The organism is Rugamonas sp. GW822-FHT03B10 (assembly GCF_058801745.1).
On sequence record NZ_JBXANP010000003.1, the window covers coordinates 57,672 to 459,270 of the forward strand.

Below are 401,599 nucleotides of genomic sequence, written 5' to 3' on the forward strand. Positions count from 1 at the left end.
TGGTCGGCCTGGCGCACCAGCCGCGCGAAGCCGCCGCTGCCCATGTCGACCCGGCTCACGCCGTCGTTCCAGGTGCCGACCCAGAACGTGCCGACGCGGTCGCGGAACAGGGCCGAGATCTGGTCGTCGGCCACGCTGTGGCTGTCGCCCAGCTGGTGGCGGTACTGGGCCAGCCGGTTCTCGCGCGGCAGCCAGCGGTACAGGCCATCGGCGCCGCTGCCTATCCACAGGTTGTGTTCGCTGTCCTGGTAGATGGCCGTGATGTTGCCGCCCTTGAGGCCTTCGCGCGCGCCCAGCCGGTAGCGCCGGGGCGCGCCCTCGCCCAGCTGCCACCGCTCCAGCCCGGCCAGCGAGCCCACCCACAGCGCGCCATCCTGGTCCAGCTGCAGGGCCGCCACGAAGTTGGCCTTGGCGTCGGGCGCCGTGTCGAGCTGGAAGTGCTGGAAGCGGCTGGCGCCCGGCGCCAGCATGTCGAGCCCCGTGGCCGTGCCCACCCACAGCCGGCCGGACCAGTCGCGCACCAGCGCGTTGACCTGGTCGTCGACCAGGCTGGCCGCGTCGGCGTCGTCGTGGTGCCAGCTGGTGAAGCGGGCGCTGGCCGGGTCGAAGTGGTGCAGGCCGTCGCCGGTGGCCAGCCACAGGCCGCCCAGGCCGTCGTCGACGATGGCGCGCACGTGGCGGTTGCCGTTGCCGCGCTTGGCCGATTCGTGCGGCAGGAAGTGGTCGAAGCCGCGGGTGCGCGGGTCGTAGCGGTCGAGGCCACCGTCGGTGCCCACCCACAGCCGGCCGGCGCTGTCGAGGTGCAGCACGCGCACCCAGTTGTCGCCCAGGCTGTGCGGGTCCGACACCAGGCTCTTGTAGGTGACGGTGCGGTAGCCGTCGAAGCGGGTCAGGCCGGCCTGGGTGCCGAGCCAGATGAAGCCTTGCTTGTCCTGCGCGATGGCCAGCACCGATTCCTGCGCCAGCCCGTGCTCCACCGTCAGCTGCTCGAAGCGCAAGGTGCGCGGCGGCGCGCCGGCGCTGGCCGTGTGCAGGCCGGCGGCCCACAGCAGGGCGGCCGGCAACAGCAACAGACTACAGAGACGTCGGATCAACAACGGCACACGGATTCCATCCCCTCGGTTCAACTGTCGAAAAAGGCCAGCACGTCGTCCTTGCGCAGCTGCGTGTCGCGCTGGCCAAGGCGAATCAACTCGCCAGTATACGTCGATTCGAACAACAGGTACGACGCGAGCGCCGCGCCGCGCGTTTCGGTCGCGCCTATCCCGCCCAGCATGGTGCGGATCGGCACCGGCAGACTGGCGATGTGGCGGCCGGCGATCTCGTCCAGCCGCTCGGACGGCGCGATCACCAGCAGCTTGACCGGCTTGAGCGGCGTCTTGCTCAGGTGCTCCTCGGGCAGCAGCGACAGCGTCTTGTTGACCCGCTCCAGCCGTTCGATGTCCACCGCCAGGCTGTCGAGGAAGATGGACGACATGGCGTGGCCGGCGATCTGCGCCAGGCTCGGATAGCGCGCCGCGCCGTCGGCGGCGCTGCGCGGCGGCTCCGACAGGCGGCCCGCGCCCACCACCAGCACCTTGCTCGCGCCCAGGTGGATGGCCGGCGAGATCGGCGCGATCTGGCGCATGGTGCCGTCGCCGCAGTATTCGCGGTGGCCGCCCAGGTACAGCGGCGTGGCCGGGAAGATGAAGGGGATGGCCGACGAGGCCAGCAAGTGCTCGATGCCGATCTGGTCCTGCAGCGCCACGCGCTGCATGCGCACCCACGGCGCGATCTCGGCCGCCGTCTGGTAGAACGTGATGTGCTCGCCGCCGCTGTAGGACGAGGCGGTGACGGCCAGCGCGTGCAGCAGGCCCTCGGACAGCACGCTGTCGAGCCGCGGCAGGTCCAGCATGCGGTGCAGCAGCGACACCAGCGGCGTGTTGTCGAGCAGGGACTGGGGCGGCGTGGCGCGCCATTTGCGCAGCAGCCAGCCGAACGACAGCAGCGACAGCCAGCGTGCGCCGGAGCGGATCACGCCCAGCGAGTCGGCCCGGTACACCTGGTCCACCTTGATGTGCTGCCACACGTCGAGCAGGCGCTGCACGCCCTCGCTGAAGTTGTCGGCGCGGCAGGCCAGCGCGGTGGCGTTGATGGCGCCGGCCGAGGTGCCGCAGATGATGTCGAACGGGTTGCGCGCCGGCGGCCAGCCCGCTTCCCACAGTATCTCCGAGATGGCCTGTAGCACGCCGACCTGGTAGGCGGCCCGGGCGCCGCCTCCGGTCAGGATCAGGCCTGTTTTCTTTTGTATTCCCATGCGGTCAAGAGTAGCAGGGTATGGCGCCGTTGGGGAAGGCATGGCACCACTTTCGCGTCACGATCGCGCGGGATAGCCACAGCGGGACCTAATCGCCCAGCGCCACGCCCTCGCGGCGCGGATCGGCGCCGCCGAACCACACCGGCTTGCCGTCCACCGTGCGGCGCTGGATGCCCTGCAGGCCGGAGTTCTGGTCGAACTGGCGCACTTCGTGGCCGCGCGCGATCAGCCGCGCCACCACCTCGGGCGCCACCCTGCCCGCCTCCAGCTCGGTGGGGCCGTTGCGGCTGCCGAAGTTGGGCAGGTTGATCGCCTGCTGCACGTCCAGCCCCCAGTCCAGCGTCCCCACCAGCACCTTGGCCACGTAGTTGATGATGGACGAACCGCCCGGCGAGCCGGTGGCCAGCACCAGCTGGCCCGTGGCGCGCTCGAACACCAGCGTGGGCGACATTGCGCTGCGCGGGCGCTTGCCGGCCTGCACCCGGTTGGCCACGGGGCCATCGGCGTCGACGGCGTCGAACGAGAAGTCGGTCAGCTGGTTGTTGAGCAGGAAGCCGTCCACCATCTGGCGCGAGCCGAACGCGTCCTCCACCGAGGTTGTCATGGACAGGCCGTTGCCGGCGCCGTCGACCGCCACCAGGTGCGAGGTCGAGGGCCGGTCGAGGGCCGTGTCGGTGCCCCACGCCACCTGCATGCCATCGGGGGTGCCGAACGGCGCGCTGCCCATCGAGCGCGGGCCGATCAGCGCCGCGCGGCGGGCCAGGTAGCCTTTGTCGAGCATGGCCGCCACGCCGCGCCCCGGCAGCGGCACGAAGTCGGTGTCGGCCACGTAGTGGTTGCGGTCCGCGTAGGCCAGCCGGCCGGCCTCGCTGAACAGGTGGATGGCGTCCGCGTCGAGCATGCCGTTGACCGGCTTGTAGGGGCTGATGTCCTTGAACGACAGGATGCCCAGCATCTGCGCGATGGCGATGCCGCCCGACGATGGCGGCGGCGCGCCGCACACGGTCCAGAGCTTGTAGTCGCTGCACACGGGCGCGCGCTCCTTCGCGCGGTAGCCGGCAATATCGCTCGCCGTCAGCAGGCCAGGATTGGTGGGATGGGCCGCCACCTTGGCCGCGATGTCGCGCGCGATGCGCCCTTTGTAGAAGGCGTCGGCGCCGCCGGCGGCGATCTCGCGCAGGCTGCGCGCCAGTTCCGGGTTCTTCAGCACGTGGCCCACGGGCCAGGGCTGGCCCTTGGCGTCGTAGAAGTAGGCCGCCGCCACCGGGTCTTGCGCCAGATAGCGCTCATGCTCCAGCAAGGCGTGCAGACGCGGACTGACGGCGAAGCCTTGGTCGGCCAGCTTGATGGCCGGCGCGAACAGGCTGGCCCATGGCAGCTTGCCGTGTGCGCGGTGCGCCAGTTCCAGCATGCGCAGCACGCCGGGTGCGCCCACGGAACGCCCGCCGATGATGGCGGCCGCGCGCGACAGCGGCTGGCCGCTCTTGTCCTGGAACAGGTGCTCGTCGGCCGCCGCCGGCGCCGTCTCGCGGCCATCGTACGATTGCACGCGCTTGCCGTCGAAGTACATGAGGAAGGCGCCGCCGCCGATGCCCGACGATTGCGGCTCCACCAGGTTCAGCACCATCTGGGTGGCGATGGCCGCGTCGATCGCGCTGCCGCCCCGGCGCAGCACGCGGTAGCCGGCATCGGCGGCCAGCGGATTGGCGGCCGCCATCATGAACTTGTGGGCGACAACGCCTTGCTTGGCCTGGTAGCCGGTGGCGATTTCGGGCGCGGGGGTGGCGTCCTGCGCCAGCGCCGGCGACAGTGCCAACGACAGCGGCAACGACAACAGGCCGCCCAGCGCCAGGGCCGGGGCCAGAGACTTCAAACGTAGCATGCGGGCTCCCAATGAAAAAGGCGCGCGACCAGGGCCGCGCGCCCGTTGATTCAGCCATCCTACACGAAATCGATTATTTCGGCTGCATGCGGATCGCGCCGTCCAGACGAATAGTTTCGCCATTCAACATGACGTTTTCGATGATGGCCTTGGCCAGGTGCGCGTACTCGGCCGGCTTGCCCAGGCGTGGTGGGAACGGCACCATGGCGCCCAGCGCCTGCTGCACTTCGGCCGGCATGCCCAGCAACATCGGGGTTTCGAAGATGCCGGGGGCGATGGTCATCACGCGGATGCCGCTGCGCGACAGGTCGCGCGCCATCGGCAGCGTCATGCCGGCCACGGCCGCCTTGGACGAGGCGTAGGCCGCCTGGCCGATCTGGCCGTCGAACGCGGCCACGGAGGCCGTGTTGATGATGATGCCGCGCTCGCCCTGCTCGGTGGCCGCCGTCTTGCCCATGGCGTCCGCCGCCAGGCGGGCCATGTTGAAGGTGCCCACCAGGTTGATGTTGACGGTGCGCTGGAACACGTCCAGCGGGTGCGGGCCATCCTTGCCCACGGTCTTGACGGCCGGCGCCACGCCGGCGCAGTTGACCAGGCCGCGCAGCGTGCCCAAGGCCTGGGCGGCGGCCACCACGGCCTGGCCGTCCGCCTCCGACGTCACGTCGCACTTGACGAAGGTGCCCTTCAGTTCAGCGGCCAGCGCCTGGCCCGCCTCCACTTGCACGTCGGCCAGCACCACCTTGCCGCCCGCCGCCACGATCATGCGGGCCGTGGCCGCGCCCAGGCCCGAAGCGCCGCCGGTGATGATGAATACATTGTCTTGAATCTGCATGTCCGTCCTCTGTCAGTTGGGAAAATCGTGCGCGTGGCCGGTGACCGGCCATTAACGTTAACGTAAACGTCAATTGTAGCGAACTTTGGCCGCTGCGCGCGAAAAACCGTGCCTTCCTGTTGCAGCGCCGCAAAGCGCCATGGATGGGCTATGGATGCGCTAGGGGCGCGCTATTGGCACTGCAGCCACACGCCGTCGCGCAGGCACAGTTGTCCCGAGGGGGAGATGGTGGTGTTGCCCCCGGCGCCGGTGTGGCGCACGCCGGCCGCGTCGTAGCAGCCGCCCGCGTCGCAGGTGGTCGCGGGCGTGGGACGCGGGGTCTGGTGCAGCGGCGGCGATGGCGGCAGCGGCGGCGCCACGGCCGTGCGCGGCACGGGACGCGCCGGCATGGTGGGGATGATGGCCATCACCGAACGGCGCGCCTTCGGATGACGCGTGGGCGCGGTGCGGCACGGCTCGACGGCCAGGTGCTTGCCGTCGGCGCTCAGCGTGCACACGGGCAGGCGCGCATATTGATCCGGCGGCAGCTGGCTCGCCTCGACGGCGGCGGGAGCCTCGTGCGGCGCCGGCTTCCCGGTCTGCGCGGCGGCAGCGCCGGCCATCCACACACCCGCCCCCAGCAACAACAGACAGCGGCGGATCGGGCGGGCGGTCATGGCGGACCTCAGCGCGGCGGCGGCGTGTTGGGCGGCGGGTAGCTGCCGGGCCCCTGCTGCGACTCGGTCATCATGCGGCCGGCCACGGGCACGCGGTGGCCCTGCGCGTACATGCACTGCTGATAGGCGTAGTCGTAGCGCCGCTGCAGGTTGTTGCCCGAATAGTTGCCCGCGTCGGCGCCGGCCATGGTGCCCATGGCCAGGCCCACGCCCGCGCCCGAACCGGCGCCGCGCCCGCCATCGACGGCCGCGCCCAGCGCCGCGCCCACCAGCGTGCCGAGAGCGGCGCTGCGCACCGTGCTGTCGGCGGCGGCCTGCTCGGCCGTGCCGCCCACCTGCGACTGCGCATAGCCGCGGCAACTGAAGTCGTCGGCGCGGAATTGATCAAAGGTCTTGCCCGTGCCCGGCAGCACCAGCGCGCTGGGGCCGGTGGGCATGGAGACGCAGCCCGCCAGCAACACGGGCAGCAGCACGACGGGCAAAACGATAAGGGACTGGGAACGCTTCATTGCGCTGGCTCCGGTTTCGGTTTGACTTCTTCCGGCGATACGGCACGCCACGCCGTGCGGCATTCTTTGACGTACGGGTAATAGCCGGGTGGATTGTTGCAGTAGTACCAGAACTGGACGGGCGGCATCGGCGGCGCGCCCTGCTCGATGTACACGGGCGGCGGGGCCGGGGCCGGATACACGGGATCGTAGGAATAGTAACGGCGGTAGTAGGGATCGTAGAAAGGATCCGCATACCACGGCGCGGGCCAGAACAGCGGTGCGCCGATCACCACGCCCACATGGGTGCGGACATGGGAGTGACCGCCGGGATGGCCGCCGCCCCGGTGCGACCGGGATTGGGCCTGGACCGGCGCGCATGCCAGCGCCGCCGTCAACAACGCCAGCATCACCGCCGGCTTGAAAGTCTTCATCGCGTCACCTCGTCAAGTGCTACGCCATGCGACCATTATCGGCTGATCGGCGCGGCCTTGCCAGAGGCGGATACAATTCGACACGCTGGAATCCAACAGAACTTGACGGCGCCGGGGTCGTCGCCCCCGGGCGCGCGCCCGGGAAGCGCGCCCCGGGCGCCCCGCCGGTCGCCGGCCGTGATTACTGCGTCTTGCCGGCCTCCTCCTTCGGCATGGCCGGCTCCGCTGGCGACTGCACCACCGGCATGGCCGGCGCCGTGGCGGCCGGCATGGCCACATGGGCCGCCACCGGCGCGCTCACGGCCAGCCAGCCCGTGGCCGGCAGCAGCGGCACCAGCAGCAGCGCCACGATGTTGATGATCTTGATCAACGGATTGACGGCCGGGCCGGCCGTGTCCTTGTACGGGTCGCCCACGGTGTCGCCGGTCACGGCCGCCTTGTGCGCGTCCGACCCCTTGCCGCCGAAGTTGCCGTCCTCGATGTATTTCTTGGCGTTGTCCCAGGCGCCGCCGCCCGTCGTCATCGAGATGGCGACGAACAGGCCGGTGATGATGGTTCCCATCAGCATGCCGCCCAGCGCGGCCGGGCCCAGCAGCATGCCCACCACGATCGGCACCACCACCGGCAGCAGCGACGGCATGATCATTTCCTTGATGGCCGAGGCGGTCAGCATGTCCACCGCCTTGTCGTACTGCGGCTTACCGCTGCCATCCATGATGCCCTTGATGTCGCGGAACTGGCGCCGCACCTCCACCACCACGGCGCCGGCCGCGCGGCCCACGGCCTCCATCGCCATGGCGCCGAACAGGTAGGGCACCAGGCCGCCGATGATCAGGCCCACGATCACCATCGGGTTGGACAGATCGAAGCTGATCGACTTGCCCGACGATTCAAGCGCGTGCGTGTAGTCGGCGAACAGCACCAGCGCGGCCAGGCCGGCCGAACCGATGGCGTAGCCCTTGGTGACGGCCTTGGTGGTGTTGCCCACCGCATCCAGCGGGTCGGTGATGGCGCGCACGGATTCGGGCATGCCCGACATCTCCGCGATGCCGCCCGCGTTGTCCGTGATGGGGCCGTAGGCGTCGAGCGCGACGACGATGCCGGCCATCGACAGCATGGAGGTGGCGGCGATGGCGATACCGTACAACTGCCCCAGCTGGTAGGAGACCAGGATGGCGGCGCACACGGCCAGCACCGGCAAGGCGGTGGACTTCATCGACACGCCCAGGCCGGCGATGATGTTGGTGCCGTGGCCGGTGGTGGACGCCTCGGCGATGTGGCGCACCGGATGGAAGTCGGTGCCCGTGTAGTATTCCGTGATGTAGACCATCAGCCCGGTCAGTACGATGCCGACCAGCGCGCAGCCCATCATCTTCATGCGCATGGCGTCGTCGCCCCACAGCTGCCAGGTGACGACGGCGAAGCCGATCAGCGACAGGCCCGCCGCCCACCACAGCCCCGTGTACAGGGCCGACATGATCTTCTTGCCCGGCTTGGCCTTGACCATCGAGCAGCCGATGATGGAGGCGATGATGGACACCGCGCCCAGCAGCAGCGGATAGACGATGGCCGTGGTGGGCGCGGCCGTGATGGCCAGCGCGCCCAGCAGCATGGTGGCGATCAGCGTCACCACATAGGTTTCGAACAGGTCGGCCGCCATGCCGGCGCAGTCGCCCACGTTGTCGCCCACGTTGTCGGCGATCACGGCCGGGTTGCGCGGGTCGTCCTCGGGAATGCCGGCTTCCACCTTGCCCACCAGGTCGGCGCCCACGTCCGCGCCCTTGGTGAAGATGCCCCCGCCCAGACGGGCGAAGATGGAGATCAGGGAGGCGCCGAAGGCCAGGCCGATCAGCGGCTGGATCACGTCATGCTCGCTGACGGCCGTGCCGCGCGCGCCCGACACCAGCATCATGTAGAACAGGGTCACGCCCAGCAGGCCCAGGCCCACCACCAGCATGCCGGTGATGGCGCCGCCCTTGAAGGCGACGTCGAGCGCTTCGTTCATGCCCTTGGTGGCCGCCTGCGCCGTGCGCACGTTGGCGCGCACCGAGACGTTCATGCCGATGAAGCCGCAGGCGCCCGACAGCACGGCGCCGAGCAGGAAGCCCAGCGCCGTGTGGGTGCCCAGCAGCGCGAAGATCAGCACCAGCAGCACCACCCCGACAATGGCGATGGTACGGTACTGGCGCGCCAGGTAGGCCGCCGCGCCCTGCTGGATGGCCAGCGCGATTTCCTGCATGCGCGGGTTGCCCGCGTCCTGCCTCAAAATCCAGCTGCGCGACCACAAACCGTAAAGCACGGCGAACACGCCGCACGCCACTGCAAACCAAAGACTAGCTGCCATAGTTTCCCCTTGTTCTTGTTAATCAAGCTCGTCAACACACTCAGATAACCGCCGACCATGCCTTGTAAGCATGCGCAGCCAACTAACCTGCGTACTGCACTTTTTTATGAAACGGGATGGCATCCATCGCTGGACGCGGAACGCGCGGGCGTTCCTGCGGGCGCGACGCCCGCAAAAAAGCGGACCGTAGTCCGCTTCCTTACTGCTTATTCCGACAGTGCCGCGAATGCAGCGTCGCGGATCTCATCGACTGGTCCCACGCCGCTGATGCGACGATATTTCGGCGCACCTGGCTGGCCGCTCTGGGCCCAGTTGTTGTAGTAGCCGAGCAGGACTTCGGTCTGGTTGTGGTACACGTCCAGACGCTTCTGCACGGTTTCGACCTTGTCGTCGTCGCGCTGCACCAGGTCTTCGCCGGTGACGTCGTCCTTGCCTTCCACCTTGGGCGGATTGAATTTCACGTGGTAGACGCGGCCCGAGCCGGGGTGGCTGCGGCGGCCGGACATGCGCTCGACGATCATGTCGTCCGGCACGTCGATTTCCAGCACGTAGTCGACGGCCACGCCGGCTTCCTTCATGGCGTCGGCCTGCGCGATGGTGCGCGGGAAGCCGTCGAACAGGTAGCCGTTCTCGCAATCGCACTCTTTCAGGCGATCCTTGACCAGACCGATGATGATGTCATCCGACACCAGGCCGCCGGCGTCCATCACCTTCTTGGCCGCCAGGCCCATCTCCGTGCCAGCCTTGATGGCCGCGCGCAGCATGTCGCCGGTGGAGATTTGCGGAATGTTGTATTTCTCTTTGATGAAATTGGCTTGGGTGCCCTTGCCGGCACCGGGTGCTCCTAACAGAATGAGACGCATGAAGTTTCCTAAGACAGATTTGAAATGGTAATCGTAATAATTATTGTGCTGGTGGCTGGTGTGGCTATCTTTGTACGAAACTTACCACAAAACTTCGCCGCAACGCCACTCCGCCAACGTTTTGCGTTCGTTAATTGATGTCTCCCCGCCTGAATCGCGTTATTCCGTATGAATACCGCACTGTTCGAATCTTTATAGCGGGGATTATTTACGGGCACCTTACGGGTTGCAGCCCGGGTCGCAGCCCGGTCGCAGCCCGTGGCGCGGTCAGCGATAGTGCTGGCGCACCCGTTCCAGATCCTCGGGGGTATCCACGCCGGCGGCCGGGGCCGCGTCCGTCACGTGGACGGCGATCGGGTAGCCGTGCCACAGCACGCGCAGCTGTTCGAGCGCCTCGATCTGCTCCAGCGGCGACTGCTCCAGCGCCGGGTAGGCTTGCAGGAAATCGTTGCGGTAAGCGTACAGGCCGATATGGCGCAGCGGCACGTAGCCGGCCGGCAGCGTGGCGCGGTCCTGCGCGAACGCGTCGCGGTGCCACGGGATGGTGGCGCGCGAGAAATACAGCGCGCGGCCGGCCTTGTCCAGCACCACCTTGACCACGTTGGGGTTGAAGGCGTCGGCCGCGTCGTGCAGCGGATGGGCGCAGGTGGACATGGGCACGTCGGCCGAGATGCGGGCGGCGGCGGCCGTCAGCAGGGTGGGATCGATCAGCGGTTCATCGCCCTGCAGGTTGACCACCACCGCGTCCGGCGGCAGCTGCATCAGGCGCGCCACCTCGGCGATGCGGTCGGTGCCGGACGGATGGTCGGCGCGCGTCATGCACGCCTCCACGCCGTGCGCGGCGCAGGCGGCGCGGATGTCCTCATGGTCGGTGGCGACGATGATGCGTGCGGCGCCCGCCTCGCGCGCGCGCTCGGCAACGCGCACCACCATCGGCTTGCCGCCCAGATCGGCCAGCGGCTTGTTGGGCAGCCGGGTCGAGGCCAGCCGCGCCGGGATGATGACGGTGAAACCCACTTATTCCGCCGTGTCCTGCAGCGTGCGGGCCTGGTCGGTCCACATGATGGGGATGCCGTCGCGGATAGGGAATGCCAGGCGGTCGCCCTTGCAAATCATCTCCTGCGCCTTTTTATCGTACACCAGCGGCCCTTTGCATACAGGGCAAACCAGGATATCAAGCAGTCTTGCGTCCACGGCATTTCTCCACAATGAGTCCGGCCAGCGCGGCGTCGATGCGCGCCGTGACCGGGACCACCCACAGGCGCGGGTCGTCTTTGAGTTCGTCAATTTGCGCACATTTTACTGCATCCTTCTCCGTCATCAAGATCACATCGGCGTCCAGGCCATCGAAAGGACGGTCGCGGAAGTCGTGATGATCGGGCAAAGGCAGCTCGGTGCACGCGAGGCCGGCGGCGCGCAGCATGTTGAAAAAGCGCGCCGGATTGCCGATGCCGGCCGCCGCCGCCAGCCGCGCGCCGGGCCGGGCCAGCGACGCCAGCGGCACCCGGCGGGCGCGGTCGCACAGTTGCTCCGCCACCTCGCCGACGAGGCGCATCTGGAACGGCGCCGGGTCGCCCACGGCGCGCGCCAGCGCCGGCGTCAGTTCCGGCGCGTTGACGACGGTGACGTCGCGCCGGCGCGAACGCGGCTCGCGCAGCGGCCCGGCCGGCAGCAGCCAGCCATTGCCGGCGCCACGGCCGTCGAACAGGATGATTTCCACATCGCGCTGCAAGGCGTAATGCTGCAGGCCGTCGTCGGTGAGCACGATGTCGGTGTCGGGATGGGCGGCCAGCAGCGCGCGGCCGGCGGCGGCGCGGTCGCGCCCCACCACCACCGGACAGCCGGTGCGCTGGGCGATCAGCAGCGGCTCGTCGCCGACCTGTTGCGCGGTCGAGTCCGCCGTCACGGCGCGCGATGTGGCACCGTCGCCGCCATGGCCGCGCGAGATCACGCCGGGCCGCATGCCGGCCTGTTGCAAGGCCTGCACCAGCCAGATCGTGAGCGGCGTCTTGCCGGTGCCGCCGATGAAGATGTTACCCACCACCACCACCGGCACGGGCAGCCGGTGCGAAGCCAGCCAACCGGCCCGGAACAGCAGGCGGCGCACGGCGCTGAGCGCGCCGAACAGCAGCGACACCGGCCACAGCGCGCACGCGAGCGGGCCGCGCCGCAGCCAGGCGCGCGTCAGCGTGGTGGCCAGTGCGGATTCACCTGTGTGCCGGGCCGAGGGCTGGGCCGGCGCCACCTCGCGCATGGGCGCGGCGCCCGGCTTACTTGGCGCCACCTGTCTGCGCCGCGAAAGTGAGCTTGTCGTAGCCGGCGATGCGGGCCGCCTCCATCACGTTGACCACCATCTGGTGCATCGCGAACTGGTCGGCGTTGATGATGACCACCGGCGTCTTGCCGGCCTGCGCGCCCTGCCCTTCGGCGGCGGCCGACTTCATGGCGGCAGCGAAGCCGGCCACGTCGTGGAACGACACCGGCTGCTTGTTGATCGTGTAGTTGCCCTTGGCGTCGACCGTGATGTTGAGCTCGAACGGCCGCTCCAGCTGCTTTTCCGCGTCCGCCGTCGGCAGCGTGATCTGCAGTTCCGTGAACTTGCTGTAGGTGGTCGTCACCATCAGGAAGATCAGGATCACCAGCAGCACGTCGATGAACGGGATCAGATTGATTTCGGGATCGTCGCGGCCCCGCCCTTTGCGAAAATTCATGCCAGGCTCCGCTTACTTGCGCTTGCTGTGCACGACGTCGACGAACTTGACGGCCTGCTGCTCCATCTCGATCACGAAACTGTCGACCAGCGCGCGGAAGTGGCGGTAGAACACCAGCGTGGGCATGGCGATGGCCAGGCCGAAGCCGGTGTTATACAGGGCCACGGAAATGCCGTGCGCCAGCTGGGCCGGATTGGCGCCGCTGCTCGTTTGCGAACCGAAAATCTCGATCATGCCGACCACCGTGCCGAACAGGCCCATCAGCGGCGCCAGGCTGGCGATGGTGCCCAGCGTGGTCAGGAAGCGTTCCAGCGTGTGGGCCACGCCGCTGCCGGCCTCCTCGATCGACTCCTTCATCACCTCGCGCGGCGCCTCGATGTTGCGCAGCGCGGCGGCCAGCACCACGCCCAGCGGCGAGTTGTTCTCCAGCTTGTCGATGATATCGGCTGTGACGTTGCCGCTGCGGTAGACCCGCACCACTTCGTCCAGCAACTGGCGCGGCAGGATGCGGGCGCGGCGCAGGTACAGCAAGCGTTCGACGATCAGCGCCATCGCCACGATGGAAGCGACCAACAACAGCCAGATAGGCCAACCTGCAGCTTGTAAGATGGCGAGCAAAACGAACTCCTGTAAAAAAACCGCTGAACCTGTGAATGCCATGCGCGCCGCGCGCGACCAAGCGGCAATGTATCTTGTTGGGCCGCAGTCGGCAAGTAGCGCGTGCCTGCCCCCTCCCCGCGCGCCCGTCCGCCTGTGGGTTTTGCACATAATCTGTGGATAAGATTGTTGGCAAACCAATTGGCAACTGGAAATAGCGTTGATTTATAAGGATTTTTTCTTGCTGCGCAAAAACACGGCACGGCAAAAAAGGCGGGTTCAGGTCCGATATTGGGACATGAGCTCACCTGAACTGCCGAACGCATGTCTGAATGTTGTACCTGACCCCGACGTGGAGTTCTCAACAAATTCTGTGGACAAAATTGTGTGCAATAGCCAGTTACCTATGCTAAGTCATTGATTTACTGGGACTTAGTTTTCCAGCCCAAAAATGTCGCAGCTATCGGCTAGCGTGGGCCGATAAATTGGAGCAAAGAGCAGCAAAGTTTGTGCCCACTTCTGCACATATTCTGTTGATAAGATTGTGCGCAAGGCAGCTCTTACTGTCGGAAGTCCTTGATTTGAAAGAACATTGTTTCCCTGAGCAAAAAACAAGCATCCGGGTGGCAACGGGTGTCTTATAGCACTCTGCATATGGTTTTATGGCAATTTCTGACGAGCGCGACAGCGGTTTCCACAGTTCTGCACATAAATTGTGGATAAGATTGTTAGCAAGGGATATGCCAAATACACAAACCGTTGTTTTATAAGGATAATTTCACCCTGCGCAAAAAAGGCGCATGGTGGGACTGGTGTATAAGTGGCGACTTCAGCGCAACGGGGCGCTCGTCGGCCTGTGCAGTTCTACACATTTAATGTGGATAAGATTGTGAGCAAGGAACATGGCTTCAGGAAATGTCATTGATTTATAAGGAATTTTTTGCACTGCTCAAAAAGATGGCAAAGCTTGCAATCTGCTATTTTTTGCCAAGGAAAAGCCTGTTATCCACCACGGCCATGGGGAACGAGGGCGATATTTGCAGGCTATGGCGCGCGCCCGGCACTTCTGCACATTTTGTGTGGATAAGATTGTGTGCAAGGCCGTGGCTCCGGAAGGAAGTGTTTGATTTATATAAGATTTATTTCCATGCGCAAAAATCGAGCATGTATTCGCCGGCCCGTGCGGCGCAGCCAGCCAGGCGCTGCCAGTTATTCAGGCAGCGCGCAGCGCTGGCGAACACAGCCAAGTTCTGCACATCTTCTGTGGATAAAAGTGTGCGCAAAGACCGGGATTCGATACTAAGTCATTGTTTTGTCACAATATACGTCCGCTGCGCAAATTTTAAGCATTACAAAATCAGCAATTCGAAAATAACTATCGATCACAAAAAGTTCCGCACATCTTCTGTGGATAACTTTGTGCGTAACCGCAGGTGCTTAGCGCAAAGTGCTTGATCCATAAGGCTTTTTCCCTTCTGCATGCAAATGGGGCAGTATTCTTTCTCTTTTAAAATCATATGTTTAGATTAAACACTTGCCGTTTACTGTGATATATGACATAAGCATGACCTCCGCGCAGCAATGTGGACAGCTTTCCTTTTCGCCATCGCTATGAACACCCAAGACAGCTTCGAACCCGCCCCCGCCCAGCCCGTGATGACGGTGACCGCCCTCAACCAGGCCGTCGCGCGCCTGCTGGAACGCTCGTTCCCGCTCACCTGGATCGCCGGCGAAGTATCGAATTTCACGCGCGCCAGTTCCGGCCACTGGTATTTCACGCTCAAGGACGACGCGGCCCAGGTGCGCGCCGTGATGTTCCGCGGCCGCGCCCAGTACGCCGGCTTCATTCCGCGCGAAGGCGACAAGGTCGAAGTGCGCGCCCTCGTCACGCTGTACGGCGCGCGCGGCGATTACCAGATCAATGTGGAGGCGATCCGGCGCGCGGGCGTGGGCTCGCTGTTCGAAGCCTTCCTGCGGCTGAAGGAAAAGCTGGCGTCGGCCGGGCTGTTCGACCAGGACCGCAAGCGCGCCGTGCCCATGTTCGCGCGCACCATCGGCGTGGTCACCAGCCCGCAGGCGGCCGCCCTGCGCGACGTGCTCACCGCGCTGCGCCGCCGCGCGCCCCATGTGCGGGTGGTGATTTATCCCACGCCGGTGCAGGGCCAGGGCGCCGGCGACCGCATCGCGGCGGCCATCGCCACCGCCTCGCAGCGGGCCGAATGCGATGTGCTGATCGTGTGCCGGGGCGGCGGCAGCATCGAGGATTTGTGGTCGTTCAACGAGGAGGCGGTGGCCTACGCGGTGGCCAATTGCGCCATGCCGGTGATTTCCGGTGTGGGCCACGAGACGGATTTCACGATCTGCGATTTCGCCGCCGACGTGCGCGCGGCCACGCCGACGGCGGCGGCCGAACTGGCGGCCACGCCGCGCGCCGACTGGATCGCATCGCTGCGTGCGGACACCATCGACCTGCGGCGCGCCATGCGCCGCACACTGGGCGACGCGGCCCAGACGCTGGACCAGCACGCGCGCCGTTTGCTCAGCCCCGCCGCCCAGATCCGCCAGCAGCGCCTGAAGCTGTTGGCGCTGTCGACGGCCATGACGCACGCCACCCGCGTCCCGCTGACGCAGGCGCGCTTCAATCTCGATCGACTGGGGGGCCGGCTGGCGGCCCGCAAGCCGGACGTGTCGGGCGCGCGCGCGCAGCTCGACGGCCTGCGGCACCGGACCGCGCTCGGCATCGCCACGCAACTGGGCCAGCGGCGCGATGCGCTGGGCGCGCTGACGGCGCAACTGGAATTGCTCAATCCGCAGCGCACGCTGGAACGCGGCTACGCCATCGTGACGGACGCCAAGGGCGCCGTGCTGCGTTCGCCGGCCCAGCTCCAGCCGCGCGCCTCGGTGACGGTGCGGCTGGCCGAGGGCAGCGCCGAGGTGGGGATCGCGTCGGTACAACCCACGCTGGAATAAGGCGCAGCGACGCGTCAGCCGGCCGACAGCATGGCGGCCATGCCGATCAGTGCCGGGTATTTTTCCGTCAGGATGAAGGTGGGGATGTGGGCCAGGTAGTCGGAGAAGCGGCCCTTGTCCTCGAAGCGGGCGCGGAATCCCGAGCGTTCGAAGAAATCGCGCATCTGCGGCACGATACGCCCGCCTATATAAATGCCGCCTTTGGCGCCCAGCGTGAGCGCCACGTTGCCGGCCACGGTGCCCAGCATCTCGCAGAACGCTTCCAGCGTTTCCACGCACACGGGGCAGCTGCCGTTTAGGCCGCGCGCCATGATCTCGGCCGTGCCGATGTCGTCGGCCGCCACGCCGGCCCGCTCGGCCAGCGCCCGGTAAGCCAGCGCGATGCCGATGCCCGACACCAGCCGTTCGCTCGACACGTGGTGATGGAAGCGCCGCGCGTAGCGCAGGATGTCGATTTCGCGCTCGTTCATGGGCGCGAAGCTACCGTGCCCGCCCTCGCTGTCGATGGCGATCCAGCGCTCGCCGGCCGGCACCAGTCCCGAAACGCCCAGTCCCGCGTCCGGCCCCACCAGGCCGATGGTGCCACCCGCGCGCGCCGCGCCGGCGCCGATCTGGCGCTTGTGGTCGGGCGCCAGATAAGGCAAGGCGCTGGCCAGGGCCGTGAAGTCGTTCACCACCACCAACGATTTCAAACCGAACTGGGAGCTGACCGCCTCCACCGAGAACGACCAGTGGTGGTTGGTCATGGTGACCCAGTCGCCGTCGATCGGGTTGGCGATGGCGATGCCGGCGTAGCGGGCCTGATAGCCGCCCGCCGCCACCGTGGCCGGCTGCGCCAGGAAGCGCACGATGGCCGCGCCCAGCGTGGGATAGTCGGCGCACTGCGCTTCCCACACGGCCTCGATCCGGCGCGGCGCCGTCTCCAGTGCGAAACTGGCGCTGGTGCCGCCGATGTCGGCCAGCAGGCGCGGTCCGTTGCTAAAGTGCGAATGAAGATCCGGTTGCATGTGATTCCTTCGAGATGCCCGCCGCGCCCGCCGTCCGGCCGCGTCGACAGTGGCGATTATATGCGCCGGCCGGTTTGCCCCTGAATAACCATATGATTAGTAGTGTTTCTATTGAGCCGCAGCAATCGCACGCATTCCTGCAGCGATGGCGCAACCGCTTTACAATGGTGGACGTTTCAGCAAAAATCACCGTCCGTCTCAAACCACCAAGGAATAAAAAACATGGAACATACCCTGCCACCCCTGCCATATGCTATGGACGCCCTGGCGCCGCACATTTCCAAGGAAACGCTGGAATACCACTATGGTAAGCACCATCAAGCGTATGTCACCAACCTGAACAACCTGATCAAGGGCACCGAGTTCGAGAACCTGTCGCTCGAAGACGTGGTCAAGAAATCGTCCGGCGGCATCTTCAACAACGCGGCCCAGATCTGGAACCACACCTTCTACTGGAACGGCCTGACCCCGGCCGGCAAAGGCGCACCAAGCGGCGCGCTGGCCGACGCCATCAACGCCAAGTGGGGCTCGTTCGACAAGTTCAAGGAAGAGTTCACCAAGGCCTGCGTGGGCAACTTCGGTTCGAGCTGGACCTGGCTGGTGAAGAAGGCCGACGGTTCGGTCGACATCGTCAACACCTCCAACGCCGCCACCCCGCTGACCACCGCCGACAAGGCGCTGCTGACCTGCGACCTGTGGGAACACGCGTACTACATCGACTACCGCAACCTGCGCGCGAAATACGTGGAAACGTTCTTCGCCCTGGCCAACTGGGACTTCGCAGCCGCCAACTTCGCTTAATCGCGACGGCGACGGTCGGCCGCCACGCGCGGCCGCATGCTGCATGCAAGGGCCGCGTTCTCCGGAACGCGGCCTTTGTTTTTTTCAGCAGCCAAACCAGGGGCAGACCTTGGGGATCGGACCCCCGGCTGCGCGTCGGCTTCAGGACTGCAGTTGCAGGGTCTTGACCACCCGGTTCTCGTCGCGCTCGCCGGCGCCGGACGCGCGGTTGTAGCTTTCCTTGCGCACGATGACGAGGCGGTCGCCCACCACGCCATACACCTGCTGCTCCTCCTGCCGGGCTTCGAAGCGGATCACGATGAAGGCGCGGCCCGATTCGTTCTGGATCATGCGGCTGGCCAGCGGCGTGCCGTCGTCCGCGATCCACACGTACAGGTGGCCGTCGAACTCCTTCACGTATTTGCGGTCACGGTCGCTCAGCGTGTCGATCGCCACCTCGAACGTCAGCAGGCGCGCCGGTTTGCCCTGGCAGGTGTCGGCCTGCTCGCCCTTCCACGCCGCCTTCTCCAGCACGCGCGCCAGACTGCTGGCGGCCGAGATCATGGGCCGCAGGTCGGTCGGGCTGAATTCGCGCGCCGCGTTCAAGGTCGGCGTGCGCGCGTTGGGGTTGCGCGCCAGCGCCAGCGATTCCGCATCCATGCGCGCCAGGATATCCCTGCCATACGCCAGATGCATGCCGCGCGCGCCGTCCTCGATGCCCACGCTGGCCTGGCCCTGGGTTTCCTCGGCATCCTTGCCCTCGCCCAGGCGGCGCCACGTCTTCGTGTCGAGCGTCGCCTTCAATGGCGCCTGTTCCTGCAGGCGCGTCAGCGCCGACTTGAGGTCGGACAGGCCGTCCGCGTGCGCCGCCTGGCAGCACAATCCTTGTACCAGCGCGGCGGCCAGCGCCGTCATCGTCCATCGCATCGTTCGTCCTTTCATGGTTGTGCGGCGCCGGCCAGCCGGCCGGCGCGCATGTGCAGGGTGCGGCCGCAGCGGGCCGCCATCGTCATATCGTGCGTGACCAGCACCAGCGTGGAGCCACGCTCGCGGTTCAGCTCAAACATCAACGCCATCACCGCTTCGCCGCTGGCCGCATCGAGGCTGCCGGTCGGTTCGTCGGCCAGCAGCAGCGGCGGTTCGCACACGAAGGCGCGCGCCAGCGCCACGCGCTGCTGTTCCCCGCCCGACAGGTAGCGCGGATAGTGGCCCAGCCGCGCCGCCAGCCCGACCCGCTCCAGCATGCGTTCAGCCTTGGCGCGGGCCTGGCGGTCGCCGCGCAGTTCGAGCGGCAGCATCACGTTCTCCAGCGCCGTCAGGTGGGACAGCAACTGGAACGACTGGAACACAAAGCCCACGTGGTGCTGGCGGAAGCGGGCGCGGTCATCCTCGTCCAGCGCGAAGATGTCGGTTTGCCGCAGTTCGACCGTGCCGGTCGTGGGCAAGTCCAGCCCGGCCAGCAATCCCAGCAAGGTGGACTTGCCGGAGCCGGAAGCGCCCACGATGGCGACCGTCTCGCCGGGCAGCACGGTGAAGTCGATGGCGTGCAGGATGGTGAGCGCGCCGCCCGCATCCGTCACGGTCTTGCCCAGTCCGCACACGGCGATGGCCGGATGCAGCGCCTGCGCGGCGGCGGCGCCGGCGGCGAATTCCATGGTTGTCATACTCAGTCTCCCTCGGTGGTCTAATTCGATCGCAGGCCCAGCAACGGCGGCTGGTTCAGCACATTGCGCAATCCCAGCCAGCCGCCCGCCAGCGCGCAGGCCGCGCCCACCGCCACGCCCACGGCCGGCAGCAACGGCGACCAGTGCCAGGCCAGATGGAAGCTGTAGCGCGACAGCGCCCAACTGGCCAGCGTGGCCAGGGCGGCGGCCAGCAGGCCGGCCAGCGCGCCCGTCAACGCGTGCTCTATCCACTGCGCCTGGAGCAGACGGCCGCGCGAGGCGCCAAGGGCGCGCAGCAGCGCCGCCTGGCGCGCGCGCAGGTCGTGCGAGCCGGCCAGCGCCGCGTACAACACCAGCACGCCGGCGGCCAGCGTGAACGAGAACAGGAACTGCACCGCCGCCACGGCCTGCGCCAGCATGCGCTGCAACTGGCGGAGGATGGCGCGCACGTCGATCACGGTCAGGTTGGGAAAGTCGCGCGCAAGGCGGGTGCCGAACGTCAGGTCATCGGCGGGAACGTGGACGGCCACGGCCCAGGTGGCGGGCAGGCCGCGCATGGCCGACGGGTGCATCAGCAGCAGGTTCCCGATCTGATGCGCGCGCCAGTCCACCTTGCGCAGGTTGGCCACGCGCGCTCGCAGCGGCTGGCCGGCCACGTCGAACTGCAAGGTGTCGCCGGGCTTGAGCCTGAGATCGGCCGCGAACTTCTCCTCGACCGAAATGGCGGGCATGCCCGCCGGCTCGCCGGGGCCGTACCAGCCGCCGGCCGTCAGCTTGTCGGACTGCGGCAGCGTGGCCGCGTGGCCGATGTCGATTTCCCGCTCCAGCACTTCACGCACGGCGCGCGGTGGTTCGCCCGGTTTATCCTTGCCGCCATCCTTGCCGGCGCCGACCGCTTCCAGCGCGTCGCGGCCATTGATGCGCAGCAGCCGCGCGCGCGTGAGCGCCTGCTGCTCCGGCGCGCCATAGCCACGCAGGCGCGCGTCGATCGCGGTGCGCTGGTCGGGCTGGATGTTGATGACGAATTGATTGGGCGCGCCGGACGGCGTGGCCTGCATCCATGCCGCCAGCAGGTCGGCGCGCACCACCGTCAACAGCAGCAGCGCCGCCAGGCCCAGCGCCAGCGCGGCCACCTGCAGCACGGTGGCGCCGGGCTGGCGCAGCATGTCGGTGACGGCCAGCCGCCATGCCGGATGGCCGAACCCGCCGCGCGCACGCCTGAGCAGCGCCAGTGCCAGCCAGGCCAGCAAGCCGATCACCGCACCGCCCGCCACGAACGCGCCGCCCACGAGCAGGGCCAGCATCGCGTCGCCGGTCTGCCAGGCGAGCAGGCCGCCGAACATGGCCGCGCCGAGCGCGTAGCCGCCCAGCGCGCGCGCCTGGGGCGGCGCCGCCTCGCGCCGCAGCAGCCGCAATTGCGGCACGTTGCGCAACTGGAGCACGGGCGGCAGCGCGAAACCCAGCAGCAGTATCAGGCTGGCCGCCATGCCCTGCAGCGCGGGCGCCCAGCCCGGCGGCGGCAGACCGGCCGGCGCCAGTTGCCCCAGCCAGCCCACCAGCGCGAAATGGCTGCCGTAGCCGAGCGCCACGCCCACCGCGCCGGCGGCCAGCCCGACCAGCAGGAACTCCAGCAGATACAGCTGCGTCAAGCGGGCCTGGGTCAGACCGAGGCAGCGCAGCATGGCGCAGGCGTCCAGATGACGGCGCACGAAACGACGGGCCGCCAGCGCCACGGCCAGCGCCGCCAGCAGCGCGGTGAGCAGGCTGGCCAGCGACAGGAACTGCTGCGTTTGCGCCAGCATCTCGCCGGCGTCGCCGCGCTTCGACGCGGCGCTGTTCAGGCTCACGCGCTTGACGGGTGCGGCGGCCATGCGCTCCCTGGCCCAGCGCTCGTAGCCGCTCACCTGCTGCGCCGGCCCGGCCAGCAGCAGGCGATGGGTGGCGATGGCGTGCGCTTGCAGCAGGCCGGTGGCCGCCAGATCCGCGCTGGCCATCATCACGCGCGGCGCCAGCGCGAGCATGGCGATGCCCGCGTCCGGCTCGGCCGTCAGCACCTGGGCCACGGTCAGGCTGCGCTCGCCGATGCGCAGCGTGGATCCGAGGTGCAGATGCAGGCTCGCCTGCAGCGCCGGGTCCACCCATACCGTGCCCGGCGCGGGCGGCGTCCCGCTGACGGCGTCGCCATCCTGCAGTTGCACGCGCAAGCGCCCGCGCAGGGGATAGCTGTCGCTCACGCTCTTGAGCGCCACCAGCGTGGACACGGCCTGCCCGCCCTCGCCCGCCACGGCCATGGTGAACAGCGACACGGTGGCGGCGCTGCGCAGGCCGCGCCGCTGCGCCTCGTCCAGCCATGCGCCATCGAGCGGCTGGTCCGATTCCAGCTGCAGGTCGGCGGCCAGCAGCTGGTGCGCGTCGCGCTCCAGGCCGGCCCGCATGCGGTCCACGAAGAAATTCACGGTCGACAGCGCCGCCACCGACAACGCCAGCGCCAGCAGCAGGAAACGCAGTTCGCCGGCGCGCCAGTCGCGCAGCGTCATGGAAAGGGACAGTTTGAACATGGCATGGTCGCTCTTAACAGGATGGCAATCATGGCAAAACCCGCCACGACCTGCGCCGCGATTGCGACAGAGCGTCGATAGCGGCGACAGTTTGCCGATCGGCGGGCATGGGCGGCGCGGCCAGCATCCCATTTCCCCCCCATCAACAAACCCTATGAGATCGATAGGAACATTTAATTTACAAATGTAATATTCACGACTATAATTTACCTCAATGAAGCAAATACAGGAAACGCGGCAAACCAGCTGCTCGCTGTAATGCTTAGGCGACCGGATAGTGGCTCCCGGCCTGCATGTCAGAACTGCCACATTTTGCAAGCCCGCCGGCGCCGCCGACGCTTGCCTCACTCAGGAGAACTACCATGAACGCCAAGCAACGCATCACCACCATCCTCGCCATCGCCGCCGCCTTCGCCACCACCGGCGCCTACGCCCAGGCCGAGTCGTCCACCGTCAAGCAAGTGACCGCGGCCACCGCTGCCGCCGCGCCAGCCGCACAGGCCAACACCGCCGCCGCCGCCGCTGTGACGGCCGCACGTCCGGCCGCCGCCGGCCTGACCCGCGCCCAGGTCATCGCCGAACTGCTGGAAGCCCGCAAGAACGGCACCATCCCCGAGACGGAAGCCGACTTCGACGTGGCCCAGACCCGTAAGCACTTCGCCAAGTAATCGCCGCGACAGCGCCACGCCATCATGAAACCGTTCCGCACCGCCGCCGCCGTCGCGCTGGCGCTGACCCTCGCGGCCTGCGCCGACATGGGCGGCATCGCGCCCAAGGCCAGCAAGATCGACGCTACCCGCGTCAACGCGGGGTCGGCGATCAACGGCGCCATGACGGGCGCGGCGTGGCCGCGCGAGCAGTGGTGGGAAGCGCTGCAAGACCCGCAGCTGAACCGCCTGATGGCCGGCGCGCTGGCCGACAACCCCAGCCTGCACGCGGCCCAGGCCCGTGTGCGCCAGGCGCGCGCGCTGGCCGGCATCGCCGAGGCGGCGACCCTGCCCCGGGTGGACGCCGCCGCCAGCGCCCAGCGCGAGCGGTTCTCGGCGAACTACATGGTGCCGCCGCCGCTGGCCGGCAACTACGCCTGGAACAATTCGGCCATCCTGTCCGGCTCCTACGACCTGGACCTGTGGGGCCGCGACCACGCGGCGCTGGCCGCCGCGCTGGGCGAGGTCCAGCTGGCGTCGGCCGAGACGCAGATGGCGCGGCTGGCCCTCGAATCGGCCATCGTGCGCAGCTACGTGCAGCTGGCGCTCAACTACACGCTGGCCGACAGCGCGGCGGCCATGCTGGCCCAGCGCGAACGGCTGCTCGACCTCGCGCGGCGGCGCCACGCGGCCGGACTGGCCAGCGCCATCGACGTGACCAGTATTGAAACAACGCTGCCGGCTGGCCGGCGCGAGCAGGAGCAGATCGGCACCGCCATCGCCCTGCTGCGCAACCAGCTGGCGGCCCTGATCGGCAAGGGACCGGGCGACGGTGATGCGATCGCCCGGCCCAGGCTGACCCTGTCCCCCGGCCAGGACGCGGCGCCGCCAGTCCCGCCAGCGGCCAGGCTGCCGTCCGAACTGCCGGCCGAGCTGCTGGGCCGCCGGCCCGACATCGCGGCCCAGCGCTGGCGCGTGGAGGTGGCGGCGGAACACATCGCCGTGGCCAAGGCCGCGTTCTACCCGAACATCAACCTGACCGCCTTCGTCGGCGTGCAGGCGCTGGGCTTCGACCACCTGCTCGACGCCGGATCGGCCATGCGCGGCATCGCGCCGGCCATCAGCCTGCCGATTTTCGAAGGGGGCCGCCTGCGCAGCCAGCTGGCCGGCCAGAGCGCCGTGTACGACGGCGCCGTGGAACAGTACAACGCCACCGTGCTGCACGCATTGGAGGAGGTGGCCAACGCCATCACCCGCGACCGCGCCGAGCAGGAGCAGGCGCGCCTGAACCAGCAGGCGCTGGCCTCGGCCCGGCTGGCCCACCGGCTGGCCGAACAGGCGTGGCGGGCCGGCCTGACGGACCAGGTCAACGAGATCGGCGCCCGCATCGCGCTGCTGCAGGAGCAGCGCCAGGTGGCGCAGGTGGCCAGCCGCCAGCTGGACAACTACGCCGAACTGATGGCCGCGTTAGGCGGGGGCGTGAAACTGGATTTGCCGTGACGCTTCGATAGTACAATCAAGCCTTTCGATTTCGCAGAGGAGTAGGCAATGAGCAGTTTTGAAGCGACTAAAAAGCGCCTGAAAAACATCCATGCCCGCGTGCCGGACTTCCCGGAAGACTTGATGCGTCTGATGCGCATGACGTACCACATCCAGAAACGGATGAAGGATTTGACCAACGCGGCGCTGCGCAAATACGAGCTGGTGGACGCCAGCTACATGGTGCTGGCCGTGCTGTACGGCTCGGACGACGAAATGTCGACCGCCTCCACGCTGGGCGAGGCCTGCATGGAAAAACCGGCCAACCTGACGCGCGTGTGCAACGACCTGGAATCCCAGGGTCTGATCACGCGCGGCAACCGCCCCGGCGACCGGCGCTGCGTGATGATCGCGCTGACCGACGCCGGCCGCGAGCTGGTGGCGAAGGTGCTGCCCGAAGTGTGGCAAGCGACCACCCGCGCCTACGACGGCTACAGCCCGGAGGAGGTGGCGCAGCTGGAAGGCCTGTTCAAGCGACAGTTGAATAATTTAGAAAAACTCACATAAGCAACCGACACCGCCATGATCCCCGCTCCCGCCACCGACCTTCCCCACCCGGCCAGCAGAGCAGGGAAAAGACTGGCGGGGAGTCTGATCAGGCAACTGCGCGACTGGCGCGCCAGCGAAGGCGAACGCTGGATCTTCGTCGCCAAGGCCATGCTGGCCGCCTTCGGCGCGTTGTGGATCGCCTTCCGCCTCGGCCTCGATTCGCCCAACACGGCGATGACCACCACCTTCATCCTGGCCCTGCCCAGCAGCGGCATGGTGCTGGAAAAAGCCTTCTACCGTCTGCTCGGCACCCTGGTCGGCTGCACCAGCGCGCTGCTGATCGTGGCCGTCTTCCCGCAACAGCCGGTGCTGCTGTTCCTGGCGCTGGCGCTGTGGATCGGCCTGTGCACGGCCGGCGCGGCCATGCACCGCAACCAGCAATCGTACAGCTTCGTGCTGGCCGGTTACACGGCCTGCATGATCGCCGTGCCGGCCATCGACCATCCGACCACCGTGTTCACGCTGGCCGTCACGCGCGTGACGGAGGTGGGGCTGGGCGTGATCTGCGCGGCCGTGGTGCACGACGTGCTGTTCCCGCGCCACCAGTCGCGCCAGGTGATGCGCACGGTGCAGGCCCGCTACGACAGCTTCATCACGTTCTGCCAGCAGATGCTGGAACACAGCCTGTCGCCGGCCCAGGCCGAGCTGCACCACCTGCGCTTCGCGGCCGACATCGCCGCGCTCGAATCGGGCCGCGCCGCCGCCTTCTTCGAGGCGGCCCACGCCCGCGCGCACACGCGCCAGCTGCACGCCTTCAACAACGCCTTCATGTCGGCCCTCACCACCTGCTACACGCTGCACCGCCTGCTGCGCCGGCAGCGCGCCCACCCGCCCTCGCCCGTGATCGCCCTGCTCGCGCCGCTGCACGCGACGGTGGCGGCGGCGCTGCGCGAGGACCTGTCGGGCGCGCGCATGGAGCATGTGCGCGCCACCCTGGCGCAGCAGGTGGCGCAGGCGCAGACGCAACTGGCGCTGGCCCAGCCCGAGCGCGCCCAGCAAATCACGTTCGACACGGCGGTGGAACTGCTGGACCGCTTCGTGCGCGACATGGGGGCCTTCGCCGCCCTGTACCACGGCCTGACCCAGCAGCGCCAGCTGCAGGTCAGCGATCCCGTCGCCTACAGCCCGCGCACGCCATCGGGCATCGTGCTGGCCAGCGGCGTGCGCGCGGCCGGCGCGCTGCTGGCCGGCGCCACGCTGTGGTACTGGCTGGCCTGGCCGTACGCCGCCAACACCATCATCATGACCTCCATCTTCTGCGCGCTGGCCTCGTCCTCGCCACGCCCGGTCGCCATGACGCGCCAGGTGCTGGCCGGCTTCCTGCTGGTGTGGCCGCTGTCGTTCCTGTCCGAATACCTGCTGGTGGTGCGCGCCAGCGGCTACCCGATGCTGGTGCTGGCCGCCCTGCCCGTGTTCGCGCTGGGCAGCTATCTGACCACCGACGCGCGCCGCGCGGGGGTGGGCGTGGGCATGAGCATGTTCGCCGCGCAGGTGATCGCGCCGCTCAACCAGATGCAGTACGACGGCGCCGCCTTCCTCAACAACACGCTGGCGATGCCGGTCGGCGTGGCGCTGGCCTGGGCCATCTTCGCCGTGCTGCTGCCCGAGCACACGATGGGTCAGAAGGACCACATCGCCGCCGCCCTGTGGCGCGAGGCGCTGGCCACCTGCAAGGGCGCGCTGTTCCGCCGCAAGCACCGTTTCGACCACCGCGTGCGCGATCTGCTGAGCCAACTGAACGCCGCCGCCGGCCCCGCGCCGGGGGCGCCCGCGCGCGCCGTCGTGCGCCAGGGCTTGACGCTGCTGGAGCTGGGCCACTCCGTGATCGAGATGCGCCAGCTGATCGCCGCCACCGAAGCGGGCCCCGTGCGCAACGCCTTGCAGCTGTGCGTGGACCAGCTGGCCGCCTACTTCCGCGCGCCCAGCCGCGCCAGCAGCGCGGCCGTCCAATACGCCGTGCTGCAGGCCGGCCCGCCCATACGCGAGGCGCTGGCCGAGGCCACGCCGGCGCGCCAGGCGCGCCTGCGCACGGCGCTCACGGACCTGCATTCCATTTACACATCCTTGCTGGACCAGATGCCGCAAGTGAAAGGAGACACCCACCATGCCGCGTGAGATCGCCGTCTTCGGCGTGCTGCTACCGACCTTGCTGCCACTGTTCGTCGTCAGCCTGCTGCTGCAGGGCGTGCTCGACCGGGTGCTGGGCCACACGGGCCTGTACCGCCGCGCGTGGCACCCCGCGCTGGTGCGGCTATGCCTGCTCGTCTGCATCTTCGGCGCGCTGATCGTCGCGCTGTACCAATAAACCGCCGCACCTCAACTTTCGCTGGGAGAACCGCCTTGAGCGCATCCAAACTGTTTCGCTTTGCCCTGACCGCGCTGCTGCTGGCCTGCGCCATCTGGACCGGCCACCTGGCCTGGGACCACTACATGGAATCGGCCTGGACCCGTGACGGCCGCGTCAAGGCCGACGTGATCAACATCAGCGCCGACGTGGCCGGCACCGTGACGGAGGTGCGCGTGCGCGACAACCAGCTGGTGCGCCAGGGCGACGTGCTGTTCGTGGTCGACCCGGCCCGCTACCGCAGCGCGCTCGATCAGGCCAGCGCCGTGCTGGCCTCGCAGCAGGTGGAACGCAGCCGCCGCGCGCAGGAGGCGCGGCGCCGCGCGGGCCTCGACAGCGCGGTGGTCTCGGCCGAAAACCGCGAGACGGCCGAAGCGGCGGCCGGCACGGCCACGGCCCAGTACCTGGCCGCGCAGGCCGCGCGCGGGCTGGCGCAACTGAACCTGGAGCGCACCGTGGTGCGGGCGCCGGTGACGGGCTACGTGACCAACCTGAACGTGCACCCGGGCGATTTCGCCGCCGTGGGCGCGCCCAAGCTGGCCGTGATCGACCGCGCCTCGTACTACGTGGTCGGCTATTTCGAGGAGACCAAACTGCCGCTGCTGCGGCCCGACGATCCGGTCGAGATGCGCATGCTGGGCGGCGACACCCCGCTGCGCGGCCACATCGAGTCAGTCGCGCACGGCATCACCGACCGCGACGCCGGCACCGGCCACGAACTGCTGGCCGACGTCAACCCCACCTTCAACTGGGTGCGGCTGGCGCAGCGGGTGCCGGTGCGCATCCACATCGACCAGGTGCCGCCAGGGCTGGAACTGGTGGCCGGCACCACCTGCACGGTGGTGATCGGCGCGCATCCGGCGATGGCGCCGGCGACGGAGAAAACACCGCCAGCGGCGGCGCACCATGGCGCCGCCTGACCCGCGCCGCTACGGCACGCGCGCGCAATGCAGGCTGCGTCCCGCCAGACGACAGCGCGACCGGGCTGCGCCATGGGCGTCGTAGCCGGTCACGTTCCAGCGCTCGCCATCGCGCTCCAGCACCGCGAAGCCGAATTCGCTGTCGGTGAAAAAATCGTCGATGCGCGTGTCCGCGAACGGCAGCATGACGTTGGGCAGTTGCGCCGGCAGGCTGCCCTCGTTGGCCGCGCCGCCATTGCCCAGCACCAGCGTGGCGGCGTGTCCGCTGCCGAACGATAGCGCCTCGACCAGGTGCTCATGGCCATGCATGGCCAGTTCGACCTGCGGCGGCAAGATGGTAGCCGGGTGCGCTGCGCGCATCACGGACGCCAGCCCTTGCACGGACGGCGCGGCGCCATGCACCGCGTCCGGCGCCAGTCCCAGCACCGGATGGTGACTGAGGAAGAAGCTGTGCGGCGCGCGCCCGGCCAGCAGGTCCAGCTGGCGCAGTTGCGCGGCATACTGGCGGAACGCCGGATCGTCCGCGCCATAGGGCTTGGGACCGGAGCGAGCCGAATCGAACACCAGCAATTGCGTGCCCGCGCCCAGCGGTACCGCATAGGGCGGCGTAAAGTCGGCGTCGTCATCGTGCGCGGGCGCGTCGCAGGAGCGCGCCGCGCGCCATGGCGCCGGGTCCAGGAAGCGGAACCAGCCCTGCCCCGCGCGGCTGCAACGCTCATGGTTGCCGCGCACGACCACCCACGGCGCCGCCGCCAGCAAGGGCGCGGCCGGCCGCATCAGATCGGCCAGCCAGGTGTCGCTGCCGTAACCCCAGGGACTACCCGCGCAGCCCGGCACGTTGCCCGGACAAGGGCTTTCACGGTAGTTGTAATCGCCCAGATGGATCACCAGGTCCGGCCGCTGCGCCGCCGCGCTGCGCGCCACGTCGGCGAACGGCCAGCCGCCGCCCTCGGCGCACGACTGGAACTGCCCGTCGCTGGCCTTCAGGCGGCAGCCCGTGTCGCCGATCACGACGATGCGCTCCACGACGGGCGCCGGCACGGGCAACGCGCGCCCGCCCACACTCACGTGCCGCGCACCCGCCGGCAGCGCCGCTTCGCATGTGGTGACGTCGAACGTGGCCGGCTTGGCGTCGGCCTGGGCGCCGCCGGCGCGGGTTGGCACGGTGCCGGCGGCCGCGCGTAATCGCATCGTTTGCGCCGCGCCGTCGATATCGATGACGGGACAGTCGTGCGCGCGCGTGAGCACGCGCGCGCTGGCGCGGCCATCCCCGCCTTGCAGCGTGTAGGCCGCTTCGATGGCCGCGTCGCCGCCGTGCGGAGGCACGACGGTACAGGCGGCGCACAACAGCGGCGCCGCCCAGATCCAGTGGCGCATCTTAAAAATCAGCTTTGACGGACAGCTGCATGCTGCGCGGCGCCTGGCTGATGTACTGGTCGAACGCCGCCGTCTTGCCCGGCGAGATGGAAACGAACTCCTGGCGGTTGAGCAGGTTGAAGACGTTGAACTGCAGCTTGAGCGTCTTGATGCCGGCGCCAGGGTTCTGGAAGCGGTAGGCCACGCTCAGGTCCGTGTTGCCATAGGCCGGCGTCAGATACTTGTCGTAGGCGGCCGGCTTGGCGGGATCGAAATCGACCTGGCGCACTTCGCCGGTGCGCTTGTAGATCAGCGACGCCGACCACGGGCCGGCGTTGTACAGCGCGCCCAGCGCGGCCGTCATGTCGGGCGAACCGGAGATGGTCTTGCCCGTGTCGTTGGCCGTGGCCTTGTTGGACGAGCCGTTCGCGTACAGCGCCAGGCCATTGCCCACGGCCCAGGTCAACTGTCCTTCCACGCCCTTGTAGGTGACGCCGCCGATATTGACGTAGGCGGCCGCCGTGCCACCGAGGCCGTTCGACACGTACTTGTTGGTGAAGTCGATGCGGTACAGGTCCACGTCCCAGGTCAGCACATCCTTCTTGCCCACCACGCCCAGCTGGTAGTTGGTGGACAGCTGGGGATCGCTGCTGTTGCGGGTCGGGTCGCTGATGTAGAACGACTTCAGGTCCGGGATCTGGAAGCCCTTGGCGTATTGGGCGTACAGCGCCAGGTCCGCGCCGATGCGCTGGTTGGCCGTCAGGAACGGCAGCGTGGCGTGGTAGTCGACCGAGGTGTGCTGCGGCAGGCGCGTGCTCTGGTTCACGTCGGCGTCCACCGCGCGCGTGATGCGTACCGCTTTCACGCCCGGCGTGACGGTCAGGCTGTCGGTGGCGGCCCACTCGAATTCGACGAAGGGCTGGAAATTGCGGATGGTGGACTGCTGGTCGAACAGCACGCTGGGGAAGGCCACCGGCGCGGGCTTGGTTTCGCGCGGATCGCGCACGTTGAGCGTCAGGTCCAGGTCATACTGGTGGCGGTCGGTGTCCGAATACTCGTACCAGAAGCCGGCGCGGCCGGTGCTGTTGCCGAACTGTTTGCTCAGCTTGAAGATGTCGCCATAGGCGCGGTATTTGTTCTGCTTGTCGATGCCGGGGATGTCCTTGTTGCCGGGGCCGCCTGCCTTGGTGCCGGGCAGCGTGGCGCCGGTCGGATCGCTGGACGAGATGGTCTGGTTGTCGTAGGCGTAGGTGTAGAGCTGGTTGTCCGAGTTCACGCCATCGCCCCAGCTGGTTTCCAGCCGCAGGTAGCTGAAGTCCGTGTGCTTGGTGGTGTGGTTGTAGCCGGTGTAGTTGAAGCTGGTGGGGTCGTCGTTCAGGCTGTAGTTCTTGCCGAATTTGGCGATCTGCGACAGCGTCGGGCCCTTCGAATTGTCGGGCTGGACGTACTTGATCTCGTTGTCGGTGGCCACCACGGTGGCCAACGTGTCGGCGCCGATGGCGCGCTGGAACTTGATGAAGTAGTTGTCGCTCTTGATGCTGTTGCCGGTCAGGTAGCCGTCCGACTTCAAGTGCTGGTAGTTCAGCTGCACGGTGGCGTTGCCGTAGTCGCGCAGACGGCCGCTTTCATACGCGCCACCGACCAGCGCCGTGCCCCAGGTGCCGACGGAACCGAATACGCTGGCGCTTTGCGTCTTCGATGGCTGCTTCGAGTACAGGTTGATGGAGCCGCCGAAGGTCGCGTAGCCGAAGTTGCTGGCCATGCCAGGCCCGCGCTCGACCACGGCGCCGCCGATCACGGAAGCAGGGAAGAACGAGGTCGAGTGGTGGGCCGGGTTGTTGGTGTCACCCCAGGGGATGCCGTCGAAGGTGATGTTGTACTGGTCGTCGCTGAAACCACGCATGGTGGTCTTGGTCTCGGACAGGCCAGGGCCGTTGGCCGAATCGCCCGACATGCTGGGCGCGATGTTGACCACGCGGCTGTATTCGGCCGTGGGCGCCACCGACAGTTCGATGAATTCGCGCGTGATGATGGACTGCGGCTCGCTCGCCGCCAGGCTGGCCTGGGTGGGCGCGACGGACGATGCGCTGCCCTTGGCCGTTTCATCGGCGCGGTAGGCGCCGGCCTTGGCCGATACCACCACGGTGGCCACGGCGCTGGCGGCGCCTTCGGCATCGGGCAGGCTGTCGGCGGCGGAGGCGCCCATGTGCACGAGGGCGAGTGCGACGAGGGAGGCGAGCTTGGTGCGGCGGAATACGCGATTCGGGATCATGGTGTCTGTCACTATGGAAATGTAAGTTACACGTTGGTAAAACATGCAACGCTACGCGCCAAATATGACGGCAATATGTTGAATTCATTGCACTTTCATGACAGTGCGACAAGAATAGCGACCGCTTTCAGGTGGTGGGTTTTTAGCGGTCACCTTAAGCTTACCTTCATCATGTTACGGGGTTGATTGGTATAATTAATATTCTTTCAATCAACACCCCTTCACATGCGCATCTCCGTCCTCGTTACTGCCCTGGCTTTGGCATCGGAATTATCGGCCTGTAGTACCGCCAACATTTATGACTCCCTGCAAGACCACGAACGCGACCGTTGCAGCGCAATGAACGAACCTGACCGCACCACTTGCATGAACCGGTCCTCGACCAGCTACGACGAGTACAAGAAGCAGCGCGACCAGGCCACTGGCAAGCGCGACTAAGGCGCATCAAGATGTCCCGGCCGCTACACTTGGCGCCCGCGCGCTGCGCTCTGATCATCGGCATGACGCTGCTCGGCGCCTGTGCTATGTCACAGGCCGCCGCCGGTGCGCTGCCAGCCCAGGCCCAGGATGACGGCGCGGCCGAACGCGTGCGTGCCATCGACGCCATGCTGCAGCGCTATCTCAAGCCCGGCGTGCCGGGTGCGGTGGTATTGGTAACCGACCATGGCACGCCGCTGTTCCGCAAAGCCTACGGCCTGGCCAAGGTCAGCGAAAACGTCGCGCTCGATCCCGGAATGAGCTTGCGTGTGGGTTCCATCACCAAGCAATTTACGGCGGCGGCAATCATGCTGCTGGCTGAGCAAGGTAAGCTCGCACTGTCCGACAAGGTCGGGCAATACCTGCCTGCTTTCGCCGGGGCGGACTGCCCGGTCACCATCGAGCATTTGCTCACGCACACCTCCGGCATACGGAATTACACCGAGCTGCCGCACTTTGTCGAACGAATGAACTCGGATGTCAGCGTGGAGGATGGCATCGCCTTCTTCAAAGACGCCAAACCTGAATTTGCCCAAGGTGACCGCTTTGCATACAGCAATTCGAACTACTTCCTGCTGGGCGCCATCATCGAGCGCGTGTCCGGCATGCCATACGCGGACTTCATGGCCCGCAACGTCTTCGAGCCGCTGCAGCTGACCCATACCCGTATCGAAACCGGCGCCGCTCCTGCCGACGTCATCGGCTACACGCAGGAACGCCGCAAGGTCACCGTGTCGCCGGATTACAGCATGCGCTGGCCTTACGCGGCAGGTGCCTTACGCACCAGTGTCGACGACCTGGCACTGTGGGACCAGGCCATCGTTCATGGCAAGTTGCTGAAACCCGAATCCTGGCAGCGGATGGCCACCAGTTACCGCCTGCACGGCATACGCGCGACAGGCTATGGCTACGGCTTTTTCATCCGCAGCATCCGGGGCAAAGCTGCGATTGAACACGGTGGCGATATCGGCGGCTTCAGCGCCGACATGATGCGCTTCCCGAAGGAGGAAATTTTCATCGCCGTGCTGGCGAACAATGACGCTGGCGATCCCGCTCCAGACGAGCTGGCGGCAAAGATCGCGGCCATCGTGCTGCCACGCTGAAGGTCATCATGACGGCTTACCCTGCCTTGTGTTCCGCCCTGCTGACCGCCATGTTCGCAGCGTTTCTGCAGGGCTGCACAGCACCGGAACCTGTCTCCAGCATACCGTCGCTGGCGCAAGCATATCGGGGCAGGTTGCAGCTCGGCGCCGCTGTTGAACCGGGCCAGTTGAACACGCCCGAAGGACGGTTGCTCGCTGCCCAGTTCAATAGCGTCGTGGCCGAGAACGTCATGAAGCCTTCGCGCATCCAGCCCAGCGAAAACGAGTTCCATTTTGCGCCAGCCGATGCGATCGTCGATTTCGCCCAACAGCACGGCATGACGGTCAGAGGCCATACACTGCTGTGGTACAAGCGCACGCCGGACTGGTTTTGGTCCGACAAGGACGGCCACCCGGCGTCGCGCGATCTGGTGTTGTCCCGCCTGCGGCAGCATATCGAGACAGTGGTGGGCCGCTACAAGGGCAAGGTCTATACCTGGGATGTGGTCAACGAAGTCACTGATCCGGCCCAGCCTGACTGTCTGCGCCACGACCAATGGCTGCAGGTGGTCGGCCCGGACTATATAGACTGGGCTTTCCGCTACGCGCATGCGGCCGATCCCGGCGCGCGCTTGATGATTAACGACTACTCGACGACGCTGCCTGCAAAGCGCTTATGCCTGCAACGTGTGGTGCAAGGCTTGCTGGCGCGCGGTGTTCCTGTCCATGGCGTGGGGCACCAGATGCATATTTCGATTTTCGAACCTGCAGTTGCCGAGGTGGATGAAACGTTGGCGGTATTCGCCCGCCTGGGGCTGGAAAACCAGATTACCGAAATGGACATGAGCCTGTATCAACGCCATGCCTACCTGCTGCCGGATTCCGTGGACCGTCTCCTGCCCGTACAGGGTCAACGCTATGAAGCGCTGATGAAAGTCTTTCTTTCCCATCCGGAGCTGACGGCGGTAACATGGTGGGGCATCTCCGACGCCCATACCAGCCGCAACGGGGGCTGGGACTGGTGGCGCAGCGACGCACCCTTGCTCTTTGACAGCCAACTGCATCCAAAGCCCGGCTATTGGGGTGCATTGAAGGCCGTGCAGGGCTTGCCCTGACCGCCGAAAATGGCAAACCCGGCTACCCGCAGGGCCTGGAGCCCTGGACCAATCAGCAGCCGATTTGCCAGCCCCCGGTAGAATGGCGCTCTCGCACAGGAGCGCCATGAACGATATCCACTACGCGGGCGGCATGGAGCGCTTCGGCGCCATCCGCCTGTTCCTCGACGCCGCCCGGCTGGGCAGCTTTTCCGCCGCCGGCCGCTGCCAGGGCCTGTCGCCGGCCGCCGCCAGCGCCGCCATCCAACGCCTCGAAGCGTCGCTGCAAACGAAGCTGTTCGAACGCACCACGCGCCGCCTGCGTCTGACCGGGGAAGGCCGCTTGTACCGCCACTTCAGCGAACAGGCGCTGGCGCTGATGACCGAGGCGGAGGTGGGTCTGCGCGCGGGCGACGGCGCGGTGCGCGGCACGGTCGGCATTTCCGCGCCGTCCGACTTGGGACGCAACCTGCTGCTGCCCATGCTCGATCAATTCCGCGACCTGCACCCGGAGCTCCAGTACGCGCTCACGCTGAGCGACACGCCGGCCGACCTGGTGCGCGACGATATCGACCTGGCCATCCGCTACGGCCAGCTCCCCGACAGCGACATGGTGGCGCGGCCGCTGGCGGCCAGTCGGCGCGTGGTGTGCGCGGCGCCGGCCCTGCTGGCGCGCTGCGGCGTGCCCGACACGCCGGCGCAACTGGCCGACTCGCCCACCATCGTGCTGGCGACGGCGCACGGCCCGATGCACGACTGGCGCTACACCGACCACACGGGCGGCAAACGGCGCGCCGCGTCCGTGCGCGTGCGGCGCTACCTGCAAAGCAACGACGGCGAAGTGGTGCGTCGGTGGGCCGTGGGCGGCCAGGGGTTCGCCTGGAAATCCATCCTCGACATTGCCGACGATGTGCGCGCCGGCCGCCTGTGCACGGTGCTCGACGATTACTTCACCGACAGCGCCCCCCTCAACCTGCTCTACCACCGCAATCGCTTCCAGCCGCCGCGTATCGCGCTGCTGGCCGACTTCCTGCAGCAGCGCTTTGGCCAGTTGGCGCTTTAAGGACGGATCACGCCCATCTGCCGCAGCAGCGCAAGGTTGTCCTCCAGGTGCCAGTTATCGGCGATCCGGCCATCGGCCACGCGGTACAGGTCGAAGGCCTGGAAATCGATGGCCTGCCCCTGCCCTTTGACCTGCCCGAACTGTCCCGTGAAATGGCCGGTGAAATGCAGGCGCACCACCACGCGGTCGCCCGCCGCCACCATGTCCGTCACTTCGGCCGCCAGGTCGGGCACGGCGGCGCGGAAGTTGCGCGACGCCTGCAACGGGCCGGCCGTGCCCTGTTCACGGCCTTCCGGCAAGGTGCGGTCGATGAAGCCGGGCGCCAGCGCCTGCCGCGCGTATGAGGGATCGCCGCTGTTCCAGAACGCGGCATAGCGGCGCGCGGCCAGCATCACGGCCTCCAGTTCCGGCGTGGTGGCGGCGCTGAACACGCGGCCCGGCGCCGGCAACCCGGCGGCGGCACTGGCGCCATCGGCCATGGCGGCCAGCGGCGCCGCGCACAACAGGCCGGCCAGCGCGACGGTGGTGAACAAATGGGAATGGGACGAAACGGACATCAGCAGCTCCTCGCAAAATGAGATCAAGTGCACAGCGCACAGACTGCATTCTGGGCGCGCCGGCCCCGCTTGATAATTGGGTCGGCGCTTGAAGGAGTTGCCTGTTTTGTTTGAAGATCAGCGCGCGCCGGCGGCGTCGATGAAGCTGCCGCTGACGTAGGACGACTGTGGGCTGAGCAGCCACAGGATGGCTTCGGCCACTTCTTCCGGCTGGCCGCCGCGCTGCATGGGCACGGTGGCGGCCATGCGTTCGACGCGGCCTGGATCGCCGCCGCTGGCGTGGATATCGGTATAAATCAATCCGGGCCGCACGCAGTTGACGCGGATGCCTTCGGCCGCCACCTCCTTCGACAGACCCAGCGTGAGCGTGTCGACGGCGCCCTTGGAGGCGGCGTAATCGATGTAGACATTGGGCGAACCGACCCGCGAGGCGCCCGACGAGACGTTGACGATGCGCCCGCCCTGGCCTCCGCGCGCGGTGGACATGCGCAGCACGGCCTCCTTGCAGCACAGGAAGTAGCTGATGACGTTGGTGGTGAGCACACGGTGCAGGCGCTCGACCGACATGTCCGTCAGCCTGCACTGTTTTTCCAGCACGCCAACGTTGTTGACGAGCGCCGTGATGGGGCCCAGTTGGGTGTCGATGGTGGCGAACAGGCGCTGCACGTCCGCCTCCACGGCCACGTCGGCCTGCACGGCGATGGCTTCGCCACCGGCGGCCACGATGCGGTCGCGCAGCGCTTCGGCCGCGCCGGCGTCGCTGCGGTAGTTGATGCAGACGGCGTAGCCGCGCTGGCTGGCCAGCAGCGCCGTGGCCGCGCCTATCCCCCGGCCGCTGCCGGTGACGAGCAGGACTTCTTTCATCGTGGCCGACTCCAGGTTCTACTCAGGTTTCACGTGACGCAAGGCGTATGCCACATGCTGCCACCAGTGTTCGCGCGAGTGCACCGTCTTCAGGCATTTGGTGTCGATCTCGCCCTTGAAGACGGGATCGGCGCATTGCCGGTTGATCAGCGCGTTGCGTTGGTTCTCCGCGTTGGTCAGCGCGATCGTGAGCCACACGATCAGGCCGATCGCGATCAACAGGATGCTCCACGCGATATGGTTGATGTAGCTGTATTCGTACAGGGTATTGATGTCCGGCTCGGACTCCCTGTACATCTTCATGACGCCTTTTTCGACTTCGTTTTCTTCCATTTTATTTCTTGGCTGCTTTCTCCGCGCTGGTTTTGGCGACCAGCATGTCCATCACCTGGAACAGCGCCGCGTGCGCGGCAGGTACGCTGGACTGGCCGTGGCCGGCCAGCGCCGGCGAGGTGGTGTAATGACCATCGATCACGAGGCTGGGCGCGCTGTCGAGCTTATACTCGTTGACCAGCTGCATGGACCGCTTCATCTTCGTTTGGACCGCGAAGGAGTTGAAAAATTCCAGGTACTTGGTCTTGTCCACGCCGTTCTTGGTGACGAAATCCAGCAAGCCCTGGTCCGTGTTCAGACGATTATGCTCCACATGGATCGCGTGGAAGATCTTTTCGTGCAGGCCGTTGCCCAGCGCGTTCATCGCCTCCAGCGTGGCGAACGCGTGCGCCTGCGGCTCGGTGATGTTGGGCGCCATGTGCAGGCGGCGGAACACGATCTTGTCGCCCTGCTTCTTGACCCAGTCGTTGAGCACGGGGTCGAGCGCGTTGCAGTGCGGGCAGTGGTACATGAACACTTCCACCACTTCCACTTTTTTGCCGGTGTCGGTGCGCACCGGGGTATCGAGCGTCATGTAATCGACGCCGCTCTTGAAATCGGCGGCAAAGGCGCCGGAAGCGGAAGCCACAAAGGCGACGGAAGCAAACAAGAGACGCAGTAAGCGCATAACGATCCTTCATGAATGAGTAGCGAACGCCGGCAGATTACCACTTTTTGCCCGCCATTTTGGGACCGAAACGCAAAAAACGGCCGATTGCGCCGGAATTAAGCCTGTCCTAAGGGCGGCGATGGCGGGCCGTCTCCAGTTTTTCACACAGCTGGCTTGCCGCGTCGGCGATGCGCGGCGTGGCGCGGGTCAGCACGTCGCCGTCGAGCGCGAACAGGTTGCCCCGTTTGACAGCCTGCATGCCCGGATACTGTTTCCACAGGTAGATGCCGGCCTCGGGCTGGCCGGCCCGCTCGCTGCCGATGATGGCCTCGGGATTTTCCTGCAGCACGGCCTCGGTGCTGACCGACGGCGCCACCACCTTCTGCGCGGCGAACACGTTCTGGCCGCCGCACAGACGCATCACGTCGCTGGCGATATGGTCGCCGTTGAGGGTGAACAGCGGCTTGTCCCAGATCTGGTAGAACACCCGCACCGGCGGGCGCCGCGCATAGGCCGACGACAGCGCGGCGATACGGGCGCGGTAATCGCGCGCCGCCGTTTGCGCGGCCGGCTCCGTGCCTATCAGCTGGCCCAGGCGGATCAGGCTGGTGGCCACTTCGTCCAGCTTTTGCGGTTCGCTGTAGAACATGGGCACGCCCAGCCTCTTGAGCTGGTCCAGCTGGCGCGCCGTGTTCCCGCTTTTCCACACCACCAGCAGGTCGGGTTTGAGCGCGAGGATGCGCTCCATGTCGATCTGCTCGTTGCTGCCCACTTGCGCGACACGCCTGGCGGCCGGTGGATAGTCGCTGAAATTCATGGCCCCCACCACGCGCTCGCCGGCGCCGGCCGCGAACAGCAGCTCGGTGATGTGCGGCGCCATAGCGATTACGCGCTGGGCCGGGCGCGCCAGCGTGACGGTGTTGCCGGCGTCGTCGCGCACGGTGATGGCCGCGTGCAGCGGGGTGCACAGCAGCGCCAGCGCACAGGTCAGGATTCGATGTGGGGAAGGCATGATGGTTGTCCGTTGATGAAAAAAACGCCGGATGCACAGGCATCCGGCGCTGACTGGCTGCGCTTAGAAGTCGTAGCGCGCCGCGACCTTCAGCTGACGGCCATCGCTGGGGTAGATGCCGCTACGGCAGCCGTAAGCTTGCGAGAAGTAGTGCTTGTCCGCCAAGTTCAGGCCGGCGACGGACAATTCCCACTGGCCCAGCTTGCGGGCGTAGCGCGCGTCGAAGGTGGTGAACGATGGCATCTGCGCCGAGCAGTCGTTGCTGAAGTCGGCGCCGTAGCGCTGCTGACCCACCCACTGGGCGCCGATGTCGGCGCTCTGGCCGTCGGCCGGGGTCCAGGCCAGGCGGGCCGTCACGATGTTCTTCGGCACCAGCACCATCTCGTGCCCGGCGTTCACGCCTTCGCGGAAGGTGGCCTCGACGTGCTGGTAGTGGCCGGACACGGTCCAGTCGGGCGCCACGCGCGCCTCGCCATCGAGCTCGAAGCCTTCGCGGCGGGTGGGCGCCAAGTTGGTGTTGAAGCCGTAGCCGAAATTCAGGGTCGGGTCGAAGAAGATTTCGTTGCTCAGGTTGCTGCGGAATACGCGGGCCGTGACCTTGCGCGCGGCGTCGCCATAGCTGGCGCCCAGTTCCAGATCGTGCGACATCTGCGGCGCGAGCGGATGGTTGGCATCCGGCACGTAGGCGTTTTCATCCGAGTTGGCCACGCGGTAGCTCTGGCCGGCCTTGGCGAACGCCTGCAGCGCGGGCAGCACGGCGTAGCTGCCTTGCAGCTCCCATGCGTTCAGACCTTGCACCGTGTGGTACTGGCCAACAGGGAACGCCAGCGGATCGAAGAAGTCCTTGTCGAACAGCTCACGGCGCACGCCTGCGGCCAGGCGGCCGTCATGCGCGGGGTCGAACTTGATCTCGTCGCGCAGGTAGACGGCCTTGGAGCGCTGGGTGGCGTCGGCCTGCGAGAACGAGGCATCGGTCGCGCGGTTCCAGCGCATCAGGTCCAGACCGGCCACCACTTCATTGCTCATGCCAGCGATCTGGCCCAGCTGGCGCACGCGGGGCGAGAATTGCGTCTGCTTGCTGGTGTATTCAGCGGCGGACGGGCCGAAGGAATAGAAGTACGTCGATTTGACCGTCTTTTCGCGATGCGACAATTCGGCCGCCAGGTCCAGGTTGCCGATGCGGCGCGTGAAGAAGCCGGTGAGGCGGTCGCTGTCGAGCGAGCCGAAGTCGTTGGGCGACGTGGTCTGGCGCGGATTGGCGTTGAACTGGGCTTCGGTGAGCGAGCCGGCGAAGCGCATGTCCTCGCGCGCGCCCTCGTAGCGGAAGCCCATGCGGCCTTCCTTGCTGAACCACTGCGCGCCGGCGCTCACGTCGACCTGCTTGTAGTTGTTGTTGTCGCGGTAGTTGTCGTTGTGGCGTGCATCGACGGCGCCGTCGGCGGCGAAACCGTCCCAGCCCTGGTGCACGGTGCCGCGCAGTTCGCGCTCGCGGAACTGGCCCGCTTCCGCCGTCATGCTGCCGCCAGCGCTGTGCGCCACGGGACGCTTGGTGACGATGTTGATCACGCCGCCCGTCGCGCCTTCGCCGTACAGCACACTGGCGCCGCCGCGGCTGATCTCGATGCGCTCCACCGTGTCGACGGGGATGGTCGACAGGATCACGTTCGACAGTTCGCTCTCGGACACGCGCACGCCGTCCACCACCACCACCAGATTCTGGCTGCTGTTGGTGCCGAAGCCGCGCAGGTCCAGGCCGAAGTCGGGGCTGCCATCGAGGCTGTTGCGGCCGTAAACGCCGCCGATCTTGCGGATCGCGGCGTTGACGTCGGTGACGCCGGCGCGGCGGATCTCATCGGCCGTGATCACGGTGGCGCCGATCGGCGCCATCCCGGCGGTGGCGTCGAAGCGCGCGCCCGTGATGACGATGGGCGCCAGCGACTGGCCAACGGCGGTTTGCGCCAGCGCGGGCGCGGCGGCGGTCACGGCGAAGCAGAGGGAAACGGCTGCGGCCAGCACAAGCGGCTGCGACGCCGGCAGGCGGCGGGTAACGGTGATTTGCATGTCAGATCTTTGTTGAATGGGCATCCGCCTGCGTCCCCGCAAGCCGGAATAAACCGGATGGCGCGCCGGCGCCTGGGGCGCAACGCTCATCCACCTGTCTGGCCGGTATCCGGGCTTGCAAGTCGGACTGGCCCACCTTCCTACGCGCGCAGTGGCGCATAGTGGTTCTTGAGTCAGCCTGCCGGCCGCAGGGAGCGGTCGGCGCTTGTTTACCGTTGCGGGGGCAGCACACCTTGGCCGTGATCGCTGGGAGCGGCCTCGTGTTTCCCGTTTAACTGCGCGCGTGGTCACGCGCGCGGGCACCAAAACCCCGGCATTATACCTGCGCCCATGATGCAACCGCTCATCATTAACAAAAGCTGAATGGTCCATCCACAGTTGGACGATTGAATACTTGAGTACGCAAGCATATAGTGGAGGCTAACCTAGTCTGGAGACTGACCATGCTGCACCAAGCCCTACCCACTTATTTCCTGTCCCACGGCGGCGGCCCCTGGCCATTCATGAAAACGGAATTCGGCCACACCTACGACGCGCTGGAGGCGTCGCTGCGCGACATCCCGCGCCAGTTGGGGACCACGCCCAAGGCCGTGCTGGTGGTGACGGCGCACTGGGAAGCGGACCAGTTCACGGTGTCGTCCAGCGCCCGGCCGCCGATGATCTACGATTATTACGGCTTCCCGGCCCACACCTACGAAGTGCAGTACAACGCGCCCGGCTCGCCCGAGCTGGCCGCGCGCGTGAAGGCGCTGCTCGACGGCGCGGGCCACGCCACGGCGCTCGACGCCGGGCGCGGCTTCGACCACGGCACCTTCAGCGCGCTGTATCCCGTGTATCCGCAGGCGGACGTGCCCATCGTCCAGCTATCGTTGCGGCACGGCCTCGATCCGCTCACCCACGTGGAAGCGGGGCGGGCACTTGCGCCGCTGCGCGAGGAAGGGATACTGATCGTCGGCAGCGGCCTCAGTTACCACAACCTGCGCGCCTTCAACGCGCAGGGCGCGGCGGCCTCGCACCAGTTCGACGCCTGGCTGCGCGCCACGATGGCGCTGCCGCCGGCCGAGCGCACGGCACAATTGCTGGCGTGGGAACAGGCTCCGGCCGCGCGCATGGCGCACCCGCGCGAGGAGCATCTGCTGCCGTTGATGGTGGCGCTCGGCGCGGCCGAGCAGGAGACGGCGGCCATGCCCTATCACGAGGATGCGTTCTTCGGGGCGCTGGCCGTGTCGAGCTTCCGGTTTGGGGCAGCGGGGGCGTAACGTGACGCTGGCATAGTCGCGGCGCATAGGGTTCGACAGTATCACCTGCCGAACCGAAAATCATCGCATCCGGTCCATTTTCTATGCACAGCAAGCTGCCATATTTCGGATTACGCCGTACCTACCGTCTATTTAATTGTTGGCTTCCATGTTTTCATCTTTGCGGACATTTCTTCTCTTCCGGCTCCATTAATTGCGGAAAAGTCGCCATACAAGAATTCAAGCTGTTTCGTTCCCATCAACGATCAGGCCACTCACCGACAGGCCTCCCGATGCCCGATGGATATTTACTTAATGATGTCCGCGGGTGGGAGTTGTAGCGCCAGGAATAAGAACGCCACGATGCCAATTGCGATCCTCTTCGATGAGCGCGTCTGTCTTTGCATTCGCCCATCCAGGGTAGGCTGCTTTCATCGACGCGTACCAGTCGTAGAAGTTAATCAATTTCTCTTTTCCCATCATCGGAGACCAAGGTGGCAATTTGATGCTCCTTTCACAAGCATCCGATGGTGGGAATTTCCCAACATGCGGCAGACCTAAGGCCTCGATATCAGGAACCCGCACGATAAACTCACCAGCCTCAGACGCCTCCTGGCTATGGAACCGATAATCCTTGGGCGCCAAAATCGAATACCAACCGATGCGGCTATGAATTTTATCGAGCGGCGCCGCAACGATAACCAGCTTGTGGTTTTTAACCTCTTCACTTGTCATCCGAGGACTGCGATATTTGGGACTCTCCGGGTCATCACTGGCGAAGATTACGCGAGGCACATGATCGTTCCCGACATAGGTGTCAATGCCATTTTTTTCGTCCAGGAATCTAATCGGGCCACGGCATTGATAGTCCAGTTCCGCAGTGAACCAACGGTTCGCGTCCCATTGCCAAGCCTTCTGAGATGGGGCAATTATTTGGTCCACGTTCACCAATTGACGGTCTTGCGGAACCTGGATCATTGGTTCAGGAATTTCTGGCCGAGACGCGCAAGCCGAAATGACGACGAAAAATAAGCTCAGCCAAAGCGATTGGCTTGGACGACGATTGCTTATCATGGGCACCTCCAATAGTCGAATGGGTATCGTAGCTGGTTGCATCTGCTCGATCATGACGATTGTCATGGGATTGAAATCCCTGGGACGGAAGGTTCGCTCCCGCCCGGTACCACCAGGAACGGAGCACCCGCTCGACGTTCCGGGGCAGGCCGTCTGAAAGTGACACCATGGCGCTGCCCAACATATCCAACCCCGCAACTCCTATGGTTTGTCCTCAATTCGCCGTTCTGCGTTCAAAAAGAAGCCCTTCCAATAAAAAACAACATGGCGCTTGTCTCTGAAATAAAAGAAGCTGATAGGGGAAGGGGCTTTGCAGTTAATCTCGACCTCAGTGACCCTGTCAGGCAAGCTTAGGTTCTTAGGGTCTATTTTGTATTCACGCCGGAAAAATGCGCTGCTGCTATGACGGGCCAGTTTGAACGAAGGTTTGGCACATACCTCGTTTGAGAATTGCACAGATTGCGGCGTAAAGACGATCTCCGTCCCAGTCAGCTTTTCAACATCGTCGCTGGAAAGCGATGTGGTTTCTTGCGCGTCGGCGGTGCCCGTTACGATCCAATGGCCTACCAAAGGAGGAGACACAGCACTTCCGGCAGCATGGGGTGCGGCGCATAGAAGAAGCGCGCCGATGATGGCAGATTCACGCAACATAGTTTATTGCGCCTCCCGGAACGGAGCGCTTTCCGCACGGCGTCTCGGGACCAAGCCAGGCATAAATACGCGACGTCCGTCCTGCCTCGAATAGGTGTTGCGCATCATCAAACTCGCCGCTTCCCGCAAGTCGCCAGCGACGACGGTGACCATAGATTTCTCCTGATTGCAATTGAGGTGTGCGGTCGGTAGACGGCTCCACCATAGCAGCGAGAGTCAGAAGTATTTATGAGCGCGCACAATAAGTTCGAGCAACGCCCACCGGCAAAATGCATTAAGTCCAAAGCTTGCTTCGGCAGATTGAATCTGCCGCAAGCGCCAAACGCCGGCGGCGCCGACTATGCCGGCGCCTCGTTCGCAAAGCGCTCAACCAGAAAGTCGATCAACACACGCACCCGATGGGACAGGTGGCGGCCAGGCGGATAAATGGCATAGAGGCTGCCTGACGCCAGCTTGAACCCGGACAGCACCGGGACCAGCGCGCCGCGCTCGATCAAGTCTTGGGCGATGAACGTCGGCACGGCCGCAATCCCCAGGCCAGCCGCAGCCGCCGTCACGACCGCTTCCCCGTTATTGACGCGCAAGCGGGTTTTCGGCCGGGCCAGGAAGTTGCTGCCGTCGGCCAGCCGGTAATTCCAGTATGTCGATTCGGGCGCGTTGGTGGAGACCAGGCCATCATGGGCATCGAGCTCCTGCGGCGTTTGCGGCGCCGGGTGCGCGGCAAGGTAGGCCGGCGATGCGCAGGTGACCCGTCCCATCTCGGTCAGCTTGCGCGCGACCAGCCGTGAATCGCTCAGCGTGCCGGCGCGGATCGCAATGTCGAAGCCCTCGTTGATGATGTCGACGAAGCGGTCCGACAGGCTCATGTCCAATGTCAGCCCGGGATGCTGGCGCAGGAACTCGTTCAGATGGGGCATCAGCACCAAATTCGTCAGGCTGACGGGGGCCGACATGCGGATGGTCCCGAACAGGTTGGCGCTGGCGTCGGTCACCGTCAGCTCCGCCTCGTCGAGGTCGGACAGGATGGTTGCGGCGCGCTCGAAGAATGCCTTGCCCGTTTCCGTCACACTCAATCCGGAAGTCGACCTGACCAGCAATCTGGCCTGGAGGCGCTCCTCGAGGTCCGTCAAGCGCCTGCTCACTGCCGATTTGACGATACCCAGTCGTTCCGCCGCCTTGGTGATGCTGCCCGCGTTGACCACTTCAATAAATGTCTGGATCTCATCTAGTCGGCCCACCTGTTCTCCTTTGAAGCACAACATGTCGATGAAACGCTATCTACCCGTCACATCCGTGCACAGCTACGATGATACACATCATCAACCTCAACCGCGAGAACATCATGAATGAATTCGAACGCTTCGCCTCCTTGTTCAACCAACAGGCAACCCTCAGCCTCGACGTACTGGAGAACATTCCTGCGCAGCTCTGGACGACCATCCCGACCGATTCCGACACCAACTACCTGGGGCAACGCATCCAGCGCATCACCATCGAAGCGCTGGTGGGGCATATGATGCGGGCGGAAGACTTCTGGGTCCGTACCCTCAGCCAGATTCAGCCCGGCGAGGAAATGGTGCCGCCAGTTGGCATCAAGACGCTGGACCTGGAAAGCGCCGGCGCCCCCCTGGTCGGACAATATCGCAGCGTCCTCGCGCATAATCTTGCGACGCTGCGCAGCCTGCCGGAAAGCCAGCTGGCCACCCGGTTCAGCTTCATTGGCCGTCATTACACCGTGCAGGGCTTCCTGTGGGCCATGCACGCCCACCACTGCTACCACTTCGGCCAGATCGATCTGTTGCTGCGTCAGCAGGGCCACCTGCCGCCCGAATTCCTTGAACTGCCCGAGCGTGAACACCTGATCGCATAAGCCCGTTCACCCGCGTCTCCACTTCTTCCGGGATAAGACATGACTCAACAAACCAATCTGGCGCCTGAGGATATTCAGGCGTCGTACCAAGCGCTGCTTGGCGTCGTACCCGACATGCTGATGGTGCGGCAGCGCCTGGCGCACGCCACCGGGCGTGAGACGGCGGTCGACGCCATCGAGCGCTTTCGCGATGAACTCATCCACCACAATCCGCTTGATCGCCGCACGCAGCAGCTGGTCCATTTCGCCATGCTGGTGGCGCGCGGCGAGGCCGCCCCGGCGCGCCTGCATGCGGCCGGCGCCGTCAAGGCGGGCGCCAGCCTGTCCGACCTGCAAGGGGTGGTGGAAACCGCCGCCGTTGTCTGCGGCATGCCCGGTGTCGGTGTAGCCCTGCAGGCGATTGCCGCCCTGAATCTGCTCCCTGCCGATGAACAAAACGGCGCAACACAACGCTGACCCGGCGTCACGCACTGTCTTCTGGAACATCGATATGACAAAAAAGAAATTGGTAGTGATAGGCGGCGGCTCCGCCGGCCATCGGATTGCCTACCTGCTGCAGAACGCCATGGACGTGACCCTGGTCGATCCGAAGACCTATTTTGAAGTTCCCATGGCCTTGCCACGTTTGTTAGCCGAACCGGGGGCGCTGCCCGCGCACATGGCGTATCGCGACTTTCTCCCGTCCGTGCGGCAAGTGCAGGGCAAGGCCGTGGCGATCGCCAGCCATCATCTCGACGTGGATACCGTCGGCGGCATGGAAAGGATCGCCTTCGATTTTGCGGTGGTGGCCACGGGATCGCGCCACGTCGATCCGCTGATCAAGGCCGAAGCACCCACTGTCGGCAAGCGCCGTGCCCAGATCGCGCACGCGCACGAGCAGCTTAAGCAGGCGCGCACGGTCGTCATCGCGGGCGGCGGCCCGGTCGGCGTTGAAATCGCTGCGGAACTGCGCGAAGCGTTTCCGCACCTGGATGTGACGCTGCTGCATAAGGAGTCGAAGCTGCTGCAGTCCGCGCCGTCCCGATTTGGTGACTGGGCTTTGCAGGCCCTGGTGGAGAAAGGCGTCCGCGTCCTGCTGGACGATCCGCTCGCCCAACCCGCTGTGGGGGTGCAGCCGGAGCTGGGCCATGTCCAGACGCTGTCCGGGAAAACCTTACCGGCGGACGTGGTGATCTGGGCCGCTGGCATACGCCCGAATACCGGCTTCATCGCCGCATCGTGGCCCGAGCTGGTGCAGGCCGACGGGCTGCTGAAAACCGACCCATATCTGCGCCTGCACGATCATCCGAATATCTTTGTGGCGGGCGATGTGACCAATCTGCCCGAAGCACGGCTGGCGATCATCGCCGCATTCCATGTGAAGTCCATCGTGGCCAACCTCACGAACATGCTGGCTGGTCGCGGCGCTGGCGACGATGAGCTCACGCCCTACGTGCCCCGCTTGCCAGGCAAGGGCATGGGCAGGATGATGATTGTCACGCTGGGGCCGCGCGCAGGACTAACTTCGCTGCCGTTCGGCCAATTCCGGCTGGCCGCGATCGCCCGCAAGATCAAGTCCGACAACATGTTCGTGAAAAACTACCGCAAGGATGTCGGTCTGGCCGGACTGACTTAGCAGTCTTTCCAGTCTTCCAGGCTGCCCCCGGAACTTGTGGTTCTCAGGTGCCGCGCTTGCCGTTGGCGGCGGCCTTGGCTTTTTCGGCCGCCAGCGCGGCGGCCTTCTCGGCCTTGGCCGCCATCTCGACGGCGTGCTGCTCCAGCCGCAGCTTGCGCGTGTCCGGCGTCTCCAGCGACACGCGGCCCAGCGCGCCGCTGCGGTAGTCGCCCAGGAAGGTGTGCGCGGCCTTCTCGAAATCGAGGTCGCCGCCCTTCTGGCGGAAGCCGCGCCGCGCGGCCACGCCTTCCACCACCCCGATGCCGTCCATCTGCTCGATGTCCTTGAAGCCGTAGCGCGCCACCAGCAGCTGCGGATAGTGCTTGAGCATCTCCTCGCCCAGGAACACGGCCACCTCCTCCTCGATCAGCGCGTTGGAGCCGATGGCGTGGCTGGCGGCCAGCATCAGGCCATCGCTGGCCAGGGCGATCTTGGGCCACAACATGCCGGGCGTGTCGACCAGGATGGTGTTCTTGTCCAGGTACAGCTTCTGCTGCTGCTTGGTGACGGCAGGTTCATCGCCCACCTTGGCCACGCGTTTTTTCAGCAGCGCGTTCATCAGGGTCGACTTGCCGACGTTGGGAATGCCCATGATCATGATGCGCAGCGGCTTGGTGGGCACGCCACGATGCGGCGCCAGCGACTTGGCCAGCTCCGGGATGCGCGCCACCTCGGCCGGCTTCTTGGTCGTCATGGCGTAGGCCGTCACACCGTCCTGCGCGTTGTAGTAGGCCACCCAGGCCGCCGTGGCGGCCGGATCGGCCAGGTCGGTCTTGTTGAGGATCTTCAGGCACGGACGCTGGCGGAACTTGCGCAGCTCCTCCACCATCGGGTTGCAGCTGGCCTCGGGAAGCCGGGCGTCGACCACCTCGATCACCAGATCGGTGTTCTCCATCTGTTCCGCCGCCTTCTTCTTGGCGGCGTTCATATGCCCCGGATACCATTGGATTGCCATGCTGTTGCCTTCAAAATCGTTCGAACAATCCGCTATTTTACAGGCTGCTCCGGCCGCCGCCACAAAGTCTGCTTGCCGTGGCCATCACAGTTGTATAGATTAGCCGCAATGTCGGATATGATGTCGGCTTTTCTTGTCGTTTGACAAATATTACACAACCATCGGAGTGTTGAAGATGAGCGTTGCTGCACCATCCAATCCCAAGGAAATCACCCTGCGCGGGGTGATCCTGGGCATCCTGATCACCCTGATCTTCACCGCGGCCCAGGTCTACCTCGGCCTGAAGGTGGGCCTGACCTTCGCCACCTCGATCCCGGCGGCCGTGATCTCGATGGCGCTGCTGAGCGCTTTCAAGGACGCGTCCATCCAGGAAAACAACATCGTCCAGACCATCGCCTCGGCCGCCGGCACGCTGGCGTCGGTGATCTTCGTGCTGCCCGGCCTGCTGATGATAGGCTGGTGGGCCCACGTACCGTTCTGGCCCACCTTCGGCGCCTGCGCCATCGGCGGCGTGCTCGGCGTGATGTACACCATGCCGCTGCGGCGCGCGCTGGTGTCGCAGTCCGACCTGCCCTACCCGGAAGGCGTGGCGGCGGCCGAGGTGCTCAAAGTGGGCATGGCCTCGCGCGCGGGCGCGGCCGAGGGCAAGGCCGGCCTGTGGGCCATGATCTGGGGCAGCGCGGCGTCCGCGCTGTTCGCCGCCGGCAGCGCCGTCAAGGTGATGGCCGGCGAAGTGGCGATCTACTTCCGCACCGGCAGCGGCGCCACCGGCATCGGCGCATCGAGCTCGCTGGCCCTGATCGGCGCCGGCCACCTGATGGGCATCACGGTGGGCATCGCCATGCTGGCCGGGCTGGTGATCGCCTGGGGCATCCTGGTGCCGGTGCTGACGGCCGCCCAGCCGGCCGTGGCCGGCATGGCCGCGTCGGACCTGGCGCTCAAGGTGTGGTCGTCGGAGGTGCGCATGATCGGCGCGGGCGTGATCGGCGCGGCCGCACTGGTGACGCTGGCCGGCCTGGCCAAGCCCGTCATCGGCGGCCTGAAATCGGCGCTGGACGCGTCGCGCCACGCCAAGCAGGAAGGCGCCGTGATCGAGCGATCGGAACAGGATCTGCCGATCTTCATCGTCGGCCTGGTGACCATGCTGTCGATGGTGCCGGCCGGCTGGCTGCTGGCCAGCTTCCTGCAAGGCAGCGTGCTGGCGTCGCTGTCCACGCCGCTGGTGGTGGTAGGCGTGGCCTACATCCTGATCGCCGGCATGTTCGCGGCCGCCGTGTGCGGCTACATGGCGGGCCTGATCGGCGCCTCCAATTCGCCCGTGTCGGGCATCGCCATCCTCACCATCCTGGGCGCCGCCGTCAGCGTGGGCGCCGTCGGCCGTGGCCTGATGGGGCCGGACGTGTCGACCGCGCTGGTGGCGTTCTCGCTGTTCGTCACCACCGTGGTGATGGCCGTGTCGGTGGTCGGCAACGACAACCTGCAGGATCTGAAGACGGGCCAACTGGTGGACGCCACGCCGTGGAAGCAGCAGGTCGCGCTGATCGTGGGCGTGCTGGCCGGCTCCTGCGTGATCCCGCCCGTGCTGGAACTGCTCAACCACGCCAACGGCTTCACCGGCGCGCCGAACCTGGACGCCATCTCGTCCCAGCCACTGCCGGCGCCGCAGGCGACGCTGATCTCCACGCTGGCCAAAGGCGTCATCGGCGGCAACCTGCCGTGGAGCCTGGTGCTGTGGGGCGCGGCGATCGGCCTGGGCCTGGTGGTGGTGGACTTCGCGCTGAAAAAAACCAGCAACGGCAAATACAGCCTGCCGCCGCTGGGCGTGGGTCTGGCCATCTATCTGCCAAGTTCGGCCACCTCGCCCGTGGTGGTAGGCGCGGTGGCCGGCTACCTGTTCGACCGCATGGTCGAAGGCAAGGCCGGCGGCGAGACGGCCAAGCGTCTGGGCGTGCTGGTCATGTCCGGCTTCATCGTCGGCGAGAGCCTGTTCAACGTGGCGCTGGCCGGCCTGATCGTCCTGTCTGGAAAGGGCGAGCCGCTGGCCATCACCAACGGCTTGAGCGAAGCACAGGGCATGCTGGTGGCGTTGGCGGTGGGCGCCATGCTGGTCGGCGGCCTGTATCGCTGGTCCGCCAAGAACGGACGCCAAGCCACAGCCTGATATAAGCTCCCCCATGAAACCGGGGTCAGGTCATACCATTAAGCAAAATGCGCACATCTTGCCTAATGGTATGACCTGACCCCGGTTTTTTTTTACAGCTCGGCCAGCGCCTTGACGTGCGCGACCACGCTGCGGCCCAGCGCCGACAGGTTGTAGCCCCCTTCCAGCGTGCTGACAATGCGCCCGCCCGCGTACTGGCGCGCCACCTCCATCAGCTGCTGCGTCATCCATGCGTAATCGGCTTCCACCAGGGCCATGCCGCCGATGTCGTCCTCGCGGTGGGCGTCGAAACCGGCGGAGATGAAGACCATCTCCGGCTGGAACGCGTGCAGCGCCGGCAGCCAGTGCTCGAGCACCACCTTGCGGATCACGTCGCCGCCCGAGCGGGCCGGCACCGGCACGTTGACGCAGGTGGCGGTGATCGGTTCCGGTTCCGTGTACGGATAGAACGGGTGCTGGAAGAAGCTGGCCATCAGCACGCGCGGGTCGTGCGCGAACGATTCGGCCGTGCCGTTGCCATGGTGGACGTCGAAGTCGATGATGGCCACCCGCTTCAGGCCGCGCACGTCGAGCGCGTGGCGCGCGGCGATGGCAATGTTGTTGAACAGGCAGAAGCCCATCGGCTCGGACGGGCGCGCATGGTGGCCGGGCGGGCGGATGGCGCAGAAGGCGTTGCTGATCTCGCCGTCGATCACGGCGTCCGTCGCGGCCACGGCGGCGCCGGCGGCGCGCAGGGCGGCTTGCCAGCTCCACGCGTTGAGCAGGGTGTCGCCGTCGATCGGGTAGCATTCGGCGCCTTCGGCCGGGATGTTGTCGCGCACCATGGCAATGGCGTTGGCGCTGTGGTTGCGCTCCAGGTCGGCCAGCTGCGCCAGCGGCGCCAGGCGGTGCTCGACCAGGTCGTGCACGTGCGCGCTGATCAACTGGTCGGCGATCGCTTGCAACCGGGCCGGGCATTCGGGGTGCCAGTCGCCCATGTCGTGGCGCTGGCAATCGGGATGGCTGTAAATGGCTGTACTCATGTGTCTCTTCCTGCCGCCGCCATCATTGTGTATCCCACGCGCGGGTTCTCGCATAGAATCTGATGATCGTCTGGTTCTCTTGATCTGGCATGTTAAAAATTACACGCATAGCCTACCACGTCGCCGCCCTTCGCGGCGGCGACGGCGTGCATAAACCAACCGGCACAGGGGCGCGCCATGCTCACTAAACTGCATGCGGTGGCCCGCCAGGTGGGCCGGATCGTCGTCGGCAAGGATTTGCAGGTGCGCCAGGCGCTCACCTGTCTGCTGGCCGGCGGCCACCTGCTGATCGAGGACGTGCCCGGCGTGGGCAAGACCACGCTGGCCCACGCGCTGGCCATCTCGCTGGGCCTCAAGTTCAACCGCATCCAGTTCACCAGCGACCTGCTGCCGGCCGACGTGGCCGGCATTTCCATCTACGAGCGCGAGAAGAACGCGTTCGTGTTCCACCCCGGCCCCATCTTCACCCAGGTGCTGCTGGCCGACGAGATCAACCGCGCCACGCCCAAGACCCAGTCCGGCCTGCTGGAGGCGATGGAAGAGCGCCAGGTGACAGCCGACGGCGTCACGCGCGCGCTGCCGGAGCCGTTCTTCGTAATCGCCACCCAGAACCCGACCCACCAGGTGGGCACCTTCCCCCTGCCCGAATCGCAGCTGGACCGCTTCCTCATGTGCCTGTCGCTGGGCTATCCGGACGCGGCGGCGGAGCGGGCGCTGCTCATGGGCGAGGACCGGCGCGTGCTGCTCAAGTCGCTGCCGCCGGCCATGACGCCGGCCGAGCTGGCGGAGGCCCAGCGCGGGCTGCGCCAGATCCACGCCTCCCCGGCGCTGATCGACTACGTGCAGGCGCTGGCCGCCGCCTCGCGCCAGAGCGGCTCGTTCGCCGAGGGCATGAGCCCGCGCGCGGCCATCGCCCTGCTGCAGGCGGCGCGCGCCTGGGCCGCGCTGGAGGGGCGCGACCACGTGCTGCCGGAAGACGTGCAGGCGGTGCTGGTGCCCGTGTGCGCGCACCGCCTGCGGCCCCTGAAGTCGGCCCACGGCGTGGCGCTGGCCAGCCGCGAACTGGTGCTGCAACTGCAGCAGTCGGTGCCGGTCTAGCCGCACCGCTCCCGCGCCCGCGCCCGCCATGTTCGCCGCACCGCGCCGCTGGTATCGCAAGATGGCCGACCAGTGGCTGTTCCAGCTGCGCGAGCGCGAGCCGGGTACGGTGGTGCTGGTGATGCGGCGCGTGTTCATTATGCCGGGCCGGCCGGGGCTGGCGTTCACCGGCCTGCTGCTGGTGATGCTGATCGGCGCCCTCAATTACAACCTCGGACTGGGCTTCGCGCTGACCTTCTTCATGGGCGCCTGCGCCGTGGCCGACATGTATCTGACGGCCAAAAACCTGGCTGGCGTGCGGCTCGCGCCGGGCCGCGTGCAGCCCGTGTTCGCGGGACAGGAAGCGCGCTTCGAGCTGGGGCTGCACAATCCCGATGGCCCCGACCGTTACGCCGTCTGGCTCGGCTTCCAGCAGGACGGCGAACCGCGCCACGTGACCGACGTGCCGGCCGGCGGCAGCGCGCTGGCCGTGCTGTCGTGCGCCACCGCGCAACGAGGCTGGCTGGACGCGCCCCGCATCCGCCTGCTCACGCGCTATCCGCTCGGCCTGTTCCGCGCCTGGGCTTACTGGAAACCGGACCTGCGGGCACTCGTCTATCCGGAACCGGAGCCGGACGCACCGCCGCTGCCCATGCAGGGCGCGGCCAGCGAGGAAGGCCATGGCCAGGTGGGGTTGGACAATTTCGCCGGCATCCGCAGCTATCAGCCGGGCGACCCGATGCGCCACCTGGCCTGGCGCCAGATCGCGCGCCACGACCCGGCCCTGGGCGGCCAGCTGGTCACCAAGCATTTCGAGGGCGGCGCCGTGGCCGAGCTGTGCCTCGATTTCGCGCTGCTGCCGCCGTGGATGGAACTGGAGCACAAGCTGTCGCGCCTGACCAGCTGGGTGCTGGAGGCGGAGCGGCGCGCCCTGCCCTACGCCCTGCGCCTCGGCCCGCAGCAGTTCGATCCGGCGCTGGGCGAAGCCCACCGCGCCGCCTGCCTGCAGGCGCTGGCCCTGTACGGCGCGGAGCGGCGGCCATGACGGCCGCCACCGGACACTGGCAGCGTCTGGCCCGGCGCCTGCCGCGCGACAAGGCCGACACCCTGCTGCTGCTGGGCGCGGCCGTGATGGTGCTGGCGCCGCACTTCGGCCACCTGCCGCTGTGGACCAGCGCCGCCGTCTGCGCCACGCTGCTGTGGCGCGCCGCCATCACCTGGCTGGGCAAGCGCATGCCGCCACTGTGGCTGCTGCTGCCGCTGTCGATGCTGGCCATGGCCGGCGTCTACCACTCGTTCCACACGCTGCTGGGGCGCGACGCCGGAGTGGCCATGCTGGCGCTGCTGCTGGCCTTCAAGCTGCTGGAGATGCACGCGCGGCGCGACTTGTTCGTGGTGGTCTTCCTCTGCCTGTTCCTGCTGCTGACCACCTTCTTCTACAGCCAGACCATGCTCACGGCGCTGTCCATGCTGGCCACGCTGGCCGTGCTGCTGACGGCCCAGCTCACGTTCCAGTACAGCGGCCAGGTGCCGCCGCTGCGGCGCCGCTTGCGCACGGCCGGCCACATCATGCTGCTGGCCGCGCCGCTGGCGCTGCTGCTGTTTGTCGCCTTCCCCCGCATCCAGGGGCCGCTGTGGGGCCTGCCCGGCGACGCGCGCGCGGGGCGCAGCGGCATGTCCGACAGCATGGCGCCCGGTAACGTGTCGAGCCTGGCCATGTCGGACGAGGTGGCGTTCCGCGTGCGCTTCCTCGACCCGCAGCCGGAGCAATCGCGGCTGTACTGGCGCGGCATCGTGCTGGGCGACTACGACGGCCGCACCTGGACCCGCGTGCCGCGCCGGCGCGGCCTGCGGCGCGACGTGCAACTGCAGGCGCGCGGCCCGGCCGTGCGCCACCAGGTCACGCTGGAGCCGACCGGCAAGCGCTGGCTGTTCGCGCTGGAACTGACGGACCCCGACCTGGACCTGCCCGGCTACCTGGCCGCCCGTTCCGAGCAGGTCGAATACTTCGCCACCGCGCCCATCAACGAGCGGCTGCGCTACGACGCCGTCGCCCACCTCGATTACCGCATCGAGGCCGACGCCGCGCCGCCCGACCTGGCCCGCTGGCTGGCGCTGCCGGCCGGCTTCAACCCGCGCACGCTGGCGCTGGCCGCCAGCCTGCGCCAGCCGCAGCCAGCCGACAGCGTGCGCGCCGTGCTCGCGCTGTTCCGCGACGAGAAGTTCTTCTACACGCTGCAGCCGCCGCTGCTGGGCCGCGACGCCGTCGACCAGTTCTTGTTCGACACCCGGTCCGGCTTTTGCGAACATTACGCGGGCGCGTTCGTGGTGCTGATGCGCGCCATGCAGGTGCCGGCGCGCGTGGTGACCGGCTACCAGGGCGGCGAATACAACCCGGTCGATGGCTACCTGACGGTGCGACAGTCCGATGCCCACGCCTGGGCCGAGGTGTGGCTGGCCGGCCAGGGCTGGCGCCGGGTGGACCCGACGGCCGCCGTGGCGCCCGAGCGCATCGCGCACAACCTGGCGCGCGCCCTGCCCGCGCCCGCCCTGTTCGGCTTCGGCCCCCTGCTGGCATTGCAGAACGACCCCACATCATGGCTGGCCCGTTTGCGATTTACGGTGGCGGCGATGAATAATGCTTGGAATCAATGGGTCCTGGATTACAATCCAGACAGGCAGCGAAATTTCCTTGAAGAATTAAGCGCGGCGCTGTTCCATTGGCGCAGCATGGCCGGCCTGGCGCTGGCGGCGGCGCTGGCCCTGCTGCTGCGCCAGCGCGGCCTGCGGCGCCGGGTGGATCCGCTGGAGCGGCTGTACGGCGCGTTTTGCCGGCAGCAAGCCCGACATGGTTACGCGCGCCGCCCGGATGAAGGCCCGGCGGCCTACGCGGCGCGGCTGCGCGACATGCCGGCCAGCAAGGAGAAACATGCTGCCATGGACGAATTTTTGACGGTGGTCGGCGCGCTGCGATATGGCCGCGCCAACCCCGCGACACACGCGGCGTCGCTGAGGACGCTGCACACCCTGTTACCACAATGCCGATGAACATCATGCCGTCCCTGTCCCGTTCCCCCGCCCGCTGGATGCTGGCCCTGCTACTGGCGGCCGCGCCGCTGGCCCAGGCCGCCGTCGACCCCTACGGCTATAAACTGCCGGCCAGCCAGCGCCACAAGAAAGCCAAGCTGGTCAAGAAGAAGGGCCCGCCGCCCGTCGATTACGTGGGCGAATACGTCAACTTCGGCGAATGGAAGGACGTGCGCGCCTTCCTCGACGACCTGGCCACGCGCGACGGCTTCGACCGCGCCGCGCTGGACACGCTGATGAGCCAGGTGCGCTATGTGGACGCGGCGGTGCAGCTGATCAAACCGGCGCCGCCGGGCAAGCCCAAGAACTGGCAAGCGTACAGCAAGCTGTTCATCGACCCGGTGCGCATCGACGCCGGCGTCAAGTTCTGGAACGAGAACCAGGACGCGCTGGCGCGGGCCGAGGCGCTGTACGGCGTGCCGGCCGAGATCCTGGTCGGCATCATCGGCGTGGAAACCGTGTACGGCCGCAACACGGGCCGCTTCCGCGTGCTCGACGCGCTGACCACGCTGGCGTTCTCGTATCCGGAGGCGCCGGCGCGCGAGGAGCGCATGGCCTTCTTCCGCAGCGAGCTGGAGGCCACCTTGCTGTTCGCGCGCCAGAACGGCATCGATCCGCTGTCGCTGCGCGGCTCGTACGCGGGCGCCGTCGGCATGCCGCAGTTCATGCCCAGCAGCATCGTCAAGTACGCGGTCGATTTCGACGGCAACGGCAAGGTCGACCTGCTCGGCTCGAGCGGCGACGCCATCGGCAGCGTGGCCGCCTTCCTGACGGCGCACGGCTGGCGGCGCGACGATCCGGGCCCGCTCGTGTACGCGGCCGAGGTGTCGCCCAACCGGGCCTGGGAGAACATGATCAACCAGGGGCTGGCGGCAAAATTTCCCGCCCAGGACTTGACGGCGGCCGGTGTCAGCACCACATCAGCATTGCCGCCTGGCATGGTCTTTGGCCTGGTGGACTTGCAGAACGGCGCCGATCCCACCGAATACTGGGTCGCGACCAATAACTTCTACGCCATCACGCAGTACAACCGCAGCTATTTCTATGCGATGTCGGTGGTGGAACTGGGACGGGCCGTGCGCCTGTCGCGGGGCGGGGGAATGTAAGGAACCGTAAAGACAGTTGAACTATGCTCTTGCCCGCAGTATCTTGTAGTTGACACTGGGAAACTGCGGTCTGGTGCCGCGCCACAGACCGGGGCAGCGACCATATATCGTGCGGCAACAAATAAAAATTGCCTTATAATCAACTATGGCGATACAATTGAATTGAGGCACAGGCAGCTTAACACAGGAGAAGGTGTATAATTCTCACACAATGTTGCAGCGGGACAACAATAACTTAGGGCAATGTGATTTTTTTGTTGCTTTTGAGCATAGAAAAGCTCGCTGTTGTACAATTGTGTATATATTATGAAACTTGTTGTAGCGGAATCCGTCCGTGTGTGAAATCGTTCCTTGGTGAAGGATGAACATGTACGCAGCAAGAGCGAGCTCCGAGTGTTTTTTACTTTGCAGGACTACTTTCAGAAGGAACAAACATCATCATGACAAACCAAGTCGGCATCGATATGAATAACGATTCGGAAGGCGATGATCTGCTGCAGTACAACCCGAACCGTCTGCTGGATACGCTGATCGAAAACCTGCGTCTGAAGAACGACGCGGCCCTGTCGCGCGCGCTGGAAGTGGCGCCGCCCGTGATCAGCAAGATCCGTCACCACCGTCTGCCGGTCGGCGCTTCGCTGCTGATCCGCATGCACGAGGTGAGCGATCTGAGTATCCGTGACCTGCGCTACTTGATGGGCGACCGCCGCAACAAGTTCCGCATCAGCGATAAGCAGTTCAAGCCTAAAGAAGGCGAATCGGGCGGCAACAACAACCAGGGCTGATCGCAGTCCCTGGCTGTCGTCACCGTAGGCGTACCCTCCCCTCGCGTGGGGGCGAGGGCAGGAGTTGTTGTCGTCAGGCCGGAAACACGCCTGTCGACAGATAGCGGTCGCCGCGGTCGCACACGATGAACACGATGGTGGCGTTCTCCACCGTTTGAGAGATCCGCAACGCGATCTCGCAGGCACCAGCTGCCGAAATCCCGCAGAATATGCCTTCCTCCGCCGCCAGGCGGCGCGCCATGCGCTCAGCCGCGGCTTGCGTCACATACTCGATCTGATCCACCCGCGACTTGTCGTAGATTTTCGGCAGGTAGGCTTCCGGCCATTTGCGGATGCCGGGGATCTGCGAACCCTCCTCCGGCTGCGCGCCGACGATGCACACGTCGGGATTCTGTTCCTTCAGGTAGTGCGACACGCCCATGATGGTGCCCGTGGTGCCCATGGCGCTGACGAAGTGGGTGACCTGGCCGTTGGTGTCGCGCCAGATTTCCGGCCCCGTGCCTTCGTAGTGGGCGCGCGAATTATCGAAGTTGCCGAACTGGTCGAGGATGACGCCCTTGCCATCCTTTTGCATCTGCTCGGCCAGGTCGCGCGCGTATTCCATGCCGCCCGTCTTGGGCGTCAGCAGGATCTGGGCGCCGTAGGCGGCCATGCTCTGGCGCCGCTCCAGGCTCAGGTTCTCCGGCATCAGCAACAGCATCTTGTAGCCGCGCAGCGCGGCCGCCATGGCCAGCGCGATGCCGGTGTTGCCGCTGGTCGCCTCGATCAGCGTGTCGCCCGGCTTGACCTGGCCCCGCTCCTCGGCGTGCAGCAGCATGGACATGGCGGCCCGGTCCTTGACGGAGCCGGCCGGATTGTTGCCTTCCAACTTGCCGAGGATGATGTTGTTGCGTGCGGCCGCGTCCGCGCCGGGAATGCGCGTGAGCTGCACCAGCGGCGTGTTGCCGATTGTGTCTGCCAGAGTCTTGTAAGCCATCGTCTTGAGCCTGAGTTCACTAAAACAAGCATTTTAATCCGAGATGGCATTGCGCGTATTTCCGGGCCGGGCGGCGACGGCGGCACAAGGTGCGCGTCACGCAGGTATCATCGCGCTGTCCACCAACTAGCTTGCATGGGTTGCAAGTTTTTGGCGCGGCGGCGCCGCTTGCGCTAGACTTGCTCCACCTCCCGCCCCTTTTCCGGAACCGCCATGGCCGCCAACCCGCTCGATTTCACGCCCGACAACGCACAGGACGAGCCCGTCCCCGCCGGCAAGCTCGACATCGAATCGCGCCGGCACCAGATCTTCCCCGTGCTGAGCGCATCCGAGATCAAACGCATGCACCGCTTCGGCCACGTCCGCCACTTCGCCGATGGCGACCATGTGTTCGAAGCGGGCCGCACCAGCTTCGGCCTGATGCTGGTGCTGGCCGGGCGCATCGCCGTCAGCCGCCACGACGGCCTCGGCAACACCTCGCTCATCACCGAGCATGGCCCCGGCCAGTTCAGCGGCGAGGTGGCCCAGTTGTCGGGCCGGCCGTCGCTGGGCAACGGCACCGCCATCGGCGCCGTGGACGTGCTGGTGATTCCGTCCGAAGGGCTGCGCGCGCTGGTGATCGCGGAGGCGGAACTGGGCGAGCGCATCGTGCGCGCGCTGATCCTGCGCCGCGTGGGATTGATCGAGGTGAACTCGGGCGGCCCCGTCATCGTCGGCCCGCGCGGTCACGGCCGCGTGCACGCGCTGCAAAGCTTCATGGCCGCCAACGGCCATCCCCACTCCGTGCTGGACCTGGAGACGGACGCGCAGGCGGCCGCGCTGGCCGAGCATTACCATCCGCAGCCGGAGGACTGGCCGCTGGTCGTGTGCCCGGACGGCGTGGTGAAGAAGAACCCCAGCGTGGTCGATCTGGGCCGCTGCCTGGGCATGCTGCCTGAACTGAGCAGCGACAAGGTGTGGGATGTGATCGTGGTCGGAGCCGGGCCGGCCGGGCTGGCCACGGCCGTGTACGCGGCGTCCGAGGGCCTGTCCGTGCTGGCGCTGGAGACGCGGGCCTTCGGCGGCCAGGCGGCGGCCAGCGCCCGCATCGAAAACTACCTGGGCTTCCCCACCGGCGTGTCGGGCCGGGCGCTGGCCGGACGCGCCTATGTGCAGGCCCAGAAGTTCGGGGTCGAAGTGGCCATCCCGGCGCCGGCCGGCAAGCTCATTTGCGACACCTATCCGCTGCAGGTGGAGATGTGCGGCAGCGGCCAGCGCCTGCTTGCGCGCACTGTCGTGCTGTCGTGCGGCGCGCGCTACCGCCGGCCATCGCTGGCCAATTTGCGCCAGTTCGAGGGACGCGGCGTGTACTACTGGGCCTCGCCGATCGAGGCCAAGCTGTGCAAGACGGAGGAGATCGTACTGGTGGGCGGCGGCAACTCGGCCGGCCAGGCGGCGGTGTTCCTGGCCGGGCACGCGTCGCGGGTCCACATGCTGGTGCGCGGCGAAGGCTTGGCGGCCACCATGTCGAGCTACCTGATCGAACGGATCGCGGCCACGCCCAACATCGTGCTGCACACGCACACGGAGATCGTGGCGCTGGAGGGCGACGACGACGGCCTGCAGCAGGTGCGCATCCGCCACCGCCTGAGCGGCGAGGAGAATGATTACGACGTGTGCCGGGTGTTCCTGTTCATCGGCGCCGATCCCAACACGGGCTGGCTGGGCGACTGCGGCGTGGAAGTGGACGAACACGGCTTCATCCGCACCGGCTTCGACGTGGCGCGCGCCCAGTGCCGCGCCAATTTCGAGCGAGGCATCTACCCGCCCGAGCTGCCCGCGCGCGCCGCGCTGGAGACCAGCGTGCCGGGCGTGTTCGCCATCGGCGACGTGCGGGCCGGCTCCACCAAACGGGTGGCGGCGGCAGTGGGCGAAGGCGCCGCCGTGGTGGCGCAGATCCACGCCTTCCTGGCCAATCTGCCGGTGGACGCCGATAGTCGATAACGATTAGTCGCTTGTCGATCTTATGGGATGACCGGCTGACATTCTTCTGCGGACACACTTAGCAGCATTTTGCGCGCTCTATGCCTTAATGCCTGCGGCATGTTCTTGTCTCGCGTGAACGCATCCAGCTCCAGCTTGAGCGCTGATTGCGATGCGCTATCGCCGGCCAGCCAATCCAAGGCCCGCGCCGGCCAATATCCCGAGACGGAAGCATGAAATACATGCTTCAACAGCATTTGTTTCGGGAACGCCCTTATGCTTGCGGCGTATGCTGGATAGGCTAGTTCAGCCAACTGCAATTGGTTAGCGAAAGCGGCGGGGGCTATTTCCAGCACAGGCAGCAAATGCACGCACTTATATTCCTCGTCCAGCAGCTCTGCCTGTCCATCGAGCTCGACACACCAGCCATCACGAATGTGGACGCCCAGCCGCCGACGAGCTATCGTCAACAGCCAGCAAAAGGCTGCACTCGTGGGCTGCTGTGGTGATTGTAGAAAGCTCATTTCACCCTCCACAGGATATGATACACCCGCTCACCCGTCCTGTTCTCAAGCCAAGTAATGAAGCGCAGCCGAATATTGGTGTTCCAGTTGGCGCCATAATGGCCGCTCTCTTCCGTCGTCAGAAATGCGCCATCTTCACGTCGCCGCAATATGCCGCCCACAGCCCGGGTATCTGGCACACCTATGGCACGCGCAAGTTGCTGGTGTGGCGATCCGGCCAACCCCGAATTTCGGGGCCGACCTGTGACCAGTCGCGCGCGCTCCGGATCGTAGACAAATTCCACACCACCACCCTTCGGCCTATATCGACGCAATGCGCCGACGGACGTGTCATCCGTTATGCCTATCATCCCTGCCAGCGGGCCTGAACCGCCTGTTCCAGGCCAGCCGGTAGCCATCAGCGTAGCGGTGTGGGGTAGCTGGCCGGGCTGACGTTGCCGTCCTGGTCGATGGCCTGCACGCCGAAGTAGTAATTGTCCTTCGACAGCGGCACGCGGTATTCCGTGGCCTTGCCGACGAATTGCGCGCCTTGCCAGTCCGGCGCGTCCGTCGCGCGCCAGACGACGCGGTAGCCGGCCAGGTCAGGCTCGGCGTTGGGCTGCCACAGCAGCGCCGTGTCGTTTTCCAGCTGCGCCGTGCGCACCTGCACCTGGCGCGGCGCGGCCGGCGCCAGCGCCAGCGAGGCCAGCGCCGCCGCGTTCACGCGCGCCACGCGGGCGATGTAGTCGTAGTCGTCGAACTGCGGCAGGTCGCCGTAGACCTTGCCGTTCTCCGTGCGCAGGTCCTGGTGCTGGTGCGAGAAATCCTCGGCCGGCTCCGTGAAGCGCAATGCCGCGTAGCCGCGCTCCAGGAACGGCATGTGGTCGCCGCCGCGCAAATACCGGTCGCGGCGCTGGATGATGTTGACCTTGAAGCCTGGCACATAGCGCTCGCCGGCCGCCTTCACGGCCCGCGCCAGCTGGCGCGACAGCGAATCGTTCTCGCCGCCCGTCTGCACGAGGGTGCGCACGACCGGGCTGTTTTCCTTCTGCACCGGCAAGCCTTCCGCGAACAGGCGCACCTGGCTGTTATCGCGCTTGCCGTGCTCGTCGTGCGAACTGCCGATGATGTCGTTGGTGAACATGCCGGCGATGTCGAGCTTGCGCGCGGCGGCCTGCTCGGCCCAATGGGTCGCGCCCAGCAAGCCCTGCTCCTCGCCCGCCACCGTCATGAAGACCAGCGTGGCGTCGAAATGGTGGCGCGCCATCACGCACGCCATCTCCATCACGGCGGCCGTGCCTGAGGCGTCGTCGTTGGCGCCGGGGGCGGCGCCGCTGGCGTCCATGATGTCGCTGTTGCGCGAGTCGTAATGGCCGCTGACCACGTACGTGCGCGCGGTGGACGCGGACTGCGTGCCGGGCAAGGTGGCCACCACGTTCACCACTTCCGTCGGTTTGCTGATGCGGGCCGAAACGGGCGAGATGTGGCTGTCGAACGCGACCTGCAGGCGACCGCCGTCGGCCGCGCCGCAACGCTCCAGTTCCGCCTTGATCCAGCGCCGCGCGGCGCCGATGCCCTCCGTGTCGGACACGGTGTCGGACATGGTGTGGCGCGTCTTGAAACCGACCAGCTTGCGGATGTAATCTTCGATGCGCTGGGGTGAAATCTGGCCGACGATCTGGTCGATCTGGGGCTGGTGGCGCTGCAAGTCGGGCCCGGATGCGGAGCCGGATGAGGGCTCGGATGCAGGCGCGGCTGCGGCGTAGGAGGTGCCGGCCAGGATGGTGGCCAGCAGGAATAAGCTGGAGCGGGTGGCGATGCGGTGGTTCATCTGGACTCTCCTGTCAGGGGAACGCATCATCTTCGCACAGAAGGCAACTTATATTGCCGCCAGATACAAAAAACCCCGCAAGCTCGCGCTGGCGGGGTGGCAGGCGCGGTGTGCGCGGCTTACTTCTTGGCCTTGGTCTTGGACTCGGCCTTGGACTCGGCCGAAGCGGAGCCGGACGCCATGGCCGAAGCGGACGCAGAAGCTGGCATGGACTTGGCGCCCTTCGCGGCCGGTGCCGGCTTGGTGCTGGCAGCCATCGGCTTGGCCGGTGCACCTTCCTTGGCCTTACCGTTCACTTGCAGACCCGCTTCGGACAGTTTCATGGCACTCTTTTCACCGATACCCTTGACGCGCTTCTCCAGGTCGGCCCAGTCCTTGAAGTCGCCGCCCTTGGTGCGCTCCTCGATGATGGCCTTGGACTTGGCCGGGCCGATGCCCTTGACCGAATCGAGTGCGGCCGCATCGGCCTTGTTGACATCGACCTGCGCAAACGCAAAGCTCATCGTCGCAATCAGGGTAGCAACCGCCAGCAATAGTTTCTTGAACATGTCGTCATCTCCAAAGTGTGTGAGGAAGCAGGGCCGCAACGCACCCTGAGTTCCTATAACGGCCAAGCCGCGCGGCGGTTGACAGCAAAATGACAACACCGGCATGCGCCGGCGCAAAGCCGAAAAACAAAACGGGACGTAACACATTTGAGTGCGTTACGTCCCGTCCTGTTTTTTTGGGGGGGGCGGATCGGGTCAGCCGAACAATTCCTCGCGCGTGACGGTGGCCGTGCCCAGCTTGCCCACCACGATGCCGCCGGCCCGGTTGGCCGTCTCCACCGCCTTCTGCCACCCTTCGCCGGCGCCCAGCATGGCGGCCATGGTGGCGATCACCGTGTCGCCGGCGCCGGAGACGTCGAACACCTCGCGCGCGGCGGCCGGCATGTGGAAGCGTTCATGTTCGGTGTACAGCGTCATGCCCTCCTCCGAGCGGGTCAGCAGCAGCGCGTCCAGTTTCAGTTCGCTGCGCAACTGCTGCGCCTTGGCCGTCAACTGCTCCTCGCTGTTCCAGCTGCCGACGATGCGGCGCATTTCGGACTTGTTGGGCGTGAGGACGGTGGCGCCCGCGTAGCGCGTGAAGTCGTCGCCCTTGGGGTCGACCATCACCACCTTGCCGGCCGCGCGCGCGGCGGCGATCATGTCGGCCACGTTCACCAGGCTGCCCTTGGCGTAGTCCGACAGCACGATCACGTCGTAATCGGGCAGCAGGGTCTGGAATTGCACCAGTTTGTCGCGCAGCACGGCGTCCGTCGGCGGCTCCTCGAAGTCGATGCGCACCATCTGCTGCTGGCGGCCGATCACGCGCAGCTTGATGATGGTGGAGATGGCTTCGTCGCGCTTCAGATAGCTGCGGATGCCGCCGTCCTGCAGCATCTGCTCCACCTCCGCGCCCGCCTCGTCGGCGCCCACCACGCCCAGCAGGCCGGCGTGGGCGCCCAGCGCGGCGGCGTTGCGCGCCACGTTGGCGGCGCCGCCCAGGCGCGCTTCGCGTTTCTCGATGCGCACGATGGGCACCGGCGCTTCCGGCGAAATGCGGCTGACGTCACCGAACCAGTAACGGTCCAGCATCACGTCGCCCACCACCAGGATGCGCACCTGGTCCAGCGCCGGGCCCTTGTAGGTCGCTACATTGGTACTCACTGCCACCTCTTACACGCGGGTGTGGATGGAACGGCCGATGCCGTGGTATTCGAAGCCCGCTTCGGCCATCACTTCCGGTTCGAACAGGTTGCGGCCGTCGAAGATGACGGCGTTCTTCAGGCTGGCCTTGATGCGGTCGAAGTCGGGGCTGCGGAACGCCTTCCATTCCGTGACGATGACCAGCGCGTCGGCGCCCGTCAGCGTGTCCATCGGGCTGGCGGCGAAGCGGATGCGCGCCAGTTCGGCCGCGTTAAAGTCGAGCGCCAGCACGCGGCGCGCCTCGTCCATCGCCACCGGGTCGTACACGGCCACCGTGGCGCCGCTGTCGAGCAGCTGGCGCAGCAGCACGCGGGCCGGCGCTTCGCGCATGTCGTCCGTGTTGGGCTTGAAGGCCAGGCCCCAGACGGCGAAGTGCTTGCCGTTCAAGTCGTCGCCGAAGCGCGCGTTGACCTTTTTGCCCAGCACCAGCTTCTGCTTGTCGTTGACCGCTTCCACCGCGCGCAGGATCAGCAAGTCCTGGTCGTACTGGCGCGCCGTGCGCTCCAGCGCCTGCACGTCTTTCGGGAAGCACGAGCCGCCGTAGCCGGCGCCCGCGTACAGGAAGCTGTGGCCGATGCGCGGGTCGGAGCCGATGCCGTGGCGGACGGCCTCGATGTCGGCGCCCACCTCGTCGGCCAGGTTGGCCAGTTCGTTCATGAACGAGATGCGGGTGGCCAGCATGGCGTTGGCGGCGTACTTGGTGAATTCGGCCGAGCGCACGTCCATCCAGAAGGTGCGCTCGTGGTTGCGGTTGAATGGCGTGTAGAGCTTTTTCATCAGGCTGTGGGCGCGCTCGCCTTCGGGCGTGTCGTCGCAGCCGATCACGATGCGGTCCGGACGCATGAAGTCCTCCACGGCCGCGCCCTCTTTCAGGAACTCGGGGTTGGAGACGACCGAGAACTGCGCGCTCACGCCGCGCGCGTCCAGCTCGGCCTGCACGGCGGCCTTGACGCGGTCGGCCGTGCCCACCGGGACGGTGGACTTGTCGATCACCACCTTGTAGTCGGTCATGTGCTTGCCGATGTTGCGGGCGGCGGCCAGCACGTACTGCAGGTCGGCCGAGCCGTCCTCGTCGGGCGGGGTGCCGACGGCGATGAACTGCAGCGTGCCGTGGGCCACGGCGGCCACCACGTCGGTCGAGAACTGCAGGCGGCCGGCGGCGCGGTTGCGCGCCACCACTTCTTCCAGGCCCGGTTCGTGGATCGGGATGCCGCCGCTGTTGAGCATATTGATCTTGCGCTCGTCGACGTCGAGGCAGAAGACGTCGTTGCCCAGCTCCGCCAGGCAGGCGCCCGTGACCAGGCCAACATAGCCGGTGCCGATAATGGTGATTTTCATGTTGTTCCGCCTACTTAAAATTGGGCCCGCAACGGTCCCGTTAATTCATCACATTCAATTCTTCGGTGCGGCGCGGCGGGTAGGTCTCCCACCGGCTGCAGCCGGGGCACTGCCAATAGAACTGGCGCGCCTTGAAACCGCAATGGCTGCACTGGTAGCGCGCCAGCTTCTGGGTGTAGCCATGCACGAGGTTCTTCACCATCGACAGTTCCGACCACAGCGCGGCCGGCGCATCCATCAGGCGCGCTTCGAGCAGCTTGTCCAGGCCCAGCAGGGTCGGCGTGCGGCGCAGTTCCGCGCTCACCAGCTGCTTGGCCGCGTCCACGCCGTCAAGCTCGATCACGGCCTTGAACACCACTTCGATCAGGTCGATCGACGAAGCCTGTTCCAGGTAGGACTTGAGCAGGTTGACGCCTTCCTGCGGCCGGCCCACCTTGCGGTAGCCATCCATCAGACGCTGCGCCACCAGCGCCACGTGCGGCACGCTTTGCTGCTCCACGCGGCGCCAGGTCAGCAGCGCGCCTTCCACGTCGCCCTGGGCCAGCTGGGCGTCGCCGATCAGCAGCGTGGCGCGCACGTTGGTGCGGTCGGCCTGCAGCGATTTTTCCAGCAGCGGCAGCGCGTCCTCGGGGTGCATGTGCACCAGCGCGTCCTGCGCCAGCTCGCAGTAGAACTGGGCGATCTCCTTCTGGCGCGAGCCGGCGCCCGCCTCCTGCAGGCCCAGCGCGGCCTCGATGGCGCGCGGCCATTCCTTTTCGCGCTGGAAGATCTCCAGCAGCGCGCGCCGCGCCTGCACCGCGTACTGCGAATCGAGCAGCTGGTTGAAGGTTTCCTCGGCGCGGTCCAGCAGGCCGGCCTTCAGGTAGTCCATGCCCAGCTCATAGCGGGCGTGCACCTGCTGCTCCTGCGGCAGGTCGGGCCGCGACAGCAGGTTCTGGTGCACGCGGATGGCGCGCTCGGTCTCGCCGCGGCGGCGGAACAGGTTGCCCAGCGCGAAGTGCATGTCGGCCGTTTCCGGGTCCAGCTTGACGATTTCGATGAAGGCGTCGATGGCCTTGTCGGGCTGCTCGTTGAGCAGGAAGTTCAGGCCCTTGAAATAGCCGCGCGGCAGGCTGCGCGACTCCGACACCAGTTGGCGGATGTCAACCCGCGCGGCGATCCAGCCCAGTCCGAAGAAGACGGGGATGCCCAGTAACCACCAGAGTTCAAATTCCATGCGTGTTGTTGTGTGATCGTTGGTCGGTGCGCGATGCCCATGGCATCACTGCTGGGTGTTGACGCTGTCGGGCTGCGGCTGGGTGGTGGCCTGCTGCGCCGTCGTTTGCAGCGTCTCGATGGTGGTTTTGTGTTTGTTCGTCTCGCGCCGGTGGCGGAACACGGTGGGGGTGAGCGCCAGCACGCCGAGGACGGCGCCGGCCACGAAGAAGCCGAGCAGCATCAGGACCAGGGGGCCGCGCAATTCATAATTGAGGAAGAAGTGCAGATCCACTTCCTGGGTATTTTTCAGGGCAAAACCAAAAAACAAGACGAAAAGAACAAATCCAATGATGGTGGATATGAATTTCATTAGCCAGTTCCTGTTCCGGATTTCAAAGAGCGACAGTATGGCACCAGAATCCGGTTACGACAAAATGGATAAAAAAAGCGGCATCCAGGGACGCCGCTTTTTTACATCGAATCCTTCAGACGCTTCAGTCCTCGATGATCGGTTGCCCGACCATCGCGTCGACCCGCTCGCGCAACTGCTTGCCCGGCTTGAAGTGGGGCACCCGTTTTTCGGGCACCATCACCTTGTCGCCGGACTTCGGATTGCGTCCTATGCGCGGTGGCCGGCTGTTGAGGGCAAAGCTGCCAAAACCGCGGATCTCGATGCGCTGACCACTCGCCAGGGCGGTGGTCATCGCGTCGAGAATGGTCTTGACGGCGTATTCCGCATCTTTGGCCACCAGCTGAGAATAGCGCTCAGCCAGGCGGTTGATCAACTCGGACTTGGTCATCTAGGCGATTCTTAGTTCTTGGTGTCGAGCTTGGCCTTCAGCAGCGCGCCCAGGCTGGTGGTGCCCGAAGCTGCGTTGTTGTCGGTGGCGGCCATCTTCTGCATGGCTTCCGCGGTTTCCGCGCTGTCTTTCGCTTTGATCGACAGTTGGATGCTGCGGGCTTTGCGGTCGATGTTGATCACCAGGGCTTCGACGGTGTCGCCGACCTTCAGGTGGGTGCCAGCATCTTCCACGCGGTCACGCGAGATTTCCGAAGCGCGCAGGTAGCCTTCGACTTCTTCCGACAGCTGGATCACGGCGCCCTTAGGCTCAACCGATTTCACAGTGCCCGACACCAGCGAACCTTTGTCGTTCATGGCGGCGAAGTTGTTGAACGGGTCGCCTTCCAGCTGCTTCACGCCCAGGGAAACGCGCTCGCGCTCGACGTCGATGGCCAGCACGATGGCTTCCAGCTCGTCGCCCTTCTTGAACTTGCGCACGGCTTCTTCGCCGGACTCGGTCCACGACAGGTCGGACAGGTGCACCAGGCCGTCGATGTTGCCAGCCAGGCCGATGAACACGCCGAAGTCGGTGATCGACTTGATGGCGCCACGGACCTTGTCGCCCTTCTTGTGGGTCACGCCGAAGTCATCCCATGGGTTCGCTTTGCACTGCTTCATGCCCAGCGAAATACGGCGACGCTCTTCGTCGATCTCCAGAACCATGACTTCCACTTCGTCGCCCAGTTGGACAACTTTGTTAGGAGCGACGTTCTTGTTGGTCCAGTCCATTTCGGACACGTGCACCAGACCTTCGATGCCCTGTTCCACTTCCACGAACGCGCCGTAGTCGGTCAGGTTGGTGACTTTGCCGAACAGACGGGTGCCTTGTGGGTAACGACGGGACAGACCGGTCCAAGGATCGTCGCCCAGTTGCTTCACGCCCAGGGACACGCGGTTCTTTTCCTGATCGTACTTCAGGACTTTGGCGGTGATTTCCTGGCCAACGGTCAGCACTTCCGATGGGTGACGCACACGACGCCATGCCAGGTCGGTGATGTGCAGCAGGCCGTCGATGCCGCCCAGGTCCACGAACGCGCCGTAGTCGGTGATGTTCTTCACGACGCCGGTCACAACCGTGCCTTCTTTCAGGGTTTCCATCAGCTTCTGGCGCTCTTCGCCCATCGAAGCTTCGATCACGGCGCGGCGCGACAGCACGACGTTGTTACGCTTGCGGTCCAGCTTGATGACCTTGAATTCCAGGGTCTTGCCTTCGAACGGGGTGGTGTCCTTGACGGGACGGGTGTCGACCAGCGAACCGGGCAGGAAAGCGCGGATGCCGTTGGTCAGCACGGTCAGGCCGCCCTTGACCTTGCCATTGACGGTGCCGACGACGATCTCGCCCGACTCCATGGCCTTTTCCAGGGCCAGCCACGACGCCAGGCGCTTGGCCTTGTCGCGCGACAGGATGGTATCGCCGAAACCGTTTTCCAGCGATTCGATGGCCACGGAAACGAAGTCGCCAACTTTGACTTCCAGTTCGCCGTGGTCATTCTTGAATTCTTCAACAGGGATGAAAGCTTCCGATTTCAGACCAGCGTTCACGATCACGAAGTTGTGGTCCAGACGCACGACTTCAGCGGAGATCACTTCGCCGGAGCGCATATCTTGACGGGACAGCGACTCTTCGAAGAGCGCTGCAAAACTTTCCATACCGGTGGTAGCAGTAGACATAGGGTTCACACTAGGTTAGCCAGCAGAGATCGCACCATGCGACTTAAACTGGGTTGAGGTTGTAACAAGCCGGAGGCCGGCACAGGCCCGCTTCCAGCACCAACAGCAGCGCTGCACAACACGCTGCCTTACAACAAACATTGCAATTATTTCACTTCCGCCGCATACCACTTGAGCACCTGCTCGACGGCCTGGTCGGCCGTGATCTGCGAGGTATCGAGCACATGGGCACCCTCCGCCGGGACCAGCGGAGCGATGGCCCGGTGCGTATCCCGGTCGTCGCGCGCTTGCAAATCCATCAGAAGGTCTTCCATATTAGCAGAAATTCCCTTCTCAATCAATTGCTTATATCGACGCTCGGCACGGGCCGCCACACTGGCCGTCAAAAACACCTTGAGCGGGGCGTGCGGGAAGATCACCGTGCCCATGTCGCGCCCGTCGGCCACCAGGCCCGGCGTCTTGCGGAAACCGAGCTGTAGCCCGTACAGGGCCTGGCGCACGGCCGGCAGGGCCGCGATGCGCGAGGCCGTGTTGCCCACCTCCTCGGCGCGGATGGCGTCCGTCACGTTCTCGTGGGCCAGGATGATGTCGCCGCCGGAGAAACTGCACGCCAGGTGCTCGGCCAGCTTGGCCAGCGCGTGCTCATCGGTGAGATCGGTGCCGCGGCGCAGGGCCGACAGCGCCGTCAGGCGGTACAGGGCGCCCGAATCGAGGTAGTGGAAGCCGAGCCTATCGGCCACGCGGTGCGCGACGGTGCCCTTGCCGGATGCGGTGGGGCCGTCGATGGCGATGACGGGGATATTGGTTGTGGTCATAAATTAAGGGATTAACGAGCGATCGCGGCGAAGGCGGCGAAATACTCGGGGAAGGTCTTGGCCACGCACTTGGGGTCGTTGATGCGCATCGCGTTGCCCTTGCGCGCCGCGCCGTCCAGCGACGCCAGCGAGAAGCACATGGCCATGCGGTGGTCGTCGTAGGTGTCGATGGTGGCGGCGGTGATCGCGGCCGGCGGCGTCACGCGCAGGTAGTCGGCCCCCTCCTCCACCACCGCGCCCAGCTTGCGCAATTCCGTGGCCATGGCGGCGATGCGGTCGGTTTCCTTCACGCGCCAGCTGGCGATGTTGCGCAGCGTGCTGGTGCCGTCCGCGTACAGGGCCGCGATGGCGATCGTCATGGCCGCGTCGGGGATGTGGTTGAAATCGGCGTCGATGGCTTTCAGCACGCCGTTCGAGCGCGCCTCGATCCAGTTGTCGCCCATGGTGATGGTGGCGCCCATCTGCTCCAGCGCGGCCACGAAGCGCACATCGCCCTGGATGCTGTCGCGGCCCACGCCCTCGACCCGCACCGGCCCGCCGGCGATGGCGCCGGCGGCCAGGAAGTAGGAGGCCGACGAGGCGTCGCCTTCGACGTGGATGGTGCCGGGGCTCTGGTATTGCTGGCCCGGCTGCACGGTGAACGAGGACCAGCCGTCCTGCTCCACCGTCACGCCGAAGCGGCGCATCAGGTTCAGCGTGATTTCGATGTAGGGCTTGGAGATCAGCTCGCCGACCACGTCGATCGAGATCGCGTGCTCGCGCGCCATCAGCGGCGCCACCATCAGCAGCGCCGTCAGGAACTGGCTCGACACGTTGCCGCGCACGGACAGGCGCCGCGCGTGGATCTTGCCGCGCCCGATGTGCAGCGGCGGGTAGCCAGGATTGCCGGTGCAGGTGATGGCGGTGCCGGCCGCGTTGAGCGCGTCCACCAGGTCGCCGATCGGACGCTCGTGCATGCGCGGCACGCCGTGCAGCGTGTAGTCGCCGCCGATCACGGCCAGCGCCGCCGTCAGCGGGCGGATGGCGGTGCCGGCGTTGCCCATGAACAGATCGGCCGAGGCGTTGGGGAAGGCGCCGGCGGCGCCGGGCACCACATGCACCGTGTGGCCGTCCGTCTGCGGCTCTTCGCGCCACTGCACGCCCAGCTTGTGCAGGGAGTCCAGCATCACGGCCGTGTCGTCCGAGGCCAGCAGGTCGACCACCCGGGTTTCGCCCCGGGACAGCGCGGCCAGCAACAGGATGCGGTTGGAGATGCTCTTCGAGCCGGGCAGGCGCACCACGCCTTCGGCATGGGCCACCGGCTGCAGGTCGATGTGGTGCGGGTATGTGGTTTGCTGCGTCATGCGGTCGCTATCCTTCTATTCTGCGCTGTCTTTTGGTTGCGGCGTTTCCGCCGTCTCTATCGCTTCTATCCACTGGCGGCGGGCGCGCTGCGCATTGGCGTACACCGCCTCGATGGCCGCGCCGTCGGCGGCGGCCAGGCGCGCGCGCAGCGCCGTCAGTTGCGCCATGTAGGCGTCGAGCTCGACCAGCAGCGCGGCCTGATTGGCCAGGCTGATGTCGCGCCACATTTCAGGCGACGAACCGGCGATCCTTGTGAAATCGCGGAAGCCGCTGGCAGCATATTGGAACAGTAGGTCCGCATGCGGTTTGTTGGCGATGTCGTCCACCAGCGCATAGGCCAGCAGGTGCGGCAGATGGCTGACGGCGGCGAACACCTTGTCGTGTTGTTCCGGCGTGAGCCGGTGGATGATGGCGCCGCAGGCCAGCCAGGCCGCCGCCACCCGCTCCACGTCGCCGGAGGTGTTCTCGTCCAGCGGCGTGAGCACGGTCTTCTTGCCGATGTAGAGGTCGACGATGGCCGCGTCCGGGCCGTTGGTCTCGCGCCCGGCGATCGGATGGCCGGGCACGAACTGGGCCACCTTGGCGCCCAGCGCGCGGCGCGCGGCCGCCACCACATCGCTTTTGGTGCTGCCGGCGTCCGTCACCACGGTGCCTGGCTGCAGGTGCGGCGCCAGCGCGGCCAGGATGGCTTCCGTCTGCGCCACGGGCGCGGCCAGCAGCACCAGGTCGGCGTCGCGCATGGCCTCGGCCATGTCGCCGCCCACCACGTCGATGATGCCCAGCTCGCGCGCGCGCGCCAGCGAGGCGGCCGAGCGCCCCATGCCCACCACGGTGCGCACCGCGCCCGCGTGCTTGAGCGCGCGCGCGAACGAGCCGCCGATCAGGCCAACGCCGAAGATGACGATCTTGTTCAGCACGGCGTCATCCGGCCAGGGCCTTGGTCAGCGCCGCGATCAGCACCGCGTTCTCCTGCGGCAGGCCGATCGAGATGCGCAGCCATTGCGGCAGGCCGTAGTTGCCCACCGGGCGCACGATCACGCCCTGCTTGAGCAAGGCCAGGTTGATGCGCGCGCCGGCGCCGGCATCGTCGCCCACCTTGACCAGCACGAAGTTGCCGTAGGACGGCACGTACTCCAGGCCCATCTGCTCGAACGCCTCCACGAACTGCTGGTAGCCGGCCGTGTTGTTGGCCGCGCTCTGGGCCAGGAAGGCCTTGTCGTTCAGGGCCGCGATGGCCGCCGCCTGCGCCATCGAGTTCACGTTGAATGGCTGGCGGATGCGGTTCATCAGGTCCGTCAGCGCCGGCTGGGCGATGGCGAAACCGACCCGCAGGCCGGCCAGGCCGTAGGCCTTGGAGAAGGTGCGCGACACCAGCAGATTGGGATACTTCTTGACCCACTCGGCCGATTCGAACTGGTTTTCAGGCGCCAGGAATTCGTTGTAGGCCTCGTCCAGCACCACCACCACGTGGGCCGGCACCTTGGCCAGGAAGGCTTCGATCTCGGCGGCCGGGATGAAGGTGCCGGTCGGGTTGTTCGGGTTGGCGATGAACACCAGACGGGTGTCGTCCTCGATGGCGGCCAGCATCGCCTGCAGGTCATGGCCGTAGGCCTTGGCCGGCACCACGATGTGGCGCGCGCCCACGCCCTGGGTGGCCAGCGCGTACACGGCGAACGAGTACTGCGAGTAAACGACCGACTGGCCGCGCTCGACGAAGGCGTGGGCGGCGATTTCCAGGATGTCGTTGCTGCCGTTGCCCAGCGTGATCCAGTCGGCCGGCACGTCGTAGCGCTTGGACAGCGCCGCCTTCAGATCGAAGCCATTGGCGTCCGGATAACGGCCCAGTTCCATCGCCGCCGCCGTCATCGCCTGCTTGGCCGATTCCGGCACGCCGAACGGGTTCTCGTTGGAGGCCAGCTTGACGATGTTGGCCTCGTCGAGCCCGAACTCGCGCGCCACTTCCGCGATCGGCTTGCCAGCCTGGTAGGGAGCGATGGCGCGAACGTATTCTGGACCGTAATTCTTGGACATAATGCTCTTCAAATGTAAGGGTTAGGAAAGACTGACCGGGTAGGAACCCAGCACCTTGAAGAAGGCCGCGTTGTCCTTCAGCTCGGCCAGCGCTTTGGCGACGGCGTCGTTGTGGACATGGCCTTCGATATCGACATAGAAATAATACTCCCACGTGCCCACGCGCGCCGGACGCGACTCGAAGCGCGTCATCGACACGCCGTGCTTGGCCAGCGGCGCCAGCAACTGGTACACGGCGCCGGCCTTGTTGGGCACGGCCAGCACGATCGAGGTCTGGTCCTTGCCCGACGGGTTGGTCTGCAACTTGCCGACCACCGCGAAGCGGGTGCGGTTGTGCGGATCGTCCTGGATGTGGCCCTTGACCACGCCCAGCTTGTACTGCTCGCCCGCCATTTCGCTGGCGATGGCGGCGATGGTGGCGTCGTCGCTGGCCATGCGCGCCGCCTCCGCGTTGGAGGCCACGGCGCGCCGCTCGATGTTGGGGTAGTTCAGGTTCAGCCACACCTGGCACTGGGCCAAGGCCTGCGAATGGGCGCAGATGGTCTGCACGCCATCCATGTTGCCGGTCTTGGTCATCAGGCTGTGGTGCACGGCGATCGACACTTCACCGCTGATGATCAGGCTCGTTTGCAGCATCAGGTCCAGCGTGCGGTTGATGGCGCCCTCGGACGAATTCTCGACCGGCACCACGCCGAAATCGGCCGTGCCGGCCTCGGTGGCGCGGAACACCTCGTCGATCGAGGCGCACGGCAAGCCTTCCACGGCGCTGCCGAACTGCTGGTACACGGCCTGCTCGCTGAAGGTGCCGGACGGGCCCAGGAAGGCCACCGTGACGCGCTTTTCCAGCGCGCGGCAAGCCGACATGATTTCGCGGAAGATGGTCTGCACCTCATGGTTGCCCATGGGGCCGGGATTGCGCTCGGCCACGCCGCGCAGCACTTGCGCCTCGCGCTCGGGGCGGAACACGGGCGCCTTGGTTTCGGCCTTCACGTGGCCCACTTCCTGCGCCACCCTGGCGCGGCGGTTGAGCAGGTCGAGGATCTGCGCGTCGATGGCGTCGATCTGCTCGCGCAGCGGTTTAAGTTTGTCTGTCATGGTCTGCATCAGTGCCAAATAATTGTCAGTCGTGCGAGATGCGGGGTGCGCCGGCCCGGCGCACTGGCCCTTAGCGGCCCGCGAACTCGTTCAGATAATCGACCAGGGCTTGCACACCCTCGATTGGCATCGCGTTGTAGATCGATGCGCGCATACCGCCGACGGACTTGTGGCCCTTCAGTTGCAGCAGGCCGCGCGCTTTTGCGCCGGCCAGGAAAGCTTCATTCTTGCTCTCGTCCTTCAGGAAGAACGGGACGTTCATGCGCGAGCGGTTTTCAGGCGCCACGCGGTTGCTATAGAAATCGTCGGCGTCCAGCGCGCCGTACAGCAGCGCCGCCTTGGCCTTGGCGCGCCGTTCCATCTCGGCCACGCCGCCCTGCTGCTTCAGCCACTGGAACACCAGGCCGGCGATGTAGATGCCGTAGGTGGGCGGCGTGTTGTACATCGACTCGTTGTCGGCCACCAGCTTGAAGTCGAACGCGGACGGGCAGATCGGCAGCGCCTTGCCCAGCAGGTCTTCGCGCACGATGACGATGGTCACGCCGGCCGGGCCGATGTTCTTCTGGGCGCCGGCGAAGATCAGGCCGTACTTGGACACGTCGATCCGGCGCGACAGGATGTGCGACGACATGTCGGCCACCAGCAGCGTGCCGGCGCAGTCGCCCGTCAACGGCTGGGGCGAGCCATGGTCGAAGTCGAATTCGACGCCGTCGATGGTCTCGTTGGTGCAGATGTGCAGGTAGGCCGCGCCGGGCGTGAGCTTCCACTCGGACTGCGGCGGCACGCGCGTGAAGCGCTCGGTCTGCGACGAGGCGGCCACGTTGACGGTGGCGTACTTGGCCGCCTCCTTGATCGATTTGCCTGACCACGAGCCGGTGTGGACGAAGTCGATCGTGGCTGGCTGCGGCTTGTGGCCGACCAGGTTCATGGGAACGATGGCGTTCTGGGACAGGCCGCCGCCTTGCAGGAACAGGATCTTGTAGTTATCCGGCACCGCCAGCAGCTCGCGCAGGTCGCGCTCGGCCGCCTTGTAGATCGACATGAATTCCGGCCCGCGGTGGCTCATCTCCATGACGGACATGCCGCTGCCATGCCAGTCCAGCATTTCGGCGGCGGCCTGCGCCAGCACTTCCTTCGGCAGCACGGCGGGGCCGGCGGAGAAGTTGTAGATGTGAGTCACGTTACGGTCCTTGGGTCAAAAAAGAGCAAAAACTAGAACAGCGCGGGCGGCGAACCGGCGCGCCATTGACAAAACAAAAACGGGGTCGGTGTTATTGTCGCATTAATCCGCGCCACGAACACCGACCCCGTCCGCCCCGGCCAGACCGGCACCGGGACACACTCATCTGCCGGCCTTATTCAGGCTGCGCATCCTCCGGCTTGGCGTCCGGGCCCGGCTCCAGCTCCACCTCGTCGATGTCGGTCTCGACCACGCGCTGCAGGCCGGACAGGCGGGTGCCGTCCTCCACGGCGATCAGGGTCACGCCCTGGGTGGCGCGGCCCATCTCGCGGATCTCCGACACGCGGGTGCGGATCAGCACACCGCCCGTGGTGATCAGCATGATCTCGTCGGACGAATCGACCAGGGTCGCCGCCACCACCTTGCCGTTGCGCTCGGAGGTCTGGATCGCGATCATGCCCTTGGTGCCACGGCCATGGCGCGTGTACTCGGTGATCGGGGTGCGCTTGCCGTAGCCGTTCTCGGTGGCCGTCAGCACGGACTGCTCCTCGTTCTCGGCCACCAGCAGCGCGATCACGGTCTGCCCCTCCTCCAGGTTCATGCCGCGCACGCCGCGCGCGTTGCGGCCCATCGGACGCACGTCGTTCTCGTCGAAGCGCACAGCCTTGCCGGCGTCCGAGAACAGCATCACGTCGTGGGCGCCGTCGGTCAGCGCGGCGCCGATCAGGAAGTCGCCCTCGTCCAGGTCGACGGCGATGATGCCGGCCTTGCGCGGGTTGCTGAAGTCCTTCAGCGGCGTCTTCTTCACGGTGCCCAGGCTGGTGGACATGAACACGTAATGGTCTTCCGGGAAGGTCCGGTTATCGCCCGACAGCGGCAGGATGACGGTGATCTTCTCGTTGTCGGCCAGCGGGAACATGTTGACGATCGGCTTGCCGCGCGAGTTGCGCGAGCCTTGCGGCACTTCCCACACCTTGAGCCAGTACATGCGGCCACGGTTGGAGAAGCACAGGATGTAATCGTGCGTGTTGGCGATGAACAGCTGGTCGATCCAGTCTTCCTCTTTGGTCGCCATGGCCTGCTTGCCGCGACCGCCGCGCTTCTGGGCGCGGTATTCGGTGATCGGCTGGGCCTTCATGTAGCCGGTGTGCGACAACGTCACCACCATGTCCTGCGGCGTGATCAGGTCTTCCGTGCCGAGGTCGGTGGCGTTGTGCTCGATGGTCGAGCGGCGCACATCCTTGTTGCCTTCGCCGTATTCGTTCTTGGCCAGCGTCATCTCGTCGGTGATGATGGTGGTCACGCGGGCCGGCTTGGCCAGGATGTCGAGCAGGTCGGCGATTTCGGCCATCACGTCGCGGTATTCGTTGACGATCTTGTCCTGCTCCAGACCGGTCAGGCGTTGCAGGCGCATCTGCAGGATTTCCTGGGCCTGCTCGTCCGACAGCTTGTACAGGCCGTCGGCCTGCATGCCGTAATGCTTGGGCAGATGCTCGGGACGGAAGGCGTCGATGCCGCCCACCGTGTCGCCCTCGCCCGTGCGGGCCAGCATCTCGCGCACCAGCGACGAATCCCAGGCGCGCGTCATCAGCTCGCTCTTGGCGATCGGCGGCGTGGGCGCGGCCTTGATGATGGCGATGAAGTCGTCGATGTTGGCCAGCGCCACGGCCAGACCTTCCAGCACGTGACCGCGCTCGCGCGCCTTGCGCAGCTCGAACACGGTGCGGCGCGTGACCACTTCGCGCCGGTGCGACAGGAAGCACTGCAGCATCTGCTTGAGGTTCAGCAGGCGCGGCTGGCCGTCCACCAGGGCCACCATGTTCATGCCGAAGGTGTCCTGCAACTGGGTCTGCTTGTACAGGTTGTTGAGCACCACTTCCGGCACTTCGCCGCGTTTCAGCTCGATCACCACGCGCATGCCCGACTTGTCGGACTCGTCGCGGATGTCGGAGATGCCTTCGAGCTTCTTGTCGCGCACGTTCTCGGCGATGCGCTCGAGCAGCGACTTCTTGTTGACCTGGTAGGGCAGCTCGTCGACGATGATGGCGGTGCGCCCGCCATCCTTGCCGTATTCCTCGTAGTGGGTCTTGGCGCGCATGACGACGCGGCCGCGGCCCGTGCGGTAGCCGTCGCGCACGCCCGACACGCCGTAGATGATGCCGGCGGTGGGGAAGTCGGGCGCGGGGATGATCTCGATCAGCTCGTCGATCGTGCAGTCCGGGTTGCGCAGCACGTGCAGCGCGCCGTCGATCACCTCGGTCAGGTTGTGCGGCGGGATGTTGGTGGCCATGCCCACCGCGATGCCGGACGAACCGTTGATCAGCAGGTTGGGAATCTTGGTCGGCAGGACGGTCGGTTCCTTTTCCTTGCCGTCGTAGTTGGGCTGGAAGTCGACCGTATCCTTGTCGATGTCGGCCAGGATCTCGCCGGCGATCTTGTCGAGGCGGCACTCGGTGTAACGCATGGCCGCCGCGCTATCGCCGTCGACCGAACCGAAGTTGCCCTGGCCGTCGACCAGCATGTAGCGCATCGAGAAGTCCTGCGCCATGCGCACCAGCGTGTCGTAGATCGAAGCGTCGCCGTGCGGGTGGTACTTACCCATCGTGTCGCCCACCACGCGGGCGCATTTGACGTAGGGACGGTTCCACACGTTGTTCATTTCGTGCATCGCGTACAAGACCCGGCGGTGCACCGGCTTGAGGCCGTCGCGCACGTCCGGCAAGGCGCGGCCGACGATCACGCTCATGGCGTAATCGAGGTAGCTCTTGCGCATCTCTTCTTCGAGGGAAATTGGGATTGTTTCTTTTGCGAATTGATCCATTGGCGGGTCGTTCGATCTTTGACTATGGTTGACTTATCTTTTAAGCAATTTTACCGCGCGTGCCGTCCGCGCCCCGGGCGCGTCCGGTAGGACGCTGGAGGAACGGACAAGCGTACGATTTTAACATGCGCGCCACCCCGTCAGCGCAATTCCGCCGCGCCGCCCCGCGCGCGGCGTGGGCACGCCTTGATCGCACGCTCTTGCACCAACGCAAGGATCGAGCACAAAATGTCATGCGTATGACACAAACATCAATTATTATTGCTGCCAGTGTTGCAACAAAACAACATTTTGGTCGGAATCGGCAATCGTTTGAATTGCGCCAAAAAGCGTGCGGAAACCGGCTGTGGCAAAATGGACGAGAAGTCAATTGCTTGAATCACAAGCGAAAAACAGGCGCGCGCGCCCCGCGTGGTAGAATTCGGGCCACGCATTAACTCATCGCGCAGTTTTTACGCGGATATCACCCCCGAAAGGAAGAAAAATATGAAGAAACTTATGTCGATTCTGGCTGTGTCGGCCGTCTTTGCTGGCTCGGCGATCGCCCAGACCCCAACCACCCCACCTTTCGCGCCTGTCACCCAGGACATCAAGGCCGCCACCCCGAAAAGCGCCTACGTCCAGGATGCACGCGGTGTGATCGCCCGTGACCCGTTCGGCCTGTGCTGGCGCACCGGCTACTGGACCCCGGCCGACGCCGTGCCAGGTTGCGACCTGCCGATCTGCGTCGAGCCAGAGAAGCTGGAAAACGGCAAGTGCGTAGCACCGCCGGCACCAGCACCAGCCGCTCCGGCCCCAGCTCCGGCTCCCGCACCAGCCCCTGCTCCAGCTCCTGTGCCGACCGCGCAGAAGGTGAGCTTCGCCGCTGACGCCTTCTTCGACTTCGACAAGGCCGTGCTGAAGCCAGAAGGCAAAGCCAAGCTGGACGACCTGACCTCCAAGCTGGGCAGCATCAACCTGGAAGTGATCATCGCCGTCGGCCACACCGACTCCGTGGGCACCGATGCTTACAACCAGAAGCTGTCGATCCGCCGCGCTGAAGCCGTCAAGGCCTACATCATCTCGAAGGGCGTGGAAGCGAACCGCGTCTACACCGAAGGCAAGGGCGAGAAGCAACCTGTTGCGGACAACAAGACCGCAGCCGGCCGCGCCAAGAACCGTCGCGTGGAAATCGAAGTGGTTGGCACCAGCAAGTAATTGCCGTGCCCGACGTCCGCGGCCCGCCGCGGACGCCCACCTGAACCCCGCCGCGGCGGGGTTTTTTTACGTCCATGCTGTAAAATCCCGGTATTGTCCCTACGAAGCCGCCCATGAACGCCGATCCTTTAGAACTGCAAAAATTCAGTGACCTGGCCCACCGCTGGTGGGACCCAACGTCCGAGTTCCGTCCCCTGCACGAAATCAACCCGCTGCGCCTGGAATGGATCAACGCGCGCGCCCCGCTGGCGGGCAAGCGCGTGATCGACATCGGCTGCGGCGGCGGCATCCTGGCCGAATCGATGGCCCGCAAAGGCGCCAATGTGACCGGCATCGACCTGTCGGAAAAGGCGCTCAAGGTGGCCGACCTGCACAGCCTGGAATCGGGCGTGCAGGTGCGCTACAAGCTGATCGCGGCCGAGGACATGGCGGCCCAGGAGGGCGGCCAGTACGACGTGGTGACGTGCATGGAGATGCTGGAGCACGTGCCCGATCCGGGCGCCATCGTGCGCGCCGCCGCCAGCCTGGTCAAACCGGGCGGCCACGTGTTCTTCTCCACGCTGAACCGCAACCCCAAGTCCTACCTGTTCGCCGTGATCGGCGCCGAATACCTGCTGCGCATGCTGCCCAAGGGCACGCACGACTACGCCAAGTTCATCACGCCGGCCGAGCTGTCGCAATACGTGCGCAGCGCCGGGCTCGACGTGCAGGGCTTGAAGGGCATGGGCTACAATCCGCTGAGCAAGATCTATTCGCTCAACGACGACACCAGCGTCAATTACCTGATGGCCACCAGCCGTCCCCTGTAACCGCCTTTTGTCACATCATCCGTTCCCGCCCACCATGAGCCTGGCCCTCCCCCGCAGCGCCCCGCGCGCCATCCTGTTCGACCTGGACGGCACGCTGGCCGACACCGCCCCCGACCTGGCCGCCGCCGTCAACCAGCTGCGCCACGCGCGGGGCCTGGCGCCGACCGCCTACGAACTGCTGCGCCCCACGGCCTCGGCCGGCGCGCGCGGCATGATAGGCGCCGCCTTCGGCCTGCAACCGCACGACGAGGGCTTCGCCGTGCTGCGCGAAGGCTTTTTCGACAATTACGAGGCCGCCATCGCCGTGCACAGCACGCTGTTTCCCGGCGTGCGGGAACTGCTGGACGGCATCGCCGAGGCCGGACTGGCATGGGGCATCGTCACCAACAAACCGGCCCGCTTCACGGATCCGCTGCTGCCGCTGATCGGCCTGGGCCAGGCCGGCTGCGTCGTCTCGGGCGACACCACGCCGCACGCCAAGCCCCACCCCGCCCCGCTGCTGGAAGCGGCCGCCCGGCTGGGTCTGGCGCCCGAGCAGTGCTGGTACGTGGGCGACGACCTGCGCGACATCCAGGCCGGCCAGGCGGCCGCCATGCTGACCATCGCCTGCGGCTGGGGTTACTGCGGCGCCACGGAACCGCAAAGCTGGCAGGCCGACTACCTGCTCGACACCCCGCACGCCCTGCTGGCCCTGCTGCGCCAGACGCTGGCCGCCGTCCCCGCCCTGGCCGCCTGAACGAAGACGCTTGCGCCAGCGCAAGCGTCGATCGAGCAAGTCCTCCACAATCTAAGTGGGCGAAGTTTCTTGTATAGACGAGCGAACTACGTATAATCTCAAGTTGACTGACGGAATTATTTTTTTCCACAAGGCAACGCCAAACACCCGCGTCCGACCGGAAAGAGGAGCAGTCACCCGAACCCTGTTTCCTTTCAGGAGCATGCATCATGCATCACACCGATCTGGTTGCCCCATCCCCGCAGCCTGTCATGCCCAGCGCCGGCCAGATCGCCGGCGGCGGCCCCCAGCGCTGGCAAGTGCGCATCACGGACGGCAAATTCCACTGGTACGACCTGCTGGCCGGCTTCCCCGACAAGCCGGACTTCCGCGAACCGATAGGACGCTACCTGCGGCGCATGCAATTCGACCTGGAGGCGGCCAACGAGCGGCCGCTGCTGTACTGCGTGGTGACCCGTCCCCGCATGCGCTACGACCCCGCGCGCGCCACCCAGTGGGGCTTCTTCTCGCTGAAACTGACGGTGCCGCTGCTGTCGGGCGCCAACGCCACGCGCGACAGCGTGACCGTGGATTTGAAGGCGCCGTTCGGCGCCACCGTGAAGAAACCCAGCGTGATCCTGACCGAGAACTTCCTCAGCCTGAACTGGGGCGGCGTGATCGAAGTGCTGTCGGTGCACGACCTGCTGATGCAATACGTCCACGACCGCAAGATAGCGAGCCAGGTGATCCACGTGGGCCAGACCCTGGACCCGGAAGGCCGGCTGGCCAAGGGCCGGCTGCCCGTCGTGCAGCGGCTGCGCCAGCAGCACAGCGAGCACAGCGACACGCTGCTGCTGGTGCTGCAAGCCGAGGTCACCGCCACCAGCCCCGACGGCGACCCGGCCGACCTGCCCGAGAACCAGTTGCCGGAGGCGGCCGCCGCGCTGGCCCGCATCCGCGCGGACGTGGTGGAGGCGGCGCTGATCTGTTACTTCGAGGGCCCCACCCCGGCCGGCCGCTACGGCGAGGAAAAGGAACGCCGCCGCAACCGCCTGCAGGAGGTGCAGCAGGCATGGGACCTGGAGACACTGGAAGTGAGCCTGGAACTGGAAGAAGGCGGCAGCTACCGCTACCTCGCGTCCGACCACGTGGCCGTGGCCCGCCGCCACCTGTTCCGCTGCAAGCTCGACGATGGCAGCGTCAGCGTCGCCAAACTGCCGCTGCCGCCACCCGCCTGAGCGGCCGCCGCTGTGGCGGCGCGGCGACGGAAAATTTCAATTTCGACACATTCCCACCAATTCTCACTTGCCTCATGGCAATGTGAAAAATGGCGTACTATACTGGGTCTAGTTTTTCCCAAGCCCAGGAGTGCGCCGCGCCATGACCAGCGATTATCCGGATCCCGAGCCGATCGAGGATATTCCCGAACCGTACGAAGACTTGCTGCCCAACGTGCCGCAGCGCACGGTGGCCGTGCAGAACTGGAACGTCACCGTGTCGGACGCCAAGTTCCACTGGTACGATCTGGTGGCCGGCTTCCCGGCCGTGCCCGACATCCGCGACCCGGTGGGCCGCTACCTGCGCCGCATGCAGTTCGACCTCGAAGCGACGATGGAAAAGCGGCTGCTGTACCTGGTGGTGAGCCGCCCGCTGGTGCGTTTCGACACCAACCGCACTCCGAGCTGGGGCTTCTTCTCGCTCAAGCTGACGGTGCCGCTGCTGGTGGGCGCCGAGCAAAAGCGCGACAGCGTCACGCTGGAACTGGAAGTCCCGTTCGCCGCCACCATGAAAAAGCCGGTGGTGACGGTGCAGGACCGATTCATCATCCTCAACTGGGGCGGGCTGGTGGAGGCCATGTCCATCCACGACGTGCTGCAACACCATGACAACGGCCTCAAATTCGTCAGCCGCGTGCATTACGTGGGCCAGACCAAGGACACCTCGGGCCGCCTGGCCAAGGGGCGGCTGACAGCGCTGCAGAAAATCCAGCAGAACAACAGCGAGCACAGCGACACCCTGCTGCTGGTGCAGCGGCTCAATTTCGAGATCGACTCGGCGCAAGGCGACCCCGCCCTGCTGCCGGCCAACCAGAACGCGGTGGCAGCCGACTCGCTGCTGAAGGACAGGATGGACCTGGCCGAATGCGCCGTGATCAAGTATTTCGAAGGCGACGTGATGCGCGGGCGCAAGGACCACGAGCTGGCCGTGCGGCGCGCGCGCATGGTGGAAGTGCAAGCGGCGCACAATGTGAACGACATCATGATCGACCTGACCTCGCCCGAATCCGAGGGCGACCGCTATTACGACCTGGCGTCGGACTACGCACCGGTTTCGCGCGGCCACCGCATGCGTTGCCATCTGATCAATGGCGAGATCGCGCTGACGCCGCTGCCGCCCGAGCGTAAAAGTTGATGATGAGCAGCCGTGCGGCGCGCCGGGAATTGGAGTAGAATGGTAGTTCTGTGGGGACGACCTGGTTTCGACGTGGGTTGCAAAGCAGCGCAGGGCATACCGAGGGCTGGTTACCTCGTAAATACACCCAGAAAAAACTTAACTGCAAACGATAACTCGTACGCACTGGCAGCCTAAGGGCTGTTAGCTCCTAAACGCTTCTTCCCTGGGGCGGACCGTCAAAAGTCATGGAGTCATTTACAGGGAATCGTGTCTTGCCGGGTCACTTGGCAAAACACTAAATAATAGGTGACTCGCCTGTCCGTAGCGTGCGCGTCCGCGCCGTACAGGTTAAATTAATTGGCAGCGCTAAGTATGTAGAACTGTCTGTAGAGTGCTTGCGGACGCGGGTTCGATTCCCGCCGTCTCCACCACAAATCCGATAAGCCGTTGATTCGTCAACGGCTTTTCTTTTTTGCCTGTCCGGTTTGGCTTGGAACCCCAAGTCAGCACCCCAAGTCGGGCAAAAAATGGCGATCAAACTACCCTCACACCTTCACCGCAGCAGATCAGGTATCTTGCACTTCCGCATTGCAATCCCACCAGACCTCCGCCATCATTTCGCCTCTCGCGAAATTTACCGTAGTCTTAGAACACCCAACGTCCGTGATGCGGCGCATGTCGCCCAGGCGCTCACAGCGGCCTTCAAACGCGGGTTCGAGAGGCTGCGACAGGACATCATGCCCTATCAGAACAAAGCGCATCAAACCGCCCCGGCCGAGATCGACGTCGGCCTGACCCTTGAAATCAACTTTGATGAATTCCTGCGCCCTCAGAGTGCCAGGCTCCAAACCGAGCCGCATGACACACCGGAGGCGATTCGGTCAGCTGTAGAAGCCCTGGCTACTGCTGGCGCACCAGCACGTGCGCCGCGCGCCACAAGTGGTGCAACACAAGTGCTGTCGGCATACGTGGACGCCTATTTAGACAGTTTCCCCAGGGATCAAAGACCCAATGATAAGTCGCTGCTGGCCTACCGTGCCGCCATCAATACCTTCATCAAGATCGTCGGCGACAAGCCGCTCCACGACCTAGCAATCAAAGACCAAAACAGGTTCGAGGACGTAATCGTCAAATTGCCTGTCAACAGCACAAAAGTGGTTGCAGCGCGCGGCCTGTCGATCGACGACATGTTGCTACTGGGCCTGGAGCCGATCAGTTTGCAAAATGCGAAGAATATCGCACGACGGACCAACATGTTCTTGGCCTGGGCCTTCCGACGTGAGGGCAGCAAGCCGCCGTTTCAATTGTTGGACACCGTCAGGGTGGGTAAGAAGCTGAAGTCGACCAAGAAGCGGCGTGCGTTCACCGATGACGAGTTGCGAATGGTGTTTAATCCTGCGACGCTCGGGAAAAGCACCCAGGCCAGCCCCTACATGTTCTGGCTCCCTCTAATCGGGGCGCACACGGGTATGCGGATCAACGAAATTGCGCAACTTCTCTTGTCTGATCTTGTGGTTATCGATGGAGTCTCTTGCTTCAACGTGACGGACAGCCCTGATCCAGACGAGGAACCGGAAGAGGCCGCGAGAGCGAAGACCATCAAGACTGAAGCAGGAAGGCGCATTGTTCCGGTTCATGCGCGCCTTGTTGACTTGGGCCTCCTGGCCTACGCAGATGCGCTCACCTCGGCGGGCCACAGCCGCCTCTTCCCTGATCTGGTGGGTGGTCGTGACGGCCCAGGTCAACCCGCCTCCAAGCAGTTCGGCCGCTACTGCGACCGAATCAAGCTGACCGATTCGGAATTGGTGTTCCACAGCTTCCGGCACGGCGCTGTCGGTCGTATGCGCTCAGCAAAAATAGCGAAGGAGTTGCGCATGGTCGTTGTCGGCCACAGCGCAGCGGAGGATACACACGATGACTACGGCGACATCCAGAACGACTACAGCGTGCATGACAAGCACAGCGCCATCGCTTCGCTGGACTTCGATGGCGTTATTGACTATGCGGCATTGGTGCAGCGTACTCCCTCATTGGCGGCGCTAGAACATGCTCTTGCTGCCAGGTCGAAACGCAAGTAGGCCAATTCGGGGCATAGCGCCAGCATGACTGCTGGCGCAGGTTGTTAAACACGAAAAAAATGCCTCCTTAGGAGGCATAAAAATTCCATAAGGAATTTTTTGTAAAACGACAAGATGCAAGCGAAACCATCTTTCAATTCTTGGGCCAGGACAACATCGCAGGTTGTTCGACCATCACTGGCGTCGTCGTGATTGATACCATTCGCTGATCATCAAGTTCGTGCGGAATAAATTGGGCGCGAATGCCACTGTATTTGTTGAATTCATCCGCGATAGCTTGCATAAACACGTCACGAAGAGTGGCTTTTTGAAAATCTTGCTTAATTTGCCACGACCACCACGGAACTTGGACTTCAAAATTCCGATCCGCATACGTTCCGATCACATCACCGTTTGTGTCCCGCAAATTGTAGTCGCCGATGTGCATTGAACCATAATGATCATCTTGGCGACGTGCACGTTCATTCCAAAGCCACTGAACGCGAGATTGAATCAAAGCTATTTCTTGGGGTGTTAGCAAAATGACCTCCTGAAAAAAATACAAAAAATAGTGAAATCATTTGAAATATTATGAGTATCGATGAAAAACTGCAAGAAATTTTCAAAGGTTAATTTTTTGCAAGCTCGACCATAGGTGCAGCGTGCTGGTGGGTTAAGACAGTTGGCTAGCACTGATAAGAAGCAAAGTAACGTCGGCGTCGGCGGGTGCCGACGCTGGCTGCCTGGGGATCAAGCTGCCCATTCTTGAATCCGGCTTACAGCCTTCGCTGTCCATTTGCCGCCTCGAATCGTCGGCACTCCCATCTGGTTCAGGTGGGCAGCAATAGCGTTCAAGCTCATGCCTTCGCGCAGGTTCCCCAAGTGACCTATCATCTTTCTGGAGAATTCGACAGAAGCGAGTTCCCGAGCCGCGCGGCCCTTTGCCTGAGCGTCCGTCAGATTCGTTTGGTTGCCCAATATGACGCCGGAGGCCTTCTTTATCGCCAGTGCCGCCTTGGTGCGCTCGGAGATGAGGCGACGCTCCTTCTCCGCCAGTGACGCATACAGGTGCAACACGAACGGGTCAACATCAGCGCCAAGCTCCGCGACGATGAACGGCACCCGGCGAGCCATCAGGCCCGAGATAAAGGCGACATCACGGCTCAGGCGGTCCAGCTTTGCCACAATGACCGGGCAACCAAGGCGGCGCGCAGCGTCAAGTGCACTGGCAAGACCAGCGCGATCATCCACGGCCAGCTTGCCGCTGGCGACGTCTACGAAGCCGTCAACGATCTCAAACCCCTCGGTGGCACAGAACCGCTCAAGCGTCGCCAATTGGCCGTCCAGGCCCAGGCCACTCTTGCCTTGCTCGGAGGTACTGACGCGACGGTAGATGATTGCCTTTTTCATATTTCCCCCCTTGCTGTGTCATAGGTATATGACCGTTTACCTATGACACAGTATAGCCACATCCCAGAAAAACCTCACCACATATTCATCACTATTTCATCATTTGTTCACCACAATGCTATAATGCAATCTCGTTCATTTATTAAGGAATAAATATGGCAACCGAAAAACCACGTATCACCGTCCAGCTCGAACCGGAGCTGTACAACGTCCTCAATGCGATCGCCAAAAAATCCCAGGTCTCGATCGGTTCTTTGATCCGAACCGCCGTGCTGTGCAAGATGGATGACTTTCTCTACTTCGACCAATACATCGACAACGTGCCACCAGTAGGTATGCACCGTCTGGCCGCAATCGAAGCGCTGAAAAGCCCCGGGCCACACAGCCTCAAGCAAGACCTAGAACAACTCACCAAACGCTACGGGAGCGACGCATGAACATCACTTTTATCGACAACGACGTATTCGCGCAGACAATCGCAGAAGCTGAAATTTTGGATATCCAGGACGGCCCTGGCGCTAACCAGACCTATATAGCCGTGCGCGACGAATCAGACATCTTGATCGTTACCGACTGCCTTACTGGCGGAGCGATCGTCATCCATCCATGCAGCGAAGACCGCGAGAGCGGCGGCAGCGTTCACGACCATGCACGATCCCTCTGCATCTGACGGCCACGTCGTCAACCTCACGAGCCTCAAGCAAGCCAGGGAGGCCAACGTGGCCCTCTGGCGGGCTTTTCAGGGGGCTGCTGAAGCCATCGCCACGTCAACTACACCTGCGCTCATATCCCGAATCGAGACAGAAAGCGATCCGCTGGTCTTATGGGAGATTCACCAGGCATTAGACGGGCGAGACATCCCCCCCGCATTGCGCTTTCCCAAGGGCCAACAAACACCACAGCTTGCACTCGTAACTTGGCTAGCTGATACCTACTGGTTCACCCGCCGGAATCCTACGCTCAAGCCGCGATTTGATACTTGGCGCCCCCTGTTCGGCCTCTGTTCTGACAGGTGGCACGAGTTGGCCGCGAAAGTGTTTGCGTTCGCCTACCAACGCGGTTATGGCGCAGCCTACTACACCAAAGGATTTGCCCTGGACGACAACGTCCGCCGTCAGCTTATGACCGTCAAGACTAGCGGCCAGATCGCACGCCAGCGGAAACTGAAGCAAGCGGAAGATGTACGCGAAGCCATCGCAAGCTACACGATGGCATACCCGGACAAGTCCCGCAAAAATCGACCAAGCGATATAGCACGACGCCGTTACCTCATCTGGAAGACATACCTCCTTTCCGATCAGAGTGAGACGGCGACGGCCCGCTACTATGAGCAAATCTATGGCGAAGCAATCACCAGGAAGACCGTCCAAAAGCAGGTTGCCGCCGTCGAGGTGGCATGGCAGAAGTTCGGCCCAGGAAAGCACTTTTGTGCCTGACACATATGCCCTGTCTATCTGAAAGATAGACTGATAATCGTGCCCCCTTATTTCTACTATGAAAACAAGGGGGCACAATTCGCCCGTGAGGAAGGGGGCACACTTTTCACACGACTGTGCCCCCTTCACCCAATTACAAAATCCATTAAACCGCCAGCTGATGCGGCAATCCAGAGAGGGTGGGCCATCTTAGAAAAAAGACATCAATGCCTAATGCCCTTCATTAATTACTTTGGCAACCGGCAAGACCAATCCTTATACAAATTTCACCATATTGATGGCGTTCACGCCATCAATCGCACACGTTCCCAAAATCACAAATCAGGCGATCCGGCTCCCGTTCTTACCCGTAAGGTATCCACAAGGTTACAGAAATCCCTACGGTGTCCTGCTCGGTGTAGCCTTCACCCGTTCGCGAACAACAGTAGGGGGATGTACGATCGCACTGCTGTTACACTTCTTCCGTCCACCTCCAAGGCGGGGGGCGCCGACGAAACACGGGCGGTAATTAAAAATTGGAGGATTGCAGCGAAATGACAGACGCATACGCTGAGTATTTGAAGTATCTTCCTGACGGAAAACCGCTGGGAGTCTTAGTTGATTTTTCTTTACCAGTTGCCCAGCGGTTATCGGATTTATCCGGAATTGATGATGACCTCAAGGCTGTTGAGAAGATTTGCGAACGTCTGGAAAAAATGGATCTGAAGGTGTCTAACGCTCCGGCAGATCCGTTGACCTTCAAAGACAACATGCAACTTTGCGATACCTTGTTCGACGCAGCCGTGATCAAATTTGGTCGTGTGCAGGCGACCGGCGCTCGCCCTGGAATTCCTACCGAATGGGTGGCGGACCTGCCAGAGATTATGCAGACCAACTACCGGCATATCCTAGACCTCCGGAACAAGTTTATTGCTCACCCGGTCGCTCCACTTGAGGACAATCAAGTCTACATAACTGTGTATGTCGATGCGAGTGGACCTGTTGGTGTCGGAGAGATTACTGTCGCAAGCGGGAAGGTCTTCAGAGGAAGTGCTCAGGATGCGAGATGTCTGCGACAGCTTGTGACCACTTTGCGCACGAGATTGGCGACGGAACTTCAATCAGAAAAGGCTATAGTGCTAAAGGCAGCTCAACGCATGCCTCCGGCTACGGTTCTTGCCCGAGGCTATGGCGAATTCGATCCTCCGTCATCGCGGGACCTTAAGAAAGGCCGAAAAAAATTCTAGCTGGGCTAGGCTGGTCTATACTCCGACATCGAAATCCCGGTGGTGTGGACGGCACGGTACTGGTGTTCTGAGATGCTGACTGGACTCCGCTTTGCGAAACATATTTCGACTCATTGAGGTAATCGTCAGTGATGCTGCCGGAGGCCGGGTACGTTCCCTCGAAATCATCCCTTACCTCGCCATCAGCGGCTGCTCGCTACAGCTCCATTTCGCAGCCTCAAGGGCGCGCAAAGCGGCAGCCAAGGCCGGAGTGTTGAAACCTACAAAAGATTGGATGAGGTGGCGCGCGGCTGGTCGACGGCCTGCCCCACTCACTCCATCTGACAGAAACGTTCCTAGCCGCATCGAGATTCGGGCGGCGGTGGCATACTCAAGCACGATCAAGTAAAAGTCGGACATCATCCGTCATGGCCCCCGCTTGAAAGACCTGGCTGAAAACATGGGCGACTTACCGAAACTAGTGGACACGGAACCAGGCCAAGGTGGAATTGCCGGACTCCGCACTCAGCTTGATGAAGATGCTCCGCCCCCCGGCTCTTGTCGCCCATAGAAGAGGGCAATGAAATTATTGAAGTGCGATAGGCCTATATATATATCGGCACATTATTTGCACAGCAAAGCTCAAGAAATATCCCTAGCACTATCTCCATCTCCTTATTAAATTGGACGCAATTTAAAGAACTGGCTTAACGGCCAATCTGATGAGCGACAATCTGCTGAAATATTGTGGAAATATAATTCATGGCAGCCTTATTAACAAATGAGAACAAAAGATCAGATTCAACAATTTCTTCAAGCACTATGTTATCTGGTCTCGCATTCGAATAGTGAAAATACCGATTTCTTAGCGTAACAATGAAGCTATGAAATTCAGAAAATTGAATTGATAATTTATCTGGTCGCACAGTGGTCGCTGTGAAATTTTCCAGCTTCTTCCAACCCAACACTTTCATTGCCAAAGCATCAAAAATTCTCTCTTTATATTCATCCTTACAAGTTATTAAAATATCGATGGTACTTGATATCTCTGTGTGATCCTTAAAAAGACTTCCGATAAATGCCTTGTGAAAACGAAGCTCGCCGATGTTTCCATCACCATCGGAGTTAGTCATCCATTTACGAAGATTTTCGAAAGTTCCAATGTAATTCTGGGTTTTTGCAGAATATATCATTGGAAAAGCATAGGATAGGTGCTCATATGCTCGATAAAGATGAACAAATGCGGAGGTGTGCTTTTCCAGCTCCTCATTAAAAATAGCACCGCTTATCTCGGACAATAAATTACTATAAAATTTCCTATTTGAAAATGCCTGATTCCTGACGTGCGACTCATAGTCCGGCCATTTTAAACCTTCCTCGAAATCATCTAAAAAAGAAAGGTCGCGGCTCGTGTTTTGTCGAAAATCACCGAAAAAATAGTTGCGTTCTGCGTCAACCGTAATATCGCTATTCAGGTTAGTTACCAGGCAAGAACCCGCAAGGATGCGAAATAAGGCCGAAAATTCAGTTGTCTTGCTGCTGATAAAAAAATGGGATTGATCCGTAAATGTAGAAGCCTCCGGCTCAGAAAGCACGAACCCGGCGATTTTCATACTCATTGCACTATCAACTCGCTAAAGTGGCTGAGAAGCTCAACTTCAGTAAACTCTTTAAACGTGGCAATGCCGCTTATGAAAACTTTGGACAAGTCCCTGCGATACCGACCAAGATTAACTTTCGCCGCATTTATACCTTTGAATGCTTCATCAAATTTTTTCACTTGCTCACCAAATTCTTGTGCGGTCAAATTCTGAAGATCATCAATTGAATCGCGGATACCTACACAAAAGCCAATTAGGTTGTTTTGGACTAGGAGCCAAGCCTTTGCTGTGGCATCCTCGGCAAAGAAGTCAATTTGTTTCAATACTTGCTCAAATTCCAACTCCCCTTCGATTACCGCCGAATCCATAATTTTTCCAACAATAATTTCATCCATCTTTTCACTAATGATTTTATTATTTTCAATATGAACACTTCCCGAGAAGAAGGCTAAATATCCTTTAGAGATATCAGCCAGATTAAATGAACCTCGCTTAATTCGTTCTCCTCGTTCTTTTTCACTTTGAACATCAATTTCTAATTCAGTAAAGTCAAACAACTCTTCGGTCAACACCTCAATCTGGTGTCTCGGAGTCATCGGACGCTGGCCGTTGTTCAAGGTAATCATGCGATAAAGAAGCATGTCCTTTTTCGGCGAGATTATCAGATTAACGAAAAGCGTTTGATTACGATCGAATTGAGCATCCTCTTTGATGCTGTTTAAGGTATTCAGGCGCTGCATTCCGTCCAGTACGTAGCCATCGCTTACACGACGGTTTGCATATTCCTGCGCTCTCTGTGGGGTCTCAAAAACTAATTCATTCTCGTCAACGAAAGCCAGGGTAATCGGCGGCATGATGCAACCAGATAAAAGATCCTTTCGCAGTCGATCGTAGAATGCTGGATTCTGAATCTTCCGTTGTGAAGAAAATCTGTTGATTAGCGGGAAAATTACATCAACAGCAAAACCGTAAGTGGTTCTGCCCGTTAAAACCAAGCTGTCGATGACTTTATCGTGATCAATTGTAAAAACTTCTACAGTCATAATTTCTTTCGATTAGTATTTCGTTTGACAGTCACTTTAAGAGAACCTCGAAAAACCGTCGTTCCCGCGCACGCGGGAACGACGCATTGGCGGTTTTTCGAGGTGCCCTTAATCCTCGAACGTGAACAGAGCACGTGCCGAAGACTTCCTGGCTCCCGAAGAATTGTTGAGTGTTGGCCGCCGCCCTCTAGTTTGAAGAGCCGTTCGTATCTGTCAAGAAATTTTTCATTTACGTCAAATTTACCTGGTAGAATCACCCCATGCGCGCACCCCAAGTAGGGCGCGCCGACAAGCCACTCCCCGGCAGGGACCGCCGTAGAGTCAACAGCTTATGTGTGCCGATGGTGGAGATTGCAGATTCCCGCCGTCTCCACCACCGAACAAAAAATTGGGGCCCCACCGCGCAAGCGGTGGGGCCCCAATTTTTTGTTCGGCAGCGCAGAGTCGGCGGGAATCGAATCCGCGGACGGAACGGACGCGGGGTGGAGCGCGGGTTTCGGCTCGCATGCGAGCCGCGCGCGGAACGACGCCCGCTTGCAAGCGGGCGGCTCTACGATTCGTCCATACTCGAAATCGCGCAGCGATTTCGCGCCGCGACAGCGGCCCAAGGCAAGCTCAGCCACTTGGAGCAGGTCAGCCCCCAGTTGTTTGCGCGGGGCCGGATGCATACAACTGACCGTCGCGTCCGGCACTGATGGCGGAAATCAGCCGTAGGCAAATCTCGAACCTAGAGCGGCTCCAACTTGTCGCTGCGCAGCCCGACCAGTATCGCGCGGCCGTTGTGATCAAGGCGGTATTCGCCGAAGCGGGCGCTGGCCCAACGCTCGCCGTCCCCCTCGGTGAAATACCAGGCGTCGCTGGGAAGGTGCCACCTACCGGATTCATACTGAAGATCGATCACGTACTCATCAGTCTTCAGCAAGTCGTTGTCCGCCAAAATGCGGGTAACATTGGCGATGCCCTTTTTATCGCGCTGTATGACCACGCGCCCGTCGCTGTACGAAAGCTTGTCTTGGTCTTTGCCCAGATCCACATTCAGCCACATGTAGTCGCCTTGTATCAGCGAACGCGGGTCAACCGTGCCCAATCTGAAAAATACCTGGGTACCGTGCGCGACGGTGTATTCCCGCTGGCTGATGATAATGCTGGTGACCGATAGGATGACCAGCAATCCCAGTCCGGCCAGACGCCGCAAACGTTGCGCGTCAATAGCCGGTGCAATGGGCTCCTCGTCTGTTCGCAGAAGCAGGTGGGTAGATTTCGATGCCGAATAGGGAAAGTAAGCACACAGCAGGAGCGTGGCGCCTATGCTCCCCATGATCTCGCCTTTCATCAATAGTGGCCAGTCGTTTTGATAGTACTGGCTGCCTACGATCCAAACGGCAAACACGCAAGCTGCGGCTGCCATGCGCCACTTGCGGTTGACCGCACAGCCGACCAAGCCGATGATGAGCGGGCCCACCATGGGAGTAAAGTAGGCCAGTTCGGCAATGGCAATTCCGGCGCCAACGCCGCGCCAGTTGCGCATGGACGGCCAGCGCCGAAGTAGCCAACTGACTCCGGCCAAAGTCAGCGCAGCGGAGATGTCCGCTACGGCTTCTGCGCAGTAGTCACCGTAATCCACGGGAAGATCAAATGGAAGACTGGCGGTGAGAATTAACGAATTTCCGGAGAAAACACACAGAGCGACCCAGATTGTAAGCAGCCAGCCGTCGCTTACTGCCTGCATTTTCTTGCTGTCAGCATCATCCAGATCGGTCTGCAGAAGTCTTTGCGCCACGTTGGCTAACAGCCAAACCGCCAGGCAGCCGTAGAGTCCATTTAGCAGGCCAATTCCCCGCGTGAATTCCAAATTCAACCAACGCTGCCAGGCCATAGCCAACATGCAAGCCGCGGTTACCCCAAGCGGCAAGCGCAGCCAATGCGCGCTGACGGTGAAGGCGGCGAAACAGATCGGCAGAAACAGCAAGGACGGTGCCAGCGTGGGATTGTCGATGAAGCAGGCGAACCCCAGCAGTGAGATGCCGATGATGAGAATCGAGTTGCCGAAATGCTGGGCAAACAGCGAATTATCGTAGCTCCGTGCTATGCCTTCGCCGGTCAGCACACCAGCGATGCCGAGTAGAATGGCTGGCAACATATTCTCTGATTGAGAGAATATGTACACCAGGCACAAAATCAGCCCAACGACCGGCAACGAGGCCAGCCAGCCGCCCGCAATGGAAAGCAGCGCGACCGGCCAGTTGTCGCCTGCGAAGAAGGACGTGGGCTTGGAGATATCTTGGGTTGCTTCCTGCAGCAGTTGCCGCAATCCGTCGTCATTCATCGCCTAGCTCCTTCACTTGGGTTAAAACCCAACGGACATAGGAAATGCTGCTGGCAAGTATGCCGCTGGCCCCAACACTGATGCCGACTAAGAGCGAAATCAATCCCTGGGTTTCCCTGTTCAAAGCGACATAGACGAAGCCGGCATCGAGTTCAACGTTGATGGCCAAAAGAATGATGCACAGGCCGAATGAATCGAGATAACGTTTGCCGCTGAGCCAGAGACAGGCGACCACTAGCAGCGCCAAGCCGAACCAGTACACTACCGTCTCGTGCGAGCTCAGAGCTCTGATCATGGCAGAGCAGACCGACAGCGTCGCCAACAATAGTGAACAGGCTGCCGTCCACTTTCCCGATCCGATCTTGTCGCGCAAGGGCAGACGGAACAAAGCCGTAGTGGCGGCGATGGCGCCCAACGCCATCAACTGCGCGTGCAGGGCGGTGGCGTCTGAGTCGCCCCACTTCCGGGCATTCTGCTGAATAACCAAGGTCGTTGCGGTATTGGTGATGATCGCCCAGAGCACCCACAGCGCGTCGCTACGAATAGCGTAGCAAAACGGGGCGTTAAGGGTGGCCCACAGGGCGAACAGTTGCCAGGGTTCGGCCCCTGTCGGGTACGTCTGCCCGATGCATGCCAGGGTAGCTCCGCTCCCCAGCATCGCTATGATGCCCATCGGCACCCGCCACGCCGGCCGCCAGATCAGAGTTAACATGGGCGCCAGGACAAACAATTCCGCCAGCCCGATCCGTCCAAACCGGCCAAATACCGACCAGTTGGCCGCAATCCATTGAATAATCCCCATCCCGACGAGGATGGCGCCTGTAACTGCGCAGCCAGTGCGCCAGTGCGCGACAACCTGCAGGGGCTCTTTACTCAGTGCGGCCAGTTGATAGAGTCTAGCAAGTGCTGTTTCATCCAACTGATGTCGCGCTGCCTGTTGTTGCAATCTGGATCCAAAATTCATCGCGTACTCCCATGGTGATGGACCCAAGAGATTTTGAAAGCGCAATGACAAAGTGAATAGCGTTTCGCTCAACAACAAGCGACGTAAGGCAGTCTTCGTTGCCCCTCCAACATTGACAACCGGCGGGTGCGTAGCCAGTTTGCAATAGTCGTCCCGCCCCAAGGACGAATTCCTTGCCGTTCCGCAAATCGAAATGCATGCTCAAGCCAGTTCGCCGAACCCGGCGCGAACTTACACCATTTGCGGGGGACAAATCGCAGTAACCAGTTGGCGCTTATCGAACTCCAGAAGTTCCTCTGCCAGCTTAACCAGGATCATCCCATCCCGTCGTATCCTCCGCAAAACTATCGCATAAATCGCTGCACCTGTTCACGTTGCACTCCCTGGCCCAACGAGCTATATTTTGTATAGGTTCCGACATGAAAATGCCGACGAAGCTTGTAGGCCAAACCTTGGCCCAGCAAGAAGCATTCATTCATCTGCAAGCCAAAGACACGCGCAACATCATATTTACGAACCACGCCCGCAAGCGGATGGAGGAACGACGAATACCAGCGCCCAGTGTTGTCGAAGTGCTGCGTCACGGCAGGATGGCGCGCCCTGCTGAACCCAACATCAAAACCGGGTACCTCGAATGCCGTTTGAATCGCAATGTCAACGGACAAAAGATTGGCGTGGTGGTGGCGATAGGCGACGATGATCCGTTCGTTATCGTCATCACCGCAATGAATTGACAGGAGAAAGCGTGTACCACTATACCGATGGCGGCCTGCGCAATGTTTGGCTCAAGAACGGCTACACCGAGCACAACACGCCCTATGGACAGGGTGATTCCTTCCACGACCTCGATGGTCTGGCGGTGGCGATCTGCCGCGCCCTGTGCAACAAGCCGGGCAAGCTGACCGGCGCGGAGTTCCGCTTTATCCGCACTGCACTGCCCTACTCCCAAAAATCGCTTGGCAAGCTGTTCGGCTACACAGAACAAGCCGTGGCCAAATGGGAAAAATATGGAAAAGTGCCAAAGGTGGTGGACGCCGCGCTGAGGCTGGTTTTCATCGAACGGCATGAAGGCGCCAGAGCGAATGCGGAGACGGTTGAGTTGTTGAACTCGATTGACCGCAAGGCAAACACCAAGATCATCGTCACGGAAACAAAGTCTGGATGGACATCGACAATTGAGATAATCACGGACGAACAGGAATTGGCCTGCGCCTGAAATCCTTCTCCCCTGCCCGAAGTCGGCAGCGATATCCAACCTTCAAACCAAGCACATCAGGATTGGCGCCGACCTCGTGGATGCGACTCACGCCGCCTGTGACGCCATCACAGGCCGGAATGCTGCCGCACCATGTCCAATCTTTGCGACTCCGACGCGCTCTTCAGCATCGTGTAGGCTTGCTCGGCGTCCTGGCCCGCGAGATACATGACCTGGCCGGTGCCGTCGGTCACCGCCTTGAAAATGACCTCGGCGATCGACGCGGCCGTGGAATAGTTGCCGCGACGCGCACCCATCGCCGCCGTGACCTTGGCGAACGTCTCGCCATAGGGACTCTCGCCGTCCGCGAACGTATGCGCGAGCGATCGGCCGGTGAAATCGGTGGCCACGCCGCCCGGCGCGATGTACTTGGCGCGTATGCCCAGCGGCGCAAGTTCGAACGACAGCGATTCGGTGAAGCCAACCACGGCGAACTTGGTCGCGTTGTAGAGCGAGAAGAAAGGAAGCGTGATCAGGCCGCCCAGCGAGGCGACATTGATGATCGTGCCGCCGCCTTGACGTCGCATGGTCGGCAGGACCGCGCGGGTCACGGCGAATATGCCGTCCACATTGGTGGCGAACTGGTGGCGGATCTGCTCGTCGGTCGCGGTTTCGAACGGGCCGAACAGGCCATAGCCGGCATTGTTGACAACCGCATCGATCCGTCCGAATCGTTCCACTGTCGCGGCGACCGCCGCCGAGACCGAGGCGGAATCGGTCACATCGAGCGGCAGCACCGCAACCTCGGCACACTGGGCTAGCGCCGCGCCATCGGCGGGGTTGCGCATGGTGGCGGCCACGCGCCAGCCGCGTTCGGCGAACAACATGGCGGCGGCGTGTCCGATGCCGGACGAGGCGCCGGTGATGAGGACGACAGGGGAAGTTTCGCTGGACATGGCATTGCTCCTTTAGAAAAAAATACCAAACAAGAAAAAACTCAGCACCGGATGCCGTCCCAGCAGAGCTGGAAGGCGATCGCACGATGTTCTTCGGTGTCGGCGATCGCCCCAGCCCGGATCAGGCGCGCGGTCTCGCGGATCGAGCCAATGAAAAGCGAATACAGGAACGGAACCGGGACGGCCTTCAGGATTTCCTCCCGCTGCCCCTCGACGACGATCTGCATCAGCCCTTCGCCCAGCTGTGCCGTATAGGCGCGGCTGTCATCGTTCATGAAGGATGACCCGGTAAATTGCTCCATGAAGCAAACCTGGTCGTAGCGCTGCAGGCGATGTTCGAGCATCCGATTCCACAAGTTGCGCACGCGTCCTTTGAGCGGCGCGGAAGGGTCGATCCCGCCGCCGTAAAAATCAATCGCTTCGCGCTTGGCGCGGCGATAGACCTCGTTAAACAGCGCAACTTTGTCGTCGAAATAGACATAAAGCGTGCTGGTGCCGATACCGGCCGCCTTGGCAATGTCAGTCAGGGTCAGGCCGAATAGTCCGCGCTCGGCCGCCAGGCGGCAGGTCGCGACAATCACGGCTTCCAGTTTTTTTTCGTCTTTTGGTTTCATGGCTCACATCATAACCGAAAATAAATTCGCTTGCGCGCGCCTCACCAAAAAATACCCTACCTTAGAGATGCCTCTCAAGCGCGTCGATTCGCCGCACTCAGTCACAGACCACCAGCACGCAACAAGGACATCCATGAAATTCCGTTTTTTACGCGAATTTAATTTCATGTAAAATATATGCCTAGCCGGCCGAACAATGGCCTGACCGGAAGTTCACTCAATGGGGAGTATCACCGTATGGCAAATCGCACCGTCATCATCGCTGGCGCCACTGGCCTGGTAGGGAGAGAAATACTTGATGGCCTGCTGGCCGACGACACCGTGGCCGCAGTGCACAGCCTCGGCCGCAGACCGCTGGCGATCCAGCATCCCAAACTGCGCTCCATTGTCGTCAATTTCACCGACTTGCCGACGTTGCCGCCGGCGGACGAGGTCTATCTGGCGCTGGGAACGACCATCAAGGTTGCCGGCAGCCAGGATGCTTTCCGCGCCGTTGACTACGATGCCAACCTGGCGGTGGCCAAGGCGGCGCTGAGCGCGGGCGCCAAGCGGGTGGGCTTGGTGAGCGCAATGGGAGCCGACGCCGGTTCGAAGGTGTTCTACAGCCGCGTGAAAGGCGATCTCGAGAGCGCCTTGACGCACATGCCGTTTGAAGGATTGGTCATCGCGCGGCCTTCCCTGCTTGTCGGCGACCGGGAGGCGGCAGGGCAACCGGTCCGGCGCGGCGAGAAGCTGGGCTTCGCGCTCAGCAAAACCCTCGGCTTCCTGATTCCCGCCAACTACAAGCCCATCGCGGCGAAGGCCGTCGCGAAGGCACTGCTGTCTGCCGTCCCGCGCGCCAAAGGCAAAACGGTCTTGCCATCCGGCTCGATGCGCTGACATTGGCATCACGGACGAACAGACATAGTCCTGCGCCTGACATCGCCGCCCTTAGAAACTGCGCGTTAAACTCACCGACAACGTCCGCCCCCGCCCCGCGAAATACGAGCTCGCATCCTTGTAGCTGGCCGATTGCGGGTAGTAGCCGATGTACTGGCGGTCGGCCAGGTTTTCGATCCCCACGCCGAGCTTGCCCCACGTGAAGTCGTAGCTGCCCGCCAGATCCACCAGCGTGTAGCCCTTGAAGTGCTCCTCCAGATTGCTGGTGCCGACCGTGCGGCCGATGTTGATGTCGCGGTCGAACAGCGTGGTCGCCTGCAAGCGCAGATTCGCCTTGGGCACGACCCGCCAGTTGGCGCCGGCCACCAGCTTGTCCGGCCCTTGCGAACGCGCGCCTAGCGCCACATCCATCGGCGCGCCCGCAGCGATGGCGGTCTTGCCCATGGTGCGGGCGTAGGACCCAAAAGCCGACAGCTGCTTAGCCGCGCGCAACTCGCCCGACACTTCCCAACCGCGCACCGTCGTCGGCACGCGGTCGAGCTGGCCGATGCCGGCCGCATTCACGCGCAACACGCTGCCCAGCTTGGAGCGCGAATCGTAGACCGAGGCGCTCAGGCTGCCCATGGCGCCACGCCAGTTCACGCCGATCTCATTGTTGCGCGTGACGATGGGCTCCATGTCGAACAGCGTCGCGACCGACTGGCCAGACAGTTTCACGGCCCGCAACACCAGCCCTACGTCGGGCAGGCCGAAGCCCTCCGCGCTGGAAACAAAGGCGGACCAGTTCGGACTGAAGCGCCACACGGCGCCGATGTTCTTCACGTTCTTGCTGAACGACCGCTCGCCGCCCTGCACCACGCTGCTGTTGTAGGCGGCCAGCGTGGTGTAGGTGTCGACATGCAATTTAGCGTCCTCGTGACGGACGCCGCCGCGCACGGTCAGCGGTCCGATCTCGTATTCAAGCTGCGTGAACGGCGCCAGCGACGTGAAGTCCAGGGTCGGCACCCAAGTGCGGCCGGTGCCGGCCAGCCACTGCTTGGTGCGGTCGCGCAGATAGTCGAGACCGGCCGTGAATTCCAGGCCCGCGATCAGCGTATCGGGCCGCACAAAGGTCAGCTTGGCGCCATGCTTATCGGCCACCACTTCGGACTGGTCGAACAGCGTGCCTTTGGGCGCGAGCGCCGGGTCCTGGAACGTCGACGTGTTGGTGGCGCCATACAACGATGCGAAGTCCTGCTTGAAGATTTGGGCGTTGAAGCTGCCGCCCAGCAGATCGTTGTGCCGGTATTCGAGGCTGCTGGTGCCCACCTTGTTGCGCGGCGGCGCGCCCGGCGGCGTGCCTGCGGTGGAACTGGTGGGGACGCCCGCCGCGAAGTCGGCCATGACCGGCGCGTAGTCGCCATCACCCTCCATGCGAAAGCGGTTGATGGTCAATTGCAGGCGCTGGTCGCCGAAATTCCTGCCGATCTTGAAGAACAGGTCGGCGCCCTGCGAATCCATGGTGTCGCCCTGCACGGTTTCGATGCCGAGCGCGCGGCCGCTGCCGTCGTAACCGAGGCCGCGTCGCTGGATGCCGCCGAACACCAGCATGTCGAAGTCGCCCGATTTGTGCTGCAGGGTGTAGCCGGTCTTCCAGTCCAGGCTGTCGCCGCGCAATTGCGACGCCATGCGCACGTTGACCGACTGCGTGGTGCCGTCCGCTTTCGGCGCCTTGGTGATGTAGTTGATGATGCCGCCGGTGGCGCCCATGCCCTGCATGGCCGAGGCGCCGTTGATCACTTCCACCCGCTCGATGATGGCGGTGTCGGCCATATAGCCTTCGCGCATGCCGCCGCGCAGCGGATTGGTTTGCGGCACGCCGTCCAGCAGGATCAGCGCGTTGCGCCCGCGCAGCGATTCGCCGGTCGAGCTCATCTTTTGACGGCTGGGTGCGTAGCCGGGAATGTAGGTCGCCAGCGCCGCCGACGGATCGTCGGCCAGCAGGTATTGCGCTTCCAGCTCTTTTTGCGAAATCACGCTGACGGCGCCGGGAATCCTGTCCACGCTCTTGCTGTTGCGGGTCGCCGTCACGACGACCTCCTTGATCGGCTCATCGGCGCTTTGCGCCAGCGCCGCGCCGCCGGACAAGGTGAAACAAGCCAGTGCCACGGCACGGGCCAGGGGATTCAGCGTGGTCATACAGTCACTCCTCGATCAATTGATACAAAATGAAACGCAAATGATAATGATTATCATTTATAATCTCAAGCACAATTTATTCCCACTGAGAAAATATGCTGACTGGTTTGCTGCGTGCGCGGCTGCGCACGATACATCTGTATGTGTCCCTGATCTTCGGGGCGATCTTCGTCATGGCCGGCCTGACCGGCGCGGCGATCGCCTGGACCGATGAGCTCGATGGCGCGCTCAATCCCACCCTGCTGCGTTCGCGCGGCGCGGCCGGCAAGGTCGACGTGGCGCCCACGCCGGCCCAGGTGCAGGCCGCCGTCGAACGCCTGGCCGGCGCGCCCGGCTTCGGCAAGCCCTCGATGCTGCAACTGCCGTACGCGGCGGACGACGTCTACGTGGCCTGGTACCGCCAGCCGAACAAGGACAAGGGCAGCTTCGCCACCGCCCGACCGCGCCAGGTGATGCTGGACCGCTACACGCTGGACATCCTCGGCGAACGCAACTACGGCGAGTTCGGCCTCACGCGTGAACTGCTGATGCCGACCCTGTTCCACCTGCACCGCTTCCTGTTCGCAGGCGACGTCGGCAAGACCGTGACCGGCATCAGCGGCCTGCTGTTGACGCTGACCTCGCTGCTGGGCCTGGCGCTGTGGTGGCCGAAGCACACGCTGTCGAGCCTGCGCAAGGCCTTGAGCGTGCGCGGCGCGCCCACGTCGCGCCAGTTCCACCACAGCGCGCACCGCGCGGCGGGCTTCTTCCTGACGCCGGTGCTGGCCGTGCTCGGCTTCACGGGGATGGCGATGAATCTGCCCGAATGGGTGCGTCCGGTGGTGGGCGCGGTGGCGACGCTGGAACACGAGGGCAAGGTGGCCAATGCACCGGCCCACGGCCACGGCATGATCGGCGTGGCGGCGGCGCTGGAGATCGCCCAACAGCGGATGCCGCACGCCCGCCTGTCGCGCTTGTCGCTCGGTTCGGCCAAAGCGCCCTACGAAATCCGCCTGCGCCAGCCGGGCGAAATCCGCGCCGGCGACGGCAGCACCCGCGTCAGCGTGGATGCCGGCAGCGGCGCGATCCTGCGCGTGCGCGACCCGCTGCGCGCCGCCTCGGGCGACACTTTCTTCAACTGGCAGTTCCCGCTGCATACCGGCGAAGCGTTCGGACTGGCGGGCCGGGTGCTGGTCTCCCTGTGCGGACTGGCGCCGCTGGCCTTCATGGTCACCGGACTGGTGCTGTGGCTGGGACGCCGCAAGCCGCGCCCCGTGCCGGCCGCCTTGAACAACTAGCCCCGCAGCCATCGTCCAAACGCATATAATCTTGCCATGTTGCACTAACCATCCGCGCAGCCTATTTCCGTCTGGAAGAACCACATGCAAGAATCCGTCCGCCCCCTGCCCGCCCGCCGCCATCCCCGCCAACACGGGGAGGCCCGCCCATGATGCATCCCAAGCTGTTTGAACGCGTGCTGGGCCTGGCCAACTTGGGCCTGGTGGTGCTCGACGCCCGGCAACAGATCGTGCTGTGGAACCAATGGATGGCCAGCCACTCGGGCTGGTCCGCCAGCCGCGTGCAAGGCAATGAGTTGTTCGACCTGATCCCGGAATTGCGCGGCCAGCGGCTGGAGCAAGCGGTGCACAAGGCGCTGGTCAACAACCTGCCCACCCAGTTGCCGCAGGCATCGAACCGCACCCCGTTCGCGCTCTACCCCACCGGCACCTGGGGCGGCGAACGCATGGAGCAAGGCGTGTCCGTCACCCCGTTCACAGACGGCAAGGAACGCTATTGCCTGATCGAAGTGAGCGACGTGAGCACCACGGTGGGCCGCGAGCGCCAGTTGCGCGGCCAGGCCGAAGCCTTGCGCGCCCAGTCCTATGTGGACGGGCTGACCGGCATCGCCAACCGCCGCCACTTCGACGTGGCGCTGGACCGCGAACTGCGGCGAGCGCACCGCAACGGCAACGAGCTGTCGTTGCTGTTGATGGACATCGATTCGTTCAAGGCCTACAACGACCACTTCGGCCACCAGCAAGGCGACGCCTGCCTGACCCTCGTGGCCGAAGCGTTCGCCGGCATGCTGCAACGTCCGGCCGATCTGGCGGCCCGCTACGGAGGCGAGGAATTCGCCGCCGTGCTGCCCGACACGGGAGCGCAGCAGGCGCAGCAACACGCGGAGGCGATCCGGGCCCGCATCGCGGGGCTCGGCATCACGCACGCGCCCAACGCGGCGCGCAACCACGTGACGATGAGCATCGGTGTGGCCAGTTTCGACAAGACCCGCCTGACCGACGCGGAAAGCCTGCTGGGCGCGGCCGACCGCGCGCTGTACGCGGCCAAGCATGCCGGACGCGACTGCGTGGTGGTGGACCGCGAGCAGGATGCGGCCGCCTGACGCGGCGCGTCACGGGGGGCGCGCCTGCGGCTGCGGCGCGGCGGGGATGAAAGCCACGTCCGGTATCGCGCTTTCATAGCGCGCCGTGGCGTCCTTGAGCGGCAACTGACGCAGTTCGACCAGCAATTCCAATCCCTCCAGCCTCGCGTCCACGGCCTGCGCCTTGGCCAGCCGGGCCGCGATGTCGTGGCTGCGCAGCAAATTGGTGGCGATGGCGGCCACCAGCGAGCACAGACTGGCCAGCGCGCACAGGATGCGCCAGCTGGGGCTGTTCGCGCCGGCCGACCCGAGCGCCTGCGTCAGACGCAGGCCACCGAGGGCCGGCGCCGCCGTCAGCACGGCGGCCAGCGCGCTGGCGATGATGCCCGTGTTGGTGAGTCCGGCGCCGCGTGCGCCCGCTTTGCGGTTGAACGCGGCGATCAATGCCCGCTTCTCGCGCAGCCGCCTGGCCAGCGCATCCCAGTCATCGTGCTCGGTCGCCATGTCCGCTCCCTTCGCCGCCGTGCGGCGCTCGTGGGTCAGACCGGCGGGCCCGCCGGAAGTTCCGTCGCGGTCACACCGTATGCAGCACGTGGGTGTCCTGCACCTGCAGGCTGTTGGCGCAGACGCGGTTGCGCCCGGACGACTTGGCTACGTACAAGGCCTTGTCGGCCGCCTCCACCAGCAGCGTGGCCGGCGGTTGCTGCTGCACGGCGGGGCCGGCGTCGGGCGCGCGGCAGCTGGCCGACACCACGCCGATGCTCACCGTCACCAGCGGCCAGCCGGCCGCGCCGCCATGGGGCATGCCCAGGTCCGCCACGGCCAGCCGCATGCGCTGCGCGATCAGCTCCGCATCGACCAGCCCGGTCTGCGGCAGCAGCGCGACGAATTCTTCGCCGCCATAGCGCGCCACCATGTCGCCGGCCCGGTGCGAGGCGCCGGCCAGCGCCTGCGCCACCGCGCGCAGACAACTGTCGCCGGCCACGTGGCCGTGGGTGTCGTTGTAGGTCTTGAAGTGATCGACGTCGATCATCAGCAGCGCCAGCGGCGCATGGCCGCGCAACGCGCGCCGCCACTCCACCAGCAGCTCGGCGTCGAACGCGCGCCGGTTGGTGATGCCGGTCAGGCCATCCGTGAGGTTGATGCGGCGCAGCCGTTCCATCATGTCCACCAGGCTGCTGTACATCATGCCGCTCTCGGCCAGCAACACCATGAGCACGAAGCTGGCCGCCAGCAAGCCGTAGATCCGGCCCACGTAGAAACCCACGTCGAAACGCCCGCCATTGAGCATGGCCGACAGCGCCACATCGACCACCCACACCCACATCACCACGATCAGCCACAAATCGAGCAGCGAGCGCGCGCCGCCGTACCACAGCACCACCAGCGCCAGCAGACTCAGGCACCAGACCGTGCCCACCACGGACAACATGACGGGCGTGTAATGGTCGGCGACCATGATCGGCGGCAAGGCAGCGTGGCAGGTCGTCACCAGCGCCGTCAGCGCGGCCACGACGGCCAGCACCAGCAGCACGCCCAGCCCGATCATCAGGCTGGTGCGACGGGTGGGCAGCACATCGTCCATGGCGCTGCGCGTGAGCAAGGCGTAAGCGATCACGAACAGGGGAAAGCCGCCGTGCCACATCATGTACAGCCACGCCGTCGTCTGCGGCCCGGCGCCCAGCATGCCGCCCGCGTCGAACACCCCGGGGAAGGTCAGCAGATGCACACAGGCCGTCAAGGCCGTGAACAGATAGCCGCAGGCGAGCACGTACAGGGAACGGACATGGAAGGAATGGAACTGGCCAAACAGCAGCGAGGCCGTGATCAGGTCGCAAATCACCAGCGCCGATTCGTAGGCGGGAATGAAGGCCCACACGCGCTCCAGCGGCACCTTGGCGAACGGCGCGGCCACCAGGAAGATGACGACCGACAGCATGACCACGCCATAGGCGAGACGCCGTTGGCGCGGTCCGGCCGGTATCGTGGACAGAAATACCGGCTGTTCTGCTTGTGCTCGATCCGCCATATGCCACCCCGCCTTGCCATCACGGCTGTCGCCAGCCTGCGCAGCAAGCGGCCGATGGCAACTTGCACATTACTAGTGTATCAAGGCCAATGGGAATTGCAGCAAACCATTTGAAGGACTAGATCAAGCCGCCACAACTTACAACAGTCAGCTCGGGCGGCCGTGGAAGGCCTTGTTGGCGATCTTCCAGCCATCGGCCGTTTTCAGCAGCACGAAGTAATCAGTGAAGGTCACGACGCCATGCACCAGCGTGACGCGGGCGCAGGCCGACAGGCCGGCCACGTCGATCCAGTCCACGGTACGGCGGCGTGTCGCCTCATCGGCCGCCGGCACGCCCTTGAAACGCTCGCAGTACACGTCCAGCGGCCAGGACGTGAACACGCCGTCGCGCATCGACTCGATGTGGGCGGTGGGCAGGAAGGCCAGGCGCATATGGGCCGCGTCATCACGCGCATGGCCGAGGAAATAGTGTTCGATGGGGACCAATACGTCGGCCTGTTCAGCCGTCAGGGCGGTCATGGCAATGGGCGGAGTAAGTGACATTGTTGCGGTTTTGACGCGCCAGCCGGCAGTCATTGCGAAATGTCCATGTTGGCATTTCTGCTTTATATCAAGCCATCGCTTGATGCCATGCGGCACATCTTCCTTTCTATTGGGTGGGTGATGCTGACGAGGACGTGTTGACCGATTTCGTCTGACAAAAAACGGAGCTTTTGCCAACCGGAAAGCTATATCCGATTACGAATATGGCTCGTCAGACAGACCGTCATGGTGGCCCAATTTACCTCCGCCATCGCACTCAGCACAGGATAACGACTATATCCAGATAAATATAATATTTCCTTACGGAATAATATCCGCATAAATAAAATAAATTAAAACAATCTTTAATAAGTTGAATTAGAGAATTTCAAATATCCATCTAGAAATAATCAACGCCACGTCAAACAAGCTCGGTTATTGTGAAAATTCAAGCAAAAGGGCATTACGATTATAAAAAACAAGTTTGACGTTTCTTTCCACATGATAGTATTTACAGCATAAGTTTATATTATTAATAATAAAAACAGCCGGATCGAAATAACGTGACAGATGGAAAAGTAGCAAAAATAGCAAATTAATGACTTATTTAAATAAACGACAACCCGATGTCGCCGGATGGCTGCGGCGCAGCGTGGCGGCAGAGCAATGCCGCACGCCACGGTCCGCATGAAGCGCGCGGCAAACGCATTAACCAGGATATAAAAAGGAAAGGAGGATATAGCCAGCAGACTATCTGACACAAATAATCGATAGCCAGTTTATCTTAAGAAACTAAAATGGCGAAAATAATACTTTGAATTGCATTATTTTTTGCTAGATTGAATTGTCGAGTTGAATTTGCGTAGCAAGTATCCCGCGACACGAATTAACTCGGTTGTTGACCAGCAACATATTAGAAAAAGAGGGAACTAAAATGCACAAAATGCTTATTCAAAAAACCGCCGGCAGCCTGCTGCTCGCGGCGGGCATGATCGCAGCACCGCTCGCCAGCGCCGGCACGCTGACCTATCAAGGCGTGACCTTCACCTTCACGGAGGCGGCCAACGTGCTGACCCTGGAGATCGACGCCGCCGGACGGACTGGCGATTGGGCCACGGCGACCAACATCGGCATGCTGCAGGTGAAGGACGTCGGCTCGTTCACCACGGCAGCCCTGTCGGGCGAAGCCGGACCACCGGACACCACTGCCGCCTCGTTGTGGACGTTCTCGCCCAATGAGCTGTCCGCCAACGGCTGCGATGGTGGTAGCAGCGGCAACCAGCGGGCCTGCTTCTACGCCGCCGACACGGCCAACCGGATCGCCCTGGCCGACAACATGATGTTCCACTTCACCTTCACCGGTGGCACCCAGGACTTCAGCGATCCGCACCTGAAGCTGGCTTTCTACAACGGCGATGGCACGGATAAAGTCGGCAGCCTGCTGTCGATGAACATCCCGGCCGTTCCGGAACCGGAAAGCTATGGCATGTTCCTGATGGGCCTCGGCATCCTGGCCTTCCTGGCACGTCCGAGGAAAGCGTGACAGGCGCGGCGGGCTGCCAGCCAACTGACTTCCAACCCGTCGTACCCACGGCCCGGACCCAACCTCCGGGCTTTCCAGGGCGCCCCCGGCGCCTTCCGCCATGACGACTTCATGGCGGCAGCGGCATGGCCTGCATTAAAATGCTGTCCATCCTAGCTTTTGCCGCCGCCGCCATGCAGACCGTTCCCGCCTCCGATCCCGCCAGCCCCAAGAAACGCGGCCGTCCGCTCAAGGGCGCCGGTGGCAACCTGCGGGCCGAACTGATCGAGAAATCGGCGCAGCTGTTCCGCGAGCGCGGCTACGAGAACACCACCGTGCGCGACATCGCCGCCGCCACCGGCATCCAGGCCGGCAGCTGGTTCTACCACTTCAAGACCAAGCAGGAGATCCTGGCCGCCATCATGGAACAGGGCGTGGCGCAGTCGCTGGCCCAGATCGAGGCGATCGCGGCCCAGGGCCTGCCGCCGCGCGCCATGCTGCGGCAACTGGTGGAAGTGCACCTGCACACGCTGCTGGCGCCCGACCACCATTTCATCCCCGTGCTGCTGTACGAGGCGCGGGCGCTGGACGAACCGTCGCGCGCGCGCATCGTGGCGCTCAAGGACCGCTATGAAGCCGTGTGGGACGACGTGATCGCCCGGCTGCACCAGTCCGGCGACTGGGCCCTGCCGACGCGCTTCGACCGCCTGCTGATGTTCGGCGCGCTGAACTGGACCGTGCAGTGGTACAAGGCCGAAGGCGCGGCCGACATCGCCCAGCTGGCCGACGCGGCCATGCAATTCATCCTGCGCACGCCCGAGCGTTAATCCTCGCGCAGCACCCTCGGCGTTTGCGCCAGGTGGAAACCGTCGAACGGCACGTTGGGGTTGCGCACGGCCGGCATCGGCATGCCCGGCCGCACGTTGGGCCGCCCGCCGTCGACGCGCAAGGTGGTGCCGGTGATGAACGCGGCCGCCTCCGACAGCAGGAACACGATGGCGGCCGAGATTTCCGCCTCGGTGCCGAAGCGCTTGAGCGGCACCGTCTGCGGGAATGCCTGGATGGTCTGCTTCATCGACGGCGGATAGGCATCCATGCCCGACGAGGCCACATAACCGGGCGCCACCGCGTTCACCCGCACCCCGTACTGCGCCCATTCGAAGGCCGCCGTTTCCGTGAAATTGACCATGCCGGCCCGCGCCGCGCCCGAGTGGCCCATGTTGGGCATGCCGCCCCACATGTCGGCCACGATGTTGACCACCGCCCCGCCACGCGCCTGCATGGCCTGGTTCAGGCACTCGCGCGCCATCAGGAAGCCGCCCGTCAGGTTGGTTTGCAGCACGGCTTCCCAGCCCTTGAGCGAAATATCCTTGAGCGGGGCCGGGAACTGGCCGCCGGCGTTGTTGACCAGGCCGTCGATGCGGCCATGGGCGGCCACGATGGCCGCCACCAGCGCCTGCACGGCCGCCTCGTCGCGGATGTTGCAGGGCCAGGCTTCGACCACGCCGCCCGCCGCCGCGATCTCCGCGCGCACGCGCGCCAGCTTGTCCGGATCGCGCCCCACCAGCGCCACCGTGGCGCCCAGCGCCGCCAGCTCATGCGCCGTGCAACGGCCGATGCCGCTGCCACCGCCCGTCACGATGATGAGCTGATCCTTGAACAGGCCGGGCTTGAAGACGGAACGGTACATGGCGACTCCCTGATGGTGGACCTTGGATAATAAAGCAATTGATTGATTTAATGCAAGGTAGCAGCGCAAACAATGGCCGTTTCAGGCAAAATGGCCGCATTCTGACGAAAGGACGCACCACCATGATCTATGAAATCGCCGAGCTGTACATCAAACCCGACGCGCACGCCGCCTTCCAGGCCGCCGTGGCCGAGGCCATCCCCATCTTCAAGGCGTCGAAAGGCTGCCTGTCGATGCGACTCGACCGCGACATCGAAGTGCCCGACACCTACCATCTGGTAGTGGGCTGGGCCACGCTGGAAAACCACACGGTCGACTTCCGTGGCAGCCAAGGGTTCCAGGACTGGCGCGGCCTGGTCGGCGGCCATTTCGCCCTGCCGCCCAAGGTCGAGCACTTCGAAACCGTCGTCAACGGTTTCGGCCAGTAATTCTCCCACCGCACGGAGCACCATGGAAACCCCAACGCGGCCGGACTGGCGCGGCGCCGTCACCATCCGCCCCGTGCGGCCAGCCGATTTCGCGGCCTGGTCCGCGCTGTGGGCTGGCTACAATGCATTCTATGGCCGCTCCGGCACCACGGCGCTGGCGCCGGCCATCGTCGAGACGACATGGTCGCGTTTTTTCGATGCCGCCGAACCCGTGCACGCGCTGGTGGCCGAGCGCGACGACGAACTGCTGGGCCTGGCCCACTACCTGTTCCACCGCAACACCATCCTGATCGAGCCCATCTGCTACATGCAGGACCTGTTCACGCTGGACACGGCCCGTGGCCAGGGCGTGGGACGGCGCCTGATCGAAGGTGTGTACGCCAGCGCGGCGCAGGCCGGCGCCACCCGCGTCTACTGGCACACGCGCGAAACGAACAGCACCGCGCGCGCCCTGTACGACCAGGTCGCCGACTTCCCCGGCTCGGTGGTCTACCTCAAGCACTTGTAAGGGCGGGGATATGCGCGCCCCCGGCCTGCCCTCGCTTGAACAGTTGCGCGTCTTCATCGCCGTGATCGACCACGGCGGCTTCGCCCATGCGGCGCGGGCGCTGCACCGCACGCAATCCGTGATCAGCTACACCATCGCCAACCTCGAGGAACAGTTAAACGTGGTGCTGCTCGACCGCAGCAAGCGCAAGCCGGTGCTGACGGAAGCGGGCAAGGCGCTGCTGGCCGACGCGCGCGCCGTCTCGTTCAAGGTCGACAGCATGCGCTCGCGCGCCAAGGCGCTGTCGTCCGGGCTGGAGGCCGAGGTGTCGCTGGCGGTGGAAGTGGTGTTCCCCACCTGCGCGCTGGTGCAAATCCTGCACGCGTTCCAGCGCGAGTTCCCCACCGTGGCCCTGCGGCTGCGCATGGAGGCGCTGGGCGCCATCGCGGAACTGGTGCTGAACGGCGAATGCCACGTGGGCATCAGCGGCTGGATGCCCAACCTGCCCGACAGCATCGAGCGCCAGCACCTGGGTCACATGACCATGGTGCCGGTGGCGTCGCCGCTGCATCCGCTGGGCCAGCTCAAGGGCAAGATCACGAGCGCCGAATTGCGCGAACACACGCAGCTGGTGATCACCGACCGCAGCCAGCTCACCAAGGGTCAGGATTTCGGCGTGATGGCGCTGCGCGACTGGCGCCTGGGCGATCTGGGCGCCAAGCACGCGCTGCTGCGCAGCGGCATCGGTTGGGGCAACATGCCGGAACACATGATCCAGGACGACATCGCAGCCGGCCATCTGGTGCGGCTGGACGTGGCCGAAGGCGGCGCCCAGCAGTTTCCCCTGTTCGTGATCCACCGTGGCGACCGGGAACCGGGGCCGGCCGGAAAATGGCTGATGCAACAGTTCCTGGCGGCGCAGGCGCCCGGCGAACCCATCACCGACAGCGAGTGGCGGCCCGGTCCCGCGCCCACCTGAGGCGCCCGCCTGGCGCTCCCGCAGCCGCGCCGGCCTGACGCTCCATCAGCCGCGCCCACCCGGCGCGCCCGTCCACGCGCGCATGGCGCGCTAGCGCAGGCCGGCCGTGCGCATCCTGGCCCGCAGGCGCCGGATCTCGTCGGACAGGTCGACCACCAGCGCGGCCACGTCGTCGTTGGCGTCGAAGTCGCACTCGACCTGGCGCAACCGGCGCGCGCGCACCAGGTCCACGCTGGTGAAGCGCCACGCCGTGCTCTCCTCGGGCGCGCTGTCGAGCAGGATGCCGGTGCGCACGCGCTGCACCACCCAGTCCGGCTCCACGTCGCACGCGCGCGCCAGTTCTTCCAGCGTCAGCGCCACGTCATCGAGCAGCACGCCGCTGAGGTTGTTGTTCTGCCCCATCGTCTATCCTCCCCGCGGTTTGAATGCCAGATCGCGCGCCATCGCCTGGTACAGCTCGCGCGCCCTGGCGCTGTCGGCCGGCGGCAGCACCACCTCCAGCAGCAGATACAGGTCGCCGGCCGGATTGCCGGGGATGCCGCGCCCGCGCAGACGCAGCTTGCGCCCCGCCTGCGAACCGGGCGGCACCGTCACCGTCACCTTGCCCGACGGCGTGGGCAGCTCGATCTCCGCCCCCAGCGCCGCCTCCCACGGCGCCACCGGCACCGTCTCGTACACGTCGCGCCCGTCGACGCGGTAGCGCGCGTCGGGCGTGAACTGGATTTCCAGGTACAGGTCGCCCGGCCCCGCCGCACCCGGCTGGCCCTGCCCGCCCAGGCGCAACTGCTGGCCCGCCGTCACGCCCTTGGGGATGTTGACGCTCAGCGTGCGCTCGCGCGTGACGATGCGGTCGTGCGCGTCGCGTTCCGGTATGTACAGCGTGATGTGGCGGGTAGCGCCTTGAAAGCTGTCGGCCAGATCGATGGCGATGCTGGCGTGGCTGTCCTCGCCGCGCGTGGGCGCGGCGCGCCGGCGCCCGCCCAGGTGCGCGAACAGGTCGGCGAAGAAGTCGCTGGCGCCGGGGCCGCCGTTGCCGAAGCCGTTGCCGGCGAAGTCGCCGCCGCCGTAGGTGCGGCTCCAGTCCGGCGGCGGCCGGAATTCCTGGCCGGCGCGGTAATGATGGCCCTGGCCCAGCTCGTCGTAGGCGGCGCGCTTCTCGGCGTCGCCCAGCACACCGTAGGCCTCGTTCAGTTCCTGGGTCTTCTTCTGCGCATCGGGTTCCTTGCTGACGTCGGGATGGTACTTGCGCACCAGCTTGCGGTACGCTTTCTTGATCTCGTCCTCGGTGGCCGTCTTCTTGACACCCAGCGTCTGATAGTAATCCTTGTATTCCACGGTTCACACTCCCGGTGGTTGGCAGCAGCACAGGCTAGCATACTCCGATTGATGGCGTTTTCGCTTCGCCGCGTCAAGGCGTGGCGCCGGTCGCCGCGGCTTCGGCAGGATGCTGGTTTCCTTAGTAAAATAGAACGTTTCCCCATTCTGGTGCATCCATGCCTTATTCCTTCACCCTCCCGAACATGCGTGCCGAGGCGGCCGGCCTGTGGCGCCTGGCCTGGCCCGTGCTGGTCGGGCAACTGGCGTCGGTGGGCATGGGCGTGGCCGACGTGGCCATGACCGGCCACGCCAGCGCCGACGAACTGGCCGCCGTGTCGCTGGGCGCGTCGGTCTGGTCGATCGTGATCGTCACCGTGATGGGCATCATGATGGCCATCAACAGCATCGTGGCGCACGATGTGGGCGGCAACGAGCTGGGCAAGATTCCGCACGCCGTGCGCCAGTCGCTGTGGATGGCGCTGGGCGTGGGCGTGGTGGCGGCGGCGCTGATCAACCTGGCCACGCTGCTGTTCGACCACCTGTACCTGACGCCGCACGTGCAGGCGCAGGCGTCGCGCTTCGTGCACGTGATCAGCATCGGCCTGCCCGCGTTCGCCGCCTACCGCGCGCTGTACGGCTACAGCGCCAGCATCAACCAAACCAAGCCGGTGATGGTGATCGCCATCCTGGGACTGTGCTTCAACGTGGTGGTCAACTGGCTGCTGATCTTCGGCAACCTGGGTTTCCCGGCGCTGGGCGGCGTGGGCTGCGCCGTGGCCACCGGCCTGTGCATGTGGCTGATGCTGGGCACCATGCTGGTCTGGATGCGCCTCTCTCCCGCCTACCGTCCCACCTTCCCGTTCACGCACTGGGACTGGCCGCACTGGCCGGAAATCCGCTACATGCTGAAACTCGGCCTGCCGATCGGCATCACCTATTTCGCGGAAGTGAGCGTGTTCGGCTCGGTCAGCCTGCTGATCGCGCGCTACGGCGTGGTGCAGGTGTCGGCCCACCAGATCGCGCTCAACTTCGCCTCGCTGGTGTTCATGGTGCCGCTCAGTTTCGGCATCGGCCTGATCACGCGCGTGGGCCACGCGGTGGGCGAAGGCAATCCCGAACGGGCCCGCTTCGCCGCTTGGGTGGGGGTGGCCATGTCGCTGTCGTTCGCCATCCTGTCGGCCCTGTTCATCCTGGTGTTTCGCCAGCGGATCGCGCAAGCCTACACGTCCGATCCGCAAGTGCAGCAACTGTGCGCCCACCTGCTGCTGTACGCGGCCCTGTTCCAGCTGTCCGACGCCACCCAGGTGGCCACCTCATCCGCCATCCGCGGCTACAAGGTGACGCGCTCGCCGATGCTGATCCAGCTGCTGTCGTTCTGGGGCTTCGCGCTGCCGCTCGGCTACGTGCTGGGCATGGCGCCGCAGGAGCTGTCGTGGGCGCCGGCCGCGCCGATGGCGGCCGACGGGTTCTGGATCGGCCTGGTGCTGGGGCTGACCATCGCCGCGGTGCTGCTGAGCTGGTCGCTGAACCGCCTGTCGCTGCAGCGCGTGCGCCAGGCCGCGCGCGGCGTCCCCGTCAGCGCCGCCACGGGCCGCGAGGCGCTGCACTGATCGCGGTCGCCGGCGGCCGCGCGCGCCAACGCCGGCCGCCCGGCCCGCTGGCTCGCTATCGCCGCCGTACTCTGGTATCTTCTTGCGCTAAGCCAATCACCATGAGACTCCCATGCGTTTTATCCTGTGCTTCCTCGCCGCCCTCGCAGCCGTGCCGGCCACCGCCGAACAGCTGACGCTGGACCGCATCCACGCCGATCCGGCGTTGAGCGGGCCCGCCGTGCGCAACCTGAAAGTGTCGCCCGACGGCGCCCGTGTCACCTTCCTGCGCGGCCGCGCCGACAACCAGTTCCAGCTCGACCTGTGGGAATACAACCTGAAGGACAAGAGCGCGCACCGGCTGGTCGATTCCAAGATCCTCGTGCCCGAGGAGAACCTGTCGGCCGCCGAGAAGGCGCGCCGCGAGCGCGAGCGCGTGGCCAGCCTGAAGGGCATCCTCAACTACAGCTGGTCGCCCGACGGCAAGCAATTGCTGGTGCCCATCGCCGGCAACCTGTACCTGATCGACGTGAACCAGCCGGACCAGCCGCGCCTGGTCGCCTCCGGCAATGTGTTCGATCCCAAGATTTCGCCACGCGGCCGCTACGTGTCGTTCGTGCGCGACCAGAACCTGTTCGTGATCGACCTGGCCACGGGCAAGCTGAACCAGCTGACCACCGACGGCGGCGGCACCATCCACAACGGCGAAGCGGAATTCGTGGCGCAGGAGGAAATGGGCCAGACCACCGGCTACTACTGGGCGCCCGACGACAGCGCCATCGCCTACAAGCACTACGACGAATCGCCGGTGCCGGTGGCGCGCCGCTTCGAAATCTTCGCCGACCGCACCGACGTGGTCGAGCAGCGCTACCCGGCCGCCGGCGATCCCAACGTGCTGGTGCAGCTGCGGATCGTGTCGCCGGCCACGGGCGAGCAGCGCAACGTGGACCTGGGCCCCAACCCGGACATCTACCTGGTGCGCGCCGACTGGAGCGCGAGCGCCAAGGCCCTGCTGTTCCAGCGCCAGAGCCGCGACCAGAAGACGCTGGAGCTGGTGTCGGTGGACGCGGCCACGCTGGCCCAGCGCGTGCTGGTGACGGAGACCTCGCGCACCTGGGTCGGCATCCATGACGACCTGCGCTTCCTGGCCAACGACGCCGGTTTCATCTGGTCGTCCGAACGCAGCGGCCGCAACCACCTGTACCTGTACGACATGGACGGCAAGCTGCGGCACGCCATTTCCAGCGGCAACTGGGGCATCGACAACCTGCTGGCCGTCGATGAGAAAGCGGGCAAGGTCTACGTGTCGTCCAACCGCGACGCCGTGATCGACCGCCAGACCTACGCGCTGGCCCTGGACGGCAGCACGGCCGACCACCCGCAGCGCATCACCCAGGCCGACGGCTGGCACGACGCCGCCTTCGCCCGCAACGGCGAGGTGTTCGTCGACACCTGGTCGGATCCGGACACGCCGCCGCAGGTGAGCATCCGCCATGCGGACGGCAGCATGGTGGCCTGGCTCGAGCACAACGAGCTGAACGCCCAACATCCCTACGCGCGCTACAAATCGGCCCACCTGCACACCGAGTACGGCACGCTCAAGGCCAGGGATGGCCAGACGCTGTACTACTCGCTGCTCAAGCCGGCCAACTTCAACCAGTTCAAGAAGTACCCGGTGTTCCTGTCCACCTACGGCGGCCCGCACGCGCAGCACGTGGCGCGCAAGTGGGGCAACCTGTTCGACCAGTACATGGCGCAGCAGGGCTTCATCGTGTTCCGGCTCGACAACCGCGGCTCGTTCCGGCGCGAGCGCGCGTTCACGGACGCCATCTACCGCCAGCTGGGCAAGGTCGAGGTGGAGGACCAGCTGACCGGCATCGCCTGGCTGGGCCAGCAAAGCTATGTGGATAGCAAGCGCATCGGCGTGTTCGGCTGGAGCTACGGCGGCTTCATGACGCTGCGCCTGCTGGCGGCCGCGTCGGACAAGATCGCGCTGGGCGTGTCGGTGGCGCCGGTGACGGACTGGTCGCTGTACGACACCCACTACACGGAACAGTTCATGAGCACGCCCAAGGACAACGCCGACGGCTACCGCGACAGCGGCGTGTACGCGCACCTGGATGGCCTGAAATCGCCGCTGCTGCTGATGCACGGCATGGCCGACGACAACGTGCTGTTCACCAACACCACGCGCATGATCGACGCGCTGGTCAACCGCAATGTGCACTTTGAACTGATGACCTATCCGGGCGGCAAACACGGCATGTCCAGCCGTGCCCAGCAGCGCCACGTGTACGGCAACATCGAAGCGTTCTTCAAGAAGCACCTGCAAAACGGCAAATAAGCCGCCGCGCCCGGCCAGGCCCGTTCTGGCCGGGCGGCAATCCCTTGCCGCCCTCCCGCCCCGTCCGGGCAAGCCCATCAGACATGCAATTTGATAGCCCACAAATGCCGTTGTGGCCATCCCATCAATAATGCGGACTGCGGGACGATTCCGCCCCGCCTTGTTCATTGTCTGGAGGAATTATGGCTATCGACGTATATCTGCACATAGACGGCATCCGCGGCGAATCGGCGGACGAACGGCACAAGGACTGGATCGAATGCAAGTCGGTGAACTGGGCCGTGTCCCAGCCCAAGTCCGCCACCGCCTCGACCGGCGGCGGCCACACGGCCGAACGCTGCGAGCACCAGGACATCGTGCTGTCCAAGCTGGCCGACCTGTCCTCGCCCATCCTGCTGCAAACCTGCGCGTCCGGCAAGACCATCCCGAAAGCGAAGTTCGAGTTCATGCGCGCCGACGGCCAGGGCGAGCGCGTCAAGTATTACGAGATCGAACTGGAGAACGTGCTGATCGGCGCCGTCACCCCCAGCGTCGAGGAAGGCGACATCCTGGGCGAGAGCGTGGCGCTCAAGTTCTCCAAGGTCAAATGGCGCTACATGCAGCAGAAGATCACCGGCGGGGCCGGCGGCAACACGGCCGGCGGCTGGGATCTGTCCACCAACCGCATCGCCGCCTGAGCGCGGCGTCCTGATGTGCGAACAGCCGCGGGCGCGGCTGTTTTCTTTATGCGGGGGCCAAGCTTATTGGCGGTTGCCGCGGTCCTTCACCATGTCTTCCGCCGCCTGGCGGGCATCACCCAAGCCCTTCTCCAGCTTGCCCTCGGCCTGTTTGTTCAAGCCCTTGACCTGCTGCTGGGTACTGCCGACCAGTTTGCCGGCTTCCTCCTGGATCTTGCCGCCGACTTCCTTGGCTTTCCCTTTGACCTGGTCCTTGTTCATCGCGCACTCCTTGGTTGTGGATGGGAGCAAAACGCACGTGCCCGTGTGTTTGCGGTCCCCATGCTATGCCCGCCATGCGGCCCACTCCGTGCGCTGGCGTACAGAAACGGGCAATTCCTCAGGATGCGGGTTTGCGCCACACGCTGGCCAGCCATGGCTGCTGTTCGCGTGGCAGACCGGGCGGGCGGTAGTAGTGCTCGACGGCGACGAAGCCAGCCGCCGTCAGGCGCCGTTCCCAGGTCGGGTAATCGTAGTAACTGCCGTAGCGGGGGCCGTTCCAGCCTTCCTCGTTGTGGCCGCGCGGGTTGGAACTGAACAGCACGCCGCCCGGTTTGAGCGCGTCGTGCAAGATGCGCAGCACGGCCGGCAGCGCGGCGCCGGGCACGTGGAACAGGGAGGCGTTGGCGTAGATGCCGTCGAAATAGCCGGCCGGCAGATCGAGCGCGAGAAAGTCTTGCTGCCACACGGTGCAGCCGCTCCATTCGCGCGCCATCCGCGCGAAGCGGGGACAGCCATCGACGCCGGTCGCTTCATGGCCCAGCTCGGTGAAAGTCTTGAGGTCGCGCCCCGGCCCGCAGCCGAGGTCGAGGATGCGCAACGGCGCGGGGGCGGTGATGGCGCGCAACAACGCATCGATGTTCTGGCTGACATCGTGGTCGATCGTGCCGGCGAAGAACTGCTCGGCCGTGCGCTCGTAATGCGCCAGCGTGCGCTGCGTGATCTGCTCCAGTTGCGCGCGCTGCGCCGCTTCGTCTTCCATGCCGTCCCCGTCGCCACGGGCGCCACACCGCGTGGCGCCCTGCCCCATCACTTTACCAGACCTGGATTTACCACACCCGCACCCGCTGCTCCGGCGCCAGGTACAGCGTCTGGCCCGGCTGCACGTTGAAGGCCTTGTACCACGCGTCGATATTGCGCACGGTGGCCGTGCGCCACTTCTCGGGCGCGTGGCCATCGGTCAGGATGGCGCGGCGCAACACGGCGTCGCGCTCCTTCTCGCGCCAGCTCATCGCGTAGCCGGTGAAGAACTGCTGGTCGGCGTCGGCCACCGGCGCCTTGCCGGCCAGCGAGGCGCGGTAGGCATCGTGGGCCGCCGCCAGGCCGGCCAGGTCGGCCAGGTTTTCGCTCAGCGTCTGCTGGCCGTTGATGGCCAGATCGGGGAAGGGTTTGTAGGCCGAATACTGGGCCGCCAGCGCCGCCGAGGCCTGCTTGAAGTGGGCGCCGTCGGCCGGGGTCCACCAGTCGCGCAGCAAGCCCTTGGCGTCGAACTGCGCGCCCTGGTCGTCGAAGCTGTGGCTGATCTCGTGGCCGATGGTGGCGCCGATGCCGCCGTAGTTCATGGCGTCGCTGGCGTTCGGGTCGAAGTATGGCGGCTGCAGGATGGCGGCCGGGAAGTTGATCGCGTTCTGCATCGGCATGTTGACGGCGTTCACCAACTGGGCCGGCATGCACCACTCGGCGCGGTCCACCGGCTGCTTGAGCTTGGCCAGCTGGCGGCGCGTCTCGGCCAGTTCGGCGCGCTGCAGATTACCGAGCGCATCGCCCGGCGTCACCTGCAGGCTGTCGTAGCTGGCCCATTTTTCCGGATAGCCGACGCCCACGTACAGGCTCTTGAGCTTGGCGTGCGCTTCCTGTTTGGTGGCGGGCGCCATCCAGTCCAGCTGGTCGATGCGCGCGTGGAAGGCGTCGACGATCTTGACCACCATCTGCTGCAGGCGCTGCTTCGATTCGGGGGGGAAGTACTTGGCCACGTAGATCTTGCCCAGCGCATCGGGCATGGCCTCGTTGACGGCGGCCAGGCTGCGCTTCCAGCGCACGGCCTGCTGCGGCGTGCCGTTCAGGGTGCGGCCATAGAAGTCGAAATGCTGGTCGGCCAGGGCCTTGGGCAAGGCGATGGACGCGTGGTTGATGCGGTGGAAGGCGAGGAAGTCCTTCCACGTCTCCAGCGGCATGGTCTGCACCAGCTTGGCCGCACCGGTGATGGCAGTTGGATGCCAGACGATGAACTTCTGCTGGCCGGCCAGGCCCGCGCTCTGGAAATACGCCTTCCAGTCCATGCCCGGCGCCTTGCGCGCGAAGTCGGCCGCCTGCCACTGGTTGTTGGCTTTCAGGACGTCGGACGAGTCCTCGCGGTTGGCGTGCGACTGGGCGATCTTGCGCTCCAGGTCGAACACGCGGGCCGCGCGCGCGTCCGCGTCATCGACCCCGGCCAGGCGGAACGTGGCGGCGATGTGGGCCAGGTATTTGCCGCGCAGCGCCGTCATCGAGGGCGTGTCGTCCAGGTAGTAGGCGCGGTCGGGCATGCCCAGGCCGCCTTGCAGCAGATACGGCGTGTAATGGGTGGCGTCCGTCAGCCCCTGGGCCACCCACAGCCCGAACAGGTTCTCGGTGAAGAAATTGGTGGCGTTGAGCGGATCGACGTCGGCCCGCAGCGTGGCGCCCAGCGCGCGCGTGAGGGCGGCCTTGTCCTTGATGGCGGCGATGTCCTTGAGCTGGGCTCGCAGCGGCGCCAGGCCGCGCGCCTCGATGCCCGCCTCATCCATGAAGCTGCGGTAGTAGGCCACGATCTTCTTCGCCTCGGCGCTGGCGGCCGGGTCGGCGGCCAGGCCATCGATCAGCTTGACGATGCGCGCGTTGGTGTCCTCCACCAGCGCCGCCCCCACGCCCCAGTTGCTGCGGTCGGCGGGAATCTCGACCGATTTCAGCCATTCACCATTGACGTAGTCGAAGAAGTCGTCGCCGGGCAGCGTGGCGGGCGCGGCGGTGTTGGCGACGGCGGCGACGGGCGCCGTGTCGTCCGGCGCGGCGTGGGCCTGGGCCTGCGCGAACGTGGCGCAGAACGTGGCACCAAACGTGGCGCCTAACACTGCCAGGCTGAGGGCGGTCTTGCGGGCGGCGCGGTGCAGCGGTCGGGAGTGAGCTTGCATGGTTGTCCTTTTATCGTGGATCTGGATGTGGGATTGGCGTGATGGGCCAGCATGCACTGTAGCGCCAACCCGCCGCGCGCACGCGGGCGATGCGACGAACTGCAGGATCGCCGGCATGGATGGTAAAAAAACACGGCCTCGAACTCTTGGTCCATCGGCAGAAAAGATACGCTAGAGCATCAAAATTTCTTTTTTGATCGCGGGAATCGCTATATAGTTCACTGATAGCAACGCGAAACCAACGAGGAGAAGAAAATGAAGCTTGATGCCCTGTTCCAGAATCCGACTGCGTTGCCCACCGCGCCCAAGGTCGTGGAAGAGCTGATCAGCAGTTTTGACAAGGCCAGCGTCTCGACCGAAGAGATCGCCAAAAAATTGTCCACGGATCCTGTGCTGAGCGCCAAGCTGCTGCGCCTGGCCAACTCGGCCTACTACCACGTGTCGCGCAGCATCGGCACGGTGGAGGACGCGGTGCTGATGCTGGGCTTCGTGACCGTGCGCACGCTGGTCATCAGTTCCGGCCTGGTGAGCGGATTCAAGACCGTGCCCGGCCTGGAGCTCAAACAATTCTGGCGCTACAGCCTGCACACGGCCGTCTCGGCCAAATGGATCGCCAAGCAGACCGGCGAGAACACCGACCTCGCCTTCACCATCGGCATGATGCACGCCATCGGCCAACTGGTGATCCACTCGGCCATGCCGGAGCAGGCGCTGGCGCTGGACAAGGTGGCCGGCCCGATGGACGCGCGCCGCCTCGACGCGGAACTGGCCTCGCTCGGCTACACCTTCGCCGACGTGGGCGCGGAACTGGCCCGCCGCTGGAAATTCCCCAACACGTTCTCGGAAACCATCAGCGCCTTCCCCGACCCGCTCAACCACACCCCGCCCAACCGTCTGGCCGCCGTGGTGAACCTGGCCGCATGGCGCGCACGGGTCGAGCAGAACAAGCTGAGCGAGGATGAAATCGCCGCCTGCTACCCGACCGAGATGGCCGAGGCCCTGGGCCTGGACGACGGCGATCTGATCGACAAGATGCCGTCGCCCGATGAACTGAGCGCCGGCCTGGAAGAATTGATCAAGTAAGCAAAACAACAACATCGCCAGCGCGATCGTCAGCGGCCGCCGCCCGTTTTTTGGGCAGGCGGCCGTTTTTCATGGCGCCCCGCCCCCGCTTTTGAAAATATTTTCGATTTTTCGCAAAATATTTTCGAAAAACCCTAAAGTTCTTCCCGCAGCCGACGTTACCCAAGACAAGCGGTAGTCTTTTTCCACTTTTCAGGGCGCGCCATGACCTCCTCCGAAGTCCTCTCGATGTACGAAAATATTGCCGGACTGAGCAACCAGATGGTGGCCGCCGCCCGCATGAGCGACTGGGACAGCCTGAGCCGCCTGGAAAGCCAGTGCGCGACCGCCGCCCGCCCCGCCGCCAGCGACGTGCCGGCCCTGAGCGGCGCACCGCGCCAGCGCAAGATCGACCTGCTCAAGCAGATCCTCGCCAACGACCGCGCCATCCGCGACGTGACGGAACCATGGATGAACCAGATGCCCGGCATGAGCGCGCCACGCCAGTAAGCGTTCTTGCGTAAATTGAAATAAAGCGCCTGCGGGCGCTTTTTTTATTGCCAGCCGCGAAATAGCCGGCACTAAAAAAGAAAGCCCGGCATCGAGCCGGGCTTTCTCAGGAATTGGTGGAGAGCGAACACCAGGTATCTCCTGGCGTCGCCCCGCTTCCGGTTGCCTCCGGAGTCCGCGCATACATTGTCGTCGCGCAGACCGCTTCCAAGCCAAGTCGTTTCATCAACGCTCATTCTGGGTGCGCGCCACACTATCGTTGGTGACTGCGCCAGATCATGGCCTGTTTATTTGTAGCATTGAAACTACGGGTTTAGTATAGCCCAGTTCTCCAGCGCGTGCATACACCGCCCATACTTTCGCTATTGAGCTTGATCTAGAGCATCTTTTTCCGGCTGGGCCTCGTCGACGACGGGTTCCTCGCCCTTCTTGCGGCGCCAGCCCTGCCAGATTTTCAGCGGCGCGCGCGCGGTGCCGCCCTGCTTGCGGCGGCGCAGCCAGTAATAGCCGCCGCCGGCCAGCGCCAGCAACAGGGCGCCGCCGCCGACCATGGTCGTCACGTCCGGCCCCGTCTCCACCGGCGGCTCCTTTTTGTACTTGAGCTTGGTCGAGGCGGGACGGCTGGCGCCGGGCCTCGGTGGCACATGGGCGCGCGCCGGTCTGGCGTCGGGCGCGGGTTTGCCCTCAACCGTGGTTTTGGCGCCGGGCGCCGGCCTGCCGTCGGAGGCGGCCTTGCCGTCCAGCGCGGTCTGCAGCACTTTGACTTTGGCTTCCAGCGCCACCAGCTTTTCCGTCAGGGCCGCGCTGCGGCGGTCGAGCACCACGCATTCCCTGGCATTGGGGCGGGCGGTCTGCGGCGCACAGGCGGCCTCGGACTGTCCGTGAACGGCTGGCGGCACGGCCGGCACGTGGCGCCGGATGCTCGACGCGACGGCGCCGGCGTGGCCATCGGCCATCGCGCCGTTATCGGCCACGTCGGCCACCCCGGCCGCGGTGGCCGGATGCGGCGTGCGGATGGGGACGGCAGCTGCGGCGGCCGGACGGGGGGGGCGTGCCCTGGCCGCCCGCAATGCCGCTTCGGCCGCCGCGTCCAGTTCCGCCAGAGAAGCGCCAGCCGGCTGCGCAACGGGCGCGGCCACCACTGGCGCCGGCGGGGGCGCCGGATGGGGATCTGCTTGCAGCCACAGCGTGGCGGCCCGCACGTCATAGTGACCCGGCACGCCCAGCTCCAGGAACAGGTGGACGTAGTTGGCGTCGACAGGCTTGAGCGTGGTGATGTGCAGGAACTGGCGCTGGTCGCGCCGCACCACGGACAGGTGCACGCTCGCCAGCGCGGGGTTCATGGTGATGCTGGCCCCCTGGTAGACATCGGCCGGCGCCAGCCGCACCTGCAAGCCAGCCGCCTCGTCCGGCGTGAGCGACACCAGTTCGATGTCGGCCGCCAGCTGCTGACCAATGTATGAGCGCACGCTCGCCTCCCCCAGTTCGGCCGCGCGGACGGCCGGCGCCAGCGACGCCGCACAGGCGAGCGCGCACAGGGTGGAAACGAGTCGGGGTTTGCGCTGCGTGTTCAAGTCGGTCATGGCCTATGCTGGTGTGTAATGACTATAACGGCTGAATTCCGCCGATTTGTAGCCCTGCATCAATTTTCCCATTCCGCGCTACACTTTGGCCATCCCCCTCTACACGGAGCACGCCATGAACAGCCGCACCGAACGAGACAGCTTTGGCCCCATCGACGTGCCGGCCGACCAGCTGTGGGGCGCCCAGACCCAGCGCTCGCTTGAGCATTTCCGCATCTCCAGCGAACGCATGCCGCCCGAGCTGATCGCGGCGCTGGCCAGCGTCAAGCGGGCCGCCGCCCGCGTCAACGTGGCGCTGGGCCAGCTGGAACCGGCCAAGGCCGACGCCATCGTGGCCGCCGCCGACGAAGTGCTGGCCGGCCGCCACGGCGCCGAATTCCCGCTGGCCGTGTGGCAGACGGGCTCGGGCACCCAGACCAATATGAACATGAACGAAGTGCTGGCCAACCGCGGCTCCGAACTGATGGGCGGCGAGCGCGGCGAGCGCCGCCTGCTGCACCCGAACGACGACGTGAACCGGGGCCAGTCGTCGAACGACATCTTCCCCACCGCCATCCACGTAGCGGCGGCGCAGGCGCTGGCGCATGCCGTGCAACCGGCCCTGCGCCAGCTGCGCGCCACGCTGGACGCCAAGGCCACCGCCTTCGACGGCATCGTCAAGATCGGCCGCACCCATTTGCAGGACGCCACCCCGCTGACGCTGGGCCAGGAATTTTCCGGCTACGTGGCCCAGCTCGACCACGCGGCGCACGCCATCGACGCCGCCCTGCCCGGCCTGCTGCAACTGGCGGCCGGCGGCACGGCCGTGGGCACCGGGCTGAACGCCCATCCCGAATACGCGGTGCGCATCGCGGCCGAACTGGCGCAGACGCTGGGCCTGCCGTTCCGCACGGCCGGCAACAAATTCGCGGCGCTGGCCGGCCACGAGGCGCTGGTGTCGGCCCATGGTGCGCTCAAGACGTTGGCCACGGCCTTGATGAAGATCGCCAACGACGTGCGCTGGATGGCGTCCGGCCCGCGCTCCGGCCTGGGCGAGCTCACCATTCCGGAGAATGAACCGGGCAGCTCCATCATGCCGGGCAAGGTCAATCCCACGCAGTGCGAGGCGCTCACCATGCTGTGCTGCCAGGTGTTCGGCAACGATGTGGCGATCACGCTCGGTGGCGCGTCGGGCAATTTCGAGTTGAATGTGTACAAGCCGCTGATCGCGCACAATTTCCTGCAAAGCGCGCGTTTGCTGGCCGACGGCATGGCCAGCTTCGACCACCATTGCGCGCGCGGCATCGAACCGCACCGGGAGCGCATCGCCGAGCTGATGGAGCGCTCGCTGATGCTGGTGACGGCGCTGGCGCCCCACATCGGCTACGATCGCGCGGCGCAGATCGCCAAGCAGGCCCAGCACGAGGGGACCACGCTCAGGCAAGCCGCGCTGGCCCTCGGCTACGTGACGGCCGCGCAGTTCGACCAGTGGATCGTGCCGCTGGAGATGACGCGCGCGGGCGCCGCCGGATGACGGTGCGCTAGAACCCGCGCACGTAGCGCAGGCCCAGCATCCAGTCCGGTTTGGCCGTGGCGTCGTGGCCGGGGTTGACGCGCAACATCATGGCGCCCGTCACCCGGCCCTGGCGCGCGTCCGGCCCCACGCCCGTGCTGTAGGTCATTTCCAGGTCGCGTTCGGTGGCCGTCGGGTGCAGGTTCAGCGGCTGGGTCACATCGCCGAGCGCGCCCGTCAGCGGCGATTGCAGGGCCGGGCCGCCCAGCGCCATGGCGCCCGAGCGCACCTTGGCCGGCATCGAGAAGGTCAGGCCGAAACGGTCATCGCGGCGCCACAAGTGCTTGGTCGAATAGCCGAAGCTGTAGGCCACGGTGCGCACTTCCGACACCTGCGCCAGCAGGCTGTCGGTCGTGCCCAGCCCGGCCGTGCGGCCGGACGAGGCCATCGCCACCAGCGAACTGGACGGCGACAGCGCGTAGCCGACCGACAGCGACGTGAACGTGGTGGTGGGATTGGTGGTGAAGGCCAGCGCCTGCACCAGCTGACTGCCGAGCATGGAGCCGTTCTCGCGCAGCACGCCCACGCTGACGATGCCCACGGCCCGACCCATCTTCTGCTCGAATTCGGCGCTGCTGAGGAAGCGCTTGCTGCGGTCGTTGATGGCCTGGCCGAACGGGTCGGCCAGCACGGGGCCCTGGCCCGACAAGGCGCCGAAGCGCAGCCGTCCGCCGTCGCCGGCGACCACGCTGACGCCGGCATGGCTGGCGTCGCGCACCATGCCGTAGTAAGGCGGGTTGAAGCGGTCGGTGGCGGCGATTTCCAGCGGCGTCAACCCGGATGCTTCAAGCCCGAAGAACTGGCCGCTCATGCCGCCCGCCCCCACGCCCACCGTCGTGCCGCGCGCGTCGCGCCGCGACGCCGCCACCGCGCTACCGTCGCTCAGGTAGCGCAACGACAAGCCATCGCCCTCGCGCTCGCGCAACGCCGCCTGGCGGTCCATGGTGGCGAACCACTGCGCCGACGTGCCCCATTGCAGCACGGGCGGCAACGTGGCGCGGGCGGTGTCCGATGGGGGGAAATTGACCGTGTCCGGTTCCGCGGACCATGCCGGCCCACTGGCCAGCAATATGGCGGTGAACGGGACGGCAAGCGCGAACGGTTTCATGATACTTCTCGCTGACGAGCACTGCGCGATGCAGTTAATTCAGCATAGCAATCAATTTTCCAATGAGCAAATTAAACCCGCATCGACTGTAAGGTAAACTACGGGCCCGTCAAATTGACGCTACACTAGCTGGTGGCGCAGCACACCCGCTAGTCACCATCGTAACAGAGGATCAAAATGCAGAAAGTTAGTTTCGAATTGAACGGTGATTTTGTTGAGCTGAACCAGTTGTTGAAGCTGGTGGGCCTGTGCGACAGCGGCGGCGCCGGCAAAGTCATGGTGGCCAGCGGGGCCGTCAAGGTCGACGGCAAGCCCGAGTCGCGCAAGACGGCCAAGATCCGCGCCGGCCAGCGCGTCAAAGTGGGCGACGTCGAGATCACCGTGGCGGCGGCTTGACCCGTGTTTTGACGTCCATTTGAGGTCGGTTTGATGTCCGCTTGATGTCACCACGGATTTTGCTCTTGCGTTCGAGCAATAACCTTCTAAGCTGAAACCATGGCCGGGCCTGTTTGATCCGGCACACGCCGCCGTGGCGCCCGGTTGCTATAGTGGGCCGCGTCGCCGCGCGGCCAGATCAACCGACCACAAGGGGAAAGCCATGGACGGCCCCGAGCACAACATGCAGACCCAGGAAAGGCTGATCGGCGACCTGCGGCAAGTGATAGAGAACGCGGAAGAACTGCTGAAGAACACGGATCAGTACGACAGCGCCCTGTACCAGAACGCCCGGGCCCGGCTGGCCCAGGCCCTGCACACGGCCACCGAGGAACTGGGACGTTTCGAGGATGCCCAGTTGACGCGCATGATCGCGGCCACCAATGCGGCCAGCGCCGCCCAGGGCGACAACACGGGCGAGGCGCGGGTGCTGCGCGCCTTCCGCACGCGCTGAGCCGCCCCCGCCTCCCCCCTTCCCGCTTACTTGCCGGCCCGTTTCTCCTCGATCACCTCGTCGACCGAGAAGCGGCCCGGTCCGAACGCGGCCAGCACCAGCAACAGCAAGCCCCAGTACAAGTGATCATTGAGCGCGGCCGGGCAGTCGTAGCTGAACAACACAGGGTAGGAAATCACGGCCATCACATTCACGGCCAGCAAGCCGAGCGCCGCCTGGCGCGTGAACAGGCCGGCGAACAACAGCACGGGGAACAGCAATTCGCCGCCGGCGCCCATCCAGGCCGCCAGTTCGGGCGGCAACACCGGCACCTTGTATTCATCGTGAAACAGCGCCAGCGTGGTGGCCCAGTCGGCCACCTTGAGCATGCCGGCCTTGAAGAACTGGCTGCCCACATAGAAGCGCAACGCCAGATTCAGCAGGGAACCGCCCCATTCCGTCAGGTTGGCGTCGTAGCGGGAGAATTGCTGGTGCAGCCCAAGTATCATTTTCATCATGTTGTTCTCGTTCATTGATAAAGAAAGGGACAACCTCGCCTGTGGCGAGGCGGATACTGCTGTTGCGCTTGCTGCAAGTGTTACATTGAATGGGCGTGGAAATCAACCTCCCGTATCGACAATCAGACGATGTTCGAGCCACAAGCCCAACTGGCCACCGATATCGAAGGCCTCGTCGAGCGCGAAAGCGGCGTCCAGCGCCGCGCCGAACGTGGCGCCGGCCGCCAGTTGCGCCAGCGCGGCATGCGCGGCCGGGCTGAGCGGCAGCAGCCGGGTCTGCCACTGCGGCCGCAGCACGATGCCGTGGCTGGCCTGCGTCATCTGCTCCGGGAAATCCTGGTCCGCGCCGGGCTGATGCGCCAGCCACAGCGGCACCACCGCCCACGGCGACGCGTGCAGGCTGCAGGCCGGATGCAGCGTCATCGTGCATTGCTCCAGCCGCTCCGGCGCCAGCGCCGCCAGTTGCCCGGCGGTGACAGACCCGGCGTCCGGCGCGTAATGGGCGCGGTGCACGGCCCATTCCAGCCGCGCCATGTCGGGCAGATACGGAAACTGCGTGGCGTGGGGGAAGCCGGCCAGGAACGCGGCGAAGTGGTCGCCGAACCGGTTCAGGTCGGCGTTGTGGGACGGGTGGGCCAGACCGTAAGCCCGGCTCAGCCCGCCAAAAAAATCCTCGCCGACCAGCATGCGGATCACGGGGTAGGCGTTGGCCAGCGTCTTGTCCCAGGTCGCCGTCAGGTTGCCCCGGTACAGTCCGAAGCGGCGGGCGTCCTGCCCGGCGCGCAAGCGCGACTGCACGGCGGCCTCCCCGGCCGGATCGAACAAGGCTGAGGCGAATTCACGTTGGGTGAGCGCGAACACCGGCGGCGCCGCTTCGTCTTCGTGCATGTCACCGTGCATCTCGGCCCGCACCTCGTCCGGTGCGGATGCCTGCGCGGCGTGGACGGCGGGCCCGGCCGGCGCATCGGGCGCCAGCCGGTCGGCCAGCGCGCGCGCCTTGTCCGCCTCGCCCAGCAACACATCGAGCGCGGGCAGGTCGGTGTCCCATTCGATCAGCGTGGGCACGCGGCCGAAGCGGCGCAGCGCCGCCTCGTACAGCCGCCAGACCGGCTCGGCCACCGTGTCGCCATGGTGGTCGATCACGGCCAGCGGCGTGACCAGGTGCCCGGCCAGATGGATCTCGCCCACCGTGCCGGGCGCGATGGCGTCCATGGCCTGCAACGCATCCTCGCCGTGGTTGCACTGATTAACGTATAAATTGTTTATATCAAGCAGCAAGCCGCAGCCCGTGCGTGCGGCCAGCGCGGCCAGGAACTCCATCTCGCCCATGGCGTCGGCCTGAAAACGCACATAGGTCGACACGTTCTCGAGCAGGATCCGGCGCTGTAGCCGGTCCTGCACGCGCTGCACGCGCTCGCTCAGCAAATCGAGCGCGGCCCGGTCCAGCGTGACCGGCAACAGGTCGTTGAGCTGGCGGTCGGACACCGCGCCCCAGCACAAATGCTCGGACACCAGCACCGGCTCCACGCGCTGCACGAGGCTGGCCACGCGCTCCAGGTGATCGCTGGAAAAGCCGCGCGCCGAGCCCAGGCCCAGTCCCACGCCATGCAGGCTGAGCGGATAGTCGCGCCGCAATTGCGACAGCACGTGCCAGTCCCAGCCCGCCTGGTCGAGATAGTTCTCCGTATGGACCTCAAGCCAGCCGATGGCCGGCCGCTGCGCGAGGAACTGGCGGTAGTGCGGCGCCCGCAAGCCCACGCCCACGTCCAGCGGGGTCGCCTGATCGCGGGAGGGGAACATGGGCGCGCTCCGCAACGTCGGCGCCGGTTACTTGGCTGGCGCGGTGGTCTTGCCGCCCATCTTCTCGCAGGTGCCCTTGGCCACGTATTTCCACTCGGCGGCGCCGTTGTCGACCTTGGACTGGCCGGCGCAGGAGTGGGCGCCGTTGGGGGCGGCGCAATCGTTCTGGCCAGCCTTGGCGATGCCGAAGCACTTCTCCTTCTCGCCGGCCGGTGCGGACGCGGCGGCGCTGCTGGCCGTGCTGACGGAGGCGCATACGGTGGCGAGGGCGGCGGCGATCAGGGCTTGACGTTTGTTCATAGTAAGTCTCCTTGGTGGAAAAGATAACGGGATAAAAATGAGGTGTGCGATGCGACGGCTATCGTCTGCATCTGGACGGTAGTCGCCCCAGCGGGTGCGCACCTTACACGCTCGAACAATTTTTATTTTATTACGACAGGGAACCGGGCCCAGCCTGGGCGATTTTACTCAGGCGGCGGGAGAAGAATAGCGCAAACCGATACGGAAGACGACAAAATGTCAACCGCCGTGGTAACGCGGCGGGCGAACGGTATTGCAGTGTGGGGGCAGGGAGAAATACAAAGGGGCCGCGCACGGCCCCGCTGCGCGCCCGCAGGCGCGCGGTGACGACGACGGCGAGGGCCGCTCAGGCGGTGGTGTTGATCGTGTTGCCCAGGTGCGAAGGCAGATTCGGCGTCGATGGCACCGGGGGAATCGCCTCGATCAGGGCAGCGGCGCTGGAGGCCTGGATGTCCTGGGCTTTTTTCAACACGGCAACGCCGACGGCCTGCTTGGTGCCGGTGTCCGCGATCGTGGTTGATGCTTGAGCAATACCTGTGACGTCCATGTGAGTCTCCATTAAGGCGTATCACCTTCTTTTACGGACGTCTCACGCGGAACTTTAGCCCCGCCGCACAAATATTTAGCAGCCGGTGTGGCGCCGCAGCCAGGCCAGCACAGCGGCCGGCTCATTCAGGTCGAGCCAGGCGAGGCCGGCACGCAGGCCGTCCGGCGCCGGCACGTCGGACGCCACGGCGACCACGTGGCCGTCATCCGGGTACAGCGGCGCGTTGCCGGAGGCGGGCCGGTACACTTCGAGCTTGTCGATGGGATAAGACTTGAAGCCCTCGACCAGGGTCAGGTCGGCCGGCGACAGGCGCGCCAGCTGCGCATCCAGCGCCGGCTCGGGCGCGCCGCGCAGTTCGCGCACGATGGCGTAACGGTAAGGCGACGCCACCATCACTTCGGCCGCGCCGGCGCGGCGCAGCCGGGCGCTGTCCTTGTGGGGCGGCTCCAGCTCCAGGTCGTGGTGGCTGTGCTTGATGACGTTGACCTTGACCCCGGCCACGGCCAGCTGCGACACCAGCCATTCGAGCAGCGTGGTCTTGCCGCTGCCCGAACGTCCCACCACGCCCAGCACCTTGGCCGCCAGCGCCTGTCCCACCGTATCGCCCTGCATCGTCATCCGTCCCGCCCTGTTGTCGTGCCGCCATTATACGCACGGCGGCCGCGACGGCGGGAGGCTCACACGTCCCTGCGGAACACCTCGTTCTTCCGGCGGCGGCCCACCAGGCAGATCATGCCCATGCCAGCCAACAACATGCCGTAGCCGGGCGCCTCTGGCACCGGCGACAGCACCTGCGCCGTGTAGCTGGCGCCGATGCGGGCCAGGTCGGCGTCGGTCACGCCGAACACGAAGAACTTGTTGTCGCCGCTGTCGGCGCTGAAGTCGTTGTCGTTGGCCACGTACAGGGTGTGGGTCAGCACGCCGTCGCGCATGAGGTCGGCGCCGAACGCCAGCCCCTCGATCTTGGACGGGATCTGTCTGGCGCTGTAGCCGTTGGCCATCAGCACCGGCACCAGATCGAGGAACAGTTGCTTGTGCAGCGACGGCGTGCCGGCGTTGATCGCCGCCAGCCCGCTCACGTCGGTGGCGCCGGCCAGGTCCACCATGTACAGCTGCTTGTTGACGGCCTTGCTGCCGTCGCCCAGGCCCTTGCCGTCGCGCTCGTCGACGAGGAATTGATGGTCGTTCAGCGCCACGATCTCGCTCACGCCGCTGCCGCTGCTGAGCTGGTAGGCGTATTCATGCGTGGCCTTGGTGGCGATGTCGATGGTGACGATGCGCAGCGTGCCCTTGGCGTCCTGCTCCAGGTTGGCCTGCATGGCGCCCACCAGCGTCTTGCCGTCGGGCGTGATGGCCAGTCCTTCCATGCCCTTGTTGGCGATGCGGCCGCTGGCGTTGCCGGCGATCTCGGCGTCGCCGCTGGCCGACAGGTGCGACACGGCCAGCTTGTCCGGCAGCGCGAAACTGGCGATGCGCTGGCCCGTGGCGCGGTCGAACTGGTAGACGTAGGGGCCGTACTCGTCGGAAACGAACACGCTCTTGCCGTCGCGCGAGACGCGCACCGCTTCCGGATCGAGCCGGCCGTTGTTGGGGTTGGCGCTGCTCTGCGATGGATCGAAATTGTCCGAGCGGCCCGTGAAATAGTAGTGGCCGGCGCTGTTCAGCGTGGGCGTGCCGCTGCCCAGCGTGTAGCCGCCGCCCGTGCCCAGCGCGCCGCTGCCGTAGCTGAGCGCGGTGGCGCTCGACAGCAAGGTGGTCGCGCTCAGCGTGGGCGTGAGCGTGTAGGCCAGGCCGGGGCCGGCGTTGGCCGTCAGCGCCATGTTGATGGTCTGGAAGCGGTTGATGTAGGACGTGGTGTTGTCCACCAGCGGGTTGTAGACGCTGGCGTTGGGGCCACGGTCCGGCGTGGCGATGAAGGTGTCGCCGCCCGCGTAGGCCAGGCCGGAGCCGAGGCCGCCCAGCAGATTGCCGGCCACGCCGTTTTCCAGCGGCCCGGCCGTGGCCGTCGACAGGTCCGACGCCAGCCCGCTCAGGCTGCCCACGGCGATCAGTTCCACCGCATGCGCGCGCGGCACGTAAAACGCGGCGGCGATCAGTAGCGGCATCAGCTTCAGGTGTTTCATGATATTTCCCGGCATAGTTGACTATGCGGTAAAAATATCATTCAGACATGACGCAATGATGACATTACGATCACACCGCCCAGCGCAGGCGTCAGTACGGCACGCGGTAGCGGTAGCCCTTGAAGGTGAACACGGCGGCCTTGGGCTGCAGCTTGTCGAGCACCAGGCCGGGCGCGACTTCCTCGCCCTCGTGGCGCAGCACCTTGTCGATCAACAGCAGACGGTCGGCCGGGTTGCGCGAGTACATATAGCCACCCATCGTGATCGGCGGGATGGCGCGCTGTATGGGTTCGGGCAAATCGCGCAGGTTCTGGATCGCCTCCTCCTGCACCGGCGGCGCGGGGGCTGCGGCCACGGAGGCGGACGGCACCGCCTTGGCGACGGCGTCCGACGTGGCGGCATGATGGTGCGGCGGCGCCGCCTTTGACGATGCAGGCGCGGCCACCGCCACCGGGGCCGGGGTGGCCGGTTGCGGCGCGGCCACCGCCACCGGGGCCGACGCGGCAGGTTGCGGCGCGGCGGCGGGCATTGCTGGCGGGGCAACCGGCGTTGGCGTTGGCGCTACCACTGGCGCCTGCGCCACAGATGGTGAGGCGGGCGCGGGCGTCCGCGGCGCGGGTGACACGACCGCCGGCATGCCTTGGACCGCCGGAGGCGCCTCGGTCCGTTGCGGCGCGGGCACGGCACTGGGCCCTGCCGGGGTCGTGGGCACGGCGCTGGACACGGCAGGGGGCGCCGGCCGCAACACCAGCGCCAGCAAGCCCGTCGTCACCAGCCCCAGCGCGGCCAGTGCCAGCAGCAGCGGCTTGTTGCGCAGCCCTGCCCCGCCAGCCTGGGCGGCGGCGATGGCGGGCGCATGGATGGTGGGCACATCGCCAAGCTGGCGTTCGGCCTGCGCCTTCTTCAATGCTTCCAGGATGTAGGACATAGTTGATCGGCTGGCCGGCCGGTCCGGGGAAAAGTGGTCGATCCCGCGATTGTACGGCCTGGCGCCCCGAATTTCATCCTGTCGCAAACATTACATCATATTGTGATATATTAGCTTTCCCCATATCATTTTTACTGGTCTCATGTCTCCCCGTTCCCACGAACTTAGCAAGAGCGACTTCGAAACGCTCTCCAATTTCCGCTATCAGATGCGGCGCTTCGAACACTTTTCCGAATCGGCCGCGCGCGCGGCCGGCATCACGCCGCTGCAATATCTGCTGATGCTGCACGTGAAAGGCTTTCCCGGCCGCGAGTGGGCCAGCATCGGCGAGCTGGCCGAGCGCCTGCAATCGCAACAGCACGGCGTGGTGGCGCTGGTGTCGCGCTGCGAGGCGGCAGGGCTGGTGCAGCGGCGTGTGAGCGCGGCCGACAAGCGCCAGGTGGAAGTGCACCTGCAACCCCATGGCGAGGCGCTGCTGGTGCAACTGGCCGATCTGCACCGGGCCGAGCTGCAATCGCTGGAAGGCAAGTTCGCGGTGCCGGTGGTCGATTGGGAGGCGCCATGAACCAGCGCGACTTCTCCAACGACCTGCGCCTGATGATCGTGGCCGTGGCGGCCGTGGTGGGCCTGCTGAGCACGCTGGCCGCGTGCGCCCTGCTGCGCCTGATCCACTTCTTCACCAACCTGTTCTTCTTCCAGACCCTGTCGCTGGACGACCGTTCGCCGGCCCTCAACACGCTGGGCCTGTGGGTGCTGGTGGTGCCCGTGGTCGGCGGCCTGATCATCGGCCTGATGGCGCGCTACGGTTCGGAGAAGATCCGCGGCCACGGCATTCCGGAAGCGATCGAGGCCATCCTGTTCGGCCAGAGCACCATGTCGCCCAAGGTGGCCATGCTCAAGCCGCTGTCGTCGGGCATCGCGATCGGCAGCGGCGGACCGTTCGGCGCGGAAGGCCCCATCATTATGACGGGCGGCGCGATCGGTTCGCTGGTGGCGCAGCACCTGCACCTGACCGGCGCCGAGCGCAAGACGCTGCTGGTGGCCGGCGCCGTGGCCGGCATGACGGCCATCTTCGGCACGCCGATCGCGGCCGTGCTGATGGCGGTCGAACTATTGCTGTTCGAACTGCGTCCGCGCAGCCTGCTGCCGGTGGCCGTGGCCTGCGCGGTGGCCGGCTTCGCGCGCGCGCTGGTGCTCGACAGCGGGCCGCTGTTCCCGCTGCAGACGCTGGCGCCCACGGCGATGGAACTGCCCGGCTGCCTGGTGGCCGGCACGGTGGCCGGCGCGCTGGCCTGGTTGCTGTCGACCTCGCTGTACCGGGTCGAGGACTGGTTCCACCGGCTGCCGCTGCACTGGATGTGGTGGCCGGCCCTCGGCGGCGTGGCGGTCGGCATCGGCGGCTATCTGGAGCCGCGCGCACTGGGCGTCGGCTACGACGTGATCGGCGACCTGCTGCACGGCCACCTGGCGCTGCAATTCATGCTCGGTCTGCTGCTGTGCAAGGCCGTCATGTGGGTGCTGGCGCTCGGTTCGGGCACCTCGGGCGGCGTGCTGGCGCCGTTGCTGATGCTGGGCGCGGGCCTGGGCGCGGTGCTCGGCCCCTACCTGCCCGGCAACGATCCGGCCCTGTGGCCGCTGGTGTTCATGGCCGCCACGCTGGGCGGCATGATGCGCGCGCCCGTGATGTCGGTGGTGTTCGCGCTGGAATTGACGCATGACGTGAACGCCCTGCTGCCGCTGCTGACGGCGTCGGCCGTGGCGTATGGCTTCACGGTGCTCGTGATGGGCCGCTCGATCCTGACGGAGAAGATCGCGCGGCGCGGCTACCACATCTACCGCGAATACGGCGTCGATCCCATGGAGCAGCACAACGTGGCGCAAGTGATGACCGCCGCGCCCGTGTGCGTGGACGCGCAGGCGCGCGTGGCGGACGTGCTGCTCAGCCATTTCGGCGACGGCCAGCTGCACCGCGCCTATCCGGTGGTGCACGGTGAGCGGCTGGTCGGCATGGTGGACCGGGCCGCGCTGCAACGGGGCGCGGCGGAGACGGTGGGCCAGTTGTTCGGCGTGAACGTGCCGAACGTGGCGCTGGGCGCGGAAACCTGCCGCGCCGTGGCGACCCGGCTTGCCGTGCATGGGCAGGAACGCCTGCCCGTGGTGGAGGACGCGCAATCGATGAAACTGATCGGCGTGGTCAGCCGCAGCGACCTGATCAAGCCTGCCGCCACCCTGTTCGGCGACGAGCATCAGCGCCAGACCTTCCGCAGCGCCGTGCCGGCCCGTTTCAAGACGCGCCAGTCGTAACCCGCGGCGCGGGCGCCAGCCGCCGGTTAAGGCTGCGCCTGCCGTCGGCGGGGCGCGGCCTGCCATCGACGGGGCTGTGCCTGCCGTCGGCGGGGCGGGGCCTGCCCGGCCAGCCCCGCCTGCCGGGCTCAGCGCGGAGCCGCCAGGCGCGGTTCCGCCACCCCGGCCAGCTGGTGCAGGCGGATGAAGGTCTTCGGACCGGCCACGCCGTCCGCCTTCAACTGCTGGGCCGACTGGAACTCGCGCAGGCGGCGCATCAGGGCCGCATCGAGCGGCTGGTTCTCGGCCGGCTTCTTCAAGCCATACAGCTGGGACAGATGCCTGGCCAGCCAGTCCACGTCGGGGCCACGGTCGCCATCCGTCACTTCATCGCGCCAGCTACGCGGGGCGCGCCAGAACGTCGTGTAGCTGCCATCGTAGCGCTCGGTCAGCGCGGCCAGGCTCAGGTGCTGGGATCTGCCGTCGAACGCGACGGTGGCGCCGCCGGCATCGAGCGCCGTCAACAAGGCGTAGCGCGGGCTGGCCGGATCGGCGCGCAGCGTCAGCACGGCCGGACGGTCGAGCCGGCGCAATTCATCGACGCCGCCCCGTGTTTGCAGGCAACGCAGATTGAGTTTGTATGCCACCTGGCAAGGCTCACCGGGCGGCAGGGTCTGTCCCCACAACGCCGCCAGCTGACGCAACAGCGCGTCGGGCCGCGCGCCGCCTTCAGCGGCGAGCGCGACGGGCGCATCGACGCCGGCAGTTGCGGACGGGGCCGTGCTGGACGTCACGGCGGCGGGCACCGCGACCACGCCGCCACCAGCGCCGCCAGCCACCACCTTCACAGACGACGCCGGACGCCCCACGGGTCCTGATACCATTTTGGTATCACGCGCCGGCAGCCATTGCCATGCCGCCGCGCTGATGGCCACGCCAGCCAGCGCGCCGGCCGCCAGACCCGCGCCCCATTGCGGCCAGGCGCGCCGCGCCCGCCCTGCCCCGCCGACGGGCGCGGCGAACACCTCGGCCGCCGCGCGCCGCACGATGGCGGGCGTGACCTGCGGCCGGTTCTCCACATACGCCCCCAGCAAGGCCCGGTCGCACAACAGGTTGATGCGGCGCGGCACGCCCTTGGCCAGCTTGTGTACCAGCCCGGTGAGCCGGCGCGGAAACGGCGAACTCGCCGCCACGCCGGCCACGGCCAGCCGGTGTTCGATGTAACTGCCCGTTTCCGCCTCGGTCAGCGGCCCCAGGTGGTAGCGCGCGATCACACGCTGCGCCAGCTGCTCCAGCTCGGGGCGGGCCAGCATGGTGCGCAGCTCGGGCTGGCCGATCAGGATGATCTGCAACAGCTTGCGCTCGTTCGTCTCCAGGTTGGTCAGCAGGCGCAACTGTTCAAGCACGTCGGCCGACAAGTTCTGCGCCTCGTCGATGACCAGCACGTTGTTGTTGCCCTGCGCATGGCTGTCGAGCAGGTGGCGGTTGATCGCATCGACATAGCCTTTGACGGTGACGGCGCCGGCCCCGTGCGGCGCCAGCGTGATGCCGAACTCGTCGCACACGGACAGCAGCAATTCCTCGACCGACAGCTTGGGATTGAAGATGTAGGCCAGCTTGCAATTGGCGGGGATCTGCTCCATGAAGCAGCGGCAGACGGTGGTCTTGCCGGCGCCGATCTCGCCCGTCAGCAACACGAAGCCACCGCCGCTGCCCACGCCGTACAGCAGGTGGGCCAGCGCCTCGCGGTGGCGTTCGCTCATGAACAGGTAGCGCGGATCGGGCGCGATCGAGAACGGCGCTTGCTTCAGGCTGAAAAATTGCGTGTACATGAAACCCCTGGGTGGCGTTCAGCGCGAACGCACGGCCTTGGGCTGGACGGGCGGCAGCGGCTGGAACTTGGCGCAGTATATCTTGGACTTGCGGTCGAAATAGACAATGCGGCTGGCCGGTTTCGCTTCGCGCACCGGGAACGCCGAACTGTCGATTTTCGCATATTGCATGCCCACCTGCGCGGTGATGGCCTGTTCCAGCTTCTCGGGCGTGGTTTCGGCCACGGCGCCCACGAACACGAAGGTGCTGGTGTCGTCGCTGACCATCAGTTCGGAAATCTCCACACCCCACAAGCTGGCGCCATCGGACTTGAACCAGTAGGCGCCGCCGTCGTGCTTGTAGGCGGGGCCGAAGGCGTTGAGCAGGTAGTTGTAGAAATATTTGTTGTCGACCTGGTCGCGGCACAACAAGGCGTTGCCGACGATGGTGCCGAATGTGGTGGGAACGGCCGCCTGGGCGCTCGCGCTTCCCAACGCCAAGGGCAACGCCAGCGACAGCGCCGGAAACAGCGCGCGCGACAGCGCCAGGAGGCCGGGCCGCCTGCGGCGGTGCGCGATGTTCAGCCGTGCCGGCATGCTACAGCTTTTGCATCCATGCCCGGTTGGCCATGATGCGTGCCTTGGCCGTGGCCGGCAGCGCCTCGTAACAGCCAGGATATTGCTTCAGCGCGCTCTCGCGCACTTCCTTCTGCAACCCGTTGATCAGAAAAATATACAGTACCCCGCCATCGTCCGTCTTCTTGGTGCCCATATATTTGATCATGCTTACTCCCTTCACCCTTCACCCAGTCGGCGGCCCGCGCATCGGCCGCCTGTTGAATGGCATTATGACATCTGGCCTAGAAATCACATACTGTTTCACTGGCGGTACAGGGTAGATATCGGCGCGCCGACGTATAAACTGTAGCGTATGGATCAGTGTTACCCGTGCGGGAACGTGGTTGATAGCTCAAACATTCAAGTTCAATAACACCCATTAGGAAATTCAAGTATCCAGTGCCGGGACGGTATGCTCTAATCAATATCGAAGGTGAAACTTCGGATTGGCTGTACGAAACAATGTGGAGAGAAAAATGAATCGCATCGTCACAGCGGCTGTGCTGACGCTGTCCCTGCTTGGCGCCGCCAGCGCCATGGCGGGGGATGCCGTTGTTCTCGACAACAACAACGACGACATGACCGAGGCGCCGCGCGGCTTCATCGAAATCGACGATCCCATGCACGTGCTGCAACCGTATCTGGCCGACGACATGATGTTGCCGCGCCAGCAGGCCGCTTACTGGGTACGGCCCCGGCTGACGGCGGCCAAGGTGCAGGACAGCGCCGGGCGCGCCCCGTCCACGGGCAAGAAGGAATCGCGCCTCGCCGCGCTCAAGAGCAAGTATTCGGACTTGCCCGAGCCGCCCATGGCATCCATGTTGCTCATCGGCCTGATCCTGCTGTTCCTCACGGTGCAAGAGGAAAAGGACGAGAAGTTCACCAAGGAATGACCACGACGCGCCGTTCAGCGCCCCGTTTTTGCAGTTGATGCCGTTGATCCGTGCATCCATCCCTTTCCCGTCGCGACGCGCCGCCGGATGGCTTATCTTTTCGCCGTCCCCACCACGTGTTGCGAGAGAACATGAACCCGCTGATCCAACGTACCACCCTGGCCACAGCCCTGGCGCTGGCCAGCGCGCCGCTGCTGGCCGCCACGGCCCAGCCCGACAATACCATCGGCACGGAAACCCGCACCTTGGCGCCGTTCAGCGCCATCGCGGTCGAGGGACCGTGGCCGGTGGTGGTCACGGCCCAGGGCGCGCCGTCGCTCGAACTGAGCGGCCCGCGCAAGGAGCAGGCCAACGTCGAGACGGTCGTGATCGGCGACACCCTGACGATACGCCCGCTGCGGCGCGGCGGCTGGCATTTCTCGTTGGGCTGGGGCAAGCAGACGCCGCTGACGGTGCGCGTCACGGCGCCGCGCCTGGCCAGCCTCAAGGCCGGCGGCAGCGCCGACGTGCGACTGGAACAATTTCACGGCCAGCAATTGACGTTGTCCACGGGCGGCTCCGGCGCCTTGCGCGCCAGCGGCGACGCGCGCGAACTGAGCTTGCGCACCGGCGGCAGCGGCAACGTCGACGTGCGGGCCATGACGGTGGGCAAACTGAACCTGCGCATGAGCGGCTCGGGCGACGTCGCTGCCGGTGCCATCGACCAGGACGTGAACGCGGAAATGAACGGCTCCGGCGACCTCGATCTGGACCGCGTGCGCGGCGGGCGCGTGAACGCCATGATGCGCGGCTCGGGCACGATGCACGTGCAGGGCGACAGCAAGGAACTGCGGGCCGAGCTGTCCGGATCGGGCGACCTGCACGCGTGCGACCTGCAGGCGCAAGCCGTGACGGCCGTGCTGCGCGGCTCGGGCGACGCCTGCGTGGCCGGCGCCATCAGCCAGTTCGACGCCGAAGTGCACAGCTCGGGCAACCTCACCGCGCGCGGCCTGCAAGCGCACACGATGCACGCCATCCTCACCAGCGCCGGCAACATGGAATTGTCGGGCAGCGGCGGCACGCTCAGCGCCGAAGTGACGGGCTCGGGCGACTTGGACGCGCAGCACCTGCGAGTGATGCGGGCCGTCACGCGCAGCCGCGGCCCCGGCAACATCATCCTGAACACAGTCAGCGACACGCTGGACGCCGAACTGAACGGATCGGGCGACCTCGACGCGAGCGCCGACTGCAAGCAGGTCAAGCTGACCATGAACGGCCCCGGCCAGGTGACGCTGGCCGGCAAGACCGACAAGCTCGACGCCCAGCTGAGCGGATCGGGCGACCTGCGCGCGCGCCGGCTGTGGGCCGGCCAGGCCGACGTGGTGGTGCACGGCCCCGGCAGCGCCGTGGTCAACGTCAAGACGGCCGACAAATCGCGGCTGCTGTCGATCGACCGCAGCGGCACGCGCGAACGCGCCAACTAATCACAATGGGGGACGTGACACGATCCGACGCGGTTAAATTGTGTCACGTCCCCTATTTGCTATCCGCAGCCGCTTAGTCGAAGCACAGCCGCCGCTTGGTGGCGGCGATCAGCTTGGCGTCGTACGGGTGCAGGTTTTCGATGAACAGCAGTTCGCTTTCATCCGGTTCTTCCAGACACATGGCCAGCATCACCGGGCCATCCTCCATGCGGCCCAGGAAGTGCTTGGGCCAGCGGTTCTTGCGGTGCGCGCGCAGCACTTCCATGCCGAGCTTGGCCAATGCCGGCTTCACACCGGCCGCCAGCGCCTCGCGCTGCCATTCGTCCCAATAGTCCTGCTGTCCTGCCTTGCTCATCTGTGTATTCCCTGAAGCCAAATGCAGCAGTGTACCCCGCCCGCGCCGAAGCTACCACAACAAGACCAAATCGGCAGCCAACCACGCAAAAAACCATACCATTTTAAAAAAGAATCTAAACCTTATAAATCAACAAGTTACAAAAAATATTGCGGGCATTGCGGGGAGTCCACTTCATGATTACGCAATACCAGTTAAATACCTGTTGACAAGCTGGTTTTGCAAACTTATAGTGCCCCACAACTCCCCGGCACGCAGGCGGTATGCAAGCCCGGCCGGGATGGCACAACAGCTTGGGCAAAATCATGATCGAATACTTCATCGGTGTGGATGGCGGCGGCAGCGGCACCCGGGTGCGGCTGGCCGGCTGCGATGGACGCGAACTGGCCGAAGGCGCCAGCGGCCCGTCCGGCCTGCTGCACGGCATCGCGCGCGCCTGGGCTGCCGTGGAGGACGCGGCCGCGCAGGCGTTCCGCGCCGCCGGCCTGGCCATCCCGGACCGCCAACACGTCGCCATCGGCCTGGGCCTGGCGGGGGTCCACAACAAGCAATGGGCGGCCGAATTCGTGGCCGCCAATCCCGGCTACGCCACGGTGGCGCTGGACACGGACGCCGGCACCACGCTGCTGGGCGCCCACCGGGGCCAACCGGGCGCCATCATCGCGCTCGGCACGGGCAGCGTGGGTGAAGTGATGCTGGCCGATGGCAGCCGCCATGAAGTGGGCGGCTGGGGCTTCCCGTCCGGTGACGAGGCGGGCGGCGCGTGGATCGGTTTGCGCGCCATGAACCACATTCAGCAGGTGGTCGATGGCCGCGCCACCGGCAGCCCGTTCGCCAGCGCCGTGATCGCCGCTTGCGGCGGCACGCGCGACGCGATCCAGGTCTGGCTGGCCAACGCCACGCAAACGCAGTTCGCGCAACTGGCGCGGCTGGTGCTGCAATACGCCGACGCGGACGCCGGCGCCGATCCCACCGCGCGCGCCATCCTGCTTGAGGCGGGCCGCCAGGTGGCGCTGATCGCGCACGCGCTCGACGCCGGCGCCAGCCTGCCGATCGCGCTGTGCGGCGGCCTGGCCGCGCCGCTGCGCCCTTACCTGCCGCCGGCCCTGCTGGCGCGCGTGGTGCCGCCGCAAGGCGATTCCGCCGCCGGCGCGCTGCGGCTGATACAACAACATGGGAAGGAGTAGCCAGTGCTAGCACAGTTGAGCGATTTCAGGCCCGACGCCAGCAGCGACACCCCGCTCTATATGCAGTTGGCCAACAAGCTGTCCGACGGCATCGCCAGCGGCGACTGGCGCGCCAACGAGGCGCTGCCGTCCGAGCGCGTGCTGTCGGAGATGCTGACCATCTCGCGCGTGACGGCGCGCAAGGCGATCGACATGCTGTGCGAGCGCGGCATGCTGACCCGCCGGCGCGGCTCGGGCACCTACATCACGCCCAAGCTGGAGCAGCCGCTGTCGCGCCTGACGAGCTTCTCCGAAGAACTGAGCCAGCGCGGCTTCACGGCCGGCTCGCGCTGGCTGCAGCGCGACATCGGCATGGCCTCGCCGCAGGAGCTGCTGTCGCTGGGCCTGTCGCCCAACATGCCGGTGGCGCGCCTGAAGCGGCTGCGCACGGCCGACGACGTGGTGATGGCGATCGAAACGACCACCATCCCGGCCGCTTACATGCCCCATCCGCAGCAGGTGACGGATTCGCTGTACGGCTACCTGGAGGCCAGCGGCGCGGTGCCGATGCGCGCGTTGCAGCACATCCGCGCCGTCAACGCCAACGCCGAGCAGGCGCGCCTGGCCAACATTCCCGCGGGTGCCGCCATGCTGCACATCACCCGCGTCAGTTATCTCGACAACGGCAACGCGGTGGAACTGACCCACTCGTTCTGCCGGAGCGACTATTATGAATTCGTAGCGGAGTCACGCAGATGAGCGGTGCAATCAAAGGCAATATCCTGACCTCGGCGGGCTGGGTCCGCGGCGAGATCGCGTTCTCGGACCGTATCGGCGCCATCCACGGCGCCGCCACCGATCCGGCCACCAACGGCGACGATTACGTCCTCCCCGGCTTCATCGACCTGCACGTGCACGGCGGCGCCGGCAAGGACGTGATGGAGGGCGGCGACGCCGTCCACGCCATCGCCGCCATCCACGCCAGGCACGGCACCACCAGCCTGCTGGCCACCACCATGACGGCGCCGCCGGAAGACATCGACATCGCGCTGAAAGCCATCGGCGAGGCCTGCGCCAACCGCCGTCCCGGCTGCGCGCGCGTGCTGGGCGCCCATCTCGAAGGCCCGTACATCAACTCCGGCAAGCTCGGTGCACAGCCCAACTATGCGCGCGCCGCCAAGCTGGCCGACGTGCAGCGGCTGGCCGCCTTCGCGCCGCTCAAGCTGATCACGGTGGCGCCGGAAATCGCCGGCCACCTGCAGCTGGTGCGCGAACTGGCCGACGCCGGCATGCGCGTGCAGATCGGCCACACGCTCGGCTCCTACGAGGACGGCGTGGCCGCGCTCGAACATGGCGCGGCCGGCTTCACCCACCTGTTCAACGCCATGAGCGGCCTGCACCACCGCGAGCCGGGCATGGTGGGCGCGGCGCTGGCGCACGCCCAATACGCGGAACTGATCCCCGACCTGCTGCACGTGCATCCGGGCGCCATCAAGGTGGCGCTGCGCGCCATCCCCCACCTGTACTGCGTGACCGATTCGACGGCCGCCACCGGCATGCCGGACGGCGAGTACATGCTGGGCCGGCACACGGTGCAAAAGTGCATGGGCGGCGTGCGCCTGCCCGACGGCACGCTGGCCGGCAGCACGCTCACCATGGACCAGGCGCTGCGCAACCTGGTGGGGCTGGGGCTGGACCTGGCCGACGCCTCGGCCCGCGTCTCCACCTACGCGGCCGACTACCTGGGCCTGCAGGAACGGGGCCGGCTGGCGCCCGGCGCCTACGCCGACATGGTGGTGCTCGACCGCGACCTGAATCTCAAAGCCGTTTATATCGAAGGAGAACTGTTGTGACCTCAATGATGCTCAAAGAAGCGCTGTCGGCCGCCGACTGCGTGGCCCTGCAACTGGCCAGCGACACCGACCGTTACGCGGAGCTGGGCCGCAAATTGAGGAGCACCTCGTTCTCGACCGCGCTCACCATCGCGCGCGGCAGTTCGGACCACGCGTGTTCGTACGCCGCCTACCTGATCATGGCGCGCCTGGGCCGGGTGGTGGCGTCGCTGCCGATGTCGCTCGTCACGCTCAACAAGTCGCCGCTGATCACGCGCGACACGCTGGCCATCTCCATCTCGCAGTCGGGCCAGAGCCCGGACGTGGTGGAACCGATCCGCTACTTCCGCGACGGCGGCGCCACCACCGTGGCGCTGGTGAACGACATCGACTCGCCACTGGCCCACGCGGCCGAATGGGCCATCCCGCTGCGCGCCGGCAAAGAGCAGAGCGTGGCCGCCACCAAGAGCTTCATCACCAGCCTGGTGGCCAGCGCCCGCATGGTGGCCCAGTGGCAGAACGATCCGGAACTGCTGGCCGGCCTGGAGGCGCTGCCCGATTCGCTGCGCGCTGCCACCCGCGAGGACTGGTCGCAGGCGATCGAGATCCTGGCCCCGGCCCGCAACATCATGGTGGTGGGACGCGGCATCAGCTTCCCCGTGGCGCTGGAGGCGGGCCTGAAGTTCAAGGAAACCTCGGCCCTGCAGGCGGAAGCGTTCAGCGGCGCCGAGATCAAGCACGGCCCGATGGCGCTGATCGAGGAAGGCTATCCGCTGCTGATCTTCGCCACCCGTGGTCCGACCCAGGCCAGCCTGCTGCATCTTGCGGCCGAGATGCGCGGTCGTGGCGCGCGCGTGCTGCTGGCCGCGCCGGCCGACGTAGCCGAACGCGACCTGACCCTGCCCACCGCCGCCACCCCGGACCTCGACCCCATCGTCGCGATCCAGGCGTTCTACGTGATGGCGGCAAAGTTGTCGGCGGCGCGCGGCATGGACCCGGACAGCCCGCGCCACCTGAGCAAAGTCACCAAGACCAACTGAGTCCCACCGCCCGCGCGCACGCCATGAAGATCAAGTTACTGCTGACAGCATGGCTGGCGCTGGGCGCACACGGGGCATGGGCGGCGCAAGCCGCGCAGTCTGCGTCACCGCCGCAGAAAATCGAGTTCTGGACCTTCAGCATGAAGCCTAGGTTCACGCCCTACTTCGAAGCGCTGGCGCGCCGCTACGAGGCGGCCAATCCCGGCGTCAAGCTCGAATGGGTGGACTTCCCGTGGGACGTGATCCAGACCAAGCTGGTGACCCGCATCGTGGCCGGCACGCCGCCGGCGCTGGTCAACCTGAACGTGCCGTGGGCCGAGGAATTCGCGCGCGACGGCCTGCTGGCGCCGGTGGACGCGCTGCTGGCCGGCGAGCGCGCGCGCTATCTGCCCGCCGCCCTGCAGGACCTGACCTTCGGCGGCAAGACCTACGGCTTCCCGCTGTACAGCAACGTGGCCGTCATCGCCTACAACAAGCAGCTGTTCCAGGCGGCCGGCATCAGCAGGCCGCCGCGCGATCTGGATGAGCAACTGGACTACGCGCGCCGCGTTGCGTCCCGCACCGGCAAGGCCGGACTGTGCCCCGCCCTGTCCAAGATCGACGGCCTGATGATGCAGCAGGGGCTGGACGTGATCCGCGACGGCCGCGCCGTGTTCAACTCGCCGCGCCACGTGGCGCTGGTGCGCAAACTGGCCGACGCCTACCGCGCCGGCGGCCTGCTCAAGGACAGCCTGTTCGCCGAGGATAACTTCCCCGCCGCGATCGACGCCTACAAAGGCGGCCGGCTGGCCATGCTGCTGGCGCCGCCCACGGCGCTCAAACGCATCGAGGCCGACGCCGCCGACATCTACGCCGTCACCGACGTGGCGCCCGCGCCGTTGGGCCCGACCGGCATCGCCGATGGCGGCTGGCTGATCCACTTCGCCGTGCCCAACAACGTCAATGCCGCGCTGCTGCCGGCCGTGGGCAAGTTCGCGCGCTACCTCACCAGCGACGAGAACGAACTGGCGTTCGCGCGCCAGGCCAGCGTCTACCCGGCCAGCGCGCGCGCCGCCAACGACGCCTTCTTCACCACCGTTCCACCCGGCGCGGGCGCGTCGGAAAAGGCCGTCGCCGCCGGCGCCGTCTCCATGCCGCACGCGCACACGCTGTACGTGGCCGGCGTGACGGACTACGACGAACTGCGGCGCTACCTGGTGAAGGCGGTCGAAGCGGGCGTGACGGGCAAGCAGGATATCCAGCAGGCGCTGGACCAGGCGGCGGCCATCTGGAACCGCAAGCTGGCCGCGCAGCGGAGGCGCTGACATGACGCGCCGCGCCCTCCTCCCCTGGCTGTTCCTCGCGCCCGCGCTGGCGCTGCTGGCCGTGTTCGCATTCTGGCCCGTGGCCTTCGGTTCCTGGCTGGCGTTCACCGACTACAGCCTGATCCGCCCCACCCACTGGGTCGGTCTCGACAACTTCCGCGCCATCTTCGACAACGAGATGTTCGTCACCGGCCTGAAAAACTCGCTGGCGTTCCTGCTCATCGTCCCGTGCGTGCAAGTGGGCGCGCTGGGGCTGGCCGTGCTGGTCAACAACCGCCTGCCCGGCATCCGCCTGTTCCGCGCCGCGTTCTACGTGCCCGTGGTGACGACGGTGTCCGTGGTCGGCATCATGTGGGGCTTCATGTTCCACGAACAGGGGGCGCTCAACTACGTGCTGCTGGCCATGCACGTGGTGGGCGCGCCTGTGGGCTGGCTGTCGGACGACACACTGGCGCTGTTCTCGATCATGTTCGTCACGCTGTGGCGCGGGCTGGGCTGGTACATGGTGATGTACCTGGCGGCGCTGCAGGCCGTCCCGGCCGACATGCAGGAAGCGGCCATCCTCGATGGCGCCACGCGCTGGCAGCGCTTCTGGAAGATCACCGTGCCCATGCTGCGGCCCACCATCATGGTGTGCACCATCCTGTCCGTGCTGGCCGCGCTCAAGGCCTACCAGGAGGTGGACGTGCTGACCCAGGGCGGCCCCATGAACTCCACCTTCACCGGCCTGTATTACGCCTACGACCAGGGGCTCAAGCACCTCAAGCTGCCGCGCGCGCTGGCCGCCAGCTTCGTCGTCTCGCTGTTCTGCGTGGCCATCGCCGTGCTGTGCCTGCGCTACATCAAGCCCCGGAGCCGGCCATGAGGACGCCGCGCTTGCGTCCCCGCACCGTGCTCCATTACACCGTCCTGTGCGCGCTGGCCCTGCTGTGCGTGTTCCCGTTCTGGTGGACGCTGGTGACTGCCCTTTCCACCGAGGGCAACATCTTCGCCTTCCCGCCCACGTTCTGGCCGCGCGCGCCATCGCTGGCCAATTTCGCCGAAGCGTTCCGCGCCATCCCCATGCTGGCCTTCTTCCGCAATTCGGTCTTCATCGCCGCCTGCACCGTGTTCTGGAAGCTGACCCTGTGCTCGATGGCGGCCTATCCGCTGGCGCGCATGCGCTTCCGTGGCCGCCGGCTGGTGTTCGCGCTGATCCTGGCCACGCTGGTGCTGCCGTCGGAAGTGAACTTCCTGGTCAACTTCATCACCGTGACCAAACTGAGCCTGGTCGACAGCTACACCGGCGTGATCCTGCCCAACGTGGTGACGGCCGTGGCCATCCTGCTGCTCAAACAGGCGTTCGAGGAAGTGCCGCAGGACCTGATCGACGCGGCGCGCGTGGACGGCGCCTCCGAATGGACCATCTTCAGCAGGATCATGCTGCCGCTGATCGCCCCCTGGCTAGCCACGGTCGGCGTGTTGACGGCGGTGGAGTCATGGAACGAATACATCTGGCCCTCGATCGTGATGAGCAAGCCGGACGAATTCCCCCTGTCGGTCGGCGTGCTGTATTTGCGCGGCACCTTCGGCAGCAGCACCCGCGTGATCGCGGCCGGGACCGTGCTGACCATCCTGCCCACGCTGGCAGCCTTCCTCTTTACCCAACGATACTTCATGCGCGGCATGGACGGAGCAGTGAAATGACTATGACCTTGAACGAACTGAGAAAAATCGCCGGACAGCTGATCATGATCCGCTTCCCCGGCCCCGTGCTCGATGCCGCCACGGCCCGCTTCATCGAGGCCAACGGCATCCGCGCCGTCTGTCTGTTCCGGGGCAATATGACGGATGCGCGCCAACTGGCCACCCTGACGGCCGAACTGCGCGCGCTGATGGGGCCCGAGTCGCTGATCGCCATCGACCAGGAAGGCGGCGCCGTGGTGCGCTCGACCTGGGTGCCGGCGCCGCCGGCCGCCATGGGCCTGGGCGCGGCCGACGACACGGACCTGGCGCAGCGCACCGGCGCCGCCGTGGCGCGCGCCGTCAAGGCGCTGGGCTTCAACTGGAACTTCGCGCCCGTGCTGGACCTGAACAACAACCCGCACAACCCCGTCATCGCGGAGCGCTCGTTCGGCGCCGCGCCGCAACGCGCGGCCGAACTGGGCATGGCCTGGATGGCCGGTAGCCACGGCGAAGGCGTGGCCTGCTGCGTCAAGCACTTCCCCGGCCACGGCGACACCCACGTCGATTCGCACCGCGACCTGCCCACCGTGGACAAACCGCTGGCACAACTTGAGCAGTTCGAGTTCGCGCCGTTCCGCCAGGCCGCCAGCCAGGCACCGGCCATGATGACGGCGCACATCGTCTACCCGGCGCTGGACCCCGACTATCCGGCCACCATGTCGCGCCGCATCCTGCACCAGCTGCTGCGCGAGGAGTGGAACTACCAGGGCGTGATCATCACGGACGGCATGGACATGCACGCCATCGCCGGCCGCTACGGCGTGGGCAAGGCCGCCGTGCGCGCGCTGGCCGCCGGCGCCGACATGGTGATGGCGCTGGGCACCCCGGAAACGCAGGACGAAACCCTGAACGCCATCGCCGACGCGCTGGCCTCGGGCGAGTTGACGCTGGATGACATGCGCACGCGTCTGGCGCGCCTGTCGGCGCTCGCGCTCAACTACCCGTGCCAGCCGCGCGACTACCTGGAGGACGCGGCCGACCGCGTGGTGATGGCCGAAGGCTGGCGCCGCGCCCTGAGCGCGCGCGGCAATCCGCAACGTCCACGCGCCGGCGCCAAGGTGCGCCTCGTGATGCGCCAGGACGTGATCAGCGACGGCGTGTCCGAGGCGGGCGTGCCGGCCGCCACGGTGGCCGCCTCGCTGGGCAAGCTGTACGACGTGGAGCTGGTCACCTTCGACGACGCGGAGGCGTTCGACTGGGCAGCCCTGCCGCACGATGGCCGCTACACCATCCTCGCCTCGACCTCGCGCCTGCGCTACGGCCCGCGCGCGCGCGCCGGCTGGCGCCCCGACCTGCACCTGGCGTTGTGGAATCCGTACCAGGCGCTCGACATCGCCGCCCCCGCGCTGATGACCTATGGCTTCGCGGCGCCGGCGCTGGAGGCCGTCAACGCGTGGCTGGGCGGCGAACTGGAAGCGACGGGCCGCGTGCCGGTGCCCGGCTTCGACTGAGCCGCCACCACGCCACCAACACCAGAACAACAGAACAACTGAGACCACGATGGAACACACCAAACCGCACGTCCGCAACCCCAAGCTGTGGGTGCCCAGCCTGTACCTGGCGCAGGGCTTACCGTTCTTCGCCGTGGCTATCGTGGCCAACCAGATGTTCAAGAGCATGGGCGTGCCCAACGACGAACTCAATCACTGGACCGCGCTGATCGGCTTCGCCTGGGTGTTCAAGCCGTTGTGGAGTCCCTTCCTGGAACTGGCCCGCAGCAAGAAGCTGGTGGTGGTGGGCTTCCAGCTGCTCGGTGGCCTGTGCCTGGGCGCCGTGGCGCTGGCCCTGCACGCGCCGTTCTGGTTCGCGGCCTGCCTGGCCATGCTGGCCCTGGTGGCCATCGCCTCGGCCACCCACGACATCGCGTGCGACGGCTTGTACATCGCCAGCCTGTCCGAAAAAGGCCAGGCCGCCTACGCCGGCTGGACCGGCACCTTCTTCAACGCCGGCAAATTCTTCACCACCGGCGCCCTGCTGCTGCTGGCCGGCCACTTCGAAAGGACGCTGGGCGTGGTGCCCGCGTGGACCATCAGCTTCGCCATCCTGGCGGCCATCATGGTGGCGCTGGCGCTGTACAACAGCTGGGCGCTGCCGCAGGCGAAGAACGTGGTGGACGCGGACACCAACGCGGCCGCCATCGCGCGCACGCTGTGGCAGGTGATCGTCGAGTATTTCCGCAAGCCTGGCATCTGGGTGTCCATCCTGTTCATCATCCTGTTCCGCGCCGGCGAGGCGCAGGTGCAGGCCATCGGCCCGCTGTTCCTGCGCGAGGCGCGCAGCCTGGGCGGGCTCGGTCTGAGCACGGCCGAAGTGGGCGCCGTGTACGGCACGGTGGGCACGGTGGCCTTCATCGTCGGCAGCATCGCGGGCGGTTACTTCACGTCGTGGCTCAGCCTCAAGCGCGCCATCCTGTGGCTGATCCTGGCGCTGAACCTGCCCAACGTGGCGTTCTACTGCCTGGCCACGTGGCTGCCGACCGACCTGACCGTGATCGGCGCGGCGCTGAGCGCGGAGATGTTCGGCTACGGCTTCGGCTTCGTGGGCCTGATCCTGTACATGATGCAGGTGGTCGCGCCGGGCAAGTACCAGACCGCCCATTACGCCTTCTCGACCGGCATCATGCAACTGGGCTTCGTGCTGTTCAAACTGGTCAGCGGCGACATCCAGATCGCGCTCGGCTACCAGCACTTCTTCGTGTGGGTGATGCTGAGCGCCATTCCGGTGGCCGTGCTGTCGCAGTTCATCCCCATGAGCGCGCGGCCCCAGCCCGAGGCGCAGCCGGCCGCGCACGCGGCCACGGCGGGCTGAGGTCATGGCCAGCGTCAGCCTGCAAGGCATCGTCAAGCGCTACGACGCGCAGCCCGTGATCCACGGCGTGGACCTGGACGTGGCGGACGGCGAATTCATGGTGTTCGTGGGCCCGTCCGGCTGCGGCAAATCCACCCTGCTGCGGATGATCGCCGGGCTGGAGGAGATCAGCGCCGGCCAGCTGAGGATCGGCGAGCGCGTGGCCAACCATGTGCCGCCGGCCGAACGCAAGCTGGCCATGGTGTTCCAGTCCTACGCGCTGTATCCGCACATGACGGTGTACGAGAACATGGCGTTCGCGCTCAAGCTGGCCGGCCAGCCGGCGGCCGCCGTGCGCGCCGCCGTGGAGCGCGCGGCCGGCATCCTGCGCATCGCGCCGCTGCTGCAACGCCGGCCCAGGGAATTGTCGGGCGGCCAGCGCCAGCGGGTCGCGATCGGCCGCGCCATCGTGCGCACGCCGGAACTGTTCCTGTTCGACGAGCCGCTGTCCAACCTGGACGCCAGCCTGCGCGTGCAGATGCGGGTGAAACTGAGCCGCCTGCACCGGGAACTGGGCACCACCATGATCTACGTCACCCACGACCAGGTGGAGGCGATGACGCTGGGCCAGCGCATCGCCGTCTTCAACGGCGGGCGCATCGAGCAGGTGGGCACGCCGCATGCGCTGTACAACGCGCCGTGCAACCTGTTCGTGGCCGTCTTCCTGGGCACGCCGAAGATGAACCTCATTCCGGCCGAAGTCCTCGCCACGGGCGCGGACCACGCCAGCGTGCTGCTGCCGGGCGGCGCCATCGTCGAGGTGGCCGTCGATGGCGCCGCGCTGCAACGCGGCGACGCCGTCACCGTCGGCGTGCGCGCCGAGCATCTGGCGCTGCACGCGCCCGGCGCGGGCCAAGCCGGCACGCCGGCCAACACCGCCGAGGTGACCGTGGGCCATATCGAATACCTGGGCGACCAGTCCGTCGTCTACGCCACGCTGGCCGGCGCCCCGGAGCTGATCGCCGCGCGCCTGCCGGCCGAGGCGGCGCCGCCGGTGGCGGGCGCACGCGCGCGCATCGTGCTGCCGCCCGCGCGCTGCCTGCTGTTCGGCGCGGACGGCCAGACCCTGCCGCGCCCGGCGGCCGCCGGTGGGGGCGCGGTGCAAGAGGCGCCGCGCACCGCTGGATTGCCGGCTGCCGGTCAAATTATGTAACAATACGCGGGTTTGCCCGGACCACCCTTCTCCCACCCGTCAAGGCATGGCAGAATGCGCGGTTTGACCACCCTTTTCGTGACGGCGCGGCGCCAACCGCCATGCCTCCATAGTCTTTGATTGAAGGATTTACAATGTCCCAATTTCGTTTCGCTCGTATTAGCCTGATCCTGGCCGCCATCGGCCTGAACGCAGCGCCGGCCATGCTCGGCATGACGGCCGTGCACGCCGAAGAAAAGGCCGCCGCCGCGCCCGAAGCGCCCAAGGATACGGTCCGTCCCGAGATCTTCAAGCTGATCGATCCGGCCCAGATCAAAGACCTGATGGCGGCGAAAAACTACACCGAGGTGATGAACCGCGTCGACCAGTCGGCGGCCATGCCCAACCTGACGCCGTTCGAGACGTTCGTCCTGAACCAGATGCGCGTGCAAGTCGGTTCGGCCACGTCGAACAACGCGCTGCTGCTGCCCGCGCTGGCGTCGATGATCGACTCGGGGCGCCTGGCGCCCAAGGACAAGATCAATTTCATCGAGGCGATCGGCAACATCTACTACACCTCCAAGGACTTCGACAAGGCCATCGTGTGGTACACCCGCTACCAGACCGAATCGGGCAACGCCACCAAGGTGCGTCCGCAACTGTTGCGCGCCTACTTCTTCAAGAACGACTACCCCACCGTCAAGACGGAAGTGCTGAAGGACGTCGCGGCCGCCGAACAGGCAGGCACCGCGCCCACCGCCGACGAGCTGGCCCTGCTGGGCAACGTGGGCATCAAGAGCAAGGACAACGCACTGTACCTGCAGGCCGTGGAATACCTGGTCAAGTACTACCCGACCGAAGCCTACTGGTTCGACCTGCTGAACCGCACGCGCGGCAAGCCTGACTACAACCAGCGCCTGGACCTGGACGTGCTGCGTATGAAGGCGGCCGTGGTGCCGGGCCGCATGGAGCCGGACGACTACGCCGACCTGGCCGAACTGGCGCTGCTGGGCGGCTTCTACACGGAAGCGAAGAACGCGCTCGACAAGGGCTTCCCCAACGGCCAGATGGGCAGCGGCCCGGACGGCGCCAAGCGCAAGAAGCTGCATGATCAGGCCGCCAAGGGCGCGGCCGACGACGCCAAGAACATCGGCAGCGGCGAAGCCTCGGCCGCCAAGTCCAAGGATGGCGTGGGCCTGGTCAACCTCGGTTACGCCTACGTGACCATGGGCCAGTTCGACCACGGTCTGGAACTGATGAACAAGGGTATCGCCAAGGGCGTGCTGAAAAATCCGGAGGACGCCAAGCTGCGCCTGGGCTACGCCTACGTGATGGCCGGCCGCAAGGACGACGCCATCAAGACGCTGCAAACCGTGACCGGCAACGACGGCCGCGGCGACCTGGCCCGCTACTGGATCATGTGGGCCAAGAACCCGTCCGCACCGGCGGCGCCAGCGGAAAAATAAGGCGTGCGCCGGCGCCATGCCGGCCATCGCACGCAAGCCGGACGGCGCCACCGTCCGGCTTTTTTCGTCCTGGATTTTCGGATGCTTAGCGGCCGGCGCCGACGGCGCCCGAAAACGCCCGCGCATACGCACCGCTGACGGTGCGCGCCATGCCGCTGCACGTGGCCTCGGCGCCGACGGCGGGCGCCACGCACGGCGTGTCGCGGTCCAGCGACCAGAAATGCAGACCGGCCAGCTTCATGCGCCGCGCGGCCCGCGCCACCGTGCGCGCGTCGGCCACGGTGAACACGTTCTCGCGCACGTCGTTCACGCCTATCATGGCCGTCAGCTCGATTTGCTGGTACGGCACGCCATACTTGCGGTGCACATTGCGGGCGGCCTGGATGGCCGACAATCCCATCTGGCAGCGCCGCGCGCGCACCACGCAGACGGACGGATTCGCGGGCCCGTAATCCATCACCATCAGGTTCAGCGCATAGTCGCGCAGGCCGCTGCGGCGCGCCGCCGCCAGCACCGCCACGCCGGTCGCATTCAGGCTGCGCAGGCTGCCGTCCGAGGCGGCATGGGTGGGCACCGTCAGGCTGAAACGCAGCGCCGGACGATGCGCCTGCACACCAGCGGCCGCCGCCAGTAGTGATGCGATCTGCTGCGCGCTTTGCCCTGCCTCGATATCGAAGTCGATACCGGCCAGGTGCGGCGTATCGTAGCGGGCGATGAAACGCTCCATGCCCTCGGCGCTGGCGCACGTGAACACGGCGCCCTGGCCGCCGGTGGAAATCAGGTAGCGGATGCCGGCGCGGTCGAACGCGGCCACGTTGGCCTCGGCCACGTCCTGGCCACGCTGGGTGTCCCACTGCTCGTCGCCGCATTCGCCGCTGGCGAAGGCCCAGGTCAGCGCCTGCCGGCCGAACGGACTGCCGGTGCCGCCGATGTAGGGCGTGCGCACGCCATCGGGCGCGGTCGTGATGACGTTGGTGGCCGGATCGTTCCACACGGCCAGGTGCTTGTAGGGGCTGTAGATAAAAGGCGGCGCGGCGAGCGCCCACGGCGCGGCCGCCGCCAACAATGCCGCCGCGATGGCCGCGGCCCAGGTTCTGTCATGTACCATGGTGATGAATTGGGGAAGTAACCCATTTAAATGAAAAACCCGCCACCGGCAAGTTGTGCTTGCGCGGCGGCGGGCCGGATGCCGCCAAGGCCAGGCGTTGCGGCCTGGCCGGTCAGGCCATCGATCAGTACTTGAAGCGCACACCGCCATACACGGTCTTGCCGTTCTTGTACACGCCGGCGATCTGGGTGGTGTCGGTCTTGTACACGGTCAGCAGCGGATCGTTCAGGTTCTGCGCTTCCAGCGTGAACATGACGGACTTGTTGAGCGTGTAGTTGAGCGAGACGTTCAGCGAGCCGTTGGCGCTCTGGAAGTAATCGGCGCCGCCCCGGTTACCCAGCTTGTAGGTCGAACGGTGGCTGTAGCCGATGCGGGCGCTGAAGCGGTCGTCCTCGTAGAAGGCGCCGATGTTGTAGGAGTTCTTCGACGTGCCGTACAACGTGCAATCCTCACCGGCCTTGCCGTTGCAGGTGCCCTCGGCCAGCTTGCCGGTCTGTTCGCCATCCGCGTAGGTGTAGTTGGCGTTCACGCCGATGCCGCCCCAGATGTTCTGCTCATACGCCAGGTCCATGCCTTTCAGCTTGCCGTCCGTGTTGACCGGCGAGGAGATGTCGTAGTTGGCGATCGCGCCGCCATGGGAGGCGTCGGCATACGGCAGAACGCTGTGGCCGTAGGCGATCACGCCATCGAGCTTGCTGGCGAAGATACCGGCCGACAGCAGGGCCTTGGGCGCGAAATACCACTCGGCGCTGAAGTCGATGTTGTTGCTGCGGATAGGCTTCAGGTAAGGATTGCTGCCCACGCCGTTGTGCTCCGTGTCGCGCAGGTCGTTGCCGGCCAGCTGGCCGAAGTCGGGACGGGACATGCCACGGTTCAGGGCGAAGCGGCCCACCAGGTTCTGGGCCAGGTCGGCACGCAGGTTCAGGCTGGGCAGCACGTCGTTGAAGCTCTGCTCGTACTCAGGCTTGCCGCCTGGGAGGTAGGCGCGGATATCCATCTTCGTGCGCACGAAGCGCACGCCCACATTGCCGCTGATGGCGTCCGACGGCTGCAGGTTGGCCATCACGTAGGCGGCGTTCGCATCTTCCTTGATGTTGAATTCCTGCTGCGTGGCGTGGGTGTTGAAGGTGGCGTACTTGGCGACCCACGAGGCGACGTAGTCATTGCTGATCTTGAACGGGTTGAAGCCCGGCGTCGGATTGACCGGCAGGTTGCCGTACCAGTTGCTGCCATAGTTGCCGATGGCGCTGTCGGGGATCTGGCTCTCGTCGGTGGCGCCGGCGCCCAGCACCATATTCAGCTTGGTCAGGTTGCGCTCATGCTTGGCCATGCGCACGCCGAACTGGATCGACGGCACCACGTCCGAAGTGAGCTTGAATTCGCCGTCCACCTGGCCATAGTTTTCCTTGTCGGACGAGGAGCTGTAACCGCCCCAGCCGCCGATGCCGCCGCCGGCGCGCACGAACTTGTCGCCGCCCGGCACGTTGAGCACGAAGATGCCGTCCGGCGTGAGCGAGTAGCCGGCGCCCTGGTTCCATGCGCTCAGCACCTCAAAGCCCACGTCGGTGGTCTTGCCGCTGCCGCTGGTGTGACCGAGTTTGCCGTTCAGGGTCAGATCCTTGTTGACCACCCATTTGCCGTCGAAGTTGAGGAACTTGGAATCGGTCTTGGCGTCCGGACGGGCCGCCACGTCCTCCACCACCGACCAGGCGCCGGCCGAATTGGCGCCGAAGGCGTCCTTACCGTAGAACACGGAGGTGATGGTGTTGCCCACCACGGTGGCCGGCTGCGTGGGCTTGACGGCGTTGCCGTTCCAGCCCGGGCCGTTGACGGCGTTGATGGTGTCGGCCATGTAGTTGGTGTTGTAGTTCTTCGCGTCGACGGTCGACATGAAGCCCGACAGGTCCAGCGTCACGTTGGAGGCCGGCTTCCATTGCGCTTCCAGGTAGCCGCCCTGGCGCTTGCGCTCCTGCTGGAACAGCACGGCGCCGCTCAACAGGCTGATGTTCTTGCCGGCCAGCGCCGGATCGGGATAGTTGGCGCCCGTCTTGTCCCACCACACGCCTTCGGAGCCGGCGCGCTGCAGCTTGCGGGTTTGCGAGAACACCTGGCCCAGGATGCCGAACTTGTTGTCGTCGCTCTTCCAGTTGATCAGGGCCGTGACGGCGGGATCGGTCGATTTGGCGGCCGTCGAATAGGCCGCTTCCACGGAGGCGGAGGTGGTCAGCTTGTCGCGGAATTCCAATGGCTTGCGGGTCTGGATGTCGACCGTGCCGGCCGCGCCGCCTTCGAGCAGGTCGGCCTGCGAGGACTTGTGCACGACGATGCGGCCCACCAGATCCGACGGCAGCAGCGTGTACGACACGCTGCGGCCACCGTTGGCGATGTTGGGACCATACCAGTCGCCGCTGGAGACGGTGTGGCCGTTCAGGGTGGTCAGCGTCATCTGCGACAGCATGCCGCGCAGTTGCACGTGCTCGTTCTCGCCGAACGACCCCTCGGCCGAACCGGCGCTGGTGGTGGTCACGCCGGCCACGCGCGACAGCGAGTCGGCCACGTTCTTGTCCGGCATCTTGCCGATGTCTTCGGCCGTGATCACCTCCACCAGCGATTCGGCGTTCTTCTTCTGGTTCAGCGACTGCTGCAGCGAGGCGCGGATACCCGTCACCACCACCACTTCGCCTTCCGGTTTGGCGTCCTGCGCGTAGGCCGGCATGGCCACGCTCATGGCCAGCAGCGCCACGGCCGACGCGATCGGCGTCAGATGGCTGGAGCCCTGCTTGAGAATCCGGTGCTTCGTTGCGGTATTGCCCTTCATATACTCCCCCTTGATTGCGGCCTGACTGCGCAAGCCTGTTAGCGTTCTTATTGATCAGCTCCTGCCGCGATCACCGCCGCGATCTCCCGCAAGAGCCTCTTTGCAACCACTTACAAAACCAATTGAACGCCAATATACCCCAATCCAATACCAGAACACTACCAGTGTCGCGATTTTTTTCGCCTGTTGTGCATGTCACACAGACCACTTTGTGTTCTTTTATGCAATTAACTGCCGCGTACCGCAGGGAGATGGGCTGATACCACGACAATACCAACGGCACAGCCTTTTTGGTATGATCGGACCACACACAGACACGCCAGGCCGCGCCCGGTACGCGGCCGGCCACGGGAGACCGACCGTATGACCACGCTAGTCCAGCTCATGCACAACGTGGGGCAGCACAGCAGCCTGCCCCTGTACCAGCAACTGCAGCGCGCCCTGCGCGAGGCGATCGACAAGCGCTTGTTCGGGCCGGACGAGGCGTTGCCGGCCGAACGCCAGCTGGCGGCCGACCTGTCGATCTCGCGCATCACGGTGCGCAAGGCGATCGACGGGCTGGTGGAGGAAGGGCTGCTGGTGCGCCGGCCCGGCTCGGGCAACTTCATCAACACCCGCATCGAAAAGAACTTCGCCAAGCTGACCTCGTTCTCGGAGGACATGCGGGCGCGCGGGCGCACCCCGCGCAGCGTGTGGCTCAAGCGGTCGGAAGGCACGGTGACGCCGGAGGAGGCGCTGCGGCTGCGGCTCAGTCCGGGCGCGCCCGTGTACCGCTTCCACCGCATCCGTTACGCGGACGAGATACCGATGTGCCTCGAATACGCGACCATCGTGGCCACCGCCCTGCCCTCGCTGGAGGCGGTGCAGGTGTCGATGTACGAGGCGCTGGAACGGGCCGGCAACCGCCCCGTGCGCGCGCTGCAGCGGCTGAGCGCGCTGCTGCTGAACGCCGAGCAGGCCGAGCTGCTGCAGGCCAAGCCGGGCGATGCCGGGCTGGCCGTGGAACGGTTGGGATTTTTACGCGATGGACGGGCCGTGGAATTCTGCCGCTCCATCTTCCGCGGCGATATGTACGACTTCGTGGCCGAGCTCAACACGGCGTGATTCTCAAGGGAACCCAGAAATACCGTCGTTGCTCCCCCGGAGCAACGACTTTTTACTGCGGCTTGGCCGCCGCCGCAGCCTTGGCGTCATCGCCGGCCGTCACCACGCTCAGCTTGGCCGGGTCGATGAACTTGCGGAACGCGGCGTTGACCTGCTCCACCGTGAGCGCCTTCACCTTGTCCTCGAACGCCTTGCTCCACGCGTAGCTGCGGCCCAGGAACAGGTTGCGCGACCAGCCGGCCGCCAGCACCTCGTCCTTGGAACGGTTCTGCAACCGCTGCTGCAGCAGGCCGGACTTGGCGCCGGCCAGTTCGGCCGCCGTGAAGCCATCCTTGAGCGCGCGGTCCAGCTCGTCGCGGATGGCTGCTTCCAGCTTTTTCAGGTTCTGCGGCGCGGCGATGGCGCCCATGCCGAAGCCGCCGGCCCGGTCGATCTCGCCGGCGCCGATGTCGGCCCCGCCGCCATACGACAGGCCGTCCTTCTGGCGGATGCGGTCCATCAGCCGCGACTTCAAGGCGCCGCCGCCGAAGATGTAAGTGGCCACTTCCAGCGCCGGATAGTCGGCGTCGTTGACGTTCAGGTCCAGGTTCAGCCGCGCGTCGTAGAAGCCGTTCTCCTTGTCCGGCGTGTTGATGTGCTGGTGCAGCGCCGGCTTGTCGGCGTTGGTGTTGGTGATGCGCGCGTAGGCCACCTGGCTGTTCCAGCCGCCGAAGCTGTCGGCGATGGTCTTGCCGGCGGCTGCCGGGTCGAAGTCGCCGACGATGGACAGCTCGCCATGCGAGGCGCCGTAATACTGGCGGTGGAAGGCGACCACGTCCTCCAGCTTGAGCGCGCGGATCTCGGCCAGTTGCTCGTCCACCGTCATCACGGCGCGCGGGTCGCCCTTCGGATAGTGGTTGTAATACTCGGCCATGGCCTGGTGCGCCAGCGACTGCGGCTCATTGCGCGACGATTCGATGCCGACGATCCACTGCTGGCGCATCTGCTCGAACTCGGCCGCCGGGAAGCTGGCTTCCTTGAGCACATGGCTCACCAGGCGCAAGGCCTGGTCCAGATTGGGGCCGGTGGTGTCGAAGTGGTACAGGCTGCCCGAGATCTTCAGCTTGGCGAAGGCGTCGGCCAGCTCCGTGCGGCTGTACTTGCTGGTGCCGCGCATCAGCATGTCGCTGGCGGCGGCCATGATGGTGCTCTTGCCGAACAGGTTGTGCTCGTCGCCCCAGTGCAGGTGCAGGTCGACGGAGACGGCCTCGCCGCGGTTCTTCTTGGGCAGCAGCGCGACCTTCAGGCCGCCGATGGTTTCGATCTTGGTGCGCGCGTCGATGTTGGCCTGGCTGGGATCGAACGCCTCCGAACTGAGCGTGGCGGCCTTGCCCTTGAAGTCCTTCATCACCTCCTGCACCGTGGGCGCGGGCGGAATCTCGGCCCGCTGCGGCGCATCGTCGGGCAGGAACTCGCCCAGCGTGCGGTTGTCGCGCCGCAGGTAGCGGCCGGCGGCCGCGCTCACCTGCTCGGGCGTGATACTGGCCAGCTTGTCGCGGCCCTCGAACAGCAGACGCCAGTCGCCGAGCGCGATTTCCTCGGACAAGGTCACGCCCACCTTCTGCGGATCGTTCAAGGCCTTCTCGATGCCGTTGGCGAAGTTGCGGCGCGTGCGCTCCATCTCCTCGGCCGTGGGCGGCGTCTTGGCGAAGTTCTCCACGTTGGCGATCAGGGCGTCGCGCACGGGTTCGATCGGCTGGCCGGCCTTGACCACGGCGCCGATCACCTGCAGCCCCGGCGCATAGCCGGTCTGGCCGAAGCTGAACACCTCGGCGGCCAGGCCCGTCTCCACCAGCGCCTTGTGCAGGCGGCCGGTCGGGGTGTCGCCCAGGATCTCGGACATGAACGACAGCGGGTCGGCGTCGGCCTGCAGCGCGGACGGGATCTTGTAGCCGAGCGCGACGATCTGCATGTCGCCCTTGCGCCGCACGGTGAAGCAGCGCTCGCCATCCTGGGTCGGTTCCACGGTCCAGAACGGCGGCAGCTTGCGCTTGGGTTTGGGGATGACGCCGAACGATTTGCTGATCCAGGCCAGCGTCTGGCCGGGGTCGAACTTGCCGGCCACCAGCAGCACCGCGTTGTCGGGCTGGTAGTAGGTGTGGTAGAACGCCTGCAGGTTCTCGATGCGCACGTTCTCGATGTCGCTGCGGTTGCCGATGGTGGAGCGGCCATAGCTGTGCCAGTCGTAGGCGATGCTCTGCATGCGCTTGAGCAGCACCGAGAACGGCTGGTTCTCGCCCGACTCGTATTCGTTGCGCACCACCGTCATCTCGGAATCGAGGTCCTTGCGGGCGATGAAGGAATGGACCATGCGGTCGGCCTCCATGTCCAGCGCCCACTTCAGGTTGTCGTTTCCGGCCTGGAACACCTCGTAGTAGTTGGTGCGGTCGAACGAGGTGGTGCCGTTGAACTCCATGCCGCGCTCGTTGAACTCCTTGGGGATGCTGCGGTTCTTCGGCGAGCCCTTGAACATCATGTGTTCGAGCAGGTGGGCCATGCCCGTCTCGCCGTAGTTCTCGTGGCGCGAGCCGACCAGGTAGGTGACGTTGACGGTCACGGTGGGCTTGGACGCGTCCGGGAACAGCAGCACCTTGAGGCCGTTGGGCAGGTGGTATTCCGTGATGCCTTCCACGGACGGGCCCTTGGTGACGCCGGCCGGCAGCGTCTGCGCCCACGCGCCTTGCGGCGCCAGGAAGGACAGGCTGCATACCATCAGGCCGCAGACGGCCACGCGCTTCGCATTTGGAGTCATCTTAAATTCTCTATGGAAATTCAGAAAACGCCAGCATAACCGCAAGCAGGTCGCCGTGGCGGTGCAAAAACGTAAAATATTGTTATATGCCTATCGTCGCCGGCACGATGCAAGCCACCTTGCCCGCGCCGTGGCGGGCAGGATGGCTGGCCTCGTGCCCGCGCTGTGGTGGGCACGATAGCTCGCCTCGCGCCCGCGCCAGGGCGGGCGTAGGGGCCAGGGCGGCCGGCCGCAGGCTAGTGCCGCGCCTGTTTTTCCTTTTCGAGCTGGCTGCCGCTGATGCGCGACAACTCGCCCATCTCCTGCGCCAGGAATTCGATCAGGTCATCGATGCTGACGATGCCCGACAGGCCGCCGAGGCTATTGACGACGGGCAGCCGCCGTATGCCCTTGAAGCGCATGCGGTCGATGGTTTCATAGACGTCGTCTTCCTCGCTGGCCGTCATCAGCTCGCCGCTCATGACGTCGCCCACCAGCAGGCTGGCCGGGTCGAGCCCGAGCGCGATGACGGACACGACGATGTCGCGGTCGGTGAGGATGCCCACCGGCACCCGCTCGCCGTTGGGCTGCTCGACCACGACCAGGTCGCCCACGTGATGGTTACGCATCAACAGCGCCGCGTCTTGCACGGTGACGTCGCGCTTGCAGTGCACAGTTTGAACGGTACAGATGTCGCCGATACGCATGGCCGCTCCCTCCTCCGTAAAGAGGTCAGTGTAGCGCGATCGGGACCGCGTGGGCGTCCGCTAGCGCGATGCCGGCCGATGCGCGGGCCGCTTACTTGGGCTTGGATTCGGGTTCGGGCACCAGGCAGGCGTCCACGATCTGCAGGTCGTTGTCCTTGGCGAACGAGACGACGAAGTGGTAGGCCAACGGTTCCAGGTCGCGCAGGCGGTTGTTGACCACCACCGACTTGACGCCGTTGATCACCGTCGGGCAGACATAGGGGGAGAACTGCAGGTGCGAATGGCGTGAGGCCGTGCCCTCGGGACGGAAACAGGACATGACGCCGCACAGGCGCTCGGCCCAGTCGCTGGGACGGAACTGTCTGCCATTGCTGGTGACGCCAAGGATAAAGAACTCGTCGTGCAGTTCTTTCTTGTTGTGAGCTGACTCGGCCATAGGCGGCTTGTGGGTAACAAGGATGCGTGGAAGATCCCGGCAGATGCGCCGGGCTGGCGGTACGATTCTGTAAGAACTTCAGGTATTATATCTTATAGAAGACCTATTCGCATAAATCATTGATTTAAAACGAATTTTTCTGTACGCGTGCCGGTCCGGTGCAAGCCCGCACCAGTGCGGTGCGGTCCTGCCCCAGGCAAGCTCCATTGTAAACCGCTTATCCGGCCTTGTACGCGGCACGCTTGCGCCGGCCGTGTCAGCCGAGCCAGACCGCGCCGGAAAGCAACAGCAACAGCAGCATCCACAGCAGCAGCGCGCGCCACACGAGGCCCACCGTGCTTTGCAACGCGCGCACGTTCGGCTCCTCGCCGGGCAGCACCTCCGGCTCCACGTCCGTGGTGTCGACGGTGGACGCGTCGGCCAGCACCACCTTGGCCGCGTTCTCGGCCGGCGTGCCCAGGCGCACGCCCATGGCGCCGCCGCCGGCCGACAGGATGATACCGATCGCCTCGTCCTGCCAGCGGTCGGCGAAGTTGCGCCACGCGTAGATGGCGTCCTCGAAGTTGCCGACCACGGCGAAGGCCACCGCCGTCAGGCGCACGGGGATCCAGTCGATCCAGTAGAACGCGCGGGCGGCGAACTGGCCGAACGCCTCGTTGCGCATGTGCTCGGGTTCGTTCCACGCGCGCGCCAGGTGTTCGGCCACGCGGTACATCACGGCGCAGGCCGGGCCGAGCGGCATGAGGAACCAGAAGAACACGCCGAACACGTTGCGATGGGTGGTGATCAGGGACTTTTCGACGGCGATGCGGGCGATCTCGGAGGTCTCCATGCCCACCGTGTCGAGCTTGGTCCATTCGGCCAGCAGGGCGCGCGCCGTGGCCTCGTCGCCGGCGTTCAGGGCCAGCTGGATCGAGGTGAAATAGTGGCTGTAGTGGCGGAAGCCCAGCGTCAGGTAGACGATCAGGATGTTCCAGGCGAACGCGGCCAGCGTCAGGTTGTAGTGCATCAGCACGCCGTAGACCAGGGCCGTGGGCACCATCAGGATCGCCATCATCAGGAACCAGCCCATGCGGCCGTGGCGTGGGTGGCCGGCGTTGAACCAGGTTTCCATCCGCATCGCCAGACTCTTGATCTCGGCGTAGATCGGGTTATCCGCACGCAGCGGTTTCATCTGTTCAATCAGCAGCGCGCACAGAATGGAAAGAAAAGTCATTAAACGTCCTTTTAGTCAGCAATGCCGTAATGCCCGCTACGATAGCGCAGTGCAGTGCCGGAATCAAACTTATTGCGATTGCCACAGTCCGGCATCCGGGTCAGGCGCGCAGGAAGTGGAACAGGTTGCGCAGCATGCCGGCCGTCGCGCCCCAGATGTAGAAGCGCTCGTAGGGCATGGCGTAGAACGAGCGCGCGCCGCCCGGCAGTTGCACGGACAGGCGCTGGTGGTTGCGCCCGTCCATCAGAAATTGCAGCGGCACTTCGAAAATCTCGGCCACCTCGGATGGATCGGCGGTCAGCTCGAACGGCGGCAGCACCAGCCCCACCACGGGCGTGACCCGGTAGCCGGTGCCGGTCAGGTAATCGGGCAAGGCGCCCAGCACGTCCACATGGCGCCGGTGCAGGCCGATCTCCTCCTCCGATTCGCGCAGCGCGGTGGCCACCGGGTCGGCGTCGTACTCCTCGGCGCGGCCGCCGGGGAAGCTGATCTGGCCCGCGTGGTCGGTCAGGTGGTCCGTGCGCTGGGTCAGCAGCAAGGTCAGGCCGTCGTCGCGCTGCACCAGCGGCACCAGCACGGAGGCGGGCGTGGGCCGGGGCCGGGGCGTGAGCGACTCCTGCGCCGTTTCCGGCGTCCAGATGGGCGGCGCGGCGAAGCGCTGGCGCAGCCACAGGGGCGACAGGCGCTCGGGCGCGACGGCCGGCTCGCCGGCCACGCTGTCGACGGGCAGTTGCTGGGGATCGAACGGAAGCTGGGCCAAAAATCTTACCTCCACATGCAAAAAAGGGGCACCAGCGGCGCCCCTTCCATCCAAACACAAACGCGATTAAGCGCTTGCTTTCGCCGCTGCTGGGCGACGGTTTGGCAGTTTTTCCTTGATACGTGCCGATTTGCCGGAACGCTCACGCAGGTAGTACAGTTTAGCGCGACGCACGTCACCGCGGCGTTTCACTTCGATCGAAGCGATCAGCGGCGAGTACAGCTGGAAGGTACGCTCGACGCCTTCGCCGGACGAGATCTTGCGAACGATGAAGTTCGAGTTCAGGCCACGGTTGCGACGGGAGATCACGACGCCTTCGTATGCCTGGGCGCGCTTGCGGGTGCCTTCGACCACGTTGACATTGACAACCACGGTGTCGCCAGGGGCGAAATCGGGAATGTTCTTGCCCAGGCGAGCGATTTCTTCTTGCTCGAGTTGTTGAATCAGATTCATTTTTATGACTCCAAAAACCATCATGCTGGCGCGCATTGAGTGCTGTTCAGACACTCGCCCAGTAGAGGATGGGGTTAAACACGCGGGCGACATGCCCGCTAGCTACTGCAAACTGCAGGTTTACAAACCTGCCAAAAACTGTTCGTCCTGCTTGCTCAGCAATCCCGCCGCGCGCGCCTGGACCAGCAATTCGGGGCGCTTGCGCGCCGTCGCCTCCAGCATGCGCTGGCGGCGCCATTTCTCGATCTCGGCGTGATTGCCGCCCAACAGCACGGCGGGCACCGTCACGCCTTCATACGTCTCCGGCCGCGTGTAATGCGGCGAATCGAGCAAGCCATTGACGAAGCTGTCCTCGACCGCCGACGCGTCCGTGTTGAGCACGCCGGGCAGCTGGCGCACCACGGCGTCCATCAGGGCCATGGCCGGCAACTCGCCACCCGACAGCACGAAGTCGCCCAGGCTGATCTCCTCATCGACGCAACGGTCGATCAGGCGCTGGTCGACCGCCTCGTAGCGGCCGCACAGGATCACCAGACCCGGCTCGGCTTTGAGCCGCATGACGCGCTCGTGCGTCAACTGCTTGCCCTGGGGCGACATGAACACCACGCGCGGCGCCGGCAGACCAGCGTCGGTCTGGCGCTGCTTGGCCGCGTTCAGCGTCGCTTCCAGGGGTTTGGCCAGCATCACCATGCCGGGGCCGCCGCCATAGGGGCGGTCATCCACGGTGCGGTGATTGTCGGTCGTGAAATCGCGCGGATTCCACAACGTCAGGCCCCATTTCTTTTGTTCGAACGCGCGCCGGGTCACCCCCGACTGCGTCAGCGCGGCGAACATCTCGGGGAACAGGGTCACGACATCAAATTGCATGGCCCGTCCCTTCCGACTGTACCGTGTTGCGCGGGTGAGTCTTAATAGTCCAGGCCCCAGTCGACGGTGATGCGCTTGGCGGCCTTGTCCACTGTGATCACAAACTGATCGACAAATGGAATCAGGCGCTCCTGCGCCGCTTCGTCGTCGGGAACACTGTCCGCGGCGGCGGCCGGCGTGATGCGCAAGATCGACTGCGGACCATTGCTCATCATGTCGGTGACCTGCCCCAGGTGCTCACCCTGCAAGTTCACTACTTCCAGACCGATCAGATCGGCCCAGTAAAATTCGTCGGCCGACAAGGCCGGGAAACGACTGCGCGGCACCGAGACGGCAGCGCCCTTGAGCGCTTCGGCCACGTTGCGGTCGGTCACTCCCACCAACTGGGCAACGACGTCGCCGCCATGCAGTTTGACCTGCTTGACGTCCACGTCATGCACATTCGGCTTGTCGAGCCACCAGGTTTTCACCGCCAGCAATGCATCCGCATCCTCCGAGAAAGGTCTTACCCTCACCCAGCCAGCCACGCCGTACGCGCCGTAGACAAAGCCCACCTGCGCCAGATCGTCGGGGACTTTCACCCCGGATGCACTGTTAGCGACCAAACCAGAAACCAGACTTAGGCTGCTTTTTTAGCGGCAGCGACCAGACGGGCCACGGTAGGCGACAGTTGCGCGCCCACGGATTCCCAGTGTGCCAGACGGTCTGCGGTGATGCGGAATGGCACTTCGCCACCCGACGCCATCGGGTTGTAGAAACCGATGCGCTCGATGAAACGGCCATCGCGGCGATTGCGCGAATCGGTTGCAACGATGTTGTAGAACGGACGCTTCTTGGCGCCTCCACGAGCTAAACGAATAACGACCATAATATTTCCAAAAAGTGTGCTGAGACGGAAAAAGCCGCAAATTATAGCGCGCCTTGCCACGTAGCAGCAAGCATTAATGCACATAATTGGGCGGGTTGGGGCAATCGATGATTATCCCCCGTTCCGGCGAAGTGGGCAAGTGCCCCATCCACCTAAAAAAGGTGGGCCGGGGCCGTATTATGACCGATACTGCGTGCTTTCCCGCAATTTGTTAGCGAACCCATGACCAATTTGCATCAAACGCAACACAAGAACAAGACCGTGGCCACGCTGCTGGCCTTCGTGCTGGGCGGACTGGGCGGCCACCGGCTCTACCTGCGCGGCGCGCGCGACCGCTGGCTGTGGGCCCACCTGGCCAGCCTGCCGGCCGCCGCCGTGGTGGCCGTGGCCGCGCCGGGCGCCGACTGGTTCTACAAGATCCTGCCGCTGGTGATCTCGGCGCTGGCGGGATTCCTGGAAGCGCTGGTGCTGGGCCTGATGCCGGACGAGAAATGGGATGGCACCTACAACGCCGGCTCAGGCCGCCAGTCGGCCTCCAACTGGCCGCTCGCGTTGTTGCTGGTCGTCACGCTGATGGTGGGCGCCGGCATGCTCATCGCAACGATTTCCCGCCTGTTTGACTTGCTGTACACTGGGGGTGCGTATGGCTGACAATCAACCTTAGGAGAACAACATGACGAGTCGCCCCCTGATCCTGGCCCTGAGCCTGGCTGGCCTGATGAGCAGCGCCTGGGCCCAAGCGCCCGTGAGCGCAAAAGAACAATATGCGATCGACAGCAAGCACGCCGCCACCCGCTACGCGGATGACAAGAAACTGTGCGCGGAAGAGGGCAGCTCCAGTGCCCGCATGCAGTGCATGCGCGACGCCAAATCCGAATATGACAAGAGCATCGCCCAGGCCAAGGCGGCGATGAAGGCGTCGCCCGCCAAGGCGAGCGCGTGCATGGCCGACTGCGGCAAGGTCATCAACGTGACCGTCACCGAGAAAGCCGGTGAAGGCAGCGCGCTGGGACTGATCGCCGGCGGCGTGGCCGGCGCCCTGCTGGGCAACCAGGTGGGCAGCGGCCATGGCCGCGAACTGGCCACCGTGGCCGGCGCCGCCGGCGGCGCCTACGCCGGCAAGCAGATCGAGCAGAAAGCCAAGTCCACCAAGGTCTGGACCGTGCAGGTGCAGTACAACAACGGCCAGCAGGCGAGCTTCAACTTCGACCACGATCCCGGCCTGCTGGCCGGCGACCAGGTCCGCAACGCCAACGGCACCGTCGTCCGCAACTAAGCACCAGCGGCGCAGCCCCCCGGCGAGGGCCGCCCGGCGGATGCCGTTCAGCCTGACTGAACGGCATCGTCGGGGGCCTCAGTTGCGGGCATCCTTCGGCCGACCACCCTTGGGCCAGTCCCCGGCCTTGCCGGCGTAGACGGGCCGTGGCTGGTGGGTGAAATATTCCGCCACATCGACCGCGTCCTGATCCGACAGCGTACCGCCCTGCCCCAACGGCATGTTGTACTTGACGAAGGCCGCCGCCGTGTAGGTGCGCGCCATGCCGGCGCCATCGTTGAACGACGCCGGCCCCCACAGCGGCGGGAACGCATACGCGACGCCGTTTTTCAAGCCTTCGCCACCGGCGCCGTGACAACTGGCGCATTTCTCCGCATAGACCTGCTTGCCGTGCACGGGGTCCGCCACCAGCTTCTGGTCGATCGGCCCGAAGCCGCGGCCCTTGACGCTGACGCCGGTCGGCACCCCGCCCGACAGCCATTGCATATAGGCGAGGATGTTGTTCATCTCCTCGGAATTGAAGGCCAGCGGCTTGCCGTTCATGGACCGCTCGAAGCAATCGTTGACGCGCTCCTGCAGGGAGATCAGGCGGCCGCTGCGGGAGCGGTATTCCGGGAACACGCCCCAGATACCGACCCATGGCGAAGCCTGCGCGACGGTGCCGCCTGTCAAGTGGCAATTGGTGCACGTGAGACCGTTGCCCACGTTGCCGGGCAAGCGCTGGTGGGTTTCGCTCAGCAGCAACTTGCCGGCCGCGATGGCGGCGCCGCGCGGCCCCGATGGCATGCTCGCCTCGGACGGCGGTTTGAGATCGGGCGCCGTCTGCGCACCGGCTGCACCGGCCGCCCACAGGGCGGCGAAGAGTATCGAACGAAGCGGCGGATTCATGCGTTTTCCTCCTGGTGGACGCCCAGCCCGGACCGGCGAGCGGTGGATACATTCTAGCCCCGCCGTCGATCGCCTCAGCGGCAATTGTGGCGGCGGCTTGATCGCGTGGCCGTTCCCGATGGCTTGCCCGCTCACACGTAGCCGCTGGCCAGCGCGCGCGCCCAGTCCGTGCGGCCGTTGCGGCGCGCCAGGTCGGCCATGGCGGCATGGCCGTACGGCACGCTGATCAGCTCGCACTGCCAGCCGCCGTCGCCCTGCTCGACGATGGCGTAACGCGCGTCGGGCGAACCGTTCTGGATCACGTGGAAACAGGGGCGGTTGTCGTCATAGGCCGGCAAGCCCACGCTGCCCGGGTTGACGATCAACTGGCCGGCCGACGAGCGCATCGCGCGCGGCACGTGGGTGTGGCCGCACACGACCAGTTGCGCGTCGCAGCCGGCCAGCCGCTCGTCGATCTCGGCCAGCGTGGCGGCCCGCACGTGGGTGGGCTCGACCGACTCCAGGAAATATTCGAAATCGCTGCGCGGCGTGCCGTGGCACAGCTGCACTTGCGCGTTCAGCCGCAGGGCCGGTTCCAGCGTGGCCAGCCAGTCGAGCTCCGCCTGCCCGAGCTGGGCGAACGCGAACGCGTCCGACGCCTCGCGCGCGCGCGGGGTGCGCAGCTGGCGTTCATGGTTGCCGGCCAGGTGGATCCAGTCCGGCTGCGCCATCAGGAACTGGGCCGTCTCCTGCGGCAGCAAGGGACCGGACACGCAATCGCCCAGGTTGATCACCCGGTCGACGCCGCGCCGCGCGATGTCGCGCACCACGGCCTGCAGGGCCGGCAGATTGCCGTGGATGTCGGAAACGATGGCATAACGCATGGCTCACTCGCGCGCGCGTGAAGGGAGTCCCAGTGTAGCGCGAGTGGCCGCCCGCCGCATGGGCAACGGTCTGCGGAAAATGACCACTTCGACAGCATTGTGAAAATACAACAAATGAATTTACATTCAGCCATTTTCACTGAATTGCGAGCACGTGCTCGGTTTTTGACTTTACATTTAAGCGTAGTCCGAATTCCACAGAGACGCAGTCCAGACAAATAACCAACACCAAGGAGACACTGCATGCCTACTCGTATTCGCCACACGCTACGCACCGTGCTACCCACCCTCGCCCTGCTCGCCGTCGGCGCGCAGGCGTCGGCCAGCACCCTGAACCAGAACGCCTCGTGGACCATCGACCGCGCCAACACCAGCACCAAGTACCGCGTGGTGGCCTACGGCGATTCCATCTATGCCGGCTACAACGGCTCCATCACCAGCGCCGCCAAATACTCGGCGCCGACGGTGGACGCGGAATACGTGTCCGCGCTGTGGGGCGCCGACATCGAGAGCGTGCGCCGCACCAAGTCCGGCGCCATCGCCTCGGACGTGTACAACAACAAGATCGTGGCCGAGCGCTCGTACATGCAGGCCAGCAACACGCGCGTGGTCACGTTCGAGATGTGCGGCAATGACGGCCTGCAGGCGCGCACCAGCTTCAAGGGCCAGAGCGGCACCTGCGACTACACGGTGCTCGACAACGCCGAGGCCAGCTGCAAGACCTACGTGGCGGCGGCCATGGACTACATCAACGCCAACGCCTACCCCGGCGTCAAACTGAAGGTGATCTCCAACCTGCACTATCCGGGCTACGCGGCCGACAACGTGCAAAGCTCGTGCACCGACGCGTCCACCGGCCAGACCGTGAAAATGCAGGACCGCTTCCTGCAATCGCTGGCCCGCATGAACTACATGATGTGCGACACGGCGCGCCAGAAAGGCTTCACCTGCGCCGACAACTTCGCGCAGTACATGGGCGGCGACTACGACAGCAACGGCGACGGCCAGATCGACTCCGACGCGTTGCGCTACGTGTCCGGCGAGAGCCAGGCCAGCTACGTCACCCGCATCACCACCACGCTGCGCTCCACGCTGCGCGACGCCAACACCCACTTCGTCACGTCCGGCAGCAGCTACGACTACATCCAGTCCGACGACACCCACCCGACCTACACCGGCAGCACCATCACCTCCGGCCTGTTCGGCTCCACCACGGGCAGCGGCGCGCCGCGTTACACCTCCTTCAGCGGCGGCAAGAGCCCGATCTGGAACCAGTACGGCCATGAGCGCATGGGCTGGGCCGTGTCGACCTTCAATCCGGTCTCGCCCTAAGCGCAGGCGCGGCCTGGACCGGCGTTGAACACGTCCCGTCGCACCGCCCCGGCGCCGGCCCGCGCCCATCGCAGCGGCGCCGTGCGCGCCCGGCGGCGTGCGCGGGGCGTTTCCAGCATCGCGCTCCTGCTCGCGCTCGCGGGCGTGGCCATCGCGTGCGGGCTGTGGTGGTGGTCCGCGTCGCCGGCCGGCGATGACGGCGACGCCTCGGCGCCCTCTTCCGCGCCGGCGCCGGCCACCGGCGCGCGGCCGGCCTGGCTGGCGGCCCTGCCGGGCATGTCATCCGAACCGCAACCGGAGCCGGAACGCGCGCCCGAGGGCGACGCCGATCCCACGCGCGACCTGAAAAGCTACATCCCCCGCGGCGCCAACCCCACCATGCCCGAAGTGATCGAGCGGCTGCACGAGCGCGGCATCTTCAGCGGGCTCGGTGCGTTCTCCCCGCCCGGCACCCGGCCGCCGCTGGTCGGCCTGGCCGTGCCCGAGGACTTCGACCTGCCCAAAGGGTATGTGCGCCACCATCAGGTGACGGACGATGGCCAGACCATCGAAGCCATCCTCATGTTCGCGCCCGACTTCCAGCTGTATGACGCGGCCAACCGGCCGGTCGCCATGCCCAAGGACCGCGTCGTTCCGCCCGAACTGGCGCCGCCCGGCCTGCCGCAGCGGCGCATCACCATCCCCGCACCACGAGAGCCGGCAAGACCCGGCCAATAGAGACATGACCCTGACCCTTCCTGCAAAAATGCGCGTGCCGGCGGCGATCCTCGCCAGCGCGCTGATGTCCGCACTGTATGCGCGCGGCGGCGCCGGCTGGCTGCTCGGCTTTGTGCTGCTGGTGCCCTGCCTGCGCGCGCTCGACGCCAGCCCCACCGTGGCGCGCGCCCTGCTGCGCGGCTGGGCCATGGCGATCGGCTACACGGCCGGCGCCTTCGCGTGGTTCGGCATCGCCTTCGGCCACTACACCCAGATCGGCGGCGCGAGCGGGCTAGCGATCCTGCTGCTCGCCGCCCCGCTGTTCCAGCCGCAATTCCTTAGCTTCGCCGTGGTGCGCCATCTCACGCTCCAGCGCTACGGCGCCGCGCCCGGCGCGCTGGCCGGCGCGGCGGCCTGGGTGGCCTCCGAATGGCTGCTGCCCAAATTCCTCGGCGACACGCTGGGCTACGGCCTCTATCCGTCCGTGCCGCTGCGCCAGGGTGCGGCCCTGGTGGGCACGGCCGGCCTGACGCTGCTGCTATTGCTGGCCAACGAAGGCGTGGCGGCGGCGCTGGCCATGGCGACGCGGGCGGCGGGCCTGCGCGCCTGCGTCCGCCCGCTGGCGCTGGCCGCGCTGGCGCCGCTGCTGCTGGCCGGCTACGGCCAATTCACGCTGTCGTCCAGCCCCGCGCCGGACGGCAAGCCTTTGCGCGTGGGCCTGATCCAGTCCAACATCGTCGACTACGAACGCCAGCGCCGGGAGAAAGGCACGGCGGCCTTCGTGCGCGAAGTGCTCGACACCCATTACGCGATGAGCTACGACGCCGTGGTGCGCCAGCACGCGGACGCGGTGCTGTGGTCGGAGACGGTCTACCCCACCACCTTCGGCCATCCGAAAAGCGCGGCCGGCGCCGAACTCGATCGCGAGATCGCCGGCGTCATCAACGCGGCCGGCGTGCCGTTCGTGTTCGGCACCTACGACCGCGACAGCGCCGGCGAATACAACGCCGCCGCCTTCGTGCAGCCGGGCGCCGGCCTGCTCGGCTTCTACCGCAAGACGCGCCTGTTCCCGCTCACCGAATACGTGCCCGCCTGGCTGGACGGCCCGCTGCTGCGGCGCCTGCTGCCGTGGACCGGCAACTGGCAGCCGGGCAACGGCGCACGCGTGATGCCTTTGCGGCTCGCCGATGGCCGCGAGATTCCCGTGCAGCCGCTGATCTGCTTCGACGACATGGACACCAGTCTGGCCATCGACGGCGTGCGACTGGGCGCGCAAGCCATCCTCACCATGTCCAACGATTCGTGGTTCACGGCCGACCCGCTGGGCGCGCGACTACATCAGGCGGCGGCGGCCTTCCGCAGCATCGAGACGCGGCTGCCGCAATTCCGCGTCACCAGCAATGGCTACAGCGGCGTGATCGACACCACCGGTGCCGTGCTCGCGGGCACGCGCATGGGCGAGCAAACGCTGGTGGTCGGCGCCCTGCCCGTGCGCGCTCCCGCGCCCACGCTGATCGTGCGCTGGGGCGACTGGGTCGGGCGCGTCGCGGCGGCGGCGCTGGTGTTGCTGGCCATCGTCGCCGCCTTCCCGGCGTGGCGCGCCACCCATGCGGACGGGGTCGCGGCCGCCGCGCCGGCCATCAGCCTGGCGGCGGCGCTGCCGGCCCGGGTGGCCGTGCTGTCGCCGGCCACGCGCCTGCTGGCGGGCCTGCTGCGCGCGGGCGCGCGCGGCGGCTTGTTGTGGATGTGCCTCGCCTTGCTGCTCAACGAAGCGCTGCGCACCAACACGCTGGCGCAGATCCGCCTGTTCTCGACGCTGTTCCTGCTGCCGGAAGCTGCCGCGTGGTGCGTGCTGGCGATGTGTTCAGCCGAAGCCATGGTGGTCGATGGCAAGCTGGCGCTGACACGCGGCGGACGGCGGCGCGAACTGGCGCTGAGCGAGGTGGCCGCCGTCCAGTTGTGGCGCCTGCCGCTGCCGGGCCCCGGCCTGTCGCTGCGCCTGGCCACGGGACGACGCTGGCGCTACGGTCTTGCGCTGACCAATCCCGGCGCGCGGGCCGCCGCGCAGGCAGCGACCGCCGCACAGTTGGCACGGTCGGCACAGTCGGCACAGTCGGCACAGTCAGCACAGTCAGCACAGTCGGCACAAAGAGCACAATCAGCACAATCAGCACAATCAGCACAATCAGCGCAATCAGCGCGATCGGCGGGATCGGCGCAACCAGCAGCACCGGGCGTGCGCGGCGTGCCGCAGGTCTATGCGCAGACCAGCCTGGCGATTGGCCGCTCGCGGCTCGACCATCCGCTGCTCAAGCACATCCTGCTGCCGCTCGCGCTGGCGCTACCGGCCTTCCACCTGTACCAGCACATCGCCTACGGCAGCGCGTTCGGCGAGTACTACAGCTTCGGGCTGAAAGCGTATCTGAGCGCGTTCGCGCTGTGGTGGGCCGCGTGGGCCATCGGTGTGGTGCTGACGCAGACGCTGCTGCGGGCCGCGATCAGCATCGCCACGCTGCTGGTGGCGCTGCTGCGCCCCGCGCGCGCGATCGCCATGCGGCGCTGGCTGGAACGGGCCGGCCACGTGGCGCTCTACCTCGGCATGCCCGGCTGGCTGCTGTTGACCATCTACCGCGCCTAGCCATCAAAAAAAATTGGGGACGTAACACAATTAGAAATTGTGTTACGTCCCCAATTACGAGACTAAGCGGGTGGCGCTGCTTAGAACTGGTCTTCCGTCAGTGCCAGCACGCCGGCGCTGCCTTCGACGATGGCGCTGCGCAGACCCGACGATTGCGACATGATGTGGTCGGCGAAGAAGCGCGCGGTGACGATCTTGGCCTGGTAGAAGCTGGCGTCGCCTTCGTTGGCGTCCAGCTTCTGCTTGGCGATCAGCGCGGCGCGCGCCATCTGCCAGCCTGCGACCACGATGCCGGCCAGCTTCAGGTACAGCACGCTGCCCGCGAACACGCCTTTGATGTCGCTCTTCATGTTGGCCACCACGTAGTCGACCACGGCTTCCAGGTCCTTGCTGCCAGCCGCCAGATGCTTGGCGATGGCCTGGAATTCCGCGCCGCCTTGTGCCGTCAGTTGCGCTTCCGTGGCGCGGATCTGGGCGATGATGGCCTTGGCCACGGCGCCGCCGTCACGCACGGTCTTGCGGCCCACCAGGTCGTTGGCCTGGATGGCGGTGGTGCCTTCGTAGATGGTGAGGATCTTGACGTCGCGGTAGTGCTGCGCGGCGCCCGTCTCTTCGATGAAGCCCATGCCGCCGTGCACCTGCACGCCGTCGCGGGTCACGTCCTGCGCCATTTCCGTCGACCAGCCCTTGATCAGCGGGACCAGGAACTCGTAGGTGGCCAGATTGGCCGCGCGCACCGCCGCATCCGGATGGTGGTGGGCGATGTCGCTCAGACCCGCGCCCACGTAGGCCAGCGCGCGCGCCGCCTCGATCTGCGAGCGCATCGACATCAGCATGCGGCGCACGTCCGGATGGTGGATGATGGAGACGGGACCGGCCGAACCGGCCAGGTCGCGCGACTGCACGCGGTCCTTGGCGAAGGCCACGGCGCGCTGATACGAGCGCTCGGCCACGCCGATGCCCTGCAGGCCGACGCCGAAGCGGGCCGCGTTCATCATGATGAACATGTATTCCAGGCCACGGTTCTCCTCGCCCACCAGCGTGCCGATGGCACCACCATGGTCGCCGAACTGCAGCACGGCCGTGGGGCTGGCCTTGATGCCCAGCTTGTGCTCGATCGACACGCAGTGCGCATCGTTGCGCGCGCCCAGCGAGCCGTCGGCGTTGACCAGGAACTTCGGCACGATGAACAGCGAGATGCCTTTCACGCCAGCCGGTGCGTCCGGCGTGCGGGCCAGCACCAGGTGGATGATGTTCTCGGCCATGTCGTGTTCACCGTAGGTGATGAAGATCTTGGTGCCGAAAATCTTGTAGGTGCCGTCGCCCTGGGGCACGGCGCGGCTGCGCACGGCGGCCAGGTCGGAACCGGCTTGCGGCTCGGTCAGGTTCATGGTGCCGGTCCATTTGCCCGACACCAGGTTTTCCAGGTAGATGGCTTTCTGCTCGTCGCTGCCGGCCGTCAGCAGCGCTTCGATGGCGCCGTCCGTCAGCAGCGGGCACAGGGCGAACGACACGTTCGACGCGTTCAGCATCTCGATGCAAGGGGTCGCCAGCAGCTTGGGCAAGCCCTGGCCGCCGAATTCCACCGGGTGCTGCACGCCCTGCCAGCCGGCTTCGGCGAAGGCCTTGAACGCTTCCTTGAAGCCTTTGGTGGTCGTGACCTGGCCATCGTGCCAGTAGCTGGGCTCTTTGTCGCCGGGGTTGTTCAGGGGCGCGACCACGTTGCTGCAGAACTTGGCGTTCTCTTCCAGCACGGCTTCGGCCGTGTCCGGGGTGGCGTCTTCATTGCCAGGCAGTGCGTTCACGGCGGCCAGGTCGGCCAGTTCGTTCATCACGAACAGCATGTCTTTTACGGGTGCTTGATACGGCATTCTCTATTCTCCAAGAAAAAAGCCACGGTGGTTCGGCGATTGTGCCGGAACCAGCGTGGCCTGTAATTCATCTAGGCGCTAAATCGATCAGCCCAGTTCTGCGACCAGTTGCGGTACCACTTCGAACAGGTCGCCAACGATGCCGTAATCGGCCACCGAGAAGATCGGGGCTTCCGGATCCTTGTTGATGGCGACGATGGTCTTCGAGTCCTTCATACCAGCCAAGTGCTGGATGGCGCCCGAGATACCGACGGCGATGTACAGGGTAGGCGCGACGATCTTGCCGGTCTGGCCCACTTGCCAGTCGTTCGGCACGTAGCCGGCGTCGACGGCGGCGCGCGAAGCGCCCATGGCGGCGCCCAGCTTGTCGGCCAGCGGTTCCAGGATCTTGAACGCTTCGCCCGAACCCATGCCACGGCCACCGGAGACGATGACTTTGGCGGCGGTCAGCTCAGGACGGTCCGACTTGGCCAGTTCGCGGCCGACGAAGGCCGACTTGCCCAGGTCGCCGACGGCGGCCACGGTTTCGGTGGCGGCCGAACCGCCGGTGGCGGCGGCGGCGTCGAAGCCGGTGGTGCGCACGGTGATGACTTTGACCTTGTCGCCCGATTGCACGGTGGCGATGGCGTTACCGGCGTAGATCGGACGCTCGAAGGTGTCGGGCGAATCGACCTTGGTGATTTCCGAGATCTGGGCCACGTCCAGCTTGGCGGCCACGCGTGGGGCGATGTTCTTGCCGTAGGCGGTGGCGGGGGCCAGGATGTGGCTGTAGGCGCCGGCCAGGGCCAGCACTTGCTCGGCCACGTTTTCGGCCAGGCCGTCGGCGAAGTGCGGCGCGTCGGCCAGGAGCACTTTCGATACGCCGGCGATCTGCGCGGCGGCGGCGGCTGCCGCGCCGGCGTTGGCGCCGGCGACCAGGACGTGCACGTCGCCACCGCACTGGGCGGCTGCGGTGACGGTGTGGTGGGTGCTGCCTTTCAGGCTAGCGTTGTCGTGTTCAGCGATGACTAATGCGACCATGATTCTTCCTCAAAAATGTGAACGGCCAGGCCGCGCTTAGATGACTTTGGCTTCGGTGCGCAGTTTTGCGACCAGGGTGGCGACGTCCGGAACCTTGATGCCGGCCGAACGCTTGGCTGGCTCGGCCACTTTCAGGGTCTTCAGACGCGGTGCCACGTCCACGCCCAGGTCTTCCGGCTTGACGGTGTCCAGTGGCTTCTTCTTGGCCTTCATGATGTTCGGCAGCGTGACGTAGCGCGGCTCGTTCAGGCGCAGGTCGGTGGTGACGATGGCCGGCAGGGTCAGCGACAGGGTTTCCAGGCCGCCGTCCACTTCACGGGTGACGATGGCTTTGCCGTCTTCCAGCACCACTTTCGAGGCGAAGGTGGCTTGCGGCCAGCCCAGCAGGGCAGCCAGCATCTGGCCGGTCTGGTTGGAGTCGTCGTCGATGGCTTGCTTGCCCAGGATGATCAGCTGTGGCTGTTCCTTGTCGGCCAGCGCCTTGAGCAGCTTGGCCACGCCCAGCGGTTCCAGCTCAACGCCCGTCTCCACCAGGATGCCACGGTCGGCGCCGATGGCCATGCCGGTACGCAGGGTTTCCTGGCACTGGGCCACGCCGCACGACACGGCCACCACTTCGGTGACTTTGCCCGCTTCCTTCAGGCGCACGGCCTCTTCGATAGCGATCTCGTCGAATGGGTTCATCGACATTTTGACGTTGGCGATATCGACGCCGCTGCCGTCGGACTTGACGCGCACTTTGACGTTATAGTCGACCACGCGTTTGACGGGTACCAAGACTTTCATAGCTGTGCCTTTGGGAAAAAAATAGAATAACGGAACCTAAGTAGGGGAAGATTATAAGAGAAATTTTCCACCTAAACGAAATTTAAGCACGATCGTGCGATTTTTTGCTAGTACAAAACACCTAAAAAAGACATTTACTGCCGAAACATTTCCGGGGGAGTAAGCAACGGGACGTGATGGCTGCCCCGCTTGCATAGGATACAACGAATTACTTACGACGCATCAAGAACACGAACTCGCGGCCATTCTGCACATGCGACAGCAAGGCGTTGCCGGTCTGCTTGGCGAAGGCCTGGAAATCACGCACCGAGCCGGGATCCGTCGCCATGATACGCAAAACCTCACCACTTTGCAGCTCGGCCAGTGCCTTCTTGGCTTTCAGGATCGGCAGCGGGCAATTGAGGCCCCGCGCGTCGAGCTCTTTGTGAAATTCCATGATTTCGTTGTCAAGTAGTGTGTCAGTCATCGCGATCCCGCTTCCAAATGTTCCGCTGGTTTCAGACATACTACCCCAAAATAGTGCGTTTGACGCGCTGCACCAAAATAGTTCATATACCGTTGTAAGTGCACAACGAGAAATTCAGCGTGGTAACGGCCTGCACCGGGGCGCAGGCCGCATCAGCGCGCATTATGCCCGTTGTGCCACCCATGCTGCAACGCCCGCAAGCGCCCCCGGCAGCGCCGCAGCATCGGTGCCGCCCGCCTGCGCCATATCGGGGCGTCCGCCGCCTTTGCCGCCCACCTGCTGGGCCACAAAGTTGACCAGCTCGCCCGCCTTGACCTTGGACGTGGCGTCGGCCGTCACGCCGGCGATCAGGCTGACCTTGCCGTCGGCCACGCTGGCCAGCACGATGGCGGCCGTCTTCAGCTTGTCCTTGAGCTTGTCCATGGTTTCGCGCAGGCCGGCCACGTCGGCGCCGTCCAGGGTCGCGGCCAGCACCTTGATGCCGTTCACGTCCACCGCCTGGGTGGCCAGTTCATCGCCCTGGCCGGCGGCCAGTTTCGATTTCAGGGCCGCCAGTTCCTTCTCCAGCGCCTTGGCGTTGTCCTGCATCTGCACGATGCGGGCCGTCAGCTCGTCCGGGGTGGCCTTCAGGGCCGCCGCCGCGTCGAGCAGGCGACGGTTCATCGATTGCACCAGCGCCAGCGCGCCCTCGCCCGTCACCGCCTCGATACGGCGGATACCGGCCGCCACGCCGCCTTCGGCCACGATCTTGAACAGGCCGATGTCGCCCGTGCGGTGCACGTGCACGCCGCCGCACAGCTCTTTGGACGAGCCGATGTCCATCACGCGCACCACGTCGCCGTACTTCTCGCCGAACAGCGCCATGGCGCCATGCTTGACGGCGTCGTCGAACGACATGTTGTGCGACTGGGTGGCCACGTTGGCCAGGATTTCGCGGTTGACGATGGCTTCCACTTGCGCGATCTGCTCGGCCGTCACGGGTGCGTTGTGGCTGAAGTCGAAGCGGGCCTTGTCCGGGTCGACCAGCGAACCTTTCTGCGCCACGTGGCCGCCGAGCACTTCGCGCAGGGCCTTGTGCATCAGGTGGGTGGCCGAGTGGTTGCGGATGGTGCGGCCGCGCAGATGCTGGTCCACTTCCGCGCCCACGGCGTCGCCCACCTTCAGCACGCCGGAGGCCAGCACGCCGTGGTGACCGAACACATCGGCCTGGATCTTCAGCGTGTCTTCCACTTCGAACTTGGCGGTCGCGCCCTGGATCAAGCCCTGGTCGCCGACCTGGCCGCCCGACTCGGCGTAGAACGGCGTGGTGTCGAGCACCACGATGCCCTGCTCGCCCGCTTTCAGCTCCGTCACCGGCGCGCCGTTGGCGTACAGTGCGATCACCTTCGAATTGTGTTGCAGCTGGTCGTAGCCGACGAACTTGTTCTTCTCGCCGCTGTATTCGACGTTGGCGGCCATCTTGAATTTGCCGGCCGCGCGCGCGATCTTCTTCTGGTTTTCCATCGCCGCGTGGAATCCTGCCTCATCCAGCGTCACATTGCGTTCGCGGCAGATGTCGGCCGTCAGGTCCAGCGGGAAGCCGTAGGTGTCGTACAGCGTGAAGGCGGTGCCGCCGTCGAGCTTGCTCGCATCCTTGGCCAGTTCCGCCTCCAGGATCTTCATGCCGTGTTCCAGCGTCTCGCCGAAACGCTCTTCCTCGGCTTTCAGCGTCTGGGCCACGCGCTCCATGGCTTCCGTCAGTTCCGGATAGGCCGCGCCCATCTCGATGTTGAGGTCGGCCACCAGCTTGTAGAAGAATGGCTTGGCCTGGCCCAGCTTGTGGCCGTGGCGCAGCGCGCGGCGGATGATGCGGCGCAGCACGTAGCCGTGGCCTTCCGAGCTCGGGATGATGCCGTCGACGATCAGGAAGGCGGCGGCGCGGATGTGGTCGGCGATCACGCGCAGCGACTTCGATTCCAGATCGGTGGCGCCGGTTTCGCGCGCGGCGGCCTTGATCAGGTTCTGGAACAGGTCGATCTCGTAGTTGCTGTGCACGTGCTGCAGCACGGCGGCCAGGCGCTCCAGGCCCATGCCGGTGTCCACGCACGGCTTGGGCAGCTTGTTCATGTTGCCCGCTTCGTCGCGGTTGAACTGCATGAACACCAGGTTCCAGATTTCGATGAAGCGGTCGCCGTCTTCCTCAGGCGAACCCGGAGGGCCGCCCCATATGTCCGGACCGTGGTCGTAGAAGATTTCCGTGCACGGGCCGCAAGGGCCGATGTCGGCCATCTGCCAGAAGTTGTCCGACGCGTAGCGCGAACCCTTGTTGTCGCCGATGCGGATGATGCGCTCTTTCGGCACGCCGATCTCGTTGGCCCAGATGTCGTAGGCCTCGTCGTCCTCGAAGTAGACGGTGACGGTCAGCTTGTCGGCTGGCAGCTGGTAGACCTTGGTCAGCAGTTCCCAGGCGTAGTTGATCGCGTCGCGCTTGAAATAGTCGCCGAAGCTGAAATTGCCCAGCATTTCAAAGAACGTGTGGTGGCGGGCCGTGTAGCCCACGTTTTCCAGGTCGTTGTGTTTGCCGCCGGCGCGCACGCAGCGCTGCACGGTGGTCGCGCGCGAGTACGGGCGCGTGTCGAGACCAAGGAACACGTCCTTGAATTGCACCATGCCGCTGTTGGTCAACAACATGGTCGGGTCGTTGCCAGGCACCAATGGACTGGAACGGACGATCGAGTGACCCTTGGATTCAAAGAACTTGAGGAATTTGTCGCGGATTTCAGATGATTTCATGTCGGTTGGCAGAGGTGGCTGGCAGGTGCAAAGGGTTGATTATACGTGAAGAAATGGCCGGTAAATACCCGCCGGTGTTGGCGCCGGCCTCTAGGCGGGTCCGGCGGCACGCTCAGGCGAACGCCGGGCCGATCAGGTCGATGCGGTCGGTGCAGAAGCCATCCACGCCCCAGGCCAGGATTTCGCGCGCCCGCTCCGGGGTGTTGACGGTGTAGCAGAACAGCCCCAGCCCCGCCTGTTTGACGGCCTGCGCCAGCGCCGGCGTCAGGTGCTGGTGGTTGGTGTGGATGGCGACCGCGCCCAGCGCGGCGGCCTGGGCTTGCCAGTCGGCGGGCACGGTGTCGAACAGGCAACCGCGCGGCAAGGCCGGCACGGCGTCGCGGGCGGCGGCCAGCGCCGTCATGCTGAACGAGGACAGCAGCGGCAACCCGGCCGGGTCGCCGGCGGCCAGCGCATCGGTGAATTTGTCGCGCGTGGCCTCGGCCACCCAGCGCCCGGTGGCCGCCTCGAAGCCCGCCGCCGGCTTGATCTCGATGTTCATCCAGATGCGCTGCGCCCGGCAGTAGTCGACGAACTGGGCAAACGTGGGCACCGGCTCGCCCCGGAATTCCGGTCCGAACCAGCTTCCCGCGTCCATGCTTGCGAGGTCGGCCGCGTCCGTCGCGGGCACGCTGCCGAGGCCGGGCACCGTGCGGCCGAATTGCTCGTCATGCATGACCACGCCGATGCCGTCACGCGACAGCATCACGTCGAATTCCACGGCCCGGAAGCCGTAGGCTAGGCCGCAGCGCAGGGCGGCGATGGTGTTTTCCGGCGCGAGCGTGCCGCCGCCCCGGTGCGCGACGATTTTGGGATATGGCCACATGGTAATTGCCTTGAAAAAGACTGTTGTTTCAACCTTACCATGCTTGCGCGGGCGCGGCGAATTCAGGGGCGGACCCTAGGCTCTGTCCTTGCACTGCGCGGTGGTTTGCCCGGCCGTGCGACGGCGCAGGACGACAAACCAGGGTCAGACCCAAAGGTCAGACCCTTCTGCGCCGCGATGCTAATGCAACTGGTGCTTCAGCGCCGACAATTCGTGGTGCATGTGGTTGACCGCGCTTTTCATCTGCGGCGTCAGGTCGGCGCCGCTGCTGCACACGCGCTTGGCGCGGTCGCCCAGTTGTTCCAGGTCGTCCACCATTTGACGGATACGCCCCTCGTCGTTGGACTGGATCACGTCCTTGGCCATGTCGGCCTGCTTGTCCAGGCGCTCGATGCAGTCGCGCAGTTCGCCCGGCACGTTGCGCTCGGCCGAACAGGCTTGCGACGCCTGCCCGATCGCATGTTCCACACTGCTGAACCGCCGTTGGATCTCATTCGCTTGCAGCATGATGGTTTCCTCCAAGTCAGATCGCGCGCACCGTGCGCACGTCACCGTTGGATGGGCAACCGGGCGGCCCGGTTCCCTCGTGCCGCTTGAGCCAGCACAAGCACGGCGGCAACGGTTCGCGCTATGGCCTCAGTTTCCGCACACGGGCAAGGACAGCGCCTGCAGCACCTCGCCGCGCTCCGACTGGACGAAGGCGCTCACCGCCAGCCTGCCCGGCGCCGCGCCCGGTGGCAGCGGCAGCGTGCGCTTGACGAGCGCCACATTGCTGCCCGCCTTGTCGCCGGACGACAAGGGCAGCGGCGCCAGCCAGGTGCGCACCACATGATCGTGGCGCAACAGGCGGCCGCCGTTTTCACCGGCCGTCACCTTGCTCGCCAGTCCGCTTTCCACCAGCGCCACGTACAGCTTGCCGTCGCGGGCCGCGCTGGCGCTGACTTCAACCGGCAAGCCCGCCGCACCGGCCTGCCCCAGCGTGATGCGGATGTCGGCCTGCGCCGCCTGCCCGTTAATGCGCTTGACGGCGGCCGGCACGCCACCCGTCCAGCGGTCCACGCCACCGCGCAGCTCCTGCCCCGCCACAAACAATTCCGGCGTGTAGACGGTGCGTGAGCCGGCCAGATCCGTCAGCCAGCGCTGGCGCGCGCTGTAGGCCGCGTGCGAGAACGGGTCTTTCCAGCCGATGTAGTTCCAATAATCGACGTGCAGCGCCAGCAGCACGGCCTGCTCCGGCGTCACGCCCGCCGCCCGCAGGCCGCTCACGTACTGGTCGGCCGGCGGACAGCTGCTGCAACCTTCCGAGGTGTACAGCTCCAGCAGCGCGACCCGGTAGGCGGGGCTGCGGGCACTGCAACTATTGGCGGCCAAAACTGGCGCGACGCTCAGCGCAACCATGATGCTCAGGCTCAAGATCAACGGTTTCATGCTGTCTCCGATTTGTACGATATGTCCTCTTGGTCGGGCTGCCGGGGCCAACCTGACAGTACCTTGTAAAAACTTGGTAAAAACAAAAACCATATCGAAAAATTAAGTTACCATGCCCAACCTCTTCCATCCACTCGTTTAGCATGGACGACCTCGCATCGCGCGCTGCCCGCCACTGGCCCGGCTTGTTGCTGACAGCGCTTATCCATATCGCATTGCTGGTCGCCATGTGGCGCCAACTACCCGACCAGCCCGCCAGCCGCCTGGCCCACACGCGCCCTGCCATCCAATGGTTGTTGCCGCTCGCGCCGCGCCCAGCTGCGGTGCAACGCGTGCCGCCGCGCGCCGCGTCCCGCCCGGCCGCTGCGGTGACGAGCTCGCCCGCGCCCAACCAGCCAGAACGGCCCGCCGCGACCACGCCGCCAACAACGCCAGTCCAGCCACAGGCGATCACGCCGCCCGAGCAACTGCCGCCGGAGCCGGATTTCGGTCCCGCCCGGCCCAGTGCGGCCGACATCATGAGCCGCGCACGGCGCGACATCGCCGGCATCGACCGGCAATTGCGCAAGGAATTTCCAACACGGGGAAATGAGACTCCGCCGGACAGCATGCAGGCCCGACTGGCGCGCGGCATCAGCGCCGCGCACGACGCCGTCGGCCCCAAGTGGTATGAAGGTGCGAGGATGGTGGAACTGAGCCAGCCGGACAGCAAGACGCGCGTCTACAAGATCATGACGGCACTGGGCACGTATTGCTTCACGCAATACGAGGATGGGCGCAAAGCCTACACCAACTGCCCGCGCTAGCGCACCGTCGCGCCCCGTTCAGCCCGGCGCCAGGGCCGGCGTGGCCGGCGCCACCGGCGTCAACTGGCGCAATCGCAGCGCGATCAGCATCGCCACGCAGAGCGCCGCGCCCAGCACGGCCACCACGCCCGGCCAGCCGCCCCGCGCCCACACCATGCCGGTGGCCGAGCCGACCACGCTGGAGCCGAAATAGTAGAAGAACAGGTACAGCGCCGATGCCAGCGCCCGCGGCGCGGCGGCGCGCCGCCCGACCCAGCTGCTGGCCACGGAATGGGTGGCGAAGAAGCCGAACGAGAACAGCGCCACGCCGGCCACGATCACCGGCAGCGCATGCGACAGCGTCAGCAGCAGGCCCGCCAGCATCAGCGCCAGCACGCGCCACAACACGCCGCGCCGCCCCAGCCGGTCCGCCAGCCTGCCGGCCCAGATGGAACTGTAGATGCCGAGCAAATACAGCAAGGAAATCAAGCCGACCGCCGTCTGACTGAGGCCATACGGCGCGGCCAGCAGCCGGTAGCCGATGTAGTTGTACACGCTGACGAAGCTGCCCATCAGCAGGAAGGCCAGCGCGAACAGCAGCGGCAAGCCGGCGTCCGTCAGGTGCAGGCGGCAGCCATCACGCATGGCGCGCCAGCCGCCGCGCGCGGGCGTGAAATGGCGCGACGCGGGCAGGCTGCGCCAGAAATCCCAGGCCGCCAGCAGGCCGGCCACGCCCATCACGGCCAGCGCCACCCGCCACGAGAAATAGTCGCTGAGCAACGACGTGAGCAAGCGCCCGCTCATGCCGCCAAACGCGCTGCCGCTGATGTACAACCCCATGGACAGGCCGAGCGAAGCCGGTTCGATTTCCTCGCCCAGATACGCCATGGCGACGGCCGGCATGCCGCCCAGCACCAGTCCCAGCGCGGCGCGCAGCGCCAGCAGTTGCGGATAATTGCGGGCCAGCGCGCACAGCACGGTGAGCGCGGCCGCCAGCGCCATCGCCGTCACCATCATCGGCTTGCGGCCCAGCCGTTCCGACAGCGCGCTCGACAGCAGCAGCGAAAACGCCAGCGCCGCCGTCGAGATCGACAGCACCAGACTGCTTTGCGCCGGAGTGAGCGCAAACTGGTGCGACAGCACCGGCATCAGAGGTTGCACGCAATACAACAGCGCGAACGTCGAAAAGCCGCCGAAGAACAGCGCCCGGTTGGTGCGCCGGAACGCTGGCGTGCCGGCGGCGATGCGGGGAGAGGCGGAAGCGGAGGCGGACATGATGGCCTTGAGCTGGAACAATGTCTTCATCTTAGGATTGCTCATTCATATCGTCCAATATATATTTAAGACGTTACTAATACATAGAAACGATTACTGAACATGGAACTCCGCCACCTGCGCTACTTCGTCGCCGTCGCCGAGGAACTCAGTTTCACGCGCGCGGCGCAGCGCCTGCACATCGGCCAGCCACCGCTGAGCCAGCAGATTCAGGCGCTCGAAGCGGAAGTGGGCGCTCGCCTGCTCGAGCGCAGCAAGCGCTGGGTGCGCCTCACGGAAGCGGGCAAGCTGTTCCTCGACGATGCGCGCCGCGTGCTGGCCCTGTCCGAGCAGGCGATGCAGACGGCGCGCCGGGCCCAGCGCGGCGAGGCGGGCGAACTGCGCATCGGCTTCACCTTCTCCACCCCGTTCACGCCGCTGTTCGCCACCGTCATCAACCGCTACCGCCAGCGCTATCCGGGCGTCACGCTGACCCTGCATGAAATGGCCACCCTGCCCCAGATCGAAGCGCTGCCCGCGCGCACGCTGGACCTGGGTTTCGTGCGCCCGCCCGAGGTGGCGGTGCTGGAGGCGGTGCGGATGACCATCTTGCGCAAGGACCCGCTGTTGCTGGTGCTGCCGGTCGGGCATCCACTGGCGCAGCGCGAGGTGGTGGCTGCGCGCGAGTTGCAAGGGTTGCCGTTCGTGATGTATCCGCCCACTGCGGGCACCGGCATCTACCACCAGATTCTGCGCCTGTGCCGGGCGGCGGGATTCGAACCGCAGATCGCGATGGAGGCGGGCGAGGTGTCGTCCATCATCGGGCTGGTGGCGGCCGGCTGCGGCATCTCGATTCTGCCCGGCTCGTTCAACAGCATACGGATGGAAGGCGTGTGCTACCGCGCGCTGGCGGAACGGGAGGCCATCACCACGCTGCTGCTGGCGCAGCGCAAGGATGAGACGTCGCCGCTGGTGGAAGCGTTCGTGGCGCTGGCGCTGGCGGCGGCGCAGGAGGAGTCAAGGGACAGACATTGACCGCAAAGTTAAGCGGCGAGCATCGTCGTTCCCGCGCAGGCGGGAACGACGAATTTAATGTGGCGACTTCAGGAGCCGCCCCAGAAGCGGCTGGACTGCCGATCAGGCGTAATCGGCATCCAGTTCGGAGCCGGCGTAGTTTTCCAGTTCCGAGAACAGCGTCTTCATGGCCGTGCGGCCACGGATATGCTGCAGCACCGTGCAGGTGTTGCGGTAGCTCTCGATGCGATCGAGCAGCACCGGGTGGTGCTGCACCGGCACGGCGGCCACCAGCGCGGCCCAGCCTTCCTCGAAGTCCGGCTTGTTCTTGCGCACCGCCTTGACGAAGCGCTCGAACTCCTTCTGCCCCGTGCGCGCCACCACCCTGCCCCCGCCTTCGACGGCGAAGATGATGGCCAGCGCGATCACACCTTCCGCATTCAGGTCGGTGTCGTTGACCGGCCCTTCGCTGTTGTGGCGGCGCAGCCAGGACGCCAGCCGCACGATCGCTTGCGCCTCCTTGCGCTGCTTGAGCTGCAAGGCGTAACGCTCGTAACCGGACCAGTTCTGGTTCGGGTCGGCCTGGCAGATGTCGATGAACAGTTCACGCAGACGGCGCTGCGCATACACGGGATCCTGGTCGTACTCGCCCACCAGCGCATCCTCGGGCAGCGCGGCCAGTTCGCGGATCAGGCGGAAACCCGCCTGGAACGCGTGCTCGGCCCCGTGCTCGACCAGGAAGTCCAGCGCGGCCTGGTCGCCCTCGTGCCGCAGCACGCTGTCCAGGCCCAGCGAGACGCCGCCCACGGTCAGCTGCAGCGCCTTCTGGATGCCATCGGCCGTGCGGTCGTTGGTGAACTTCTCGGCCACCATGGCTGTGATGCCCGTCAGCTCGTCGGCCAGGTTGACGGCGGCGTCGGGACGATTGTCCGACGCCAGTTGCTTGATGGCGCGCGTGAGGCGCGGCAGGTTTTCTACAACAATGGCTGGCAGCATGGATCAGGCTTCCATCACGAGAAAATGCCGGTGCCCAGGCTGCGGCGTGCGCCCGGCTTGGGTGCGCTGCGGGTCGACGGCACTTGTTTGCGCAAGCGGTACAGCAATTCCTTGGTGGAGCGCTGCAGGTGCTTGGGGTCCTCGTCCGGGTCGTCGCTGAATTCGGCGTCGGCCAGGTCGGCGCTGTGGCGGAATTCCGGGAACAGTTCGAACAGCGCGCGGTCCCAGCCATCCTCGGACGCCTGCGCCAGCGCCACGGCCAGCGGCACCACGTCGTTGTCGGACGAGGTCTGGCCCGTCAGATAAGGGCCCTTGGAGATGATCTCGCCGGCCACTTCCAGGATTTCCTTGGGCGCCATCGAGAACAGGATGGCGAACACGGTCGAGCCCCAGTCGGTGGCCGAGGCCTCCGACAGCAGCGCGTTGCGGCGGTCCTCGTCGTCGTTAGCGAACACCACGCCGTGCACGTGCGCGAACAGCGACTCGGCGATGCGTTCGGGATCGTCCTCGATCAGGTCGTCCGGCCAGGTGGCGGCGAAGAAGGCCAGGCTGTCGGCCCAGGCCTTGGGCGGCACCAGCAGGGTGGCCAGCGACATCTTGCCGCCGTCAAAGCCGGCCATGTGCAGCGCCGTCACCTGCGGCGGCAAGTCCTGCAGCACGTCCACCACGGCCAGATCGCCGTACTGGTCGGCCGCATCGGCAAACGCTTGCTCGGCGTGGCCCAGCGAGCCGGCCAGCACCAGTTCCGTCACCTGCTTGCGCAGCGCGGGCAGATTGCTTTTTTCCGACATGGTCACTCTCCTTCCTGATCGAACATTTGGGCGAAGTCGTCGCTCGCCTGGTCTTCCTCGTACTCGTCGTCGTCGCCGTCGTCGTTCGCCGACAACTGCTCCAGCGACTGGTCGTCGTCGTCCCACTTGCGCGGGTTCTTGTACAGGAAGGCGGTGATGATGGCCTGGCGCGCCAGCTCGGGGAAGCTCTCCTCCAGCGCCGCGTACATCTTGGCCGCCTGCTCGCCCGGGCACGAGGCCATGGCGAACACGCGCGACGGGTCGCCGAATTCATAGTCTTCCGCCTCGGCCAGCAAGCCCTTGGGGTTGGAAAACTCGATGTGGTCGACCAGCGCGAAGGCCAGCATGTTCACATCCTCGATGCCGCCGCCGCTGGCGTACTCGGACACCAGGGCATCGACCATGTTCTTGTAGTTCTTGTGATCGGGCGGGTCGCCCAGAATGCCTTCGATCTGGCCGCCCAGTTCGCGCGACTGATAGGCAAATTCGGGGTGTACTTTTCTCATGGATTACTTTCGTTCTGTACTACTGATCTGGAATGGCTGGCGAAAAACGGCGGGCCGCGGCGCCGTGGCCGCGACTACCGCTGCGGGCGTCAGGCCGCCGGCAGCGTGGTGCCGTGCATGTTGAAGACCGAGCGCCACAGCTGGTAGGCCTCCGCCTCCGGGTCGATGATGATGCGGTGGTTCACGCTCTGGTTGTATTCTTCGCGCTTGACCGGGTCGGACAGGATTTCGTACGCCTTGGTGATGCTCTTGAACCGCGCTTCCGCACCGGGCGCCTGGTTGCGGTCGGGGTGGAAACGCATGGCCAGCGAGCGGTAGACCTTCTTGATTTCATCGTCCGTGGCGTTGGGCGCGACACCGAGCACATTGTATAAATTTTCCATTTGGGAAATTCTCCGGGCCGAATGCCATAAACATTAAACACGAATTATCCTATAGATCGGCCCCGCGCGTGCCGCTTTGAGCCCGCTCCGGGCCCGCTTCGGGTGGGATCCGGCCGCCATTGCGCCGCCATCGGCGCGCAAAACGGCCCGTCCGCGCCCTGTCCGTTGTCGCAATCTTGCCAATTCATCCATTTCGATGGCGCGCCGCGGCAAATCCCGCTGCACGGGGGAGCGATACGGTAAAATGCCCGCTACTCGACCCTTTGCAAAGCAACTTTTCAGATGAGCAACGATAAAAACAGCACCGCGCCGGCACTGGCCTCCAACTTCCTGCGCGCCATCGTCGAATCGGACCTGGCGGCCGGCACCCACGTGCGCGACGGCCTGCCGTCCGTGATCACCCGTTTCCCGCCCGAGCCGAACGGCTACCTGCACGTGGGCCACGCCAAGTCGATCTGCCTGAACTTCGGCCTGGCGCGCGACTACCAGGGCCGCTGCCATTTGCGCTTTGACGACACCAATCCCGAGAAGGAAGAACAGGAATACGTCGACACCATCATCGACAGCGTCAAGTGGCTCGGCTTCACCTGGGACCACCAAGGCCCGCAAGGCACCGAGCACCACCTGCACTACGCCAGCGACTACTTCGAGCAGCTGTACGCGATGGCCGAATACCTGATCACCTCGGGCCACGCCTACGTGGACAGCCAGAGCGCCGAGGACATGGCCACCAACCGCGGCAACTTCAGCACGCCGGGCAAGAACTCGCCGTTCCGCGACCGCCCGCGCGAAGAATCGCTGCAACTGTTCCGCGACATGCGCGCCGGTAAATTCCCGGACGGCGCCCACATCCTGCGCGCCAAGACCAGCGACGACGCGATGGCCTCGCCCAACATGAACATGCGCGACCCGGCCATCTACCGCATCCGCCACGCGCACCACGTGCGCACCGGCGACGCCTGGTGCATCTACCCGATGTACGACTACACGCACCCGATCTCGGACGCGCTGGAGCAGATCACCCATTCGATCTGCACGCTGGAATTCCAGGACCACCGCCCGTTCTACGACTGGCTGCTGGCCACGCTGGCCGAAGGCGGCTTCTTCCAGCAGCCGGTGCCGCGCCAGTACGAGTTCTCGCGCCTGAACCTGACCTATGTGATCACCAGCAAGCGCAAGCTGCGCCAGCTGGTCGATGAGAAGATCGTGGACGGCTGGGACGATCCGCGCATGCCCACCATCGTCGGCCTGCGCCGCCGTGGCTACACGCCCGAGGCGATCCAGCTGTTCTGCGAACGCATCGGCGTGACCAAGTCCGACGGCTGGATCGACATGAGCACGCTCGAAGGCTGCCTGCGTGAAGACCTGGACCCCAAGGCGCCGCGCGCCACGGCCGTGCTGCGCCCGCTCAAACTGATCATCGACAACTTCGACGCCGGCGCCAGCGAGCAATGCAGCTCGCCTGTCCACCCGCACCACCCGGAGATGGGCGTGCGCAGCTTCCCCATCACGCGCGAACTGTGGATCGAGGAGGAGGACTTCATGGAAACGCCGAGCAAGGGTTACTTCCGCTACTACCCGCCGATCGGCGACGCGCCGGGCAGCCGCGTGCGCCTGCGCCACGGCTATGTGACCGAATGCACGGGCTACGACAAGGACGAGAACGGCAAAGTGACGGCCGTCCACGTCAACTACTTCCCCGACAGTAAATCGGGCACGCCCGGTTCGGACAACTACAAGGTCAAGGGCAACATCCACTGGGTGTCGGCCGCCACCGCGCTGGAAGCGGAAGTGCGGCTGTACGACCGCCTGTTCACCGACCCGCAGCCGGACGGCGGCGGCAAGGACTTCATGCAGGCGCTCAACCCGAACGCCAAGGAAGTGATCACGGCCTACCTGGAGCCGGGCATGACGGCGGCCCAGCCCGACCAGCGCTTCCAGTTCGAGCGCCACGGCTATTTCGTGGCCGACCGCGTCGATTCCACGCCGGGCAAGCCGGTGTTCAACCGCATCGTCACGCTGAAGGACAGCTGGGCCGCCAAGTAAGCCGGCGCCGCCCCTGGAAACCGCCTTCGGGCGGTTTTTTTTATGCGCGCGCGACAGCAAACGTCGCCCCACTTTGCATAGGACAAATAGTCATTTAACAAAATTGCTTGACTGTGCATAGGCGGCGGCTTATAAATCAGGCAACATTCTTCCCCCGCCGACCAGGCCGCCATGCCATGCTCCGGGCCCATTTCCATTGACCAGGAATAGTCCAGCGCAAAACCCCATGCCTACCAACCGAGCGCACAAGAACTGGCTGTCCCACGCCGCGTCCGTGTGGTGGACGGGCGCGCTGCTGTCGCTGGCCGTGGGATTGGCGCTGTACGTCGTCACGACGCTGTCGATCGAGCATGACGCCCACCAGCGCTTCCAGAACCAGGCCCGCAACGCCCAGTACGCCATCACCGCGCGGGTGCGGGCCTACACCGACGTGCTGCGCGGCGCGGCCAGCTTCTTCCAGGCGGCCGACAGCGTGGACCGCGCCAGTTTCCACCGCTACGTCGCCGGCCTCAACCTGCCGCAGGAATTCGCCAGCATCGACAACATCAACTTCGCCCGTTATGTGACCGACGACCAGCGCGACCGCTTTGAACGGACCATGCGCGCCAAACCGTCCGACGGCTACCCGGCGTTCCCCACCGCCGCGCCGGCGCGGCGCCCCGACTACGCCATCATCACGCTGATCGAGCCGGTCGAGCAGTATGGCGACAAGCTGGGCGTGGACATCGCCGCGCGCCCGGCCGTGGCCCAGGCGCTGGCCCATTCGCGCGACACGGGCGCGCCCACCACGTCCGGCCAGCTGATCGTCGTGCCGGGCCAGCCGGGCCGCGCCAAGCTGGCCATGCGCATGCCCGTCTACCGCCGCGACATGGCGCTCGACAGCGTCACCCGGCGCCGCGCCGCCTACCTCGGCTCGGTCGGCATCGGCTTCAGCGTGCGCCGGCTGGTGCAGGCGGCGCTCGACGAGATCGGCGGCCACGATCTGCACCTGGCGCTGTACGACGCCGGCGCGCTGGACGAGCCCCGTCCGCGCACGGTGCCCGACGACCTGTTGTTCACCAGCCCGGCGCACGGTCCCGGCGGCGAGCCGGCGCGCGATCGGTTCGCCACCACGCTGGCGGTGGACTGCGGCGGGCGCCTGTGGCAGGCGCGATTCAGCGCGGCGAAGGCGGCCTGGCATTCGCGCGTGGACCGCTACCTGCCCTGGCTGGCGTTCGGCGCGGGCGGCCTGGTCACGCTGCTGCTGTACGTGCTGTTCCACACGCTGGCCACGTCGCGCCGGCAAGCCGTGCGCATGGCCAAGGGCATGACGCGCGAACTGCGCGACAGCCAGGCCAGCCTGCAACGCTCGCATCACCAGCTGCGCCGCCTGGCCGCGCACGCCGACCGGATCAAGGAGCTCGAACGCAAGCGCATCGCGCGCGAAATCCACGACGACCTGGGCCAGAACCTGCTGGTGCTGCGCATCGAGGCCGACCTGCTGGCCGCGCGCACGCGCCAGCGCCACCCGCGCCTGCACGCGCGCGCGCGCACCACGCTGGGCCAGATCGACCGCACCATCCGCAGCGTGCGCCACATCATCAACGACCTGCGCCCCGCCGTGCTGGACCTGGGCCTGAACGCGGCCGTCGAATGGCAGATCGACCAGTTCCGCCAGCATGCCGGCGTGGCGTGCGAGCTGGACGTCGAGGATGAGATCACGGTGGACGATCTGTGCGCCACCGCTTTCTTCCGCGTGCTACAAGAGTCGCTCAGCAACGTGCTGCAGCATGCGCGCGCCAGCGCCGTGCGGGTCGCCCTGCGCCAGCGCGACGGCGTGCTGACCATGACGATCAGCGACAACGGCGTCGGCATCGGGCCCGGCGTGCGCAACAAACCGGGCTCGTTCGGCCTGGTCGGCATCGAGGAGCGCATCGGCCTGCTGGGCGGGCGCTGCGCCATCAGCGGCGGCGAGCATGGCGCGGGCACGACGGTGGCCGTGTCGGTGCCGGTGGCCGTGCCGGCGGATGCGCTCTCGACGCCAGCCGGCGGCCAGGCGCTCGCCGCCTGAAAAAGCGCTCATCCTTTGAGAAATATCAACAAGGTGGTCTTTTCCATAAGCAACAATTCTCCATTCCAACACGGAGCGGCACGCCATCCTGGGGCCGCGCGGCGCTGAGGTCACGGGCGCCGACTTACTGCCATTTTGAAAGTCATTCTCATAGTGCCGATTACCGACAAATTTTTGAATTTCATGTTGAAATCGGCGGCGCGCCGAATATACTGGGGATGTTGATATGCATCAACTTACTGCTACCCGACCTCCGTAGCAGCGCGGTCCGGGCTACACCGCATCAAAGGCCACCGCCACCGGCGGCGCGCCGGCACGCCAGCAACTTCGTTTTCAACTCACTCAAGGCAAAGGGATTTCACCCATGATTTCACATGACAGCTTTCAAGCAATCGCCGACCTGGACCTGGAACCGATCAAGGTCAAACTGATGCATGAAGAGTCCGGCGAAGGATGGTCGCTGGAGCAGGCCAATGCGGTCGAGTTCGAGTACCGCCGTTTCCTGTACCTGATGAAAACCTTTCCGCACGAGCAAACCGCGCCGCTGATGGACGTCGACATCTTCTGGCACTATCACATCCTGGACACGATGAAATACGCGGCCGACTGCGACGCCGTGTTCGGCTACTTCCTGCACCACTTCCCCTACATCGGGCTGCGCGGCGAGGACGACGAGCAAGTGCACCACCGCGTGGGCGAGCGCATGCGCGAACTGTACGAGGCGACCTTCGGCGAGAGCTACGACCGCAGCGCCCGTCCCGCCTACTCCGGCGCGGCCGTGCAGGCCAGCGGCGCGGAAACGGCCTACTCGGGCGCGGCCACCAGGCAAGCGGGCGAAACGGCCTATTCCGGCGCGCAGACGGTCGCCTATTCGGGCGCGGCCACCCAGCAGGCCAAGCAAACGGCCTACTCGGGCGCGCAGACGGTGGCCTACTCGGGCGCCGCCACCAAACAAGCCAGCGAGACGGCCTACTCGGGCGCGCAGACGGTCGCCTATTCGGGCGCCGCCACCCAGCAGGCCAAGCAAACGGCCTACTCGGGCGCGCAGACGGTCGCCTACTCGGGCGCGGCCACCAAACAGGCCAGGGAGACGGCGTACTCGGGCGCGCAGACGGTGGCCTATTCGGGCGCCGCGATTTCTGATGCGCACGCCAACAAAATAGCCTATTCTGGATTACAGGCAGACCAGCAAACGGCTTATTCCGGCGCGGCGATCGCGCCCAAGGCGGACAGCATGTACACGGTGCGGCCGCGCCTGGGCGCCTGAGCGCGCACCTGCTGGCGGCACGGCCGCCAGCGGCCAGACCAGGATGCCGGGGTTCGCAAGGACCGCCGGCATTTTTTCATCATTTCGCGGAGGGCATCATGAGCGTCAACGCCGTCAACACCAGCAGCAGCGCCGCCGTCCAGGCGCCACCGGCGCCGCCAGCGCAGCAGCCCAAGCCGGCGCAGAAGCCGGCCGCCGAACAGGTCGCCGCCGCGCCGCCGCCGCCGCCTCCCGCACCGGCCGTCAACACGCAGGGCCAGAAGATAGGCACGACCATCAGCACCACGGCCTGACGGCGAAGGCGACGAACGCGGGCGGGCCGCAAGGCCGGCACCGGGCGCGCAGCCGGCACGCCAAGGCGCCGCAACAAGGGAAGGACAACACGGAAAGGACGGTACGCCGGACGGCGCCGTCATGCCAGACCCGTCGGGCCTGGCGAACGCGGCAACGACGGCGTCAGGCTGCGCCCGCGCCGTCGGGTGTGGCTGCTCAGGCGGCCATCAGCTCGCGCAGTTCGCGGATGCTGAAATCGCTGATCTCGTGCATGCGGATCAGGATGGTCGCGCCGATCGGCAGCGTGTTGTGGCGGATCTTGCTGATCACGGGCGGTGCGACTTCCAGCGCGCGCGACAGGGCCGCATCATTTTTCAGTTGCAGTTTCTCAATGATGGCGTCCAGCACACGGTTCGGGTTGTACGTAGGCGACGCGGTGATTTCTTTGATAGACATGATGTTCACTAGGTTTCCGGCCGTCTCTTGGTAAGAAAACGACACTCAAATAAAAAATATGTAGCTTCATTACCTCGATCGCAGCCCCGAACGCCAACTTTCCTGCTGGCATCCGACGCGCGGCCGGGATAATACACGCTTCCGTTAACGTAAGGCTAACTCATCAGACATTTCTGTGAGATTTAGAGAGATTTTACGCCTATTTCTTGTGGTAGGAACATTTTCCTTGCGAAATAAGTAAAAAACCTTAGCGTGAGCGGCTGAAACCTGCTGCGAGGAAACACCATTCGACGGCCAACAGCGTGGCCAACTGGGCGATTGTGCCCGGGAGGAACAGGCCTTGGCCTGTGGAGAGGACGCCACAGTGCGAGTCGCCATACCAGCCCAGCTGGCGGCGGATCTCGTCCGGGGTGGGAGGGGGACGGCGATCGAATTCACGCAAATGCATGTAAGCCCGGACCTGCTCCTTGGTCGGATGCAATGAGGTAGGCATGTCGCGCTCCTTCACGGTCGTCGCCAGCTTGCGCCGGCGATATAGTCATTAACGGCCAGCTAACCGATTTCCGCAGCCGCCACGACGATTTGGCTCACCATATCGTATCATAGGGCCGCCTGGTTGATATACATCATGCAACTCGTCTTACAAGTCTGCAGCACCAAGCTTACACCTGACTTGCAACGTGGTGGCGGCCCGGCGGCGGTGTTGCGCTAGAATGACGACCCCGTCCGACCGCAACGCATAAGAAGACCGCCATGACCTACGAAGAATTCCTCGACGAAATAACCACCCTGCTCACCGAGCTGTACGACATGGCCGACGACGCCGCCATCAAGCTGGTGATGGACGCCCAGGCCGCCGACCATTTCGTCACCCACGACGACCAGCCCGAACTGCGCACGGTCGAACAGGCGAAAAAAGAAGCGGCGGCCCTGTACGAGGCCCGCCAGAACAAGCAGCGCACGCAGCAGAAACAGCAGCAGCGCGTGCACCAGCAGCGCGTGCAAAAGAAACGCTGACCGGCCCCGGCGGCCCGGCTGGCCGGGCCGCACGCGCGCGCCGTCATCAGGGCCGCGCGTCGCCCTGCCAGAACGACGCCGCCTTCAGATAGGCTTGCGCGCCGGCACTGCGCCCGAGCTGACGGCCCGCCTCGTCGCCGGCGCGGAAATGGATGCCGCCATAACGGCGCGACATGCCCGCCTCGTCCGCCGCCTCCGAGAACGTGCGCCACGCCAGCACCACGTCCGCCGCCGGCGACGCCGGTTCGGCCTTGAGGCTGTGGGCCGGCACCGTCACGCTGGCGACGAAGGTGTCGGCGCCCGTGTAGCGGCGCAGCACCTCGGCCGCCGCCGCGCTGAACGCGCTGTGGCCGCTCACATATTCCGCGAACGGCGGCACGGGGAAGGAGCCGGGCTGGAATGGAATCCAGGCCGCGCCATCCATGTCCACGTTGTCCAGGCCGGGGCCGCCCCAGCCACGGATGCGCTTGCCATTGAACAGGTAACGCACGGCCGTGATCGGGCGCGAGGTGTTGTAGTAGCGCTTCGCTTCCCAGGCGCCGATGCCGGCGTCGAACACGGCGTTGGACAGGGCGAAATACATCTTGGCGTCGTCGTCGAGCGTGTGCTTGTCGCGCCCCGACACGAGCTGGGCGAACAAATGCCAGTGGCCGGGCGGCTGTTCCGAATTGGGGCCGTCGGCCCAGTAGTCGGCCATGCACTTCTGGCGGTCGTCCAGCGCTGCCGTCAGATCGATGATTTCCTGCGCTTGCGCCACATAGTCGGCGCTGCCGAACGCGGCCGGCGCGGCCGGCCGGAACTGGTCGCTGCGCGTCAGCGCGAAGCCCAGCACCTTGCCCCAGTGCGGCGCGCTGTAGGCCGGGGTCACGATGGCGCCCGCCGGGTTCGCATAGCGCAATGGCTGCCAGGACTCCGGATGCGGCATGGCGGCCAGCGGCGTGGTCGCCGCCACCGTCATGGCCGGATTGACCGGCACATAGCCGGTGTAGTCGGCGTATGGCACGGGGTTGCCGCCCGGGCCGGGCGGCGCCAGCTCGCCCAGCTGGTTGGCGCCGTCCACGTGGCGGTAGGCCAGCACGGCCTGGGCCGCCAGATGGCCGACGCCCTCCGGCGTGGCGGGGTCGGTCGAGCGCACGGCGGGGTCGTAGCCGAGCTTGACCATCAGCGCCTCCAGACTGCCTTTCTGGCTCGGGTAGAGGTCGAGCAGCGTCTCCAGCGCCGCATAGCTGATCGCCTTCGATTTGTAGCTATCGGTGCGCTCGCCGGCCGGGCGCCGCAGTGTGTCGCCGTAGCGCGTGCCGTTGGCGTGCGCGTCGTACGCCGCCCAGGCGTCGTACATCGCGGTCGAGACCATGGCCAGTCCGCGCGCCGAGATCGGCGGCCCCAGTTTGACGGTGCGGATGGCCTCGATGTTGGCCTGTTCCCATTGCAGCACGACATTGTCGCCGGCCGGCACGATCAGCGCCGCCTGGCTGGCGCCCCGCGTGGACGGATCGCTGCCGCCGCAGCCGGCCAGCGCCAGCATGGCGCCCGCGCAGGCGAAAGTGGTCCAGCGCGCGCCGGCGCGGCTGGAAGAGAAAATCAGCATGGTTACCCTTGTTTGGATGAATCGACGTGGAAAGGCGGCCCGGAAAAACTTTCCGAATTACAACCTTTCATTTTTGCACGTGATTCTACCAACAGTACCCGGTGATCATTGCTGAAAAATTAAAACAATGTGGTGCGATCGACACGCACCCCGCACTCATCCCCGGCAGCCCGATTGGCAGCCGCAGCCGCCCGACAGCGCCGATCCCACCGTCGGATAGCGCAGGCGCACGCCGAGCTCCCGTTTCAGCCGCGTGTTGCGCATGCGCCGCGATTCGGACATGAACGACAGCAGCGTCGGCGTGACCACGCGCTCCAGCTCGGCGCGCGGCAGGCGCGGCGCGCGCGCCAGCCCGAAGGCGTCGGCCACCACGTCGAAATACTGGCCCATCTTCATGTCGCTGTCGTCGACCGCGTGGTAGACACGGTTCGCCTGCCCGCGCAGCAGCGCGCGCGCGACGATGCGGGCCAGGTCGTCGGCGTGGATATGGTTGGTGTACACATCGTCGGCCTCGACCAGCGCCGGCGTGCCCTCGTGCAGCCGCCGCAGTGGCAAACGGTCGCCCGCATAGATGCCGGGTACGCGCAGGATGGCCAGCGTGGCGCCGCTGCGCACGGCCCAGGCCCGCAGCACCTGCTCCGCGTCCACCCGCCGCAGTGCGCGGCCGTTGCGGGGCGCCACCGGCCGGCTCTCGTCGATCAGCGCGCCGCCGCAATCGCCATACACGCCGCTGGTGCTGACGTAAACCAGCCGTCCATGGTCAGGTAGAATGGCGGTCACATGGCGCGTGCGCAGGTCGCGCGCGCCGTCCGACTGGGGCGGCGCCAGATGCACGACATACTGCGCCAGGCCTTTCAGGCGGCGCAGCGTTTCGGGCCGGTCCAGGTCGGCCACGACCGGCACCGCGCCCAGCGCGCGCAGCTCGGCGCGGCGGGCGGGCTGGCTGGTGACGGCGAACACGCGGAACTGTGTGCGCAACAGCGGCAGCAGACGCATGCCGACATCGCCGCAGCCGAGGATGAGCAGGCGCGGCCGGTGGAATTTTCGAATAACTGTTTTTTTCATGTGAAAGATTGTATGACGTTTCAAATCACTGTACAGCCCAGCGGCCATCAATTCACCTGTGAGGAAGACGAAACCGTCCTGACGGCGGCCATGCGCGCCGGGGTCGGCATCCCCTACGGTTGCAAGAACGGCGCCTGCAGCTCGTGCAAGGGCAAGGTCGTCTCGGGCACGGTCAGCCACAAGGCGCACCAGCAGAAAGCGCTGACGCCGGAGGAGGAAAGCGCCGGCTGGTCGCTGTTCTGCTGCGCCACCGCCCACAGCGACCTGGTGATCGAGGCGCGCGAAGTGGAAGGCAGCAGCGACTACCCGGTCAAGAAAATGCCGTCGCGCGTGAGCACCATCGAGAAGGTGGCGCCGGACGTGGTGGTGCTGACGCTGCAACTGCCGGCCAACGAGAAGCTCAAGTACCGCGCCGGCCAGTATATCGAGTTCATGCTGCGCGATGGCAAACGCCGCAGCTACAGCGTGGCCACGGCGCCCGAATCGGAGCAGCCGCTGGCGCTGCACATCCGCCACATGCCGGGCGGCCTGTTCACCGAGCAGGTGTTCACCACGCTCAAGGAACGCGACATCCTGCGCTTCGAAGGCCCGCTGGGCACCTTCTTCGTGCGCGACGACAGCGACAAGCCGATGGTGCTGCTGGCGTCGGGCACCGGCTTCGCGCCGATCAAGGCCATCGTCGAACACCTGGTGCAGCAAGGCGCGACCCGCCCCATGACGCTGTACTGGGGCGGCCGCCGGCCGCAGGACCTGTACATGGACACGCTGTGCCGCCAGTGGGCCGCCGAGCTGCCCAACTTCCAGTACGTGCCGGTGGTGTCGAACGCGCTGGCCGAGGACAACTGGCAGGGCCGCACCGGCTTCGTGCACCAGGCCGTGATGGCCGACCTGCCCGACCTGTCCGGCCACCAGGTGTATGCGTGCGGCGCGCCCATCATGGTGGACACGGCCCGCCAGGACTTCACGGCCCAGTGCAAACTGCCGGCCGACGAGTTCTACGCGGACGCCTTCACCACCGAGGCCGACCTCAACCAGCCGTGACGGCCAGCGCCGCCCCGGCCCCATGACGATGCGCGTCCAGCTCCCGTTGCGCGGCTTCGTCCGCAGCCGTCCGCACCTGGTGGGCGCCATCGCGCTGGGCGCGGTGGTGGCGCCGTTCCTGCCGGGCGCGTGGTCGTGGCTGACGCGCCTGCTGGTGGCGTGGGACGCCGGCACCTGGGGCTATCTGCTGACCATGGCCTGGATGATGATGCGCGCCGACCACCGCACCGTCAAACGCCTCGCGGCGCGCCAGGACGAGCGCTCGCCCGTGATCCTGGCCACCCTGAGCGTGGCCGCGCTGACCAGCCTGGTGGCCATCGTGTCGCAGCTGTCGACACTCAAGGACGTGGCCGCCGACGAGCGGGCCTGGCACTACGGCCTGGCCGTGCTCACGCTGCTCGGCTCGTGGTTCCTGGTCGGCGTGCTGTTCACCGTCCACTACGCCCACCTGTACTACACCGAACCGGGCGCGCCGCCGCTGGCCTTCCCCGACGGCGAGCAACAGCCCGACTACTGGGACTTTCTGTACTTCGCGTTCACCATCGCGGTGGCCGCGCAAACGTCGGACGTGACGGTGCGCGCGCCGCTGATGCGCAAGCTGGTGCTGGGCCAGTCGGTGCTCAGCTTCTTCTTCAACCTGGTCATATTGGGGCTGTCGATCAATATTGCAGCGGGCATTATCAATACCTGAGCACGTCGTAGGGCCATGATCCGACATGGCTTTCGCGGCCGCCGAAAAGGAGTAAGATAAAACCGTGTGCGAGGCGATGAGGCCACCAGGTTTGGGTGCACACCGGCCGCGCCATGCGTCGGCCTCGAAGCGCGATGCTTTGACCCTGCCTTCTTGTATAACCGGGAGTAAGCATATGCAGATCAATATCAACACCGATAAAACCATCGAACGTCATGCAGGCCTGGACGAACATGTGCAATCTGTCGTCAGCGCCGCCCTCAGCCGGTTTGGCGAGCATATCAGCCGGGTCGAAGTCCACCTTAGCGACAACAACAGCCAGAAATCGGGCGACGGCGACAATCGCTGCCTGATGGAAGCGCGCGTGACCGGCTACCAGCCGATCGCCGTGAGCGACCACGCCGCCACGCTGCACCAGGCCATCAGCGGCTCCGCCGACAAGCTCAAGCGCGCCATCGACAGCGCCCTAGGCCGCCTGTACGACAGCAAACTGCGCGCCACCGTCCCGGATGGCGCCACCGAAGCGGCTGACTGATACGGCCCGGACGGCCCGCCGCCACGACGCGCGGCGCGCCGTCAGCGCTGCGCCAGCTGGCGCAGATAGCGCAATCCCTGCAGCGACCGGCTGCCATACCACGACATCATCTCCCCATCGACCAGCAGCACCGGCTTGCCGATCTGGCGCTCCAACGCATCGCAATGCGCGTCCGTGAAGCGGTACGGTTCGCTCGACAACAGCACGCCGTCGATCGACGCCAGCAGTTCCGGCGTCCACGCGAAGCGCGGATAACGGCCCTCCCCCAGGTCCGGCACCTGCCAGCCGATCTCGGCGAGCATGCTGGCGATGTAGGTGTCGCGCGACACGCTCATCCACGGATCCTGCCAGATGCAGTACAACATGGTCTGCGGCCGCGCCGGCGCCGCCGCCTGCCGCGCGCGCAGCGCCCGGTGTTCCTCCTCGAACGCGGCGCACCACGCCTGCGCCCGCTCCTCAGCGCAGAACACCCCGCCCATCAAGCGCGCCAGCGCCACGTTGTCGTAGGGCTGGTTCGGATGGGTGACGACGATGTGGGGCACGAATTCGGCCAGCGCATCGACCGTGGGCTTCTCGTTCTCGTCGATGTTGACCACCAGGTGGGTGGGCGCCAGCTGGCGGATCTTGTCCAGATTGACGTCCTTGGTGCCGCCGATCTTGGGGATGGCCTGCACCACGTCGGCCGGATGGATGCAGAACCCCGTGCGGCCGACGATCCGGCCCGCCAGGCCCAGCTCGCACAGCAATTCCGTGATGGAGGGCACCAGCGATACGATGCGGGCCTGTGGCGCGGCCTCGTGTGGCTGGCCGATGGCGTCGATGAAGCTCATCCGATTTGTCCCGGTAGCGAAGAATGTCGCTATTGAAACACGGCGACCAACCAAGGTCAAAAGCCCCCCCAAACCGGGGTCAGGTCATGCCTTCGCGCAAACTGCCCGGAGGCATGACCTGACCCCGGTTTGGGCCTTACGGGCCGTGGCAACATTGTTTGCGCTATGATAATGCCCAAGGCTTGCATGTTGGCAGCCGCGTTCCCCCTGAAAGACGATCGTGAAACACATCAGCACCTTTGGCGCGTCCGGCCATCAGCTCAGCGAACTGCACCTGTTCCGCGGCTCCGATGACGCGCCCGCCATCGCGCGGCGCCTGGCCGGCTGCGCCGTCATCCGGGTGGAGGCGGGCCAGCCGGTGGCCCACGGCCAGCAGGCCCGGCTCTACATCGTGCTGCGCGGCGCGTTGGCGGTGGCGGCCGACACCCGCACCGGCATGGCCGACGGCACCGTCAGCAAGGTGCTGCCGGGCGAAAGCGTGGGCGAGCAATCGGTGCTGGACGAGGAAGCCAACCTGGCCTCGATCACGGCGCTCGAGCAGAGCGACTTGCTGGTGATCGAAGCCGATCTCGTCTGGCAGCTGATCGACGCCTCGAACGCGCTCGCGCGCAACCTGCTGCGGCTGCTGTCGTTCCGCATCCGCGCCGCCAACGCCCAGTTGCGCCGGCGCCAGAAGCTGGGCGAGTTCTACCGCCAGCTGTCGATGATCGACGGCCTCACGGGCCTGTACAACCGGGCCTGGCTCAACGATGTGCTGCCGACCATGGTGGCCACGGCCCACGCGGCCGGCACGCCGCTGGCGCTGATCATGATCGACCTCGACCACTTCAAGAGGTTCAACGACAGCCATGGCCACCTGGCCGGCGACCAGGCGCTGCGCACGGCGGCCCAGGTGCTGAGCGGCGCGCTGCGCCCCACCGATTGCGCGGTGCGCTATGGCGGCGAGGAAATGATGGTGCTGCTGCCCGACACCAGCGACAAGGTGGCCAGCACCGTGGCCGAGCGGCTGTGCGAACGGATGCGGCAAGCCGTCGTGTTCGGCGACATGCGGCTGCCGCTGCCGCACATCACGGCCTCGCTGGGCGTGGCCACCCTGCAAGCGGACCAGGATGAGCAAGCGCTGATCGCGGCCGCCGACGCCGCCCTGTACCGCGCCAAGGAGGCGGGCCGCAACCGCGTGGCCCTGCAACAGCTGGCGGCCTGAGCGCTCACCCGGCCGCGCCGGCCGCCGGCTTGGCCACCACCGATGCCTGGGCCGACACGGACGCCGTCTGCGTGACGGCCGCCGTGGCCGGCGCGGTCGCCTGCGTTGCCGGTGTCGCCTGCGCCGGCGTCGCCGACGACGCGCCGGACTTGCGCTGGGCCGCCTCGAAATCGGCGTAGCCTTTCTGCACCAGTTCGTAGGTCTTGTCGACGTTGCCGGCGATGTCGCCGTTCAGCACGTTCAGGCCGGTGAGGATGTCGCGCGCCTCCTTGAAGCCCTGCTCCATCCCGCCCTTGATGGTGGCCATGAAGTTGGTCAGCATCTGCTCCGGGTCCTCGCCCGCGTGCTGCTTCTGGTAGGCGCCATAGAACGCCGTCGACAGCGCCACGATGCGGCCCGCCGTGCCCTCCGGCGTGTTGTCCTGCCCCATGGCGTTCTGGATCGCGTTGTCGCCGAACTGGCCGCGCAACGCCTCGTTGATGCCGGTCAGCGCCGACTTGAGCAGCAGCGCCAGCGGATCGTCCTGGGCGCCGATCGACACCGTCAGCGACGCCTGCACGATGGACGCGTTCAGTTGCAGCTTGGCCTGGGCGGCCGGCGCCGGTCCGGCCCCGTCCGTCTGCTGGCTGGCCGCCACGCCGGCCGGGGCGGTCGGCGCCGCCACGGTGGCGTTGACGGAAACGTGATTTGACATGATGGCGCTCCTTGCCCCAGCATACTGGACAGACTGGCGACCGGCGGCCATGCCACCGGACGCGGCGGATCGGGCGCACGCGGCGCTGCCGGGGTGTCCGCAGGCGTTGCCCGACCGCTCACCTTATACTATCGGCCCGCGGCCAGAAAACTGCAGTATTTTCGACAATTCCATGACCACCCATACCTTCCTTTGGCACGACTATGAAACCTTCGGCGCGCAGGCGCGCCGCGACCGCCCCGCCCAGTTCGCCGCCATCCGCACCGATGCCGACCTGAACGAGATCGGCGAGCCGATCATGCTCTACTGCAAGCCGGCCAACGATTTCCTGCCCGACCCACAATCGTGCCTGATCACCGGCATCACGCCGCAGCAGTGTCTGGAATGGGGCGTGCCGGAACACCAGTTCGCGGCCACCATCGAGCAGGCGTTCTCCAAGCCGGGCACGGTGGGCGTCGGCTACAACACCATCCGTTTCGACGACGAGATCACCCGTTTCATGTTCTGGCGCAACCTGATCGACCCGTACGCGCGCGAATGGCAGCACCAGTGCGGCCGCTGGGACTTGCTGGACGTGGTGCGCATGACCTATGCGCTGCGGCCGGAAGGCATCGCGTGGCCCACGCGCGAGGATGGCAAGCCGAGCTTCCGGCTCGAACACCTGGCCGCCGCCAACGGCCTGCTGCACGAGGCCGCGCACGACGCGCTGTCGGACGTGCGCGCCACCATCGCGCTGGCGCGCCTGATCAGGCAGAAGCAGCCCAAGCTGTTCGATTTCTGCTTCGCGCTGCACAAGAAGGACCGCGTGGCCGACGAGATCGGCATGCATCTGGCGCCGGCGCTGCGCGCGCCGTTCCTGCACGTGTCGGGCATGTTCCCGGCCGAGCGCGGCTGCCTCGGCATCGTGTGGCCGCTGGGCGTGCATCCGACCAACAAGAACGAGGTGCTGGTGTGGGACTGCAGCCACGACCCGCGCGAGCTGGCCGCGCTGGACGCCGACACGATCCGCCTGCGCCTGTTCAGCAAGGCCGACGCGCTGCCCGAAGGCATGACGCGCCTGCCGATCAAGAGCATCCACCTGAACAAGTCGCCGATGCTGGTGTCCAACCTGAAGACGCTGTCGCCGGCCATGGCGGCGCGCTGGGGCATCGATGTCGAACAGTGCCGCGCCAACGCGGCGCTGGCGGCGGCCGTGCCGGACATGGCGGCCATCTGGGCCGAGGTGTTCCAGCGGCCCGGCGCGCCGGCGCTGGATGTGGACGAGGATTTGTACAACGGCTTCGTGGGCACGGGCGACCGCCGCCTGCTGGAATCGCTGCGCAAGGAAAGCCCGGCCAGGCTGGCCACGCTGTCGCCCGTGTTCGACGACGCGCGGCTGGCCGAACTGCTGTTCCGCTACCGCGCCCGCAACTTCCCCGAGACGCTGTCGGCGGCGGAGATGGAACACTGGGAACAGCACCGCGCGGCGCGCCTGTTCGATGGCGAGGCCGGCGCGCGCACGGTCGATCAACTGTTCAGCGAAATCGACCAGTTGCAGGAAACGGCCGACGAGCGCGGCGAGCACATCCTGGGTGAGTTGTACGACTACGCGGAGATGGTGGCGCCGGCGCGTCATTGACGGTCGGCGCCCGGCCCGACCCACGGCACAGGGCCGCGGGTCGAGCTGAAGACGCCTTAGCCGGCGCGGTACTGATTGATGGCGTCGCGCGTCTCCAGCGCCACGCGGCGGGCGGCGGCGGCGAAGTCCTCGCCGGCCTGCTGCGGCGCGTACAGGATGGCGCGCGAGGAATTGATCATCATGCCGTGGCCGCCGGCCGTGCGGCCCGCGCGCACGGTGGCCGCGATGTCGCCGCCCTGGGCGCCGATGCCCGGCACCAGCAGCGGCATGTCGCCGACGATGGCGCGCACCTGCGCCAGTTCCTCCGGGAAGGTGGCGCCCACCACCAGCGCGCACTGGCCGTTGCTGTTCCACTTCTCGGCCACCAGGCGCGCCACGTGCTGGTACAGCGGCTTGCCATCCACGTTCAGGAATTGCAGGTCGGAGCCGCCCGGATTGGACGTGCGGCACAGGATGATGACGCCGCGCTCGCTCCACTCCATGTAGGGCTCGACCGAGTCCGAGCCCATGTAGGGGTTGACGGTGACGGCGTCGGCGCCGTAGCGGTCGAACGCTTCGCGCGCGTACTGGCGCGCGGTGGCGCCGATGTCGCCGCGCTTGGCGTCGAGGATCAGCGGAATGTGGGGGTAGTTGGCGCGCGCGTAGGCGCAGATCTGTTCCAGTTGCTGTTCGGCGCCCAGCGCCGCGAAGTAGGCGATCTGCGGCTTGAACGAGCAGGCCAGGTCGGCGGTCGCGTCGATGATCTCGCGGCAGAACTGGTAGATGCCGTCCGGCGCGGACTGGAAGCGGGCCGGCAGCTTGGCCATGTCGGGGTCGAGGCCCACGCACAGCAGGGAGTCGTTGGCCGTCCACGCGGCGGATAATTTATTGATGAAATTCACGACGGTGCCCTTTATTCGATTGCAAACCCTCAATTGTAACGCGGCCATCGGCGCCCCGCGCGAAATGGGGCGCCACGGTGGAGTAAAATCCGCTACACCATCCCCCTACCGGGCGCCACAAGCGCCCTCACCCTTCAGCATGGAAACGAGCCTATGAAACTGACAGACAAAGTTGCGATTGTGACCGGCGCCACCCAGGGCATCGGCCTGGCGTGCGCCCAACGGCTGGTGGCCGAAGGGGCCAGCGTCATGCTGGTCGACATCAAGCCGGACGGCGCGCAAGCGGCCGCCGCGCTGGGCGGACAGGCGCGCTTCTTCGCCGCCGACGTCAGCCAGAAGGCCGACGTGGACGCGCTGGTGGCCGCGACCCTGGCCGCCTTCGGCCGGATCGACATCCTGGTCAACAATGCCGGCGTGACCCACGCCGCCGATTTCCTCGACCTGACCGAGGAGGATTTCGACCGCGTGCTGCGCATCAACCTCAAGTCCATGTTCCTGTGCGGCCAGGCCGTGGCGCGCGAGATGGTCAAGCGCCACAGCGGCTGCATCATCAACATGTCCAGCGTCAATTCGGAACTGGCCATCCCGAACCAGGTGCCGTATGTCGTGTCCAAGGGCGGCATCAACCAGCTGACCAAGGTGATGGCGCTCAACCTGGCGCCGCACGGCGTGCGCGTGAACGGCATCGGCCCCGGCACCATCCTGACGGAACTGGCCAAGAAGGCCGTGCTGGGCAGCCCGGAGGCGCGCCACACCATCCTGTCGCGCACGCCGATGGGCCGCTGCGGCGAACCGGAGGAAGTGGCGTCCATCGCCGCCTTCCTGGCCAGCGACGACGCCAGCTACATGACGGGCCAGACCCTGTTCGTGGACGGCGGCCGCCTGGCGCTCAACTACACTGTTCCTGTCAAGGATTGAGTGTTTCCGAGGAGATATAACTTAAAGGCATGACAGGTATCCGAAACAACAATTAGACACATATAACGCATCGCAGCATAATTACACCTGTCTCCACTATTCTCCTCCAAGAAAATAGTTTTAAGCCCGCTTTCATCAGCGGGCTTTTTTTTGTCAATGTTGCGCCCTGTCATGGCCGCGTCACATTCCCCCCCTATACTGGCCACATCTGCAGTACATGCACCCGATACGCATGATTGCAGCCAGGCGCGCCGGATGCATTCCGGCGTGCCACCCGGATTCCAGGCGCGGCGCCCCCAGCGGCGCCCGCCACACCGCTCTTGGCCCGCTTGGGTTTTTTGAGCCCGCTTTGAACAGCGGGCTCTTTTTTTATCGGGAACGTGGTATCTTTCGCATCATTTTTCCAGACCCAGCCCATGCCCGCCCTGCTGAACCAGATCTTGCTGACCGATACCCATGCGCGCCTGCGCTACCGGGGCGCCCTCGTGCTCTACGCGCTGATCCTGGTATTGGGCTCGGTTCCGGGCGCCCGCCGCGATATCGGCGAGGTGGCCTCCGGCGTGCTGCTGCATTCGTGCGCCTATGCCGGCCTGACCTTCCTGCTGTTCACGGGCGGTACCGGCGGCGCCGCGCGGCGGGCCGCCAAGGCCGTGCTCACCATCGCCATGATGGGCGCGCTCGATGAATATGTGCAGAGCTTCTTCCCCTACCGCCATGCGGCCGTGTCGGACTGGCTAGTCGACTGCACAGCCGCCGTGGTGACCTCCGGTCTGATGTGGCTGCTGTGGCGCCGCTGCAAGGCGCCACTGGCCAGCTGAGGCGGTGGCGCGCTCGACATCGAGGCGCATGGCCAACAATTGCTCCGACCTGGCGAGCCGCACCAATCCATGCAAGGCATGCGCGAACACATGACGCTGGCGCACGTCCGCCGGATCGCCATACGTCGCATCAATTAATTCCTCGATCATGTTATCTGTCGCGCTCGTCAACATTTGGCTGTCCTGTGAATGGCTACCCGTCGATTATTGCGTGTCCGCGACAGCGTTCTTTTGAGCTGAATCAACTCTTTCGCCGAGGGAATGAACATGATTTTCCGACAATCATTTGCGCCAAATACAAATTGGCCGCGCCGCGGTTTGATCCCGCTCAATGCGCACTATCGCGCGCCGAACGAACACCGACATGGCTACTCTTACGTTGGCGGCCCATCGCGATGGAGGGCTTGCCTGGCCTCCCGGCACCACCGGGCGTCAACATCCCACAAGGAGAAAAGCATGAACAACAAACTACCAACACGCTGGTTGGGCGCATTGTGCGTGCTGCTGGCCGCCTGCAGCAGCACGGACAGTAACCGCATGAGTTCGACGGATGGCGGCACCAGCAGCAGCTACGGCACGCCCAGCAACACCAGCAACACCAGCAGCACCACGGGCGGCATGAACAGCAGCGCCAACAACGCCGCCACCAGTACCACCAGCAACAGCAACAGCACGACCATGGCGCAAACTTCCTACGGCGTGGTGCAGGCCATCGACCAGGTGATGCGGCAGGATGTGGGCGTGGGCGCCGTGGGCGCGGCGGCCGCCGGCGGCACCATGGGCTCGCCCACGGACAAGGTCTACCGCATCAAGCTGAAGCTGGACGATGGGACGGAACAGTCGGTGGTGGTCGATACCCTGCCCACTTACCAGGTCGGCGACCGGATTCGCTACAGCAACGGCAAAGTGGAGCGCTACTGAGCGCGCGCGGCGCCGCCGTCACCCCGGGCCCGGCCAGCCGACGTTCCTAGTACAACTGTTCGATGGCGTAACCGCGTTGCCTGAGCAATTGCGGCAAGCCGTTGTCGCCGGCCAGATGCAGCAGGCCCACCCCCACGAAGGCGACCCGGTCCTGCAGCAGGATGCGTTCGATGGCGCTGGCCATTTCCGGATTGCGCTTGCCGAGCAAGGTGGTCTGCATGAAGGTGGCGTTGACGGAGGTGCCAGCCGTGAACGCGTGCAGCGCGGCGTTGATGCGCGGCGTGTCGGCCGCGCGCCAGGCCTCAATCAGGCCGCGTGAACGTTTGAGCGCATCGCCGTCCTCCAGATCGGCCAGGTTCTCGCGCAGGTACTGTTCCTGCTGCGCGGCGTCGAGCGTGTCGAACATGGCCAGTTGATAGTCGGCGCTCTCGAGTTCGCGCACGGTCTTGTCCCCGTGCTTGGCCGCCGCCAGCAACATATATTCGGCGGCGCCGCTGCGCCGGTAGCCATTGCGGTCCAGTTCCAGCCCCTGCAGCATGTTGCCGATCAGCCAGGGCTTGTAGCGTTCCACGTCGTGCAGCGGAATGCCGGCGCGCGCCAGCGCCTGCACCAGCTGGCGCAAGGTGGCCGGCGACACGTGATGCACGATGCTGTCGCCGTCCGCGTACATGCCGTGCTTGTGCAAGGCGGTCTGGAAGGCCTCGTTGGAACGGATATCGAGCTCGACCACAACGCTGCTGGCGTCGGCCAGCGCGCGCGCCACTTCGGGCGCCATCAGCGTGTCGTCGTCCCGGCCCACGTGGATGGTGCCATACAGGTAACCGATATGGCCGTCATGGCTGATCCGGTACAGCGCGCCGTGGCGCGGGGAGGCCGCCGCGCCCGCGATGGCGGCGTCATCGGTCGGCAGGCTGTCGACGGCGCGCGCGGCGTCCACGCAGAACAGGCAGAGCAAAACCGGCAGCAGGTACGGCAGAATGGAAAAACGCATGCGCTCCCCTTGCCGGACCGGGCGGGGTGCGGCGGGCTGATCATCAATATTGGCGAGGAAGAAAGTGCGCCCAGAACGGGCATCACCGTTGCCTATGGTAAATCAGGATGTGATGTCCGGCAGCACTTATTTGCGCTGCCGAAAGAAAAAAAACGGAACTGTCCATGACGGGGAAACGGGCGCGGCGACGCGCGCCCGCGCGGCCGCGCGCGCCGCGTGATCGCTATGACAACCATGCGACAAGGCGCCGTCAGCGCGCCATTTCCACCATGACGGCCGTGTACATCTGCAGGTTCAGCAGCAGCTGCTGTTCCGTGATGAATTCGTGCTCGGAGTGCCCCGTGTAGACCGTATGCGGCATGGCCGGGCCGAAGCTGACGGCGTGCGGGAACAGGCGCGAATTGGTGCTGCCGCCGATGGCCACCGGCCGCGCGTCGCGCTGGCCCGTGTAATGGGCGAACACGGTCAGCAGCGTGTCGAGCTGCGGCGCGCTGTCCTGCTGCCACGGGTCGCCGATCTCGGCCGTCAACGTGGCCTGCGCCAGGTGCGCCGCCTTCCAGCCGTCGAAGGCCTGGCGCACCTGGGCTTCCAGCTCCTCCTTGCTCTTGCCGCGCGGACGGCGCAGGTTGATGTTCAATTCCAGCCCGGCCGCATCCTGCTTGAGCACGGTGGGCGCCACCGTCATCGGCCCCATGAACGCATCGCGGTAGGCGATCGCGCCGAAGCGCTCGCCGTACAGGCCCGTGCCCACCAGCTCGTTGAGCAGGCTGACCATGGCGCCCGGCGCCGTGCCCTGCCACGGACGCACCTGCAAGGCGTCGGCCAGCATGCTGATGGCGTTGACGCCGGCCTCCGGCTTGGACGAGTGGGCCGACAGGCCGCGCGCCGTGACCGTCAGCGCATCGTCCTGCCAGCTGAACTGGTAACGCATGCCGGACTGGGCCGCGCCGCGCGCGCGGATCTGCGCTTCCAGCGCCGGCGTCGCGTGGGCGATCACGGCGCTGGCGTCCTCCGGAATCTGGCTGCCGAAGAAGCCGCCCTTGAACGATCGCAGCGCGGGGCCGTCGCCGGCCGGCGCCGGCTGGGCCGGCATGGCGATCTTGAGCGCCCCCCAGCCCTTCTCCGCCGTCACGGCCGGGTATTCGGAATCGAGCGTGATGTTCATCTGGGGCGGCGTGTGGTCCTTCAGGAAAGCCTGCAACGGCGCCCAGTCCGATTCCTCGGCCATGTACACGTACAGCTCCAGCCGTTTGCCCAGCGCCACCTTGCGGTCCTTGATGGCCTTCATCGCGTACATGGCGGTGGCGATCGGGCCCTTGTCGTCCTCCGTGCCACGGCCCAGCAGGCGGCCCGGCTCGCTGCTGCGGTCCAGCTCGAACGGCGACCTGGCCCATTTCGATGGATCGACCGGCTGCACGTCGCCGTGGGTGATGATGCCGACCCGTTCGCTGCCGCTGCCCAGGCCGATCACCATCACGTAGCCATCGTCATGGAAGTCCAGCCCCAGCCGTTGCGCCTCGTCGCGCAGGTAGCGCTTGAAGCCGAGCTGCTGCGGGTTGCGCTCGAACGGCACGGCCGGATCGGCCACCGTGTTGTAGCGCACCATCCGCCCCAGCGTATCGATCAGCGCGCCACGGTAGGTGGCCAGCGCGTAGGCCGCCGTGCCGGTGGCGGTCTCGCTCAGGGACGCGGCCGATGCGGCGCCCAGCCATGGCGCCAGCAACAGCGGCAACAACACGCGTTTTTTCAACATGGGAGTGGCAATGATGATAATCGGGCAACGAGTCTAGCACGGGAGCGCCGGCCTTGCAGGCCACCGCCCGTTATTGATAGCGGGCCACGATGCGCGCCACTTCGCCGTCCTTGACGAGGCGGGTGATGGCCTTGTTGATCGCCTCCACACCGACCTGCCCGCGCGGCGACACCGCGCATTGCCCGAGGTAGGACTTGACCAGCAAGGGCGGATAGACGGACAGCCGTTGGCCCGTCTTCTGGTGATAATCGAACACGTTCTGCTGGGTGACGACATGGTGCAGGCGCCCCACGGCCAGCTTGCGCAGGTTGGCGGAACTGGAGGGGCCATCCTCGCGCACGAAGTCCGGGCCCAGCACGCGCTCCAGTTCCGGGTGGAAGTAGCCGAGCACGGTGGCGATGACCTGCCCCTTCAGGTCGGCCAGCGCGGCCGGACGCGCCACCGAGGTGTCCGTCACGACCACTTCACGCACCGGGAAGAAGGGCTGGCTCCAGTGGAAATTGCCCGGCAGCCAGGGCGGAACGTACATGCAGATCAGGTCGGCCTTGCCCTGCTCCAGCGCCAGCCCGATGCGCTTGCGCGGCAGGCCCAGGAACACGGCTTGCCGGCCCAGCGCGGCCGCCAGCGCCAGCCCGACGTCGCGGTGCTCGCCATCGACCAGCTGGTTGTCGCGGAACGCCGCCATCGGCATTTCCGTGCCCGTGTCCACCAGTACGATCAGCGACGGCGGCGCCGCCGCCGCCGCGCTGGCCGTCGCCACGGCCACGGCCAGCGCCAGCCGCGCCAGCCGCGCGCGGGCCGGCCGGCACGGCGCGGCCGTGCCCATGCCCGCGCCAGCCGTTGCGCCGCGTCCTGTATTGTGATGTCCACCCATGAACGGATTATATGCGCTGTTGCGCCCAAGAATTTCGACGCCGTGTCAAAACCGGGGTGCGCTCAGCAACAATCGGCGGGCGCCGGTAGAATGACCGGCCACCGACCACCGGAGTCCGCCGTGACATCGACGCACGCCCCGCAACAAGACATCGCCCCAGCCATGGTGTGGCTGCTGGCCATCGCCACCGGCCTGATCGTGGCCAACCTGTACTACGCGCAAACGCTGGTCGGCCCCATCAGCCGCGCCACCGGCATGGCGCCCGGCGCGGCCGGCCTGATCGTGACCCTGACCCAGATCGGCTATTGCCTGGGATTGCTGTTCATCGTGCCGCTGGGCGACCTGCTGGAGAACCGCCGCCTGATCGTCACCGCCCTGCTCACCAGCGCGGCGGCCCTGCTGGTGGCGTCCGTGGCCGGCAGCGCGCCGCTGTTCCTGTCCGCCGCGCTGTGCATCGGCCTCGGTTCCGTGGCGGCCCAGGTGCTGGTGCCGTTCGCGGCCCACCTGGCCCTGCCGGAGACGCGCGGCCAGACCGTGGGCAAGGTCATGAGCGGCCTGCTGCTGGGCATCATGCTGGCCCGGCCCGTGGCCAGCCTGGTGGCCGGCGCGCTGGGCTGGCATGCGATCTTCGTCATCTCGGCCGTGGGCACGGCCGCGCTGGCGCTGTTGCTGCACCGGCGCCTGCCGGCGCGCCAGCCGGTGGCCACGCTGCGCTATCCGGCGCTGCTCGCGTCGATGTGGCATTTGCTGAAGACCACGCCCATCCTGCGCCGCCGCGCCGCCTACCAGGCCTGCATGTTCGGCGCCTTCAGCCTGTTCTGGACCACGGTGCCGCTGGCGCTGATGGGGCCGGATTTCGGGCTGGACCAGACCGGCGTGGCCCTGTTCGCGCTGGCCGGCGTGGCCGGCGCCATCGCCTCGCCCATCGCCGGGCGCCTGGCCGACGGCGGCCACAGCCGTTCCACCACGGCGCTGGCGCTGACGCTGGGCGCGCTGGCGTTCGCCGCACCGCTGCTGGTGCACGCGGGCCGCAGGGCCGACCTGTCGTTGCTGGTGGCCGCCTCCATCGTGCTCGACATGGGCGTCTCGGCCAGCCTGGTGGTGGGCCAGCGCGCCATCTTCGCGCTGGGAGCGGAGATCCGCAGCCGCCTGAACGGGCTGTACATGGCGCTGTTCTTCATGGGCGGCGCGGCCGGCTCGTCGCTGGGGGGATGGATGTACGCCCACCATGGCTGGCAGGGCGTGCTGCTGACGGGGCTGGCCTTCCCCGGCCTGGCGCTGTGCGTGTTCGCGACCGAATACCTGGCGCCCGCCAGGCCATTCCCGCGCCAGTCGGCCTGACGCTCAGACGATGCGCATGATCAATGCGACCACAGCCGCACCTGGCCTTGCAACGAGACGTTGCCGTTGATGTTCAGGCTGCCCAGGTTGCCGGTCACGGGCGCGGTCGGATCGGTCTGCACGCTGAGCGACTCGAAGCCGAAATTCCCGTAGCGCACATAGCCGGGCAGGCCGATGGTGATGGCGTCGCCGCCGCCGTCGCTGCGCTGCTGCACGCCGACGCTGACGGCCCACATGTCGATGCTGCCGCGCAGGTTCTTGATCACCAGGTAGCGGTTCTGGCCGTCGCCGTTGAAGCCCAGCGACAAACGGCTGTCGGCCACCGCGCCCACCAGCGTGGGATCGTTGAGCACGATGTGGGCCGCGAAGCTGATGCCGTCGCCGCCGGTCACGGTCGACATCTCGGCGTCCTCCAGCGGACGCAGGCCGCCGGCCAGGGCTTGGGTGCAGCCGGCCAGCGCCAGCAAGGTGAACCATAAACGTTTCATCTGTCAGCGCCTGAATTTGATGTCGAGATACTGGATCTGCATCGAGCCGATGCGCGAGGAACCCAGGTCCACCGTCGGTTGGTTGGGGCTGGTGAACGAGATGTTGTCGATCGCCAGGCCGCCGGCCGGCACCGTGCCGTTGCCATAGCGGCTGTCGGGCCAGTCGATGCCGATGTGCAGGCGCGGGCCCGTCTCGTCCGTCAGCGCGTTGATCACGCCGGGCTGGGCCGCCACCGAGGCGATGGTCCACGGCGTGTTGTTGAAGGCGCCGTTGGCGTCCACGCCGCCGATGTGTATCCCGCTCAGCGTCATCTGCTCGGTGGCGTCGTCGCGCCCGCGCGGACGCAGGGCCAGCTGGCCCACGTCCATGCGCAGCGCCGCGCCGAAGGCGATGCCATCGTTCACCTGCGGCGTGGTGAACTGCAGGCCGCCGCCCACCATCACCAGGTCCTTGACCACCACGCTGCCGGCGTTGCGGTCGATGCCGTCGCCGTTCACGCCCCAGTCCCAGGCGAACTGCCAGCGCTGGTCGGCGTTGGCGTTGACGGGGAAGCGCAGGTCGATCACGTCGGCCAGGCCGGCGGCGCCGGGCACGATGTCGAGCCGGTACGGGTCCGAATACGGCAGCGGATTGTCGCTGCGCGCGGCGCTGAATTTCTCCACCCACAGGCTGCGGCCGTCGGGCGCGGTGTAGGTCAGGCGGGCGTCGCCGCCCATCGAGAAACCGTTGAGGTCGAAGCTCACGCCGTCGCCGCCGCGCACCGACGACAGCGCGTTGTCGGTCAGCGGCTGCATGGCGCCGGCGTGCTGCCAGCACAGCAGGCCCAGCATGAGGAACAGGCGGCGGGCGGTCGTCATGTCAGCGCACCTTGGGCAGGTTGGGCGGCGTCACGCCGTTGGTGCTGATGGCCTGCAGCTTGTCGCGCCAGTTCAGCCAGATGCCGGCCTGGGCCGCGTCGGGCAGCTGCGTGGTGCCGGACGGGGCCTGGAATTGCACGCCCGTCTTGAGCACCGAGACCCAGAAATCGCGGCTGGGGCCGTTCGCGTCGCCGGCCGTCACGCCGCCCAGGTTGGCCAGGCTCAGGCACGGCGCGGTGCAGCTGCCGTCCCAGCGCTTGCCGCCACCGGTGGTGTCGGTGTGGCTGTCGAGCGTGATGGCGCTGCCGTCGGCGGCCTGGCCCTGCACCAGCATGGAGCCGGACAAGGTGCTCAGCTTCAGGCCCACGTCGCCGCTGATGGCGTCGAAACCGAAGCGCATGCCGATCACTTCGCGCGCGGCGTTGTCGCCGGCGTTGCGATAGACGAATTCGAAATAGGGATTGCTGATGTGCACCAGGCGCTGGGCCTCGGTGCCGTCGCTGCGGCCGAACTGCAGCAGCGACATGTCGATGTCGGCGCCGCTGCCGTTGCGCGGCGCGTAGTTGTACTCGCCCAGGCGCAGGCCCTTGAAATTGGCGCTCAGCGTGATGTCGGCGTCCAGCGCCACCTTGGTGAAATCGAAGCCGCCATAGCTGCTGTTGGTCATGGCCATCAAGCCCTGGCCGCGCGTGGCCGACAGCTCCTCATCGTCGAGCGGCCGCATCTGGGCCGTCGCCAGTTGCGCCGTCAGGCCGGCCGTCAGCAGCACAGCCGCGCGGCACAGGCGAGCGCGCAGGCCCGGCTGGAATGGGAAGGACATCGTCATCGGTTCAACCTGGCAGTGGACGAGCGCGGCGCGCCCGGACTGGATGAACAGGATGCCGGCGCCGCGGCGCCCGCATCTTGCAATGTGACGGCCGCGCAGGCGGCCGTTGGGTCAGTGGACAGGAGCGATCAGTGCGCCCAGATCCACACTTGGGTGCCGCGCAGGTCGACCTGGTTCATGGCGACCGAGCCGAACGAAGCGGCGTTGTTGCCCATCTTGATCGAGTCGACCGAGATGTTCAGCAGCTTGCCGGCGGCCACTTGCACGTCGGCCGGGATGGCGATCTGCACCACGTCGCCGCCGGTGGCCGGGTTGTAGAAGGTGCCTGGGTTGGTCACGCCGGCGGCGCCAGCGGCGGCCAGGAAGGAGTTTTTCGACAGGATGTCGATGCTGGCGGCGATCAGGCCTTGCACCTTGATGCCGTTGAAGCTCACCGAACCGCCACCCATGCCGTTGGCGTCGAGCGCGTCGGTGTCGGTGTAGACGAAGGAATCCATCTTGATGTTCAGGTTGGCGGCGATCGACACGCCATCCTGGCCGCTGACAGCGCTCAGTTCGGTATCCTGGATCGGGGTCATGGCCGATGCGGACAGGGCCAGGGTTGCCAGAGCGGCTGCGACTGCGGTTTTGATGATTTGCATTTGGTGGTCTCCGATTGTAGTTGTAATTTGTATTTGTATTTGTGGGTGCTACGGGTGCTACGGGTGCTACGGGTGCTACTGGTGCTGCCGGCGGCGCCGGGCCGGCGCCGCCGTACTGGGACTCCGTCAGGCCGCCGCGGACCAGGCCGCGGCGGTCATAGCCGGATTAGTGTGCCCAGATCCACACTTGGGTGCCGCGCAGGTCGACCTGGTTCATGGCGACCGAGCCGAACGAAGCGGCGTTGTTGCCCATCTTGATCGAGTCGACCGAGATGTTCAGCAGTTTGCCGGCGGCCACTTGCACGTCGGCGGGGATGGCGATCTGCACCACGTCGCCGCCGGTGGCTGGGTTGTAGAAGGTGCCTGGGTTGGTCACACCGGCGGCGCCAGCGGCGGCCAGGAACGAGTTTTTCGACAGGATATCGATGCTGGCGGCGATCAGGCCTTGGACCTTGATGCCGTTGAAGCTCACCGAACCGCCACCCATGCCGTTGGCGTCGAGCGCGTCGGTGTCGGTGTAGACGAAGGAATCCATCTTGATGTTCAGGTTGGCGGCGATCGACACGCCATCCTGGCCGCTGACAGCGCTCAGTTCGGTATCCTGGATCGGGGTCATGGCCGATGCGGACAGGGCCAGGGTTGCCAGAGCGGCTGCGACTGCGGTTTTGATGATTTGCATTTGATGGTCTCCGAAAGTAGTTTTGGTTTTTTTTGCTTATAGTCGTGTGCTGCGGGCGGCGCCGCGCGGACGCCGCCGTGTTGCGTTGCCGTCAGACCGCCCCGGCCGAAGCCGGCGCGGTCAGGAACGGATTAGTGTGCCCAGATCCACACTTGGGTGCCGCGCAGGTCGACCTGGTTCATGGCGACCGAGCCGTACGAAGCGGCGTTGTTGCCCATCTTGATCGAGTCAACCGAGATGTTCAGCAGCTTGCCGGCGGCAACTTGCACGTCGGCAGGGATAGCGATCTGCACCACGTCGCCGCCGGTGGCTGGGTTGTAGAAGGTGCCTGGGTTGGTCACACCAGCGGCGCCAGCAGCTGCCAGGAACGAGTTTTTCGACAGGATGTCGATGCTGGCAGCGATCAGGCCTTGGACCTTGATGCCGTTGAAGCTCACCGAACCGCCACCCATGCCGTTGGCGTCGAGCGCGTCGGTGTCGGTGTAGACGAAGGAATCCATCTTGATGTTCAGGTTGGCGGCGATCGACACGCCGTCTTGACCGCTAACAGCGCTCAGCTCGGTATCCTGGATCGGGGTCATGGCCGATGCGGACAGGGCCAGGGTTGCCAGAGCGGCTGCGACTGCGGTTTTGATGATTTGCATTTGGTAGTCTCCGAAAAGTTTGATTTTAATTAAGAGGTATTTCTTTTCTTTTAAGGTTGCAGGTCCATGTTAGGCACTGCCACCGGGTCCGTCCAGCTTGCTGCGCTGACTTTGCAGGCCAACGAAACGGCCTGGGAAGCCAGCGCAACATGGCCCGATTAGTGGGCCCAGATCCACACTTGGGTGCCGCGCAGGTCGACCTGGTTCATGGCCACCGAGCCGTACGAAGCGGCGTTGTTGCCCATCTTGATCGAGTCGACCGAGATGTTCAGCAGCTTGCCGGCGGCCACTTGCACGTCGGCCGGGATGGCGATCTGCACCACGTCGCCGCCGGTGGCTGGGTCGTAGAAGGTGCCTGGGTTGGTCACGCCAGCGGCGCCAGCGGCGGCCAGGAACGAGTTCTTCGACAGGATGTCGATGCTGGCGGCGATCAGGCCTTGCACCTTGATGCCGTTGAAGCTCACCGAACCGCCACCCATGCCGTTGGCGTCGAGCGCGTCGGTGTCGGTGTAGACGAAGGAATCCATCTTGATGTTCAGGTTGGCGGCGATCGACACGCCGTCCTGGCCGCTAACGGCGCTCAGTTCGGTATCCTGGATCGGGGTCATGGCCGATGCGGACAGGGCCAGGGTTGCCAGAGCTGCTGCGACTGCGGTTTTGATCAATTGCATGTTGTTCTCCAAGATTAAGTTATTTAAAAATTATGTGTTCTTGTCATGACCACCAGGCCCATGGCTCCGGGTAAGGAACCATTTATGCGGAAATTGCCGCCTGTCTACCGCAATCCCCAACTGCGTCGCAGCGGGCGGGATCGCCATGAACTCTTAATATTTAAATATTAATTAAATTTATGATATTGGCCGGTCTTGGCCCCGGTCCACTGTCTCGCGCTGACTCGCAAAGCCAACCACTTGACCTCGCGAGCCACACAGAGTGAGCGCCGTGTTGCGCGGCTGTTGCTTGCGATAGCATAAGTTTTAGGCCGCATGTTAGAAGTTACTTTCTAAAAAAACAGATGCTGATCCTGCTCAAAAATGCGTTAATAAGTTACAAAAAAACAAAGAACAGTTGTTGCCTTAATAAAGCACGATCGTTCTAATCGAGATAACTTGGAGAAACGATGGAAGCAGTCATGGGACTCGGGGAAGCGCCTGCCCCCACACCGCGCGCGCGGCTGATCTGGTTCGCCACCCGCTAGGGGGATCCTCCCATGCTGATGATCTTGCTGGGCGTGGTCGCCGCCCTGATCGGTGGCGCCGGCGCCATGTCGCGCCATGAACCGCTGGACCGCCCCAAGGGCCAGCTGGAAATGCCGCAAGCCCTGCTGGGCGGCGGCCATTACAACCAGACGCTGGAAGTGGAGCCCTACTCCGAGCTCAAATACCACAACATCGTGCACCAGGCGTACGACTTCAGCTGCGGCTCGGCCGCGCTGGTCACGCTGCTGACCTACCACCTGGGCCTGAACGTGACGGAGCAGCAGGCCATGGAGGGCATGCTGGAAAAGGGCGAGAAGGAAAAGATCATCGAGCGCCGCGGCTTCTCGCTGCTCGACATGAAACGCTACGTGGCCTCGCTGGGCGCCTCGGGCGCCGGCTACCGGGCCGAGATCGCCGACCTGCGGACCCTGACCGAACCGGGCATCGTGCCGATCGACTTCGGCACCAAGCACTTCGTGGTGCTGCGCGGCATCCGCAAGGACGTGGTCTACATCGCCGACCCGTCGCGCGGCAACCTGGTGTTCTCGCTCGACGAGTTCGCCAAGCTGTGGGACAAGAACGCCCTGTTCATCATCAGCCCCGGCAAGGGCAAGAAGGCCGCCGGCAGGCTGGCCCTGACGGACAAGGAACTGGGCATGGTCGACATGGACCAGGTCACCAACCACGGGCGCCTCGACGCGCTCAACAACGCCGCCCACCTGCTGGAGCGGGCCGTCAATTCGGGCGCCGCCGGCACCTGGATGCACCGCCAGTGACGGCAAGGCAAGCCACCCCCATCTATCTGCCCCAACTTTCGCCAGAGGATTGTTCATGACTCCACGCACCACGCCATCCGCCCGCCACGCCCTCGCCGGCGCCATCGCGTCCGCCCTGCTGCTGGCCCTGCCGGCCCACGCCGAGCAGACCCCGCCGGCCGACGCGGCCACCAAACCGGCCGACGCGGCCGCCGTGCGCGAGGCGCTGGCCAAGAAGGAGGGCGAAGGCGACCAGAGCAAACTGCTGAAGGAGACCCTGACCTCGGTCGACAAGCAATACACGCTGATCCGCCACAACCAGTTCCAGTTCAGCTACGACCTCACCTACAGCTACATCGGCCAGGAGAAGATCGTCACCGACCTGGCCGGTGGCGGCGTGTCGCTGTTCAGCATCGAGAACACCAGCTCGCACACCATCACCAACACCTTCTCGGCCGACTATGGCTTGCGCGACAACCTGACCGGCAACGTCACGCTGCCGGTGCTGTCGCGCTATTCCGACAGCGGCTCGGCCAGCGGCGTGTCGAACTCGCTGGGCGACATCTCGCTGGGCGGGCGCTTCCAGCCGTTCGAGGCCAAGCGCGACGCGCCCGGCGTGACGCTGACCGGCAACGTGCGCCTGCCCACCGGCCGCAGCCCGTTCAAGATCATCGCCGGCAGCGGCCAGGCCACCGGCAGCGGCGTGACGGCGTTCTCGGCCGGCCTGAACGTGAACCGCATCGTCGACCCGGTGGCCCTGTTCGGCTCGCTCAACGCCACCGTCAGCCTGCCGGCCGCGCACCTGTACCAGGTCAACGGCACCCGCATCCTGACCAAGGTGCAGCCGGGCGCCTCGATCGGCTTCGGCATGGGCTTCGCGTACGCGCTGTCGTACGACATCTCGACCACGATGTCGTTCCAGGAGGCGATCTCGGCCGGCTCCAAGCTGCACTTCGCCGACGGCCTGGTGGCCAAGACCACCATGCAGACCTCGGCCATCCTCAACATGGGCCTCGGCTACAAGGTCTCGCCCAAGACCACCGTCAACCTGTCGGTGGGCATCGGCCTGACGTCCGACTCGCCCAACATCACGGTGGGCATGAACCTGCCGCTGTCGTTCTAAATGGCGGCGCGTACTGCACTCCGGCCGCTGCGGCGGCTGGTCCTGGCCACGGCCGTGGCGGCCGCCTGCGCGCCGGGCGCGCGCGCGGCGCTGACGGAGAACCTGACCACCAACGTCACGGCCATGGCGCTGGGCAACGCCGTCACGGCCGACCCGCCCGGCATCGGCTCGGTCCACTTCAACCCGGCCGGCCTGGCCCGGCTCGAGGGCGACAGCGAGACCATCCACAACTGGGCCGCCTCGATCCGCACCAGCGCCAGCTTCCACCAGCCGGCCGGCTTCGACGTGGGCGGCTGGACCGAGGACCCGCTGAACGGCAAGAGCACGGGCCCGGTGCGCCAGATCATGTACGTGCCCGGCTACGGCATGCCGGGCTGGCGCCTGCCCGGCGTGGTGGTGCCGGGGCTGGGCATGGCCTGGAACAAGAAGGGCTCGCCGTGGACCTTCGCCACCGACAGCTACATGTCGCAGGCGATGAGCCTGGACCGCACCACGGACGTGGACGACCCCGGCCAGTACGCCGGCCGCCAGATCCAGATCCAGCGCCTGGTCTACCTGTCGCCGTCGGTCGGCTACAAATACTCGGACACGCTGCGCTTCGGCGCGGCCGTGCCGATCGCCCACGCCGCCTTCGTGGTCGACACCAACATGCGCTTCCCCAACGAGCTGCTGGGCGTGTTCGGCAAGCTGCAGCAGGGCTGGTGCCCCGAGAACGGCGGCAACATCATCGACACCTTCGGCTTCGGCGTGTGCGGCGGCGGCAAGGACGGCATGGTCAGCCCGTTCAAGAACGCGGCCAACATGCGGCTCGAGATGACGGCCCCGGTCGACCCCACGCTGAACCTGGGCGTGCTGTGGGAGCCCAAGCCGTGGTTCGCGCTGGGCGCGGTCTACCAGGGCGGCTCCAAGACCCACTACACGGGCAGCTACCAGTTCAGCACGCAGCCGATGCTGCGCAACTTCGTGCGCGGCCTGAACTCCAGCCTGCTGGGCCCGATCGCCGGCGCCGTGCTCGGTTTCCCCTCGTCGATCCCGGCTATCCAGAAGGGCAACATGAGCGCCACCATCCCCTTCCCCTACCACGTGCAGGTGGGCATCAAGCTGCGCCCGGTGCACATGGTGCAGCTGAACGTGGACGCCAGCTACGCCAACTGGAGCGAATGGAACGCGCTGACGTTCCAGTTCGACCAGAGCATCAAGCTGCTGGAGGTGGCGCGCCTGTACGGCATCCCCGATTCGAGCAAGCTGACCATCCCGCGCGGCTACAAGAGCCTGCTCAACTTCGGCTACGGCCTGCAACTGTTCCCGCACGAGCGAGTCACGTTGCGCTTCGGCTACGAGCCGCGCAAGACGTCGGTGCCGTCGGACAAGGTGGACCTGATCGCGCCGCTGCCCAACACCAAGCTGCTGAGCGCCGGCATCAACCTCAAGCTGAGCAAGACGATGGACCTGAGCCTGACGGGCTCCTACATGACAGGCAAGTTCAGCACGCCGGCCAACACCGACTGCAACATGAACTGCAACACGTTTTTGAACATCATTTACAACCCGTATGCCGGGCTGGACGTCAATGCCGACATCCACGTGCGCTATTTCGGCTTCGAGCTGACCAAGCGCTTCTGAGCACGGCGGGACGGATTTTTGGAGGAGTGACCATGCAAGCAGACATCAAGACCACCATCGCGGCGCTGGCCCTGTGCGGCGCCAGCCTGGGCGCGCTGGCCGCCACGGCGGCCCCGGCCCCGGCCCCGGCCGCCGCGCCGGCCGCCGCCGCCACCAGCCCGGCCAAGCAGGCGTTGATCGACAAGATCCTCGCCCTGTGGAACATCGACAGCATCGGCCAGTCCATGCTGCAGGCGCCGGTGGCCGACGCCGTGCAACAGGCGCGCGCCATGCTGCAGGGCCGCGCGTCGGCGGAGAAGCGCGACGCGGCCATGACCGACATCGTGGCCGAGGCCCGCAAGTTCATGGAGGAGGCCACGCCGATCACGCGCGCCAGCGCCGACAAGCTGATCCCCACCACGGTGGCGCCCATCCTGGCCGAGCGCTTCAACGAGGACGAACTGCGCCAGCTGGTGGCCATCCTCGAATCGCCCGTCAAGAAGAAGTTCGAGGCGCTGGTGCCGGAGATGCAGCGCAAGCTCGGTGAGGGCGTGGCGACCGACAGCCGCCCCGTGATCGACGCCAAGATGAAGGGCTTGACGGAAAAGATCGGCCTGCGCCTGCGCGCGGCCGTCACGCCCTGAAGCGGTGATGCCGCGCCCCCGCATCCCCGTTTCGATGTTTTCACAGTGGTGACACACAGGAGGTTCAACTTGTCCACGTACACTGCCCCCGCCCCGGTCCGCGCCCCCGCCACCTTGCTGGAGGTGGCGCCATGACCTACTCATCCGCCCTGCACCTGGTGCGCGGCGTCAAATCGCGCCTGGCCCAGTCCGGCGTCGAGGCCGACGCCCTGTTCGCCGAGGCCGGCCTGAATGAAGGCGACGGCCTCGCCTGCGACGCGCTGACCCTGTCCGACAAGCTCAGCCACCTGTGGGAGTTGCTGGTCGAGAAGTCCGGCGACCCCCTGCTCGGCCTCAAGGTGTCGACCCCGCACCGGCTCGGCTGGCTGGGCGTGATGGGCCACATCATGCTGGTCTCGCCCACCGTGCAAAGCACGATCGAGCGCTGCCACGGCCACACCCGGGTCGGCCTGGTGCTGCCGGGCGCGCGCCGCGCCGTGCCGCAGCAGCGCTACGACTTCGTGTGGTGCGTGCTGCTGCGCACGCTGCGCTGCGCGGCCGGGCGCGACGACGCCACCCCGGTGGTGGTCGAATACGCGTTCCCGCAGCCGGCCAACGCCCGCGCCTACGAGGAGACGTTCGGCTGCCCGGTCAAGTTCGACATGCCGCACAACGTGATGGAGTTCGCCGACGCCGACCTGGTGATGGCGCTGCCGCCCAACCCGCCGCTGCAGGATGGCGGCGGCCAGCGCGTGCTGGCCAGCCTGGCGCGCGCCGAGCCGCCCACCTTCTCGGCCAAGGTGCAGGGTCTGCTGGCCACGCTGCTGCCCAAGGGCCCGCCGCACCGCGACGACGTGGCGGCCCAGCTGATGATGAGCGAGCGCACGCTGCAGCGCCGGCTGGCCGAGGAAGGCACCAGCTTCACCACGCTGGTCGACGACACGCGCCGCGAGCTGGCGCGCCAGTCGCTGAGCGCGGGCGAGCTGTCGCTCAAGATGTTGAGTTTCCAGCTGGGCTTCTCCGAGCCCAGCGCGTTCTACCGGGCCTGCAAACGCTGGTTCGGCATGGCGCCGTCGGACATCGTGCACCTGGCCCACCAGCCGGGGCCGCAGGTGCCCGCCATGCTGCCGCCGCTGCGCGAGACGGCCTGAGGGGAGACGACCGCCGCGCGCAGCATACGATGCACCTCAACGATCCACTCTAACCACGAAGAAGGGGAGTACGCCATGGGATGGCTGTCCACCAACCACCACAAATCAATGTTCGGTCAGCTGCTCGTCAAGAAGAAGCTGATTACGCAGGAACAGCTGGACCGCGCTATCGAACACCAGCGCAACACGGGCCAGCGCCTCGGTGACATTTTCGCCGAGTGGGACATCATCACCCATGAGCACATCCACGACATCCTGCGCACCCAGCGCAACCTGCGGATGGCGGCGGCCATCGCCACCTCGCTGCTGGCGCCGCTGGAGACCTACGCGGCCGAGGTGCTGCCCACGCTGGCCGTGACCACCCCGGTCACGCTGCGCAAGGAACAGTCGGGCATGCAGATGCTGACCGAGGACGAGCTCGGCGACACGGCCGCGCAGGGCCTGAGCGAGGACCTGGTGGCCCAGGTGAAGAACTCGGTCAAGAGCAACGGGCTGGAGATCATCGGCGACATGGCCAAGATCGTCAATCCGGTGCTCGGCTTCCTGGAGTCGGACGTGACGATGAAGAACGTGCTGTACGATCCGAGCAAGGCGGCCGCCACCATCAACAAGGATGGCTCGCTCACGCTGAGCCTGCCCACCTCGATCGGCGAGATGAACTTCAACAACATCCGCATCCGCGGCTCGGACGGCCCCAGCTTCGGCAGCATCGCCATCAAGGGCATCGACCTGACGGGCACCGTGATCTCGCTGTCGTTCCACCACTGAGCCACAAAAAAAACGGGGCCGGCCAACGCGTCCCCGCATTGGCCGGCCCCGTTGGCCTTGCCGGCGGCGCCGCTTAGTTGGCCGCGCGCGCCTTGCCGAACGCGTCGCCGGCGCGCCACGCGGGCATCTTCGGCGCGTTGGCCACCAGCCGGCCCAGGTTGAGCGTGAACTGCGCCTGCTGGGTCATGCCCGACAAATCCCAGCTCGGGTCATACTCGTCCGTCACCTGGTGGTAGCGCGCCTGGTAGGCCTCCACCCTGGCCTTGGAGCCGGCCGGATCGTGGATGAACTCGCGGCCCGCGTCGATCGAGAACGCCGGCACGCCGGCCTTGGCGAAGTTGAAGTGGTCGCTGCGGAAGTAGCCGCCGATCAGGTCCGGCTCCGACAAGGCGATCTGCATGCCCATGCCCTTGGCGGCGGCGGCGGCCAGCTTGCCCAGCTCCGTGCGCTCGCTGCCCTGGGCGCCGATGTCGCGCGTGGGGCCGACGAAGTTCAAGCTGTCGAGGTTCAGGTTGGCGGCCGTCTTGGCCAGCGGCCACAATGGCGCCACCGCGTAGGCCTCGCTGCCCAGCAAGCCCTGCTCCTCGGCCGCCACCCACAGGAACATCTGGCTGCGCCTGGCCGGCGCCTGCATGGCCGCCTTGGCCATGGCCAGCAGCGCGGCCGAGCCCGAGGCGTTGTCGACGGCGCCGTTGTAGATGGTGTCGCCGCTGTCGCCGTGCTTGCCCAGGTGGTCCCAGTGGGCGCTGTAGATCACCACTTCATCCTTCAGTTTGGGATCGGTGCCCGGCACCACGCCGGCGATGTTGAACTGCTCGACCTTGCGCACGGCCGCCTTCATCTCGCCGTCCAGCGTGGCGTTCAGGGCCACCGGCTGGAAGTCCTTGCGTTCGGCGGCCGCGCGCAGCTGGTCCAGATCCTGGCCGGCGGCCTTGAACAGGGCGCGCGCGGTGGCGTCCGTCATCCAGCCCTGCAACGCCGTGCCACGGGCGCCGTCGGCCAGCTGGAAGCGCTCCACGCCGGCCCAGCTGTGCTGCACCACGCTCCAGCCGTAGGTGGCGCTGGCGTCCGTATGGATCAGCAACACGCCGGCCGCGCCGCGGCGCTTGGCCTCCTCGAACTTGTAGGTCCAGCGGCCATAGTAGGTCAGGCCCTTGCCGGCGAAGCGGTTCGGTTGCTCGGCCGTGGGCTGCGGGTCGTTCACCATCATCACCAGCAGCTTGCCGGTGACGTCCTGGCCCTTGTAGTCGTCCCAGCCCTCCTCCGGCGCCGTGGCGCCATAGCCGACGAACACCAGCGGCGCGTTGAACGCGTGCGTGTCCTGGGCGTCGCCCGGCGCCCACACCCAGTCCTGGCCGTAGGTGAGCGCCAGCGGCTGGCCGCCGGCCGTCAGGTGCAGCGAGCTCTGGTCGGGCAGGCCGACCACGCCGGCGATCTTGACGGACTGGCGGTAGCTGTTGCCGTTGCCCGGCTTCAGGCCCAGCGCGAGGGCCTGGTTTTCCAGGTAGGCCACGGTGAGGTCGGCGCCGCGCTGGCCGGTGCCACGGCCTTCGAGCACGTCGTTGGAAAGGAACGCGAGGTGTGCGCGCAGCGGCGCTTCCTGCACCTGCGGCGCGCTCGTGGCGCTGCCGGCGTGGGCGGGAAAGGCCAGCGCCAGGCCGAGGGCCAGGGCGGTGGCGGCGAACGATGGGGTCAATTTCTGCATGGGATCCTGTGGGGGTAGATGAGGATGGGTGCGAACGATAAGTGCGACGGACGAATGCGACGGATAGGCGCGGTCCGCTGCGCCGCGCGCACATTGTAAGGCAACTGGCCGCGCCCGTTATTGCGCGGCGCAACATTGGCGAACGGTCAAGCGAACAGCAGGTGGGCCGCCGTGCGCAGTGCGATGCCGGTCAGCGCGCCGAACGCGGCCGGCCGCCACACGGCCGCCACCCGCCGTCCCGACGAGATCAGGATCGCCACGCCGGGCAGGTCGAACGGGTTGAGCAGGAAGCCGGCGCTGCGGTTGAGCATGGCCGCGTTGGCCGCGCCGCGCCGGATCATTTCATCCATCACGCCCATCCAGGCGGTGGCGCCGCCGAGGAACTTGGTGACGGCCGGCAGGATCATGGCCGGGTCCAGCCGCAGCCACGCCATGGGCGCGGCCAGCGCGCGCGTGAGCAGGTCGATGGCGCCAGCCGAGCGCAGCATGGTCACGGCCACCAGCGACAGGATCAGCATCGGCAGCGCGGCCACGGCGATGCGGAACGATTCGGCGCCGGCCCGGTTGATCACGTCCAGCACGCCCTTGGCGTCCTCCGCCACCGGGTGGGGCACGGACTGGTCCACGCTCAGTTCGGCGCCGTTCAGGTGGCGGCCGTACACGTAGTAGGCCGAGGCCGAGGCGGCCAGTCCGCCGGCCAGCGCGCACAGCAGGGTGAAGCCGAAGTGCAGGCCCATGGCCGTCATGGGGATAGAGATGTTGGCCTGGGCGGCGGCCAGCACCAGCGCCAGCGTGGCGGCCAGGTGGCGGTCGGACGCGCCGCGCTGGTCCATCATGGCCAGCGTGGCGATGGGCGCGGCGAAGCTGACGAAACTGATCTGCAGCATGGCGAAGATCGACAGCCCCGTCAGCCCGAGCGGGCGCAGCAGCGGCGCCAGGCGCGCCACCAGCCAGTCCAGGATGCCTTTCGCCTCCAGCAAGCGCATCAGCGACAGCATCACCACCATCACGGGCAGCAGGATGAAGAAGGCCAGTTCCACGGCCGATTTGCCGGCCCGCAGGATGATGTCGGTGAGCAGTTCCATGGCCGCTATCTTAACCGCTGACACGCTTTCCGGCCGGGGCAAACAAGTTTATTATTTCTCAACTCGCATTTTCCACCCGTTCAAGGAGCGCGCATGAAGCTGGCATGGTTGGGTTTGATATTGATGTGCATGAACATGGCGCAGGCAGAAACGCCATCCGCACCATCCGCACCACCGGCGCCGCCCGATGCGGCGCAAGTGGCGAAAGACGCCGCCAACTACCGCAAGGCCAGGCAGGCCGTGGCCGACCTGGAGAAGATCAGCGCCCCGTCGGGCATCCAGGAAAGCTACAAGACCCCCATCGGCGGCATCGACCAGTGGCTCAACGTGCGCGGCCAGGACCGCGACCAGCCCATGATCCTGTTCGTGCACGGCGGCCCCGCCGCGCCCACCATGCCCACCATCTGGCAGTTCCAGCGCCCGATCGAGGAATACTTCACGGTCGTCAACTGGGACCAGCGCGGCGCCGGCAAGACCTACGCCGAGGCCGACCCGCAAGCCGTGGGCGAGACCATCCACATCCCGCGCTACATCGACGACGCCATCGAAGTGGCCGAATTCCTGCGCAAGAAGTACCACAAGGACAAGCTGATCCTGATGGGCCACAGCTGGGGCACGGTGGTGGCCATGGGCGCGGCGCTCAAACGGCCCGACCTGTTCTACGCCTACGTCGGCATGGGCCAGGTGATCAGCGTGCGCGAGAATGAACAGGTCAGCTTCGACTACGCGCTGCAGCAGGCCAAAGCCCGCAACAACACGGAGGCGCTCAAGGAACTGCAGTCGATCGCGCCCTACCCCGGCGACCAGCCCATCACGCGCGAGCGCATCATCGTGGCCCGCAAGTGGCCCCAGTATTATGGCGGCTTGACGGCCTACCGCAACGAGTCCGACTACTATTACGACGGTCCCCTGCTGTCGCCCGAATACACGGCCGCCGACGTGCACAATATCGACCAGGGCAACCTGCTGACGCTGGGCCGGCTGCTGCCCGAATTCGTGCAGGTCGACTATTCGGCCGTGCGCAACTTCCCCATCCCGGTCATCATGTTCATGGGCCGGCACGACTACACCACGCCGTCCGAACCCACCGCGCGCTGGCTGGCGCAGGTCAAGGCGCCCTACAAGCAGGGCGTGTGGTTCGAGCACGCGGCCCACATGATCCCGTGGGAGGAACCGGGCAAGGTGCTGGTCAGCCTGCTGCGTTACGTGCGGCCGCTGGCCGAACCGGCGCAAAAGAAGTAAGGCCGCCGCCGCCCATGACCGTGCCGCGCCCCCGCGCCCGGCACGGCAGGCGCTAAAATTGCGGTATGACAGTTTCCGCATCCCCCTACATCGGCCGTTTCGCCCCCTCGCCCACCGGCCCCCTGCACCTCGGCTCGCTGGTGGCCGCCATGGCCAGCTACCTGGACGCGCGCGCCCACGGCGGCCAGTGGCTGGTGCGCATCGAAGACGTGGACGGCGACCGCAACGTGGACGGCGCCGACCGCCACATCCTCGCCTCGCTGCGGCGCTGCGGCATGCAGTGGGACGGCGACGTAACCTGGCAGAGCCAGCGCACGGCCCTGTACGAGGCGGCGCTGCGCCAGCTGGAGGCGGCCGGCGCCGTCTATCCCTGCGGCTGCTCGCGCAAGGAGATCGCCGATTCCCAGCTGAGCCTGAACGCCAGGCAGGCGCAGGCCAACATCTACCCCGGCACCTGCCGCCACGGCCTCGCGCCCGGCAAGACGGCGCGCGCGCTGCGGCTCAAGGTGCCGCAATCGCCGCATTGCGTGATCCGCTTCCACGACCGCTGGGCCGGCGAGGTAAGCCAGGACCTGACGGACGAGGTGGGCGACTTCGTCATCAAGCGCGCCGACGGCTACTGGGCCTACCAGCTGGCCGTGGTGGTGGACGACGGCGCACAGCGCATCACCGACATCGTGCGCGGCGCCGACCTGCTCGACTCCACGCCGCGCCAGATCTACCTGCAGCAACGACTGGGCCTGCCGCAGCCGCGCTACCTGCACGTGCCCGTGGTCGTCAACGAGCGCGGCGAAAAGCTGTCCAAGCAAACGGGCGCGCAGGCGTTCGACACGGGCGCGGCGCCGGAACTGCTGCTGCGCGAGGCGATATTGCCGGCGGCCCGCTTCCTCGGCCTCGACCTGCGGGCCGACACGCTCGACGCGTTCTGGCGCGCCGCCGTGCCAGCCTGGCACCAGCGGTATCATCAAGCGTGACGCGCGGCGCGCGACCGCCACGGCCAATTTCATCTACACTGAAAGACCACCCCGATCCGGCCACATGATGGAAGTCGAACTGAAACTACTGCTTGATCCGGCCGACAACGCCAAGCTGGTCCGGCATCCGCTGCTGGCCGCGCACGCGCGCGCGCGCCAGCGCAAGGCGCGCCTCACGGCCCGCTATTTCGACACACCCGACCTGCACCTGCTGCGCCATGGCGCCGGCCTGCGCGTGCGTCAGGTGGACGGCCAATGGATACAGACCATGAAGGCCGGCGGCAGCGTGCAGGGCGGCCTGCACACGCGGCTCGAATGGGAAGGCCCGGTGGCGGACGACGCGCCCCGGCTGGGCAAGCTGCGCCAGCTGATCGGCGACGACGCGCACTGGCTGGCCGTGCTGGACGCGCCCGATCTCAAGCAGCAACTGGCGCCGCTGTTCACGGTCGAGGTGGAACGCAGCACGTGGGAACTCGACTACGACGGCAGCATCATCGAACTGGTGCTCGACGAAGGCCGCATCCAGCGCCAGGGACGGCACCTGCCCGTCAACGAAATCGAACTGGAGCTCAAGTCCGGCCACCCGGCCAGCCTGTTCGCGTGCGCGCTCGGCCTGCTGGACGGCTTGCCGCTCCAGGTCAGCAACGTCAACAAGGCCGAACGCGGCTACGCGCTGTGCCTCGACAAGCCGTTGGCCGCCGTCAAGGCCGCCCCGCTCGCGCTCGAACGCGACGCCACCACCGGCCAGGCGATGCAGGCCGTGCTGGCCAACTGCCTGCGCCACATGCAGGACAACGAAGCGGCCGTGATCCACGGCCACGACAGCGAAAGCCTGCACCAGCTACGCGTGGGCACGCGCCGCCTGCGTTCCGCGCTACGGCTGTTCGCGGCGTGCGCGCCCTGCCCGGCCGCGCTGCTGGGCGACCTCGCGTGGCTGGGCACGGAGCTGGGCGCCGCCCGCGACTGGGACGTGCTGGCCACCGCCACGCTGCCGCGCGCGCAGGACGCCGCGGTGGACCTGGCGCCGTTGCGCGATCTGGTGCGCCACACCGCGCATAGCCACCGCCGCGCCGCCGCGCACGCGTTGCAGTCGCCGCGTTACGCGCGCCTGATGCTGGGACTGAACCAGTGGCTGCAGCGCCTGCAACTGGCCGCCGCCACCACGCCGGCGCGGCACAATCCGCTGGCCGGCGGCGCCGCCAGGTATGCGCGGCGCACTCTGCGCCGGCTGCACCGCAAGCTGCTGCGCCGCGCCGCCATCGCGCGCAAGGCGCTCCGTGCCGGCAATGATGCCGATGCCAGCGCGCCCGCCGTGAGCGGCACGGCTTCCGTCGCGCACGGGAAGGCCGGCGACAGTGTCCCATCCAACGGCAACGGCGCCCATGACGCCACCGCCCGCGCCGTGCACCGGCTGCGCATCGCCGGCAAGCGCTGTCGCTACGGCGTGGAATTCTTCGCGCCGCTGTTGCGCGGCGGCGCCACGCGGCGCTATCTCGACCACCTGTCCGCCCTGCAGGACGAACTGGGACGCGACAACGATCTGGTGGTGGCCGACCGCCTGCTGCTGCAATGCCAGCCGCAGGACGCCGCGCCGGATGGCGCCAGCTCGCACGCCGCGCTGCCCTACGTGCGCGGCTACCTGCGCGCGCTGCGGGCGCAGGATGCGTCGGCGCTGCAGGCGGCGTGCGGCGCCGTGCGCCACTACCGCCTGCCCGGACTAAGCTGAGTCGGCCGGGTCGGCCGCCGCGCCGCCCGCGCGCGGCTTGCGCTGTCGGCCCAGCTGCTTGTACAAGCCTTCCAGCTCGCGGCCCACCAGTTCCTGCCCGTGCTCGATCACGTAGTCCTGGAACGCCGCCGCCACCTTCGGTATCGGCTGATCGGTCAAGTGCATCACATGCCAGTCCGCCTCCACCGGATGCTCCTGCATCGGCATGATGGCCAGCAGGCCGGCCTCGAATTCCAGCCCGCACGCGTGCACCGACAGGAAGCCTATCCCCAGCCCGGCCGACACCATGCGCTTGATCGCCTCGTTGCTCGACACTTCGGAGCCGAAATTGAGCGGATGCCCGGCCTCGCGGAACAGGCGCTCGATGGCCGTGCGCGTGCCCGAGCCGCGCTCGCGCACCAGCAGGTTGGCCGCCATCACGTCGTTCAGCGTGAGCTTCTTTTTCTTCATCAGCTTGTGGGCGGGACTGGCCACGAACGCCATCGGGTGGCGCGCGAAGCGGGCCGCGTTGGTGCGCAGTTCGCGCGGCGGCGTGCCCATGATGGCCAGGTCGATCTCGTGCCGTGCCAGCATGTTCACGATCTCGGCCCGGTTGCCCACCTGGAGCTTCAAGCGCACGTCGGGCCGCTCCATCGTGAACGGCACCAGCAGCGGCGGCAGCAGGTGCTCGGCCGTCGTCACGGCGCCGATGCGCAGCGTGCCGCTGGTCACGCCGCGCAGCGCCGCCAGCTCGTCGGCCGCCTGCTGCCACAGGCGCAGGATGCGCTCGGAGAACTCCACCATCACCTCGCCGGCCGCCGTCAACTGGATGTTGCGGCCCACCTTGCGCGTGAGCGCGATGCCGGTGATGTCCTCCAATGTGCGAATTTGCAACGAAATGGCCGGCTGCGTCACATGCAGCGCGTCCGCCGCGCGCGACACGCTTTCATGGCGCGCCACCAGCGTCAGCGCCTCCAACTGCCGGAAACTGGCGTGATGCATAAGCTTTTCCTTATCAATTATCGAAAATCTTTAATTTTTCTTTTGTTCATTCTACCCCTATATTGACACTCATCTAACGTTATCTTCCCACTGCGACCTAACCAGAAAGCGCGATATGAGCATCGACGTCATCTTCCTCGGCCTGGACGGTGTGCTGTTCGACACCGAAGCCCTGCACCTTGCAGCCTGCAACGCCGCCTTCGCGGAAGCGGAACTGTCGCTGCGCTGGACCCTGCCGGCCCTGCGCGCGGCCGCCGCCACCCACGGCTACGCCAACGCCATCACGGCCGCCGTGGCCGGCGCCGGCCTGCGCGACAAGGCCGCCGTGGCCGCGCTGCACGCCGGGAAGCACCGTCAGTTCCAACTGGCCGTGGCGGCCAATCCGCCCAAGGCATCGCCGGCCGCGCTGGCCCTGATCGACGACGCGCTGGCCGCCGGCTGCAAGCTGGCCGTGCTGTCGGACCTGCCCGCGCCGGTGGCCGCCGCCCTGCTCGAACACTGCTTCGGCGCCGACGTCACCAGCCTGTTCGCGGTGGTGGCCGGCGGCGTCAGCTTCGATGGCCTGGCCGGCCCCGGCCCCTTCGGCCACGCGCTGCATGCGATGGGCATCGAGGCCGCCGCCGCCATCGCCATCGACACGGTGGCGCCGGCCTTGAAGGCGGCCGAACACAGCGGCCTGTGGACGGTATCGGTGGCGCCGTACGGCGCCGACGTGGTACGCCCGCAGCAGTTCATCACCTTCGACGCGCTGCGCGAATTGCGCATCAGCCCGTTCACCGCCAATCCGCAGGAAGCGGACAGCATGGCAGCGTAACGGCATCAACCACGGACGGCGGGCGCCGGACGCCCGCCGCCGGCGGGCCCTGCGCAGCGACGCCGTCACAGCTTTCATCAACCACACGGGAGACGGCAACATGGAAACCATCGTTATCGTAGGAGGCGGCGCAGGCGGACTGGAACTGGCCACGCGCCTGGGCGACACCCTGGGCAAAAGCGGCCGCGCGCGCGTGCTGCTGATCGACCGCGCACCGGGCCACTTCTGGAAGCCGCTGCTGCACACGGTCGCCTCGGGCAAATGCGACCCGCAAGTGACGCAGGTGGAATTCGCGGCCCAGGCGGCGGCCCACCACTTCGACTTCGTGCAGGGCGAGGTGATGGCGGTGGACCGCGCGGAGCGCGGCATCGAGCTGGCGCCGCGCTGCAGCGACGGGCTGGAAGTGCAGCCACGGCGCCGCCTGCCGTACGACAAGCTGGTGCTGGCCCTCGGTTCCGTGACCAATTTCTTCGGCGTGCCCGGCGCGGCCGAGCATGTGCTGACGCTGGAGAACGTCAATCAGGCCGAGGCGTTCCGCAAGCGTTTCGTGGCCGCCTGCATCCAGGCCGGCGAACGCAAGGCCCGTGGCGATGTCGCGCACGGCCAGGTCCATGTGGTGATCGTGGGCGGCGGCGCCACCGGCGTCGAGCTGGCGGCGGAGCTGAGCCACAGCGCCCGCGCGCTGGCCCAGTACAAGGTGCACGCGCTGGACCCGTTGCACGACGTGCGCATCAGCGTGATCGAACGCGGCAAGTTCCTGCTGCCCCATCTGCATCCGCGCCAGTCGGTGCGCGCCGCGCGCCACCTGGCCTCGCTCGGCATCGAGGTGCTGACGGAAACGGCCGTGGCCAGCGTCTCGCCCGATGCCGTGCATGACGCGGCCGGCCACGCGCACCGCGCCGACCTGACCTTGTGGGCGGCCGGTGTGGAGGGCCCGGCCCTGTGCCGCACGCTGGGCCTGCCCGTGAACCGCATCAACCAGATCGTGGTGGACGCCACCTTGCGCGCGCCCGGCGACGCGGCCGTCTACGCGCTCGGCGACTGCGCCAGCTACACCTGCCCCGTCAAGGGCGCCGTGCCGCCGCGGGCCCAGGTGGCGCACCAGCAGGCCATGTTCCTGGCCGACCTGCTGGCGCGGCGCGACACGCCCGGCGGCACCGACTTCCGCTACCGCGACTACGGCTCGCTGGTGTCGCTGGGCCCGCTGGCCGCCGTCGGCGTGCTGTCGGGCGCCGTGACCGGGCGCCGCATCCAGGTCAGCGGCGCCACGGCGCGCCTGCTGTACCGGCTGATGTACCAGAAGCACCTGCTGGCCCTGCACGGCATGGCGCGCATGGCCGTCCACACGCTGGTGGACTGGCTGCGCGCCAAGCTGGTGCCGCCGGTCAAACTGTACTAAATCCCCTCCCGCGCGACCGGGCCTGGCCTAGTCGCGCGCCTTGTCCGCCTTGCGCATGCAGGCGATCAGCACCAGGTTGACGACGATGCTGGCGCCCAATCCCACAATCCCTACCACTGCCAGTATTTCGCTCATGGCGCTCCCCTCGCATTCTCCCGTTGCGTGTATATGGCCGCCATCGGTGGCGCGCCGCGGCCTTTACTGTAGCCGAATTTGCAATTTGGCGCTGAAGGCGGGACAATTCCCCATCCCCACCGACCTCCCTGGAGCACTGCATGAGTTTGAGCGAAAACCTGACCCTGCTGGCCGACTACAACGCGGCCATGAACCAACGCATGTACGAGGCGGCCGTCCAGCTGCCGGAGGAAGAACTGCTGGCCGACCGGCGCGCCTTCTTCGGCTCCATCCTCGGCACCCTGAACCATCTGGTGGTGGGCGACACGCTCTGGCTGCAGCGCTTCTCCCACCATCCGGCCAACTTCGCCGCGCTGGCGCCGATCCGCGCCATGCCGGCGCCCACGGCGCTGTCGCAGATGCAGTTCTATGAGCTGGGCCACTGGCACCCGCACCGCATGGAGCTGGACGCCATCATCAACGCCTGGGTGCGCGAGGTGCGCGAGGAGCATCTGGCCCACGTGCTCGAATACACGAACACCAAGGGCGTGGTGGCGCGCAAGCGCATGTCCAGCCTGGTGCTGCACTTCTTCAACCACCAGACCCACCACCGGGGTCAGGTCACCACCATGCTGTCGCAGGCCGGCATCGCGTTCGGCGTGACCGACCTGCTGGCCGGCATCCCCGACGAGTAAGCCACGCAACGCCGCGCCGCCATGCAGATCGCCATCTACAGCACCCAGCCCTACGACCGCCGCTTCCTGGACGAGGCGCTGGCCCACCACGCGCCGCACGCCGACGTCACGCTGCGCTATTTCGACGCCGCGCTGGCGGCCGACACGGTGCCGCTGGCCCAGGGCTGCCAGGCCGTGTGCGTGTTCGTCAACGACATCCTGGACGCGCCCGTGCTGGAGGCCCTGCACGCGCTGGGCGTGCGGGCCGTGCTGCTGCGCTGCGCCGGCTTCAACAACCTCGACGTGCACGCCGCCGAGCGGCTCGGCATGTTCGCCGCGCGCGTGCCGGCCTACGCGCCCGAGGCCGTGGCCGAGCACACCCTGGCGCTGGTGCAAACGCTGAACCGCCACACGCACCGCGCCTACAACCGGGTGCGCGAGGGCAATTTCGCGCTCGACGGCCTGCTCGGCATGACCTTGCACGGCAAGACGGTCGGCATCGTCGGCCTGGGCCAGATCGGCCTGGCCACGGCCCGCATCTTCCACGGCATCGGTTGCCGCGTGCTGGGCCACGATCCGGCGCCCGATCCCCACTTCGCCGCGCTGGGCAAGCTGGTGGCGCTGCCGGCCCTGCTGGCCGCGTCCGACATCGTCACCCTGCATTGCCCGCTGCTCGAGGCCACCCGCCACATGATCAACCACGCCAGCCTGGCGCGCATGAAGCCGGGCGCCATGCTGGTCAACACCTCGCGCGGCGGCCTGATCGAGACGGCCGCCGTGATCGACGCGCTCAAGTCGCGCCACCTGGGCGCGCTGGCCATCGACGTCTACGAGCAGGAGAGCGCGCTGTTCTTCCGCGACCGTTCCGGCGACATCCTCGACGACGACGTGTTCCAGCTGCTGCTGACCTTCCCCAACGTGCTGGTGACGGGCCACCAGGGCTTCTTCACGGTGGAGGCCATGCGCGAGATCGCCGCCACCACCTGGCACAACCTCGATTGCCACCTGCGCGGCACGCCGTGCGCCAACCGCATCAGCTGCTGAAGTTCAGCTGCTGAGGTTCAGCTGTTGAGGGGCAGGGTCAGCACGAAGCGCGTGCCCTGGCCCAGCGTGCTGTCCACCTCGATCCGCCCGCGCAGCAGGCCATACACGATGTTGTAGACGATGTTGAGCCCGAGCCCCGAGCCGCCCTTGCCCAGCTTGGTGGTGAAGAACGGGTCGTAGATGCGGCCCATGTGCTCGGGCGCGATGCCGCTGCCGTTGTCGCGCACCGTCACCTCGACCGAATCGGGCGCCAGCGCGCGCGCGCCGACCACGATCTCGCCCTCGGTGCGCCCCTCGAACGCGTGCGTGAGCGCGTTGTTGATCAGATTGATCAGCACCTGGCCGAACGGCCCCGGATAGCTGTTCATGGCGATCCCCGGCGGGATCTCCTGGCGCACCTTGATGCCGGTCTTCTTGAAGGTGGGCACCAGCACCAGCACCAGCAGGATCTCGGCCGTCAGCTCGTCGAGCAGGAACGGCCGGCACTGCGACGTGGTGCGGTCGACCGCCACCTGCTTGAAGCTCGCCACCAGGTCCACCGCCCGGTGCAGGTTGCGCAGCACGATCTCGCCGCCGGCGTTGACGTCGTCCATGAAGCGCTGCAGCGTGGAGCGCTTGATGCCCTCGTCGACGCGCTTGGCGAAGATGCGGGTCTGGTCGATCAGGGTGCTGACGGCCAGCAGGCTGTTGCCGATCGGCGTATTGAGCTCGTGCGCCACGCCGGCCACCAGCGCGCCCAGCGCGGCCAGCTTCTCGCTGCGCACCAGTTCATCCTGGGCCCGCTGCAGCGTGGCCAGCGAGTCGGCCAGTTCGCGGTTCACCCCCTGCATCTGCGCCGTGCGCAACTGCACCAGCTCCTCCAGCCGGTCGCGGTAATGCATCAGTTCCAGTTCGCCCTTCTTGCGCTCGCTGATGTCGGTCGACACGCCGCCCACGGCCCAGGCGTGGCCATCGGCGTCGAACAGCGGGAACTTCTCCGAAAGGTAGGTGCGCACCGCGCCGCTGGCGTCGGGCACGTCCTCCTCGTAGGTGTGGGACTGGCCCGAGGCGAGCACCCCGTGGTCGGCCTCGCGGATCACGCGCACCACCTCCGGCGGGAACAGGTCGGCGTCCATGTGGCCGACGGGATCGGGCGCGCCGGGCGGCAGCACGTCGCGAAAGCGCTGGTTGACCATCAGGTAGCGCCCGTCGCGGTCCTTGATGTAGATGACGGCCGACGACTTGTCGATGATGTTGTTGAGCAGCGACTGGCTTTGCCGCAGCGCGTGCTCGCGCGCCGAGATGGTGGCCAGCATGGTGTTGAACGCCTCGGCCAGCCGCCCCATCTCGTCGTGCGCCTGGACCGGGGCCCGCAGGTCGTAGCGCTGCTCGCGCGTGACGCGGTCGGCCACGCGCGACAGCGCCAGCACCGGCTGCGTGACGAGGCGGCGCAGCGCCACCGCGTACAGCACCGCGCCCACCAGCAGCGTCATCAGCACCACGGCCAGCACCAGGCCGTACTGCCGCATGCGCTCGGCCAGCGGCGGCAGCGCGTATTCGACCTGCAGGTAGCCCACCACCTCGTGCTCGAAACGCACCGGCGCCAGCATGGTCAGCAGGTCGCCGTGGAAGCGGTGGCCGCCGGCCAGCTGCTCGCCCGGCCAGTCGCACAGCGGCGTGCCGGCCCGCGCGTAGCGGGCGAACGGGCGCTGGCGCGCGTCGAACAGGCAGGCGCCGTCGATGTCGCGCGTGCCGCGCAGGGCCGCCAGCGTGCGCTCGGCGGCCACCCGGTCGCCGAAGTTCAGGTCCACGTCGAGGTTGAGCGACACCAGCTCCATGCGGCTGGCCAGATCCTGCACCAGCCGCGGCCGCACCACCAGCAGGTCGTAGCTGACCAGCGCCAGCAGCGCCACCAGCATCGCCACCAGCGTCGTCAGCACCGACATCAGCAGCAGCTTGCGCGGCAGCGCCAGGTTGTGCAGCAGCGCGCGCCACACCCTCATTTGGGCGCTCCGCCCAGCACCCGCTCGGCCAGCGCCAGCACGCGCGGATTGAGGCTCATGCCGGACCGCTTGGCGGCGGCCAGGTTCACTTCGAAGCGGATGGTGCCGTCCACCAGCAGCAGGTTGATCATGCCGCCGTCGGCCAGGAACGAGGTCGAGTCGCCGATGGTGAGGATGGCCTGGTCGCGCAGGCGCGCCAGCAGCGCGCCCTGGCGCGCCTTCTCCGAGGCGCCGATGTAGAGCGCGTGGCAGCCGTCGCCCTCCTCGTTGCGGGTGATGGTGCGCAGCTCCAGCGGATGGCTGCCGGCGGCCCGGCTTTGCAGGCGGCGCGCGATGTCGCCGGCGTCCTGCCCGATCACGCACACCACCAGCGGCGCGCGCGGATCGGCCAGCGCGGCGGCCGGCCAGCTGGCGTAGCGGGCGAAGTTGAGTATGTAGGCGGCCTTGACCTGCTGCTCGGGCAGGGCCGCCTCGTCGGCCGCCAGCGCGCACGGCAGCAGCGACAGCAGAGCGCCGCCCCAGCCGTACAACCGCCACCACAGGCCACGTCGTCTCATCGTACCCGCCCCATTCGCGCCCCGTTCGCGCCCATCCGGCTGCCCCGTCCCCGGCGCCGGGCGCACCAGATTGCCTTATGCCAAATTTATTCTATCCCAATAGCCGCGCCGCGCACGGCATTTTTTGCCCTGCGCATGACGCGGTGCCGGCTGCCCCGCCGGCCGTCGCCGTTGCGGATTTCTCACACTTTCACACGCGCCATTTCACAATCCCCCGCTCTGCCGCGGCCGCCGCGCGCGCCCGGCGCCACGGCCCTTGTGGCGCCGTCCGAATTGGGGAATACTGGCCTGCGTGGGACATTCCCGCGCCGACCATCGAGGAAAAACCGTCTTGGCCCAGCACCGCCCACCCGTTCCAGCGCCCATGCCCGTGCCAGTGCCGCAAGGCGCGCATCCGGCGCGCCCGGCCGCCGGCCTGGCCGCGTTATGCCTGCTGCTGGCGGCCGGCGCGGCGCCGCACTGCGCGGCCGGCGAGGAAGACACGGTGTTCGACCTGAGCCTGGACCAGCTGCGCAGCGTGAAGGTGCAGACGGCCACCAAGACCGCCACCCCGCTGTATGCGGCGCCGGCCGTGGTCACGCTGATCACGGCCGACGACCTGGCCCGCTACGGCTACCAGAGCGTGGCCGAAGCGCTGTCGCACGTGGCCGGCCTGGTCGAGAGCGACGATGGCCTGAACCACAACTTCGGCGTGCGCGGCATCAACGCCGGCGCCCAGGCGGCCGGCCGCGGCATCAAGATCCTGCTCGACGGCCAGCCGATCGCGTTCCGCAGCACCCAGCAGCAATGGACGGGGCTGGAGTTCATCCCGATCGGCATGATCGAGCGCATCGAGATCGTGCGCGGCCCGGTGTCCGTGCTGTACGGCGCCGACGCCCTGCTGGGCGCCGTCAACGTGATCACGCGCCGCGCCGGCAACGAGCAGCGCCTGGACCTGGGCCACGAATGGGACAAGGACGGGCGCAACGTCACCATCGCCAGCGGCAGCGGCGGCGTGCAGCGCGGGCCGTGGTGGGGCGCCTGGGGCGTGCAGGGCGCGCGCCTGGAACGGGGCGGCCAGACCCTGCCGCGCATCTCGCCCGACTACCAGCGCTACGCGGCCGTGGCCACCAGCCCGGACGACGACAGCGCGCCGCGCACGCTCTACCTGCGCGGCGGCTGGCAGGGCGAGCGCGACGAACTGGGCGCGAGCCTGTACTGGCAGCGCCAGGACAGCGACAACGTCTACGCCAGCCTCAATCCGCTGCTGCGTCCCCCGAGCCACGTGCAACTGGAGCAGGGCTTCCTGCGCCTCAATTACACGGGCCGGCTCGATGCGCGCAACACGCTGCGCGCCAGCTTCAGCTACGGCCAGGGCCAACCGGGCGGCGCGGACCGCGTGCGCACCGGCGCCAGCGACTACTATCTGCTGCGCGACTTCGGCTACCACGCGCTCGACGCCAGCGCCGAGTGGCTATGGCAGCCGGGCGACGACAGCAGCGTGCTGCTGGGCGCGGACGTGCTGCGCGACCGCGAGACGCTGGTGTCGTTCCAGCGCTACAGCGTGGCCGACGCCAGCCTGTTCCAGCTCAGCGAACCGGGCCAGCGCACGCTGCGCAACACGGGCCTGTACCTGCAATGGCAATTCCCGCTGGCCGCGGCGTGGCAAGCGATCGCCGGCGCGCGCGCCGACCAGCACTCCGTGTATGGCACCCAGACTTCGCTGCGGGCCGGCGTGGTGGGCAGCGTGCGCGACTGGGGCGTCAAGCTGCTGGGCGGCACGGCGTTCCAGGCGCCGTCGGCCGAACTGCTGTACCGCACGGCCGTGCAACCGGGCGACATCACCGGCAACCCGGCGCTGGCGCCGCAGCAGGCGCGCACGTTGGAGGCGCAACTGAGCACGCCGGCCGCGCCGCACTGGAACGGCACGCTGACGGCCTACCACACGCGGGTGCGCGACCTGGTCACGCTGGAACAGGCCTTCTTCAACCTGGTGGCCCGCAACAGCAGCGACAGCACCGTCAACGGCGTGGAGCTGGAGCTGCGCTACCAGCACGAGGGCTTCAACGCCTACGCCAACGCCAGCCGCGCCAACAACCGGCGCAGCCTGAACCGCTACACGCTGGCGCCGCTGGCCCAGCGCCCCGGCGGCGAACTGTTCCCCGCCAACAGCGCCAACTTCGGCGCCAGCGTCGGCCTGCTCGACCAACGCCTGCTCGTCAGCCTCGACAACCGCTACGTGGGGGCGCGCCCGGCCGCCACCGCCAACGTGCTGCTGGCCAACCAGGATTACCAGTTGTCCGGCTACGTCGACAGCACGCTGACGGCGCGCTGGACCATCGACCGGCACGCGCAACTGCGGCTGCAGTTGCGCGACCTGTGGAACAGCCGCTACGTCGATCCCGGCGTGGGCGGCATCGACTACCCGTCCGCCGGACGGCGCTTCGGAGTCCAGTATGCATACCGTTACTAGGCGCGCGGCCTGCTTGTCGCTGCTGGCCATGCTGGGCCTGGCCGCCTGCGGTGGCGGCGGCACCGGCGACGCCACCACGGCGCTGCCGGCCAACCCCATTCTGGCCATGGTCGATCCGGCCGCCATCAACATCGGCTCCGTCGGCTGGCGCACCTCGACCCGCGACGCCTTCCTGCTGGCGGCCAAACAGATCAACGACGCCGGCGGGGTGCTGGGCAAACGCCTGAACGCGATCGCGCTGGTGGCGCGCGACAACGCCGAGGCGCAGGACATAGGCCAGCAACTGCTGGACGCCGGCGTCACCATCCTCAACGTCTCCACCTCGACCCGCGTGCTCAACCTGCTGCCGCAGGCCAAGCTCAAGGGCGTGGCGATCCTGACCGAGTCGAGTTCCTCGCCCGCGCTGAGCACCATCGACGACGACGACCTGATCTACCGCGTCGGCGTGTCCGACGTCGACGCCACGCCGGTGCTGGCCCGCCTCGCCTACGACGCCGGCAAGCGGCGCGCCGTGGTGCTGGTGAACGCCGGCGACGCGTTCGGCGCCGGCCTGGCCAGCGTGTTCTCGCCCGCGTTCCAGGCGCTGGGCGGCCAGGTGGTGCGCACCGTCGCCATCCCGTTCGGCCAGAAGAACGGCTTCGACGCCTACCTCAAGCAGGTCTACGAGGCCCGGCCCGACGTGATCCTGAACGGCATCCTGGCGGCCGACATCGCCGCCAATGTGCTCAACGAGGCGCTGCCCTACCGCGACCCCGCCCTGTGGCTGCTGCCCGGCACGGCGGCCGGCAACCAGACCTTCCTCGACAACCTGGCCGACCCGGCCCGCATCGCCGGCGGCGCCATCGGCGCGGCCGCCACCATCGGCGCCTACGACAACCCGTCGTACCAGAGCTTCCGCGCCCGCTACCTGGCCCAGTACGGCGCCGAGCCGCAGGACTTCACGGCGTCCGTGTACGACATCGTGATGGTGATGGCGCTGGCCATCGAGCGGGCCGGCCTGCTCAACCGCACGGCCAGCCCCGGCGGCGCCATGGTGCGCGCCGCCCTGCGCGACGTGATGAACGGGCCGGGCCGGACCGTGCGCCCGGACGACATCGGCGCCGCGCTGGCCCTGGTGCGCCAGGGCCAGGACGTCGACTACAGCGGCGCCTACGCCGACGTGGACTGGGACAGCCATGGCGACATTGTGGGACAGGTGCCGTTCACAGTGTTCCGTCTCGACACAACCAGGGCCGCGTGGGACGCCTCGCAACAGCTGACGGTGAGCGTGCCGCGCTGAGGCGCGGCATGGCGCGCAACGTTGTATAGACAGTCGCGCCATCGCGCGGTTGTGCCCGTCTGGATGGGCCGATATACTGCTTCGCACCCATCCATTCGACCTCCCTGGTGCGCCCATGTCCGACGCTTACCGCGACCACACCGACTTCGCCAAACTCAACCACGCATTGCGCGTGCCGCTGGCGGCCGAGATCCACTCGCGCCCCTTCCTCAAACTCGACGCGCCGGAAACGCTGACCCACTTCGCGCTGTACGCGCCGCAGGAGGCCACGGCCGGCGCCAACCACCGCGCGGCCCAGCACGCGATCCTGCAGGAGCTGTGCCGCCACTTCGGCGTGGCCGTGCCGCACCCGCAGGCGCGCTACTTCTACCACGACTTCGGCCGCTTCCGCCTCAAGTGGGAATGCCACACCGAGTTCGCCACCTACACCTTCGTCGAACAGGCGCAGCCGGGGGCCGACTGGCGCCACGCGTTCCGCCAGCCGCCGCTGCGCCACGTGCCGCAGGAATGGCTGGCCAGCCTGCACGGCAAGATCATCGTGGCGGCCCACGTGGCGCTGACCAACGGCGACGGTGACCAGCCGGCCGACGTGGCCGCCATGCGCGAACTATTCCAGGGCAACCTGGTGGGCAGCGGCGTGGAGCACGGCGGCGAGATCTGGACCGACTTCCTGATCCAGCCGGACGGCTTCTCGCGCTTCGTGGTGCGCGACCGCACGCTGCGCGAATCGCAGGCCGGCCGCCTGGTGGGCAAGCTGCTGGAGATCGAGACCTACCGCATGATGGCGCTCCTGGCACTGCCCCTGGCCGAAGCGACCCAGCCGGCCCTGAGCGCGGTCGAGAATGAACTGGCCGGACTGACGGCCACCCTGGTGCAGAGCGACCACGACCTGTCCACCACCGCCGTGGCGCGCGACAGCAAGGAGGAGCAGCAGCTGCTGCACCGCATCACCCGCCTGGCCGCGCGCGTGGAAGAACTGTCGGTCAACAACAGCTACCGCTTCGGCGCCGCGCAGGCGTATTTCAGCCTGGTGCAGGCCCGCATCCAGGAGCTGCGCGAAGTGCGCATCGAAGGCATGCCCACGCTGGAGGAATTCATGGGCCGGCGGCTGGCCCCGGCCATGCACACCTGCACCTCGGTGGCGCGCCGGCAGGAGGCGCTGGCCACCCGTATCGCGCGCAGCAACGACCTGCTGCGCACCCGGGTCGGCATCGAGCAGGAACGCCAGAACCGCCAGATCCTGCAATCGCTCGACACCCGCTCGGCCCAGCAACTGCGCCTGCAGCAAGCCGTGGAGGGCTTGTCGGTGATGGCCATCTCCTACTATTCGCTGGGACTGGTGGGCTACGCGGGCAAGGCGCTGAAGGCGGCCAACCTGCCCGTCAATCCCGAGTTGCTGACCGGGCTGATGGTGCCGCTGGTGATGGCCGGGGTCTGGCTGTTCCTGCGCAAGCTGCACAAGCAACTGCACACGGCGCGCCACTGAGCGCACCACTCAGCGCGCCTGTGAGCGCGCAAGTAAGCGAGTAGGCGCGCCATCGCGCGCCGCGCCGCTTGCTCGGACCGCGCCCCGCCGCTAACGCGGGCGCAGCGGCACGGCCGCGCCGTCCTGGACCTGGGTCAGGTAGACCCGGCTCCAGCCCTGGTGCTCATGCGCGCTGAAGGCGACCGGGTTCTCGCCCAGTGTCATCCTCAACTGCTCCAGGGCCTTCAGCAGGCGGGCGCGGGTCGGCTCGTTGCCGCTGCGGCGCAGCGCCTCCACCAGCAGCATGGCGTCCGCATAGCCCTCCAGCGAACCGTAGTTGCGCGCGGCCGGCACCACGTCGGCCTGGTACTGGCGCACCAGCGGATCGGTGGCGTCGGCCGGCGACGGCATCACCTGGCTCAGGATCACCCCCTCGCCATCGACGCCCGCATGCTTGATCAATTCGCTGGTGCCGGTGAACGACACGGCCATGAAACGCGACTTCAGCCCGGCCGCGCGGGCGCGCCGCAGCAGCATGGCCAGCGGACGGTAGGTGCCGATGAAGATCACGGTGTCGGGCGGCTGGCGCAGCAGCTTGTCCAGGCCCGCGCCCACGTCGACGGTGTTGCGCTGGAAGCGCACCTCCTGCGCCAGCTTCAGGTTGCGTTTTTGCAGCGCGCGCAGCACGCCGGCCTTGCCGGCCTCGCCGAATTCGTCATCCTGCAGGAACACGGCGATGCGCGCTTCCGCATGGCCGGCCGTGGCGTGGGCCACCAGCGCCTCGGCCTCGTCGTAATAGGAGGCGCGCAGGTTGAACACCACCGGCTGCACGGGATGGCGCAGGAACTCCGCGCCGGAGAACGGGAACAGATAGGGCACGCCGCGTTGCGCTGCCAGCGGCACGGCGGCGGTGGAGGTGGGCGTGCCCACGTAGCCGAACAGGGCGAACACCTTGTGCACGTCCAGCAGGGTGCGGGTGGCGGCCACGGTCTGCTGGGGGTCGTAGCCATCGTCCATGCTGACGAGGGCGATGCGCCGGCCATTGACGCCGCCGGCCGCGTTGATCTTGTCGAGATAGGCATGGGCGCCGGCCCGCAACTGCAAGCCCAGGCCGGCGGCCGGGCCGCTGAGGGCGTTGGCCATGCCGATCCGGATCACCTCCGGTTCCACGCCGTTGTCGGCACGGCAAGCGGCGCACGCGGCGACCAGCATCCATGCCATCAACAGCCGCCATCGTCCCATCGCTCGCCTCGCCAGTCTCGTTGTATCCTGAGAGTATCATCAAGGCAGCGGACGTTGTCAAACGCCAAGTTTTCTTCCCGGCGGCCGCCCGGGCGCGGGCCGCCACCCGCCGTTGCGTGCCCGAGACAGGTGGCCGGGACAGGCGGCCGGCACTGGCGGCCGCGCGGGCCGCCGCCTGTTCAGGACAGCCGCCCCGCCCGCCCCGCCGCCCCCATGGCCAGCACGCGCTGCACGAGGCAGAACAGGAACAGCAGCGCGCCGATCACGATCCGGGTCCACCAGGAGCTGAGGGTGCCGTCGAACGCGATCAGGGTCTGGATCGTGCCCAGCACCAGCACCCCGGACAGCGCGCCGGCCACGTAGCCGTAGCCGCCGCTGAGCAAGGCGCCGCCGATGACGACGGCGGCGATCGCGTCGAGCTCCGTGCCCTGCGCGTGCAAGCCGTAGCCGGACAGCATGTAGAACGCGAACAGCACCCCGGCCAGCGCCGCGCACGCGCCGCTGCATGCGTAGATCAGCACCTTGGTGCGCGCCACGGGCAAGCCCATCATCCGGGCCGACTGTTCGCTGCCGCCGATCGCGTACACGGTGCGGCCGAACGCCGTGCGATGGGCCACGTAGATGGCCAGCGCCAGCACCAGCAAGGCCACCACCACGCCCGGCGAGACATAACCGCCGGGCACGGCGAGCTGGGTGCGCGACATCAGCACGAACAGCGGATCGTCGATGGTGATCGAGTTGATGCTGATCAGATAACACAGGCCGCGCGCCAGGAACATGCCGGCCAGCGTGACGATGAACGGCTGCAGCCGGAAGTAGTGGATCAGCGCGCCCATGGCCGCGCCGAAGCCGGCGCCCAGCGCCAGCACCAGCACGATCACCAGCAGCGGCGGCACGTGCCATGCGTGCAGCAGCGTGGCGGCCACCATGGTGCTCAGCGCCAGCACCGAGCCGACCGACAGGTCGATCCCGCCGGACAGGATCACGAAGCTCATGCCGACGGCGATCACCAGCAGGAAGGCGTTGTCGATCAACAGGTTGAGCAGCACCTGCGGCGCCAGCAGGCCCGGATACGCGATGCCGCCCGCGCCCAGCAGCAGCACCAGCAACAGCAGCGTGGCCGCGGAGGTGAAGTACGGCGACGCCAGCCAGGCCCGCCCGCGCAGTGTCAGCCCGTTCATACCGCGCCTCCCTTCACCTTGATCGGGAACCAGCGCCGCCACAACCGGCCCGCCTCCGGCGATTGCGACAGGCACACCAGGAACACCACCACCGACTTGAGCACCATGTTCACTTCCGGCGGCCAACCGAGCGAGTAGATGGTGTAGGTCAGGGTCTGGATGATCAGCGCGCCCAGCACCCCGCCCAGCAGGCTGAATTTGCCGCCGGCCAGCGAGGTGCCGCCCAGCGTGACGGCCAGGATGGCGTCCAGTTCCAGCAGCATGCCGGCGTTGTTGGCGTCCGCGCTCTTGATGTTGGAGCTGATCATCAGCCCGGCCAGCCCGGCGCACGCGCCGCAGAACAGGTAGACGAAGAACACCAGCGTGGCCGTGCGCACCCCGGCCAGCCGGGCCGCCACCGGGTTCACGCCCACCGCCTGGATGAACAGGCCCAGTGCCGTCTTGCGCAGCAACAGGGCCGTGACGAGGAACACGGCCGCCACGAGGTACAGCGCGAACGGCAAGCCGAACAGATAACCGCCGCCGATGAAGAAGAACGGCGGGTAGTAGACGGTGACGATCTGCCCGTCCGTGAGCAACTGGGCCAGGCCGCGCCCCGCCACCATCAGGATCAGCGTGGCCACGATCGGCTGCAGACCCAGTCCCGCCACCAGCAAGCCATTCCACGCGCCGCACAACAGGGCCGCGCCCATGGCCAGGCACAGCGCCCACGCCATCGGCATATTGCTCACGTAGCGCGGCACGCCGTGGTCTATCGTCAGCGTGCCGCCGATCAGCATGGCGGCCACCGTGCCGCTGATGGCCACCACGGCGCCCACCGAGATGTCGATGCCGCGCGTGGCGATCACCAGCGTCATGCCCAGCGCCGCCAGCATCAGCGGGGCGGCGCGGTTGACGATGTCGATCAGGCTGCCGTACAGGTGGCCGTCGCGCAGCGTGAGCTGGAAGAAGTCCGGCACCAGCAGCAGGTCGAGCAACAGCAGCAGCGCCAGCGCGGCGGCCGGGCGGACCAGCGGATGGCCGGCCCACGCCGCCGCCAGCGACGACAGGGCCGGCATGGCCGCGCGCGGGCCGCGCGATGCCAGCAGGCGCGCATCGGCCGCTGGCGGAGTCAGAATTTCATGCACAATGTTCTCCCGCTGCGATCACCTGCAGCACCGAGGTTTCGTCCAGCGCGCCGCGCCGGTATTCGCCGCACGCCTTGCGGTCGCGCATGACGACCACGCGGTCGCTGTAGCGCAGCACTTCGGGCAGTTCGGACGAGATGAACAGGATCGCCATGCCCTTGCGGCATAGCGCCGCCACGTAGTCCATGATCTCCTGCTTGGCGCGCACGTCGATGCCGCGCGTCGGTTCGTCGAGGATCAGCATCTGCGGCGCCGTGGCCAGCCAGCGCGCCAGCAACACCTTCTGCTGGTTGCCGCCGGAGAGCAAGCCGATCGGCGTTTCGATGCTGGCCGTCTTCACGCCGAGGTCCTGCACGTACTGCCGGGCCAGCGCCTGCTGGCGTTGCAGGGGAATGGCGCGCAGCAGGCCGGCGCGCGCCTGCAAGGCCAGCGCGATGTTCTCGCGCACGCTCAGGTCGAGTATCGCGCCTTCGTGCTTGCGGTCCTCGGAACAGAAGCCCACGCCGGCGGCGATCGCGTCGCCCGGCGTATGGAAGCTGCGCGCCTCGCCGTCGACGGCGATGGTGCCGCCGTCGGCCCGGTCGGCGCCGAACAGCAGCCGCGCCGCTTCCGTGCGGCCCGAGCCGAGCAGGCCGCACAGGCCCAGCATCTCGCCCCGGTGCAGGTCGATGTCGAGCGGCGCCAGCGCGCCCTTGCGGCTCAGGCCCCGCGCGCGCAGGAACGGCGTGCCGTCGGTGCGGACCGGCGCGCCGGGATCGGTGGTGGCGGCGGCATCCGTTTCACCGGCGCCGGCGTCGGCCGGCGCGCCCACCATCTTGTTCACCAGCGCCAGGCGCGACAGGTCGGCGCACGCATACTCCCCTTCGCGCTCGCCGTTGCGCATGACGGTGATGCGGTCCGAGATGGCATAGGTCTGGTCCAGGAAATGGGTGACGAACAGGATCGCCATGCCTTGCGCGCGCAGCGCGCGCAGCACGTCGAACAGCAGGTCGACTTCGCATTCGTCCAGGCTGGACGTGGGCTCGTCCAGGATCAGCACCCGCGCCGACACGCTGATGGCGCGCGAGATGGCCACCATCTGCTGGATCGCCAGCGGATAGCGCGCCAGCGGCGCCGTCACGTCCACCTCGATTTGCATGCGCTTGAGCAGTTCATCCGCCTGCCGCCGCATGGCGCCCCAGTCGACCGCGCCCCACTTGCGCGGATAGCGGCCGATGAAGATGTTCTCCGCCACCGACAGATTGGGGCACAGGTTCACTTCCTGGTACACGGTGCTGATGCCGAGCCGCTGGGCATCGAGCGTGGAGGCCGGACGGATCGGCCGGCCGTCCAGCAGGATCTCGCCCTGGTCGGGCGTGTACACGCCGGTCAGCACCTTGATCAGGGTCGATTTCCCGGCCCCGTTCTGCCCCATCAGCGTATGCACTTCGCCCGGGTAGAGGCGCAGCGCGACGTCGTTCAGCGCTCTCACGCCGGGGAAGGACTGGCAGATGCCGCGCAGCTCCAGCACCGGCGCTGGTGCTGGAGCTGCGCCGTTGTCACGCGAGGACAAGCCCATGGCGTCTCAGTATTTCCGGTTCGGGAATTCCCGCGCCGCGATCTCGGCCGGGAACACGCTTTCCTGCGTGGTGATGCGCTTGGGGACAGCCTTGCCAGCCACCACGTCGGCGGCGATCTGCATCAGCTGCGGGCCCAGCAAGGGGCTGCACTCCACGGTGACGTTGAGCTTCCCGGCGATCATGGCCTCGAACGCGCCCTTCACGCCGTCGATCGAAACGATGGTGATATCGACGCCCGGCTTCAGTCCCGCCTCCTCGATCGCCTGGATGGCGCCGATGGCCATGTCGTCGTTGTGCGCATACAGCACGTTGATCTTCCTGCCCTCCGCCTTCAGGAACGCCTCCATCACCTCCTTGCCTTTGGCGCGGGTGAAGTCGCCCGTCTGCGAGCGGATCACCTTGAACTTGGGATTGGCGGCGATGACTTCCTCGAAGCCCTTCTTGCGGTCGATGGCCGGCGCCGAACCGACCGTGCCTTGCAGTTCGACGATGTTGACGCTGCCGTCGGGCGCGGCGTTCTTCGCGTGCTCCAGCAGCCAGCGGCCGGCGCGCCGCCCCTCCTCCACAAAGTCGGAGCCGATGAAGGTCACGTACAGCGAGTCGTCCGTCACGTTGACGGCGCGGTCGGTCAGGATCACGGGGATCTTGGCGGCCTTGGCCTCGCGCAGCACCGTGTCCCAACCCGATTCGACCACCGGCGAGAAGGCGATCACGTCGACCTTCTGCGCGATGAAGGAGCGGATCGCCTTGACCTGGTTCTCCTGCTTCTGCTGGGCGTCCGCGAACTTGAGCGTCACGCCGGCCTTTTTGGCCGCGTCCTTGATCGAGACGGTATTGGCGGTGCGCCATTCGCTCTCCGCGCCCACTTGCGAAAAGCCGATGACGAGCGGCTTGGCCGCGAACGCGGTCAACGGGGAAGCGGCGCAGGCGGCGAGGACGGCTGCGGCCAGGATGGATCTGCGGGTGAAAGTCATACCTGTCTCCTTGAGGTTTTTTCATTCTTGGCGCCGCCAACGGGATCGTCAGGCACGCCCCACCGGCCTGTATCGGCCGTTACTGTTCAGAGATGGTAGGAGAAAGGTAAATGTCGGACTAATGACATTTATTTCAAAATTGATATCGATTTCGGTATGACCGGACGGCGCGTATAATGCCCGCTTTGTTTTTTCACCCGCCCGCCATGATCAACACCGCCCCGCCGCCGGACGCGCGGCCCGCCCTCGTCCTGCTCCACAGCTCCATGAGTTCCCGCGCCCAGTGGGCCGACCTGATGGCGCGCCAGGAGGCGGGCTTCCGCTGCATCGCCGTGGATTTGCTCGGTTACGGCAAGTCGCCGTTCCCCGCCGTGGATGGCCCCTACACGCTGGGCCATGAGGTGGACGCCATCAACGCCGCCATCGCGGCCCGTCTGGCGCCGGGCGAACCGTTCCATCTGGTGGGGCACTCGTACGGCGGCGCCACGGCCCTGCGCCTGGCGCGCCAGATGCCGCAACGGGTGCTGTCGCTGACCGTGTTCGAGCCGGTGGCCTTCCACCTGCTGCCGGCGGCCGACCCGGCGCGGCGCGAGATCGAGACGGTGGTGCGCGCCATCGAGCGCGCCGCCAGCCCGCACGACGCGACCCGCGTGTTCATCGATTACTGGAACCGGGAGGGGGTGTTCGATACGCTGCCGGCCGCGCAGCAGCAACGCTTCACGTCGCAGATCGCCAAGGTCAAACTGGACTTCGAAGCCCTGCTGGGCGAGCCGGCCACACTGGCCGACCTGCAGGCGCTGACGATGCCGGCACTGGTCCTGTCCGGCGCCGCCAGTCCGGCCTCCACGCGCCGCCTGGCCGCAGAACTGGCCGCCGGCCTGCCCAACGCGGTGGCCGCGCAGACCCAAGGCGGCCACATGGCGCCCATCACCCACGCGGCCAGCATCAACGACATGATCGCCGGCTTCCTGGCCGGCGCCGAGGTCGACGCCTGAGCGGGCGTCACCGATAGCCGCAGCGCGCCAGCATGGCGCCCGCCTGCGGCCACGCCGCCGCCAGCCGGGCGCCCAGCGCCCGCAGCGCGGCCGGCTGAAATGCATACAGGCCGGCCAGCGCCAGCCAGTCCTCATCCACCGCGCCGGCATGTGACGGCGCCCCGTGCGACGGCGGCGCGATGCCGTCCACCAACTCGAACGGCGCCTGCGCCAGCCACTGCGCCACCTCCTCCACCATATCGACCGCTTGCGCCGCATGCGTTCCGCCGGCCGCCGCGCGCCACGCCCGCGCCAGCGGATCGAACACGGCCCAGCGCGCGCAACGCATCCCGGACGCCTTGCGCAGTTCCGGTCCCAGCCCGCGCAGCAGCGGCGAGACGGCCGCCGGCAGCTGGCGTCCCCCCGTCAGGCAGTCGAGCATGTCCACCAGCAGCGCGCTGCCCACGTAGCGGGGACACGCTGCGGCCAGCGCGCGCGCGGCGCGCCTGGCCGCTTCGCCGCGTCCGTCGAAGGCCAGTGTGCCGGCCAGCGCGTACCACGCCAGCAGCGGCCGCACCACGGCCAGCAGCACGGCACGCCGCGCCAGCACATCGGCCTCGATACGGTTGGCGATGGCGGGACTGAACTGCGCATATTCGGCGTACACGGTGTCGATCAGCCGCGCCGCCAGCACGGAGCGCGCCGCCACGCGCGCGCGCAACTGGCGCAGCGTGTGCACTTCGTCCGACTGGGCCGAGCCGGTGGCGGCCGACACGACAAAACACACGGTCGTGGTGCCGGCCGCGCAACCGCCCGGCGGCGGGCCGCTGTCGGCGCCGCCGTCGCTGCCGCCGCAATCGCTGCCGTCGCCGCAGCCGCCTTCGTGGTCGTTCACATTGCGCAGGCACTGGCCCAGCTGGGCGCGCAGCACGTTCTCGTCGCCGATCACGGTCGATTCCACGTCCGGCAAGTGGTTCACCTCCAGGAACACGTGCGCCATCTCGTGGTACAGCAGCACGGGGTTGGGCACGGTGATGCTGTCGCCATTATTGTTGCGCGCCACAATGCCCTTGCCGCAGCACTGGCTCACGTCATACACGATTCGGATCACAAGGTGGCCGGGGCTGTGGTCCGTGTAGGCCTGGGCGTTGCCGGTGATGTCGTTGCCCTTGTACGGATCGTTGCCGCCGTTGAGCGCCGTGACGATGATGGGCGCGCCGAAGTCGGTGTTGGCCAGCGCGCTCAGTCGGTCCGCCGTGGGCGGCTGGCCGCTCACGTCGTCGTAGGTGAGCTGCTTCATGGTGGCGTCGCCCACCACGTCCAGCAGGCCCACGCCGCCGCTCTGGCCGGACACCACGTCGAAATTGTTGAAGGCGGTCGCCGTCTGGCCCGCCAGGTCGAGAAAGATGGTCATGTTCGGATTCCCGCGGGCTGGCGGTTGTGATCTCAGCGGTACCTCGCGAAACGTCGTTCCCGCGCAGGCGGGAACCCATACGCCGCATGATCGGAAGCGCGGCATGGGCGGAATTCAGGCAATGCCTGGGTTCCCGCCTGCGCGGGAACGACGAATCTAGTTGATACCGGGCGGATGGTTGCCGCCGCCCACCTTGGGCAGATCCGGCATCTTGGCCGGTTCCACCTTCGGGCATGGTTGATAGGTGCAGGCGGGCGGCGTCTGCTGCGGCGGGCAGCAGCGCTCGACCTCGGCCTGCAGCGCGGCCAGCCGCGTGCGCTCCAGCGCCGCCGCCGGCTGCTCTGCCTCCTCCATGGCGCGGATCGCGTCCAAGTCGTCGGCCATGCGCTTTTGCAGCTGCGTTTGCATCGTCATCTGGGTCAGCATGGCGCAGGTGTTGCGCGAGATGTTCTCCAGCGTGCAGATCACCGTGTCGGTCTGCTGCGTGAGGTGGAACAGCAGCTTGACCGCCTCGATGTCGATCTGCGCGATCGTCGTCAGGCCGTTGACGGTGGCGTTGAAGCCGGCCTTGACGTCGGCATCGACCATGTCGACGCTGCTCTTGACCTGGTTGGTGGCGTTGGTCTCGGCGATGCCGTCCGCGTGCAGCGTGGACAGGTTGGTGTTGACCGCCTGGAGTTGGTGGAATACGTCGTCGATGGATGCCATGGTGCTTACTCCTTCGTTCCGGTGGGACTGATGGTGGCCCGCGCAAGCTCACCCTGCGTGCGCAGGCGCTGGCGGTGTTCCTCGGGCGTCGCGTCGGCCGGCTTGGAGAATGGCGCGTCCGCGAACTGGATGTGCAGATCGACCTGGTCGATCCGCGTGATGGCCTCCTCCACGAACGCCATGCCCAGCCCCTTGCCCGGCACCCGGCGCCGGATCACGGCCGGCACGCCCAGCGCCAGCTTGGCGCGGCTGTGCGCGGGCACCTCGACCTGGGTCGGCGTGCGCGGGTGGTCGGAGATCATCTTGATGGTGTCGGGCAGCGCCGGCGTGCGCTCGGTCAGGTACAACGTCAGCACGCCGCTGGTGGCGTCGTACTCGTAGGCGCGCCGGCTGGTCCACACGTGCAGCGGCGCGGCGCCGGGGTTATCCACCTCCACCAGCAGCTGGCGCGGCTCGCGGTCGCACGGCGCGGCCGCGCTCAGGGCCTCGGCGCTGCGCCGCTGCAGTTCGGCGCCCAGTATCTTCAACGGTTGGATCGTCATCATGCACCTCGGTTCAAATGAAACCATGCCGCGCCAGCGCGCTGATGGCTTGCGGCCAGGCCAGCGTCAGGCGCGCGCCCAGCGCGCGCCGCGCCTCGGGACGGAAATCGAACAGGCCGGCCAATGCCGACAGCTCGCCGTCGAGCAGCGCGTCGGCGGGCCGGGCCAGCTTGTCGAGCGGCGCGTCGGCCAGCCATTGCGCCACCTCGGCCCGCACGTCGCGTCGCGCCCCGGCCACGCCCCAGGCCCGCGCCAGCGGATCGAGGATGGCCCAGCCGGCATGCGGCAGTGTGGCCGCCTTGCGCACGTCTTCCGCGAACGATTGCAGCAGCGGCGGCATGTTGTCGGGCAGCGGCCGCCCGGCGCGCAGCCCGGCCAGCACACCGGCCACGGAGGTGCGTCCCAGGTAGCGCGGGCAGGCCCGTTCGAGGTCGCGCATGGCCTGCTCGGCGCCGAAACCCTCCCCGTCGAAGGCGAGCACGCCGGCCAGCGTGTACCAGGCCAGCAGCGGCCGCACGGCCACCAGCAGCACGGCCTGGCGCGCCAGCGCGTCCTGCCCGAGGCGGCCCGCGATGGCGGGACTGAACTGGTAGTACTCGTCGTAGATGCGGTCGATCAGCGTGGCGCCCAGGCTGGTGGTGCCGGCCACCAGTTCGCGCAATGCCCGCAGCCGCCGCACCTCCTCGGATTCCGCCGAGCCGGTGGTGGCCGAGACGATGAAGCAGCCGTTGACGGTGCCGCCGCAGGTGTCGCCGGCGCCGCACCCGCCGCCGTGGTTGTTCACGTCGCGCAGGCACAGGCCCTCCTGGCTGCGCAGCACGTTCTCGTCCGTCTCGGCTGGAATCTCGTCGTTGCTCTGGGTGGTGCCGGTGGCGGCCCGCAGCGCGTGCGACAGTTCGTGGTACAGCAGCACCGGGCCGGGAAAGGTGATCTGCTTGCCGTTCACATCGAACACGAAGAAGCCGGAACCGAGGCACTGGCTGCTGTCGTACACGACGCGCACGATGGCGCTGCCGCTGCTGCTGTCGATGTAGGTCTCGCCGGCCACCGTCTTGAGGTCGATGCCGGTGATGGGATCGGTGCCGTCGTTGAGCGCGCTGATCACGATCGGCACGCCGAAGTCCGTGTTGACCAGCTGGTTGATCCGGTCCGCCGTGGCCGGCGCGCCGGCCGTTTCGATGTAGGTGACCTGGAACACGGTGCTGTCGGTCGGGACGTTGACCTCACCGAGGCCGCTGTCGCTGCCGGTGGCCGTGAACAGGTCGCCGAACGCGATGTCCGGCGTGCCGCTGGTATCAATAAAGACGGTCATGGCGCCCCTCCCGCATCGGTGCCGCCCACCCCGGACGGGGTGCCGTCGCGGCCACCATGGAGACATGCTAGGCCGCTGGCGAGCACTGCCTTTGATCTGCCGCAGCATTCAATGTGGCGATGCATGGCCCTTGTTACCGCTGGTCGGTTAAGATGCTGCGCGCCTGTTGTAGCGTGCCCACAATGCGCATGCAATGCCTGCGCGACGCCCGCCCCGGCGTGGCTTGCGCGGCCATGCGGTTGGCTTGCCGCGAACGGCCGTGCGCGCCGGACGCGCGCCGCATTCGTGTTGAAATCATCTCACCCCAAACACAACACCAACATTGGAGACAACATGATGCGTAGGATCGTAGTGCAAGCGGCGGGCCACGTGGCGCAACTGACGATGGCGGCGGCCTGCCTGGCCATGCCGCAGGCGCAAGCCGCCAACAACTATCCGGTGGTGATGGTGCACGGCTTCCTCGGCTTCGGCACCGATGAACTGCAAGGCACGGGCTTCCTGTACTGGGGCGGCACCAACGACATCGCCGGCCACCTGACCAGCGCCAACCACCAGGTCTACGTGGCCGGCGTGGGGCCGGTCAGCTCCAACTGGGACCGCGCGGTCGAGCTGTACTACCAGATCAAAGGTGGCTGCGCCGACTATGGCGCCAAACACACGGCCAACTACGCCGCGTTCGGCGCGATCCAGACGCCGGCCGGCAAATGCTGGGCCGCCGATCCGAACAACAATCCCAATCACTATCCGCTGGCGCTGTATCCGGCGTGGGACGCCAACCACCCGATCCACCTGATCTCGCACAGCCAGGGCGGCCAGACCATCCGCACCATGATCCAGTTGATGGAGAACGGCTCGCCCAACGGCAACGAGGGAGGTGGTGAACTGTACGCGGGAGGCAAGGTGGGCTGGGTCAAGAGCGCCACCACCATCTCCACGCCGCACAACGGCACCACGCTGCGCGACGTGATCGTGGACTACGTGCCCAAGGTGTCCGAACTGGCTGGCCAGATCGTCCAGGTGGCGGGCCTCGGCGGCAGCACCAACCCGGTCTACAAATTCCGCCTCGAACAGTTCGGTCTCGCGCAGGGACCGGCCGAATCGATCAGCGACTTCATCACCCGCACCCAGGGTGCGCCGTTCTGGCAACTGGCCAATCACGATTCGGCCCAGTGGGATCTGGGTCCCGATGGCGCGCGCGAACTCAATGGCTGGGTGCAGACCTCGCCCAACGTCTATTACTACTCGATCGGCAGCGACGCCACGGAGCAAGGCAGCTGGTGCTGCAACGGCACCGACCGCATCATCGCGCCGTTCCAGAGCAGCAGCTACCAGTACGCGCGCGACGACATGATCTTCTTCACCAAGAACACGGCCGGCGAATGGGTGGTGCCGTCCATCCTGCAACGCGGCATGGGCTCGTACACGCAGACCGACGCCAGCCGCGTGCTGATCGACAGCAGCTGGTTCCCCAACGACGGCGTGGTCAACACGGTGAGCATGAAGGCGCCCGCCGGCCAGCCCGTGCGCAACTACAACGGCAGCTCCGTGCGCGGCACCTGGAACTACCTCGGTTACTACGGCGCGTATGACCACTTCGACGTGATCGGCTGGCTGCAACCGGCATCCGGCGTCTACCCGATCTACGACAACATCGCCGGCATCATCTTCGGGCTGTAACCATGCACCCCGGCCCAGGCTTACCCCACGCCTGCGCCGGGGCGGCCGGCCTGGCTGTGCTGCTGTATGCGGCATGGCCGGCGGCCGCACCCGAACGCACGGTCGTTGTGGATCACGATAACTACTTCGCCTTCGTCAAGGCCACGCCACTCGCGCCATCCGCACCATTCGCACCACCCGCGCCGGCCGCTGCCGCTGCCGCTGCTGCGCGGCGCGATGCCGCCGTTCCCGCCGTGGTGGACGCGCCGGCCTCCCCCACCGCGCTGGCGCAACTGGAAGCGGAGGTGCGCACGCTGCGTCAGCAGGGAGCGGACGAACAGGCCGTGTACCGCTTGCGCGCGCAACGCGTCAACGCGCAACTTGCGGCGCAAATGGCCGAACGCGAACAGGCGGAGACGGCATGGCAGCGGCGTGTGCAAGCGTATCGCGTCGAGCGTGCCCACGTGGCCGCGCGCGGCGACGACACGTCCGAACGGCGCGCGGCGACACTGGCGCAACTGCGCGCCGAACGTTTCGATCAGGAGGAACTGGCGCACCTGGAGGCGAGCGATACGCCCGCCGTGCCGGTGCTGAAACAGGACTGAGACCGGCTGCTAGCTGATGCGCCTGACGGACTCGCGCACGACCAGGCTGAGCGCCGGAATATCGACCGTGAATTTTTCATGGTTGATCATCTTCAGCATGATCTGGCCGATACATATGCCGACATCGAACAATGGCTGGCGTACCGTTGTCAGCGGCGGTGTCGTGCACATGGAGCTGTGCAAATCGTCAAAGCCGATGATCGACACATCTTCCGGCACGCGGATGTTGCGCCGGTAAAGCGCGAGCCGGGCACCATAGGCGGTCAGGTCATTGCCGGCAAAGATGGCGCTGAAGCGTTGACCGGTTTCGAGCAACTGGTTGACCGCCAACAGGCCTCCCGATTCCTGGAAATCGCCCGGCACGATCAATTTCGGATTCACCTCGATATTGTGGCGCGCCAGCGTATCGCGATAGCCCGCCAGACGGGCCCGCGCATCTTCCTGGTCCGGTGGCCCCTCGATGAAGGCGATGCGCCGGTGCCCCTGTTCGATCAGGTAGTCAACGGCGTCGCAGGCGGCCTGGTAATTGTCCAGGCAAAATCCGAAGGCCTGCTTGCCTTCCAGTTTGCGGCCGAACGCCACGATGGGTACCCGACGCGAATATTGCAGAATTTGCGCATCGCTCATATTGCCGGTCAAAATGACCAGTCCGTCGACGCGGCGCGCGATCAACAATTCAACGCGCTCGGCTTCTTCACTGGCATGCCAGTGGCCGGACATGATGAGCGGGACATAGCCCGCATCCTTCATCGCCTCGTCTATCCCGGTCATCGCCTCATTGAAGTAGCCGCTGACCAGCGACTGCGTCAGCACCCCGATGGTGCGCGAGCTGCCCATCTTCAGACTCTGGGCCAGCACATTCGGCTTGTAATTGAGCTGCTCGATCACCTTTTCGATGCTGGCGCGCTTCTCGTCCGAGATCTTGGCCGTGCCGTTCAGGAACCGGGAAACCGTCGCGGGCGACACCCCGGCCACGCGCGCAACCTCATAGACGGTCGTCGTTGTCGCATTCTTCGTATCTGTCTTCATGGATCCTTATGTGCACGAGAGCTGGCGCGGCAAGACCACGCCCTGCGACAGCATACCATGAAACCGGTTTCTGAAATCAGTCCGCCAAGGCCTCCGGCGGGGTGCCGATACATGACGGACAGCATGCATCGCCCCGGGAACAGCGGCGCCGCAGGCGCGCCCGCCCCCCATGCGCGCCTGCCGCCACGCGGCTTGATACGGCGGCCTTGACGATGAAATTTATCCGGACCGCGATTTTTTCGTTTGACATCCGAGTTTTTTCAAATGTATTATGAAATCGATTTCACGACAGATGAAACCGATTTCAATCCAACGAGATCAATTCACAGTGAAACAAACGGCAAGATCAAAATCCAATAAATCCAATAATTCCATCTGGAGACAAGATGACCCATTCCGCACCGCCGCGCCGCCCCCTGGCGGCATCCCCGATTCAATTCGCCATCCTGACGCTGCTGGCCGGCATGACGACGGCCCAGGCACAGACACAGGCCCAGGAACCGGCGCCAGCAGCCGCCCCTGCCCCCGCGCCGGCCGCGAAAGACGCCAACGCCATTCAGGAAATCATCGTCACGGCGACCAAACGCGCCACGCCCTTGCAGCGCACCCCGGTGGCGATCACGGCCCTGAACGCCAACGCCCTGGCGGATAACCATGTCCAGACCATCCAGGATGTGGTGAATCTGGTCCCCGGCTTCCAGGCCACCAGCGAAGGCGATCATGGCGTCATCACGATGACCCTGCGCGGCATCGGCAACGACAGCGCCAAAACCGAATACGCGGACCCGGAAGTGGCCTCCTTCGTCGATGGCATCTACTCGCCGCGTCCGGAAGGCGCGACCTCGCTGCTGTTCGACCTCGACGCCATTGAAGTGCTGCGCGGCCCGCAAGGCACGCTGTGGGGCCGCAACTCGTCGGTCGGCGCGGTCAATATGCAGACGGCGAAGCCGGTCCTGGGCGACAGCAGCGGCAACGTCGAAATGGGCGCCGGCAGCTACAGCCGGCTGGGCGCGCGCGGCGCGGTGAACGTGCCGCTCAGCGACACGGCGGCGATGCGCATCGCCTTCGTCCACGAGCAGCACGACGGTTATGTCGATTTCCAGAAGCTGCCCGTCCCCTCCGTGGCCAGCCAGCAGGCAGCCTATCTGGCCAGCGGCGGCACGCTGGCCAGTTTCCAGCCGATCAACCCGAACCTGTTCGTCACGGACGGCCCCAAGTATGGCGCGCAAAACCAGAGCGCCGTGCGCCTGAGTTTGCTGTGGCAGCCGACAGCGCAACTGAAATGGAACCTGGCCTACGAGAACTTCGCCGACCGCGGCACGCTCAGCATGAACCTGCTGCAGAACCAGCGCCCCGGCCAGGACAAGTGGTCGGCCCTGATCGATACCGCCCCATCGCTCACGCGCGACACCAATTCCTTCCGCAGCCGCCTCGAATACAGCCTCAACGACGCGGCCATGCTGACCTACATCGCCGGCTATTCGCGCTTTAGCGGCGCGTCCACGTTCGACGCCGACGGCGGCGCCAACATCCCGACCAGCTTCGCCACCGGCGCCACCTACCAGGCCAACAACACGGTGTCATCGCACTACGTCAACTACAGCCATGAACTGGAGCTGCAATCGGTGGGCAAGCGGGCAGTCGACTGGCAGCTCGGCCTGTACTACGGCGCCGAAAAGAACAGCATGCGCTTCGACATTCCCATCTTTAACGGCACCCAGCAAGGCACGGTGGTCTGGCAGGGTTCCTTCATCCAGCCCAAGGAAACGGTGGCCTCGACCGCCTTGTTCGGCCAGTCGACCTGGAACGTCAGTGACAGCCTGCACCTGACCGGCGGCCTGCGCTACACCTCCGACAAGCGCACCAACGTCGGCGGCAATGGCTACACCTGGAATTACGACGCGTCGGTGCCACAGGTGCCGGTCAGCCCGAGTATCGATCCGACCAAACCGGGCCAGGGCTACAACCCGAGCGTGCCATCGAATGACGGCGAGTTCACCGGCCACAAGACGACCGGCCTGGCCCGCATCGGCTACGATATCGACCGCAATAACATGGTCTATGCGAGCGTCTCGACCGGCTACAAATCGGGCGGCCTGCAGGACGGCGGCCGGCCCTACGGCGCGGAAACCCTGACCAACTATGAAATCGGTTCCAAGAGCACGCTGATGGGCGGGGCACTGAGGATCAACAACGCGCTGTACTACTCGAAATTCAAGGACTTCCAGTTCAGCTCGCCGGTGACCAACCCCGACGGCTCCCATTCGCTGGCCACCAGCAATGCCGAAGGCGCGACGGTATATGGTTTCGAGTCGGAAATCGCCGCCAAACTCAGCAAGGACGACAAGCTCCAGGCGTCGCTGGCCTGGACCCACGCGGTGCTCGGTACGCTGCGCGGCGCCGGCTCGAACGACTACTCCTTGCCGGTGTGCACGATCCCGGGCATCAGCACCTGCCTCGACGTGACCGGCAACACCATGCCGCATTCGCCCAAATTCTCGCTGCAACTGATGTACCAGCACACGGTCCATCTGAACGACGAGGCCACGTTGACGCCGCGCATCAGCACCCACTACGAAACCTCGTCCTGGCTCAGCGTCTTCAATCTGGGCGACGGCGATAAGCAACAAGCGTACACCCGCACCGATCTGGGGCTGCGCTACAGCAAAAAGAACTGGTGGATCGACGCCTTTGTGCGCAATGCGGGTGATGTCAACGTCAAGACCAGCGCCTCCAACGGCGGCAACGTCTGGCTCGCGCAATACCTGCCGCCCCGCACTTTTGGCATCAACACCGGCTTCGACTTCTAAGCCACGGAGCACCGCTCCGCCTGTGGCGGAAGCGGTTCGACCGGAGGACGCTGCGCGCGGCCAGCACGCGCGCAGCGCACCTGCGCGCCTTTTTTCCATCACCTTACACTGACACAAACCATGAGAGAACGACATCCATTCCCCACCGATTTCACCTGGGGCGTCGCCACCAGCGCCTTCCAGATCGAAGGTGCGTGGGCGGAAGACGGCAAGGGGCCGTCGATCTGGGACACTTTTTGCCACCAGGGCGGCAAGATCATCGATGGCGGCACCGGCGACGTGGCTTGCGATCACTATCACCGATATCGCGACGATGTCGATCTGATCTCCTCGCTCAACGTCGACGCCTACCGTTTTTCCATGGCGTGGTCACGCGTGCAGCCCGAGGGCCGGGGCGCCTGGAATGAAGCCGGTTTTGATTTCTATGACCGCCTGCTCGACGCCTTGCAGGAAAAAGGACTGGGCGCGCACCTGACGCTCTACCATTGGGATTTGCCCCAGGCATTGCAGGATCGCGGCGGCTGGCTCAATCGCGATACCGCCTATCGTTTCGCCGATTACGCGGCGGAAGTGGCGCGCCGCTTCGGCGACCGGATCGACGCCATCGCCACCCATAACGAGCCTTGGTGCAGCGCCAACCTGGGCTATGGCAATGCCCAATTCGCGCCCGGCGTCGCCGATAAGAAATCGGCGATCCAGGTATCCCATCACTTGCTGCTGTCCCACGGGCTGGCCATGCAGGCGATGCGTGCAACGGGCACCACGGCCAAACTGGGCATCGTTCTGAACCAGTGGACCGCCGACCCCGCCACCTCGTCGGAAGCCGACCGCGCCATGGCCGAACTCGAGTATGCGCGCTCGGTCCAGTGGTTCATGGACCCGATCTTCAAAGGGCGCTATCCGGAACTGGCCTTGCGCGCGCATGGCGAGGATGGACCGGAAGTCCTGGCGGGCGACTTCGAGATCATCGGCCAGCCGCTCGATTTCCTCGGTGTGAATTATTATTTCCGCGCCTACTGCAGCGCCGAAACGCCGCCGCGCACGCCGCAGGGCGGACAGGGTTACACCGACATGGGCTGGGAAATCTACCCGCAGGGATTGACCGAGCTGCTGCTGGCGCTCAAGCGCGAGTATGCCTTGCCCCCCATCTACATCACCGAAAATGGCATGGCCAACGCGGACCAGCTGATCGATGGCCGGGTGCCGGACAGTGCCCGTATCGCCTATATCAGCCAGCACCTCGCCGCGCTGGCCGCGGCGATGGAGCAAGGGGTCGATGTGCGCGGCTATTTCCTGTGGAGTCTGCTGGACAACTTTGAATGGAATTCCGGGTATGCCAAGCGTTTCGGCATCGTCCATGTCGACTACGCGACGCAACAGCGCACGCTCAAGGACAGCGCCACCTGGTACCGCGACTTCATCACCGCCCAGCGACAAGCGCTGGCCTGAATCTCGCCCACTACGCAACACAGCAATCGGGAGAACGCTATGCAGCTGGATTTTCGCGCCGGGGGGCCACCCCTGCTGGCCGATAGGGCCGACACCAATGTAGGATCACACCTTATGACCAACGAAATGGAGCACCACCATGCGCGCAGCTGACCGGGCGGTTTCTCCGCTGCTCTGGGTGCCCAGCGGCTACTTCACCATGGCGCTGTGCTATGTGATGCTCACCAGCGTGACGGCGATCATGTTCAAGAACCTGGGCATGGACAATGGCAAGGCCGCGCAATACTCGAGCATGCTCATTCTTGCCTATACCATCAAGCCACTGTTCGCGCCGTTCGTGGAAATGTACCGCACCAAGAAATTCTTCGTGCTGTGCGCGCAGGTTGTCATCGGCCTCGGCTTTGCCGGCATCGCCCTGGCCATGGCGCTGCCCGGTTACATGGTCGTGCTGCTGCCCATGTTCGGCTTGCTGTCCCTGATCGGGGCCACCCAGGATATCGCCTGCGATGGCGTCTACGTCACCTCGCTCGACCAGCGCAGCCAATCGCTGTATTGCGGCATCCAGAGCCTGAGCTGGAATATCGGGCCGATCGTCGCTTCCGGCGGTCTGGTCTACCTGAGCGGCAAACTCCATACGGAATGGTTCCATCATGACCCCGGCACACCCGGCCCGGCATGGATGGACGCCTGGCGCATCGTGTTCTTCATCGTCGCCGCCATCACGATCCTGATGGCGCTGTGGCATGCCCGCTTCATGCCCGATGGCGCCCGCGCCGCCAACACGCCGGCAAGCGTCCGCGACGCGGCAGGCATCCTGGGCAACGCGCTGACCACTTTCTTCCAGAAACGCGGTGTGTGGCGCATGATCGCGTTCGCGTTTCTGTTCCGGCTCAGCATAGGATTTCTGGAGAAGATAGGGCCGTTCTTCATGGTCGACCCGTGCGCCAGCGGCGGACTCGGCCTGTCGAACGAATTGCTCGGCATTATCTACGGCACCTATGGCCTGGCCGCCGTCCTGCTCGGCTCCTTGCTCGGCGGATTGTTCGTCGCCCGGCGCGGCCTGCGGGCGACGCTGTTCCTGCTCTGCTGCGCGGTGAATATTCCGAACGTCACTTTCCTGATCATGAGCATCTATCAGCCCAGCAGTCTGCTGGCGATCAGCATCGGCGTGGTGGTTGAAAAATTCTTTTTCGGCTTCGGCGCGGTGGGATTCATGATCTATCTGATGCAGCAACTGGCTCCCGGTAAATACGCCACCACCCACTACGCGTTCGGCACCGGCCTGATGGGCCTGTGCGGCCTCGTCACCGGCGTGATCAGCGGCCACCTTCAGCAGCGGCTCGGCTACGTCAGCTACTTCGTCTTCGTGATGGTCGCGACCATCCCGTCGTTTCTGGCATGTTGGTTCGCGCCCTTCTACCAGGAGGAAGGCGCGGCGCAGCAGCAACCGGCACAGGCGCCGCTGGCGGGGGCTGCGCATGAATGATGCGCCACGGCGGAAAACCGGCTGGCGCTCGGCCACCGGCGCGTTCCTGTTGTCGGCGATGACCGCCACTGCCGGGGCAAGCGCCGCGCCCACCGCCACCGCCACAGCCGGCATCAAGCTCAATCAACTCGGCTTTCTGCCGGCTTCGGCCAAACTGGCCGTGGTCCCCGCGAGCCCGGCCACCGTTTTTTCGGTCACGAACACCGCGAACGGCGCGGTGGCCTGGCACGGCATGCTGGGAACGCCCGCACACTGGGCACCGTCCGGTGAAATGGTCAGCCTGGCGGATTTTTCAGGCCTGACCGCGCCGGGCGACTACCAGATCAAGGTCGACGGGCTGGACGTTTCCACGCGTTTTACCATCGGCACGGATGTCTACCGCGCGCTCAGCGAGGCCGCGCTCAAGGCCTTTTACTTCAACCGTGCCAGCACTGCCCTGCCGGCGCGGTACGCCGGCGCGTACGCGCGCGCGGCCGGCCATCCCGATACGCAGGTACTGGTGCACCGCTCCGCGGCCTCCGCCGCGCGCCCCGAGGGCACGGTCATCGCCAGCCCCAAAGGTTGGTATGACGCGGGCGACTACAACAAATACATGGTCAACTCCGGCATCGCGACCTATACGCTGCTGGCCGCCTATGAGCATTTCCCGGCGTACTTCCAGGCGCAGCAAGTCAATCTCCCCGAATCGGGCAACGGCATTCCGGACATATTGAACGAAGCGCTCTGGAATCTGGAGTGGATGCTGTCGATGCAGGATCCGGACGATGGTGGCGTTTATCACAAGCTGACGAACAAAACCTTCGATCCCATGGTGATGCCGGAACAGGCCGTCAGCCCGCGCTACGTGGTCCAGAAAACGACGGCGGCGACGCTCGACTTTGCCGCCGTGATGGCCAGCGCCAGCCGCGTACTGCGCCCCTACCAGGACAAGCTGCCGGGACTGCCGGCGAAAATGCTGGCGGCCGCCAAGGCGGCATGGGCCTGGGCGCGGGCCCATCCGGACCAGGTATACCGCCAGCCGGCCGATATCGTCACCGGCGAATACGGCGATGCCATACTCGATGACGAGTTCATGTGGGCGGCGGCGGAACTCTATATCAGCACGGCCGACGACAGCTACTACCTTGCCATGCCGCCGGCCGCTACCCCGGCCACGGTGCCGGCATGGGACGATGTGGGCAGCCTCGCCTGGATCTCGCTGGCACATCACCGCGACGGTCTCAGCCCCATCGCCGACCGGGCACTGATCGCCAATCGCATCATGACGCTAGCCGATGCATTGCTGGCGGTCCGCAAGCACTCGGCCTACGCGGTCGCGATGCAGCAAGCCGATTTTATCTGGGGCAGCAACGCGGTGGCGCTCAATCAAGCCATCATGCTGCTGCAGGCCTATCGCCTCGGTGGCCAGCGCGCCTACCTGGATGCGGCGCAGTCGGCGTTCGACTATGTGCTCGGTCGCAATGCGACTGGCTATGCCTTCGTCACCGGGTTCGGCAGTCGATCGCCACTGCACCCACACCACCGGCCCTCGCAAGCGGACCACGTTGCCGCGCCGGTGCCGGGCTTCCTGGTCGGCGGCCCGCAACCGGGGCAACAGGACCAGCGGGAATGTGCGCAGGCCTACCCGTCGCACCTGGCGGCGCGATCCTATCTGGACGATGTCTGCAGTTATGCGAGCAATGAAATTGCGATCAACTGGAATGCGCCGCTGGTCTACGTCGCGGCAGCGCTCGCATCTTTGCCGCAGGCGCCCGTTGCACCGTAAGCCACACCAGGCCAGTGCGGCCTGCCTCAGCGCGCCACCTCGTCATCGTCCGTGCGCGCATAACGCATCCACCACGGTAGCCGCCGCTTGCGGCGCTTGACCGTGGTGGACTGCTCCTGCCCTGCCCTGAGCACTGGCGGTGGCGCGACCGGTAAGGGAAAGCCGACGAACACCATCACCAGCAAAACGGGCAGCAGCAGATAGAACAGCGGGCGCCTCCAGTTCGGTTTGTATTTGCTCATGTTCCACACTTGGATCGCCGCGCACGGCACGCAAGGTAATCAGCAAAAAAGCGACGAGATAATGGAACAGCTTACACTTTCCGATAACGTTTGGCGACAGGCGCAAGTGCGGGGTCTGTTGCGGCTATACTGCTAAAAAAGACAGACCAGCACATATCCGGCGCGATCTGTCGAGTAGTTCTCAGCGATCAACTTCACAGACTCGGGAGCGTGACATGAGCACTAGCAATCCAGCCCAGGATGAGGCAGATAACTTAGTCCTCGAAATGCTGAAAGGGCTGCGCAATGATGTCGCCACTTTTCGCTCTGAAATGCGTGACGAGATTTTCATGGTCAAGGAACGCCTGAGTATGATTGAGACAGGTCTCATTGATGTGAAACAAACGGTGCTGCATCTGGACAGCAAGATCGCGCTGAGCCAAGTGGGCATGGACAAGCTGACGGCCCGCGTTGGACGGATCGAAGATCGCCTAGGGCTAATTGAAGCGCACGAGTGAGCAGGCGGCCTCAAAACTCCTCCCAATCCTCGCCCACAGTCGCGACGGGCTTGCGGCGTGCCGCTTGATCCACGGCGATTCTGGCCACGTCCGACTTTTTGCGAGCCGGCTTGGCGCTGGCCAATTTTGTCACCTGGGGCGCTTGCCTGATCGCCTTCGGCACGACCGCTGTTCGCTGAATCTGGTCGAGCTTGAAGATGCTCACCACAGCGGCCAGCTGACTTGCCTGCTCCTGCAGGGACGCCGACGCGCTGGCCGCCTCCTCCACCAGCGCCGCATTCTGCTGGGTCACGCTATCCATCTCGGTGACGGCCTGGTTGATCTGGCCAATACCCGACTCCTGCTCCTGGCTGGCCGATGCGATCTCGGCCATGATGTCCGTCACCCGCTTGACGCTGGCGACCACATCATCCATGGTCGCCCCGGCCTGGTTGACCAGTTGGTTCCCCGTGCTGACTTTTTGAACGGAATCATCGATCAGCGACTTGATCTCTTTCGCCGCCGCCGCAGAACGCTGCGCCAGATTGCGCACCTCAGACGCGACCACCGCGAACCCTCGGCCTTGCTCGCCGGCACGCGCCGCCTCGACCGCCGCGTTCAGCGCAAGAATATTGGTCTGGAACGCGATGCCGTCTATAACGCTGATGATCTCCACGATCTTGCGCGCCGAGGCGTCAATCGACCCCATCGTTTCAACGACTTGCGAAACAACCTGGCCCCCCTTGACGGCGATTTCCGACGCCGATCCGGCCAGCACATTGGCCTGGCGCGCATTGTCCGCGTTCTGCCGGACGGTCGAAGTCATTTGCTCCATCGACGACGCCGTCTCCTCCAGCGCACTGGCCTGTTGCTCGGTGCGGCTGGACAAGTCGAGATTGCCCGACGCGATCTGGCTGGTCCCGGTGGCGATGGCGTCGGTTCCTTCCCGCACTTGCCCGACGATACTGACCAGCTTGTCATTCATCGCTTTCAAGGCGAGCAACAACTGTCCCGTTTCATCCGTCGACATGATCTTGATCTCGCAGGTCAGATCGCCCTCGCCCACCGTCCTGGCGACGCGCAGGGCGGCATTGAGCGGCCGCGTGATCGAGCGCGTCACCATCCAGGCCAGCGCGACGGCGATGGCCGTTGCGATCACGGCGATCAGCGACAATGTCAGACGCGCGCGATTGTAATCGGTCTCCGCCTGCTTCCGCGCTTCAGTGCTCAGGTTGGCCTGGAAGGCGGCCATGTCCTTGAGCGCGGCTTGCCATTTATCCACCGCCGGCGACAACTCGTTGGCGAGCGCGTTGGGCACTTCGTCGTTCTTGTTGTCCAGACCCAGCTTGATCACTTTCGCGATGAGCGGCAGCGCCGCGTCGCGTGCGCTGTCGATGCGCGCCAGGAGTTCCTTGCCCGCTGAGAGCGTCACCAGCTCGTGCAATTTTTTCGACGCCGCCGCATAGTCGTCGTCGGCCGCCTGCATCTTCTTTTGTTCTTCCGTCATCAGCGCCGGATCCTGGTAGAGCAGGATATTGCGCAGGCGCCCGCCGCTACGCCGCTGCGCCAGCGACATGTCGTTTGCCGCCGCCACCTTGACGTTGTTGCTTTCCACGATGTTGACCAGGCTCTGGTTCGTGGCCGACAAGTTGGACAGGCCGATGACGACATTCAGGATCAACAACCCCACCAGTATCGCGAAGCAAACCGTCAGGCGGGTACCGATTTTCAGATTTGAAAGATTCATTTTGACTCCAGATTATAGGCAATGGTGGGCGGCGTTCGCCTCAATGCCATCGGTGTCTTCGTAATTTGAATTTGTCCAGTTCGTCCTGGAACAGCGGGGGACGGTCATGGCGAGACACCTGTCGGCTAACTTTTCCCGGCGGCTGGCAAGTCTTGTTGTTGATTTTCGATCAACAAATTTCAATTTAATTGCCGCTGAGGAATAATTTAGATTAGCATGGATTCGGAGCGAAATTCCAACCGATCGTTACAATTAGAGAGAATTTGTATTGAAAGTGCACATGAACACGCTGGGGGAACAGCGATGGGGTCGGCGTTGGGTTAGTTCCAGCAATCTGCCAAATTGAACGAAAGATTGACGCGTTGCATGGCACTACAGAGTCCGTCGTCACGCGAGGCACAATCACTACTACCGGGCTCCTCGAAAAACCTCCAATTCGTCATTCCCGCGCATGCGGGAATCCATGCTGAGCCTCTGCATACGCGGCCTATCGGTTCCCGCCTGCGACGAGATTTCGAGGCTCCCCACAATACTTGAGGGAGACCAAAATGCGCTGACCAGCGCCTTCTATGATCTCTGTCAAGCGCCGCCCAAGCGCTGCGTCTTTATTCGCTGCCGGATCGAGCATTCATGCGGGTCGGCGGGCGATATGTGTAAAATTGAGCGGAGAAACATAACAAGTGCCGAATTGCACGATACAATAAAGGCAACTACCTACCAAGAGGAATCATATGTTGCCGCGCGATCTGGATCAGTTTTTGAGAGAGAGCAGAATCGCTCTAGATGATTGGCAATCTAGCAACATTTCTTGGCGTGACCTTCTCCTTATCGGAGAAGATCACGAACAGCAACGTCCACTCTTGGAAGCGAACGCAGTATCGCATTTCAGTATGATTCAGCGTTTTAGCAGGGTCCACTCTGTTCGGTGGCGAGTAAAGGATTCATGTCATCTTATGGCGAAGATTGTACGAAAACGCGCCGAAAAGTCGCCGAAGTACATGGACATATCGGTGGGAAACTACTTTGAGATAGTTGATGACCTGCTTGGGTTGCGTGCTTTGCATCTGCTCAAAGACGACTGTTTCCAAATAGATCGAGAGGTGCGTGCAATTTTTCCGCTAAAAGAAGCCCCGATTGCTTACATTCGCGATGGCGATAATCCAGAGTTGACAACACGTTACGAAGACATAGGACTGACGGTTAAAAAGCACAAGGATAATTACCGCTCAATACATTATATTTTAACGACAAAGCCGACGCTACGGGTAATCAACGCGGAGTTGCAAGTCCGTACTATTTTTGAGGAAGGCTGGAGCGAAATTGACCATAAAGTACGCTACCCAAATTTTTCAAATAACCAACAATTGCGTGGCATGCTCACACTTCTCAATGGGATGGCTGGGCAGGCTGACGAGACGGGCACCCTGATAAGTTCGCTTGCGAAAGAATTACAGGCATCTTTACCTACAAGTGCCAGTGCCCCTCAGACCGATGGCGGGCAGAATGAAAATATGGATTCGACTCCGATTGCGTCTTGTGGTAGCGACGTGCCAGAAGCGCATGCTGTGGATATTCATTCTCGTCAAAGCAGCCTGGAAAATTTTGTATTTGATCGACCTGAGCCTAGCGACGATTCAGTAGCCGCTGACCTGCAGCATCAGCGACCTCCTGACGCACCTGCACACCAGGTTGATGCCGTATCCAATTGGACCTTGAGTGAAGGCCAGAAAACGCCATCGTCCATGATGACAATTGCAGATCAAGCAGCATCCTTTACATCCGCCCAAAAAGCTTTAAATGAACACAATGCGGCGATGAAAGTACTCAAGGACATGAATCAAGTCGGAGCGATAGTCAAGGCGTTGGAAGAACAAAGCGCGATGATGAGAGCGGTCAAGGACATGAATCAAATCGGAGCGACAGTCAAGGTGTTGGAAGAACAAAGCGCGATGATGAGAGCGGTCAAGGACATGAATCAAGTTGGAGCGACAGTCAAGGCGTTGGAAGAACAAGGCGCGATGATGAGAGCGGTCAAGGACATGAATAAGGTAGGCTCGGCCGTCAAGGCCATCGAGGAGAATAACGCCGCCATGAAAGCAGTCAAAGAGATGAATCAAGTCGGGTCGACGATGAAGGTGCTGAAGGATCAAAATGCGCTTGAGGAAGCCATTAGAAGTATGAAGCCACCATACCGCTGAAACTTAAGCGCAACGGGGTTAGTTCCAACATTGCGCCAAATTGAAGATAAGAAATATCCCTAGGGGAAAATTGCGCGGCGCGCGGCGCCTCAGCCACCGCGTAGCGGTGGCAAAATGGCGATTCGGAGCGGCTCGCCCCTGCAGGGACGATGCGTTCGAATCCCCCGTGCAGGGCGCGCAGGCGCCCGGCTTCTCTCCGCCAGGAAACAAATGCACAAAGGCCACCCGAGGGTGGCCTTTTTTACATTTTGTATTCCAGGCAAAAGGGAGATCCGCCCCGGATAGGCTGAACTTTCCTAAATGGGTACAGAGGGGAATTAAGGGGAACAAAATCAATGCCTTGCATCAATCTTATCGCCCTTTACCCCTTGGATCCCCCCTTTAACCTAGAAGTTAACCCATTCTTGCCCTCATGAAATCACTAGACGCCCTCGTCAGCTGAGACATCAGCTAGAGATAACTTTCTGCGTATCGAGTCAGCGATCCGCAATCTAGGTTCACAAGTTGCTTAAGTACAAGGGCTGTCGGCTTTGGAGAACTTGAGCTAGCTACGCTATGGATGCTGGTAAAATGACCATCACCAACTTCGAATCTCCGTTAAGCCGCGCAGCGATTTCGAGTAATCACCGAAGCGATGACGCGAAAAGCGTATCCATGAAAAGGCTCCACCAAGCTAATACATAAGATGGCGTCGCCAATCTCGTAGTCACCGTTGTCGCGGGCCAGATATTGCTCCTCCACTACTGGATCGGTTATGGAGAGCAAATGATGTTGTCCAAGCAAGGTAAATTCCCCTCGCACGCGGCGACGCGACGGTGCTCCGTTATAACCATCTTCAGAGTGAACTCGAATCGTGAAGTCGTGTACACGTGTTAATCTCAAGGAAGATCCAATCTGTGCTAACTCATCTTCAGCCACCTTGTCATTGTGTCCATGATATGTACTTTGAGAGTGATCCCAGAAAACCGGATCGTCAGGGTCCACAATAGCATTCACCTGATCCCAGGTAGCGGTTCCGTCCTTTGTCCAGTAATACCTTGCATCCAACGTATGGTTTTCGATCTGATGCCCCAAAGGACTGGCGTTAAGCAATGGTACAGTAACAATATCTAGTAGCTGAGCCTTCCGTCCGTCCTCATAGCTGCGTTCGTCTTCAGATACCTCGTGCGAGTCGCGGCTACTAACAGGGCGAATCCAACCACCCACAACGCCATTCTCGAACTCCTTGCCTGCAATGCATCGTCCAGAAGGCGGCTTCTTTGAATTTGCTAAACAGATAATTTTTTTGTCGTACATTTTCTTCCTTCAATCGATGAGCTTATACGTGAGAATCATTTTCGAGTTAGCTTTAACCGCGAGCCGCCCATCAAGCCTCCCATTTCAGAAGCAAATGAGCGGCTTGCAAAAAGCAACCAAGAAGGCTACTTTGATTAGGGATAGGCAGTAAACATTTCACCACGGAATTGCTTTTTCCGCAATGACAATCAGAGAATTTTTACGATGTCAGTTCCACCGTTGCTCAGCATGCGAGAATGTGAAAATAACACTTATGGTTGATGATTTGAGTTTACAATTCTTACTCAATTCTTACTCAATTCTTACTCAATTCTTACTCAACATCTACACCTGCTCTTATGCCTGCGAAGTGTCTCGTGCCCGCGAGATGTATGGGTGCGTTAATCGATTAGCGCAATTTTCTAAATGGAAAAATGATATGACTATCTACACGATTGGATTTACAAAAAAAAGTGCAGAAACCTTTTTTACTTTTATTAGAAAATCTAATATAAAAACTCTTATCGATGTGCGATTAAATAATGTCTCTCAGCTTGCTGGCTATGCCAAAAAAGATGATTTGAAATTTTTCTTGCGGGAACTATGCTCTATTGACTATGTCCACGCTCCAGATTTAGCGCCAACGAAAGAAATTCTAGATCCGTATCAAGACAAGAAGATTAAATGGGATGCTTATGAAGACTTGTTTATGAATCTCATGGCAAAACGCAATATCGAGCGACTAGTTACAAAAGAATTTCTAGAACAAGGATGCCTACTTTGTAGCGAGCATGAACCCCATCATTGCCATCGACGCTTAGTTGTTGAATATCTCAACAAAAACTCAGATTTCAATTTAACCGTTAAGCACCTATATTAAGATGAGTGAATTACTAATTTTATATCCGAAAGAATTCCGGAGTTACAGTAAATTTAAAAGAAAAGTCCTAAACATAACCAGGAATCTAGCGGGCTTTAGCGTAATATTCCCCAAGGATGAAAATGGATTCTTGAAGACGCTATTCAAGGATGAAGCATCATGCTTATCCTTAGTTGAAGATATGGACTGGAAGAGCCACAGCATTACTCATTCCATCATTTTTGATGATGGAGAAGAATTCCCTACGGAGTGTTCGGAACTAAAGGAACGTAATGTAGCAATGAGGATCATAAGTATAAAAATCACTCGTGTTGTAAATATAAAAAGAGATACGAAATACTCAAAACAACGTCATACTGCGGAGTATGAGTATATAGGGCGTGGTTCCTACTGGGGAAACCCATATTCAATGTTTACTGAAGGAGAAACGCGCGAAGAGGTAATTCGTAAGTTTCGATATGACTTTGAATTTGACAAATTTCCAAATAAGAAAAAATCAGAAGTTTTTAAACTGGCAGGCAAGCGGCTAGGCTGTTTTTGCAAACCAGATGCGTGCCACGGAGATGTATTAGCTGATTTTTTGAATGAGTGGGATGATGGAAAGTAAAAATCTTCAACAAATAGATTTTCATTTTGTAAAACGCAACAATTTCTTCGCGCCACTAATACCCCTGAAAGACATCTAAGTACCATTTTTATATAGTAGCTTGTTTACCCAGGATTCCTCGACTGCATCCAACAGGCTTTATAATTTCATTCCAGCCAGTTTCACCAGATCTTAGAAGCTTTTAAATAAGTTGATTACAGCCAGTATCCTATTTTCTACCTCTGTATTTCCCCGTTAATTTAGCCTTGGCAATACCCTGAGCGGCACGCTCCCGACGAAAGGTATAATCCTTTCTAGCGACAACCGCAAGCATATCAAGCATCATTCCATTTTATTCTCAAAACGGTATATTAGTTTTCAATCGCTGGGGTGTATCAGTTTACAACCGCTGCTGACACGTATGACATTTAAACTCCAAGAATACTACAAATTGGTCGAACAAAACTGAGTGGCGTCGAGGTACGAAAAAGCAGTATCTGGGTGCTGTTTTCTTACCGTGGCAAACAGGTCAAGGAACCGGTAAAGGCAGACGGTTGCCTGCTGCGGCCAACGGCGGCGAACCTCAAGTACGCAGCACGCCTCGTCGCCGAAGTCCGACAGCAGATCAAACTCGGTACGTTCAACTATCGCACCGAGCTCCCAGACTCATCCAATGCGCCGCTCCCGAGCGTAAGACCGGCGAAGAACTGTTCTGTGACCTAATAGATCGTTGGTGGAACCTGCTTGAACTTGAGCCGTCCACGCGCACCACCGACGAGAACTCAAAGGAAAACTTCTGGATGAAGCATCTGGAGAACAAGCCAATAAAGGCGTTCGTCCATTCGGACATTAAAGCGGCTCTGATCTTGCCCCCGGATGACCGGACACATCCTATCGCTTAATTTACCCCGCTTTCCTGAGCCCGGCGCAGCAGCTCCCTCCTGAACATGCGAGGCGATTTCAACTTCAACGACGAGTGTGGATGAACCTCATTGAAATGTGTAAAGGCGTCCGGCAGTTGAGCGAGAACGACTTCGGCATTGCTGCGGTCCATCAGGCTGACGTAATCCCGTTTGAAGGTGTTCACAAAGCTTTCAGCGATCCCATTCGACTGCGGGCTGCACACCGGCGTATGAATCGGCTCCAGGCCCATTGCACGCGCCAACGCATGCGTTTCGTGGGCTCGGTAGGCGCCGCCATTGTCGCTCAAGAACTCCAGCTTTGCCGAGCCAATGCTGGCCTGGCCAAATCTCGCTTCGACCGCTTCCACCAACATATCGCGGACTGGCTCGCCAGGCAGTCCACGTTCAGCCCAGGCTCGCCAAGCAATGATTTCACGATCACAGCAGTCCTTCATAAACACACCAGTGACGACCTCGCCGTTGTCGCAGGCAATCTCGAATCCGTCCGAACACCAGCACTGACTCGGCTCAGCCACCCCGACGACGCCGTCATGCGCACGGCTGCTGACGCGGCGCTTCGGGGACGTGCCCGGGGACGTGCCAGCTCTGTCATTTGGACACGCTAGCCGAACCTTTGATGAAACTCAAGACTAGACATGACTCTTGCGGCATTGACATATGAATAGGGGAATTTGGCTTGAAGCATCCCGATGACTGGAAAGTGATTGATGGAATAGTGCAGTTGGGAATTTTTTTGCGCTGCGCGCGCCGCCTCCGGCGCGCCACCGCGTAGCGGTGGCAGAATGGCGATTCGGAGCGGGCTGGGCGTGCACGCCCAGCCCTTCGAATCCCCCACGCAGGGCGCGCAGGCGCCCTGCTTCTCTCCGCCCGGAAACAAATGCAAAAAGGCCACCCGAGGGTGGCCTTTTTTACATTTGTATTCCTGGCGGAGAGAGGGGGATTCGAACCCCCGATAGGCTATGAACCTATACACGCTTTCCAGGCGTGCGACTTCAACCACTCATCCATCTCTCCTGCTTCTCCCCATTCAGGGAGCGGCAGATTATAGCAAGGATTTTGGAAACCACCAACATTATTTGCCGGCAACCCCGCCATCCGACGGGCCACCGGCTCCAGCCGGCAGCCCGTTAAAACAACAACTTAGGACGCTTCCTTCAACTGCTCCAGAATCGCTGGATTTTCCAGCGTGGAGACGTCCTGGGTGATGGTTTCGCCCTTGGCCAGGACGCGCAGCAGACGACGCATGATCTTGCCCGAGCGCGTCTTCGGCAGGTTGTCGCCGAAGCGGATTTCCTTCGGCTTGGCGATCGGACCGATCTCCTTGCCCACCCAGTTGCGCAGCTCCAGCGCGAGACGCTTGGCATCCTCGCCGGTCGGACGCGCCTGCTTCAGCACCACGAACGCGCAGATCGATTCACCGGTCGTGTCGTCCGGCTTGCCCACCACAGCGGCCTCGGCCACCAGCGGATTGGCCACCAGCGCCGATTCGATCTCCATCGTGCCCATGCGGTGACCCGACACGTTCAGCACATCGTCGATACGGCCGGTGATGGTGAAGTAGCCGGTTTCCTTGTTGCGGATCGCGCCGTCGCCGGCCAGGTACATCTTGCCGCCCAGCTCCTCGGGGAAGTAGCCGGACTTGAAGCGCTCCGGATTGCCCCAGATGGTGCGGATCATCGACGGCCATGGACGCTTGACGACCAGGATGCCGCCCTGCCCGTTCGGCACGTCGTGACCGGCTTCGTCGACGATGGCGGCCATGATGCCCGGCAGCGGCAGCGTGCACGAACCCGGCACCATCGGCGTCGCGCCCGGCAGCGGGGTGATCATGTGGCCACCGGTTTCCGTCTGCCAGAAGGTGTCGACGATCGGGCACTGTTCGCGGCCGACGTTCTTGTAGTACCACATCCAGGCTTCCGGATTGATGGGCTCGCCCACCGTGCCCAGCAGACGCAGCGTGGTCAGGTCGAAGCTGTTCGGATGCACTTTCGCGTCCGCCTCCGAGGCTTTGATCAGCGAGCGGATCGCCGTCGGCGCGGTGTAGAAGATGCTGACCTTGTGCTTGGCGATGGTGTCCCAGAACCGACCCGCGTTCGGGTAGGTCGGGATGCCTTCGAACACCACCTGGGTCGCGCCCACGGCCAGCGGACCATAGGCGATGTAGCTGTGGCCGGTCACCCAGCCGATGTCGGCCGTGCACCAGAACACGTCGGCCGGCTTGATGTCGAAGGTCCACTTCATCGTCAGCGCGGCCCACAGCAGGTAGCCGCCGCTCGAGTGCTGCACGCCTTTCGGGGTGCCGGTCGAGCCGGACGTGTAGAGGATGAACAGCGGATGCTCGGCGCTCACCCATTCCGGTTCGCATTCGGCCGACTGCTGGTCGACCAGGTCGCTCAGCCACATGTCGCGGCCGGCCACCATGTTGATGGCGCCGCCCGTGCGTTTGTAGACGATCACGTCCTTCACCGATTCGCAGCCGCCCAGCGCCAGCGCTTCGTCGACGATGGCTTTCAATGGCAGTTGCTTGCCGCCGCGCATTTGCTCGTCGCCCGTGATCACGGCCACGGCGCCGGCGTCGATGATGCGCTCCTGCAGCGATTTGGCCGAGAAGCCGCCGAACACGACCGAGTGGGTGGCGCCGATGCGGGCGCAGGCCTGCATGGCGGCCACGCCTTCCACCGACATCGACATGTAGATGATGACGCGGTCGCCCTTCTTGATGCCGCGCGATTTCAGGCCGTTGGCGAACTTGCAGACCTTCTCGTGCAGCTGGCGGTAGCTGACCGGGGTGCTGGTGCCGTCGTCCGCTTCGAAGATGATGGCGGTCTTGTCGGCGTTGCCGTTCTGCAGGTTGCGGTCCAGGCAGTTGTACGACACGTTCAGGTGGCCGTCTTCGAACCATTTGTAGAACGGGGCGTCGTCCTCATTCAGCACGCGCGTGAACGGTTTTTGCCACACGAGGTTTTCCTTGGCCAGGCGGCCCCAGAAACCTTCGTAGTCGGCGGCCGCTTCGGCGCACAGTGCCTCGTAGGCGGCCATGCCCGAGATTGCGGCTTGGTCCGCGAACGCCGCCGGCGGTGCGAAGACGCGGGATTCTTGTGGGCCCTGCTGTTGGGCGCTTTGTGCTTGGTTTGCGGTGCTGGTCATGCTGATCTCCAGTGTAGTAATCGTTTGATAACAACATTAAACTTGATCGCTTACTGAGTCCTTACAGGCATTCCCCGGCGGAGGATTTGATGTCGCGACCCGTTGCAATCATGCCTGTCGTGCCATTTTACCAATCATTTATCGCACCCCGGCGTTGCGCATCGGCCCGCCCGCCGGATGCGGTTGCCGATCAGCACGTGTAGAATGTCGGCAGTTCTCATCTGCCCACCAGCGTACCGGAGTCCCGCCCCGATGACTTTTCCGCCCATCCCACAGCCCGCGCCGCGCTGCCGGCCGCTGTGCGTCGCGTGGTCGTCGCCGGCGCCGTCGCCGCGGCCGGGCCGCAACGCCGCTTTCCCCATCCCTGCTCGTTCCTTTCGATTTTAACCACGCGAGATCACCATGACCATCATCAAGCAAGAAGACCTGATCGACTCCGTCGCCGCCGCGCTGCAGTACATCAGCTACTACCATCCGGCCGATTACATCCAGCACCTGGCGCGCGCCTACGAGGCCGAACAGAGCCCGGCCGCCAAGGACGCCATCGCGCAGATCCTGACCAACTCGCGCATGTGCGCGGAAGGCAAGCGTCCGATCTGCCAGGATACCGGCATCGTCAACGTGTTCCTGAAGATCGGCATGGGCGTGCGCTTCGAGGGCTTCACCGGCACCGTCACCGACGCCGTCAACGAGGGCGTGCGCCGCGCCTACAACTACGACGACAACAAGCTGCGTGCGTCCATCGTGGCCGACCCGCTGTTCGACCGCAAGAACACCAAGGACAACACACCGGCCGTGGTGCACATGGAACTGGTCGAGGGTAACACGGTCGACGTGAAAGTGGCAGCCAAGGGCGGCGGCTCGGAGAACAAGTCGAAGATGGTCATGATGAACCCGTCCGATTCGCTGCTGGACTGGGTGCTGAAGACCGTGCCGACCATGGGCGCCGGCTGGTGCCCGCCCGGCATGCTGGGCATCGGCGTCGGCGGCACGGCCGAGAAGGCCATGATGATGGCCAAGGAAGTGCTGATGGAAGACATCGACATGTTCGAACTGAAGCAGCGCGGCCCCAAGAACAAGCTGGAAGAACTGCGCATCGAACTGTGCGACAAGATCAACGCGCTCGGCATCGGCGCCCAGGGCCTGGGCGGCCTGACCACGGTGCTCGACGTGAAGATCATGATGCACCCGACCCACGCGGCCTCGAAGCCGGTGGCCATGATCCCGAACTGCGCGGCCACCCGCCACGGCCACTTCGTGCTCGACGGTTCCGGCCCGGCCTACATGACGCCGCCTCCGCTGTCGACCTGGCCTGAAGTGCACTGGACCCCGGACACGGAAAAATCGAAACGCATCGACCTGAACACGCTGACCAAGGAAGAAGTGGCGTCGTGGAAGCCGGGCCAGACCCTGCTGCTGAACGGTAAGATGCTGACCGGCCGCGATGCCGCCCACAAGCGCATCCAGGACATGCTGGCCAAGGGCGAACCACTGCCGGTGGACTTCAAGAACCGCGTGATCTACTACGTCGGTCCGGTCGATCCGGTGCGCGATGAAGCCGTCGGCCCGGCCGGCCCGACCACGGCCACCCGCATGGACAAGTTCACCGACATGATGCTGGAGAAGACCGGCCTGATCGCCATGATCGGCAAGGCCGAGCGCGGCCCGGCCGCCATCGAGTCGATCCAGAAGCACAAGTCGGCCTACCTAATGGCCGTGGGCGGCGCCGCCTACCTGGTGTCCAAAGCCATCAAGAGCGCCAAGGTGCTGGGCTTCGCGGACATGGGCATGGAAGCGATCTACGAGTTCGAGGTGGTCGACATGCCGGTCACCGTGGCCGTCGACGCGGCCGGCACTTCCGTGCACAACACGGGTCCAAAAGAGTGGCAGGCCAAGATCGAGCAGCTGAGCAGCGTGGGCAAGATCCCCGTCACCGTCGCTTAAGCCGTTCCTTTGCCGCCCCGCTGTCGCATGGCCGCGGGGCGGTTGCCGTTTACCGAGACGAACTTGATGAATCCTATCCCCGCGATCTGCACCGCCCCGGACGCGCCCATCGGCGTGTTCGATTCCGGCGTGGGCGGCCTGTCCGTGCTGCGCCACATCCGCGCCCAGTTGCCGGACGAGCATCTGACCTATTTCGCCGACATCGGCTACGCGCCCTACGGCGACAAGCCGGAAGCCGTGGTCACGGCGCGCGCGCTGGCCGTGGCGGACTTCCTCGTCGCCGATGGCGTCAAGGGCCTGGTGGTGGCCTGCAACACGGCCACCGTGGCCGCCATCAAGGCCATCCGTGCGCGCTATCCGCTGCTGCCCGTGGTGGGCGTGGAGCCCGGTCTGAAGCCGGCCGTGGCGGCCAGCCACAACGGCAAGATCGGCGTGCTGGCCACGGACCGCACGCTGTCGGGCGAAAAATTCCTGCAGTTGCGCGCACAGATCAGCGCCAGCAGCGGCGCCGAGTTCCTGCTCATGCCGTGCATCGGCCTGGCCGACCAGATCAACCTCGGCGCGCTCGACACGCCGGCCACGCAGGCGCTGCTGCAACGCTACGTGGCGCCATTGATCGCGCAAGGGGTCGACACGCTGGTGCTGGGCTGCACCCATTACGTGTTCGTCCAGCACGGCATCGAACAGGTGGTCGAGCGCACCAGCGCCCATCCGGTCGCCATCATCGACACCGGCGACGCCGTGGCGCGCCAGATCGCGCGCCTGCTGCATGCGGCCGGACTGGCGCGCGTGCCGGCGGCGGGCGATGCGCCGGCGCGCCTGCAGGGCTACACGAGCGCCAGCGCGGACGAACTGTCGGCCGCGTTCGGCAATCTGCTGGGCCTGACCCCGTCCGTCGCCAGCGTGACGATTTGAGCACGGCCGGATAGGGGTCGGCGCCGGAAGTTGCCGATCTGTGCATTTAGATTTGCACGAATCAATATCGGCTTGTATAATTCGGCACCTGTCCCGCAAACACCGGGACAAACGTAAGACCAGTGGTGGCTGTAGCTCAGTTGGTAGAGTCCAGGATTGTGATTCCTGTTGTCGTGGGTTCGAGCCCCATCAGCCACCCCACCGGATTCGTCGTACGCATAAGGCCATAAGTTCAACCTTGTGGCTTTTTTGTTTCAGTAGGAACACCTGCTGTCGCGCCTGGCGCGGCGGCGGTAGCAAGTCAGTGGTGGCTGTAGCTCAGTTGGTAGAGTCCAGGATTGTGATTCCTGTTGTCGTGGGTTCGAGCCCCATCAGCCACCCCCAAGAATTCGCAGCAAACAAAAAAGCCACAAGCTCGCGCTTGTGGCTTTTTTTGTTTTCGTGCCGCCTCAGGCCCGGGCTTTGCGGCGGCGCATCAGCGCCACAGCGGCCAGGCCGGCTGCCAGCATGGCCCAGCTCGACGGTTCCGGCACCGGCGACGTCGGCAGCACGCCGGCGAACGTGCGGTCATGCAGTTCGCCATTGCCCACATAGTTGGCCGCGTACAGGAAACCATTCATGGCCGAGCCGGCGCTGACGGTGGAACCACCGGCCAGCACGGCGCCATACCAGCCGCGGAAATTCACGGCCGTGGTATCGACGAAGTTCCACACGAGGCGGTTGCCCATGTGCGAGTTGTCGTTGAAGTTGCCGTTGATGGTGAACGCCTTCGCGCCGTCGCCGCCGACCACGCCGTCATAGCGCACGTTGATGATGACGGTGCCGGCCGTGCCGCTGAAATTGATGTTGGCGGCCGAACCGAGCTGGCTGGTGGTCAGGTTGAACACCGAGGTGGACGCGGCGTTGCCGGTCAGGTTGAACGTGAAGTTGTTGGGGTCGGCCGCGTTCAGCACGCCGTTGGCGTTGGCCATGCCGGCCAGATGCGATTCCAGCGCGTTGAGCGGGGTGGAAAAATCGGCCATGGTGAAGGTCGGCACGCCATGCTGGATGCTGCCGCCGCCATTGAGGTTGAAGTGCCCGGCGTTGCTGGCGATGTAGTTGACGCTGCCGCCGTTGTCGACGTTGCCGCCGCCATTGGCGCGGATGGTGATGGCGTTCACGGCCGCATAGGCCGATGGCGTGTTGCTGGGGTTGTTGTAGAACGTGGCGCCCCTGACCAGGTTGTTGGCGACCAGCCGGCCTTCCACGTCGCTGGCGGTCGAGAAATTACCGGTGACCACGCTGTTGAACTGCGTCATGATCTGACCGGCCGTCAGGGTGTCGGCGTGGGCGGAAGCGGCGGCGAAGGCGGCAACGGCGCCGATGGCGAAAGTGTGCAATGCGCGCATGGTGGTGGGGGCAACGAGGGCCAATTAGTTATCCAGCGGACATTTTAAATCAAAAGCAATACAAATTATCAACTTGCAACTTGAAATGTTTTTATTTCATGCCACTGGCCGCGCCCGGCCGCGTCGCGGGGACGCGCGCGGGCAGAAAAAATGTCGCCTCATTTCCCGGCAGAACTAGTTTAACGCTACAATGAAGCGTCGCCGCGCACGCCCGTGCGGGGCACCGACGTAGCAGCAATCCGGGCCGAATCGCCGCCCCTGCACTCCATCAACACTGAACAGGAATGCCCCGCCGTCACAGGCAGGAGGCGCATGAGTATATGTCTGAAGAAATCATCTCCAAGGAAGTCACCACCTACGGCAAGGACACGCCCGTGGGCCGGCCCGATATCGACGGCCGCGCCGGCGTGTTCGTGCCCACCAGCGCGTTTGACCTGAGCAACACCACCACCATCCGCAAGGGCGCGGGCGTGGTGGGCTTTGGCAATCCGGACGGTTCGCTGACCGTCTACTTCGAGGCCAACCGCTTCGACGACAGCAGTCTGCACAAATGGGAAAACAAGGCCCGCAAGGCGTACGACCGCATGGTGATGAACGCGCCCACCGTGTCGAAGGCCAAGCTCGACGCCCGCATGCTCGAACAGGTCGGCACCATTGATGGCGCCGGCATCCACCTCAAACAGCCGGAACGGTTGCAGCAGTGGCTGGAACTGTCGAACGCGCTCGACACGGCGCCGGCCGGCCCCGTGGTGCTCTGGCGCACCAAGTAAGGGCCGCCTGCGCCATCGTCCTACAAACACGGGGACGATGGACCGATGGCGGTGCATGCGTTCATGCACTAGACTGAACGCATGAACATCCCACACCACATGCCATTGCACGTCCCGGAGGCAACGCTGGCGCAGTTGCGCCACGTCGGTTGGGGCGCATTCCTGCTGGGCCTGGCGGGCACGTCGGCGTACCTGCTGTGCTCGGAACTGGCGATGCTCGACAACGGCACGCTGTACATGCTGCCCTAGCCTTCCGGTAGCCGCGCATAACAAAAAGCCCGCCGCGCCAGCGAGGCGCAGCGGGCTTCGGCCTGTCCGCCGACGCCAGCTTAGCGGTGGCGGTAATGGCCGCGTCCACCCCAGCGATGGCCGCAACACCAATTGCCGAACATGAAGTCCAAGCCGATCGTCACGGGCGGGTAGTAATAAGACGGCGCGGGCGCCGCGTAGACCGGCGCCGCGTACACCGGCTGCGGCGCATAGACGGGCCCGGGCGCGTACACGGGCTCGCTGCTGTATTCCACCCGCGAGGCGCCTGCCGGCTCCACCGACACCGTATGCCACTGGTAGGGATCGACGGGCGCGGCGCGGCCGCCGTAATAGACGGGCGCCGGCGGCGCCACCGCGCAACCGCCCAAAGCCGCCAGTGCCAGCACTGCCAAAGTCGTTTTCATCGCATGTTCCTCCTTTTCGTACTATAGGGAAAATTGATGCCCGGCGCTGCGGATTTACAGCTTGTTACACCCGAAAACACAACGGAACAACAGGCGCGCCCATGAAAAAAACCGGCGCGCGGCCGGTTTGTTTCATGGGGATGCGGTGCGACGCCTCAGTCCAGCTTCCAGGCGTAATCAACCTTGGTCCAGGTCTCGGCCGGCGCGCCATCCTTGGTGCCCGGCTTGAACTTGCACGCGCTGATGGCCTTGATGGCCGCCTTGTCCAGCGTCTTGAACCCGCTTGATTTCTCCACCTTGGAGTCGGCCACCGTCCCGTCGGCCTTGACCAGGAACATCATCGACACCGTGCCCTGCTCCTCGTTCATCAGCGACGCCTTCGGATACTCTGCCCTGCAGTTCTTGGCGTCGAAACTGGCCGGCACCTCGCCCGCGTACGCCGCCGCCGTGCCCGACATGAGCACCATCGCAAAAACACTCAACCAACGCTTATTTGTAGACATCTGATTTCCCCAAGTGGCTAATTCTTGATCAAGTTGCTGGCGGCAGGGGCCGCGTGCGCGTTATTACAGTTTCCAGTCGTAGTCGACCTTGGTCCAGGTCTGGGCCACGGCGCCATCCTTGGTGCCGGGCTTGAACTTGCAGGCGGTGATGGCCTTGATGGCGGCCTTGTCCAGGTTCTTGTAGCCGCTCGATTTTTCGATCTTGGAATCGACCACCGTGCCATCGGCCGACACCAGGAACGCCATCGACACGTTGCCCTGCTCTTCATTCATCAGCGATGCCTTCGGGTATTCGGCGCGGCAATTCCTGGCGTCGAACGTGGCCGGCACTTCGCCCGCGAGGGCGGCGCCGGTGGCGGACAGGAGAATGGCTGCGATGATGCTGGTCGAAACTTTGTTCATATTGTCGTTATTCCCACTACGTTTATTGTTAATGACTGCTGGTGCAACCGAAGCGTTTAAAACTCTTCCCACTCGTCCGCCGGCTGGGCGGCGGCCGCGACCTTCTTCGGCTTGGCGGCGGGCGCGGCGGCCAGCTTGCGCACGGGCGCGGCCGGACGGGCCACGGCGGCCGGCTTGGCCACGACCACCGGCGGCGGCACATACGCCACGGGCGCCATGCGCTCCTCGCCTTCCACCAGTTTGAAGATGCTGACCACGCGCGCCAGTTCGGACGCCTGGTCCTGCAGGCTCTGGGCGGCGGCGGCGGCCTCCTCCACCAGCGCCGCGTTCTGCTGGGTCATGCTGTCCATCTCGATGATCGAGTGGTTGACCTGCTCGATGCCGGCGCTCTGTTCCTGGCTGGCGTTGGCGATCTCGCTCATGATGTCGGTCACGCGGCGCACCGAGGCGACCACCTCGTCCATCGTCACACCGGCCTGGCCCACCAGCTTGGTGCCGGCGCCCACTTTTTCCACCGAGTCGTCGATCAGCAGCTTGATTTCCTTGGCGGCGCCAGCCGAACGCTGGGCCAGGTTGCGCACTTCCGAGGCCACCACGGCGAAGCCGCGGCCCTGCTCGCCGGCGCGGGCCGCTTCCACGGCCGCGTTCAGCGCCAGGATGTTGGTCTGGAACGCGATGCCGTCGATCACGCCGATGATGTCCACGATCTTCTTGGCCGAGGCGTCGATCGAGCTCATGGTGTCGACCACTTGCGACACCACGGCGCCGCCCTTGATGGCCACGTCGGACGCGGTGGCGGCCAGCTGGTTCGCTTCGCGGGCGTTGTCGGCGTTCTGCTTCACGGTGGCGGTCAGCTCTTCCATCGCGGTGGCCGTCTTCTCCAGCGAGCTGGCCTGCATTTCCGTGCGCGACGACAGGTCGATGTTGCCGGCCGCGATCTCGCGCGACGCCGTGCCGATGGTCTCGGTGCCGTTGCGCACCTGGCCCACGATGTCGACCAGGCTGTCGCGCATCTCCTTCATCTCGGCCAGCAGACTGTCCTGGTCGCGGTGGTCGGTGTCGATCATCACCGACAGGTCGCCCTTGGCGATGCTGCCGGCGATGCTGGCCGTGTAGTCGGGCTCGCCGCCCAGTTGCTTGAGCAGGCCGCGCGTGATGACGATGGCGGCCAGCACGCTGATGGCCACGGCCAGGGCGCCGAGCACGATCATGAAGGTGCGGGCGCTGGAGAAGCCGGTGGCGGCGTCGGCCTGCACCTGGGTGTTCAGCTTGTCTTCAAGCGCGGTCAGCTGGTCGAGGGCGGCCATCCACTTCTTCTGCACCGGACGGATTTCCTTGATCATCACCTTGGTCGCATCCTCGGCCTTGTTAGCCAGCCACAGCTCGGAGGCCTTGGCGATGGCGGGCATGGCGGCCGCCTCGAATTCCTTGACCTGGCCCAGCAGGGCTTTTTCCTCGGGCGTCGATTCCGTGGCGAACTGGGCGCTCAGTTTCTTCTCCGCCTCGCCGTATTTGGCGGCCAGATCCTTGACGCGGTTCATTTCCGGTTCCAGATCCGAGCCTTCGGGCATCAGGGTCAGGATGCGCAGCGCCGTGATGCGGTCGCTGACGTTGGCGCGCATCTCGATCACCAGCCGGGTGACGACGTTATTGACGCCCACCACATGGTCCAGGCGGTCCTGGATCTGCGCCATGCGGCCGATGCCGACGGCGGTCACGGCGACCAGGAACAGCAGCACCAAGGCGAACCCGAGACCCAGACGCGTCCCAACTTTCATTTTTGCTAAATTCATTTCGTCTCTTCGTAAGTGACACTATTGATAAGAATTTGCCCTGGAAGCCAGGCGTTGTGCGCTTGGCGATCCACCTGGCCCGTGCTGCTAAGGCGTGCGACAGTAGCAAACAATGACTGCGAATGCAAAACGCGCGGCTCCACCAGCAGCGCGCATGTCCTGAAGTGCAATACACACACGGAAATAGGTGGATTTGTGTGAGTATTTGGGAATTATAGATGTGAAATTTGCCTCAAAGCAAGCAAAACCTGCCTCAATTTTACGCAAGCGAACTTTCTGCGCGGAAATTGAGTTGCTGCCGATAATTACACGGCGAAAGCCGGCTTACGGCGTGGAATGACGCAGCCGGGCGGCCGCTTCGAGCAGTAAACGTGGGTCGCCGGCGGCCAGTTTTTTCGAGTCCGACAGGGTCTGGCGGAAGCTTTTGGCGCCGGGCAAACCCTGCATCAAACCGAGCATGTGGCGGGTGATGGAATTGAGTTTGAGGCCGCGCCCGCCCTCGTGTTTGAGCTGCGCCTCGATGTAGGGCACCATGGCCGCCAGCACCTGTTCGCGCGTGGGACGCTCGGCCGTGTCGCCGTAGTAGCGCTGGTCGAAACCGGCCATCATGAACGGGTTATGGTAAGCCTCGCGGCCCAGCATCACGCCGTCCACGTGCTGCAGATGCAGGTCGATCTCGGCCTCGGTCTTGATGCCGCCGTTGATCAGGATCTCGAACTCGGGGAAGTCGCGCTTGAGCTGGTAGGCGTACTCGTACTTGAGCGGGGGGATCTCGCGGTTTTCCTTGGGCGACAAGCCCTTCAGGATGGCGTTGCGGGCGTGCACGATGAAGGTGCGGCAACCGGCGTCGGCCACCGTGCCGACGAAGTCGCGCACGAAATCGTAGCTCTCGGTCTGGTCGATGCCGATCCGGTGCTTGACGGTCACGTCGATGGTGACGGCGTCGCGCATGGCCTTCACGCAATCGGCCACCAGTTGCGGCTCGGCCATCAGGCAGGCGCCGAACGCCCCCTTCTGCACCCGTTCCGACGGGCAGCCGCAGTTGAGGTTGATCTCGTCGTAGCCCCAGTCCTGGCCCTTCTTCGCGCTCACGGCCAGATCGGCCGGATCGCTGCCGCCCAGTTGCAGGGCGACCGGATGCTCCTCCTCGCTGAAGCGCAGGTGGCGCTCGACGTCGCCGTACACCAGCGCGCCCGTGGTCACCATCTCCGTGTACAGCCACGTGTGGCGCGTGATCTGGCGGTGGAACACGCGGCAATGGCGGTCGGTCCAGTCCATCATCGGGGCGACGCTGATACGGCGGCCGCCGGTGACGCTGGGGTGCTGGACATTTTCCACTGCGGAGGGCATTTCTTGTTGCATCGGCTTATCACGGTAATAAGGGTCAATCACCTCACGTCCCATCGCGGCGCGCGGGCTTCGGTGACATGGGTCGGAAGGCAATGGCGCGCGGTGACGGCGCAAGGACTTGCGAGCGGCAATCCGGACTTTCCCCACTCAAGGGGCGGCCACCGCATGGATGGCCACGAACGAGATGAACCTGCCGGCGGTTCAGCGCCGGAAGGTGCGTATCATATCAAAAATGCGGCCGGCCAACCGGATCGGCATCCTTTTCCGCCACATTGCCGCCGGTCCGGGTCCGCGTCCGGTCACGGCGTATCGGGCTTGATTTCCCGGATCTGGATGCCCAGCGCCCGCCCCACGCCGGCCGGCTGCCCCAGCAGATCGGCCAGCGTATGGCGTGACAGTTCATTGTAGAACGCCTCCTGGGCGCCATGCAGCACATGCATGAAGCTGCACACGGCCGTGATCCGGCACCGGGAGTGTTGCTGGTCAAAACATTCCACCAGGACGTTATCGGCCTCGGCCGCCCGCACCAGCTTGCCGAGGTTGATGCGCGCGGGCGCGTCGGTCAGGCGCACGCCGCCGCCCTTGCCGCGCACCGTCACCAGATAGCCGTGGTGGCCGAGAAAGAACACGACCTTGGTCAGATGGCTGGCGGAAATGTCGTACGCATGGGCGATCTCGTTGATCGTCACGAGGCGCTCGCCCGCGAGCGCGCTGTACATCATCACGCGCAGGCAGTAGTCGGTAAAAGTCGTCAGTCGCACGGTCAGGCCATTTCCATGGGGGCGTTCACTCAAGCGGGCCTGCGGTGGGGCCAATCGCCCATTTTAACCTGATGACAACGGCCCGGCAGCCGTGGCAGCCACGATTCCGATGGCCGCCGGCAGCATAGTTGCCTTGAAAACCATGGGCTCTTGATCTGGCTCAATTTATCCAGCGGCGAATCATAAGATTCATTTACTATGAATGTTATAGCCTATAAGATTCATTTCACATGAATCTTAACCACAAGGAACGCTCCACATGGCTTTCACCGTAAAGAACAACATCCGCTGGGTAGGCAAACAAGACTGGGAATTGCGCGAATTCCACGGCAGCGAATACAGCACCCACCGCGGTTCCAGCTACAACAGCTATCTCGTCAAAGAAGAAAAAACCGTCCTGATCGACACCGTCTGGGCGCCCTACGCCGAGGAATTCGTCGCCAACCTGGCCAAGGAGGTGGACCTGGGCACGATCGACTACATCATCGCCAACCACGGCGAAGTCGACCACAGCGGCGCCCTGCCGGCGCTGATGGCGCGCATCCCCGGCACGCCGATCTACTGCACCGCCAACGGCGCCAAATCGCTGCGCGGCCACTACCACCAGGATTGGAATTTCCGCATCGTCAAGACCGGCGACAGCCTGGACCTTGGCAACGGCAAACAACTGGTCTTCGTCGAAATGCCGATGCTGCACTGGCCCGACAGCATGGCCACCTATCTGACCGAGGACGCCGTGCTGTTCAGCAACGACGCCTTCGGCCAGCACTATGCGAGCGCCCAGATGTTCAACGACCAGTGCGACCCGGTCGAACTGCAGGAGGAATGCATCAAGTATTACGCCAACATCCTCACCCCGTTCAGCCCGCTGGTCACCCAGAAAATTCACGAGGTGCTGGAGTTGAACCTGCCGATCGACATGATCGCCACCAGCCACGGCATCATCTGGCGCGACAACCCCACGCAGATCGTCGAGCAGTACCTGAAATGGGCCGACAATTACCAGGAGAACCAGATCACCCTGGTCTACGACACCATGTGGAACGGCACCCGCATGATGGCCGAAGCCATCGCCGAAGGCATACGGCAGGCCGACCAGCAGGTCGTGATCAAACTGTTCAACCTGTCCAACAGCGACAAGAACGACGTGCTCACCCACGTGTTCAAATCCAAGGCCATCCTGGTCGGCAGCCCGACCGTCAACAACGTGATGTTGCCGCACGTGGCGGCGCTGCTGGAGGAGATGACGGGCTTGCGATTCAAGAACAAGGCGGCGGCCGCCTTCGGCACCCACGGCTGGAGCGGCGGCGCCGTGGAGCGCATCGCCAAGCGGCTCGACGATGCCGGCTTCCGCGTGCTCAACGCGGGCATCAGCGCCGAATGGCGCCCCACCGACGACGCCCTGGCCCAGGGCGTGCGCTTCGGCGTGGCGCTGATCGGACAACTGGGCAGGACCGGGGCGGACGCGCTCGACGCGGCCCCCGCGTCCGATGCGTGCGGGTGCGACGGCAAGATGCGCTGCAAGACCTGCTCCTGGATCTACGACCCGCAACAGGGCGAGGCCGCCCAGGGCGTGGCCGTCGGCACCGCCTGGCAGGATGTGCCCGACACCTTCCTGTGCCCCGTGTGTTTCATGGGCAAAACCGACTTCGTCCCCGCCTGACCCACCACGCCGGAAGAACAACCATGAACAAACCCCTTGTCATCATCGGCAGCGGCCATGCCGGCTACACGCTGGCCCGCGCGTTCCGCCAACACGACACCACCACGCCCGTCATCGTCCTCACCGAGGATGGCGGCGAGCACTATGCCAAGCCGCAGCTCAGCCATGGCTTCAGCCTGCAGGCCAGCGCCGCGCAACTGGTGCAGAAGACCGCCACCGACTTGGCGGCCGAGCTGAAAATCATGGTGCGCGCGCGCACCCGGGTCGCCGCCGTCGACTTCGCCGCCCAGACCGTGCTGGTCGGGGAGCGGCAGATACCGTACCGCGACCTGGTCCTGGCCGTCGGCGCGGCGCCGTTCGTGCCGCCCATCGCGGGCGATGGCGCGGCCGACATCCTGACCTTGAACAACCTGGAGCAATACCGGCGCTATATCGACCGTATCCATGGCAGCGAACGGATACTGGTGATCGGCGGCGGCCTGATCGGCACGGAGATCGCGCACGACCTGTCCACCCGCAAGCAGGTCACGGTGGTCGACATGGGCGCGCGCCTGCTCGAGCGGCTGGTGCCGCAGGTGGTCAGCGAGCGCCTGCACCACGCCTTGCACCCGATCACCTTCTGCTTCGGCACCAGCGTGCAACGCATCGACCGGGCGGGCCAGGCATACCGCGTGACCCTGGCCGACGGCGCCGCGCACACGGTCGATGCCGTCATCTGCGCCGCCGGGCTGACGCCACGCACCGAGCTGGCGCGTGGATTGAAGACGGGGCGCGGCATCGTCGTCGACGCCTGCCTGCGCGCATCGCACGCGCACGTGTATGCGCTCGGCGATTGCGCCGAGATCGAGGGCCAGATCCTGCCCTTCCTGCAACCGATCACGCTGTCGGCGCAGGCCCTGGCCCGCACGCTGGCCGGTCAGCCGACGCCGGTGCGGTTCGGCCCGCTGCCGGTCGCCGTCAAGACCCCGCGCTATCCGATCCAGCTGGCCGGGATGACCCACGACTGCACGCTGGCGTGGCAGATCGACGAGGGGAAGGATGGTTTGACGGCGCTCGCCCATCGCGACAGCCAGCTGGTCGGCTATGTGACCACGGGCACGCGCAACGGCTTCAGTCTGTTGTCGAGCTTGCCGCGATAAGGCGGGTCGCGCGCCCGGCCATCGAACGCGGTGGCCGCTCAGTCTATCCAGAGCGGCAATGTGGCGAACCCGCTGGCCGGATACACGGCCCGTACCGGCGCCTTGCCGGCGACCGGTGCCAGCCAGCGCGTGTGCTTGAGCAGCGCTTCCATCACCACGCGCAACTCCATCCTGGCCAGCGGCGCGCCGGGACAGACATGGATGCCGGCGCCATAGAGCAGGTTGTCGGCCGGATCGCGGTCCAGCCGGAACGCGTCGGGATCGCCGAACACGGCTTCGTCCCGGTTCGCCGAGGCCCACATCAACGTGATGCGCTCGCCGGCGCCCAGCTGCTTGCCGCAGATGTTGACCGGCTTGCGCGTGATCCGGCGGTTGGCGATCAGGGGCGCGTGCATGCGCAGGATCTCGTCGATCGCCGCCGGCAGCAACGACCCGTCGGCCCGCAGCCGCCGCTGGATCTCCGGTTGCGCCGCCAGATAGTGGGCCAGGATGCCCACGCAGGCGGATATCGTCCCCAGCTCCCCCACGGTCCAGTTGCGCAGGATGCTGACGATCTCCTCGTCGCTCAGCGGGCGATCGCCCGCCCGGTCGCGCAGCAGCCGGGTGGTCAGATCGTCGGGCGCGCCGTCCCCGGCCGCGCGGCGCTCATCCAGCAGCCCCTTGATGTAGCCGTCGAATTTCGAGGGCGACATCATCCAGGGCCGCCCGGTCCCGCGACAGCGTGGCCGCCTGGTTCTTCAAGGTCCAGAGGCGCAGCGGCTCATGCAGCCGTGCCGGCCAGCCCAGGAACGCGCACTGGATCTGCAGTGAAAACGGCTGGGCCAGCGCCGCGCCCAACTCCGTTTCGCCGCCCCGCGGCAAGCGCGTCACCAGCTGCGTGCTGATGGCGCGGCACGCGGGTTCGAAGGCGCGCATGCGCTCCGGGCTGAAATAGGATTCGATCATGCGCCGGTATGGCGTATGCTCGGGCGGGTCCATGCCATTGGGGACCGACAGGTGGCGGGAGACGGCGCTGCCGAACGTGTCATGGTCCAGCAGAACCCGCAGCACATCCTCATGCCGGAACAAGGACCAATGCAGATAGTCGCTATGGGCGACCGGGCAACGTTGGCGCATCGCATCGTACGCGGCGATCTGATCGTCCAACACGGCTTCGGATCTCGGTTGCCAGTCTGTTCCGGGTTTGTCGTCCACAATCATCACCTTTCAGGGGAAAGCATGCGTCATCGAACCATCGTCACCGCGATGCGACGCGATTCGATTCCATGCATCAATAAGCATACTACAAAATACCTCTTTAATGGCGATCAATCGCGCCCCGGCAAACCGCCAGCGCCGACGCGCGCTGCGGGCCGGAAAAAAAAACAAACCCGCTGGGCCCGCATGAATTTCATGCGGACACAGCGGGCCGGGTCCGCGCGCCGGGCGGCGCGCGGAGTCAGACAGCGGCGATTACGCTTCGCGCGCGGCCTTCTTGCGCTCGTGCTCTTTCAGGAAGCGCTTGCGCAGACGGATCGATTTCGGCGTGATCTCGACCAGCTCGTCGTCGTCGATGAATTCCACGGCGTATTCGAGCGACATCTGGACCGGCGGCACCAGGCGCACGGCCTCGTCGGTGCCGGACGAACGCACGTTGGTCAGCTGCTTGCCCTTGATCGGGTTCACCACCAGGTCGTTGTCGCGCGAGTGGATGCCGATGATCATGCCTTCGTACACGGGGTCGTTGTGGACCACGAACATGCGGCCGCGATCCTGCAGTTTCCAGATCGCGTAGGCCACGGCGGCGCCGTCGTCCTGCGAGATCAGCACGCCGTTGCGGCGGCCGCCCAGCTCGCCCTTCGAGTTGTCCACCGGAGCGTACTCGTCGAAGATGTGCGACATCAGGCCGGTGCCACGGGTCAGGGTCATGAACTCGGACTGGAAGCCGATCAGGCCACGGGCCGGGATGCGGTATTCCAGGCGCACGCGGCCCTTGGCATCCGATTCCATGTTCTGCAGGTCGCCGCGACGACGGCCCAGTTCTTCCATCACGCCGCCCTGGTTCGCTTCTTCCACGTCCACGGTCAGCAGTTCGTACGGCTCATGGCGCACGCCGTCGACCATCTTGAACACCACGCGCGGACGCGACACGGCCAGCTCGAAGCCTTCGCGGCGCATGTTTTCGATCAGGATGGTCAGGTGCAGCTCGCCGCGGCCCGACACTTCGAAGATGGTGTCGTCGTCGGTCGGCGCCACGCGCAGGGCCACGTTGGCCTTCAGTTCCTTGTCCAGGCGGTCGCGCAGCTGGCGGCTAGTGACGAACTTGCCTTCGCGGCCGGCCAGCGGCGAGTTGTTGACCATGAAGTTCATGGTCAGGGTAGGCTCGTCGACGGTCAGCATCGGCAGCGCTTCCGGGGTGTCCGGCGCGCACACGGTCGAGCCGATGCCGATTTCTTCGATACCGTTGATCAGCACGATGTCGCCGGCGACGGCTTCATCGACCAGCACGCGCTCCAGGCCCTTGAAGTTCAGCACCTGGTTGATGCGGCCCTTGATCGGGGTCGAGTCGGGACCGTTCAGCACGATCACGTCCTGGCCGGTCTTGACGCGGCCACGGTTGATGCGGCCGATGCCGATCTTGCCCACGTAGGACGAGTAGTCGAGCGAGGTGATCTGCATCTGCAGCGGACCGTCGGGATTGTCGTCGCGCACGGGCACGTGCTTGAGGATGGCTTCGAACAGCGGCTTCATGTCGCCTTCGCGCACGGTGTCGTCCAGCGAGGCGTAGCCGTTCAGGGCCGAGGCGTACACCACGGGGAAGTCCAGCTGCTCGTCGGTCGCGCCCAGCTTGTCGAACAGTTCGAAGGTGGCGTTGATGGCCCAGTCAGGACGGGCGCCCGGACGGTCGATCTTGTTGACCACGACGATGGGCTTCAGACCCAGGGCCAGCGCCTTGCGGGTCACGAAGCGGGTCTGTGGCATCGGGCCTTCCTGGGCATCGACCAGCAGCAGCACGGAGTCGACCATCGACAGCACGCGCTCCACTTCGCCGCCGAAGTCGGCGTGGCCGGGGGTGTCGACGATGTTGATGTGGGTGCCTTCGTACTCGACGGCGCAGTTCTTCGACAGAATCGTGATGCCGCGTTCTTTTTCGAGGTCGTTCGAGTCCATGACGCGGGTTTCAACTTGCTGGTTCTCACGGAAGGTACCGGACTGGCGCAGCAGTTTGTCGACCAGGGTGGTTTTACCGTGGTCAACGTGGGCGATGATGGCGATATTGCGAATTGCGCGTTTTGTAGTAGACATGGTCGTTATATTTGCTGAAAAACTGCGGGGGCGTACGGAGGTGTACGAGGCGTTACAGTGCTTGCCAATTTCTGGAACCGCGTAGTATAGCATGGTGCGTTGCAACTCTCCTTGAAATTCCTAATATTTTCAACGAGTTGCTGTGCCACGCGGGGCCGGGGTGATTCAGGTGTGGGCGGTGGCGATCAGCCGCTCGGGCGCCAGGATGCTGTAGTCGCCCAGCTGGGCCGTGCCCAGCAGCTTGCCGTCGAGGTAGACGCGCACGCGGCCCGGTTCGGCCGGCACGGTCACGTCCTCCTTGCCCAGCGCGAGCCGCTGGCCTTGCAGGAAGCGCTTGGCCAGCTCGGCGTTCAACTGCACCGCCGGGAAACTCGACAGCAGCGCATCGACCGGCGCCAGCAGGCTGCGCGGGTCGGGATGGGCCAGCAGCGCCTCCAGCGTGATCATGCCGTCGGCCGTCAGCGCACCCACGCCGGTGCGGCGCAGCGCGTTCAGGTGGGCGCCGCAACCGAGCGCCTCGCCGATGTCCTGGCCCAGCACGCGGATGTAGGTGCCCTTGCTGCAGGTGACGGACAGCGTGAGGAACGGCGCCTCGTAGCTGATCAGTTCGAGCTTGTGGATGACGACGTTGCGCGCCTCGCGTTCGAGCGTGATGCCGGCGCGCGCGTATTCGTACAGCGGCTTGCCGTCGCGCTTCAGGGCCGAGTACATGGGCGGCACTTGCGCGATGGGGCCGCGGAAGCGGGCCAGCACGGACTCGATCTGTTCCAGCGTCACGTCCACGGCGCGCGTGTCGACCACCTCGCCTTCGGTGTCGCCGGTGTCGGTGGTCTGGCCCAGGTGGACCACGGTGTCATAGGTCTTGTCCGCTTCGAGCAAGTCCTGCGAGAACTTGGTCGCCTCGCCGAAGCACAGCGGCAGCAGGCCGGTGGCGAACGGGTCGAGCGTGCCGGTGTGGCCGGCCTTCTTGGCGTTGAGCACGCGCTTGGCCTTGATCAGCGCGTCGTTGCTGGAGAAGCCGACCGGCTTGTCGAGCAGCAGCACGCCGTCGACCAGGTCGCGGACTTTCTTGGGATGGTTTTGCTTCATGGTGATGGCGGCGGCGCGGCGGGCGGGCGCATGCTGCGCCCTGCCCGTCCTTATTGCGCGTCCTCGTCCTTCTGGCCTTGTCCGCTCTGCTGGCTCTGCTCGTCGTCGAGCGAGCGGGTGGCGTTGGCCTGGTCGATCAGGGCCGACAGTTCCATGCCGCGCGCGGTCGACTGGTCGTGCACGAAGTGCAGCTGCGGCAGGGTGTGGATGTGCAGGCGCTTGCCGAGCTGGCCGCGCATGTAGCCGGACGCCTTGTCCAGGCCGGCGATGGTGTTCTGCACGGCTTCCTTGCTGTCCTTCAGCATGGTGAAGAAGATCTTGGCGTGCGCGTAGTCGGGCGTGAGCTGCACTTCCGTCAGCGTGATCATGCCCACGCGCGGGTCTTTCAATTCGAACGCGATGATTTCGGACAGGTCGCGCTGGATCTGGTCCGCCACGCGCTGGCCGCGCTGTGGAATGGTTTTGCTATGTTTTGCCATGATTCGGTACTGCCTTCCTAAAACGGCAAGTGGACGGAGGCGCTGCGCCCCCGTCCACTTGCCTGGTATCGCCGGTGCGTTGTGGATTACAGCGTACGCGCGATTTCCTGTACTTCAAACACTTCCAGCGAGTCGCCCACCTGGATGTCGTTGTAGTTCTTCAACGACAGGCCGCACTCGAGGCCGGCGCGCACTTCCTTCGCGTCGTCCTTGAAGCGTTTGAGCGAGTCGATCTCGCCCGACCACACCACGATGTTGTTGCGCAGCAGGCGTACCGAGGAGGTGCGCTTGACCACGCCGTCGGTGACCAGACAGCCGGCGATGGCGCCCACTTTCGACACCAGGATGACCTGGCGGATCTCGACCTGGCCGATGACGGTCTCGCGCTTCTCCGGTGCCAGCATGCCCGACAGCGCCGACTTCACGTCGTCGATCGCATCGTAGATGATGTTGTAGTAACGGATGTCCACGCCGTTCGACTCGGCCAGCTTGCGGGCCTGGGCGTCGGCACGGGCGTTGAAGCCGATGATGACTGCCTTCGAGGCCACGGCCAGGTTGACGTCCGATTCCGTGATGCCGCCGACGGCCGCGTGCACCACCTGCACCCGCACTTCCGAGGTCGACAGTTTCTGCAACGAGCTGACCAGCGCTTCCTGCGAACCCTGCACGTCGGTCTTGATGATCATCGGCAGGTTCTTCACTTCGCCTTCGGCCATCTGGTCGAACATGTTCTCCAGCTTGGCGGCCTGCTGCTTGGCCAGCTTGACGTCGCGGAACTTACCTTGACGGAACAGACCGATTTCACGCGCCTTGCGCTCGTCGGCCATGACCATCACTTCCTCGCCGGCTTGCGGCACTTCCGTCAGGCCCTGGATCTCGACCGGGATCGATGGACCGGCTTCCGAGATCGGCTTGCCGTTCTCGTCCAGCATGGCGCGCACACGGCCATACGAGGAGCCGGCCAGGATCACGTCGCCGCGCTTCAGGGTACCGGACTGCACCAGGATGGTGGCGACCGGGCCCTTGCCCTTGTCCAGGCGGCCTTCGACCACCAGGCCACGGGCCGGCGCGTCGACCGGCGCTTTCAGTTCCAGCACTTCGGCCTGCAGCAGCACTTGTTCCAGCAGGGCGTCGATGCCCTGGCCGGTCTTGGCCGACACCGGCACGAACGGCGATTCGCCGCCGTATTCTTCCGGCACCACCTGCTCGGCCACCAGTTCCTGGGTGACGCGGTCCACGTTGCCGCCCGGTTTGTCGATCTTGTTGATCGCCACCACCAGCGGCACGCCGGCCGCCTTGGCGTGGGCGATCGCTTCCTTGGTCTGCGGCATCACGCCGTCGTCCGCCGCCACCACCAGGATGACGATGTCGGTCGCCTTGGCGCCACGGGCACGCATGGCCGTGAAGGCCTCGTGACCCGGGGTGTCGAGGAAGGTGATGATGCCGCGCGGGGTTTCCACGTGGTAGGCACCGATGTGCTGCGTAATGCCGCCGGCTTCGCCCGACGCCACTTTGGCGCGGCGGATGTAGTCCAGCAGCGAGGTCTTACCGTGGTCGACGTGACCCATGACGGTCACCACCGGCGCGCGCGGGATGGCTTCGAAGTGGGCGTGTTCACCCTGGTCGGCCAGCAGCGCTTCCGGATCGTCCTGCTCGGCGGCGTAGGCCTTGTGGCCCATTTCCTCGACCAGAATCATGGCCGTTTCCTGATCCAGCACCTGGTTGATGGTGCACATCTGGCCCAGCTTCATCAGCTGCTTGATGACCTCGGATGCCTTGACCGACATCTTGTGCGCCAGTTCGGCCACGGTGATGGTTTCAGGCACGTACACGTCCTTGACCACGGCTTCCGTCGGCGCCTGGAAGTTGCTTTCGCGCTCTTCCGAATGGCTGCCACGGCGACCGCCGCCCTTGCCGCCGCTGCGCCATGCGTCGCGGCCGGTTGGGGCATTGCCACGGCCCTTGGCCGCGCCAGGGGCGCCGCGCTTCTTGGCGTCGTCCTGCCAGGTCGAGGACACGTTGGCCGACTTGATCGACTTCTTGTCCGCCGTGACCGGCTTCTTGTCGTCCTTCTTCTCGCCAGGCTTCTTGTCGGCGGGCTTGTGCAGCGTGCCTTCAGGCGCCTTGGCCTTGACCGGGGCCGGTGCCGGCTCCGGCGCCTTGATGGCGCGACGCGGCGCGTTCATCATGGCCTTGATCTGTGCCACTTCGTCGGCCACGGCCTTGCGGGCGCGCTCGGTGGCGGCCGCTTTCTCGGCCGCTTCCTTGGCGGCGTCCGCCTTCTTCTTGGCTTCCTCGGCGGCGGCGGCGGCTTTCTTCTCCTCGTCGGCGGCGTTGGCCACCGGGGCGGCGGCGCCCGCCGCGGCAGCGGCGGCGGCCTTGGCGGCGGCCTGCTTGGCTTCCGCTTCGGCCTGTTTCTTCGCTTCCGCCTCGGCGGCGGCCGTCGCTTTCGCTTGGGCTTCCTTCTCCGCGTCCAGCTTGGCCAGCGCTTCCTGCTTCTCGCGCAGCTCCGCTTCCTGGCGCGCGATCAGTTCAGCCTGCTTACGGACTTCCTCTTCACGGCGCGCCACTTCGGCGGCGTCGATCACGGGCGCGGCGGGCGCGGCGGCCGGCGGCGGCGCGATGTCGTCGCGCTGCACGAAGGTGCGCACCTTCTTGACGGCGACCTGGATCGTGCGCGACTTGCCAGTGGCGTCGGCCTGCTTGATCTCGGTGGTTTCCTTGCGCGTCAGCGTGATCTTTTTCTTCTCGGTGTCAGCCGCTGCGCCGTGGGTGCGGCGCAGGTGATCCAGCAACTTATCCTTATCATCTTTCGACAATGGATCTGACGTCGAACTTTTCTCGACGCCGGCAGAACGCAGCTGCGTCAGCAGCAAATCTGCAGGCATCTTCAGTTCGGTGGCAAATTGGGCTACGTTGTTACTCGCCATTCAGTCCTCTTTTCTATGTGTCGCGGAGATGATAAAGATACTCAAATTAAGCCTTTGCGGATTCGGCAAGACTCCAGGCCTTGGCTTGCAGCGCCTTGGCACGGTCGTCGTACTTCGAGTCAACCAACTTCATCTCATCGTCGGTCACATCTTCAAATTCACTCTTAATCAATTCTCGTGCACGGTCGGACGACAACGCCAGGATGGCGCCGAATTCGTCGTAGGCCAGTGCGGCAAAAGCTTCCACGGTCTTGATACCAGCCAGACCCAGCTTGCCGGCGGTGATGCGGTCCATGCCTTCCAGACCGACCAGCGCCTCGTCCATGCCTTCCAGGCCTTCTTCCGAGGCGATCGCCTCGGTCACCAGCGCGTCGCGGGCGCGGGTCCGGAGTTCATTGACGGTATCCTCGTCGAACGATTCGATTTCCAGCATTTCGGAGATCGGCACGTAGGCGATTTCTTCCAGGCTGGCGAACCCTTCTTCCACCAGGATGTCGGCCACTTCCTGGTCGACGTCGAGCTTCTCCATGAACAGCGCGCGCACGGCGGCCGTTTCCTGGGCGGCTTTGTCGGCCGATTCCTCGGCCGTCATGATGTTGATCTTCCAGCCCGTCAGGTCGGACGCCAGGCGCACGTTCTGGCCCGAGCGGCCGATGGCGATGGCCAGGTTTTCCTCGTCCACCACCACGTCCATGGCGTGCTTTTCTTCATCGACCATGATCGACGACACATTGGCCGGGGCCAGCGCGCCGATCACGAACTGGGCCGGATCCTCCGACCACAGCACGATGTCCACGCGCTCGCCGCCCAGCTCGCCGGTCACGGCCTGCACGCGCGAACCGCGCATGCCCACGCAGGTGCCGATCGGGTCGATGCGCTTGTCGGCCGTGTAGACGGCGATCTTGGCGCGCACGCCGGCGTCGCGGGCGGCCGATTTAATCTCCAGCATGCCCTGTTCGATTTCCGGCACTTCCAGCTCGAACAGCTTCATGATGAATTCCGGCGCCGTGCGCGACAGGATCACCTGCGGGCCGCGCATGTTGCGGTCGATGCGCAGGATGTAGGCACGCACGCGGTCGCCGATACGCAGATTTTCCTTCGGGATCATCTGGTCGCGCGGCAGGCGCGCTTCGATCTTGCCCGATTCGACGATGGCGTCGCCGCGTTCCATGCGCTTGATGGTGCCGGTCACGAGCGAGTCGCCGCGCTCCAGGAAGTCCACCAGGATCTGTTCACGCTCGGCGTCGCGCACGCGCTGCAGCACCACTTGCTTGGTGTCCTGCGCGAAACGGCGGCCGAATTCCACGGACTCGATCGGTTCTTCGATGTGGTCGTCCACTTCGATGTCGGGGATCTGTTCCTTCGCTTCGAACAGCAGGATTTCCTGATCCGGCAGCTGCAGGCCAGCTTCATCCGGCACCACGTGCCAGCGGCGGAAGGACTCGAACTCACCCGACTCGCGGTCGATCGAAACGCGGATATCGACTTCACCTTCATAGCGTTTCTTCGTGGCTTGCGCCAACGCGAATTCCAGCGCGCCGAAAACCACTTCCTTATCGACGTTTTTTTCACGCGCCAGCGCGTCTACCAATAACAAAACTTCGCGACTCATGCTTTGCGTCCCTTAAAATCCACCTTTGGCACCAAGCGTGCCTTATCCACATCGGCGAGCGTAAACTCCAACAACGCCGGACCTTCTGTACCTTCAAATTCCAACGACAATTTCTCGCCCTGGGGTTCCTGCAGAACGCCCTGGAACGTGCGCCGGTTGTTCGTGCCCGGCATGGCCACGCGCAGCTTGACACTGACTTCGCAGCCAGCAAAGCGCCCGTAATCGGCCAGTTTGCGCAGCGGGCGATCGAGGCCCGGCGACGAGATTTCCAAACGTTCGTAGTTAACGTTCTCGACCGTCAACACGTGCGACAACTGGTGGCTCACCGTGGCACAATCCTCCACGGTGATCGGGCCCTTTTCGGCCGCATCTTCCGCCGAGAAATCGATATACACGCGCAACAGTCCACGCTCGGCCCGTTCGACATCAACCAGCTCATAGCCCAGACCGGCAACGGTCTTTTCAATTAATTCCGGCAGCTGCAAGAAATTCTCCAGATAAAAGTCCGTTTCTGCTCTGAAAAACGGACCACTCAAAACGGTTCACCAAAAAAAAAATGGGCATCTGCCCATCTTCTTGTCATTCCAACCAGATGAAGACACTCTTGGCAAACAGACCTTGCGAAGAACTTCAATCAGGCTGTGTATTATAACCCGTTCTTCCCTGTGCCGCAATGCCGGACATACCCCAACGGCAGGCTTACAACAAGGAAAATCGGGCTACAAGGCCCAAAAACAGGCCAAATGGCGGGTGGCGGCCGGGGCCGCCACCCGATCAACCTTTACGGCGGCGCGGCATGCCGTGGTCGATGGCGCCGCCACGCGGCGGCTGGTTGCGGCGCGGCGCGCCGGCATTGCCAAAACCGAAAGTGGTTTGCAGCGGATCGGGCTGGCGCGCACCGCGTTGCGGGCCCTTGGCGGCGCCGAAACCCTGGCCCTGACCACCACCCTGACCACCCTGGCCACCCTGGCCACGGCCCTGGGACTTGCCCCGGCCCTGACCCTGACCCTGTCCTTCGAAACCGCCACCGAGCGGACGGCCGCCGGCGTAGGCGCCCAGCGAACCGCCTTGCGGACGGCCGCCGGGACGGCCACTCTGCCCCATGCCCATCCCCATGCCGCCACGGCCCTGGCCGCGTCCCTGGCCACGGGGCGGCTTGGGGAACGGCAGCGCATTGTCGTTGCTGACGTCGAGACGGTTGCCGTTCGGCTCGTCGCGGTCATCGCGCTCACGCTTGGCGTTGCCACCCTTGGCGCTGGCGCCGCGCGGCGCGTCGCCGCCACCCTTCTTCTCCACGCCGTAGGCGGCCATCAGGTCGCGCACGCTGTTTTCTTCCATCTCTTCCCAGCGGCCGCGCTTCAGGCTGCTCGGCAGCGTCATGGCGCCGTAGCGGGTGCGGATCAGGCGCGACACGGTCAGGCCGATGGCCTCGAACATGCGGCGCACTTCGCGGTTGCGGCCTTCGCCGATCACCACGCGATACCACTTGTTGATGCCCTCGCCGCCGCCATCGGCGATCTTGGAGAACTGCGCCAGGCCGTCCTCCAGCTCCACGCCGGCCAGCAGTTTCTGGCGCATGCCCTCTTCCAGCTCGCCCAGCGTGCGCACCGCGTATTCGCGGTCGATACCGTAGCGCGGGTGCATCAGCCGGTTGGCCAGGTCGCCCGAGGTGGTGAACAGCAGCAAGCCTTCGGTGTTGAAGTCCAGGCGGCCCACGGCCAGCCATTTGCCCGCCTTCATGGTGGGCAGGCGGTCGAACACGGATGGACGACCGTCCGGATCGTCGTTGCTGACGATTTCGCCGGCCGGCTTGTGGTAGATCAGCACGCGCGGCGGCTTCTTGCTCACGCGGCGCTGGATCAGCTTGCCGTTGATGCGCACCTGGTCGGTGGCCAGGATGCGCTGGCCGATGTGGGCCGGTTCGCCATTGACGGACACGCGGCCGGCGACGATCAGCTCCTCCATATCGCGGCGCGAACCGAGGCCCGCCTCCGCCAGCACCTTGTGCAGCTTGGGCGCATCGTCGTCCGAGGTCAGGTCGCGGCGCACGGCCTTGGCCGGGGCGCGTCCCGTGCCGCCCTCTTCCGAATCGTAGGCTTCGGAGGTCACGAACGAGAACACGGCGTCGGCATCGGCCGCCTTGGGCGCGCCACCCTTGCCGCCCTGGGCGCCGCGCTGCGGCTGCTGCGGCTTGCCGCCCTTGCCTTTTTGCTGTTTCTGCTGGCCCTTGCCATTGCCGCGCGCCTCATTGCGCTGGCCTTGCTCGTGACGCGGCTTGCCATCCTTGGCGCGCACCGCCTCGCCGTCGGCCGGGGCCTCGCCCTCAACGGCGGCGACCGGCTCGGGGCGCGGCATGGTGGCCTGGCGGGCGGCGCGTTGTTCGCGCATCTGGCGCGGACCACGCGGCGGACGGGGGCCGCGCTCGGCGCGCTGGCCGGCGCCTTCGGCCGGCGCGGCCGACGTCACCGGAGCGGCATCGGCGGCTGCCGACGCGGCTGCGGGAGCGGCTACCGGTGCGGACGCGGCAACGGCTGGCGCCGGTGCGGCGGGCGCGGCGGATGGCGCTGCGGCGGGCGCCGCTGCCGGCGCGTCAGCCGCGGGCTTGGCGGCGGCCTTGGCGGCTGGCTTGGCACGCGGCTTCTTGACGGGCGCCTCGGCCGGCGCGGCCGCAGGGGCGTCGCTCGAAGCGGCCGGGGCGGCTTCGGCTGCCGCCTTGGGTTTGCGTTTAGGCTTGGCCGCGACCGGCTCGCCGGCGGCGGCAGCGGCCGCCGTGTCGGCTTCGATCTGGGCTTTGGTGCGGCGTTTAGGCTTGGCGACCACTTCGGCGACGACTGCGCCGCTGACTGACTCTGGAGAATTAGGATTGTTCATTATTCATTTCTTGGTTGTGCTCAGCGTCAACCGTTAAATCTGGCGCAGGGCCGTGGGTAATGGCCGGGACCGCCGATATGTCGGCCGTCCCCGCGTCGTGGCCGGCATCCGGGCTGGCCGTGACATCCACAGCCACTTCCGCCTCACCATCCGTACCAACTGCTTGTTGCGCGGCATTATGTGCCGCAAAATTTTCCTGCAGGGCCGCTTCCAGCGCTTCCATATCGGGACCGCCGCCCTGCATTTCGCTGATTTGCTGCAACGGCGGCAGCTGGGACAGCGAATTCAAGCCCAAATCATCCAAAAACTGCTTGGTGGTGCCCAGCAAGGCCGGGCGGCCCACCACATCGCGGTAGCCGATCACATCGACCCAGCCGCGGTCCTCCAGCATCTTGATCGTCTGCGAGTTGACGGCTACACCGCGGATCTCCTCGATGTCGCCGCGCGTCACCGGCTGGCGGTAGGCGATGATGGCCAACGTTTCCAGTGTCGCGCGCGAGTATTTGGGCGGCTTTTCCGGGTTCAGGCGGTCCAGGTACAACTTCATTTCAGGCCGGCTCTGGAAGCGCCAGCCGCTCGACAGGCTGACCACTTCGATGCCCTTGCCGGCCCAGTCCAGCCGCAACTCCTCCAGCAAGACCTTGATCGTATCGGCGCCGACCCCGGGGCCGCGCGGCCTGCCCTGGTCGTCCACTTCGACATACAGCTTTTTCAGACTGTGGATGGACAAGGGCTCATGCGCGCACAGCAGCGCGGTTTCGAGGACTTTTTTCGCCTCACCTGTATTCATAGCAATCTTGTGGCTGCATTCACATGCAAGAAAGAAATCAATAACAATCAGTGAGGCATATGGCTGGCATCCGGGATGCCGCCTGGCTGGAGTACTCGCTGAAGCTGGTTTTTCCGACGCTCGGGCCGATGCGCGCTGAGCGGGAGGGAGAGACAGACCACTTACGGCGCCGCGACCATGACGCAACGGCAACCGTTGATTTCAAGAGAAACGCAGTCCTGGCGCGCCGTTTTCGGGCGAAAAGCGGTGCGCACTACCTGGAACGATCCATGCCGTTTCATCCAACACAGCGAATTGTACCTGATAAAAGACTGAAAAGCGCATTTCGCTGACGGCGAAATGTAACATGGCTTACGCTTAAGCAAGTCTTTCGGCCAGGATCGCCGACACGCCGACGAAGGCCGGGTATTCGGCCGTGATGACAAAAGTGGGCACTTTGGCCAGATAGGCGGCGAAGCGGCCCTTCTGCTCGAAGCGGGCGCGGAAACCGGAACGGTCGAAGCGCGCGCCCAGGCGGGGCACGATGCCGCCGCCGATGTAAATGCCGCCCTGCGCACCGAGCGTGATGGCCACGTTGCTGGCCACCGTGCCCAGCATGCAGCAGAACGCCTCGATCGCCTGGTCGCACAGGGCCGATTCGCCGGCCAGCGCGCGGCGCGCGATTTCCGGCGCACCGATGGCTTCCGCCGGCACGCCCGTGTGGTCGGCCAGCGCGCGGTAGATCAGCTCGATCCCCACGCCCGACATCAAGCGCTCGGCCGACACATGCTCGAATTCGCGCCAGGCGAAGCGCAGGATGGCCACTTCCGTCTCGTTGACGGGCGAGAAGCTGACATGGCCGCCCTCGCTGAGCAAGGCCGTCCAGCTGTCGCCGGCCGGAATCAGGCCAGACACGCCCAGGCCCGTGCCGGCGCCGATCAGCCCCAGCGGCGCGCCGGCTTGGGCCGCGCCACCACCGACCTGGTGCTTCTGCACATCGGACAGCAGCGGCAGCGAACGGGCCAGCGCCGTGAAATCGTTGACCACCACCAGCGTCTCGAAGCCGCACTCGACGCGCAGCGCTTCGATCGAAAATTCCCAATGATGATTCGTCATGCGCACCAGATCGCCCGTCACCGGATTGGCGATGGCGATGGCGCCCTGGTGCACGGCGCCCAAGTTAGCCTGCACGACGGCCGGCAAGGCCAGGTAGGCCTGCAAGGCGGCGACCAGGGTCGGGTAGTCGGCGCACGGCAACACATTGATCAGCTCGATCTTGCCCGGCGCCAGTTCCAGCGCGAAGCGGGCATTGGTGCCTCCCACATCGGCCAGCAGGCGTGGACCGCCAGCGAAGGCGATGGTCGGGGAGTGTGGCGCGTGCAAGGACTGGGCTGTCATGATGAACCAAAAGAAGTTGAGCCCTAAGCTTAATGGATTTCTAAGCCGGTCCGCAAGACTTGTTTGTAGTTTTAGTACACGCTTAGCGAAATTTCCTACAAAAAATTACATTATGAAATATGAGCGTCGTAGTATGACTACTGATATACGTGATTACTGGAAACATTTTTTATGATGCCACGCCGCTTTTGGCCGCTTAGGCAAGCAGCCGCACGTGGCAAATACACAGCCTGGTACCCAGCCTGGTCGGCGTGGCGATGCAAGCGAATGTGGAAGCGGCGAAGGTAGGGGGTAATGGTTGGGGAGGCAGGACGAAGCGAGTCCGGCCCGGTTTGCCCACTCTGATGGCGGGCGACCGATGTGTCAGCGCTGATCGCGGCCGGTCAACTGATGCTTATTGGCTCACGCCCTCGGTAATTCCCACCGTGGTAGCGGCAGCGGCTGGCGCCGGTGCGAACGCAGCGTTCCAAGCATCGAGCCCGCCATGCAGCGGGCGGGCGCGGTGGAAACCGTGGGCCAGCAATTCCTTGGCCACCTGGGCCGCCGTCACGTCGTTGGGGCAACTGCAATAGACGATGATGTGGCTGTCCTTGTCCAGCGCCGCCAGTTCCGGCAAGCCCGCGCCACCCTTGAACAGCAATGCGCCCGGCACGGCCGGCTCCAGCGATTGCGCCGTCGCGCTGCGGGCGTCCACCAGCACCGGCGCGTGGCCGTCGTCCAGTAGGCTCTTCAGCTCGTCGATGGTGATGCGGTCCATCTGCGTGGCCTGATGGAAGCGCTTGCGCTCCACATACTTGAACGTGACAAACAAACCCAGCAACACGCCCAGCACGAGCAAGGCCGTCGTCCCCATGGTGCTGAGGATGCCCAGCACCTGCGCCACGCTGGTGTGGAAATAGGCGCCGATGCCGATCCCGGTGCCGCTCCACAGCAGGCCGCCGGCCATGCTGAAGCCGAGGAAGGTGGCCTTGGTGGTGCCCATGGCGCCGGCCAGCGGCGAGGCGATGGTGTTGAAGCCGGGGATGAATTTGGACACCATCAGCGCCTTCGGCCCCCAACGCTTGAAACTGTCTTCCGTCTGGCTCACGCAGTAGTCGGGCGACAGCGAGATGCGGCACAACAGCTTGAGGATGCGTTTGCCGAAGTAGCGTCCGGCATGGAACCAGAACTGGTCGCTGATCACACAGGCGATGAGGCTCACGGCCAGCACGCCCGGCCACGCCAGGTCGCCATCCTTGGCCAGCGCCCCGGCCACGATCAGCACCGGATAGGCGGGAATGGGCAATCCGATCTGCTCGACCAGCACGACGGCGAACACGATGAGGACGCCGTATTGTTGCAGCAATGGGATGAGATTGACCATCCCGCTATCTTAGCGCAATTCGTCAAACAACCGGGGTCAGGTCATGCAATCACGCATGTTGCGTAACTGCATGACCTGACCCCGGGATGGCCGCCAGCAAGCTGCGCGTGTAGGGATGCGTGGGATTGCGATACAGTTCGTCCGAATTGGCCAGCTCCACCACCCTGCCCCGCTGCATCACCATCACCTGGTCGGCCATGTACTTCACCACCGACAGGTCGTGCGAAATGAACAAGTAGGACAGCCCGTATTCATCCTGCAGGTCCTGCAACAGGTTGAGCACCTGGGCCTGCACCGACACGTCCAGCGCCGACACCGATTCGTCGCACACCAGTATCTCGGGCCGCATCGTCAGGCAACGGGCGATGGCGATGCGCTGTCGCTGGCCGCCGGAAAACTCGTGCGGATAGCGGTGCATGGCCTGCACCGGCAGCCCCACCCGTTCCAGCAGCTGGCAGGCGATGGCGGTGCGGGCGCGGTCGTCGGCGCCGATGGCGTGGATGCGCATCGGCTCCAGCAGGATTTGCCCCACCGTGTAGCGCGGATTGAGCGAGGCATACGGATTCTGGAAGATGATCTGGATGCGCCGCTTGTAGGGCAGGAATTCGCGCGGATGCATGGCCAGCAGGTCGCGGCCTTCGAAGATGGCGCTGCCGGCCGTGGCCTGGTGCAGCCGCAGCAGCGTCAGCCCCACCGTGGTCTTGCCGGAGCCCGATTCCCCCACCACGCCCAGCGTCTTGCCGCGCGCCAGAGTGAACGACACGTCGTCCACGGCCTGGAACGTGCGCCGGCCGAACCAGCCTTCGCGCTCGACAAAGTGTTTGCTCAGATGGTTCACCGTCAGCACGATGTCGTCGCCGGGCGCGTAGCCACGCGCACGCTCGCGCTCCCCCGCGCCCGCCGGCGCCGGCACAGGTTGGCCCGCAAGATAATCGGCGATCACCGGCAGCCGCCACGGCCGTGCGGCCAACGGCGGACGGCAGTGCAGCAGCGCGCGCGTGTAGGCATCGCGCGGCTGGTCGAACACCTGCCGCACCGGCCCCGCCTCGCGCACTTCGCCGTGGCGCATGACGATCACGTGGTCGGCGATCTCGGCCACCAGCGCCAGGTCGTGCGTGATGAACAGCACCGACATCTTGTGCTTGCGGCGCAACTCGGCCAGCAAGGCCATGATCTGCTTCTGGATCGTCACGTCCAGCGCCGTGGTCGGCTCGTCGGCGATCAGCAGCTTCGGCTCGCAGGCGATGGCCATGGCGATCATCACGCGCTGCTGCTGGCCGCCCGACAACTGGCCCGGATAGGCGTCGATCTTGCGCGCCGGTTCCGGGATGCCCACCTCGTCCAGCAGCGCCAGCGCGCGGGCGCGGGCCTGGCGCCGGCTCATGCCCATGTGCCGGCGCAGCACCTCGCCGATCTGGAAACCGACCGTGAACACGGGATTGAGCGAGGACATGGGTTCCTGGAAGATCATGGCCACGTCTTTGCCGCACAGCGCGCGCCGCGCGCCGGCATCGAGCGCCAGCAGCTCGCGGCCGCCGAAACGGATGCGGGACTCGGGCGCGATGGCGGCGCTGTCCGGCGGCAGCAGGCCCATCACGGCCAGCGCGCTGACGGACTTGCCGCTGCCCGATTCGCCCACCAGCGCCACCGTGGCATCGCGCGGCACGTCGAACGACACGCCTTTGACGGCCTCCACGCTGCGCTGCCGGTCGACGCGGAAACGCACGCGCAGCTCGCGCACTTCCAGCAACGGTTCGCCGCTCATGCCAACCTCCTCACCTTGGGATCGAGCGCATCGCGCAGCGCGTCCGTGAGCAACGAGAACGCCGTCACCAGCAGCGCCATGGCGGCGGCGGCCGCCGTCAGCTGCCACCACTTGCCCAGGATCAGTTCGTTCTGCGCCTCGTTCAGCATGCTGCCCCACGACACCACGCCCACCGGCACGCCGAAGCCGAGGAAGCTCAGGATCACCTCCGCCTTGATGAAGCCCACCACCAGGATCGACAACTGCACCAGCGCCACGTGGCTCACGTTGGGGAAGATGTGGCCGAACATCTTGCGCCAGTGCGAAGCGCCGATGGCGTCGGCGGCCAGCACGTATTCGCGCCCCTTGTGCTTGATGTACTCGGCACGGATCAGGCGGTACGGGCCGGTCCAGCCCGTCAGACCCAGGATCAGCACGATGGTCAGCACGCCCTTTTGCTGCAACACGGCGGCCACGGCCAGGATCATCAGGATGGACGGGATGGAGGTGAAGATGCTGTAGAACCAGTTGAACACATCGTCCACCAGCCCGCCGAAATAGCCGGACACGGCGCCGAACAGCGTGCCCAGCGCCACCGCCAGCGAGGCTGCCACCAGCCCCACGACGATCGAGGTTTCACCACCCTTGATGGTCTTCTTGAGCACGTCATGGCCCCACTTGTCGGCCCCGAACGGCAGGCTGGGCAGGCGCGCGCCGTGGCCACGGGCGCTGGCCGGCAGCGTGGCGCGCAACTGCGCCAGGTCCGCCGCCAGCGGATCGCTCAGGCCGTACATGTCGACCGCGCCCGTCCCCTGCTGCCGCAGTTGGGCGCGCAACGCGGCAAGGTCGGCGGCCAGCGGGTCGAATGGATTGTCGGGCGGCGGCGCATCGACGATGCCCGCGCCCGCCGCAGCCTTCGCGTCGGCCGCACCCGTCACGTGCGGGCGCTGCGGCGGCGCGGCGGCGCGATCGAGCAGGAAGGTGGGCGGCGCATAGTTGACGGCCACCTCGTCCTCCCAGTCCGCCACGATCAGGCCGCCGGCCGACAGCACCAGCATCAGCAGGAAAGCCGCCACCACGGCCAGCGCGGCCATGGCCAGACGATCGGCCCGCAGGCGGCGCCAGGCCAGCGCCCACAGGCCGGGGGATGCCAGCGCGTCATGCATGATGGCTCCTCATGTCAGCTGCACCCGTGGATCGACGGCCTGGTACAACAGGTCGGTGAGCAGGTTGACGACCATGGTGGCGGCGGCCACATAGATCGTGATGGCTTTGATGACGGGAAAGTCGCTGCGCTCGACGGCAAGGATCACTTCGCGCCCGATGCCGGGAATGCCAAAGAAGCGCTCGAGCAGAAAAGCGCCGATCAGCAGCGCCGGCAGATTCGACATCACGTGCGTGATGATGGGAATGGCGGCGTTGCGCAGCACGTGGACCCACATCACGCGCCGCTCGGACAGTCCCTTGGCGCGCGCCGTGCGCACATACTCCTGCCCCACCTCGTCGAGCACGAAACTGCGGAACAGGCGCAGCGTGGGCGCCACCGACACGGCCAGCCCGATCAGGATGGGCAGCGGCGCGTAACGCAACAGGTTGATCCAGAAACTGTCGCCCCAGCCCTGCACCGGAAACAGGCCCAGCTTGTAGGCCAATCCATACTGGAACACGATGATGTAGACCAGGATGCTGACCGACATGCCGACCGTGCACGCCACCATCACGGCGCGGTCCGTCAGCGAGCCGCGCACGAAGGCGATGGCCAGCGCCAGCGCGACGCCGAGCGCCGTCTCCAGCACGGTCAGCGGCACCAGCACCGTCAGCGACGGACCGAGCCGGGTGGTCACGATGCTGGACACGGCCTCGCCCGTGGCCCAGCTCTGGCCGAAGTCAAACGTCACGATCTGCTTGATAAATATCCACAACTGCACGTAATACGGCTGATCCACGCCCAACTGGTGGCGGATATTGGCGATGTTCTGGGCATTGGCCATCTTGCCGGCCAGGATGTAGGCCGGGTCGCCGCCCACCCAGTTGAACAGGATGAACACCAGCAGCACGACGCCCAGCATGGTGGGCAGCATTTGCCACAGGCGGCGGACGATATAAGCAAACATACTATTTTTCTTCTTCTATCAGCTGCGCTTATCGGGCCGGCCCGGCCGCGCGGTCCAGGTCGATGAATGGCCATTCCTGATGCAGGATGGGATGCTTTTTATACCCGAGTACGGCCGGCTGCGCCAGCATGTTGCGATACCGCGCGTAACCCATCAAGGCCACGCCGTTCACTTCGAGGCTGCGCGCCATCTTGTGGTACAGCGCGTCGCGCCCGGGCCCCGCCGGCAAGGCATGACTGGCGGTGTACCAGGCGTCGTACTGCGCATCCTGATAGCAGGCGGCGTTGTTCTGGTGCACGTTGGCGCCGTAGAACAACTGCATGAAGTTGTCGCCATCGGGAAAATCGGCGATCCACTGGAAGTTGCGCGTCTGCAGCTTGCACAGCGTTTCCGCCTTCATGATGTCGCCCAGGATCAGGCGGTCGTTGTCCATGTGGATGCCCAGCGCGTTGTAGGTCTTGCGCCACAGCTCGGCCTGCAGCACGCCGCTGGCCTCGTTGCGCGACGTGTAGCGCACGCGCAGCGGCTTGCCGTCGGGCAGCGTGCGCCAGCCATCGGCGCCCTTCCTGTAGCCGTAGCGGTCGAGCAGCTTGTTGGCCAGCACGGGATCGTATCGCAGCAGGCTGCGGTAATGGGGATCGTACCCCACCACGCCGGGCGGGATCGGATACTGGACCGGCATGGCCTGGCCGTTCCACACCAGCCGGATTTCCTCGTCCACGTTGTGCGCCATGGCGATCGCGCGCCGCAAGGCGATCTTCTCCTTGCCCATGCCGCCCAGCACCGGGTCCTGCATATTCCAGTAGTAATAGGTGATCTCGGGGTCGACCAGGCGCGACAGTTGTATGCCCCGGGCCGCCAGTTCCGGCCGCAGCTTGCCGTCCAGCAGGGCCTTGGGCGCCAGCGGGCCGTCCAGCCAGAACAGGTCGGCCGCGCCGCTGGTGAACGACAGCCAGCGCGACTGGTCCTCCAGTTGCACGGTGATCTCGATGCGCCCGATCTGCGGGATCTTCTTGCCGCGCATCTGGCGCACGATGCGCTGGTCGTCGGGATCGTCGCCGGCCTGGAAGTTCCACACCTGGGGCCGGTGGCCGGGATTCTCATCGAGCACGATGCGGCTGCCGCGCACCCACTGCCCCAGCTGATAGACACCCGTGCCCACCGGATGGTCGGCCACCTCGCCCTTGGCGTCGCCGTAACGCTCGACCACTTCGCGCGCCACCGCCGCCAACGGCACGTAGGCCAGGATCATGCCCAGGTTGAAATCGGTTTGCGTCAAGTGGATGCGCAGCGTGTAGCGGTCGAGCTGCTCCAGCCCGGCGATGGGACGGTCGTAGTCGAACTTGCCGCTGCGCGCGGCATCGGCCGCCAATTGGTCGAGCCCGACGATCTTGCCTTCAAGCAGCCACGTGTGGGGCGAGGCCAGCCTGGGATCGAACAGCCGCTTCCATGCGTAAACATAATCGGCCACGGTCAGCTCGCGCCGCCTGCCGCCGAACGCGGGGTCGGGCGTGAAATAGATGCCGCGCTGCAGGCGGATGGTGTAGGTCTTGCCGTCGGCTGATATCTCGGGCAAGGCAGCGGCCGTCTGCGGTGTCAGCTTGACGGGGCGCGCCAGGTAATCATAGGTGGTCAGGGTCTCGAAGATGGCTTCGTTGACGTGGCCCGTGTACAGGTCGCGCGCGATGGCCGGATCGAAACTGGTCTCGGCCGCCGGCAAGATGTAGTGCAGGACTTTGGCTGGTTCCGCGCCGTGCGCCGGGGTCGCCACCGGCAAGCCAGCCAGGCATGCCAGCACGGAGAATTTCCTGATGAGTGTTGCCGGCATCCGTGGGCTCGCGATAGGAGGTTTCTAATGAGCAAACAACCATAACGATAACCGAATTCCCGCAGCCAGGCAGTGAACTTTTTGCATCATTTTGGTGCATTTTTCGCACCGTCAAGGTGCATTTATGCCGCGCCGCACAATACCGGCCGCTACTGTGCTGCAATGCCACGGAACTCGCGCCCCGCCTTCCCTGCGGTTTCGTTAACCTCCTCCCAAAGTCGCATGCTGCGACGCAACAAACCAGAACTCCGGCATGGCCAGGATGCAAACAGAGTGTGGTATTTAAACATCAATTGTGTCGATTTTGTTTGACAGGCAATGGCGCATGGTGTTCTGATGCGCCCCTTCTGAAAATACATTTAGTGATTTTTGGAAAGAATTGGCGACTGATGCTTTCCTTCCCGCTACCCACGAGGTGGCAGGGAGGGCGTTTTGCCGCCGTCTAGATATCTTTCTATGGAGTTTTTGGTAATGATGATGGAAACGGTAATTTCCCGCTCCGTGCGCCTGATGTTCTCGGGCAGCGTGGCGGCAGTCAGCCTGGGCCTGGCCCAGCCGGCATTCGCACAAGACGCCAACATCCAGCGCGTCGAGATCACGGGTTCGAGCATCAAACGCGCTTCGGCCGAAACCGCGTCCCCGGTCCAGATGATCGGCCGCGAAGAACTGATGAAGTCGGGCAAGGCGACGGTCGCCGAATTCCTGCAAACCCTGACCGTGGACGGCGCCGGTTCGCTGCCCACCGGCTTCGGCAGCGGCTTCGCCGCCGGCTCGACCGCCATTTCCCTGCGTGGCCTGGGCGCCACCTCGACCCTGGTGCTGCTGAACGGCCGCCGCATGGCGCCGTATGCCCGCGCCGATGACGGCCAGAAGAGCTTCACCGACCTGTCCACCATCCCGATGCAGATCGTGGAGCGCATCGAAGTGCTGAAGGACGGCGCCTCGTCGACCTACGGCGCCGACGCCATCGCCGGCGTGGTCAACATCATCCTGCGCAAGGACTTCGAAGGCGTGCAGCTGAAGGCCGACACCGGCGCTTCGCGCTACAGCGACAACAAGCAGAACAACATCGCCCTGACCGTGGGCAAGGGCAACCTGGACGACGACAAGTACAACGTCGTGTTCAACGCCGAGTACAAGCAGTCCGACCTGCTGGCCGCCGCCGACCGCGCCGACCGCGGCTGGATCGGCCACGGCGACATCCGCCCATGGGGCTACACCCAGAACACCCAGTACATGGGCGGCTACATCACCCCCGGCAACGCGTCCTACACCCCGACCGGCGCCCTGCGCGATCCGAAGACCGGCAACTACGTGTCGCTGGGCGGCTGCGGCCAGTTCTCGCAGACCGTCAAGCAGGATCCGGCCGGTGGCTGCCTGTGGTCGCAGGACCAGTTCCGTTCGCTGCAACCGAACGTGGAAACAGTCAACCTGTACACCCGCGGCACCCTGCAACTGAACGCCGACCACCAGATCTACACCGAACTGGGCTACTCGCAGCGCAACAGCTCGTTCATGCTGGCGCCCGTCTCGGCCACGCCCAACGTGACCTTCCCCGGCACGGCGGCCAACCCGACCGGCATCATCCTGTACAGCAACGACGTGCAGATGGCCGCCTCGCACCCGCAGAACATCTTCGGCGTGAACACGCGCATGCGCTACGCCATGTTCGATGTGGGCCCGAGCAACCACATCGCCAACAACCAGTTCAACCGCTTCGTCATCGGCGCCAAGGGCACGGCCTTCGGCTGGGATTACGACACCGGCCTGACCCACTCGGAATCGAAGCTGCACATCGAGTGGACCAACCAGCTGAACATGAACGTGGTGAAGGCCGCCCTGGGCGACCCGACCAGCCAGTACTTCCCGTACTACATCGGCAGCCAGGCCTACAAGAACCCGGCCTCGCTGTACGCGGCCATGGTGACCAGCAACACCTCGGACTCGACCACCAAGCTCGACATCGTCGACTTCAAGGCCTCGCGTGAACTGTTCGCGCTGCCGGGCGGCAACCTGGGCCTGGCCGTGGGCGCCGAGCACCGCCGCGAGCAACTGGACAACCCGTCGCTGAGCGGCACCGCCGACGGCTCGACCAACACCAGCTACGTGGCCGCCAAGGGCGAGACCAAGGTCTCGGCCCTGTACGCCGAGGTGCTGGCCCCGATCGTGAAGACGGTGGAACTGTCGGCCGCCCTGCGTTACGACCACTACAGCCAGTTCAACTCGACCACCCCGAAACTGGGCCTGAAGTGGACCCCGGTCAAGTCGTTCGCCCTGCGCGGCACCTACACCGAAGGCTTCCGCGCCCCCGGCGTGGCCGAAGCGAGCGCCGACAGCCAGTCGACCGGCTCGTCGTCCGTGGTCGATCCGATCCGTTGCCCGGGTGGCAAACCAGCCGCCGGCGGCGCCACCATGCTGGACTGCAACATCCAGATCGGCGCCGTCAAGGTGGGCAACCCCAACCTGGCGCCGGAAAAGTCCAAGGGCTACACCCTGGGCATGGTCTGGGATCCGCTGAACGACACCAACATGTCGCTGGACGCGTGGAAGATCCGCCGCACCAACGAGATCAACCCGCTGTCGTACGTGGAAGCGGCTTCGCTGCCAACGGCCGTGCGTCAGGATAACAACCTGGTCGTGAACGGCGTCGTGATCCCGGGCTCGGGCACGCTGCTGATCTCCAAGGCCCCGTACCAGAATTCCAGCTACACGGAAGTCAAGGGTATCGACCTGGACGTCAAACAGCGTCTGCGCCTCGGCAACTACGGCAAGGCCACCATCAACCTGGTGTGGTCGCACGTGGCGTCGTGGGTACGCGCCGACAAGAACCAGACCTTCCAGTTCGCCGGCACCCATGGCAACTGCGATACGTCGGATTGCGCCGGCACGCCGAAGGACAAGATCAACCTGATCACGTCCTGGGACAAGGGTGACTGGAACGTCAGCGGCACCATCAACTACCGTTCGGACATGAAGAACATCCGTTACGAAGGCGCCAACTGCGCCACCTTGATGGCCGATGGCAGCAAGTCGCCGAACGGCGCCTGCCGCCTGGCCTCGTTCACCACGCTGGACCTGTCGACCCGCTACAACGTCAGCAAGCAGCTGCAACTGTACGCGTCGATCAACAACGTGCTGGACAAGATCGCCCCGCTCGACCCGCTGACCTACGGCGGCATGAGCTTCAACCCGATGGACGCCTCCGGCGCCACCGGCCGCTACTTCAAAGTGGGCGCGCAGTACAAGTTCAACTGATCTGAACTGAAGTGACCGGCCCTGCCGGTCCGAACCGAAGGGCGGTGAGCGATCACCGCCCTTTTTTTGTCGCCCGGCGAACGCGCGTCAACGGCCCGCGCACGGCCGAAAAAAAAAACCCCGGGCAAGCCCGGGGTTTTCATTGGTGCGAAGCCTTACGCCATCAGAACTTGACGTTGCCCGACAGGTAGAACGAACGACCGATCGGATCAGCGTAACGACCATCGTAGCCGTTCTGGTTACCGCCGCCGGCGTTCTGCAGGGTCAGCGGTGGATCACGGTCGAAGATGTTCTTGATACCGCCGGTCAGGCTGAACTTGCCGAAGTCGTACTTGCCCTGCCAATCGAAGGTGGTGTACGAAGGCGTCCACAGGCCGGCGAAGGCCACGGAATCGCCTTTCGAGCCATCCGGATTCACAGCGTAGATCGAAGTGTCGATTGGGTATGCCTCGTCGTGGTAGCCCGACTTGTAGTGCGCCGTCAGCGTGTTGGTCATCTTGCCGTTGGTCAGGCTCAGCGACAGGTTGGTTTGCACGCGGAACACGACAGCATTGTCAGGACCGAAGGTACCCAGATCGGAGTTCACCGTGCCACCAGCTTCGGTGGTGTAGTTCTGCTTGATCATGTAGGTACCGTTCCAGGCCGCGCGCAGGTCGCCGATCGACGACTTGGCGCGGTAGCTGAAGTCCCAATCCACACCGCGGTAGTTAGCCACACCGCCGTTGATCGGCGCCAGCAGGTAAGCGATGGTGGTGTAACCAGCTGGGTCCGGGTACGGGTTGGTGAACAGGTGCTTGTACTGCTGCGGGTTGGCGAAGCCAACTTGCTCAGGCGTACCAGCGGACAGCACCTGGTTGCGGATCTGCACATTCCACAGGTCCATGCCCAGCGACAGGCCCTTCACCGGTTCGACACGGCCGCCGATGGTCCACTGCTTGGACTTCTCAGGCTGCAGGCCGTCCGAACCGCTGGCGCCGTTCGGACCGCTCAGCAGGTCGTACTGGGCATTGCCCACCAGGCAACCGGTCGAGCCAGGGAATGGGCAAGCATAGCTGCCCGAGGTGCTGCCGCCGAAGGTGTTGGCGCCGGCGATGTCGTTGATGTTAGGCGCCTTGAAACCGGTGCCGTAGGCCGCGCGCACCAGCACCGTGTCGACCGGCGTCCAACGGGCGCTGATCTTGTAGGTGCCGGCGCTGCTGGTGTTGCCCAGATCGCCGCTGGCCAGTTGCTGCTGGATGCCGTTGGCATCAGGCACGGTCGCGAAGATGTAGTTGCTGTGGGTCTTGCCATAGCTGTCGTAACGGCCGGAAATGGTCGTTTCCAGGGTCTTGGTGACCGGCAGCAGGATCTCGGTGTACGCGCCCCAGTTGTTGCGGCTGGCGTCGAACGGCACCTGGCCATAGTTGCCGCCGACCGGGTAGTCGTCGGACGCTGGCTGGGTCGAGAAGCCGGACTGCGACAGGATCAGCGGGCTGTAGGCGACCTGGTAGTGGGTCTTCGAGTAGTCGCCGCCGAGCGAGATGATCGACGTGCCGCCACCGAGTTCGAACAGGTCGTGCTGGGCGCCGGCATGGATCGTGTTCAGCTTGGAGTTGGTGGTCGAGAAGTTGGTGCCGTTCAGCAGTGCATCGTTGAGCAGCGACGCGCCGGTGCCCATGACAGGATCGTAGGCGCCCGAGGCGACCAGGTTCGACAGCTTGGTGAAGTCGGCGTAACCGCCGGCCGCGTTGTCCTTGATCTTGCTGCTCGACAGGATCAGGCTGCCCGTGTAGTTCCAGCCCGCCGCCGCACCGTCGATACCGGCGGCGAAGTGACGCGCATCGGTCACGAACTCGTCTGTACGACCGCCGATCAGCACGGAACGATAGCCCAGGGTCGCTTTCTGGGTCGGATTTTCCAGACCGTTGGCATCCAGGTAGGGCTGCACATACTTGGCGTACAGGCCGGGGAAGCGGGTGGTCGAGTTCACACCCATCGGCTGCGCCGACGGTGCGAACTGGGCGGTCATCGAGAAGCTCGACAGAACCAGCTCGCCCCACAGCTTGGTGTCGTCGTTCAGTTGCAGCGTGCCCTTCAGCAAGCCACTGTCGCGACGGTTGCCGGGGATGTCTTCCACGGTCGAGGCATAGTTGAACCGGCACTGGGAACCGGCGGCGCCAGCCAGCGGGCTGCCGCAATTGCCATTGGCGGCCAGGTAGGGGTTGATGGCCACGCCGTGGGTGGCGACATCAGCGGCGGAACCGGCGGGGCGCACGTTGAAGGTCAGGTTGGCCGGCTCGGTGTTGCCGGTGCGCTGATCAAAGAAGTATTCCTTGCCGCCGCTGCCGAACTTGAAATAGGCGCCGGGGGCCGAGAAGTCGCGCTGCAGCGCGGTCACGCGCTGCTGCTCGTCGTGGCTGTACGAGAACAGCACGTTGAACTTGTCGGTGTCCAGGTCGCCCCAGCCCTTGGTGATGCCGACGTTGGACGAACGGCCGCCCGATTTCTTAGGCTGGCTGTAGGTCGCGTAAGCTTCACCCTTGGTGTTGTTCTTCTTCAGGATGAAGTTGACGACGCCGGCGATGGCGTCCGAGCCGTACAGGGCCGAGGCGCCGTCGGTCAGGATCTCGACGCGCTCAACCGCTTCCAGCGGGATCGATTCGATGTTGACGGCATAGCCGCCGCCTTGGCCCGAACCCACGGCCGTCGGCGCCATGCGCTGGCCGTCCAGCAGCACCAGCGTGTATTTCGATGGCAGCGAGTGCAGCGCCGCCGTGGTGGCGCCGCCGCCGCCGCCGTTGACGGAGCTCGACGATGGCACGAAGCCTTGCATCGAAGGCAGCATCTGGATCAGGTCGGACGCCGACGCGGCGCCGCTCTTCTTGATATCGTCCTGGTTCAGCACTTGAACCGGCAACGCGCCTTCCTTGGCGATCCGCTTGATCGACGAGCCGGTGATTTCCACGCGTTGGATGGTCGTGTCATTGGTCGTTTGCTGCGCCAGAACGGGCTGGGCCAGCAAACCGAAACCTACAGCTACACCGCCCGAGAACATCAGGCGCAGCGAGCGCGACAGTACAGTTTCTTTAATCATTGCTATCCTTGAATTTGAATTTATTAAGCGGCGCGCCGGCTGGTAGGTTGGTGCGTCGACTAAACACTGCTCATTTTTAAGCATGAATTGCGCAGATCCGAGCATTTTGTGATGCCGCAAACCTGCATGGTTCAAGCAAGGCCGGGGGCCGGTTCCTCCCCGATTTATTTACCAGTTCACCATTTCAGGCAAATTTAAGTAGGCTTTTGGACGAAAACAGCCACTTAACTGATCATGGATGAGAACATGGCTACACAAACAGTGTCAACGCGTCCCATGTCATCAAGATGTAATAAAACAACAAACATGCAAGTATTCCTCCCCCCCGGCCCGATTCTTGGTGCACCATGTGAGACTGGGGTTTCATGTCCGCCCAGAAGACATGAAAAAACTGTCGCTTTTCAGTCATGGCATGCGGTAAATGTTGCCAGAGACACCCACTCAACCAGGCGCTCCACCGCCGCTGCCGCGCGGTTTCCCGTCCCCATCCGTCCCCATCCGTCCCCATCCGTCGCCGCCCACCAATCCGCCGCGCGTCCCGCCGGCCGTTGTTCCAATGCCACAAAAAGTGTCACAAGTACAATCCCATGCCCATCGGGAAAGTTTTGAAAATTCTGGACCGGCCTGAATTTCGCAAAATATTCTGCCGATTGGCAAAACTTTCGACCACTTTAATTTTTCCGTCACAGTTATTTTATAAACAAAGTTAATTACGCCGACTTCTCCTGTAAAAATGGCGCCGGCGCAAGACACATAATTAGATTTCGGCACCAACATTTACAGATTGACACTCCAGAACGCCGATGATTAGATGCCAACCGAAGAAGGGGCAACCAGCCCTCTTTTCGGGGAGGGGCAACATGACCTCTTTTGCGCGGCCCAGCACATGGGGCGATGACAGGTCGCCGCCGCCACTGGGCTTATAGTAGAACTTCGGGGAGTCTAAAATAATGATGGTTGAAACAGTTTTATCGCGCTCGATCCGCCTGATCTGCGCTGGCGGTCTGGCACTGGGCATGCACGCGGCATACGCGCAGGAAGCCCAACCGCAAACCGTGCAACGGGTCGAGATCACCGGCTCCAGCATCAAACGCATCGCGGCCGAAGCATCGCTGCCGGTGCAGACCTTTAACGAAAAAGACATCAAGCGCGCCGGCGTCACGTCGGCCACCGACTTCATCCAGCAACTGCCGGTCATGCAGGGCTTCACCGTGGCGGCCGATTCGGTCGGCGGCGGCGGCGGCGGCATCACCACCGCCTCGCTGCACGACGTGGGCGAACAATACACGCTGGTGCTGGTGAACGGCCGCCGCATCGCGCCCGCCACCTCCGGCACCACCATCGACATCAACGCCATTCCGCTGTCGGCCGTCGAGCGCGTCGAAGTGCTGACCGACGGCGCCTCCGCGCTGTACGGCGCCGACGCCATCGCCGGCGTGGTCAACTTCATCCTGAAAAAAGGCGCGGCCCCGCTGGCCATCGACGCCAAGTACAGCAAACCGCAAAGCCCGGGCGGCAAGGACAAGTCCTTCAGCATCAGCAAGGGCTTCGGCGACCTCGAGGACGACGGCTACAGCGTGTTCCTGGCTGCAGGCCACCAGGAATCGACGCGCATGAAGGCGTCCCAGCGCGATTTCGCCAAAACCGGCATCATCAACTTCAACGACCCCGTGACCGGCAAGCCGCTGCAGTTCTTCAACGGCTCCTCGCGCTCGATCCCGCCCAACGTCTCGATCCGCTACAAGAACGCGGCCGGCGCCAACAAGACGGTCAACGTCAATCCGTACATGCAGATCAACGGCAAGTGCCCACCGGCGCACGTGGATGCGTTCGGCGACGGCCAGTGCTATTTCGACTACACCTCGACCGTGGAAATCGCGCCTGAAGTCAAGCGCGACAACGTGTACGGCTCGGCCAGCGTCAAGCTGGGCAACAGCGGCTTCAAGGCCTTCACGGAAGTGTCGCTGGGCGAATCGCATGTGTACGCCAACATCGCCGCCTACCCGGCCGAATTCGCGCTCGACAAGTCCTCGCCGCTGTTCGCCAAGTACGTCTCGCCTTACCTGACGGCCGAGCAACTGAACGGCATGACCTCGGCCACCGTCAAGTACCGCCTGCAGGACCTGGGTGGCCGCGCCTACGACTACCAGAGCAAGACCGCCGACGTGGTGGCCGGCGTGGACGGCAGCGCCATGGGCTGGGATATCAATTCCGCCTTCACCTACTCGACCAACAAATCGCCGCAAAACTATGTGGGCGGCTTCCCGCTGGCCGACAAGTTCGACGCGGCGCTGGCCAGCGGCACCATCGACCCGTTCCCGTACGCCCAGGGCACGATGCCGGCTGCCATGATCGACGCGCTCAAGGCCACCCAGTACATCGGTAATTACAACAACACCGACATCAAGATGCACGGCTTCGACGTGCACGGCTCGCACGAACTGTTCCAACTGCCAGGCGGCAAATCGCAGATCGCCGTGGGCGCCGACTACCGCAAGAACAGCTACTCGGAAATCGGCAACCCGGCCGTCAGCCATTCGGAAATCCTGTTCGATTCGGACCAGACCTCGTTTGACTTCACCCGCCACAACGCCGGCGCCTTCACCGAACTGCTGATGCCGATCGTGAAGGACCTGGAAGTGACCGGCTCGCTGCGCTACGACAGCATCAGCAAGCTGACCGACAACCTGACCAGCAAGTCCGTCGGCAACAACCAGTCGGCCACCACCTACAAGCTGAGCGCCCGTTACCAGCCCGCCAAGACCGTGCTGCTGCGCGCCGCCTACGGCACCGGTTTCCGCGTCGCCAGCATGAAGGAAATCGGTCAGCCACTGGCCGACTTCGGCGTCACCGGCGGCACCTACAACTGCCCGCTGAGCGCCGCCAACGGCCTGGCCAACCACCCGCTGGCCCAGTACTGCGACGGCCGCAACCAGCTTGAAGTGTGGCAAGGCGGCAATGCCGACCTGAAGCCCGAGCACTCCAAGCAGTGGTCGTTCGGCACCGTGTGGGAGCCGAACGCCTCGTTCAGCGCCAAGCTCGACGTGTGGAACGTGGAAATCCGCGACGCGGTGACCTCGGTCAGCGAATCGCTGATCGCCAACAACCCGAACAAATACATCGACCTGTACACCACCAAGTACAAGGCATCGACGGGTGTGAACGCGCTGGCCATCAAGCTGATCCCGATCAACATCGGCCGCCAGGAAAACCGTGGTATCGACTATGACCTGCTGTTCAAGACCAAGCTCGGCGATGCCAAGCTGACCAACCGTCTGGCCGGCACCTACCTGCTCAAGTCGCGCCACACCACCCCCGGCACCAGCGACCAGTGGGAATCGAGCCTGAACGAGTACGGCAGCGACGACAATGTCTCGTTCCGCAACGTCGTGAAAGCGTCGAGCACCTACGAGCTGGGCCCATGGACGCACACCCTGACCGCCAACTACCGCAACGGCTACAAGGACAAGCACCATGACATCGACAACTGCGCCGTGACCACCAACGACGCGGCCCAGGATTGCGTCGATGTGCAGCTGCAAGTGCCGAGCTACACCACGTTCGACCTGCAATCGCAGTACCACGTGATGAAGAACCTGGACGTGACCGCCGGCATCAACAACCTGGCCGACCGCAATCCACCGCTGTCGCTGCGTAACACCGGCTCGCACCAGCTGGGCTACGACCCACGCTACGCCAGCGCCGTGGGCCGCACCTTCTACCTGAGCGGTTCGTACAAGTTCTGATACGATAAGTTCTGGTGACAAAAAAGCCCGCCGGTTCGCACCGGCGGGCTTTTTTTCATTGCGGCGGGCGCGGCATGCGCGCGGCGCCACGGAACCGGCCCGCGCGGGGCCGGCGCCGCTTCAGTCGGCGGCCCGTTCCTCGGCCTTCAGGCGGCGCTGGCGCACCGCGTCGGCCAGGCTGTGCAGCACCTGCACGCTGCTGTCCCAGTCGATGCAGCCGTCGGTGACGGACTGGCCGTAGACCAGCTCCTTGCCCGGCACCAGATCCTGGCGGCCGGCCACCAGGTTCGATTCCACCATCACGCCGACGATGCGGCTGTCGCCGCCGGCCACCTGGCTGGCGATGTCGGCGCACACCGGCACCTGGTTCTCGGGCTTCTTGTTGCTGTTGGCGTGCGACGCGTCGATCATCAGGCGCGCCGCCAGCCCCTGGGCCGCGATCGCCTTGCAGGCCTCGTCCACGCTGGCCGCGTCGTAGTTCGGCGCCTTGCCGCCGCGCAGGATGATGTGGCAATCCTCGTTGCCGTTGGTCGACACGATGGCCGAGTGGCCGCCCTTGGTCACGGACAGGAAGTGGTGCGGCTGGGAGGCGGCCTTGATCGCCTCCACGGCGATCTTGACGTTGCCGTCCGTGCCGTTCTTGAAGCCGACCGGGCACGACAGTCCCGAGGCCAGCTCGCGGTGCACCTGCGACTCGGTGGTGCGAGCGCCGATCGCGCCCCAGCTGATCAGGTCGGCGATGTACTGCGGGCTGATCACGTCCAGGTATTCGGTGCCGGCCGGCAGGCCCAGCTCGTTGATGTCGCGCAGCAGCTCGCGCGCCATGCGCAGGCCGTCGTTGATGCGGAAGCTGTTGTCCATGTAGGGGTCGTTGATCAGGCCCTTCCAGCCCACCGTGGTGCGCGGCTTCTCGAAGTAGACGCGCATCACGATCTCCAGCTCGCCGGCCAGTTCCTGGCGCAGCTTGACCAGGCGCTGGGCGTAGTCCATGGCCGCCTTGGGGTCGTGGATCGAGCACGGGCCGATCACCACCATCAGGCGGTCGTCCTGGCCGTGCAGGATGCGGTGCAGCGCCACGCGTGCCGAGGCCGCCGTCTGCTCGGCCGCTTCCGTGCAGGCAAATTCACGGATCAGGTGCGAGGGCGGCGTCAGTTCCTTCATTTCGCGGATACGCAGGTCGTCGGTACGGGGCATGCTGTTACTCCTTAAGGGTTCGATGGTGAAGTCTGGAAAAAATTCAGGGTAAAAAAAAACCGCCATCGCTGGCGGTTTTTTCGGATTCTGCTGGGTTACGTTTTGCTGCTACGTGTACCGGCCGCTACTCCACCGCCTTGAGGCTGGAATTGCTAAAGTAAAAATAGCCGGTAAAGAAAACAATCGAGCGCATGAACGAAATCCGTGGTGTTTGAACGACTATAACAACAATAGACTGAAATTGGCAAGCCTTTCCTTGGAATAAGCTTATAACCCGGCCATGTTGTTGTTCTTCACTTGATCCGGCCGGGGCTTACGCCGTGCCGCCCACGGTCACGCCGTCGAGCCGCAACGTGGGCTGGCCCACGCCCACCGGCACGCTCTGGCCCTCCTTGCCGCACACGCCCACGCCCGGATCGAGGCGCATGTCGTTGCCGATCATGGAGACGCGGTTCAGCACGTCCGGACCATTGCCGATCAGGGTGGCGCCCTTGACCGGATAGGTGATCTTGCCATCCTCGATCATGTAGGCCTCGCTGGCCGAGAACACGAACTTGCCGTTCGTGATATCGACCTGGCCGCCGCCGAAATTGACGGCGTACAGGCCGTTCTTGACCGAGGCCAGGATCTCGCCCGGGTCCTTGTCGCCGCCCAGCATGTAGGTGTTGGTCATGCGCGGCATCGGCAGATGGGCGAACGATTCGCGCCGCGCGTTGCCGGTCACGGGCATCTTCATCAGGCGCGCGTTCATGGTGTCCTGGATGTAGCCTTTCAGGATGCCGTCCTCGATCAGCGTGGTGCACTGGGTCGGGTTGCCCTCGTCGTCCATGTTGAGCGAACCGCGGCGGTCGGCCAGCGTGCCGTCGTCGACCACCGTCACCCCCTTGGCCGCCACGCGCTCGCCGATGCGGCCCGAGAAGGTGGACGAGCCCTTGCGGTTGAAGTCGCCCTCGAGGCCGTGGCCGATCGCCTCGTGCAGCAGGATGCCGGGCCAGCCCGGGCCCAGCACCACGGTCATGGGGCCGGCCGGGGCCGGCCGCGCGTCGAGGTTGACGATGGCCGAGTTGACGGCGTCGGTCGCGTACTGGTCCAGCAGCGCGTCGCTGAAGTAGCCGTAGTCGTAGCGGCCGCCGCCGCCGGACGAGCCGACCTCGCGCCGGCCGTTCTGCTCCACGATCACCGTCAGCGAGACCCGCACCAGCGGCCGGATGTCGGCCGCCAGCACGCCGTCGCTGCGCACCACCAGCACCACGTCGTATTCGCCGGCCAGGCCCGCCATCACCTGCACCACGCGCGGGTCCTTGGCGCGCGCCATCTTCTCGACCCGCTCCAGCAGCTTGACCTTGGCCGTCGCGTCGAGCGAGGCCAGCGGATCGTGCGGCAGGTACAGCGAGCGCACGCCCCGCTGCGTCATCTGGCCGGCCACCTTGACCTTGCCGGCGCCGGCGCGCCCGATGGTGCGGGTGGCGGCCGCCGCCTCCAGCAGCGCGCTCTCGGAGATGTCGTCCGAATAGGCGAACGCGGTCTTGTCGCCGGACACGGCGCGCACGCCCACGCCCTGGTCGATCGAGAAGCTGCCCGTCTTGACGATGCCCTCCTCCAGGCTCCAGCCCTCGTTCTTGGTGAACTGGAAGTACAGGTCGGCGTAATCGACCTTGTGGGTAAACATGGTGCCGAGCGCCTTGAGCAGCTTGGCTTCGTCCAGCCCGAACGGCGTCAGCAGGATGTCGCGCGCCACGGCCAGGGTGGAAAGATTCGGTTCAAATGGGGTCATGATGGTGCCTCGGATTAGTTGCTGCCATTGTATCGGAAGGCGGCCTACATCGTGCGGTGTTTCAGCGCCGGCAAGCTCTCGCGCACGCTGGCCATGAAGCCGGGATCGACCGCGCCGTGGATCACGCCCTCGCCCTCGGGCAGCACGGCCTTGATCTCGCCCCACGGGTCGATCAGCATGCTGTGGCCCCAGGTGCGGCGGCCATTGACATGCAAGCCGCCCTGGGCCGCCGCCAGCACATAGCACTGGTTCTCGATGGCGCGCGCGCGCAGCAGCACCTCCCAGTGGGCGCGGCCGGTGGTGTAGGTGAACGCGGCCGGCACCACGATCATGGCCACCGGCCCCATGGCGCGGTACAGCTCGGGGAAGCGCAGGTCGTAGCAGACCGACAGCCCGACCTTGCCGAACGGCCCGTCCAGCGTGCCCACGGTGCGCCCCGGCACGATGGTGCGCGCCTCGTCGTACGATTCGGTGCCCTTGGAAAAGCCGAACAGGTGGATCTTGTCGTAGCGCCCCACGTGCTGGCCGTCGGGGTTGTAGACCAGCGTGGTGTTGATCACCTTGCCCGCCTGCTCCGACACCAGCGGCAGGGTGCCGCCGATCAGCCACACGCCGTACTGGCGCGCCATGGCGGCCATGAAGTCCTGGATCGGGCCGCTGCCGGGGCGCTCCGCGTGGTCGACCTTGTCGCTGTCGCTCAAGCCCATGATGGCCCAGTATTCGGGCAGCAGCACCAGTTCGGCGCCGGTGTCGGCCGCCTGCGCGATCAGGCGGCGCGCGGTGGCGATGTTGTGCGCCACATCGGGCGAGGAGATCATCTGGACGGCGGCGACGGTATGCATGGGAACACCTTGCGTGGGAAAGACGGTTATTGGGGCGGCGGCGCGGCCGGCTCCGGCTGCGCGCTGGCCAGCTTGGTCACGACGGGCGCCTTCCACGGCCCCGTCACCTGCATCTGGTAGGTGAGCGCCTTCATCACGGGCGCGCTCAGGAACAGCTGGGCCAGGAAACTGCCCAGCCCGATCACGGGATTGACGGCCAGCGCGTACACCAGCGGCGCCGTGCCCAGGTTCACCTGCGGGATCACCACCACGTGCAGGTTGGTCGACTCGTTGGCGATGTCGGCCGAGCCATCCATCAGTACAGTGGCGGCCACGCCGTGCATTTTCAAGTTCTCCGTCTTGACGATGCCGTGGTCGATGGCGGCGTTGGCCGTGATGCCGTCGAACGCCAGCCCTTCCGAGAACACGTCGTGGAAATCGAGCTTGAGCAGGCGCGGCAAAGCCTGCAGGCTGAGCACGCCCAGCAGCTTGGCCGCGCCCGGGTCCTGCTTGAGGAACTGGCCTTTTTCCACATTCATCGTGATCTGGCCCGACAGGCTGGGGATGTCGAACGCGTACGGCAAGCCCTTCCAGGCGATCTCGCCCGACAGCGTGCCCTTGCCGCCGCGCAGCGTGCCGGCGAAGCCGAAGCGGTCCAGCAGCTTGCCCGCGTCCACCAGGTCGAGGCCGAAATTGAGGCTGCTGCTGTGCACGCCGTCCTTGCTGATCCAGCGGCCCGTGCCCTTCAGTTCGCCATCGGGATTGGCCAGCGACAGCTTGCTCACGCGCCACTCGCGCGCCGTGCTCGGCAGCACGTTATTGGCCAGCAATTCCAGCTTGCCCAGCGGCTTGTTGAACAGCTCGAAACGCTCGGCCACGATGTCGAGCGCGGGGATGGTGGCGGCCGCGTTCTTGCCTTCGAGCAGGTCGCGCACATCGCCGGCGGCCGACTCGGGGATGATCAGCGTCGACAAGCGCGCCGTGACCTTGCCCAGCCCGCCCGGCGCCTCGGCCCACGTCAGGTAGCCATTGGCCTGGCTGGAATCGATGCTGGCCTGCCACGCGTTCTTCTGGTGGGACAGGCCCAGCAGCACATTCTCCAGCTTGCGGTCGCCCACCAGCAGCTCGCCGGCCCGCACCACGATGGCGTCCGGCTGCACCAACTGCGCCATGTCCATGCCGTCGTCGTCGGCCCCCGGCCGGGCCGGCGCGGGAACGGCGGCGGGCGCGCTGTTCATGGCGCTGGCCAGGTCCAGCCAGGCGTCCACGTTCAGCGCCCGCATGTTGAGGTTGAACGCCACGCCGCTGTCGGGCTCGGGCGCCGGCGCGTTCACGCCGATGCCGCCGCGCACCAGCCGCCACGGCCCCTTGCCCGTCTTCTGGCGCTGGTAGCGGGCCGCGATGGCGTTGCCGATGCCGATGCGGATGTCGTCGCGCCACGCGCCGCCCTCGGGATTGAGGTTGCTGTTCATCACGAACCGCAGCGGCAGCGCCTCGGGCGCCGCCTTCCTTAGCGGCGCCGGCAAGTCCAGCCCCGCGCCCACCAGGCTGCTGTCGACGGCGATCTGCAACTGGTGGTCGCGCACGCTGACCTGGCCCGTGAAGCGGGTGGCGCCCGAGAAATGGCCGGCCAGGCGCTGCATGGCCGGCGCCGGATAGTTCCGGCGGAAGCCGTCGGCCGTGACGGCGCCGGCCAGCTTGACGACGATGGCGTTGTCGCGCTGGCTGCCGCCGCTGATGGCCACCTGGCCGCCGAGGAAGCTGCCGCCCAGCCCGTTCAGATTCACGCCGCGCTCGTTGAATTCGATCTTGCCCTGCGCCCCCAGCACGGGCGGCAGGTCGTTGAACAAGCTCACGTCGTTGCCCTGCAATTGCAGCACGCCGAGCACCTTGGCGTCGATGATGTGTTCGAGCGGCAGATGCAGCTTGAGCGCCAGTTTCGTGTTGCCGCTGGCCTGGGTCTCGTCCGTGAAGTGGCCGATCCATTCCTGCACCGGGCTCACCGTCACATACTTGAGGAATTCCTGCATCGGGCCGGTCGCCGTGCCGTCGATGTCGAGCATCATGTCGTGCACGGTCAGGTCGGGGATCACGGCCTTCACGTTGGCCAGCGCGGCGCCGCCGGTGCGCGCCGTGTCGCCGCGGATCTCCATGCGCGGGCCTTCGAACACGAAGCTGCCCTTGATCTTCTCCGCCTGCGGCCACAGCGGCAGCTTGCCATCCTCATGCAGGTATTCGCCCGGCGTGTAGTTGAGGCGCGCGTTCTCCAGCCGGCCGGCCACGCGGAACTCGCCGCGCGCGCGCTCGGCCGCCGTGTCGGTGCGGAACGGGAACTGGGCCAGGTCGCCGCGCAGGCGCAGCGTCACGTCCTGCGCCATGCCGTCCTCCAGCGCCCCCGTCAGCCAGGCGCGCAGGTCGGACGGCGTCTGCAGCGGCAGGTAGCGGTCTATCGTGTTCAGCGCGAAACCGTTGAGCTTACCCGTGACATCGACCTGGCCCAGGCCCTTGCCGGCCAGCGGCAGCAGGTGGCTGCCCGACAGCGAGCCCGTCAGGCCCTGCTGGGCGAAGTCCAGGCTGTCGACCTGCACCCGCAACTGGTCGTCCTGTTCGAACGACCAGCGCGCGCGCATGGTCAGCCGGTCGAACGGCATCGACGGCTCGGCGAAATAGGCCGGCATCTGCAACACCAGTTGCCGGGTATCGAGGCTCAGCGTGCCGCCCTTCTCGGTCGCGTCGATGCTGCCGCTCAGGTTGTCGAAGCCGGGGATGGCCGGCATGCCGGCGATGGCCGGGCCGCGGGCCGTCTTCGGCTGCGGCGGCTGGGCCGGCAGGGGGTTCAGGCCCAGCCCGTCGAGCCGCCCGCGCACGCGGTAGGTTTGCAGGGCCGGATAGGCGCCCTGCCATTCGGCCGCCACGTCGAGCAGCCGGCCGTGGGGCGCGAAGTCGGCCAGCATCTTGCGCTGGCGCGGCGTGAGCGGCAGGCGGCCGGCCAGGCTGGCCAGGGTCTGCAGGTCCAGCAGCGGCGCGCGCAGCTCAGTCTTTTCCGGCTGCTTGCCGCTGGCGGCCAGGTGGTGTTCGAACAGCGAGGTGGGCGCCAGCGTCAGGCCGTCGCGCGTGGTCAGCGAGAAGTTGCTCAGCTCGACCGTGTGGCCGCGCGCGCCGAAGGTCGGCTTGCCGCCCTTGTCGCCGGCCGGATATTCCTCGCGCGCGGCCAGCCGGCCCTGCACCTGCACCAGGTCGAGCGGCGGCAGGTCCTTGCCGAGCACGGCGGCCACGTTGGCCAGCCGCACGTCGGCCATGAAGCCGGCCAGCTTGGCGTGGTCGAGGTCGAGCCAGGCGCGCAGCGAGCCCTGCCCGGCCTGCACGGCGAACGGATAGGTCAGGTAGATGTTCCAGGCGGCCAGGTCGGCGTCGCGCAGCTGCGCGTACAACTGGCCGGTCCACATGGCCACGTTCGAGACGCGGGACGTGAATGGCGGATGGGTGAAGTCGGCCCGCACGTCGAGCGGCGCGCTGAGCGCGGCCGGCGGCGTCGCCTTGAGGGCGAACTGGTGGCGCCGCCACTGGTTGCGCAGCACCAGGGTCAGCTGGTCGAGCGCCAGCGGCGGCGCGGCCCGCAACTGGTCGGTCCAGACGATGCGCCCTTCGCGCACCACGATCTCGCGCTGGCTCAGCAGCCAGTCGGCCGCCTTGCCGTCGCCCCCCTGGTTGAGGTCGATGTGCACGCCGGCCACCACCAGCGTGCCGTCGGGCAGGCGGCGCGCGTCCAGGTCGGGCCGGATCAGTTCCAGCGATTCGAAGCGCACGTCGGCCGCCAGCAGGCTCCACCACGACAGCGTGGCCGACACGCTGGGCAGGGCCAGCACCTGCCGGCCCTGGCCGTCGCGCAGCCGCACGTCGCCGAGGAACAGATTCGGATGCAGGCCGTTCCACGACGCGTACAGGCGCGCGATGCTGACGTGGTTGCCCACGGCGCGGCTGGCCAGCCGTTCGATGTCGGGCTTGTAGTGGTCGATATTGGGCAGGATGGCGTAGCGCAACACCAGGAACAGCACGCCGAACACGAAATACAGCAGGGCCACCGACTTGATGGCGAAGCCGAGCGCATGGTGGCTGGCCAGGTTGCAGACCCGATAGACGGCACGCAGCCGCTGCCAGCGCACGGCCAAGGGCACGTTGCCTGTCACGGTCTCCTCTGCTGTTTTTTTGTCGAGTAAGCTAATAAATTCAGGCCCGGCGTAAAATACATCGCTACAATCGTCCAGCGCGCTTGGGTCCGGGGCACCTCACCGGGCACAAGCCACTCGCCTGCGCCGCAATTTTACCGCATACGCCGACCCACCCTCGCCACCCTTACATCCGGTTACCGCCGCCACGCCAGACCACTTAGTCCTTTATGAGCCCAACTTCCCCCACCTCCGCATCCCGCTTCTACCAGCGCTGGCTGGCCGCCAGCCCCGAACGCCAGAGCCAGGTCGATGAGCTGGCGCAATTATCGCTCGCCCGCCTCGATTTTGCCGGGTTTCTGGCAAAAGAAACCGACACCGGCCTGCCGCTGGCGCGCGCCATGCGCCGCCTGCGCAACCTGGTGGTGTGCGGCCTGATCCGGCGCGACCTGGACGGCCAGGCCGACCTGGACGAGGTGGTGACCACCATGACCCGCTTCGCCGACTTCGCCATCCAGACCCACCTGGCCGAGCTGGACGCCGACATGCGGGCCACCCACGGCGTGCCGACCGGCCACGAATCGGGCGAGGTGCAGCAGCTGATGGTGCTGGCCATGGGCAAGCAGGGCGGCGGCGAGCTGAACGTGTCGTCCGACATCGACCTGATCTTCGTCTACCCCGAGGACGGCGACACGGTGGCCACCGAACCGGGCCAGCGCAGCCTGTCGAACCACGAATACTTCATCCGGCTGGGCAAGAAGCTGATCGCGGCCCTGTCCGAGATCACCGAGGACGGCTACACGTTCCGGGTCGACATGGCGCTGCGTCCGAACGGCGCCTCCGGCCCGCTGGCGGCCAGCCTCGGCATGGTCGAGCAATACCTGATCGTGCAGGGCCGCGAGTGGGAGCGCTACGCCTGGGTCAAGGCGCGCGCCGTCACCGGCCGCGCCGACGACATCGCCGCGCTGGACGCCATCGTGCGCCCGTTCTGCTTCCGCCGCTATCTCGATTTCGGCGTGATCGAGGCGATCCGCAACATGCACGCCCAGATCCGCGCCGAGGTCAACCGCCAGGAGCGGCTGCACCCGGACCGCAGCAACAACGTCAAGCTGGGCCGCGGCGGCATCCGCGAGATCGAATTCCTGGCCCAGGTGTTCCAGCTGATCCGCGGCGGGCGCGACGCGGCCCTGCGCGACCGCTCGACCCGGGCCACCTTGCGCACGGTGGCCGAAAAAGGCTTGCTGGCGCCGGCCATCGTCGAGGAACTGCTGGCCTGCTACACCTTCCTGCGCAACCTCGAGCACCGGCTGCAATACGTGGACGACGCCCAGACCCACACGCTGCCGGCCAGCGAGGCCGACCGGCTGGTGGTGGCGCGCATGATGAACCTGCCCGACACGCCCACCCTGCTGAGCCGGCTCGACGAATGCCGCGTGTTCGTGGCGGCCCAGTTCGACGCCATGTTCGCCGACAAGTCGGGCGGCGCCGAGGCCGACATCGACCCCGCGTCCAGCAACGCCTGCGCCGACCCCGACAACCGGGAGGCGATCGAGGCCCGTTTCGCCGCCCTCGGCTTCGACGACGCGCCCGGCGCGGCCAAGCGCCTGATCGCCACCTGGCAGGCGCCGCGGCTGCAATCGCTGCCCGAGGCCAGCCGCAACCGGCTAGTGGCCCTGGTCAACACGGCGCTGCCGCTGATCGCGCGCTGCGCCGACCAGGCGCGCGCCGGCAACCGCCACGACACGCTGGGCCGGCTGCTCGACTTCCTGGAGGCGATCGCGCGCCGCTCGGCCTATTTGTCGCTGCTGACCGAGTACCCGCACACGCTCGAGCGCGTGATCCGCATGGTGCACGCGTCCGGCTGGGCCGCCACCTTCCTCAGCCAGCACCCGATCCTGCTCGACGAGCTGCTCGACGACCGCATCCGCAACCTGGTGTTCGACCCGCAGGCGCTGGCGGCCGACCTGGCGCGCCAGCTCGACGCGGCCGCCGGCGACACCGAGCGCCAGATGGACATCCTGCGCGAGGTGCACCACGCCCAGCTGTTCCACCTGCTGGCCCAGGACCTGGCCGGCGACCTGACGGTGGAGAAGCTGGCCGACCACCTGTCGGCGCTGGCCGACACCATCGTGGCCGCCACCGTGCAGGCCGTGTGGCGCACGGTGGCCACCCGCCACCGCGAGGTGCCGCGCTTCGCCGTGATCGCGTACGGCAAGCTGGGCGGCAAGGAACTCGGCTATGTGTCGGACCTGGACGTGATCTTCCTGTTCGACGACGACGACCAGGACGCGCCGGCCCAGTACGCCAAGCTGGCGCAGCGCTTCATCACGTGGATGACCTCGCACACCTCGGCCGGCATCCTGTTCGACATCGACATCGCGCTGCGCCCGGACGGCGCCAGCGGCATGCTGGTGTCGAGCGTGGCCGCGTTCGAGCGCTACCAGGCCAGCTCGGCCTGGGTGTGGGAGCACCAGGCGCTGACCCGGGCCCGCTATTGCGCCGGCGACGCGGCCATCGGCGCGCGCTTCGAGCAGATCCGCGAACAGGTGCTGCGCACGCCGCGCCCGCCCGACGGCCCGCTCAAGGGCGAAGTGCTGGCCATGCGCCAGCGCATGTTCGACGCCAAGCCCAACCGCTCGGCCCTGTTCGACCTGAAGCAGGACCCGGGCGGCATGATCGACATCGAATTCATCGTCCAGTACCTGGTGCTGCAACACGCGGCCGACTACCCCGCGCTGACGGGCAACATCGGCAACATCGCCCTGCTCAAGCTGTGCGGCGAACTGGGCCTGATCGACGCCACCCTGGCCGGCCACGTGGCCGACGCCTACCGCGCGCTGCGCAAGCTGCAGCACCAGCTGCGGCTGCAGGGCCAGGACCTGGCCCGGGTCGAGCCGGACCTGGTGGCCGGCCACGCGGCCCAGGTGCGGGCCCTGTGGTCGGCCATCTTCGGCGCGCGAGACGAGCAAATGGCCAACGCCGGAGCATAGCGACAAGGCTATTGTTTTTTGCCACAACGGTGTGTTCGCGGTTGGCATGGCGATGCACGGCAACGGGGGCCAGGGCCCTCGCCGCGCGCGGGCAAAAAGGACACCAGATACTTTCCAAAAACACACTGTTGCGTTTTAGGGAATCTTAAGTTTTTGCGTTTACAATTTTGCATGTCTCTGGGTAAAGTTGATCGTTCGGCACCATCGCGATGTAGCGATCGTCATCGAAACGCCATTTTCAACTCACCCACGAGGAGTTTTGCAATGATGAAGGAAACCGACCTATCCCGCGCGATCCGCATGCTCTGCATCGGCGGCGCGGCGCTCACCCTGCAAGCGGCGTCCGCTCAGGAAACTCCTGACACGGTGCAAAAAATCCAGGTGACGGGCTCGCGCCTGTCCTCCCCCGGCGCGGAATCGCCTTCGCCATTGCAGGTCCTGACCTCGGCCGACATCGCCGCGTCCGGCGCCACCAATCTGCAGGAACTGCTGCAAAAGAACCCGACCCTGGGCACCCCGACCCTGAGCCGCACCAACTCGAACTTCCTGACCTCGGGCGGTGGCGTGGCCACCGTCAACCTGCGCAACCTGGGCGACTCGCGCACCCTGGTGCTGGTCAACGGCCGCCGCTTCGTGTCCGGCGTGCCCGGCACCAGCGCCGTGGACTTGAACACCATCCCGACCGACTTCATTGAACGGGTCGAACTGCTGACGGGCGGCGCCTCGGCCACCTACGGCTCGGACGCCGTGGCCGGCGTGGTCAACATCATCCTGAAGAAGAACTTCAACGGCCTGCTGCTGGACGGCTCGACCGGACGCAGCGCCGAGGGCGACGACTTCAAGCGCAAACTGGCGCTGACCTTCGGCACCTCCAGCGCCGACGGCAACAGCAACATCATGGGCCACTTCGGCTACTCCAAGCAGGGCGCCGTGTTCTCGCGCGACCGCGCCGCCTCCGCCATCGACCAGAACACCCAGATGGACAACACCGGCGACCCGGCCGACGCCTTCACGCCGCAGCGTCCGTTCTACTCCAGCTTTGCGCCGCAGGGCCGCTTCTTCACCACCCCGACCAAGTCCTACACCTACGACAAGGACGGCAAGGTGATCCCGTGGTCCACCAACGGCACCGACACCCTGGCGGCGACCGGCTTCAACCGCTCGGCCTTCCGCACCATCGCCGTGCCGACCGAGCGCTACCTGTTCGCCACCAACGGCAACCTGGCCCTCAACGACAACCACAGCGCCTTCTTCGAGGGCACCTACGCCTCGACCCACGTCGACACCAACATCGAACCGTTCGCGCTGGCCTCGTCCGACATCTACAAGAATCCCGACTTCAAAGGCGTGGTGCCGGCCGAATTCATGGTCAACGGCAGCCTGGTCAAGAACCCGCTGGTGCCGCAATACTTGTACGACAACACCAGCCTGCTGGGCGCGAACGGCGAGAAGGCGTACATCTTCACGCGCCGCCTGGCCGAGGTCGGCTCCCGCCACAGCACGGTGGACCGCGACACCTTCCGCCTGGCCACCGGCCTGAAAGGAACGATCGCCGACCTCAACTACGAGACCTACATCGCCTACGGCAAGACCAAGGAGGCGCAGACCTCGACCGGCCAGGTCAACACCAACAGCTTCCGCAACGCGCTGGAAGCCATCCCCGACGGCAAGGGCGGCGTCATGTGCCGCGACGTCAACGCCATCAAGGAAGGCTGCGTGCCGATCAACGTGTTCGGCTACAACACCATCTCGCCGGCCGCGCTGAAGTATGTGACGGCGCCCGGCTCGCTGGCCACCGCCGTGACCCAGAAACTGGCGGGCGGCTCGGTCAACGGCGAGTTCTTCAACCTGCCGGCCGGCAAAGTCGGCATCGCCGCCGGCTTCGAATGGCGCGACGAGGATTCGAGCTCCGTGGCCGATCCGCTGACCCAGTCGGGCTTAAACGCCGGCAACGCCATCCCGCCCACCTACGGCAACTTCCACGTCAAGGAAGCGTTCGTCGAAACCCGCGTGCCGCTGCTCAAGGACAAGCCGTTCGCCAAGGAGCTGAGCTTCCTGGGCACCTTCCGCAAAGGCGACTACTCCAGCGTCGGCACCACCAACAGCTGGAACGGCGGCCTGGAATGGGCGATCACGTCGGACTTCAAACTGCGCGGCACGCGCGCCCTGTCGACCCGCGCGCCGGACATCTCGGAACTGTATCAACCGCCCAGCCAGACCTTCCCCACCGGCCTGTCCGACCCATGCGAAGGCGTCACCGCCACCACGCCCGGGACCACGGCCGTCAATTGCCGCGCCGCCCCCGGCGTGATGGCCAACATCAACGCCAACGGCGTGTTCACGCTGAGCCAGCCCGACCTGCAGGGCATCAGCGGCTACGACCGCGGCAATCCCAACCTGAAGGCGGAAAAAGGCCGCTCCAGCACGGTGGGCCTGGTGGTCACGCCGCGCTCGATCCCGATGCTGAGCAAGTTCACCTTCACGGCCGACTACTTCAACATCAAGATCGCCGACGCCATCGTCTCGACCCCGCGCCAGACCACGATCGACCAGTGCTACAACAAGGGCAACCCGCTGTTCTGCGCCATGATCACGCGCCGCGAGACGGCGGCGCCGCCCAACAGCGCCGGCGCGATGACCTACATCGATTCGGTCTCGACCAACAGCGGCGGCTACGGCACCGAGGGCATCGACCTGACCGTCTCGTGGGCCGACAAGGTGGGGCCGGGCCGCCTGAGCGCGCACGTGGCCTACACCTACCTCAAGAGCTACTGGAACGTGCCGCTGCCGGGCGCGGACCGCGACGAGAACGCCGGCGAGATCACGGACTCGTTCGGCAACTCGCCGAAGAACAAGGCCGTCATCAACCTGGGCTACAAATGGGGGCCGTTCGGCATCGCCAGCACCACCACCTACATCGGCCGGGTGGCGCTGGACGACCAGTACATGAAGAACAACGGCCTCGAACCCGGCACGCTGCAGATCGGTTCCAAGACCTACAACGACTTCCAGTTCACCTATGACGTGAAGAAATCGATCCAGCTCTACCTGGGGATCGACAATGCCTTCAACGCCAAGGCGCCTCCCATCATCAGCGGCCTGCCCGGCGACACCACCGGCACCGAGACCGACGCCTCGACCTACGACGCCATCGGCCGCCGCTACTACCTGGGCATGCGCGTGAGCCTGTGATCGCGGCAGGGAGGGCCGGCCCCTCCCCCACGCCAACGGCGCGCCTGGCGCGCCGTTTTTTTCGCCCCGCCCGGCGCGCGGCGCGCAAAAAAAACGCCGCCCGGCGCGAACCGGGCGGCGTTTTGCTTGCTGCGATACCGGGATTACTTGGCCGTCATCAGGGCCACGGTGGTGTCGAGCATGCGGTTCGAGAAGCCCCACTCGTTGTCGTACCACGACGAGACCTTGACCAGACGGCCCGAGACCTTGGTCAGGGTCGAGTCGAAGTTGGACGAGGCCGGGTTGTGGTTGAAGTCGATCGACACCAGCGGTTCGGTCTGGTAGGTCAGCACGCCCTTCAGCGGGCCTTCGGCGGCGGCCTTCATCAGCGCGTTCACTTCTTCCACGGTGGTGTCGCGCTTGGCGATGAACGACAGGTCGACCAGCGACACGTTGATGGTCGGCACGCGGATGGCGAAGCCGTCCAGCTTGCCGTTCAGCTCAGGCAGCACCAGGCCCACGGCGGCGGCGGCGCCGGTCTTGGTCGGGATCATGCTCATGGTGGCCGAACGGGCGCGGCGCAGGTCCTCGTGCATCACGTCGCTCAGCACCTGGTCGTTGGTGTAGGCGTGCACGGTGGTCATCAGGCCGGTTTCCACGCCGATCGCGTCGTTCAGCGGCTTGACCAGCGGGGCCAGGCAGTTGGTGGTGCACGAGGCGTTCGAGATCACGGTGTCGGTAGCCTTCAGCACGCCCTGGTTCACGCCGAACACGACGGTGGCGTCGACGTCCTTGCCGCCCGGGGCCGAGATGATGACCTTCTTGGCGCCGCCCTTCAGGTGGGCCGAGGCTTTTTCCTTGCTGGTGAAGAAGCCGGTGCACTCGAGCACCACGTCCACGCCCAGCTCGCCCCATGGGATGTCGGCCGGGTTGCGCTGCGCGAACACGCGGATCTTATCGCCGTTCACGATCATGTTGTCGCCGTCCACTTCCACGGTGCCGGGGAACTTGCCGTGGGCCGTGTCGTAGCGGGTCAGGTGGGCGTTGGACTTGGCGTCGCCCAGGTCGTTGATGGCCACGATCTGGATGTCCTGCTTTTTGCCGCCTTCGTAGAAAGCGCGCAGCACATTGCGGCCGATGCGGCCATAACCGTTGATTGCAACTTTGATCGTCATACTCTACTCCTGATTATGAAAAAAAAGGGTTCCAGCGACTTGCCACTGGCTGCCTGACACCTCAGGCGGCCAGTACCGATTTAACTTTTGCCACCACGTTGTCGACCGTGAAGCCGAAGTGCTTGAACAGCACGCCGGCCGGGGCCGATTCGCCGAAGGTGTCGATGCCGACCACGGCGCCTTCCAGGCCCACGTACTTGTACCAGAAGTCGGTCACGCCGGCTTCCACGGCCACGCGCGGCAGGCCCTTGCCCAGCACGGCGGCCTTGTAGGCGGCGTCCTGGCGGTCGAACACGTCGGTCGACGGCATCGACACCACGCGCACGGCCACGCCCTGCGCGGCCAGCGCGTCGGCGGCGGCCACGGCCAGCTCCACTTCCGAGCCGGTGGCGATCAGCACGGCCTTGGCGTCGGCCGCCTCGCGCAGCACGTAGCCGCCGCGGCTGATGTCGGCGATCTGCTGGGCGCTGCGCTCCTGGTACGGCAGGTTCTGGCGCGAGAAGATCAGCGTCGACGGGCCATGCTGGCGCTTGACGGCGGCGCCCCAGGCCACGATCGATTCAACCGTGTCGCATGGACGCCAGTTGTCGAGCTGGGGGATCAGGCGCAGCGACGAGATGTGCTCGACCGACTGGTGGGTCGGGCCGTCCTCGCCGAGGCCGATCGAGTCGTGGGTGAACACGAAGATCGAACGCTGCTTCATCAGCGCGGCCATGCGCAGCGCGTTGCGGCTGTAGTCGGAGAAGGTCAGGAAGGTGGCGCCGAACGGGATGAAGCCGCCGTGCAGGGCGACGCCGTTCATGATGGCGCTCATGCCGAACTCGCGCACGCCGTAGTTGATGTGGTTGCCCGGCTGGCCCGAACGCAGCGCCACGCATTCCTTCCAGTTGGTCAGGTTGGAGCCGGTCAGGTCGGCCGAGCCGCCCAGGAATTCTGGCAGCGACGGCGCCAGCGCCTGGATGGCGTTCTGGCTGGCCTTGCGGGTGGCGATGTTTTCCTTCTTCTCCACGCAGGAGGCGATGGCGGCGGCCAGCGCGCCTTCGAACGCGGCCGGCAGCTCGCCGCTCATGCGGCGGCGCAGTTCGGCCGCCTCGGCCGGGAATTGCTTGCCGTAGGCGGCGAACACTTCATTCCACGCGCCTTCGCGGGCGGCGCCGGCGGCCTTCGCGTCCCAGGCCGCGTACACGTCGGCCGGCACTTCGAACGGGGCGGCGTCCCAGCCGATGTACTCGCGCACGGCCGCCACTTCCTTGTCGCCCAGCGCGGCGCCGTGCACCTTGTCGCCGCCCTGCAGGTTGGGCGAACCCTTGCCGATCACGGTCTTGCAGCAGATCAGGGTCGGACGGTCGGCCGTCTTGGCGGCGGCGATGGCGGCGCTCACGGCGGCCACGTCATGGCCGTCCACGGCGCGGATCACGTTCCAGCCGTAGGCCTCGAAGCGCTTGGGCGTGTCGTCGGTGAACCAGCCTTCGACCTTGCCGTCGATCGAGATGCCGTTGTCGTCGTACAGCGCGATCAGCTTGTTCAGGCGCAGCGTGCCGGCCAGCGCGCACACCTCGTGCGAGATGCCTTCCATCAGGCAGCCATCGCCCAGGAAGGCGTAGGTGTAGTGGTCGACGACGTCGAAGCCGGGCTTGTTGAACTGGCTGGCCAGCAGGTATTCCGACAGCGCCATGCCGACGGCGTTGGCGATGCCCTGGCCCAGCGGGCCGGTGGTCGTCTCCACGCCGGGCGTGACGTCCACTTCCGGGTGGCCGGGGGTCTTAGAGTGCATCTGGCGGAAGGCCTTGATGTCGTCCATGCTCACCGCGTAGCCGGACAGGTGCAGCAGCGCGTAGTGCAGCATCGAGCCGTGGCCGTTCGACAGCAGGAAACGGTCGCGGTTGATCCATTTCGGGTTGGCCGGGTTGTGGCTGTAATGGCCGCTCCACAGGGCGACAGCGATCTCGGCCATGCCCATCGGCATGCCTGGGTGGCCGGAATTGGCCTTCTGGACGGCGTCCATTGCCAGCGCGCGGATCGCGTTAGCCATTTTGGTGGTGGGGAGCGTAGAGGTCATCGTCTATCAATCACGAAAGTATGGAAACTGGTTGCGGTGCGGCATGCCGCGCCACAAGGGGCGGCAACTTGCCTACTGGCTGAACCAAGTATTTTACCAGACCGGCAGTGTCCGAATTAAAATTGCGCCTCTTATATGATTCGGCGGGGCACGCCATGTGCCCCGCCCCACCCCGCCTCCAGGACCGCGCATGCCCCGTTTTTACTGCCCCCAGCCCCTCGCCCTCGGCCTGGACGTCACCCTGCCCGACACCGTGGCGCACCACGTGCAGGTGCTGCGGCTGGCGCCGGGCGAGCTGATCACGTTGTTCAACGGCGACGGCGGCGAATACAGCGCCAGCCTGAGCCACATCGCCAAGCGCAGCGTGACGGCCACCGTCAAGGCGCACACGGCGCGCGAGGTGGAGCTGCCGTACGCCGTCACGCTGGCCCAGGCCCTGCCCGAGGGCAGCAAGATGGACTGGATCGTGGAGAAGGCCGTGGAGCTGGGCGCGGCGGCCATCGTGCCGCTGGCGGCCCAGCGCTGCGTGGTGCGGCTGGCGGCCGAGCGGGCCGAGAAGAAGCTGGCGCACTGGCAGGGCATCATCGTGGCCGCGTCCGAGCAGAGCGGGCGCAACCGGCTGGCCCAGCTGGGCGGCCTGCAGGACTACCGCCACTGGATCACCCAGCAGGATCTGCACCGGCGCGTCATCCTCAGCCCGCGCGCGCAGCAGTCGCTGGCCGGCTGGGCGCGCCACCAGGCGCCGCAGGCGCTCACGCTCGTGATCGGCCCCGAGGGCGGCCTGAGCGAGGCCGAGGAACAGGCCGCGCTGGCCCACGGCGCGCTGGCGCTGGGCATGGGGCCGCGCATCCTGCGCACCGAGACGGCCGGCCTGACGGCGCTGGCCACCCTGAACGCCATCTGGGGCGGCATGTGAACGGATAAAAAACGCCGCCGGGCGTGAGCGCGGCGGCGTTTTCGCGGTTCAGGACCGGTTGGTCATCAGAACTTGTAGTTGGCCTTGACCGTGAAGTAGCGGCCGCGGGCGTTGTGCAGCGCCGTGTTGTAGCCGGCCGTCGCGTAGCTCGGGTCGTACGGCGCCTTCGAGTCGAACAGGTTGGCCACGTTGAAGCTCAGCACCGTGTTCTTGATGCCCGAGTAGGCGTACGCCAGGTCCACCGTGGTCCAGCTGTGCACTTCGCAGTCCGGGTAGAACTTGGTGTACTCCGGGTTCACGCCGGGACGGCCATACTGGCAGTACGGCTGGTCGTAGGGGCCGACCGAACCATCGTCCTGGGTGCTGTAGCGCGCCATCACCGACACCGACGACACATAGTTCACATTGGCCGTCAGGTTGTGCGCGCCATAGCTCCAGGTGCTCGACAGGGTGGCGCGCACGCGCGGCAGCTCGCCCACGCTGGTGGTGTCGTTGCTGATGCCACCGATGGTGCCCACCAGGTCGAACATCGGGTCGCCGAGCAAGGCCGCCTTCTTGTAGTCGAACACATAGGTGTAGTTCAGGCGCGACGACAGCTTGCCCATGTCGCCCAGCGAGTTGCGCACGTCCAGTTCCAGATCCACGCCGCTGGTGCGGGTGCCGCCGGCGTTGACGTACGGGGTGCCGATCGAGATCAGCGGCCCCGTGTTCGGGATCGGCTTGCCGTTGGCGTCCACGATCCAGGTGCCCGGGTTCGGGTCACGCTTGACGTAGCTGGCGTACTTCGGATTGTCCACCACGGCCGTGTACGACAGCAGATCGACTTCCTTGTCCTTGCGGATGCTGTAGTAGTCGACCAGGATGTCGACGCTGCTGGTGGGCGAGAAGATCAGGCCGGCCGTGAAGCTGCGCGCCGTTTCCGGTTCCAGCTCCTTGTTGGCGGCCGCGATGCCCGACAGGCTCTTGGCGCAGTCGGTCGAATCCGAACCGGGCTTGTTGCAACGCAGCTTGTCGACGTAGTTGTTGATGAAGTACTGGGTGCCGCCGTCGACCATCTGGGTCAGCGCGGGCGCGCGGAAGCCTTCCGAATAGGTGCTGCGCAGCGCGAAGGTCGGGGTCAGGTCCCATTTCGCGCCCACTTTCGGCGTGAAGTGCGACTTGAAGCCATCGTACTTGTCGTAGCGGCCGGCGAAGTCCATCTCGAAGTTCTTGAAGAACGGCGTGCGCAGTTCGACGAAGGCCGAACGCACGTTGCGCTTGGCGTCCGAATAGGTGTTGGCCAGGCCGATGATCTGGCCGTTCACCGTCAGCGGGTCGGGCACCAGATTCATCTTCTCCTGCTTCACTTCCGTGCCCACGGCCAGGCCCAGCGCGCCGCCCGGCAGCTGGCCGAACTCGGTCGAACCCTTCAGATCCCACTGGGCGATGCTGGACTTGCCGTCCAGGGTCACGTTGCGCGTCACGCCCGGGGTGCCGGCGATGGTGGCCAGCGGCACGTTCTGCGTCATCAGGGTCTGCACGATGGGCAGATACAGGAAGCCGTTCGACAGCTGGTGGCGCTTGGATTCGTTGTACAGCAGCGCGCTATCCCAGTCCCAGCCGTAGTTCGTGCCCTGCAGGCCGGCCAGCAGGCGGGTGGCCTTGTTCTCGTTCGAGCTGCCGCCAGGGGCATTGACGAAGCGGTAGGCCACGGCCACCGGCACCGGGTTGGCCGTGCCGCGGGTCGGGTTGTCCGGATGGTCCACGCCCAGCACGGGGCGGAACGGGATGCCGGCGCCGTCCTTCGGGAACACGGTGGTGAGGCTGCGACCGGTCATGGTGCGCGACACGCCGTCGTAGAACAGTTCGGACTGGCTGTAAGCCGCTTCCGCGAACGCCTTCAGGTCGGCGCCCAGCTTGAACTCGGCGCGCGCCAACACGTTGCCGCTGCGGTTCTTGCCTTCCGCATCTTCGTACTGCCAGCCGTCATAGTTGCAGAACTTGTTGCCGATCAGCGGATCGTTGGAACGCATCGGCACCAGGGCCGTGGAACCGGTGCGGATGTCGGCCGGGTTGCAGCCCAGGTCGGCGCTCACATACTTGTTGTAGCTGCCGCTGCCGAGCTTCGATTCCTTGTAGAACACGGGATAGGCGCTGATGCCGCTGTAGAAGCTGCTCAGGCGGCCGTCCATGATGCGGCTCTGTTCCACCTGCGACGATTTGGCGTCCTTCAGCAGGGTACGGTCGCGCTGCGACACGTCGAACGCGACGAAGGCGTTGTAGTGGTTCTCCTCCAGGTCGCCGAAGCCGACCACACCGTTCAGGCCCGAGCGGCCGAACGCGTTATCCTGGTTGCGGCTGGCCTGCAGGCTCAGCTCGCCGCCCTTGTAGTTGCTCTTGGTGATGAAGTTGATCACGCCGCCGATCGCGTCCGAACCGTACACGGCCGACGCGCCATCCTTCAGGATCTCGACCCGCTCCAGCGCCGACAGCGGGATGGAATTCAAGTCGTACTGGGTCGACTGGCCGGCGTTCGGGTCGGCGTAGGCGGCCGGCGACATGCGGCGGCCGTTGATCAGGATCAGGGTCGAGGCGGAACCAAGGCCGCGCAGCGACGCCGTGGCCAGGCCCTTGGAGAAGCCGCCGTCGCGCGCATCGACCTGGTTGTTGGAACCGAGGGCCGGCACTTTGGCCATCAGGTCGGCCACCGACACGGCGCCCGTGTGCTCGATGTCCTTCTTGGTCAGGACCTGCACCACGGACGGGTTTTCCGTCGCGGTGCGCTTCAGGTTGGAACCGGTGATGACGACGCGCTCGACGTTCGCCTCATCGGCCGCGAACGCGCCCTGGCTCCAGCCCACGCAGCCAAGCAGCGCGATGGCCTGGACAATAATTTTCTTCTGCATTCAAAAACTCCCTCAACGTGGTGACCAGCGGTTCGTGGCCGCCTGCACCAATAAAAAAAACCGCCGTAGCGGTCCCGTCCGTTATGTTAGCGAAAATGAACATTGTTCTCGCCAACAAGATTTCGATTGTAGCAACATTAAGATACATTAAGATACATGACCATCGCGTCAACGAGGACATTCCGGCAATTTCATTAAAAATACAACAGATTGCGGAAATAAACCCCCATTCCGATTGACAAACAAAAAGCCAGCAGGCCAAGCCACGCCGGGCCGCGTACGGTAAAATGGCGGGTTGTCGCGCGCCCCGGCGCCGCCCCGCTCTCCGCTAGCTACGGAGCCCTGGAACCACTGAACGAAACCACCATGTTGCGAATCAACGAAGTCAAACTCCCGCTGAACCACACCGAGCCGGAACTGCCGGCCGCCATCCTGGCCCGGCTGGGCATCCCGGCCGCCGACCTGCGCGGCTACACGGTCTTCAAACGCAGCTACGACGCGCGCAAGAAATCGGCCATCGTCCTCATCTACGCGATCGACGTCGAGGTGGCCGACGAGGCGGCCGTGCTGGCCCGCCTCAAGCACGACATCCACCTGACGCCGTCGCCCGACACGTCGTACACATTCGTCGCCAGCGCCCAGCAGCTGGCCGGCCATGACCGGAACGACCGCCCGGTCGTGATCGGCACCGGCCCGTGCGGCCTGTTCGCGGCCCTGATCCTGGCGCAGATGGGCTTGCGCCCCATCATCGTCGAACGCGGCAAGCAGGTGCGCGACCGCACCGTGGACACCTTCGGCTTCTGGCGCAAACGCGAACTGAACCCGGAATCGAACGTGCAGTTCGGCGAAGGCGGCGCCGGCACCTTCTCGGACGGCAAGCTGTACAGCCAGATCAAGGACCCCAAGCACTACGGCCGCAAGGTGCTGACGGAATTCGTCAAGGCCGGCGCGCCCGAGGAGATCATGTACGTGAGCAAGCCGCACATCGGCACCTTCCGCCTGGTCAAGATGGTCGAGCAGATGCGCGCCACCGTCGAGGCGCTGGGCGGCGAGTACCGCTTCGAGAGCAAGGTGGTCGACATCGACATCGAGCAGACGCCCGAGGGCGGCCAGGTGCGCGGCGTGACGCTCGAGGGCGGCGAGCAGATCGCCACCCGCCACGTGGTGCTGGCCGTCGGCCACAGCGCGCGCGACACCTTCCAGATGCTGTACGACCGCGGCGTCTACATCGAAGCCAAGCCGTTCTCGGTCGGCTTCCGGGTCGAGCACCCGCAGTCGCTGATCGACCAGTGCCGCTTCGGCCCCAACGCCGGCCACCCGATCCTGGGCGCGGCCGACTACAAGCTGGTGTACCACGCCTCCAACGGCCGCGCCGTGTACAGCTTCTGCATGTGCCCGGGCGGCACCGTGGTGGCGGCCGCGTCCGAGCCGGGCCGCGTGGTCACCAACGGCATGAGCCAGTATTCGCGCAACGAGCGCAACGCCAACAGCGCCATCGTGGTCAGCATCTCGCCCGAGGTCGACTACCCGGGCCACCCGCTGGCCGGCATCGAATTCCAGCGCCGGCTGGAGGAGAAGGCGTTCGAGCTGGGCGGCGGCACCTACAACGCGCCGGGCCAGCTGATGGGCGACTTCGTGGCCGGCCGCGCCTCGACCGAATTCGGCAGCGTGATCCCGTCCTACAAGCCGGGCGTGCACCTGACCGACCTGGCCACCATCCTGCCCGAGTTCGCCGTGACGGCGCTGCGCGAGGCGTTCCCCGCGTTCGACAAGCAGATCAAGGGTTACTTCAAGCACGACGCCGTGCTGACGGGACTGGAGACGCGCACCTCGTCGCCGATCCGCATCAAGCGCCGCGACGACACGCTGCAAAGCCTGAACACGCGCGGCCTGTTCCCGGCCGGCGAAGGGGCCGGCTACGCGGGCGGCATCCTGTCGGCCGGTGTGGACGGCATCAAGGTGGCCGAAGCCGTGGCGCTGTCGATGCTGGCCGAACAGCAGCCAGCCTGACGCGCGCCCGGCCCGTCGCCGGCCGCCGCCACCGCCCTACAACCAGCCGGCGCGCTTGAAGCGCCGGTACAGGTACAGGCACACCGACACCATGATGGCGACGGCGGCCGGATAGCCATACTTCCACTCCAGCTCCGGCATGACCTTGAAGTTCATGCCCCAGATGCCGGCGAAGGCGGTGCAGATGGCGAAGATGGCGGCCCAGGCGGCCAGCCGCTTGTTCACCTCGCCCTCCTCGATGGCCACCATCGACAGGTTGACCTGGATCGCCGTGCTGATGGTGTCGCGCACGTTGTCGAGCGTGGCGCTGATGCGGTGCAGGTGGTCGTGCACGTCGCGGAAGTATTCCTGGGTGTCCAGGCACATGGCCGGCACGCGGCCGCCGTGCAGCTTGCCGGTCGCCTCCATCAGCGGCAGCACGGCGTGGCGCACGGCCATCACCTTGCGCTTGAGTTCATACAGCCGTTCGATGTTGTCGCGCTGCGAGCCGTGCAGGAAGATGCGCTCCTCGATCTCCTCCAGCTCCACCTCCAGCGCATCGGCCACCGGGAAATAGCGGTCGACCACGGCGTCGAGCAGGGCGTACAGCACGAAGGCCGGGCCCTGGCGCAGCAGATGCGGCTCGTGCTCGGCGCGCGCGCGCACGCCGAGGAAGCCGTGGCTGCTGTTGCTGCGGTTCGACAGCACGTAGTTGGCGCCGACGAACACGTCCACCTCGCCCACCGTCAACTGCTCGTGCTCGAACTCCACCATCTTGGCCACCACGAACAGCGAGTCGCCGTATTCCTCGATCTTGGGGCGCTGATTGCCGCGCTGCGCATCCTCCACGGCCAGTTCGTGCAGGCCGAACTCATGCCGCATGACGGACAGCTCGGCCGCGTCCGCGTCGCGCAGCGCGACCCACACGAAGCATTCGGGGCGGGAGACGTACTCGCTGATGTCCTCGACGGGAATATCGGCCAGCTTCTGGCCATCCTGGTACACCACGCAGTTAATCAGCATACAAATCCATAAAAAAAAAGCTCCTGGCGAACAAGCCAAGAGCTTACCGCATTGCGCGGGCCGCCGGGGACGCGACGGACGTCAGTCGTCCTTGGCGCCGTCGATGCCCAGTTCGGCGATCTTGCGGGTGATGGTGTTGCGGCCTATGCCCAGCCGCACGGCGGCGTCGTTCTTGCGCCCGTGCGTGTGCTTGAGGGCGGTGCGGATCAGGGCCGATTCGAACTGGCGGCCGAGCACGTCCATCACCTCATGCTGGCCGTTGCTGAGCATGCTCGCGGCCTGCAGTTCCAGCAGCGTGAGCCAGCTGTCCGGCCCGCCGTGCAAGGTGGCCTCGGCCAGCGCCGGCGGCACCGACGACACGGTGCCGTGGTGCGCCATGCTGAACGATTCGTGGGCCGGCGCCGGCGCGGCCGGGCTGTGGCCGCCCGGGTCCTGGCCCTGGGTCAGCTCCAGCGGCAAGTCCTTCACCTCCACCGTCTGGCCGGGCGCCATCACGGTGATCCAGTTGCACAGGTTCTCGAGCTGGCGCACATTGCCCGGCAGGTCCAGGCCGCTCAGGAAATGCAGCGTGGCGTCGCTCATGCGCTTGGCTTCCACGCCGAGCTGGCGCGCGCTCTGCACCAGGAAATGGCGCACCAGGATGGGGATGTCCTCGCGCCGCTCCCGCAAACTGGGCAGGCGCAGGCGGATCACGTTGAGCCGGTGGTACAAGTCCTCGCGGAACAGGCCGTCGCGCACGCGCTGTTCGAGGTTCTGGTGGGTGGCCGTGATCACGCGCACATTGGCCTTCAATGGCTGGTGCCCGCCGACGCGGTAGAAGTGGCCGTCCGACAGCACGCGCAGCAGGCGCGTCTGCAGGTCGAACGGCATGTCGCCGATCTCGTCGAGGAACAGCGTGCCGTTCTCGGCCTGCTCGAAGCGGCCGCGGCGCGTGGCCTGGGCGCCCGTGAACGCGCCGCGCTCATGGCCGAACAGTTCCGACTCCAGCAGGTCCTTGGGGATGGCGGCCGTGTTCAGCGCGATGAACGGCTGCGCCGCGCGCGGGCTGTGCTTGTGCAGCGCGCGCGCCACCAGCTCCTTGCCGGAGCCGGATTCGCCGGTGATCAGCACCGTCACGTTCGATTGCGACAGGCGGCCGATGGCGCGGAACACCTCCTGCATGGCCGGCGCCTGGCCGAGGATCTCGGGCGTGTCGGCCGGGCCCGATTCCACGCTGGTTTCGCGCAGGCTCTCGTCGAGCGCGCGCCGGATCAGTTCGACGGCCTTGTCGATGTCGAACGGCTTGGCCAGGTATTCGAAGGCGCCGCCCTGGAACGCGGCCACGGCCGAGTCGAGGTCGGAGAACGCCGTGATGATGATGACGGGCAGGCCCGGGTGGCGCGACTTGACCAGCGCCAGCAGATCAAGGCCGGAGTCGCCCGGCATGCGGATGTCGGACACCAGCACCTGCGGCGTCTCGTACTCGAGCGCGGCGATGGCGTCGCGCGCGTTCGAAAAACTCTTGGTGGCGAGGTTTTCCCGCGCCAGCGCTTTTTCCAGTACCCAACGGATCGACTCGTCGTCGTCTACTATCCAGATTGGCTTCATGTGTAATGTGGTTCCCGCAATTGGATCGGCTATCAAGGGACCCCGGATGCGCACCGGCCGGCGCGCTGCTTATGGCAGCGGCAGCAGGATGCGGAAATCCGTGTATCCAGGCCGGCTCTCGCACTCGATCACGCCCAGGTGCTGCTGCACGAAGGTTTGCGCCAAGGTCAATCCCAGACCGCTGCCGCCTTCCCTGCCCGACACGAGCGGATAGAAGATGCGGTCGCGGATCTGGGGTGCGATGCCCGGTCCATTGTCGATGATATGCAAATCTAATGCCAGCCCGTAGCGGACCTTGGCCAACGTCACCTGGCGCGCCACGCGGGTCTTGAAAATCAGCTCCGCGTCGCCGGCCTCGATGCGGGCCGACAGCGCCTGGGCCGCGTTGTGGGCGATGTTGAGCACGGTCTGGATCAGCTGCTCCTTGTCGCCGCGGAACTCGGGAATCGAGGCGTCGTAGTCGCGCCGGATCGCCAGCCCGGTGGGGAACTCGGCCAGGATCAGGCTGCGCACGCGCTCGCACACCTCGTGGATGTTGACGTCGCCCACGATGTGCGGCCGGCGGTGCGGCGCCAGCAGGCGGTCCACCAGCGTTTGCAGCCGGTCGGCCTCCTTGATGATGACCTGCGTGTATTCGCGCAGCTGGCCCAGGTGCAGCGGCGGCAATTCCATCTCCAGCAGCTGGGCCGCGCCGCGGATGCCGCCCAGCGGGTTCTTGATCTCGTGCGCCAGGTTGCGGATCAGCTCCTTGTTGACCTGGCTCTGGTCGAGCATGCGCTCCTCGCGGTCCAGCTTGAGGTGCTGCAGATGCTCGCGCAGCTCGATCAGGATGTGGTCGCGCGGCTCGTCGAGCGCCGAGACGATGCTGTGCACGTGCAGCGGGTCGCGCCCGGCCCGCTCCAGCGTCAGGTCCTGGCGCAGGTCGGCGAACTTGTGCTGGCGCGCCTGGATGCAGATGTGCTCGAGCTCCTCGGGGTTGAGGAACTGGGCGCTGAGCTTCTGGCGCGACAGCGCCTTGAGCGAGCTCTCCAGCAGGTTCTCGGCGGCCGCGTTGGCGTAGGCGATGCGGCCGGCGCCGTCCACCAGCACCACGGCCGAGGCCAGCAATTCCAGCCCGGCCAGCGACGGCATGGCCTCGCCCGCGTGGGCGCTCGTGTTCACAGCATTCATCGGATATTCGCGATCTCGCGCTTCAAGGCTTCGATATTCTTTTCCGAGCGGCTGATGCTGTCGCGCATCTGCGCCACCCGTTCCTGGTATTTGGCGTAGTTGCGTTCATCGCCGTGGCGTTCCGGCTCGCCGTTGTTGAACTCCTTGCGCAAGTCGGCCAGCTTCTGCTGTTCGTTGCGCAACTCCTCGTTGAGGATGCCGAGCCGGTCGGCGTCGCGCGCCTTCTGTTCGGCGCTGTCGACGCGCGGAAAATCGGCCGGCGCCGGCGCGGCGCGCATGGGGGCGGGCGCCTGGCGGCGCGGCGGCGCCGGGATGGCGTTGCCGGGCACGTCGAGCAGCTTGCAGCCCGGCTTGTTGGTGTCCGTCAGCTCCTTGTGGCCGGCCGCGTCCACGCACAGGTAGATGGGGCCGTCGGCCCGGGCGGCGCTGGCTGCCAGCAACAGCAGCAACGGTAGTAAGCGTGTTGTCATTCCCTATCCGTGAAGAACTTCGATGCAACCCGAATATACAACATCCAAAGAAAAACGCGAGGAAAGCCGGGGCTCGCCTCGCGTTCTGGCCATACGGCGGGCGCCGGCCCGGGGGCCGGCGCGCTGCCATTACAGCGAGTAGTACATGTCGAATTCGATCGGGTGCGTGGTCATGCGCATACGCTGCACGTCCTGCATCTTCAGTTCGATGTAGGCATCGATCATCGAATCGCTGAACACGCCGCCACGGGTCAGGAACTCGCGGTCTTTGTTCAGGTTGTCCAGCGCCTCTTCCAGCGAGGAGCAGACGGTCGGGATCAGTGCATCTTCCTCAGGCGGCAGGTGGTACAGGTCTTTGGAAGCGGCTTCGCCCGGATGGATCTTGTTGATGATGCCGTCCAGACCGGCCATCAGCAGCGCGGCGAAGCACAGGTACACGTTCGCCAGTGGGTCCGGGAAACGGGTCTCGATGCGGCGGCCCTTAGGATTGGCCACGTGCGGGATGCGGATCGAAGCGGAACGGTTGCGGGCCGAGTAGGCCAGCTTGACCGGGGCTTCGTAGCCTGGCACCAGGCGCTTGTACGAGTTGGTGCCCGGGTTGGTGATGGCGTTCAGGGCCTTGGCGTGCTTGATGATACCGCCGATGTAGAACAGCGCGGTGTCGGACAGGCCGGCATAGCCGTCGCCGGCGAACAGGTTCTTGCCGTCTTTCCAGATCGACTGGTGCACGTGCATGCCCGAGCCGTTGTCGCCCACGATAGGCTTAGGCATGAAGGTGGCGGTCTTGCCGTAGCTGTGCGCCACGTTCCACACCACGTACTTCAGGTTCTGGGTCCAGTCGGCGCGCTCGACCAGGGTCGAGAACTTGGTGCCGATTTCGTTCTGGCCGGCGCCGGCCACTTCGTGGTGGTGCACTTCGACCGGGATGCCCAGCGATTCGAGGATCAGGCACATTTCCGAACGCATGTCCTGGAAGCTGTCGACTGGTGGCACTGGGAAGTAGCCGCCCTTGACCGCTGGACGGTGGCCGCTGTTGCCGCCTTCGATTTCCTTGTCGGTGCTCCACGAGGCTTCGTCCGATTCGATCTTGACGAAGCAGCCGGACATGTCGACCTTCCAGCGCACGCTGTCGAAGATGAAGAATTCCGGCTCGGGACCGAAGTAGGCGGTGTCGCCCATGCCCGACGATTTCAGGTAGGCTTCGGCGCGCTTGGCGATCGAGCGCGGGTCGCGGTCGTAGCCCTTGCCGTCCGACGGTTCGATCACGTCGCACTGCATGAACAGGGTGGTTTCTTCCATGAACGGGTCGATGTTGGCCGTGTTCGGATCCGGCAGCAGGATCATGTCGGACGCTTCGATGCCCTTCCAGCCGGCGATCGAGGAACCGTCGAACGCGTGGCCCGACTCGAATTTATCCATGTCGAAGTGCGACACGGGCACGGTCACGTGCTGCTCTTTACCACGGGTATCGGCGAAACGAAAATCAACGAATTTGACTTCGTTGTCCTTCACCATCTTCATCACTTCTGCGGCTGTCAATGCCATGCGAATCTCCTAAAGGGAATGTGTGGGTGAGCCGACCAACTGTGCGTGCGCGGATGTTCTGCGCGTCCCCGTGTAGTGCGACCGAAACTCATCATGGGGTTAAGCAGTATCCGTGCCAGCTCAAAATTCTCACCATCTGCCAGAACCAACTTGGAACTTGCTGGCAAATGATTCTAAAATCGTCCGGCCAGCCAAATCAGGCTGGTTTGCGCCAGCGCAAGACTGCTCCATTATGGTGCGATTTTGCGGAAATGCACCTATTTCGTGCATTTTCAAAAAAATCGCCAAAAATGCCCTCGTTTGGTGCGTGCGCGCTGCACGGACGTTCAGGGCCTCTATAATAAACTTAATCTCCTTTCCGGAACATAACATGAGCGATGTAGATGCAATCCTGGCCCTGGCCCGCGCCCGCAGCAAGGACTGGCCGTACGCCGGCGCCGTCAATCCGCAGGAAGCGTGGGAATTGCTGCAGGCGGACCCGCACATCAAGCTGATCGACGTGCGCACCAACGCCGAGCGCGACTGGGTGGGCCGGGTGGCCGTACCGGAGACCCAACATGGTGCGGTCCAGTGGTCGACCTACCCGGGCGGCGTGGCCAACCATGAGTTCATCGAGCAGCTCAACAGCCAGGCCCGCAAGGATCAGGTACTGTTGTTTTTATGCCGCTCCGGCGTGCGTTCGCGCCATGCGGCCAAGCTGGCCACGGAGTTTGGTTATCAACATTGCTACGATGTGCTGGAGGGCTTCGAGGGCGACAAGGACGAGGCCGGCCACCGCAAGAACGTCAACGGCTGGTGCCGGGCCGGCCTGCCGTGGGTGGGCGCCTGAGCTGACCCGGTCACGCCGGCGCGCGCCCGCTCACACGGGCACGGCCGCCGGCACGACGGGCGCGGCCTCGCTCAGCAGGCCCAGCACCCGCTCGCGCACGAAGTTGATGTGGCTGCGCAAGCCATACAGACCGTCGGCGAACGACAGCGGGATGGAAATCTGGTTGACCATCTCCTCGATCTCGTTGAGGCGCACCAGCTGCGCCGCGTAGATCTCCATGCGGCGCTCGCCCTGCGACTGGGCGTCCTCGAGCGCCTGCTCCACCGTGCGCAGCTGGCCGTACCAGCGGTACACGCGCGACCGGATGCGCCATACATACAGCGGCGGCACCACCTTCGACAGCGGCAGGATCAGCGCGCCCAGCCCCAGCACCAGCACCCACATGCGGTCGAAGAAATTGGCCAGCCAGAAGCTCATGTAGCGTTGCAGGAACGGCGGTCCATCCTTGTAGAATTTGGCGGCGGCCGGCGCGACGGGAATCTCGGTGTAGCGCGCCGACGGGAACTGGCCCTGCTGCTGGAACCAGCCGGCGCCGCTATGGATCGATGAGGCCGCCTGCACGAACAGGTCGATCAGCGCCGGGTGCAGGCTGTCGCGCGCCACCAGCGTGGCCGTGGGCGCGATCAGGTTGTAATCGACGGGCGGCAGGTCGCGGCCCAGGTCGACGATGCCGCGCGGCAGCACCACGTGGGTGAGGAACGGCAGCTTGCGCGCATACGCCTCGGCCTGGTCGAAATCGAACAACTGGATGCCCGGCGTCTGCAGCAGCATCTGGATCAGCGGCGCTTCCGGCGCCGAGGTGAACACGAGGCCGTCGATGCGCCCCTCCAGCAATTCCACCGTGGCCGGCGTGTTGGCCAGCGAGCTGCGGATCACCTCCTCGGGCTCGATGCCGTTCAGCGCCAGCACCTGCTTGAACAGGCGCGGCGCGCCCGCGCCCTTGGGACCGAAATTGATCTTCTTGCCCTTGAGCTGGGTGAGCCGGGTGATGGGCTTGCCCTTGGTCTCGCGCAGGAACAGCCACATCGGTTCCGTGAACAGGCTGCCCAGCGACACCAGCCCTTCCCGCTCCGCCGCCGCCTCGTCGGTCGAGCCGCTCTGCACGAAGGCGATGTCGACCGCGCCGCTCTTGAGCCGGCGCAGGTTCTCGCCCGAGCCGGCCGATTGCACCAGCGTGACCTTGACGCCATGCTTTTCCAGCGCGGCCGCGTATTTCTTGCCGATCTGTTCGTAGGCGCTGTTCTCCTGGCCGGTGGACAGCACCACGCGGCGCGGCGGCGAAGGATCGACCAGCACATAGGCGAGCACGCACACGCCGGCGAGGGCGAGCAAGGTGGGCGCGGCGGCGACGAGCAGGTCACGCACGGAAAATTGCGTGAACTTGAGGATTTTGGACATGGTGTGGCGGACAGGTTTCATGGGCTGTCACCTTGCCAACAATTGCGCCGTTTTGCAAGCGCCGCGCGCGCCGGACCGGGCGCGCGCGGCGCCCGGCCGGTGAGCGTCAGCCGCCGTTGCTGCCACCGCCGCACGGCGGCAACGGCGCGGCGGCGGCGGCGGCCGTGCCGGCGGCCGCGTTCTGGATGGTGGCCGGCTTGACCGGGTTCGGTTCGATCAGCGGCATCAGGCTCGGCGCCAGCACGGTCAGCAACTGCACCGGCAGCGCGCTGGTGAAGTCGTAGTTCTTCGATTCCGGCCCGCGCACATAGGCCGTCATGCTGCCGAAGAAGCGTTCGCCGATGTTGAACACGAACGTGGCCGAGCGGTTCACATAGCGCGACTCGATCAGGCGCCCGCCGGGGGCGAAGATGTCGAAGCGCTGGTCGCCGGTGCCGGTCTTGCCGCCGACCGGGATCACGGTGCCGTCCGATTTGACGAAGGCCATGCGGGCCCGCTTGGCCGTACCGTCCGACACCACGCCACGGATGGCGTCGACCACCACGCGCGCCACCTCCGGCGACAGCACCCGCTCGCTCAGCGTGCTCTTGCCGGGCGCCACCTGGGTGTCGTACGGCGTGCCGGCCGCGAAGTGAAGCGACGAGATGCGCTGGCTGGGCTTGCGCACGCCGCCGTTGACGAGGATGCCCATCAACTCGGCCAGCGCGGCCGGCCGGTCGGCCGAGGCGCCCAGCGTGGTGGCGTAGGACGGCACCAGCGAGTCGAACGGATAGCCCATCTTCTTCCACTGGGCGTGGATCTTCATGAAGCCCTCCATCTCCAGCAGGCCGACGATGCGCTTGTCCTGCGCGTGCTTGTGGTGGGTCTTGAACAGCCACTGGTAGACCTCCTGGCGCTGCTGCTCGCTGGCGGCCGTCATCTCGCTCAGCGTGGCGCCCGGATGGCTGCGCATGTAGGCCGCCATCCACATCTCCAGCGGGTGCACCGAGGCCAGGTAGCCGCGGTCGGCCAGCGACCACTTGTCGATCGCGTACTGCTCGTACAGCTTGGCCACGCGCTCGGGCGGCACCTCGTTCTGCGACGGCAGGTTGTCCTTCAGGAAGGCGGCGAACTGCTCCTCGGTCGCCTCCGGGTACAGCGTGCGGTGGATCACGGCCAGCCGCACCGGCGTGCCGCGGATGTTGGCCAGCAGCGTTTTTTCCAGCTCGTCGCCCTTCTTGCCCTTGTACTTGGCGTAGAAGCGGTTCATGAACTCGCGCCCCTCCTTGTCGGCGAAGCGGGCCAGGTACTCGGCGCGGCGCGGATCGTCGGCGTCCTGCAGCAGCGAGGCCGTGGAACCGGGCGACTGGAACATGTAGAACTTGGCCACGTCGCGCATCAGGCGCACGAACACCAGGTTGGTCGAGTGGCGCAGCGCCTCCGTCACGGTCAGGATCTTGTTGTTGTCTTCCTTGGAGAAGTTGCCGAAGTGGTGCAGGCCGCCGCCCGTGAAGAAGCCCTCGCCGGGGTTGCCCGAGTACTTGCGCTCCATGGCCGCGTTCAGCATCGGCGTCAGCTCGCGCCCGCCCTTGTCGAGCGGCAGCGCCTTGAAGTAGTCGATCGCCCACTGCGACAGCTTGTCCTGCGGATCGACCACCACCTTGTTCAGGGCCGCCGTGTCCATGCCGCCGTAGCGCGTGTGCAGCTGGTCGACGATGTCGAGGTAGGTGACCAGCGTGCGCAGCTTGGCCGTGGAGCCGAGGTCCAGCTTGGCGCCCTCGTTGATGTCGAGCGGCTGGTCGAAGTTATCGGTCTGCAGCCGCAGCAGGTTGGCCTGCTCGCCCTTCTCCAGCAGCGTGAAGCTGTACACCACGTGGGCCGGGTCGCCGTTGCCCAGCATGCCCTTGCCGGTCAGGCCGGCGGCCTTGGCCATCTCGGGGTCGCGCAAGTCGCGCAGCACCTGGGTGACGGCCTTCTGCGCGCGCGCGTCCAGCGTGCTGACCACGCTCAGGTCGAGCCGGTCCAGGTTGTACAGCCGGTTGTCGCCGATCAGGCTGGCCAGGTGGGTGCGCACCGCGTTCGACGCCTTGCGCGTCACATAGGACATGGCCGGCGCGGCCTGCACGCCGGTGCCGGTGGATGGTTGCAGGCGCTGCTTGAGGGCCGCGTCGCGCACGGCCGGCGTGATCACGCCTTCCTGGGCCAGCAGGCGCAGGTGGGAATTGGCCAGCGTCTCCAGGTCGGCCGTGCCCTCGCCCAGATAGTAGCTGGGGCGGCGCTGGGCGATCATCAGGCTCAGCGCCTGCTTGAACGCGAGCGCGCCGTCGGGCTGGTCGAGCTTGCCGCTGAGCAGGCGGTTGACCTCGGCGAAGTCGCGCCCGTACCAGACCCACATGCCGTCGCCGATGCCGTTCACCTCGCCGTAGCCGGGCTTGGCCGACAACGGCACGGTGTTGAGATAGTCGATCACGATCTGGCGCCGCACGGCCGAGGTGTCCTCGCCCTGCTGGTAGGCGCGCAGGCTGGCCGACACCATCTGCTGCAGCTTGTCCTTGAGGGTGCTGGTGCGCCCCTCGGGCGAGTGGCGGTACTTCTCGATCTGGGTCGCCAGCGTGCTGCCGCCGGCCGGGCGGTGGCCGCCCGAGAAGGTGCTGGCCGTCTTCTCCAGCACGGCCTTGCTCAGGCGGTCCCATTCGACGGCCGGATTACGCTTCGGGTATTTGCTGTCGAGCAGCTCGCGGTTCTCGATGAACAGCAGGCTGCGCACCAGCGCCGGCGGCGCCTCGCTGAACTTGCCGTACACGCGCTCCGGATAGCTGGCCGTAAACAGCGGCTGGGCGCGGCAATCGAAGATGGCCAGGCCGGTCTTGGTCTTTTCGCGGTAGGTGGTGAACAAGCCCATGTCGGTCAGCTCCACCAGCTTGGGCGAGAAACGGGCCTGGGCCGTGACGGTGTAGTCGCGCGTCTTGAGCTTGCCCAGGTAGTCGGGGATGTTGGCGTAGCCGAGCCGCTCGTCGTACGGGCTGTCCTTGGGGAAGCGGATGGACGCGCTGGGGCCCGGTTCCACGCGGTAGGTGAGCTTGCCCACCAGGTTGGAGAAGAACTGCGCCTGCATGGCCGAGGTGCGGATCTCCTGCAGCAGCCAGTACACGCCGCACGACAGCAGCACCAGCATGGCGACGATGAAGGCGTTGCGCGAGCGCTTGCTCTGGACCGGTTCGGACGGCGGCGGCGAGGCCGGCTGGGTGTGGGCCAGCAGCACGGCGTCGTCGGCCGGTGCGGGTGGGGGGACGGCGCGCAGATGGCGGCGCCGGCCATAGCCCATGGCGGCCGCGCCTGCGCGCAGTTTGCGCACCGCGCGCAGGACGATGCGGGGCCGGCGGAAACGTCGATTGCTTAACATAGGATTCAAACCGGTCAGTCGTTTGTTCAGTCACAGCGCGCGCCGCATCGCATCCACATCATCGCGATGAACAGCGGGCGCGCATCACTGCTGCTTGTCATGTTCATCACTTCGTTGGCTGTCTTGCAAGCGCACGTCCATCAGCACTTAACTCGTGTGCCGCGCACCCCGTTGACCGGGGCGCCGATCACACACAGCCTGGCATCCATTCCACCACATCGGCGCCACATGCATGGGCCGGTGCGCAGAAAAAAATGCGTTCGCCGGGGCTTTTCGCAAAAAAACAACGGCGCTTGCCGCACATAGGAAGCGCAGGGGGAGCGCCGTTCGCGCCCGGCGCGAACGGCCGTGAACACGGCGTGCCGCGAGGCGTCAGGAGAGGTGCTTGTACTCTACCTGCAGGCGCGACAATTCGGCGCACAGTTGCGCGAACGCGGCGGCCGTCGCCTCAGGCGCGCCCTTCACGCCGAGCTCGATGTGGCGGCGCGTGTTGGCGTCGCCCACGCTGGGCAGGCTGAACACCTTCACGCCCGCGAACTGCGCCTCGAGCGCCTCCATCAGCGGCGTCAGCGCCGACTCGGCCGTGCCATACACCAGCACCGACTGTTCGCTGTGCGGCGCGCGGTGGAACAGGTGGGCGTAGTGGTGGTCGAGCACCCACGCGATCATGGGCCAGGCCATGACCGGGAAGCCGGGCACGAAGTAATGCTCGCGCAGCGCGAAGCCGGCCACGTTGTTGTACGGGTTGGGGATCAGTTCGGCGCCCTGCGCGAACTCGGCCATCTTCAGCCGGTGCAGGTTCTCGGCCGAGTTCAGGTCGGCCGGCTGGCCGCTCTCCTCGCCCATCTGGATGATGCGCTGCTGGATGTTGCGCTTGCCCTGCTCGTGCAGCACCAGCGGCAGGCCCAGCGCGTCGGCCGCCGCCTGGCGCGTGTGGTCGTCCGGCGTGGCGCCGATGCCGCCGCAGGAAAACACGATGTCGCCGCTGGCGAAGGTGCGGCGCAGCGTGGCCGTGATGCGGGCCGGGTCGTCGCCCAGCACCTCGGCCCAGTCGAGCCGCATGCCGCGCTCGGCCAGCATCCGCACCACCTTGGTGAAGTGCTGGTCGGTGCGACGGCCCGACAGGATTTCGTCGCCGATGATGATCAATCCGATTGCCATATCCGTCCCCGGTTCAGTTTGCAAAATGTGGGACGGCGGTCGTGATACCAGAAAGGTATCAGGTGGCCGCCGCCGTATTGTCGTCGTTGATGTCGCGCATGGGCGGCGCCGCGCGCAGCCGTTCCAGCGCCTCCAGGCAGTAGTGGGCGAACCACAGCCCGGTGAAGATGAAGATCACCACGTACAGCCAGATCGAGGCGGCCGCCAGGAACGGGAACAGCACCACCGACAGGGCCGTGCCGCCCAGCCACAGCATGCCCGGCAGCGCGCCGGCCAGGCCCGACAGCACGCCGATGGCCAGCAGCGGCCAGCGGTGGCGGCGCAGCACCTCGGCCCGCTCGTCGGCGCTGGCATGGTCGGCCAGCGTGTCGTACACCATCACGCGGCAGGTGAGCCAGCCCCACAGCGCGGCCTGCACCACCAGCGCCAGCGGCGGAAACGCATACAGCGGCAGGGTGAGCAGCCACAATCCGATGAACACGAGCATGCCGACCAGCGCCGTGAGCGCGCTGCCGAGCAGGCTGCCGCCATGCTTGCGTTCGAGCTGGCCGTAGCGGCGCTGGCCCACGTGGCGCACGATGGCCGGCATGGCCGCCACGCCGATGAACACGAGGGCCGTCAATATCATCAACGGCAACAGCAGCAGCATGGCGATCATGGGCACCACCACCGTCTTCAGCATGCCCAGCCCCAGCGACGTGAGCAGGCTGGAGCTGTAGGCGAAGGCGTCGTGCTGGATGAACAGCGCGTGCAGGGCATCGATCAGCGGCTGCAGGCCCACGTACAGCAGGCCGGCCCACAGCACGACGGCCAGCGCGAACGGGATCACGCTCAGCAGCAGCATGCGGCCGTGCAATTGCGACATCCAGGCGCGGCCATACGACCGCATCAGCGCGCCCATCAGGGCTGGCTCCCGCGCGGCGCGGGCATGGCGGGGGATGAATCGGATGGGGGGTATGACAGGCGGTGTGACATGCGGCTTCGCTTCCATTCCAGGGGGGTGGCCGGCCCATGCCGGCGACGCCCGCCGATGATACTCCAGCGCGGCCGCTTTTTGGCGGGCCGCGGCCGCTTGTTCTACAATGCGGGATTATCGTCAACGACCCAACAAGGAAAACCATGTCCACCATCACCACCGCCTCGGGCCTGCAATACATCGAACTGACCGTCGGCGAAGGCGCCGAAGCCAAGGCCGGCCAGAACGTCACCGTGCATTACACCGGCTGGCTGCGCAACGACGACGGCAGCAAGGGCCCGAAATTCGATTCGAGCAAAGACCGCAACGATCCGTTTGAATTCGCGCTGGGCGCCGGCATGGTGATCCGTGGCTGGGACGAAGGCGTGCAGGGCATGAAGATCGGCGGCGTGCGCCAGCTGATCATCCCGGCCGACCTCGGCTACGGCTCGCGCGGCGCCGGCGGCGTGATCCCGCCAAACGCCACCCTGATCTTCGACGTGGAACTGCTGGCCGTTTAAGATTCCAAGCGACGTCGTTCCCGCGCAGGCGGGAACGACGTGCAAACTCAGCGCGACCATCCAGGTCCTCAGCGCTGCCACCCCCGCCGCAACGCCTCCAGTTCCGCCCTAGGCTCCAGCATCTCGCCCACGATGCGCTGGTCTACCGCCTCCAGCAGGGCCGTCGGCATCTCCGCCCCGCCGTGCACCATGTTCTCCCCGCGCTTATAGACGCCCATCGGCGGCGGCGCTTTGCCGCCCTGCACCAGCACCGGAATCCGCCATGCGTCACCGGCGCGGCAGGCCAGTCCCGTCACCTCCTGGCCCGTGCCGGCCAGGGTGAACGTGCGGCAGTAGCCACCCTCGCGCGACAGGAAACTGAGGCCGATCCGCACTTCGCTCGACGCCGTGGCCGCGCCGCCCATCTGCAAGCTGAGCGCCGACGCCAGCGCGCCCTGCGCGGCCAGCATGCCGTCACGCGTGACCACGGCCGACACCGGCGCCGGCGGTCCGAACCACGCGGGCTGCCAGCGGGCCAGGCCGAATTTGCCGGCCACCATCCCCACCAACAGCACCAGCGCCAGCGCGCCCCACTCCAGCCAGCCCCAGTGCCGCCGGCGCGCGCGCCGCGCCGCGCTGTGGTTGGCGGCCCGGCTGGCGCGCACGGCGTCCAGCTGCACCACGTTGGCGCCGCGCCGCGCCCGCGCGCCCTCGCGCGGCGCCTGGGCCGCGTACTGGCCGTCGCGCAGCGCCCGGTAATGGGCCACGCGGCGCGCCACGCTGTCGTCCTGCCGCATGGCGTCCTCGACGGCGCGGCGGGTCGCCTCGTCCAGTTCGCCGTCCGCGTAAGCAATCAGGGTCTCGTCCGAAAAACTCATGATGATGTCCTCGCTGGTACAGATCATAACCCTTTGCGGGGCCGCGCGGGCGCGCCACAGGCGCCGGCGTCGCGGCTTTTTCGCCGCCCGCGCGGGCCGCTGTCAGACAAGGCAGAACGTGGTGCGGCGCCGCATAACGCCCGCCAACACTGGCGATTTTACGGCGCGCGGCGTGGCATGGCAGCTACTGTATGGCCCGCTTCAACGAGAAACCATTACATTTGACAATATTTATGCTAATCTGCGCGCTCTATTAACCAAGGAGGTAGTAATGAAAAAAGGCGAATTGATTGCAGAGTTTGCGAAACGCACCGAGATGTCCGCTGCTGCCGCCAACGGTGCGGTAAACACGCTGATCGCCATCATCACCGAGCGCCTGAAAAAGGGTGACACGGTAGGCATCACCGGCTTCGGCACGTTCGCCGTCGCCAAGCGCGCTGCCCGTAAAGGCCGCAACCCTGCCACCGGCGAAGCGATCAAGATCGCCGCGTCGAAGACCCCGAAATTCTCCGCTGGCGCGACGCTGAAGGCCGCCGTCAATCCGAAGAAGAAGTAAGACCCGCGCAGTAGCGATACTGGACAAGTGCCTGACCAGGCACCGGAACCGGCGGCCCGGCGCGCAAGCGCAGGCCGCCGTTCTGTTTTTCAGACCGCGTCCATCAGCGCCAGCAGCACCAGCTTCTCGAACTCCGGTTCGAAGCGGCGGATGATGTTCTCCGGATCGCGCGCCAGCGCGTCGTCCGTGACGATGCCGAACTGCACCCCGCCGTTGTAGCTGAGGATGGACACCCCGATGCCGATGTCGCCCGACTGCGGCACCCAGAACATGACCTGGTCGAGCTGGCTGCCGGCCATGTACAGCGGCGTGCGCGGCCCCGGCACATTGCTCATCACGGCCGTGGCCTTGCGGGCGAAATAATTCTGAATCTCATTCTGCACCTGCTTGGGCGTGGCGCCCAGCACGCCGAGCACCGACATGGCCACCAGCGCCGTGTAGCCGCCCTTCAGGTCGTCCATGCGACGCTGCACCTCGCGCAGCCGCGCCACCGGGTCCTCCAGCCCCACCGGCAGCACCAGCGGCACCAGGCCGAAGGCGTTGCCGAGCTTCTGGTGGCCGTCCGCCTTGCGCAGGTTGACCGGCACCATCACGCGCAGCTCGCAGGCCGGCTCCACCGTGTCGCCGCACGCGCGCAGGTAGGCGCGCAGGGCGCCGGCCACGCTGGCCATCAGCACGTCGTTGATCGAGCAGCCATAGGCCTTGCTGATGGCCTTGACCTCGGACAGCGGCAGCGGCTCGCTCCAGGCCACGTGCTTGCGGCCGTTGGGTTTGCCCTTCAGGCGGGTGGCGCTGTCGGCCTCCATGGTGGTGAGCTTGACCGCGTCCAGCGCCAGCCTGGTGGCCGTCTGGCCCAGCTGGCCGATCCTGCCGACCACCTGTGGCATGTCGGTCCACAGCCGCATCGACTTGAGCCACATGGCCGACGACAGGTCGATGGCCTTGACCGTGGTGGCCGTGATCGGCAGCAGGATCTGCTCCCACGGATTCTCCTCGGCCGCCTCGACGGCCAGCTCGGACGGCCGGTGCAGCTGGCTGTCCGGGTGGGCGCCGAACATGGACATGAACACGCCCACCAGCGCCACGCCGTCGGCGATGCAGTGGTGGATGCGCACGACCAGGGCCTGGCGCAGCTTGCCGTCCTCGCCCACGCAGTTGTCGACCAGGTGCATCTGCCACAGCGGCAGCACCGGGTCCAGCGGCTGCTGCGACAGCCGGCCCACCAGCGCCTGCAGCGACGGCTTGTTGCAGCCGCCATCGTCGGCGTCGTCCAGGCGCAGGTGCACCACGTGGTCGTCCAGGTTCACTTCCTGCTCCTGCCACCAGGCGCCCGTCAGGTCCGTCACCACGCGGCTGCGGAAGCGGCGGTAGGCGAGGAAACGGGTGGTGAGCGCCTCCTTGAGGCCATCGAGCGCGATGGGCTGGCTCATCATGGCCACGCCCACGATCATCATCTGGTTGCCCTCCGAATCCATCCTCAGCCATGCCGTATCCACGGTCGACATCTTCTTACGGCCAAACAAGGCTTTGGACAACATTCGAGCATCTCCTCTAAGGTTTGTGGTCTGTTTGTTTGTATTATGTCGCTGATCGGGATGTCAATGCGCTAAGTATTTATAGTGACATTGCTCTAACAACAATATGTGCAACACTTTTAGCCCACAGGAGCCGTTATGAGTTTACAAGAGCAATTCGCGCAGGCGCAGGCCGATTCCAAGAACCTGCCCGAGCGTCCGGACAATATGACCCTGCTGAAGATCTACGCCCTGTTCAAGCAGGCCAGCAGCGGTGACGTGGAAGGTGCGCGTCCTGGCTTCACCGACATGGTGGGCCGCGCCAAGTATGATGCCTGGGCCGCCCTCAAGGGCAACAGCCAGGAACAGGCGATGCAGCAATACATCGACCTGATCGAAGAACTGAAGGGCTGATCCAGTCCACCGGATGCACAGAGCGGGGCCGCGGCCCCGCTCTTTTTTTGGCCGCCGCTCAGGCCTTGCCGCCAAACACCTTCTGCATGTTTTCCGCGACCTTGTGTTCGATCTTGTGGGCGAACGCGCTGAGCAGGAATCCCAGTTTGATCTGCATCTGCGCCTGATGCTTGTGCAGCGTGAGCGAGCCGGACACGCCGCTGCGCTCGAAGTGCAGCACGTCGCCCTGCCAGTTGCATGCGATGTCGAATTCCTCGGCCATCTGCTCGGCCACTTTCTCCGCCGCTTCGCGGGCTTTCTTGTGTGACAGGTGGTGATCCTGCACGATGTTGATGTCCGCCATCTGGCCTTCCTCACTTGTTGAACCAGCCGCCATGATGCCAGTTGGCACGGCGCGGCGCTAGTGTGGCGGCTAGTGCAGTGGCGGGTGCGGTTGCCAGCCCAGCACCGCCAGCAGGGCCGCGAAACCGACCACGTAGGCCAGCGCCACATGCCAGCCGTGGCGCAGCCACAGCAGCACCGAGCGGGCCTCCGGGTACTGGCCGCTGAGCGCCACCCCGGCCGAGGAACCGAACCAGATCATGGAGCCGCCAAAGCCGACCGCGTAGGCCAGGTAGCCCCAGTCGAAGCCACCCTGGCGCAGCGCCAGCGCCGTCAGCGGGATGTTGTCGAACACGGCCGACACGAAGCCGAGCGCGAGCGCGCTTTGCCACGACGCGGCCGGCAGCGCCTGCACCGGCATCATGGACGCCGACCACACCAGCGCCAGCAGGAACACGGCGCCGCGCAAGGCGCCGGGCAGCTCGTGCCAGTCGGGCCGGCGCCACAGCGCGGTGACGCCCAGCGTCAGCCACACGGCCGCGCCCAGGAACGGGAACACGCCGATCCAGTCCGGGAAGCGCACGCTGAGCAGCACGTTGGTCAGCACCGCCGCCACCAGCACGCCGGCCACGATGGCCACCCGCGCCCATTCGACGCGCACGCCGGCCGGGGCATCCTTGACGATGGGACTGTGGGCCTGCTGCTGGCGGGCCGCCGGCAGCGCGCACACCAGCAGCGCCGCGCCGGCCGCCACGTAGGCATGCAGCACCTGCGACGGCGCCACCCCGGCCAGCCACATCATGGTGGTGGTGGTGTCGCCCACCACGCTGCCCGCGCCGCCGGCGTTGGAGGCGGCCACGATGGCGGCCAGGTAGCCGATGTGCACCCTGCCCCGGAACACGCTGTGGGCCACGGTGCCGCCGATGATGGCGGCGGCGATGTTGTCGAGGAAGCTGGAGATGAAGAACACCAGCACCAGCAGCATGAACGGTCCCTTCCAGTCGTCGGGCAGGTAGTCGGGCAGGATGTCGGGAATGCGGCTGCGCTCGAAATGCCTGGCCAGCAGGGCGAAGCCGAGCAGCAGCGCCAGCAGGTTGGCCAGCCCCACCCACTCGTGCCCGGCATGGGCCAGCAGGCCGGCCACGCCGGCCCCCTCGCCGAACGGCGCCCACAGCACCTTGTAGAGCGTGATCACAAGCGCCCCGCCCAGCGCCGTCAGCATGGTCGAGACGTGGGCGAAGGCCACCATGCCCAGCACCATGGCGAACAACAGGAATTCCAGCGGGATGCCGGCCAGGGCGGGCGTGACGGGATGGGGCATGCGGTCTCCGGGTAGGTGCGCCGGCTGGGCCGGCTTGTCGTGTTTGTCCCGGATTCTAGCGCACCGCGCCAACGCGCGGACATTTGCGGCCACGCAAACCCTTCCGGCCCGCGCGGCGCCTGATCACACCAATCTTGACTAGCGTCATCACCCCATCCCCCGGGGCATGCTACTGTCGCTACCCAGTAGAAAAAAGCACCTGTCAGCACGCCGCTAGCGCCCGCGCCGGCGGCGCGGCGCCGTGCGCGGGCAAGCGCGCGGGGCGCATTTGCTTATAGGGATTGTATCTAAGCGCAATTTGTGAGATGAGGCAAATTACCTTAAAATACAGTGCTTTGCTGAAGTTGGCATGGCAGATACGACGCCGCTGACGAACCAGCGCACCAACATTGATAGGACTGTTATGACTCACGTTGTCACCGAATCTTGCATCAGCTGTCGTTACACCGATTGCGTCGATGTTTGCCCGGTAGATTGTTTCCGCGAAGGCCCGAATTTCCTGGCGATCGACCCTGACGAATGCATCGACTGCGCCGTGTGCGTGGCCGAATGCCCGGTCAACGCCATTTTCGCTGAGGAAGATGTGCCGTCGGACCAGCAGCAATTCATCAAGATCAACGTCGAACTGGCCCGCAACTGGCCCTCGATCACCAAGACCAAGGCGGCCCTGCCGGAAGCGGAAGAGTTCAAGGACGTCAAGGACAAGCTGCACCTGCTGGTTCGCTAACAGCGTCCCGATAGCGCGTCCGGCACGGCCGGCTGGCAGGCAGCAACAGGCAGTGTTCAGGCGTGTTCGCCGCGTGCGCGCGGCGTGCCGGGTTGTTGCCCGAATATTGCCTGAAACTTGCCTGAATATTCACGCAACAACAGGGAATATCGTATGGACAGCGTCACCCCCACCCCAGCAGCAGGCGTCATCGAAGCCGATGCCGTCATCATCGGCGCCGGCCCGGTCGGCCTGTTCCAGGTCTTCGAACTGGGACTGCTCGAAATCAAAGCCCACGTGATCGACTCGCTCCACGCCGTGGGCGGCCAGTGCGTGGAACTGTATCCGGACAAGCCGATCTACGACATTCCCGCCGTGCCCTCGTGCACGGGCCAGGAGCTGACCGACAACCTGCTCAAGCAGATCGCGCCGTTCGACCCCACCTTCCACCTGGGCCAGGAGGTGACCGTGGTCGAGCGCCGCGAGGATGGCCGTTTCAACGTTGAAACGAGCACCGGCACCCGCTTCCTCGCCAAGACCATCTTCATCGCGGCCGGCGTCGGCTCGTTCCAGGCCCGCACGCTGAAGGTCGACGGCATCGAGCAATTCGAGAACAGCCAGTTGTTCTACCGCGTCAAGGAACCCGCCCTGTTCGAGGGCAAGAACCTGGTGATCTGCGGCGGCGGCGACTCGGCGCTGGACTGGGCCCTGAACTTCGTCGGCAAGGCCGAATCGGTGGTGCTGGTGCACCGCCGCGAGGACTTCCGCGCCGCGCCGGCCTCGGTGGCCAAGATGAAGGCCCTGTGCGAACAATACGAAATGCAGCTGATCATCGGCCAGGCCACCGGCTTCGAGAGCCGCGACGGCAAGCTGACCGAGCTCAAGGTGACGGGCGCCGACGGCGTCACGCGCCGCGTGCCGCTCGACATGCTGCTGGTGTTCTTCGGCCTGTCGCCCAAGCTGGGCCCGATCGCCGACTGGGGCCTGGACATCGAACGGCGCCAGCTCAAGGTGCAAAGCACGGAGAAGTTCGAAACCAACGTGCCCGGCATCTTCGCCGTGGGCGACATCAACACCTATCCGGGCAAGAAGAAACTGATCCTGTCGGGCTTCCATGAAGCTGCTCTGGCCGCTTTTGGTGCGGCGCCATACATCTTCCCGGACAAGAAAATCCACATGCAATACACGACCACGTCGCCCAAATTGCACAAGGTGCTGGGCGTGGAAACCCCCGTGTTCGACTAGGAATCTGGCGCCGTTCCGGCCCATCCTCCTACAGAAAAGCAGCGGAAACGCTGCTTTTTTTTATTCTGGCTGCGTTATGATGACCGCAGGAGCCAAAAAAAAACGCACGTTCCTTTTCGGAAACAGCAGTATCATCATGCTAGGCACCCGCAAAGCGAGGCTACAAGCCTTTCTTGACGGAATCCCGAAATGCTTTACGACACGAACAAATATCCTATAATTGGTCTATGATGTAATAGCGTTGGTGCGCTGCACCATCCTCACTGCCGGGAATATCTATGCTCTACCAACTGCATGAAATGCAACGCTCGTTCCTGACGCCCCTGATGCACTGGGCGGACGCGTCGTCCAAACTGTTTACCAACCCCGTCTCGCCGCTGGCGCACACGCCGTTCTCGCAGCGGATCGCGGCCGGCTACGAGTTGATGTACCGTCTGGGCAAGGATTACGAAAAACCGGCGTTCGAGATCGACAGCACCGAGATCGCCGGCGAACAGGTCGGCATCATCGAACAGGTGGTGGAAACCAAGCCGTTCTGCCGCCTGATCCACTTCCGCAAGGACTTGAGCGAGAAAGCGCTGCGCGCCCTCAAGCAACCGAAGGTCTTGCTGGTCGCCCCCCTGTCGGGCCACCATTCGACGCTGCTGCGCGACACCGTGCGCGGCCTGCTGGTCGAACACGACGTCTACATCACCGACTGGACCGATGCGCGCATGGTGCCGGTGTCGGCCGGCCCGTTCCACCTGGACGACTACATCTTCTACGTGCAGGACTTCATCCGCCTGCTGGCGCCGGACCTGAACGTGATCTCCGTCTGCCAGCCGACCGTGCCGGTGCTGGCCGCCATCTCGCTGATGGCGTCGGACAACGATCCCAAGCTGCCCAAGACCATGACCATGATGGGCGGCCCGATCGACCCGCGCAAATCGCCGACCCAGGTCAACAACCTGGCCACGGAAAAGAAATTCTCGTGGTTCGAGAACACCGTGATCTACGCCGTGCCGCCCAACTACCCGGGCTTTGGCCGCAAGGTCTATCCGGGCTTCCTCCAGCATGCCGGCTTCATCGCCATGAACCCGGGCCGCCACGCGCAGAGCCACCGCGAGTTCTACATGCACCTGGTGGAGGGCGACGACGAGCCGGCCGAAAGCCACCGCAAGTTCTACGACGAATACAACGCCGTGCTCGACATGCCGGCCGAATACTACCTCGACACCATCAAGACCGTGTTCCAGGAATTCCGGCTGCCGAAGGGCACGTGGATGGTCGGCGGCAAGCCCGTGCGGCCGCAGGACATCAAGACGGTGGCCCTGTTCACGGTTGAAGGCGAGCTCGACGACATCTCCGGCGCCGGCCAGACCCAGGCCGCGCACGCGCTGTGCAGCGGCATCCCGGCCGACATGCAGCAGGACTTCGTGGCGCCGCAGGCCGGCCACTACGGCATCTTCTCGGGCCGCCGCTGGCGCGAGGTGATCTGCCCGAAAATTGGCGAGTTCATCCGCAAGCACGGCTGATCCGCCAGCGCGATACCCGATGCCCCGGCCAGCCGGGGCATTTTTTTGTCCGCGCTCAGTTCGCCACGGGGCGCGCGTGCGGCGCGCCGGCCCTGCGCGGCGCGTTGCCGCCATCGAGGTGGGCGCGCTGCCAGTACTCCTTCTCCAGTCGTTCCAGGTCCAGTTCGCGGGCCGCGTTGTTGAACGCCTTCTGCTGCTCCAGGCCCTGCGCCGTGTGCTTGAAACAGACCGTCACGGGCCGCTCCCCGAACAAGTTGTCCGCGATGCCCACGCGCTCGCGCTCGGCCGCGCCGAACTGCGGCGTGTGCAGCAGGTAATCAAGCACATGGCGTTCGATCACGATCACGGTATAGCGTCCGATCAACAGCTTGCGCAGGTTGGTTTCATCATTGACGCCCTCCTCCGGCGACACGTCGCCGCGCGCGCGGGCCGCGTCGAACTGCTCGCCATAGGCATAGCCGGCCACCGTGCCCAGGCGCACGCCGCGCAGGCCGGCCAGCGTGTCGGGCCGCACCGGCGCCGTCTTCAGGTAGGCCAGCACCGTCTGCGTGCTGCCGATGGGGGACGAAAAATGGCACAGCTTCTCCCGTTCGGGCGTGCGCCACACGGGCAGCAGACCCGCGTAGCGCGGATTGTGCAGGCCAAACTCCATGGCCCGCTTCCAGGGGAAATATTCGATCTCCGAGCGCATGCCGAGGCGCTGATAGACGGCCGCCACCAGCGCGCCGGACAAGCCGTCGCCGGGCAGCGCGGCCGTGACGAAGGGCGGCCACTCGTCGGCGGAAAAGCGCACCACCGGCAACGGCGCGGCCGCCAGCCACGCCGGCCAGCACGCGCAGGCCAGCCACGCCATCACGATGCCCGACTTCAACCGCCCCATCCCTCTGCTCCATCGCTGAACCGGCGACCACATGCCGCCGGTATGACCGGCCCCTATCGTCCCACAAAAGCCGGCACCGCACGGTTGTATTTCAGCAACTTTACGGATCGGGCCGCACCGTGCGGGGACGTCCGATTTTTTTCGGCCCTTTGCGCGCGAATATTGGATAATGACGTTTTACCGCATTCAAGCTCACCGTGCCGTCCACCATCCCCCCCACGCTCGCCGACCGCATCGAAGACCTGCTGCCGCAGACCCAGTGCACCAAGTGCGGCTACCAGGGCTGCCGTCCGTACGCGGAGGCGATCGCGGCCGGCCAGGCCGACATCAACCAGTGCCCGCCCGGCGGCGCGCAGGGCGTGGCGCGTCTGGCCGCGCTGACCGGCCGCACCGTCATTCCCATCAATCCCGTCAACGGCATGGAGCGTCCGCGCGCCGTGGCCTACATCGACGAGGCGCTGTGCATCGGCTGCACGCTGTGCATCCAGGCCTGCCCGGTGGACGCCATCGTCGGCGCGGCCAAGCAGATGCACACCATCGTCCCCGACCTGTGCACGGGCTGCGATCTGTGCGTGAACCCGTGCCCGGTCGATTGCATCGTCATGTACCCGGTGACGGAGACGACGGGCTGGGACGCGTGGAGCCAGCCGCTGGCCGACGCCGCGCGCGAACGGCACGACTTCCGCGCGCTGCGCCTGCGCCGCGACGCGGACGAAAACGATGCGCGGCTGGCCGCCAAGGCCGTGGCCAAGATGAAGGCGGTCGAAGCGCTGGACCCGGCCACGGCGGCCGGCGAGGTGGAGAAGGAACGCAAGCGCGCCATCATCGCGGCCGCCATGGAGCGCGCGCGCCTGAAGAAGGAAGCGGCGCAGCAGGACGCGGCGCCGCCGCAGGCGGGCGCCGGGGAAAACACACCGGAATGAATGCCGCCAAACGCTACGAAATGTTCACGCGCTTTCGCGCGGCCAATCCCAAGCCCGTCACGGAACTCGAATACACGACGCCGTTCGAACTGCTGATCGCCGTGCTGCTGTCGGCCCAGGCGACCGACGTGGGCGTGAACAAGGCCACCCGCAAGCTGTACCCGGTGGCCAACACGCCGGCCAAGATCCTGGCGCTGGGCGAGGAAGAACTCAAGAGCTATATCCAGACCATCGGCCTGTACAAGACCAAGGCCAAGAACGTGATCGCCACTTGCAGGATCCTGCTCGACCAGCACGGCGGTGAAGTGCCGCGCGACCGGGAATCGCTCGAAGCGCTGCCCGGCGTCGGCCGCAAGACGGCCAATGTGGTGATGAACACGGCGTTCGGCGAGCCGACCATGGCGGTCGACACCCACATCTTCCGCGTCGCCAACCGCACCGGGCTGGCGCCGGGTAAGAATGTCGATATCGTCGAGCAGAAGCTGCTCAAGTTCGTGCCCAAGGAATTCCTGCACGACGCCCACCACTGGCTGATCCTGCACGGCCGCTACACGTGCAAGGCGCGCAAGCCCGAATGCTGGAACTGCATGGTGGCCGACCTGTGCGACTACCGCCACAAGACGCCGGCGCCGGACGGCGCCTGAACCAGCGGCCACGCGCGCGCGTGGCCGGCCGCCGTGCTTACACCAGCACCAGGTTGTCGCGGTGGATCAGCTCCGGGCCTTCCACGAAGCCGAGCACGGCCTCGATCTCGGTCGACGGCTTGCGCATGATGCGGCGCGCCTCGGCGCTCGTGTAGTTGGACAGGCCGCGCGCGACCGGCTGGCCTTGCTCGTTGACGCAGGTGATCACGGCGCCCCGGCCGAACTCCCCCTTCACCTCCGTCACGCCGATCGGCAGCAGCGACTTGCCCTCGTCGCGCAGCTTCTGCACCGCGCCCGCGTCGAGCACCACCTGGCCCACCGTGTGCAGGTGGTCGGCCATCCATTGCTTGCGCGCCGTCAGGTGGCCGGTCTGCGCCGTCAGCTCGGTGCCGATGGCCTCGCCCTGCGCCAGCCGGGTCAGCACGTCGCTGTCGCGGCCCCAGGCGATGATGGTGTGGGCGCCCGACTTGGCCGCGCGCTTGGCGGCCAGGATCTTGGTCAGCATGCCGCCGCGGCCGATGCTGCTGCCGGCGCCGCCGGCCATGGCTTCCAGCGCCGGATCGCCGGCGCGGCCCTGGCGGATCAGCTGCGCGCCCGGGTCCTTGCGCGGGTCGGCCGAGAACAGGCCGTGCTGGTCGGTCAGGATGATCAGCGCGTCGGCCTCGATCAGGTTGGCCACCAGCGCGCCCAGCGTGTCGTTGTCGCCGAACTTGATCTCGTCCGTCACCACCGTGTCGTTCTCGTTGATGATGGGGACCACGCCCAGGCGCAGCAAGGTGGTCAGCGTGGAGCGCGCGTTCAGGTAGCGCTCGCGGTCGGCCAGGTCGGCGTGGGTCAGCAGCACCTGCGCCGTGCCCAACTGGTGGGCGCGGAAGCTGGTTTCGTAGATCTGCGCCAGGCCCATCTGCCCCACGGCCGCGCAAGCCTGGAGTTCGTGGATGTCGGTCGGGCGCTGCTCGAAGCCCAGGCGCAGCATGCCCTCGGCCACCGCGCCCGACGACACCAGCACCACCTCCTTGCCCAGCGCCCGCAGGCCGGCGATCTGCGCGGCCCAGCGCGCGATGGCGCCATGGTCCAGGCCCCGGCCATCGTTGGTGACGAGCGAGGAACCGACCTTGATGATGACGCGGGTGGCTTTCTGTATGACGGAATTCATGGGGCGGCGGTTCTCATCTCAAAGCGCGGTCGGGCCGCGCATGACTATCAAACATCCGGGCGCGCGCGCCGGGACGAGGCTTGCTGTGATATCGCCGGGGACGGGCGGTTGGCCCGGTCCTGCCGCAACCGGCGCCGCGCCCGTGGTAGCGGGGCCTGCGCCGACATGGATGAGACAAACCGTGGTAACGGTTTATATCAAGGGGAAAATGCTAATCGGCCGCGCGAGGCGGCCGAATGGGAATCACGTACTGTGATTGTAATCGAGAACGGACTCGCCGTTCAGTACGATCAGTCCAGGATTTTAGTCCAGGATCTTAAAGCGGGGATCGTCCGGATCGATGGACGAGATGCCGCGCGCCTCTTCCGTCATCTGGGTTTCTTCCGCGCGCTGCTCCTCGTGCTTCTTCTGCTCCAGGTGCAGGTAGATGGCGTTGACCAGGTCCTGCGTGCCTTCGTGGCTCAGGGCCGAGATCTCGAACACGGGGCCCTTCCAGCCGAAGCGCTTGAGGAAGTCCTTGACCACCGTCTTGCGCTCGCCCTCGGGCACCATGTCCAGCTTGTTGAGCACCAGCCAGCGCGGCTTGTCGACCAGCGCCTCGTCGTACTTCTTGAGCTCCTTGACCAGCGCCTTGGCTTCCTTGACCGGATCGACGTTCGCTTCGAACGGCGCGAGGTCGACGATGTGCAGCAGCAGGCCGGTGCGCTGCAGGTGGCGCAGGAACTGGTGGCCGAGGCCCGCGCCTTCGGCGGCGCCCTCGATCAGGCCGGGAATGTCGGCGATCACGAAGCTGCGCTCATGCGACACGCGCACCACGCCCAGGTTCGGGTGCAAGGTGGTGAACGGATAGTCGGCGATCTTGGGCCGGGCGTTCGAGACGGCCGAGATGAAGGTCGACTTGCCCGCGTTGGGCATGCCCAGCAGGCCCACGTCGGCCAGCACCTTCAGCTCCAGGCGCAGCTCGCGCCGTTCGCCTTCCTTGCCTTCGGTCTTCTGACGCGGCGCACGGTTGGTCGACGTTTTGAAATGGATGTTGCCCCAGCCGCCCTCGCCGCCCTTGGCCAGCAGTTCGATCTGACCGTGCTCGGTCAGGTCGGCGATGATTTCGCCGCTGGTGTTGTCGATGATCAGGGTACCGACCGGCATGCGCAGCTGGATGTCGTCCGCGCCCTTGCCGTAGCAGTCGGCGCCGCGGCCGGACTCGCCGTCCTTGGCCTTGTGCATCTTCGAGTAGCGATAATCGACCAGCGTGTTGACGTTGCGGTCGGCGATAGCCCAGATCGAGCCGCCCTTGCCGCCGTCGCCGCCGTCCGGGCCGCCGAAGGGTCTAAATTTTTCACGGCAAAAAGAGGCGCAGCCATTGCCGCCGTTGCCGGCGATGACCTCAATTTTTGCTTCGTCGATAAACTTCATAGTGTGCCGCCATAAAACTAAAAAGGCTCTACCTTGGGCAGAGCCTTTCGATTGAAGGCTTGCGCCTTACGGGTTGGCATGCCGCACGCGGCATGCCGGTACCAATTACGCTGGTACGACGGTCACGAACTGGTGCGAGTTCGGGCCTTTGACAACGAACTTCACCTTGCCGTCCACCAGGGCGAACAGGGTGTGGTCCTTGCCCATGCCTACGCCTTCGCCGGCGCGCACTGGGGTGCCGCGTTGACGAATGATGATGCCGCCGGCGTTGATCGCCTGGCCGCCGTAGACTTTAACGCCCAGACGTTTTGATTCTGAGTCACGGCCGTTTCGCGTAGTGCCGCCGCCTTTTTTGTGTGCCATTCTGAAGCTCCTTCGATACTAGTTTGGTTAGGACAAGCGGCGGTTAGCCGTTGATCGAAACGATTTGGATTTCGGTGTAATTCTGGCGATGGCCCTGATGCTTCTGGTAGTGCTTACGACGACGCATCTTGAAAATCTTCACCTTATCGTGACGACCGTGTGCCACAACAGTTACCAGTACCTTCGCACCTTCGACCAATGGAGCACCAAACTTGATGCTGTCGCCCGCGCCAACGGCGAGAACTTGATCGATGGTGATTTCGGAACCAATGTCTGCAGGTATCTGTTCTACTTTGAGTTTTTCGCCAGCGACAACTTTATACTGTTTGCCACCGGTTTTTATGACCGCGTACATGATTTGAAACCTCATCAAATGTTTAGAAAAATTCCCTCCCGGCTCGGCGTTGCAAGCAGGCTGAAAACGGGGGAACCGCTGATTATACATGCGTTGGGATTTCGCGTCAAAAACTATTCACAAACTTGAGGCGGCGTGGTATGTCACTTGCTACGTGGGCGCAAGTCGTTATGCAATAGGCATCCAAGTTGCAGGCCCCGGCGGCCAAATGCCCCTTGCCGCAGGGCCATGTCGTATAATCGCGGCACCCAACACAGTCCATTGCAGGTTCGCCTTGTCCGACGCTACCCAACACACCAAGCAAAACACCATCGCCCAAACGATCGCCGCCGACATGGACGCGGTCAACACGGTGATCCGCCAGAGATTGCATTCCGAGGTCAGCCTCGTCAACCAGATCGCCGAGTACATCATCAGCGCCGGCGGCAAGCGCATCCGGCCGGTGCTGGTGCTGCTGGTGGCGAACGCCTACGGCTACCAGGGCACGGCGCACCACGAACTGGCGGCCGTGGTCGAATTCATCCACACGGCCACCCTGCTGCACGACGACGTGGTGGACGAATCGTCGCTGCGCCGCGGCCGCGCCACGGCCAACGCGCTGTTCGGCAACGCCGCCTCGGTGCTGGTGGGCGACTTCCTGTATTCGCGTTCGTTCCAGATGATGGTGGGCCTGAACAACATGCGCGTGATGCAGATCCTGTCGGACGCCACCAACGTGATCGCCGAGGGCGAGGTGCTGCAGCTGCTCAACATGCACGACCCGGACGTGAACGAGGAACGCTACCTGCAGGTGATCCGCTCCAAGACGGCCAAGCTGTTCGAGGCGGCGGCCGAACTGGGCGCGCTGGTGTCCGGCGCCACCGACGCCCAGATCGCGGCGGCCGGCGAATACGGCCGCTCGCTGGGCACGGCCTTCCAGCTCATCGACGACGTGCTCGACTACGCGGGCGACGCGGGCGAGATCGGCAAGAACGTGGGCGACGACCTGCGCGAAGGCAAACCGACGCTGCCGCTGATCTACCTGATGGAGAACGGCACCGAGGAACAGCGGGCGCTGGTGCGCAGCTGCATCGAGCAAGGCGACGAACAGCATTTCGACACCATCCTGGCCGCCATCACCGCCAGCGGCGCGCTCGACTACACGCGCCGGCAAGCCGTGACGGCCGCCCAGCGCGCCGCCGACGCCATCGCCGACCTGCCCGACAGCGTGTACAAGCAATCGCTGCTGCAACTGGCCAGCTTCGCCGTCGACCGCACGCACTAAGCCTTCAGAGCGGGCGGCGCGCCGTCCTTACAGGATCTGCTGCACCAGGTCAGCCGGCCGGCACAGGCGCACGCCCTTGTCCGTCACCACGAACGGACGGTTGATCAGGATCGGATGGGCCATCATCGCATCGAGCAAAGCCTCGTCCGGCAAGCTCATGTCGGACAGGCCCAGCTCATTGTACAAATCCCCCTTGTCGCGCATGGCGGCCCGCACGCTCAGGCCGGCCGCCGCGATCATCTGCTGCAACGCCTCGCGCGTGGGCGGCGATTTCACGTAATCGACGATCTGCGGTTCCACGCCGGTGGCGCGGATCAGTTCCAGCGTGTTGCGCGACGTGCCGCACGCCGTGTTGTGGTAGATGGTGATGGCCATGGTGTTCCTTGAATGACTGAAAACGAGGCGCGCATTATCGCCGAAATGGCGCGACGGCGTGCATAGCCGCGCGCCCAGCCGTCCGGCAAGTGGGCCGCGCGGCAACGGCAGATTACAGCTTCGCGTCAATTGCGATCAAAAATTGCATCCCGATAGTTGAACAATCCACAAATTTCTGGTGTAATAATCGAAAAGCGGGGTGTAGCTTAGCCTGGTAGAGCGCTACGTTCGGGACGTAGAGGCCGCTGGTTCGAATCCAGTCACCCCGACCAAAAAAGCCTTAGAAAACAACAGCTTATTTATCTCCGTTGTTTAGCCTGCGCAACTGATGGTGGCAGATTGGTGGTATTCGGGGCCTGACGAGTTCCAAAAAAAATATCTCGCGGCAGCTCTAGCAGAATTTGCCACCAGTAGCCAGCCGAGCGAAATCATGCTCGCGCAGCGAAGGTATACCGTACTCCTCAACTCGGAGTACATCACGTGGCATCCATCGAAAACAAGTCCAACTACAAAGTAACGGTCAAAAACCGGCCTGACTTGACCAAAGCATTTTCCCACGCAGCCAAGCAAGCTGCGGAGGAATACTGCCGAAGCCTCACCGCCCAAAGACTCAAACCCAAGTTAGCGCGCCTCGACAATTCTTTCGTCGTGCGAGACCGCAGCGTATCGCGCAAAACGCAAACCCTTTTCGCCGCCTCACTCACCGAAGCAAAGGACACCAAGAATCGACTCGAAAGTGAACACCGGCGAAGCATTTTCACCGACTATGCCATCGGCTACAAAACCAGCTTTGCCGACCTTCTGATTCGATATCTTCGCGAAGAAGCACCAAGGCATAAAAGCTTTGAAGTCGTCGCCTATAAAATCAACTCAATACTCGAGGATGCTGGGCTGGAACGACAGGACATCGCCTCTATCATTGCGGCGCACCCTGCCCCTCACAAGAAAGTAACAGAAATGACATTGCGTAAGCCGGCAGGTAAGCGCATGGGACAACATTGCGAGGCGACGAAGTTTATTCGCAAGCCATTTGCCGAAGTCGTGCCATTGGACTTCCAGGACTACTCCGACGAGCGCTGTCAAGCCGTCATGCCGGCTACTGTCGACCGAGAATTCGACATCTTCTCGGCGGTGTGCAATATCGCAATTGACACCTGGCGCATACACGTCGAGAAAAATCCTATGGACGGGGTAAGGCGCCCCACTTACTACAATGAAAGGGACCGCCGACTCACGAAGGCTGAGGAGGAACGTCTACTCCAGGCAGCTCGAGCTGAAGACAGGAAAGCCGCTATCAAGAAGCGCCTTGAGGAGCTCATGCCAGAGGAGCGCGCTGAAGCTGACGTTGCCGAGACCATCTATGGACGCAAGAAAATCGTAAAAGAGGCAAGAAAAACGTACATGGCTGAGGCGGAAGCCAGCTATGAGCATGTCCCCTATTTTGAAACGTTTATCCAGTTTCAGCTCATGACAGGGGCGCGGCGCACAGAGACGCTGACGCTGACGTGGAAAAATCTTGACCTGGATGAACAAACAGCTTTTCTACCCGAAACGAAGAACGGCCGCCCTAGAAAACTCCCGCTTCGCGCGGACCTTGTTGAGATGTTACAAGCATTACCTCGAGAGGGGGAACAAGTGTTCCCGTTCGGCGCAGTTCGACTGAGAAAAGTTTGGGGACGCATATGCGAAGATGCCGGCTTTACCGGCGAACATGAACTGTACGTCCACGACCTGAGGCACGAAGCAATTTCCAAGGTCGCGGAGGCCGGGAGCAATCTGCCAGGCGGCTTTAGTTTGGTCGACCTTCAGCACTTTTCAGGCCATCGAGACGTACGAATGTTACTGCGCTACGCGCACTTGTGCACGAAGAGCTTGGCAAGGCGGTTGGACGCAGCCTTTGAATCCTCACGAGATGTTAGTCCACATCGCGGTCGCCTGCGGCTCAATGCGGGGGCATCAATAACAATGAAGGAGCTGACCAAGGGCCCTGATTTACAGCGTGTGAACAATGTCATTCAAGTTACCTTCGGCCGCACAGCAGCCTAAGCCTTGAGTTATACGATTGTTCGCGACTGGCGAGCTGCTGCCGGCGACACTATCCAGACTTGCCGACAGCGGCTGATGCACGCGTTACAACAGGAGCGCTGTGCCACATTATTCCGCGCGGAATAATCGTCGGGTACAGGATGCCTGCTGAGCGTTATTCGACGCAGAATGAAGTCTGCTGGACCGGATTGGCCTCAACTTGCAGCGAGCCGGCAGCAATATTCCACGCTAAAATCTAGATTAAAAGTGTCCTAGTAGGACACTTTTCCAGCGTTGCCTGAGCTCTCTTCTGTGCTCGATGGTCGGTAGGAAAGAGACTTCTCAGCCAGTTCTCGTGCAGGGGAAACCGGCACAAGGCCGGTGCACTCAGGGAGACCATCCGCAATAACAATCGCGAGCCCGTACAAGCTAACGCCGACCAGCTTGCGATGGTTCATCATCTGCACACGATTCGCCAGCTACATGCGTCCAATGACACGATTACGTCACGTCGTGCCAGGGCTGCTGTCATGGCGTTACGAAATAGTACAGCCCGCTCCCTTTACGCGGCCGCCGTCGGCCCCCTCCTATTCCGTAACGCCATAACCTGCTGAGCTGAACGACGTTACCAAAGAGGTTAATGCGTCACGGCGTGACGCCATGGCCTCGTCGTAACGCTATACGGAAGTAATTCAACCACCAGAGCAGCAGCATGAAAAACCAACATGACCACGTCGCCAACCTCCAGCCGACCAGCCAACCCGAGGCCCCGGCAAAACGCGGTCGGCCCGCCAAATACGAGAACGCCGCCGCGAAGCAAAAAGCTTATCGCGAGCGCCAGAAGGCAAAAGGCTTCCGGGAAGTGAAGCGTTATGTACTGGCTCCCGACGCGCCCCTATCTTCTGCCGTCATCGACTTGAGCGAAGTACGTCCCTGGAGCTGATTGCACCGCCGGGGCATGATTGGAACTCAGCACGGCCGAGAACGCCGCTGACTTGCGGGAGTTGGTCTGCGCCCCCCCCCTGTTCGGCGCAGAATATTCGGCGCCGAATAATCCGGCGAGCCACCGCGTAGGCCAGCCGCCACCACAGCCCGGTCAGCTGCAACAGGCTGTCGCGCCCGCCGGCCGGGTCAATTATTCGGCGCCGAATACTGCCTGGCACCGGCCGGGCACCGACACCCTTGGGGGGCCTCAATTATTCGGCGCCGAATAATCCGGTGGTCCACCGTGTAAGCCCGCCACCACCACAGCCAGGTCAGCTGCGACAGGCTGTCGCGCCCGCCGGCCGGGACGATTATTCAGGGCCTAATATCACCAGCGCCGACCGGGCGCCGACACCTCGGACCTCAATTATTCGGCGCCGAATAATCTCGGATGAGAAGTGTCTTGGTAGGGAACTTTTTGTGGGCATGCTTAAAAAGTGTCCTAGTAGGACACTTTTGCCTTCCACAGCCCGTTGTCCACTTCCTGCGGTGCCCCGGTTGATGGTCTTCGCATGCGGCTGCCCAAGGATGCACGGCGTGACACAGCGCGACAACGATGCGGCCAGGTAGAGCACAGCGAGGGAATGCAGCTGTATCCGCAGTGCGGTCAGACATTGGATGCTTACGTCGATATGCAAGGGCACCGTATGCGGTTAAAGCCCCCTTGATTTGATGAGTTCGGCCAAAGAATTTGAGAGGCAGCTCCTAAGCACTGGAAGCTGAGCATCTTGAGCCACCGAACTCTGGGCGATTACGCCATCAGACCCGTCGTTATTGAGGTGACATGCCGGCGCAGCCGGGGTCGTTCGGAACCCCGTACTCCAATTGCCGTTACGACGTTGCGAAATAAAGGCGCGCTTGGTCGCTGCGCCACATGCATTCGATTCGCATTGCGGTACAAGTGTGTATTTGGCAACACGTTGACATGTTTCATGTCCCCCCGCTACGAAATATCTCAGTGCGCCTACACCATTCCTCTCCGCCCGCTACACTCCATTTCGTAACACCATAACGAATCCAGCCGCACGGCGTTACGAAATAAGGGTGATACGTCACGGCGTGACGAAATAGGGTTGATACGTCACGGCGTGACGTTATGGTCACGCCGTGACGCCACATAGAGGCAATTCAACCACCCGCGCCGCACCATGAAAGACTCGCACCGCAACATCGCCGACCTCCTGCCGACGTACCAGCCCGCTGCGCCAACAAAGCGCGGTCGGCCAACAAAGCACGCGACCGCCTCAGCGAAGCAAAGGGCCTATCGCGAACGCCAGGAAGCAAAGGGGTCGCGGGAAGTAAAACGCTTCGCGCTGGACGTAGACGCGCCGCCATCTTCCGACATCATCGACGTGAGCGAAATGCTCCCTTGGCGTTAATGATTGCACACTGCTTGGGACATCATTGATGCTATCCCCTTCCCGGGTCGGGAACCGCCGCTGACTTCCAGAGCTTCAAGAAGCCAGTCTGTGTTTCTCGGTTCGGCGCGAAATATTCCGGGATAAAAAAAGTGTCCTAGTAAGACACTTTTTCTGCCATTGCCTCAGTTCTCCTCTCCCAAGAAGTCAAACCCGTGACTTAGGAATGGGTAAGTGTTTCGGCAGAGCTAGAACGAAGGAAAGCAGAAAACGATGAGATGCATGCAACCTCCCGATTGCTAGTAGAGATGCAGCGTCTAGCGAATGATTTTATACGCTCAGAACGCCTCGCCCTGCAAGGTAAGAGGCCATCGGCCTCGGTCCGCGCAGTGGCATACCGGCCCCCAGGCCGGTTGACACGGAGGCACCCGAAGGGCGACCAGGAACAGGCGCTTGCGCCGTCGTGACGGTCGTCCAGTTGGCCGCCCACGGCCGACTGGATGCACTGGGGGAGCCGAAACCAGGGAGCGGCCCCCAGGCCGCTAGGGCGCCCCAGCGTCCGACCTGGTTTTCGGGGGACGATAGACCCCGGCCCCGACTGCGGTCGGGCAACCGGCTCGTGCAGGGCACCGCCACGGGGCCCCGTAGCCGGCTTGCCGGCGGTGGGGATGGCGGTGAGTCCAAAGGACCGCGAAGACTGAAAGTCGGAGCGCCGGCACGAGCCGGTTGCCCGAGCGCGCGAGGGGCCGCAGGCGGTGTGGCGCCCTAGCGCCAAGAATTCGGTAGGGCGTCCAGCCCGTGAAGCCGAATTCGTCCCGCCGCAAGGGGGGATTTATCCCCCCGCGCAGCCCACGTCAGTGGGCGTAGGATGAGGTCGGAGACCTCAGCGAAAAATTGTCTCGCTCATATTCCCGCCGGCGGCGCTATACGGAGTCACATACACTCGGGAGCGGAAAATGAACAAACGGGAGCAGGGAGCGCTGTATCGAGCGCTAACGCTGAGAGCGCTGGCAAACCTGGGCTACGCAACGACACGGCAAATTGCAAAAATAGTTTGGAGGCAATGTGATGGAAGCACGAGGAAGATGGCAGGTCGGACGCTTCGCTGGCTTCATGAGCGCGGCTACATCGTCACAAAGCGGGATGGTGATAGCGTCAATGGGGAGCTGCTTGCGGCCGTCACTGGCGCTGGAGCCGCATGGCTAGCCAAGAATGGAGACCCTCTGCCGTTTGGCAAAACACACGCTCGTGATTGGCTGCGTCACGCGCATAGTCACCGTACTGCTTGCAATTCAGTTTACGCCGCCGCCGCCGGCATGGAATCGGACAGGTGCGCGTGGTCAGAACTTGAAATTCGAGCCGGATTAGCGCCGCTAGAACAGTTGGCTTATAGCTACGACGGAGTAGTACAGGGAAAAATACCTGATGTACTCGTGCAGCTGACGACTGGCTTAGCCTGGGTCGAAGTGGAAAACAGTTGGCGCAGCGACAAAGACTTGGCAAAAGTGGTTGCCAGCATGCGGGCCATGTTCCTCGACAAGCGCATTTCCGAAATCCATTTTGTGATTACCGCACCAGGTGCAAAAACCATCGGTGCCCGGCTTCGTAAGGCTTTGACACATGATGCACAGTCAGGGTGGCCTCGACAGATAAAGGAACTAGACTCAAAAATTCTTCAGGGGTTCATTAAGGTTCTTACGCTCAAGGGCGACACGCTTGAGCTACTTGAGGTCGCACTCTGAATCCCTTCAACGCGCGAAAGTCCTACTAAGACACTTTTTTACCATTTCAACAACACCAACTGGCTATTGAGAGAAATCTGGGGAGCGATTCGGGAGAGCATTGTTCCGGCATCATCCCGCCTCGGCAGGATGGAATAGGCTCAGTTTAGCTGTGACAATCTATGCATTTTTTCCAGAACGGAAATGCTATCCTACACATCAATTATCTTAAACGCTAGGCAACGTACGATACGAGGATAGCAATATGCGAATCAAGTCAGTTCGTATGAAAAACTTCAGGTCCTTCGAAGATGAAACCGTCCACTTCGACAAGTTCACCTGTTTGGTAGGAGCGAATGGCGCTGGAAAATCTACGGTTTTGTGCGCCTTAAATGTCTTTTTCCGTGAGACTCAACATGCATCGACGGACGTTACCTCACTTCATGCCGAAGACTTCTATTGCAAGAACACAGAAATGCCGATAGAGATTACGGTTGAGTTCATGGACCTATCTGAAGAGGCCAGGGCTGACTTTTCCGACTATGTCCGACAAGGAGTCCTCGCGGTCACCGCGAAGGCCGTATACGATGCCAATGCCCTAACCGCACCGGTTAGGCAGTATGGGCAACGGTTGGCAATGAACGAGTTCGCTACATTCTTCCAGTCTCTAGGCGATGGAGTACCTGTGGCGGAACTGAGGGCGATTTATGGAGAGCTTCGCACCAAGTTTGCCGAACTTCCTGCCGCCACGACTAAAGATGCCATGCGCGCAGCACTTCACGATTATGAAACGGCCCGTCCCGCTGCCTGCGTGTTGATTCCAAGCGAAGACCAATTTTATGGCGTGTCAAAAGGCGCTAATCGACTAGCTAAACACGTACAGTGGGTGTACGTGCCCGCAGTCAAGGACGCGAAGGAAGAACAAGCCGAGGCCAAAAATAGCGCAATAGGCCGCTTATTAGCCAGAGCTGTACGGAGCAAAGTCAACTTTGCAGATGAGCTGCGCAGGATTACCATCGCTGCCCAGGACGAATACCAAAAACTGCTTACTGAAAATCAAACGGCCCTGGATGGGATTACTCAATCACTTGGAGCCAGGCTCAGTCAATGGGCCCATCCCGGTGCCGGGCTGAAAGTACAGTGGCAACAAGACCCCAAGAAGTCTGTACAGGTTGAAGAGCCGCTTGCCGCAATCCTGGCGCGCGAGGGGGAGTTCGAAGGGCAAATTGCCCGCTTTGGTCATGGTCTACAACGCTCCTTCCTACTTTCACTGCTACAGGAGCTGGCTGAAATAGACGGCGCTGGCCCTACCTTAATCCTAGCGTGCGAGGAACCTGAGTTGTACCAACATCCTCCGCAAGCCAGGCACTTGGCAACTGTGCTCCGCACGATTAGCGAAAAATCCGGACAAATTCTCCTCACAACACATAGCCCATATTTTGTATCTGGTGAAGCATTCGAAAATATCCGCTTGGTTAAGAGAGTTCCCGGCGCGCCCAACTCCACCGTAAAGCAGTACGACTACAACGCGTTTTCAGCCGCGTTCGCACAGGCCAAGGGAAAGCCACCTATGAAACCGGAGGGGGCGCTCGCCAAGGTTAATCAAGTGTTACAGCCAGCGATGAACGAGATTTTTTTCGCTCAACGTTTAGTGCTTGTCGAAGGATGGGAGGACGTGGCATACATCCACACGTGGTTGAGCCTTACCGACAAATGGCGCCTTTTCAGGGAACGCTGCCTGCACATCGTTCCCGTTCAGTCGAAATCATCTCTATTGCAGCCACTGTTGATTGCGCAGGGCCTAGGAATCCCAACATTTGCAATCTATGACAGCGACTCGGATTTGGTTGGCAGCCAGCATGAAGATGTTCATCGAGTTGACAACACCGCTCTGCTAAAAGCTCTAAATCGTGACCCAACCACGCCATTCCCGGCTGAAACAGTGTGGGATGGACATTGCGTTTCCTGGTCGACTAACATGGGGCTTACCGTTCAAGGTGAAATCGAGGCGGAGGCGTGGCAGCAGGCTGGAAATTTTGCGAGCAGCGAGTGTGGGCATGCCAAAGACCTGCAGAAAAATTCCCTCCATATCGGCTGCCGTCTTGCCTGGTTATGGGAACGTGGGCATCGCTCACCGTCTCTCGAACGGCTCGTTGACTCAATCCTTAATTTTGCGTAGCTCCATGCGCGCCAAATCAATAGCACCGAATTTCGGGACTTGAGCACGACTGCCAGCAGTTCAAAGTCCAGCGCGCGACGGCAGATAGCGTTCAGTCATCATAGGCGAGCGCCACCGCTAAAAGTCCTAATAGGGCACTTTTGCAGTTGACCGACGAGGTAGGACATCGAGACCTCATCAGTTTGCGAGATAGTCTGAGTGTGAAGTCCGGCCTTTTGTTGGTAAAGCCCCAAGAGTCCGTCCCTTCCTGATATTGCCATTGCCAGGAAAGGACATCGCCAACGGGTACCTTCCCGCGTGTCGCTACTTGACCAGATATAGATGTGGAGCACCCCGACTTGGTTGGCAGTTACTGATAGGTGGTGCCTTCTCTTCTGGCTCATCATCTATGACCCACGACGCCAATAACTCCGCCTCACTGACTGTTAGGTCCCAATGCAGATTGGGGTCATCTTCTCGGACACATTTCAGAGTGCGTTCGACTAGCTCACTTCCATACTTCAAGCGGCACAGACTAGCAATGACCTTGCGCGCAGCAAGGGCCGGTTGAAGCAGGTTATAGCGACCCGCAATTTCTATGAAGTCGTATTTGGCGTCGAAGGCATAAACCAACAGGTCATATCGGCCGGTAGGAAGTTTGCTTCCGAAGATGAACAATCGCTTACCGTCACCAGACCTTCTGAAGAGATGTTCTGGACGCGGGTCGAATGGTTCCCATCGGTCGAGACGGTCTGCAACGTCGCAATAGGAAGGTGTGTATTCGAGTTGAGCGCGTGTCTGATTGCGCAGGTGCGCGGCTATTTTGACCTGGGTCATGATGAATCCTCGTTGAGTTGAACAGTGCCGCGGTGAGCTCAGAAAAACGCGTCACGCGTGGCAAAATCTTCATCGGATAACACATCCGAGAATCTAAAAATCCGTTCAAAAAACTTCAACGAGGTTGGAACACGGCTCATTGTTACGAACGCATACAATAACAGATTAGTTTCTTTGAGTCAACTAGTAAAACGTGTGAGCTTCGTACGGAACCGTTCGACAAAATTGCCAAGAAAACAAAAATGTAGGTGGTGCCACCGCGACGCCCAATGGCACGGAGAACGTGTTCATCAGCACTTCAGTCGGGAATTGGACGGCTGCGCACCAACTCGATGGCTACCCCATATTTCTGCACTTTACCGCTGATTGGCTGGCGCTACAGATAAACACCTGGTTTTTCCGCGCTGATTGCGACCTAAACTCGCGATGACTGCTCTTTGACTTCGAGAAGACGCGCCGTGATACCGGCATACTATCCTTGACCACCATAAGAATCTGACAGGCACATTTGCCATATAAATTTGCCATAATCTACAATTAAGGCCAATATATGTGGCATGCCTAAGAAAACTCTTCCAATTTTCCCGAATACTGCCAAGCAGATGGCGGCGCTCGGAGAGCGTCTCCGGCTTGCCCGGCGACGCCGAGAAATTTCCCTTGAGCTGTTCGCGGAGCGCGTGGGCGTATCACGTGAGACCATTCGCCGCTTGGAAAAAGGTGACCATACGATTGCCATCGGCACTTACCTGCGGGCGCTACGGGTGCTGGGGTTGGACCAGGACTTCGACGAAGTCGCCAAGGATGATGTCCTCGGAAGGAAGCTGCAGGACATCGCACTTCTTTCCCGGAGGGTGAAAGCAAACAACACCGCAGACGAGTAGACGGCGAACAAATTTGTCGATTCCACCCGCAGGAACCCAGACGGTTCGGCTAGGCACCTAATCGTCAGGCCAACCGAACGCAATCTTCGAAGGTGAGTCCGTCTCAGAGTCCGTCAAAACCAAGTGCCAATAAAACGGGCAATATAGACTCGCTGTCCTAGTAGGGCACTTTTTACCAGATGCGGCTCGGGCTTACCTGCCCGCAGTGGCAACCAGGCCGCTTCATAAGACCTCAGCTTGGGGACTTTGCCTAAGCCTCATCCCTCACTGCCAATCTGCCCATTTGGCGCATCAGCTGCCTATGTGCTTCTTTCAACCGTTTCTTGGTGAATCCATACCCGCTCCGGCACAGGATTACGTGGCCGTCCAACGCTAGTGGGGAGTGCGCTAGACCAGTTCCACTCCACGAATCGTCAAGAACGATGAATGGCTGAGATGGCTGACGATGTGCATCAAGCCACCAGTCTATTTCATCGCGTCGACTCGACGAGCGCGCTCGCGGCGTTCTCCATTCGGCGTGCAGGTTCTCAACTACAAACTGCAACTGCGTACGAATCAACGCTTCGCAAATTTGGTCCCGGTTGAGATATGTGGCCCAGGACGAACTGATGACATAAGCCGGTCGGAACTCAGCATGTAGCTGACGCAAATTCTCTGCTGCGCCTGCGTCGACAAGCCACCTCCAAAGCTCCGGGTCGTCAGGGACAGTCTGTTCGAATATTTTCAGCATTCGGCCGCTGTGATACTCTTTATGAAGGCATAGCACGTCGTCGAGGTCTAAAAACACTAGAGGCACCGCCTCTGTGCTAGTTGCCGGCATGGCTACAACTGGCTGCAGGCTACCGGCGATGTAAGGTAGATTTTCATCCATCGGATTCTTCGATTCAAATGACATGAAACAACGCTAGCACGCCCAATCCAGCCAGACAATGCTAATGACGCGGCAGTTGGCGGAATGGCTTTTTCACGATATACGAAATGTTGTTCAGGTGCGAATCGGAGCACCTTGGAGCCAGAAAGCGACCGACCAGCTGGGTAGGCTCGTAAATCATATTTGCACGTACAGCTTCCTGCACAAACTCATCAGCCCCGCTCCCGCCTGCCTAGGGCCTGCATGCCTATGGAATGGAGTCTTTCGACCGCAGCTGACCTTAGAAGAACCACCATCCTGCGACAAGCCCGACCACTTTTAAATCTACCGCCCACGCCCTCGAGCGCTTAGGCGGTAAAAGTGTCCTACTAGGACAGTTTCGGGGCGGCGCTGAAATACCGATGGCACGGGCAGCCAGGAAGGACTCCACAAGTTGGAGCGCTAACCGTAGGGTTAACGCTCAACCGCAGAACGCTGCCAAACGCGCCAGGAAGACTCTTGCGCCCCAAACGCCCCCTGGGGTAAGCTCGCCCACTTGCCGGATTGGAAGACGCCTCCTGGGGCCTCTATGGCAGCCGCGCGGGGGCGTTCCCGCCCTCACACGCAAAACGTATCAAACCGCGCCCGGGGCTCCCCACGTCACACCAGGAGCCGAGCGTCATTCCGCGCAGAATAAGCACGCGCTCGAATGCCAGCTAAGCGTCCTGCATGCCAACAATCAACGCTCTAGCCACCGCTGAGCGTCATCCATGGAAAATTACCCACCTGACCCAGCCAGCCTAAAATTATTCCGCGCGGAATAAAGTCCATACCAGGCCCACATCTACGTCTGTCGGAATGGACTCATCCGTCCCAGGACATATCAGGGGCCGAGCGTTATTCCGCGCAGAATAACCACTCGCTCAAACGCCGGCTAAACGTCCTGCATGCCAACAATCGGCGCCCCGGCCACCGCTGAGTGTCATCCATGGAAAATCACCCTTCTGCCCCAGCCGGCCCGAAATTATGGGTATCCGAATTTTCGTGTGGAGTCAATTGCGAACTGCCAAAAGGTTCCACTCTGCTGGCGGCTCAATCTCGTTGGAAATGCCGCTCATAGATAGGACGTTATGACCTATAATGACCTATCTATGAACGGAGAAAATGATGCCAAAGAAGCTCTCCAAGGCTGAAAGTTGGCCTACATTAGCGCAAGAGCGACTCACTGCATGGGGTCAGTGTATCCATACACAGCGCTTACGACAGCGTATCGCTGTCGCTGATTTGTCTGCCCGAGTGGGCATCTCCCGAACGACGCTCTTACGGCTCGAAAAAGGGGACCCAGGTGCATGTGCAGGAGCATATTTAACAGCACTTCTAGCGCTAGGCATCATCGACCAGGCGGCACCAGCGCTGCCAACCGCCCTTTGGCAAGGTGACTTCGGTCAGCGCGTCAAGTTGAGCCTGCTGGAGAAGGGAGCTGATGATGAGTATTTCTAATACCGATAATTTTCCACACGTTAATCCGGATAGCCAAAATTATTCCGCGCGGAATAATGTCCATACCAGGCCCACATCTACGTCTGTCTGAATGGACTCATCCGTCCCAGGGCACATCAGGGGCCGAGCGTTATTCCGCGCAGAATAACCACACGCTCAAACGCCGGCTAAGCGTCCCGCATGCCAACAATCGGTGCTCCGGCCACCGCTGGGCGCCATCCCATGGAAAATCACCCACCTAACCCAGCCAGCCAGCCTGAAATTATTCCGCGCGGAATAATGCCCATGCCAGCGCTACATCTACGTCTGTCTGAATGGACTCATCCGTCCCAGACCACATCAGGGACCGAGCGTTATTCCGCGTAGAATAGCCACGCGCTCAAACGCCTGCTACACGTCCTGCATGCCAACAATCGGCGCTCCGGCCACCGCTGAGCGTCATCCATGGAAAATCACCCGCCATACCCAGCCAGCCTGAAATTATTCCGCGCGGAATAAAGCCCATGCCAGGGCCACATCTACGTCTGTCTGATTGGACTCATCCGTCCCAGTCCACATCAGGGAGCGAGCATTATCCCGCGTAGAATAACCCGCGCTCAAACGCCGGCGACACGTCCTGCATGCTAACAATCGGCGCTCCGGCCACCGCCAAGCGTCATCCACGGAAAATCACCCACCTGCCCCTGCCAGCCTGAAATTATTCCGCGCGGAATAATGCGCCACATAGGAGACTGCACCTCAGAAGGAATAAAAAATACCAAAAGCGAAAACGTCCTGACAAGTGTCCTACTAGGACAGTTTTTGATACGGGAAATTCGCTTCGTCATTACATACCCGGGTGCGAAGACCATCGGCGCACGACTTCGCCGCCTGCTATCGCATAGTCCGGACTCTGGCTGGGCACGCCAAATAAGTGAGTTGGATGCGCGAGTATTGGCCCAGCATGTGAGCGTCTTCGCTGGACGAAGACACGCTCGAACTGTCACTAGTCGCGTTCGCTCCGGGTCAGGCCGGTGGCCTTCTCTATGAACATTGAACAATCCTCCAAGGGGTCCAAATGTATGGAGACCTGTAGATTTCCCCGCTCACTGTATCTACCCATCCGCCACCTGCGTAACGGCAGACCCCATGTCCGAATGGAAGCAATGCGAGAAGCCAGCGCGGCAATCCCGCGCGCGAAACCGCCATCTTGCCAATCTCATCCAGCCCGCCATAGCCGTACAAGCGGGCACCCCGCGGCAGCTTGGGAACACTGTTGAACTTGGCCATGTAGCGCGCCCAGGCACCCACGCTGCGGCAACTCTCTAGCCAAGTGCAGCCCCAAGGCCAGAAGCTGGACAGTTTGGCCTGGTTGAGCTTGTGCCCACGAGGTAGCCACACGATAAGGTGGTAGTGCAGGTGGCTTGCACATTCCAATACCCAAGCGTATGGCAGACAAAAGCCCATGCGTTTTAGCGCCCGGCGCAGCCGGTCTAGGAATGCGCTGATGTGCTTTGGCGAGAAGGCCTCCGCGTCGGCGTAGGTTAGCGTCAACGCTACAGCACGAAGGTTGGCATTTTTTGCGTACCGACGGTGTTCCTTGATGATGCGGCTCAGCTTCTTTTGTGCGGCATTTTTCCGTTTCCGGGATGATGCTGTCGCACTTGTTACGGTCTTCTTGACAAGTTCAGAGAACCGGACAACGGATGCAGCAGTGATGGTCCCTGGACCAGCGACCGACGGTGAATCGAAATACATGGCACACCTCGTGTGTGTGCCGCATCAGCTAATTAGCTGTGTCCTCTGTACTACAAAAAATATCTGTCCTCCGCGTGCTGAGCGGCGGGATGAATCACTTCCGCGCCTATACTCATTGTGTGAGGAAGTACAGACGCGCCTTTGGCGCACCCCGCCCCGGTTCCCGCCGGGGCGTTTTACGTTGGGTGCAAAAAGCTGAAAAGGGTACTAGGGGCGACCGGCGTCTATTCGCTCGGACGCGGCCGTCGCAACCTTTGGCCGACGCTTTGCATCCAACCACGTATCGACGTCGGTGGGACGGAAACGGACCAGGTGGCCGAGCTTGATGGCCTTTGGAAGGTCGCCGCCACTGGAGTGGCGGTTGTAGATAGTTTGCTCAGCCAGCCCGATGTGGGCGGCGAGCGTCTTGGGAGAGAAGAGCTGCTGCATGGGTCACGATATTAGATGCAGTCACATGACTGCATTCAGTATAGGTGCGACCTACCGGCATCTACTGTGTGTTTATCGACTCCTTCAGCCAGGCACGCATTGACGCATCTGCGAAGTCCGCGCCGTGTGCTTGGAATCCATTGGAAACACAAGTCAGCTGGCCATCACAGGTGTGAAAAGTCGCTCCCGCTTTCATGGCCCCCTCGAGAGCACGCCACTTTATTTTAACGCACGGAAATACCTCGACATTGACAAGCTGCTCCGCCTTGGCAAAGACCCTTATACCGCCCGAACGTTGGTGAAACACCGCGAATGCAGATTTGGGGTCGCCTATCACGTCCAAATAAAGACTTTTGCAAAAATAATAAATTAACTCCAGACCCTCCAGACTATCCACGGCATAAGTCGCGCTCGCGACGACTTCAGACGTGATTGCTAAGTCCGCTGCGGGAGGACTCGGCTGATGACCCAATAGGCACGCCAGGGCTTCCAGGCCTTCCAGCTTCCGAAATTCATCCATTTGCTTAGCACTTTCTAAAATTGAAGAGGTGCTGATAGTCTAACGGATACCTCACTTATTCGCGAAATGCGAATAAGTTTTTGATAACTTTACTATTATTGCAGCCGACAAATCCCTGGCTCGCGAACCTTGGCCGCTTCGGCAAAAACACGTATTGTCAGCGTCTTTCCTGATAATGGCTATTATCAGGAAAAATTTAATGATGAATCATCGTGGCCATCGTTTCAGTCAATGGGAGTAAAATCTTAACCAAATCGCAATACTCGTAGAGCTCCGCCTCGAACGCCGAAAAACAGCGGTGGGTCCGAATTCACCATTATGCAGATAATGGTGAAAACTCATCACTAAGGGATTCCAATTGCCGATGCTTGCGCGCACACCTTACACAGCGCGCATCATCGCAATTCCCCAGAACCTAACTCACAACCTTCGCCATTAGGTCGTCAATGTTTCGGGCGACCAGATACGAGGCCGGGCTTTCACCAACCGCCAAGGCTTGAAAGTGGGCTTCGCCACATAGGATTTTGGCGCTTTCCTTGTCCCTCAGGTCTTCGGCAAAGAGACTACCCTTGGTCTCAACCACAAAGTAGAGCTTTTCCGCGCCATCCACTTCCACCAATACTGCCCAGTCAGGGTTGTAGGTACCAAGAGGCGTTGGGACCTTGAACCAGCTCGGCAGCTTGGCATAGACCTTCACTGCCTCGTTCTTTTCCAAGTCTTCAGCAAAGCCCTTTTCCACGCCGCCCGAGTCATAAACCACGTACTCGTACACCGCCTTGGTCGCGGGCAGCATGTTCTTCAGGTAGCCGGTCAGTTCTTCCTGATTGAAAAGCTCCTGCGCGTAATACGCGTCATCCCCGATACGCTGGTACTTGATGCCGTCAACCAGCGCCATTCGCTTCGCCCGATTGACCGATTCGGCCACGAGGTCGATGAACTGCTGCGGATTTTTTTTGAAATCTTCCAGGCGTTCGCTCTCTGTTAGGATTCGGACCAGACTACGCCGAGTCAGACGGGTGCGGTCCTGCAACTCGGTCAGGATGTCAGGCAACTCGATGTCCTGCTCTTCGAGGATAATGGGGGCAGACGACGTAGTTTCGTTGGTATCGACGCCGCCCTTACCAATGGCCAGGTCCGCCTTGCGCCATTGCAAGCGGGTCTTGGTGACCGCCGGCAAATCTTTTACGGCTTGAATGCAGGCCGCGAGTAGCGCCTCGTTGTCGAATTGCACCCGGTAGGTGGTCTTGTGCTTGATGCGGTCCCACAAGGCCTTGAATTCGGCGCTCTGCAATACGGCTTGGCGAGTCTTGATAGACTTGCGTTCGTCTGCATTCTTGACCGTCAGGCCACCGGCCAGCTTCCTCAGCACCTCACCGATTTCGGCCTTTTGGGACGCGAACTCTTCTGGCAGGGTGAAGGTCTTGTCCTTCAGCGCAGTGCGCAATGCGTCCTGCACCTTGCCCTTGGCATCCACCATGCCGTTATCACGCAAGTAGGTCCAGATGGCCTCGGACTTCTCCACGCCCAGCGGCTTGGCGTCGCCGTTGGCATCCACCACCCCAATGGCAGCGAACTGGTGTTTTTCGACGATGCCAAAGCGAATACCGGTGTCGGCCTCGATTTCCTTCTGCAAGTTAGCTGCAAAGTCCTCGTAGCTCTCAGTGGCCACCACGGTCAACGTATTGACCTCAAAGCCGCGCTGGCGCTCGCCGTTCTGGTTGACGCACAGGCGCAGGCCACGACCGATGGACTGGCGACGCTCACGTTCCGAACCAATCTCGCGCAAGGCGCAAATCTGGAACACGTTGGGGTTGTCCCAACCTTCACGCAGGGCGGAGTGGGAAAAGATGAACTTCAGCTTGGTCTCGAAGCCCAGCAGCTTTTCCTTGTCCTTCATAATGAGGTTGTAGGCCCGCTCGGCGCTGTCCCGATTGCCTTGGTTGTTCTCAGCCGTGTCCTGCCACCGGCCCTTCTTGTCAATGGAGAAGTAGCCGTCATGCACCTCTGCCGCCTCAAGGCTCAGGTCCACCTCATTGAACAGGCTGCGGAACTTGGCCTTTGAGGCCACCGCCTTGTATTCGGCCTCGAACATCTGCGCGTACTTCCCCTTCACCGGCACGCCGTTGGCGTCGTACTGGCGGTAGTGGTCCACCACGTCGATGAAGAACAGCGACAGCACCTTGATGCCCAGCGGGTTGAGGCGAAGCTCCTTATCCAGATGCTCTTCAATGGTGCGGCGAATCATCTGTCGCCTCACCGCATCCTCATCGACACCGCCAATGGCTTCACCGATGCGCAGTGGCGACTCTTGGTTGCTGAACTGCACATATTCATCGCCCTTCCGGCAGCCGACATCCTCGACCAAGAACCCTTCATACAGTGAACGCTTGGTGGACTGCTCCAAGTCCTCGCCTGCCTGCACCGTAATCTGTTCGCGGGAGACGGAAGTGCCACGCTGCACATCCACTTCCAGCACGGCGCGAATCTTGTTCGCCTTGTTGCTCACCGAGACTAAGCGCACGTAGGCCTTGTTGTGGCCGCCCTCCACCGCTGCTGATGCCACTTCAATCTGCTTCACCAACCTTCGTTCGTAGGCATCCACCGCATCCAGCCGGAAGACTTGGTGATGCTTGTCGGCGTGCGTGGCGGAATAGCGCAGCGTGCAAAGCGGGTCCATCTTGTCGAGCGCGTCTTTGCCACGGCCTTCAAGACCGCCGTCCACACTCTGCGGCTCGTCCACTATGATGATGGGGCAGGTCGAGCGAATCAGGTCAATTGGCTTCTCGCCGCCCGTCTTCTCACTGTCCTTGTACAGGTTATTCACATCCTGCTTGTTGATGGCCCCCACGGTAACGACCATCACCTGAATGTGCGGGCTGGTGGCAAAGTTGCGAACCTGTCCCAGCTTAGACGAGACGTACAGGAAGAAATCGAACGGCACACCGGCATACAGGCTGCGGAAGTGCTCGGACATGATTTGCAGCGACTTGTAGACGCCTTCTTTGATGGCGACCGATGGCACCACAATGACGAACTTGGTGAAGCCGTAGCGCTTGTTCAGTTCGAAGATGGTGCGCAGGTAGACGTAGGTCTTCCCGGTCCCGGTCTCCATTTCCACGGTGAAGTCGCCGGAGGCCAATACCGACGACGGACGCAGGCCATTGCGAAGCTGAATGTCATTGAGGTTGGCCAGCAACTCGTCGTCCAGCAGGGTCAGGCGGTTACCCACCCCCAACTCATTCTGCACAAGCCCCAATTGGCTTTGCGTAAAGCTGCCGCCCAAGGGCAGTTCACTCTGACCTTCCGCCGTCCGCGCACTCTGGCTGGAAACGGTAAACTCGGTTCTGCAAATTTCCTGGCCGCGAAATAGGTCGCACACCGCCTCGATAGCAGCGTGCTGGTACTCCAGATTGGATTCGAAGTGAAGTTTCATCAGGGCCTCACAGACTGCGCACGTTTTCAAGGCCGTTCTGGGCGAGGATGGCCGCCATATTGGTCTTGGTCACATCGTCGGCAAAGGCGCTGTCGCGGAATACCACGGTCGAATCGCCAGCCGGAGCCAGTTCCTTATGCCACGCCACGATGCCTGCGGCCAGGGTTTCTACCTCTTCGGCGGCAATCGTTTCAGCCAGACACATCATCAGCACGCCGCCACCGACTGCGCCGACGGCCTTGCCTGCGATATCGCGCGATTCCATTGGTACGCACAAGTCGAGGCCTAGCTTCAGCAGCAACTCGTAGACGATGTCGGCTTCGGTCCGCCCCTCAACGATGTGCTCGTGGTGGTCAAGCAACGTTTGGGCAATATTTTCTGGATTCGGCGTCCAATTGCGAATATTTGATTCCGCTAGTTTAAACACTCGAAACCCGACATCCCCTAAAAGAAGGGAATTTTCATCCTTGATGATTTTTGAGGCTCTTCGAAGCCGCTCTTTCGTAAGTTCAGCAATGTTTTGAGGGCGATTCAGCGATTGGCAATAGGCTGCCGCCACTCTTTGTTCTTTGTTGTCTGGGCTTAATGGTTCTGGTAGTTGAACGAGAATAAATCTTCGTGAGTTATGTGCCTCCTGATTTAACATCATAACACTTTGACCAGTTGTTCCCGAACCGGCAAAGAAATCCAAAATAATATCACCTGGTTTCGAAATAACGTTTATCCAACGGGATATCACATCCACATCTTTAGGGAAATCAAACACATCCTCCCCCATCAAACTGGCCAAAGATTTTGAGGCAGCTCTTCTGTCTTTATAAAAAACTGAGGCTGGCGCCCAGGTTTCAGTGTTATGAAGGTACCGTTTGTATTGAATCCGCTTATCTTTTTCTTTTGGATAGAGAAGCAGCCCTTCCGCGTCCAATTGCGCCATCGCTGCCTTATCGTACCTCCAGCCATTCGTTGGTGGCGCATATCCTTTCCACTCGAATACTAGGTTTTGTCGAAGATTTGGGCTTGAGATGTTATCCCCGTACCATACGCCTTTCGCGTCCAACATTCTGTAATGGGAATGCTCTTTGGCAGCACTCCCCTCTGGAAGGCTCTTGAACCAAACTTGCAATGCTAAGGATGCTGATTCAAAATCATTACCATGAGTGCCACGGAGTTCGTCAGCCTTTTCATATACTTCTCTTAATCCCGCTTTCTTATCGCGCCATCGAATGTCTAATTCCTGAAGCGTGGATGCGTCGCGTGCGTAAACAAGCACGTAGTCGTGCCCGTTAGAGACTCGGCGTGCGTCATTTTTTCTGCCACCTTCCCAAATCAACGTCGCTTCGAAGTTTTCTGCTCCAAAAATTTCGTCAAGAACTGAACGCAAGTGATGAACTTCAGTGTCATCTATTGAGACCATGATAAACCCATCATTCGACAATAGTGACCTCGCCAGCCTAAGGCGGGGGTAAATCATGTTTAACCAGTCGGTGTGATAACGGCCGCTGGCTTCAGTATTTTGGCTAACTTTTAAGGTGCCTTCCACTTGACCCGTAAGTTCCAAGTAGCTCCCAATGCTGTTTTTAAAGCTATCAGGGTAAACAAAGTCGTTGCCAGTGTTGTAGGGCGGGTCGATATAAATAAATTTTATTTTGCCCGCATAACTTTTTTGCAGGAGCTTCAGAACTTCAAGATTATCGCCCTCTATCATTAAATTCTTGGTGAGATTCCAATCAACGCTTTCGTCGGGGCAAGGAAGTAATGTGCCAGCACTAGGAGTTAGTGCCAACTGTCGTGCGCGCCTTTTGCCATGCCAATTCAGACCAAATTTTTCGTCCGACTCATCGACCGCGCTGTCTAACAATTGGCGTAGCTTTTCAAATTGCACTTTGCCTTCGGCAAAAGCCTCAGGGAACAGTGCCTTCAGTTGCGACAGGTTGTCGGCGACGATGTTGGCAGACTGGGACTTGGTATCGTTCTCTTGGATTTTTTTCATGGTACGTCTTCAAATAATTGGGGACTGATTACAAAGCAATCAGTGTGGATTGGTTGGTGGCCAGTTGAGCTTCCAGCCGCTTGATGGACATGTTCAATTCGACGAGGCGGTTCATCTGCTTCTCTTTGCTGGCTTGGTTGCGCAAGGCAGACAACTCAGTTAGCAGGCGTGAACGGTTTTGCATGACTTCCCGCATCAGTTGCGTTTGCTCGGGCGAGGCTGGCCGCACAAAGTGCCCGGCGACCCCAGCAGCAGCGAGGCCCACAATGCAATCGACCCAGCCCTGATACAGGGCGAACAGGTCGCGGCTGGGCTGGCTAGACAGGCCCAATGCCGCCAAGAAGGCCTGAACGCTGGCAGAGGGCAAGCTATCCAGCGCAATGGGCGGCGTGGCCAGTACCTCGTCCACGACGAACTTGCCCGCCTCGTTCTGATTGAAGCGCTTGTGGGCTGCCGAGACGCCAAGGCAGACCTTGTCGGCTTCGTGGAAGGCTGCAACCAGCATCACGGGGTACGGCACTGCGCGGTGTATCAGTTCCAACAGTCTCGCCACCTTGGCGTTGGGGCGGAAGTTGACCGTGAGGATGGCCAATTCCAGATACTCGCGCTCGCTGTCGCGGAACACGGGCACGCCGATATTGGTGGGCTTCAGCGCCGCGACCCAATACAGGTCGTCGATACCGTCCTGAAGCTGACGTTTATCGGCGGCGGTGGGCGCACCTTGCTCGACCAGGAGCTTCTTGGGGATGCGCTGCTCGACCTTCGCCTCGACCGGGTAGGACAGCGCATCGAGCACTACGACCAGACTCACGCCGCACCTCCTGGCAGGACAACCAACCATGCGACCACTTCAAAGTCATTACTACCGGCGAATTCGCCCTTCTGGGCGTGGGTTCCACCCGGCGTGAACAGGCTGGCCACGGCTTTCTCTTCCTTCTTGCCGACGACCGATGCAATGGCCTTGGCGAGCAGGTCTTGAGCGTGCCCCATGTCCTTGCCATCCCGCGTGGCTTTGTCGAATCGGGCGCAAGCGGACGCATCCGGCATGTCGCGGCCTATGCAGAGCTTTTTCAGGCGGTCCAGAATCTGTTTGGGCTGGGTGAAAGGCAGCGATACGGTGCCGTCATCGGCAACATGCACCAAGTAGTGCGGGGCCAGCGGGTAGCCAGCTTCGGCAGCATTGGCGACTTGCTCACCCACTGCGCGCAGGCAGAACACCATGCCTGCCGGAATGGCGGTGTCGCCAAGGTCGGCAGCGCTGGTCACTGCAAACGAGCCGAACGGCATGGCATCAAGCGCGCCGGGGTGCTCTTTCAACTGGCTGGCGAGGTCGATGCGGAAGTCGTTCAGCGTCAGGTCCGCAATCGAGACGCCGCTGGACAGGTCTTCAAGGTCGATGACAGTGTCTTGCAACTTCAGCAGTTGCTGGCGGCGGTACTCCAAATCGTTCATCTGGTTGCCGGACTGCTGCTCGATGAGGTTTTCCTCGCCCGTGGCCGAAATGTCGAGCAGGACCATCCTGCCGCTTACCCGCTGTTCTAGGTTGATGTATTCCTCTAGCTCGATGTTGGGCCAGAAGTTGGCAAGCTGAATGCAGTCGTTGGGTGAACCAATCCGGTCGATTCGGCCAAAGCGCTGAATGATTCTGACCGGGTTCCAGTGGATGTCGTAGTTGATGAGGTAGTCGCAGTCTTGGAGGTTCTGACCTTCCGAGATGCAGTCCGTGGCGATGAGCAGGTCGATGTCGCCCTCATGCGCGTATTCGGCTGGCCGCTCCTTCGAGCGCGGCGAAAACGCTGTTAGCAACGTGGAAAGGTCCGTGCGCAGCTTTGGCTGGGTGGTCTTGTTGCTGCCCGCGCCGACAATGACTGCCGAATGAATGCCCAGTTCGGCCTTGGCCCACGGTGCGAGCTGTTGGTACAGGTACATCGCGGTGTCGGCGAAGGCGGTGAAGATGATGACCTTCTTGTTGCCCGCGTTGATGGGCTGATTGGCCTTATTGGCAATCAGCTTGCGCAGCGCGGCGAGCTTGGCATCCCGGTCCGCCGAGACTTGCTCTGCGGCAGATAGCAATGTGGCAAGGCGGTTGCGGTCTTCTTGCAGGTCTTGCCGCCAGCGCACCCTATCCACATCCTGCAACAGCACCTTGACCTTGCGGCCTACAAGCAGGGATTCATAGGTCGGGTCGTCCACCTCGACTTCGTCGATGTCGAGTTCTTCGATGGAGTCCTCGTGGGCATCAATGCGGGCCAGCAAGGCGTCCACGCCCGCCAGTTGTCGCTTCAGCGTCAGCGCGAACGACATCACCGAGCTTTCCATGCGCTTGAGCAGGTTGACCCGAATCAGTTGCACCAAGCTCTCTTCGCGGTCCACTTGCCGGAAGAAGCTTTGGCCGCCACGGATGCTGGTGCTGTACTTGGCGTCGTAGTCGGCCATCTTGTGCGGGAGCACATAGCGCAAGGGGGCGTAGGGGCTGAGGTTGAGCCGCCGAATCTCGTTGTTGATTTCGCGGATGGCCGGGAACTGCCCGGCCAAATCGACATCTGCCTTGATGTTGAGAGGCCTCAGGCGGCTGGGGAAGGTGCCGGTTTCGCTGGTGCCGTAGTATTTCTCGATGTGCTTGCGCGAACGGGCAATGGTGAGCAGGTCGAGCAACTTGAAGTAGTCGAAGCCCAGCATGTCCATCAGGCGCGACGGTCTGCGGTCCACCTCTTCCAGCCGCAACCAGCGATTGAACTGCGACTGCGCTTGCCGGACCGTGGTTTCGATGCTTGGAATGCCGTGGGCGTCCAGTGCGCCATCAGCACCTTCGGTCACGAAGGCAATCTGGTTCTTGAGGTCTGCCAGCCGGTTGTTTACGGGCGTGGCTGACAGCATCAGCACCCGCGTCTTGACGCCTTCGCGGATAATTTGACGCATCAGGCGGTCGTAGCGGCTCTCCCTGCCTTGGTGGGTAATCTTGTTGCGGAAGTTGTGGGACTCGTCGATGACCACCAAGTCATAGTTGCCCCAGTTAACGTGCGAAAGGTCAATATCGCCAGACTGGCCGCCATCGCGGGACAGGTCCGTGTGATTCAGAACATCGTAGTGAAGACGGTCAGCGGCCAACACATTGCGCCGGTCATTGGCCTTGTACAGGGTCCAGTTATCACGCAGACGTTTGGGTGCCAGCACCAAGACGCGGTCATTGCGGAGTTCATAATACTTGATAACCGCCAATGCCTCGAAGGTTTTTCCGAGGCCGACGCTATCGGCAATGATGCAACCGCCGTGCCGTTCAAGTTTGTCGATTGCACCTACAACACCGTCCCGCTGGAACTTATACAGTTTCTGCCAGACGACACTATTCTTGATGCCCGTGGCCGACTTGATGATTTTTTCCTCATCAAGTTCATCACCAAGGTCTTTAAACAAATGAAAGAGTGTCAAATAGTAAATTAGCGACGGCTGTCGATGCGCCGACAATTCCTTCAACCGCGTAAATAGTTCTGCCCTGGCAGCACCCGTTGATGGCAAGCTTGACCACAAGCTTTCGAACCAATAAGCCAGCAACGAGCATTCGTCGGCACTTTCCGCCAACTGAACCAGACTAAACTGGTGATTGGGTGTGAGACCGAGCCCGCTGGTGGAGAGCGAACTAGCACCAGTGATAACTCGATGGGGAACTCCAGACTCCGAACGAACGACCATTGCCGCCTGTGGAATCGAGCTACCGGCTTGCCTAATCTCAACCTTCCGCTCCAACCAGTCTTTACATTGCCTCGCGAGCCAGCGGGTCTGCAACCGATTGCGAAAGGCTCTGTCCGCTTCTGTACCAAGTATTTCCCAGTCGTCCGGGCCAGACGTTGGCAGCGCCAACCGCACCTTTTCAACACCGGCCAAGAGGTCTTGAATCTCTGCAAACGCGAAAAGTGAAAACGACGGGGAGGCGACGTCAAGGACAGCCTTAGGCTCCAAGGATTGCTCGAGCGCGTCAATAACACGGTCGTTGCCACTATTTTTAATGAGACGCAACCTATTCTCCCTTTGCAAGACGCCATAGTCTGTGTGCCTACAGCCATAGCTATTTTATCAAAAAGAAACAGTTACTCACTGAGGAAGTATGGCTCAATTTGGAGGGAGCGCTTCGAAAACTGCCACCTAGTTCATTAGGCCAAAAAACATCGTCCCCATTTGCTCGGCTAGCCGTGTCTACTGCTTTCTTCGGACACAAACTTTTTGCATAGTTGTCTTTTAGCCCCCAACATTTCACCATTATGCGAATAATGGTGAAAACTGAAGACGTTGTGAGATGCCCCAGCTTTCCCGTCATCGGGTGCATTGGATGGTTGCAAAAAAGCATTTCCGGAAAAAGCACGAAAACTAATTGAACACGCCGTCAGTCGACAAATGCCCCCGGACTCGGCTGGACCGAACTCTGGAAAAGTGTCCTACTAGGACATTTTTTGTTTCTATCTATTTATGGGTTCGTGCTTCGCGGCCTTAGCGTAAGTCGCTAGCAGCCAAATCAAGGCATCCGCGAGCGGCGGCGGCCTGCGACGCCCCACTGCGCGCGCCGAGATGCCCAAACTATCCAATAAACGATGAATTGTTGAACAGCGCTGGTCCTGACGCCCCTGTCATTTTCAGAAGACGACTGCACCATTCAACTGGGTATGAAGCTTGTTGTGCATATGGCTTTTGACAGCCAGAT

The 401,599-nt window shown here is 64.8% G+C and carries 346 protein-coding genes, 4 tRNA genes, 1 other RNA gene, 3 pseudogenes and 1 riboswitch (1 of these 355 running past the window's edge); of the genes and pseudogenes, 150 read left to right on the forward strand and 204 right to left on the reverse strand.

Annotation, left to right across the window (positions count from 1 at the left end):
- From AC1RQG_RS06160 to AC1RQG_RS06225, 14 genes are all read right to left on the reverse strand, one after another.
- A protein-coding gene (locus AC1RQG_RS06160) for a two-component regulator propeller domain-containing protein (protein WP_493129383.1) crosses the window boundary here: on the reverse strand, nucleotides 1-1,103 show its beginning. Its footprint begins 3,871 nt before the window's first position; only the first 1,103 of its 4,974 coding nucleotides appear in the window; the start codon lies at nucleotides 1,101-1,103; its stop codon lies off the left edge, out of view.
- A gap of 20 nt (nucleotides 1,104-1,123) precedes the next feature.
- On the reverse strand, nucleotides 1,124-2,296 hold the full coding sequence (locus AC1RQG_RS06165) for a patatin-like phospholipase family protein (RefSeq protein WP_493129385.1): 1,173 nt from the start codon (nucleotides 2,294-2,296) through the stop codon (nucleotides 1,124-1,126).
- Nucleotides 2,297-2,384: 88 nt separating this feature from the next.
- Nucleotides 2,385-4,178: a gamma-glutamyltransferase gene (ggt, locus tag AC1RQG_RS06170; protein WP_493129387.1), complete on the reverse strand. Its 1,794-nt coding sequence runs from the start codon at nucleotides 4,176-4,178 to the stop codon at nucleotides 2,385-2,387.
- Nucleotides 4,179-4,251: 73 nt separating this feature from the next.
- Entirely contained in the window at nucleotides 4,252-5,010 is a 759-nt protein-coding gene (locus AC1RQG_RS06175; protein WP_493129389.1) for a 3-hydroxyacyl-CoA dehydrogenase, read from the reverse strand.
- Between the two features lie 170 nt (nucleotides 5,011-5,180).
- On the reverse strand, nucleotides 5,181-5,666 hold the full coding sequence (locus AC1RQG_RS06180) for a hypothetical protein (protein WP_493129391.1): 486 nt from the start codon (nucleotides 5,664-5,666) through the stop codon (nucleotides 5,181-5,183).
- 8 nt (nucleotides 5,667-5,674) lie between these two features.
- Nucleotides 5,675-6,175, reverse strand: coding sequence for a hypothetical protein (locus tag AC1RQG_RS06185; protein WP_493129393.1), 501 nt, complete (start codon nucleotides 6,173-6,175; stop codon nucleotides 5,675-5,677).
- A complete protein-coding gene (locus tag AC1RQG_RS06190) occupies nucleotides 6,172-6,588 on the reverse strand; it encodes a hypothetical protein (RefSeq protein WP_493129395.1) in 417 nt (138 codons plus the stop codon). The genes AC1RQG_RS06185 and AC1RQG_RS06190 overlap by 4 nt, the downstream gene beginning before the upstream one ends.
- 181 nt (nucleotides 6,589-6,769) lie before the next feature.
- A complete protein-coding gene (locus tag AC1RQG_RS06195) occupies nucleotides 6,770-8,932 on the reverse strand; it encodes a sodium-translocating pyrophosphatase (protein ID WP_493129397.1) in 2,163 nt (720 codons plus the stop codon).
- Between the two features lie 206 nt (nucleotides 8,933-9,138).
- Nucleotides 9,139-9,795, reverse strand: coding sequence for an adenylate kinase (gene adk, locus AC1RQG_RS06200; RefSeq protein ID WP_493129399.1), 657 nt, complete (start codon nucleotides 9,793-9,795; stop codon nucleotides 9,139-9,141).
- A gap of 267 nt (nucleotides 9,796-10,062) precedes the next feature.
- Complete coding sequence (kdsB, locus tag AC1RQG_RS06205) at nucleotides 10,063-10,812, reverse strand: 3-deoxy-manno-octulosonate cytidylyltransferase (protein WP_493129401.1); 750 nt, start codon at nucleotides 10,810-10,812, stop codon at nucleotides 10,063-10,065.
- Entirely contained in the window at nucleotides 10,813-10,989 is a 177-nt protein-coding gene (locus AC1RQG_RS06210; RefSeq protein WP_493129403.1) for a Trm112 family protein, read from the reverse strand.
- Nucleotides 10,970-12,049, reverse strand: coding sequence for a tetraacyldisaccharide 4'-kinase (gene lpxK, locus AC1RQG_RS06215; RefSeq protein ID WP_493130019.1), 1,080 nt, complete (start codon nucleotides 12,047-12,049; stop codon nucleotides 10,970-10,972). Before lpxK ends, AC1RQG_RS06210 begins: the two co-directional genes overlap by 20 nt.
- 16 nt (nucleotides 12,050-12,065) lie before the next feature.
- Nucleotides 12,066-12,506 (reverse strand): ExbD/TolR family protein, encoded by a 441-nt coding sequence (locus tag AC1RQG_RS06220; RefSeq protein WP_182161396.1) that lies wholly within the window; start codon nucleotides 12,504-12,506, stop codon nucleotides 12,066-12,068.
- 12 nt (nucleotides 12,507-12,518) lie between these two features.
- Nucleotides 12,519-13,124 (reverse strand): MotA/TolQ/ExbB proton channel family protein, encoded by a 606-nt coding sequence (locus tag AC1RQG_RS06225; RefSeq protein ID WP_493129406.1) that lies wholly within the window; start codon nucleotides 13,122-13,124, stop codon nucleotides 12,519-12,521.
- Between the two features lie 900 nt (nucleotides 13,125-14,024).
- Between AC1RQG_RS06225 and AC1RQG_RS06230 the strand changes: the two genes are divergently transcribed.
- The gene (locus AC1RQG_RS06230; RefSeq protein WP_493129408.1) at nucleotides 14,025-14,558 is read left to right on the forward strand and encodes a hypothetical protein; all 534 of its coding nucleotides are present in this window, start codon (nucleotides 14,025-14,027) and stop codon (nucleotides 14,556-14,558) included.
- Between the two features lie 156 nt (nucleotides 14,559-14,714).
- Nucleotides 14,715-16,073, forward strand: a complete 1,359-nt coding sequence (gene xseA, locus AC1RQG_RS06235; protein ID WP_493129410.1) for an exodeoxyribonuclease VII large subunit — start codon at nucleotides 14,715-14,717, stop codon at nucleotides 16,071-16,073.
- A 14-nt stretch (nucleotides 16,074-16,087) separates the two neighbouring features.
- Here xseA and AC1RQG_RS06240 read toward each other — a convergent pair whose 3' ends face one another.
- On the reverse strand, nucleotides 16,088-17,080 hold the full coding sequence (locus AC1RQG_RS06240) for a glucokinase (RefSeq protein WP_493129412.1): 993 nt from the start codon (nucleotides 17,078-17,080) through the stop codon (nucleotides 16,088-16,090).
- A 222-nt stretch (nucleotides 17,081-17,302) separates the two neighbouring features.
- Between AC1RQG_RS06240 and sodB the strand changes: the two genes are divergently transcribed.
- Nucleotides 17,303-17,881 (forward strand): superoxide dismutase [Fe], encoded by a 579-nt coding sequence (gene sodB / locus AC1RQG_RS06245; protein WP_493129414.1) that lies wholly within the window; start codon nucleotides 17,303-17,305, stop codon nucleotides 17,879-17,881.
- A 141-nt stretch (nucleotides 17,882-18,022) separates the two neighbouring features.
- On the opposite strand, the gene AC1RQG_RS06250 is transcribed toward sodB, so the two are convergent.
- The 3 genes from AC1RQG_RS06250 to AC1RQG_RS06260 are packed head-to-tail and all read right to left on the reverse strand — an operon-like array spanning nucleotide 18,023 to nucleotide 22,082.
- Nucleotides 18,023-18,787: a hypothetical protein gene (locus AC1RQG_RS06250; RefSeq protein WP_493129416.1), complete on the reverse strand. Its 765-nt coding sequence runs from the start codon at nucleotides 18,785-18,787 to the stop codon at nucleotides 18,023-18,025.
- Between the two features lie 11 nt (nucleotides 18,788-18,798).
- A complete protein-coding gene (locus AC1RQG_RS06255; protein WP_493129418.1) occupies nucleotides 18,799-19,524 on the reverse strand; it encodes an ABC transporter ATP-binding protein in 726 nt (241 codons plus the stop codon).
- A 20-nt stretch (nucleotides 19,525-19,544) separates the two neighbouring features.
- Nucleotides 19,545-22,082: an ABC transporter permease gene (locus tag AC1RQG_RS06260; RefSeq protein WP_493129420.1), complete on the reverse strand. Its 2,538-nt coding sequence runs from the start codon at nucleotides 22,080-22,082 to the stop codon at nucleotides 19,545-19,547.
- Nucleotides 22,083-22,444: 362 nt separating this feature from the next.
- On the opposite strand from AC1RQG_RS06260, the gene AC1RQG_RS06265 reads away from it, so the two are divergent.
- The 6 genes from AC1RQG_RS06265 to AC1RQG_RS06290 are packed head-to-tail and all read left to right on the forward strand — an operon-like array spanning nucleotide 22,445 to nucleotide 28,081.
- Complete coding sequence (locus AC1RQG_RS06265; RefSeq protein WP_493129422.1) at nucleotides 22,445-22,750, forward strand: DUF4148 domain-containing protein; 306 nt, start codon at nucleotides 22,445-22,447, stop codon at nucleotides 22,748-22,750.
- Between the two features lie 24 nt (nucleotides 22,751-22,774).
- Entirely contained in the window at nucleotides 22,775-24,229 is a 1,455-nt protein-coding gene (locus AC1RQG_RS06270; RefSeq protein ID WP_493129424.1) for an efflux transporter outer membrane subunit, read from the forward strand.
- Between the two features lie 48 nt (nucleotides 24,230-24,277).
- Entirely contained in the window at nucleotides 24,278-24,775 is a 498-nt protein-coding gene (locus AC1RQG_RS06275; protein ID WP_493129426.1) for a MarR family winged helix-turn-helix transcriptional regulator, read from the forward strand.
- Nucleotides 24,776-24,790: 15 nt separating this feature from the next.
- On the forward strand, nucleotides 24,791-26,932 hold the full coding sequence (locus AC1RQG_RS06280; RefSeq protein ID WP_493129428.1) for an FUSC family protein: 2,142 nt from the start codon (nucleotides 24,791-24,793) through the stop codon (nucleotides 26,930-26,932).
- Complete coding sequence (locus tag AC1RQG_RS06285; protein ID WP_493129430.1) at nucleotides 26,922-27,122, forward strand: DUF1656 domain-containing protein; 201 nt, start codon at nucleotides 26,922-26,924, stop codon at nucleotides 27,120-27,122. The genes AC1RQG_RS06280 and AC1RQG_RS06285 overlap by 11 nt, the downstream gene beginning before the upstream one ends.
- Before the next feature lie 35 nt (nucleotides 27,123-27,157).
- On the forward strand, nucleotides 27,158-28,081 hold the full coding sequence (locus tag AC1RQG_RS06290) for an efflux RND transporter periplasmic adaptor subunit (RefSeq protein ID WP_493129432.1): 924 nt from the start codon (nucleotides 27,158-27,160) through the stop codon (nucleotides 28,079-28,081).
- Between the two features lie 9 nt (nucleotides 28,082-28,090).
- Here AC1RQG_RS06290 and AC1RQG_RS06295 read toward each other — a convergent pair whose 3' ends face one another.
- Together AC1RQG_RS06295 and AC1RQG_RS06300 are read right to left on the reverse strand one after the other, a co-directional pair.
- Nucleotides 28,091-29,458: a metallophosphoesterase family protein gene (locus AC1RQG_RS06295; RefSeq protein WP_493129434.1), complete on the reverse strand. Its 1,368-nt coding sequence runs from the start codon at nucleotides 29,456-29,458 to the stop codon at nucleotides 28,091-28,093.
- 1 nt (nucleotide 29,459) lies between these two features.
- Nucleotides 29,460-31,709, reverse strand: a complete 2,250-nt coding sequence (locus AC1RQG_RS06300) for a TonB-dependent receptor (RefSeq protein WP_493129436.1) — start codon at nucleotides 31,707-31,709, stop codon at nucleotides 29,460-29,462.
- 500 nt (nucleotides 31,710-32,209) lie between these two features.
- Here AC1RQG_RS06300 and AC1RQG_RS06305 point away from each other — a divergent pair, with 500 nt between their 5' ends.
- The 3 genes from AC1RQG_RS06305 (at nucleotide 32,210) to AC1RQG_RS06315 (ending at nucleotide 35,425) form a co-directional block, all read left to right on the forward strand.
- A complete protein-coding gene (locus AC1RQG_RS06305) occupies nucleotides 32,210-33,289 on the forward strand; it encodes a serine hydrolase domain-containing protein (protein WP_493129438.1) in 1,080 nt (359 codons plus the stop codon).
- A gap of 8 nt (nucleotides 33,290-33,297) precedes the next feature.
- Nucleotides 33,298-34,383 carry an endo-1,4-beta-xylanase gene (locus AC1RQG_RS06310; RefSeq protein WP_493129440.1) on the forward strand — a complete coding sequence of 362 codons (1,086 nt, stop codon included), beginning with the start codon at nucleotides 33,298-33,300 and terminating at the stop codon, nucleotides 34,381-34,383.
- Between the two features lie 106 nt (nucleotides 34,384-34,489).
- Nucleotides 34,490-35,425 (forward strand): LysR family transcriptional regulator, encoded by a 936-nt coding sequence (locus AC1RQG_RS06315; RefSeq protein ID WP_493129442.1) that lies wholly within the window; start codon nucleotides 34,490-34,492, stop codon nucleotides 35,423-35,425.
- Here the strand turns inward: AC1RQG_RS06315 and AC1RQG_RS06320 are convergent.
- The 6 genes from AC1RQG_RS06320 to AC1RQG_RS06345 form a co-directional block, all read right to left on the reverse strand.
- Nucleotides 35,422-35,982 (reverse strand): ester cyclase, encoded by a 561-nt coding sequence (locus tag AC1RQG_RS06320; RefSeq protein ID WP_493129444.1) that lies wholly within the window; start codon nucleotides 35,980-35,982, stop codon nucleotides 35,422-35,424. The genes AC1RQG_RS06315 and AC1RQG_RS06320 overlap by 4 nt on opposite strands.
- A gap of 117 nt (nucleotides 35,983-36,099) precedes the next feature.
- A complete protein-coding gene (locus AC1RQG_RS06325) occupies nucleotides 36,100-36,846 on the reverse strand; it encodes an SDR family oxidoreductase (RefSeq protein WP_493129446.1) in 747 nt (248 codons plus the stop codon).
- Between the two features lie 18 nt (nucleotides 36,847-36,864).
- Nucleotides 36,865-37,179, reverse strand: a complete 315-nt coding sequence (locus AC1RQG_RS06330) for a hypothetical protein (RefSeq protein ID WP_493129448.1) — start codon at nucleotides 37,177-37,179, stop codon at nucleotides 36,865-36,867.
- Between the two features lies 1 nt (nucleotide 37,180).
- Complete coding sequence (locus tag AC1RQG_RS06335; protein ID WP_493129449.1) at nucleotides 37,181-37,807, reverse strand: thiol:disulfide interchange protein DsbA/DsbL; 627 nt, start codon at nucleotides 37,805-37,807, stop codon at nucleotides 37,181-37,183.
- A gap of 148 nt (nucleotides 37,808-37,955) precedes the next feature.
- Nucleotides 37,956-38,840 (reverse strand): cobalamin-binding protein, encoded by an 885-nt coding sequence (locus tag AC1RQG_RS06340; RefSeq protein ID WP_493129451.1) that lies wholly within the window; start codon nucleotides 38,838-38,840, stop codon nucleotides 37,956-37,958.
- Nucleotides 38,841-38,903: 63 nt separating this feature from the next.
- Entirely contained in the window at nucleotides 38,904-40,901 is a 1,998-nt protein-coding gene (locus AC1RQG_RS06345) for a TonB-dependent receptor (RefSeq protein WP_493129453.1), read from the reverse strand.
- An 83-nt stretch (nucleotides 40,902-40,984) separates the two neighbouring features.
- Nucleotides 40,985-41,223: riboswitch (cobalamin riboswitch) on the reverse strand.
- A 121-nt stretch (nucleotides 41,224-41,344) separates the two neighbouring features.
- On the opposite strand from AC1RQG_RS06345, the gene AC1RQG_RS06350 reads away from it, so the two are divergent.
- Complete coding sequence (locus tag AC1RQG_RS06350; RefSeq protein WP_493129454.1) at nucleotides 41,345-42,160, forward strand: DODA-type extradiol aromatic ring-opening family dioxygenase; 816 nt, start codon at nucleotides 41,345-41,347, stop codon at nucleotides 42,158-42,160.
- A 291-nt stretch (nucleotides 42,161-42,451) separates the two neighbouring features.
- Here the strand turns inward: AC1RQG_RS06350 and AC1RQG_RS06355 are convergent, their stop codons facing one another.
- The 3 genes from AC1RQG_RS06355 to AC1RQG_RS06365 all read right to left on the reverse strand — a co-directional run bounded on the left by AC1RQG_RS06355 (nucleotide 42,452) and on the right by AC1RQG_RS06365 (nucleotide 45,102).
- A complete protein-coding gene (locus AC1RQG_RS06355; RefSeq protein WP_493129455.1) occupies nucleotides 42,452-43,279 on the reverse strand; it encodes a hypothetical protein in 828 nt (275 codons plus the stop codon).
- A 135-nt stretch (nucleotides 43,280-43,414) separates the two neighbouring features.
- The gene (locus AC1RQG_RS06360) at nucleotides 43,415-43,864 is read right to left on the reverse strand and encodes a hypothetical protein (RefSeq protein ID WP_493129457.1); all 450 of its coding nucleotides are present in this window, start codon (nucleotides 43,862-43,864) and stop codon (nucleotides 43,415-43,417) included.
- 338 nt (nucleotides 43,865-44,202) lie between these two features.
- Nucleotides 44,203-45,102 carry a LysR family transcriptional regulator gene (locus tag AC1RQG_RS06365; RefSeq protein WP_493129459.1) on the reverse strand — a complete coding sequence of 300 codons (900 nt, stop codon included), beginning with the start codon at nucleotides 45,100-45,102 and terminating at the stop codon, nucleotides 44,203-44,205.
- 68 nt (nucleotides 45,103-45,170) lie between these two features.
- On the opposite strand from AC1RQG_RS06365, the gene AC1RQG_RS06370 reads away from it, so the two are divergent.
- From AC1RQG_RS06370 to AC1RQG_RS06380, 3 genes are read left to right on the forward strand one after another with little or no spacing between them, the layout of a single operon-like run.
- Nucleotides 45,171-45,734 carry a DinB family protein gene (locus tag AC1RQG_RS06370; protein WP_493129461.1) on the forward strand — a complete coding sequence of 188 codons (564 nt, stop codon included), beginning with the start codon at nucleotides 45,171-45,173 and terminating at the stop codon, nucleotides 45,732-45,734.
- Nucleotides 45,735-45,773: 39 nt separating this feature from the next.
- Entirely contained in the window at nucleotides 45,774-46,190 is a 417-nt protein-coding gene (locus tag AC1RQG_RS06375) for a carboxymuconolactone decarboxylase family protein (protein WP_493129463.1), read from the forward strand.
- A gap of 34 nt (nucleotides 46,191-46,224) precedes the next feature.
- A complete protein-coding gene (locus AC1RQG_RS06380) occupies nucleotides 46,225-47,349 on the forward strand; it encodes an NAD(P)/FAD-dependent oxidoreductase (protein ID WP_493129465.1) in 1,125 nt (374 codons plus the stop codon).
- A 43-nt stretch (nucleotides 47,350-47,392) separates the two neighbouring features.
- Here the strand turns inward: AC1RQG_RS06380 and ylqF are convergent, their stop codons facing one another.
- Complete coding sequence (gene ylqF / locus AC1RQG_RS06385; protein WP_493129467.1) at nucleotides 47,393-48,343, reverse strand: ribosome biogenesis GTPase YlqF; 951 nt, start codon at nucleotides 48,341-48,343, stop codon at nucleotides 47,393-47,395.
- Nucleotides 48,344-48,518: 175 nt separating this feature from the next.
- Between ylqF and AC1RQG_RS06390 the strand changes: the two genes are divergently transcribed.
- A complete protein-coding gene (locus AC1RQG_RS06390; protein WP_493129469.1) occupies nucleotides 48,519-50,504 on the forward strand; it encodes an OPT family oligopeptide transporter in 1,986 nt (661 codons plus the stop codon).
- A 92-nt stretch (nucleotides 50,505-50,596) separates the two neighbouring features.
- On the opposite strand, the gene AC1RQG_RS06395 is transcribed toward AC1RQG_RS06390, so the two are convergent.
- On the reverse strand, nucleotides 50,597-51,526 hold the full coding sequence (locus tag AC1RQG_RS06395) for a histone deacetylase family protein (protein WP_493129471.1): 930 nt from the start codon (nucleotides 51,524-51,526) through the stop codon (nucleotides 50,597-50,599).
- Nucleotides 51,527-51,703: 177 nt separating this feature from the next.
- Between AC1RQG_RS06395 and AC1RQG_RS06400 the strand changes: the two genes are divergently transcribed.
- The 5 genes from AC1RQG_RS06400 (at nucleotide 51,704) to AC1RQG_RS06420 (ending at nucleotide 57,581) form a co-directional block, all read left to right on the forward strand.
- Nucleotides 51,704-52,624 carry an AAA family ATPase gene (locus AC1RQG_RS06400; RefSeq protein WP_493129473.1) on the forward strand — a complete coding sequence of 307 codons (921 nt, stop codon included), beginning with the start codon at nucleotides 51,704-51,706 and terminating at the stop codon, nucleotides 52,622-52,624.
- Between the two features lie 28 nt (nucleotides 52,625-52,652).
- Nucleotides 52,653-53,648 carry a DUF58 domain-containing protein gene (locus AC1RQG_RS06405; protein ID WP_493129475.1) on the forward strand — a complete coding sequence of 332 codons (996 nt, stop codon included), beginning with the start codon at nucleotides 52,653-52,655 and terminating at the stop codon, nucleotides 53,646-53,648.
- Nucleotides 53,645-55,651: a transglutaminase TgpA family protein gene (locus AC1RQG_RS06410; RefSeq protein ID WP_493129477.1), complete on the forward strand. Its 2,007-nt coding sequence runs from the start codon at nucleotides 53,645-53,647 to the stop codon at nucleotides 55,649-55,651. Before AC1RQG_RS06405 ends, AC1RQG_RS06410 begins: the two co-directional genes overlap by 4 nt.
- A 5-nt stretch (nucleotides 55,652-55,656) precedes the next feature.
- Nucleotides 55,657-56,796 (forward strand): lytic murein transglycosylase B, encoded by a 1,140-nt coding sequence (mltB, locus tag AC1RQG_RS06415; protein ID WP_493129479.1) that lies wholly within the window; start codon nucleotides 55,657-55,659, stop codon nucleotides 56,794-56,796.
- Between the two features lie 440 nt (nucleotides 56,797-57,236).
- A complete protein-coding gene (locus AC1RQG_RS06420) occupies nucleotides 57,237-57,581 on the forward strand; it encodes a hypothetical protein (RefSeq protein ID WP_493129481.1) in 345 nt (114 codons plus the stop codon).
- 73 nt (nucleotides 57,582-57,654) lie between these two features.
- Here the strand turns inward: AC1RQG_RS06420 and cysM are convergent, their stop codons facing one another.
- Nucleotides 57,655-58,557, reverse strand: coding sequence for a cysteine synthase CysM (gene cysM, locus AC1RQG_RS06425; RefSeq protein WP_493129483.1), 903 nt, complete (start codon nucleotides 58,555-58,557; stop codon nucleotides 57,655-57,657).
- A gap of 213 nt (nucleotides 58,558-58,770) precedes the next feature.
- Between cysM and AC1RQG_RS06430 the strand changes: the two genes are divergently transcribed.
- Nucleotides 58,771-60,540 carry an FAD-dependent oxidoreductase gene (locus tag AC1RQG_RS06430; RefSeq protein WP_493129485.1) on the forward strand — a complete coding sequence of 590 codons (1,770 nt, stop codon included), beginning with the start codon at nucleotides 58,771-58,773 and terminating at the stop codon, nucleotides 60,538-60,540.
- Nucleotides 60,541-60,560: 20 nt separating this feature from the next.
- Here AC1RQG_RS06430 and AC1RQG_RS06435 read toward each other — a convergent pair whose 3' ends face one another.
- The 17 genes from AC1RQG_RS06435 to gyrA form a co-directional block, all read right to left on the reverse strand.
- Nucleotides 60,561-61,043, reverse strand: a complete 483-nt coding sequence (locus AC1RQG_RS06435; protein ID WP_493129487.1) for a hypothetical protein — start codon at nucleotides 61,041-61,043, stop codon at nucleotides 60,561-60,563.
- Nucleotides 61,040-61,441 carry a polymorphic toxin type 43 domain-containing protein gene (locus AC1RQG_RS06440; protein WP_493129489.1) on the reverse strand — a complete coding sequence of 134 codons (402 nt, stop codon included), beginning with the start codon at nucleotides 61,439-61,441 and terminating at the stop codon, nucleotides 61,040-61,042. Before AC1RQG_RS06440 ends, AC1RQG_RS06435 begins: the two co-directional genes overlap by 4 nt.
- Nucleotides 61,441-62,853: a M28 family peptidase gene (locus tag AC1RQG_RS06445; RefSeq protein WP_493129491.1), complete on the reverse strand. Its 1,413-nt coding sequence runs from the start codon at nucleotides 62,851-62,853 to the stop codon at nucleotides 61,441-61,443. The genes AC1RQG_RS06440 and AC1RQG_RS06445 overlap by 1 nt, the downstream gene beginning before the upstream one ends.
- A 119-nt stretch (nucleotides 62,854-62,972) precedes the next feature.
- Nucleotides 62,973-63,401 (reverse strand): ComEA family DNA-binding protein, encoded by a 429-nt coding sequence (locus AC1RQG_RS06450; RefSeq protein ID WP_493129493.1) that lies wholly within the window; start codon nucleotides 63,399-63,401, stop codon nucleotides 62,973-62,975.
- Nucleotides 63,402-63,596: 195 nt separating this feature from the next.
- The gene (gene rfaE1, locus AC1RQG_RS06455) at nucleotides 63,597-64,541 is read right to left on the reverse strand and encodes a D-glycero-beta-D-manno-heptose-7-phosphate kinase (protein WP_493129495.1); all 945 of its coding nucleotides are present in this window, start codon (nucleotides 64,539-64,541) and stop codon (nucleotides 63,597-63,599) included.
- Between the two features lie 9 nt (nucleotides 64,542-64,550).
- Nucleotides 64,551-65,918: a UDP-glucose dehydrogenase family protein gene (locus AC1RQG_RS06460; protein WP_493129497.1), complete on the reverse strand. Its 1,368-nt coding sequence runs from the start codon at nucleotides 65,916-65,918 to the stop codon at nucleotides 64,551-64,553.
- A 40-nt stretch (nucleotides 65,919-65,958) separates the two neighbouring features.
- Nucleotides 65,959-67,134, reverse strand: a complete 1,176-nt coding sequence (gene lapB, locus AC1RQG_RS06465; protein WP_493129499.1) for a lipopolysaccharide assembly protein LapB — start codon at nucleotides 67,132-67,134, stop codon at nucleotides 65,959-65,961.
- Nucleotides 67,135-67,179: 45 nt separating this feature from the next.
- On the reverse strand, nucleotides 67,180-67,485 hold the full coding sequence (locus AC1RQG_RS06470) for a LapA family protein (RefSeq protein WP_493129501.1): 306 nt from the start codon (nucleotides 67,483-67,485) through the stop codon (nucleotides 67,180-67,182).
- Nucleotides 67,486-67,609: 124 nt separating this feature from the next.
- A complete protein-coding gene (locus AC1RQG_RS06475; RefSeq protein WP_107141261.1) occupies nucleotides 67,610-67,915 on the reverse strand; it encodes an integration host factor subunit beta in 306 nt (101 codons plus the stop codon).
- 11 nt (nucleotides 67,916-67,926) lie between these two features.
- Complete coding sequence (gene rpsA, locus AC1RQG_RS06480) at nucleotides 67,927-69,606, reverse strand: 30S ribosomal protein S1 (protein ID WP_493129504.1); 1,680 nt, start codon at nucleotides 69,604-69,606, stop codon at nucleotides 67,927-67,929.
- 167 nt (nucleotides 69,607-69,773) lie between these two features.
- Nucleotides 69,774-70,442 (reverse strand): (d)CMP kinase, encoded by a 669-nt coding sequence (gene cmk / locus AC1RQG_RS06485; protein WP_493129506.1) that lies wholly within the window; start codon nucleotides 70,440-70,442, stop codon nucleotides 69,774-69,776.
- 11 nt (nucleotides 70,443-70,453) lie between these two features.
- Nucleotides 70,454-71,785, reverse strand: coding sequence for a 3-phosphoshikimate 1-carboxyvinyltransferase (aroA, locus tag AC1RQG_RS06490; protein ID WP_493129508.1), 1,332 nt, complete (start codon nucleotides 71,783-71,785; stop codon nucleotides 70,454-70,456).
- Between the two features lie 15 nt (nucleotides 71,786-71,800).
- Nucleotides 71,801-72,703, reverse strand: a complete 903-nt coding sequence (locus AC1RQG_RS06495) for a prephenate dehydrogenase (RefSeq protein WP_493129510.1) — start codon at nucleotides 72,701-72,703, stop codon at nucleotides 71,801-71,803.
- A 4-nt stretch (nucleotides 72,704-72,707) separates the two neighbouring features.
- Nucleotides 72,708-73,817, reverse strand: coding sequence for a histidinol-phosphate transaminase (gene hisC / locus AC1RQG_RS06500; protein WP_493129512.1), 1,110 nt, complete (start codon nucleotides 73,815-73,817; stop codon nucleotides 72,708-72,710).
- Between the two features lie 21 nt (nucleotides 73,818-73,838).
- On the reverse strand, nucleotides 73,839-74,912 hold the full coding sequence (gene pheA, locus AC1RQG_RS06505) for a prephenate dehydratase (RefSeq protein ID WP_493129514.1): 1,074 nt from the start codon (nucleotides 74,910-74,912) through the stop codon (nucleotides 73,839-73,841).
- A gap of 70 nt (nucleotides 74,913-74,982) precedes the next feature.
- Complete coding sequence (gene serC / locus AC1RQG_RS06510; protein WP_493129516.1) at nucleotides 74,983-76,092, reverse strand: 3-phosphoserine/phosphohydroxythreonine transaminase; 1,110 nt, start codon at nucleotides 76,090-76,092, stop codon at nucleotides 74,983-74,985.
- Nucleotides 76,093-76,267: 175 nt separating this feature from the next.
- Complete coding sequence (gyrA, locus tag AC1RQG_RS06515) at nucleotides 76,268-78,913, reverse strand: DNA gyrase subunit A (RefSeq protein ID WP_493129518.1); 2,646 nt, start codon at nucleotides 78,911-78,913, stop codon at nucleotides 76,268-76,270.
- 125 nt (nucleotides 78,914-79,038) lie between these two features.
- Here gyrA and AC1RQG_RS06520 point away from each other — a divergent pair, with 125 nt between their 5' ends.
- From AC1RQG_RS06520 to AC1RQG_RS06560, 9 genes and pseudogenes are all read left to right on the forward strand, one after another.
- Nucleotides 79,039-79,350: a hypothetical protein gene (locus AC1RQG_RS06520; protein WP_493129520.1), complete on the forward strand. Its 312-nt coding sequence runs from the start codon at nucleotides 79,039-79,041 to the stop codon at nucleotides 79,348-79,350.
- A 49-nt stretch (nucleotides 79,351-79,399) separates the two neighbouring features.
- Complete coding sequence (gene ompA / locus AC1RQG_RS06525) at nucleotides 79,400-80,110, forward strand: outer membrane protein OmpA (protein ID WP_493129522.1); 711 nt, start codon at nucleotides 79,400-79,402, stop codon at nucleotides 80,108-80,110.
- A 113-nt stretch (nucleotides 80,111-80,223) separates the two neighbouring features.
- Complete coding sequence (gene ubiG / locus AC1RQG_RS06530) at nucleotides 80,224-80,919, forward strand: bifunctional 2-polyprenyl-6-hydroxyphenol methylase/3-demethylubiquinol 3-O-methyltransferase UbiG (RefSeq protein ID WP_493129524.1); 696 nt, start codon at nucleotides 80,224-80,226, stop codon at nucleotides 80,917-80,919.
- 34 nt (nucleotides 80,920-80,953) lie between these two features.
- Nucleotides 80,954-81,655 carry an HAD family hydrolase gene (locus AC1RQG_RS06535; RefSeq protein ID WP_493129526.1) on the forward strand — a complete coding sequence of 234 codons (702 nt, stop codon included), beginning with the start codon at nucleotides 80,954-80,956 and terminating at the stop codon, nucleotides 81,653-81,655.
- A 209-nt stretch (nucleotides 81,656-81,864) separates the two neighbouring features.
- Nucleotides 81,865-82,872: a hypothetical protein gene (locus tag AC1RQG_RS06540; protein WP_493129528.1), complete on the forward strand. Its 1,008-nt coding sequence runs from the start codon at nucleotides 81,865-81,867 to the stop codon at nucleotides 82,870-82,872.
- A gap of 142 nt (nucleotides 82,873-83,014) precedes the next feature.
- Nucleotides 83,015-84,046, forward strand: a complete 1,032-nt coding sequence (locus AC1RQG_RS06545; protein ID WP_493129530.1) for a hypothetical protein — start codon at nucleotides 83,015-83,017, stop codon at nucleotides 84,044-84,046.
- A 52-nt stretch (nucleotides 84,047-84,098) separates the two neighbouring features.
- Nucleotides 84,099-84,459: a transfer-messenger RNA gene (gene ssrA, locus AC1RQG_RS06550) on the forward strand.
- 96 nt (nucleotides 84,460-84,555) lie between these two features.
- A pseudogene (locus tag AC1RQG_RS06555) lies at nucleotides 84,556-84,747 on the forward strand (DUF6538 domain-containing protein); the annotation flags it as partial.
- An 18-nt stretch (nucleotides 84,748-84,765) separates the two neighbouring features.
- Nucleotides 84,766-86,106 (forward strand): site-specific integrase, encoded by a 1,341-nt coding sequence (locus AC1RQG_RS06560; RefSeq protein ID WP_493130042.1) that lies wholly within the window; start codon nucleotides 84,766-84,768, stop codon nucleotides 86,104-86,106.
- A 133-nt stretch (nucleotides 86,107-86,239) separates the two neighbouring features.
- On the opposite strand, the gene AC1RQG_RS06565 is transcribed toward AC1RQG_RS06560, so the two are convergent.
- Nucleotides 86,240-86,626 (reverse strand): hypothetical protein, encoded by a 387-nt coding sequence (locus AC1RQG_RS06565; RefSeq protein WP_493129532.1) that lies wholly within the window; start codon nucleotides 86,624-86,626, stop codon nucleotides 86,240-86,242.
- Between the two features lie 209 nt (nucleotides 86,627-86,835).
- Complete coding sequence (locus AC1RQG_RS06570; RefSeq protein WP_493129534.1) at nucleotides 86,836-87,495, reverse strand: recombinase family protein; 660 nt, start codon at nucleotides 87,493-87,495, stop codon at nucleotides 86,836-86,838.
- Nucleotides 87,496-87,650: 155 nt separating this feature from the next.
- Here AC1RQG_RS06570 and AC1RQG_RS06575 point away from each other — a divergent pair, with 155 nt between their 5' ends.
- From AC1RQG_RS06575 to AC1RQG_RS06590, 4 genes are all read left to right on the forward strand, one after another.
- Nucleotides 87,651-87,932, forward strand: a complete 282-nt coding sequence (locus AC1RQG_RS06575; RefSeq protein ID WP_493129536.1) for a hypothetical protein — start codon at nucleotides 87,651-87,653, stop codon at nucleotides 87,930-87,932.
- Entirely contained in the window at nucleotides 87,929-88,165 is a 237-nt protein-coding gene (locus tag AC1RQG_RS06580; RefSeq protein WP_493129538.1) for a hypothetical protein, read from the forward strand. Before AC1RQG_RS06575 ends, AC1RQG_RS06580 begins: the two co-directional genes overlap by 4 nt.
- Nucleotides 88,143-88,931 (forward strand): hypothetical protein, encoded by a 789-nt coding sequence (locus AC1RQG_RS06585; RefSeq protein WP_493129540.1) that lies wholly within the window; start codon nucleotides 88,143-88,145, stop codon nucleotides 88,929-88,931. Before AC1RQG_RS06580 ends, AC1RQG_RS06585 begins: the two co-directional genes overlap by 23 nt.
- Before the next feature lie 533 nt (nucleotides 88,932-89,464).
- Complete coding sequence (locus tag AC1RQG_RS06590) at nucleotides 89,465-90,157, forward strand: hypothetical protein (protein ID WP_493129542.1); 693 nt, start codon at nucleotides 89,465-89,467, stop codon at nucleotides 90,155-90,157.
- Nucleotides 90,158-90,843: 686 nt separating this feature from the next.
- Here AC1RQG_RS06590 and AC1RQG_RS06595 read toward each other — a convergent pair.
- From AC1RQG_RS06595 to AC1RQG_RS06610, 4 genes are all read right to left on the reverse strand, one after another.
- A complete protein-coding gene (locus tag AC1RQG_RS06595) occupies nucleotides 90,844-91,755 on the reverse strand; it encodes a hypothetical protein (RefSeq protein WP_493129544.1) in 912 nt (303 codons plus the stop codon).
- Complete coding sequence (locus AC1RQG_RS06600) at nucleotides 91,752-92,780, reverse strand: hypothetical protein (RefSeq protein WP_493129546.1); 1,029 nt, start codon at nucleotides 92,778-92,780, stop codon at nucleotides 91,752-91,754. Before AC1RQG_RS06600 ends, AC1RQG_RS06595 begins: the two co-directional genes overlap by 4 nt.
- Nucleotides 92,781-93,507: 727 nt before the next feature.
- Nucleotides 93,508-95,106: a GDYXXLXY domain-containing protein gene (locus tag AC1RQG_RS06605; RefSeq protein ID WP_493129548.1), complete on the reverse strand. Its 1,599-nt coding sequence runs from the start codon at nucleotides 95,104-95,106 to the stop codon at nucleotides 93,508-93,510.
- Nucleotides 95,099-96,070: a DUF2157 domain-containing protein gene (locus AC1RQG_RS06610; protein WP_493129550.1), complete on the reverse strand. Its 972-nt coding sequence runs from the start codon at nucleotides 96,068-96,070 to the stop codon at nucleotides 95,099-95,101. The genes AC1RQG_RS06605 and AC1RQG_RS06610 overlap by 8 nt, the downstream gene beginning before the upstream one ends.
- Nucleotides 96,071-96,489: 419 nt before the next feature.
- Between AC1RQG_RS06610 and AC1RQG_RS06615 the strand changes: the two genes are divergently transcribed.
- Nucleotides 96,490-96,804, forward strand: a complete 315-nt coding sequence (locus AC1RQG_RS06615; RefSeq protein ID WP_493129552.1) for a DUF4258 domain-containing protein — start codon at nucleotides 96,490-96,492, stop codon at nucleotides 96,802-96,804.
- Nucleotides 96,805-96,815: 11 nt separating this feature from the next.
- Nucleotides 96,816-97,286, forward strand: a complete 471-nt coding sequence (locus AC1RQG_RS06620) for a hypothetical protein (protein WP_493129554.1) — start codon at nucleotides 96,816-96,818, stop codon at nucleotides 97,284-97,286.
- Nucleotides 97,287-97,393: 107 nt separating this feature from the next.
- Here AC1RQG_RS06620 and AC1RQG_RS06625 read toward each other — a convergent pair whose 3' ends face one another.
- A complete protein-coding gene (locus AC1RQG_RS06625) occupies nucleotides 97,394-98,221 on the reverse strand; it encodes an SDR family oxidoreductase (RefSeq protein WP_493129556.1) in 828 nt (275 codons plus the stop codon).
- 41 nt (nucleotides 98,222-98,262) lie between these two features.
- Nucleotides 98,263-98,835, reverse strand: a complete 573-nt coding sequence (locus tag AC1RQG_RS06630; protein ID WP_493129558.1) for a TetR/AcrR family transcriptional regulator — start codon at nucleotides 98,833-98,835, stop codon at nucleotides 98,263-98,265.
- Between the two features lie 237 nt (nucleotides 98,836-99,072).
- Here AC1RQG_RS06630 and AC1RQG_RS06635 point away from each other — a divergent pair, with 237 nt between their 5' ends.
- On the forward strand, nucleotides 99,073-99,714 hold the full coding sequence (locus AC1RQG_RS06635; protein ID WP_493129560.1) for an NAD(P)H-binding protein: 642 nt from the start codon (nucleotides 99,073-99,075) through the stop codon (nucleotides 99,712-99,714).
- A 51-nt stretch (nucleotides 99,715-99,765) separates the two neighbouring features.
- Here the strand turns inward: AC1RQG_RS06635 and AC1RQG_RS06640 are convergent, their stop codons facing one another.
- Nucleotides 99,766-101,892 carry a TonB-dependent receptor gene (locus AC1RQG_RS06640; protein ID WP_493129562.1) on the reverse strand — a complete coding sequence of 709 codons (2,127 nt, stop codon included), beginning with the start codon at nucleotides 101,890-101,892 and terminating at the stop codon, nucleotides 99,766-99,768.
- Nucleotides 101,893-101,987: 95 nt separating this feature from the next.
- Between AC1RQG_RS06640 and AC1RQG_RS06645 the strand changes: the two genes are divergently transcribed.
- Nucleotides 101,988-103,169: a PepSY-associated TM helix domain-containing protein gene (locus AC1RQG_RS06645; protein ID WP_493129564.1), complete on the forward strand. Its 1,182-nt coding sequence runs from the start codon at nucleotides 101,988-101,990 to the stop codon at nucleotides 103,167-103,169.
- A gap of 149 nt (nucleotides 103,170-103,318) precedes the next feature.
- On the forward strand, nucleotides 103,319-104,272 hold the full coding sequence (locus AC1RQG_RS06650) for a diguanylate cyclase domain-containing protein (protein ID WP_493129566.1): 954 nt from the start codon (nucleotides 103,319-103,321) through the stop codon (nucleotides 104,270-104,272).
- 9 nt (nucleotides 104,273-104,281) lie between these two features.
- Here the strand turns inward: AC1RQG_RS06650 and AC1RQG_RS06655 are convergent, their stop codons facing one another.
- The 3 genes from AC1RQG_RS06655 to AC1RQG_RS06665 all read right to left on the reverse strand — a co-directional run bounded on the left by AC1RQG_RS06655 (nucleotide 104,282) and on the right by AC1RQG_RS06665 (nucleotide 106,799).
- A complete protein-coding gene (locus AC1RQG_RS06655) occupies nucleotides 104,282-104,755 on the reverse strand; it encodes a hypothetical protein (protein ID WP_493129568.1) in 474 nt (157 codons plus the stop codon).
- Between the two features lie 70 nt (nucleotides 104,756-104,825).
- Entirely contained in the window at nucleotides 104,826-106,190 is a 1,365-nt protein-coding gene (locus AC1RQG_RS06660) for a sensor domain-containing diguanylate cyclase (RefSeq protein ID WP_493129570.1), read from the reverse strand.
- 237 nt (nucleotides 106,191-106,427) lie between these two features.
- Nucleotides 106,428-106,799, reverse strand: a complete 372-nt coding sequence (locus tag AC1RQG_RS06665) for a nuclear transport factor 2 family protein (RefSeq protein WP_493129572.1) — start codon at nucleotides 106,797-106,799, stop codon at nucleotides 106,428-106,430.
- 946 nt (nucleotides 106,800-107,745) lie between these two features.
- Here AC1RQG_RS06665 and AC1RQG_RS06670 point away from each other — a divergent pair.
- The gene (locus AC1RQG_RS06670; protein WP_493129574.1) at nucleotides 107,746-108,345 is read left to right on the forward strand and encodes a PEP-CTERM sorting domain-containing protein; all 600 of its coding nucleotides are present in this window, start codon (nucleotides 107,746-107,748) and stop codon (nucleotides 108,343-108,345) included.
- Between the two features lie 173 nt (nucleotides 108,346-108,518).
- On the forward strand, nucleotides 108,519-109,151 hold the full coding sequence (locus tag AC1RQG_RS06675; RefSeq protein WP_493130021.1) for a TetR/AcrR family transcriptional regulator: 633 nt from the start codon (nucleotides 108,519-108,521) through the stop codon (nucleotides 109,149-109,151).
- On the opposite strand, the gene AC1RQG_RS06680 is transcribed toward AC1RQG_RS06675, so the two are convergent.
- The gene (locus AC1RQG_RS06680; RefSeq protein ID WP_493129576.1) at nucleotides 109,148-110,014 is read right to left on the reverse strand and encodes an SDR family oxidoreductase; all 867 of its coding nucleotides are present in this window, start codon (nucleotides 110,012-110,014) and stop codon (nucleotides 109,148-109,150) included. The genes AC1RQG_RS06675 and AC1RQG_RS06680 overlap by 4 nt on opposite strands.
- Before the next feature lie 122 nt (nucleotides 110,015-110,136).
- Between AC1RQG_RS06680 and AC1RQG_RS06685 the strand changes: the two genes are divergently transcribed.
- The 3 genes from AC1RQG_RS06685 to AC1RQG_RS06695 are packed head-to-tail and all read left to right on the forward strand — an operon-like array spanning nucleotide 110,137 to nucleotide 111,908.
- Complete coding sequence (locus AC1RQG_RS06685; protein ID WP_493129578.1) at nucleotides 110,137-110,442, forward strand: antibiotic biosynthesis monooxygenase family protein; 306 nt, start codon at nucleotides 110,137-110,139, stop codon at nucleotides 110,440-110,442.
- 22 nt (nucleotides 110,443-110,464) lie between these two features.
- Complete coding sequence (locus AC1RQG_RS06690) at nucleotides 110,465-110,950, forward strand: GNAT family N-acetyltransferase (RefSeq protein WP_493129580.1); 486 nt, start codon at nucleotides 110,465-110,467, stop codon at nucleotides 110,948-110,950.
- 10 nt (nucleotides 110,951-110,960) lie between these two features.
- A complete protein-coding gene (locus tag AC1RQG_RS06695) occupies nucleotides 110,961-111,908 on the forward strand; it encodes a LysR family transcriptional regulator (protein ID WP_493129582.1) in 948 nt (315 codons plus the stop codon).
- 90 nt (nucleotides 111,909-111,998) lie between these two features.
- Here the strand turns inward: AC1RQG_RS06695 and AC1RQG_RS06700 are convergent, their stop codons facing one another.
- On the reverse strand, nucleotides 111,999-112,310 hold the full coding sequence (locus AC1RQG_RS06700; protein ID WP_493129584.1) for a chaperone modulator CbpM: 312 nt from the start codon (nucleotides 112,308-112,310) through the stop codon (nucleotides 111,999-112,001).
- Nucleotides 112,311-112,313: 3 nt separating this feature from the next.
- Nucleotides 112,314-113,243, reverse strand: coding sequence for a DnaJ C-terminal domain-containing protein (locus tag AC1RQG_RS06705; protein WP_493129586.1), 930 nt, complete (start codon nucleotides 113,241-113,243; stop codon nucleotides 112,314-112,316).
- 158 nt (nucleotides 113,244-113,401) lie between these two features.
- Here AC1RQG_RS06705 and AC1RQG_RS06710 point away from each other — a divergent pair, with 158 nt between their 5' ends.
- From AC1RQG_RS06710 to AC1RQG_RS06720, 3 genes are all read left to right on the forward strand, one after another.
- The gene (locus AC1RQG_RS06710) at nucleotides 113,402-114,835 is read left to right on the forward strand and encodes an MATE family efflux transporter (RefSeq protein ID WP_493129588.1); all 1,434 of its coding nucleotides are present in this window, start codon (nucleotides 113,402-113,404) and stop codon (nucleotides 114,833-114,835) included.
- 112 nt (nucleotides 114,836-114,947) lie between these two features.
- The gene (locus AC1RQG_RS06715; protein ID WP_493129590.1) at nucleotides 114,948-117,158 is read left to right on the forward strand and encodes a S9 family peptidase; all 2,211 of its coding nucleotides are present in this window, start codon (nucleotides 114,948-114,950) and stop codon (nucleotides 117,156-117,158) included.
- Nucleotides 117,159-117,340: 182 nt separating this feature from the next.
- Entirely contained in the window at nucleotides 117,341-117,835 is a 495-nt protein-coding gene (locus AC1RQG_RS06720; RefSeq protein WP_493129592.1) for an Hcp family type VI secretion system effector, read from the forward strand.
- 63 nt (nucleotides 117,836-117,898) lie between these two features.
- Here the strand turns inward: AC1RQG_RS06720 and AC1RQG_RS06725 are convergent, their stop codons facing one another.
- From AC1RQG_RS06725 to AC1RQG_RS06735, 3 genes are all read right to left on the reverse strand, one after another.
- The gene (locus AC1RQG_RS06725) at nucleotides 117,899-118,096 is read right to left on the reverse strand and encodes a CsbD family protein (RefSeq protein WP_493129594.1); all 198 of its coding nucleotides are present in this window, start codon (nucleotides 118,094-118,096) and stop codon (nucleotides 117,899-117,901) included.
- A gap of 118 nt (nucleotides 118,097-118,214) precedes the next feature.
- Nucleotides 118,215-118,856: a class I SAM-dependent methyltransferase gene (locus AC1RQG_RS06730; protein WP_493129596.1), complete on the reverse strand. Its 642-nt coding sequence runs from the start codon at nucleotides 118,854-118,856 to the stop codon at nucleotides 118,215-118,217.
- A gap of 67 nt (nucleotides 118,857-118,923) precedes the next feature.
- Entirely contained in the window at nucleotides 118,924-121,023 is a 2,100-nt protein-coding gene (locus AC1RQG_RS06735) for a M13 family metallopeptidase (RefSeq protein WP_493129598.1), read from the reverse strand.
- A gap of 255 nt (nucleotides 121,024-121,278) precedes the next feature.
- Between AC1RQG_RS06735 and AC1RQG_RS06740 the strand changes: the two genes are divergently transcribed.
- A complete protein-coding gene (locus AC1RQG_RS06740) occupies nucleotides 121,279-122,106 on the forward strand; it encodes an HDOD domain-containing protein (RefSeq protein WP_493129600.1) in 828 nt (275 codons plus the stop codon).
- 204 nt (nucleotides 122,107-122,310) lie between these two features.
- The gene (locus AC1RQG_RS06745; protein WP_493129602.1) at nucleotides 122,311-122,595 is read left to right on the forward strand and encodes a flagellar protein FliT; all 285 of its coding nucleotides are present in this window, start codon (nucleotides 122,311-122,313) and stop codon (nucleotides 122,593-122,595) included.
- 362 nt (nucleotides 122,596-122,957) lie between these two features.
- On the opposite strand, the gene AC1RQG_RS06750 is transcribed toward AC1RQG_RS06745, so the two are convergent.
- Entirely contained in the window at nucleotides 122,958-124,178 is a 1,221-nt protein-coding gene (locus AC1RQG_RS06750) for a type IV pilus assembly protein FimV (protein ID WP_493129604.1), read from the reverse strand.
- Between the two features lie 115 nt (nucleotides 124,179-124,293).
- Here AC1RQG_RS06750 and fumC point away from each other — a divergent pair, with 115 nt between their 5' ends.
- Entirely contained in the window at nucleotides 124,294-125,691 is a 1,398-nt protein-coding gene (gene fumC, locus AC1RQG_RS06755; RefSeq protein WP_493129606.1) for a class II fumarate hydratase, read from the forward strand.
- 7 nt (nucleotides 125,692-125,698) lie between these two features.
- Here fumC and AC1RQG_RS06760 read toward each other — a convergent pair whose 3' ends face one another.
- Nucleotides 125,699-126,838: a hypothetical protein gene (locus tag AC1RQG_RS06760; RefSeq protein WP_493129608.1), complete on the reverse strand. Its 1,140-nt coding sequence runs from the start codon at nucleotides 126,836-126,838 to the stop codon at nucleotides 125,699-125,701.
- Between the two features lie 177 nt (nucleotides 126,839-127,015).
- On the opposite strand from AC1RQG_RS06760, the gene AC1RQG_RS06765 reads away from it, so the two are divergent.
- Complete coding sequence (locus tag AC1RQG_RS06765; RefSeq protein ID WP_493129610.1) at nucleotides 127,016-127,234, forward strand: RNA-binding S4 domain-containing protein; 219 nt, start codon at nucleotides 127,016-127,018, stop codon at nucleotides 127,232-127,234.
- 202 nt (nucleotides 127,235-127,436) lie between these two features.
- Nucleotides 127,437-127,727, forward strand: a complete 291-nt coding sequence (locus AC1RQG_RS06770) for a DUF883 family protein (RefSeq protein WP_493129612.1) — start codon at nucleotides 127,437-127,439, stop codon at nucleotides 127,725-127,727.
- Nucleotides 127,728-127,753: 26 nt separating this feature from the next.
- Here the strand turns inward: AC1RQG_RS06770 and AC1RQG_RS06775 are convergent, their stop codons facing one another.
- From AC1RQG_RS06775 to AC1RQG_RS06805, 7 genes are all read right to left on the reverse strand, one after another.
- On the reverse strand, nucleotides 127,754-128,224 hold the full coding sequence (locus AC1RQG_RS06775; protein WP_493129614.1) for a DoxX family protein: 471 nt from the start codon (nucleotides 128,222-128,224) through the stop codon (nucleotides 127,754-127,756).
- Between the two features lie 102 nt (nucleotides 128,225-128,326).
- A complete protein-coding gene (bufB, locus tag AC1RQG_RS06780; RefSeq protein WP_493129616.1) occupies nucleotides 128,327-130,024 on the reverse strand; it encodes an MNIO family bufferin maturase in 1,698 nt (565 codons plus the stop codon).
- Nucleotides 130,025-130,051: 27 nt separating this feature from the next.
- Nucleotides 130,052-130,324: a BufA1 family periplasmic bufferin-type metallophore gene (locus AC1RQG_RS06785; RefSeq protein WP_493129618.1), complete on the reverse strand. Its 273-nt coding sequence runs from the start codon at nucleotides 130,322-130,324 to the stop codon at nucleotides 130,052-130,054.
- 346 nt (nucleotides 130,325-130,670) lie between these two features.
- Complete coding sequence (locus tag AC1RQG_RS06790; RefSeq protein WP_182156023.1) at nucleotides 130,671-130,871, reverse strand: YjfB family protein; 201 nt, start codon at nucleotides 130,869-130,871, stop codon at nucleotides 130,671-130,673.
- Between the two features lie 75 nt (nucleotides 130,872-130,946).
- Nucleotides 130,947-131,489: a molybdopterin-guanine dinucleotide biosynthesis protein B gene (gene mobB / locus AC1RQG_RS06795; protein ID WP_493129620.1), complete on the reverse strand. Its 543-nt coding sequence runs from the start codon at nucleotides 131,487-131,489 to the stop codon at nucleotides 130,947-130,949.
- Between the two features lie 59 nt (nucleotides 131,490-131,548).
- Complete coding sequence (locus AC1RQG_RS06800) at nucleotides 131,549-132,994, reverse strand: esterase-like activity of phytase family protein (RefSeq protein WP_493129622.1); 1,446 nt, start codon at nucleotides 132,992-132,994, stop codon at nucleotides 131,549-131,551.
- A gap of 91 nt (nucleotides 132,995-133,085) precedes the next feature.
- Nucleotides 133,086-133,922 (reverse strand): general secretion pathway protein GspB, encoded by an 837-nt coding sequence (locus AC1RQG_RS06805; protein WP_493129624.1) that lies wholly within the window; start codon nucleotides 133,920-133,922, stop codon nucleotides 133,086-133,088.
- Nucleotides 133,923-134,064: 142 nt separating this feature from the next.
- Between AC1RQG_RS06805 and AC1RQG_RS06810 the strand changes: the two genes are divergently transcribed.
- On the forward strand, nucleotides 134,065-134,487 hold the full coding sequence (locus AC1RQG_RS06810) for a MarR family winged helix-turn-helix transcriptional regulator (RefSeq protein WP_493129626.1): 423 nt from the start codon (nucleotides 134,065-134,067) through the stop codon (nucleotides 134,485-134,487).
- Nucleotides 134,484-136,226: a chloride channel protein gene (locus tag AC1RQG_RS06815; protein ID WP_493129628.1), complete on the forward strand. Its 1,743-nt coding sequence runs from the start codon at nucleotides 134,484-134,486 to the stop codon at nucleotides 136,224-136,226. Before AC1RQG_RS06810 ends, AC1RQG_RS06815 begins: the two co-directional genes overlap by 4 nt.
- A gap of 128 nt (nucleotides 136,227-136,354) precedes the next feature.
- Here AC1RQG_RS06815 and AC1RQG_RS06820 read toward each other — a convergent pair whose 3' ends face one another.
- Genes AC1RQG_RS06820 through AC1RQG_RS06830 form a run of 3 tightly spaced genes read right to left on the reverse strand, consistent with a single transcriptional unit; the run spans nucleotide 136,355 to nucleotide 138,800 of the window.
- Nucleotides 136,355-138,037: an ExeA family protein gene (locus AC1RQG_RS06820; RefSeq protein ID WP_493129629.1), complete on the reverse strand. Its 1,683-nt coding sequence runs from the start codon at nucleotides 138,035-138,037 to the stop codon at nucleotides 136,355-136,357.
- An 18-nt stretch (nucleotides 138,038-138,055) separates the two neighbouring features.
- Complete coding sequence (locus AC1RQG_RS06825) at nucleotides 138,056-138,613, reverse strand: hypothetical protein (RefSeq protein WP_493129631.1); 558 nt, start codon at nucleotides 138,611-138,613, stop codon at nucleotides 138,056-138,058.
- A 1-nt stretch (nucleotide 138,614) separates the two neighbouring features.
- The gene (locus tag AC1RQG_RS06830; protein ID WP_493129633.1) at nucleotides 138,615-138,800 is read right to left on the reverse strand and encodes a hypothetical protein; all 186 of its coding nucleotides are present in this window, start codon (nucleotides 138,798-138,800) and stop codon (nucleotides 138,615-138,617) included.
- A gap of 310 nt (nucleotides 138,801-139,110) precedes the next feature.
- On the opposite strand from AC1RQG_RS06830, the gene AC1RQG_RS06835 reads away from it, so the two are divergent.
- Nucleotides 139,111-139,527 carry a hypothetical protein gene (locus AC1RQG_RS06835; RefSeq protein ID WP_493129635.1) on the forward strand — a complete coding sequence of 139 codons (417 nt, stop codon included), beginning with the start codon at nucleotides 139,111-139,113 and terminating at the stop codon, nucleotides 139,525-139,527.
- Between the two features lie 131 nt (nucleotides 139,528-139,658).
- Nucleotides 139,659-140,990 carry a GIN domain-containing protein gene (locus tag AC1RQG_RS06840; RefSeq protein ID WP_493129637.1) on the forward strand — a complete coding sequence of 444 codons (1,332 nt, stop codon included), beginning with the start codon at nucleotides 139,659-139,661 and terminating at the stop codon, nucleotides 140,988-140,990.
- Nucleotides 140,991-141,063: 73 nt separating this feature from the next.
- Here AC1RQG_RS06840 and AC1RQG_RS06845 read toward each other — a convergent pair whose 3' ends face one another.
- Nucleotides 141,064-141,345 (reverse strand): hypothetical protein, encoded by a 282-nt coding sequence (locus AC1RQG_RS06845; RefSeq protein WP_493129639.1) that lies wholly within the window; start codon nucleotides 141,343-141,345, stop codon nucleotides 141,064-141,066.
- Between the two features lie 305 nt (nucleotides 141,346-141,650).
- Here AC1RQG_RS06845 and AC1RQG_RS06850 point away from each other — a divergent pair, with 305 nt between their 5' ends.
- The 11 genes from AC1RQG_RS06850 (at nucleotide 141,651) to AC1RQG_RS06900 (ending at nucleotide 153,857) form a co-directional block, all read left to right on the forward strand.
- Nucleotides 141,651-142,532, forward strand: coding sequence for a glucosamine kinase nucleotide-binding domain-containing protein (locus AC1RQG_RS06850; protein WP_493129641.1), 882 nt, complete (start codon nucleotides 141,651-141,653; stop codon nucleotides 142,530-142,532).
- A gap of 3 nt (nucleotides 142,533-142,535) precedes the next feature.
- Complete coding sequence (locus AC1RQG_RS06855; RefSeq protein WP_493129643.1) at nucleotides 142,536-143,270, forward strand: GntR family transcriptional regulator; 735 nt, start codon at nucleotides 142,536-142,538, stop codon at nucleotides 143,268-143,270.
- A complete protein-coding gene (nagA, locus tag AC1RQG_RS06860; RefSeq protein ID WP_493129645.1) occupies nucleotides 143,267-144,364 on the forward strand; it encodes an N-acetylglucosamine-6-phosphate deacetylase in 1,098 nt (365 codons plus the stop codon). Before AC1RQG_RS06855 ends, nagA begins: the two co-directional genes overlap by 4 nt.
- 5 nt (nucleotides 144,365-144,369) lie before the next feature.
- Complete coding sequence (locus tag AC1RQG_RS06865; protein WP_493130024.1) at nucleotides 144,370-145,383, forward strand: SIS domain-containing protein; 1,014 nt, start codon at nucleotides 144,370-144,372, stop codon at nucleotides 145,381-145,383.
- Between the two features lie 23 nt (nucleotides 145,384-145,406).
- Entirely contained in the window at nucleotides 145,407-146,687 is a 1,281-nt protein-coding gene (locus AC1RQG_RS06870; protein ID WP_493129647.1) for an ABC transporter substrate-binding protein, read from the forward strand.
- A gap of 1 nt (nucleotide 146,688) precedes the next feature.
- A complete protein-coding gene (locus AC1RQG_RS06875; RefSeq protein WP_493129649.1) occupies nucleotides 146,689-147,552 on the forward strand; it encodes a carbohydrate ABC transporter permease in 864 nt (287 codons plus the stop codon).
- Nucleotides 147,549-148,373 (forward strand): carbohydrate ABC transporter permease, encoded by an 825-nt coding sequence (locus AC1RQG_RS06880; protein WP_493129651.1) that lies wholly within the window; start codon nucleotides 147,549-147,551, stop codon nucleotides 148,371-148,373. Before AC1RQG_RS06875 ends, AC1RQG_RS06880 begins: the two co-directional genes overlap by 4 nt.
- Nucleotides 148,370-149,863, forward strand: coding sequence for a beta-N-acetylhexosaminidase (nagZ, locus tag AC1RQG_RS06885; RefSeq protein ID WP_493129653.1), 1,494 nt, complete (start codon nucleotides 148,370-148,372; stop codon nucleotides 149,861-149,863). Before AC1RQG_RS06880 ends, nagZ begins: the two co-directional genes overlap by 4 nt.
- 49 nt (nucleotides 149,864-149,912) lie before the next feature.
- Nucleotides 149,913-151,220, forward strand: a complete 1,308-nt coding sequence (locus tag AC1RQG_RS06890) for an MFS transporter (RefSeq protein WP_493129655.1) — start codon at nucleotides 149,913-149,915, stop codon at nucleotides 151,218-151,220.
- Nucleotides 151,221-151,224: 4 nt separating this feature from the next.
- Entirely contained in the window at nucleotides 151,225-152,412 is a 1,188-nt protein-coding gene (locus AC1RQG_RS06895; RefSeq protein WP_493129657.1) for an ABC transporter ATP-binding protein, read from the forward strand.
- 134 nt (nucleotides 152,413-152,546) lie between these two features.
- Nucleotides 152,547-153,857, forward strand: a complete 1,311-nt coding sequence (locus AC1RQG_RS06900) for a tetratricopeptide repeat protein (RefSeq protein WP_493129659.1) — start codon at nucleotides 152,547-152,549, stop codon at nucleotides 153,855-153,857.
- Nucleotides 153,858-153,942: 85 nt separating this feature from the next.
- Here AC1RQG_RS06900 and AC1RQG_RS06905 read toward each other — a convergent pair whose 3' ends face one another.
- Both AC1RQG_RS06905 and AC1RQG_RS06910 read right to left on the reverse strand, forming a co-directional pair.
- The gene (locus AC1RQG_RS06905) at nucleotides 153,943-154,965 is read right to left on the reverse strand and encodes a glycoside hydrolase family 18 protein (RefSeq protein ID WP_493129661.1); all 1,023 of its coding nucleotides are present in this window, start codon (nucleotides 154,963-154,965) and stop codon (nucleotides 153,943-153,945) included.
- A 124-nt stretch (nucleotides 154,966-155,089) separates the two neighbouring features.
- Nucleotides 155,090-157,783 (reverse strand): TonB-dependent receptor, encoded by a 2,694-nt coding sequence (locus AC1RQG_RS06910; RefSeq protein ID WP_493129663.1) that lies wholly within the window; start codon nucleotides 157,781-157,783, stop codon nucleotides 155,090-155,092.
- A gap of 363 nt (nucleotides 157,784-158,146) precedes the next feature.
- Between AC1RQG_RS06910 and AC1RQG_RS06915 the strand changes: the two genes are divergently transcribed.
- Nucleotides 158,147-158,887: a GntR family transcriptional regulator gene (locus tag AC1RQG_RS06915; protein WP_493129665.1), complete on the forward strand. Its 741-nt coding sequence runs from the start codon at nucleotides 158,147-158,149 to the stop codon at nucleotides 158,885-158,887.
- A gap of 52 nt (nucleotides 158,888-158,939) precedes the next feature.
- On the opposite strand, the gene AC1RQG_RS06920 is transcribed toward AC1RQG_RS06915, so the two are convergent.
- The 9 genes from AC1RQG_RS06920 to rpsP all read right to left on the reverse strand — a co-directional run bounded on the left by AC1RQG_RS06920 (nucleotide 158,940) and on the right by rpsP (nucleotide 166,964).
- On the reverse strand, nucleotides 158,940-161,678 hold the full coding sequence (locus AC1RQG_RS06920) for a M16 family metallopeptidase (RefSeq protein WP_493129667.1): 2,739 nt from the start codon (nucleotides 161,676-161,678) through the stop codon (nucleotides 158,940-158,942).
- 236 nt (nucleotides 161,679-161,914) lie between these two features.
- On the reverse strand, nucleotides 161,915-162,364 hold the full coding sequence (locus tag AC1RQG_RS06925; RefSeq protein ID WP_493129669.1) for a CBS domain-containing protein: 450 nt from the start codon (nucleotides 162,362-162,364) through the stop codon (nucleotides 161,915-161,917).
- A gap of 91 nt (nucleotides 162,365-162,455) precedes the next feature.
- A complete protein-coding gene (locus tag AC1RQG_RS06930; RefSeq protein ID WP_493129671.1) occupies nucleotides 162,456-162,800 on the reverse strand; it encodes a DUF3579 domain-containing protein in 345 nt (114 codons plus the stop codon).
- Nucleotides 162,801-163,056: 256 nt separating this feature from the next.
- Nucleotides 163,057-164,016 carry a CobD/CbiB family protein gene (locus tag AC1RQG_RS06935; RefSeq protein WP_493129673.1) on the reverse strand — a complete coding sequence of 320 codons (960 nt, stop codon included), beginning with the start codon at nucleotides 164,014-164,016 and terminating at the stop codon, nucleotides 163,057-163,059.
- Nucleotides 164,017-164,116: 100 nt separating this feature from the next.
- Complete coding sequence (locus AC1RQG_RS06940; RefSeq protein ID WP_493129675.1) at nucleotides 164,117-164,776, reverse strand: CoA pyrophosphatase; 660 nt, start codon at nucleotides 164,774-164,776, stop codon at nucleotides 164,117-164,119.
- A gap of 66 nt (nucleotides 164,777-164,842) precedes the next feature.
- Entirely contained in the window at nucleotides 164,843-165,229 is a 387-nt protein-coding gene (rplS, locus tag AC1RQG_RS06945) for a 50S ribosomal protein L19 (RefSeq protein ID WP_493129677.1), read from the reverse strand.
- 120 nt (nucleotides 165,230-165,349) lie between these two features.
- Nucleotides 165,350-166,096 (reverse strand): tRNA (guanosine(37)-N1)-methyltransferase TrmD, encoded by a 747-nt coding sequence (gene trmD, locus AC1RQG_RS06950; RefSeq protein WP_493129679.1) that lies wholly within the window; start codon nucleotides 166,094-166,096, stop codon nucleotides 165,350-165,352.
- A gap of 41 nt (nucleotides 166,097-166,137) precedes the next feature.
- Nucleotides 166,138-166,677 carry a ribosome maturation factor RimM gene (gene rimM, locus AC1RQG_RS06955; RefSeq protein WP_493129681.1) on the reverse strand — a complete coding sequence of 180 codons (540 nt, stop codon included), beginning with the start codon at nucleotides 166,675-166,677 and terminating at the stop codon, nucleotides 166,138-166,140.
- Between the two features lie 38 nt (nucleotides 166,678-166,715).
- Nucleotides 166,716-166,964 (reverse strand): 30S ribosomal protein S16, encoded by a 249-nt coding sequence (gene rpsP, locus AC1RQG_RS06960; RefSeq protein ID WP_493129683.1) that lies wholly within the window; start codon nucleotides 166,962-166,964, stop codon nucleotides 166,716-166,718.
- Nucleotides 166,965-167,186: 222 nt separating this feature from the next.
- Between rpsP and AC1RQG_RS06965 the strand changes: the two genes are divergently transcribed.
- Nucleotides 167,187-167,615, forward strand: a complete 429-nt coding sequence (locus AC1RQG_RS06965; RefSeq protein WP_493129685.1) for an NINE protein — start codon at nucleotides 167,187-167,189, stop codon at nucleotides 167,613-167,615.
- A gap of 22 nt (nucleotides 167,616-167,637) precedes the next feature.
- Nucleotides 167,638-168,240 (forward strand): outer membrane lipoprotein, encoded by a 603-nt coding sequence (locus tag AC1RQG_RS06970; RefSeq protein ID WP_493129687.1) that lies wholly within the window; start codon nucleotides 167,638-167,640, stop codon nucleotides 168,238-168,240.
- A 78-nt stretch (nucleotides 168,241-168,318) separates the two neighbouring features.
- On the opposite strand, the gene AC1RQG_RS06975 is transcribed toward AC1RQG_RS06970, so the two are convergent.
- Nucleotides 168,319-169,128, reverse strand: a complete 810-nt coding sequence (locus AC1RQG_RS06975) for a c-type cytochrome (RefSeq protein WP_493129689.1) — start codon at nucleotides 169,126-169,128, stop codon at nucleotides 168,319-168,321.
- A gap of 131 nt (nucleotides 169,129-169,259) precedes the next feature.
- Nucleotides 169,260-169,991: a metallophosphoesterase family protein gene (locus AC1RQG_RS06980; protein ID WP_493129691.1), complete on the reverse strand. Its 732-nt coding sequence runs from the start codon at nucleotides 169,989-169,991 to the stop codon at nucleotides 169,260-169,262.
- Nucleotides 169,992-170,234: 243 nt separating this feature from the next.
- On the opposite strand from AC1RQG_RS06980, the gene AC1RQG_RS06985 reads away from it, so the two are divergent.
- Genes AC1RQG_RS06985 through lnt form a run of 3 tightly spaced genes read left to right on the forward strand, consistent with a single transcriptional unit; the run spans nucleotide 170,235 to nucleotide 174,657 of the window.
- Complete coding sequence (locus tag AC1RQG_RS06985; protein WP_493129693.1) at nucleotides 170,235-171,323, forward strand: SGNH/GDSL hydrolase family protein; 1,089 nt, start codon at nucleotides 170,235-170,237, stop codon at nucleotides 171,321-171,323.
- Nucleotides 171,324-171,347: 24 nt separating this feature from the next.
- On the forward strand, nucleotides 171,348-172,040 hold the full coding sequence (locus tag AC1RQG_RS06990; RefSeq protein WP_493129695.1) for a hypothetical protein: 693 nt from the start codon (nucleotides 171,348-171,350) through the stop codon (nucleotides 172,038-172,040).
- A 4-nt stretch (nucleotides 172,041-172,044) separates the two neighbouring features.
- The gene (gene lnt / locus AC1RQG_RS06995; protein WP_493129697.1) at nucleotides 172,045-174,657 is read left to right on the forward strand and encodes an apolipoprotein N-acyltransferase; all 2,613 of its coding nucleotides are present in this window, start codon (nucleotides 172,045-172,047) and stop codon (nucleotides 174,655-174,657) included.
- 80 nt (nucleotides 174,658-174,737) lie between these two features.
- Here lnt and AC1RQG_RS07000 read toward each other — a convergent pair whose 3' ends face one another.
- From AC1RQG_RS07000 to AC1RQG_RS07035, 8 genes are all read right to left on the reverse strand, one after another.
- On the reverse strand, nucleotides 174,738-176,528 hold the full coding sequence (locus tag AC1RQG_RS07000) for an acyl-CoA dehydrogenase (protein WP_493129699.1): 1,791 nt from the start codon (nucleotides 176,526-176,528) through the stop codon (nucleotides 174,738-174,740).
- A gap of 87 nt (nucleotides 176,529-176,615) precedes the next feature.
- The gene (locus tag AC1RQG_RS07005) at nucleotides 176,616-177,548 is read right to left on the reverse strand and encodes an electron transfer flavoprotein subunit alpha/FixB family protein (RefSeq protein ID WP_493129701.1); all 933 of its coding nucleotides are present in this window, start codon (nucleotides 177,546-177,548) and stop codon (nucleotides 176,616-176,618) included.
- A 36-nt stretch (nucleotides 177,549-177,584) separates the two neighbouring features.
- A complete protein-coding gene (locus AC1RQG_RS07010) occupies nucleotides 177,585-178,334 on the reverse strand; it encodes an electron transfer flavoprotein subunit beta/FixA family protein (protein ID WP_493129703.1) in 750 nt (249 codons plus the stop codon).
- A 208-nt stretch (nucleotides 178,335-178,542) separates the two neighbouring features.
- The gene (locus tag AC1RQG_RS07015) at nucleotides 178,543-178,770 is read right to left on the reverse strand and encodes a sulfurtransferase TusA family protein (protein WP_182156115.1); all 228 of its coding nucleotides are present in this window, start codon (nucleotides 178,768-178,770) and stop codon (nucleotides 178,543-178,545) included.
- Nucleotides 178,771-178,962: 192 nt separating this feature from the next.
- A complete protein-coding gene (gene alaS / locus AC1RQG_RS07020; protein WP_493129705.1) occupies nucleotides 178,963-181,572 on the reverse strand; it encodes an alanine--tRNA ligase in 2,610 nt (869 codons plus the stop codon).
- A 112-nt stretch (nucleotides 181,573-181,684) separates the two neighbouring features.
- Nucleotides 181,685-182,437 (reverse strand): glycerophosphodiester phosphodiesterase, encoded by a 753-nt coding sequence (ugpQ, locus tag AC1RQG_RS07025; RefSeq protein ID WP_493129707.1) that lies wholly within the window; start codon nucleotides 182,435-182,437, stop codon nucleotides 181,685-181,687.
- 180 nt (nucleotides 182,438-182,617) lie between these two features.
- The gene (locus AC1RQG_RS07030) at nucleotides 182,618-182,944 is read right to left on the reverse strand and encodes a hypothetical protein (RefSeq protein WP_493129709.1); all 327 of its coding nucleotides are present in this window, start codon (nucleotides 182,942-182,944) and stop codon (nucleotides 182,618-182,620) included.
- A gap of 129 nt (nucleotides 182,945-183,073) precedes the next feature.
- On the reverse strand, nucleotides 183,074-183,865 hold the full coding sequence (locus AC1RQG_RS07035) for a DUF1223 domain-containing protein (protein ID WP_493129711.1): 792 nt from the start codon (nucleotides 183,863-183,865) through the stop codon (nucleotides 183,074-183,076).
- A 143-nt stretch (nucleotides 183,866-184,008) separates the two neighbouring features.
- Here AC1RQG_RS07035 and AC1RQG_RS07040 point away from each other — a divergent pair, with 143 nt between their 5' ends.
- Entirely contained in the window at nucleotides 184,009-184,671 is a 663-nt protein-coding gene (locus tag AC1RQG_RS07040; protein ID WP_493129712.1) for a hypothetical protein, read from the forward strand.
- An 18-nt stretch (nucleotides 184,672-184,689) separates the two neighbouring features.
- On the opposite strand, the gene AC1RQG_RS07045 is transcribed toward AC1RQG_RS07040, so the two are convergent.
- Entirely contained in the window at nucleotides 184,690-185,925 is a 1,236-nt protein-coding gene (locus AC1RQG_RS07045) for an MFS transporter (protein ID WP_493130026.1), read from the reverse strand.
- Nucleotides 185,926-186,027: 102 nt separating this feature from the next.
- Between AC1RQG_RS07045 and AC1RQG_RS07050 the strand changes: the two genes are divergently transcribed.
- Nucleotides 186,028-186,939 (forward strand): LysR substrate-binding domain-containing protein, encoded by a 912-nt coding sequence (locus tag AC1RQG_RS07050; protein WP_493129714.1) that lies wholly within the window; start codon nucleotides 186,028-186,030, stop codon nucleotides 186,937-186,939.
- A 102-nt stretch (nucleotides 186,940-187,041) separates the two neighbouring features.
- Here AC1RQG_RS07050 and AC1RQG_RS07055 read toward each other — a convergent pair whose 3' ends face one another.
- From AC1RQG_RS07055 to AC1RQG_RS07070, 4 genes are all read right to left on the reverse strand, one after another.
- On the reverse strand, nucleotides 187,042-187,914 hold the full coding sequence (locus AC1RQG_RS07055) for a hypothetical protein (RefSeq protein WP_493129716.1): 873 nt from the start codon (nucleotides 187,912-187,914) through the stop codon (nucleotides 187,042-187,044).
- A 14-nt stretch (nucleotides 187,915-187,928) separates the two neighbouring features.
- The gene (locus AC1RQG_RS07060; RefSeq protein WP_493129718.1) at nucleotides 187,929-188,705 is read right to left on the reverse strand and encodes a hypothetical protein; all 777 of its coding nucleotides are present in this window, start codon (nucleotides 188,703-188,705) and stop codon (nucleotides 187,929-187,931) included.
- Between the two features lie 2 nt (nucleotides 188,706-188,707).
- A complete protein-coding gene (locus tag AC1RQG_RS07065; RefSeq protein WP_493129720.1) occupies nucleotides 188,708-189,211 on the reverse strand; it encodes a hypothetical protein in 504 nt (167 codons plus the stop codon).
- 89 nt (nucleotides 189,212-189,300) lie between these two features.
- Nucleotides 189,301-189,594, reverse strand: coding sequence for a DnaJ domain-containing protein (locus AC1RQG_RS07070; RefSeq protein WP_493129721.1), 294 nt, complete (start codon nucleotides 189,592-189,594; stop codon nucleotides 189,301-189,303).
- A 282-nt stretch (nucleotides 189,595-189,876) separates the two neighbouring features.
- Between AC1RQG_RS07070 and AC1RQG_RS07075 the strand changes: the two genes are divergently transcribed.
- The 4 genes from AC1RQG_RS07075 (at nucleotide 189,877) to AC1RQG_RS07090 (ending at nucleotide 195,250) form a co-directional block, all read left to right on the forward strand.
- Nucleotides 189,877-191,640 carry a glutamine--tRNA ligase/YqeY domain fusion protein gene (locus AC1RQG_RS07075; RefSeq protein WP_493129723.1) on the forward strand — a complete coding sequence of 588 codons (1,764 nt, stop codon included), beginning with the start codon at nucleotides 189,877-189,879 and terminating at the stop codon, nucleotides 191,638-191,640.
- Between the two features lie 226 nt (nucleotides 191,641-191,866).
- A complete protein-coding gene (locus AC1RQG_RS07080; protein ID WP_493129725.1) occupies nucleotides 191,867-193,690 on the forward strand; it encodes a CHASE domain-containing protein in 1,824 nt (607 codons plus the stop codon).
- 364 nt (nucleotides 193,691-194,054) lie between these two features.
- The gene (locus AC1RQG_RS07085; RefSeq protein ID WP_493129727.1) at nucleotides 194,055-194,957 is read left to right on the forward strand and encodes a glycine-rich domain-containing protein; all 903 of its coding nucleotides are present in this window, start codon (nucleotides 194,055-194,057) and stop codon (nucleotides 194,955-194,957) included.
- Nucleotides 194,958-195,055: 98 nt separating this feature from the next.
- The gene (locus AC1RQG_RS07090; RefSeq protein WP_493129729.1) at nucleotides 195,056-195,250 is read left to right on the forward strand and encodes a hypothetical protein; all 195 of its coding nucleotides are present in this window, start codon (nucleotides 195,056-195,058) and stop codon (nucleotides 195,248-195,250) included.
- Nucleotides 195,251-195,446: 196 nt separating this feature from the next.
- Here the strand turns inward: AC1RQG_RS07090 and AC1RQG_RS07095 are convergent, their stop codons facing one another.
- Together AC1RQG_RS07095 and AC1RQG_RS07100 are read right to left on the reverse strand one after the other, a co-directional pair.
- Nucleotides 195,447-195,686, reverse strand: coding sequence for a hypothetical protein (locus tag AC1RQG_RS07095; RefSeq protein ID WP_008445950.1), 240 nt, complete (start codon nucleotides 195,684-195,686; stop codon nucleotides 195,447-195,449).
- A 247-nt stretch (nucleotides 195,687-195,933) separates the two neighbouring features.
- Nucleotides 195,934-196,179 carry a hypothetical protein gene (locus AC1RQG_RS07100; RefSeq protein ID WP_493129731.1) on the reverse strand — a complete coding sequence of 82 codons (246 nt, stop codon included), beginning with the start codon at nucleotides 196,177-196,179 and terminating at the stop codon, nucleotides 195,934-195,936.
- Between the two features lie 260 nt (nucleotides 196,180-196,439).
- Here AC1RQG_RS07100 and AC1RQG_RS07105 point away from each other — a divergent pair, with 260 nt between their 5' ends.
- Complete coding sequence (locus AC1RQG_RS07105; protein ID WP_493129733.1) at nucleotides 196,440-196,703, forward strand: hypothetical protein; 264 nt, start codon at nucleotides 196,440-196,442, stop codon at nucleotides 196,701-196,703.
- A gap of 46 nt (nucleotides 196,704-196,749) precedes the next feature.
- On the opposite strand, the gene AC1RQG_RS07110 is transcribed toward AC1RQG_RS07105, so the two are convergent.
- Together AC1RQG_RS07110 and AC1RQG_RS07115 are read right to left on the reverse strand one after the other, a co-directional pair.
- Complete coding sequence (locus tag AC1RQG_RS07110; RefSeq protein ID WP_493129735.1) at nucleotides 196,750-198,291, reverse strand: vanadium-dependent haloperoxidase; 1,542 nt, start codon at nucleotides 198,289-198,291, stop codon at nucleotides 196,750-196,752.
- 156 nt (nucleotides 198,292-198,447) lie between these two features.
- Nucleotides 198,448-199,356 (reverse strand): NAD-dependent epimerase/dehydratase family protein, encoded by a 909-nt coding sequence (locus tag AC1RQG_RS07115; RefSeq protein WP_493129737.1) that lies wholly within the window; start codon nucleotides 199,354-199,356, stop codon nucleotides 198,448-198,450.
- A gap of 12 nt (nucleotides 199,357-199,368) precedes the next feature.
- On the opposite strand from AC1RQG_RS07115, the gene AC1RQG_RS07120 reads away from it, so the two are divergent.
- From AC1RQG_RS07120 to AC1RQG_RS07130, 3 genes are all read left to right on the forward strand, one after another.
- The gene (locus AC1RQG_RS07120; RefSeq protein ID WP_493129739.1) at nucleotides 199,369-200,397 is read left to right on the forward strand and encodes a CDP-6-deoxy-delta-3,4-glucoseen reductase; all 1,029 of its coding nucleotides are present in this window, start codon (nucleotides 199,369-199,371) and stop codon (nucleotides 200,395-200,397) included.
- A 22-nt stretch (nucleotides 200,398-200,419) separates the two neighbouring features.
- Nucleotides 200,420-201,088 carry a DUF1345 domain-containing protein gene (locus tag AC1RQG_RS07125; protein WP_493129740.1) on the forward strand — a complete coding sequence of 223 codons (669 nt, stop codon included), beginning with the start codon at nucleotides 200,420-200,422 and terminating at the stop codon, nucleotides 201,086-201,088.
- Nucleotides 201,089-201,263: 175 nt separating this feature from the next.
- A complete protein-coding gene (locus AC1RQG_RS07130) occupies nucleotides 201,264-201,623 on the forward strand; it encodes an HPF/RaiA family ribosome-associated protein (protein WP_493129741.1) in 360 nt (119 codons plus the stop codon).
- Between the two features lie 41 nt (nucleotides 201,624-201,664).
- On the opposite strand, the gene AC1RQG_RS07135 is transcribed toward AC1RQG_RS07130, so the two are convergent.
- On the reverse strand, nucleotides 201,665-202,453 hold the full coding sequence (locus AC1RQG_RS07135; protein ID WP_493129742.1) for a helical backbone metal receptor: 789 nt from the start codon (nucleotides 202,451-202,453) through the stop codon (nucleotides 201,665-201,667).
- Nucleotides 202,454-202,673: 220 nt separating this feature from the next.
- Between AC1RQG_RS07135 and AC1RQG_RS07140 the strand changes: the two genes are divergently transcribed.
- The gene (locus tag AC1RQG_RS07140) at nucleotides 202,674-203,657 is read left to right on the forward strand and encodes a GGDEF domain-containing protein (RefSeq protein ID WP_493129743.1); all 984 of its coding nucleotides are present in this window, start codon (nucleotides 202,674-202,676) and stop codon (nucleotides 203,655-203,657) included.
- 4 nt (nucleotides 203,658-203,661) lie between these two features.
- On the opposite strand, the gene AC1RQG_RS07145 is transcribed toward AC1RQG_RS07140, so the two are convergent.
- Complete coding sequence (locus tag AC1RQG_RS07145; protein WP_493129745.1) at nucleotides 203,662-204,351, reverse strand: DUF5610 domain-containing protein; 690 nt, start codon at nucleotides 204,349-204,351, stop codon at nucleotides 203,662-203,664.
- Between the two features lie 172 nt (nucleotides 204,352-204,523).
- On the opposite strand from AC1RQG_RS07145, the gene sbcB reads away from it, so the two are divergent.
- The gene (gene sbcB, locus AC1RQG_RS07150; protein WP_493129747.1) at nucleotides 204,524-205,969 is read left to right on the forward strand and encodes an exodeoxyribonuclease I; all 1,446 of its coding nucleotides are present in this window, start codon (nucleotides 204,524-204,526) and stop codon (nucleotides 205,967-205,969) included.
- A 56-nt stretch (nucleotides 205,970-206,025) separates the two neighbouring features.
- On the opposite strand, the gene pyrF is transcribed toward sbcB, so the two are convergent.
- Nucleotides 206,026-206,850, reverse strand: coding sequence for an orotidine-5'-phosphate decarboxylase (gene pyrF / locus AC1RQG_RS07155; protein WP_493129749.1), 825 nt, complete (start codon nucleotides 206,848-206,850; stop codon nucleotides 206,026-206,028).
- A gap of 153 nt (nucleotides 206,851-207,003) precedes the next feature.
- On the opposite strand from pyrF, the gene AC1RQG_RS07160 reads away from it, so the two are divergent.
- The 3 genes from AC1RQG_RS07160 (at nucleotide 207,004) to AC1RQG_RS07170 (ending at nucleotide 209,507) form a co-directional block, all read left to right on the forward strand.
- The gene (locus AC1RQG_RS07160) at nucleotides 207,004-207,768 is read left to right on the forward strand and encodes an SDR family NAD(P)-dependent oxidoreductase (RefSeq protein ID WP_493129751.1); all 765 of its coding nucleotides are present in this window, start codon (nucleotides 207,004-207,006) and stop codon (nucleotides 207,766-207,768) included.
- Nucleotides 207,769-208,184: 416 nt separating this feature from the next.
- Entirely contained in the window at nucleotides 208,185-208,586 is a 402-nt protein-coding gene (locus tag AC1RQG_RS07165) for a VanZ family protein (RefSeq protein WP_493129753.1), read from the forward strand.
- A gap of 456 nt (nucleotides 208,587-209,042) precedes the next feature.
- The gene (locus tag AC1RQG_RS07170) at nucleotides 209,043-209,507 is read left to right on the forward strand and encodes a hypothetical protein (RefSeq protein ID WP_493129755.1); all 465 of its coding nucleotides are present in this window, start codon (nucleotides 209,043-209,045) and stop codon (nucleotides 209,505-209,507) included.
- Between the two features lie 46 nt (nucleotides 209,508-209,553).
- Here AC1RQG_RS07170 and AC1RQG_RS07175 read toward each other — a convergent pair whose 3' ends face one another.
- The 3 genes from AC1RQG_RS07175 to AC1RQG_RS07185 form a co-directional block, all read right to left on the reverse strand.
- The gene (locus tag AC1RQG_RS07175) at nucleotides 209,554-210,498 is read right to left on the reverse strand and encodes a TraB/GumN family protein (RefSeq protein WP_493129756.1); all 945 of its coding nucleotides are present in this window, start codon (nucleotides 210,496-210,498) and stop codon (nucleotides 209,554-209,556) included.
- Between the two features lie 250 nt (nucleotides 210,499-210,748).
- Nucleotides 210,749-212,251, reverse strand: a complete 1,503-nt coding sequence (locus AC1RQG_RS07180) for a dipeptidase (RefSeq protein ID WP_493129758.1) — start codon at nucleotides 212,249-212,251, stop codon at nucleotides 210,749-210,751.
- Between the two features lie 70 nt (nucleotides 212,252-212,321).
- Nucleotides 212,322-213,077, reverse strand: a complete 756-nt coding sequence (locus AC1RQG_RS07185) for a substrate-binding periplasmic protein (protein ID WP_493129760.1) — start codon at nucleotides 213,075-213,077, stop codon at nucleotides 212,322-212,324.
- A gap of 210 nt (nucleotides 213,078-213,287) precedes the next feature.
- Between AC1RQG_RS07185 and AC1RQG_RS07190 the strand changes: the two genes are divergently transcribed.
- The gene (locus tag AC1RQG_RS07190; protein WP_493130028.1) at nucleotides 213,288-214,466 is read left to right on the forward strand and encodes an MFS transporter; all 1,179 of its coding nucleotides are present in this window, start codon (nucleotides 213,288-213,290) and stop codon (nucleotides 214,464-214,466) included.
- Nucleotides 214,467-214,486: 20 nt separating this feature from the next.
- Here AC1RQG_RS07190 and AC1RQG_RS07195 read toward each other — a convergent pair whose 3' ends face one another.
- The 7 genes from AC1RQG_RS07195 to AC1RQG_RS07225 all read right to left on the reverse strand — a co-directional run bounded on the left by AC1RQG_RS07195 (nucleotide 214,487) and on the right by AC1RQG_RS07225 (nucleotide 219,273).
- Nucleotides 214,487-214,954 (reverse strand): hypothetical protein, encoded by a 468-nt coding sequence (locus AC1RQG_RS07195; RefSeq protein ID WP_493129762.1) that lies wholly within the window; start codon nucleotides 214,952-214,954, stop codon nucleotides 214,487-214,489.
- Nucleotides 214,955-214,957: 3 nt separating this feature from the next.
- Complete coding sequence (locus AC1RQG_RS07200; RefSeq protein ID WP_493129764.1) at nucleotides 214,958-215,812, reverse strand: hypothetical protein; 855 nt, start codon at nucleotides 215,810-215,812, stop codon at nucleotides 214,958-214,960.
- Between the two features lies 1 nt (nucleotide 215,813).
- Nucleotides 215,814-216,638 (reverse strand): hypothetical protein, encoded by an 825-nt coding sequence (locus AC1RQG_RS07205; protein ID WP_493129766.1) that lies wholly within the window; start codon nucleotides 216,636-216,638, stop codon nucleotides 215,814-215,816.
- Nucleotides 216,639-216,766: 128 nt separating this feature from the next.
- On the reverse strand, nucleotides 216,767-217,279 hold the full coding sequence (locus tag AC1RQG_RS07210; protein WP_493129768.1) for a DUF6160 family protein: 513 nt from the start codon (nucleotides 217,277-217,279) through the stop codon (nucleotides 216,767-216,769).
- Nucleotides 217,280-217,445: 166 nt separating this feature from the next.
- A complete protein-coding gene (locus AC1RQG_RS07215) occupies nucleotides 217,446-217,958 on the reverse strand; it encodes a DUF6160 family protein (RefSeq protein ID WP_493129768.1) in 513 nt (170 codons plus the stop codon).
- A gap of 131 nt (nucleotides 217,959-218,089) precedes the next feature.
- Nucleotides 218,090-218,602: a DUF6160 family protein gene (locus tag AC1RQG_RS07220; RefSeq protein ID WP_493129770.1), complete on the reverse strand. Its 513-nt coding sequence runs from the start codon at nucleotides 218,600-218,602 to the stop codon at nucleotides 218,090-218,092.
- 158 nt (nucleotides 218,603-218,760) lie between these two features.
- Entirely contained in the window at nucleotides 218,761-219,273 is a 513-nt protein-coding gene (locus tag AC1RQG_RS07225; protein ID WP_493129772.1) for a DUF6160 family protein, read from the reverse strand.
- 539 nt (nucleotides 219,274-219,812) lie between these two features.
- Here AC1RQG_RS07225 and AC1RQG_RS07230 point away from each other — a divergent pair.
- The 6 genes from AC1RQG_RS07230 to AC1RQG_RS07255 all read left to right on the forward strand — a co-directional run bounded on the left by AC1RQG_RS07230 (nucleotide 219,813) and on the right by AC1RQG_RS07255 (nucleotide 225,823).
- Complete coding sequence (locus AC1RQG_RS07230) at nucleotides 219,813-220,577, forward strand: C39 family peptidase (RefSeq protein WP_493129774.1); 765 nt, start codon at nucleotides 219,813-219,815, stop codon at nucleotides 220,575-220,577.
- A gap of 55 nt (nucleotides 220,578-220,632) precedes the next feature.
- Nucleotides 220,633-221,679 carry a transporter gene (locus tag AC1RQG_RS07235; protein ID WP_493129776.1) on the forward strand — a complete coding sequence of 349 codons (1,047 nt, stop codon included), beginning with the start codon at nucleotides 220,633-220,635 and terminating at the stop codon, nucleotides 221,677-221,679.
- Nucleotides 221,680-223,302 carry an OmpP1/FadL family transporter gene (locus AC1RQG_RS07240; protein WP_493129778.1) on the forward strand — a complete coding sequence of 541 codons (1,623 nt, stop codon included), beginning with the start codon at nucleotides 221,680-221,682 and terminating at the stop codon, nucleotides 223,300-223,302.
- 32 nt (nucleotides 223,303-223,334) lie between these two features.
- Nucleotides 223,335-223,925, forward strand: a complete 591-nt coding sequence (locus tag AC1RQG_RS07245) for a DUF2059 domain-containing protein (protein WP_493129780.1) — start codon at nucleotides 223,335-223,337, stop codon at nucleotides 223,923-223,925.
- Between the two features lie 131 nt (nucleotides 223,926-224,056).
- Nucleotides 224,057-225,055, forward strand: coding sequence for an AraC family transcriptional regulator (locus AC1RQG_RS07250; protein ID WP_493129782.1), 999 nt, complete (start codon nucleotides 224,057-224,059; stop codon nucleotides 225,053-225,055).
- Between the two features lie 75 nt (nucleotides 225,056-225,130).
- The gene (locus AC1RQG_RS07255; RefSeq protein ID WP_493129784.1) at nucleotides 225,131-225,823 is read left to right on the forward strand and encodes a cyclic di-GMP-binding domain-containing protein, MshE-related; all 693 of its coding nucleotides are present in this window, start codon (nucleotides 225,131-225,133) and stop codon (nucleotides 225,821-225,823) included.
- 73 nt (nucleotides 225,824-225,896) lie between these two features.
- Here the strand turns inward: AC1RQG_RS07255 and AC1RQG_RS07260 are convergent, their stop codons facing one another.
- On the reverse strand, nucleotides 225,897-227,528 hold the full coding sequence (locus tag AC1RQG_RS07260; RefSeq protein ID WP_493129786.1) for a M28 family peptidase: 1,632 nt from the start codon (nucleotides 227,526-227,528) through the stop codon (nucleotides 225,897-225,899).
- 146 nt (nucleotides 227,529-227,674) lie between these two features.
- The gene (locus tag AC1RQG_RS07265; RefSeq protein WP_493129788.1) at nucleotides 227,675-228,613 is read right to left on the reverse strand and encodes a nucleoside recognition family protein; all 939 of its coding nucleotides are present in this window, start codon (nucleotides 228,611-228,613) and stop codon (nucleotides 227,675-227,677) included.
- A 93-nt stretch (nucleotides 228,614-228,706) separates the two neighbouring features.
- Here AC1RQG_RS07265 and AC1RQG_RS07270 point away from each other — a divergent pair, with 93 nt between their 5' ends.
- The 3 genes from AC1RQG_RS07270 (at nucleotide 228,707) to AC1RQG_RS07280 (ending at nucleotide 232,555) form a co-directional block, all read left to right on the forward strand.
- Entirely contained in the window at nucleotides 228,707-229,855 is a 1,149-nt protein-coding gene (locus AC1RQG_RS07270) for an alpha/beta fold hydrolase (RefSeq protein WP_493129790.1), read from the forward strand.
- 65 nt (nucleotides 229,856-229,920) lie between these two features.
- Nucleotides 229,921-230,829 (forward strand): tRNA glutamyl-Q(34) synthetase GluQRS, encoded by a 909-nt coding sequence (gene gluQRS / locus AC1RQG_RS07275; RefSeq protein ID WP_493129792.1) that lies wholly within the window; start codon nucleotides 229,921-229,923, stop codon nucleotides 230,827-230,829.
- Between the two features lie 64 nt (nucleotides 230,830-230,893).
- Nucleotides 230,894-232,555 carry a CYTH and CHAD domain-containing protein gene (locus AC1RQG_RS07280; protein ID WP_493129794.1) on the forward strand — a complete coding sequence of 554 codons (1,662 nt, stop codon included), beginning with the start codon at nucleotides 230,894-230,896 and terminating at the stop codon, nucleotides 232,553-232,555.
- Here AC1RQG_RS07280 and AC1RQG_RS07285 read toward each other — a convergent pair.
- A complete protein-coding gene (locus tag AC1RQG_RS07285) occupies nucleotides 232,547-233,536 on the reverse strand; it encodes a LysR substrate-binding domain-containing protein (RefSeq protein ID WP_493129796.1) in 990 nt (329 codons plus the stop codon). The genes AC1RQG_RS07280 and AC1RQG_RS07285 overlap by 9 nt on opposite strands.
- Before the next feature lie 115 nt (nucleotides 233,537-233,651).
- On the opposite strand from AC1RQG_RS07285, the gene AC1RQG_RS07290 reads away from it, so the two are divergent.
- The 4 genes from AC1RQG_RS07290 (at nucleotide 233,652) to AC1RQG_RS07305 (ending at nucleotide 237,581) form a co-directional block, all read left to right on the forward strand.
- Nucleotides 233,652-234,350 carry an HAD family hydrolase gene (locus AC1RQG_RS07290; RefSeq protein ID WP_493129798.1) on the forward strand — a complete coding sequence of 233 codons (699 nt, stop codon included), beginning with the start codon at nucleotides 233,652-233,654 and terminating at the stop codon, nucleotides 234,348-234,350.
- 100 nt (nucleotides 234,351-234,450) lie between these two features.
- The gene (locus tag AC1RQG_RS07295; protein WP_493129800.1) at nucleotides 234,451-235,749 is read left to right on the forward strand and encodes an NAD(P)/FAD-dependent oxidoreductase; all 1,299 of its coding nucleotides are present in this window, start codon (nucleotides 234,451-234,453) and stop codon (nucleotides 235,747-235,749) included.
- Nucleotides 235,750-236,024: 275 nt separating this feature from the next.
- A complete protein-coding gene (locus AC1RQG_RS07300) occupies nucleotides 236,025-236,558 on the forward strand; it encodes a DinB family protein (RefSeq protein WP_493129802.1) in 534 nt (177 codons plus the stop codon).
- 21 nt (nucleotides 236,559-236,579) lie between these two features.
- Nucleotides 236,580-237,581, forward strand: coding sequence for a 2-hydroxyacid dehydrogenase (locus AC1RQG_RS07305; RefSeq protein WP_493129804.1), 1,002 nt, complete (start codon nucleotides 236,580-236,582; stop codon nucleotides 237,579-237,581).
- A 17-nt stretch (nucleotides 237,582-237,598) separates the two neighbouring features.
- On the opposite strand, the gene AC1RQG_RS07310 is transcribed toward AC1RQG_RS07305, so the two are convergent.
- Both AC1RQG_RS07310 and AC1RQG_RS07315 read right to left on the reverse strand, forming a co-directional pair.
- On the reverse strand, nucleotides 237,599-239,563 hold the full coding sequence (locus AC1RQG_RS07310) for an ATP-binding protein (RefSeq protein WP_493129806.1): 1,965 nt from the start codon (nucleotides 239,561-239,563) through the stop codon (nucleotides 237,599-237,601).
- Nucleotides 239,560-240,120, reverse strand: a complete 561-nt coding sequence (locus AC1RQG_RS07315; RefSeq protein WP_493129808.1) for a TOL_0243 family YfiR-like periplasmic protein — start codon at nucleotides 240,118-240,120, stop codon at nucleotides 239,560-239,562. The genes AC1RQG_RS07310 and AC1RQG_RS07315 overlap by 4 nt, the downstream gene beginning before the upstream one ends.
- Nucleotides 240,121-240,484: 364 nt before the next feature.
- Between AC1RQG_RS07315 and AC1RQG_RS07320 the strand changes: the two genes are divergently transcribed.
- The 3 genes from AC1RQG_RS07320 (at nucleotide 240,485) to AC1RQG_RS07330 (ending at nucleotide 245,337) form a co-directional block, all read left to right on the forward strand.
- Nucleotides 240,485-242,572 carry a TonB-dependent receptor plug domain-containing protein gene (locus tag AC1RQG_RS07320; RefSeq protein WP_493129810.1) on the forward strand — a complete coding sequence of 696 codons (2,088 nt, stop codon included), beginning with the start codon at nucleotides 240,485-240,487 and terminating at the stop codon, nucleotides 242,570-242,572.
- Nucleotides 242,556-243,851, forward strand: coding sequence for an ABC transporter substrate-binding protein (locus tag AC1RQG_RS07325; RefSeq protein ID WP_493129812.1), 1,296 nt, complete (start codon nucleotides 242,556-242,558; stop codon nucleotides 243,849-243,851). Before AC1RQG_RS07320 ends, AC1RQG_RS07325 begins: the two co-directional genes overlap by 17 nt.
- A gap of 115 nt (nucleotides 243,852-243,966) precedes the next feature.
- Nucleotides 243,967-245,337, forward strand: coding sequence for a DUF3422 family protein (locus AC1RQG_RS07330; protein WP_493129814.1), 1,371 nt, complete (start codon nucleotides 243,967-243,969; stop codon nucleotides 245,335-245,337).
- Between the two features lie 90 nt (nucleotides 245,338-245,427).
- Here the strand turns inward: AC1RQG_RS07330 and AC1RQG_RS07335 are convergent, their stop codons facing one another.
- From AC1RQG_RS07335 to AC1RQG_RS07355, 5 genes are all read right to left on the reverse strand, one after another.
- Nucleotides 245,428-246,537, reverse strand: coding sequence for an ABC transporter substrate-binding protein (locus AC1RQG_RS07335; protein WP_493129816.1), 1,110 nt, complete (start codon nucleotides 246,535-246,537; stop codon nucleotides 245,428-245,430).
- Between the two features lie 200 nt (nucleotides 246,538-246,737).
- Entirely contained in the window at nucleotides 246,738-247,739 is a 1,002-nt protein-coding gene (gene yjfF, locus AC1RQG_RS07340) for a galactofuranose ABC transporter, permease protein YjfF (RefSeq protein WP_493129818.1), read from the reverse strand.
- A complete protein-coding gene (locus AC1RQG_RS07345; RefSeq protein WP_493130030.1) occupies nucleotides 247,736-248,797 on the reverse strand; it encodes an ABC transporter permease in 1,062 nt (353 codons plus the stop codon). The genes yjfF and AC1RQG_RS07345 overlap by 4 nt, the downstream gene beginning before the upstream one ends.
- A 61-nt stretch (nucleotides 248,798-248,858) precedes the next feature.
- Nucleotides 248,859-250,424, reverse strand: a complete 1,566-nt coding sequence (locus AC1RQG_RS07350) for a sugar ABC transporter ATP-binding protein (protein WP_493129820.1) — start codon at nucleotides 250,422-250,424, stop codon at nucleotides 248,859-248,861.
- 6 nt (nucleotides 250,425-250,430) lie between these two features.
- Entirely contained in the window at nucleotides 250,431-251,399 is a 969-nt protein-coding gene (locus tag AC1RQG_RS07355; protein WP_493129822.1) for an ABC transporter substrate-binding protein, read from the reverse strand.
- A 206-nt stretch (nucleotides 251,400-251,605) separates the two neighbouring features.
- Between AC1RQG_RS07355 and AC1RQG_RS07360 the strand changes: the two genes are divergently transcribed.
- Complete coding sequence (locus AC1RQG_RS07360) at nucleotides 251,606-252,394, forward strand: alpha/beta fold hydrolase (RefSeq protein WP_493129824.1); 789 nt, start codon at nucleotides 251,606-251,608, stop codon at nucleotides 252,392-252,394.
- A gap of 7 nt (nucleotides 252,395-252,401) precedes the next feature.
- Here the strand turns inward: AC1RQG_RS07360 and AC1RQG_RS07365 are convergent, their stop codons facing one another.
- From AC1RQG_RS07365 to AC1RQG_RS07380, 4 genes are all read right to left on the reverse strand, one after another.
- Entirely contained in the window at nucleotides 252,402-253,787 is a 1,386-nt protein-coding gene (locus tag AC1RQG_RS07365) for a hypothetical protein (protein WP_493129826.1), read from the reverse strand.
- A 156-nt stretch (nucleotides 253,788-253,943) separates the two neighbouring features.
- Complete coding sequence (locus AC1RQG_RS07370; protein ID WP_493129828.1) at nucleotides 253,944-254,495, reverse strand: hypothetical protein; 552 nt, start codon at nucleotides 254,493-254,495, stop codon at nucleotides 253,944-253,946.
- Between the two features lie 5 nt (nucleotides 254,496-254,500).
- Entirely contained in the window at nucleotides 254,501-255,040 is a 540-nt protein-coding gene (locus AC1RQG_RS07375) for a hypothetical protein (RefSeq protein ID WP_493129830.1), read from the reverse strand.
- A 10-nt stretch (nucleotides 255,041-255,050) separates the two neighbouring features.
- On the reverse strand, nucleotides 255,051-256,349 hold the full coding sequence (locus AC1RQG_RS07380) for a hypothetical protein (RefSeq protein WP_493129832.1): 1,299 nt from the start codon (nucleotides 256,347-256,349) through the stop codon (nucleotides 255,051-255,053).
- 333 nt (nucleotides 256,350-256,682) lie between these two features.
- Here AC1RQG_RS07380 and AC1RQG_RS07385 point away from each other — a divergent pair, with 333 nt between their 5' ends.
- Entirely contained in the window at nucleotides 256,683-258,026 is a 1,344-nt protein-coding gene (locus AC1RQG_RS07385) for an esterase/lipase family protein (protein ID WP_493129834.1), read from the forward strand.
- A gap of 2 nt (nucleotides 258,027-258,028) precedes the next feature.
- Nucleotides 258,029-258,610: a lipase secretion chaperone gene (locus tag AC1RQG_RS07390; protein ID WP_493129836.1), complete on the forward strand. Its 582-nt coding sequence runs from the start codon at nucleotides 258,029-258,031 to the stop codon at nucleotides 258,608-258,610.
- 9 nt (nucleotides 258,611-258,619) lie between these two features.
- On the opposite strand, the gene AC1RQG_RS07395 is transcribed toward AC1RQG_RS07390, so the two are convergent.
- Nucleotides 258,620-259,639, reverse strand: a complete 1,020-nt coding sequence (locus AC1RQG_RS07395; protein WP_493129838.1) for a LacI family DNA-binding transcriptional regulator — start codon at nucleotides 259,637-259,639, stop codon at nucleotides 258,620-258,622.
- 386 nt (nucleotides 259,640-260,025) lie between these two features.
- On the opposite strand from AC1RQG_RS07395, the gene AC1RQG_RS07400 reads away from it, so the two are divergent.
- The 4 genes from AC1RQG_RS07400 to AC1RQG_RS07415 all read left to right on the forward strand — a co-directional run bounded on the left by AC1RQG_RS07400 (nucleotide 260,026) and on the right by AC1RQG_RS07415 (nucleotide 267,149).
- Nucleotides 260,026-262,449, forward strand: coding sequence for a TonB-dependent receptor (locus tag AC1RQG_RS07400; RefSeq protein ID WP_493129839.1), 2,424 nt, complete (start codon nucleotides 260,026-260,028; stop codon nucleotides 262,447-262,449).
- Nucleotides 262,450-262,569: 120 nt separating this feature from the next.
- Nucleotides 262,570-263,898 carry a GH1 family beta-glucosidase gene (locus tag AC1RQG_RS07405; protein WP_493129841.1) on the forward strand — a complete coding sequence of 443 codons (1,329 nt, stop codon included), beginning with the start codon at nucleotides 262,570-262,572 and terminating at the stop codon, nucleotides 263,896-263,898.
- Between the two features lie 139 nt (nucleotides 263,899-264,037).
- Entirely contained in the window at nucleotides 264,038-265,384 is a 1,347-nt protein-coding gene (locus tag AC1RQG_RS07410; RefSeq protein ID WP_493129843.1) for an MFS transporter, read from the forward strand.
- Complete coding sequence (locus AC1RQG_RS07415) at nucleotides 265,377-267,149, forward strand: glycoside hydrolase family 9 protein (protein WP_493129845.1); 1,773 nt, start codon at nucleotides 265,377-265,379, stop codon at nucleotides 267,147-267,149. The genes AC1RQG_RS07410 and AC1RQG_RS07415 overlap by 8 nt, the downstream gene beginning before the upstream one ends.
- Nucleotides 267,150-267,175: 26 nt before the next feature.
- Here the strand turns inward: AC1RQG_RS07415 and AC1RQG_RS07420 are convergent, their stop codons facing one another.
- Nucleotides 267,176-267,391, reverse strand: a complete 216-nt coding sequence (locus tag AC1RQG_RS07420; RefSeq protein WP_493129847.1) for a hypothetical protein — start codon at nucleotides 267,389-267,391, stop codon at nucleotides 267,176-267,178.
- A 215-nt stretch (nucleotides 267,392-267,606) separates the two neighbouring features.
- On the opposite strand from AC1RQG_RS07420, the gene AC1RQG_RS07425 reads away from it, so the two are divergent.
- Entirely contained in the window at nucleotides 267,607-267,888 is a 282-nt protein-coding gene (locus AC1RQG_RS07425) for a hypothetical protein (RefSeq protein WP_493129849.1), read from the forward strand.
- 10 nt (nucleotides 267,889-267,898) lie between these two features.
- On the opposite strand, the gene AC1RQG_RS07430 is transcribed toward AC1RQG_RS07425, so the two are convergent.
- Nucleotides 267,899-269,614, reverse strand: a complete 1,716-nt coding sequence (locus AC1RQG_RS07430) for a methyl-accepting chemotaxis protein (protein WP_493129850.1) — start codon at nucleotides 269,612-269,614, stop codon at nucleotides 267,899-267,901.
- An 890-nt stretch (nucleotides 269,615-270,504) separates the two neighbouring features.
- On the opposite strand from AC1RQG_RS07430, the gene AC1RQG_RS07435 reads away from it, so the two are divergent.
- Nucleotides 270,505-271,812 carry a RelA/SpoT domain-containing protein gene (locus AC1RQG_RS07435; RefSeq protein ID WP_493130032.1) on the forward strand — a complete coding sequence of 436 codons (1,308 nt, stop codon included), beginning with the start codon at nucleotides 270,505-270,507 and terminating at the stop codon, nucleotides 271,810-271,812.
- Between the two features lie 597 nt (nucleotides 271,813-272,409).
- Here the strand turns inward: AC1RQG_RS07435 and AC1RQG_RS07440 are convergent.
- A complete protein-coding gene (locus AC1RQG_RS07440) occupies nucleotides 272,410-273,108 on the reverse strand; it encodes a dual OB domain-containing protein (RefSeq protein ID WP_493129852.1) in 699 nt (232 codons plus the stop codon).
- 418 nt (nucleotides 273,109-273,526) lie between these two features.
- Between AC1RQG_RS07440 and AC1RQG_RS07445 the strand changes: the two genes are divergently transcribed.
- The 3 genes from AC1RQG_RS07445 to AC1RQG_RS07455 all read left to right on the forward strand — a co-directional run bounded on the left by AC1RQG_RS07445 (nucleotide 273,527) and on the right by AC1RQG_RS07455 (nucleotide 275,276).
- A complete protein-coding gene (locus AC1RQG_RS07445) occupies nucleotides 273,527-273,967 on the forward strand; it encodes a DUF488 domain-containing protein (protein WP_493129854.1) in 441 nt (146 codons plus the stop codon).
- A gap of 1 nt (nucleotide 273,968) precedes the next feature.
- The gene (locus AC1RQG_RS07450) at nucleotides 273,969-274,574 is read left to right on the forward strand and encodes a DUF4326 domain-containing protein (RefSeq protein WP_493129856.1); all 606 of its coding nucleotides are present in this window, start codon (nucleotides 273,969-273,971) and stop codon (nucleotides 274,572-274,574) included.
- Between the two features lie 444 nt (nucleotides 274,575-275,018).
- A complete protein-coding gene (locus tag AC1RQG_RS07455) occupies nucleotides 275,019-275,276 on the forward strand; it encodes an Arm DNA-binding domain-containing protein (protein ID WP_493130034.1) in 258 nt (85 codons plus the stop codon).
- Between the two features lie 175 nt (nucleotides 275,277-275,451).
- Here AC1RQG_RS07455 and AC1RQG_RS07460 read toward each other — a convergent pair.
- From AC1RQG_RS07460 to acs, 3 genes and pseudogenes are all read right to left on the reverse strand, one after another.
- A pseudogene (locus tag AC1RQG_RS07460) lies at nucleotides 275,452-276,039 on the reverse strand (integrase core domain-containing protein); the annotation flags it as partial.
- A gap of 360 nt (nucleotides 276,040-276,399) precedes the next feature.
- Nucleotides 276,400-276,490: transfer RNA gene (locus tag AC1RQG_RS07465), tRNA-Ser, on the reverse strand.
- A 126-nt stretch (nucleotides 276,491-276,616) separates the two neighbouring features.
- On the reverse strand, nucleotides 276,617-278,623 hold the full coding sequence (gene acs, locus AC1RQG_RS07470; protein WP_493129858.1) for an acetate--CoA ligase: 2,007 nt from the start codon (nucleotides 278,621-278,623) through the stop codon (nucleotides 276,617-276,619).
- Nucleotides 278,624-279,025: 402 nt separating this feature from the next.
- On the opposite strand from acs, the gene AC1RQG_RS07475 reads away from it, so the two are divergent.
- The 4 genes from AC1RQG_RS07475 to AC1RQG_RS07490 all read left to right on the forward strand — a co-directional run bounded on the left by AC1RQG_RS07475 (nucleotide 279,026) and on the right by AC1RQG_RS07490 (nucleotide 281,862).
- Nucleotides 279,026-280,567 carry a fumarate hydratase gene (locus tag AC1RQG_RS07475; protein WP_493129860.1) on the forward strand — a complete coding sequence of 514 codons (1,542 nt, stop codon included), beginning with the start codon at nucleotides 279,026-279,028 and terminating at the stop codon, nucleotides 280,565-280,567.
- A gap of 66 nt (nucleotides 280,568-280,633) precedes the next feature.
- Nucleotides 280,634-281,482, forward strand: coding sequence for a glutamate racemase (gene murI / locus AC1RQG_RS07480; RefSeq protein WP_493129862.1), 849 nt, complete (start codon nucleotides 280,634-280,636; stop codon nucleotides 281,480-281,482).
- A gap of 125 nt (nucleotides 281,483-281,607) precedes the next feature.
- A tRNA-His gene (locus AC1RQG_RS07485) sits at nucleotides 281,608-281,683 on the forward strand.
- A 106-nt stretch (nucleotides 281,684-281,789) separates the two neighbouring features.
- Nucleotides 281,790-281,862 (forward strand) — tRNA-His (locus tag AC1RQG_RS07490).
- Between the two features lie 69 nt (nucleotides 281,863-281,931).
- Here the strand turns inward: AC1RQG_RS07490 and AC1RQG_RS07495 are convergent.
- Nucleotides 281,932-282,894 carry a collagen-binding domain-containing protein gene (locus AC1RQG_RS07495; protein WP_493129864.1) on the reverse strand — a complete coding sequence of 321 codons (963 nt, stop codon included), beginning with the start codon at nucleotides 282,892-282,894 and terminating at the stop codon, nucleotides 281,932-281,934.
- Nucleotides 282,895-283,190: 296 nt separating this feature from the next.
- Between AC1RQG_RS07495 and AC1RQG_RS07500 the strand changes: the two genes are divergently transcribed.
- Nucleotides 283,191-283,640, forward strand: a complete 450-nt coding sequence (locus AC1RQG_RS07500) for a hypothetical protein (protein WP_493129866.1) — start codon at nucleotides 283,191-283,193, stop codon at nucleotides 283,638-283,640.
- Between the two features lie 81 nt (nucleotides 283,641-283,721).
- The gene (locus AC1RQG_RS07505; RefSeq protein ID WP_493129868.1) at nucleotides 283,722-283,889 is read left to right on the forward strand and encodes a hypothetical protein; all 168 of its coding nucleotides are present in this window, start codon (nucleotides 283,722-283,724) and stop codon (nucleotides 283,887-283,889) included.
- An 80-nt stretch (nucleotides 283,890-283,969) separates the two neighbouring features.
- Here the strand turns inward: AC1RQG_RS07505 and AC1RQG_RS07510 are convergent, their stop codons facing one another.
- The 6 genes from AC1RQG_RS07510 to AC1RQG_RS07535 form a co-directional block, all read right to left on the reverse strand.
- Nucleotides 283,970-284,314: a hypothetical protein gene (locus AC1RQG_RS07510; RefSeq protein ID WP_493129870.1), complete on the reverse strand. Its 345-nt coding sequence runs from the start codon at nucleotides 284,312-284,314 to the stop codon at nucleotides 283,970-283,972.
- Between the two features lie 155 nt (nucleotides 284,315-284,469).
- Complete coding sequence (locus AC1RQG_RS07515; protein WP_493129871.1) at nucleotides 284,470-284,817, reverse strand: energy transducer TonB; 348 nt, start codon at nucleotides 284,815-284,817, stop codon at nucleotides 284,470-284,472.
- A 63-nt stretch (nucleotides 284,818-284,880) separates the two neighbouring features.
- Complete coding sequence (locus tag AC1RQG_RS07520) at nucleotides 284,881-285,219, reverse strand: energy transducer TonB (RefSeq protein WP_493129873.1); 339 nt, start codon at nucleotides 285,217-285,219, stop codon at nucleotides 284,881-284,883.
- A 56-nt stretch (nucleotides 285,220-285,275) separates the two neighbouring features.
- Nucleotides 285,276-287,012: a methyl-accepting chemotaxis protein gene (locus tag AC1RQG_RS07525; protein WP_493129875.1), complete on the reverse strand. Its 1,737-nt coding sequence runs from the start codon at nucleotides 287,010-287,012 to the stop codon at nucleotides 285,276-285,278.
- 324 nt (nucleotides 287,013-287,336) lie between these two features.
- Entirely contained in the window at nucleotides 287,337-288,362 is a 1,026-nt protein-coding gene (dusA, locus tag AC1RQG_RS07530) for a tRNA dihydrouridine(20/20a) synthase DusA (RefSeq protein WP_493129877.1), read from the reverse strand.
- Nucleotides 288,363-288,661: 299 nt separating this feature from the next.
- On the reverse strand, nucleotides 288,662-289,123 hold the full coding sequence (locus AC1RQG_RS07535; RefSeq protein ID WP_493129879.1) for an RrF2 family transcriptional regulator: 462 nt from the start codon (nucleotides 289,121-289,123) through the stop codon (nucleotides 288,662-288,664).
- Nucleotides 289,124-289,382: 259 nt separating this feature from the next.
- Here AC1RQG_RS07535 and norV point away from each other — a divergent pair, with 259 nt between their 5' ends.
- Together norV and AC1RQG_RS07545 are read left to right on the forward strand one after the other, a co-directional pair.
- Nucleotides 289,383-290,786 carry an anaerobic nitric oxide reductase flavorubredoxin gene (gene norV, locus AC1RQG_RS07540; RefSeq protein WP_493129881.1) on the forward strand — a complete coding sequence of 468 codons (1,404 nt, stop codon included), beginning with the start codon at nucleotides 289,383-289,385 and terminating at the stop codon, nucleotides 290,784-290,786.
- A gap of 23 nt (nucleotides 290,787-290,809) precedes the next feature.
- Nucleotides 290,810-291,925: an FAD-dependent oxidoreductase gene (locus tag AC1RQG_RS07545; protein WP_493129883.1), complete on the forward strand. Its 1,116-nt coding sequence runs from the start codon at nucleotides 290,810-290,812 to the stop codon at nucleotides 291,923-291,925.
- Between the two features lie 38 nt (nucleotides 291,926-291,963).
- On the opposite strand, the gene AC1RQG_RS07550 is transcribed toward AC1RQG_RS07545, so the two are convergent.
- The 16 genes from AC1RQG_RS07550 to AC1RQG_RS07625 form a co-directional block, all read right to left on the reverse strand.
- A complete protein-coding gene (locus AC1RQG_RS07550; RefSeq protein WP_493129885.1) occupies nucleotides 291,964-292,620 on the reverse strand; it encodes a cytochrome P450 in 657 nt (218 codons plus the stop codon).
- On the reverse strand, nucleotides 292,571-293,119 hold the full coding sequence (locus AC1RQG_RS07555) for a cytochrome P450 family protein (protein ID WP_493129887.1): 549 nt from the start codon (nucleotides 293,117-293,119) through the stop codon (nucleotides 292,571-292,573). Before AC1RQG_RS07555 ends, AC1RQG_RS07550 begins: the two co-directional genes overlap by 50 nt.
- Nucleotides 293,120-293,377: 258 nt before the next feature.
- Nucleotides 293,378-295,210, reverse strand: a complete 1,833-nt coding sequence (gene typA, locus AC1RQG_RS07560; RefSeq protein WP_493129889.1) for a translational GTPase TypA — start codon at nucleotides 295,208-295,210, stop codon at nucleotides 293,378-293,380.
- Nucleotides 295,211-295,375: 165 nt separating this feature from the next.
- On the reverse strand, nucleotides 295,376-296,299 hold the full coding sequence (gene truB / locus AC1RQG_RS07565; RefSeq protein ID WP_493129891.1) for a tRNA pseudouridine(55) synthase TruB: 924 nt from the start codon (nucleotides 296,297-296,299) through the stop codon (nucleotides 295,376-295,378).
- A gap of 50 nt (nucleotides 296,300-296,349) precedes the next feature.
- Nucleotides 296,350-296,778, reverse strand: coding sequence for a 30S ribosome-binding factor RbfA (gene rbfA / locus AC1RQG_RS07570; protein ID WP_493129893.1), 429 nt, complete (start codon nucleotides 296,776-296,778; stop codon nucleotides 296,350-296,352).
- A gap of 86 nt (nucleotides 296,779-296,864) precedes the next feature.
- A complete protein-coding gene (gene infB, locus AC1RQG_RS07575; RefSeq protein WP_493129895.1) occupies nucleotides 296,865-299,708 on the reverse strand; it encodes a translation initiation factor IF-2 in 2,844 nt (947 codons plus the stop codon).
- 46 nt (nucleotides 299,709-299,754) lie between these two features.
- Entirely contained in the window at nucleotides 299,755-301,320 is a 1,566-nt protein-coding gene (gene nusA / locus AC1RQG_RS07580) for a transcription termination factor NusA (RefSeq protein ID WP_493129897.1), read from the reverse strand.
- The gene (rimP, locus tag AC1RQG_RS07585) at nucleotides 301,317-301,805 is read right to left on the reverse strand and encodes a ribosome maturation factor RimP (protein ID WP_493129899.1); all 489 of its coding nucleotides are present in this window, start codon (nucleotides 301,803-301,805) and stop codon (nucleotides 301,317-301,319) included. The genes nusA and rimP overlap by 4 nt, the downstream gene beginning before the upstream one ends.
- A gap of 289 nt (nucleotides 301,806-302,094) precedes the next feature.
- Nucleotides 302,095-304,191, reverse strand: coding sequence for a pseudouridine synthase (locus AC1RQG_RS07590; protein ID WP_493129901.1), 2,097 nt, complete (start codon nucleotides 304,189-304,191; stop codon nucleotides 302,095-302,097).
- Nucleotides 304,178-304,981: an SMC-Scp complex subunit ScpB gene (gene scpB / locus AC1RQG_RS07595; protein ID WP_493129903.1), complete on the reverse strand. Its 804-nt coding sequence runs from the start codon at nucleotides 304,979-304,981 to the stop codon at nucleotides 304,178-304,180. The genes AC1RQG_RS07590 and scpB overlap by 14 nt, the downstream gene beginning before the upstream one ends.
- Nucleotides 304,982-305,338: 357 nt before the next feature.
- A complete protein-coding gene (locus AC1RQG_RS07600; RefSeq protein ID WP_493129905.1) occupies nucleotides 305,339-306,358 on the reverse strand; it encodes a glucokinase in 1,020 nt (339 codons plus the stop codon).
- 394 nt (nucleotides 306,359-306,752) lie between these two features.
- Nucleotides 306,753-307,721, reverse strand: coding sequence for a VTT domain-containing protein (locus tag AC1RQG_RS07605; RefSeq protein ID WP_493129907.1), 969 nt, complete (start codon nucleotides 307,719-307,721; stop codon nucleotides 306,753-306,755).
- Between the two features lie 49 nt (nucleotides 307,722-307,770).
- Nucleotides 307,771-309,486 (reverse strand): ABC transporter ATP-binding protein, encoded by a 1,716-nt coding sequence (locus AC1RQG_RS07610; RefSeq protein ID WP_493129909.1) that lies wholly within the window; start codon nucleotides 309,484-309,486, stop codon nucleotides 307,771-307,773.
- Nucleotides 309,483-310,631 carry an ABC transporter permease gene (locus AC1RQG_RS07615; RefSeq protein WP_493129911.1) on the reverse strand — a complete coding sequence of 383 codons (1,149 nt, stop codon included), beginning with the start codon at nucleotides 310,629-310,631 and terminating at the stop codon, nucleotides 309,483-309,485. Before AC1RQG_RS07615 ends, AC1RQG_RS07610 begins: the two co-directional genes overlap by 4 nt.
- Before the next feature lie 9 nt (nucleotides 310,632-310,640).
- Complete coding sequence (locus AC1RQG_RS07620) at nucleotides 310,641-311,579, reverse strand: ABC transporter permease (RefSeq protein ID WP_493129913.1); 939 nt, start codon at nucleotides 311,577-311,579, stop codon at nucleotides 310,641-310,643.
- 28 nt (nucleotides 311,580-311,607) lie between these two features.
- Nucleotides 311,608-313,407, reverse strand: a complete 1,800-nt coding sequence (locus tag AC1RQG_RS07625; RefSeq protein ID WP_493129915.1) for an ABC transporter substrate-binding protein — start codon at nucleotides 313,405-313,407, stop codon at nucleotides 311,608-311,610.
- A 471-nt stretch (nucleotides 313,408-313,878) separates the two neighbouring features.
- Here AC1RQG_RS07625 and AC1RQG_RS07630 point away from each other — a divergent pair, with 471 nt between their 5' ends.
- Nucleotides 313,879-316,662 (forward strand): TonB-dependent receptor, encoded by a 2,784-nt coding sequence (locus tag AC1RQG_RS07630; protein ID WP_493129917.1) that lies wholly within the window; start codon nucleotides 313,879-313,881, stop codon nucleotides 316,660-316,662.
- A gap of 163 nt (nucleotides 316,663-316,825) precedes the next feature.
- On the opposite strand, the gene AC1RQG_RS07635 is transcribed toward AC1RQG_RS07630, so the two are convergent.
- Both AC1RQG_RS07635 and AC1RQG_RS07640 read right to left on the reverse strand, forming a co-directional pair.
- A complete protein-coding gene (locus AC1RQG_RS07635) occupies nucleotides 316,826-319,735 on the reverse strand; it encodes a TonB-dependent receptor domain-containing protein (RefSeq protein ID WP_493129919.1) in 2,910 nt (969 codons plus the stop codon).
- 441 nt (nucleotides 319,736-320,176) lie between these two features.
- Nucleotides 320,177-320,512 carry a hypothetical protein gene (locus tag AC1RQG_RS07640; RefSeq protein ID WP_493129921.1) on the reverse strand — a complete coding sequence of 112 codons (336 nt, stop codon included), beginning with the start codon at nucleotides 320,510-320,512 and terminating at the stop codon, nucleotides 320,177-320,179.
- Nucleotides 320,513-320,685: 173 nt separating this feature from the next.
- Here AC1RQG_RS07640 and AC1RQG_RS07645 point away from each other — a divergent pair, with 173 nt between their 5' ends.
- A complete protein-coding gene (locus AC1RQG_RS07645) occupies nucleotides 320,686-323,481 on the forward strand; it encodes a TonB-dependent receptor plug domain-containing protein (RefSeq protein WP_493129923.1) in 2,796 nt (931 codons plus the stop codon).
- 120 nt (nucleotides 323,482-323,601) lie between these two features.
- Here AC1RQG_RS07645 and aroG read toward each other — a convergent pair whose 3' ends face one another.
- The 4 genes from aroG to AC1RQG_RS07665 all read right to left on the reverse strand — a co-directional run bounded on the left by aroG (nucleotide 323,602) and on the right by AC1RQG_RS07665 (nucleotide 331,457).
- Nucleotides 323,602-324,675, reverse strand: a complete 1,074-nt coding sequence (gene aroG, locus AC1RQG_RS07650) for a 3-deoxy-7-phosphoheptulonate synthase AroG (protein ID WP_493129925.1) — start codon at nucleotides 324,673-324,675, stop codon at nucleotides 323,602-323,604.
- Between the two features lie 313 nt (nucleotides 324,676-324,988).
- Nucleotides 324,989-326,449, reverse strand: coding sequence for a metalloprotease TldD (gene tldD, locus AC1RQG_RS07655; RefSeq protein ID WP_493129927.1), 1,461 nt, complete (start codon nucleotides 326,447-326,449; stop codon nucleotides 324,989-324,991).
- A gap of 44 nt (nucleotides 326,450-326,493) precedes the next feature.
- A complete protein-coding gene (locus AC1RQG_RS07660) occupies nucleotides 326,494-327,291 on the reverse strand; it encodes a carbon-nitrogen hydrolase family protein (RefSeq protein ID WP_493129929.1) in 798 nt (265 codons plus the stop codon).
- 26 nt (nucleotides 327,292-327,317) lie between these two features.
- Nucleotides 327,318-331,457 carry a YhdP family protein gene (locus tag AC1RQG_RS07665; RefSeq protein WP_493129931.1) on the reverse strand — a complete coding sequence of 1,380 codons (4,140 nt, stop codon included), beginning with the start codon at nucleotides 331,455-331,457 and terminating at the stop codon, nucleotides 327,318-327,320.
- 209 nt (nucleotides 331,458-331,666) lie between these two features.
- On the opposite strand from AC1RQG_RS07665, the gene glnE reads away from it, so the two are divergent.
- Together glnE and AC1RQG_RS07675 are read left to right on the forward strand one after the other, a co-directional pair.
- Nucleotides 331,667-334,426 (forward strand): bifunctional [glutamate--ammonia ligase]-adenylyl-L-tyrosine phosphorylase/[glutamate--ammonia-ligase] adenylyltransferase, encoded by a 2,760-nt coding sequence (gene glnE, locus AC1RQG_RS07670; protein WP_493129933.1) that lies wholly within the window; start codon nucleotides 331,667-331,669, stop codon nucleotides 334,424-334,426.
- 264 nt (nucleotides 334,427-334,690) lie between these two features.
- Nucleotides 334,691-337,618 (forward strand): TonB-dependent receptor plug domain-containing protein, encoded by a 2,928-nt coding sequence (locus tag AC1RQG_RS07675; protein WP_493129935.1) that lies wholly within the window; start codon nucleotides 334,691-334,693, stop codon nucleotides 337,616-337,618.
- Between the two features lie 143 nt (nucleotides 337,619-337,761).
- Here AC1RQG_RS07675 and gap read toward each other — a convergent pair whose 3' ends face one another.
- Both gap and tkt read right to left on the reverse strand, forming a co-directional pair.
- The gene (gene gap, locus AC1RQG_RS07680; RefSeq protein WP_493129937.1) at nucleotides 337,762-338,772 is read right to left on the reverse strand and encodes a type I glyceraldehyde-3-phosphate dehydrogenase; all 1,011 of its coding nucleotides are present in this window, start codon (nucleotides 338,770-338,772) and stop codon (nucleotides 337,762-337,764) included.
- A gap of 61 nt (nucleotides 338,773-338,833) precedes the next feature.
- A complete protein-coding gene (gene tkt, locus AC1RQG_RS07685) occupies nucleotides 338,834-340,831 on the reverse strand; it encodes a transketolase (protein ID WP_493129939.1) in 1,998 nt (665 codons plus the stop codon).
- Nucleotides 340,832-341,021: 190 nt separating this feature from the next.
- Here tkt and AC1RQG_RS07690 point away from each other — a divergent pair, with 190 nt between their 5' ends.
- Nucleotides 341,022-341,747, forward strand: coding sequence for a 16S rRNA (uracil(1498)-N(3))-methyltransferase (locus AC1RQG_RS07690; protein WP_493129941.1), 726 nt, complete (start codon nucleotides 341,022-341,024; stop codon nucleotides 341,745-341,747).
- A gap of 65 nt (nucleotides 341,748-341,812) precedes the next feature.
- On the opposite strand, the gene AC1RQG_RS07695 is transcribed toward AC1RQG_RS07690, so the two are convergent.
- On the reverse strand, nucleotides 341,813-344,632 hold the full coding sequence (locus AC1RQG_RS07695) for a TonB-dependent receptor (RefSeq protein ID WP_493129943.1): 2,820 nt from the start codon (nucleotides 344,630-344,632) through the stop codon (nucleotides 341,813-341,815).
- Between the two features lie 366 nt (nucleotides 344,633-344,998).
- Between AC1RQG_RS07695 and AC1RQG_RS07700 the strand changes: the two genes are divergently transcribed.
- On the forward strand, nucleotides 344,999-346,642 hold the full coding sequence (locus AC1RQG_RS07700) for an NAD(P)/FAD-dependent oxidoreductase (RefSeq protein ID WP_493129945.1): 1,644 nt from the start codon (nucleotides 344,999-345,001) through the stop codon (nucleotides 346,640-346,642).
- Nucleotides 346,643-346,678: 36 nt separating this feature from the next.
- Here AC1RQG_RS07700 and corA read toward each other — a convergent pair whose 3' ends face one another.
- From corA to glnA, 5 genes are all read right to left on the reverse strand, one after another.
- Nucleotides 346,679-347,644, reverse strand: a complete 966-nt coding sequence (corA, locus tag AC1RQG_RS07705; protein ID WP_493129947.1) for a magnesium/cobalt transporter CorA — start codon at nucleotides 347,642-347,644, stop codon at nucleotides 346,679-346,681.
- An 81-nt stretch (nucleotides 347,645-347,725) separates the two neighbouring features.
- Nucleotides 347,726-349,231, reverse strand: coding sequence for a nitrogen regulation protein NR(I) (ntrC, locus tag AC1RQG_RS07710; protein ID WP_493129949.1), 1,506 nt, complete (start codon nucleotides 349,229-349,231; stop codon nucleotides 347,726-347,728).
- A 69-nt stretch (nucleotides 349,232-349,300) separates the two neighbouring features.
- The gene (glnL, locus tag AC1RQG_RS07715; protein WP_493129951.1) at nucleotides 349,301-350,401 is read right to left on the reverse strand and encodes a nitrogen regulation protein NR(II); all 1,101 of its coding nucleotides are present in this window, start codon (nucleotides 350,399-350,401) and stop codon (nucleotides 349,301-349,303) included.
- Nucleotides 350,398-350,871: a DUF4124 domain-containing protein gene (locus tag AC1RQG_RS07720; RefSeq protein WP_493129953.1), complete on the reverse strand. Its 474-nt coding sequence runs from the start codon at nucleotides 350,869-350,871 to the stop codon at nucleotides 350,398-350,400. The genes glnL and AC1RQG_RS07720 overlap by 4 nt, the downstream gene beginning before the upstream one ends.
- 129 nt (nucleotides 350,872-351,000) lie before the next feature.
- Nucleotides 351,001-352,416 (reverse strand): type I glutamate--ammonia ligase, encoded by a 1,416-nt coding sequence (glnA, locus tag AC1RQG_RS07725; protein WP_493129955.1) that lies wholly within the window; start codon nucleotides 352,414-352,416, stop codon nucleotides 351,001-351,003.
- A 370-nt stretch (nucleotides 352,417-352,786) separates the two neighbouring features.
- Between glnA and AC1RQG_RS07730 the strand changes: the two genes are divergently transcribed.
- Nucleotides 352,787-353,245: a rhodanese-like domain-containing protein gene (locus AC1RQG_RS07730; RefSeq protein WP_493129957.1), complete on the forward strand. Its 459-nt coding sequence runs from the start codon at nucleotides 352,787-352,789 to the stop codon at nucleotides 353,243-353,245.
- Nucleotides 353,246-353,275: 30 nt separating this feature from the next.
- Here the strand turns inward: AC1RQG_RS07730 and AC1RQG_RS07735 are convergent, their stop codons facing one another.
- From AC1RQG_RS07735 to AC1RQG_RS07750, 4 genes are all read right to left on the reverse strand, one after another.
- Nucleotides 353,276-354,643 carry a TAXI family TRAP transporter solute-binding subunit gene (locus AC1RQG_RS07735; protein ID WP_493130036.1) on the reverse strand — a complete coding sequence of 456 codons (1,368 nt, stop codon included), beginning with the start codon at nucleotides 354,641-354,643 and terminating at the stop codon, nucleotides 353,276-353,278.
- A 106-nt stretch (nucleotides 354,644-354,749) separates the two neighbouring features.
- Nucleotides 354,750-357,797: a transglycosylase domain-containing protein gene (locus AC1RQG_RS07740; protein WP_493130038.1), complete on the reverse strand. Its 3,048-nt coding sequence runs from the start codon at nucleotides 357,795-357,797 to the stop codon at nucleotides 354,750-354,752.
- A gap of 600 nt (nucleotides 357,798-358,397) precedes the next feature.
- Nucleotides 358,398-359,186 (reverse strand): competence/damage-inducible protein A, encoded by a 789-nt coding sequence (locus AC1RQG_RS07745; protein ID WP_493129959.1) that lies wholly within the window; start codon nucleotides 359,184-359,186, stop codon nucleotides 358,398-358,400.
- A gap of 58 nt (nucleotides 359,187-359,244) precedes the next feature.
- On the reverse strand, nucleotides 359,245-360,087 hold the full coding sequence (locus tag AC1RQG_RS07750; RefSeq protein ID WP_493129961.1) for an EI24 domain-containing protein: 843 nt from the start codon (nucleotides 360,085-360,087) through the stop codon (nucleotides 359,245-359,247).
- 218 nt (nucleotides 360,088-360,305) lie between these two features.
- Between AC1RQG_RS07750 and AC1RQG_RS07755 the strand changes: the two genes are divergently transcribed.
- Complete coding sequence (locus tag AC1RQG_RS07755; RefSeq protein ID WP_182220867.1) at nucleotides 360,306-360,662, forward strand: FKBP-type peptidyl-prolyl cis-trans isomerase; 357 nt, start codon at nucleotides 360,306-360,308, stop codon at nucleotides 360,660-360,662.
- Nucleotides 360,663-360,730: 68 nt separating this feature from the next.
- Here AC1RQG_RS07755 and AC1RQG_RS07760 read toward each other — a convergent pair whose 3' ends face one another.
- Nucleotides 360,731-361,519, reverse strand: coding sequence for an anti-sigma factor (locus AC1RQG_RS07760; protein WP_493129963.1), 789 nt, complete (start codon nucleotides 361,517-361,519; stop codon nucleotides 360,731-360,733).
- A 271-nt stretch (nucleotides 361,520-361,790) separates the two neighbouring features.
- Between AC1RQG_RS07760 and AC1RQG_RS07765 the strand changes: the two genes are divergently transcribed.
- Nucleotides 361,791-362,075, forward strand: a complete 285-nt coding sequence (locus tag AC1RQG_RS07765) for an HU family DNA-binding protein (protein WP_182154442.1) — start codon at nucleotides 361,791-361,793, stop codon at nucleotides 362,073-362,075.
- 89 nt (nucleotides 362,076-362,164) lie between these two features.
- Here AC1RQG_RS07765 and AC1RQG_RS07770 read toward each other — a convergent pair whose 3' ends face one another.
- Nucleotides 362,165-363,613 carry a wax ester/triacylglycerol synthase family O-acyltransferase gene (locus AC1RQG_RS07770; protein WP_493129965.1) on the reverse strand — a complete coding sequence of 483 codons (1,449 nt, stop codon included), beginning with the start codon at nucleotides 363,611-363,613 and terminating at the stop codon, nucleotides 362,165-362,167.
- 135 nt (nucleotides 363,614-363,748) lie between these two features.
- On the opposite strand from AC1RQG_RS07770, the gene AC1RQG_RS07775 reads away from it, so the two are divergent.
- Nucleotides 363,749-364,003 (forward strand): acyl-CoA-binding protein, encoded by a 255-nt coding sequence (locus AC1RQG_RS07775; RefSeq protein ID WP_493129967.1) that lies wholly within the window; start codon nucleotides 363,749-363,751, stop codon nucleotides 364,001-364,003.
- A gap of 58 nt (nucleotides 364,004-364,061) precedes the next feature.
- On the opposite strand, the gene AC1RQG_RS07780 is transcribed toward AC1RQG_RS07775, so the two are convergent.
- Both AC1RQG_RS07780 and AC1RQG_RS07785 read right to left on the reverse strand, forming a co-directional pair.
- On the reverse strand, nucleotides 364,062-364,346 hold the full coding sequence (locus AC1RQG_RS07780; protein WP_493129969.1) for a polyhydroxyalkanoic acid system family protein: 285 nt from the start codon (nucleotides 364,344-364,346) through the stop codon (nucleotides 364,062-364,064).
- Between the two features lie 69 nt (nucleotides 364,347-364,415).
- Nucleotides 364,416-365,645, reverse strand: coding sequence for a citrate transporter (locus AC1RQG_RS07785; RefSeq protein WP_493129971.1), 1,230 nt, complete (start codon nucleotides 365,643-365,645; stop codon nucleotides 364,416-364,418).
- A gap of 403 nt (nucleotides 365,646-366,048) precedes the next feature.
- On the opposite strand from AC1RQG_RS07785, the gene fdxA reads away from it, so the two are divergent.
- The 3 genes from fdxA (at nucleotide 366,049) to AC1RQG_RS07800 (ending at nucleotide 369,110) form a co-directional block, all read left to right on the forward strand.
- A complete protein-coding gene (gene fdxA / locus AC1RQG_RS07790) occupies nucleotides 366,049-366,372 on the forward strand; it encodes a ferredoxin FdxA (protein ID WP_493130040.1) in 324 nt (107 codons plus the stop codon).
- 153 nt (nucleotides 366,373-366,525) lie between these two features.
- Nucleotides 366,526-367,596, forward strand: a complete 1,071-nt coding sequence (locus AC1RQG_RS07795; protein ID WP_493129973.1) for an NAD(P)/FAD-dependent oxidoreductase — start codon at nucleotides 366,526-366,528, stop codon at nucleotides 367,594-367,596.
- Between the two features lie 278 nt (nucleotides 367,597-367,874).
- A complete protein-coding gene (locus tag AC1RQG_RS07800; RefSeq protein WP_493129975.1) occupies nucleotides 367,875-369,110 on the forward strand; it encodes a polyhydroxyalkanoate depolymerase in 1,236 nt (411 codons plus the stop codon).
- Nucleotides 369,111-369,165: 55 nt separating this feature from the next.
- Here the strand turns inward: AC1RQG_RS07800 and AC1RQG_RS07805 are convergent, their stop codons facing one another.
- Nucleotides 369,166-369,990, reverse strand: coding sequence for a substrate-binding periplasmic protein (locus AC1RQG_RS07805; RefSeq protein ID WP_493129977.1), 825 nt, complete (start codon nucleotides 369,988-369,990; stop codon nucleotides 369,166-369,168).
- Nucleotides 369,991-370,187: 197 nt separating this feature from the next.
- Here AC1RQG_RS07805 and rsxB point away from each other — a divergent pair, with 197 nt between their 5' ends.
- Complete coding sequence (rsxB, locus tag AC1RQG_RS07810) at nucleotides 370,188-370,913, forward strand: electron transport complex subunit RsxB (RefSeq protein WP_493129979.1); 726 nt, start codon at nucleotides 370,188-370,190, stop codon at nucleotides 370,911-370,913.
- Nucleotides 370,910-371,557, forward strand: coding sequence for an endonuclease III (gene nth, locus AC1RQG_RS07815; RefSeq protein WP_493129981.1), 648 nt, complete (start codon nucleotides 370,910-370,912; stop codon nucleotides 371,555-371,557). Before rsxB ends, nth begins: the two co-directional genes overlap by 4 nt.
- A 37-nt stretch (nucleotides 371,558-371,594) precedes the next feature.
- Here the strand turns inward: nth and proB are convergent, their stop codons facing one another.
- The 4 genes from proB to rplU form a co-directional block, all read right to left on the reverse strand.
- Nucleotides 371,595-372,713, reverse strand: coding sequence for a glutamate 5-kinase (gene proB / locus AC1RQG_RS07820; RefSeq protein WP_493129983.1), 1,119 nt, complete (start codon nucleotides 372,711-372,713; stop codon nucleotides 371,595-371,597).
- Between the two features lie 303 nt (nucleotides 372,714-373,016).
- Nucleotides 373,017-374,126 (reverse strand): GTPase ObgE, encoded by a 1,110-nt coding sequence (gene obgE / locus AC1RQG_RS07825; RefSeq protein WP_493129985.1) that lies wholly within the window; start codon nucleotides 374,124-374,126, stop codon nucleotides 373,017-373,019.
- Between the two features lie 105 nt (nucleotides 374,127-374,231).
- A complete protein-coding gene (gene rpmA, locus AC1RQG_RS07830; protein ID WP_182160621.1) occupies nucleotides 374,232-374,489 on the reverse strand; it encodes a 50S ribosomal protein L27 in 258 nt (85 codons plus the stop codon).
- Nucleotides 374,490-374,532: 43 nt separating this feature from the next.
- Entirely contained in the window at nucleotides 374,533-374,844 is a 312-nt protein-coding gene (gene rplU / locus AC1RQG_RS07835) for a 50S ribosomal protein L21 (protein ID WP_056149930.1), read from the reverse strand.
- Nucleotides 374,845-375,118: 274 nt separating this feature from the next.
- Here rplU and ispB point away from each other — a divergent pair, with 274 nt between their 5' ends.
- Entirely contained in the window at nucleotides 375,119-376,108 is a 990-nt protein-coding gene (gene ispB / locus AC1RQG_RS07840) for an octaprenyl diphosphate synthase (protein ID WP_493129987.1), read from the forward strand.
- Nucleotides 376,109-376,138: 30 nt separating this feature from the next.
- On the opposite strand, the pseudogene arsC reads toward ispB, so the two are convergent.
- Nucleotides 376,139-376,483: pseudogene (gene arsC / locus AC1RQG_RS07845) on the reverse strand (arsenate reductase (glutaredoxin)); the annotation flags it as partial.
- A gap of 195 nt (nucleotides 376,484-376,678) precedes the next feature.
- Between arsC and AC1RQG_RS07850 the strand changes: the two are divergent.
- From AC1RQG_RS07850 to AC1RQG_RS07875, 6 genes are all read left to right on the forward strand, one after another.
- A tRNA-Pro gene (locus AC1RQG_RS07850) sits at nucleotides 376,679-376,755 on the forward strand.
- 208 nt (nucleotides 376,756-376,963) lie between these two features.
- Nucleotides 376,964-378,529 (forward strand): site-specific integrase, encoded by a 1,566-nt coding sequence (locus AC1RQG_RS07855; RefSeq protein WP_493129989.1) that lies wholly within the window; start codon nucleotides 376,964-376,966, stop codon nucleotides 378,527-378,529.
- A 691-nt stretch (nucleotides 378,530-379,220) separates the two neighbouring features.
- The gene (locus AC1RQG_RS07860) at nucleotides 379,221-379,451 is read left to right on the forward strand and encodes a hypothetical protein (RefSeq protein WP_493129991.1); all 231 of its coding nucleotides are present in this window, start codon (nucleotides 379,221-379,223) and stop codon (nucleotides 379,449-379,451) included.
- 1,189 nt (nucleotides 379,452-380,640) lie between these two features.
- Nucleotides 380,641-380,871, forward strand: coding sequence for a hypothetical protein (locus tag AC1RQG_RS07865; RefSeq protein WP_493129993.1), 231 nt, complete (start codon nucleotides 380,641-380,643; stop codon nucleotides 380,869-380,871).
- Nucleotides 380,872-381,806: 935 nt separating this feature from the next.
- Complete coding sequence (locus AC1RQG_RS07870; RefSeq protein WP_493129995.1) at nucleotides 381,807-382,592, forward strand: hypothetical protein; 786 nt, start codon at nucleotides 381,807-381,809, stop codon at nucleotides 382,590-382,592.
- A 244-nt stretch (nucleotides 382,593-382,836) separates the two neighbouring features.
- Nucleotides 382,837-384,750: an ATP-dependent nuclease gene (locus AC1RQG_RS07875; protein ID WP_493129997.1), complete on the forward strand. Its 1,914-nt coding sequence runs from the start codon at nucleotides 382,837-382,839 to the stop codon at nucleotides 384,748-384,750.
- 303 nt (nucleotides 384,751-385,053) lie between these two features.
- Here AC1RQG_RS07875 and AC1RQG_RS07880 read toward each other — a convergent pair whose 3' ends face one another.
- Nucleotides 385,054-385,566, reverse strand: coding sequence for a hypothetical protein (locus AC1RQG_RS07880; RefSeq protein WP_493129999.1), 513 nt, complete (start codon nucleotides 385,564-385,566; stop codon nucleotides 385,054-385,056).
- Nucleotides 385,567-386,123: 557 nt separating this feature from the next.
- Between AC1RQG_RS07880 and AC1RQG_RS07885 the strand changes: the two genes are divergently transcribed.
- On the forward strand, nucleotides 386,124-386,447 hold the full coding sequence (locus AC1RQG_RS07885; protein WP_493130001.1) for a helix-turn-helix domain-containing protein: 324 nt from the start codon (nucleotides 386,124-386,126) through the stop codon (nucleotides 386,445-386,447).
- 250 nt (nucleotides 386,448-386,697) lie between these two features.
- On the opposite strand, the gene AC1RQG_RS07890 is transcribed toward AC1RQG_RS07885, so the two are convergent.
- The 8 genes from AC1RQG_RS07890 to AC1RQG_RS07925 all read right to left on the reverse strand — a co-directional run bounded on the left by AC1RQG_RS07890 (nucleotide 386,698) and on the right by AC1RQG_RS07925 (nucleotide 400,920).
- Nucleotides 386,698-387,342, reverse strand: a complete 645-nt coding sequence (locus AC1RQG_RS07890; protein ID WP_493130003.1) for an HAD domain-containing protein — start codon at nucleotides 387,340-387,342, stop codon at nucleotides 386,698-386,700.
- A 2,478-nt stretch (nucleotides 387,343-389,820) separates the two neighbouring features.
- Entirely contained in the window at nucleotides 389,821-390,534 is a 714-nt protein-coding gene (locus AC1RQG_RS07895; protein WP_493130005.1) for a rolling circle replication-associated protein, read from the reverse strand.
- Nucleotides 390,535-390,741: 207 nt separating this feature from the next.
- Nucleotides 390,742-390,963, reverse strand: a complete 222-nt coding sequence (locus AC1RQG_RS07900; protein WP_493130007.1) for a helix-turn-helix transcriptional regulator — start codon at nucleotides 390,961-390,963, stop codon at nucleotides 390,742-390,744.
- A gap of 61 nt (nucleotides 390,964-391,024) precedes the next feature.
- A complete protein-coding gene (locus tag AC1RQG_RS07905; RefSeq protein ID WP_493130009.1) occupies nucleotides 391,025-391,483 on the reverse strand; it encodes a hypothetical protein in 459 nt (152 codons plus the stop codon).
- A gap of 415 nt (nucleotides 391,484-391,898) precedes the next feature.
- Nucleotides 391,899-394,916, reverse strand: a complete 3,018-nt coding sequence (locus AC1RQG_RS07910) for a type III restriction-modification system endonuclease (RefSeq protein ID WP_493130011.1) — start codon at nucleotides 394,914-394,916, stop codon at nucleotides 391,899-391,901.
- A 7-nt stretch (nucleotides 394,917-394,923) separates the two neighbouring features.
- On the reverse strand, nucleotides 394,924-396,906 hold the full coding sequence (locus AC1RQG_RS07915) for a site-specific DNA-methyltransferase (protein ID WP_493130013.1): 1,983 nt from the start codon (nucleotides 396,904-396,906) through the stop codon (nucleotides 394,924-394,926).
- 28 nt (nucleotides 396,907-396,934) lie between these two features.
- Entirely contained in the window at nucleotides 396,935-397,717 is a 783-nt protein-coding gene (locus tag AC1RQG_RS07920) for a DUF4391 domain-containing protein (RefSeq protein ID WP_493130015.1), read from the reverse strand.
- Nucleotides 397,714-400,920: a helicase-related protein gene (locus AC1RQG_RS07925; protein WP_493130016.1), complete on the reverse strand. Its 3,207-nt coding sequence runs from the start codon at nucleotides 400,918-400,920 to the stop codon at nucleotides 397,714-397,716. The genes AC1RQG_RS07920 and AC1RQG_RS07925 overlap by 4 nt, the downstream gene beginning before the upstream one ends.
- Nucleotides 400,921-401,599 lie beyond the last annotated feature (679 nt).

Coding starts and splice junctions, on each gene's coding strand:
- AC1RQG_RS07870 (WP_493129995.1), top strand. CDS start 381,807: ATGAACAAACGGGAGCAGGGAGCGCTGTATCGAGCGCTAACGCTGAGA.
- AC1RQG_RS06845 (WP_493129639.1), bottom strand. CDS start 141,345: ATGAGCAAGGCAGGACAGCAGGACTATTGGGACGAATGGCAGCGCGAG.
- AC1RQG_RS06325 (WP_493129446.1), bottom strand. CDS start 36,846: ATGAAAGAAGTCCTGCTCGTCACCGGCAGCGGCCGGGGGATAGGCGCG.
- AC1RQG_RS06925 (WP_493129669.1), bottom strand. CDS start 162,364: ATGCGTATCGGCGACATCTGTACCGTTCAAACTGTGCACTGCAAGCGC.
- AC1RQG_RS06625 (WP_493129556.1), bottom strand. CDS start 98,221: ATGTCCAGCGAAACTTCCCCTGTCGTCCTCATCACCGGCGCCTCGTCC.
- AC1RQG_RS07345 (WP_493130030.1), bottom strand. CDS start 248,797: ATGCCGGCCCTGTCGTCGCTGGCGGCGGCGTGGGCCGGCCATCCGCTG.
- AC1RQG_RS07875 (WP_493129997.1), top strand. CDS start 382,837: ATGCGAATCAAGTCAGTTCGTATGAAAAACTTCAGGTCCTTCGAAGAT.
- AC1RQG_RS06720 (WP_493129592.1), top strand. CDS start 117,341: ATGGCTATCGACGTATATCTGCACATAGACGGCATCCGCGGCGAATCG.
- AC1RQG_RS07780 (WP_493129969.1), bottom strand. CDS start 364,346: ATGGCGGACATCAACATCGTGCAGGATCACCACCTGTCACACAAGAAA.
- rplU (WP_056149930.1), bottom strand. CDS start 374,844: ATGTACGCGGTCATAAAAACCGGTGGCAAACAGTATAAAGTTGTCGCT.
- AC1RQG_RS07885 (WP_493130001.1), top strand. CDS start 386,124: ATGCCTAAGAAAACTCTTCCAATTTTCCCGAATACTGCCAAGCAGATG.
- AC1RQG_RS07805 (WP_493129977.1), bottom strand. CDS start 369,990: ATGGGGCGGTTGAAGTCGGGCATCGTGATGGCGTGGCTGGCCTGCGCG.
- AC1RQG_RS06315 (WP_493129442.1), top strand. CDS start 34,490: ATGAACGATATCCACTACGCGGGCGGCATGGAGCGCTTCGGCGCCATC.
- AC1RQG_RS07410 (WP_493129843.1), top strand. CDS start 264,038: ATGCGCGCAGCTGACCGGGCGGTTTCTCCGCTGCTCTGGGTGCCCAGC.
- rbfA (WP_493129893.1), bottom strand. CDS start 296,778: ATGGCAAAACATAGCAAAACCATTCCACAGCGCGGCCAGCGCGTGGCG.
- AC1RQG_RS07625 (WP_493129915.1), bottom strand. CDS start 313,407: ATGCCGGCAACACTCATCAGGAAATTCTCCGTGCTGGCATGCCTGGCT.
- acs (WP_493129858.1), bottom strand. CDS start 278,623: ATGACCAGCACCGCAAACCAAGCACAAAGCGCCCAACAGCAGGGCCCA.
- AC1RQG_RS07240 (WP_493129778.1), top strand. CDS start 221,680: ATGGCGGCGCGTACTGCACTCCGGCCGCTGCGGCGGCTGGTCCTGGCC.
- murI (WP_493129862.1), top strand. CDS start 280,634: ATGAATCCTATCCCCGCGATCTGCACCGCCCCGGACGCGCCCATCGGC.
- AC1RQG_RS06920 (WP_493129667.1), bottom strand. CDS start 161,678: ATGACTCCAAATGCGAAGCGCGTGGCCGTCTGCGGCCTGATGGTATGC.
- AC1RQG_RS07110 (WP_493129735.1), bottom strand. CDS start 198,291: ATGCTGATTTTCTCTTCCAGCCGCGCCGGCGCGCGCTGGACCACTTTC.
- AC1RQG_RS07280 (WP_493129794.1), top strand. CDS start 230,894: ATGATGGAAGTCGAACTGAAACTACTGCTTGATCCGGCCGACAACGCC.
- AC1RQG_RS07895 (WP_493130005.1), bottom strand. CDS start 390,534: ATGTATTTCGATTCACCGTCGGTCGCTGGTCCAGGGACCATCACTGCT.
- ubiG (WP_493129524.1), top strand. CDS start 80,224: ATGAACGCCGATCCTTTAGAACTGCAAAAATTCAGTGACCTGGCCCAC.
- AC1RQG_RS06715 (WP_493129590.1), top strand. CDS start 114,948: ATGCGTTTTATCCTGTGCTTCCTCGCCGCCCTCGCAGCCGTGCCGGCC.
- AC1RQG_RS07165 (WP_493129753.1), top strand. CDS start 208,185: ATGCCCGCCCTGCTGAACCAGATCTTGCTGACCGATACCCATGCGCGC.
- AC1RQG_RS07100 (WP_493129731.1), bottom strand. CDS start 196,179: ATGCCTACCTCATTGCATCCGACCAAGGAGCAGGTCCGGGCTTACATG.
- AC1RQG_RS07035 (WP_493129711.1), bottom strand. CDS start 183,865: ATGAAACCGTTGATCTTGAGCCTGAGCATCATGGTTGCGCTGAGCGTC.
- AC1RQG_RS06180 (WP_493129391.1), bottom strand. CDS start 5,666: ATGACCGCCCGCCCGATCCGCCGCTGTCTGTTGTTGCTGGGGGCGGGT.
- cmk (WP_493129506.1), bottom strand. CDS start 70,442: ATGACCACAACCAATATCCCCGTCATCGCCATCGACGGCCCCACCGCA.
- AC1RQG_RS06345 (WP_493129453.1), bottom strand. CDS start 40,901: ATGCAAATCACCGTTACCCGCCGCCTGCCGGCGTCGCAGCCGCTTGTG.
- AC1RQG_RS06840 (WP_493129637.1), top strand. CDS start 139,659: ATGAACCCGCTGATCCAACGTACCACCCTGGCCACAGCCCTGGCGCTG.
- AC1RQG_RS07095 (WP_008445950.1), bottom strand. CDS start 195,686: ATGTCTATCAAAGAAATCACCGCGTCGCCTACGTACAACCCGAACCGT.
- AC1RQG_RS06875 (WP_493129649.1), top strand. CDS start 146,689: ATGACGCGCCGCGCCCTCCTCCCCTGGCTGTTCCTCGCGCCCGCGCTG.
- AC1RQG_RS06775 (WP_493129614.1), bottom strand. CDS start 128,224: ATGATGAAAATGATACTTGGGCTGCACCAGCAATTCTCCCGCTACGAC.
- AC1RQG_RS07915 (WP_493130013.1), bottom strand. CDS start 396,906: ATGAAAAAAATCCAAGAGAACGATACCAAGTCCCAGTCTGCCAACATC.
- AC1RQG_RS07690 (WP_493129941.1), top strand. CDS start 341,022: ATGCCCCGTTTTTACTGCCCCCAGCCCCTCGCCCTCGGCCTGGACGTC.
- AC1RQG_RS06665 (WP_493129572.1), bottom strand. CDS start 106,799: ATGACCGCCCTGACGGCTGAACAGGCCGACGTATTGGTCCCCATCGAA.
- AC1RQG_RS06825 (WP_493129631.1), bottom strand. CDS start 138,613: ATGCCGGCACGGCTGAACATCGCGCACCGCCGCAGGCGGCCCGGCCTC.
- AC1RQG_RS07180 (WP_493129758.1), bottom strand. CDS start 212,251: ATGTTGAAAAAACGCGTGTTGTTGCCGCTGTTGCTGGCGCCATGGCTG.
- adk (WP_493129399.1), bottom strand. CDS start 9,795: ATGCGTCTCATTCTGTTAGGAGCACCCGGTGCCGGCAAGGGCACCCAA.
- AC1RQG_RS07325 (WP_493129812.1), top strand. CDS start 242,556: ATGCATACCGTTACTAGGCGCGCGGCCTGCTTGTCGCTGCTGGCCATG.
- AC1RQG_RS06685 (WP_493129578.1), top strand. CDS start 110,137: ATGATCTATGAAATCGCCGAGCTGTACATCAAACCCGACGCGCACGCC.
- AC1RQG_RS07395 (WP_493129838.1), bottom strand. CDS start 259,639: ATGAAGACAGATACGAAGAATGCGACAACGACGACCGTCTATGAGGTT.
- AC1RQG_RS07905 (WP_493130009.1), bottom strand. CDS start 391,483: ATGGATGAATTTCGGAAGCTGGAAGGCCTGGAAGCCCTGGCGTGCCTA.
- AC1RQG_RS07370 (WP_493129828.1), bottom strand. CDS start 254,495: ATGGCATCCATCGACGACGTATTCCACCAACTCCAGGCGGTCAACACC.
- AC1RQG_RS06695 (WP_493129582.1), top strand. CDS start 110,961: ATGCGCGCCCCCGGCCTGCCCTCGCTTGAACAGTTGCGCGTCTTCATC.
- AC1RQG_RS07770 (WP_493129965.1), bottom strand. CDS start 363,613: ATGTTGTCCAAAGCCTTGTTTGGCCGTAAGAAGATGTCGACCGTGGAT.
- AC1RQG_RS07515 (WP_493129871.1), bottom strand. CDS start 284,817: ATGTCTACAAATAAGCGTTGGTTGAGTGTTTTTGCGATGGTGCTCATG.
- AC1RQG_RS07315 (WP_493129808.1), bottom strand. CDS start 240,120: ATGAGACGACGTGGCCTGTGGTGGCGGTTGTACGGCTGGGGCGGCGCT.
- AC1RQG_RS07205 (WP_493129766.1), bottom strand. CDS start 216,638: ATGACGATGTCCTTCCCATTCCAGCCGGGCCTGCGCGCTCGCCTGTGC.
- mltB (WP_493129479.1), top strand. CDS start 55,657: ATGCCGTCCCTGTCCCGTTCCCCCGCCCGCTGGATGCTGGCCCTGCTA.
- AC1RQG_RS07450 (WP_493129856.1), top strand. CDS start 273,969: ATGAGTGAATTACTAATTTTATATCCGAAAGAATTCCGGAGTTACAGT.
- AC1RQG_RS07210 (WP_493129768.1), bottom strand. CDS start 217,279: ATGCAAATCATCAAAACCGCAGTCGCAGCCGCTCTGGCAACCCTGGCC.
- AC1RQG_RS06280 (WP_493129428.1), top strand. CDS start 24,791: ATGATCCCCGCTCCCGCCACCGACCTTCCCCACCCGGCCAGCAGAGCA.
- rpsA (WP_493129504.1), bottom strand. CDS start 69,606: ATGGAAAGTTTTGCAGCGCTCTTCGAAGAGTCGCTGTCCCGTCAAGAT.
- gyrA (WP_493129518.1), bottom strand. CDS start 78,913: ATGGATCAATTCGCAAAAGAAACAATCCCAATTTCCCTCGAAGAAGAG.
- AC1RQG_RS06445 (WP_493129491.1), bottom strand. CDS start 62,853: ATGAACCACCGCATCGCCACCCGCTCCAGCTTATTCCTGCTGGCCACC.
- AC1RQG_RS07290 (WP_493129798.1), top strand. CDS start 233,652: ATGAGCATCGACGTCATCTTCCTCGGCCTGGACGGTGTGCTGTTCGAC.
- AC1RQG_RS06670 (WP_493129574.1), top strand. CDS start 107,746: ATGCTTATTCAAAAAACCGCCGGCAGCCTGCTGCTCGCGGCGGGCATG.
- AC1RQG_RS06295 (WP_493129434.1), bottom strand. CDS start 29,458: ATGCGCCACTGGATCTGGGCGGCGCCGCTGTTGTGCGCCGCCTGTACC.
- ntrC (WP_493129949.1), bottom strand. CDS start 349,231: ATGAAGCCAATCTGGATAGTAGACGACGACGAGTCGATCCGTTGGGTA.
- AC1RQG_RS07245 (WP_493129780.1), top strand. CDS start 223,335: ATGCAAGCAGACATCAAGACCACCATCGCGGCGCTGGCCCTGTGCGGC.
- AC1RQG_RS06865 (WP_493130024.1), top strand. CDS start 144,370: ATGATGCTCAAAGAAGCGCTGTCGGCCGCCGACTGCGTGGCCCTGCAA.
- AC1RQG_RS07320 (WP_493129810.1), top strand. CDS start 240,485: ATGCCCGTGCCAGTGCCGCAAGGCGCGCATCCGGCGCGCCCGGCCGCC.
- AC1RQG_RS06400 (WP_493129473.1), top strand. CDS start 51,704: ATGCTCACTAAACTGCATGCGGTGGCCCGCCAGGTGGGCCGGATCGTC.
- AC1RQG_RS06585 (WP_493129540.1), top strand. CDS start 88,143: ATGCACGATCCCTCTGCATCTGACGGCCACGTCGTCAACCTCACGAGC.
- AC1RQG_RS07255 (WP_493129784.1), top strand. CDS start 225,131: ATGGGATGGCTGTCCACCAACCACCACAAATCAATGTTCGGTCAGCTG.
- AC1RQG_RS07305 (WP_493129804.1), top strand. CDS start 236,580: ATGCAGATCGCCATCTACAGCACCCAGCCCTACGACCGCCGCTTCCTG.
- AC1RQG_RS06330 (WP_493129448.1), bottom strand. CDS start 37,179: ATGGAAGAAAACGAAGTCGAAAAAGGCGTCATGAAGATGTACAGGGAG.
- AC1RQG_RS07075 (WP_493129723.1), top strand. CDS start 189,877: ATGAGCAACGATAAAAACAGCACCGCGCCGGCACTGGCCTCCAACTTC.
- AC1RQG_RS07385 (WP_493129834.1), top strand. CDS start 256,683: ATGATGCGTAGGATCGTAGTGCAAGCGGCGGGCCACGTGGCGCAACTG.
- AC1RQG_RS07105 (WP_493129733.1), top strand. CDS start 196,440: ATGACCTACGAAGAATTCCTCGACGAAATAACCACCCTGCTCACCGAG.
- AC1RQG_RS07400 (WP_493129839.1), top strand. CDS start 260,026: ATGACCCATTCCGCACCGCCGCGCCGCCCCCTGGCGGCATCCCCGATT.
- AC1RQG_RS06690 (WP_493129580.1), top strand. CDS start 110,465: ATGGAAACCCCAACGCGGCCGGACTGGCGCGGCGCCGTCACCATCCGC.
- AC1RQG_RS07660 (WP_493129929.1), bottom strand. CDS start 327,291: ATGCATACCGTCGCCGCCGTCCAGATGATCTCCTCGCCCGATGTGGCG.
- AC1RQG_RS07060 (WP_493129718.1), bottom strand. CDS start 188,705: ATGTCGGAAAAAAGCAATCTGCCCGCGCTGCGCAAGCAGGTGACGGAA.
- AC1RQG_RS07160 (WP_493129751.1), top strand. CDS start 207,004: ATGAAACTGACAGACAAAGTTGCGATTGTGACCGGCGCCACCCAGGGC.
- AC1RQG_RS06420 (WP_493129481.1), top strand. CDS start 57,237: ATGACAAACCAAGTCGGCATCGATATGAATAACGATTCGGAAGGCGAT.
- scpB (WP_493129903.1), bottom strand. CDS start 304,981: ATGAATACAGGTGAGGCGAAAAAAGTCCTCGAAACCGCGCTGCTGTGC.
- AC1RQG_RS07250 (WP_493129782.1), top strand. CDS start 224,057: ATGACCTACTCATCCGCCCTGCACCTGGTGCGCGGCGTCAAATCGCGC.
- AC1RQG_RS07030 (WP_493129709.1), bottom strand. CDS start 182,944: ATGCTGCAAGCGAATGAGATCCAACGGCGGTTCAGCAGTGTGGAACAT.
- AC1RQG_RS07175 (WP_493129756.1), bottom strand. CDS start 210,498: ATGCGTTTTTCCATTCTGCCGTACCTGCTGCCGGTTTTGCTCTGCCTG.
- fumC (WP_493129606.1), top strand. CDS start 124,294: ATGAACAGCCGCACCGAACGAGACAGCTTTGGCCCCATCGACGTGCCG.
- AC1RQG_RS07145 (WP_493129745.1), bottom strand. CDS start 204,351: ATGTCAAATCACGTTTCCGTCAACGCCACCGTGGCGGCGCCGACCGCC.
- AC1RQG_RS07640 (WP_493129921.1), bottom strand. CDS start 320,512: ATGTTGGTGCCGAAATCTAATTATGTGTCTTGCGCCGGCGCCATTTTT.
- AC1RQG_RS06435 (WP_493129487.1), bottom strand. CDS start 61,043: ATGAGCTTTCTACAATCACCACAGCAGCCCACGAGTGCAGCCTTTTGC.
- AC1RQG_RS06930 (WP_493129671.1), bottom strand. CDS start 162,800: ATGGCCGAGTCAGCTCACAACAAGAAAGAACTGCACGACGAGTTCTTT.
- AC1RQG_RS06605 (WP_493129548.1), bottom strand. CDS start 95,106: ATGAATGACGACGGATTGCGGCAACTGCTGCAGGAAGCAACCCAAGAT.
- AC1RQG_RS07310 (WP_493129806.1), bottom strand. CDS start 239,563: ATGAGGGTGTGGCGCGCGCTGCTGCACAACCTGGCGCTGCCGCGCAAG.
- AC1RQG_RS07215 (WP_493129768.1), bottom strand. CDS start 217,958: ATGCAAATCATCAAAACCGCAGTCGCAGCCGCTCTGGCAACCCTGGCC.
- AC1RQG_RS06815 (WP_493129628.1), top strand. CDS start 134,484: ATGAACCAGCGCGACTTCTCCAACGACCTGCGCCTGATGATCGTGGCC.
- tldD (WP_493129927.1), bottom strand. CDS start 326,449: ATGACCCCATTTGAACCGAATCTTTCCACCCTGGCCGTGGCGCGCGAC.
- AC1RQG_RS07045 (WP_493130026.1), bottom strand. CDS start 185,925: ATGTCCGCCTCCGCTTCCGCCTCTCCCCGCATCGCCGCCGGCACGCCA.
- alaS (WP_493129705.1), bottom strand. CDS start 181,572: ATGAAATCATCTGAAATCCGCGACAAATTCCTCAAGTTCTTTGAATCC.
- aroG (WP_493129925.1), bottom strand. CDS start 324,675: ATGCCCCGTACCGACGACCTGCGTATCCGCGAAATGAAGGAACTGACG.
- AC1RQG_RS07590 (WP_493129901.1), bottom strand. CDS start 304,191: ATGAACAATCCTAATTCTCCAGAGTCAGTCAGCGGCGCAGTCGTCGCC.
- trmD (WP_493129679.1), bottom strand. CDS start 166,096: ATGCAATTTGATGTCGTGACCCTGTTCCCCGAGATGTTCGCCGCGCTG.
- glnL (WP_493129951.1), bottom strand. CDS start 350,401: ATGAATGCTGTGAACACGAGCGCCCACGCGGGCGAGGCCATGCCGTCG.
- AC1RQG_RS07720 (WP_493129953.1), bottom strand. CDS start 350,871: ATGACAACACGCTTACTACCGTTGCTGCTGTTGCTGGCAGCCAGCGCC.
- AC1RQG_RS06655 (WP_493129568.1), bottom strand. CDS start 104,755: ATGGCGACCGAGCACGATGACTGGGATGCGCTGGCCAGGCGGCTGCGC.
- AC1RQG_RS06300 (WP_493129436.1), bottom strand. CDS start 31,709: ATGATCCCGAATCGCGTATTCCGCCGCACCAAGCTCGCCTCCCTCGTC.
- AC1RQG_RS06450 (WP_493129493.1), bottom strand. CDS start 63,401: ATGTTCAAGAAACTATTGCTGGCGGTTGCTACCCTGATTGCGACGATG.
- AC1RQG_RS07615 (WP_493129911.1), bottom strand. CDS start 310,631: ATGCATGACGCGCTGGCATCCCCCGGCCTGTGGGCGCTGGCCTGGCGC.
- AC1RQG_RS07380 (WP_493129832.1), bottom strand. CDS start 256,349: ATGACCGTCTTTATTGATACCAGCGGCACGCCGGACATCGCGTTCGGC.
- ompA (WP_493129522.1), top strand. CDS start 79,400: ATGAAGAAACTTATGTCGATTCTGGCTGTGTCGGCCGTCTTTGCTGGC.
- typA (WP_493129889.1), bottom strand. CDS start 295,210: ATGTCTACTACAAAACGCGCAATTCGCAATATCGCCATCATCGCCCAC.
- AC1RQG_RS07115 (WP_493129737.1), bottom strand. CDS start 199,356: ATGAAAAAAACAGTTATTCGAAAATTCCACCGGCCGCGCCTGCTCATC.
- AC1RQG_RS06890 (WP_493129655.1), top strand. CDS start 149,913: ATGGAACACACCAAACCGCACGTCCGCAACCCCAAGCTGTGGGTGCCC.
- AC1RQG_RS06260 (WP_493129420.1), bottom strand. CDS start 22,082: ATGTTCAAACTGTCCCTTTCCATGACGCTGCGCGACTGGCGCGCCGGC.
- AC1RQG_RS07335 (WP_493129816.1), bottom strand. CDS start 246,537: ATGGCATGGATGCTGGTCGCCGCGTGCGCCGCTTGCCGTGCCGACAAC.
- AC1RQG_RS07695 (WP_493129943.1), bottom strand. CDS start 344,632: ATGCAGAAGAAAATTATTGTCCAGGCCATCGCGCTGCTTGGCTGCGTG.
- AC1RQG_RS07510 (WP_493129870.1), bottom strand. CDS start 284,314: ATGAAAACGACTTTGGCAGTGCTGGCACTGGCGGCTTTGGGCGGTTGC.
- AC1RQG_RS06980 (WP_493129691.1), bottom strand. CDS start 169,991: ATGCGTTATGCCATCGTTTCCGACATCCACGGCAATCTGCCGGCCCTG.
- AC1RQG_RS06985 (WP_493129693.1), top strand. CDS start 170,235: ATGCCTACTCGTATTCGCCACACGCTACGCACCGTGCTACCCACCCTC.
- AC1RQG_RS06800 (WP_493129622.1), bottom strand. CDS start 132,994: ATGAAACACCTGAAGCTGATGCCGCTACTGATCGCCGCCGCGTTTTAC.
- AC1RQG_RS07860 (WP_493129991.1), top strand. CDS start 379,221: ATGAAAAACCAACATGACCACGTCGCCAACCTCCAGCCGACCAGCCAA.
- AC1RQG_RS07330 (WP_493129814.1), top strand. CDS start 243,967: ATGTCCGACGCTTACCGCGACCACACCGACTTCGCCAAACTCAACCAC.
- AC1RQG_RS06965 (WP_493129685.1), top strand. CDS start 167,187: ATGACCAATTTGCATCAAACGCAACACAAGAACAAGACCGTGGCCACG.
- AC1RQG_RS06660 (WP_493129570.1), bottom strand. CDS start 106,190: ATGCTGTCGGTCGTCATCTTCCTGGTGGCCGCGCCGTTCGCCAAGGTG.
- pheA (WP_493129514.1), bottom strand. CDS start 74,912: ATGACAGACAAACTTAAACCGCTGCGCGAGCAGATCGACGCCATCGAC.
- AC1RQG_RS06750 (WP_493129604.1), bottom strand. CDS start 124,178: ATGACCGACTTGAACACGCAGCGCAAACCCCGACTCGTTTCCACCCTG.
- AC1RQG_RS07270 (WP_493129790.1), top strand. CDS start 228,707: ATGAAGCTGGCATGGTTGGGTTTGATATTGATGTGCATGAACATGGCG.
- AC1RQG_RS06600 (WP_493129546.1), bottom strand. CDS start 92,780: ATGACTGTAGAAGTTTTTACAATTGATCACGATAAAGTCATCGACAGC.
- AC1RQG_RS06405 (WP_493129475.1), top strand. CDS start 52,653: ATGTTCGCCGCACCGCGCCGCTGGTATCGCAAGATGGCCGACCAGTGG.
- AC1RQG_RS06460 (WP_493129497.1), bottom strand. CDS start 65,918: ATGAAAATCACCATTATCGGCACCGGCTATGTTGGCCTGGTCACGGGC.
- fdxA (WP_493130040.1), top strand. CDS start 366,049: ATGACTCACGTTGTCACCGAATCTTGCATCAGCTGTCGTTACACCGAT.
- AC1RQG_RS06250 (WP_493129416.1), bottom strand. CDS start 18,787: ATGCGATGGACGATGACGGCGCTGGCCGCCGCGCTGGTACAAGGATTG.
- AC1RQG_RS07440 (WP_493129852.1), bottom strand. CDS start 273,108: ATGTACGACAAAAAAATTATCTGTTTAGCAAATTCAAAGAAGCCGCCT.
- tkt (WP_493129939.1), bottom strand. CDS start 340,831: ATGACCTCTACGCTCCCCACCACCAAAATGGCTAACGCGATCCGCGCG.
- AC1RQG_RS07755 (WP_182220867.1), top strand. CDS start 360,306: ATGTCCACCATCACCACCGCCTCGGGCCTGCAATACATCGAACTGACC.
- AC1RQG_RS06900 (WP_493129659.1), top strand. CDS start 152,547: ATGTCCCAATTTCGTTTCGCTCGTATTAGCCTGATCCTGGCCGCCATC.
- AC1RQG_RS07055 (WP_493129716.1), bottom strand. CDS start 187,914: ATGCTGCCAGCCATTGTTGTAGAAAACCTGCCGCGCCTCACGCGCGCC.
- AC1RQG_RS07080 (WP_493129725.1), top strand. CDS start 191,867: ATGCCTACCAACCGAGCGCACAAGAACTGGCTGTCCCACGCCGCGTCC.
- AC1RQG_RS07040 (WP_493129712.1), top strand. CDS start 184,009: ATGGACGACCTCGCATCGCGCGCTGCCCGCCACTGGCCCGGCTTGTTG.
- AC1RQG_RS06635 (WP_493129560.1), top strand. CDS start 99,073: ATGGCAAATCGCACCGTCATCATCGCTGGCGCCACTGGCCTGGTAGGG.
- AC1RQG_RS06910 (WP_493129663.1), bottom strand. CDS start 157,783: ATGAAGGGCAATACCGCAACGAAGCACCGGATTCTCAAGCAGGGCTCC.
- AC1RQG_RS06610 (WP_493129550.1), bottom strand. CDS start 96,070: ATGAATTTTGGATCCAGATTGCAACAACAGGCAGCGCGACATCAGTTG.
- AC1RQG_RS07630 (WP_493129917.1), top strand. CDS start 313,879: ATGATGATGGAAACGGTAATTTCCCGCTCCGTGCGCCTGATGTTCTCG.
- AC1RQG_RS07635 (WP_493129919.1), bottom strand. CDS start 319,735: ATGATTAAAGAAACTGTACTGTCGCGCTCGCTGCGCCTGATGTTCTCG.
- ggt (WP_493129387.1), bottom strand. CDS start 4,178: ATGCTACGTTTGAAGTCTCTGGCCCCGGCCCTGGCGCTGGGCGGCCTG.
- AC1RQG_RS07890 (WP_493130003.1), bottom strand. CDS start 387,342: ATGTCATTTGAATCGAAGAATCCGATGGATGAAAATCTACCTTACATC.
- AC1RQG_RS06255 (WP_493129418.1), bottom strand. CDS start 19,524: ATGACAACCATGGAATTCGCCGCCGGCGCCGCCGCCGCGCAGGCGCTG.
- AC1RQG_RS06680 (WP_493129576.1), bottom strand. CDS start 110,014: ATGTACCGTTCCGTCTTCAAGCCCGGCCTGTTCAAGGATCAGCTCATC.
- AC1RQG_RS07880 (WP_493129999.1), bottom strand. CDS start 385,566: ATGACCCAGGTCAAAATAGCCGCGCACCTGCGCAATCAGACACGCGCT.
- AC1RQG_RS07700 (WP_493129945.1), top strand. CDS start 344,999: ATGTTGCGAATCAACGAAGTCAAACTCCCGCTGAACCACACCGAGCCG.
- AC1RQG_RS06830 (WP_493129633.1), bottom strand. CDS start 138,800: ATGATCAAATATATGGGCACCAAGAAGACGGACGATGGCGGGGTACTG.
- nagZ (WP_493129653.1), top strand. CDS start 148,370: ATGACTATGACCTTGAACGAACTGAGAAAAATCGCCGGACAGCTGATC.
- AC1RQG_RS07120 (WP_493129739.1), top strand. CDS start 199,369: ATGACGTTTCAAATCACTGTACAGCCCAGCGGCCATCAATTCACCTGT.
- AC1RQG_RS06545 (WP_493129530.1), top strand. CDS start 83,015: ATGACCAGCGATTATCCGGATCCCGAGCCGATCGAGGATATTCCCGAA.
- AC1RQG_RS07190 (WP_493130028.1), top strand. CDS start 213,288: ATGGTGTGGCTGCTGGCCATCGCCACCGGCCTGATCGTGGCCAACCTG.
- AC1RQG_RS06835 (WP_493129635.1), top strand. CDS start 139,111: ATGAATCGCATCGTCACAGCGGCTGTGCTGACGCTGTCCCTGCTTGGC.
- AC1RQG_RS07500 (WP_493129866.1), top strand. CDS start 283,191: ATGTCTGAAGAAATCATCTCCAAGGAAGTCACCACCTACGGCAAGGAC.
- AC1RQG_RS07235 (WP_493129776.1), top strand. CDS start 220,633: ATGACTCCACGCACCACGCCATCCGCCCGCCACGCCCTCGCCGGCGCC.
- AC1RQG_RS06650 (WP_493129566.1), top strand. CDS start 103,319: ATGATGCATCCCAAGCTGTTTGAACGCGTGCTGGGCCTGGCCAACTTG.
- AC1RQG_RS06190 (WP_493129395.1), bottom strand. CDS start 6,588: ATGAAGACTTTCAAGCCGGCGGTGATGCTGGCGTTGTTGACGGCGGCG.
- AC1RQG_RS06285 (WP_493129430.1), top strand. CDS start 26,922: ATGCCGCGTGAGATCGCCGTCTTCGGCGTGCTGCTACCGACCTTGCTG.
- AC1RQG_RS06975 (WP_493129689.1), bottom strand. CDS start 169,128: ATGAATCCGCCGCTTCGTTCGATACTCTTCGCCGCCCTGTGGGCGGCC.
- AC1RQG_RS06870 (WP_493129647.1), top strand. CDS start 145,407: ATGAAGATCAAGTTACTGCTGACAGCATGGCTGGCGCTGGGCGCACAC.
- AC1RQG_RS06265 (WP_493129422.1), top strand. CDS start 22,445: ATGAACGCCAAGCAACGCATCACCACCATCCTCGCCATCGCCGCCGCC.
- AC1RQG_RS07090 (WP_493129729.1), top strand. CDS start 195,056: ATGAGCGTCAACGCCGTCAACACCAGCAGCAGCGCCGCCGTCCAGGCG.
- AC1RQG_RS06915 (WP_493129665.1), top strand. CDS start 158,147: ATGACCACGCTAGTCCAGCTCATGCACAACGTGGGGCAGCACAGCAGC.
- AC1RQG_RS07415 (WP_493129845.1), top strand. CDS start 265,377: ATGAATGATGCGCCACGGCGGAAAACCGGCTGGCGCTCGGCCACCGGC.
- AC1RQG_RS07435 (WP_493130032.1), top strand. CDS start 270,505: ATGATTCAGCGTTTTAGCAGGGTCCACTCTGTTCGGTGGCGAGTAAAG.
- rpsP (WP_493129683.1), bottom strand. CDS start 166,964: ATGGTCGTTATTCGTTTAGCTCGTGGAGGCGCCAAGAAGCGTCCGTTC.
- AC1RQG_RS07010 (WP_493129703.1), bottom strand. CDS start 178,334: ATGAAAGTCTTGGTACCCGTCAAACGCGTGGTCGACTATAACGTCAAA.
- AC1RQG_RS06790 (WP_182156023.1), bottom strand. CDS start 130,871: ATGGACGTCACAGGTATTGCTCAAGCATCAACCACGATCGCGGACACC.
- AC1RQG_RS07730 (WP_493129957.1), top strand. CDS start 352,787: ATGAGCGATGTAGATGCAATCCTGGCCCTGGCCCGCGCCCGCAGCAAG.
- AC1RQG_RS07620 (WP_493129913.1), bottom strand. CDS start 311,579: ATGTTTGCTTATATCGTCCGCCGCCTGTGGCAAATGCTGCCCACCATG.
- glnA (WP_493129955.1), bottom strand. CDS start 352,416: ATGGCATTGACAGCCGCAGAAGTGATGAAGATGGTGAAGGACAACGAA.
- AC1RQG_RS06370 (WP_493129461.1), top strand. CDS start 45,171: ATGATACACATCATCAACCTCAACCGCGAGAACATCATGAATGAATTC.
- rpmA (WP_182160621.1), bottom strand. CDS start 374,489: ATGGCACACAAAAAAGGCGGCGGCACTACGCGAAACGGCCGTGACTCA.
- AC1RQG_RS06185 (WP_493129393.1), bottom strand. CDS start 6,175: ATGAAGCGTTCCCAGTCCCTTATCGTTTTGCCCGTCGTGCTGCTGCCC.
- AC1RQG_RS07910 (WP_493130011.1), bottom strand. CDS start 394,916: ATGAAACTTCACTTCGAATCCAATCTGGAGTACCAGCACGCTGCTATC.
- AC1RQG_RS06810 (WP_493129626.1), top strand. CDS start 134,065: ATGTCTCCCCGTTCCCACGAACTTAGCAAGAGCGACTTCGAAACGCTC.
- AC1RQG_RS06390 (WP_493129469.1), top strand. CDS start 48,519: ATGAGCGTTGCTGCACCATCCAATCCCAAGGAAATCACCCTGCGCGGG.
- AC1RQG_RS07740 (WP_493130038.1), bottom strand. CDS start 357,797: ATGCTGGTGCTGCTGTCGTGCGGCGTGTACTGGCTGCTGCAGGAGATC.
- AC1RQG_RS07795 (WP_493129973.1), top strand. CDS start 366,526: ATGGACAGCGTCACCCCCACCCCAGCAGCAGGCGTCATCGAAGCCGAT.
- AC1RQG_RS06305 (WP_493129438.1), top strand. CDS start 32,210: ATGACGCTGCTCGGCGCCTGTGCTATGTCACAGGCCGCCGCCGGTGCG.
- AC1RQG_RS07050 (WP_493129714.1), top strand. CDS start 186,028: ATGGAACTCCGCCACCTGCGCTACTTCGTCGCCGTCGCCGAGGAACTC.
- AC1RQG_RS07405 (WP_493129841.1), top strand. CDS start 262,570: ATGAGAGAACGACATCCATTCCCCACCGATTTCACCTGGGGCGTCGCC.
- AC1RQG_RS07645 (WP_493129923.1), top strand. CDS start 320,686: ATGATGGTTGAAACAGTTTTATCGCGCTCGATCCGCCTGATCTGCGCT.
- aroA (WP_493129508.1), bottom strand. CDS start 71,785: ATGACGCAGCAAACCACATACCCGCACCACATCGACCTGCAGCCGGTG.
- AC1RQG_RS06310 (WP_493129440.1), top strand. CDS start 33,298: ATGACGGCTTACCCTGCCTTGTGTTCCGCCCTGCTGACCGCCATGTTC.
- AC1RQG_RS06360 (WP_493129457.1), bottom strand. CDS start 43,864: ATGTTGCGTGAATCTGCCATCATCGGCGCGCTTCTTCTATGCGCCGCA.
- truB (WP_493129891.1), bottom strand. CDS start 296,299: ATGAAGCAAAACCATCCCAAGAAAGTCCGCGACCTGGTCGACGGCGTG.
- AC1RQG_RS07525 (WP_493129875.1), bottom strand. CDS start 287,012: ATGAATTTAGCAAAAATGAAAGTTGGGACGCGTCTGGGTCTCGGGTTC.
- AC1RQG_RS07265 (WP_493129788.1), bottom strand. CDS start 228,613: ATGGAACTGCTCACCGACATCATCCTGCGGGCCGGCAAATCGGCCGTG.
- AC1RQG_RS07000 (WP_493129699.1), bottom strand. CDS start 176,528: ATGCCGTATCAAGCACCCGTAAAAGACATGCTGTTCGTGATGAACGAA.
- AC1RQG_RS06895 (WP_493129657.1), top strand. CDS start 151,225: ATGGCCAGCGTCAGCCTGCAAGGCATCGTCAAGCGCTACGACGCGCAG.
- AC1RQG_RS07260 (WP_493129786.1), bottom strand. CDS start 227,528: ATGCAGAAATTGACCCCATCGTTCGCCGCCACCGCCCTGGCCCTCGGC.
- AC1RQG_RS06410 (WP_493129477.1), top strand. CDS start 53,645: ATGACGGCCGCCACCGGACACTGGCAGCGTCTGGCCCGGCGCCTGCCG.
- AC1RQG_RS07065 (WP_493129720.1), bottom strand. CDS start 189,211: ATGAGAAAAGTACACCCCGAATTTGCCTATCAGTCGCGCGAACTGGGC.
- AC1RQG_RS06575 (WP_493129536.1), top strand. CDS start 87,651: ATGGCAACCGAAAAACCACGTATCACCGTCCAGCTCGAACCGGAGCTG.
- AC1RQG_RS07735 (WP_493130036.1), bottom strand. CDS start 354,643: ATGTCCAAAATCCTCAAGTTCACGCAATTTTCCGTGCGTGACCTGCTC.
- AC1RQG_RS07785 (WP_493129971.1), bottom strand. CDS start 365,645: ATGCCCCATCCCGTCACGCCCGCCCTGGCCGGCATCCCGCTGGAATTC.
- AC1RQG_RS06540 (WP_493129528.1), top strand. CDS start 81,865: ATGCATCACACCGATCTGGTTGCCCCATCCCCGCAGCCTGTCATGCCC.
- AC1RQG_RS06380 (WP_493129465.1), top strand. CDS start 46,225: ATGACAAAAAAGAAATTGGTAGTGATAGGCGGCGGCTCCGCCGGCCAT.
- AC1RQG_RS07760 (WP_493129963.1), bottom strand. CDS start 361,519: ATGAGTTTTTCGGACGAGACCCTGATTGCTTACGCGGACGGCGAACTG.
- AC1RQG_RS06440 (WP_493129489.1), bottom strand. CDS start 61,441: ATGGCTACCGGCTGGCCTGGAACAGGCGGTTCAGGCCCGCTGGCAGGG.
- AC1RQG_RS06570 (WP_493129534.1), bottom strand. CDS start 87,495: ATGAAAAAGGCAATCATCTACCGTCGCGTCAGTACCTCCGAGCAAGGC.
- AC1RQG_RS07220 (WP_493129770.1), bottom strand. CDS start 218,602: ATGCAAATCATCAAAACCGCAGTCGCAGCCGCTCTGGCAACCCTGGCC.
- AC1RQG_RS07295 (WP_493129800.1), top strand. CDS start 234,451: ATGGAAACCATCGTTATCGTAGGAGGCGGCGCAGGCGGACTGGAACTG.
- AC1RQG_RS07900 (WP_493130007.1), bottom strand. CDS start 390,963: ATGCAGCAGCTCTTCTCTCCCAAGACGCTCGCCGCCCACATCGGGCTG.
- AC1RQG_RS06520 (WP_493129520.1), top strand. CDS start 79,039: ATGCGCGCCACCCCGTCAGCGCAATTCCGCCGCGCCGCCCCGCGCGCG.
- infB (WP_493129895.1), bottom strand. CDS start 299,708: ATGGCGAGTAACAACGTAGCCCAATTTGCCACCGAACTGAAGATGCCT.
- AC1RQG_RS07375 (WP_493129830.1), bottom strand. CDS start 255,040: ATGATGACGATCCAACCGTTGAAGATACTGGGCGCCGAACTGCAGCGG.
- AC1RQG_RS07360 (WP_493129824.1), top strand. CDS start 251,606: ATGATCAACACCGCCCCGCCGCCGGACGCGCGGCCCGCCCTCGTCCTG.
- AC1RQG_RS07285 (WP_493129796.1), bottom strand. CDS start 233,536: ATGCATCACGCCAGTTTCCGGCAGTTGGAGGCGCTGACGCTGGTGGCG.
- AC1RQG_RS06905 (WP_493129661.1), bottom strand. CDS start 154,965: ATGGTACATGACAGAACCTGGGCCGCGGCCATCGCGGCGGCATTGTTG.
- cysM (WP_493129483.1), bottom strand. CDS start 58,557: ATGGCTTACAAGACTCTGGCAGACACAATCGGCAACACGCCGCTGGTG.
- AC1RQG_RS06195 (WP_493129397.1), bottom strand. CDS start 8,932: ATGGCAGCTAGTCTTTGGTTTGCAGTGGCGTGCGGCGTGTTCGCCGTG.
- AC1RQG_RS07015 (WP_182156115.1), bottom strand. CDS start 178,770: ATGGAATTTCACAAAGAGCTCGACGCGCGGGGCCTCAATTGCCCGCTG.
- AC1RQG_RS06275 (WP_493129426.1), top strand. CDS start 24,278: ATGAGCAGTTTTGAAGCGACTAAAAAGCGCCTGAAAAACATCCATGCC.
- AC1RQG_RS07865 (WP_493129993.1), top strand. CDS start 380,641: ATGAAAGACTCGCACCGCAACATCGCCGACCTCCTGCCGACGTACCAG.
- AC1RQG_RS07195 (WP_493129762.1), bottom strand. CDS start 214,954: ATGAAACGTTTATGGTTCACCTTGCTGGCGCTGGCCGGCTGCACCCAA.
- AC1RQG_RS06240 (WP_493129412.1), bottom strand. CDS start 17,080: ATGCAACCGGATCTTCATTCGCACTTTAGCAACGGACCGCGCCTGCTG.
- bufB (WP_493129616.1), bottom strand. CDS start 130,024: ATGTTCCCCTCCCGCGATCAGGCGACCCCGCTGGACGTGGGCGTGGGC.
- lnt (WP_493129697.1), top strand. CDS start 172,045: ATGACCCTGACCCTTCCTGCAAAAATGCGCGTGCCGGCGGCGATCCTC.
- AC1RQG_RS07475 (WP_493129860.1), top strand. CDS start 279,026: ATGACCATCATCAAGCAAGAAGACCTGATCGACTCCGTCGCCGCCGCG.
- AC1RQG_RS06785 (WP_493129618.1), bottom strand. CDS start 130,324: ATGAACAAACGTCAAGCCCTGATCGCCGCCGCCCTCGCCACCGTATGC.
- AC1RQG_RS07610 (WP_493129909.1), bottom strand. CDS start 309,486: ATGAGCGGCGAACCGTTGCTGGAAGTGCGCGAGCTGCGCGTGCGTTTC.
- AC1RQG_RS07765 (WP_182154442.1), top strand. CDS start 361,791: ATGAAAAAAGGCGAATTGATTGCAGAGTTTGCGAAACGCACCGAGATG.
- AC1RQG_RS06645 (WP_493129564.1), top strand. CDS start 101,988: ATGCTGACTGGTTTGCTGCGTGCGCGGCTGCGCACGATACATCTGTAT.
- gap (WP_493129937.1), bottom strand. CDS start 338,772: ATGACGATCAAAGTTGCAATCAACGGTTATGGCCGCATCGGCCGCAAT.
- AC1RQG_RS07420 (WP_493129847.1), bottom strand. CDS start 267,391: ATGAGCAAATACAAACCGAACTGGAGGCGCCCGCTGTTCTATCTGCTG.
- AC1RQG_RS07135 (WP_493129742.1), bottom strand. CDS start 202,453: ATGAGCTTCATCGACGCCATCGGCCAGCCACACGAGGCCGCGCCACAG.
- AC1RQG_RS07605 (WP_493129907.1), bottom strand. CDS start 307,721: ATGGTCAATCTCATCCCATTGCTGCAACAATACGGCGTCCTCATCGTG.
- AC1RQG_RS06770 (WP_493129612.1), top strand. CDS start 127,437: ATGGACGGCCCCGAGCACAACATGCAGACCCAGGAAAGGCTGATCGGC.
- nagA (WP_493129645.1), top strand. CDS start 143,267: ATGAGCGGTGCAATCAAAGGCAATATCCTGACCTCGGCGGGCTGGGTC.
- AC1RQG_RS07085 (WP_493129727.1), top strand. CDS start 194,055: ATGATTTCACATGACAGCTTTCAAGCAATCGCCGACCTGGACCTGGAA.
- obgE (WP_493129985.1), bottom strand. CDS start 374,126: ATGAAGTTTATCGACGAAGCAAAAATTGAGGTCATCGCCGGCAACGGC.
- AC1RQG_RS07005 (WP_493129701.1), bottom strand. CDS start 177,548: ATGGTCGCATTAGTCATCGCTGAACACGACAACGCTAGCCTGAAAGGC.
- AC1RQG_RS07505 (WP_493129868.1), top strand. CDS start 283,722: ATGAACATCCCACACCACATGCCATTGCACGTCCCGGAGGCAACGCTG.
- AC1RQG_RS06745 (WP_493129602.1), top strand. CDS start 122,311: ATGACCTCCTCCGAAGTCCTCTCGATGTACGAAAATATTGCCGGACTG.
- AC1RQG_RS07800 (WP_493129975.1), top strand. CDS start 367,875: ATGCTCTACCAACTGCATGAAATGCAACGCTCGTTCCTGACGCCCCTG.
- AC1RQG_RS06630 (WP_493129558.1), bottom strand. CDS start 98,835: ATGAAACCAAAAGACGAAAAAAAACTGGAAGCCGTGATTGTCGCGACC.
- AC1RQG_RS06165 (WP_493129385.1), bottom strand. CDS start 2,296: ATGGGAATACAAAAGAAAACAGGCCTGATCCTGACCGGAGGCGGCGCC.
- AC1RQG_RS07185 (WP_493129760.1), bottom strand. CDS start 213,077: ATGGGCACGGCCGCGCCGTGCCGGCCGGCCCGCGCGCGGCTGGCGCGG.
- AC1RQG_RS06970 (WP_493129687.1), top strand. CDS start 167,638: ATGACGAGTCGCCCCCTGATCCTGGCCCTGAGCCTGGCTGGCCTGATG.
- AC1RQG_RS06320 (WP_493129444.1), bottom strand. CDS start 35,982: ATGTCCGTTTCGTCCCATTCCCATTTGTTCACCACCGTCGCGCTGGCC.
- AC1RQG_RS07170 (WP_493129755.1), top strand. CDS start 209,043: ATGAACAACAAACTACCAACACGCTGGTTGGGCGCATTGTGCGTGCTG.
- sbcB (WP_493129747.1), top strand. CDS start 204,524: ATGACCACCCATACCTTCCTTTGGCACGACTATGAAACCTTCGGCGCG.
- AC1RQG_RS06805 (WP_493129624.1), bottom strand. CDS start 133,922: ATGTCCTACATCCTGGAAGCATTGAAGAAGGCGCAGGCCGAACGCCAG.
- nth (WP_493129981.1), top strand. CDS start 370,910: ATGAATGCCGCCAAACGCTACGAAATGTTCACGCGCTTTCGCGCGGCC.
- lpxK (WP_493130019.1), bottom strand. CDS start 12,049: ATGCGCGAGGTGGCGCCGGCCCAGCCCTCGGCCCGGCACACAGGTGAA.
- AC1RQG_RS06700 (WP_493129584.1), bottom strand. CDS start 112,310: ATGGGGCAGAACAACAACCTCAGCGGCGTGCTGCTCGATGACGTGGCG.
- AC1RQG_RS07675 (WP_493129935.1), top strand. CDS start 334,691: ATGATGAAGGAAACCGACCTATCCCGCGCGATCCGCATGCTCTGCATC.
- AC1RQG_RS07355 (WP_493129822.1), bottom strand. CDS start 251,399: ATGACTTTCACCCGCAGATCCATCCTGGCCGCAGCCGTCCTCGCCGCC.
- yjfF (WP_493129818.1), bottom strand. CDS start 247,739: ATGAACGGGCTGACACTGCGCGGGCGGGCCTGGCTGGCGTCGCCGTAC.
- AC1RQG_RS06175 (WP_493129389.1), bottom strand. CDS start 5,010: ATGCAGATTCAAGACAATGTATTCATCATCACCGGCGGCGCTTCGGGC.
- AC1RQG_RS07070 (WP_493129721.1), bottom strand. CDS start 189,594: ATGGAAAATTTATACAATGTGCTCGGTGTCGCGCCCAACGCCACGGAC.
- AC1RQG_RS06560 (WP_493130042.1), top strand. CDS start 84,766: ATGCCCTATCAGAACAAAGCGCATCAAACCGCCCCGGCCGAGATCGAC.
- ylqF (WP_493129467.1), bottom strand. CDS start 48,343: ATGGCAATCCAATGGTATCCGGGGCATATGAACGCCGCCAAGAAGAAG.
- AC1RQG_RS06590 (WP_493129542.1), top strand. CDS start 89,465: ATGACAGACGCATACGCTGAGTATTTGAAGTATCTTCCTGACGGAAAA.
- mobB (WP_493129620.1), bottom strand. CDS start 131,489: ATGACGATGCAGGGCGATACGGTGGGACAGGCGCTGGCGGCCAAGGTG.
- xseA (WP_493129410.1), top strand. CDS start 14,715: ATGAACACCCAAGACAGCTTCGAACCCGCCCCCGCCCAGCCCGTGATG.
- AC1RQG_RS06615 (WP_493129552.1), top strand. CDS start 96,490: ATGAAAATGCCGACGAAGCTTGTAGGCCAAACCTTGGCCCAGCAAGAA.
- gluQRS (WP_493129792.1), top strand. CDS start 229,921: ATGACAGTTTCCGCATCCCCCTACATCGGCCGTTTCGCCCCCTCGCCC.
- AC1RQG_RS06430 (WP_493129485.1), top strand. CDS start 58,771: ATGGCCGCCAACCCGCTCGATTTCACGCCCGACAACGCACAGGACGAG.
- AC1RQG_RS07125 (WP_493129740.1), top strand. CDS start 200,420: ATGACGATGCGCGTCCAGCTCCCGTTGCGCGGCTTCGTCCGCAGCCGT.
- lapB (WP_493129499.1), bottom strand. CDS start 67,134: ATGGAATTTGAACTCTGGTGGTTACTGGGCATCCCCGTCTTCTTCGGA.
- AC1RQG_RS06820 (WP_493129629.1), bottom strand. CDS start 138,037: ATGTACACGCAATTTTTCAGCCTGAAGCAAGCGCCGTTCTCGATCGCG.
- AC1RQG_RS06725 (WP_493129594.1), bottom strand. CDS start 118,096: ATGAACAAGGACCAGGTCAAAGGGAAAGCCAAGGAAGTCGGCGGCAAG.
- ugpQ (WP_493129707.1), bottom strand. CDS start 182,437: ATGTGGCCATATCCCAAAATCGTCGCGCACCGGGGCGGCGGCACGCTC.
- AC1RQG_RS07775 (WP_493129967.1), top strand. CDS start 363,749: ATGAGTTTACAAGAGCAATTCGCGCAGGCGCAGGCCGATTCCAAGAAC.
- AC1RQG_RS06375 (WP_493129463.1), top strand. CDS start 45,774: ATGACTCAACAAACCAATCTGGCGCCTGAGGATATTCAGGCGTCGTAC.
- AC1RQG_RS07750 (WP_493129961.1), bottom strand. CDS start 360,087: ATGGGCGCGCTGATGCGGTCGTATGGCCGCGCCTGGATGTCGCAATTG.
- AC1RQG_RS06220 (WP_182161396.1), bottom strand. CDS start 12,506: ATGAATTTTCGCAAAGGGCGGGGCCGCGACGATCCCGAAATCAATCTG.
- AC1RQG_RS06270 (WP_493129424.1), top strand. CDS start 22,775: ATGAAACCGTTCCGCACCGCCGCCGCCGTCGCGCTGGCGCTGACCCTC.
- AC1RQG_RS07230 (WP_493129774.1), top strand. CDS start 219,813: ATGCTGATGATCTTGCTGGGCGTGGTCGCCGCCCTGATCGGTGGCGCC.
- AC1RQG_RS06675 (WP_493130021.1), top strand. CDS start 108,519: ATGCAGACCGTTCCCGCCTCCGATCCCGCCAGCCCCAAGAAACGCGGC.
- AC1RQG_RS06470 (WP_493129501.1), bottom strand. CDS start 67,485: ATGAAATTCATATCCACCATCATTGGATTTGTTCTTTTCGTCTTGTTT.
- AC1RQG_RS07425 (WP_493129849.1), top strand. CDS start 267,607: ATGAGCACTAGCAATCCAGCCCAGGATGAGGCAGATAACTTAGTCCTC.
- dusA (WP_493129877.1), bottom strand. CDS start 288,362: ATGCCCTCCGCAGTGGAAAATGTCCAGCACCCCAGCGTCACCGGCGGC.
- glnE (WP_493129933.1), top strand. CDS start 331,667: ATGAGCCCAACTTCCCCCACCTCCGCATCCCGCTTCTACCAGCGCTGG.
- AC1RQG_RS06350 (WP_493129454.1), top strand. CDS start 41,345: ATGCTGCACCAAGCCCTACCCACTTATTTCCTGTCCCACGGCGGCGGC.
- AC1RQG_RS07365 (WP_493129826.1), bottom strand. CDS start 253,787: ATGACCATCTTTCTCGACCTGGCGGGCCAGACGGCGACCGCCTTCAAC.
- AC1RQG_RS07550 (WP_493129885.1), bottom strand. CDS start 292,620: ATGATGTCGCCCTCGAAATTCGACGGCTACATCAAGGGGCTGCTGGAT.
- norV (WP_493129881.1), top strand. CDS start 289,383: ATGGCTTTCACCGTAAAGAACAACATCCGCTGGGTAGGCAAACAAGAC.
- nusA (WP_493129897.1), bottom strand. CDS start 301,320: ATGAGTCGCGAAGTTTTGTTATTGGTAGACGCGCTGGCGCGTGAAAAA.
- AC1RQG_RS06710 (WP_493129588.1), top strand. CDS start 113,402: ATGCCTTATTCCTTCACCCTCCCGAACATGCGTGCCGAGGCGGCCGGC.
- AC1RQG_RS07745 (WP_493129959.1), bottom strand. CDS start 359,186: ATGGCAATCGGATTGATCATCATCGGCGACGAAATCCTGTCGGGCCGT.
- AC1RQG_RS07520 (WP_493129873.1), bottom strand. CDS start 285,219: ATGAACAAAGTTTCGACCAGCATCATCGCAGCCATTCTCCTGTCCGCC.
- AC1RQG_RS07545 (WP_493129883.1), top strand. CDS start 290,810: ATGAACAAACCCCTTGTCATCATCGGCAGCGGCCATGCCGGCTACACG.
- AC1RQG_RS07445 (WP_493129854.1), top strand. CDS start 273,527: ATGACTATCTACACGATTGGATTTACAAAAAAAAGTGCAGAAACCTTT.
- AC1RQG_RS06640 (WP_493129562.1), bottom strand. CDS start 101,892: ATGACCACGCTGAATCCCCTGGCCCGTGCCGTGGCACTGGCTTGTTTC.
- AC1RQG_RS06765 (WP_493129610.1), top strand. CDS start 127,016: ATGCAGAAAGTTAGTTTCGAATTGAACGGTGATTTTGTTGAGCTGAAC.
- AC1RQG_RS06740 (WP_493129600.1), top strand. CDS start 121,279: ATGAAGCTTGATGCCCTGTTCCAGAATCCGACTGCGTTGCCCACCGCG.
- AC1RQG_RS06395 (WP_493129471.1), bottom strand. CDS start 51,526: ATGAGTACAGCCATTTACAGCCATCCCGATTGCCAGCGCCACGACATG.
- AC1RQG_RS07200 (WP_493129764.1), bottom strand. CDS start 215,812: ATGACGACCGCCCGCCGCCTGTTCCTCATGCTGGGCCTGCTGTGCTGG.
- AC1RQG_RS06735 (WP_493129598.1), bottom strand. CDS start 121,023: ATGCAAGCTCACTCCCGACCGCTGCACCGCGCCGCCCGCAAGACCGCC.
- hisC (WP_493129512.1), bottom strand. CDS start 73,817: ATGTCCAAGAATTACGGTCCAGAATACGTTCGCGCCATCGCTCCCTAC.
- AC1RQG_RS07225 (WP_493129772.1), bottom strand. CDS start 219,273: ATGCAATTGATCAAAACCGCAGTCGCAGCAGCTCTGGCAACCCTGGCC.
- AC1RQG_RS07300 (WP_493129802.1), top strand. CDS start 236,025: ATGAGTTTGAGCGAAAACCTGACCCTGCTGGCCGACTACAACGCGGCC.
- AC1RQG_RS07600 (WP_493129905.1), bottom strand. CDS start 306,358: ATGACAGCCCAGTCCTTGCACGCGCCACACTCCCCGACCATCGCCTTC.
- AC1RQG_RS07130 (WP_493129741.1), top strand. CDS start 201,264: ATGCAGATCAATATCAACACCGATAAAACCATCGAACGTCATGCAGGC.
- AC1RQG_RS06850 (WP_493129641.1), top strand. CDS start 141,651: ATGATCGAATACTTCATCGGTGTGGATGGCGGCGGCAGCGGCACCCGG.
- AC1RQG_RS07350 (WP_493129820.1), bottom strand. CDS start 250,424: ATGGGCTTGTCCTCGCGTGACAACGGCGCAGCTCCAGCACCAGCGCCG.
- proB (WP_493129983.1), bottom strand. CDS start 372,713: ATGAATTCCGTCATACAGAAAGCCACCCGCGTCATCATCAAGGTCGGT.
- AC1RQG_RS06355 (WP_493129455.1), bottom strand. CDS start 43,279: ATGACAATCGTCATGATCGAGCAGATGCAACCAGCTACGATACCCATT.
- AC1RQG_RS07430 (WP_493129850.1), bottom strand. CDS start 269,614: ATGAATCTTTCAAATCTGAAAATCGGTACCCGCCTGACGGTTTGCTTC.
- AC1RQG_RS06580 (WP_493129538.1), top strand. CDS start 87,929: ATGAACATCACTTTTATCGACAACGACGTATTCGCGCAGACAATCGCA.
- AC1RQG_RS06475 (WP_107141261.1), bottom strand. CDS start 67,915: ATGACCAAGTCCGAGTTGATCAACCGCCTGGCTGAGCGCTATTCTCAG.
- AC1RQG_RS06340 (WP_493129451.1), bottom strand. CDS start 38,840: ATGCCTTCCCCACATCGAATCCTGACCTGTGCGCTGGCGCTGCTGTGC.
- corA (WP_493129947.1), bottom strand. CDS start 347,644: ATGCTGATTAACTGCGTGGTGTACCAGGATGGCCAGAAGCTGGCCGAT.
- AC1RQG_RS06880 (WP_493129651.1), top strand. CDS start 147,549: ATGAGGACGCCGCGCTTGCGTCCCCGCACCGTGCTCCATTACACCGTC.
- AC1RQG_RS06730 (WP_493129596.1), bottom strand. CDS start 118,856: ATGGAAGACGAAGCGGCGCAGCGCGCGCAACTGGAGCAGATCACGCAG.
- AC1RQG_RS07390 (WP_493129836.1), top strand. CDS start 258,029: ATGCACCCCGGCCCAGGCTTACCCCACGCCTGCGCCGGGGCGGCCGGC.
- AC1RQG_RS06595 (WP_493129544.1), bottom strand. CDS start 91,755: ATGAGTATGAAAATCGCCGGGTTCGTGCTTTCTGAGCCGGAGGCTTCT.
- AC1RQG_RS06535 (WP_493129526.1), top strand. CDS start 80,954: ATGAGCCTGGCCCTCCCCCGCAGCGCCCCGCGCGCCATCCTGTTCGAC.
- sodB (WP_493129414.1), top strand. CDS start 17,303: ATGGAACATACCCTGCCACCCCTGCCATATGCTATGGACGCCCTGGCG.
- AC1RQG_RS06935 (WP_493129673.1), bottom strand. CDS start 164,016: ATGACTTTTCTTTCCATTCTGTGCGCGCTGCTGATTGAACAGATGAAA.
- AC1RQG_RS06760 (WP_493129608.1), bottom strand. CDS start 126,838: ATGAAACCGTTCGCGCTTGCCGTCCCGTTCACCGCCATATTGCTGGCC.
- rplS (WP_493129677.1), bottom strand. CDS start 165,229: ATGAATCTGATTCAACAACTCGAGCAAGAAGAAATCGCTCGCCTGGGC.